This window comes from Ktedonobacter sp. SOSP1-85, from assembly GCF_016587415.1.
Taxonomy (GTDB): domain Bacteria; phylum Chloroflexota; class Ktedonobacteria; order Ktedonobacterales; family Ktedonobacteraceae; genus Ktedonobacter.
Genome location: NZ_BNJI01000003.1, coordinates 1,030,619 through 1,491,991, shown reverse-complemented (window position 1 = coordinate 1,491,991; position 461,373 = coordinate 1,030,619). Strand labels below are relative to the sequence as shown.

At 53.7% G+C, this 461,373-nt stretch carries 361 protein-coding genes, 4 rRNA genes and 10 pseudogenes (2 of these 375 only partly in view); 180 read left to right on the top strand and 195 right to left on the bottom strand.

What is annotated here, in order from left to right; translation table 11 throughout:
• Positions 1–871, bottom strand: the 5' end (the start) of a protein-coding gene (locus KTE_RS44530) for a membrane dipeptidase (RefSeq protein WP_236601062.1). Its footprint begins 1,874 nt before the window's first position; 871 of the gene's 2,745 nt are visible here — the first part of the coding sequence; its start codon is at positions 869–871; its stop codon lies off the left edge, out of view.
• A gap of 591 nt (positions 872–1,462) precedes the next feature.
• On the opposite strand from KTE_RS44530, the gene KTE_RS44525 reads away from it, so the two are divergent.
• On the top strand, positions 1,463–4,789 hold the full coding sequence (locus tag KTE_RS44525; RefSeq protein ID WP_201393641.1) for a glucodextranase DOMON-like domain-containing protein: 3,327 nt from the start codon (positions 1,463–1,465) through the stop codon (positions 4,787–4,789).
• A gap of 148 nt (positions 4,790–4,937) precedes the next feature.
• A complete protein-coding gene (locus KTE_RS44520; protein WP_201393639.1) occupies positions 4,938–6,014 on the top strand; it encodes a hypothetical protein in 1,077 nt (358 codons plus the stop codon).
• Between the two features lie 216 nt (positions 6,015–6,230).
• Here the strand turns inward: KTE_RS44520 and KTE_RS44515 are convergent, their stop codons facing one another.
• On the bottom strand, positions 6,231–8,462 hold the full coding sequence (locus tag KTE_RS44515; RefSeq protein ID WP_201393637.1) for a hypothetical protein: 2,232 nt from the start codon (positions 8,460–8,462) through the stop codon (positions 6,231–6,233).
• Positions 8,455–10,548 (bottom strand): ATP-binding protein, encoded by a 2,094-nt coding sequence (locus KTE_RS44510; RefSeq protein ID WP_201393635.1) that lies wholly within the window; start codon positions 10,546–10,548, stop codon positions 8,455–8,457. Before KTE_RS44510 ends, KTE_RS44515 begins: the two co-directional genes overlap by 8 nt.
• A 236-nt stretch (positions 10,549–10,784) precedes the next feature.
• On the opposite strand from KTE_RS44510, the gene KTE_RS44505 reads away from it, so the two are divergent.
• The 7 genes from KTE_RS44505 (at position 10,785) to KTE_RS44475 (ending at position 16,966) form a co-directional block, all read left to right on the top strand.
• A complete protein-coding gene (locus KTE_RS44505) occupies positions 10,785–11,420 on the top strand; it encodes a TetR/AcrR family transcriptional regulator (RefSeq protein WP_201393633.1) in 636 nt (211 codons plus the stop codon).
• Between the two features lie 25 nt (positions 11,421–11,445).
• Positions 11,446–13,182, top strand: a complete 1,737-nt coding sequence (locus KTE_RS44500; protein ID WP_201393631.1) for an MDR family MFS transporter — start codon at positions 11,446–11,448, stop codon at positions 13,180–13,182.
• 295 nt (positions 13,183–13,477) lie between these two features.
• Complete coding sequence (locus KTE_RS44495; protein ID WP_201393629.1) at positions 13,478–13,852, top strand: hypothetical protein; 375 nt, start codon at positions 13,478–13,480, stop codon at positions 13,850–13,852.
• The gene (locus KTE_RS44490) at positions 13,849–14,991 is read left to right on the top strand and encodes a DUF4097 family beta strand repeat-containing protein (RefSeq protein WP_201393627.1); all 1,143 of its coding nucleotides are present in this window, start codon (positions 13,849–13,851) and stop codon (positions 14,989–14,991) included. Before KTE_RS44495 ends, KTE_RS44490 begins: the two co-directional genes overlap by 4 nt.
• 232 nt (positions 14,992–15,223) lie before the next feature.
• Positions 15,224–16,003, top strand: coding sequence for a COG4280 domain-containing protein (locus KTE_RS44485; protein WP_201393625.1), 780 nt, complete (start codon positions 15,224–15,226; stop codon positions 16,001–16,003).
• A gap of 30 nt (positions 16,004–16,033) precedes the next feature.
• On the top strand, positions 16,034–16,264 hold the full coding sequence (locus KTE_RS44480; protein ID WP_201393623.1) for a hypothetical protein: 231 nt from the start codon (positions 16,034–16,036) through the stop codon (positions 16,262–16,264).
• A 78-nt stretch (positions 16,265–16,342) separates the two neighbouring features.
• Entirely contained in the window at positions 16,343–16,966 is a 624-nt protein-coding gene (locus KTE_RS44475; RefSeq protein ID WP_201393621.1) for a Chromate resistance protein ChrB, read from the top strand.
• A 48-nt stretch (positions 16,967–17,014) separates the two neighbouring features.
• Here the strand turns inward: KTE_RS44475 and KTE_RS44470 are convergent, their stop codons facing one another.
• Complete coding sequence (locus KTE_RS44470) at positions 17,015–17,371, bottom strand: DoxX family protein (protein WP_201393619.1); 357 nt, start codon at positions 17,369–17,371, stop codon at positions 17,015–17,017.
• Positions 17,372–17,568: 197 nt separating this feature from the next.
• Between KTE_RS44470 and KTE_RS44465 the strand changes: the two genes are divergently transcribed.
• The 5 genes from KTE_RS44465 to KTE_RS44445 all read left to right on the top strand — a co-directional run bounded on the left by KTE_RS44465 (position 17,569) and on the right by KTE_RS44445 (position 22,363).
• Positions 17,569–18,225 carry a TetR/AcrR family transcriptional regulator gene (locus tag KTE_RS44465; protein WP_201393617.1) on the top strand — a complete coding sequence of 219 codons (657 nt, stop codon included), beginning with the start codon at positions 17,569–17,571 and terminating at the stop codon, positions 18,223–18,225.
• A gap of 215 nt (positions 18,226–18,440) precedes the next feature.
• Entirely contained in the window at positions 18,441–18,887 is a 447-nt protein-coding gene (locus KTE_RS44460) for a CoxG family protein (protein WP_201393615.1), read from the top strand.
• A 170-nt stretch (positions 18,888–19,057) separates the two neighbouring features.
• On the top strand, positions 19,058–20,302 hold the full coding sequence (locus tag KTE_RS44455) for a M20/M25/M40 family metallo-hydrolase (protein ID WP_201393613.1): 1,245 nt from the start codon (positions 19,058–19,060) through the stop codon (positions 20,300–20,302).
• Between the two features lie 85 nt (positions 20,303–20,387).
• On the top strand, positions 20,388–21,968 hold the full coding sequence (locus tag KTE_RS44450) for an ATPase domain-containing protein (protein ID WP_201393611.1): 1,581 nt from the start codon (positions 20,388–20,390) through the stop codon (positions 21,966–21,968).
• A complete protein-coding gene (locus KTE_RS44445) occupies positions 21,965–22,363 on the top strand; it encodes a response regulator (protein WP_201393608.1) in 399 nt (132 codons plus the stop codon). The genes KTE_RS44450 and KTE_RS44445 overlap by 4 nt, the downstream gene beginning before the upstream one ends.
• Positions 22,364–22,367: 4 nt before the next feature.
• Here the strand turns inward: KTE_RS44445 and KTE_RS44440 are convergent, their stop codons facing one another.
• From KTE_RS44440 to KTE_RS44420, 5 genes are all read right to left on the bottom strand, one after another.
• Positions 22,368–23,417: an LLM class flavin-dependent oxidoreductase gene (locus tag KTE_RS44440; protein WP_201393606.1), complete on the bottom strand. Its 1,050-nt coding sequence runs from the start codon at positions 23,415–23,417 to the stop codon at positions 22,368–22,370.
• Between the two features lie 100 nt (positions 23,418–23,517).
• Positions 23,518–24,411, bottom strand: coding sequence for a fumarylacetoacetate hydrolase family protein (locus KTE_RS44435; RefSeq protein WP_201393604.1), 894 nt, complete (start codon positions 24,409–24,411; stop codon positions 23,518–23,520).
• An 81-nt stretch (positions 24,412–24,492) separates the two neighbouring features.
• Entirely contained in the window at positions 24,493–24,855 is a 363-nt protein-coding gene (locus tag KTE_RS44430; protein WP_201393602.1) for a response regulator, read from the bottom strand.
• A gap of 79 nt (positions 24,856–24,934) precedes the next feature.
• A complete protein-coding gene (locus KTE_RS44425) occupies positions 24,935–26,011 on the bottom strand; it encodes an LLM class flavin-dependent oxidoreductase (protein ID WP_201393600.1) in 1,077 nt (358 codons plus the stop codon).
• 273 nt (positions 26,012–26,284) lie between these two features.
• Positions 26,285–27,367, bottom strand: coding sequence for a TrkA family potassium uptake protein (locus KTE_RS44420; protein ID WP_201393598.1), 1,083 nt, complete (start codon positions 27,365–27,367; stop codon positions 26,285–26,287).
• Positions 27,368–27,466: 99 nt separating this feature from the next.
• Here KTE_RS44420 and KTE_RS44415 point away from each other — a divergent pair, with 99 nt between their 5' ends.
• A complete protein-coding gene (locus tag KTE_RS44415) occupies positions 27,467–28,243 on the top strand; it encodes an acyl-[acyl-carrier-protein] thioesterase (RefSeq protein WP_201393597.1) in 777 nt (258 codons plus the stop codon).
• A gap of 55 nt (positions 28,244–28,298) precedes the next feature.
• Here the strand turns inward: KTE_RS44415 and KTE_RS44410 are convergent, their stop codons facing one another.
• Together KTE_RS44410 and KTE_RS44405 are read right to left on the bottom strand one after the other, a co-directional pair.
• On the bottom strand, positions 28,299–29,189 hold the full coding sequence (locus tag KTE_RS44410) for an alpha/beta hydrolase (RefSeq protein WP_201393595.1): 891 nt from the start codon (positions 29,187–29,189) through the stop codon (positions 28,299–28,301).
• A gap of 51 nt (positions 29,190–29,240) precedes the next feature.
• Entirely contained in the window at positions 29,241–30,194 is a 954-nt protein-coding gene (locus tag KTE_RS44405; protein ID WP_201393593.1) for an LLM class flavin-dependent oxidoreductase, read from the bottom strand.
• A gap of 102 nt (positions 30,195–30,296) precedes the next feature.
• On the opposite strand from KTE_RS44405, the gene KTE_RS44400 reads away from it, so the two are divergent.
• From KTE_RS44400 to KTE_RS44345, 12 genes are all read left to right on the top strand, one after another.
• Entirely contained in the window at positions 30,297–31,511 is a 1,215-nt protein-coding gene (locus tag KTE_RS44400) for a threonine synthase (RefSeq protein ID WP_201393590.1), read from the top strand.
• Positions 31,512–31,805: 294 nt separating this feature from the next.
• Positions 31,806–32,765: a hypothetical protein gene (locus KTE_RS44395; RefSeq protein WP_201393588.1), complete on the top strand. Its 960-nt coding sequence runs from the start codon at positions 31,806–31,808 to the stop codon at positions 32,763–32,765.
• Positions 32,686–33,372 carry an adenylyl-sulfate kinase gene (gene cysC, locus KTE_RS44390; protein WP_255553074.1) on the top strand — a complete coding sequence of 229 codons (687 nt, stop codon included), beginning with the start codon at positions 32,686–32,688 and terminating at the stop codon, positions 33,370–33,372. Before KTE_RS44395 ends, cysC begins: the two co-directional genes overlap by 80 nt.
• Before the next feature lie 96 nt (positions 33,373–33,468).
• Complete coding sequence (gene sat, locus KTE_RS44385; protein WP_201393584.1) at positions 33,469–34,635, top strand: sulfate adenylyltransferase; 1,167 nt, start codon at positions 33,469–33,471, stop codon at positions 34,633–34,635.
• 184 nt (positions 34,636–34,819) lie between these two features.
• Positions 34,820–35,875, top strand: coding sequence for an ABC transporter substrate-binding protein (locus tag KTE_RS44380; protein ID WP_201393582.1), 1,056 nt, complete (start codon positions 34,820–34,822; stop codon positions 35,873–35,875).
• A 138-nt stretch (positions 35,876–36,013) separates the two neighbouring features.
• Positions 36,014–36,856: an ABC transporter ATP-binding protein gene (locus KTE_RS44375; protein WP_201393580.1), complete on the top strand. Its 843-nt coding sequence runs from the start codon at positions 36,014–36,016 to the stop codon at positions 36,854–36,856.
• Positions 36,849–37,667, top strand: a complete 819-nt coding sequence (locus KTE_RS44370; protein ID WP_201393578.1) for an ABC transporter permease — start codon at positions 36,849–36,851, stop codon at positions 37,665–37,667. Before KTE_RS44375 ends, KTE_RS44370 begins: the two co-directional genes overlap by 8 nt.
• Positions 37,668–37,707: 40 nt before the next feature.
• Positions 37,708–38,160, top strand: a complete 453-nt coding sequence (locus tag KTE_RS44365; protein WP_201393577.1) for a hypothetical protein — start codon at positions 37,708–37,710, stop codon at positions 38,158–38,160.
• A 139-nt stretch (positions 38,161–38,299) separates the two neighbouring features.
• Positions 38,300–40,738: a vWA domain-containing protein gene (locus KTE_RS44360; RefSeq protein WP_201393575.1), complete on the top strand. Its 2,439-nt coding sequence runs from the start codon at positions 38,300–38,302 to the stop codon at positions 40,736–40,738.
• 202 nt (positions 40,739–40,940) lie between these two features.
• The gene (locus tag KTE_RS44355) at positions 40,941–43,628 is read left to right on the top strand and encodes a tubulin-like doman-containing protein (RefSeq protein WP_201393573.1); all 2,688 of its coding nucleotides are present in this window, start codon (positions 40,941–40,943) and stop codon (positions 43,626–43,628) included.
• Between the two features lie 14 nt (positions 43,629–43,642).
• On the top strand, positions 43,643–46,153 hold the full coding sequence (locus tag KTE_RS44350; RefSeq protein ID WP_201393571.1) for a hypothetical protein: 2,511 nt from the start codon (positions 43,643–43,645) through the stop codon (positions 46,151–46,153).
• Complete coding sequence (locus KTE_RS44345) at positions 46,101–46,931, top strand: hypothetical protein (RefSeq protein ID WP_201393569.1); 831 nt, start codon at positions 46,101–46,103, stop codon at positions 46,929–46,931. Before KTE_RS44350 ends, KTE_RS44345 begins: the two co-directional genes overlap by 53 nt.
• A gap of 138 nt (positions 46,932–47,069) precedes the next feature.
• On the opposite strand, the gene KTE_RS44340 is transcribed toward KTE_RS44345, so the two are convergent.
• On the bottom strand, positions 47,070–47,555 hold the full coding sequence (locus KTE_RS44340) for a DinB family protein (RefSeq protein WP_201393567.1): 486 nt from the start codon (positions 47,553–47,555) through the stop codon (positions 47,070–47,072).
• Positions 47,556–47,792: 237 nt separating this feature from the next.
• Here KTE_RS44340 and KTE_RS44335 point away from each other — a divergent pair, with 237 nt between their 5' ends.
• The 4 genes from KTE_RS44335 to KTE_RS44320 all read left to right on the top strand — a co-directional run bounded on the left by KTE_RS44335 (position 47,793) and on the right by KTE_RS44320 (position 52,147).
• Positions 47,793–48,950, top strand: a complete 1,158-nt coding sequence (locus KTE_RS44335; protein WP_201393565.1) for an RNA polymerase sigma factor — start codon at positions 47,793–47,795, stop codon at positions 48,948–48,950.
• Positions 48,951–48,965: 15 nt separating this feature from the next.
• Positions 48,966–50,258 (top strand): MFS transporter, encoded by a 1,293-nt coding sequence (locus KTE_RS44330; protein ID WP_236601004.1) that lies wholly within the window; start codon positions 48,966–48,968, stop codon positions 50,256–50,258.
• A gap of 41 nt (positions 50,259–50,299) precedes the next feature.
• Complete coding sequence (locus KTE_RS44325) at positions 50,300–51,019, top strand: hypothetical protein (RefSeq protein WP_201393561.1); 720 nt, start codon at positions 50,300–50,302, stop codon at positions 51,017–51,019.
• 117 nt (positions 51,020–51,136) lie between these two features.
• The gene (locus tag KTE_RS44320) at positions 51,137–52,147 is read left to right on the top strand and encodes an aldo/keto reductase (RefSeq protein ID WP_236601003.1); all 1,011 of its coding nucleotides are present in this window, start codon (positions 51,137–51,139) and stop codon (positions 52,145–52,147) included.
• A 65-nt stretch (positions 52,148–52,212) separates the two neighbouring features.
• Here the strand turns inward: KTE_RS44320 and KTE_RS44315 are convergent, their stop codons facing one another.
• Positions 52,213–53,052 carry a CHAP domain-containing protein gene (locus KTE_RS44315; protein WP_236601002.1) on the bottom strand — a complete coding sequence of 280 codons (840 nt, stop codon included), beginning with the start codon at positions 53,050–53,052 and terminating at the stop codon, positions 52,213–52,215.
• A gap of 282 nt (positions 53,053–53,334) precedes the next feature.
• Here KTE_RS44315 and KTE_RS44310 point away from each other — a divergent pair, with 282 nt between their 5' ends.
• Positions 53,335–54,309: an aromatic ring-hydroxylating dioxygenase subunit alpha gene (locus KTE_RS44310; RefSeq protein WP_201393557.1), complete on the top strand. Its 975-nt coding sequence runs from the start codon at positions 53,335–53,337 to the stop codon at positions 54,307–54,309.
• A gap of 120 nt (positions 54,310–54,429) precedes the next feature.
• Here KTE_RS44310 and KTE_RS44305 read toward each other — a convergent pair whose 3' ends face one another.
• A complete protein-coding gene (locus KTE_RS44305) occupies positions 54,430–56,187 on the bottom strand; it encodes an ABC transporter substrate-binding protein (RefSeq protein WP_201393555.1) in 1,758 nt (585 codons plus the stop codon).
• Positions 56,188–56,593: 406 nt separating this feature from the next.
• Positions 56,594–58,669, bottom strand: a complete 2,076-nt coding sequence (locus KTE_RS44300) for an alpha-amylase family glycosyl hydrolase (RefSeq protein WP_201393553.1) — start codon at positions 58,667–58,669, stop codon at positions 56,594–56,596.
• A 211-nt stretch (positions 58,670–58,880) separates the two neighbouring features.
• On the opposite strand from KTE_RS44300, the gene KTE_RS44295 reads away from it, so the two are divergent.
• On the top strand, positions 58,881–59,717 hold the full coding sequence (locus KTE_RS44295; RefSeq protein WP_201393551.1) for an LLM class flavin-dependent oxidoreductase: 837 nt from the start codon (positions 58,881–58,883) through the stop codon (positions 59,715–59,717).
• 200 nt (positions 59,718–59,917) lie between these two features.
• Here the strand turns inward: KTE_RS44295 and KTE_RS49190 are convergent, their stop codons facing one another.
• Entirely contained in the window at positions 59,918–60,052 is a 135-nt protein-coding gene (locus KTE_RS49190) for a hypothetical protein (RefSeq protein WP_255553073.1), read from the bottom strand.
• A gap of 90 nt (positions 60,053–60,142) precedes the next feature.
• Here KTE_RS49190 and KTE_RS44290 point away from each other — a divergent pair, with 90 nt between their 5' ends.
• The 5 genes from KTE_RS44290 to KTE_RS44270 all read left to right on the top strand — a co-directional run bounded on the left by KTE_RS44290 (position 60,143) and on the right by KTE_RS44270 (position 66,369).
• A complete protein-coding gene (locus KTE_RS44290; RefSeq protein WP_201393549.1) occupies positions 60,143–60,835 on the top strand; it encodes a TetR/AcrR family transcriptional regulator in 693 nt (230 codons plus the stop codon).
• A 59-nt stretch (positions 60,836–60,894) separates the two neighbouring features.
• Entirely contained in the window at positions 60,895–63,534 is a 2,640-nt protein-coding gene (gene ppsA / locus KTE_RS44285) for a phosphoenolpyruvate synthase (RefSeq protein ID WP_201393547.1), read from the top strand.
• 145 nt (positions 63,535–63,679) lie between these two features.
• The gene (locus tag KTE_RS44280) at positions 63,680–64,504 is read left to right on the top strand and encodes a hypothetical protein (RefSeq protein ID WP_201393545.1); all 825 of its coding nucleotides are present in this window, start codon (positions 63,680–63,682) and stop codon (positions 64,502–64,504) included.
• 172 nt (positions 64,505–64,676) lie between these two features.
• Positions 64,677–65,591: a serine/threonine-protein kinase gene (locus KTE_RS44275; RefSeq protein ID WP_201393543.1), complete on the top strand. Its 915-nt coding sequence runs from the start codon at positions 64,677–64,679 to the stop codon at positions 65,589–65,591.
• An 88-nt stretch (positions 65,592–65,679) separates the two neighbouring features.
• Positions 65,680–66,369 carry an NUDIX hydrolase gene (locus KTE_RS44270; RefSeq protein ID WP_201393541.1) on the top strand — a complete coding sequence of 230 codons (690 nt, stop codon included), beginning with the start codon at positions 65,680–65,682 and terminating at the stop codon, positions 66,367–66,369.
• A 13-nt stretch (positions 66,370–66,382) separates the two neighbouring features.
• Here KTE_RS44270 and KTE_RS44265 read toward each other — a convergent pair whose 3' ends face one another.
• The gene (locus KTE_RS44265) at positions 66,383–66,934 is read right to left on the bottom strand and encodes a hypothetical protein (protein ID WP_201393539.1); all 552 of its coding nucleotides are present in this window, start codon (positions 66,932–66,934) and stop codon (positions 66,383–66,385) included.
• A gap of 148 nt (positions 66,935–67,082) precedes the next feature.
• On the opposite strand from KTE_RS44265, the pseudogene KTE_RS50350 reads away from it, so the two are divergent.
• Positions 67,083–67,590, top strand: a pseudogene (locus KTE_RS50350) (GNAT family N-acetyltransferase).
• Positions 67,591–67,653: 63 nt separating this feature from the next.
• Here KTE_RS50350 and KTE_RS44250 read toward each other — a convergent pair.
• Positions 67,654–68,382: an HAD family phosphatase gene (locus KTE_RS44250; protein WP_201393533.1), complete on the bottom strand. Its 729-nt coding sequence runs from the start codon at positions 68,380–68,382 to the stop codon at positions 67,654–67,656.
• 281 nt (positions 68,383–68,663) lie between these two features.
• Between KTE_RS44250 and KTE_RS44245 the strand changes: the two genes are divergently transcribed.
• Positions 68,664–69,053, top strand: coding sequence for a MoaD/ThiS family protein (locus KTE_RS44245; protein WP_201393531.1), 390 nt, complete (start codon positions 68,664–68,666; stop codon positions 69,051–69,053).
• 5 nt (positions 69,054–69,058) lie between these two features.
• Positions 69,059–71,542 (top strand): DUF4132 domain-containing protein, encoded by a 2,484-nt coding sequence (locus tag KTE_RS44240; protein ID WP_201393529.1) that lies wholly within the window; start codon positions 69,059–69,061, stop codon positions 71,540–71,542.
• A gap of 222 nt (positions 71,543–71,764) precedes the next feature.
• On the opposite strand, the gene KTE_RS44235 is transcribed toward KTE_RS44240, so the two are convergent.
• Together KTE_RS44235 and KTE_RS44230 are read right to left on the bottom strand one after the other, a co-directional pair.
• Positions 71,765–73,564, bottom strand: a complete 1,800-nt coding sequence (locus KTE_RS44235; RefSeq protein WP_201393527.1) for an ABC transporter ATP-binding protein — start codon at positions 73,562–73,564, stop codon at positions 71,765–71,767.
• On the bottom strand, positions 73,561–75,372 hold the full coding sequence (locus KTE_RS44230) for an ABC transporter ATP-binding protein (protein ID WP_201393525.1): 1,812 nt from the start codon (positions 75,370–75,372) through the stop codon (positions 73,561–73,563). Before KTE_RS44230 ends, KTE_RS44235 begins: the two co-directional genes overlap by 4 nt.
• Positions 75,373–75,924: 552 nt before the next feature.
• Here KTE_RS44230 and KTE_RS44225 point away from each other — a divergent pair.
• The 17 genes from KTE_RS44225 to KTE_RS44145 all read left to right on the top strand — a co-directional run bounded on the left by KTE_RS44225 (position 75,925) and on the right by KTE_RS44145 (position 97,206).
• Positions 75,925–76,527, top strand: coding sequence for an isoprenylcysteine carboxylmethyltransferase family protein (locus KTE_RS44225; protein WP_201393523.1), 603 nt, complete (start codon positions 75,925–75,927; stop codon positions 76,525–76,527).
• Between the two features lie 190 nt (positions 76,528–76,717).
• Positions 76,718–77,221: a DinB family protein gene (locus KTE_RS44220; protein WP_201393521.1), complete on the top strand. Its 504-nt coding sequence runs from the start codon at positions 76,718–76,720 to the stop codon at positions 77,219–77,221.
• Positions 77,222–77,718: 497 nt separating this feature from the next.
• Positions 77,719–79,287, top strand: coding sequence for a DMT family transporter (locus KTE_RS44215; protein WP_201393519.1), 1,569 nt, complete (start codon positions 77,719–77,721; stop codon positions 79,285–79,287).
• 63 nt (positions 79,288–79,350) lie between these two features.
• Positions 79,351–81,396 (top strand): hypothetical protein, encoded by a 2,046-nt coding sequence (locus tag KTE_RS44210; protein WP_201393517.1) that lies wholly within the window; start codon positions 79,351–79,353, stop codon positions 81,394–81,396.
• A 117-nt stretch (positions 81,397–81,513) separates the two neighbouring features.
• A complete protein-coding gene (locus KTE_RS44205; protein ID WP_201393515.1) occupies positions 81,514–82,299 on the top strand; it encodes a hypothetical protein in 786 nt (261 codons plus the stop codon).
• A gap of 52 nt (positions 82,300–82,351) precedes the next feature.
• The gene (locus tag KTE_RS44200; RefSeq protein ID WP_201393513.1) at positions 82,352–84,265 is read left to right on the top strand and encodes a PP2C family serine/threonine-protein phosphatase; all 1,914 of its coding nucleotides are present in this window, start codon (positions 82,352–82,354) and stop codon (positions 84,263–84,265) included.
• 78 nt (positions 84,266–84,343) lie between these two features.
• Positions 84,344–87,346: a LuxR C-terminal-related transcriptional regulator gene (locus KTE_RS44195; RefSeq protein ID WP_201393512.1), complete on the top strand. Its 3,003-nt coding sequence runs from the start codon at positions 84,344–84,346 to the stop codon at positions 87,344–87,346.
• A 106-nt stretch (positions 87,347–87,452) separates the two neighbouring features.
• Positions 87,453–88,412, top strand: a complete 960-nt coding sequence (locus KTE_RS44190; RefSeq protein ID WP_201394597.1) for a tetratricopeptide repeat protein — start codon at positions 87,453–87,455, stop codon at positions 88,410–88,412.
• 190 nt (positions 88,413–88,602) lie between these two features.
• Complete coding sequence (locus tag KTE_RS44185; RefSeq protein WP_201393510.1) at positions 88,603–89,049, top strand: hypothetical protein; 447 nt, start codon at positions 88,603–88,605, stop codon at positions 89,047–89,049.
• Between the two features lie 568 nt (positions 89,050–89,617).
• A complete protein-coding gene (gene queF / locus KTE_RS44180) occupies positions 89,618–90,061 on the top strand; it encodes a preQ(1) synthase (protein WP_007919807.1) in 444 nt (147 codons plus the stop codon).
• Between the two features lie 15 nt (positions 90,062–90,076).
• The gene (gene queC, locus KTE_RS44175) at positions 90,077–90,835 is read left to right on the top strand and encodes a 7-cyano-7-deazaguanine synthase QueC (protein ID WP_201375708.1); all 759 of its coding nucleotides are present in this window, start codon (positions 90,077–90,079) and stop codon (positions 90,833–90,835) included.
• 88 nt (positions 90,836–90,923) lie between these two features.
• A complete protein-coding gene (locus tag KTE_RS44170; RefSeq protein WP_201393508.1) occupies positions 90,924–91,379 on the top strand; it encodes a 6-carboxytetrahydropterin synthase in 456 nt (151 codons plus the stop codon).
• 6 nt (positions 91,380–91,385) lie between these two features.
• A complete protein-coding gene (gene queE / locus KTE_RS44165) occupies positions 91,386–92,186 on the top strand; it encodes a 7-carboxy-7-deazaguanine synthase QueE (protein WP_236601001.1) in 801 nt (266 codons plus the stop codon).
• A 101-nt stretch (positions 92,187–92,287) separates the two neighbouring features.
• Positions 92,288–92,905 carry a GTP cyclohydrolase I gene (gene folE / locus KTE_RS44160; protein ID WP_201393506.1) on the top strand — a complete coding sequence of 206 codons (618 nt, stop codon included), beginning with the start codon at positions 92,288–92,290 and terminating at the stop codon, positions 92,903–92,905.
• Between the two features lie 208 nt (positions 92,906–93,113).
• Positions 93,114–94,202, top strand: coding sequence for an energy-coupling factor transporter transmembrane component T (locus KTE_RS44155; protein WP_201393504.1), 1,089 nt, complete (start codon positions 93,114–93,116; stop codon positions 94,200–94,202).
• 243 nt (positions 94,203–94,445) lie between these two features.
• Positions 94,446–96,221, top strand: a complete 1,776-nt coding sequence (locus tag KTE_RS44150) for an ABC transporter ATP-binding protein (protein WP_201393502.1) — start codon at positions 94,446–94,448, stop codon at positions 96,219–96,221.
• Between the two features lie 214 nt (positions 96,222–96,435).
• Positions 96,436–97,206, top strand: a complete 771-nt coding sequence (locus KTE_RS44145; RefSeq protein ID WP_201393501.1) for an SDR family oxidoreductase — start codon at positions 96,436–96,438, stop codon at positions 97,204–97,206.
• A gap of 223 nt (positions 97,207–97,429) precedes the next feature.
• Here KTE_RS44145 and KTE_RS44140 read toward each other — a convergent pair whose 3' ends face one another.
• The 11 genes and pseudogenes from KTE_RS44140 to KTE_RS44085 all read right to left on the bottom strand — a co-directional run bounded on the left by KTE_RS44140 (position 97,430) and on the right by KTE_RS44085 (position 109,417).
• The gene (locus tag KTE_RS44140) at positions 97,430–97,588 is read right to left on the bottom strand and encodes a hypothetical protein (RefSeq protein WP_201393499.1); all 159 of its coding nucleotides are present in this window, start codon (positions 97,586–97,588) and stop codon (positions 97,430–97,432) included.
• A 143-nt stretch (positions 97,589–97,731) separates the two neighbouring features.
• Complete coding sequence (locus KTE_RS44135; RefSeq protein WP_201393497.1) at positions 97,732–98,565, bottom strand: CPBP family intramembrane glutamic endopeptidase; 834 nt, start codon at positions 98,563–98,565, stop codon at positions 97,732–97,734.
• 84 nt (positions 98,566–98,649) lie between these two features.
• A complete protein-coding gene (locus KTE_RS44130) occupies positions 98,650–98,940 on the bottom strand; it encodes a transcriptional regulator (protein ID WP_201393495.1) in 291 nt (96 codons plus the stop codon).
• Between the two features lie 2 nt (positions 98,941–98,942).
• A complete protein-coding gene (locus KTE_RS44125; RefSeq protein WP_201393493.1) occupies positions 98,943–99,512 on the bottom strand; it encodes a hypothetical protein in 570 nt (189 codons plus the stop codon).
• A 136-nt stretch (positions 99,513–99,648) separates the two neighbouring features.
• Positions 99,649–101,142 carry a PfkB family carbohydrate kinase gene (locus KTE_RS44120; protein WP_201393491.1) on the bottom strand — a complete coding sequence of 498 codons (1,494 nt, stop codon included), beginning with the start codon at positions 101,140–101,142 and terminating at the stop codon, positions 99,649–99,651.
• 92 nt (positions 101,143–101,234) lie between these two features.
• A pseudogene (gene tnpA, locus KTE_RS48585) lies at positions 101,235–101,579 on the bottom strand (IS200/IS605 family transposase).
• Positions 101,530–102,843, bottom strand: coding sequence for an RNA-guided endonuclease IscB (iscB, locus tag KTE_RS44105; RefSeq protein WP_201393485.1), 1,314 nt, complete (start codon positions 102,841–102,843; stop codon positions 101,530–101,532). Before iscB (KTE_RS44105) ends, tnpA (KTE_RS48585) begins: the two are co-directional and overlap by 50 nt.
• A gap of 555 nt (positions 102,844–103,398) precedes the next feature.
• The gene (locus tag KTE_RS44100) at positions 103,399–104,064 is read right to left on the bottom strand and encodes an MOSC domain-containing protein (protein WP_201393483.1); all 666 of its coding nucleotides are present in this window, start codon (positions 104,062–104,064) and stop codon (positions 103,399–103,401) included.
• Positions 104,065–104,274: 210 nt separating this feature from the next.
• Positions 104,275–107,055, bottom strand: a complete 2,781-nt coding sequence (locus KTE_RS44095) for a LuxR C-terminal-related transcriptional regulator (RefSeq protein WP_201393481.1) — start codon at positions 107,053–107,055, stop codon at positions 104,275–104,277.
• A 125-nt stretch (positions 107,056–107,180) separates the two neighbouring features.
• The gene (locus tag KTE_RS44090; RefSeq protein WP_201393479.1) at positions 107,181–108,038 is read right to left on the bottom strand and encodes a DMT family transporter; all 858 of its coding nucleotides are present in this window, start codon (positions 108,036–108,038) and stop codon (positions 107,181–107,183) included.
• An 89-nt stretch (positions 108,039–108,127) separates the two neighbouring features.
• Positions 108,128–109,417, bottom strand: a complete 1,290-nt coding sequence (locus KTE_RS44085) for a class II fructose-bisphosphate aldolase (RefSeq protein WP_201393477.1) — start codon at positions 109,415–109,417, stop codon at positions 108,128–108,130.
• 702 nt (positions 109,418–110,119) lie between these two features.
• Between KTE_RS44085 and KTE_RS44080 the strand changes: the two genes are divergently transcribed.
• The 3 genes from KTE_RS44080 to KTE_RS44070 all read left to right on the top strand — a co-directional run bounded on the left by KTE_RS44080 (position 110,120) and on the right by KTE_RS44070 (position 112,623).
• Complete coding sequence (locus KTE_RS44080; RefSeq protein ID WP_201393475.1) at positions 110,120–111,361, top strand: YbfB/YjiJ family MFS transporter; 1,242 nt, start codon at positions 110,120–110,122, stop codon at positions 111,359–111,361.
• Positions 111,362–111,584: 223 nt separating this feature from the next.
• Positions 111,585–111,941, top strand: a complete 357-nt coding sequence (locus tag KTE_RS44075) for a hypothetical protein (RefSeq protein WP_201393473.1) — start codon at positions 111,585–111,587, stop codon at positions 111,939–111,941.
• Entirely contained in the window at positions 111,922–112,623 is a 702-nt protein-coding gene (locus tag KTE_RS44070; protein WP_201393471.1) for a DinB family protein, read from the top strand. The genes KTE_RS44075 and KTE_RS44070 overlap by 20 nt, the downstream gene beginning before the upstream one ends.
• On the opposite strand, the gene KTE_RS44065 is transcribed toward KTE_RS44070, so the two are convergent.
• Complete coding sequence (locus KTE_RS44065; RefSeq protein ID WP_201393469.1) at positions 112,615–116,649, bottom strand: DUF6788 family protein; 4,035 nt, start codon at positions 116,647–116,649, stop codon at positions 112,615–112,617. The genes KTE_RS44070 and KTE_RS44065 overlap by 9 nt on opposite strands.
• Before the next feature lie 325 nt (positions 116,650–116,974).
• A complete protein-coding gene (locus tag KTE_RS44060) occupies positions 116,975–117,412 on the bottom strand; it encodes a RidA family protein (protein WP_201393468.1) in 438 nt (145 codons plus the stop codon).
• Positions 117,413–118,037: 625 nt separating this feature from the next.
• Between KTE_RS44060 and KTE_RS44055 the strand changes: the two genes are divergently transcribed.
• On the top strand, positions 118,038–119,225 hold the full coding sequence (locus KTE_RS44055; RefSeq protein ID WP_201393466.1) for an MFS transporter: 1,188 nt from the start codon (positions 118,038–118,040) through the stop codon (positions 119,223–119,225).
• Positions 119,226–119,276: 51 nt separating this feature from the next.
• Here the strand turns inward: KTE_RS44055 and KTE_RS44050 are convergent, their stop codons facing one another.
• Positions 119,277–120,107: a DUF4037 domain-containing protein gene (locus tag KTE_RS44050; protein WP_201393464.1), complete on the bottom strand. Its 831-nt coding sequence runs from the start codon at positions 120,105–120,107 to the stop codon at positions 119,277–119,279.
• Positions 120,108–120,360: 253 nt separating this feature from the next.
• Here KTE_RS44050 and KTE_RS44045 point away from each other — a divergent pair, with 253 nt between their 5' ends.
• Both KTE_RS44045 and KTE_RS44040 read left to right on the top strand, forming a co-directional pair.
• Positions 120,361–120,651 carry a hypothetical protein gene (locus KTE_RS44045; protein ID WP_201393462.1) on the top strand — a complete coding sequence of 97 codons (291 nt, stop codon included), beginning with the start codon at positions 120,361–120,363 and terminating at the stop codon, positions 120,649–120,651.
• A 238-nt stretch (positions 120,652–120,889) separates the two neighbouring features.
• Positions 120,890–125,680: an HAD-IC family P-type ATPase gene (locus tag KTE_RS44040; RefSeq protein ID WP_236601000.1), complete on the top strand. Its 4,791-nt coding sequence runs from the start codon at positions 120,890–120,892 to the stop codon at positions 125,678–125,680.
• A 148-nt stretch (positions 125,681–125,828) separates the two neighbouring features.
• Here the strand turns inward: KTE_RS44040 and KTE_RS44035 are convergent, their stop codons facing one another.
• Positions 125,829–126,134 carry a hypothetical protein gene (locus tag KTE_RS44035; RefSeq protein ID WP_201393458.1) on the bottom strand — a complete coding sequence of 102 codons (306 nt, stop codon included), beginning with the start codon at positions 126,132–126,134 and terminating at the stop codon, positions 125,829–125,831.
• On the opposite strand from KTE_RS44035, the gene KTE_RS49185 reads away from it, so the two are divergent.
• Both KTE_RS49185 and KTE_RS44030 read left to right on the top strand, forming a co-directional pair.
• A complete protein-coding gene (locus KTE_RS49185) occupies positions 126,133–126,261 on the top strand; it encodes a hypothetical protein (protein WP_255553072.1) in 129 nt (42 codons plus the stop codon). The two genes, KTE_RS44035 and KTE_RS49185, sit on opposite strands and share 2 nt — an antisense overlap.
• Before the next feature lie 25 nt (positions 126,262–126,286).
• Positions 126,287–127,621: an NRAMP family divalent metal transporter gene (locus KTE_RS44030; RefSeq protein ID WP_201393456.1), complete on the top strand. Its 1,335-nt coding sequence runs from the start codon at positions 126,287–126,289 to the stop codon at positions 127,619–127,621.
• A gap of 528 nt (positions 127,622–128,149) precedes the next feature.
• Here KTE_RS44030 and KTE_RS44025 read toward each other — a convergent pair.
• The 5 genes and pseudogenes from KTE_RS44025 to KTE_RS44005 all read right to left on the bottom strand — a co-directional run bounded on the left by KTE_RS44025 (position 128,150) and on the right by KTE_RS44005 (position 134,848).
• Positions 128,150–128,602, bottom strand: coding sequence for a hypothetical protein (locus KTE_RS44025; RefSeq protein ID WP_201393454.1), 453 nt, complete (start codon positions 128,600–128,602; stop codon positions 128,150–128,152).
• A 174-nt stretch (positions 128,603–128,776) separates the two neighbouring features.
• A complete protein-coding gene (locus KTE_RS44020) occupies positions 128,777–131,740 on the bottom strand; it encodes an AAA family ATPase (protein ID WP_201393452.1) in 2,964 nt (987 codons plus the stop codon).
• Between the two features lie 263 nt (positions 131,741–132,003).
• Positions 132,004–132,081 (bottom strand): annotated as a pseudogene (locus KTE_RS50345) (IS200/IS605 family transposase); the annotation flags it as partial.
• A gap of 139 nt (positions 132,082–132,220) precedes the next feature.
• Complete coding sequence (iscB, locus tag KTE_RS44010; RefSeq protein WP_374226876.1) at positions 132,221–133,444, bottom strand: RNA-guided endonuclease IscB; 1,224 nt, start codon at positions 133,442–133,444, stop codon at positions 132,221–132,223.
• Between the two features lie 471 nt (positions 133,445–133,915).
• A complete protein-coding gene (locus KTE_RS44005) occupies positions 133,916–134,848 on the bottom strand; it encodes a GNAT family N-acetyltransferase (protein WP_201393450.1) in 933 nt (310 codons plus the stop codon).
• A gap of 146 nt (positions 134,849–134,994) precedes the next feature.
• Between KTE_RS44005 and KTE_RS44000 the strand changes: the two genes are divergently transcribed.
• The 3 genes from KTE_RS44000 to KTE_RS43990 all read left to right on the top strand — a co-directional run bounded on the left by KTE_RS44000 (position 134,995) and on the right by KTE_RS43990 (position 136,450).
• The gene (locus KTE_RS44000) at positions 134,995–135,453 is read left to right on the top strand and encodes a hypothetical protein (RefSeq protein WP_201393448.1); all 459 of its coding nucleotides are present in this window, start codon (positions 134,995–134,997) and stop codon (positions 135,451–135,453) included.
• A gap of 204 nt (positions 135,454–135,657) precedes the next feature.
• A complete protein-coding gene (locus KTE_RS43995) occupies positions 135,658–136,218 on the top strand; it encodes a dihydrofolate reductase family protein (RefSeq protein ID WP_201393446.1) in 561 nt (186 codons plus the stop codon).
• 79 nt (positions 136,219–136,297) lie between these two features.
• A complete protein-coding gene (locus tag KTE_RS43990) occupies positions 136,298–136,450 on the top strand; it encodes a hypothetical protein (protein WP_201393444.1) in 153 nt (50 codons plus the stop codon).
• A gap of 57 nt (positions 136,451–136,507) precedes the next feature.
• Here KTE_RS43990 and KTE_RS43985 read toward each other — a convergent pair whose 3' ends face one another.
• Positions 136,508–137,779: a chitinase gene (locus KTE_RS43985; RefSeq protein ID WP_201393442.1), complete on the bottom strand. Its 1,272-nt coding sequence runs from the start codon at positions 137,777–137,779 to the stop codon at positions 136,508–136,510.
• A 774-nt stretch (positions 137,780–138,553) separates the two neighbouring features.
• Here KTE_RS43985 and KTE_RS43975 point away from each other — a divergent pair.
• From KTE_RS43975 to KTE_RS43955, 5 genes are all read left to right on the top strand, one after another.
• Positions 138,554–138,838, top strand: coding sequence for an RNA polymerase sigma factor (locus tag KTE_RS43975; RefSeq protein ID WP_236600999.1), 285 nt, complete (start codon positions 138,554–138,556; stop codon positions 138,836–138,838).
• A 508-nt stretch (positions 138,839–139,346) separates the two neighbouring features.
• Positions 139,347–140,213 carry a hypothetical protein gene (locus KTE_RS43970; protein WP_201393436.1) on the top strand — a complete coding sequence of 289 codons (867 nt, stop codon included), beginning with the start codon at positions 139,347–139,349 and terminating at the stop codon, positions 140,211–140,213.
• 47 nt (positions 140,214–140,260) lie between these two features.
• Positions 140,261–140,992, top strand: coding sequence for a hypothetical protein (locus KTE_RS43965; protein ID WP_201393434.1), 732 nt, complete (start codon positions 140,261–140,263; stop codon positions 140,990–140,992).
• A gap of 267 nt (positions 140,993–141,259) precedes the next feature.
• Positions 141,260–143,500 (top strand): GAF domain-containing sensor histidine kinase, encoded by a 2,241-nt coding sequence (locus tag KTE_RS43960; RefSeq protein ID WP_201393432.1) that lies wholly within the window; start codon positions 141,260–141,262, stop codon positions 143,498–143,500.
• A 6-nt stretch (positions 143,501–143,506) separates the two neighbouring features.
• A complete protein-coding gene (locus tag KTE_RS43955) occupies positions 143,507–144,151 on the top strand; it encodes a response regulator transcription factor (protein ID WP_201393430.1) in 645 nt (214 codons plus the stop codon).
• An 89-nt stretch (positions 144,152–144,240) separates the two neighbouring features.
• On the opposite strand, the pseudogene KTE_RS43950 reads toward KTE_RS43955, so the two are convergent.
• Positions 144,241–144,639, bottom strand: a pseudogene (locus KTE_RS43950) (DDE-type integrase/transposase/recombinase); the annotation flags it as partial.
• Between the two features lie 357 nt (positions 144,640–144,996).
• Here KTE_RS43950 and KTE_RS43945 point away from each other — a divergent pair.
• From KTE_RS43945 to KTE_RS43930, 4 genes are all read left to right on the top strand, one after another.
• Positions 144,997–147,006 carry a serine/threonine-protein kinase gene (locus tag KTE_RS43945; RefSeq protein WP_201393428.1) on the top strand — a complete coding sequence of 670 codons (2,010 nt, stop codon included), beginning with the start codon at positions 144,997–144,999 and terminating at the stop codon, positions 147,004–147,006.
• A 497-nt stretch (positions 147,007–147,503) separates the two neighbouring features.
• Complete coding sequence (locus KTE_RS49285) at positions 147,504–150,722, top strand: LuxR C-terminal-related transcriptional regulator (protein WP_201393426.1); 3,219 nt, start codon at positions 147,504–147,506, stop codon at positions 150,720–150,722.
• 143 nt (positions 150,723–150,865) lie between these two features.
• Positions 150,866–151,087: a hypothetical protein gene (locus tag KTE_RS43935; RefSeq protein ID WP_201393424.1), complete on the top strand. Its 222-nt coding sequence runs from the start codon at positions 150,866–150,868 to the stop codon at positions 151,085–151,087.
• 117 nt (positions 151,088–151,204) lie between these two features.
• Positions 151,205–151,834, top strand: a complete 630-nt coding sequence (locus KTE_RS43930) for a lactate utilization protein (RefSeq protein WP_201393422.1) — start codon at positions 151,205–151,207, stop codon at positions 151,832–151,834.
• A gap of 320 nt (positions 151,835–152,154) precedes the next feature.
• Here KTE_RS43930 and KTE_RS50340 read toward each other — a convergent pair whose 3' ends face one another.
• The gene (locus tag KTE_RS50340) at positions 152,155–152,472 is read right to left on the bottom strand and encodes a cytochrome P450 (protein WP_201393420.1); all 318 of its coding nucleotides are present in this window, start codon (positions 152,470–152,472) and stop codon (positions 152,155–152,157) included.
• A 119-nt stretch (positions 152,473–152,591) separates the two neighbouring features.
• On the opposite strand from KTE_RS50340, the gene KTE_RS43920 reads away from it, so the two are divergent.
• Both KTE_RS43920 and KTE_RS43915 read left to right on the top strand, forming a co-directional pair.
• A complete protein-coding gene (locus tag KTE_RS43920; RefSeq protein WP_201393418.1) occupies positions 152,592–155,246 on the top strand; it encodes a heavy metal translocating P-type ATPase in 2,655 nt (884 codons plus the stop codon).
• A 116-nt stretch (positions 155,247–155,362) separates the two neighbouring features.
• On the top strand, positions 155,363–156,559 hold the full coding sequence (locus KTE_RS43915) for a permease (protein ID WP_201393416.1): 1,197 nt from the start codon (positions 155,363–155,365) through the stop codon (positions 156,557–156,559).
• Positions 156,560–156,612: 53 nt separating this feature from the next.
• On the opposite strand, the gene KTE_RS43910 is transcribed toward KTE_RS43915, so the two are convergent.
• The 6 genes and pseudogenes from KTE_RS43910 to KTE_RS43890 all read right to left on the bottom strand — a co-directional run bounded on the left by KTE_RS43910 (position 156,613) and on the right by KTE_RS43890 (position 159,210).
• The gene (locus KTE_RS43910) at positions 156,613–156,879 is read right to left on the bottom strand and encodes a metal-sensitive transcriptional regulator (RefSeq protein ID WP_201393414.1); all 267 of its coding nucleotides are present in this window, start codon (positions 156,877–156,879) and stop codon (positions 156,613–156,615) included.
• 419 nt (positions 156,880–157,298) lie between these two features.
• The gene (locus KTE_RS43905; RefSeq protein WP_201393412.1) at positions 157,299–157,724 is read right to left on the bottom strand and encodes a hypothetical protein; all 426 of its coding nucleotides are present in this window, start codon (positions 157,722–157,724) and stop codon (positions 157,299–157,301) included.
• A gap of 19 nt (positions 157,725–157,743) precedes the next feature.
• Positions 157,744–157,848, bottom strand: a pseudogene (locus KTE_RS48560) (metal-sensitive transcriptional regulator); the annotation flags it as partial.
• A gap of 147 nt (positions 157,849–157,995) precedes the next feature.
• The gene (locus KTE_RS48555; RefSeq protein ID WP_236600997.1) at positions 157,996–158,244 is read right to left on the bottom strand and encodes a hypothetical protein; all 249 of its coding nucleotides are present in this window, start codon (positions 158,242–158,244) and stop codon (positions 157,996–157,998) included.
• A 113-nt stretch (positions 158,245–158,357) separates the two neighbouring features.
• Positions 158,358–158,948: a TetR/AcrR family transcriptional regulator gene (locus tag KTE_RS43895; protein ID WP_201393410.1), complete on the bottom strand. Its 591-nt coding sequence runs from the start codon at positions 158,946–158,948 to the stop codon at positions 158,358–158,360.
• Positions 158,949–159,069: 121 nt separating this feature from the next.
• On the bottom strand, positions 159,070–159,210 hold the full coding sequence (locus tag KTE_RS43890) for a hypothetical protein (protein WP_201393408.1): 141 nt from the start codon (positions 159,208–159,210) through the stop codon (positions 159,070–159,072).
• A 392-nt stretch (positions 159,211–159,602) separates the two neighbouring features.
• Between KTE_RS43890 and KTE_RS43885 the strand changes: the two genes are divergently transcribed.
• The 4 genes from KTE_RS43885 (at position 159,603) to KTE_RS43870 (ending at position 162,415) form a co-directional block, all read left to right on the top strand.
• On the top strand, positions 159,603–160,385 hold the full coding sequence (locus KTE_RS43885) for a DUF6585 family protein (RefSeq protein ID WP_201393406.1): 783 nt from the start codon (positions 159,603–159,605) through the stop codon (positions 160,383–160,385).
• Between the two features lie 365 nt (positions 160,386–160,750).
• Complete coding sequence (locus KTE_RS43880) at positions 160,751–161,473, top strand: hypothetical protein (RefSeq protein ID WP_201393404.1); 723 nt, start codon at positions 160,751–160,753, stop codon at positions 161,471–161,473.
• A 3-nt stretch (positions 161,474–161,476) separates the two neighbouring features.
• The gene (locus tag KTE_RS43875; protein WP_201393402.1) at positions 161,477–161,788 is read left to right on the top strand and encodes a transcriptional regulator; all 312 of its coding nucleotides are present in this window, start codon (positions 161,477–161,479) and stop codon (positions 161,786–161,788) included.
• 393 nt (positions 161,789–162,181) lie between these two features.
• Complete coding sequence (locus tag KTE_RS43870; RefSeq protein WP_201393400.1) at positions 162,182–162,415, top strand: hypothetical protein; 234 nt, start codon at positions 162,182–162,184, stop codon at positions 162,413–162,415.
• Positions 162,416–162,956: 541 nt separating this feature from the next.
• On the opposite strand, the gene KTE_RS43865 is transcribed toward KTE_RS43870, so the two are convergent.
• Complete coding sequence (locus KTE_RS43865; protein WP_201393398.1) at positions 162,957–167,066, bottom strand: DUF6788 family protein; 4,110 nt, start codon at positions 167,064–167,066, stop codon at positions 162,957–162,959.
• 326 nt (positions 167,067–167,392) lie between these two features.
• On the opposite strand from KTE_RS43865, the gene KTE_RS43860 reads away from it, so the two are divergent.
• The 3 genes from KTE_RS43860 to KTE_RS43850 all read left to right on the top strand — a co-directional run bounded on the left by KTE_RS43860 (position 167,393) and on the right by KTE_RS43850 (position 169,294).
• Positions 167,393–167,641, top strand: a complete 249-nt coding sequence (locus tag KTE_RS43860; protein ID WP_201393396.1) for a hypothetical protein — start codon at positions 167,393–167,395, stop codon at positions 167,639–167,641.
• Between the two features lies 1 nt (position 167,642).
• Positions 167,643–168,521, top strand: a complete 879-nt coding sequence (locus KTE_RS43855; RefSeq protein ID WP_201393394.1) for a dihydrofolate reductase family protein — start codon at positions 167,643–167,645, stop codon at positions 168,519–168,521.
• Positions 168,522–168,805: 284 nt separating this feature from the next.
• Positions 168,806–169,294, top strand: coding sequence for a GNAT family N-acetyltransferase (locus KTE_RS43850; protein ID WP_201393392.1), 489 nt, complete (start codon positions 168,806–168,808; stop codon positions 169,292–169,294).
• 153 nt (positions 169,295–169,447) lie between these two features.
• On the opposite strand, the gene rpsU is transcribed toward KTE_RS43850, so the two are convergent.
• From rpsU to KTE_RS43835, 3 genes are all read right to left on the bottom strand, one after another.
• Positions 169,448–169,630 (bottom strand): 30S ribosomal protein S21, encoded by a 183-nt coding sequence (gene rpsU / locus KTE_RS43845; protein WP_007919684.1) that lies wholly within the window; start codon positions 169,628–169,630, stop codon positions 169,448–169,450.
• Positions 169,631–169,635: 5 nt separating this feature from the next.
• Positions 169,636–170,007 (bottom strand): zinc-ribbon domain containing protein, encoded by a 372-nt coding sequence (locus KTE_RS43840; RefSeq protein ID WP_201393390.1) that lies wholly within the window; start codon positions 170,005–170,007, stop codon positions 169,636–169,638.
• 388 nt (positions 170,008–170,395) lie between these two features.
• Positions 170,396–171,811, bottom strand: a complete 1,416-nt coding sequence (locus tag KTE_RS43835; RefSeq protein ID WP_201393388.1) for a pentapeptide repeat-containing protein — start codon at positions 171,809–171,811, stop codon at positions 170,396–170,398.
• A gap of 553 nt (positions 171,812–172,364) precedes the next feature.
• On the opposite strand from KTE_RS43835, the gene KTE_RS43830 reads away from it, so the two are divergent.
• Positions 172,365–173,324 (top strand): RNA polymerase sigma factor RpoD/SigA, encoded by a 960-nt coding sequence (locus KTE_RS43830; RefSeq protein ID WP_201393386.1) that lies wholly within the window; start codon positions 172,365–172,367, stop codon positions 173,322–173,324.
• A gap of 185 nt (positions 173,325–173,509) precedes the next feature.
• Here the strand turns inward: KTE_RS43830 and KTE_RS43825 are convergent, their stop codons facing one another.
• Positions 173,510–174,019 carry a pyridoxamine 5'-phosphate oxidase family protein gene (locus KTE_RS43825; RefSeq protein WP_201393384.1) on the bottom strand — a complete coding sequence of 170 codons (510 nt, stop codon included), beginning with the start codon at positions 174,017–174,019 and terminating at the stop codon, positions 173,510–173,512.
• 396 nt (positions 174,020–174,415) lie between these two features.
• On the opposite strand from KTE_RS43825, the gene KTE_RS43820 reads away from it, so the two are divergent.
• Positions 174,416–174,832 (top strand): MGMT family protein, encoded by a 417-nt coding sequence (locus tag KTE_RS43820; protein ID WP_201393382.1) that lies wholly within the window; start codon positions 174,416–174,418, stop codon positions 174,830–174,832.
• Positions 174,833–174,914: 82 nt separating this feature from the next.
• Here KTE_RS43820 and KTE_RS43815 read toward each other — a convergent pair whose 3' ends face one another.
• From KTE_RS43815 to KTE_RS43775, 10 genes are all read right to left on the bottom strand, one after another.
• A complete protein-coding gene (locus tag KTE_RS43815) occupies positions 174,915–176,330 on the bottom strand; it encodes a PP2C family serine/threonine-protein phosphatase (RefSeq protein ID WP_201393380.1) in 1,416 nt (471 codons plus the stop codon).
• Between the two features lie 116 nt (positions 176,331–176,446).
• Entirely contained in the window at positions 176,447–176,695 is a 249-nt protein-coding gene (locus KTE_RS43810) for a hypothetical protein (protein WP_201393378.1), read from the bottom strand.
• A 614-nt stretch (positions 176,696–177,309) separates the two neighbouring features.
• Positions 177,310–177,798, bottom strand: coding sequence for a hypothetical protein (locus tag KTE_RS48550; protein WP_236600996.1), 489 nt, complete (start codon positions 177,796–177,798; stop codon positions 177,310–177,312).
• A gap of 343 nt (positions 177,799–178,141) precedes the next feature.
• On the bottom strand, positions 178,142–179,149 hold the full coding sequence (locus KTE_RS43805; RefSeq protein WP_201393376.1) for a hypothetical protein: 1,008 nt from the start codon (positions 179,147–179,149) through the stop codon (positions 178,142–178,144).
• Positions 179,133–179,891 (bottom strand): ParA family protein, encoded by a 759-nt coding sequence (locus KTE_RS43800; RefSeq protein WP_201393374.1) that lies wholly within the window; start codon positions 179,889–179,891, stop codon positions 179,133–179,135. The genes KTE_RS43805 and KTE_RS43800 overlap by 17 nt, the downstream gene beginning before the upstream one ends.
• A 272-nt stretch (positions 179,892–180,163) precedes the next feature.
• A complete protein-coding gene (locus KTE_RS43795; RefSeq protein WP_201393372.1) occupies positions 180,164–180,478 on the bottom strand; it encodes a hypothetical protein in 315 nt (104 codons plus the stop codon).
• A 97-nt stretch (positions 180,479–180,575) separates the two neighbouring features.
• Positions 180,576–181,973, bottom strand: coding sequence for a replicative DNA helicase (gene dnaB, locus KTE_RS43790; protein ID WP_201393370.1), 1,398 nt, complete (start codon positions 181,971–181,973; stop codon positions 180,576–180,578).
• A gap of 10 nt (positions 181,974–181,983) precedes the next feature.
• A complete protein-coding gene (locus tag KTE_RS43785) occupies positions 181,984–182,943 on the bottom strand; it encodes an ATP-binding protein (protein ID WP_201393368.1) in 960 nt (319 codons plus the stop codon).
• Positions 182,944–183,049: 106 nt separating this feature from the next.
• Positions 183,050–185,200, bottom strand: a complete 2,151-nt coding sequence (locus KTE_RS43780) for a hypothetical protein (protein ID WP_201393366.1) — start codon at positions 185,198–185,200, stop codon at positions 183,050–183,052.
• A 2,112-nt stretch (positions 185,201–187,312) separates the two neighbouring features.
• Positions 187,313–188,602, bottom strand: coding sequence for a hypothetical protein (locus KTE_RS43775; RefSeq protein ID WP_201393364.1), 1,290 nt, complete (start codon positions 188,600–188,602; stop codon positions 187,313–187,315).
• A 264-nt stretch (positions 188,603–188,866) separates the two neighbouring features.
• Here KTE_RS43775 and KTE_RS43770 point away from each other — a divergent pair, with 264 nt between their 5' ends.
• A complete protein-coding gene (locus KTE_RS43770) occupies positions 188,867–189,658 on the top strand; it encodes a DUF1838 family protein (protein ID WP_201393362.1) in 792 nt (263 codons plus the stop codon).
• A 113-nt stretch (positions 189,659–189,771) separates the two neighbouring features.
• Here KTE_RS43770 and KTE_RS43765 read toward each other — a convergent pair whose 3' ends face one another.
• On the bottom strand, positions 189,772–190,203 hold the full coding sequence (locus KTE_RS43765) for a MarR family winged helix-turn-helix transcriptional regulator (RefSeq protein WP_201390930.1): 432 nt from the start codon (positions 190,201–190,203) through the stop codon (positions 189,772–189,774).
• A 288-nt stretch (positions 190,204–190,491) separates the two neighbouring features.
• Between KTE_RS43765 and KTE_RS43760 the strand changes: the two genes are divergently transcribed.
• Entirely contained in the window at positions 190,492–192,231 is a 1,740-nt protein-coding gene (locus KTE_RS43760) for an ABC transporter substrate-binding protein (RefSeq protein ID WP_201393359.1), read from the top strand.
• 78 nt (positions 192,232–192,309) lie between these two features.
• On the opposite strand, the gene KTE_RS43755 is transcribed toward KTE_RS43760, so the two are convergent.
• From KTE_RS43755 to KTE_RS43730, 6 genes are all read right to left on the bottom strand, one after another.
• Positions 192,310–192,999 carry a hypothetical protein gene (locus tag KTE_RS43755; RefSeq protein ID WP_201393357.1) on the bottom strand — a complete coding sequence of 230 codons (690 nt, stop codon included), beginning with the start codon at positions 192,997–192,999 and terminating at the stop codon, positions 192,310–192,312.
• Positions 193,000–193,115: 116 nt separating this feature from the next.
• A complete protein-coding gene (locus KTE_RS43750; protein WP_201393355.1) occupies positions 193,116–194,684 on the bottom strand; it encodes an amidohydrolase family protein in 1,569 nt (522 codons plus the stop codon).
• A gap of 42 nt (positions 194,685–194,726) precedes the next feature.
• Positions 194,727–196,361, bottom strand: a complete 1,635-nt coding sequence (locus tag KTE_RS43745; RefSeq protein ID WP_201393347.1) for a protein kinase family protein — start codon at positions 196,359–196,361, stop codon at positions 194,727–194,729.
• 99 nt (positions 196,362–196,460) lie between these two features.
• On the bottom strand, positions 196,461–198,590 hold the full coding sequence (locus tag KTE_RS43740) for a hypothetical protein (protein ID WP_201393346.1): 2,130 nt from the start codon (positions 198,588–198,590) through the stop codon (positions 196,461–196,463).
• 111 nt (positions 198,591–198,701) lie between these two features.
• Positions 198,702–199,508 carry a hypothetical protein gene (locus KTE_RS43735; protein WP_201393344.1) on the bottom strand — a complete coding sequence of 269 codons (807 nt, stop codon included), beginning with the start codon at positions 199,506–199,508 and terminating at the stop codon, positions 198,702–198,704.
• Positions 199,509–200,799: 1,291 nt separating this feature from the next.
• Entirely contained in the window at positions 200,800–201,297 is a 498-nt protein-coding gene (locus tag KTE_RS43730) for a hypothetical protein (protein ID WP_201375643.1), read from the bottom strand.
• Positions 201,298–201,798: 501 nt separating this feature from the next.
• Here KTE_RS43730 and KTE_RS43725 point away from each other — a divergent pair.
• Positions 201,799–202,296, top strand: coding sequence for a YiiD C-terminal domain-containing protein (locus KTE_RS43725; RefSeq protein WP_201393342.1), 498 nt, complete (start codon positions 201,799–201,801; stop codon positions 202,294–202,296).
• A 30-nt stretch (positions 202,297–202,326) separates the two neighbouring features.
• Here KTE_RS43725 and KTE_RS43720 read toward each other — a convergent pair whose 3' ends face one another.
• From KTE_RS43720 to KTE_RS43710, 3 genes are all read right to left on the bottom strand, one after another.
• Positions 202,327–202,764: a hypothetical protein gene (locus tag KTE_RS43720; protein ID WP_201393341.1), complete on the bottom strand. Its 438-nt coding sequence runs from the start codon at positions 202,762–202,764 to the stop codon at positions 202,327–202,329.
• Positions 202,765–202,869: 105 nt separating this feature from the next.
• Positions 202,870–203,562 (bottom strand): HAD family phosphatase, encoded by a 693-nt coding sequence (locus KTE_RS43715; protein ID WP_201393340.1) that lies wholly within the window; start codon positions 203,560–203,562, stop codon positions 202,870–202,872.
• 79 nt (positions 203,563–203,641) lie between these two features.
• On the bottom strand, positions 203,642–204,091 hold the full coding sequence (locus tag KTE_RS43710; RefSeq protein WP_201393338.1) for an N-acetyltransferase: 450 nt from the start codon (positions 204,089–204,091) through the stop codon (positions 203,642–203,644).
• A 227-nt stretch (positions 204,092–204,318) separates the two neighbouring features.
• Here KTE_RS43710 and KTE_RS43705 point away from each other — a divergent pair, with 227 nt between their 5' ends.
• A complete protein-coding gene (locus tag KTE_RS43705) occupies positions 204,319–205,347 on the top strand; it encodes a phosphotransferase enzyme family protein (RefSeq protein WP_201393335.1) in 1,029 nt (342 codons plus the stop codon).
• Positions 205,348–205,387: 40 nt separating this feature from the next.
• Here KTE_RS43705 and KTE_RS43700 read toward each other — a convergent pair whose 3' ends face one another.
• Together KTE_RS43700 and KTE_RS43695 are read right to left on the bottom strand one after the other, a co-directional pair.
• Positions 205,388–206,287 carry a transketolase family protein gene (locus KTE_RS43700; protein WP_201393332.1) on the bottom strand — a complete coding sequence of 300 codons (900 nt, stop codon included), beginning with the start codon at positions 206,285–206,287 and terminating at the stop codon, positions 205,388–205,390.
• 77 nt (positions 206,288–206,364) lie between these two features.
• Positions 206,365–207,045: a thiamine pyrophosphate-dependent enzyme gene (locus tag KTE_RS43695; protein WP_201393331.1), complete on the bottom strand. Its 681-nt coding sequence runs from the start codon at positions 207,043–207,045 to the stop codon at positions 206,365–206,367.
• Between the two features lie 336 nt (positions 207,046–207,381).
• Here KTE_RS43695 and KTE_RS43690 point away from each other — a divergent pair, with 336 nt between their 5' ends.
• The 3 genes from KTE_RS43690 (at position 207,382) to KTE_RS43680 (ending at position 210,768) form a co-directional block, all read left to right on the top strand.
• Positions 207,382–208,344: a class I SAM-dependent methyltransferase gene (locus tag KTE_RS43690; protein WP_236600995.1), complete on the top strand. Its 963-nt coding sequence runs from the start codon at positions 207,382–207,384 to the stop codon at positions 208,342–208,344.
• Positions 208,345–208,606: 262 nt separating this feature from the next.
• Positions 208,607–209,449, top strand: a complete 843-nt coding sequence (locus tag KTE_RS43685) for a helix-turn-helix domain-containing protein (RefSeq protein ID WP_201393327.1) — start codon at positions 208,607–208,609, stop codon at positions 209,447–209,449.
• 128 nt (positions 209,450–209,577) lie between these two features.
• On the top strand, positions 209,578–210,768 hold the full coding sequence (locus KTE_RS43680) for an MFS transporter (protein ID WP_201394591.1): 1,191 nt from the start codon (positions 209,578–209,580) through the stop codon (positions 210,766–210,768).
• Here the strand turns inward: KTE_RS43680 and KTE_RS43675 are convergent.
• Positions 210,765–211,733, bottom strand: coding sequence for a GNAT family N-acetyltransferase (locus tag KTE_RS43675; RefSeq protein WP_201393325.1), 969 nt, complete (start codon positions 211,731–211,733; stop codon positions 210,765–210,767). The two genes, KTE_RS43680 and KTE_RS43675, sit on opposite strands and share 4 nt — an antisense overlap.
• 134 nt (positions 211,734–211,867) lie before the next feature.
• On the opposite strand from KTE_RS43675, the gene KTE_RS43670 reads away from it, so the two are divergent.
• Together KTE_RS43670 and KTE_RS43665 are read left to right on the top strand one after the other, a co-directional pair.
• The gene (locus KTE_RS43670) at positions 211,868–212,662 is read left to right on the top strand and encodes a GNAT family N-acetyltransferase (RefSeq protein WP_201393323.1); all 795 of its coding nucleotides are present in this window, start codon (positions 211,868–211,870) and stop codon (positions 212,660–212,662) included.
• A gap of 101 nt (positions 212,663–212,763) precedes the next feature.
• The gene (locus KTE_RS43665) at positions 212,764–213,588 is read left to right on the top strand and encodes an SDR family oxidoreductase (protein ID WP_201393321.1); all 825 of its coding nucleotides are present in this window, start codon (positions 212,764–212,766) and stop codon (positions 213,586–213,588) included.
• A 98-nt stretch (positions 213,589–213,686) separates the two neighbouring features.
• Here KTE_RS43665 and KTE_RS43660 read toward each other — a convergent pair whose 3' ends face one another.
• A complete protein-coding gene (locus KTE_RS43660; RefSeq protein WP_201393319.1) occupies positions 213,687–214,532 on the bottom strand; it encodes a sugar phosphate isomerase/epimerase in 846 nt (281 codons plus the stop codon).
• A 283-nt stretch (positions 214,533–214,815) separates the two neighbouring features.
• On the opposite strand from KTE_RS43660, the gene KTE_RS43655 reads away from it, so the two are divergent.
• The 5 genes from KTE_RS43655 (at position 214,816) to KTE_RS43635 (ending at position 224,755) form a co-directional block, all read left to right on the top strand.
• Positions 214,816–215,823, top strand: coding sequence for an NADP-dependent oxidoreductase (locus KTE_RS43655; protein WP_201393317.1), 1,008 nt, complete (start codon positions 214,816–214,818; stop codon positions 215,821–215,823).
• Positions 215,824–216,610: 787 nt separating this feature from the next.
• Positions 216,611–218,088, top strand: a 16S ribosomal RNA gene (locus KTE_RS43650).
• A 292-nt stretch (positions 218,089–218,380) separates the two neighbouring features.
• Positions 218,381–221,348 (top strand): 23S ribosomal RNA (locus KTE_RS43645).
• Together the 16S and 23S rRNA genes form the textbook arrangement of a ribosomal RNA operon.
• 240 nt (positions 221,349–221,588) lie before the next feature.
• Positions 221,589–222,026 carry a GNAT family acetyltransferase gene (locus KTE_RS43640; RefSeq protein ID WP_201393315.1) on the top strand — a complete coding sequence of 146 codons (438 nt, stop codon included), beginning with the start codon at positions 221,589–221,591 and terminating at the stop codon, positions 222,024–222,026.
• A gap of 161 nt (positions 222,027–222,187) precedes the next feature.
• Positions 222,188–224,755, top strand: coding sequence for a LuxR C-terminal-related transcriptional regulator (locus KTE_RS43635; RefSeq protein ID WP_201393313.1), 2,568 nt, complete (start codon positions 222,188–222,190; stop codon positions 224,753–224,755).
• 16 nt (positions 224,756–224,771) lie between these two features.
• Here the strand turns inward: KTE_RS43635 and KTE_RS43630 are convergent, their stop codons facing one another.
• Entirely contained in the window at positions 224,772–225,461 is a 690-nt protein-coding gene (locus KTE_RS43630) for a CPBP family intramembrane glutamic endopeptidase (protein ID WP_201393311.1), read from the bottom strand.
• 211 nt (positions 225,462–225,672) lie between these two features.
• Here KTE_RS43630 and KTE_RS43625 point away from each other — a divergent pair, with 211 nt between their 5' ends.
• From KTE_RS43625 to KTE_RS43605, 5 genes are all read left to right on the top strand, one after another.
• A complete protein-coding gene (locus tag KTE_RS43625) occupies positions 225,673–226,308 on the top strand; it encodes a YIP1 family protein (RefSeq protein WP_201393309.1) in 636 nt (211 codons plus the stop codon).
• Between the two features lie 173 nt (positions 226,309–226,481).
• Positions 226,482–226,907, top strand: a complete 426-nt coding sequence (locus KTE_RS43620; protein WP_201393307.1) for a hypothetical protein — start codon at positions 226,482–226,484, stop codon at positions 226,905–226,907.
• 31 nt (positions 226,908–226,938) lie between these two features.
• Positions 226,939–227,562: an IS607 family transposase gene (locus tag KTE_RS43615; RefSeq protein ID WP_201394589.1), complete on the top strand. Its 624-nt coding sequence runs from the start codon at positions 226,939–226,941 to the stop codon at positions 227,560–227,562.
• The gene (locus KTE_RS43610; protein ID WP_201393305.1) at positions 227,525–228,769 is read left to right on the top strand and encodes an RNA-guided endonuclease TnpB family protein; all 1,245 of its coding nucleotides are present in this window, start codon (positions 227,525–227,527) and stop codon (positions 228,767–228,769) included. Before KTE_RS43615 ends, KTE_RS43610 begins: the two co-directional genes overlap by 38 nt.
• A gap of 136 nt (positions 228,770–228,905) precedes the next feature.
• Positions 228,906–229,319 (top strand): hypothetical protein, encoded by a 414-nt coding sequence (locus KTE_RS43605; RefSeq protein WP_201393303.1) that lies wholly within the window; start codon positions 228,906–228,908, stop codon positions 229,317–229,319.
• Positions 229,320–229,457: 138 nt separating this feature from the next.
• Here the strand turns inward: KTE_RS43605 and KTE_RS43600 are convergent, their stop codons facing one another.
• A complete protein-coding gene (locus KTE_RS43600) occupies positions 229,458–229,622 on the bottom strand; it encodes a hypothetical protein (protein WP_007919565.1) in 165 nt (54 codons plus the stop codon).
• 646 nt (positions 229,623–230,268) lie between these two features.
• On the opposite strand from KTE_RS43600, the gene msrB reads away from it, so the two are divergent.
• Complete coding sequence (gene msrB, locus KTE_RS43595; protein WP_201393301.1) at positions 230,269–230,679, top strand: peptide-methionine (R)-S-oxide reductase MsrB; 411 nt, start codon at positions 230,269–230,271, stop codon at positions 230,677–230,679.
• A 45-nt stretch (positions 230,680–230,724) separates the two neighbouring features.
• Positions 230,725–230,931 carry a molybdopterin-binding protein gene (locus KTE_RS43590; protein WP_201393299.1) on the top strand — a complete coding sequence of 69 codons (207 nt, stop codon included), beginning with the start codon at positions 230,725–230,727 and terminating at the stop codon, positions 230,929–230,931.
• 67 nt (positions 230,932–230,998) lie between these two features.
• Here KTE_RS43590 and KTE_RS43585 read toward each other — a convergent pair whose 3' ends face one another.
• Positions 230,999–231,394, bottom strand: coding sequence for an NUDIX domain-containing protein (locus KTE_RS43585; RefSeq protein WP_201393297.1), 396 nt, complete (start codon positions 231,392–231,394; stop codon positions 230,999–231,001).
• Positions 231,395–231,948: 554 nt separating this feature from the next.
• On the opposite strand from KTE_RS43585, the gene KTE_RS43580 reads away from it, so the two are divergent.
• On the top strand, positions 231,949–233,604 hold the full coding sequence (locus KTE_RS43580; protein ID WP_201393295.1) for an FAD-binding dehydrogenase: 1,656 nt from the start codon (positions 231,949–231,951) through the stop codon (positions 233,602–233,604).
• A 60-nt stretch (positions 233,605–233,664) separates the two neighbouring features.
• Positions 233,665–234,123 carry a MarR family winged helix-turn-helix transcriptional regulator gene (locus tag KTE_RS43575; protein ID WP_201393293.1) on the top strand — a complete coding sequence of 153 codons (459 nt, stop codon included), beginning with the start codon at positions 233,665–233,667 and terminating at the stop codon, positions 234,121–234,123.
• A 54-nt stretch (positions 234,124–234,177) separates the two neighbouring features.
• On the opposite strand, the gene KTE_RS43570 is transcribed toward KTE_RS43575, so the two are convergent.
• From KTE_RS43570 to KTE_RS43545, 6 genes are all read right to left on the bottom strand, one after another.
• Positions 234,178–234,804 (bottom strand): hypothetical protein, encoded by a 627-nt coding sequence (locus KTE_RS43570; protein ID WP_201393290.1) that lies wholly within the window; start codon positions 234,802–234,804, stop codon positions 234,178–234,180.
• 298 nt (positions 234,805–235,102) lie between these two features.
• Entirely contained in the window at positions 235,103–236,542 is a 1,440-nt protein-coding gene (locus KTE_RS43565; protein ID WP_201393288.1) for an NAD(P)/FAD-dependent oxidoreductase, read from the bottom strand.
• Between the two features lie 205 nt (positions 236,543–236,747).
• On the bottom strand, positions 236,748–237,494 hold the full coding sequence (locus tag KTE_RS43560; RefSeq protein ID WP_201393286.1) for a hypothetical protein: 747 nt from the start codon (positions 237,492–237,494) through the stop codon (positions 236,748–236,750).
• A complete protein-coding gene (locus KTE_RS43555; protein ID WP_201393284.1) occupies positions 237,491–237,901 on the bottom strand; it encodes an STAS domain-containing protein in 411 nt (136 codons plus the stop codon). The genes KTE_RS43560 and KTE_RS43555 overlap by 4 nt, the downstream gene beginning before the upstream one ends.
• A 54-nt stretch (positions 237,902–237,955) precedes the next feature.
• The gene (locus KTE_RS43550; RefSeq protein WP_201393282.1) at positions 237,956–238,327 is read right to left on the bottom strand and encodes an STAS domain-containing protein; all 372 of its coding nucleotides are present in this window, start codon (positions 238,325–238,327) and stop codon (positions 237,956–237,958) included.
• Positions 238,308–239,978 carry a SpoIIE family protein phosphatase gene (locus KTE_RS43545; RefSeq protein WP_201393280.1) on the bottom strand — a complete coding sequence of 557 codons (1,671 nt, stop codon included), beginning with the start codon at positions 239,976–239,978 and terminating at the stop codon, positions 238,308–238,310. The genes KTE_RS43550 and KTE_RS43545 overlap by 20 nt, the downstream gene beginning before the upstream one ends.
• A gap of 229 nt (positions 239,979–240,207) precedes the next feature.
• Between KTE_RS43545 and KTE_RS43540 the strand changes: the two genes are divergently transcribed.
• Positions 240,208–240,570 carry an STAS domain-containing protein gene (locus tag KTE_RS43540; RefSeq protein WP_201393278.1) on the top strand — a complete coding sequence of 121 codons (363 nt, stop codon included), beginning with the start codon at positions 240,208–240,210 and terminating at the stop codon, positions 240,568–240,570.
• A gap of 11 nt (positions 240,571–240,581) precedes the next feature.
• On the opposite strand, the gene KTE_RS43535 is transcribed toward KTE_RS43540, so the two are convergent.
• From KTE_RS43535 to KTE_RS43525, 3 genes are all read right to left on the bottom strand, one after another.
• A complete protein-coding gene (locus KTE_RS43535; protein WP_201393276.1) occupies positions 240,582–243,563 on the bottom strand; it encodes an AAA family ATPase in 2,982 nt (993 codons plus the stop codon).
• 236 nt (positions 243,564–243,799) lie between these two features.
• Entirely contained in the window at positions 243,800–245,143 is a 1,344-nt protein-coding gene (locus KTE_RS43530) for a hypothetical protein (RefSeq protein ID WP_201393274.1), read from the bottom strand.
• A 161-nt stretch (positions 245,144–245,304) separates the two neighbouring features.
• A complete protein-coding gene (locus KTE_RS43525) occupies positions 245,305–246,666 on the bottom strand; it encodes a hypothetical protein (RefSeq protein ID WP_201393272.1) in 1,362 nt (453 codons plus the stop codon).
• Between the two features lie 616 nt (positions 246,667–247,282).
• On the opposite strand from KTE_RS43525, the pseudogene glk reads away from it, so the two are divergent.
• Both glk and KTE_RS43515 read left to right on the top strand, forming a co-directional pair.
• Positions 247,283–248,259: pseudogene (gene glk, locus KTE_RS48545) on the top strand (glucokinase).
• A 715-nt stretch (positions 248,260–248,974) separates the two neighbouring features.
• Entirely contained in the window at positions 248,975–249,187 is a 213-nt protein-coding gene (locus KTE_RS43515) for a pentapeptide repeat-containing protein (RefSeq protein WP_201393270.1), read from the top strand.
• 238 nt (positions 249,188–249,425) lie between these two features.
• Here the strand turns inward: KTE_RS43515 and KTE_RS43510 are convergent, their stop codons facing one another.
• Positions 249,426–250,097: a Type 1 glutamine amidotransferase-like domain-containing protein gene (locus KTE_RS43510; protein WP_201393268.1), complete on the bottom strand. Its 672-nt coding sequence runs from the start codon at positions 250,095–250,097 to the stop codon at positions 249,426–249,428.
• Between the two features lie 268 nt (positions 250,098–250,365).
• Here KTE_RS43510 and KTE_RS43505 point away from each other — a divergent pair, with 268 nt between their 5' ends.
• From KTE_RS43505 to KTE_RS43490, 4 genes are all read left to right on the top strand, one after another.
• The gene (locus KTE_RS43505; protein WP_255553093.1) at positions 250,366–250,824 is read left to right on the top strand and encodes a pentapeptide repeat-containing protein; all 459 of its coding nucleotides are present in this window, start codon (positions 250,366–250,368) and stop codon (positions 250,822–250,824) included.
• A gap of 15 nt (positions 250,825–250,839) precedes the next feature.
• Positions 250,840–251,496, top strand: coding sequence for a pentapeptide repeat-containing protein (locus KTE_RS43500; RefSeq protein ID WP_201393264.1), 657 nt, complete (start codon positions 250,840–250,842; stop codon positions 251,494–251,496).
• 708 nt (positions 251,497–252,204) lie between these two features.
• Complete coding sequence (locus KTE_RS43495; RefSeq protein ID WP_236600994.1) at positions 252,205–252,432, top strand: helix-turn-helix domain-containing protein; 228 nt, start codon at positions 252,205–252,207, stop codon at positions 252,430–252,432.
• 485 nt (positions 252,433–252,917) lie between these two features.
• Positions 252,918–253,667: a YjbE family putative metal transport protein gene (locus KTE_RS43490; protein WP_201393262.1), complete on the top strand. Its 750-nt coding sequence runs from the start codon at positions 252,918–252,920 to the stop codon at positions 253,665–253,667.
• 19 nt (positions 253,668–253,686) lie between these two features.
• Here KTE_RS43490 and KTE_RS43485 read toward each other — a convergent pair whose 3' ends face one another.
• From KTE_RS43485 to KTE_RS43470, 4 genes are all read right to left on the bottom strand, one after another.
• On the bottom strand, positions 253,687–255,312 hold the full coding sequence (locus KTE_RS43485) for a thiamine pyrophosphate-binding protein (RefSeq protein ID WP_201393260.1): 1,626 nt from the start codon (positions 255,310–255,312) through the stop codon (positions 253,687–253,689).
• Positions 255,313–255,492: 180 nt separating this feature from the next.
• Entirely contained in the window at positions 255,493–255,969 is a 477-nt protein-coding gene (locus KTE_RS43480; RefSeq protein ID WP_201393258.1) for a PLD nuclease N-terminal domain-containing protein, read from the bottom strand.
• A 393-nt stretch (positions 255,970–256,362) separates the two neighbouring features.
• The gene (locus KTE_RS43475; protein WP_201393255.1) at positions 256,363–256,707 is read right to left on the bottom strand and encodes a PLD nuclease N-terminal domain-containing protein; all 345 of its coding nucleotides are present in this window, start codon (positions 256,705–256,707) and stop codon (positions 256,363–256,365) included.
• A 231-nt stretch (positions 256,708–256,938) separates the two neighbouring features.
• A complete protein-coding gene (locus KTE_RS43470) occupies positions 256,939–257,298 on the bottom strand; it encodes a co-chaperone YbbN (protein ID WP_201393253.1) in 360 nt (119 codons plus the stop codon).
• Between the two features lie 336 nt (positions 257,299–257,634).
• Here KTE_RS43470 and KTE_RS43465 point away from each other — a divergent pair, with 336 nt between their 5' ends.
• The 4 genes from KTE_RS43465 to KTE_RS43450 all read left to right on the top strand — a co-directional run bounded on the left by KTE_RS43465 (position 257,635) and on the right by KTE_RS43450 (position 262,596).
• Positions 257,635–258,546, top strand: coding sequence for a hypothetical protein (locus KTE_RS43465; RefSeq protein ID WP_201393251.1), 912 nt, complete (start codon positions 257,635–257,637; stop codon positions 258,544–258,546).
• A gap of 301 nt (positions 258,547–258,847) precedes the next feature.
• The gene (locus KTE_RS43460; RefSeq protein ID WP_201393249.1) at positions 258,848–260,059 is read left to right on the top strand and encodes a 6-phosphofructokinase; all 1,212 of its coding nucleotides are present in this window, start codon (positions 258,848–258,850) and stop codon (positions 260,057–260,059) included.
• A 151-nt stretch (positions 260,060–260,210) separates the two neighbouring features.
• Positions 260,211–261,527: a phosphatidylserine/phosphatidylglycerophosphate/cardiolipin synthase family protein gene (locus KTE_RS43455; RefSeq protein ID WP_201393246.1), complete on the top strand. Its 1,317-nt coding sequence runs from the start codon at positions 260,211–260,213 to the stop codon at positions 261,525–261,527.
• Positions 261,528–261,630: 103 nt separating this feature from the next.
• Complete coding sequence (locus tag KTE_RS43450) at positions 261,631–262,596, top strand: D-alanyl-D-alanine carboxypeptidase family protein (protein ID WP_201393244.1); 966 nt, start codon at positions 261,631–261,633, stop codon at positions 262,594–262,596.
• A gap of 80 nt (positions 262,597–262,676) precedes the next feature.
• On the opposite strand, the gene KTE_RS43445 is transcribed toward KTE_RS43450, so the two are convergent.
• From KTE_RS43445 to KTE_RS43415, 7 genes are all read right to left on the bottom strand, one after another.
• Positions 262,677–263,606 carry an alpha/beta hydrolase gene (locus KTE_RS43445; protein ID WP_201393242.1) on the bottom strand — a complete coding sequence of 310 codons (930 nt, stop codon included), beginning with the start codon at positions 263,604–263,606 and terminating at the stop codon, positions 262,677–262,679.
• Positions 263,607–263,809: 203 nt separating this feature from the next.
• Positions 263,810–264,700 carry an ABC transporter ATP-binding protein gene (locus KTE_RS43440; RefSeq protein WP_201393240.1) on the bottom strand — a complete coding sequence of 297 codons (891 nt, stop codon included), beginning with the start codon at positions 264,698–264,700 and terminating at the stop codon, positions 263,810–263,812.
• A gap of 19 nt (positions 264,701–264,719) precedes the next feature.
• Positions 264,720–265,511 carry a hypothetical protein gene (locus tag KTE_RS43435; RefSeq protein ID WP_201393238.1) on the bottom strand — a complete coding sequence of 264 codons (792 nt, stop codon included), beginning with the start codon at positions 265,509–265,511 and terminating at the stop codon, positions 264,720–264,722.
• Positions 265,512–265,515: 4 nt separating this feature from the next.
• A complete protein-coding gene (locus tag KTE_RS43430) occupies positions 265,516–266,253 on the bottom strand; it encodes a hypothetical protein (RefSeq protein ID WP_201393235.1) in 738 nt (245 codons plus the stop codon).
• 148 nt (positions 266,254–266,401) lie between these two features.
• A complete protein-coding gene (locus KTE_RS43425; RefSeq protein WP_201393233.1) occupies positions 266,402–267,508 on the bottom strand; it encodes a HEAT repeat domain-containing protein in 1,107 nt (368 codons plus the stop codon).
• Complete coding sequence (locus tag KTE_RS43420) at positions 267,472–268,095, bottom strand: RNA polymerase sigma factor (RefSeq protein ID WP_201393231.1); 624 nt, start codon at positions 268,093–268,095, stop codon at positions 267,472–267,474. Before KTE_RS43420 ends, KTE_RS43425 begins: the two co-directional genes overlap by 37 nt.
• A gap of 158 nt (positions 268,096–268,253) precedes the next feature.
• Complete coding sequence (locus KTE_RS43415) at positions 268,254–268,799, bottom strand: hypothetical protein (RefSeq protein ID WP_201393229.1); 546 nt, start codon at positions 268,797–268,799, stop codon at positions 268,254–268,256.
• A 350-nt stretch (positions 268,800–269,149) separates the two neighbouring features.
• Between KTE_RS43415 and KTE_RS43410 the strand changes: the two genes are divergently transcribed.
• Positions 269,150–269,986 carry an isocitrate lyase/phosphoenolpyruvate mutase family protein gene (locus KTE_RS43410; protein ID WP_201393227.1) on the top strand — a complete coding sequence of 279 codons (837 nt, stop codon included), beginning with the start codon at positions 269,150–269,152 and terminating at the stop codon, positions 269,984–269,986.
• Positions 269,987–269,990: 4 nt separating this feature from the next.
• Here the strand turns inward: KTE_RS43410 and KTE_RS43405 are convergent, their stop codons facing one another.
• The 4 genes from KTE_RS43405 to KTE_RS43390 all read right to left on the bottom strand — a co-directional run bounded on the left by KTE_RS43405 (position 269,991) and on the right by KTE_RS43390 (position 275,769).
• Entirely contained in the window at positions 269,991–270,866 is an 876-nt protein-coding gene (locus tag KTE_RS43405; protein WP_201393225.1) for a metallophosphoesterase, read from the bottom strand.
• A 271-nt stretch (positions 270,867–271,137) separates the two neighbouring features.
• Positions 271,138–271,656 (bottom strand): hypothetical protein, encoded by a 519-nt coding sequence (locus KTE_RS43400; RefSeq protein WP_201393223.1) that lies wholly within the window; start codon positions 271,654–271,656, stop codon positions 271,138–271,140.
• Positions 271,657–271,768: 112 nt separating this feature from the next.
• The gene (locus KTE_RS43395; protein WP_201393221.1) at positions 271,769–274,993 is read right to left on the bottom strand and encodes an ABC transporter permease; all 3,225 of its coding nucleotides are present in this window, start codon (positions 274,991–274,993) and stop codon (positions 271,769–271,771) included.
• On the bottom strand, positions 274,990–275,769 hold the full coding sequence (locus KTE_RS43390; RefSeq protein WP_305068566.1) for an ABC transporter ATP-binding protein: 780 nt from the start codon (positions 275,767–275,769) through the stop codon (positions 274,990–274,992). Before KTE_RS43390 ends, KTE_RS43395 begins: the two co-directional genes overlap by 4 nt.
• 316 nt (positions 275,770–276,085) lie before the next feature.
• Here KTE_RS43390 and KTE_RS43385 point away from each other — a divergent pair, with 316 nt between their 5' ends.
• Both KTE_RS43385 and KTE_RS43380 read left to right on the top strand, forming a co-directional pair.
• Positions 276,086–277,381, top strand: a complete 1,296-nt coding sequence (locus KTE_RS43385; RefSeq protein ID WP_201393219.1) for a sensor histidine kinase — start codon at positions 276,086–276,088, stop codon at positions 277,379–277,381.
• Positions 277,341–278,015 (top strand): response regulator, encoded by a 675-nt coding sequence (locus KTE_RS43380; protein WP_374226875.1) that lies wholly within the window; start codon positions 277,341–277,343, stop codon positions 278,013–278,015. The genes KTE_RS43385 and KTE_RS43380 overlap by 41 nt, the downstream gene beginning before the upstream one ends.
• Positions 278,016–278,128: 113 nt before the next feature.
• Here the strand turns inward: KTE_RS43380 and KTE_RS43375 are convergent, their stop codons facing one another.
• Together KTE_RS43375 and cobT are read right to left on the bottom strand one after the other, a co-directional pair.
• Positions 278,129–279,970 (bottom strand): S8 family serine peptidase, encoded by a 1,842-nt coding sequence (locus tag KTE_RS43375; protein ID WP_201393215.1) that lies wholly within the window; start codon positions 279,968–279,970, stop codon positions 278,129–278,131.
• Between the two features lie 181 nt (positions 279,971–280,151).
• Complete coding sequence (cobT, locus tag KTE_RS43370; RefSeq protein WP_374226888.1) at positions 280,152–281,210, bottom strand: nicotinate-nucleotide--dimethylbenzimidazole phosphoribosyltransferase; 1,059 nt, start codon at positions 281,208–281,210, stop codon at positions 280,152–280,154.
• Between the two features lie 234 nt (positions 281,211–281,444).
• Here cobT and KTE_RS43365 point away from each other — a divergent pair, with 234 nt between their 5' ends.
• Complete coding sequence (locus KTE_RS43365; RefSeq protein WP_201393211.1) at positions 281,445–282,089, top strand: hypothetical protein; 645 nt, start codon at positions 281,445–281,447, stop codon at positions 282,087–282,089.
• Positions 282,090–282,142: 53 nt separating this feature from the next.
• Here the strand turns inward: KTE_RS43365 and KTE_RS43360 are convergent, their stop codons facing one another.
• Positions 282,143–282,799, bottom strand: a complete 657-nt coding sequence (locus KTE_RS43360) for a nitroreductase family protein (protein WP_201393209.1) — start codon at positions 282,797–282,799, stop codon at positions 282,143–282,145.
• A 59-nt stretch (positions 282,800–282,858) separates the two neighbouring features.
• On the bottom strand, positions 282,859–283,938 hold the full coding sequence (locus tag KTE_RS43355) for a LacI family DNA-binding transcriptional regulator (RefSeq protein ID WP_201393207.1): 1,080 nt from the start codon (positions 283,936–283,938) through the stop codon (positions 282,859–282,861).
• Between the two features lie 349 nt (positions 283,939–284,287).
• Between KTE_RS43355 and KTE_RS43350 the strand changes: the two genes are divergently transcribed.
• The 3 genes from KTE_RS43350 (at position 284,288) to KTE_RS43340 (ending at position 288,101) form a co-directional block, all read left to right on the top strand.
• Positions 284,288–285,970 carry an ABC transporter substrate-binding protein gene (locus tag KTE_RS43350; protein WP_201393205.1) on the top strand — a complete coding sequence of 561 codons (1,683 nt, stop codon included), beginning with the start codon at positions 284,288–284,290 and terminating at the stop codon, positions 285,968–285,970.
• Positions 285,971–286,122: 152 nt separating this feature from the next.
• The gene (locus KTE_RS43345; protein ID WP_007919456.1) at positions 286,123–287,109 is read left to right on the top strand and encodes an ABC transporter permease; all 987 of its coding nucleotides are present in this window, start codon (positions 286,123–286,125) and stop codon (positions 287,107–287,109) included.
• 14 nt (positions 287,110–287,123) lie between these two features.
• Entirely contained in the window at positions 287,124–288,101 is a 978-nt protein-coding gene (locus tag KTE_RS43340) for an ABC transporter permease (RefSeq protein ID WP_201393203.1), read from the top strand.
• A gap of 347 nt (positions 288,102–288,448) precedes the next feature.
• On the opposite strand, the gene KTE_RS43335 is transcribed toward KTE_RS43340, so the two are convergent.
• From KTE_RS43335 to KTE_RS43325, 3 genes are all read right to left on the bottom strand, one after another.
• The gene (locus tag KTE_RS43335) at positions 288,449–289,624 is read right to left on the bottom strand and encodes a peptidase S8 (RefSeq protein ID WP_201393201.1); all 1,176 of its coding nucleotides are present in this window, start codon (positions 289,622–289,624) and stop codon (positions 288,449–288,451) included.
• A 418-nt stretch (positions 289,625–290,042) separates the two neighbouring features.
• Positions 290,043–290,831 (bottom strand): ABC transporter permease, encoded by a 789-nt coding sequence (locus tag KTE_RS43330; protein WP_201393199.1) that lies wholly within the window; start codon positions 290,829–290,831, stop codon positions 290,043–290,045.
• Complete coding sequence (locus KTE_RS43325; RefSeq protein WP_236600992.1) at positions 290,791–291,729, bottom strand: ABC transporter ATP-binding protein; 939 nt, start codon at positions 291,727–291,729, stop codon at positions 290,791–290,793. Before KTE_RS43325 ends, KTE_RS43330 begins: the two co-directional genes overlap by 41 nt.
• 791 nt (positions 291,730–292,520) lie before the next feature.
• On the opposite strand from KTE_RS43325, the gene KTE_RS43320 reads away from it, so the two are divergent.
• Complete coding sequence (locus KTE_RS43320) at positions 292,521–292,853, top strand: hypothetical protein (protein WP_201393195.1); 333 nt, start codon at positions 292,521–292,523, stop codon at positions 292,851–292,853.
• A gap of 180 nt (positions 292,854–293,033) precedes the next feature.
• On the opposite strand, the gene KTE_RS43315 is transcribed toward KTE_RS43320, so the two are convergent.
• Positions 293,034–293,330, bottom strand: coding sequence for a hypothetical protein (locus KTE_RS43315; protein WP_201393193.1), 297 nt, complete (start codon positions 293,328–293,330; stop codon positions 293,034–293,036).
• Positions 293,331–293,734: 404 nt separating this feature from the next.
• Between KTE_RS43315 and KTE_RS43310 the strand changes: the two genes are divergently transcribed.
• Positions 293,735–294,370: a pyridoxamine 5'-phosphate oxidase family protein gene (locus tag KTE_RS43310; protein ID WP_201393191.1), complete on the top strand. Its 636-nt coding sequence runs from the start codon at positions 293,735–293,737 to the stop codon at positions 294,368–294,370.
• A gap of 126 nt (positions 294,371–294,496) precedes the next feature.
• Positions 294,497–295,480, top strand: coding sequence for a DMT family transporter (locus KTE_RS43305; protein WP_201393189.1), 984 nt, complete (start codon positions 294,497–294,499; stop codon positions 295,478–295,480).
• Between the two features lie 79 nt (positions 295,481–295,559).
• Here KTE_RS43305 and add read toward each other — a convergent pair whose 3' ends face one another.
• The 3 genes from add to KTE_RS43290 all read right to left on the bottom strand — a co-directional run bounded on the left by add (position 295,560) and on the right by KTE_RS43290 (position 300,294).
• Positions 295,560–296,615 carry an adenosine deaminase gene (gene add / locus KTE_RS43300; protein WP_201393187.1) on the bottom strand — a complete coding sequence of 352 codons (1,056 nt, stop codon included), beginning with the start codon at positions 296,613–296,615 and terminating at the stop codon, positions 295,560–295,562.
• Between the two features lie 324 nt (positions 296,616–296,939).
• Positions 296,940–298,505 carry a serine/threonine-protein kinase gene (locus KTE_RS43295; RefSeq protein ID WP_201393185.1) on the bottom strand — a complete coding sequence of 522 codons (1,566 nt, stop codon included), beginning with the start codon at positions 298,503–298,505 and terminating at the stop codon, positions 296,940–296,942.
• 91 nt (positions 298,506–298,596) lie between these two features.
• On the bottom strand, positions 298,597–300,294 hold the full coding sequence (locus KTE_RS43290) for a phosphatidylserine/phosphatidylglycerophosphate/cardiolipin synthase family protein (protein WP_201393183.1): 1,698 nt from the start codon (positions 300,292–300,294) through the stop codon (positions 298,597–298,599).
• 327 nt (positions 300,295–300,621) lie between these two features.
• On the opposite strand from KTE_RS43290, the gene KTE_RS43285 reads away from it, so the two are divergent.
• Positions 300,622–302,034, top strand: a complete 1,413-nt coding sequence (locus tag KTE_RS43285) for a glycoside hydrolase family 32 protein (protein ID WP_201393181.1) — start codon at positions 300,622–300,624, stop codon at positions 302,032–302,034.
• Positions 302,035–302,102: 68 nt separating this feature from the next.
• Positions 302,103–303,074, top strand: coding sequence for a carbohydrate kinase (locus tag KTE_RS43280; RefSeq protein WP_201393179.1), 972 nt, complete (start codon positions 302,103–302,105; stop codon positions 303,072–303,074).
• Positions 303,075–303,191: 117 nt separating this feature from the next.
• Here KTE_RS43280 and KTE_RS43275 read toward each other — a convergent pair whose 3' ends face one another.
• From KTE_RS43275 to KTE_RS43240, 8 genes are all read right to left on the bottom strand, one after another.
• Positions 303,192–303,473: a hypothetical protein gene (locus KTE_RS43275; RefSeq protein ID WP_201392394.1), complete on the bottom strand. Its 282-nt coding sequence runs from the start codon at positions 303,471–303,473 to the stop codon at positions 303,192–303,194.
• A 194-nt stretch (positions 303,474–303,667) separates the two neighbouring features.
• Positions 303,668–304,486 (bottom strand): energy-coupling factor ABC transporter ATP-binding protein, encoded by an 819-nt coding sequence (locus KTE_RS43270; protein ID WP_201393177.1) that lies wholly within the window; start codon positions 304,484–304,486, stop codon positions 303,668–303,670.
• A complete protein-coding gene (gene cbiQ / locus KTE_RS43265) occupies positions 304,483–305,358 on the bottom strand; it encodes a cobalt ECF transporter T component CbiQ (protein ID WP_201393175.1) in 876 nt (291 codons plus the stop codon). The genes KTE_RS43270 and cbiQ overlap by 4 nt, the downstream gene beginning before the upstream one ends.
• 41 nt (positions 305,359–305,399) lie before the next feature.
• Positions 305,400–306,710 (bottom strand): cobalt transporter CbiM, encoded by a 1,311-nt coding sequence (cbiM, locus tag KTE_RS43260; protein ID WP_201393173.1) that lies wholly within the window; start codon positions 306,708–306,710, stop codon positions 305,400–305,402.
• A gap of 404 nt (positions 306,711–307,114) precedes the next feature.
• On the bottom strand, positions 307,115–307,627 hold the full coding sequence (locus KTE_RS43255; RefSeq protein WP_201394585.1) for a pentapeptide repeat-containing protein: 513 nt from the start codon (positions 307,625–307,627) through the stop codon (positions 307,115–307,117).
• Between the two features lie 131 nt (positions 307,628–307,758).
• A complete protein-coding gene (locus tag KTE_RS43250; RefSeq protein ID WP_201393171.1) occupies positions 307,759–308,193 on the bottom strand; it encodes a hypothetical protein in 435 nt (144 codons plus the stop codon).
• A 247-nt stretch (positions 308,194–308,440) separates the two neighbouring features.
• Positions 308,441–309,448: a phosphotransferase enzyme family protein gene (locus KTE_RS43245; protein WP_201393168.1), complete on the bottom strand. Its 1,008-nt coding sequence runs from the start codon at positions 309,446–309,448 to the stop codon at positions 308,441–308,443.
• A gap of 36 nt (positions 309,449–309,484) precedes the next feature.
• A complete protein-coding gene (locus KTE_RS43240; protein ID WP_201393166.1) occupies positions 309,485–310,345 on the bottom strand; it encodes a helix-turn-helix domain-containing protein in 861 nt (286 codons plus the stop codon).
• 175 nt (positions 310,346–310,520) lie between these two features.
• On the opposite strand from KTE_RS43240, the gene KTE_RS43235 reads away from it, so the two are divergent.
• Positions 310,521–311,330 carry a phytanoyl-CoA dioxygenase family protein gene (locus KTE_RS43235; protein ID WP_201393164.1) on the top strand — a complete coding sequence of 270 codons (810 nt, stop codon included), beginning with the start codon at positions 310,521–310,523 and terminating at the stop codon, positions 311,328–311,330.
• A 98-nt stretch (positions 311,331–311,428) separates the two neighbouring features.
• Here the strand turns inward: KTE_RS43235 and thiO are convergent, their stop codons facing one another.
• Positions 311,429–312,553, bottom strand: a complete 1,125-nt coding sequence (gene thiO / locus KTE_RS43230) for a glycine oxidase ThiO (RefSeq protein ID WP_201393162.1) — start codon at positions 312,551–312,553, stop codon at positions 311,429–311,431.
• A gap of 468 nt (positions 312,554–313,021) precedes the next feature.
• Between thiO and KTE_RS43225 the strand changes: the two genes are divergently transcribed.
• From KTE_RS43225 to KTE_RS43200, 6 genes are all read left to right on the top strand, one after another.
• Positions 313,022–313,903 carry an ABC transporter substrate-binding protein gene (locus tag KTE_RS43225; protein ID WP_236600991.1) on the top strand — a complete coding sequence of 294 codons (882 nt, stop codon included), beginning with the start codon at positions 313,022–313,024 and terminating at the stop codon, positions 313,901–313,903.
• 83 nt (positions 313,904–313,986) lie between these two features.
• Complete coding sequence (locus tag KTE_RS43220; RefSeq protein WP_201393157.1) at positions 313,987–314,730, top strand: amino acid ABC transporter permease; 744 nt, start codon at positions 313,987–313,989, stop codon at positions 314,728–314,730.
• A 27-nt stretch (positions 314,731–314,757) separates the two neighbouring features.
• On the top strand, positions 314,758–315,564 hold the full coding sequence (locus tag KTE_RS43215; RefSeq protein WP_305068565.1) for an amino acid ABC transporter ATP-binding protein: 807 nt from the start codon (positions 314,758–314,760) through the stop codon (positions 315,562–315,564).
• A gap of 107 nt (positions 315,565–315,671) precedes the next feature.
• The gene (locus KTE_RS43210; RefSeq protein ID WP_201393155.1) at positions 315,672–316,859 is read left to right on the top strand and encodes an FAD-dependent oxidoreductase; all 1,188 of its coding nucleotides are present in this window, start codon (positions 315,672–315,674) and stop codon (positions 316,857–316,859) included.
• A 128-nt stretch (positions 316,860–316,987) separates the two neighbouring features.
• On the top strand, positions 316,988–317,554 hold the full coding sequence (locus KTE_RS43205; protein ID WP_201393153.1) for a GNAT family N-acetyltransferase: 567 nt from the start codon (positions 316,988–316,990) through the stop codon (positions 317,552–317,554).
• 36 nt (positions 317,555–317,590) lie between these two features.
• Positions 317,591–319,783 (top strand): FUSC family protein, encoded by a 2,193-nt coding sequence (locus KTE_RS43200; protein WP_201393151.1) that lies wholly within the window; start codon positions 317,591–317,593, stop codon positions 319,781–319,783.
• Between the two features lie 2 nt (positions 319,784–319,785).
• Here KTE_RS43200 and KTE_RS43195 read toward each other — a convergent pair whose 3' ends face one another.
• Together KTE_RS43195 and KTE_RS43190 are read right to left on the bottom strand one after the other, a co-directional pair.
• Positions 319,786–320,655 (bottom strand): LLM class F420-dependent oxidoreductase, encoded by an 870-nt coding sequence (locus KTE_RS43195; RefSeq protein WP_201393149.1) that lies wholly within the window; start codon positions 320,653–320,655, stop codon positions 319,786–319,788.
• A gap of 201 nt (positions 320,656–320,856) precedes the next feature.
• Positions 320,857–321,756 (bottom strand): aldo/keto reductase, encoded by a 900-nt coding sequence (locus tag KTE_RS43190; protein WP_201393147.1) that lies wholly within the window; start codon positions 321,754–321,756, stop codon positions 320,857–320,859.
• A 352-nt stretch (positions 321,757–322,108) separates the two neighbouring features.
• On the opposite strand from KTE_RS43190, the gene KTE_RS43185 reads away from it, so the two are divergent.
• From KTE_RS43185 to KTE_RS43165, 5 genes are all read left to right on the top strand, one after another.
• A complete protein-coding gene (locus tag KTE_RS43185) occupies positions 322,109–322,858 on the top strand; it encodes an ABC transporter ATP-binding protein (protein WP_201393145.1) in 750 nt (249 codons plus the stop codon).
• 101 nt (positions 322,859–322,959) lie between these two features.
• Positions 322,960–325,674 (top strand): ABC transporter permease, encoded by a 2,715-nt coding sequence (locus KTE_RS43180; RefSeq protein WP_201393143.1) that lies wholly within the window; start codon positions 322,960–322,962, stop codon positions 325,672–325,674.
• Between the two features lie 217 nt (positions 325,675–325,891).
• Positions 325,892–327,397: a histidine kinase gene (locus KTE_RS43175; protein WP_201393141.1), complete on the top strand. Its 1,506-nt coding sequence runs from the start codon at positions 325,892–325,894 to the stop codon at positions 327,395–327,397.
• A gap of 196 nt (positions 327,398–327,593) precedes the next feature.
• On the top strand, positions 327,594–328,253 hold the full coding sequence (locus KTE_RS43170; protein ID WP_201393139.1) for a response regulator transcription factor: 660 nt from the start codon (positions 327,594–327,596) through the stop codon (positions 328,251–328,253).
• A gap of 186 nt (positions 328,254–328,439) precedes the next feature.
• Complete coding sequence (locus KTE_RS43165; protein ID WP_201393137.1) at positions 328,440–328,643, top strand: hypothetical protein; 204 nt, start codon at positions 328,440–328,442, stop codon at positions 328,641–328,643.
• On the opposite strand, the gene KTE_RS43160 is transcribed toward KTE_RS43165, so the two are convergent.
• Positions 328,602–329,297, bottom strand: coding sequence for a nitroreductase family protein (locus KTE_RS43160; protein WP_201393135.1), 696 nt, complete (start codon positions 329,295–329,297; stop codon positions 328,602–328,604). The two genes, KTE_RS43165 and KTE_RS43160, sit on opposite strands and share 42 nt — an antisense overlap.
• A gap of 83 nt (positions 329,298–329,380) precedes the next feature.
• Positions 329,381–330,400: a helix-turn-helix domain-containing protein gene (locus KTE_RS43155; protein ID WP_201393133.1), complete on the bottom strand. Its 1,020-nt coding sequence runs from the start codon at positions 330,398–330,400 to the stop codon at positions 329,381–329,383.
• 412 nt (positions 330,401–330,812) lie between these two features.
• On the opposite strand from KTE_RS43155, the gene KTE_RS43150 reads away from it, so the two are divergent.
• Both KTE_RS43150 and KTE_RS43145 read left to right on the top strand, forming a co-directional pair.
• Positions 330,813–332,345, top strand: a complete 1,533-nt coding sequence (locus tag KTE_RS43150) for a chitinase (RefSeq protein ID WP_201393131.1) — start codon at positions 330,813–330,815, stop codon at positions 332,343–332,345.
• 204 nt (positions 332,346–332,549) lie between these two features.
• Complete coding sequence (locus tag KTE_RS43145) at positions 332,550–333,092, top strand: hypothetical protein (protein WP_201393129.1); 543 nt, start codon at positions 332,550–332,552, stop codon at positions 333,090–333,092.
• On the opposite strand, the gene KTE_RS43140 is transcribed toward KTE_RS43145, so the two are convergent.
• A complete protein-coding gene (locus KTE_RS43140; protein ID WP_201393127.1) occupies positions 333,089–334,030 on the bottom strand; it encodes a DMT family transporter in 942 nt (313 codons plus the stop codon). The two genes, KTE_RS43145 and KTE_RS43140, sit on opposite strands and share 4 nt — an antisense overlap.
• 182 nt (positions 334,031–334,212) lie before the next feature.
• Between KTE_RS43140 and KTE_RS43135 the strand changes: the two genes are divergently transcribed.
• Entirely contained in the window at positions 334,213–335,238 is a 1,026-nt protein-coding gene (locus tag KTE_RS43135) for a LacI family DNA-binding transcriptional regulator (protein ID WP_201393125.1), read from the top strand.
• A gap of 657 nt (positions 335,239–335,895) precedes the next feature.
• Positions 335,896–336,432 carry a hypothetical protein gene (locus tag KTE_RS43130; protein WP_201393123.1) on the top strand — a complete coding sequence of 179 codons (537 nt, stop codon included), beginning with the start codon at positions 335,896–335,898 and terminating at the stop codon, positions 336,430–336,432.
• 154 nt (positions 336,433–336,586) lie between these two features.
• Here KTE_RS43130 and KTE_RS43125 read toward each other — a convergent pair whose 3' ends face one another.
• Positions 336,587–337,720, bottom strand: coding sequence for a hypothetical protein (locus KTE_RS43125; RefSeq protein ID WP_201393122.1), 1,134 nt, complete (start codon positions 337,718–337,720; stop codon positions 336,587–336,589).
• 733 nt (positions 337,721–338,453) lie between these two features.
• Here KTE_RS43125 and KTE_RS43120 point away from each other — a divergent pair.
• A complete protein-coding gene (locus KTE_RS43120; RefSeq protein WP_201393120.1) occupies positions 338,454–343,886 on the top strand; it encodes a type I polyketide synthase in 5,433 nt (1,810 codons plus the stop codon).
• Between the two features lie 110 nt (positions 343,887–343,996).
• On the opposite strand, the gene KTE_RS43115 is transcribed toward KTE_RS43120, so the two are convergent.
• From KTE_RS43115 to KTE_RS43070, 10 genes and pseudogenes are all read right to left on the bottom strand, one after another.
• A complete protein-coding gene (locus KTE_RS43115) occupies positions 343,997–345,169 on the bottom strand; it encodes an alpha-hydroxy-acid oxidizing protein (protein WP_201393118.1) in 1,173 nt (390 codons plus the stop codon).
• 157 nt (positions 345,170–345,326) lie between these two features.
• The gene (locus KTE_RS43110; RefSeq protein ID WP_236600990.1) at positions 345,327–345,920 is read right to left on the bottom strand and encodes a nitroreductase family protein; all 594 of its coding nucleotides are present in this window, start codon (positions 345,918–345,920) and stop codon (positions 345,327–345,329) included.
• 186 nt (positions 345,921–346,106) lie between these two features.
• Positions 346,107–347,264: an ATP-binding protein gene (locus KTE_RS43105; RefSeq protein ID WP_201393116.1), complete on the bottom strand. Its 1,158-nt coding sequence runs from the start codon at positions 347,262–347,264 to the stop codon at positions 346,107–346,109.
• Positions 347,230–347,724 carry a response regulator gene (locus tag KTE_RS43100; protein WP_201393114.1) on the bottom strand — a complete coding sequence of 165 codons (495 nt, stop codon included), beginning with the start codon at positions 347,722–347,724 and terminating at the stop codon, positions 347,230–347,232. Before KTE_RS43100 ends, KTE_RS43105 begins: the two co-directional genes overlap by 35 nt.
• Positions 347,714–349,813, bottom strand: a complete 2,100-nt coding sequence (locus KTE_RS43095) for a PAS domain-containing sensor histidine kinase (protein WP_201393112.1) — start codon at positions 349,811–349,813, stop codon at positions 347,714–347,716. The genes KTE_RS43100 and KTE_RS43095 overlap by 11 nt, the downstream gene beginning before the upstream one ends.
• Before the next feature lie 308 nt (positions 349,814–350,121).
• Positions 350,122–350,532 carry a transposase gene (locus KTE_RS43090; RefSeq protein ID WP_236601057.1) on the bottom strand — a complete coding sequence of 137 codons (411 nt, stop codon included), beginning with the start codon at positions 350,530–350,532 and terminating at the stop codon, positions 350,122–350,124.
• A 47-nt stretch (positions 350,533–350,579) separates the two neighbouring features.
• On the bottom strand, positions 350,580–351,266 hold the full coding sequence (locus KTE_RS43085) for a group II intron reverse transcriptase/maturase (protein WP_201392141.1): 687 nt from the start codon (positions 351,264–351,266) through the stop codon (positions 350,580–350,582).
• Between the two features lie 389 nt (positions 351,267–351,655).
• The gene (locus tag KTE_RS43080) at positions 351,656–353,446 is read right to left on the bottom strand and encodes a reverse transcriptase/maturase family protein (RefSeq protein ID WP_201387146.1); all 1,791 of its coding nucleotides are present in this window, start codon (positions 353,444–353,446) and stop codon (positions 351,656–351,658) included.
• 499 nt (positions 353,447–353,945) lie between these two features.
• Positions 353,946–354,863 (bottom strand): annotated as a pseudogene (locus KTE_RS43075) (reverse transcriptase/maturase family protein); the annotation flags it as partial.
• A 410-nt stretch (positions 354,864–355,273) separates the two neighbouring features.
• A complete protein-coding gene (locus KTE_RS43070; protein WP_201393108.1) occupies positions 355,274–356,188 on the bottom strand; it encodes a transposase in 915 nt (304 codons plus the stop codon).
• 62 nt (positions 356,189–356,250) lie between these two features.
• On the opposite strand from KTE_RS43070, the pseudogene tnpA (KTE_RS43065) reads away from it, so the two are divergent.
• A pseudogene (gene tnpA, locus KTE_RS43065) lies at positions 356,251–356,718 on the top strand (IS200/IS605 family transposase).
• A 91-nt stretch (positions 356,719–356,809) separates the two neighbouring features.
• On the opposite strand, the gene KTE_RS43060 reads toward tnpA (KTE_RS43065), so the two are convergent.
• The gene (locus KTE_RS43060; RefSeq protein WP_201393106.1) at positions 356,810–357,397 is read right to left on the bottom strand and encodes a hypothetical protein; all 588 of its coding nucleotides are present in this window, start codon (positions 357,395–357,397) and stop codon (positions 356,810–356,812) included.
• A gap of 203 nt (positions 357,398–357,600) precedes the next feature.
• The gene (locus KTE_RS43055) at positions 357,601–360,807 is read right to left on the bottom strand and encodes a HEAT repeat domain-containing protein (RefSeq protein WP_201393104.1); all 3,207 of its coding nucleotides are present in this window, start codon (positions 360,805–360,807) and stop codon (positions 357,601–357,603) included.
• Positions 360,808–361,054: 247 nt separating this feature from the next.
• On the opposite strand from KTE_RS43055, the gene KTE_RS43050 reads away from it, so the two are divergent.
• Positions 361,055–362,269 (top strand): glycosyltransferase, encoded by a 1,215-nt coding sequence (locus KTE_RS43050; RefSeq protein WP_201393102.1) that lies wholly within the window; start codon positions 361,055–361,057, stop codon positions 362,267–362,269.
• Between the two features lie 52 nt (positions 362,270–362,321).
• On the opposite strand, the gene KTE_RS43045 is transcribed toward KTE_RS43050, so the two are convergent.
• Positions 362,322–363,329, bottom strand: a complete 1,008-nt coding sequence (locus KTE_RS43045) for a YafY family protein (RefSeq protein WP_201393100.1) — start codon at positions 363,327–363,329, stop codon at positions 362,322–362,324.
• A 144-nt stretch (positions 363,330–363,473) separates the two neighbouring features.
• Positions 363,474–365,156 (bottom strand): hypothetical protein, encoded by a 1,683-nt coding sequence (locus KTE_RS43040; protein WP_201393098.1) that lies wholly within the window; start codon positions 365,154–365,156, stop codon positions 363,474–363,476.
• 426 nt (positions 365,157–365,582) lie between these two features.
• Between KTE_RS43040 and KTE_RS43035 the strand changes: the two genes are divergently transcribed.
• The 3 genes from KTE_RS43035 (at position 365,583) to KTE_RS43025 (ending at position 370,425) form a co-directional block, all read left to right on the top strand.
• Positions 365,583–367,511: an ABC transporter ATP-binding protein gene (locus KTE_RS43035; RefSeq protein WP_201393096.1), complete on the top strand. Its 1,929-nt coding sequence runs from the start codon at positions 365,583–365,585 to the stop codon at positions 367,509–367,511.
• On the top strand, positions 367,508–369,379 hold the full coding sequence (locus KTE_RS43030; RefSeq protein WP_201393095.1) for an ABC transporter ATP-binding protein: 1,872 nt from the start codon (positions 367,508–367,510) through the stop codon (positions 369,377–369,379). Before KTE_RS43035 ends, KTE_RS43030 begins: the two co-directional genes overlap by 4 nt.
• A gap of 314 nt (positions 369,380–369,693) precedes the next feature.
• A complete protein-coding gene (locus KTE_RS43025; RefSeq protein WP_201393093.1) occupies positions 369,694–370,425 on the top strand; it encodes a pentapeptide repeat-containing protein in 732 nt (243 codons plus the stop codon).
• Between the two features lie 335 nt (positions 370,426–370,760).
• Here KTE_RS43025 and KTE_RS43020 read toward each other — a convergent pair whose 3' ends face one another.
• The 4 genes from KTE_RS43020 to KTE_RS43005 all read right to left on the bottom strand — a co-directional run bounded on the left by KTE_RS43020 (position 370,761) and on the right by KTE_RS43005 (position 375,938).
• Positions 370,761–372,539 carry a diguanylate cyclase gene (locus KTE_RS43020; RefSeq protein ID WP_201393091.1) on the bottom strand — a complete coding sequence of 593 codons (1,779 nt, stop codon included), beginning with the start codon at positions 372,537–372,539 and terminating at the stop codon, positions 370,761–370,763.
• 236 nt (positions 372,540–372,775) lie between these two features.
• The gene (locus KTE_RS43015; RefSeq protein ID WP_201393081.1) at positions 372,776–373,339 is read right to left on the bottom strand and encodes a hypothetical protein; all 564 of its coding nucleotides are present in this window, start codon (positions 373,337–373,339) and stop codon (positions 372,776–372,778) included.
• 443 nt (positions 373,340–373,782) lie between these two features.
• Positions 373,783–374,715: an aldo/keto reductase gene (locus tag KTE_RS43010; protein ID WP_201393079.1), complete on the bottom strand. Its 933-nt coding sequence runs from the start codon at positions 374,713–374,715 to the stop codon at positions 373,783–373,785.
• Between the two features lie 215 nt (positions 374,716–374,930).
• The gene (locus KTE_RS43005) at positions 374,931–375,938 is read right to left on the bottom strand and encodes an ABC transporter substrate-binding protein (protein ID WP_201393077.1); all 1,008 of its coding nucleotides are present in this window, start codon (positions 375,936–375,938) and stop codon (positions 374,931–374,933) included.
• A 461-nt stretch (positions 375,939–376,399) separates the two neighbouring features.
• On the opposite strand from KTE_RS43005, the gene KTE_RS43000 reads away from it, so the two are divergent.
• The gene (locus KTE_RS43000) at positions 376,400–376,990 is read left to right on the top strand and encodes an HNH endonuclease signature motif containing protein (protein WP_201393074.1); all 591 of its coding nucleotides are present in this window, start codon (positions 376,400–376,402) and stop codon (positions 376,988–376,990) included.
• Between the two features lie 132 nt (positions 376,991–377,122).
• The gene (locus KTE_RS42995; RefSeq protein ID WP_201393072.1) at positions 377,123–378,463 is read left to right on the top strand and encodes a sulfatase; all 1,341 of its coding nucleotides are present in this window, start codon (positions 377,123–377,125) and stop codon (positions 378,461–378,463) included.
• An 84-nt stretch (positions 378,464–378,547) separates the two neighbouring features.
• On the opposite strand, the gene KTE_RS42990 is transcribed toward KTE_RS42995, so the two are convergent.
• From KTE_RS42990 to KTE_RS42980, 3 genes are all read right to left on the bottom strand, one after another.
• A complete protein-coding gene (locus KTE_RS42990) occupies positions 378,548–378,847 on the bottom strand; it encodes a GlsB/YeaQ/YmgE family stress response membrane protein (protein WP_201393070.1) in 300 nt (99 codons plus the stop codon).
• 260 nt (positions 378,848–379,107) lie between these two features.
• Positions 379,108–379,854: a GntR family transcriptional regulator gene (locus KTE_RS42985; RefSeq protein ID WP_007919239.1), complete on the bottom strand. Its 747-nt coding sequence runs from the start codon at positions 379,852–379,854 to the stop codon at positions 379,108–379,110.
• Between the two features lie 32 nt (positions 379,855–379,886).
• A complete protein-coding gene (locus KTE_RS42980) occupies positions 379,887–381,995 on the bottom strand; it encodes an ATP-binding protein (protein WP_201393068.1) in 2,109 nt (702 codons plus the stop codon).
• 375 nt (positions 381,996–382,370) lie between these two features.
• On the opposite strand from KTE_RS42980, the gene KTE_RS42975 reads away from it, so the two are divergent.
• The gene (locus KTE_RS42975; protein WP_201393066.1) at positions 382,371–383,270 is read left to right on the top strand and encodes a class I SAM-dependent methyltransferase; all 900 of its coding nucleotides are present in this window, start codon (positions 382,371–382,373) and stop codon (positions 383,268–383,270) included.
• 36 nt (positions 383,271–383,306) lie between these two features.
• On the opposite strand, the gene KTE_RS42970 is transcribed toward KTE_RS42975, so the two are convergent.
• From KTE_RS42970 to KTE_RS42950, 5 genes are all read right to left on the bottom strand, one after another.
• On the bottom strand, positions 383,307–384,581 hold the full coding sequence (locus tag KTE_RS42970) for a phenylacetate--CoA ligase family protein (protein WP_201393064.1): 1,275 nt from the start codon (positions 384,579–384,581) through the stop codon (positions 383,307–383,309).
• A 54-nt stretch (positions 384,582–384,635) separates the two neighbouring features.
• Positions 384,636–385,631 carry a xanthine dehydrogenase family protein subunit M gene (locus tag KTE_RS42965; protein WP_201393062.1) on the bottom strand — a complete coding sequence of 332 codons (996 nt, stop codon included), beginning with the start codon at positions 385,629–385,631 and terminating at the stop codon, positions 384,636–384,638.
• Entirely contained in the window at positions 385,631–388,141 is a 2,511-nt protein-coding gene (locus KTE_RS42960; RefSeq protein ID WP_201393060.1) for a molybdopterin cofactor-binding domain-containing protein, read from the bottom strand. Before KTE_RS42960 ends, KTE_RS42965 begins: the two co-directional genes overlap by 1 nt.
• Entirely contained in the window at positions 388,138–388,671 is a 534-nt protein-coding gene (locus KTE_RS42955; protein WP_201393058.1) for a (2Fe-2S)-binding protein, read from the bottom strand. The genes KTE_RS42960 and KTE_RS42955 overlap by 4 nt, the downstream gene beginning before the upstream one ends.
• 204 nt (positions 388,672–388,875) lie before the next feature.
• Positions 388,876–389,928 carry a LacI family DNA-binding transcriptional regulator gene (locus tag KTE_RS42950; protein WP_201393056.1) on the bottom strand — a complete coding sequence of 351 codons (1,053 nt, stop codon included), beginning with the start codon at positions 389,926–389,928 and terminating at the stop codon, positions 388,876–388,878.
• Positions 389,929–390,473: 545 nt separating this feature from the next.
• On the opposite strand from KTE_RS42950, the gene KTE_RS42945 reads away from it, so the two are divergent.
• From KTE_RS42945 to KTE_RS42935, 3 genes are read left to right on the top strand one after another with little or no spacing between them, the layout of a single operon-like run.
• Complete coding sequence (locus KTE_RS42945) at positions 390,474–391,634, top strand: Gfo/Idh/MocA family protein (RefSeq protein WP_201393054.1); 1,161 nt, start codon at positions 390,474–390,476, stop codon at positions 391,632–391,634.
• 18 nt (positions 391,635–391,652) lie between these two features.
• The gene (locus tag KTE_RS42940; protein ID WP_201393052.1) at positions 391,653–392,816 is read left to right on the top strand and encodes a dihydrodipicolinate synthase family protein; all 1,164 of its coding nucleotides are present in this window, start codon (positions 391,653–391,655) and stop codon (positions 392,814–392,816) included.
• A 12-nt stretch (positions 392,817–392,828) separates the two neighbouring features.
• A complete protein-coding gene (locus tag KTE_RS42935; RefSeq protein ID WP_236600989.1) occupies positions 392,829–393,674 on the top strand; it encodes a sugar phosphate isomerase/epimerase in 846 nt (281 codons plus the stop codon).
• Between the two features lie 78 nt (positions 393,675–393,752).
• Here the strand turns inward: KTE_RS42935 and KTE_RS42930 are convergent, their stop codons facing one another.
• The 3 genes from KTE_RS42930 to KTE_RS42920 form a co-directional block, all read right to left on the bottom strand.
• Positions 393,753–394,190: a DUF4383 domain-containing protein gene (locus tag KTE_RS42930; protein WP_201393050.1), complete on the bottom strand. Its 438-nt coding sequence runs from the start codon at positions 394,188–394,190 to the stop codon at positions 393,753–393,755.
• Between the two features lie 226 nt (positions 394,191–394,416).
• On the bottom strand, positions 394,417–395,187 hold the full coding sequence (locus KTE_RS42925; protein ID WP_201393048.1) for a PKD domain-containing protein: 771 nt from the start codon (positions 395,185–395,187) through the stop codon (positions 394,417–394,419).
• On the bottom strand, positions 395,187–397,586 hold the full coding sequence (locus KTE_RS42920; protein ID WP_201393046.1) for a hypothetical protein: 2,400 nt from the start codon (positions 397,584–397,586) through the stop codon (positions 395,187–395,189). Before KTE_RS42920 ends, KTE_RS42925 begins: the two co-directional genes overlap by 1 nt.
• A 366-nt stretch (positions 397,587–397,952) precedes the next feature.
• Between KTE_RS42920 and KTE_RS42915 the strand changes: the two genes are divergently transcribed.
• Complete coding sequence (locus tag KTE_RS42915) at positions 397,953–398,315, top strand: cupin (RefSeq protein WP_201393021.1); 363 nt, start codon at positions 397,953–397,955, stop codon at positions 398,313–398,315.
• A gap of 41 nt (positions 398,316–398,356) precedes the next feature.
• Here the strand turns inward: KTE_RS42915 and KTE_RS42910 are convergent, their stop codons facing one another.
• The 9 genes from KTE_RS42910 to KTE_RS42870 form a co-directional block, all read right to left on the bottom strand.
• Entirely contained in the window at positions 398,357–399,820 is a 1,464-nt protein-coding gene (locus KTE_RS42910; protein WP_201393019.1) for a hypothetical protein, read from the bottom strand.
• A gap of 179 nt (positions 399,821–399,999) precedes the next feature.
• A complete protein-coding gene (locus KTE_RS42905; protein ID WP_201393017.1) occupies positions 400,000–401,292 on the bottom strand; it encodes a hypothetical protein in 1,293 nt (430 codons plus the stop codon).
• Positions 401,289–403,214 (bottom strand): hypothetical protein, encoded by a 1,926-nt coding sequence (locus KTE_RS42900; RefSeq protein ID WP_201393015.1) that lies wholly within the window; start codon positions 403,212–403,214, stop codon positions 401,289–401,291. Before KTE_RS42900 ends, KTE_RS42905 begins: the two co-directional genes overlap by 4 nt.
• A gap of 5 nt (positions 403,215–403,219) precedes the next feature.
• On the bottom strand, positions 403,220–405,067 hold the full coding sequence (locus KTE_RS42895; protein ID WP_201393013.1) for a lipopolysaccharide biosynthesis protein: 1,848 nt from the start codon (positions 405,065–405,067) through the stop codon (positions 403,220–403,222).
• 173 nt (positions 405,068–405,240) lie between these two features.
• On the bottom strand, positions 405,241–406,263 hold the full coding sequence (locus KTE_RS42890) for a glycosyltransferase family 2 protein (RefSeq protein WP_201393011.1): 1,023 nt from the start codon (positions 406,261–406,263) through the stop codon (positions 405,241–405,243).
• Positions 406,264–406,267: 4 nt separating this feature from the next.
• Positions 406,268–407,644, bottom strand: a complete 1,377-nt coding sequence (locus KTE_RS42885) for a glycosyltransferase family 2 protein (protein WP_201393009.1) — start codon at positions 407,642–407,644, stop codon at positions 406,268–406,270.
• 66 nt (positions 407,645–407,710) lie between these two features.
• A complete protein-coding gene (locus KTE_RS42880) occupies positions 407,711–409,093 on the bottom strand; it encodes a glycosyltransferase family 2 protein (protein ID WP_201393008.1) in 1,383 nt (460 codons plus the stop codon).
• Positions 409,094–409,199: 106 nt separating this feature from the next.
• On the bottom strand, positions 409,200–410,564 hold the full coding sequence (locus tag KTE_RS42875) for a glycosyltransferase family 2 protein (protein ID WP_201393006.1): 1,365 nt from the start codon (positions 410,562–410,564) through the stop codon (positions 409,200–409,202).
• 70 nt (positions 410,565–410,634) lie between these two features.
• A complete protein-coding gene (locus tag KTE_RS42870) occupies positions 410,635–411,414 on the bottom strand; it encodes a glycosyltransferase family 2 protein (protein WP_201393004.1) in 780 nt (259 codons plus the stop codon).
• Between the two features lie 787 nt (positions 411,415–412,201).
• On the opposite strand from KTE_RS42870, the gene KTE_RS42865 reads away from it, so the two are divergent.
• A complete protein-coding gene (locus KTE_RS42865; protein WP_201393002.1) occupies positions 412,202–413,794 on the top strand; it encodes a hypothetical protein in 1,593 nt (530 codons plus the stop codon).
• A 140-nt stretch (positions 413,795–413,934) separates the two neighbouring features.
• On the opposite strand, the gene KTE_RS42860 is transcribed toward KTE_RS42865, so the two are convergent.
• The 5 genes from KTE_RS42860 to KTE_RS42840 form a co-directional block, all read right to left on the bottom strand.
• The gene (locus KTE_RS42860; protein WP_201393000.1) at positions 413,935–414,780 is read right to left on the bottom strand and encodes a thioesterase domain-containing protein; all 846 of its coding nucleotides are present in this window, start codon (positions 414,778–414,780) and stop codon (positions 413,935–413,937) included.
• Between the two features lie 259 nt (positions 414,781–415,039).
• The gene (locus tag KTE_RS42855; protein ID WP_201392998.1) at positions 415,040–417,559 is read right to left on the bottom strand and encodes a glycoside hydrolase family 2 protein; all 2,520 of its coding nucleotides are present in this window, start codon (positions 417,557–417,559) and stop codon (positions 415,040–415,042) included.
• Between the two features lie 18 nt (positions 417,560–417,577).
• Positions 417,578–418,552, bottom strand: coding sequence for a DUF1839 family protein (locus KTE_RS42850; RefSeq protein ID WP_201392996.1), 975 nt, complete (start codon positions 418,550–418,552; stop codon positions 417,578–417,580).
• The gene (locus KTE_RS42845; protein WP_201392994.1) at positions 418,549–419,466 is read right to left on the bottom strand and encodes an amino acid--[acyl-carrier-protein] ligase; all 918 of its coding nucleotides are present in this window, start codon (positions 419,464–419,466) and stop codon (positions 418,549–418,551) included. The genes KTE_RS42850 and KTE_RS42845 overlap by 4 nt, the downstream gene beginning before the upstream one ends.
• 17 nt (positions 419,467–419,483) lie before the next feature.
• On the bottom strand, positions 419,484–420,683 hold the full coding sequence (locus KTE_RS42840; protein ID WP_201392992.1) for an acyl-CoA dehydrogenase family protein: 1,200 nt from the start codon (positions 420,681–420,683) through the stop codon (positions 419,484–419,486).
• 443 nt (positions 420,684–421,126) lie between these two features.
• Between KTE_RS42840 and KTE_RS42835 the strand changes: the two genes are divergently transcribed.
• Together KTE_RS42835 and KTE_RS42830 are read left to right on the top strand one after the other, a co-directional pair.
• Positions 421,127–421,528, top strand: coding sequence for a holo-ACP synthase (locus KTE_RS42835; RefSeq protein ID WP_201392990.1), 402 nt, complete (start codon positions 421,127–421,129; stop codon positions 421,526–421,528).
• A 73-nt stretch (positions 421,529–421,601) separates the two neighbouring features.
• The gene (locus KTE_RS42830) at positions 421,602–421,862 is read left to right on the top strand and encodes an acyl carrier protein (protein ID WP_007919184.1); all 261 of its coding nucleotides are present in this window, start codon (positions 421,602–421,604) and stop codon (positions 421,860–421,862) included.
• Positions 421,863–421,938: 76 nt separating this feature from the next.
• Here KTE_RS42830 and KTE_RS42825 read toward each other — a convergent pair whose 3' ends face one another.
• On the bottom strand, positions 421,939–423,867 hold the full coding sequence (locus KTE_RS42825; protein ID WP_201392988.1) for a S9 family peptidase: 1,929 nt from the start codon (positions 423,865–423,867) through the stop codon (positions 421,939–421,941).
• 313 nt (positions 423,868–424,180) lie between these two features.
• Here KTE_RS42825 and KTE_RS42820 point away from each other — a divergent pair, with 313 nt between their 5' ends.
• Together KTE_RS42820 and KTE_RS42815 are read left to right on the top strand one after the other, a co-directional pair.
• Complete coding sequence (locus tag KTE_RS42820; protein WP_201392986.1) at positions 424,181–425,539, top strand: cation-efflux pump; 1,359 nt, start codon at positions 424,181–424,183, stop codon at positions 425,537–425,539.
• Positions 425,521–425,691 (top strand): cation transporter dimerization domain-containing protein, encoded by a 171-nt coding sequence (locus tag KTE_RS42815; RefSeq protein ID WP_201392984.1) that lies wholly within the window; start codon positions 425,521–425,523, stop codon positions 425,689–425,691. The genes KTE_RS42820 and KTE_RS42815 overlap by 19 nt, the downstream gene beginning before the upstream one ends.
• Positions 425,692–425,715: 24 nt before the next feature.
• On the opposite strand, the gene KTE_RS42810 is transcribed toward KTE_RS42815, so the two are convergent.
• A complete protein-coding gene (locus tag KTE_RS42810; RefSeq protein ID WP_201392982.1) occupies positions 425,716–426,048 on the bottom strand; it encodes a four-helix bundle copper-binding protein in 333 nt (110 codons plus the stop codon).
• A 243-nt stretch (positions 426,049–426,291) separates the two neighbouring features.
• Here KTE_RS42810 and KTE_RS42805 point away from each other — a divergent pair, with 243 nt between their 5' ends.
• From KTE_RS42805 to KTE_RS42795, 3 genes are all read left to right on the top strand, one after another.
• The gene (locus KTE_RS42805; RefSeq protein WP_201392980.1) at positions 426,292–426,984 is read left to right on the top strand and encodes a DUF1345 domain-containing protein; all 693 of its coding nucleotides are present in this window, start codon (positions 426,292–426,294) and stop codon (positions 426,982–426,984) included.
• A 771-nt stretch (positions 426,985–427,755) separates the two neighbouring features.
• Positions 427,756–429,232, top strand: a 16S ribosomal RNA gene (locus KTE_RS42800).
• Between the two features lie 296 nt (positions 429,233–429,528).
• Positions 429,529–432,495, top strand: a 23S ribosomal RNA gene (locus KTE_RS42795).
• Positions 432,496–432,768: 273 nt separating this feature from the next.
• Here the strand turns inward: KTE_RS42795 and KTE_RS42790 are convergent.
• From KTE_RS42790 to KTE_RS42740, 11 genes are all read right to left on the bottom strand, one after another.
• The gene (locus KTE_RS42790; RefSeq protein WP_201392978.1) at positions 432,769–434,025 is read right to left on the bottom strand and encodes an ABC transporter permease; all 1,257 of its coding nucleotides are present in this window, start codon (positions 434,023–434,025) and stop codon (positions 432,769–432,771) included.
• A gap of 17 nt (positions 434,026–434,042) precedes the next feature.
• Entirely contained in the window at positions 434,043–434,858 is an 816-nt protein-coding gene (locus KTE_RS42785) for an ABC transporter ATP-binding protein (RefSeq protein WP_201392976.1), read from the bottom strand.
• A 320-nt stretch (positions 434,859–435,178) separates the two neighbouring features.
• On the bottom strand, positions 435,179–435,652 hold the full coding sequence (locus KTE_RS42780; protein WP_201392974.1) for an SRPBCC family protein: 474 nt from the start codon (positions 435,650–435,652) through the stop codon (positions 435,179–435,181).
• Between the two features lie 46 nt (positions 435,653–435,698).
• A complete protein-coding gene (locus tag KTE_RS42775; protein ID WP_201375333.1) occupies positions 435,699–435,947 on the bottom strand; it encodes an acyl carrier protein in 249 nt (82 codons plus the stop codon).
• Between the two features lie 198 nt (positions 435,948–436,145).
• Positions 436,146–436,610 (bottom strand): holo-ACP synthase, encoded by a 465-nt coding sequence (gene acpS, locus KTE_RS42770; protein WP_201392972.1) that lies wholly within the window; start codon positions 436,608–436,610, stop codon positions 436,146–436,148.
• Positions 436,571–437,836, bottom strand: a complete 1,266-nt coding sequence (locus KTE_RS42765; protein WP_201392970.1) for a beta-ketoacyl synthase — start codon at positions 437,834–437,836, stop codon at positions 436,571–436,573. The genes acpS and KTE_RS42765 overlap by 40 nt, the downstream gene beginning before the upstream one ends.
• Positions 437,836–439,116 carry a beta-ketoacyl synthase gene (locus KTE_RS42760; RefSeq protein WP_201392968.1) on the bottom strand — a complete coding sequence of 427 codons (1,281 nt, stop codon included), beginning with the start codon at positions 439,114–439,116 and terminating at the stop codon, positions 437,836–437,838. Before KTE_RS42760 ends, KTE_RS42765 begins: the two co-directional genes overlap by 1 nt.
• Positions 439,117–439,121: 5 nt before the next feature.
• A complete protein-coding gene (locus tag KTE_RS42755; RefSeq protein ID WP_201392966.1) occupies positions 439,122–440,153 on the bottom strand; it encodes a methyltransferase dimerization domain-containing protein in 1,032 nt (343 codons plus the stop codon).
• 19 nt (positions 440,154–440,172) lie between these two features.
• Entirely contained in the window at positions 440,173–440,997 is an 825-nt protein-coding gene (locus KTE_RS42750) for a cyclase family protein (protein WP_201392964.1), read from the bottom strand.
• A 180-nt stretch (positions 440,998–441,177) separates the two neighbouring features.
• Entirely contained in the window at positions 441,178–441,594 is a 417-nt protein-coding gene (locus KTE_RS42745; RefSeq protein WP_201392962.1) for a cupin domain-containing protein, read from the bottom strand.
• 318 nt (positions 441,595–441,912) lie between these two features.
• Positions 441,913–443,211: an FAD-dependent oxidoreductase gene (locus KTE_RS42740; protein WP_201392960.1), complete on the bottom strand. Its 1,299-nt coding sequence runs from the start codon at positions 443,209–443,211 to the stop codon at positions 441,913–441,915.
• A 252-nt stretch (positions 443,212–443,463) separates the two neighbouring features.
• On the opposite strand from KTE_RS42740, the gene KTE_RS42735 reads away from it, so the two are divergent.
• Complete coding sequence (locus KTE_RS42735) at positions 443,464–444,162, top strand: class I SAM-dependent methyltransferase (protein ID WP_201392958.1); 699 nt, start codon at positions 443,464–443,466, stop codon at positions 444,160–444,162.
• A gap of 60 nt (positions 444,163–444,222) precedes the next feature.
• Positions 444,223–444,681 (top strand): ester cyclase, encoded by a 459-nt coding sequence (locus KTE_RS42730; protein ID WP_201392956.1) that lies wholly within the window; start codon positions 444,223–444,225, stop codon positions 444,679–444,681.
• A gap of 92 nt (positions 444,682–444,773) precedes the next feature.
• Here the strand turns inward: KTE_RS42730 and KTE_RS42725 are convergent.
• Positions 444,774–444,914 (bottom strand): annotated as a pseudogene (locus tag KTE_RS42725) (LuxR C-terminal-related transcriptional regulator); the annotation flags it as partial.
• 102 nt (positions 444,915–445,016) lie between these two features.
• Here KTE_RS42725 and KTE_RS42720 point away from each other — a divergent pair.
• Positions 445,017–445,754 carry an aspartate/glutamate racemase family protein gene (locus tag KTE_RS42720; protein WP_201392952.1) on the top strand — a complete coding sequence of 246 codons (738 nt, stop codon included), beginning with the start codon at positions 445,017–445,019 and terminating at the stop codon, positions 445,752–445,754.
• 254 nt (positions 445,755–446,008) lie between these two features.
• Here KTE_RS42720 and KTE_RS42715 read toward each other — a convergent pair whose 3' ends face one another.
• Positions 446,009–447,259: a S9 family peptidase gene (locus KTE_RS42715; protein WP_201392950.1), complete on the bottom strand. Its 1,251-nt coding sequence runs from the start codon at positions 447,257–447,259 to the stop codon at positions 446,009–446,011.
• Positions 447,260–447,506: 247 nt separating this feature from the next.
• Here KTE_RS42715 and KTE_RS42710 point away from each other — a divergent pair, with 247 nt between their 5' ends.
• The 3 genes from KTE_RS42710 (at position 447,507) to KTE_RS42700 (ending at position 451,625) form a co-directional block, all read left to right on the top strand.
• A complete protein-coding gene (locus tag KTE_RS42710; protein WP_236600988.1) occupies positions 447,507–448,217 on the top strand; it encodes a response regulator transcription factor in 711 nt (236 codons plus the stop codon).
• 137 nt (positions 448,218–448,354) lie between these two features.
• Positions 448,355–450,052 carry a cell wall metabolism sensor histidine kinase WalK gene (locus tag KTE_RS42705; RefSeq protein WP_201392946.1) on the top strand — a complete coding sequence of 566 codons (1,698 nt, stop codon included), beginning with the start codon at positions 448,355–448,357 and terminating at the stop codon, positions 450,050–450,052.
• Between the two features lie 352 nt (positions 450,053–450,404).
• A complete protein-coding gene (locus tag KTE_RS42700; protein ID WP_201392944.1) occupies positions 450,405–451,625 on the top strand; it encodes an FAD-dependent oxidoreductase in 1,221 nt (406 codons plus the stop codon).
• 93 nt (positions 451,626–451,718) lie between these two features.
• Here the strand turns inward: KTE_RS42700 and KTE_RS48540 are convergent, their stop codons facing one another.
• From KTE_RS48540 to KTE_RS42685, 3 genes and pseudogenes are all read right to left on the bottom strand, one after another.
• Positions 451,719–452,303, bottom strand: a complete 585-nt coding sequence (locus KTE_RS48540) for an HD-GYP domain-containing protein (protein ID WP_255553092.1) — start codon at positions 452,301–452,303, stop codon at positions 451,719–451,721.
• A gap of 162 nt (positions 452,304–452,465) precedes the next feature.
• Positions 452,466–454,600, bottom strand: a pseudogene (locus KTE_RS42690) (amino acid permease); the annotation flags it as partial.
• 213 nt (positions 454,601–454,813) lie between these two features.
• A complete protein-coding gene (locus KTE_RS42685; protein ID WP_201392938.1) occupies positions 454,814–456,547 on the bottom strand; it encodes a serine hydrolase in 1,734 nt (577 codons plus the stop codon).
• A gap of 358 nt (positions 456,548–456,905) precedes the next feature.
• Between KTE_RS42685 and KTE_RS42680 the strand changes: the two genes are divergently transcribed.
• Both KTE_RS42680 and KTE_RS42675 read left to right on the top strand, forming a co-directional pair.
• Positions 456,906–458,192, top strand: coding sequence for a sugar MFS transporter (locus KTE_RS42680; protein ID WP_201392936.1), 1,287 nt, complete (start codon positions 456,906–456,908; stop codon positions 458,190–458,192).
• A 40-nt stretch (positions 458,193–458,232) separates the two neighbouring features.
• A complete protein-coding gene (locus KTE_RS42675) occupies positions 458,233–458,652 on the top strand; it encodes a pyridoxamine 5'-phosphate oxidase family protein (protein ID WP_201392934.1) in 420 nt (139 codons plus the stop codon).
• A 96-nt stretch (positions 458,653–458,748) separates the two neighbouring features.
• On the opposite strand, the gene KTE_RS42670 is transcribed toward KTE_RS42675, so the two are convergent.
• Entirely contained in the window at positions 458,749–459,843 is a 1,095-nt protein-coding gene (locus tag KTE_RS42670) for a hypothetical protein (protein WP_201392932.1), read from the bottom strand.
• Positions 459,844–459,904: 61 nt separating this feature from the next.
• A protein-coding gene (locus KTE_RS42665) for an APC family permease (RefSeq protein ID WP_236600987.1) crosses the window boundary here: on the bottom strand, positions 459,905–461,373 show its 3' portion. 667 nt of this gene lie beyond the right edge of the window; the window shows 1,469 of its 2,136 coding nt (coding positions 668–2,136); its start codon lies off the right edge, out of view — the gene reads right to left on this strand; the stop codon is at positions 459,905–459,907.

The following is a 461,373-nucleotide window of genomic DNA, read 5'->3' as shown; positions in this document are numbered from 1 at the left end:
AGAAGGACATCAAGATGCTGCTGCGGCGACCAGCAATGCCTGTACCGGCGATGCCATGAGCCTTCACACACTTCGCCATAGCCTCATCTACAGGGCCATCCGGCTGCCCCCAGAAGATGACACCCCCAAAGGCCAGGTGCGCCATTGGATGCGTATGCAGATCGGCGAAGCCCCACATAGGCGCATCGGGATCTATTTCGCCCGCCTCCGTCTCCAGGGTCAACGGAGTCTCAGCCGAGAAGCGCACATCAGCAACATTAATATGCCCGCTGATCGAACTATCGCTTATACGCACACTGGCCCACTCCCCCACGAACTCCTGGGCATAGAAGACCACTCTCCGCATCATCTCATGGCCAAGGCTCGTAGCTTGAAATACCTGGAAGAAGTCGCTGTTCTCCCTGGCTATATAAATTCTGGAATAGCTATCGCTCAGACGGGAGCGATTACTCTCGTTGGCCTTGATCAGGAGAGAGATGCTACAGGCGTCGTTGACATCGCTACCACCAAGCAGACAGGTAAACCAGGGGGAAGAGGCTTCGAGGATAAATGTCTCAGAAGTCAGGGTGCCCGTTAAATAATCCTCCGTGCTAATCCAGTACTCGCCCCGCTGACCCACGGGATATGGACCATCCCAGTAATCTCCACCCAACGGCACAAGTTTGGGCTTAACCTGGCCCGCACGAAAGCGGTCTCCACGCACTGGTTGCCCACGAAAGGCCTCGCCCTCGGCGTGCCATCCCGACAGATCACCTCCCGCGAAATCTAGCCTTAGCGCGGGCTTCTGCCTATCCTTATCTACTCCTGTGCTTGTGGAGCAAGCACAATTCCCCGCTACAAGCTCTTGCAAACACACCCCACACCGCAACATATCCACAATACTATTCCTCCCACCACATCTCCAATTCTTTCCCTAAAAATAATCCATTCCTCCCTAAAAAGTAAATAGGAACTGTTTACATATGCAACGAGACATATATATACAGCTCCCATTTTTGGATTTCATATACCTGGTGCAAGTGAAGCAATGTCCTTTTTCTTACTACCCTAGCTTCTGTGTAAATGCAAACACAAGTGTGCTACACAGATAGCACACTTGTGCCTGGCACAAAACCTAAATACCTTAAGGCCACTTAGTTTGATAGTCAATAGTAGATTTACAAACCATCTTCAAAGGGCTATTCCTGCCCTTTCTGCATGCTCTATTACCTATTCGCTTGTGTGTAGCACACTTTCTGGCACAAATATTGCTTTCTCCAATATTTACAACCCTGCGTGTGCTATATGCTCTTGCTATATGGAATACATAGATTAGCTGAAGCGCTATATAAGGCACGCATCAATGGCTGGCTATACTCAAAACGCTCATTAAAACCCCTGTTTCGATGGCGAAACATAGATGCTGTACTCATTAGATCTGTAGACAATCAATGTTTTAGTTCCAAAAAAGGATTGGCTTTCAATGCAGAAAACCGGTATGGATGCCACGCCCACGCGGCGCTTCTCGCGCTGGCGCACCCTCCTGGGTCTGGCCTTCGCGCTCCTCTTGCTTGGCCTGGGAACACGGGCAACTCTGGCCGCTCAAGCCGCCAGTTCTTCCGCGCCCGATGGTCCAGGCGCGCTCTCCTACTTTGACCAGGCGCGCAAAGACTGCCTGGGAACCGCTCGCAATACGACCTCTAAGGTCTGGTTTACGCTCGCCAATGGCGTATTGAGCGATGTCTATTATCCAACCATCGACAATACCAATGTTAAAACGCTGCAATACGTCGTGACCGATGGCAGCAGCTTCACGGACTTGCAAACACGCGATATGACCTACAGCGTGCAGGCACTCAATGGGCCTGAGCTGGCCTGTCGCGTGACGGCGACCGCCAAAAGCGGCAAGTATCGCCTCGTGACCGATTATCTGACCGATCCCAGCGCCAATACAGTGGTGATGCGCCTACACTTCCAGCCTCTGACCGGAAAGCTCTCCGACTACAAGCTCTATCTGCGCTACGACGCCACAATCAATGGCAATGGCGGGGGCAGCTCCGCCAACGGTGGAGGTGATTCCGGCACTATCGATACCTCAACCGGGCACCAGGTTCCCATCGCCTTCGATACCAATACAAAGTCCAATGCCGCCAACCGCGACTACGCTGTGCCGGTCTATAGCGCACTGGACGCTTCACAACCCTTCCTCCAGGCGACCAGTGGTTTTGTAGATGGCCAGAGCGATGGATTGACGCAGTTGGACAAGTCGCACAGTCTGACAGCGCTCTATACGGATGCCAACAATGGCAACCTCGTTCAGACCATGCAGGCCGATCTCTCACATGGCAGCAACCTGACCTTTACACTAGGCTTTGGGCAAACGCAGGCCGACGCGGTCAAGGCTGCTGAGAGTTCTCTGAAGCGCAACTTCGATACAATGCTCGCGCAATATACCCTGGGCTGGCTCCACTACGACGCCCAACTAAAGCTTGGGGCAATCAAACAACCACACCTCTCCGCTGACCAATATAAACAGTTGCTTGAAGAGTATTATCTGAATGCGAATGTGATCAAAGCCTCGGAGGATAAGACCTATCCTGGCGCGGTGGTGGCCAGCCTGGCCTCTCCCTGGGGACAGGCCGTCTCGGCAGGTGATCCTAATAACAGCTACTTTGGCTCTTATCGCGAGGTCTTCGCGCGCGACCTCTATGAGGCCTGGACCGGCTTCTATGTGGATGGAGACCTGGCGACGGCGCGCGCGATGGTCAACTATCTCTTTGACCGCCAGCAGCAGGCTGATGGCTCGATGCCACGCAATAGCCTGCTCAACGGCAAGACCGCGCCTGACTCCTTCGGAACCCAGCTCGATGAGGCCAGCTACCCCATTCTGATGGCCTATCAGCTCAATATGACCGACGCCACGCTCTATACTCAACATATCAAGCCTGCCGCCAATTTTGTGATCAGTCACGGTCCAAGCTTTGGCGTGGAGCGCTGGGAGGAGCAGGGCGGCTACTCGCCCTCGACGATTGCCGCCGAGATCGCGGGGCTGGTCGCGGCCTCAGATATCGCGACGAAAAATGGTGATACACAGAGTGCCAAAATCTGGTTGGGCGTGGCCGACGACTGGCAGCGCTCAATTAAGAAGTGGACTGTGACGACCAATGGCTCGCTCTCGACTCAACCCTACTTTATCCGTCTCTCCAAGACCGGCGATCCCAATGCCAGCATCAGCTATAACCTGGGCAATGGTGGCCCCACTCAGGATCAGCGGACCGTTATCGACGCGGGCTTCCTGGAACTGGTTCGCCTGGGCCTGCTCCCCGCCAACGATAGCGATATCCAAAACTCTTTGAACATCGTTGATAAGACCATCAAGGTTGATACCAGTAGCGGCAGCGGTTGGTATCGCTACAATGGTGATGGCTATGGCGACGGCTCCAAGGATGGTCATCCCTGGGCGCCCAGCGGACAGGGCAATGGACACCTCTGGCCGCTGCTGACCGAGGAGCGCGGCGAGTACGATGTATCAAGCGGCAACTACGATAGCGCCGCGACCCTGCTGGACACGCTGCGCAAGTTTGGCTCCGGCGTAGGCCTGATCCCTGAGCAGGACTGGGAGCAGCCCGACCTGGTGGCCTCGCCCTACGGGACCGATCCCACGGTTGCCTCCATCGGCTTCCAGAACGGGAAGCCCGCTGGTTCGGCGGCTCCCCTGACCTGGGCCTCGGCCTCCTATGTGCGCCTCTTCAACAACCTGGCGGCGCAGAAGGAGCTTGAACGTCCCGGCAACACCTACGAGCGTTACGTTATCAATCACACTAGTCAGACCACGCTCACGGTGAGCACGCCGCAGAATCTCTCGTCGGTCAATGGCTCACCCATCACGATCACCGGTACGACCGCGCCCGGCAACACGATCTATGTTGCCGCCACCAACACCGATCAGCAGAGCGCGACCACAACCTATAGCACAACCGCGGGCGCGGATGGCTCCTTCTCACTGCAAGTTGCGGTCACAGGCGGAACCACAGTGCTCAACACCGTTGCAGTGAGCCCGGATGGCGCGACCGCCCATGATACGCGTAGCATCGTGTACGACTTCACGCCCGGCAAGCTTCTCTTTGAGACGACTGACCCGAATAACGACGATAACGGTCCCGGCAACTACGCCTATCCAACCGCCAGCGACTTCCATCCCGGCGCCTATGATATGCAGGACTTCCGCGTCTACGATGATGGCACCAACATCATCTTCAAGGTGCAGGTCCGCGATCTGACGCCGACCTTTGGCAGCCCGCTGGGCGCGCAGCTCATCGATGTCTACGTACACGAACCTGGAGCCAGTCAGACCTCGACCTCGGCGGCCTATCCGCAGCGTAACTATAGCATCGATCCGGGTGCGGCCTGGAGCCAGCTCTTAGAGGTTCAGGGCTTTGGTCAACGCTACGTCGACGCTAGCGGGACGACGCTGGGCACGATCAACATCAGTGCCAATGCCATCTCACGCTACATCACCTTTAGCGTACCCAAGGCAACGCTGGGCCAGCCCGGCTCCGGCTGGGGCTTCACGGTCACTTTGACCGGGCAGGACGGCTACAGCCCTGACCAGGCGCGCAGCTTCGCCTCGACGCCCCAACCCTACAACTTTGGCGTCTGCGCGACGGCAAGCAGTGATCCCCACTGCACGGTCGATCCCGCCACGGTACCCAAGGTCATGGATGTGCTCACACCCAACAACGTGCAGCAGTCCAGTGAGCTTGACTACACAAAAGGCCCGGTCGTCCTCCAGGACGTGGTCATACCCTAAGACTATTCCTGATTCCTCCACCCTCATGTGGACCCTGAATCGAAGATGCTTCAGGGTCTTTTTTCTATCCCTCACACTTCCTACTTCCTGCGTAGTGGGACGTATATATGTTGTACGATAGAGGAAAAAGTTAGATAGAGGAATATTCATGCTGGAAAAGGAACGCTTTATCGCTTTCCTGGAGCGGCCAAGTGATCTGAAAGAGATGCAGGCGGGCCAGGAGGTGTTCGCGAGGCAAGAGGTGCACCATTTTATTCGTTCGATACAGGATGTTGACGAGGCGTTGCGCGAGCTAGCTCCGTTGCTGACCAATGTGGATGGCTTTCACGCGGGGGCGCTGGCTCTGCTGTGTGGCTCGCTGGTAGAGCGGGACGGCGACGTTGCGCTCCCAATTGAGGCGGCCCTGGAGCTTACGCTACGCCAGTTGCAGCAGGCACTGAGCTATAGGAAAGTCTGTCGTGATTTGAGCGGTGAGGAACTCTTCCTGCACTTTCCAGAGGCCACACGGGCGCACTATGCACTGAACTTTACGCTCCTGGCGGCGATGACGATGCTCTCACGCGATAAGCAGAAGCGCAAAGAGTGGCAGCAAAGCCAGGATATACGTGAGCTTGTAAATGATGTCTGGCTACTGTGCGAGGAACAGCGTGAGCGCTATGATCCGCTGGTCTACATCAAAGAGCTGCTGAATCTGCTGGATGATAAAGAGTTGCTCGTTCTCGATCCGCTGGATAAGCGTGGCTTCCTGGTGCGTTTGGAGGGTGTGCAGGACCGCATGTATCACTGTTATGCCCTGTTGCAGTATACACTTTTGGAACATGTGGGGCCTGGCTACCTTAACGCGAAGCCTGTTGATCCCGAGGCCGTGCACTACGCGCAAAATCGCGACCTGGCGCCCGAGGATCATCAGCGAGCAGAGGAGCTAAGCGATGAGCAGCGCTTTGCCTTTTACTATCCTGGCGCACTACAGCAGGATGAAGAGGGCTATGAACTCAACGCCTTTGCCTTCTTCCCCGGCTCTGCCAGCTTCTATGAGATTCCCCGCTTCGATAGTATGCCTGTCCTCCTGATCGGCGAGAAAACTACGACCTTCACCTGGCGGCCCAATAATATGTATCCTGTGCTGCATGATGCATTGAAGTCTCGCGTCAGGATTATGCGTGAGCTGCCTCTGGAAGAGGTTGAGACTATGCTCCAGCGTATTGTGGAGCATACTCATTCATAGCGTATGTAATAGCTATCCATCACACTTTGTGTCGTGACTCCTCGCCACTGTGTGGCTCGCAAGAATAAAGAAGCGCCAGCGACGTGTGGGCTGATCGCCCGCACGTCGCTGGCGCTTCTGACTCGGGTATGAACGAGTGTGCGATTTTCGTTATCAATCACACCCTGGCTCAGCTATGAGTGGGGGGATGGCTTTCGTTATCAATCACACCCTGGCTCAGCTATGAGTGGGGGGATGGCTTTCGTTATCAATCACACCTTGAGCCTGGGCGGATTTGAAGGTAGCGGCGAGCAGGCCGTTGAAGGGTTCGGGTAGCGGCTCGTCAAATTTAGGGAGGCGCTTGCCATCGTTCAGGAGCAGTTTGCGCAGGGCTTCGAGGAAGTGCGAGATGGGTTCTAATTCCTCGGCTTCTGGCACGTCGAGCAGGTCGTATTGCATTAATTGCAGGCGGAAGGCCAGGCGGCGCAGGCGCTCCTTACGGTGCTCATCCACACGAGTCAGGGCGCGTACAGTGTCGCGTGCAGCCTGCTCAACCATGAGATCGAGGGGCGCGAAGCCAGGCATCTCCCAGATGGGCAACTTTGAGATGGCCTCAATCCTGTCAATAAGACCATCAAAGGGCGGCAGAGCAAGGGCACGCGCTTCTTCTACTGTGCTTCCCCGACTCAAGGCGGCGAGGCTCTTAATGAGCGCAAGCGTTACCCGTAGCTGCTCCTCAGCACCCTCGCCCTGTACGGGATGCTCCTGAGCCTGTTTTGAGATAGCGTTCCCTTGTTGGTCCAGCGCGCTTGCCCACTGCTCACGCTCCTTGGAACTGGCTTTCTGGGAGAAACGAAGCATAAGCGCGATGGTACCTGCGTTATATTCGAGCCAGTCGTTGAAGCCGCCATCGGCATCTTTCTCGGTTGGCTCTTCCTCCAGTACAGGTTCGCCGCGCACCTCCTGCCCGACGCAGCGCACGAGCCAGGACCAGCGTACGGGCGAGACCTGCTCTCCCAGCAAGGGCTTCAGCAGCTCAGGCAGTGAGGCGGCTGCGGCCTCCAGGGCGGCATCAACTGTTCCAGAGGGAAGTTCCTCGCGAATGCCTGAGAGCGCACTTACTGCATCCTCACGCTGCTCGCTCGCAAGCTTGAGCCAGCGCTCCAGGGCGGCATTCCAGATCAGGTAGTCGACGGCGGCGCGCTGGGCCTTGTGGCCGTAGTACCAACGTGAGAGGCGGAAGAGGATGATAGCAACGCCTCGGGCATCACCCAATGCCATGTTCTGCTGAAACATCTCCTCCAGGGCCATAAGTTCCTTGCGCGCATGCCGTTCCTCCTCTTGCTCAGGAGTAAGAGGCACCGCGCCCGGCTCCTCCAGGGGTGCGGGTATGGGTTCACGACCAAGCGTGGCGAGGCGCTCATAGACATCGCGCGAGGCTGGCGGCATATAGCCTACGGCCTGGGCCGCGATCTCAAGCGCCTCCTCGCTCTCTTTTTCCTTAAGGTTGGAGGCACGCGCAATTTCGACGGCGCTCAAGGCGTTCAGGGCAGCGGCGCGATAGCGGCCCACGTCCAGGTTAATGCGCCCTGAGCGCGTCAGGGACGAGACGGCAAGTTGCGGGTTCTTCAAGGCATGTCCCAGGTGGCCCTCAACCTCTAAGAGCCGGGCGAGTTGAGGAGTAGAACCGCGATACTTGAGGTTTCCGCGTACGTTATCGAGCAGCGAGGCAGCCTCCTGAGACTGGCCCTGGGCAACCTTGGCACGCGCCAGCCCTAATACTGCGTTCATAAAATCGGGCATGCTCTCGCGCTTGCGAGCTATATCCATGGCCTCGCGATAGTAGCGCTCCGCCTCTTTCCACTTCTCCAGCGCCTCGTACTTATTGCCAAAGGAGGTGACTAGCTCTGGATAGCGCCCCTCTGTGATATTGGCCTCGCAGAGCTTCAGCCATCGCTCGGCCTCTGGCACGTACCCGGCATCTGCCGCGGCCTGGGCGATATGCAGACGCGCACAGGTCGCGCAGGAGTGACGCTTTGGAAGTTGGGTCAGAATATGCTGCGAGTTCTCGACAATCTCCTCATAGTAGCCAGCGGCATCCATCTCGACATAGCATTCAACGATATCATGATAGGCACAGATCCGCTGCGGGACATCGCGCACGCGCTCATCGGTCGCCAGCGTCAGCAGATCCACGGCCTCAGGCAAGGCCTTTTTGACATTGTTCTGGTGCAGCCAGAGCTGGAGCCGCCAGTGGCGTAAGTGAAGCTGCCAACGCAGGTCACCCGTTGAGCGCGCTATGTCGAGGGCCTGGTTGATCGCCAGGTTGGCGGAATCGCCATCGCTCTTATACTGCTGCCAGAACTCATAGTAGTAGCGGATCATGGTCTTCTTTGGACCATCCTCCGCCGCGAAACGCTCTTCGTCTGCATGCGTCCAGGCCCAGATATCGGTGGGATCTTTAGCCATCTGAATTATCCTTCTCCGAGTCGTAGGTTTCAGGTTGTTTGCTTAGCTCTTCGCGGATGGTCTCCAGCATCAGAGGCGAGATACGTGTGTGCTCCGCCAAGGTAGGCACATCGGCTGCAAGCAGGTCTTCAATAGTTTCGCAGGCGGCACAGAGGCGCCCGGCGGCCTCGGGATGCAGGCCCAGTTCAGTGAGCAAGGAGGAGCTCAAGGGCGCGCCAGCATTTGAGGCAGCGAGATCGAGGCCCGTCAGCTGTGAGAGCGCCCCGTTGATCTGCTCAAAACAGGTGATGGCGTCGTGAGCGGAGAGGCCCTGGCCAGCAAACATACGCGCATTGGCAACCAGGATGCGCACCAGGGGTTGAAACTGGGGATGTTCCACTCCCAGGTCACGTACACGCCGCAGGAGCGGGTTGCGTACATTGAGATGGAGCACACCCTTGAGTACGGCATCATCGACCTGCTGGCGCTTTAAATAGCCACGCACCAGCGAGCGAATGGGGCCAACAAAGCGCCCCTGGTCCATATTCTGCTGGGCGCGGCGCAGGCGCTCAGCTCCGGGAGGATAGAGCAGGATCATCGGCAAGTGCTCAGGCTCATAAGCCAGAAGTTTGACCGGGAGACCCTCGGCACGACAGGCGGCTACCAGGGCCTCCCACTGCTGCTCAGAGTCTTCTACAGGGGTAAAGAGATAGCTGGCGGCGGGCGTCAGCTCCTCGACTGGGACGCCATAGACCTGCCCATAGGTCTTCAAGAAGGCCACGTCGGCGAACCAGCGAGCGTCCACTACGGCCAGACGGCGGGCCTCAAAGAGGGCCAGGGCTTGCGTGACCCCATCGTCGTCCTCATAGTAGAAGATGCGCCCCGGATTCTCGCGCAGATATTCGGGAATGGTCAGTGTACCCCGGCTGGTTTTAAAGGTTACCAACTCCGAGACATAGTGAAAGAGCGCCACCGAGCGCACAGCCCAGCCCTTGATCAGGTCATTATGGGCCTGCACAATGGCTGACCAATCGAAGGGCGCATTCTCGGCCAGGTAGGAGAAATGTTCCAGCAGCAACGTCTCCAGCGCCTCGCGGAGCGCAGTATAGGTCTCGTCATGGCGCAGCGACTCACGGCTGGCGGTTGGATTGAGTACAGGACAATCGATCACACCGCTGACAAAGCGAGCCCAGGCGGGCAAGAGATCACGCTCCTGCTCGGTAATGAGCATATGGCGCACATAGATGGTCACATCTCCGTATTCCTGGAGGGAGATAACCGAGCGCGGCGGCACATAGAGCACGCCATGCAGCGGAATGCTTCGCCCATCTGAGGTAGTAATAGTTGTCAGTGGAAGTACCGTCAGGGGGCGTGAGCCAGCCCGCTCCTCCACCCAGGCGCTATAGAGCGCGGTACGGCCTGGCCCCTCCTCAAGCTCCTCGACCCAGGGCGCGGGATGCAGGTTGATGGGTTCGGGATCGTCGCCAAGCGTGATAGGGATAGGCAGGAACTGTGCATAGCCTCCTATCGCCTCGCGCAAGATGCTCGCGTCCTGCAGGAAGAGGGCGTCTTCGCGCAGGTCGAGCCGAACGGTGGTACCAATGGCATCGCGCGTCGCGGCACGCAGGGCATAGCTCTGTCCACCATCCGAAATCCAGCGCCAGGCCTCCTCAGGCGACTGATAGCTGCGCGTCGTGATCTCGATACGTGAAGAGATCATAAAGGCGGAGAGCAGACCCAGGCCAAACATACCAATCAACTCCAGGGCCTCCTCACGCTGGGCACTCCCCAGACGCTCGCGCAGCTCACGCGTATAGCCCCGACCTACGGTTGCCAGAAAGGTATTGATCTCGCTATGCGTCAGGCCCGAACCATTATCCTCTATCAAGAGCTGGTGCGAAGCGTGATCGATACACACAGTAATCTGTGGCGCGTATTCATCGGCTAGTTGTTCATCCTCCTGGCGACGGCGCGTGCAGGAGTCATGCGCATTCTGGATCAGCTCACGAACAGCAACGCGGGGATGGGAATAGAGGTGTTCACCCAGAACTTTCAGCAAGCCAGGCAAGTGGATTTCTACAGGATGGATCTCAAAATCTTCAGCCATAACTACAGCTCACAATCCAACAAATACCATTAAATATACCAATGCAGTTTTACAGTATACAGGCAAATGGTTGTGCTGACAAGCAAAAAATCTCCTCTTGACAGATTGGTGACCTTGTCGTAAAATAATGACTATGAAGTCATAAAATATGAACTGGTCAAAAACCATCTTTGTGGTCAGACTATTACTCACGCGTCTGAATAGCTGAGAAGACACAGTAAAACCTGGATAGACCTATGCAAACACCTACACCACATCTCACATTAAAAGAAAAACAACGTCAGGAGCGTGAGAACCTGATATTACAGACCGCGGAGGAGGTCCTGGAGGAGAAGGGCTACTACGAGACCTCTATGGACGAGATCGCTACACGCGTCGGTATCGCCAAGGGTACGATCTATACGCACTTTCCGAGTAAGGAAGAGCTGGTCGCTACCATTTTCGCGCGCGATATGCAAAAGTTTTTGCAAGGCTTTGATGCCATCCTAGAGGCAGAGCTGACACCGCGCGCCAGGCTAGAGAACATCATGTCCTATCTGCATGAGGGTCTCTATGGTCGGCGCGCCAAACTACTTTCCTCGACCTACACCGGCGTCGATCTTAAACGCCTGGTAAACGAGAAGAACGGCTCAATTCGCGAAATGTGGGAGTGCCTGATCTCGAAAGTGAGTAAGCTGCTGGATGAAGGAAAGGCCGTGGGCGAGTTTCGCACGGATGTCTCGACACGCGTCATGCTCTTCATGATGCTTAGTCTCTTCTCACCGCGCGCCCATGATCACGTCTTGCTGGAACATGATCTGACGCCAGACGAGCTACTACATCAATTAAAAACACTCTGCTTTTATGGTATGACACAAAATCAGCCAGAATAACTCTAGAATAGATATGAGGGTATGTATGGAAACAATAACTCATGACGAGGTGCAGTCCACAGCCTCGTCCCCTGTACAGGATGTAGAGGCGCCCCGCTTCACCCGCCGCGAAACGCTCCTCACCATGGCTGGCGTGCTGCTTGTAATGCTGCTGGCCTCCCTGGACCAGACGATTGTCGCGACAGCGATGCCACGCATCATCTCAGAGTTGCAGGGCTTTGATCGCTATACCTGGGTCACGACCGCCTACCTGCTGGCCTCCACGGTCATGGTGCCAATTTATGGCAAGCTCTCGGACCAGTTCGGTCGCAAACCCATCTTTCTGATTGGTATTGTGCTCTTCCTGACTGGCTCGGTCATGTGTGGCGCCGCGCAGTCGATGAACCAGTTGATCGCCTTCCGCGCTTTCCAGGGCCTGGGGGCAGCGGCCCTCATGCCTATCGCTATCGCCGTCGTGGGTGACCTGTTTACCCCACGCGAGCGCGGCAAGTGGCAGGGCGTGACTGGTGCCGTCTTTGGTCTCTCCTCCATCCTCGGGCCAACGGTCGGTGGCTGGATTACGGATAACTCGACCTGGCGCTGGGTCTTCTACGTCAACCTGCCCATTGGCATCATTGCCCTGCTGGTACTGATCTTCCTGATGCCTACTCTAAGATCCAAGAGTAAGGATACACGCATCGATTATATTGGTGCAGCGCTCCTGATGGCAGGCACCATTCCCCTGATGCTGGGTCTGACCTGGGCCGGGCAGGAATACGATTGGCTCTCCTGGCAGATCCTGGGGCTCTTCGCTATGGCACTTGTGTTCATGACACTCTTCTTCTTCTATGAACACACGCTTGAGAAGCGCGACGCGCAGCCTATCATCGAGCCAAGCATGTTCAAGAGCAGCGTCTTTTCGGTCTCGGTAGCGATCACTATGATCACCAATATCGCGATGTTTGGCTGCATCCTCTTCCTGCCGCTCTATGCGCAGGGCGTGCTGGGCATCAGCGCCACTAATAGCGGTCTCCTGCTCGCGCCACTGATGCTCTCACTGATCCTTGCCAGCGTCATTTCGGGTCAGCTCGTATCGCGCTTTGGTCGCTACAAATGGATCGCCTTCGTGGGCATGATCGTTACCGTTGGCGGTATGCTCCTGTTGCTGCGCCTGGGCGTCAACTCCACACAGGCAGATTTGATCATTGCCATGATCGTGCTTGGCCTCGGCCTTGGCTTCGGCATGTCGCTATATACGCTGATCGTGCAAAACTCGGTCTCAGCCAAAAAGATTGGCCAGGCCACCTCGTCGCTGACCTTCTTCCGCCAGATTGGTGGCTCGGTTGCCAGCGCGGCCCTGGGCTCAGTCTTGCTCAACACCTATAAGCCGGCCTTCCATAATGCGCTATCAACCGATGTGAAGAGCTTCTTCGACATGATTGGTGGCCACGCTCCCGGCGGCCTGGGTGATCAGCTTCTCTCTAGCTTTGATAACCCTAACATTCTGCTCTCGACCGATGCTCAGACGAAGACAGAGGCGTTCTTCGCCAAATTTGGCCCTGCGGGCAAGACCGTGTACGGTGAGATCCTGGGCGCCGTCAAAGATGGCTTAGCGCTGGGTATCCATAACCTCTTCCTGATCTCGCTCGGGCTTACCATCGTTGGCTTCGTTCTACTGTTCTTCCTCAAAGAAGTGCCGCTACGCGGTAGCAGCCAGAGCCAGGCCACGCAAGAGGCCGTCGCGGACAGCGAAGAGATCGCAAATCCGGTATTGATGCATTAGATCCGATAGATGCATTAAGTGCACTAAAATTCTTCCTCCAGTAGACATCCATTGGGAGTGGTGATAATCAGCAAGAGAGCTCCGACAGAGTCGTCGGGGCTCTCTTGCTATGTTGATGTGACTAATCCCCCAAACGTACGTATATCTTAGTGTACCCAGACTGAACAGTTACTACCTGGTACATTCCCCAGGCATACTATGATCTTCTTCCGAAACCCAACGTCACTGGCGTGCCTAGCGCTTCGCGCTCAGGTTTTCGGAGAAGTAGTATATAGATGGAAAAGGACAAGTGAGTATGAGCGATAGCAAAATCTTTGGTTTCTTACGTACTTGTATGGATAAGCGCTTCGTGGCCGCCACGCGGGCTGCCTTTGAGCGTGCAAGCGGACTTAGCTCCAACGACTACTGGCATGAGTCCTATGCCGGTGGCTCGGCCGTGCCTGCGGCCAATAACGTGGGCGAGGAGTATGCCGCGGAGCATGGTGCAGCCATTTTTGGCTGGCAGGCCCATATTAACAACTGCGGCGGACAGCCAGGTGTGAGCGATCAAGAAATTGAGCAGCGCCTGGACAGCGTCATCCAGGAGAAAGTGCAGAAATACCCACAGGCCAGGCATTTTCGTATCGTCGCCTCTGAGGCTGGTATTGATATTCGCGAGGTATCTCAATGAGCAACCAGGAATCTATGTATCAGCCGCCGGAGCAATCCTCTGGCGGCCAACAGATCTACAATAATGATCCTTATGAACAGCCTCAAGCCTCGTATGAGGCCTACAATCGCGCATCCTCTAAATATAATGGGCCTGCTTCGGAACAGTCCCATCCTGAGGGATCGGGTCAGGAGCGCGCCTACCAGGAGGGCTATAACGGAGCCTCCACTTATAATGAATACGCGCAGGAGACAGGACAGCAGGCGGGACAGCAGGCATTTCCCTTCATCCGGGCGCGCAACCTTTCAGCCGGGCAAATCGTCTTGCTTATCATTGGCCTGGTCATATTGTCCAGCATCGTACAGGGTCTGTTTTCGGGTGCCTTTGGCTCAATCTTCGGCCTCATAGGTATTATCGCTATTGCTTTTGCTATCGCCAAATTTGGCTTCGACCGGGCTACCCCATTGCATCCACAACAGTTTGCCGTCTCCGGACAAGCCACGCTCCATATTAATAACCCAGCGGGACCTATTCGTATTCAGCGCGGCGAGGGAGATAAAGTCGTGGTCCAGGCCGTCAAGCATATCAGCAGCGTGCTTGGCAAAAATGAAGACCTGGTACTCGATTGCCAGCAAGAGGGAGACAACATTAGTATTGTCAGCCGCAATATTGCCACACAGGGCATTAAATCGGGACACATGGACCTGAATATCTTTGTCCCCGAACACTGCCAGGTACATCTCGATAGCCAGGCCGGAGCCATCCATATACAGGGTATTCAAGGTTATGCCAGGGCCAAAACCAGTGCCGGCTCCATTCACGTTTCTCAATCTATACTTGAGACAGGCAGTGACCTGCACAGTAACGCAGGCACGATTCATCTTGAGGGGGTCAAGCTTGCGGGAAACACAAATGTCGATACCAACGCGGGGACGATCCACTTCGATGGCGAGTTAGGTGGAGCGTACGACTACCGCCTGCACACCAACGCAGGCACGGTTCATGTCACCCTTCCCTCGACAAGCGCCTTCGCCCTGAAGGCAAAGACCAATATGGGAACGGTAGATAACGATTTCGGCAGCGAAATCGTTGGGAATGCGCCTCTGGCGCGCCTCAACCTGAGTACCAATGTCGGCCCAATTAAAGTTCAGCGCCGGTAGCAGTCCATGCTGGTATGACCCTATTAGGAAAGGGTGTGGTGGAAAGACAGGCTTAGCCCTGTCTTTCCACCACACCCTTTCCTCTTTCACGTGTAACACTTGCTACAAATCAAAACATGTTACATAATAGATAGAGAGAAGCCCCCTGGCTTCTCGTTGTTACCCGGAAAAATTGGTTGATTTTATCGCAGAGCAAGCAAAGACTCGGAGCTTATCGAGGAGGATTTGACTCATGCAATGGGCTATCACTATCCCAGCCTTTCTGGCGTCAGCGGTTGAATTTGTTGAGGCCTTCACTATCGTTCTTGTCGTCGGTGTCACCATCAACTGGCGCAGCGCCATCGTAGGCACGCTGGCAGCGGTGGCAGCCCTGGCCGTTATCGTGGCCATCTTTGGCGTCACCCTGGTTCAGTATGTTCCACTCGACGCACTACGCCTGGCGGTCGGCTGTATTCTTATACTCTTTGGTTTGAAGTGGCTCAAAAAAGCCTTGCTGCGCTATAGCGGGCTGAAGGCGCTTCATGACGAGGAGGCTATCTTTGAGGAAACCATGGCTGAGCTAAAGGCGAGTGGGCAGACCATTACGCAGCGCTTACAGCCTACTGCTGTCGCCCTGGCCTTCAAGTCTGTCTTCCTAGAGGGCCTTGAAGTGGCCTTTATCGTCATTACCTTCGGTAGTACCGTCGTCACCCAGAAAGGGATCGGAGGCATCGCCTCAGCTACGATTGGAGCTCTCGCGGCGGGTCTGCTGGTCATCCTTGCTGGTGTGTTGATCAAGGCTCCGTTGACCAAGGTACCTGAGAACACGCTGAAATTTGTGGTTGGCATCATGTTAACGACCTTCGGCACCTTCTGGACCGCCGAAGGCTTTGGCTTTGCCTGGCCGTTCGCGGACGCCTTCTTGATCATACTGGCCGCGCTCTACCTGCTGGCCTCGCTGGCAATCATCTTCTGGCTCAAGAGTGTACGCCAGCGCCAACTGGCCGCGCCCGCCAACGTCGCTCGCTCATAGTCTTCTCTCATTACGTGGAGGCAAAACAACATGAATGTACTCAGGCCTATTCTCAATGCTATCAAAGCAGTATATAATTTTATCGTTGGCGATATGATTATCCTTGTGGGAATCTTGATCGCCTTCATCCTCCTCGCGCTCATCTACACAGTAAGTGCGTTAGCCGCGCTGCGACCATTTAGTGGCTTCATACTCATCATAGCCGCGCTGGTCGTGCTCATCGCTACCCTGAGCCGCGAGGCGTATAGCCGCCATCGTTAAAGGTTAAAGTTTTAGCATGGAAACGGTGGCGGTGGGCATGGCCCGCCGCCACCATTTCCTTATCCCAAAGGTGAAAAAGTGGATTCTCATCAATATATTCTGCTCATCTACCAAGTACCAAGCCAACCTTCGGCGGCGCGCGTCGGCATCTGGCGCGAGCTAAAACGCACTGGCGCGCTCTACCTACAACAGAGCGTCTGTATCCTTCCCCATACTGAGCCGCTGCTCGCGACGCTGGAGAAGGTCTGCGAGCGTGTCTCGGAACTGGGAGGGAGCTATCACCTGTTCCCATTACATAATTTGCCCGAAGAAGAGGAGCAGAAGATCATTGATGGCTTCCTGGCTCAAAGCAACCTGCAATACGACGAGATCATCGAGAACTGCCAGGTAAATTTTACGAAAGAAATCGAGTTCGAGACTTTTCGCCAGAACTTTACCTATGCCGAGGCCGAAGAGATTCGCCAGGAACTCGACAAAATTCGGCGCTGGTATGAGCGCACGGTTGAGCGCGATTGGTTTGGAGCCGCCAGGCGCGATGAGTCCTTACAGAGCATTGAACAATGTGAGAAATTGCTGGAAGAGTTTGAGGAAAAGGTCTTTCTCAAGCAGGAAGCCGACGAGTCACATGGCGTGCCACCTGTAGAGGAGAAGAAGCGCCTGCACCCTCGTCGTCTCGAGCGCCGCTCGGATACGCATCGCTAAAGGTTGTGGCCTGGCACTTCCAAGGCCACAACGCCCACAACACTCGATTTATGCCAAAGGATGATGAATGGCCAGCAGGGCAACCGCCAGTATGAGCAGGACTGCCGCTGGAGCAATACCAGAGATCGCATCCTTCAGGCGAACATGCGTCAGGACCGCGCCCAACATGATACAGACCAGGAGCGCCGCGCCCAATGTAGCCAGGACAGGCACCCAGATGCCCACAATCAAACCCAGGGCAGCCACAATTTCAAGCACACCGGTCAGGACCATGAACCAGAGGGGATAGTGATAGTGGTTCTGAAAGTTCTCCACCATCTGCTTATTATGTGTTACCTTCGAGAAACCAGCCGCGAGAAATGCCAGCCCCAATAATACCTGCAAGACAAGCGCAACCCAGTACATAAATATTCGCCCTTCTTTACGGACCCTCAGGCCCGACTATATCCATTTGTCAACACCTGTTGACTTACTAAGAAAACTATAAACTATCTCATCCTATTTTGTCAACGCCTGTTGACTATGTTATGATTGATAATGAAAATAGAGGGACTGAGTAGTTGCTAGAGGTACATGCGGGTCCAGGAAGATGAGGAGTCGAGATGAGTTTACGAGATACCGCTAAAAAAACTTTTCGTCGTTGTCGTCGCGAGCGCGACGCGGGCGCGACACGCCAGGCTATCTTAGAGGCTGCGCGTACGCTCTTTGCGCACGATAGCTATGAGCGCGTCACCATTCGCGACATCGCCTCTAAAGCCGGTATCGATCCCGCGCTGGTCATTCGCTACTTCGGTTCAAAAGAAGATCTCTTCCTGGCGACATTGGATAAAGGCGATGGCTGTAGTGGGCTTCCCGGTGGAGACGGAATGAGCCTGGGTCATAACCTGATTCACCACTATATATCACATTGGAGCAAGCAGGACGCCAGCGATCCGCTCCTCATTATGATCCGCTCCGCGTCGAGCAACGATAGTTCTGACATGCTCCGCAAGGCTCTAAACGAGCAATTCCTGCAACCTATCGCAGAGCAGGTTGGCGGACCCGATGGGTGCCTGCGCGCCGAGCTGGCTCTATCTCAGCTTATTGGCATCTATATTATGCGCAGTTTGCTGCATACCGAGGCCCTGAGCACAATTCCTGACGAGCAACTCATCAAGATTGTTGGCTCCGTCTGCCAGCACTATCTTAGTGGTGATCTTGAGGAGAAGAATCCATCGCCAGGCACACCCCACTATTCACCCGAGCTGCATGGCCTTTGACGGCTATTGTCATAGAGGCAAGGGATGTGGTGGCTTGGCGGAGCCAAGCCACCACATCCCTTGCCTCTATGACAGTACTATTTAGCATCCTCATTGATAAAAATAAATGTTCAGGCATATAATAGAGTGCAAATGTAAGTAAAGCGCAAGGCGATCAGAGCCAACCGCTTTCTGCAAAAATATATAGTATCATCTATTGCGAGGAATTGATAAGAATGGATTTCACAGGAGAACAGCGGATTCCAGCTCCGCGTGCTACCGTCTTTAACGCGCTCCTTAACCCTGAAGTACTCAAGAAGAGTATCCCTAATTGCCAGAGTGCAGAGTATGTCGATCTCCCCAATGGACGCTATCTTAAACTGAATATCACACTCAATTTCGCGATTCTTAATGGTTCATATGATGTCTTCCTGCAGACCACGGACATCGTAGAGCCTTCGCACCTCGTGCTTGTCGCCGAGCCCCGGAGCTCCCTGGGCAGCGTTAGCGCACGCTGCTCCGTCGACCTGGCCGAAGAGGGTACGACCACTCTCCTTAGCTACAAGGCCAACGCCAACCTCTCGGGCAAGGTCGCCGCGGTTCCCGAACTCATCGTCAAGCCCGCCGTTAAAGGCATGCTCGACCAGTTCTTCAAGAACTTCGACAAACAGGTGAACGCGTAAGAAGTATGGACGTGGGTTGCGGGCGGATGCTCCTAATCCACGTCCATATCTTTACTTACATCTTGCGACGCCCAATCCTACTCTCTTGCATCGTAGTATATCCTCTGCTACACTTAATCATGCCTGAGCCGCCAATGAATTGTTGTGCTTTTAAGTGAAAAGGGGTTGTCATGCTTCAGCCAGAGGAGAGATCGGAGTCGTTTTTCCTGGATACCCACTATGCCATTGATGCCTCAAATCCCGTCCAGACCGTAGTCACAAATGGGCTGGCATATATGCAAGAGGCGATACCACGTTTCACAGAAGACCTGCACAAACTCACGCTCATTGATTCCCCTTCCGAGCATAAAGAGGGTCTGGATACGATGGCGGACCAGCTCGCGGTTCTCCTCCAGCGCTTTGAGATGCAAACAACCATTGTAGAACATGCACGCGGCAATGCGCTCATCGGCACCCTTGTGGGAGATAATCCTCACGCTCCCACCTGTCTCCTCCTTGGCCACCACGATACCGTCCACCCGGTAGGTTCCGCCCAGACACACACACAGCTTGATAAAGATAAATTCTATGGTCCGGGGACCGTTGATATGAAGGCCGGACTGCTCCAGGGGATCTATGCCCTGGAGATCCTCAAGCAACATGACTACAGGAATTTTAAGAAGCTGATCTTCTTATCTGTGCCCGACGAGGAGATCTCGAATCGCTACCAGGCCAGCCTCGTACGGCAGATTGCACGCGATGAGAAACCCTATGTGCTTGGGCTGGAAGGCGCAAGCGCTATTGGGACCGTGGTGACCAGGCGCAAGGGATGCGCGCATTATCGCCTCACCGCCGAGGGCAGAGCGGCGCACGCGGGTAGTAGCCCTGAGAAGGGTCGAAATGCAGTTCTAGAACTGGCTCACCAGATTGTCCAGGCCCAAAGCTTTATGGGCTGGCGTCCAGGCTTTACCATTAACGCGGGTCCTATTAAAGGAGGATCACGCGCCAATATAGTGTCCGACTTTGCCCAGATCATGTTTGATATCCGCTTCCTGCGCCTTGAAGACCGCTTCGACGCCGAGGTACGCTGGCGTGAATTATTACGCAATCAGCTTGTGCCAGACGTCCAATTAACATTGACCAGCGAGCCTGACTCTATGGTTCCTATGGCTGCAACGGAAGTAAGCCTGGGCATGGCTGAGAAAATACGGTTTATTACGGAAAACATTCTGCATACACGCTTTGCCCCTGAGACGCGTGGCGGTGCCTCGGACTGCTGTAAGACGGCGGACGAAGGGTGCCCAAGCATTGATGGGTTGGGCGCGATTGGCTCGGGTGCTCATACTGCCGCAGAGTATGTTAAACTTCCTCCCATTCCTAAACGTGTGGCACTGCTGGCGGGTCTAATCGTCGCCATTACTAGCGAAAACAGTTAGCTGGAGGGCAGGCCGTTAACACTGGTCAGGTGCAAGCATTTTGTGTCATACTAATAAGTAGCAAGCAATGATAGAAGAGGAAAATGTGAGTACACCATCATTCGATGCGGATCAAACGCCAACCTGGTCTTCATCGTCAACCATGATTGAAGCGACAGGCGTACCTCAGCTTGATACAGTGTTAGGGGGAGGATTACCCAAAGGCTCGCTCGCGATTATCCTTGGCTCACCCGGCAGCGGCAAAACCACCCTGGCAAGTCAGATTGCGTTCGCCGCCGCCAAGCGCGGGCAGAAGGCGCTACTTTTAACGGCACTTTCGGAGCCAACAACGAAGTTGCTTGGTCATCTCCAATCATACAGCTTCTTTGCCCCCGAACTTGTAGGTAATGAGGTACAGATCTTTAGCATACAGCAGTTTCTGACACAGAGCAAACCACCTGCAGCGCAGGATATCGTGGCTGCTGTCCGTCAGACGCGTGCAAACCTGGTCGTTCTGGACGGCTTTCAGGCAATTCGTGCCCTGGAACCAGACTTTATTACGAGCCGCCAGTTGTTGTATGACCTGGGTGCACGCCTGAGCCTGCTCGGAACGACAACGATCATCACGACAGAAGCTGATCCGCGTGATCCAACCCTCTTCCCCGAGATGACCACCGGCGATTTGCTTATTGGCCTCTATTTCACCCTTAACGGAACGCGCGCCTTCCGCAGCCTGGAAATACTCAAAGTACGTGGCCGCGCACCAATGCTGGGTCGGCATAGTATGGTGCTAAGTGAAGATGGGGTGCAGGTTTATCCTCGCCTTGAGGCCTGTAGTCATCAGCTTACTCGTTCCGACACGAAAAGCATAGAACACAAAAAGGAACGCGTCACCTTTGGGCTTCTCGAACTGGATACGCTCCTGGGGGGCGGCCTTACTCGCCAGACCAGTACGCTCCTGGCTGGCAGCCTGGGGACAGGCAAGACACTCCTCGCGCTCCAATTCGCGCTTTCAGGCATTCCCAAAGGCGAGAACGCCTTATTTCTCACTTTCCGCGAGACAAGTGAACAACTTCTGCTCAAAGCGGAGTCTTTTCAGCTCGGTGAACAACTTCGAGCAGCCCTGGCTCCTGGTGGCGGCCTGACATTACAGCGCTGGGAACCTGTTGAAGTTGATCCTGACCAGGTTGCGACAACCATGCTCAACATACTCAGTGAGAAAGGCATACGACGCGTCGTCATTGATAGCATCGCCGAACTCGAACGTGCCGTGATAGAGAGTAGTGGCAAGGATCGCGTCTCCAACTACCTGGCAGCGCTGTTAGCGATGTTAAGATCCAGAGACATTACCTTACTCGCACTCAAAGAGTCCCCCAAGGCTGTCTCAACCGACGTGGATTTCTCCGCAGACACGCTTTCTATCCTGGCGGAAAATGTCATACTGGTACAGCACCTCGCGGTCAACAGCCACCTGCATCGTGTCATCTCTGTGCTCAAGATGCGCTTTTCGGCTCATGATCATAATCTGCGCGAATTTATCATTACCTCGCCTGAAGGCGTTCGTGTCCTGACTCCTCAGGAGAGCGGCCTGGACACGCTAGCGGGTCTCACCAGGGAGGCAAGTGGACATTCTGGCTACCTTTCGCCAATCTACCAGGACCCCCCCTCAGAGAGGGGGAGTGTATGACGTTACAGGGCCGTGCTCATCTCGCAACCGATACATCACCCATTCTCATTGTCGATGATGAGGTGGCTATTGCCGAGACACTAGCCGAGTTTGTTACAGAACTAGGGTATACACCTGTGCTAGCCTACAATGGGCAGGAGGCGCTCTCGCTGGCCATTGAACGCTGGCCGCTACTCATCATTACAGATTATATGATGCCAGTCCTCAATGGGGTTGACTTTGTCAAAGCCCTCCAGGAAGAGGCCTCTGATAGGAGGCAGGCTCTGCCTCCTATCATTATGCTCAGTGCCGTGAGCACAGCTCGCGCTATCAAAGGCATTCACGTTGAAGCCATCCTCGCCAAACCCTTTGATCTGGATGAGCTAGAAGACCTTATTCAACGCCTCCTCAAATAGGGTATTACTCCCAGGTCGGGCCATCTTCTGCCGTAACTGGTGCGGAGAGTTCAAAGGCCTCGGCCAGCAATTCGTAGGTTCTGGCCCGGTTCGCATATCCATACACCATAGCAGAGAGCATCAGTTCATCCGCACCCGTCTCACTCACCAGGCTCAGCAGTTTCTCACGTATCACCTCGGGACGACCAATCATCTGCCGCGAGCGATACTCACGCACCACTTCCTCCTCCATAGCGGTATAGCGATACGCCCGAACCTCCTCCGGACTGGGCAGGGGAGCAGGCCGCCCCGTACGCAAACGCACCCAGGCCAGGGCCATAGAGTCAGACAGTTCCTGTGCCTGCTCATCAGTCTCCGCGCATACGACGGTTGTAGTCAGAATAACCCTGGCTTCCTGCAAGCGCTCAGAGGGCGTAAATAGCTCGCGGTATATCTGGATTGCGGGCACAGCAAAAGCGGGATTGATGTGGTGCGCAAAGGCGAAGCCAACGCCAAGCGAGGCCGCGGCCTGCGCGCTATAGTCACTTGACCCAAGCAGCCAGATGGGTGGGAGGGGAACATCGGTGGGGACCGCCTTGACTGACTTAAAGGGATAGCCCGCTGGAAGCTCTTCGCCCTCGTCGGCATAGGCCAGTAGCTCAGCCAACTGTTCGGGAAAATCATCGGCTCCCAGCGCGGCCCGTGAGCGACGTAGCGCCAGCGCCGTTTTACCATCCGTGCCGGGCGCGCGCCCAATCCCTAGATCGATACGTCCAGGATGGAGTGCCTCCAGAATACGGAAATTCTCCGCCACCTTGAGGGGTGAGTGATTTGGTAGCATGACGCCACCAGAGCCAACACGAATATGCCTGGTAACCTGGGCCACGTGTCCAATCATGATCTCAGGGGATGAGCTGGCGAGCATGCTACTATTGTGATGCTCGGCAAGCCAATAGCGCGTATATCCCAACCGATCCGTCAGCTGGGCCAGTTTGAGGGTGTTCTGGAGTGCCTCGCGGCTATTTGAACCTGCCTCAACCGGCGAGAGGTCAAGCACAGAGAGTGGTAGTGCCATCTATGTTATATCCTTTTTCGCTTTTTCAGATACAATTTCTCTAAAGATACACAACAATGGCATGACCAGATTTATTCACTTCGATGTTTATGGATGAGCATTAGCGCATGCTATTTACCAGACGACCAAGCGTCTCGATCTCAACGATGACCTCGTCTCCGGGCTTGAGCCACTGTGGATCTTGCTTACCCATAAGCACTCCCTCGGGCGTGCCGGTGCTGATCACATCGCCAGGCTCCAGCGTAAGATACTGGCTTAAATAACTGATAATATAAGCCACGGGAAAGATCATGTCGGCGGTCGTAGAATCCTGGCACAACTCTCCATTAAGCCAGCACCGAATACCCAGGCGCTGGGGATCACCGACTTCATCGGCTGTGACCAGATAGGGACCCACGGGTAGAAACTTATCAAGGGCTTTACCCAGCAGCCACTGGCTAGTGCGGAACTGGAGTTCGCGCGCACTCAGATCGTTGGCATTGCAGTAGCCCAGGACTGAAGAGAGGGCCTCTTCGACGCCGACAAAGCGCGTCTGCCGCCCAATGACCACGGCCAACTCCGCCTCGTAATCATACTGAACTGCATTCCCAGGTAAGGGAACCTCCTCACCGCTGGCGGCGAAGCTATTGGCATACTTGGGGAAGAGCACCGGACTCTCAGGGACCGCCATGCCCGATTCAGCCGCGTGGCGCCTGTAGTTAAGACCAACACAGATGATCTTGCCAGTGTGCGGCACACAGAGGCCATACTGGAGGGACTCTTCAGCCAGCAGCCACGTCCCCAGCTGCTCCTGAGCCTCTACTACCTTGAGCAAATGGCGCAAGGCCGCAAGGCCTCGCTCGCCTGTGGCAAATACCTCCTCAATGGTATCTGGCACAAATTCCGTCGAGTGCGCAAACAACTGCTCGCGCGCGACCACGACATCCACAACGCCTCGTGTGGTCTGGATACCCAAACGTGGCCCGGCGGGCGATTGAAAAGTAAGCAAACGCATATAAAATATCCTCCTTATAGTGGCTTGTTCAAACCGTACCATGCGCCACAGCTTACTGTCAAATTCGGGCACCATTCTTCTTTACCCTTTGAGAGGTGGTATTGCAAGAGTATGTTCCAGGAGATGCTGCAAATGGTGGACCAGAAAGTCTTGATCGCAGGCCATAGAGCAGTTTTTTGTGAGCAGCACGACCGGAATCCCTTGCTTAGGCAGTAATGAGTGGATATGGTCAATAAAGCTTGCACCATCTATGCCCTGTAGCTGCTCATCTACCAGTACGAGATGAGGTTGAACCGCCGCCAGAATTTTGAGGGCCTGGAGGACGTTGATCGCAAAGATCACCTGGTAGGGAGTTGCCTCTTTAATGGCTTGCGACAGTCCAAAGCCAGAGTTAATATCGGATGCTACCAGGAGGACTCTTTTCTGGGATACCTGCCTCGACATAGTTCGCATCACTCTCCTCCTCTCATGATCTCTTGCATACATAGGCCCACTTTGCGTCTTCTAGCAATTCAAGTCCAGTTCAAGCCCAAAGGCGCTGCTGCTGCCTAGGACGAAGGCTCTGCCTCTTTGGCTTGATTGCGCTTGCTTCCAATTGGGAACGGACAGGCGGTGTAGGCTGGAGGCTGGGAATAACCTCTCGCCCCAATAACTGGATCGATTTGAGGGCATCTTCATGCTCTATACCTGCAGCATGCACCTGGCACATGATCTCCTCAAACGAGAGCTGTTCCTGGCAGGCTTGTAGTTGTAGAACCACCTGCTCTGGAGTACCAAGGATGACATTTAAGCGCTGCAAAATATCTTGATACACCCTGGTATCTGTTAGTCCATCCCAGGTAATACCACAGTCATACTGTGCATAGCGCGCAATCGCCTTGCGCGTCTGGAACTGAGCCTCCTCAAGCGTTTCAGCCACAAAGACAAAGCGCAATACCGAGACATGTCCCCGCTTGCCAGCAAGCGCCTGGCGATAGTCAGTAATCAATTGCCTATGCTGCTCGAACTGACCGACCCTGGGCACAAGCAAGCCATATCCCTGCTGGCCCGCAATCCTGGAGGTCGAACCACTGGCCGCGAGCCAGAGAAGTTGTGAGGCGGCGCGACGTGATTGAGGCTGCAAGCTGACATCGCGATACTGATAATGACGCCCTTGAAAGTCAATACGCCTTTCATCAAAGGCCAGGCGCAAGATCTCCGCGATCTCAAGCATACGCGAGGTTTTCTCTTCCAGAGCAACACCAAATTGGGCGAACTCTTCGCTCTTCCTCGCGCTCCCTGAACCAATTCCCAGGCGGAGGCGGCCCCCAGAAAGCTCATCTAAGAGCGCCACATCCTCGGCCAGGCGCAAGGGATTATACAAAGACGCCTCCACAACCGCTGTCCCCAGTTCAATATGTTGTGTTAAACCGCTGAGATGGGCCAGGTACAGTAGCGGCGAGGGCATACGCCCATAGGCCGCAAAATGGTGCTCCGCCAGCCAGATGGCATCAAAACCCGACATATCCGCGGCAATCGCCTGAGCCTCGACCTCCTGATAGAGTGTCGTTGTCACCTGCTCAGGGTGGACATCAAAATTGTAGAAGAGGGAGAAGCGCATCCTTACTCCTTTCGCTTAGCCGTTACACCAGCAGGCAGAAACGCGACGCAACACGTCCTCGCCTATCTAAATATGATATTGTTGATCAATAAAATCAACATAAATATCATAACTAGTAATAGATGCATTTGTCAAGCTGCGAAAAACTGGTTGGGAAAGGTGATCCCAAAAAGCTGGGAGGCGTATACAAGGATAGAAGAAAGAGCAAATAGTCTAAAAGAGATGATGAAAGCACCCATCACGCGCCTCTGAGAATGTTGTAAGCCAGGCTGGCTACTCCTCCTGAAACATCTGCTTATGGGCAGCGCTCATGTGTTTATGACAAAAGGCGGTTATCTGCGCTAACTTGCCAATAACGACCACGCTATCTCCCCTGGTGATGAGCAGGCGCTGTGTAGGAGTGCTCAATATAGACCCGTCGCGCTTAAGCGCTACCAGCACCACCCCCTGGTGCAACAGCGTATTCTGGGCATCTCGCATTGTTTGACCAATAATTTTCGCCGTTGGCGCAAGCTCCACCTCTTCAACCACCAGGTCTCCAGTCTCAGCTTGCATGATCGCTTCAAAGAGCTCAACCATGGCTGGCTCAAAGACCAGGTTGGCCATATAGTGTCCGCTGATCGTGTAGGGCGAGAGCACGCGGTTCGCCCCTGCTAGCTTCAGTTTGATCTTGGTTTCGTCGCGATTGGCGCGGGCCACAATGAATAACTCACGCTTGAGATGACGCGCCGAGAGGGTGATCGAAATATTGTGCGCATCATTATCGGTCGCCACCAGCACGGTCCGCGCATGCTCAATGCCTGCCTCGCGCAAGATATCATCCCGCGTCGCATCCCCCTGGAGAGCCAGGTAGCCACGTTGCAGGCAGGCCTGAATATTCTGCTCATTCTCATCGACCACAATAAAGACCTTCTGCTCCTCTGTGAAATCCTCGGCTATCTGCGAACCAACGCGCCCAAAGCCACAGATAATACAATGGTTGCGTAAGGCCCCGATTTTTCTATCCATGAGATGCCTCCTGACCGCCTGGTTAAAATGTCCCTCGATGATAAACTCCATGCCCGCGCCAAAGGTATAGAGGAGCGAACCGACGCCAAAGACGACGATAAATAAGGTAAAGATGCGACCAGCCTCGGTATCTGGATGCGAGCTACTACCTATTGTGGCCATCATATCCACAGTGGTATAGAGGGCATCGAAGAAGGAGAGCTGCTCAATCTCCATATACCCAACCGTGCCTCCAATAAGCACAGTCAGTACCAGTACAATCGCGATACGCAGGTGCCGAAAGGATGGCACCCGCGAAAAACCACGCGAGCTGGGTGTAGGCGCATGTAACGAGCGTTTACGGATCATTGAATAGCACCAATCACTCAATCAGGAATGACAAAGATTCGGCTTGTGTTCTATAATCTAGAGAATTGCAGAGAAATGGATAAAGGAACTTATGGGAGAATGAATCGACAATTCTATCATACACACACCGTTCGCTATGATGAATGTGATAGCTATGGCTATCTCACTCCAGCGGCATTCTTACGCTATATGCAAGAGATCGCTTCTCTAGATGCTGAGGACATACAACTGGGAGGGGAGGGCTACTGGATCGTAAAGAGGACCGTTATTTCCTTCGCGGCTCCGATCAAGATACATACCAAACTTGATTTAAAGACCTTTGGCATGGGCTTCACACGCATTACTGCACAACGCGGCTACGCGGCCTACCTGGCGGGCGAACCACACGATACGCCTGTAGTTAGCGCGCGCACGCTCTGGGTCTATGTGGACAAGCGTGGGCGCCCTACGCGTATGCCCGAAGGCACAGCCGAAATATGGCTACCGGATGGTCCGCAACCTCAGCAGCCAGAGGCACCACTACCCCCTTTTCCCGAAAGCGAGCCACACCGCTCTGAGGCTACAGTACGCTTCTCCGATACTGATTTAATGCAGCACATGAACAACGCAGCCTATGTTGAGGCATTGGATAATGCCGCCTGGGAGGCCTATGCGCAGGCTGGCATTACGCCCGACAAGGCCATGCCCCGGATCCGCTCCTACGACATCGAATATACCGAAAGCATTCGTTTTGGCGAGCAATTCGCAATCCAGAGCTGGTTCGACCCCTGGCCTACGGCTGGAGAGGAATTCAGCCGCCTGCAACGCATCACGCGCAACGGAACCGTGGCGGTACGCGCGCACTCCCGCTGGCTCTGGCATGCTCAAGAACTTTAACATGGTGAATGAGGTGGTGATGGCGGGCTGGCTCTGCCAGCCCGCCATCACCACCTCATTCACCATGCTCTCTTAGCCAGGCAATCAGATCGGCATCCAGGCGAGAGCGGTCATGCTCAAACTGGCTATCATGGTGGTAGCCGGGATAGTCCTTCCAGGTCTTATCGTGACTGGCCAGGTGCTCGTAGAGCTTCCGGTTGGTCTCAATAGAGACAGCGGCATCATCTTCAGCCTGTAAGACAAGCGCGGGGATCGTGACCTGCCTGGCCCGGGCGAGCGCCGCGAGACGCATCTGCAAGACCTGAACGAGCATGACCGCTGTCTGCCGCTTCCCCCAATAGACATCCGCCTCCAGCATCCGTATAGCTTCAGGATTGATTGTCATTGACTTCGCGCCATCACCAACCGTCCAGTAGCGCCGGGAACCCAGGAGACCCCCCACGAGGATTTGCAGCACGACCAGCGAGGGAACCTTCGCCGTGTCCTGAATCCAGGAGTTGAGCAGGATCACTCCGGCCAGATCCTCGCCGTGTCGAGCCGCGACATAAGTGGCAAAGAGGCCACCCATGCTATGTCCCAGGAGATATATAGCCGCCTCTGGGTGACGCTTGCGTATTTCGGCGAGCATAAATACAACATCATCTATATATGTGCGATAGCGATCAATATGACCAGCCATTCCACCCGAGCGGCCAAAACCGCGATGATCCATGGCATAGACCGTAATGCCCTGCTCAGCCAGGACATTGCCCAGGTCAATATACCATCCACTATGTCCGCCGAGTCCATGCAGGATCAAGAGCACGCGCGTGGCATGCTCATTGACCCAACCACGTACAAAATGGGGACAACCGTCCGCCGTGAGCAGTGTCTCGGTAATCGCACGCACATCAGGGATCTCTCGCATGACGCCCCAATCACCCGGCGCCTCTGGCTGAAAAGACATATTCAGACCTCCTCAAAGCAGTACGAGCATCCCGGGCGCACGCTCCTGGTATTATATTTGACCAATCAAGCGAGCCAGGCGCTCTCGTTCCTCTTTGGCATTTGCCACAACGATGGGCATCACCAGCAATTCATCCAGGCCGGATGCCAGTAGCTTCTTTAAGTGCTCCGTAATCGCGGCGTCATTCCCTGTGACAACCATGTTCTCAAGCAACGCGTCACTCAGCTCACCCTCGGGCGAAACGGGGAAACCCGCCTCGGCAAACATGCTGACATAGAAGGGCAAATGCCCATAGTACCCCAATTGCTTGCGCGCCGCCGCGTTCACCGCCTGCCGCTCCTGGCTGAGGGCCACCGGAATATGCGCCACCAGGGGTGGGACCGGGCGTCCAGCCTTCGCAGCCCCGGCTCTTAGCGCTGGCAAGGCCTTCTCAAGCAGGTAGGGAACCGGGCAAACCCAGGAGAGTGCGCCATCGGTCAGCTCACCCGCCAGGCGAAAAGCCCCCTCGCGCAAGGCAGATATCAGAATCGGTGTATGCGGCGCGCGTGGAAGTGTGCCTTTGACCGTAAAGAAGCGCCCCTGATGCTCAACTTTACCATCCCAGAGCGCCGCACGCAAGATAGTCACATACTCACGCAGGTGCTCCTGTGGGCTATGCATAGGGATACCATAGCCTCCCTCAATAATCGGCCGATGGCTTGGACCCACACCCAGGCGCAAACGCTCTGGAGCGATGTCACTTAAGGCCAGGGCTTGCTGCGCCAAAGCCAGGGGATGACGTGGATACGTGGGCACAATAGACGTTCCCATGCGAATACTCTGCGTCTGCACCGCAGCAGCTGCGAAGATGGTTAGCGTATCGGGAGACAGTCCCCCTTGCGTCATCCATACCTGGCGCACTCCAGCCTTTTCAGCCGCCACAATCGCGGCAATAGCCTCAGATGCGGTGGCGCCCAATACCGCCAGCCCTACGCGCTCACGGGTGGTTTTCTCTTGTGTTGACATCTCATGTATTTCCTTTCAAGCCTTGTAATCGAGAGTAAATGTGTTGTAATACTGGTAACAATCATACCAATACCCTTATTCTACTAGATTGGATGGTATACCTTGGCCTTTAGCTTTCTTCACCACCTGGAATGTCCGCGCTGTCACGCAAGCTATGATCCAGATACTCAGGCGCATCTCTGTACCTGTGGCTCACCCTTGCTCGTACGCTATGACCTGGAGGCTGCAAGCAAGCAGCTCGAAAAGCAAGAGTTACAGAGGCGTGAGCCCTCGCTCTGGCGCTATCACGAGCTGCTGCCAGTTCGCTCACCAGAGAATGTCGTCACCCTGGGCGAAGGCATGACGCCACTTATTCCCCTCAAGCGCCTGGGGGCACAGCTAGAGATGCCTAATCTCTATGTAAAAGATGAGGGTGTGATTCCTACGGGCAGCTTTAAGGCGCGCGGCGCCGCTGTGGGCGTGTCACGTGCCAAAGAACTGGGCGTTAAAACCCTGGCCATGCCAACCAATGGCAATGCCGGAGGCGCCTGGGCGACCTATGCCGCGAGAGCGGGCATCGAGGCCGTGATCGTCATGCCCGAGGGAGCACCAACCATTACGCGTAATGAATGCGCCATCAACGGCGCGAGACTCTTCCTGGTCAATGGCCTGATCAATGACGCGGGAGCCATCGTCGGGCGTGGCGTCAAGGCCCATGGCTGGTACGAGGCCTCGACCCTCAAGGAACCATACCGCATCGAGGGCAAGAAGACGATGGGCTATGAACTCGCGGAACAGTTCGCCTGGGATGTCCCCGATGTCATTCTCTACCCCACCGGTGGCGGCGTAGGCATCATCGGTATTTACAAGGCTCTGCGCGAGCTACAGCAGATGGGCTGGATTGGTGAACGCCTGCCACGGCTGGTCGCGGTTCAGGCCACGGGTTGTGCTCCCATTGTCCAGGCCTGGCAGGAGGGCAAGCCTGACTCCCAGCTCTGGCCTAACTCGCGCACCATTGCCTTCGGCATCAACGTCCCCAAGGCCCTGGGCGATTTTCTCGTGCTCGAGGCGGTCCGCAACACCGATGGTTGCGCCATCGCCATCAGCGATGAGGAGCTGCTCCAGGCTCAATCCAGGCTGGCCGCCACGGAGGGTCTCTTCGTCTGCCCCGAGGGCGCTGCCACCCTCGCCGCCGCGGAACAACTACGCGCCAGTGGCTGGATCAAAGCAGACGAGCGTGTAGTCCTGCTCAACACAGGCACGGGCCTTAAATATCCCGATACGGTCCAGGTAGAGGTCCCACTACTCCAGCCGCAGGATGACCTGCCAGTGGCTTAAGAAAAAAGTGCAGCAAAAAGGGTGTGGGTGGAAAACTGAGCCTCGCTCAGTTTTCCACCCACATCCTTTTTGCTGCACTTTAACAATTGACAAGCAAGAATCCTATACGGTATAGTTAATAAGGATATTATTAGTATCTTGATAAACTAAGTCAACATATTTTGCGGGTAGCGGCATAAGAGCATGAGCGCAAAGGGGCGACTTGCAGGCTTCCATAGAGGGAACGGAGTGTTGATTTAGGTCATAACGATGACAGGCTATCCTGATAGGCATATAGGTAAACGGAGTTCCTGCATGAAGCTATTGCTCAGTTGCATTTCCACGCAACACTCGACGCTCAAACAACACTGGACTCAGACGCGGGAGGAGACCTCCTGCCCGCTGACCGTCCTTGGAAGCAAACAGAAGCCTGGGGGGGATCTCGGCGGCTTAGTCTGCCTTATCGATGATCTGGGGGCCACACAGAAGGTGCTCAACCTGAGCATGGCGGCTGGGCTGGCACCATTCGAGAAGGATGTCCTGGTCACCACCTTTGATAGCATTCACCGGGTTGATACGCAACTGCAAACCCTTCAGAGCGATTTTATTAGCTCTCCGCTCTTCAATGCCCTACACTCTGTCTCACGCACCCGGCGCGGCTATCTCGTCGCCAGCACAGGCATTGACCTCCTGGTCGAGTTCAGCCCCACGGGCGAGGTGCTCTGGACCTGGTGGGCCACCGACCACGGCTTTACCCACACCCCTACAGGCGAGCTACGTGAGCTTGACAAAGAAGCTGATCACCGGACCATCAAATACGGCACGCTCCAGCAGACCACGCATGTGAACTCGGTAGCCGAGCTACCCGATGGGCGCGTCCTGGCGACCCTCTTCCACCAGGGTACGGTTATCGCCATTGATCGCGAAAGCGGGAAGTGGGAGACCATCCTTGAAGGACTAGACCATCCCCACTCGGTACGCATCCTGGATGAAGAGCATTTTACCGTCGCCGATACTGTCCACGGCAGAGCCTTGCTCGTACGCCTCAATTCCTCCGGTCACGGCACCACGATTGAGGAAGAGGTGGATGCAGGCACAAGCTGGCTTCAGGATTGCAGCTACAACGCGCAGCATAACGCCTGGGTGCTTGTCGATGGCAAGCATACACGCATCCTCCTGAAGCGTGGACGCAAGAATGGCGAGGTCGCGCAGCAAAACATTGCTCAATTCGACCTCAATCCCGAGTGGCGTCTCTACGAAGCCTACGCCTTCTAGCATAAGAACCCATATATTTTTCTATCAAGGAAGAGAGTCAAGCATGGCAAATACAGGATTTACGATCTGGTTTACAGGCCTCTCCGGGGCCGGGAAAAGCACCCTCTCCGATGCCCTTGAGAAGCGCCTGCGACAGCATGGACGCAATGTTGAGATTCTCGATGGCGACATCGTACGCACCCACCTGAGCAAGGGCCTGGGTTTTAGCCGCGAGGACCGCGATACCAATATCAAGCGCATCGCCTTCGTCTGTGGCCTGCTCACACGCAATGGTGTAGTGTGCATCTCCGCCGCCATCTCGCCTTATCGCGAGGCTCGCGAGTGGGCGCGTCAGGAGATCGGCAACTTTGTCGAAATCTACGTGAAATGCCCCATCGAGGTCTGTCGCGACCGCGATGTCAAGGGTCTCTACAAACTGGTGGACGAGGGCAAGATCAAGAACTTTACCGGCGTGGATGATCCCTATGAGGAGCCAGAGCATCCTGAATTGATCATCGAGACCAATATCGAGACTATCCAGGAGAGCGTGCAGCGCATCCTGCACAAACTCGTGGAGCTAGAGTACCTGGATGCCAGCTATCTCGAAACACCAATTTCAACCCTGTAGGGGCCAAGCTGGCTTGGCCTTAGTCCGAGCAAGCTCTGACCCTACGACATCGCACCCATAGTATTCTTATTTAGAGTAAAGGCAGGATAGATACTCATGACAGACGGCTTGATTGCTCCTCATGGCGGTACATTGATCATCAACCTCGCCAGCCAGGCCGAACAACAAGAGCTTCGTGAACGTGCCCAGGCGCTTCCTCAGATCGTCATCGGCTCGCGGCAGCTCGCGGACCTGGAACAACTGGCGAATGGTGCCTATAGCCCCTTGAAGGGCTTTCTCAACCGCGCGGATTATGAGAGCGTCGTAAACACGATGCACCTCAGCAATGGTCTTCCCTGGTCTGTACCCGTTACCCTGGCAGTCTCAAGCGAGCAGGCTGAAAAGCTCCAGGAGGGTTCCGAGGTCGCACTCTTGGATCAGGCAGGCGAATTACAGGCTGTACTGACGTTGGAAGAGAAGTATACCTATGATAAGCGGCACGAGGCACGCCAGGTCTACCGCACCGAGGAAGAGGCCCATCCAGGCGTCAAGGTTGTCTATCAGCAGGAAGATGTCCTGCTTGGTGGCCCCGTACGCATCGTGTCCTTGCAGCAGCAGAACTTCGCGCAGTATCGCTACACGCCCACGCAATCACGCCAACTCTTCGCCGAGCGCGGCTGGAAACGCGTTGTAGGCTTCCAGACTCGCAATCCAGTGCATCGCGCGCATGAGTATATCCAGAAATGCGCCCTGGAAACCGTGGATGGCCTCTATCTGCATCCCCTTGTTGGTGATACTAAGAGCGATGATATTCCCGCCGCTGTACGTATGCGCTGCTACGAGGTGCTGCTGGAGAACTACTATCCGAAGAATCGTGTCCTTCTGGGCGTGCTCCCGGCCTCGATGCGCTATGCCGGCCCACGCGAGGCTATCTTCCACGCCTTAATGCGCAAGAATTATGGCTGTTCACACTTTATCGTGGGCCGTGATCACGCGGGTGTCGGCAACTACTACGGCACCTATGACGCGCAGAAGATTTTTGCCGAATTTGATCCCGCCCTGCTCGGCATTACACCCATTTTCTTTGAAAATGCCTTCTTCTGTCGTGAGTGCCAGTCCATGGCCTCACAGAAGACCTGTCCGCATGGCACGGAACAGCATGTGGCCTTGAGCGGAACAAAGGTGCGCCAGTTGCTGCGTGAGGGGACACTCCCACCACGGGAATTCTCGCGTCCAGAGGTCGCCCGCATTCTTATCGAGGCCATGCGCGAACCCGTGGCGTAAGGACGCGCCACATACCTGCTCTGTGACAAATACGACGGCGTATGCGAAGCAAGCTTTCACCTAAACGAGTTCTCTTTACTCTATTAAGATCTTATTCCAAAACCCAACATCACTAGCGTGACCAGCGCTTCGCGCTCAGGGTTTTCGGATAAGAAGTAACTTTTTTCAAGGAGTAATCAAAGGAATGAAACAGAAGCTCCCACACAGCTGGAGTATCCTGGCCCTGTTTGCTTTGCTCGCCGTTGCTCTGCTTGGATGCGCCGGGCAGGACGCGAATGCCAGCAGCAATGGCAAGGTCACGGTCCACCTGGGGTATTTCCCTAATATCACTCACGCGGTCGCGGTTGTCGGCGTACAGCAAGGGACGTTCGCCAAGGCGCTTGGATCAAACGTCACCTTGCAAACCACGACCTTTAACGCGGGACCCGCGCTCATCGAGGCCCTCTTCGCCAAGAGCATCGATATCGGCTATGTCGGTCCCAATCCGGCCATTAATGGTTATATCAAGAGCCAGGGTTCAGCGCTACGCATCATTGCCGGGGCCGCCAGCGGTGGCGCCTCTTTCGTGGTACAACCAAATATTAAGACGCCCGCTGAGCTGGCTAATAAGAAGCTGGCCACGCCTCAGCTCGGTAATACTCAAGACGTTGCACTGCGCAACTACCTCCAGAATCATGGTCTGCAAAGCACCGATAAGGGTGGCAATGTCCAGGTTATCCCAACCGATAACGCCAATATTCTCTCTCTGTTCAAACAGGGCAAAATCGATGGCGCCTGGGTGCCTGAGCCTTATGCCACCCGCCTGGTGGTTGAGGGCAAGGGCAAGGTTCTTGTCGATGAGCGCACCCTCTGGCCCGAGGGCCAGTTTGTGACGACCAATGTCGTCGTACGCAAAGCCTTCTATGATCAGCATCCCGACCTGGTCAAGAAATTCCTGGAGGCCCATGTCGATACCGTTGGCTATATTCAGAGCCATCCCGACGACGCCAAGAAGATCATCAACGGCGAGCTCAAGCGCCTCTCAGGCAAAGCGCTCCCACAAAATGAACTCGATCAGGCCTTTGCCAACCTGAGCATCACCTATGATCCACTGCCCAGTGCCCTGTACAAGGCCGCTGACCAGGCCTTCGCGCTCGGCTTTCTGGGCAAGAGCAAGCCCGATCTGAAGAACCTGTATCAGCTCAGCGATCTCAACGCGGTCCTCTCTGCCAAAGGGAAACCGACCATCTCTACCCCATAATTTCGGGTAGTAGGTGTGATGGATGCTGGCAGCCTGCGGCTGCCAGCATCCATCACACCTACTACCCCCGGCGAGCGCCGCAGGCGCGAGTCGTTATGCCAAAGGTGTGTGCAAGCTATAGCAGGAGGAAGAGAGATAATGCTTCGGCGCTCGCCAGTTATTGAGTTACCGTCCCAGCTCCAGAGTGTATCTGTAGAGCCTAATGGGATCCCTTTGAAAATAGAGCAGGTCAGCAAAACCTATGCTGGGCGAGCACAGGCCGTCGAGGCATTGCGCCCGGTCAACCTGGAGATTGAGGCGGGCGAGTTTGTCTGCTTTGTTGGTCCTAGTGGCTGCGGAAAATCGACCCTGCTCAGCATTATCGCGGGCCTGGAGAGCGCCAGTAACGGTACGGTCTGGGCCAGCAATAAGCCCGTGCAGGGGCCGGGTACCGACCGCGTGCTGCTCTTTCAGGAGGCGGCGCTCTTTCCCTGGCTCGATGTACGCGGCAACGTCGAGTTCGGCCTGCGCCAGGCTGGTCTCCCCGCGAAGAAACGGGCCTCGCTCACACAGAAGTTCATCAACATGGTCCACCTGACTGGCTTCGAGAAGAGCTACATTCATCATCTCTCGGGTGGCATGCGCCAGCGTGTGGCTATCGCGCGCGCCCTGGCCATTAATCCGGCTGTACTCCTGATGGACGAACCCTTTGGCGCCCTGGATGCCCTGACGCGCGACCGCATGTATGCTGAACTCGAAAGCATCTGGTCGGCAACACGAAAAACGATTGTCTTTGTCACCCATAACGTGCATGAAGCGGTGGCCCTGGGCGACCGCGTAGTCGTCTTCTCACCCAGGCCCGGCACGATTGTGCGTGACTTCCGCATTGATCTCCCCCGGCCCCGCTCGCTGGAAGATCATCGCCTGGTAGACCAGGCCGCCGAGATCCTGGCGGTTCTGAAGGATGCTATGGGAGAACAAGAGGTGGTACACAATGGCTAAGACGACCGCTCAACTTTCGACGCAGCAAACAGCGACACGTCCAGCATACGCGGCAATTGGTCCCTGGCTGCGCCGCCTCGTGTTCTACGCACTTTTACTCCTGGCGTGGCACATCATAGCTATCCTGAACATCTGGCCCTCCTATTCTCTGCCGGGTCCGCTGGCTGTGTTCGCCTCCCTGGTGGATGGCATCAGTAGTGGCCAGTATATCCAGGGTGCGCTGGTAAGTGTGCAAAGACTGGCGATTGGATACGCGATCTCGCTCGTACTAGGGGTAGCGCTAGGCGCACTCATCGGGCGCTTCCGCCTTCTGGAGGAGACCGTGGGTTCGCTGATCCTGGGCCTGCAAGCCCTGCCCAGTGTGTGCTGGCTCCCGCTGGCCATACTCTGGTTTGGCCTCACGGAACAAGCGATCACCTTTGTCGTCGTGATGGGTGCCCTCTTCTCGATTACACTTGGCGTCGTCAATGGCATCAAGAATACGCCCCCGCTGTATGTCAGGGCAGCGCGCACGCTCGGTACGCGAGGCATTCCCCTGGCCACCCAGGTCATTCTTCCGGCCGCGCTACCCTCTATTATAGAGGGACTGAAACAGGGCTGGACCTTCGCCTGGCGCTCATTGATGGCCGCTGAACTGATTTATGTCTCGCTAAGCCTGGGCAACCTGCTCAACAACGGGCGTGACCTCTCCGACGCCTCTCAGGTCATAGCCGTTATGCTCATTATTATCGTCATCGGCGTGGCAATTGATACGCTAATCTTCGCCAACATCGAACGCGGGATACGCGAACGCCGTGGACTCCAGGGCTAAATACAGCTTTTTATAAGCATGAGAAAGGCATTACACCTCTATGCGCGTGGTTTTGACGATTGCTCGCTCCATTCGCGACGTATACATCCTCATCGGCGTATTCGCCACGTTTCTGGTCGCGCTGGCCCTGCACTTCGCCGCGACCTGGAGTGCAAACGTGGCGCAAACCTGGATCGCGCAACCTGGACATTTGATCGCAGTCCTCATCTTCATCGATGGCCTCTTTGTCTGCTGGCAATTTACCGAGAGCATCGCCCAGGACCGCCACGATACCCGAGGCTGGCATCGCTGGGCTACGATTGTCCTGGTCACAGGCGTGCTGCTGGCGGTGATCGGCGTCGCGCTAGCTCTCTATGCCACACCGATCACCTGGAGCACACTGCTCTTTCTCATGGCCGCCTCGCGCCTGCTCTTCATCCTCATTCCCTTTCTCCTGCTGGCTGCCCAGCAGACTCTAGAGGAGCGCCTATCAGCAAATAAGCACACGATCTAATGTATAAAGCCTGAGGACGCCTGAAGCCAAAGAGCAGGGAAGCGAACGCAAATGACACAGCAGTAATCGCCTGGCTTGGATGTGGGGACTATAGTGAATAGAGAGCAGTCAACTTACTACTATCTGGAAATGTGTGGTGATGAAGGCCTTCTTCCACATTTGCTATATACTTGGCGCACTCCTCAGTGCTCTCTTGCTGACAGGTTCCATTACTTCTCCCGCTTCACAGGCGTTAGCTCAGACGATACGCAGAGGGGCTGGCCTGACACCTATTGAGCAGAACTCGGTCACGATTCTTGTCCTGGATATGTCAGGCTCGATGAGCGCGAGCGATCCCGCTGGCCTGCGCTGCTCGGCGGCCAATGCCTTCATCGATCTAAGTGGACCCAGCAACTATATCGGCGTTGTGGCCCTCGATGGCAATGGCGCGACCGGCGGACCGCATAATTTTCCCCTGGCTCAAAGCTGGGCCACCCCCGGCGAGATGGCGACGCCCTTGCAGCGCCAGGCTCTGCAAAAGACCGTCACTGAGCAATCACATCACTGCCAGCCCGATAGCACAACACCGACCTATGATGCGCTACACAGAGCGCTTCAGATGCTCCAGCAGGCTACTCAAGACCAGCCGCGCGCAGGCTCGGTCGTGCTCTTAACCGATGGCAATCCTGATCCAGGCACGAATGACCAGGTGAATGCCATTCAGAGCGAGCTTCTCCCACAGTTTAAGCAGCACAATTGGAGCATCGATACCATCGCGCTGGGCAATAACGCCCCTATCCAGGCCGGAACGCCCTACCACTCATTCCACGAGTTTCTCAGCGGCCTCGCCAATGCGACCTCGGGCAAGTTCTATGACGATGCCAACGGGGTTATCCAGGGCCAGCCCTCGCCCCTGAATATAGCGCCCTTCTTTGTGGATATCTTCGCCCGCCATAATCATCGGACGGTCGGCGATGATATCGGGCTAACCCAACCCAATGGCAGCATCAGCCGTGCCTTCAATGTGACCAGCTATACTGATAACCTGGACGTAGTCGTCATTAAGGATCAACCAGGTACTACAGTCGCGCTCCAGGATCCGCAGGGGCATAGCGTCAGCGCACAACCGGGCGTCTTTGTCTCCAACGCTGACCCCCACTATGTCATCTACTCAATTGACCGCCCCCAGCAGGGAGATTGGAATCTGACCGTAACTGGCTCCGGGCGCTTCCTGATGAAAAGTTTAAAGGCTTCGTCGCTGGCACTCTCAGCCCTCGATATCTCACAGGCCAACCTGCAAAGCGGCGCACAATCAGCACTGGCCCTGGGCCAGCCCATCACGGTCAGCACTCACCTGACCTATCATGGTGAAGCAATCACCGATAATACCGTCTCACTCAGTGGTCATGTCGCCTACAACGGTACCGGGGGCCAGTATAGCCAGGACTTCGCGCTCAATAGCAAGGCAACGCCTGGGACGTATACCGGCACCATCTTTGTGCCTGAGAATGCCCCCTCAGGCTCCTACGATATCACGATCAATAGCTATAGCGTCAGCCTTGCGCACACGCTCAGCAGTCAGTTGCGCTCGCTGCGCCTCGAACATTTTCCCGAGCCCAACCTGCTCTCCCCAACAACGCAGCAACCGACCGATCAGGAGATTACAGTCCAGACAGTTGAGTGGGACCCGGCCCTGCGCCTGCTCTATGGCCTTCCATTCTCGCCCATAGAGTGGCTGAGCCAGTGGCCGCTCCAGGGAATTCCAGCTCAACCCGCCCCTTCGATCGAGGGGCAGACATTGCTGCGCCAGCAGGCATATGCTCACGCCCAGGTGCGGGCCGAGGCGATCCCGCCCAACGCGAAAGATCCAGTTCCCGTACAGGTACAAAGCCGCCAGGATGGACGCTTTGCGCTAACACTGCCCAATGCACAAAGTGGACCTTACCGCCTGCTCTTCCATACACGTGGGAGCTTCGCCGATAGCCATGGCGACTTCGGAACGATTCAGCGCTCCCTGCGCGTTGCCCTGGTCGCTCCCACCTGGCTCCAAACGCTGCGGGCCTGGTTGATTACTCTGCTCTATGGGCTGCTCGTGCTGCTCCTGGTGCTGCTCGTGCGCTATACACTCCTGCCTCATCCCTTCGGCGAGGTGCTGGTCAGCCAGGAGGGCGAGGCCGTGGGCAGTGTTCGCCTGCAACGCACGCGTCGCGGTCTCCTCCAGGCGCTGCTACATCCCCAGCTCCTGCGCTCACGCCAGGCTGGTCTCCCACCCGGCCTCCGCCTCCGCTTCAAACACGGTGGCGGTATCGAGGTCGCCAGGGATACTTCCGCCAACACCTCCTGGCACAAGAGTGATGGTGAGCCAGTCCAGCCAGCTTTCCAGGAGCTACACGAGCTACACTATCACCCTCCAGAAGAAGATCCAGGCGAGTCGATGGCTACCTATCATATTCAAGCCCGTCACGCTCCCGACACAGAGGAAATTGGTAAGCTATACGAAGAATCAAGTCGGCCCGACACCTCCTCTTCCAGGTCCAGCTGGCACCAGAAGAGGCGCAAAGCCGCACGCATAGACAACTATGAAGATGACATCTTTTAAAGTGGTGTATTCAGGAGAAAAGGCTTGTAGGGGCGGAGCTTGCTCGGCCTCCGAGCGCAGCGACTTGCCTGCGTCAGGGTGCCAGTCTGTGGGCCGAAGAGTCCATGCAAGCATGGACCCTACAAACTTGGTGAACTACATATCGCGCCATTATATGTAGACGCGTGCTTTAGCAGCGTCGGCTCACTAGAAAGAGACTTGTATGGCCAGCATGCATGAAGATGAGATCCGTTTAGAGTCTGAACTTCCGGCGACGGTCGCGGCATCACGCGTCCTGACACCTAACCTGGTGGTGCTTCTTGGGAGCACCTCGGCCCTGGCCGGTCTCGAATTGATGCGGCATATGCGAGTCCTCAAGCCAGGCGATCAGCAGCGCGTGGCCCTGGTCTATATCGATACCGACGATCCTCCGGCCCCCCTGGTCGAGTTTCGCCACCAGCACAACAATATCTTCCTGGAGTTTCCTCTGCGCATCTCGGTCCCCATAGGCATCTCCAGCGCCACGCGCATCGATGCCAGTGACCAGCATACCTTTATCCAGCAGCGCGTACCACAATACTTTACCAATGGCGCAGGCGGCATCCGCAACAACGGTCATGTCGCGGCCTGCTTCAACTATCAATATATTCATGAGGTGCTAGAGCACGCCCTGGTGGCTGTGGCACGCCTGGGGAGCGAGCAGAATATCTCTAAGACTGTGGGCGTGCAGGCCAATATTGTCGCCTTCCTTGGAGGCGGCACCGGTAGCGGCATCCTGGTAGATATCGCCGTCATGATTCGCGAGATTCTGACGCATCACCAGTATAAACAGCGCATCAATGTCTTCTGTATGCTTCCCGAGGCCGTAAATGGCGCGACCGCCAATGACCTGCGCTGGCGCAAGAGCAATGCCACCGCCTGCCTGCTAGAGGTACTGGCCTATAGTCGCGCCGCCGCCACATCTCCCACTGGCGAGTATCAGAAATATATGCGCAACCGCATGCACCGCCTGACCAACGACCCCATCGCTAACGAGATCTACCTGATCGGCAATGCCTCTATGAACGATAGCATCGATACGGCGCGCATCGTCGGCATGGATCTCTTTCAACGTACGACGAACGCGGCTGGTGTTGGCTTCCTGGAACATTCAAAGTGGCTGGATCGTCGCACCCTTGGCTCGACGGATGACCGTGGCCTGCCCACACTCTTTGGCACGACCTGTCCGCTTGAGGTATGCTTCCCTGCCCCCGAGACGGTTCAAGCCTTCGCCCAGGTCTCGGCCTCCTACCTGCTTCCTCTCCTCGCCAGTTATCAACCTGCCACAAGAGAGACGGGCGAGAACGAGCGGCGTGCCTGGAGCAAGGAATGGAATAGCGTGGGGCGCATCGAGGCCGACGAGAGTAATCCCTTCGCCGTGCGCCTGGGCGTCTTCCGCAGCGGCGATTTCGAGGAGGCCTCGCAGGCCCATCTCGATCTCCTCTGGGCTAAACTAGAGCGCTTCGAGCGCAATACCGAGGCGCGTATGCAAGAGATCACTGACTTGAAGGCCCGTGAAGAGCATCGACATATTGAAGGTGTCGACACCTTTGAGGAGAATGATACAGGTCAGACAAGCCTTTTTAACCGGCGCGTGCAGCATCTGCGTTCTCTTCAGCAGGAGTATCGCTTTATGCTTGAGCGCTTGCAGGAGGGAGAGCCACCCAGGGTCCCCATGCGCCCCTATGAGCTTGAAGAACGACTTGTGCGTCAGCCCCACCTGCCTGGTGCCCTGCGCCGCGTCACACGTGACTACGCCGGTGCCCTGGCCGAGGCTTACAATGAGCGCCTGCACCGTCACGCCCTGGCTACGCGCTACCACCTGCTAGAGCATCTTCTGCATGATCTCAATGAACGCGTGCGTGAGGCCCTCAATCAGTCGCTCTCCTGGTTTCAGAGCGCCAGCACCACCGAGCGAGCGCGTGAGCTGCGTCTGAAGGGCCAGGCCAGCATGGCCTGGTATGGCAAGCTAGAAAACCCTCACCCTCACCAGCGCCATCTCTTCGACTTGAGCACACTACGTACACTCAACGATCACAACATCGCCGTGGAGCGCCTCTATCGCTGGTCCACGGCTGGAGACATGTCGCTGGAAGATGAGCAGCAGGCCATTAACTACCAGGACTTCATCAAGCCCTGTACCGAGTTTCTTGCCCGCACGACCAGCGCTCCCGGCAGCAATACGCTCTCCATTGAGCGCTATATCGCCGCCCGATTGGCGGATCGCGTGGTCGATTTCTTTCGCGAATACTACACGAAACGCTTCGCGGATATGAATCTCTTTGAGCTCCTGGATAAAGCCACGCCACCGGCGTATAACGGGCAGACGCATGGCGAGCAGATCAGTAGCTACTTCATTGCGCACCTGGAGCACATCTATGGCCTGCTCTCTAGCCTCGTGACCTTTGAGGCCGAACTCTGGCCAGAGGGCCCCTCTACGCTGGATACCTCACTCTTTATGGGCCTGGCTTGGCGTGATGGCAGTCAGGAGGCCCTCTTCAAGCAGGCCCTACAACATATGAGCGCCTTCGCCAGTCATGGCCAGACCCCGCTGGTCAACGTCATGCATGATCCGCATCGCCTGCAAGTCAGCTATGGCCTGCATGCACTGAGCCTCAGCACGGTGCGCGACTTCTATCTCGAACACAATAGCGCCATGGAATGCTACCAGCATTTCCAGCGCGCCTGGGAGGAGAGCCATGGCACTGGTCTGATGCCGGTCCATAGCTCAGGTGAGGCTGAACACCTGGTTACAGACAGGAACGCGCTCGGCTATGCTCTTCCCCTGCCCGAGATGGTCATCCGCCGCTCCTCGACTCCGGTGACACAGCCAACTTCGCCAACAAGCGCTCAGAAGCCTGCTGAATCTTAAGAAAGGAGGAGACTATGCGCGCGCCTATTCATCTCCGTTTTCGCCCGGGACTGGTCATCTTCGTCGATGAGACGGGGCAGCATATTTGCACACAGTTCATGTCGCTCCTCCAGCGGACAAAGCCGGGCAGTGTTCTCTGCCAGGGTATGACCCTGCTTCAGCTCGACACGCAGAAACGCACGGCAACCCGACTCCCCCTGACCCGGCCACTTGAGCAGGCGCAAATATCCACAGCAGAGGCAAGACCTTTTGAACTCCTGGTCACACACACCTTGCAAGAGATCCAATCCAACCAGCTTATCACGGGAATTACACGCGCGGGCTATCCTGTACCTGATTCTCGCGCACAAATTTATATCGTTGGAGATCCCACGCATAGCCCTCTCGCCCAGGTTCAGCAAGCCCTACAGGCTCAACTACAACGCACCAATAACCATTCGTTCATCTGCTCTATGCTCCGCACCCAGCTGGAAGCGCCCCTGAATCTTGCGCTCCCAACTCACTTCTGCTATCTCTATCAAGGGAACTCGATCCAGCCACAGCAGGCCTTTCTCTCGGAGGACGAGACCTGCTATGCCATCGCGGAGGCGCTCTTTACCCTGCTACTCACCAGTATCACGACCGAACCCTTCTTCATGGAAATGATTCGTGGTGGCACCAATCCGGCCACCCCAATTGTTGTGGGTAGCCTTAGCACTAGCCTGGTGCTCTCTCCCCGAGAGACCATTCAAGACTACTGTGCGCTACGCCTTGGCAGAGATCTCCTTGAGCAATGGCGGCGCGGTCTCCAGGAAACGCCTATCGCGACAAGCAGGCGAGAGGAGCTACAGACCGGGGCGCGTGGCTTCGCCAAGACGCTTACCCACTGGCTGGAGGACAGCCAGAAGCGTCCCCTCACCAATACCACACACGGCTTACATTGGAGCATGCATCCACACCAGCGCCCAGAGCATCTCGCCCCCAGCTTGGATGGGCTCCGCTCAACGCCTCCATCTCAGCTACCAAACTCTGAAGACACGGCTCGGCTACACAGCCAGCTCTCAGAGCAAGAGCAGGCGCTCTTCGCCTGCTTCTGGCCCGAAGCAGTACAGTACGCCTTCACTCATCAGCCTGGAGTGGCTATGAACTGGAGCGAGCTGGTCGCGTGTCGCGCGAAGAAGGCTCCTGAGCGCTATAACGCATGGAATGCAAGCGCCACGCTCGCCTGGCAGGCTATGTCTACACTCATCAACACAAGCCTTCAGCAGATCACTACAGAGACAAGCCAGGTTGATGAAACCGGGCTACATCTCGCCATGCTCTATATCGACGAATTCGCCGCGCAAGTGGCACAACTCGAAAGGCGCTGCCTCGCCTGGCAGAGCGTCCATCAACGAGGCTATAACGAGACCATGCACACATTTGCGGCACGCGTTGGCCTCCCTCAAGCCACACCTGCCGCTCTCGAAGAGCCGCCTCAAGCAGACAAACAGCCTTCATCAGGCCTGACCACTGAAGAGACAGAAATCGCTCAACGCCTGGGGGAGCGTCTCACTCGGCGTGAGGCCCGCGTACCTTCTCCAGCGGCCCAGGCCCTGATCGCACTCCCTTTTCTCATTGCCGTACTCATCACCCTGCCTCTCCTATATCCCATAAGCATATTAGCAAACATCATAGCAGGCGTGAGCACAGCTACATTCCTTGCGCATGGCCTCTTTCATTATCAGCGTCAGCAAGCCGTGCGAGTCGCCCGATCCGACCTGCTAGACTTCCATCGCCTGGCGTATGTCCACCGTTGCGAGCTTCGCGAGGACGAACTTCGCACAAAGCTCATACAGGAGCTACAGGACAGAGTCCACGATCTACGCAAGCGTCTGCATGACCTGGCCCCATGCTTTGTAACTCTACGCGACCAGTTTAGCGAGCAGGCCGAGCGCCTTCAGCAGGAGCTCTACAACAGCCCTGCTGGATCGCGCGACGTGCTTGTAGTCAATGGAGAGCTCCTGCAGCGTGGGTCGAGTAATACACTTGAGGAGATCGTCGAGCAGGTTAATAAGATGCGCACGCTCGCCCCCGTACAGTCCTGGCATCAGACCCTGCCAGCCATCCAGCAGCACTTCTTGCGCACGCTTACAGCGACAGGCCAGAGCCTGCCTACCAGCAACCAGGATAACCTGCGCCGCCAGCTCATAGCCTTCGCCCGTGAGATTATACAACCATACTGCTCCGGCGAGATGACGGAACTCGGTCCCGCTCTTACAAAGGATGATGCCTGGCGCGAAGCCTTCACACAGGCGCGCAAGCTACTCTACCAGCCAGGGCCTGGCATGTCTGAGCAGAGCGTGACTTTTGTGTGTGGGCGTGAAAGAGAGCTACAACGGAACGCGCTCCATATCCCTGACGACGCCTACCCTGTATACCTGCCCGAAACACATCCCTGGCTCATTATCGCCACCTTTAGTCGCGGCAACTTGCTTACAGCGGAGGAAAGCTATGCCAGAACCTACACCCACGCCCACCACGACGACAGTTCAAACTCAGCGTGAAGAGGCACAATCTGAGTCCTTGAGAGACATCATTCGCCAGTATGCCGGTTGGTATCCACGCTGGTGGCTCCTGGCCGCGTTTCTCTGTACGTTTACTATTGTCGCAGGTATGCTAACCTGGGATGGCCTGCTCTGCCCCTCGGCCAGGATTAGCAGTAATGACGCGCTCATCTGCCATGTGCCCAATGTCCCCTATCTCCTCCAGATCCTGCTCATCTGGCTGCTCTTCGGCCTCCTCTGGCTCCTCATCTTCACCTTTGGCTTCAAACTCGCCGAGCTGCCTACCGACCAGCCAGGCACATTAGGTAGAATCCTGCACGCCTGTACAGCCTTTGAGCCACTGTATCCCGCGCTCCTGGCTCAAGGGGCTATCTCCTGGCTCCTCATTAACATCATGTGGTGGCGCGACAACTCACCGCCCATCCCCTTTGCCCTGCTGGCGATCAGCGTCTTCATCGCCCATTGTAGTCTCTTTCACCACAGCCCACCTGCGCGGCATCGCCTCTATCTCAGCACTTACGGCCTGCTCTGCCTGCTCCTACTGCTTGCCGAGGTTCTCTTCAAGCGCAATTTTCAAGCCCACCTGGGAGATGAATGGCTGCTCCTGACCATCGAGATCCTGCTTGTATTCGTCGGCATTGGCGCCATCTTCTGGCGCTCCCAGCCCACCAGGCCAACCAGGCATCAGCTACCTGCCAGCATGAACGCCTCCATCTCGCCCCTCACCGTCCTGAGCAGCCTCTGGCCCTTTAACCACCTCTTCCCACCACAACGGTAATTGCTGGCCCCACATATCGGCACGCGCCCAAAGAACTTGACTGGGAAATTTTGTCCGGACAAATTGCCACGTAAGAACCTGGGAAGTCATCGCACGCGATGGCTTCCCAGGCCAACCACCAGTAGCCGCGTGGACGTGCTACCGCTGGCTGGCTGTATATGCGGCGTTATTCTGCTCGATCTGGCGAATGTGGACGAGATCGTGCTCGGCCCAATGCTCAAGCCACTTCTCGACGGTGAATTCGCCGTAGCCGGGGTGGAAACCTGTACGCGCCCAATCCTCCTCGCTCAAGAAGGTCAGGATGTTCAGGCTGGCTGCACGCTGAATAGCGAAGTCGTGTAACAACTCGCTCACAGCGTCACGTGAGGTATTGCGATGACTATGCCACTTCTTCTCATCATTATCAGCAAGCGTAGGATGTTCCTCTTTGACCATACGCTCCACACGCGTGCACATGACAAACATCTCGTCGTCTACCAGGTGAGCCAGGATCTCGCGTGTGCTCCACTCCTCCGCGCCCAGGCGAAAGTCCAGCACCTCATCGCTTAAGCTCGCGGTCAATCCCGCCAGCGCCCCATGTGTCTGCTCTAAAGTAGCAATTAACTGAGCACGATTTGCATTCATATGTTTATCCTCACCTCTCAAAAATAAGCGATTTAACTATCCTTACTCTAACACACCTACAAGCCCAGGCGTTAGCAATAGTTTTCGATTGCATCCATCATTTTTTTTGATACTACAGAGAAGTTCTGAGAAAATACAAAATTCGGTCAAATTTTGCGTTAAATCGCTTCCCTAAATCGCGACATAGAAGTAATAGACATGATAGACTACTTCGAGAGGGACGTACCGATGGAGAATATGGACGAAGCCATACACAATATAGAAACCATCCTTAGCAGCGAGAGGCCGCGCCTGGTACGCCTCTGCACCCGCCTGGCCGGAGACGCACACGTGGCGGAGGACCTGGTACAGGAGACATTGCTAGAGGCCTGGAAACATCTAGAGGGCCTGCGTGAGCCAGAGAAAGTCTCTGCATGGCTGTCAGGGATCGCGCGCAATGTCTACCTGCGCTGGGCACGCCAGCAGGGGCGCCAGCAGGAGCAAAGCCTTCATCTACAAACAGAGCCAGATGAGAGCCTGAATGTGCTTGAAGAGACACTGGCCGATGAGTTTGACATGGAGGTCGAGCTGGAGCGCAAAGAGTTGGCCGAACTGCTGGACCGCGCCATGGACCTGCTTCCACCCGAGACTCGTACCTCGCTCCTTGAGCGCTATGTGCGCCAGTCATCTCTCTCCGAGGTCGCCAGCCTGATGGGAGTCAATATTCATACCGCCTCCATGCGCCTCAAGCGCGGGACCCTGGCCCTGCGCCGCGTCCTGACCGACGAGTTTAAACTGGAAACAGAAGCTTATGTCCCCAATGAGAACGCCGAATGGACCCAGCTCGCGCTCTGGTGTCATCACTGTGGACAACAGCGTATGCTGGGCAAGCTCGACCCGGTGCAGGGCGACCTCTACTTAAAGTGTCCCGCCTGTTGTCCGCGCACGAACGACTATGTCTCCTGGAACACCGGCATCAAGTTCCTGGAGGGCTTCAAGACCTTCAAGCCCGCGATCTCGCGCCTGGATAAATGGGCCAGTGGCTATTACCGTACCGCTCTACGAGAAGGCTCCGTCACCTGCATTGATTGCGGTCACCCGGTACCTCTCAACTTTGGCATACCCGCCGAAACCTCAAGCTGGATTCGTCAACGCAATGCCATCGTCATTGATCTACTCTGTAATCACTGTGGCTCCCGCTGCCATACCTGCATGGATACCCTGGCCTTCGACCTGCCAGAGGTCCAGGCCTTCCGCCACCGCTATCCACGCATCCGCCTCCTGCCACCTCGTAGCATTGAGGCCGAGGGCGTACCCGCCCTCATCGCCACCTGCGAGAGCATTACCAGCGCAGCCAGGATTGAGGTCGTCGCGACCCGCGAGCGCTTCGATGTGCTCAACATCTATGGAGGTTAGGCAATGGGAGCAAGCATGGAACAGGAAAAAAATCTTCAAGCGGAGCAGAACACAGAGCTACCAGAGAAACGCTCGCTGCCCATCTACGCGCTCTTCCTCGCCAATACGGTCTCCCTGATTGGCGATAGATTGATGTTTATCGCTATACCCTGGCTGGTCCTACAGACCACGGGCAGCGCGTCCAAAGCGGGCATTACGGCCTTCTTTGAGATGCTCGCGGTCGTGCTCTCATCCTTCTTCGGTAGCCAGCTTCTTGATAAGCTGGGATTCAAGCGCGTCAGTATCCTGGGGGACGTGGCCAGCGGCATCGCGGTCATGCTCATTCCCCTGTGTTATGAGACCATCGGCCTCAGCTTCTGGCAGTTGCAAGTCCTGGTCTTCCTGGCAGGCCTGCTTATGACACCGGGCAGTTCGGCACGCTATGCCCTCCTGCCAGACCTGATCAAGCTCTCGCGGATGCCTGCCGAGCGGGCAAACTCGCTCTATGACGGGGTCAGCCGTGTCTCTGGCTTCTTTGGCGCGCCCCTGGCTGGCGTACTGATCCTCGTTATTGGCACCAGCAACCTGCTCTGGGTGGATGGCGTGACCTTCTTCTTCTCGGCCCTCCTGCTCGCCTGGAGCATTCCAGCGAGCAAGGCAAAGCCGCGTGAGCAGGGACAAGAGCAGGGCAACTATCTGCAAAATCTGAAAGAGGGGCTGACATTTCTACGCCGCACACCGGTCATGTTTGCCATCGCCATCACCATCATGATTACCAATATGCTCGACCAGGGAATGTCTGGCGTACTGCTGCCAAGCTATGGGCAGAAGATACTGGAAAGCCCGGTTTCGCTTGGCTGGCTGAGCGCTGCCTGGGGAGGCGCGGCCTTCGCGGGAACCCTCCTCTTCGCCGCCATTGGTCATCGCCTCCCCAGGCGACTCACCTTTGGCCTCTGCTTCTGCTTTTCGACGATCCTGCGTTTCTTCGCTCTGGCCCTGGGTCTGCCCCTGCCTATACTCATTGTCTCTTACGCCATAGGCGGCGTGGCAATTGGTCCCATCAATCCCATCTTGAGCACCATGGAGCAGGAGTTAGTCCCTGCAGAACTGCGGGCGCGCGTCTTCGGCGCCCTCACTGCCATGGCCTTCCTGGGCATGCCCATCGGCGGACTGGTCGCTGGCTTCCTCGTCGACTGGCTCGGCATCACACCAGGAATCCTCATCTTCGGCTGCATCTACCTGCTCTCAACCATCTCACTCCTCTTCAATCCCAGCCTGAAGGGGATGGATCAGTCTAAAAGGACTACCATTGCCGATGGTATACAATAGTATGCCTTGATGAATACATAAGAAAAAGGGGAATAGAACCATTGCAATCACTTACTCAACTAGCTACATATAATAATGCCGTCTGGTGTGATACTATCTGTCGGTCTCATAACACTCTGGGAGAGTTTCATGATGATTTCTGGGTTTGTCAACAGCAAACGCCGATCTATTATCCCAACCTTGTGACGCTTACGCCAAAAGCCAACATTAACCTTGAACATAACGCTCTTGCTGAGTTTCTTACTACCAAAAGGGAATACGGTGTTTCTGTGAAGGATAGTTTCGCGATCCTGGATCTCGCCCCCTTTGGGTTTGAGCAGCTCTTTCAAGCACAATGGATCCTTAGAGAAATATCTGGAGAAACTGCCTCGACGAGAGACACTAATCTCCAATGGCGGCAAATCACATCAGAGAAGGAACTGCTACGCTGGGAAGAGGTATGGTCCCAAACATCGTTGTCTCAAAATCAACTCTTCCTCCCTACACTATTGCATGATGCAGACATCTGCTTTATCGCAGCTTACAAAGCAAAGCAGATCGTAGCAGGAGCGATTGCTAATAGAACTACCGGAGTAGTAGGCATCTCCAACGTCTTTACTCCCGAACAAGAGCCGGAAAAATACTGGGAAGGATTGGTCAGCATGATAGCTACCTGCTATCCTGATCTTCCTATTGTTGGATATGAGCAGGATGAGAGCCTGGAAACTACATTACGCGCTGGCTTTACGCCCCTGGGCCCATTAAGCGTGTGGCTAAAATAGCAAAGAGATATATCGATAAACTTAAAAACGTGACATACTAATAGGGGAACAGGTGCGGTCGACTGGCTGCTCCTGGTGGTAAGTAAGTGTGTATTTTTGCTAGAAAGCGATGTATGTATGTCAGATACGCAAGTGACGAGCTTTGCTGAAGATCGCTATGAGCGGATGCAGTATCGCCGTAGCGGCCGTAGCGGACTGCGCCTGCCGGCGATTTCGCTGGGGGCCTGGGAGACCTTTGGTGGCTATCGCGGCGAAGAGGTGGCGCGCGCCTGCCTCTATCGCGCCTTCGATCTGGGCATCACCCATTTTGACCTGGCCAATAACTATGGGCGTCCAGCGGGCAACGCGGAGAAGGTGGTGGGGAAGATCTTACGCGATATGCCACGCGATGAGCTGATTATCTCGAGCAAGGCAGGCTACTATATGTGGCCCGGCCCCTATGGCGATGGCCTCTCGAAGAAATATCTTGTGGCGAGCCTGGATCAGTCACTGAAACGCCTGGGTCTGGAGTATGTGGATATCTTCTATGCGCACCGTCCCGATCCCGAGACGCCGCTGGAAGAGACGATGGCAGCCCTCGATCTGATTGTGAAGCAAGGCAAGGCACTCTACATTGGTGTGAGCAACTTCACGGGGGCGCAGTTTGAGGAGGCGGTGGCGATCACCAAACAGATGGGCCTGGCGCCTATTACGATCCATCAGCCATACTATAACATGCTGGGACGTGGGCCAGAGCATAATCTCTTTGATCATACGCTGCGCGCGGGGAGCGGTGTCATTACTTTCAGCCCCCTGGCGCAGGGTCTGCTGAGCACCAAGTACCTGGGCGATAATATCCCCAGTGATTCACGCGCGGCTGAATGGTGGGACAAACAGCACGCCGAAAGGATGCTCACACCTGAGAAGCTGGAGCAGATTCGCGGCCTGAATAAGATCGCCCAGGAGCGCGGCCAGAGCCTCGCGCAAATGGCGCTGGCCTGGAATCTGCGCCACAAGGCCGTGACCAGCGTCCTGATCGGGGCCTCGAAGGTCGAGCAGATCGAAGAAAACGTCGCCGCGCTGAAGAACCTCGAATTCAGCGAGGACGAACTCAAGGCCATTGATAAGATCTCGCCCGTGCAAGTGTAGACGAATTATGTGTGGTGCACCCACCCTGTGGGGTCCATGCATGGACCCCACAGGGTGGGGCAAGGCTAACTCGCCAGCGAGATGAAGGCGATATCGACGGAGGAGGCGTACTGGAAGTCCCAATAGGAACAGATGCCCCAGCCTCCTCCGTCGGCGTACCAGTTGTAGTTACTGGTATGCACACTCTTATTGCCGGTTATTGACTCGACGATGCCAACATGGCCCAGGCTGCCCGCGCCCTGCACATAAGGTTGAAGGGCGATAATGGCGCCCACCGTTGGCGTACGTGAGATCACCCAGTTGTTGCTCTTGGCCTGGTCAGGCCATTTCCACGCATCGCCAAGCCAGGGCACCCAGACCCCATGCACCTGGTGAAAACGATAGGCCGCCCAGTAAGTACATTGACCTGCGGGAAAATTGTTACTCTTGCCAGCCACTGGCTTCTTCACAGGTGGTGGCTTAGGAGCAGGCGTGGGCGTTGGAGTCGGGACGGGAGTCGGGGGTTGTTTAGGAACGGGAGTGGGGGTTGGTGTTGGAGATGGAACCGGAGTGGGGGTTGGTGTTGGAGATGGAACCGGAGTTGAGCCTTGAGGCAGGGGGTGGTCAATATGCATAAAGTAGACATCACCACCACCAGGGGGACGGTCATATGTGTGCTGAGGATCATAGGCTAGAATGGCGCGCTCAAATTTCTGGTATGAGCGAGGCTTGCCAGGCTCGGGCGTATAGGCGTTGCCCAGGGGTAATCCAATGTGCGTCAAGCCATTCATGCCAGTAGTGCCAAAGAGGCGGTAAAAGTTCAGGATATTCCCGGTAAGAGTATAGCCTGTCTGCTTACAACGCCAGGTGTTGCTATCAACTGCGCTAAAAAATTTCGCGACCAGAGGATTATCTAGACCAAGCATTCTATTCTCCTCCACCATCACATATCCACGTCCAGGATCAGTAGAAGTGTCTATTCCCTACATTAGTGTCGCTATATTGTGTTGAGAGGCTTAAGATAAGTATACTCTATAAATCGTGTATTTGTATAGTGTATGTTTTCTCCCAGGTAAGCCTTCGCGCTTGGGGCGAGCTTGCGAGCCGGGACAGACTTCGAGGAGCTTGCCGCTTGCTCTTCAGCCTTTTTCGGGTTAAGATACGTTTTAACAAGCGCACAAGCGTAATCCTGGAGAGAGCTAGTAACTATGCTGATTCAAGATACTATCTTAATTAATGATTGGCATCCTATTGCCCGTTCTGCTGATATTGTCGAGGGAAAGCCGGTCGCGGCACGTTTACTGGGCGAGGACCTGGTATTATGGCGTAGCGCGGATGGGGAGATCCATGCCTGGCGCGATCTCTGCATTCACCGTGGCGCGAAACTCTCGCTGGGCAAGGCCACCAAGACGACACTGGCCTGCCCATATCACGGCTGGGTCTATAATGGCGAGGGGCGCTGCATTCGCTTCCCCGCCCATCCTGAGCAGTGTCCACCTGCCAAAGCCCAGGCGACGGTCTACCAGGCCCGTGAGCGGTACAATACCATCTGGGTCTCGCTGGGAGAGCCAGAGTGCGATATTCCCGTCTTTCCCGAATGGGACAACCAGAGGTTTAAGGCCGTCGTCTGTGGCCCTTACAAAGTGCGGGCCGGAGGGCCACGCCTGATCGAAAACTTTCTAGATGTGGCACACTTCCCCTTCGTTCACCAGGGAAGCCTGGGCGACCTGGAGCATACCGCTCTCTCCGATTATCAAGTCGATGTAACGCCGGATGAGATTGTCGCCAACGACATCTGTGTCTGGCAGCCTAATCCCATTGGCGTAGGCCAGGGCGCGTATATGCATTATATTTATAAAGTTCTACGTCCTCTCACGGCTTACCTGGCAAAGCAGGACGAGGATAATTCAGGGCTGGCCCTGCTCTTTACCATCACGCCTGTCGATATCGATCACTCCCTGGTCTGGACCTATGAGGCGACAACGACAAAGGATGAGTCGGACGAGGAAATCATCAAGTTCCAGGAGGGCATCCTCTTCGAAGATATTCCAGTCGTCGAATCACAGCGGCCCGAACTCCTGCCCCTGGACCTGCAAGCCGAGCTACACCTGCGCTCAGACAGGCTCTCTATCGCCTACCGGCGCTGGCTGCGCGAGAAAGGCGTCACCTTCGGTACAGCTTGATAAAGCGAAAAAGGGAGAGGTGCGTTAGCGCACACTCTCCCTCGCATGTTCCCGGCAAGAGGGCATGAAAGAACAAGCGATATGTCTGTCTCCCTGCTAACCTGTACTATCAGGAACATCCTATTTATAGGCGTTTGTGTTAGCACAGGGGGAATCGCTGGTCTTGTAGACCTTGGCCCAATCGCCTGGAGGTACAAGGCTCTGCGCATTATCCACAACTCCCTGCACGCAGGGCTTGAGGACATAGCTTGTAGCACGCTGGTCAATGGGAATCCAGGCGACATCATCCACAAGTTGCTGCTCAATCTGGTTGTACTGGGCAAGGCGCTCAGTATTGTTCTGATTGACGTCAGCCTTCAGCATCAAGTCCTGCATCTGCTTCTGCATCGCGACCGTCTTGGAATTCCCCATCCCATAATTGGTCGAGTCATTGGTCGAGCCATTGCCAAAGAGCAGGGTCGTCCAGTCCTCAGGATCGGGATAGTCCGCGCCCCAGGCCGCAAACCACATCTGCAATTTGCCATTGCCCACGGTATTTGAGACATCATCCAGGCGTTTGTTAAAGTCCTCGTCGTTGATGGTCACCGTGACACCCAGAGTATCCTTCCACTGCTGTTGCGCAAACTGGAAGAGGTTCTTGGCAGTCTGTGAGCCACCAGAGGCGACCGTCACCGTCACAGCAGGGAAGTTTGAAAGGGTATAACTCTCCTCCTGCATACCTTGCTGGAAGAGCTGCTTGGCCAGGTTTTTATCGCCCTTTGTGCTGGTCACGCCACCAGGAGCCTTGAGATTAGGATTATACCCCGGCATACCTTGAGGCACGATGTGGTTAGTCGCCAGGCGCGCACCCTTGTTGATGCGATCCTGAATGGCGTTTTTATCGATGGAAAGGGCAAAGGCCTGGCGGATCTTGATATTGTTAAAGGGCTTGGCCAGGTAGTTCATCGCAAAGTAGTCGATGGTCAACTGAGGCACCTGGCGATACTGCTTATTGGGCAGAGAGCGTGCCTCATCCAGGTTAGCAGTTGGCACACCGGCCTGGTCGATCTGGTTGGTCTTGTAGGCTTTGTAGGCTGTCTGTGGGTCTTTGTAGAAGGCGTATACCAGTTTCTGCAACTGAGGCTTACCACCCCAATAGTTGCTGTTAGGCACAAAGCTAACCTGCTTACCAGAGATATGCTGGTCTAGTTTGAAGGGACCCGAGCAGCCACCCTCGTTCAGGTGCTTAAGAAAATCTGTATCGCCATACTTCTGCACAAAACTTTTCTCCACAACATACGATGTCGGGTAGGTCAGAGCTTGCAGGAAGTACTGCGCGCTCTGGCTGGTCACGATCTTGACCGTTGTAGGATCAGGCGCGAAGAGGCTATCATTGATCAACGTGGGAACCTTGCCTGCAAAGCGCTTGTCTGAATCCTTGATCAGGCTCAGATAGGCTGGGGCCACCGTCGACTTCAGTTCCGGCTTGAGCGCACGGTCAATGCTGAAGATCACGTCGTCTGCGGTGATGGGATTGCCATCGCTGAACTTGAGGCCGTCGCGCAGCTTAAAGGTCCAGGTCAGACCATCGCTGGAGGTGCTCCAGTTCTGGGCCAGTTCGCCATACACTTTCAGATTATCATCGAGCTGTACCAGGCCTACAAACATCAGATTGAGGGCGTTAATCGAAGGGGCATCAGTCGAGAGGGCTGGATCGAGTGTCGCGACATCCGATATACCGCTCAGCGGGACGACGTACACCTGCTTGTCGTTAGAGAGCTTGGCTCCAGGCCCATTACCATTTCCCCCTGAGCTACCACCACAGGCGGTAACAAGCAGGGCCAGCAAGGTAAGAAACACTGGCCAGATAAGTATAGAGCGTTTTCTATCCGAAGGCATAACATCAACTCTCCTTTGAGGCTATAACATACACTAAATCACAAAAAAGACAATACGACTACAGAACAGGTTGTCGATATGAACTGACGACCTGATGCCGCACGAGGAGTTACGTATACTGCCCTATCAATTGTTGTGAAGCCAATAACGAGGAGAAAGAAAGGTCGATCCTTCGCTCTCGACCGGCATCTGCCTGCGCCCTTCAGGGTATCTTGCAGCGCCAAGCCACTATAGTACGGCTTCTCTTCACCCAAAATGTATATATACGTTGCTTAACTATCCTACACTAATTATACGTCGTTAACTTCGTAGATCTCACATAGAAAGAAACATTAAGGAACAAAATGCTTGATAGAAGAAGGGCATATAACCGGCTCCCCAGACCTGGGGAGCCAGTTGAGTGATGCTATTCTGCGACGTAAACGCGCGATTCCCAGGGGAGAATTGGCTCGCGCCCGGCACGCTTGGTAGGCACAACACGATCCTGAGTGACTTCGCGCCAGCGCATGCCTTTGGGCAGTTGAGGCCAGTTGTTGATAACGTATTCCGAGCGCTTATCCTTAGGGTTCGGGGTCCCGTAATCACTGAAGTTGGCTACGATGACTACTTTATTGCGGCTATCTGGCTCACCACGCACCCAGGCCATAATCCGCTTGCCATCCGCGAAATCGTTATGGATAAACTCCGTCTCGTTGACCCATAACGATTCGCAATTGGTGCGCAGGCGCACGAGGCGGGCCACGTGATCTACAATGCGCGCACGCCAGGGATCATAGCGCCGCTCAAAGTTTACAGCATCACGCTGCTTCTCCGGCCCCTCCGCAGGCGTGTCATGCTGGTCAGCAAACTCCTCGCCAGCCAGAATCATCGGGACGCCAACGGAGGTAATCAGGCAGGTAAAGGCCAGCTTGATGCGCTGCTCCTTCTCGTCGACCCCGCAGCTATTCAGGTAATCGAAGAGTCGCTCATTTCCATAGCCCTCGACATCATGCGAAGTGACGTAGTTGATGGCCTGCGAGCCATCGCCAAAACCCACCAGGCGGCAATCTACCATCTTCTTGACAGTCTTCTCGAAGCTCGCCTCATCGGGATGCTGCTGACCGATAATGGCCGCGCGTATATAGCGCTTAAAGTACTCGTTCCACAGACTATCCACGCGATGCTGATGCACCAGGTCGAGGGGCATGTCCAGCTCTTCACCGGTGACCAGGAAACGCGCGCCCGCGATCTCAGGCTCGTTGCCCTGCTCCACCCAGCGTGCCTGGTAGACGCGATGCCCCAGATCTTTAAAGCTCTCGACAAAATCCCAGCTCGCGATATTCACGATGCTATCGATGCGCACACCATCGATACGATAGTAACGCATCCAGTGGTCGAGATAGGCCAGCATAAAGGAGCGCGCCGGAATAAATTTACCCTGCTCCCCGGTGAATGGATCATAGCCCTCGACCTCGTGGTTATACTTGAACAGGTCGCTACCAAAGCCATCGCGCTTGATATCCCCCACATACTCTTCGGGATCGCCAGAATTCGCCTTGACAAAGAAATCGGCGTAGTTGATTGAGCGATAGGGATTGCGGGCCGCAAAGGCCATGACGACATCCGCGAAGAAACGCACGCCATTTTGATGGCAGGCACGGATCAAGCGCGCCAGCTCGGTCGTTGGTGCAGGCCGCCTGCCCTTCCCATAACTGCCCAGGTTATAGTCGGCAGTAAAGTAATTGGTGGTGGCATAGCCCCATCCACCATCGACATAGCTATCAGCGGGCGGCAACAACTCCAATGCCGTAATGCCCAGGTCACGGAGATGCGCTCGCCCCTCCTGCAAGACAGTCAAGCCAAAGAAACTGAAAGGTATGGCCCCAGGATCGACCAGCGCCAGGACATCACGAAAGTTGCCACCCGCGACCTGCACGCCACCCTCTTTGCGCATTCTAGCCCAGGCTGTGGGCAACTCATAGATAACCAGTTGCGTGTTGACCGGCAGGCTCTCCAGAGGGGGATCATTGCGCCAATCGGGACTCTGGCCCTCGGGATCGCACGGCACCAACTCACCATCCCGATACTTCACCACGCTCGCCGGATAGCGGTCTTCGTCGCCAAACGCGTCATCTTCTGGCTTTGGCGAGAGCAAGCGCCAATCGACATTGAGGGCGAAGGGATCGGTACAGAGGATACGCGGGTGACTTTCCTTGTAGGCATTGCTATCGGTGACCTCAAACCAGTAGTGATAGAGCTTACCGTTTTCGAGCTGGCAGTCCTTAGCCGCGATATCCCATAATCCCTCACCTTTTGCCGAAGGAGATAGGGTAAAAGCCTGCTCCTGGCCTAATGTTGGCGGTTCCCCAGGCACAAACTCACCGATAAGAAGCCTGGGAGCGGGATCGGTAACGGTAGGGCGCCAGAGCGCGAAGTGGGTTCTCTTATGTACCAGGAGGTCGGCCTCCGGCTGTGTCTCTGCCGGAGCTTTAATTACTTGCATCTATTACTACCTTTCACACGAGGTGGGGCTGCTCATTTTATGTAAGGGAATGGCATCGAAAGAATACCCTCACATATATAACTCGTATCACAGGCATAAATAGTCTCAACAAGATGACTTGAGTCTCTAAGTCAAAGCAATTGCCTTGCCTCTACCAGTAAACAGGCATACAATACAGGCATAGCAAAAGCGAAAAGGATCAATCTACATCATGAAATTTGCGCTTAATGCCCCCAACTTTGGCGCCTATAGCGACCCCCGCTTGCTCGCGGAACTGGCCCGGGAAGCAGAGGCTGCCGGTTGGGATGGCTTTTTTATCTGGGACCACATCCATCCAGGCCGCAACCTCGTAGAGCCAACAGCCGATCCCTGGATCGCGCTGGCCGCCATGGTCATGACAACAAGCAAAATTACACTGGGTTCGCTGGTAACTCCCTTGCCACGCCGCCGTCCCTGGAAGCTTGCTCGCGAGATCGTCACTCTTGACCACCTCTCGCAAGGACGCGTTATCCTGGGGCTGGGCATCGGCTCCGACCGCCGCCAGGAGTATAGTGGCTTTCAAGAGTCCGCAGACAGCAAGCGCCACGGCGAGATGCTCGATGAGGGTTTGGAGGTGCTTTTGGGGCTCTGGAGCGGCGAGCAATTCAGCTACGCGGGCAAACACTACCAGGTCAACGAAGAAGTTTTCCTGCCCAGGCCAGTTCAGCAGCCACGCATCCCCATCTGGCTGGCAGGAACGTGGCCACATAAGAAGCCCTTTCAACGCGCAGCACGCTGGGATGGCATCAATCCTATCTGTTGGCATAAAGCCTTGGCCGCCGAGGATTATCGCGAGATTCGCGCATATATCCAGCAGTATCGCACCAATGACGCACCTTTTGATGTCATCGCGAGCACACTTGAAACAGGCACGGACCCCGAAAAGGACCGCGCAATCGCCAAGGCTTATATAGATGCTGGCGTTACCTGGATGCAAGAGCGCATTGAGTGGCATACCAGCGTACCGCAAGCACTCGCGCGTATCAGGCAGGGGCCCATCCGCATCTAGCCAGCCAATGTGATAAGTTTTTTGTGCAATAAGGTGAGCACTTGAGCAGGCAGGAAGGAGTCGAACTGCCCTGAATGAGAGTAGCCCTTGACCCATAGAAATCAAGGGCTACTCCGCTTAGATTGGCTCTGACTGGAGAGGCCTACCTGATTTGTGGGCAAAAAGGTCCGAATTTTTCCCACAAGCTTCCTTGATGAGCTTTATTTGACAGCCTTTCCCGGCTTCAGCAGGGAACGTACTAATTGACTGGTCCCCCGAAAAAACTGTCCATTGGCCAGCATGGCCAACCCTTCCGCCATTCCCAGTGTCAGCGCGCCGCCACTAGAGATTGCCATCCCCCTCACTTGCCTCTTGACAACGGCTCTCCTGTCAACTATATTCTCTCTATAGATAAACCGTTTGTCGGTCTAAGAAAGAGAGATGTGATGACCCGAAGTGTCAAAGTCCACGAATACGCCGAGAAGCGCAACGCTATTTTGGATGTGGCAGCGCGTTACATTACGACCAAAGGCTATGAGCAGATGACGACCCAGGATATCCTGGAGGCACTCCAGATTTCCAGGGGCGCGTTCTATCATTATTTTGAGTCCAAGCAAGCCTTACTGATGGCGCTGGTGGAACGCATTGGAGAGCAAGCCGAGCAACTCGTGCTTCCCATCGCGTCTTCTCGCGAAATGGCCGCCCAGGACAAACTGTTGCGCGTCTTTGCCGTGCTCAACCAGCACAAACAAGAAAACCTGGACCTGGTATTCGCGTTTATGCGCGTCTGGTATGCCGATGAGAACGCTCTCTTTCGCCAGAAACTCTACCTGGCCCGTGTCAAACGACTCGCTCCCTGGCTCTCACAGATCATTCAGCAGGGAACAGACGAAGGCGTGTTCACCACTCCTTATCCTGATCAGTCAGCGAGAATGATCCTCTCCATAATTGAAGATCTTGGATATGCCACCGTTGAACTTCTCTTAGCGGAGGAGGGCGAGCATCCCGACATCTCTCGGCTGGTCCAGCTTGGCGAGGCGACGGCTGACGCGCTAGAGCGAGTGCTGGGCATGAAGCCAGGGTGCCTGCGGCAGTCCTGGAGCGAAGATTTCTCGCGCTGGCAGGCTCTCCTCGCATGATTCGAGAGCGACCCTTTTCTCATTCACACCAAACGTTAAAGATGCAGAGGAGAATATGTATGAACTCATATGTACTTGGCTTTCAGGAAATCGATAAAACAAAGCTTGCGATGGTCGGGGGTAAAGGCGCCAACCTGGGGGAACTCTCCAGAATTGATGGGGTAAGAGTACCGGAGGGCTTCTGCGTCACTACCGAAGCATATAAAAGCATCATCGGACAAACACCAGAGTTTCATGCTCTGCTGGAGCAACTCTCTCTTTTACAGGTGGAGGACAGGGAAAGGATTCGTGAAATCAGCGCAAAGATGCGCAGCGCCATCGAAGGAACAGCAATTGCAAAAGATATTGAAGAAGCAGTTACCAGCCATCTTATACAACTGGGAGAGAACAATGCCTATGCTGTGCGTTCCAGTGCTACAGCGGAGGATCTGCCGATGGCATCCTTTGCGGGCCAGCAGGATACGTATTTGAATATTCTAGGCAAGGAATCCATCCTGAAACACATCGGCAAGTGCTGGGCGTCCCTCTTTACGGACCGGGCGATGATTTACCGCATGCAGAACGGTTTCGATCACAACAAGGTCCAGCTGTCTGTCGTCATCCAGAAAATGGTTTTCCCAGAGGCAGCAGGGATTCTGTTTACAGCTGATCCGATCACGTCGAACAGGAAGGTGGTATCCATCGATGCCAGCTTCGGCCTTGGCGAGGCGCTGGTTTCCGGACTGGTGGATTCTGATCTTTATAAAGTACAAGAGGGCAAGATAGTCAGTAAGAAGATATCGACGAAAAAGCTGGCAATCTATGCGTTAACAGAAGGAGGCACGAAGGAACAGCCATTGGAGCCTGACCAGCAGAACAAACAAACTCTGACGGACGAGCAGATGTTACAGCTTGAACAAACAGGCAGAAGGATCGAGGCGTATTTTGGCCGCCCCCAGGACATTGAATGGTGTCTTTCTGAAGGTCAATTGTATATCATTCAGAGTCGTCCCATTACCACCTTATATCCGGTGCCGAATGTGAGCGATGGGAAAAATCATGTCTATATGTCGCTCGGTCACCAGCAGATGATGACAGATGTCCTTAAACCATTAGGCCTGTCCTTTGCCCCGATGTGGCTGAGCAAGCTTGGTGCGTCAGCGGTCGAGGCTGGCGGTAGGTGGTATATGGACGTCTCCCATGATCTTGCTTCGCCGGTGGCAGGAAAGATTTTTGTGAACAACGGTCTCGGTTCGGTAGACATGTTGATCCAGAAAGCGCTCTCCAACGTCCTGAAAAGGAAGGAGTATATCAAGTCATTGCCCCGTGGGAAGACAACACTGGGCTTGAGCGGCGGCACGACCGGGCAGATGGTTTCCGGGCTGTTCCAGGCGATGAAAATCTATCGAAAAAATGACGCGGGTCTCATGCAAAAAATGATCGCGAAAAATGACGCGCTGACGCAGGATGTAGCGCAGAGGATCAACGGCAAATCAGGAGACGAGCTGTTCGATTTTATTTTGCAGGATTTGGATGAGGCCTTTAAGACAATTGTGTTAGCCAACTATGGCGTGGGCATTGTTGGATTCTATCCGTCGAGTTGGCTGAGCAAAAACATGAAGAAATGGCTGGATGAAAAGAATATTACCGATGTCCTTTCTCAAGCGGTAGCCAATAATGTCACCACGGAAATGGGGCTTGAGCTTTTAGACGTGGCGGACGTTGTCCGGCCATATCCGGCTGTGCTGGAATATTTTCAACATGCCGACGATGAAACCTTTTTTGAGGAGTTGGAGAAGCTAGAAGGCGGCAAAGCCGTTGGTGATTCCATCCAGACATATCTCAGAAAATACGGCATGCGCGGCCCTGGAGAAATTGATATTACCAGGACACGATGGGCTGAGAAGCCGACGTTGCTGATTCCCATGATCATCACTAATGTCAAGAATTTCGAGCCGGGTTCCCACAAGACGATATTTGAGCAGAAACGGCTGGAAGCAGAGCAGAAGGAACAAGAGCTGATCAGCAGGGTAGAATGTCTGCCTGGTGGCAAACGCAAGGCGAAAAAGACAAAGAAGATGATCAGCGTTTTTCGCAATTTTGTCGGCTTCCGGGAATACCCCAAGTATGCCCTTATGCAGCGTTTTTATGTTTATAAGCAGGCTTTAAAGAAAGAGGCTGCCCTGCTGGTCCAGAAAAGAGTGATTCAAGAGCCGGAGGATATCTATTATCTCACCTTTGAGGAACTGCGGAAGGTTGCCAGCACGTACCAACTGGATTACAGTATCATCACGAAGCGAAAAGGGGATTACGAGGTCTTTGGGAAATTGACGCCTCCTCGTGTGATGACATCTGATGGTGAGATCATCACCGGTGAATACGACACTGCCGCATTCCCCAAGGGCGCTTTGATAGGAGTCCCTGTTTCTTCAGGGACCATTGAAGGACGGGCACGGATCGTTTTAAAACTGGAAGAGGCCGACATTGAGGAGGGCGATATCCTGGTCACAGCCTTTACCGACCCCAGCTGGACAGCGCTGTTCGTATCGATTAAAGGCCTGGTGACGGAAGTAGGCGGGATGATGACCCATGGCTCCGTTATCGCCAGAGAGTACGGTATTCCCGCGGTCGTGAGCGTAGAAAATGCAACCAAGCTGATTAAAGACGGACAAAGGATCCGGGTAAACGGAACGAAAGGATATGTGGAAATCCTGGAATAGTATGCTAATGCTCATCAGGTCATTATTAACTACATTTGTATGCAGGAGTATAATTTTGAGTGAAGCATACTCTCGCTACACATGTTCGGCAAATCTTATCTTCGAGAGAGTATCAGTGCAGGTGGAAAAGGTGGAGATAAAGTAGATGTGTCTTCTATTATCAAACTATAAAGCTGCGTGCAAGCGCCTGATCAATGCCTCGGCGCGTGCTGGCTCGCTCCTGCTCTTCATGGGCCTGCTTTTGCTCCTCGTGAACGCATGCAGTGAAGATACGATCTCGCATTTTTTCTACAATGATCAGCAGGATGTAGAGGTCTCGCAGGATATGTATACCGTCTCTGGGCGCCCCTTAATCTCCATCCAGAGCGATGCCGCCAGTATACATATCCATAACGGACCTACTCAACAGATCATCATTAAGGGCACGAAGCATACCGCACACGGCGATACCATCGAAGCCAATTACTCACAGCAAGGTAATACCATTACGATTACCTCATACATCAACCGGGCTGAGACCAGGAAGGAGGCTTCCAACCTCACTTATAGCAGCGAGACAACCTTCCTGGAGCTTGACATCACCACGCCCGAAACGAGCGACACCAATATCCAGGATACCGCTGGCTCTGTCACGCTAGAGAATCTCTCGGGCCAGCAAATCGTCAAAAGCGAGGGCGGTTCTATTATTCTCAACCAGACCACCCTTACCCGTGCATCCTGGATAGAGACCATCGCGGGCACCGTCACCTTTGATGGTGATGTCGCTCCTCAAAGCAACATCACCATGAAGACCACCGCCGGCACGATTGAAGCTACTCTCTCCAAAGATGATCTCGTTGATGTCAGCGTCGACTCCATGCTGGGACAGGTGCAAAACGATTTTGACTCCTCAAGCACATCGCCAACTCAATCGACCTTGCACATTGAGAACACAACCGGCTCCGTCCTCGTCCACCAGCGCACCAACTAAGCATACTATAGAAGGCGTTGAAGGGAGTGGAGGGTCTTGGCCCTCCACTCCCTTCAACGCCTTCTATAAAATCCCCATCACAAACGTACTAAGCAATTGACAGCTGAACAGTTGTAACATAAAATCGAATAGAAGATATATAGGTGGTAATGGCTTTAGCAACGGGATGAACATGCAAATTACGGAGAACACGCAGGACCTGGATCGAAATATCGATGGCTACCGCTTGCTAAAATTCCTGGGGCGCGGCGATGGCTCAGAAATTTATCTCGCGCAACGGGAAGGCCAGCAGCTTCCTGTCGCAGTAAAAATTCTCCCAGGGCAACGCGCAGGTGACGACCTGGCGCGCTTCTATGTTCATGCCGCTCGCATCAAGCGCCTGCAACATTCACATATAGTATCTGTACGCGACTACGGCACACGGGACCACTTTACCTATCTCGTCATGGACTATATGCCCAATGGCAATCTGCGCGAGCGCCATGCCAGGGGTAGCCTCGTCCCTCCAGCCACGGTTATTCGCTATATCCAACAGCTCGCGCAAGCCCTAAGCTATCTGCACCGGCAGCAGCTTATCCATCGCGACCTCAAGCCGCAAAACATGCTGCTCAACGCTCGCAACGAAGTTGTATTAAGCGACTTTGGCATCTCAGTAGTCTCGCACAGTCTCGATCCCATCGCGCCAATTCAGCATGATTTTGAGGGAACTGTGATCTATTGCGCACCCGAACAACTTCTAGGCAGGCCACGGCGCGCCAGCGACCAGTATGCTCTAGGCGTGGTCGTGTATGAGTGGCTCTGTGGCGCTCGACCCTTTACTGGCGCCTTCGATGAGATGGTCGAGCAGCACCTGCACCATACGCCCCCACCATTGCGCAGCCAAAATCCCTCACTCTCGCCCCTGATTGAGCAGGTGGTCATGAAGTCCCTGGCCAAGAGTCCCGAGAAGCGCTTCCCCAGCATCGACGACTTCGCCCAGGCGCTCACCTGGGCCATCGAACAAGATTTGCCGGAGGCGCTTCCCTCACCTCCCGAGACGCCACGCCCCGAGCTCCTGCGCCAGTTCAAGCGACCTCGCCTCTTCTAAATCCCTGGAATAGCCTGTACTATACTGCTACCAACACGAAAATAGCATGCTCAAGGCATGAAAAGATCTCCTTTATATAAAGGTAAAAATGATGACGCACAGAGAGTATCTGACCTTTGCCCAAAAGCACCCTCAACTATTCGTGAATCCATCAGGCATAATCTTCACAATCCTACTGGACGAAGACAAAATACAGCAGGCGGAAGCAGAGATGACCAGGCGCCTGACTGCGCATAATTTGCCAACAGAGTGGGCAAAGGTGGGAATCGTCTATCAAGATCAATATTTGCTTTTGCTGCGTGATGCAGTGCGCTTCCCCGATGGCTCTCTAGGCACATATATACGCTTTGTGAATCCTGATGGAGCGCCAGGTGTCATTATCCTTCCAGTCTGCCAGGGGCGCGTAGTGCTGCTGCGTCATTTTCGTCATGCAACACGCACATGGCATTTAGAGGTCCCGCGAGGATTTGGCGAGCAGGGATCGTCAAGTGAAGCAAATGCCAGGCGAGAGCTAGCCGAGGAGATTGGAGCAACTGGCGCTGGAGTACGCCTCGTCTTTTTAGGGGAAGTCTATAGTGATACTGGAATGAGTGCGACATCTAACAAACTCTATTATGCAGAGATCGAAACATACCACGAGGCAGAACTGCATGAAGCCATTGCCGAATTACACGTGGTACCAATAGCAGAATTTGAGCGCCTCATTCGTGACAATGAAATTACAGATGGCCTGACGCTCTCAGCGTACGCGTATGCAAAAGCCAGAGGGCTTTTCTAGCATAATTCAAGTATTACTCAGGCCAGTTGTTCTCCAGGTACGCTTTGATGAGGGCGGCGTGGGAGAGGGGGCGGCGCAGGTCATCAATGTTGGCATTAATCTCGTAATCTAAAAGAATCGCACTCGCCTGGGCGGAGAGCTGGCGCAGGATCTCAAGTTCGGACTGAAGCTTGTTCTCCAGGACCCAGCGATAGGTGGGCAGGTAGATGGCCGAGCGTGCCTCGCGATAGCCCAGCAGGCGCTCCCCATCCACGCCCTCGCGATGCCCAAACACACTGCCCAGGCTGCGACCAGAGCGCTTGATGCCCTTCATATTGGCGATACGAAACTTACTCACATCAACGCCAGCCTGCTCGAAAACCTTCAAGCCCTGCCAGACACCCTCGACGCTCTGACTGGTATATCCTGGTGAGAAAGGCACAGGAATATCGCCATGCGGATAGAAGGGGCTGAAGCGCACCCAGGGATCAGCCCCACGCGATGTAACATCGATAACCTGCGCCTCGCCATGACGACGTTTGATCGTCTCACGGCTGAGGCGATGACTCTCAACAAATATTGTCATACTGTTGTCTCTCCTCAAAAAATATATAGCCTGCTCTCAACAGCCTCGCATTTGCCCGCTTTTACACAGCTCTGATATAGTGTAGAAGCGCGCCAATAAATTGAAGTGTGATAGATAACAATTCTACATAATTAAGGGGATTCCGGAAATGATCATCTTTGAGACCGAGCGCCTGGCGGTGCGCTATCTGCGCGAGGATGATTTTGACACCTTCTACGCGCTATGCGCCGATCCAGTGGTAACACAGTATATGGGAGATAATAAGCCGCTAACCGCTGAGCAGACGCGCCAGTGGATAAGTATATCGCAGGCTAACTACGCCAAACAGGGCTACGGCTGCTTTGCCATCACGTTGCGCAAGACTGGCGAGCTAATCGGCTTTGGGGGCCTGGTATACCCACCGGGAGATCCCCCAGGTCGAGATCATCTACGCCTTCAAACCATCCTGCTGGAGCCAGGGTTTCGCCAGTGAGTTCGCACGCAGTATGCTTGATACAGGCTTTCAGCGCTGGGGCATGGAGCGCATCCTGGCAACCATCGACCCGAATAACACAGCTTCCATCCATGTAGTAGAGAAATTAGGGATGAAGTTCCTCTATAAAGACGTGGACGAACACGGCCTGCCAACTCTCTTTTACGCTCTTGATAAGCAATAGGCCGCTACTGGCGTACGCGCCTACACATCCAGGCAAGCAGTAGGCGCGTACGCCAGTAGCGCGTTACCTACGCACGCGATCTGCTTGTAGCGTGAAGCGGGCGTATTTGGTGCCATCAGCCTGGACGACGAGGGTGCTGAAATCGCTCACACTGGATGGGGCCAGATGCATAGAGCGGAAGTCGGGAACGACGAGGGCGGCTCCGGCATCACGTAGAGCCTGGGCACGCTCGGCGTCTTCCTGGATACCCACGCAGGTCGCGCCGGCGGCATACCCAGCGCGGATGCCGCTGACGGCGTCTTCAAAGACCAGGCAATCCTCGGCAGCTTTGCCAAGCAGGCGCGCTCCAAGAAGGTAGCATTCGGGGTCGGGCTTACCGTGAGTGATATCCTCTACGGTCACGATAGCGTTGAAGAGTTCGCTAATACCAATATGCTGGAAAGCGAGATTGACGCGCCAACGCCTGCCGCTGGTAACGAGTGCTGTGAGAATCCCCTGGCGCTTAAAGTCGCGCAGGAGGTCGACGACACCCGGCATGGCCTGGTAATACATGTTGCGCTCGTAAACCATGACATCTTCATGGATCGCCAGCCTTGTCTCGGCACTCATGTGCGGGAAGAGCCTGGTCAGGGTGTGCTCCGCCGGGCAACCATAAATATGATGCTTAAAATCTTCTTCGCTCAGTGTGATCTTTTCGCGCCGTGCCAGCATATACCAGAAGTCTCTAACCGATTGATTGGTATCCGCGACAACGCCATCCATATCAAAAAGTGCTGCTTGATAATTTTTCATAATTTTTTTCTGTGTGATCCTTTATAAATTTGGTCTGGCTACCTCTTCTATTATGTTCGCACGCTTTCTGGCTCAACGCAAATCGACAGGACAACATCATTAGATGGATCCTGGCTCGCCGGGGTAAAGGGATGTGGGGATGTGGCGTGGGCATCGCCCGTGCCACATCCCTTTACCCATCTCAATAGACTCTTTCGCCTCCAAGAAAAGCAGAATTTTCCGGCTTGAGCGGGCTCAAAAAGAAAAGGTGAGTAAAACAATGGAAGTGAGTTATTCATCCTATGGGCGAAGTTACCATCATCGATGAGTCCATGCTTGGCCAAAAGCGTACCTGGAATCTTGAGCTATTGGATGAGACCATCACCCTACGTGAGCTGATTCGTCGCCGCATCTACCAGGAAGTAACTGAGTTTAATGCGAAGCAGACGCTCTCTTTTCAGGGGCTTGTGCAGCCAAACGACACTGAGCGTACATTGAATGGGTATCGTTTTCAACGCATGCACAAGCTCGATTGGCAAGCACAGTATGAGAAGGCCATTGAAGCCTTTTCACGGCGTGGGTTCATCATCCTGGTCAATGATAGGCAGGTCGAGAACCTGGACACCTTCATTGAGTTGCATGCAGGGAGTGAGGTCACGTTTTTCAAGCTGGTCCCTCTGGTTGGAGGGTAGAGAATATGTCATACACAACACAGGCACACGAACTCCTCACAGCTTTTTATCATGAGGCTGATCAGCGTAATTATAGCTGGGACATGAAACCAGCAGAACTTGAGACAGCACGATCTCTTCTTCAAGCGAACCCCCTACTACAAATCGCTGTCCTACGCGTGGCACTTGAACAACCACCAAGGCATGATCACCACTATAGTTGGCATGCTCAACGTGCGGTGCAAGGTTTGCTGAGCCAGCTTTGCAAACGCCATCTTCCCTATACTCTGGAAGATACTCAGGTGCTCCTTCGAATGCTCCAGCAAGATTATAGGCACTACTATCTGCCGTCTCAGGCCTTGTTGCGTGCGCTCTCTCGTCCCCTGGCAAACCCTGAAATCCTAGCCGCCTGTCGTCCTCACATTGAAGGTTTGCGCGAAGCTGTCAGCAGTTATTACTCCTCTGCTGATCAGCGCCGTCAACTTAAGCTCATTGACGATCTCCTGGGAGGTCAGCAAGAACGAGTCATCCCCTTGCGTCCCGATGCCTGGGGGAAGCAGGTTGAGCCGTTACTCCACGAGATAGAGCCACAAACGCAAGAGCATTGGCTCGCACTCCTGCAACATTGTGCTGCTGCCAATGGGAGCACACCTACCAACAAGTGGCTTGCAGAGACAAAACGATATATCGAACCGCTTGAGCACGAAACATGTGTAAAATTGTTGTGTGAGTGGATCGGTGCTTTTTGCAAAAAGTATGACGAGCGGCTGGAAGAAGAGAATGCTAACCTGCTCAAGGGGTTAGCATGGTGTTGCATGGAACTTGAAGACGAGCACCTGGCAGCGATCCTTGGAGACGCCGCTATTGAGGGATATCGTAAACTACCCGGCATTGGTCCTCGCGCCCCCAGGGTCGCGGGAGCCTGTATCTATGCACTCAAGAACATGCCTGGACTGGATGGTGCCGCACAGCTTGAACGCGTGCGCTTGAATACCAAGCAAGCAACGTTCCTCAAAGGCATTGAGGCCGCGTTAGATGAAGCCGCTCGTCGAGCTAGTATGAGCCGCGAAGACATGGAGGAGCTAACCGTACCCACGTTTGAGCTTCAAGAGGGTTGTAGGAGCGTATTCATCGGCGAGGCCTCCGTAGAGCTTCGTGTGGTCGGAGCTCGCGTACAACTTCAGTGGTTCAATGCAGCAGGGAAACCATGTAAAGCTGCACCAGCCAATGTGAAACGCGATCAGAAGCAGGCCTTGAAAGACCTCAAACGCTTAAGCGACGACATGGTTCATATGCTTACTGCACAGCGTGAGCGCATTGAACGCCTGCCTCTCATTGAACGTACTTGGCCGCTCACAACATGGCGCAAACGCTATCTGGAGCATCCTCTCGTCGGTAGTATTGCACGCCACCTGATCTGGCGCTTCACTGATGGAGAACGGATATGTACTGGCATCTGGCATGAGGGACACTTGGTGGATATGCATGATCAGCCATTGCAGCTTACGGATGAAACAATCGTCACGCTCTGGCATCCCGTTTTTTCCACTGCTGAAGAAGTCCTGGCCTGGCGCGAGTGGCTTGAACAGCATACGATCACACAGCCTTTCAAGCAGGCTCATCGGGAAGTGTATCTGCTCACCGACGCTGAACGCAACACCCGCGTCTACTCGAACCGCTTCGCGGCCCATATCCTACGCCAGCACCAGTTCAACTCCCTGGCAATTGGGCGTGGCTGGCGTAACAAGTTACGTCTGGCAGTCGATGACTCTTATCCACCGGCAACGCTTTCACTGTCGCATTGGGGATTACGCGCTGAATTCTGGGTCGAAGGGGCAAGCGACAATTACGAAACGGATGTCAACGACACTGGCACCTACCTCTATCTCACAACCGATCAAGTGCGCTTTTACGAGATAGACGCTCCTGAGAACTACGCGCATGCCAGCGGTGGTGGCTACATTTCCAACTCCTGGCGTGGGGATGATACAGCGGTCCCCCTCGCGCTGGATCAGGTACCACCCCTGGTCTTCTCTGAAGTGCTGCGCGACATCGATCTCTTCGTTGGCGTCGCCAGTGTTGGCAACGATCCCACCTGGCAAGATGGCGGACCAGAGGGACAGTATCGAGACTACTGGCAGTCTTACAGCTTTGGCGAACTCTCCGCAACTGCTGAGACGCGCAAACAGATTCTGGAACGTCTCATTCCTCGGCTCTCACTTGCTCAGCGTTGTCACATCGAAGGCCGCTTCCTCAAAGTACATGGTGACCTGCGTACCTACAAGATTCATCTCGGATCGGGGAACATCCTTATGGAGCCCAATGATCAATATCTCTGCATTGTGCCCGGCCGCAGCGTAGGTACGACTCAGGATCTTTACCTCCCTTTCGAGGGAGATACGGTCCTTGCCATCATCCTCTCCAAAGCCTTTCTGCTTGCGGAAGATACAAAAATTACTGACCCAACCATCACTAGCCAGATCGGCAAACGCAAAATCACATTGTCGTAAGATCTCTAGAAAGTTAGCGCAATTGAGGAGTCCACTCTAACAACGTATGTTTTGCAGTCATCCTCGTCCAGCCTTAGTGTAAGATAATTTACAAGATACCGATAAAAGAAGCTGCTCTCCCAGATACCACGAAGTCGAAGAAAAGCAGCGTTTTCTTCGACTTCGTAGTATCCTTTTGCAAAATTCGGGATGAGTTCTCTTTCTGAAACTGTGAAGAGGCTTTTACACAGTATCTCCTTTATGAACAGAAGCCTCTTCTGTTTCGCTAGACCAGATGGCACGAAACTCAGAGGAAGTGAGCAGGAGATCTGCAGCGGTGCCGCTAGCCTCGACACGACCCTCATTGAGGACAAGAATGTGGCCAGCACGCTGGAGTACGGAGCGGCGATGCGAGACGAGCAGGCAGGTGAGGGGATGTTCCTCGCTCTGCCGGGCCAGGAGCCGCTCCCAGAGCTGTTGCTCAGTAGTCACATCCAGGGCGCTGGAGAGATCGTCGAAGACTAGCAGGTCGGCAGAACGCGCGAACATGCGAGCCGCTGCAGCGCGCTGGACCTGGCCACCGGAGAGCTTGACGCCGCGCGCCCCTACGGTGGTTTCCAGGCCATGCTCCAACATCTCTACATCCTGCTCCATGACCGCCGCGTGCACAGCTGCCTGGAGCGCCTCCTGCGTCTCCGGCTGATCCAGCAAGATATTCTCTTTGAGCGTAGCGCTGAAGAGGCGGGGGATCTGGGCGGTGTAGGCGCTGCGTGGCGGAACAAAGAAGCTTGCCGGATCGTGCACCTTCTGCCCGTTCCAGGATATCTCGCCCACCTCGCACGGCAGCAGACCCAGCAGCACACGCAGAAGCGTCGTTTTGCCGGAAGCCACGCGCCCCGTGATCACGGTGATCGACCCGCTCCGCACACGCAGGTTGATTTCGTCAATGCCGCGCCCACTCTCAGGATAGCGATAGGTCAGGTTTGCCGCGCTCAACTCCTGTAGTCCATTATCGGGTCTTGCCTGTTCTAGATGTGGCTCCGGGAGTGAGCTGGAAAGATAGAGCGGATGATGCTCAACGAGTTTCTCTTCGCTCATCCCCTGGGAGATGGCAAGCAGTCTTTGGTGAGAGATCCTCGTCTGGGCGAGATGGGCCATAAAGGTTCCAGTAAATTTGCTAAAGTCAGCAACAAATGGCAAATAGTAGAGAAAGAGCGCCAAGTCACCGATCCCAAGCTGGAAGGTGTGCAGCGATTGGGCGACCAGTATCAACACAAACCCCGTGCCCAGTCCTGTGATATTTCCAACGGTCGAGTTCACTAATTGCTCGACGACGCGATCTTTGAGCATAGCCACCCGTCTGCGCTCGTTCAGGGTACGGACATGTTCTACAACTGCCTGTTCGGCTCTGGCAAGCTGGATCGCCTGGACCGTCCCAAAGATCTCGCCCAGCGCGCTTGCAACGTTCCCGCTGGCCTGGCGGCTGGACTCGCGGGAACGTTGCAAGCGCGCATACATGGCCTGGGTCGTAGCGACCACTCCGGCCAGCGGCAGGTAGATGAGCACAGTGACAAGCACGCTTACCTTCAACAGGACGATCAGGGCGAGGAGGGCGAACAGGATGTGCCCAACGGCATCGATGCTCCAGTCTACCGCCCGATCGAATTGCTCCACATCCGAGCGAAAGCGGTTGAGCGTTTCACCCAACGTATGAGAGAAGGCTGACGCGCCTGGCTGCTCCAGAACGCGTTGCAACAGGTTGCGCCGGAGCAATTGGGCCACCGAAAAACGCAAGAGACGTCCCAACACACCGCTACTCAGAGCACAGAGACCACTGCCCAGGATCAAGGCCAGAGCTAGCCAGTTGAGCCACTGGAGTCCCGAGGTGAGTTGCTGCGTCCGCGCAAGTTCGTTCAAGTAGTGTTGCACGAGCAGACCCATGGGAAGTGGTGTGAGCACGTTGAGTATCCAGAGTATGGTTGCGGCGCTATAGAGTATCGGGCGATAACAAATCAATCGCCACAGAGCCTGGAGGTTTTTCATGAAAGTACCACCTGGAGATTATTGGCCAACAACTGCGAAAAATGCGAGGCAGGATTAGCCAGCAGTTCCGCGCGCGGGCCGAATTCGAGCACCTGGCCATGCTGCAAAATCAGAATGTAGTCGGCGCGCTGCACCGTGGCCAGGCGATGGGCTATAATAATGCCAGTTCTCTCATGTAATAGCCGTTCTATGGCCCGTTCAATGACTTGTTCAGTTGCAGGATCGAGGCGCGATGAAGCCTCATCTAGCAGCACCAGATCTGGATTTTCGAGAAAAGCCCGCGCAAATGCCAACAACTGGGCTTCACCAGCCGAGAGGCCCGCGCCGCCAACCCCCAATTCGCTCCCCAGACCATTGGGCAGTGCCTGCAACCAGTGCCCCAGACCCAGTTCATTGAGGACGGCGTTGATCTGCGCATCGGGCACATGGCGCTTGAAGAAGGTCAGGTTGTCGCGCACGTTCCCCTGGAAGAGCTGCACATCCTGCGTGACCATGGCCATGCGCCGACGTACCTGCTCCAACTCGATCTTCTGGAGAGGCACGCCGCTCAAGCGTATCGCGCCAGACTGGGCATCGTAGAAGCGCAGCAATAAACGCGCCAGCGTCGTTTTGCCGCTCCCCGTCCGACCTAGCACGCCCAGGACCTTGCCAGCGGGCAGATGGAAATTCACATCGCGCAGCACCGGCTCGTCCACATTGTACCCAAAGGTAATGTGCTCGAACGCGACCTCAAGCGCTCCAACTGGCAGTGCCTGGTAACGCTCGCGCAGCGTGTATGACTGAGAGGTATCCGTGCCAGGCAATGCGGTGTTCTGAACGGGCCCGCGAGCGTCCGTCAGTATCGAGCGTGTCTTCAGCAAGTTCTGGATACGTTCGATGCTCGCATCTGCGGTTTGCAAGTCCTGAATCTGATTACGGATCTGCTTGATAGGGAGAATGATCAGGTTGGTATAATAAAAGACCTCATAGACCGTACCAAGCGAGATGGCGTGCGCGCCCAGCAGCCAGGCCCCAACGGCCAGCGCCAGGATATTCCCCAGAGAGAAAATGGTGAGAGTCCCAGCAAATTGTAGAAACTCTGCCACTGAACGGCGATAGTCGATCTGCCACCACTGACGAGCAAATTGGTGGAAGCGGCGCATCACAAAGCTCGTGGCACCATTCGCGCGTACTTCCTCAGTCCCCTCTAAGTGCTCGCCTAGCTGACCAAAGAACTCAGCATACTTCACTTGATAAGCCAGCCAGAACGGCCTGCCATACTTTTGTAAAAGCGCCAGGAGGGCGAAGGCCAGCGTGGTAAAGCCCAACATCATCAGGCCCAGGCGCCAGTCCTTCTGAAAAAGCACCAGTACAATCCCTAGCAGCAGAATGAGGTTCCCTACGAGTTGGATGATCGCCTGTGAGAAGAAGCTCGCGAGCGCATCGACATCCCCATCAACGCGCTGAATCAGCTCGCCAGGCGTATGAGCCTTATGGAAAGACATATCTAGCGTCAGACAGTGGCTGATCAGATCCTCGCGCAGGCGATTGGTTGCGGTCCAGGCCACATTCTCGCTCAAGTACGTCGCTGCAATCGACGCGCCCTGCGTGCTCAGAGCAAGGACGACGAAGAGCACGCCGGTAAGGATCAGCGTGCTCTGGGCAGATCCTTGTAATACCGCGTCAATAAATATCTGCAATAATTGCGGATTGGCCAGTTGCAATCCGATGCTGATGAGCAGCAGAAGGCTCATCAACAGGACCGAGCGCCACTGCGCTCCAAGATAGGTTCGCAGAAGAGGAAGATAATCCTTTTTGTATGCATACATCACTGTGTTTCCTTCCTTGCCCGAAGAAACTATTACACATGAAAACTGCTCTCTATACGTGCAAGAAAGGGCGAGGAAACGGGCGCAGGTAACAGACCGCGCAGCCTATCTTGCACGCTCCACGGCCTGTGTTGGGCGCAACGAAAAGACCGTGAACGGTTTTGCCCACAGCCTCTTCATTGATTTTGTTCAGTTTATGCGAGAGGATGATTTGGCACGTTCCTGAAAAAAGGCACAATGAGGCTCTGGGCCAGTGCAGGCGCGCTGCAATAGCGGGTGCGCGCAATACCTTTTGCCGTTCGGTAACGGGTGGCCATAGAGCATTGCCTTTCATGAGAGATTGTCTGCAAGTTCAGGTGGTGAGGGAATAATAGCATGTGTTTTCTATAGAGTCAAAGATAGAGGAACGAACTGGGGAATCCTTTGTTTTTCTCGAAGAATGGTTTCCAAAACCATGAATGATCGCGTAAGATAGAAGAACAGTGTGTATCGGCCTGCGGCTCACGCGTCGTATTGCTGTGCACAAAAGTTTCAGAGCAAAGGATGTGGAACATGCAGCCGCTTTTCGCTCAGAATCCGCTCAATCTCGGTGTCCTGGTAACGAGCTTTCTCATCTGGAGAGTGATGGAAGCGAGCGTGGATATCAGGACGTTCAAACGTCTCCGTGCTGGCGCCCAGCGCCAAGATAAAGGATCGCACGTGGTCCTTCTCTGCCTGATCGGGTCCGGTCTCCTCCTCGGCATACTGCTAGCTTTGAAAGTTCCTGCCACCGCCATCACCAGCGCTCCCGACATCTTCTTCTGGCTGGGCATTGTCCTGATGTACACGGGGATCGTATTACGTCTCTACGCTATTCAAGTGCTTGGTCGCTCTTTCACGACCAGCGTGGCCATTGCACCCGAGCAGACCGTGATTGAAGCAGGTCCCTACCGATTCATTCGGCATCCCTCATATACCGGCATTCTCATCACGTTGCTCGGATTGGGACTCAGCTTGACGAACAACTGGTTGAGCCTACTCGTCATCATGGGATGCGCGCTCATTGGTTTCAGTTATCGTATCCGGGTGGAAGAGCATGTCCTCCAGGAGCATCTAGGCCAGCACTATCAGGAATATATGCGGCGCACGAAACGGCTCATCCCCTTTGTGCTTTAGCAGAAGACAAGGCTCCAATGCGCTCCACGCATTTCCTCTTTTCTAGCAAGCGATCAGCACCATTTGTGCATAAGAGCCAAATTAGCACCACCTGCCTTTTCTGTGGTTCGTGGGACCATCCTCGCTCTCGCTGCTTGTTGCTGAACCACTTTTCTGCTATGCTTGGGCTACCTGAATAGTTCCAATCTGCATGGAAAGGACGCCCATCCATGACCCTTGTGAGTCCAATGGAGTTGATGACGCCCTGGCGCTTGTTGCGGTCCCTACGCAAGACCCCATCATTTTAGAAACGTTGCTCCGCCCCATTACTCCAGAGCACACGCGGCGATCACCCGCAGATCCCAATGAGTGGAGTATCATCGAAATTCTCTGCCATCTGCGTGACTACGAGCACATTTTTTCCCAACGTTCGACCCTGATCCTCCAAGAAGAAGAACCACGACTCCTCGTTCCAGAAAGCAATGACGTGCTGGCGACTCTCGGTCAATATAAGCAGCAAGAGCTGCGCAGTGTTTTGACCTCCTTGCACACAACACGCCAGACGTTCATCCAGATTCTCAGCGCACTTCGTAAAGAACAATGGATGAGAACAGGGAGCTATAATGATTCCTTCCCTGTGACGCTCAAAGAAGTGGTTCTACAGGTCATTATGCATGATATCGATCATATGGAACAACTGACCCCTCTGCTCTGAGAGAAAGGGCAAGCACAGAGGCAGGGGGCGCCCCTCACCAGTCAGACCGTGAGACCATACCACTGCTTAAGGAGCGATTCCTTTAGATTTGTCAATTCTGGGATTATGAGTATACTAAATAGTAGAAAACGAATTTTCATGTTACAAGACATATATCTCTCTACTACTTCTGGCGCTTCTGGTGACGTGTGCCTGTTGGCTGGTAAATCATGGGGGATCGCTGGCATCTACCTGCCGAGATGCTTGCAGTTATTGTTTACCAGCCAGCCTGGCATACTCTCCTTCTCTTCTGCTAACCATACAGTGTCACATCTTCTCTAAATTACACGGTACCACATCCAAATATTTGACGAGGCAGGTCACAAATTATCATCCCCTCCCGGTCACCTTCGGTGAGTACACAGTGCCAAAAAACCGCAAAAAAGGCCTTCTATGCGCTCTTAAACGGCTATACTTCTCCCTAGAATGTCATGAGCTGCTTGAAGGGAGTCTATCGTATGCGCATGAAATTGCTGGCCTGTGGCGCGTTCTTCCTCAATACCTTTCTCTATGGCACCTACTACGCGGTCTCGAAGGGGTCGCTGGGGCGCATCGATCCGATTGTGTTTACCTTCTTTGTGATGCTGGCCCTCCTACCCCTGGCCCTGTGTATTATTATCTATTCCTGGCACGAGATTAATCGCGAGGTGATAAAGAGCGGAGTATTGCTGGGAAGTTGCATCTGCATCGGCCTGTTTACGCTCTCGGTGGCGTTGAAATATAATAGCGCGACGAGCACGGCCTTCTTCCCCTCGCTCAATGGCTTTCTGGCGGCGATCTGTGTCTGGCTCTTTATGCGCCAGCCCCTGCATAAGGCGACATGGTTCGCCGGGCTGGTCTCGGCCTGTGGCGCGCTTCTGCTCATCTTGAATTCACCCATCGGCGGCCTGCGCGGCGCGCTGATCGCCTTTATCGGGGGCCTCTTCTGTACGTTCTATGTCTTCCTGGCGGACCACGAGCAGCGCGGCAAGGCCTATCTTCCTCTCTTTGGCATTCAGTTGCTGACAATGGCCATCTGGGGCAATTTTATCGCTCTGCTCTTTGGTAATTGGCAGGATGTGCATCCACTACTCCCGAATGATCTGTGGAGCGTGCTCTACATCGCCTTTGGCACGACCTGTCTCCCTACGCTGATTACGGTACGTTTGCAGAACTACATCTCGCCAATAACGGTCTCTTTCATCTATATCCTGGAGCCAGTGCTGGGCGCGGCCTTCGCCAACTACTACCTGCACGAGGTTCTCCCCCTGGATGGCTACCTCGGTGGGGCCCTGATCGTGGCCGGTGCCTTAATCAATACCTGGGGTTCGGCGGAGCGGCCAGCGACGCAGGGAAAGCGGAGCATGGCACTCTTTGGCGATCGCCTGATGCAGACCTGGCGAGGCAGTGATGGCGGCTTGATCCTGCCCGTTCTGGGTGTGATCGCTGGCGCCTTTGCCCTGTTGCGCCTGGAAGGCTTCCCGCCCGCGGCCTGGATTCTGTTGGCCCAGGTGTGGCCGGAGTACCAAACCATTGTCGCGCATGGGCACGGCTCTATGCTGGCCCTGGTCATCGGGCAGGCACTATGCTGGCTCCTCGCCTGGATCGCGGTCGCGGGACTGAGTATGCTCAGCCTGCGCAGGCTAATCCGGCTTTTCAATACGCCCACGGCTATAAGATCTATCCCTTCCACCATCCCACGTGAACATGAAGCTAATACACAGGAGGTATCTGACATGGATGTCCTGGCAAGGTCATTTGAGGTCGAGGAAGTGCCAATGGAGCAGGCCCACGCCGTAGCATATACCCTGGAGACCTGGGATGAGCACGCGCGTCACCAGCCCGGCACGACACCAGCCAGCATCTACTGGCGCCCAAGGCAGCGAGAACGCAAGCGCCTGCTTCAGCAGCATCACCAGGAGGCCCGGGCCTCCGCCGGACTAGCCAATAAAGCTCGCCTGCGCCGCCAGACGGTCGATCTCTCGGGCCTGCGCGCCGACGCCATCTTCGGTGAAGAGCTACCCGCATACGACCGCCTCGACCGATAAACAGTAGCTGCGACACCAGGGCGCAGCCCCAGTAGCCGCGTACGCCAGTAGCGGGAGGAATGAATGAAACGAAGTGATACAGACGACTTCTGCGTACTCTACCTGGAGGTCGCCGACAATAGAGCCACCCTGAGCCAGGCCTTAAGCGAGCTGCGCAAGCCAGTAGTTATCATGCTGGCGGAGCAGGGACGCCTCTTCCAGCGGCCAGATGACTTCTCGGCGCTTAAGCATATCAAGCGCCAGCTCGATATACCCGTGATCTTTGTCATTCCCAATAGTGGGCATATAACACAGCTGGCGACGCGTTTTGGCTTCCCTGTCTATTCCTCTGTAGATAACCTGGCGAACGCCCTGGCCATGGGTCAGCTCTCACGCCAACGCACCCATACAGCACAAACAAGCCCACAACGCATTACTGCACCGCTCAGTCCCACGGCCTCCCTACACACGCTCAAGGCCGATCTACGCAACGCGGGACCACGTGGACCAATCAGCCAACCCCTTCACACAGCCAGCGAGAGCGAGCCGGTAATGGAATTGTCCGCAGGTGGACAGCCACTCGACGCCCGCGAGCACACAACCGGCCATATGCCTCCTGTTTCACAGATGGATGTGCCTCCACGTGTGGAGAAGCGACCAGTCGCGAGTCCACAGCCCTCCCTACCACGCGAGCGACTGAGGCATAACCCTGCGCTAGAGAGGTTTGATCCATACACCCAGGCACTGCAAGACGAGGAGTCAGAGCCGGAGCCTCTCATACTAGAGCGCAATGCTCCACCTATGCGCCGGAGCGGAGTCGCGCAAAGAGCAAGCACGGGTATGCTCGTCGAAAAGACACAATCCCCACCACGCGAGGAGCCACTTGCTCCAGCACCACGGGCCCCCAGGAATACTTTCGCCAAATTTGTGGCTATCGTGGCCATCATCGCGCTCTCGGTCGCGGGCCTGAGCTACTTCCTGGTCTTCTATCACCAGTGGCCAACCACGACCACCACAAGTGCTGTGCCGCCCATCGTGGGCGATGTCTCGTATGCCAGCAGCAACCAGATCAGCGAGAAGAGCAGCCAGGGCATCTCCGACCAGATAACTATCGACCTCCAGCAGTTAAACCCGCCCGCCAGCGGCAAGGCCTACTATGCCTGGCTGCTAGGAGATAAGAGCCAGAGTGAGGCACACACTATTCTGATGGGGCGCCTGAACGTGAGTAATGGCAAGGCACACCTCTTCTATAGCGGCGACCCGCAGCACAGCAACCTGCTACTCACAACGAGCCGCTTCCTGGTGACGGAGGAGAGCGCCTCGGTCACGCCTATCTCGCCCACACCCGATTATAACGCCTGGCGCTACTATGGAGAGGTCTCACAGGCCCCAATTAACACGCCTGATAACACTAACCATTTTAGCTATCTTGATCACCTGCGCCACCTGTTGGCCAGCGACCCCACGCTGGAGAAGCTGAACCTTCCCGGTGGGTTAAACACCTGGTTCTACCGCAACACGGCTAAACTGGTGGAGTGGACCACAAGCATGCGCGATCCCTGGGAGGCGAACAAAGACATTAACTATGTACGGCGCATGACAGCACGTACCCTGGCCTATCTCGATGGCGCGTCCTTTGTCGGACTAGACCTTCCACCTGGCACTCCCGCGCTCGTCGATGGTCGACTGGCCCAGATAGGTCTGATCCAGGTCAACGGACCCGACCAGGAGCCACCCTGCTACCTCTCGCACGTTATGAAGCACCTGAACGGGCTCTTGCAGGCACCGGACGCACCAGCCTCTCTGCGCCAGAATGCGACCGATATCGTCAACGCTCTGAGCGACGTCAATCGCTGGCTCAACCAGGTGCGTAGCGACGGCAAGAAGATCATGCAGATGAACGACGACCAGCTGCGCCAGCCCTCGACGCTCTCGCTCATCAACGACATGGTCGTCAACGCCAACAACGCCTACATCGGACAAACCGACGCCAACACAGGGCAGACATTGCACGGGGCGAATTGGATTCACGACCACATGCAGTCCATCTCCACCTTCCAGGTCTCACCCTACCGACCCAGCCCACAATCGATCCAGATGATTCAAGATATTCTCCACGCTAAAGCATAAATGCCCGGTAGGTGGTGCGGTGCGGGTTGGCAGCCTACGGCTGCCAACCCGCACCGCACCACCTACCAGAGCGAGCGCCGCAGGCGTGAGATTTCACAGTCAGAAGGAAGGCCAATCATGACAAGGCGTGTCATCGCCATAACACTCTTACTAGTGCTGATGCTCCTCGGCTTAACGGCGGGCGTCTTCGCGAATACAATTCAGCGCTCGCTCACCCTCCCGGACATGCAGCGCATGTTTCACGATGGGCCAGCGGGCACACCTACGGTCGTGGCTCAGAAACCCGTGACACCTACGGGCAAACCAGCCACGCCAAAAATAAATCTACTGGCCCAGGATACCTTTCAGCGCCAGAACCAGCGCTTCTGGGGCCAGGCCAGCGATGGCCATACCTGGACGGCTGACGCCAATACGCTGGCAATCTTCTCGGTCCAGAATACGGCTGGCTCCATCACCGATGGTAACGGCACATTTAACGCGGTGCTGGGGCCTGTCAGCGACAACGTTGACCTGCTGATCAATGGCTCACTAAACAAATTCACGGGCCAGAATAACTTTGGTTCGGTCCTGCGCTGGCACAACGCCAATAACTGGTACAAGGCCTATATCGATGGCAATCACCTGATCATCATGCGCCGGGTCGCTGGGGTCAATCAGCAACTGGTCAGTGTGCCCTTCGCCGCTCTGAGCGGTGCGAGCTACGCGCTTCGTTTCCGCGCCCTCGGCAACCAGCTTATGGCCCGCACATGGCAGACCAACGCGCCCGAACCAGCCACCTGGCAGGCAACGATCAAAGACGCCTCGCTCAACAAAGGGCAAGCGGGCGTACGCGTGCTCATCCAGCCTGGTACGCTGGTCAAGATAACGTCCTTCACGGCCAGTGCCGCGACTGGCACAGTGTGAGTGATAGAAAATTTCAACAACAAGCGCCACAGGCGCGAGAAAGAGCGGACCTATGCAGCAAGAACTAAAACAACTCTATCAAACTCAGGTGGCGGTGAGGGTAGTGGTCTATGGCTGCTTACTGCTCTGTGCCGTCCTGCTCTACACGCTGTCTGGGGGCTTCCCTCCCTGGGCCTGGCGCTTCCTGGCCTCGCTTTTGCCACGCCTCCCCGAGCTGTGGCGCGCCCAGGGACCAGCCATGCTGATCCCCTTTACAGGCCTGCTCCTGCTCTCGCTCTCGCTCCTCATCCTGTGGATGGTATTGCTCACAGTGACGCTACGCCTGCTCTTTCACCAGTGGCGTGAGCGTTATGAAGAACAGCGCTTCGCCCGCGAGCTGGCCGAGGCTGATGCCCTGTCTGAGGAACTCCTTGAAGAGGTACTGGATAATGAGTACACACAGCCAGAGCGCGCAGCAGCCCCCGCCATGCCGCGTGCCTCGCGCAGACCTTATATGGCGCAAGCAGCTCGCGTCACCGCCAATAATATGTATGAGGACATAGAAGATGATGAGTACGAAGAGGAGGAGCCTCAGCCAGCCTCTATAGGGCTACGTTTACGCGCCTCGCAACCTGTCTCGCCCCTGGCGCCCACACAGGAGGTTGATGTGCCTCAGCGCGAGGGACTACATTCGGCACGCGCCCCGCTTGCCAGCCGAGCTGGTAGAACCTCAGCCACGTGGGAGGAGCTAGAAGAGCCACGCCGCGCGCAGGCCTCCGGTTCCTCCACACCTGCTATCATCCCCGCGCGCCCGGTAGCCAGGCAGGCCCCAGCAGAAACGCCGGTGCCAGAATGGCCTGGCACAGCCTATCCAGCGATTACATCCGGGTCGTCAGCGCCACCTTCAGGGCAGTCCTATACCGGGTACGGCTTCCAGTCCGCCACAGGTATAGAGAAGCACGCGCCCCTACCCCAGGCCGTCAATGACACGCCGCAGCCAGTGCGTTCACAGCAGGCGGCGCCAATAGAGCTAGCCACCCGTCAGCGTGCGCGTGTCGCTGGCACAGTAAACAATATCAGCCAGGCCAGTATCGCGCCAATCTCAGACGACATCGAGGAGTATGACACGCGCCCTGTTCAGGCTGAGGAGGAGGAAGAATACACAGATGAAGAGATGCTTCCCCAGGGGGCCAGCAGTAAGCCACAGTATCGCCTGAGTGTAGGCATGGGTCTGGACCCTGGCCTCGTACGTAAAGACGCGCCCAACGAGGACAACATCTTTGCCATACAGGGCATTCGCCCAGGATCTTCTGGTCCCGAACCCGTGGGACTCTTTGTCGTCGCGGACGGCATGGGAGGCCATGCCGATGGGCAGGAGGCCAGCCGCCTGGCCATCCAGATTATCAGTGATATCGTCTCGCCAACTTTGCTGCGCGAGGCGGAGCTTGAGGAATCCTTCGGCGGCATCATCAAAGACGCGACGCATCGCGCCAATCTTACGCTCTACCAGCGCAATCGCCAGAAAGAACATATGATGGGCACCACTCTGACCACGGCCCTGGTCATTGGCACCATGGCCCACGTTATCAACGTGGGCGATAGCCGCACCTACCGCTACCGCCCCTCGGAGGGCCTGACGCAGATTACCCGCGACCACTCGGTCGTGGCGCGCCTGGTCGAGAAAGGGCTGATAGAGCCACACGAAGTGTATACCCATCCCAAGCGCAATCAGATCTATCGCTGCCTGGGCGAGCACGCGTCAGTCGAGTTCGACTACTTCAAGGTCGAGCTACAAGAGCGCGACATACTGCTGCTGTGCTCAGACGGGCTCTGGGAGATGGTGCGCGATCCCGAGATTGAGCACATCCTCTCTGGCGCAAGCACCCATGCCTCGCGCGCCAGCTCCCTACTCATCCAGGCAGCCCTGGCCCACGGCGGCCACGACAACATCAGCGTCGTCATAGCCTGCCTGCTTGCGGAAGAATAGCATCTTGACTCATGCTCAGCGTCATGCTATGTTTTGTGTAACTTTGTGCGACTTCGGGGGTGAGCATCGATGGCCCGCATGACGGCAAGAGTTCAACAGGGGTTACTCAATACACATGATGGTACACAGGCGATATCCGTTGGCTCGCCGGACTGGTTTGGCTGGCTTAAGGAGCACCGCGTTTTCAGATTCACATCGCCGAGTAGTAACTTTACCGCGCGTAAGGAACAGAGGGCTGTAGGTTGGTATTGGTATGCCTATCGTCGTCAGCATGGCTCGCTGCGAAACGCCTACCTGGGCAAAAGCGAGGAGCTAACCCTCTCGCGTCTCACGGAGATCGCCAACACACTGAACACAATACCAACGTTTTCCAGACAAAATGCGAGTTCCCTCGCCCAGCAAATGCTACTCACAACAAAAATAACTCCCCCTGCTCTCTCCCCCACAATTATTGCACGTCCACGGCTCACGGCGTTATTACGCGAGTACACCTCCTGTAAACTGCTCCTGGTGACTGGGCCTGCTGGCTCGGGCAAGACGACACTGCTTTCTGCATGGCTACATGAATTCTCTTTTCCCGTGGCCTGGGTCTCGCTAGATGAGAGCGACAATGAACCTGGCCGTTTCTGGAGCTACGTACTCACGGCTCTACAAAAACATTTCCCTGGCTTTGCCAATCACCTGCTTACGCTTCTACCCACATTACAGACTGATACTCTGGAGCCATTTCTGGTCCTCCTGGTAAACGCTCTGGCGACTTTACCCAACGAAATCGTGCTTGTCTTAGATGACTATCATCTACTGACCAGTCAGCCAATGCATGAAAGTGTGACCTTCCTGTTAGAGCATATGCCTGAACAATTGCGCATGGTTGTGGCCAGTCGCTCTCTTCCACCGCTTCCTGTAGCTCGCCTGCGCGCACGTGGAGTGCTGGCTGAGTTCGACTTTGCTGATCTTCGTTTTACCCCCCAGGAAACCAGAGAGTTACTAGAGGCGCTTATCGGCGACTCCCTGCCTGACGAAAATTTCTCCAGGTTGCTAGAGCGCATGGAAGGCTGGGTGACTGGCCTGACCCTGGCAGCCCAGGCCTTGCGCGCTGGACAGAGGAGGGTATATGGACAGACTCCTCCTCAGGGAGATTCTCAAGCAATCTTCGAATATCTTGCCAGTGAAGTCCTGTCTCATCAATCCGCGCAGATGTGTGATTTTCTTTTACATACCTCGATTCTGGAGCGCTTCCAGGGAGAGCTGTGCGATGCAGTAACCTTACAAAAACAGAGTCAGGATCTCCTGCGGCAACTGGAGCATGAAAATCTCTTTCTCTCTCTTCTCGACAAGCATCATCTCTGGTATCGCTATCATCAGCTTTTCAAAGACTTCCTGCGTAATCGCCTGGAACAGACCTATCCAGCGCAAATTCCAATGCTTTATGGTCGGGCAGCTCACTGGTATGCGCAAAATGATATGCTGGCCGAGGCCATCACATATGCCTTACAAGGCCAGGATTTTGCCCTTGCGGCACAATTCATAGAGAAACAGGGGCAGGATGTGCTCATGAGACACGAGGTCATTATGCTAGGAACGTGGCTGCGCACCCTGCCGGAAGAGGTCATTTATGATCGCCCACATCTCTGCGTCTTTGCGGCCTGGACGCTCCTGCATACCTCGCATACTGGTTCCATAGAGCGTTATCTCCATGCTGCTGAACATGGCCCTGGTAATACTTGCCTGGAGGAAGACGAGCGTCGCTTACTCTGGGGAGAGATTGCCGCTATTCGAGCACGCGTGGCGATCTATCAGAATCGCGTAGAAGACGGCGTTGCTCTCGCCCGCCAGGCCCTGGGCTGGCTCTCGAAGGACGACCATTCAGCGCGCGGCGAAGCTGTCCTGAGCCTGGGCACTGCGAGTGAAGTGCTGGGTGAGACGCAGGTAGCCGAAAATGCTTATCGTGAAGCGATTGAACATAGCAAGCAATGTGGCAATCTACGCGCAACCATGTTGGCGTTCCGTTCCCTGGCGATGCTTTACAGGGACCAAGGCAGGCTGCACCTGGCTCGCAAGCTCTATGAGGATGGTCTTGAATATGCACTCCAGACACACCAGGAACATCTACCACCTGTAGGTTTCCTCCATGTTGGCCTGGGAGAACTGTTCTATGAATGGAATGATCTTGAAGCTGCCGAACATTATTTGCGCGAGGGGATTACATTAGGCCAGCGCGGAGGTGATGTAAAGATCTGGTTGCTGGGTTATGTTGGACTGATATATACGACGCTAGCATGCGGCAAACGTGAGCAAGTCTGGTCGCTCTTTACTGAAGCCGAACACCTGGCTCGCCAGACGAACTTCACGCGTGGCATCGCCTGGCTAAAGTTGATCCGCCCACGCTTGAGTGCTCTTCAGGGTGATACTGTACCCCTCCTGGATTGGGCGCAGGAATGCGAATTGGACCTTGATTCGGAGCTAGATGGTTTCTACGAGTATGACTATCACCAGCTAGCCCAGGCTTTTATTGAGCTCCATAAGCCGGATCTCGCACTACGCCTCTTACACCGTCTACAAGCTAGAGCAGAGCAAACCAGGCGGCCTGGCCTCAAACTATCCCTTCTCCTGAGCATGGCTCGCGCCTATGCGCAACAAGAAAGACTTGATCGGGCATTAGCATCCCTGGAAGAGGCGCTCAGTCTTGCGGAACCGCAGAGATATATGCGAGCTTTCATTGACGAAGGGCCACAGGTAGCATCCCTTCTTAAACGCTTGCGCCAGTCCTACCAACAAAGCACCTCGGCAGCACAGTCTTGCTCCCTTGGCTATCTCAATCGCCTGCTCTCAGCCTTCCATAGCACTTATTCTCCTCAACCTGGTCAGGTAAGCGCTACCTCCCTTGCTGAGCAATTAAGCCAGCGCGAGCAGGAGGTTCTGCGCCTCCTCGCTAGCGGCCACTCGAACGCAGAGATCGCTGAAACGCTCATTATTGGCCTCAATACAGTCAAGACTCACTTGAAAAACATCTATGGCAAGCTAGGAACACATAATCGCACGCAGGCCATCGCTCAAGCCCGTACTCTGCATCTGCTCTGATGCAATCCTCCACACCCAATCCTCCTTTCAGGTGATGTACTTCAGCTCTTCAGACACTATCCTATGGAAGTAGATCGAACACAAATATAAGAAATGAGGTTCCTATATGTCACTATCTACAGAAGCTATCTCCGAGCGCTACGCTACCTCCCTACAAGCAACGAGCGAGATCGCCAATGCATATTCCTTCCAGGGTCGCCTTGATGAGGCCTTGCGGCTTTTCCAGGCTGGAGAGCAATGGTTATCGCTCCAAGAAGTATCTCCAGAGCATAAACTAAGCTTCCTGTTAAAATACGGGCAATTCGTGATACATTACTACTTCCTGACAAATAGCGAGGAAGAACGCATGCATTCGCTAGCACAACAGGCACGGCAGCTAGCAGATGCCAGGCAAGATGCGTCTGGGATCGCCACCGCGCTCTATCTCATTGGTCAAACACTGTATTACCATAACCTGCAAACAGGCGAGAGCGACTACCTCGAAGCGCGTAGCTACTTTGAACAATCATCAACTCTCTATGAGAGACTAAATGATTCTTATAATTTGGCCGAGTCCTTCTTCTATACTGGCCTGACTTATGAGCGGCAGCACCAAGATGCACAGGCTCAAGAATATTATCAGCGCGCGCTACAGCTTGCCGAAAGCTCTAGCAATGCCTGGGGAGCCTCTGAGGCCACGCGTCACCTGGCAGGCCTGTACATGTCGATAGATCTGGAACAGAGCTTGAATTACGCATTGAAGTCCCTCGCTCTACGCGAGGAGATAGGGTTCAAAAGAGGCTTGCCCTCGGCTCAATTATTAGTAAGCGATGTCTATGTCGAGCGGGGCAACCTGGAGCAAGCATTAGAGTATTGTCAGCAAGCCGAGCAGCTTGCCAGAGAGATGAAGCTCCAAAACTATCTAGTATATGCACAAGTCACACACGGAGACATCGCCTACAAGCAGGGAAAACGCGACGAAGCACGCACGCATTTTGAGAAAGCGGCCAGCCTTGCGCGCCAACTCAACATTGCTTTCGCCATCGCAGTGGTCAACGAGAAACTAGAGATGCTTGAGAGAGCATGATATATAGGTGTAGGTGTTGAGCGCTTGCGCTCAACACCTACACCTATATATCATGCTCTCTGAGCGCCGTAGGCGCGATTGCAAACCGCATGAGAAGAAGCTTTCAACACAAAGGGAAATATGGTAATATGCCGAGATAATACATGACCGTCTATACAGTCGCGCGGAATGTAGCGTAGAAGGACTTCCCATGGATTACGAGAAGAGCCTGCTTCGTAAGCGTATTCGGATGTATCTGGGCCTGGCATTGTTCGGCGCAATGATCGCCGCCGATATTTTATTTGTCATAGGTTTTAGCAACAATACCGTCACCCCCTGGATCACAATTTCTATCTTCGCCTTCGGCTTTACTGGTCTCCTTACTCTCCTGGAATATTTATTCGCGCGCGGCCTGCGCGCGGTTGGCAACGCCCCCTTTAGCTCCTGGTTTTCCCGCCCCGCCATGTTGGCCTTTCTCCTGGCGGCCTGCGCCTATCTGCTGCTGCTGGGCGGCTATGTGCTTGGCGTCCTCTCTCAGTTTAGCCATCCCTTTGTCACGCCCATTCTTAGCCTGGCCTTTATCCTCATGGCCTGCGTGGCGTCCTACCTTGTCCTTAGCTTCTGCCGCCACCTCTACATACAGCTAGCTTCCAGGTAAAATACCTTCTCGCTACATGTTGTGGCCTCCAGGTGTGCCAGTTTGCAAACTGGCACACCTGGAGGCCACAACATGTTATAATACTTTTCGGCATTTATCAGTGAGTGGTTGGTTGGGTTGAGAGTTTTGTATCAGGGGATGCTGATCTTTGCATACAGGCAGGTATAGGGGAAGCGGTGCGTGGTCAGAAGCCTTTCTACATCATGGCGTTCTCACGTTCATAGACTTCGTGCTTTTCTTGGACGTCCGCCCCAAAAGCACATGCAGCCGCTGAAAAATTAGCTTGCAGTGTGGCCTGTCGTCACGGAAAAAAGACCTTTATGGACCAGCTTTCCATGGTATCTTTTGTGAGGGATAGCGAACAGGGTCCTCCAGGCTCTGCCAGTGATACCTACAGCGTAGAGGGTTTTTGAGTTTCCACCTCTTATATGTAACGTCACGGTCGTCACAGAGCCCACAGATTACTCTGGCGTTCTGTAGGTATCCCCTCCCTTATTTAGATTCTACGGTTTGGCGCATTAGGCAAGTAGGAATAAGAGAGATTAGCATATAAAGGAGATAAGACAAGATGGAGAATGAACAGCAGCGCGTCCCTGGACGCTATGGCTTCGATGAGATCAAATCGAACCGCCTGGAGCCGTGGCCTAATGCCTATCCAGAGAGCAAGTATGTAGTGCATTTTGAGATTCCCGAGTTTACCTGCCTCTGTCCACGCTCTGGCTTCCCAGACTTCGCGACGATCATTATTGACTATGTTCCCGGCCCCTCGGTCGTGGAGTTGAAGAGCCTCAAGCTATATATCAATAGCTATCGCGAGCGCCAGATCAGCCATGAGGCGTCCGCCAATGAGATTCTCAATGACCTGGTAACGTTGCTCTCACCCCGCTGGATGCGTGTAGTTGGCGATTTTACCGTTCGCGGCAACATCAAGACTATCATCTTTGCCGAGCACGAGGAGTCGGGTTATAATGGTCCCCGGCCCGAGTATCGCCGTTATCAACAGTATGTCTAAGTGAGGAGCATTCCTATGACCACTAAGAGACGCGGAGAGCGCGCAGTTTTGATCGTAAGCGGCGGCATGGATAGCTGCGTGCTGTCTCATTATTATGCCGCGGCAGGCTTCGACCTGCACCTTCTCTCCTTTAATTATGGCCAGAAGCATGTCAAAGAGCTAACCTATGCTGAACGCTATATCAGCGCGTTGCGTGAGCGCTATAGCAACCTGGAGATCCAGCACCAGGTCGTGGCGCTGCCCATCGCACACCTCTCACCCAATTCTGGCTCGGCCCTGCTCAACCCCGATCAGAGCATGCCACATGGACACTATACCGATGACAGCATGAAGGCGACGGTCGTCCCCTACCGCAATCCAAATATGCTCTTACAGGCGGCCACCGTGGCCTGGAACGAGAACGCGCGCGTTGTGGCCTTCGCCGCGCACTATGGCGACTACGCTCAGTATCCCGATTGCCGCCAGGAGTTCGTCGACGCCTTTAATACCATGCTCAATCGCGCCATGGACTCGGACCAGGTCACGGTCGAAGTTCCCTTTATGCGCTTCTCCAAAGCCCAGATCGCCCGTTTCGGCGCCAGCCTGGATGTTCCGTTTGAGTTGACCTGGAGTTGCTACGAGGGTGGTAGCGAGGGCTTTGGCGATAAACACTGCGGCCACTGCGGCACCTGTGTCGAGCGCTACGAGGCCTTTAAGCATGCAGGCGTGGAGGACCCAACGCAGTACGCCAATGATCCCGAGTTGTTCCTGAATATCCCTGGCCAGCGCGCTTAATCTCGCAGACACGCACAGTATTGGGGCACTCAGACAGCCAGGGAGGTGCACCCACGCTGCACCCAGTGTTTCCCGTAAGGAGGGACCTATGCCAAAATATGCTATTGTGACACGCGAGTTCAATTTTGAAGCCTCGCATCACCTGCCCAATCACCGGGGGAAGTGCCGGCGTCCACATGGGCATTCCTATCGCCTGGAGGTCTCTCTGCGCGGACCCATCATCGAAGCACCTGGCGAGTCGAGCGATGGCATGGTGATGGATTTCGAGGATCTGAAAGAGATCGTCAACCACTGCATTATCGAGAGTCTATCTGACTCTGTGCCACGCGGACCCGAAGCCACACCAGTTGAGAAGGGCGGCATGGATCACAACGACCTCAACGCGCTCACGGGTATCCGCACTACCGCCGAGAACCTGGTCCACTGGATCTGGGACGCCCTGGTGAGCGGCGGCGTGCGCGAGGAGCTGCTCTACCGTGTGCGCCTGTGGGAGACCGCCAAGGGCTATGCCGAAATTACACGCGCTGAGCGCGGCCTGGAGTAGATTTTTATGAGCAATATCGTCAATGAGAGCCTCTCGTCAGCACAGCTGGAGCTTGACTTGCAGTCCCCCCGACAGAAGAAGCTGTCCATCTCTGAGTGCTTTGGACCAACCATCCAGGGAGAGGGTGCGTTGATTGGCAAGCCAACCGTCTTCGTGCGTACAGGCGGCTGCGATTACCGCTGCCAGCGCTGCGATACCCTCTACGCCGTCCTGCCAGAACATCGCGCCGCGTGGCAACAGATGACGACACAGGAGGTCTTCACCCAGGTACGCGAGCTCGCCCATAACCGACCCATCCTGGTGACGCTCTCCGGCGGGAATCCCGCCATGCAACCACTGGAGGAACTGATTGACCTGGGACATGCTGAGGGTTACACCTTCGCCATCGAGACCCAGGGCAGCATCGCCCAACCCTGGTTCGCCAAGCTGGACTATCTGACCCTCTCGCCCAAGGCTCCTGGGATGCAGAATCCCCAACCCACCAACTGGGAGCGCCTGGATCGCTGTATCTCCTATGCACGCCAGGGTCATGACGGCAAGCAGCCTGGCATCTGCCTGAAGATCGTCATCTTCGACGAAGAGGACTACCAGTACGCCAAACACGTGGCCGAGCGCTACCCCAATATTCCGCTCTACCTGCAAGCGGGCAATCATACACCGCCGCACCTGGCGAATGAGATCGACATCAACGGTATTCTCAGTCGCATGGACTGGCTGATCCAGCGCGTCGTCGAGGACCAGTGGTACGAGGTCACGATCCTGCCGCAGTTGCACACCCTCCTCTGGGGCAACAAGCGCGGCGTGTAGGTATCATCAGTAGCCGCGTATGTAAGTAGCGGGCGTCCGCTACTTACATACGCGGCTACTGAGGGACAAGGTGTGCTTCGTTTAAAGTGAGGGATGCAAGAATGACAACACATATGAACAAAGAGCAGATGAATGGCCATGCCGCTCTCCATTCGCTACTTTCCAATGGGCAGAAGAGGGTCGATTATCCCAGGCTGCTTGAGCTGGGGCGCGAGCTGCTGATCGCGATTGGAGAGGACCCGGACCGTGAGGGATTGCTGGACACGCCACGCCGCTGGGCCGACTCCTGGCGCGAGTTTGTTGAGTATGATCCAGGTTCGACCGAGACCTGCTTCTCATCAGCCTCGACCGACCAGATGGTCTGCGTCTCGGGTATGCGCGTCTTCTCGATGTGTGAGCACCACCTGATGCCCTTCTGGTGCGACGTAGCCATTGGCTATATCACGGGCGACAAGGTGCTAGGACTCTCCAAATTCGCCCGCATCGCGCACCAGTTCGCCCACAAGCTCCAGCTACAAGAGCGCATCGGTCATGAGATCGCCGACGAGATTACGCGCATCACAGACTCACCAGACGTGGCCGTGGTGCTGAAAGGCGAGCATATGTGTATGACAGCGCGTGGCATCCGTACACCCGGCGTGATGACCTCCTCGGTCATGCGCGGCGTCTTCCGCAGCGAGAGCGAGGCCCGCCTCGAATTCTTACGCCTGATTGAATAAAAATCTAGGGAGTTTTCCCAGGCCCCAACAGGCACGACGCTACTAAAGTACGCGTCTACATATTACGCGTATATGTAGACGCGTACTTTAGTAGCGTCGTACCCCTCTATACTAACAACCGGGTCCTATACCATGAAGTTTCAGCATAAATCAGCTATACTAAATGCTATCGATACATGTGTTTAAAAATGCTGAAGGAGGCTTGATTTTGAAGGGCAGCAAGGGCCTGCGCACACCGCTCCCCATATTTATGGATGTGCCTCCGGGGCGGCGCTATGTACGCTCGTTTATCTTCTCACGGCGCGTCAACGCTCCGTTCGCTCGCTTCCACCTGCTGGTACGCTTCCTGCTCGTGATCTGTATTTCGATTGTTCAGCTGCGGGCGATTGATGTGGCCAGGCCTGATCCTTTGATGGCGGCGCTGCTAAGCCTGCTCTCGCTGGCGATGTTCCTGGGGAGCGGCATGCATAGCCGTGTGGCGCGCATCTATGTCCTCCTGACCATCCCCACGCTGATCAGCCTCTTCTCCACCTGGATCGTCTTTAACCCGGTTCCGGGACACGTTACGCTGCTAGAGGCGCCAGTGTATAGCGGACATCTCGACCTGGGCATCTCGACCTGGTTCCTGCTCTGGCTGGGACTGACGCTGGGCTATTTCCTCTGGACACGCAAGGTCGTATTGGGCCTGGTGCTGGCAGCCCTCTTCACCTTTATTGGCTCACACTTCCTGGCGCTACCCACCTGGACCTTCGCGCAGGTCCCTTTCTTCCATCCCCTGACGCTCCTGGTCAGCGATCATGGCCTGCTGATCGCGCTGACGAAGGTCATTGGCTACTCTGGACTGATCTTTTCAACCATCGCCCTCGTGGTCTCCAGCCGCGACGCGGAGCTGATTGGCGCCCTGCGCCAGTTGCGCGTCCCGCAGCCCGTGATCTTCTTTATCAGTACCGTCTTTCGCGCGCTCGACCTGGCCCTGGTCGACTACCAGACCATCCACCAGGCGCAACTGGCCCGCGCCATCAACGCACGCCCGCGCAGCTTCCTGCGCCAGCTCAGCGACCTGGCCAGCATCTCCGTCCCCCTGATCGCGGTCATGATCCGCCGCTCAGGTGAGATCGGTGATGCCCTCATGGCGCGCGGCTACCGCATCAACCAGGTCACCAACGATTTCTATGAGATCCAGCCCTGGAGTGTGATGGATTGGAGCGCCATCGTTCTCTGCCTGCTCCTGTTCTACCTCTCCTTCGGCACCCATTTCAACTTGACGGCCCTGCTCTGGCCAGCAATATTGGTGTGACACGATAATTTCTTGGTAGGGACCAGCTTTAGCGCGTCCAAATGCCATTCATGGCAGTGCAGCGCAAGCCATTTTTTACAAGCGTCCCACAACAACATCATCTGGAACGTTTTGGGGCTGCGCCTACAGGCGATTAATCGCCTTTGGACGCGCTAAACCGGGTCCCTACCAAATTGGGAGCACTCCACTCGGCAAGAAGGGCGGGAAATGCTTGATTATGTCAATGGAAAGAGAGAAAGACTCATGACGAGCGCGGTCTCTGTATCTGGCCTGTGGTGGCGCTATCCAGATTATGGTGAGGGCAAGCCCGGCGAGAAGGCGCGCCCCTGGACGCTACGCGATATCGCGCTCCAGATTGAGCCGGGAGAGTGCTTCGGCATTACGGGTCCCAGCGGCGCGGGGAAGACCACGTTCTGCCGTATGCTGATGGGCATCCTCCCCTATAGTGCGCGCCTGAGCGTTGAGCAGCTACGCTCACATTTTCGCGGTAGCCTTGAGCTACTCGGCGAGCCTATTACCTCGAAGACCGCCACCAGCCACAAGGTGGGCATGATCATGCAAGACCCCGAGAACCAGTTCCTGCGCATGAGCCTGCTGCATGAGCTGGGCATCGGCCTGCAACTGCAAGATATACCCAGGGAAGAGATACTTCAGCGCGCCCACGAGGCCCTGGCATGGGTTGGCCTGGAGCGGCTCTGGCACGGCGCGTTTTATACCCATCCCGCCGACCTCTCGGGCGGGCAGAAACAGCGCGTAGCCATCGCCGCCTTCCTCGCCATGCGCCCTCAAATCTTGATCCTCGATGAGCCAACCAGCGATCTCGATCCCGTGGGCAAACGCGAGGTCATCGAAACCATCGCTCGTTTACGCCATGACTATAGGATAACTGTGATCCTGGTAGAGCAGGACCCCGAGATCTTGAGCGCCTTCTGCGACCGCATTGCCCTGCTCCATGGTGGGCGCATAGAACTGGTCGCGCCGCCAGGAGAGTTTTACGCCCACCAAAACATTCTGGAGCGTTACGGCGCCTCAGTTGGTGAGCTGACACGCATCTCCTGGGAGAGCAGTTGTACCTTCCAGGGTCGTCCTCCGCTCACGCTTGATGAGGCGGAAGAGGCCTTCGCCCCCCTCTTAACGCCCGGCGATGCCCATAGCACTGCGCCTGGCGTGGTTGAGGAGGAGCCAGGAGAGCCAGTTGTCTGCGCAGAGCAGGTGGGGTATAGCTACGAGGATGGCACCGTCGCGCTCAAAGGCATCGATTTGAGCTTGCGACGCAGCGAGATGCTGGCCCTGCTGGGTCCCAATGGGAGCGGAAAGACGACCTTCGCCAAGATCCTGGCGGGCATCTACCGCGCCAGTTCGGGGCGCGTGCAGGTCCTTGGGCAAGACCTGGCGAATAAACGTATGCGTAAACGTCTACCCTCCTATGTCGGCTACGTTTTCCAGAATCCTGATCACCAGCTCTTCTGTCGCAAAGTGAGTGATGAGATCGAATATGGCCTGAAGAACCTGGGACTCTCGGCTGAGGAGCGTAAGACCAAAGTGCGCGAGACGTTAGAAGCCGTAGACCTCGTCGATTACGCCGACGAGGACCCACTCTTCCTGAGCAAAGGGCAGCGCCAGCGCCTGGCCGTCGCCGCCGTGCTCGCCATGGGACCTGATATCCTTATTGTCGACGAGCCAACCACGGGCCAGGATTACCACTCAATCAACAGCATTATGCAACTACTGCGCGCCCTCCAGCATCAAGGAAAGACTATCCTGATCATCACGCACGACATGACGCTAGTGGCGGAGCATTGCCAGCGCGTGGTCTCCTTCCGTGATGGGCAGGTCGTCTTTAGTGGCACCCCGCTCCAGCTTTTCAGCGAAGAGGAGGTCCTGCAAGTCACAGGTTTGCGCGCCCCAATCTCGGCCATGCTCTCCACCCGCCTGCAACAGCATGACTCGCGCCGGCCCCACTTTATCACCGTCGAGCAAGCGGTCGCGCTCCTGGTGTACGCGCCTAATAAATTGTAGGGTCCATGCTGGCATGGACTCCCGAGCGAAGCGACGTCCCACACACGGGTATCGGCCTTCCGGCCTCGGAGTTCATGCCAGCATGGACCCTACAGGCTTTTCTACATATGATAGCGTATCCACTCTTGCTCGCCATACGTGTTGAAGGTGGACAATCACGGCATTGAACATCTTTTACAGCAGAATATACTCGCGAGAAAGGATATAGAAGACCATGGGATTACTGGAGCGAAAGGTCGCGCTTATCACGGGCGCCGATAGCGGCATTGGGAGGGCCATCGCACTCTTATTCGCCCGGGAGGGCGCCTCGGTCGTCGTTAACTACGCGCACAATGAGCAGAAGGCTAATGAAGTCAGGAGCATGATTGAGCAGCAGGGCGGAACCTGCTTTGTGCAACAGGCGGATATCTCACAGTACCAGCAGGCCCAGGGGCTGGCGCAACGGGCCGTCGAGCAGTTTGGGCGCCTGGATATCCTGGTCAATAACGCGGGCATGGAGATTCACAGCCCCTTCCTGGACGTCACCGAAGAGCAGTTTGACCGCGTCGTCGATACCAACCTCAAGGGGGCCTTCTTCTGCGCCCAGGCGGCGGCGCGCGAGATGGTCAAACAGAATATACGCGGCCAGATCATTAACATCTCATCGGTGCATGAGGATTTGCCCATGCCCGAGAACGTCCCCTACTGCTGCGCCAAGGGCGGGATGCGCATGATGATGCGCACCATCTGCCTGGAGCTAGCCAAGCACAGCATTACTGTTAACAACATAGCGCCAGGCGCCATAGATACCCCCATCGACGCCGACGTAAAGTCTGATCCCAACAAATACAAGGCCATGATCGACGAGATTCCCCTGCATCGCATGGGCCAGCCCGAGGAGGTCGCGCACCTCGCGCTCTACCTGGCCTCCGGCGCTGCCGAATATGTCACCGGCTCCACCTTCGTCATCGACGGCGGCCTCATGCGCAACACCGGCGCGCTGTAGTAGTCTGAGTGATGTGGATAGAGGTTGGCAGCCTGGGGCTGCCAACCTCTATCCACATCACCTGACCCTCTTACTTCCTTTTTTATAAAAATTGGAGCTGCTCACCAGCCAGCCAGCGCTCAAGCCACTCTTCGAGCGAGGCTGCGACCAGGAGGTCAGCGCCTCGCATACCCTGAAATATCTGGTCAGTCGCCACATTCATATAGGTGGTGATATTGCAACCTCATTGGCAAATTGGTAAGAGCTCTATGGGCCAGGGAGAGCCTAGGAGCACAGGTGACTGCACCTCTTCCTCCTCAATACCAGTAAGCTCTTCGGCCTCCCAGAGTTCTTGTGAACCGATGCCATCATCCCAGAGGACTTCGCGCTCCTCGGACGTCAAAGCCCTCCTTATAAGCTCTGGCGCTTGCTTTCTAGCAATTATAGACGCAAGGATGAGCCTATCGTCAAATATGGGGGACAGCGCGTACAGGCTGTACGCGCTGGAAAGTTATCTCAGTCATAAAAGCAGGTTGTCCAAGCCTGCTAGTGCCAGAAAATGCTAGCAAGTGGCACCAGACCAAAGAAGAGATTGGTAATAAAGTGAGCAATAACCAGGGATGGAAGGCGCTTCTGCCTCTGGTAGATCAGGGCCGCGCCCATACCCCAACAGAAGAAGCTGACCAGGTACACTGTTGCTCCGACAACGCTTGGCGCAAACACAACATGCTGAAGTGCAAATCCCACCGTTGGAACGAGTATACCCACCCATGTCTTATTGCTGAGTGCGCTCAGGCGTATCTGCGCATACCCGCGATAATGCATCTCTTCAATGGGGGCATTAAGTGTAGGAAAAACGAATGCTGCCCAGAGAGCAAACCAGAGAGGTAGAGAGAACCCGGTGTCCGCGACACTAAAAATCTGCGCATAGTGGTTAAAAGCATCACCACCATAAAAGAGAAACGGGACAAGTAGCACGCCAATAGTAAAAGGGATATAAAGGACCAACACCCAGAGTAGCCCCAACAATACATCTTTACCGAATCGATCATGCTTGAACCCCATTAGATCGCGCAGGCGTAGCCCTTCACGACGAGCCAGCCATATGAGCAGCGCCAAGCTTATGAGGTTGACAAAGGTAAAGTAAAAGGTAGAGGTAACAAAACTCAATGCAAAGGCATGGGGATTGCCTTGCAGTGTAAAGAAAAGGAAGGTCAAGACAGCACCCAGCAGGGCAAGAGGGAAACGGATAAAGGCCATAACTAGCGGCCAGCTCCAGCCAACTCTACCAGCCTGAATACGCTCTTGCACCACAACGCAAGTATTAAGGTCAATTATGATGCGTTCCTCAGCCATTGAGTAGGTGGAAACTTTTGCCATGATGTCTACTCCTTCAGACAAACGTATGACTCTAGTTAAAAAGAATAAACTTACTCTTTGTATGCAGATTGCTCGTTGGACGGGCTAACTCTCCAGGATCTCGCGAAGAGCTGTGCGATGCTCTTCAAACGCCTTACGTCCTTGAGGGGTAATCTCCACGTAGGTATGTGGCTTTTTCTGCACGAAGGTTTTGGTAACAGCCACATACTGGGCCTCCTCCAACTTTTGCAGATGCGCGCCCAGATTCCCATCCGTAAGCTCAAGCTGCTTCTTCAGCATGTTAAACGTAACCTGGACACCTTCGGGAAGCGCAGCCAGCATCGCCATAATACGCAGGCGTACAGGCTGATGAATAAGCTCATTGAGTGCCGCCATAGTTAACGCCGCCTTAAAAAGGAGATACCTACAATAATCAAAGGTAATCCGGCAAAGAGGGCCGACCACGCCCAGAAGTAGCCAGGCAACAACAGGTAGCCCACAATTGTGATGAGCGTCACGCCTATGCCAAGCACCAGAGACAATGGTTGCCGCAACCAGATGCCGGCCATAATAGCACTCATCATCTCCGCTGTAATCCAGAGCAGTCCGATATGGAGCGGTTTGAGAGGAATGAGGAGTACCCAGAGCAAAACAAAGCCGTAGAGTACACCATTGAATATCCCATACAAGGTAGAATCACGAGTTGACTGCGCGCCCGGGGCCGGTCGCGTACGCTGCCCTTGCAGGATACCCAGGATCATCGAGCCACCCATTCCCACCAGCAGCATCACACTCCATATCCACACAATCAGTGAAAGCGCGAACTGTGTGACAAGAAAGCCCAGTGTCCAGACTACGCCCCAGAGCAACATAAAGTACGCCCAGGTATTTACGAGGTGCCTTGCCTGCTTTGCCGCATCCTCGATATCATTCAAAGCTGCCCGCGCCTCATCAGGAGTAATATGCATTGCTTCCCTCCATAATTACATAGAGTACTCTGTGCTATAGAGTATAGTACATGAATCACAAAGGGATTGTCAAGTTCTGGAAGAAGATTTGTAAGAAGAAAAGGCGCGTATGGACTGTACGCGCCGAATCATGGCTTTAGCCTTCTTGTGTGGCGACGATGCGTTCGATGACGTTGCTGGTGCTGGCGCTGCCAACGAGGGGGAGGATGACGAGGCGGCAGCCTGCTTCCTGGATGGCCACTGCTTCTGGAATGACCTCATCACTGTAGTCGCCGCCCTTGACGTAGATATCGGGGCGGAGCGCACTAATAATTGCGCTAGAGGTGTCCTCATCGAAGAGCAGAGTGTAGTTGACGGGGTCGAGTGCCGCGACCAGGGCCAGGCGATCCTGCTCACTGTGGATAGGCCGGCCTGGACCCTTCAGACCACGCGCACTGCGATCACTGTTGATAGCCACGACCAGGACATCGCCCAGTTGCCGGGCCTGGCGCAAGAAGTGAATGTGTCCGGCGTGCAAGATGTCGAAGACGCCATTAGTAAAGACGATAGTTTTACCGCGTAGGCGTTCGATCTCCAGCGTGGCGCGGAGCCTCTCAAGCTCATCTTCCTGGGTTTGCAAGACCGCCGTGAAGGTGCGTAAACTCGCCCGTTGCAGCAGTTCCTGTTGTGAGACAAAGGCTGTTCTGGGTTTGGTGACCGCGATGCCCGCGTTATCAAGTCCGATCTGGGCGGACTCTTCGATGTTTCCGCCAGCGGCCAGGGCTAGTGAGAAGGCAGCGGCAAAGGAGTCTCCGGCGCCGACATCCTGGGCATTTTCGACCGGGCGGGTCGGCACATGCAGACCAGAGGCAGCATCACGCTGGCGCAGGTAGACGCCATGCTCCGCCAGGGTGATGGCGACATAGTCAACGTGCAGGACCTTATGAAGCTGCTGCGCTAGCTCCTCCCAATCCTCGGCGGGTGTCTCTCCGCCTAGTTCGACGAGGCGCTGCGCTTCAGCATGGTTGGGGGTAACGACCGTGGCCGGGAGATGCTGGAAACGCTGTAAGGCCTGCGAATCGATCAAGATAGGCTTGGGATTACGATTGGCAAGGACTGTGAGTTGTTCGATGACCGGCTGCGATACAACGCCATAGTGGTAATCTGAGATCACGACCACGTCAGAGTTAGCGTAGAGTTCTTCAATATGTTGGTGCAAACGGGTGCGCAGAGCCTCATTCGTGGGGCGCATGGTCACACCCTGGCGCGCGCCATCGTCGAGGCGAATGACATACTGACCTTCGGCAAGGATACGCATTTTATGAGGAGTTAATGGGGTATCGTCTTCCAGCAACCATTGCGTATCGATGCCCATATCCTCCAGTTCGCCACGCAGGAGAGACCCGGCATAATCGTTACCGATCACACTGAGAAAAGAGACGTGGGCGTTCAAGGCCTTGAGGTTGGCGGCGACATTGGCGGCGCCGCCCGGAGCATGCTGTTCTCTCGTCTTCCACAGGAGCGGAACTGGTCCCTCGCGACAGAGCCGCGAGGCCTCACCCTCCAGATAGGTATCCAGGAGCGCATCGCCTATAAGAAAGACGCGCTTCTGCGGAAACTGCCGCACAAGGTCTATAGCTCTCTGACTCATGGTGGTCCTTTATTCCAAAGATGGTTTATCTTTTTATAGAGGCGTGGCGAGAAAACCACGAGGTCTTCAGCCTCGTGGATGAACGCCGCGCTTCACCGTTGACTTCCTATATCCTGACGGATAGTCTCCTGACTGATATTTCCAAGAGTACGGCAGAAGTATCCATTACTCCAAAATATCCGATCTTTCCAGAGCTGCGTTTTCAACGCTTTTTCATGCCTTTGCCATCCCTGAATAGTCGATTTCTGTTTTCATCGACGGACAAGAGCCAGCGGTGACATGCGAGGGTCGCTTTTCACCAAGCCGTGAAGATAGTCTTGCTCTACTTCAATCGCTTCAAAAGCAACATGCGACCGATTTGCCATTTCTTCAAGCACCAGCTTTCCCTCATCTCCGGGGAAAACCAGCAGCTTTTTGCGATCCTTCCACACAAACATGAGGTGGGAGAGGATCAACAACCTGGCATGGTTTTTGACTGATCATCCATGTGGATCGTGCACTCACGCGCTTCATCCTCTCAAATTTGGGAATGGGCTTCAAATCGACCTTCTTGCCGTCCAGCCCCATCAGGATCGCATAACCGGTCGACATGCGTCCCTTGATAAAGTATTCCTGGCCCCGATAGCGAACGTTGTCGAATTTGCGAAAGCCCTGGATTTTGCCCGTGGTAATGGGCTGCTCACTTCGCACCCCTTTCGTCTGCTGGTAATCCCCATCCGAGATACATTTCTTCTGGAGCACCTGCGTCGTGCAGAAGATCGGCGCGATTCCTCGTGTGGCAATGATGGCGGCGTCATGGGCATGGGTTTTGGGTAGACCTGCCAGCATCCGATGCTCTTTAGTGACAAATCCCCACGTTTCTTCAGCGTTCAGACGCTTGAGCAATTGCACCCGGATGCTATTCATCTGCGTGGCATGTCGCAATGTTCCCTTCTTCTTGCCCTTCTGTTTGAGGGTGATCGTTCCTGCATGCAGGCCATCATGACAGGTTTTGCAGAGCGTGAGCAAGTTCTCTGGCTCATTGCTTCCGTTCTGGCGACGGAAGACGATGTGATGAACTTCCAGTCGTCGGTCTTTTGATTTCCCTTTGCACTGTTGGCAGGTGTAATCATCTCGTGTGAGCACAAACGCTTTGGTGTTGGCAAAACCATAGTTGATCCCCTGTTGATCCAACCACTTCTTGCGCAAGACCTCCGGGTGTTTGAGGGCATGCGGGTCAAAAGTGCCTGTTTCTAACACAATATGCGTGATCGGGAAGATTGCTTGCACAAAGCGAATTTCCCGCAGGTGTCCCTCGATTTTGCTGCCCATCGTCGGGGAGAATCTTCCCTGCTTGGTCGAGTTGCGACGGTTGTTGAAACGTGCTCTCCGATAGCGCGTCTTCCGTTGGCGTCGGTTGCGCCGCTTGGCTGCCCGTTCTTTCATGGTGATGGTGATATCGTTGCGCAGTTCCACTTCAGAAAGGTAGAGTACCTTTCCCTGCTCATCGGCGACGGCTGCGCCTACCACAGTGCTCCCTGTATCGATACCCAGGGTCAAGGGCTGAGCATGCTCGTGTGTTAGGGGCACAAGCAGTTTGATGGTAAAGGGGGTGCGCCGCACCACTTTCGCTTTGCCTGCTTTGAGCAGCAGTCGGGCGATGGGAGGGAGGCATGGCATCATGGGCCTGCCATCCGAGTTGAGAACAGAAACAAGAACCATACAGCGTTCCTTTCGGAAAAATGCTCTCCCCGAAGGGAGGTGGTGCGTATCCTCTGGCTGTGACCACCAGAGGAATCCGGCTTCATCTCGACAAGGTTCAAAAGGCTTTTTGCACCTGAATCACCGGACTTTCCCTCAGCCCTACTTAAACCCAGGCGACAGGGCAGCGGTCTGATGCGTCAACCGCAGGTGTCATGACCTAGCGAACGAAGCTCCCATTTCTGGGGCTAAGTCTGGTGAACTTGAGCTTGCGAACAAGCGACCAAACCTCAGGCCCGACGACTTCCGAAGAAGCCGCTGCGTCTTCAGCTCAGCGGGAGTTCACTGATACTCTTATAGACTACTTATATCGTACGGCATATCTCATCGTCAAAAATACGGCTGCGAGATACGCAAAAGTCAGGGATGAGAGGAGGTCTTTGGCGCGCAAAGCGCGCCAAAGACCTCCTCTCATCCCTGACTTCGATGTAGAAAAGTGGCCGCATCCACCTGTTGCGGATACACTCATAAGCTCATCAGCGTAGGCGCGTACGTAAGTAGCGCACATATAGCGGACTATCTCGCCTGGGCTGCCTCTTTTTTGCGTAGAGAGCGGGCAAAGATGGCGCGGACCTTGGGGGGAAAGTGCTCAAGTTCGGCGGCGCGGCGCAGAGCCACGAGGTCGCTTTTATCGGCGATGACTGCGGCGACTTCGGCGATGGTCATACTGGTCTCGTCGCGCTTGAGCAGTTCAATGGGATCGCCCGCTGCGACGTCGCCCTCTTCAAGCACGGCCAGGTAGAAGCCGACGAGGCCACTATCTTGAAAAGGCTTGATGAAGCGCTCCTGCTGGAGGCGCGCCTCCAGCTTATAGCAGGGTGTGCGCGGCTGTGTGATCTGGAAGGTTGCATTGCCTATGCGAAATATATCGCCGATGTGTACCTCGTGCTCGTTGAGGCCTGTGAGAGTCAGATTCTCGCCAAAGGAACCCCAGGGCAGTTCATCACGGTTCAGTTCTCGCTGCCAGTAGGGATAGTTGTCGGCAGAATAGGCATAGACGGCTTTATCAAACCCGCCGTGGTTCTTCAGGTCAGTCTGGCGGTCGCCCTCCAGGTTCTCTTTGCGCACGCGTACACGCCCTTCTACCGGCTGCTTATAGATGGCGGTCTGGAACTCTTTGCCTTCCCAGTTGACCGTTCGCGGCAACCCCACATTGACCGAAATAACCCGCATAGTTGGCATGTGTGTATTTCTCTCTTCCTATTTTCGCGGCATTCTCTATTGTTGCTAATAATATATCTTATACTATTCATGATATACTCTTCAATTTCTAGGCAAAGTAAACTTTCCTTCTGTTCTTGGCTTCTACTGAATTGGAGCAACTCCATGTTTAGGTTCTTGGGGACTAGACAAGCAACTGTGATTCGGAAAGTCGCACAGCCAGGAAGGGGATCACAAGATCAGGCCAAGTTCGCGTGCTCGGGCTACGGCCTGAAGGCGACTGTTGACTCCTAGCTTTATAAAGATATTGCTCACATGTCGTTTAGCTGTATTAGTCGCGATAACCAGATCCTTGGCAATCTCTTGATTTGATTTTCCCTTCTCCATCAATTGAAGCACCTCTATTTCACGCGTACTTAACGTTTCAGTTAATGGTTGCATGATTTTGTGCTCTGCATACTGACCTGAAGAAATTCCAATAACTGATACTGTACCTGGTTCCTGACTTCCAGTGGAAAGCGTCTCTTTTCCTCTTTTGAAAGCTACAAGGACCGTGTCTAAGTAATGAGGAGGTCTCTGCTCGATATCCTTGAGTCTGCTGAGCAAGAGTTGCATTGGTGCTCCCTCATCGACAAAGATGCGAATATAGCCTTCAGGCTCAGCGATACGTACAGCTTGTGCGAGTATAGAGAGCGCTTGGATCTCTTCTTGTTGCATGTGATAGGCTAGTGCTTGCAGAATCAGCATCTCGAGGACGTTTCCCCAGCGCTCCATCTCTTGAGCATGTGGTAACAGGAAACTAAGGACCCCGAGAGCTTCAGAGGGTTGATGTTGTGCCAGCAGAACACGTGCTTGAGCAACGCCCTCTCGTTCACAGGCAAAAAGCGAGCGTGGCCTCTCGCGCCACTCTAATTCTTGTACCCAATGGCTAGCGCGTTCTAATTCTCCATGTGCGATCCAGAGCCGAACTTGTTCAACCGCGAGTATCCAGGCAAGTTGATTAGTGCTATCAGTCTGTAAAGGACTTTTCCTCTTTTGCTGAAAGACATTGTCAGCCGCATCTAATTCGTTACGTGACAGATACAGGCGTACCAACTGCAGGTAGCCCGTACTCAGTAGAATCAGTAATTCAATCTGTTCTTCTGAAGGCATGCCCTCAGACGTCAACGCAAGGGCTTCATCGAGCCGATTCCACTCTCTCAATATCTCAGCATGGCACATATTTGCCCAGGCTACAGCTGAGCAGGAGAAATTACCAGGCGCTCTCCCAAGTTGATATGTCTGTTGTAAGAGGTTGTGTGCCTCTTGAAGCCGACCACGCAAGAGAAGATAGTAAGCCGCGATGCTCAGATGACAGATCGCCCCTGGAATGTCACCTACTTCTTGAGCAAAACTGGAGGCCTTGAGCGCACAGCAGGTTGCATCTACTGCTCGTCCTTGCGCAAAATAAGCCAGGGATTGAGCCAGGAAGATGGTCGCACGAGCATTATTATCCTCTTCAGGAAGATAGGCCAATGCCTGGGAACAGAGATCTAACGTTACCGTATCCGCACCTCGATAACTGGTAATGATTGCTTCAAGAGCGGTAACTTCTCCACGCAATTTCTCGTATGACGCATTTTGAGAGAGAACATCGCCACTCACATCCTTATATGCTGGAGAGTGGACGGCTATAGCCTCTTGAGTTGCCTGGAGCCAGGGGATAGCTTCTTCGGGCGAGGTTGTAAGGAAGAGGATCATCGCATAAGCCAAGCCCAGATACGGGTGTATGCGTATAACCTCCTGTGGGAGTTGCTGAAGCCATTGCCACAGAATTGGGAGTTCGCAGCGCTTCCAGAGAAGCCTCTGGATAATAGGTTCGAGCAAAGCAGCAGTTTCATACCATGCATGTGCTTTCAATGCATGGTTTATCGCCTCATTGATTGCCCCTTCTCTGGCATACCAGCGGCTTGCTTTCAAATGCAGGGCGTGAATTTGTGCTGTATCACTCTGTTCGAATCGATAACGTAAGGTTTTCGCAAAGAGCGATTGATAGCGATACCAGCATCTGTTTTCATCCAAAGCCACAATAAACAGGTTATTTCGCTCCAGAAGCTCAAGCATCTCTTGACTATTGGACGACTCGGTAACGGCATCACACAAGGGGGCACTAAGGCGCTCAAGAAGAGAGGTTTGTAGCAGGAAGGCCTGCACCTCTTCAGACTGCTGGCTCAACACTTCCTCCATCAGGTAGTCAAAGACATAGCGGTGACTCCCATGAAGAGCCTTGAGTGCCTCATAGGGATAAGGCTGTTTTTTGAGCCAGAGGCCCATCAATTGCAAGCCAACAAGCCAACCTTCTGTGGAGGCCACGCTTTGGACATCCAGGTCTTGAGGGAGAGAGAGATCCATGACTTCGTTGAGAAAACGCGTCATCTCTTCGGGTGTACAGCGCAGTTGTTCGGTGCGTAGTTCTAAGAGTTGACCTCCAGCACGCAGACGAGCAAGAGGAAGTGGTGGATCAACACGTGTCGCCAGAAGAATATGCAGGTGTGCTGGCAGGTGTTCTAGAAGAAATGTCAACGAGTCGTGGATTTCTGGATCTGTAATTGCCTGATAATTATCCAGAAACAACACCCAGGTCGCGTTACTTGTTGCAAGGGCATTAATGAAGGTCGTAAGCACATACTCGATACGCGGCTTCTGTGGCGCCATGACCGCATCTAATGCCTCTGTGGCAATACCTTCCTGACATTTATTGAAAGCGGCAAGGACATATCGCCAAAAGGAGAGGAGATAATTGTCGCCTTTATCAAGCGTTACCCAGGCCGTAAACACCGACTTCTGCGAAAGTGCTTTCTGCCATTGTGCAAGTAGCGTTGTTTTGCCGAAACCAGCTGGCGCTGAGACAAGAAGTAGTTGCCGCTGCAATCCTTGATTGAGCAGAGTGGTCAGCCGAGGACGAGTCATCAAGGTATGTGGTGAAATGGGAATGGCAAACTTGGTCTCTAACAACGGATCGTGTATAAACATATACGCCCTCCAACATCTACAACTACTTCCTTTCGTTTCTTTTTTATGCTGCCCAGTAAACCCAAAGTATGACTATCACGAATATATGGTAGCATAGTTTCTTGCTTTTTGATGCAAAGGGTGTCTCAACTATTGACAAGAAAAATTCCTAGAAAAATGCTACCAATTCCCAGCCATTGCCGCCAGAAGAGTTGTTCATGCAAGACAAACCAGGCCAGTAGGACGGTGACAGCGCTAAAGAGGGAGCCAAGCACGCTCACCAGGGAAACTTGAGCCAGCGTAAACCCGAGCGCATTAGCGACAAAGGCACCCGTATCAAGAAGACCTATACCAATGAGATATTTCCAGACAGAGCGGGGCGGCAGCTCAAGAGATTGCCCAAGCGGACGTGCTCCTAACATGAGCAGGACTGGTGCCACCAAGCGGAGCAGCCAGATTGGCGTGATCCCACCCAGCGTTGGTGTAATATGGAAACCTAAGATCCAGAAGGTGAGGCCCAGACCGATGGCTGCACCCATGGCCCAACCAATGCCGCGGGATCGCGTCTTAGACTTCTCTGTTCCTAAAGCTTGCGGAATGACTGCGAGTAGTACTCCCACAAGAGCAAGACTTATACCCAATACATGAAGCCAGGAAAGTTGCTCACCACTCACAAACGCGAGTAGCGTCGTAAGAGCTGCGTAACTGGCTGCGATAGGAGAAACCAGGGCAAGCTTGCCAACTTCAAAGGCTCGGTAAAGCGCCAGTGTGCTTCCAGTATAAAGGAAGGCGGTCAAGCCCATCCAGATCCAGACGTCACCCGTCAAGCGAGAGAGAGATTGTAGAGACCCGGTTGCAACCATGATGACACTCAAACCAGCCAGGCCAATGAACTGAATGAAAAAGAGCGTGCGATAACTCCCAATAGAACGCGTAGCATACCGTGCAAGAAAATCGGCGCTTCCCCAACCAATCGCGGCAAGTAATCCTAAAATGCCTCCCATAGATGCTTGTTTGCTCCTTACAGCCAGTCTGTTTTTCGTTGTAAATCTTCAAACATACTTTGCCAATGTAGACTGTGTATTGAAGACATTTAACTTCTCAAAGAGAGAGCGAAATTGTTGCTCAAGTGCTTTCCTGATAGGCTGCTTTTCTTCTTTAGAGAGGTACCACATTTGCTCCTTAAAAGGTCCAAAGGCCTTTTTACGTGTCTTATAGATGAACTGCTGCTTGTTCCATCCCTCTTCCCACTCCCCCGGCAGTTATTCTCAGCCCACTGATACATGCGTGTGCGCAATTCCTCTGGCAAGCTGGCGTAGAGCGTATTCTGAAAGCCAGTCGCCAGGTGAATCTCAAGCGTTTGATGCCTGGGAAACTGGTCAAAGAGTTCGTTAGGAAGTGTTGACGCACCGTGCTGTACTACTCCACCGATGTGATACTTCTCACGCGCGACCTGCCCAGTCCGTTCGAGAACTGAGAAGTCGAGTTTCACTTCGGCCATCCCCCCATCAGGCAGGGGTACGCCACCATGGCTGGTCCCTGTTTGGACGCTAATCTTACTGATACCAGGAAATTGTGTTCCTATGGCTTGAATATAGCTATGCATAAAGGCATCTAAATCCTCTGGCGTACTGTTTTTCCCTCCAATATGACCTATCTCTGCGCCAACTGAGACTGTCTCCTGTATGTGCAGTGAGCGAATATATGCAGTTAATGCTGCTGTGACACGATTGTTCTCTTTCTGCTGCTCTTCTAGCTGCGTCTTGCTGAGGTCAACTAGCGTCGAGGCATCAATATCGATGTTTCTAAAGCCTGCCTCAAACTCTTCTTGAATAAGTGCTTTCACGGCCTGTAACTCTCTCAGAGCATCCTTTTTGTAGTGACTGGCATCCAATTGGACATGATCGCCTTGTAAGAAAACCGGCCCTCTGTATCCTTCCTTGATCGCTGCCGCCAGGATCACACTCGCATATTCGTCCGGGCGCTGACCAGTATAACCAATTTCAGAACGGGCGATCTCAAAGATCAGTGGACCAATAGCGTGCTCCATTTTCAACTTGAAGATGATGCGTGCGACATCATAGGTCATAGCGCGAAGGTTGATCGCGGGAACCGTAGCGCTTGTGAGAACCTCTCCACTGCCAATCGCCAGGTAGTAGGAGTGAAGAGAGGCGGAATAAATGCCCTGGTTTTCCGCGATCTGTCGAATGGCTGCACGTGCCCTGGTTTTGAGATCTGAATCGCTCGCAAAGACGGCTGTAAAGATGAGATCATCTATGCCTGTGTTTCGCAGAGCCTGCTCATCTGTAATATGCAGAGTATTGGCGTTCCTATACGTAAACCGCGAGAGAGCGGTTTGTAATTCCTCAATTGATTGGTACATCCTCTATCCCTCCTCATCTTGAACAATTACTTGAGCATAGGAGTAATGCTCACTTTTGAGCATTACTCCTATGCTTGAAGTTGTGTACTATAGGTGTCACAAATCGAAGGAGAAGGATCAGTCTATACTGGTTTGTCTCCTTTTTTACAACCAGTAGTATAGGACGTACCTCGCGACGTGTCATGGCCTAAAATGTGTATCGCCTATGATTAAAAAGATGTAACCTTGTTTCCCTCAGCTTCCTCCATGCCAACGCCCAGCACCATTTACAATGAAGCTTCGCGTACTACTTACTTTAGGCCATAATTAATTTGAGCAAAGAGCAGATTACGCCTCATATGTTACTTATTTTTGGCCATGACAACGACAAGTGAGGAACCTATACTAGCGGTCAAAGATCAATGCTCCTTAGTGCAGAAAAACGCAAGGTCTTAGGAAAAAGGGGTGCAGGGGCCTCCCCTGCCGGGGCGCGGGGTGTCCCCGCATTTTTCCCTCTACCAAAAAACCTTTCGCTGGAAAGCATTAGGTAAGAGAGAGAAGGACAGTTTTCATAACTGTATTAGTTTAGAAACTATCCTTACGATTCTCTTCTTTTATCAGGACATGATCAAACCTGACATGTTTCTTCGCTGTGACACTACCAGTTAATTTTGAGGCGAGGAACACTATTACACTTATTCTTTCTACAAAGGGATACATGGTATGGCAACAATGGGAACGACACGAACACGAGAACGGTTTAGCTTGGGCGAAATGTTCGCAGCTCTGGGGCTTGCGCTAGGGCCTGTCGTCGCGCTCGGCTTTTCTCGCTTTGCCTATTCTCTCTTGCTTCCGCCTATGCGCGAACAACTGCACTGGAATTTTGCCCAGGCAGGTGGGCTCAATACCTCAAACGCGATAGGCTATATTATCGGAACCTTAATCACTGCCTGGGTTGCACAACGCTTTGGGAACCGCCTGACTTTCCTGGGAAGTATGACCATCAGCGCTCTTATCCTCCTTCTGAGTGGTGCGACAAGCACGTACACAATGTTGCTCGTGTTGCGTTTCATTGGAGGCATAAGCACAGCGATCACTTTTGTACTTGGTTCCGCCCTAGCGGCTCGCATACGCCCAACATTGATGCCAGTCTATTTTACTGGCCCAGGACTTGGGATTATCATTTCTGGCATCGTCGTGCCTACCGCACTCACCAGTGGTTCGGGTGGATGGCGTCTTGGTTGGATCATTTTGGGGGTTGCCGCGCTGGTTGCTCTAATCCCCACCTGGCTCGCCTATAGAACCCTTCCAAAGCAAAACACGCAGGGGAGCGCCATGTTAAGGCTAGGCGATTTCCGTAAGCTGAGCCCGACCTTCTTTGGATACCTGCTCTTTGGTGCCGGGTACGTGACGTACATGACATTTGTAATTGCTTTGCTGCATGCACAGGGTGCCACCCCCTGGATGTCTGCTCTCTTCTTTATCATTCTGGGAATTGCTTCTGCCCTATCAACTCTGGGATGGGGGCCAATCCTTGCCCGGTGTAAAGGCGGTTGGGGGCCTGCAATCGTGTCTGCAATCGTCCTCATCGGGACGCTTCCGGTGCTTCTCTATCCTGGCTTCCCTTCAGCATTAGTCTCAGCTATCATCTTTGGTGGCAGTTTCATGGCTGGACCAACCGCCGTTACAGGGTTGTGCCGTCGCCATCTTCCTTCCAGTTTCTGGACGGCTGGGATTGCCATTATGACAGCTGGTTTTGCCGTCGGTCAAGCAATAGGTCCTGTCCTCTCAGGATGGCTCTCTGATTACACAGGAAATGTCTCTGCTGGCGTCTGGCTAGCACCCATCCTGTTATTACTGGCTCTCGTGATCGCGGTATTTCAGCAAGAACATCGTCTTTTGGAGGAACATAAGCAGGACAGCAATACAGGTCATAAAGACCATAGTACAATTCGTTCATCTTAAGTGATACTGGCTGCTCTGCTTGTCTCCAAGAGATGCTTCCAGGCCAAAACGCCCCAGCATTTCTTTAAATTGAGTGGTTCGGCGTATATATTATTCAGCGAGAGTATTCCCGCTCTGCAAAGGTCCTGTAGAAGCAAGTTTGCTGTATGCAAGAGAAGCGGCGCACCTAGCAATCAAATGGTGCGTCCGCTCCTTCTTTCTCTCGTCTTTGCGATGCCTCGGTATGATTGTATCCTCATGTAGCAGGTCCCTTACTCTTTTTTTTACCTTGCTAGAAGCGGGGCGTTCTGGTATACTTGGCTTATTGGATGATGTTTTTGCTAGACTGAAAGGAGGTGCGCTTTATGAGCCGTTTCTTCAGGCCTTCAATGGGGCTCTGCACCTCAGGTGTCAGGAATATTTGCTGCTGATAGGCAAGCGTTACATCCTCTCTTCCGGTGCATTGCCTCCTCTTGCTCCCCCATCTTTAGATATCGGGATGTTGGATATTGCTTGCAGGGCTATGTATGCCTTGCGTATGTTCCCATTTCATTCAAACAATGCAAGGAAGAAAAATAACCATGAGCAAACAGGCTTTTAAACCCATTTTACTCGATCTCCTACGCCAGGCACAGGCTGACCAGAATGCCTTTTTTCAGGGACTGCCTTCCGCCGAGCTGGCTGCTATTGGCGAGCCTGACCGCTGGTCTGCTAAAGACCATGTGGCACATCTGTCATTCTGGCGCCAGCGACTCGTGCTCAAGTTGCAGGCCCAGTTACGCCAGGAGCCACAGCCGGAGGAAATTGGGCATTTTGAGCAGATTAATCCCGTTGTCTTCGAGGAAAACCGCTATCGCGCCTGGCCAGATATTCTCGCTGAATCCAACCAGGTATACGCCGATCTCATCGCGTTGACCGAGCAATTCTCAGAAGAGGATTTGACGGCCTTCAAACGCTTCGACTGGGCGCAAGAAGGTATGCCACTCTACCTCTCCTTTATGGGAAATTGTTACGAGCATACCCAGATTCACCTGGGATATTATCTCCTCGACCGGCACGATGTTGCAGGCGCGCTACACACATATGAAGCCTGGGCAGGCAGGGTCGTAGAGGGCGAGGTACCCGACACCTTGAAGGGCTATATGCTCTATAACCTGGCCTGCTTCTACGCTACGCATGACCAGCTAGAGAAAGCCAAACCTACGCTACAACAGGCCTTCGAACTCTATCCTGAAAGCAGAGAATTTGCTCCCACCGACCCCGACCTGGTCGAACTACACTAATAGGCGCTCGCTTTGTTGGACGAGGGGAACGAGGTCGCAGGCACGGGCCTCGTGGAGGGCCTGGTGCAAGTGTTCGCGGGCATCAGGCTGCTCCAGGAGGAGTTCAGCGTGGGCGTGGGCCAAATGAGCACGCACACGGGTCTCGGCTTCTAGACCTTCGAGGGCGAGGGCACGCTTCAGGTTATGCAGGGCGTGTGTGAGCAGGCGACGGCGAATGGTGGGCAGGGTCTCCATGCCCAGGGCTTCTGCAATGCGGTAATTTCCCAGGCTGACAAGGGCACGCCCCAGGCTGGGGTTGTTGCGGATAACACGGGCGATCCTGACGGCTTGTACGATGCAGTTCGCAGCCTCCGCAAGTTTGTCCTCTTCAAGGAGGACGGCGGCCAGGCGACTATTCCATTGGCTGATATAGACCTTGTCTTTATGGCTATGAGCATAGGACAGGCTGCGGCGATACCAATTCTCGGCCTCGTCCAGCTCGTTTTTCATGGCATACAATTCGCCGTAGTTGCTACATATGACGCCGATAAGGGGATCGTCGTCGACGCTCTGGGCCAGGTTGAGAGAGTGACGTAGCCTGGCCTGGGCATCCTCAAAGTCGCCTTTCTTGATCTGCACATAGCTCAGGTCGCAGCAGACGTGCGCGATCAAGCGCTTATGCTCGGCTTGCTCAAAGATGATGAGGGCGGTCTCCAGGTGCTCCAGGGCGTCTTCGGCGTGTCCCTCGGCGTCGGAGAGTGATCCCAGGAGACGGTGGGTATTCCCCAGGTCGACGGGATCACCAGCCAGGGCACGCTCCAGGCGCGTGGCCTGAATAATGGGGCCCACCAGGTGCATAGTCTGCTGACTATCGAAGAAATCCAGCGATTCACGTGCAGCCTGGCGACCCTCGCGATAGCGTCCCTCCATGCGATAGATGCTGCCTTGCTGGTAACGCAGGCGCGCCCAGGCGGGTCCACTGGTAATGCCAGCCTCCCTCAAGACGCGCTCGCCACGCTCACAGCAGGTGCGAGCCATACTGGTATCGCTGGCATTGCGCCAGCAGCGACCAACCTCGCCCCAGAGCAGGGCCTGTTTCTGGGCCTCAAAGGGCGCCAGAGGCTGCTCTGAGTCGCGCATTTGTAAGACGCGCTCATAGAGCGCGCGGGCCTCGCTGAAGTGCCCGCGAATCATGGTACACTCCGCCAGGCGCTCAAGGAGGCTAAGGCGCAGGTTATGTTGCGCCTCTGATTCAGGTATAACAGCCGAGCTGTCACGCCTGGCGAAGGGACGCTCCGGCGCATCGAGTTGCTCCAGGGCTAGCCGATAGTGGCGCTCGGCCTCGGCATAGGCAGGCAGGGCATAGGCATGCTCGGCGGCAAGTTGCGCATAGTAGACAACCCGTTCCGCGGGAGCGCCTGCGGCGACGAGGTGGCGCACAATGGTCGCGGCAGCCTCGTCTTCATGCCCCTCATACATCTCCTGCAAGACGTTGGCGGCCCGCTGGTGCAGGCGGGCGCGACGAGCGGCGGAGACATGATCATACAGATGGTTGACCAGCAGGGGATGCCAGAAGTGATAGATAGCACGTACGCCTACACGCTCCTCGCTCAATACGCCAGATTCCAGGGCCTCTTCCAGATACTCGATCACGGTATCCTCATTGACCGGGCTAGAGGAGGCAGATTCCATGGCATAGAGTGTAGTAAACTCGAACGATCCTCCCAGCACGGCGGCGCTCCCCAACAACTGTCGGCAGGCGTGACTTAATGTGCGAACACGATGCTCAAGCGCGGCAGTGATGGACGAGGGCAGGGTAGGAGGTGTCGAGTGCGCCAGCTCTTCCGCGAAATAGGGGTTGCCCGCAGCCTGCGATTGAATGCGCTGGACCATGTCTTCTGGCAGATGCGACACCAGGCGCGCGATCTCCTCGCTGCTCAACGGCTCGATCTGGAGAGTACGCACCGAGTGCTCACGCTGCATATGGTTGATCAGGTTGCGCAAAGGGTGCGTCTCCGGCAACTCGGTCTCGCGACAGGTGGCAACGAAGAGCAGGGGTCGGCCCGCTGCATGGCGCGCGAGATAACCCAGCAAGTCACCGCTACTGGCGTCTGCCCACTGGATATCGTCCAGTACGACGAGCAGGGGCGCGGCCTCGCTGGCGGCGAAGAGGAGATCACGTACGGCCTCGTGCAGGCGTAACTGCTCCTGCTCAGGCGAGAGGAAGGGCATAAGGGTGCCACGCGGATTAGGTACCAGCGAGGCTAGCTCAGGCAGAAGGGTTACCAACGGCTGAAGTTGTAGTGAAGCGGTAGGTACCGCCTCTGACGCGGATGGCATCTCACGAGGCGCACGCCGTGGGCGACCCCTGGTGGAGCGCGAGAGGTTCTTCTGCTCCTGGGTCACCACCTGTGTGCGCTCCTGGAGAGCAAGGCGCGAGCTTTGCGTACCCGGCGCCGCGAGCGAGGATGAACCCGCTAGCTGCGCATGAGTACCAAAGGAGGCGAATATATCCGAGAAGAGCTTGGCCTCGGCGATGGTCTTGCGGAGCGCATCGGTCCAGATGTGATAAGGAATACCGCTCTCTTGATGGTAAACACGACTCCAGGCGATATTCCAGCCATGCAGACGTGCCTGGCGCGCCATCTCTTCCGCCAGGCGCGTCTTGCCAATACCTGTCACCCCCATTAAAAAGACACATTGCGGACGACGCTGCGTATCCAGTGGCAGGCCCGTGACCTGGCGCTGTGACTGATATGCCTGGCGCCCCTGCTGCTCCACCTCGTCGAGTAAGCTATACAGCGTCTCTAGCTCGCTGGTACGCCCTACGAGGGGACTCTGGCGCGGGCGACCAATCTGGACTGGGAGTCCGCTACTGGCGTACGCGGCTACTGGGGGTACAGAGGCCGTGGGGGATGCAGGAGCCGCAGGAACCGAATGAGCCGTTTGGGGAGTGGCGGGTGTAGAGGCGAAGACAGGCTGTGGCTCACGTCCATTGCGCACAGCGTCATAGAGTTCGCGGGTTTCGGGCGAGGGCCTGCGTCCCTGTTCCTGGAGCAGCTCCCCTTCCAGGCGCTTATAAGCACGCAGCGCATCACCGCGCCAGTTAAGACGCGCCATCAGATAGATTGAGCGCTGCACCGCCTGCTCATTGAGGGAGTCGACCGCCAGCACACGATCTAACATCTTGAGGGCACCCAGCGAATCCTGACGGCCTATGGCGAGATCGGTCAGCTCAAGTAGAAGCGAGAGCCAGGCCCGGCGCAGGCGTAGGCGACGTTCAAGCAGCCAGGAGGCCTGGCGTTCCTCAGGTAGAAGATCTCCGCCGTAGAGTGTGGCGGCCTGTACCAGCAACTGCTCACGCTCTGATCCTGGCTCGCTAGTAGCTGAGTTTGTCAGTACGCCTACTAGTTGCTCAAAGCCATCGGCATCTACCCAGATCTGAGCCTGTCCCGCCAGGATAACCTCGTCTTCCGTGATCCGTACTAGAGGCTGCGGCGCACGTGCCTGGCGGGCCGTCGCCTTCCCGCCTTTCATGGAGAGGGGAATCGCCAGCTCATGCTCCAGGTGGCCCAGCGTCTTATCCAGCAGTGACCAGGCCTCGACCCCAGCGGCAGGCCAGAGATCGCGCACGATATCCTGCTTACTGGCACAACGTCCGGGCTGGCAGAGCAGGTACGCGAAGAGCGTGCGGAGTGTCCCCTGTCGCCATTCGCTCTCGGTCACGGGAGCCCATTGGCGTTGCGCGCGACGCTCCAGGCGTAGCTGCCCCAGCAAATGGGCACGGAAGAAGGCCGAGCCACTCTCCAGGGCTGCGGCGCTCGTCACGCGTGGCGACAATTTATCCAGTTGCATACCAGCCAGCTCCTCCTGTGTAGCCTTCACCTCGGGGGGAAGCTCCTTGCCGATATATGTACGCGTTGTGTGGCCATTCTCAGTCTTGTAGGCATACCAGTAAGGGCCGTGGCCGATCCCTTCGCGGCAGCGGCTACACGTTGGCTTACCACAGTAGCTCACCTGCTGGTGATAGGTTATTTTCGTACTCAAGGCTCCCTCCTTACCGAAACACCGCCAGGTCTAAGATGAATAGCTCATTGCCGCCAGGCTAGGAGACAAGGAACCATGGGGGATAAGGGCAGTCAAATGTAGTAATATAAAGAAAAGCGTACTATCTTCCATTATAGCGTCTCAAATGCTAAATTTCAGCACTCTACCTGATAAAAATACCACATATTTCCTAATTCTTCTATTTTTTAGCCACACAAATATAAGACGTACGAAAACTTGTATATTCTAAAAGGCACCAGGATCCTTATACGCGGCTCCTGGTGCCTTTTAGAATATGTCGGAATATAGGCCGTATGGTTATTATTTATGCCAATGGAACGACTGCGGTCACGTCCATTTCCAGGAGATAGTCTGGGTTCGCCAGTCCCGCCACAATGGCCGTTGTAATGACGGGTGGATTGGGGCTATGCCCCCAGAATTGCTGAAAGGCCGCAAATCCTTCACGCAGCGATTGACCCTGGACAAGGTATAGATTCCATTTGATGATATGGCTGGGCTCGGCCCCGGCGGCAGCTAACGCCTCGCGTATGTTGGCAAGCACCTGTTGCGTTTGTGCTTTGATATCCCCCTTACCTATAATATTTCCCTGTGCATCCACTGCGTTCTGGCCACCAACATAAATGGTTTTCGCTGGCCCACTAACGCTAACTACCTGGGTAAACGCCGGATTTTTATGCAGATGCTCAGGATTGAGAAATTCTATAATCCCCTGGTTTGGGTTCGGTTGCGTAGAATGAGACATTTCTTTTCCCCCTTAAATAGAGTTTGCTAGATACTAGTCGTATCTGGCCTGTCAACTTGCTCATACTATACTTCATTAAAAGGACAAGATTCGCCCTCTTCCTTGCCTAACCCTGCAAGCGGCTTGACAGAGTGCCAGTCACCTGGTAGAGTTTTGTGTACAAAAGATCTGACCTTACCCAGAGAAAACCATTTGTATTGAAAGCAAGCGAAACCATGATTAACGCAACCAAATTACCCGCCTAAGCGATCACGCCGGGCTTACGCGGGGTAATACAGGCTACAAATCCACAATCTTACCTGTTCTGTCATAACAGGTTGCATTTTCATAGCTTCCTACCTCTCTTCACATCTTCGCGGCGTGTATCGCCGGGCATCTCGCGCTTAAGAGATGATCCTGCGATGGAGTTTATGCTGCGCATCTCATTCTCCTTTTCGCTGCTTCTCCACTCTTCAAGCGAGTATGTTCCCTTCACTACCACTTATTGGCCTATTCACCACGTTTGTAGGGTCCATGCTGGCATGGACTCCGAGGCCCGCAGGCCGACAGCCGCTGGGCATATCGCTGCGCTCGGAGGCTGAGCAAGCTCTGCCCCTACAGGCTCTCTCCTGGATTGAAGGGTGCTATGATAACAAAATTTCAGCAAACAGATAAACGGCGCTCAGGTCTAGCTCGGGTAGCCGTGAGTGTTTTCTTCTTCTTGAATGGCCTGATGACAGCTACCATGTCAACACGTCTTCCTGAGCTACAAATGAAGCTTGCCCTACCTTCAGGCCAACTAGGGCTGGCCTTACTGGGATGTACCGTCGGTGGACTTCTCACTATGAATATTGCCAGTCGCCTCTCCAGGCACTATGGGAGCAATGTGATTAGCACCGTTGCCGCCCTTGGTATGGGTGTCGCGCTTCCTCTGATGGCTGTAGCGCCAACAATGCCGCTACTCTTCCTGGCGCTTGCCTTCTCTGGAGCCGGCAATGGCGCAATGGATGTCACGATGAATATGCAGGGCGCCGATGTCGAGCAGGCATATGGCCGATCTATTCTGAATTCGTTCCATGCGTGCTTTAGCGTGGGAAGCCTGGTTGGCGCCTCACTCGGTAGTATTTTGGCTGCTTTACATGTAAGCCCTGATCTCCATTTTCTCTCCATAGCTATCTGCGCCTGTGCTGGCCTCATAGGGAGTTCGCGTTGGCTTTTGCCATCAAGGCCGATACAAAACGCACGAAAACAACCCACTCACAAAGCACTGCCTCTACATTCCTCACGACCGCTCATATTGTTAGGGATAATTGCTTTCTGTGTCTTTCTCAGCGTAGGGGCTATCTTCGATTGGGGCGCTGTGTATCTCTCCAGTACGCTCCATACCGGAGCTGGATTAGCAGCGGCAGGCTTCACCGCCTTTTTACTCTGTATGACTCTTGGGCGCAGCGTTGGCGATAAGCTGGCGATGCGCTTCGGGGCTGCTATGCTTGTGCGCAGTGCCTGCTTACTTGCGGCCATCGGGCTTACCCTGGCGCTGGTGTTTACCTGGACGCCCATAGTGCTCTTTGGTCTGAGCCTGGTAGGAATCGGCCTTTCCGTTCCGTTTCCTCTTGTGGTAAGTGCGGCGAGGCGACTTGCTAAGCAGGATACAGGCTCTCCTCTTGCAACGGTCACGACATGGGGGTATTTCGGTATGATTGCCGGTCCAACCGTGATTGGCTTTATTGCTGATCGAGTGGGACTTCGACTCGCGTTATTCCTGGTGGTCTTTCTATGTGTACTTGCCGCGCTCTGCGCCCCAGCGACGAGTACTGCCGAAAAGATCGCATAGTGCTTACAAACCTCTCTCTCCACTAGTAGCCGCTACTTGTGTACGCGGCTACTAGTGGGAAGGCGCTTGCTCGAAGCGCTTGCGCTGGGGGAGGGCCTGGGCTGCCAGGTCGTAGCTCTCAAGGACCAGGGACTGGATGGTGGCAAATCCCTGGTGGGGAGCAAGCAGGTAAGCCTGTTGGATGCGTTCGCCCAGATTCTCAGGCTGGATGGGCATCTCGGCCAGGGAGTATTTCAACCACTTGTAGCCGGGATGGTAGATCTTGTTGAGACCCATAAGGATGCTGATGATGCTAAAGATGGCTTCATTGAAGGATTGGTAGACGAGCGGGGTATCGCCACGACTGAGGAGCTGATCGATCCACCAGCACCACTCACGCAGATCGCCAGCGATATAGCGCCGCACCATGGCCTCTTGCAAGCCTACAGGATAGGCAACGAGGCGCTCCTGCCAGCCTTGGATGATCTCGTGACCATACAGTGGGATACCATGCTGCACGGCTGAGAGCGTGTACTGGCGAAAGGGGGTGGTGTCGTGCTCCACGAGGACGGCCTGCAGTTGGTACTCAAGGCTCTCAACAGTCATGTTGCGCATATCGATTTTCAGCTCGTTGAGGCCCCACTCCTCCATCCAGACCTCATCCTCGGGATCATAAGGGTCCAGCTCCCAGAAGGTACCACCCGCTGGCTCGATGGGTGCCATGCGCTCCTCATCACGCGGCGGACGCGACCAGAAGACACCAATCTCAATGTCGGAGAAGCTATCAGCACGGTCGCGCGAGGTCGAGCCACTTACCATAATGGCGCTGATAGCAGGATTACGGGCGATAATGGGCGCGATACGCCGGGCGATATCGCAACGCCACTGGCTGGCATAATGCATACATATCCACCTTTAGAGACTATTGGTGCATACAGCATAGCACAGGCACTCAAGATGGTGGCATATTGGGTGCCATATTGTTACTACCTGTAAGACAGGGGCGTGTTTTCTCTACTAAGCCAAATTTTATAAACCGACTTTGCGTATTTATCTTCTTTCAACTATTCCTTAAGGATAGGTGTTTTGTGCTGGTGGGATGGATTCCTCAAATTGTTGTACTACGTGACAGATTTTCTCAAAGAGAGGTAGCAATATGGCTCTTGAAGATTTCGCGGAGCCGGAGGTAGCTGCTACAGCAGTGGTAACTGCGGCGATCTTCTCGCCAAAGGCACGTAAACTTCTACGCAAAGGGGCCGTCTATGGCCTCGCAGGTGCATTGATAGCTGGAGAGACAGCCGCTTCATTTGGCAAGAGCATGGCTCATGGTTTCCAGAAAGGGCGTGTTTCAGCCGAAAGCTCTCCACAAGCTAATGGGCAAGCTGCAACAACCAATCAGCAGCAACCCACTGACCCTGCGACCAAATCTATAAATCAGGATAGGTAGGCTCCATGCTGGCATGGACTCAGAGGTCGAGCAAACTCTGCCTCTTAAGAGGTCTGAACTCTCCGTTGTAGGCTCCATGCTGGCATGGACTCAGAGGCCGAGCAAGCTCCGCCCCTGCACAAGGGGTATGCTTTGCTGTGTATTGTATTTGAGCAAGAAATTGGGGGCTGTTATGGGCATAGCTGTCGCTGGGCAAGCCCAGGTTCTACACGCGATACCAGGGAGAATACGGGTACATATGCCAGGTTGGTCTGGCCAGGGGATACAACACCTGGAAACAGAGCTTCGCCATGTAGCCGGTGTGCAGCGTGCGCAGGCCAATCCTCTTACAGAGAATGTGCTTATTCAATTTGATCCACACCTCACCAGTGAGCCAGCCCTTCTTGAGAGGCTACAGAGACTTGAACCATCTACGGAGACTATCCCTACGGAGCAGCCAGCCTCCAGTCATAGACCCGTTCGCTCATCTATTAAAAAGGAACGACAGGGTCAAACCCTCCGTATGCGTATCCCGGTACGCGGCTTAGAGTGTGATCCGACGCTGGCTAAGCGTCTCATAAAACAAATGGAGCAGCGACCTGGCGTACATGTTACCGCAAATGGTCTTACCGGGCGCCTACTCGTCGAGTATACTGAGCATGAGGTGGAGCTAGAGGATATTATCGCCGACATCGTGGGCGTGGATTTGCCAGACGTTCCCGATGAGAAACAGCTGAGTGATCCGCTTGATTTAGGACCATTAGTCCGCAGCACTATGCGCTCCATCGGAGCCGCGTTGGGGCTTGGACTCCTCGCTACACGCCGACTTCTAAGCATTCAGGAACCACTTCCAGGCGCCGACGTTGCGACCCAGGTCGCCAGTATTCTCGGTATCCTTCAGAGTATCCCGCCTATTCGCTATGGTGCGCGCAAGCTATTAGGGCGAACTGGGGCCGACCTTTTCTTTAGCATTCCAGGCATAATTACGCAGACCCTCTCCAACAATGCCCTGGCTCTAAGCGTCAATGAGGCTGATTCGCTGCTCCTCGCTACTGAGACGTATGAGCAGCGGAAAACCTGGCGAAAGTATGAAGAACAGATTGCGCAGGCTCCTTCGGCTCAACCGGATGCTATCATTGGACTTGAGGCGGGTGAGCGTACATCTCTGGCAGCCTCTGTTATAGAGGGAAGAGGCACCGCGATTGGACGCGATGCTCTGCCGATGCCTGTCTATCCAGGAGGCACCATACCCCCCGGTGCTCTCCTCTTTGGTGGCCCCTTTACCTTGCGCCTACAGCGCGATGCCTCATTTGAGGCCTTTACACCAGCCCCGCGCCCGGCGCCGGTCGCACCAACGCTCTTTGAGCGTTATCTACAGGTGGTAAGCCCCCTCTCGCTGGTGTATGCAGCGGGAACAGCCCTGCTTACCCATTCCTGGACCCGGACGCTTGTGGCCCTGCTCCTGGTCAATCCTCGACCGGCTATGATTGGCCTGGATAGCTCGGAACATCGGGCGGCCGCGCGTGTGCTGCGAGCCGGGAATGTCATTGTAGGGACACGACCGGATCGCCAAATCCGTCGCCCAGACTGCGTCTTTCTAGATGGCGCGCGCCTGCTCAGTGATCACCTGGAACTGGCGAGCACACTCTCTCTGGACGAGAGCTATGATCCAACCCAGCTTCTAGCGCTTGCGCAAGAGATAACCGCCGCTGCTGGCTTTCCCTGGGGAGGCGTCTTTGGTAGCACGAAGAGTTTAACTCTTCCCAGCGCGACCTTTGATGGCACCAGGGCCACAGCGACCATCGAAGGCACACAGTATATGCTTGGCTACGTCGAGGACTGGGCAGCACTGCCCGAGGCCGCACCCTTACGCCAGAGCGGTAACACCGTCCTGGTGCTGCGCTCTCAGCGTAAGCCGCGCCCGCTTGGTATCTTCGCGCTCAGGCCAGCCATTACGCCAGGTGTGAGCGATCTTGTCGAAACTTGCCAGCGAAACAAGGTAGAGCTGGGTGTCCTGGTAGAGCATGATCAAATGGCGGCCCAGGCCCTGGCTACGCGTGCTCATGTATCTCTTGTTGATAGAGATAATGCCGTTGAAGCCATTCATATGAAGCAGCAAACAGGGGCGAGAGTCGCCTTTGTCGCGGACCACGCCGGGGCGGCGGCCGCCTTTGACGCCTGTGACCTGGCAATCGGTATGACCAATGAACACACACGCCTTCCGGCCTGTGTCGACCTGCTGGCACCCGATATTAAGGCTGTCGCAGCCATTGTGGAGGCGGGCGCTCGCTGTGACGAGACTATGCGCGATGCCGTTGCCTGGTCTAGCGTCGCGAACATTATTGGTGCTGGGCTAGGCTTTCGTGGGATAGCGAGGGGCCTGGTGCCAGCCTCACGTGTTGTCTCTATCGCCACGCTCGGAGCCATTTTTGATGGATGGTTACGCCTGCGCGGCGGGGAGAGACCCGGTTCAGCCATCTCTCATTTCACCGATCCCCATCCTGAGCGTTGGGGGCAACGCGAGCCAGAGGCAGTCCTACAGGCCCTAAAAACCTCAGAGCAGGGACTTAGCAACGTAGAGGCTGCGGCACGGCACCACAAAGAGGCGCCACGAGCGCGGCGCTTTGAGCTTCTTTCGACGTTCCTGGACCAGGTGCGCTCGCCGCTGATCGCTGTGTATGCCGCCGGAGCGGGTCTCTCACTCCTGTTAGGCGCGCCTGGCGACTTTGCCATCATCAGCGCGACCATCCTGGCAAACGTCTCTATTGGCGCCTGGCAAGAGCATAAGGCCAACCGGGTCGCGGAGGCGCTGGAACAAATGGAGTCTTCAACGGCGCACGTCCTGCGAGATAGCCAGCCCATAAGTGTGCCAGCGAAAGAAGTGGTACCTGGGGATGTGCTCTTGCTTACACCAGGCGAACACGTCGCCGCCGATGCGCGTGTCTTAAGCGCTCAAGGTCTGGAGGTAGATGAGGCGATGCTCACAGGTGAATCCCTACCAGTCGCCAAAGTGACGGTTGGAGGAACGGATAGCAGCCGTATCGTGATGGAGGGGAGCGATGTGACAACCGGCACCGGGCAAGCGGTTGTGGTCGCGGTGGGGCACCAGACACGTATGGGTGCGACTGCCGCCGCCCTGGCGGTCGAGGAGACCGAACAGAGTCCGCTGGGTGTGCGCCTGAATCGCATGCTTAAGACCCTCTTGCCACTCTCACTGGCGGGAGGCGTCATCGTCATCGTGTCAGGGCTGCTGCTCAAACGACCCCTGGCCGCGCAACTGGCCACGGGAGTAACCATCGTGCTGGCGGCCATCCCCGAGGGTCTGCCCCTCCTGGCCAGCGCCAGTGAGGCAGCGGTCGCACGCCGCCTGGCCAGCCGCAATGCCGTTGTCCGGCGCCTTTCAGCCGTCGAGGCGCTCGGTAGAGTCGATGTCGCCTGTACCGACAAAACCGGCACGTTAACTCAGGGACAACTCGCGCTCAGCCTGGTTACAGACAACGAGCACGAGGCGCCAATTTCGAACGCACTCTCGGACGATGCCCGGCATGTGCTGCTCACGGCGGCCCTCGCCAGTCCACATCCCGATGCGCCCGATGCCGCCTCTCACCCCACGGACCTCGCCGTGATTCGTGGAGCACAGAAGGCTGACCTCGATGAGCAATTGCACGTCAAGCGCGAGGCAGAGTTGGCCTTTGATCCCTTGCGCTCTTTCTACACCACGCTTGCGCTGAAACGCCTCTGTATCAAGGGCGCTCCAGAGGCCTTGATCCCATGCTGTCGCGCAATCAAGCTCCATGGAGAGAAACAACCCCTCGATGAGGCTGGCCGACAGGAGCTGCTTACACGCTCCCAGCACCTGGCTGAGCGAGGACTACGCGTACTCATGGTCGCGGAAGGACCTCCCGATATGCCGCTGGATGATCCACAAGCACTGACGGCGCTCGGCTTTCTGGGTATCAGTGACCCATTGCGCCCAACGGTGCAGGCGGCAGTACAGCGCTGTCGCGACGCCGGGGTACGTGTCATCATGATCACTGGCGACCATCCGCTCACAGCACGAACCATTGCGCGTGAGGCAGGACTGCTAGCGAGTGGGGATGGCGTGCTCAATGCCGCTGAAATGGCGACGTTGTCCGACGATGAGTTGGGCGCGTGCCTGGAGCATATAACCGTCATTGCCAGGGCGACCCCGCTGGACAAGCTACGCATTATCGAGCGGCTACGCCAGTATGGCCATACCGTCGCTATGACTGGCGATGGCGTCAATGACGCGCCCGCGCTCCGCCTGGCAGATGTCGGAGTCGCCATGGGTCGCGGAGGTACAGAGGTTGCCCGCCAGACTGCAGATGTCGTACTCGTTGACGATGATTTCTCGACCCTGGTGGAGACCCTGGTTGAGGGACGCAGTTTCTGGCGCAACATTCGCCGGGCACTTGGCTTGCTCTTAGGCGGCAATCTAGGTGAGCTGGGACTGGTCGTTGGCGCGAGTCTCCTGGCGCTCAACTTCCCGCTCAATGCCCGTCAAATTCTGGCGATGAACGTCATCACGGATGTACTGCCAGCAACTGCCGTAGCCATGCAAGAGCCTGAGCATCGCGATCTCGCGGGCCTGGAACGCGAGGGAATGGCGGCGCTTGGCAAGCCGCTGTACGATGATATTGTGCGTCGCGCAGTGGCAAGCGCTCTCCCGGCGCTTGCCTCGTATATCATTATGCTCAGCTCAGGCATAGCAGAGGCGCGCTCGGTGGCCTTTGCCAGTATCGTAGTCACCCAGCTCGCCCAGACGCTTGACGCTGGCAGAACTGAAGAGACGCTCACGCGCACCGTCTTTGGAGCCGTAGCGATCTCCGCTGGAGTGCTCCTGGCAACATTTACTATGCCACCTCTGCGCAGCTTCCTCAGGCTTGTGATGCCGGGACCGCTTGGATGGACACTGATTGGCGCTGGAGCAATTGCAGCCGTTATTATCCATCACCTGACTACGTTTATCCCTGTAGTGCCTCTACCACAGCTACGTTTACGACAGGCTCCATTAGCGAACGTCTTATAAATAGTGCAACCCCTAAAAAGGGAGGTGCAGGAGGGAAACCCTCCTGCCGGGACATGGGGTGTCCCCACAAAAATTTTATCCCTTCTCATTTAGCGGACGCCCACTAAAAACCTTTGGAGGAGATACCATGGATGAACAGGCGCGTGGATTAACCAATCGTGTGGGATCGATTGAAATTGATTGACCACGCTCCATCGGCTACTATGGAGAACTCGGAGCGGCGGTAGCCCTGGAGTTTATTGAGCCGCCCCTCGCGATCTTTATCGCCGCTATCCCGTTTTTTAAGATGCTTAATCGGCCACTGGCCTCGCGCCCAACGCGTTTCGTCTCGCAAATACTTGAGGGCATGGCCAAACCAATTGGCGGCGACGATTGAGCTGACAAGTCCAGACATTCCTAAAGGGCAGGAAGAGCAGAGGGCAGTGGGCCTCTGGCAGAGAGTCAGGTCCAGCATGACGGCTGGCTACAACTCTGCCATGAGTGAAGCACCAGAGCCAGCCATGCTCCCCGCTGGCTCCTCCAGCAGTATTTTGCAGGAGGTCCGCCAGACAGCGGAGCACATACGCACCTGGAAGCATTAAAGAAGTCTGGGAGGAGTGTATGGGTGTGAAGACAGAAAAAACGGCCTCTCAGGGCCAATATACCATAAATAGGGCAACAAAATCTCTACATGAGCATATATTGATATCGGCAGGAGACGCCCCCTCTGAGGGAACAGAGGTCAGGCGGCACGCCTTCTTACGCCTCCTGGGGCCTGGCTTGCTTTCGGGAACATCGGGGAATGATCCTTCAGCCGTTACCACCTATGCCATTGATGGAGCCAGGATAGGGTATGGTCACCTCTGGCTGCTGCTATTCACTACGCCACTTTACTATGCGGTGCAGTTTGCCTGCGCTAAAATAGGTCGTGTTAGCCAGAAAGGGCTCTCGCAACTCTTGCTTGAACGCTACGGAACAAAAGTGGCGCTGGCAATCTCACTTCTGCTGAGCATCAGCAATGTGGCCTTAATCGCGGCAGACCTTGCTGCCATCGGGAGTGGGCTAGAGCTCATTATGGGTATTGCCTGGGGGTATTTTATCGCTCCACTCGCGCTAGCCCTCTGGTTTCTTACCTGCCGCCCTGACTTTGAGGCCTTCAAGAAGATCTTTCTGACGATGAGCCTGGTTTTTCTCGCTTACATCCTCGCGTCCATCTTTACGCATGCAAATTGGGGCAGTGTGCTTATGCACACGCTCATACCACAGATGAGGTGGGACCTGGCGGGAATCAGTAGTGCGGTTGCCCTGCTAGGTGCAACTATCTCACCCTACTCTATGTTTTGGCAGTCACACGCCGAAATTGAAGAGCAACGCGGCGGAACGCTCAAGCAACAATTACGGGCCACGCGACTAGATGTAGGGAGCGGAGCCATGATTGGCCAGACGATTGTTTACTTTATCATGGTCACAACCGCCTCAACGCTCTTTGTCCACCACAGACCCATGTTGACCGCGATAGACGCGGCCTATGCCCTGGAGCCTCTCGCTGGTAGATTGGCCCGCTATCTCTTTGCCATTGGCCTCATTGGCTCCGGCCTGGTCGCCATTCCCGTCCTTTTAAGAAGCACATTCTACGCGGTCTCGGGCGCCTGTGGCTGGTCTCCATTCTCTGGGGGAAAAGCATGGCAAAGGGGAATTTACCTGGTGCTCCTTGCAGCGGTTGTGCTGGCCTTCATGAGTCTCGCGCTCAACATTCCCGGCATCGAGCTCATTCTCTGGTCGAACATCCTGGCAGCCATCATTGCCCCCCTGCTCGTCATAAGCATTTTATGGATCGGCAACCAGCGCGCGATCATGAAAGACCAATGTCTTAGCCTGCCTCACAGCATGAGCCTGGTCATAATCGCGTTCATCCTCGTTGCCAGCGTCCTATTACTCTTCTATCAACTCTTTGCCTCATAATATAATTTTGCTAGGAAATTTTACCAGATTGTTCGAACAACCTGGTAAAATTTCCTAGCAAAATTATATTATAGAGCGTTGGGGACAAGGCTAAGGCCTAGGGCAGGAGAAGGTTGCGCCTGGAGCGATTTCATGGAGGCGATCCAATGCGAAATAAGCGAAGAGATGACTTTTATAGCCAGTTCAACAATCAAAGTCTTGAGAATATCGAGAAGAATCATCGAAGCCAGTTTCCACAGCATAGGAATGTCCTTTTGTCACGAGAAAAATGCGTCAGTTCAGTTGGATAACACAACAGTGCTTGCTTGCATTTTCATTATAGTAAATATTTGTTAAAGCAACTTTATATAAAGGTTAAAATATGTACATTAGTAATGCTCTAATATTAAATCCGAGAATGAGGATGCTCACCTATTCTCTGGCTAATTATTAAAACAGCATCATTCCTCCCTTTACAGAGAAAGGCACAAAGCGAGAAAGTCTTTGCCTATTCAGTGGGAGAACCTGTCATCTCCCACAGCACGTCTACTATCGTTCGAGCCTTCGTCGCCTCTGACGCTTTCGAAGTATCTGACTCTCTACCCATATATCTTCGACATCTTCGCGAATACGTGCAACCGTCCTACGCATAAGGATGCGCGAAACTGTGAAAAGCGTATCCAACTGGATACCCACAATTTCTATCACATCCTCTGCTTTCTGGGTCAAGGTAGGCTCCGGCTGCCTGGGAGTCGCAGCATATTCAGTGATGATTGAATTCGTCTCCATTTGCTGCTCTGAAGGCTCCATTTGCGCTTCCACAGGCTCCTGGTGCATGTGATTTGATTCTACATTCCCCTCACGAAAGGCTTGAGCGAAATGCTGAGCGCGTAAACGCGTATTTCCCAGAAAGTAGCCCAGGGAATAAGCTATATTGTTCAGGCGCTCGTCCACGTGTTCTGTCTTCTCTGGCTGAGATTGTTTTTCCTCTGGCCCACTCATGAAACTCACCCCACTGCCTTTCTCTAGCTCTCCAAACGACAAAAGAGTACTCTACTGGTAGATCCCTATATAAGAATAGCATGCGAGATAAAATCAATCGCCATAGCCAGCTTAAGCTTTCGTGCCTGTCGCCCAGGGTGATATCCCTACTACAGATCTTCGCGAAACCCTGCTTCACAAAGAGGGAGGTAGCAATTGCTGATTTTCAAGCAGGAGGTTGGCGCGGTGGGCATCGAAGGAGGCAGAGCACTCCTGAAAGATACGCAGCGCGGTTTGCAGATCCTGCAAACTGCGCTGCTGACTCTTCGTATCAGGCACCTGTAAGAGCAGCTTAGCGTGGCTGAACAGAGTTCGGCCCGCCTCCAGGCGCATCCCTTGCTGCTGGAAGGTCTGGATCGCCTGCTCATAACAGGCGGAGGCGGCGCTAGTCCGCTGTTGATAGGCATCCATATGGCCGTAGAGGCGCTGGGTATGGCCACGCAGCCAGGTTAGCTCATATAGTTCGCTATCGGTCAGTGCAAGCTTTGCCTGCTCCTGAGCCTCGGGATAGCGGTTGAGCAGGAGGAAAACCTCCGCCAGGAGCAGGCGCGCCTCGCCCCGTGTCTCATGCTCGATACCAGCCAGGGCCAGGACCCGTGTCAATGATGAGGCTGCCTGCCTGAGCAGCCTGGTTCGCTGGTGCGTATCGTTGGGGATCGCCAGGGCCTGGGTCAGGCGTAGGTCACCAAGGGCTCGCAATATCATAGCCATGTAGGGCGTCAGGCGCGCCTTGCGGCTAATGACGAAGGCACGACAGAGATGTGTACTAGCCTCCTGAAACTCGCCCTGAGCTTGCAAGACATTAGCAAGGTAGACACGCATCTGGCTTATGGCTGAGTTATCGTCGGTCTGCTCGGCAAGCACAATACTTCTGCTCAAGGTATCTCGCGCCTCATTTAAGTCTCCGAGTCGAGCAGCAAGAATACCGAGATTGCCATGCAAGAAGGAGAACAGCGTGCCATCGCCAACACGCTCCGTTAGCTTGAGTGAGCGCCTGAGCACGGTATACGCCTGGGAAAACTCGGCGCGCCGGAGGTGTGCATCGCCCATATTGCAGAGGAGGATCGCGAGTTCGCGTACCTGTCCATGCTGCTCAAAGAGCGGCAGGGCCTGGTACTGGTAACGCAGGCTTTCGCTGATGCGACCGGATGTTCCTTCAATCATACCCAGGAGCGTATAGATGCGCCCAAGATTGACAGAATTACCAAGCAAGGCCTGACTGGCCCGCCTGGAGCACCAGGTTGGCAGATGGCTATTCGCGTTGGTGCCGTCCTTATCGAAGAATTTCAATGCCTCCAGAACACGGTGGCGCGCCTCGGTATAGTTCCCCTCGCGCCAATAGGAGTAGCTCTGCTCCAGGCGCAGATTGGCCCAGGCGCCGCCCGTGGTGACATTAGCCGCCTCAAGCAAGGCCTCGCCGCGCTGGTAGCACTGACGTGCCTTCACAGTCTCCTCCTGGTCGTACCAGGTAACGCCGATCTCACACCAGAGCAGAGCCTGAATCAGCGCCTCTTCAGTCAAGAGATTATCAGCAGATGCGAGCTTTTCGCGCTCGTCCAGGGCCTGCTCATAGAAGGCGCGGGCCTGCTGGTACTTGCCCTGGAAGCGCACACACTCGCCCAGGCATTCAAGCAGATAGGCATGGTGTGTGTGATCCTGAGAGGTGTGAGTGAAATGCTCCAGCGTGAGTTGATAGTATTTCGCGGCCTCGGCATAGGCCGAAAGAGCATAGGCTCGCTCCGCGGCTCGCTGGGCATAACGGCTAACCTCACTTGCAGGTGCGTCGCCCTGCAGCAAGTGATGCGTAATCAGCGCGGCCACTTCATCCTCGCGCCCGGTATAAACCTCTTGCAGAGCCTGGGCGGCTCGCTGGTGCAGGCGAGCACGGCGCATGGCGGAGGTATGCTCATAGAGATAACTGGCGAGCAGAGGATGCCAGAAGTGATAAAGGGTCTCATGCCCCTGCTCCTCCTCGCTGAGCACACCCGCGCCCAGAGCCTCCTCCAACAGCTCAAGGACCTCATCTTCCGCCATAGGCCGCACCTCTGCCTCCATGGCGTAGATAGTGGGAAAGGTAAACGAGCCACCAAGCACGGCGGCCCCACGCAAGAGTTGCTGACAGGCGGAGCTTAACTTCTGAATATGATGCTCAAGCGCAGCGGTAATCGTGGTGGGCAGAGTAGGCAGGGTCGAGAGCGCGAGTTCCTCGGCGAAGAAGGGATTGCCAGCGACCTGGGCCTGGATACGCAACACGCGCTCAGTGGGCAAATGCGAGACTAGCGAACCAATCTCGTTCTCGCTCAAGGGAGTAACCTGGAGAATGCGCCCCGAACGCTCGCGCAACATATGTGCCATAAGCAGGCGTAGGGGATGAGGTGGCTGAAGGGGTAGCTCGGTATCGCGGCAGGTAATGGCGAAGAGGAGGGGCCGGCCCGTCGCGTGCCGTGCCAGGTAGCCCAACAGATCATGACTGCTGGCATCGGCCCACTGCACATCATCGAGCACAATCAGGAGAGGAGAGGCGGCACTGACAACGCAGAGGAGATCGCGTACGGCCTCGTGCAGGCGCAACTGCTCTTGCTCGGGCGAGAGATGTGAGGGATCGAGCAAGGCCTCTGGCGCCAGAGTGGCAAGGTCAGGAAGGAGCTTCAATAGAGGCTGCCAGCTGAGGCATACCTGGTCCTGCTCGCCCTCTGCTGTGGATGTGGTGGTAAAGCTTGAAGTGATAATATCCTGGAGGAAGGGTGACTCTGCGATGGCCTTGCGCAAAGCCTCCGTCCAGATATGATAGGGAATATCGCGCTCCTGCTGGTAGGCACGTCCCCAAATGACCTGCCAGCCCCGGCGTATGGCCTGGCGAGCCAGTTCCTCTGCCAGGCGCGTCTTGCCAATACCCGAGACACCCATTAGGAAGAGGCACTGCGGGCTCTTCTGTGTATCGAAGGGCAATGGCGTTCGCGGCTGATATCCCTGGCTTATAGACCGCTCTACCTCGTCAAGACGCTCATACAGGATCTTCAGTTCGGTATCACGGCCCACGAGGGGACTCTGGCGCGTTCGTAGAAAGGTCGCGTCCGCGCCACTCATTTGCTTGTTCATGGCTCTCTCCCTGCCTGCTGTAAAGTAGGGGACTAGGTACTTTACAGTCTTTATATGCGGCACATGCGTCGCATTCTGGCAATGGAAGATACTACATATTTACGCAAACTGCTACTTGCTGGGAGATTTGGGTACCCTGTAGGTTTTGGCCAGGACACCTCCATGGAATAAATAGGCGACCCGTTGACGGCACCTATTTATACGCGGTGCGGCGAGAAAACCACGAGGTCTTCAGCCTCGTGGATGAACGCCGTATCTTACTCCTATCCCTGACTTTCAATAGACTGGCGAATAGTCTCTTGGCTTGCATTCCCGATAGTGCAGCAAAAATACCCACCACTCCAAAAAGTTGGTAGAGGAGAAGGAACTTGGTCAGGGCAATCGCATCTAAATTTTCAAGCGGCCTGTAGAGAGCATCTATACAGCAGAGATTTAAAAATGGGCTTGTTAGGGCATGGCTTGTAGAGCCAATTCCCCAAATTAGATGCGATTGCCCTGGGAACTTGGTAGGATTTTTTGACAGGTCATCCATGAGGAGCGCGCACTCACTCTCTTCATCTTCTCAAACTTGGGAATTGGTTTCAAATCGACCTTTTTCCCGTCTATCATCATCAAAAGAGCATAACCAGTAGACATACGGCCTTTGATAAAGTATTCCTGACCCTGGTAGCGCACTTTGTCGAATTTGCGAAAGCCCTGGATTTTCCCTGTTGTGATCCGTTGCTCGCTTCGCTTTCCTTTGGTTTGCTGATACTCTCCATCTGGAATGCATTTCTTGACAAGCACCGTTTGTATCTGAAAAACAGGCTTCTTTCCGCGTGTGGCAATCATGGCGGCATCAAAGACATGTTCTTTGGGAAGTCCCGCAAGCAATCGATGTTCTTTCGTCACGAAGCCCCACGTTTCTTCCGCCTCAACGCGTTTCAGCAATTGCATGCGGATGCTGTTCATCTGGGTGGCATGCAGCAGATTCCCTTTTTTCTTGCCGGTGCGCTTGAGCGTCATCATTCCCGCGTGAAGGGCTTCATGACAGGTCTTGCAGAGCGTCAAGAGATTGCTTTCCTCATCGCTTCCGTGTTGGCTACGAAAGATGATGTGATGCACTTCGAGTCGTTGATCCTTTGATTTCCCCCGGCAGTGTTGACAGGTGTAGCCATCTCGTGTCAGCACATAGGCTTTGGTATTCGCATACCCGTAGTTCATCCCTTTTTGATACAGCCACTTCTTTCGCAGCACCTCCGGGTTTTTGAGCGCATGTGGGTCAAAGGTTCCTGTTTCCAGCACCATGGACGTGATTGGCAACAAAGATTGCGCAAAGCGGATTTCTCGCAGATGGGCGTCGATCTTGCTTCTCATGGTTGGGGAGAATCGCCCGATCTTGATGGAATTCCTCCGATTCAACCAGCGTGCAGGCCGATAGCGTGTCTTTCGGTTGCGGCGATCTCGACGATGGGTAGCTCGTGCTTTCATCGTCGTGGCAATATCATTGCGCACTTCTACTTCAGAAAGATACAAGATGCTGCCCTGTTCACTCGCGACAGCCGAACCAATCACCGCACTCCCGGTATCCACTCCCAAGGTCAAGGGTTGTGTGTAGGTACGCTCTGGCTGTGCGGACAACTTGATCGTAAAAGGGATTCTGCGGACAACTTTGGCCTTTCCCTCTTTGAGTAACAAACGGGCAATCGCAGCAGAACAAGGCATAAGCGGCGCCCTATCTGGTGATACGACATAGACTCTCTTCAGACGATTCCTTTCGGAAAAATGCTCCGGCAAGCGCCGGGTGATGCGTATCTCTGCACTGTGACCATGCAGAGAATCCGTCCTCATCTCGACAAGGTTCAAAAGGCTTGTTAGGCCTGGATCACCGGGCCTTTCCTCAGCCCTACTTAAATCCAGGCGACAGAGCAGCGGTCTGATGCGTCAACCGCAGGTGTCATGACCTTTCAAACGGTCTCACCATTTCTGATGAGGAGTCTGGTGAACTCAGGCTTCTTGCGAAGCCCCTGAGTCTTCAGCTCAGGGGTAGTTCACTCCATGGAAGCAAGAATTAGCCTCAAACGTGTCAATAATCCATCATATAAAACGAAAACGCGATATCCAACTTGAACTTGAACTCAAATCAAACCTTTTCATCCATGGATTGAAACACGTTCCATCGGCTAAGTAACGGCTTTACTCCAGATCAAAGGCAGCAGGCCAGGTTACACGTCCAGGAACACGCTGGCCACTCGCAACAAGGGCGAGATACTCATCTAGTAGACTGCTCTGACTCAGCGAACATGCCATGGCGGCCTCCCAGGATGAGCATATGGCCTGACCAAATGCACCGACTGAAGCTGAAGCTGGATGTAGAGGCAGGATACACTCTACATCAGGAGCCGCTGTCTCCACCCCCAGAACCATGGTGGCAACAATGGCCCTGGCTGCCTGATGATCACGCGCGAGAAAAACGCGTGGTTTATTGGGTTCTCTCACATGTGTTCGTGTGTAACCTACCACCTCGTGGTGGCGCGTATAGACCGTAGCATGTATCTCTGGATCAGGACTAAGCCAGTCAAGCAAATCCAAGCCTGGCTCAAGAGCCATATCTACGGCACCCTCCTCATGAAGCCATAGAGCATTGAGAGCCGCTAAATCTTCGCTTGTCGGAGCACGAGCATCAAGCTTCTCCCTGGGAAGGTTCCTAATGGAGATAGCAAGTTGTGAAGAGCCAAAGGCGTGTGTACGATAGCCAAAGCGAGGGTAGTAGCTGCTATGTCCAAGAAGGATGCTTAGGGCGTATCCCCTGGTGGCAGCGATGGCATGTCCCTTGATGATAAGCTGTCCCCCAACGCCTCGCCTCTGATAAACAGGGTCAACAGCCAGTGGTGCGAGATTAACGATAGGCAATGTTTGACCGAGCAAGCGCATCTGGTAGGGAGAGAATAGGACATGACCAACGATTTGCCCATTTTCCTCTGCCACAAGCGAGAGCTCCGGGTCAAATGCGCGGCGCTGGCGTAGCAACATAACAATCACGGCCTCTAATGAACGATTGGCAAAGGCACGCGCATGCAAGGCGCCAATATCTGCGTAGTCGGAGACCTGTTCTGGTCGAATAAGCATACATCTTCTCTTTCGTAGAGAGGTGTCACATGGCACCTTCTCAATGCGTTGTGATGTTGGAAGGTATGGCAAACTCATGGATTGCCTTCGCGCCTTCCTCACAATAACTGCTAGATATTAAAACGCATTGAGAAGGAGGTATCAACATGCTTCGTATGCTTTCCTGGCACAAGGCCCTCGTTCTGCTTATAGTGAGCATGGCCCTGGCGCTGGGAACCACCCGGGCTGTGCAGGCTCACAACCTCAGTCCTCATCATCTCCAGGTTTCACCAGCCATCTGCCAGGTAAGTGCACGCGCACCAGCACTGGGACAGACTCAGCAGGTCATGTCCGCGAGCAGTATCCAATGCGCACGCGCAGTCACCTCGCTCCAGGTCAATTCACGCCTCGAAGTCAACGTAGGCGGCTCCTGGTACAAGCTCAGTGAGAGCAATACCTCGGGTCCCTCGTATGCCAAGAGTTTGAGCGCAGCCGCCTCTGTCGCCTGCTCGCAGGGCCAGACTCTGACCTTTAGAAGCGTCGCCTTCGGCAGCTACCAGGACAGCACTGACTGGCATCAAGTTCCCGAGAGCGCCTCCTCCGAGGTCGCCCTCAAGTGCGCATAAAGCAATAAGCTTACGCACGCGCTTACGCATAGGTAGACGCGTGCGTAACTAACACTCTTACCTCCTAATGAACCCCCTCTTAGCACACGAATGTTGGGAAGCAGAGAGCAAAATCAGAGAAGTTTTTTTATATCTTTTAGCATAAAATGTTTTTAGCTATCTGCTGTTAGGTTGCAACAACAATTACAAAGATAGGAGTGTATTATGGGAAAAGTCATGTTTGGCCTCTCGGTATCATTGGATGGATTTATCGCGGACAAGAATGATGATGTCTCACAGGTATTTGCCTGGTTTATCAACGCGTGGGAGAACTTTCATGAGATTGCGGGCGATGCACTCAATGAGAACGGCGTGGTAATCATGGGGCACAGGAGTTTCAATATGATTGATAGTGAGAATGGGTGGGTTTTCCCAGATGGTACGGCTCCCGACTGGCCAGTGATTGTCTTGCAGTCGCAGGCACGCGAATCGGTGAAAAAAGGTAGAACACAATTTCACTTTGTCACTGATGGCATTGAAAGCGCGATTGCGAAAGCCAGGGAGATCGCGGGCGAGAAAAATATTGCCCTTCATGGTGCAAGCGCGGTCCAACAAGCTTTGAAGGCAGGCCTGCTCGATGAATTACATATGTCTATTGCCCATGTTCTCCTGGGTGAGGGCATTCGCCTCTTCGATCATCTCGGCCCTCAACCTATACAATTGGAACGCATACGAATGCTTGAATCGCCGGGCGCGACCCATCTCTCATTCCGTGTGGTGAAATAAACCCAACTTATGCCCTGCCACACTCTTTCTCAGGCGCTTTTGGTCTGTTGGATCGGAATGAGCCATCATCGGTTGCCATGTGCTGATCCCGCTGGCCAATGGCACGCAGATTACGCATATTATTGAGATTGAAGGTCCAGATGCCGAGGGCCTGGCCCAGGCGATGGGCTTCAAGCAAGAAGAATTGCAAGAGACCGTTACCTCATTGGCACGCTACGCCGAAGAGAACTAAGGCAAATCATAAACGCCACGCTGGCGATGCACCGTCAGCGTGGCGTTTATATTATTACTAGCTACAGGATGAGATGAGGGTCCAGACGCCAGCCGCGCCTCCGGGAACATCATTCTCTGTCCACCATTTGGCCTGCCAGAGTGAGCCGTTATAGGTCACGCGATTCCCTCCAACGTAGGCGACATTCAACTGCCACGCGGCAACACCCGCACATGATCCGCCGGGCGTGGGAGTTGGGGTCACAGTCGTAGTAGGCGTGGGAGTCGGCGTGGAGCCTGACGTGGGCGAAGGTGTGGGTGTCGGTGGAGGTGGTGTCGCCCCCGCGAACTGCACAATAATCTTGGTAAAGCCCCAATCGCTCTGTGGAACGCTGCTACAGGTACCTGAGAGTGAGCCATTGTTATCAGGGGGATTGCACTGGCGATCCCGGTTGACTGACCAGAAGGTGTAACGCGCCAGGTGGTTGCTCTCGGCAAAATTGAGCACGGTCTGGAAATCCGACTGGTAGAAGTACTCCGCGCTATCGGTCCGACCATTCATCGATGAGATGCCCTCATGTGCGTAGGCAGTCGCGCTACTCCAGCCAAAGGTATTCATCAGAATCGTGTTAAAGCTCTGCAAGGCGCTGATCTGGCTGCTTGCACCGCTAAAACCGCCATCGAAGGGCATGATCGCGTAGTTGTTGGGGGTATAGCCCAGCGTCTTCGCGTTGTTGAGCAGTTGCTGACCAAAGTAGCCCGTGCCGCTGGTGGTACCAGGAATGGTGATCGATTCGTAGAGGCCGGAATTATTGGCCTGGAGAATCTGGGCTGCGCCCAGTTCGTTATTGATGGCGGTAGCGTTCTCGTATTCTGGCTCCTCCAGGTCGAAATCAAGGGCGTGGAGACTATACTTGTTAATGATGGCCTGCTCCGCGGCGGCGGTCGCCTGGGGTGTGCCACAGGTCTGTCCAAGCTTATTGCCATTATAGCCACCAAAGGAGACCACTACATCCCCGCCAGCCGCGCGAATCGCGTTGATAATGGGAGCCATCTGCGTATCAGAGGAGACATTATCCAGCCCGGCATCTGTCTCCCAGGCGGGGGTACAGCCACCGTTGGCCACGATAAAGGCCAGGGTAAAGGCCTTGACCCCGCTCGCCGACATGACCGATGTCAGGCTGGGAGGATTGTTGGCGAGAGGCATGACATAGGGGGCCGCGTTATACCAGCTTGTGTTAAAGGCTGCCTTCGCCGTGGATGGTTTATCGGCGATAGCGATCAGAAGAGAGAAGAGAAACAATCCAATCAGGGAGAGTGCGCCCAGGCGCAACAGCTTCTTTTTCGACATGCGTCACTCCTTGCGTTAGGTATTGCCAGCAATCCTTGCGGGCAAACATTACCGCTGTCAGTCGATCTCAATTGCGCTTTGATCCAGCTATGCAACCCATCACACCTTCCTGACTAGCTTACCTACGCATATCCGGTAGACAGGTCTACCGTTCATACAAGTTTTAGGGCGCAGCCCTCCAGACTACAAAAAGGCTTTTTTTGCAGCCGAAGAATGAGCAAGGTGAATGATACGTTGAATGGCACGGATAGCAGGAAAACACTAAATATAAGTGAACTTATACATGAGTGTACCCAATCCTCATACTAATGTCAATATGTATATACCAATTTTTTAAGCCAATTTTTTAAGCCAATTTTTAAGTTTTTCTCGCATATCTTCTCTTCCACCTCGGCTCGCAAGCTCGCCTGTATGTAGGATGTGTGAGCGTGTGGCACTGGCATTCGCCAATGCCACACGCTCACACATCCTACCTTGAGCGCCGTAGGCGCGAAAGTAGACACACATTCATAAAACTGCGCGTTGTTTTGCCCATTTCTGCGAATATACTAATGAGATCTCAAGAATAGTGGAGTAAACAATACAACAACCCGGCCCGGTCCCTGAGCAACCAATGGATCTTTACGAGAAGCACGCTCCGGCTGTGTTGGCATATTTGTTAAGGCAGTTAGATTCGCGTGAAGATGCGGAAGATATATTGCTGGAGGTATTTACTATTGTTCTGAAAAAGGGTCAGATTTACGACAGGATGAACGTTCGTTACGCCCATTGATTATGGCCATAGCCCGTAACAAGGTCGTTGACCACTATCGTCGCTCACGACGCTTTCCGCAGGTACCGCTTGTTGATGTCGAGGAGCGTATTTATGAGCGCGAGGAACGTGAGCCTGAACAGGCAACTCTGCGCCAGGAGGAATACCAGCAACTACAAAGGCATGTGCGAAATCTGCCAGAGATACAACGCGAAGTCTTGCAGGTACGCTTTGGCGAGGGCATGCGCTGTGCGGAGATTGCCCAGGTGGCTGTGTTGCAAAAACGTGGAGAAGAAGCCAAGGAATAGAACCTTTACTGCCTTTCTGCTGAGTTTAGATGGCTCTCTCGAACAGTTGCGTGATGAACGCAGCTTGGCTCTAGCTATTTCCTCTATCCCCCCTGCACCTGGCCGTTCCTGATCATATGCATCATCTCCTATCCTTGTAGTGTTCGCCATGCGGTTTCGAAGGACCGGAAGCCCATTCCTGGCCTAACTAACGCGATGTGCAAATTGGTCTAAGCGACTAACAATTCAAACTGAAGGTAAGGAGCCTGTTGTTGCTGATTGAGCCAGAAGCAATGGGTATGCAGCAGCACACCCCGCAACAACCGGTTGCGCAAGTGCCACAGATCACGAGCCCAAACGTCTTGGGACTCTGTACCTGGATGAGTTGGGGCAATTTTTCCCGGTACCTTTGGGACGCTGCTCCCATCTCAACGGGACTCCGAATCGGCTACTCTGGAGAGAGATAGAAATCAACAAGTAGTCACAACCGTTCAGGAGTGAATGATCAAAGAAAGGAGTTTGACCACGTATGGAGGAGATCAAACAGCAACAGAGAGAACAATCCGATCTTGCTGACCAGATTCGCCATCCGGCTCGCCCCGTCCGGGGGTCGCTTGGCAAGCTCACACTCGCCACATTCCTTGGGTATGCCTTCCTGACTTATGGAGTGTTTTTTTATGCCCTTCTCGTGGCGAAAGTCTTTATCCCTCCCATGGTCATAGAAGCATCCCTGATCCTGCTTGCCGCTATCGTTCTCGCTACGCGTTGGCGCTATGCGCCCTATGTGGGCGCAGTTGTGGCCCTGCTCACCTTGTACGACCCGATCTTTCAGCCACATGACCTCTATGTCTTCACACACCCTGGTCAGTCCAACTATGAATTCAGTCTCATTCTCCTCGTCGTCGCCTTTGGATTGGTCTCGCTTGGAACCTGTGTCTACGCCATCATAGGCAGGTATCGGAAGCAAGGGGCTGAACCTCGCCTTCCACGCTTTACTACCGTCTCATTGAGTGGATTTGCAGGTCTCGTCGTCGGCATGATACTGCTCTCAGTGCTTGTTACCATCGTTCCCCAGACCAGTATAGAGAGTTCCAGTCCGGATGGGCAGCCAGTCGTTCATATGACGGCGACGACCTTTGCACAAAATATTGTTCTGGTTCCCAAAGGGAAGAGTTTGCTGGTTGTCAATGATAGTTCAGTGGACCATATTTTGCAAAACGGAGCGTGGGATGCAAGTGGTTCTGCCCATCCACAAGGAGAGTCAGGCGCTCCAGCGCTTCACAATGTCAACATCACGAGTGAATCAAAGACGATTGGACCATTTCCGGCGGCAGGAATCTATCACATCTACTGCACGCTACATCCAGGGATGAATCTGACGATCGTCGTACAGTAAGGAAGAGATGAGAGATCCATGATTAACTTCTTGGAAGAGAGGATACTATGTTTGGCCGCACATTTTGGACTGAACGCCGTTTCACAGGGATAACGCTCATTCTCGGTTGCATCTTGTTTTTGACGGCCGCAGGGCTCTCCCCCACCGATGAGAAGGGAACCTACATGTATGACTTGCCCTTGCGAGAAGCATTGATGGCTGTCTTTCATCGATGGTCTAGCTGGCAATGGGGTCTGCTCCTGTTTTGCATTGCCGTTGTGGTGACGTTACTAGGGTTCGCGCGCCTCACATCGATCTTGCGAGAGGCAGGCAATCGGACGTTCTCGTCATCGGGCTTGATTGCGCTAGCGCTCGCTACGGGATTCATTCTCATGGATATGACCTTCAGGCGGAGCATAGAGTATTGGGCGGCTCAGGAAACCGTCAAAACGCATGTCATCCCGGCGCTCTACCTGCAATTGAGCCTCTGGGACACTGCCATCTTTCAGGTATACACGGCGCTGACCTTTTTTGCCGCGTTCATGTATGGAATGGCGATTGTCTCGACACGCATCCTTCCTCACTGGTTGGGGTGGGTCATCATGGTATATACACTTGCCGGGGGAGCGCTTTTTGCGTTCCTTGGTGATATGCCCCCATTTGTCCATTACCTGCTCCCGATAGTGATAGGCGTGCTCCTGCTGCTGCGACGTTATCAGGTACCAATACGGGAGAGATCTAGGGAGAAGCTGATCGTTACTCCACCAAAGCTTGGAAACGAAGGGACTCTATCATGGTAAAAGCATGCATGTCCATCAGCTGAGGCGGAAGAACGGGTTGTCGACAGGGCTGCAAAGCATTCCTGTTCAAGCCCTCGTGAATTCCCACCCGTCGAATGCTCGCAACCGCATCTCTGGCCCATGCTCTCAGGTGATGGATCACTTCTGCTCACCTGGTGCCTCAAAATCGGCTCGCGCTTCACACTTTTTACCACATCAGGAAGAGAGAGTGGTACAATGTGCTGAGAGAGCAGCAACTCCCTTTCAATCCGTGGGAGGCGTGAGAGTATGACACAATCAGGACGTGCCAATCTCGCCGTCATCATCATCGCTTTTGGGGCTGTCTTGTTGGGAGTCAGTTTCCTCTTGCTCCACATGACCACTCCCTCCGATGGCGTGCGCCTCTCGCCGGGCCAATCCGTCTGGCGGCCCGATGGAGTGGTCGTTACCCCCTTGCAGCCCGGTGGATTACGCCAGGGAGATATCGTTGTTGCCGTCGAGGGGAAAAGCATGGAAGCCTGGGCGCAGGGACTTTTCGAGTTTAGGGTCGCACGCCCACAGTGGCATGCTGGTCAAACGATCACCTACACCGTTCTCCGCAATGGGCACGCAAGGTATGTGCCTGTGACGCTTGGACCATATCCCTTGAGTACCATTGTGTTGCAAGAGTGGAGCACCATTCTCTATGCCCTGGTCTTTTTCCTGGTGGCGGCGTTTGTCTTGCTGCTGCGCCCGGGTGAGCCTGCCGCCAGAGTGCAATTCCTCGCCGCATCGAGCATGGTAGGAGCCACGGCCTGGTCATTCGGTTTGCAAGTCGGGGATCTGGTTAATGGGATCGGTTTCTGGCTGTTCAAAGCCACAACCATAGGGATCTATCTGCTATTCTGGATCGCTCTTCTACACTTTGCTCTGATCTTTCCTCGACCACATGCCATTATCGTCAAATGGCGCATTGTCATTCCACTGCTCTATATCCTCCCCTACGTAGGCACGCTCATCTCGCTGCTCGGTGTGTTGCCCCTGGCTTCAAGCACACTGGATTGGATTGGGCGCTGGAGTCTGGCAGAGAGCATCTTTCCACCAATCTCTGCCGTCCTGTCGATCATGCTCATCCTCTGGTCATACAAGACAGCACAGAGCGCCGCCGAGCGTCAGAAAATTCGCTGGGTGATGTATGCTGCCCTGCTCTCAGCAGGCGGCGGTCTCTTTCTCTGGCAACTGCCCAATCTACTTGGATATCCGATCATCAGTAGCAATGTGCTTGGCTTGCTTGTTTTACCCTATCCCTTTGCGCTGGCTATCGCTATCTTGCGCCATCGCCTCTTCGATATTACCATCATCATCAACCGAACACTGGTCTATGGTGCCCTCACGGTGAGCGTTGTCGGTTTGTATGTGCTGATCGTCAGCCTGGCGAGCATGCTCTTTCATCCTGAGAGCGCTTTTCTTCCCTCATTGCTGGCGACGGGCCTTGTCGCCATGTCATTTCAACCACTGCATGCTCGTCTGCAGCGCATCGTCAATCGCCTGACCTATGGCGAGCGTGATGATCCCTATGCGGTGCTCGCGCGTCTTGGTGCTCGTCTTGAGGCGACGTTGATCCCCGAGGAGGTGCTGCCTACGGTTGTCCAGACGGTTGCGGAGGCTCTCAAGTTCCCATATGTGGCAATCAACTTGAAGCATGGGGAGACGTTTGCTCTCGCCGCCTCCCATGGCATCGCACAAGGCGATTTGCATACGTTGTCGCTTGTCTATTATGGCGAGCCGGTTGGGCAGTTGATCCTCTCTCCGCGGGATACCAATGAGACCTTCAGCACTGCCGAACGGAAATTGCTTGCAGCTATTGCCTCGCAAGTGAGCGTGGCAGCTCATGCCGTGCGTCTCTTTGCCGACTTGCAACGCTCCCGCGAGCATCTGGTGACAACCAGAGAAGAGGAACGCCGCCGGTTGCGCCGCAATCTGCACGATGGACTTGGTCCGACGCTCGCGAGCATGACGCTCAAACTGGATGCTGCGCGCAACCTGCTCACGCACAATCCCCCTGCTCTGGACCCATTGCTGTGTGAGTTGAAAGCGCAAACACAGGCAACGATTGCTGACATTCGCCGCCTCGTCTATGATCTACGCCCTCCCGCGCTGGATGAACTTGGACTGGTTTCCGCGCTCCGTGAGCAGATCGGAACGTTGTGTCAGGCGGGCGGTATCCAAATGGTGATCGGGGCTCCATCCGCTCTGCCCACGCTTCCCGCAGCCGTCGAGGTGGCAACCTATCGGATTGTGCTTGAAGCAGTAACGAATGTCGTCCGCCATTCACAAGCGCGCACCTGCCATGTTCGTCTTCAGGTGGTGGAACGGCTAACGATAGAGGTGGGTGATGATGGGAAGGGCTTGCCAACCGAGTATCAGGCAGGGGTGGGAATCTCCTCGATGCGCGAACGAGCTGCCGAATTGGGGGGAACCTGCCACATCGAATCGGGCAGAGCAGCGGGAACCCACATTCTGGTACAGTTCCCATTACCAAAGGAGTAATACATCATGGAATCCATTCGTGTGCTTATCGCTGACGACCATCCTCTTTTCCGCGATGGTCTGCAAACACTGCTCGCTTCTGTCCCAGAGAAAGAGGTGGTAGGAGAAGTCTCTACGGGTGATGAGGCCATTGTGCAAGCGGCAACGCTCCAGCCAGATGTGATTCTGATGGACCTGCACATGCCGGGGCAGAATGGCATCGAGGCGACCCGCGCTATCCTGCACACCAGCCCGCATATCGGCATCCTTGTCCTGACGATGTTTGAAGACGACGACTCGGTGTTCGCGGCGATGCGCGCAGGAGCGCGTGGCTATCTGCTCAAAGGAGCGGACCAGGACGAGATCCTGCGTGCCATTACCGCTGTGAGTCGCGGAGAAGCCATCTTTAGCCCGTCGATTGCAAAGCGCCTGACGCAATACTTCTCAACCCTGAGCACGATGTCGCTTCCACAAGCTTTTCCCGAATTGACCGAGCGAGAACGAGAGGTCCTCCTGCTCATCGCCAGGGGATGCAACAATGCAGAGATAGCGGGACATTTAGTCTTGAGCCAAAAAACCGTGCGCAACCATGTCTCCAACATTTTCAGCAAGCTTCAAGTAGCAGATCGCACACAAGCTGTTATACGCGCTAGAGAGGCAGGATTAAAATAGGCGTCCGTCACGGGGCACTCTGGTAGGCTGTGTTGCAAAAACATGAAGAGACATACAAAGAACAGAGCATCGCTGTTCTGTTGCTGTGGTTAGATAGCCACGTCGAACAGTTCTGCAATGAATGCTGCTTGGCAGAAACTGTCCCCTTTGCTCACACCTTGCATCTGTCCTTTCCTTATCATGTGTATGGTCTCATATCCCTGCAAGGTTCGCCAGGCCGTCTCGAACGAAAAGAAACCCATTCCTGGTTTGACCAGTCGTTTGAGAAAACGGTGGTCTTGTTCAATCAGGTTGTTGAGGTATTTGCTCTGCCGAAGTTCGCACGCCTGGGGGATGCTTCCTTCTGCCTTAAGTTCCTTGAGAGCTTTGGGCTACGCCGCGTTTTTGTCAAAGGTGATGACACAAGGAGTCACTGCATGGGAGGCTCCGAGCGCTTTCGCGAAAAAGCGCTTCGCAGCCTGGGCGTCACGAGTAGCGCTTAAGCTGAAATACGTGAAACAGACGTGTACGTACTATAGGTCATATGACCCTTGTCCTCGCTTGCTTCCCTGCCTTATACTCTCCGCCATCAACCAATGAACTTGCGACAAACCCTCATCGAACCTCGCCAGAGCCTTTGTCATAACCGTGTGTAGAAATGGTGGCAATAAAACCAGCCCTATTTTCACCTGATTGGCGCATGTGAAACGCTCTCGCAGGCCACGAACTGGTTGTTTTTTCGCCACGGGTACGACATGGCATCTTTACCAAAGTCGGGGCAAGGTTTGCTCTCGTTTCGAGAGGAAAGGATACCATATTACTACGCTCTTTCAGTGTTTTCTCTTAGAAGTATGGAGTGCGACAGTATGCAATTCTTGGGGCTTAAGCTCGGCCACTATCGACTCACACAACACATCGGGAGTGGTGGTATGGGAGAAGTCTATCTTGCAGAGGATCTGCACCTCTCCCGCCAGATAGCCATCAAATTACTACGTATGGACCTTCTTACCACCACAGACACGCATAATCTGCAAACAATGCTGCATCTTTTCCAACATGAAGCCCAGGCTATTTCTCGTCTCAGTCATCCCCACATTCTCCCTCTGTATGAATATAATGAGCAAGACATTCAGGGGACGAGAATCTCCTACATGGTGATGCCCTTCTGCTCGCAAGGTTCGCTCGAACAATGGTTATTAAGAAGGTCGCACCCTCTCCCGCTTCCTGTATCCGAAACCCTTCTCCTCCTGCGTCAAGCCGCAGACGCACTACAATATGCACATGACCATCAAATTGTTCATCGTGATATCAAACCCCAGAATTTTCTGCTCTCAGAGCAAGGTTCCGCGAGTCACCCTCATCTCTTGCTCACTGACTTCGGAACGGCAACGATCATGAATGCCACAACAACTGCCGGAGCGGTCGTACGTGGGACGCCTGCCTATATGCCTCCAGAACAATGGACCCAGCATGCGACCTACGCTTCCGACCAATACGCGCTTGCGGTGATGTCCTATTATCTCCTCACAGGACAGATGCCTTTTCCTAACGCGAGCAATCCACTCGATCTAATGAGCCAGCATTTCCATCATCAACCAGCTTCTCTCAGCACTCTCAAACCTTCCTTGCCCACATACATCGACGATGCCATCCTCAAAGCACTTGTGAAAGATCCGGAACAGCGCTTCCGTTGCGTCTCTGACTTTGTAAGCGCGCTGGAAGGGGCTAGTCCAGATGATGCCACCCATTCTTCCCAGACCATAGTGGTCCCTTCTGTCCCATTCCTGCCAGCACCTTCTCCCATCGCGGATCAGCAGCTTGCATCTTCGCGGACATTGCACTCTACTGACACGCTCGCTTCTCCGTACCCACTTTTCACGCCCGTGCATACGCCACCACCTCCGCCTCCGGCCTTGCCACTCTCTATTCCAGGAACTCCTCTTCCTCCACCAAACAAATCGACTTCTCGAAGAAAACTGTGGGCCATCGTCATCACCCTGCTGGTACTCGTACCTTTTCTCTGCTGCTCCATTCCGAGTCTCATCATTACCTCACTTCATATGAACTCAGGTATCACAGATGCCCCCATCATTACGGCTCTCACAGAGACACAGTCTCCAGCCACAACGCCACACACGAAACCGAGCAAAACAGGCACCAGTGATGCTCAGCAAACAGCCACTGAGGGGGCCCAGCAAACAGCCACCGCCTTTGTCGCGCCTACAGCGACAGCATTGGCGCAAGCCCAGGCAACCGCCGTTGCTCACATTACCCTCACCGATGCCACGAAAGGTACTCCCGAGTATAGCGATGTGTTGAATGAGCCGAACAGGGACAGCACCAGCAGCAAGGGCTGGGTTCAGGACAACTGGTGCCAGTTTCAAGGAGATGGATACCATGTCAAACAGTTCGACAAACACAACCAGCATGCGTGCGTGGCTTCCGGGACTTCCTCTACCAATCCAACAATTTCCGTCGATATGCGAATCGTCCAGGGGCATAGCGGAGGTATCTTTGTTCGCTTTCAAGATAACGGAGGGGTGTATGGCGGTTACCTCTTCGAGATCAGCAGCGCTGGCGAGTATAAGATCTCAAGCGTCAATTGGCAGGCAAACGCCTTAATCGACTGGACACCTTCTTCGGCTATTAAGATGGGCGGGAAAAACACGCTTGCGGTCATCACATGTGGACATCACTTTAAATTTTATGTCAATACGACATTCCTAGGGCAAACCTCAGATGACGAGAATTCTTATACCTCATCATCTCCCATCGCTCTCGCTGCCCTTGCCGAGAATTCGCCAACCGAGATCGTCTTCAGCAATCTAAATATATATCCATCTATTTGTCCGTCCATTACACAAAAAAATGTCTAAGCTCGACTTTGTACATTTCCAGCTGAATAACAGGCAGCCCAAGACAACCGCTCAAAGGTAGAGTGGGGCACGAAAACCACGCCAGGATCAATGGGTGATGTGGGAAAAGTCCCAGAGATCCCCACGGATCTCCCCTACCACCCCGCGCGACACCGACGCGGTCGGCTCGCAACACGATGCAAGAGAGCAGGCGCGTCTCACCGCTATGGCACACGGGCTTGCCATAGGAAACAGCAGTCACATTCTTTTCTTGAGATACGTCAAAGGAGCGATGAGGGAAACCCGGCCGATGTGACCGTGAGACATCCTTCTGGTGAAGCGCCGACCGGGCGACGGTGGGCTAGGGGGGAAAGGGAAACAGACTGGTTCGTTTTCTGAAAGGTCTGGTTCTGTCTCGCTCAGGTGCAGCATGCTGGATATTTTTCTCATCCCTTGTTTTCGCTCTCCTTCCTCATGTTGGGGAGTTGGGGATAACAGCTGTTAGATAAAAGGAGCCTATGCCGAAAGTCCCGACGCATGCCCTCATCTGGACGGCCTCGCGCGGCCTGTATGAATTGCATCCGGCTGATCCAGCCCTCTCCTCTGTGGTGCCAGGAGAGGAAGAAGCGTGGTTCGCCTGGTTAGCCACGCATACCTCCTTTGCTTTCCAGGGGCAAGCTGGTCACCTCAATGTGCTCAAAGAGCCGCGGTCGCGAGGCTCTGGCTACTGGTATGCCTACCACTCGCACCAGGGGCAGGCACACAAGCGCTATCTGGGACGGACAGAGACTCTCAGGCTCTCGCGGTTAGAGGAGGCGGCCAGGACGCTTGTGCGCGGATCAGGGGCCGTGCAGCCCTTGGACCAGGGGATGGCGCCCCTTTCCAGCAAGTTCTCCCCACCACGCTTGCCAACCGCGCTGGTGGAGCGCGAGCGCTTGCTTGCCGCCCTCGATGCGGCGCTTGCCAGGAGGCTCTCCCTGGTCTCGGCTCCGGCAGGCTCTGGCAAAACGACGTTGCTGGCCACCTGGGCAAGTCAGCGAAAGAGCCAGGTCGCCTGGCTCTCGCTGGACGAACTGGACACGACACCGACGCGCTTCTGGGTCGCGCTAATCGCAGCCCTGCGCCATTGCCCCAGTTTTCCCCCGAACTTTGGAGCAAGCCCGATGGCGCTGCTGCAATCCCCCCAGTCGCCGCCGTTTTCCACCATTCTCACGGCGTTGCTCCAGGAACTGGAAAGCGGTGAGGGGCATGCTGCCCCCATCGTGGTGATTGTGGACGATTATCAAGTGATCGAAGAGCCAGTCATTCACGAGAGCATGGGCTTCTTCCTGGAGCATCTGCCTGCTCATGTCCATTTGATCCTCTCCAGCCGCGTGGACCCCGATCTGCCCCTTGCACGGCTGCGGGTACGCGAACACCTGACCGAGATCCGTGCAGACGAGCTGCGCTTTGGAGAGGTCGAGGCGAGCCAGTATCTGGGCCAGTTGCTCTCCCCTCCGCTCTCAGCAGAAGAGGTGCGTAAGCTGGTGAGCCGGACCGAGGGCTGGATCGCCGGCTTGCACCTGGCCGCGCTCACCCTGCAGAAACGCGAAGATCGCGCGGCCTATCTTGAGGCGTTGACCGGCAGCCAGCGCTATCTCCTGGATTACGTGCAAGAGGAGATCCTGACCCGTCTGCCTGAGAGCGTGCGTGACTTTTTGCTGTACAGCGCTCTCCTCTCGCGCCTGGACGCCGCTGCGTGCCAGGCCGTGACCGCGGCCCCCACCAGGGCAGCCAGCCAACAGATGCTCATCTTGCTGGAGCGAGCCAACCTCTTTGTGGTGCCGCTGGATGAAGAGCGACACAGCTATCGCCTGCACGAGCTCTTCCGTGAAGCGCTGCTCGCAGTTCTGCACACTACCCAGCCAGATCTGGCGCCGCTTTTGCACCGCCGGGCCGCTGCCTTTTATGAGGCAGAGGGCGACGTTCACGAGGCGATTAGCCATGCCCTCCAGGCTGCTGACTACTCCACGGCAGCCAATCTCATGGAGCAGACGGTCGAACAGTTCTGGGTGCGTGGAGAAGCGGCGACGATGGCACGTGCAGCGCTGATGCTGCCAAAGCAGACGGTGCGCGAGCACGCACACCTCTTGCTCACGACAGCACTCTACCTGCTCTCTACGGTTACCCAGACCACCCGGGAACAGCGCACCAGAATCTCCCAGGAGGCCCGGCAGCTCATGGCGCGGGTGGAAACGCTCCTGCGGCTGCCTTGTGACGAGATCGATCATGAGGGCTCGGCCACAAGAGCAGGCGCTGTCTCTCACGCCGAAGGTCGAGAATTCCGTACCGGCAAGGACATCCTGCTGCACCAGCGTCTGCGCCTGCTCCATATCCATCTGGTCTTTTGGAAAGCCGTGGCCCATGGGGATGATGAGCGTATGAAGAGCATGGAGCAGGAGATCGAGGAGGAGCTTGAGCGCGAGGAGGAGGCGATCTGGCAGCTCGTGCTGCTCGCCTGTAGCTTCCTCCTTCACTACACGGTCCGGCAAGAGGGAGCGAGCCTGGTGCCGCGGCTGCTCTCTGCCAAAGAGCGGGCGAGCCAGTCGGAAAGCCGCTATGCGACCTACAAGATCAGGCAATGGCTGGCAATGGCAGCGCTGGAGGCGGGACAGCTGCACCTGGCGTATGAGGAGAGCCTGGCGGCCCTCGACCTGGTCGAGCAGATCGCGGGCTATGCCCTGCTCAAAGGCTACTTTGAAGTCGTCCTGGCACGGGTGTTCTACCAGTGGAACCGCCTGGAGGAAGCACGCAGCTTGCTGGACACGGTCGTGCAGGACGCCACTACCTGGCAGCATCTGGATGTGCTCGCAGAAGGATACATCGAGTTCGTAGGAGTTGCGCTAGCGAGAAGGGAGTGGTCGGAGGCCGAGTTCGCGCTGCATGAGCTAGAGCGGCGGGTGCAACGCGAGCGCTCTGCGGTCTTCTCAGGCTGGTTGCCAATCGTGCGAGCGCAGTGGTGGCTGGCGCAAGGACAGCTCAAGGAGGCGTCCGACTGGGTGAGTGGTGTCCTTTTTCCAGAGGGGCCATGGGACAGAAACCTGTATAATGCCTTCCCGATCGTGGTCCGCGTGTATTTCGCCCAGCGGCGGTTTCGGGAGGCGGCTTCCCTGCTGGAACGCTGGAGCGGGCACCTGGATCGGCAGGCCAATGTCAGGATCACCATGACGTATCTGACCCAGTTGCTGGTAGCGCTACACCAGACAGGCCAGCACGACCAGGCCCGCGTGATCGCGACGCGCCTCTTTGCTTTGACGGAACCAGAGGGCTACCTGCGCGTGTACCTGGATGAAGGCGAACTGATGAAGGAGGCGCTCCAGGCGCTGCTCACCCCACATTCCCAGCAGCACGAGTGGGCTGCCTCTACCACGACCTACATCGCAAAGCTCCTGGCTGCCTTCGAGCAGGAGAAGCCAGGCGCGAGCAGATCGCTGGAAGCGACAAAGGCGCCTGGGCCTGCGCCTTCCCGTACAGCGCAGGCATCTGCTGGCTCCTCCCCGCAGGCTTTCTCCCTCACCCGGCGGGAGCAGGAAGTCTTACGCCTGCTGGCCGCCGGAGCCTCCAACCAGGACATTGCCCAGGCTCTGGTGATTTCCCTGGACACCGTCAAGAAACATGTCAGTAATCTGCTCGGCAAGCTGGGAGCGAGCAGCCGCACGCAGGCGGTGGCCCTGGCGCGTGCCCGCTCGCTGCTCTAGCTCCTCCTTCTCCCCAACAGGTCGTCTTCCTGCCTTTCAAAACTCCTCCTTTTCTTCCACTTTTGAGGACTGTGTTGGAGGACACGCCCCATCTATACTTTCCTCATGATCAGAGCACTCTACACAGACAGAGGAGGGGACCGATGCACTACCGCATTCACATCCGGGGACACCTTGATTCTGGGTGGCAAGACCGCTTTGCAGGATTAGGCATCGAGCAGCAGGAGACGGGCACCACCCTGCTTGTGGGGACGCTGCCGGATCAGGCCGCGCTCTATGGGGTACTCTTACAACTCATTCGGCTTGGGTTGGTGCTGCTCTCACTTGAAACGAGCGAGGCGCCGGGAGGGAAAAAGGGTGCTTGACTTTGCCACTGTCACCTATCGCATGGCTTGTTGGTCTCGTTTTCAGGAAACGATCAGCATAATTCCACCAGGTTCATCTCAAGATTTACCACCAGAAAGAAAGTGAAAACAATCTCAATGGCTACCAATCTATCAAATTCCGAATTCACGCAACTGGCATCAGAGAAGCAGATCGAGAAGACCGTCCAGGCACTGCAAGCGCACGGTATACGAGTTGTCGTCTTTGATACCAGCGAAGAAGCAAGAACGTATGTGCTTGACCTGATTCCCGATGGCGCAGAGGTGTATAATTCGCCCTCACGTACCCTTGAATTGATTGGCCTGGCAGAGCAGATCGAACACCCGACGCACTTTCAATCGGTGCGCGCTCGGTTGCAGGCGCTTGATCACATAACACAGCGCAACGAGATGCGCAAGCTGATAGCCAGCTCTGAAGTGCTGGTAGGAAGCGTCCACGCTATCACCGAAGAGGGCGAGATACTCATCGCATCAGGCGTTGGCAGCCAGTTAGGAGCCGCTGCATACGGCGCGGGCCTGGTGATCTGGGTGGTTGGCACACAAAAGCTCGTGGGCACGCTGGAAGATGGATTTCGCCGCATCCGCGAACATAGCCTTCCCTTAGAAAGCGAACGTTCACAGCAGGTCTACGGCCAGCCCAGCGCCATCAATAAACTTCTGATCATCAATGCAGAGCACGAGCCCGGTCGTATCACGATGGTCCTGGTCAAGCAGCAGCTTGGCTTCTAGGAGATCTGGGAAAGCGAGAGGAGCTTATGTAGCGAGTTCCCGGAACCAGCACGCAAGATCTTTCAGACGTTACGGTCTCCAGCAGAGAAACAGATAATCCTGGAACAAAACGTCTTCATCGAGGCCAACCTCCCCAATACAATTCAGCATCGTTTGACGGAGGACAGGAAGACGCTCCCGATGAAGTGGAACAAGGGATCGCAAGCTGGTTGCAACATCTGAAAGCAGAGGATGCGTTTTCTCTCGCGTCAATAGCGTGTTGATACTCCTAGCAAACAGACTCTCCAAAAGACACGTTCTAACAGTTTTTCCCTTCCTGCTCAACTATCAAATCTCGTTACGCAACCCATGGGAAGTCGTGCTCCAAGACAAAAGTGGCTCCCATGCCCAAAGGCAAGATGGCGCTGAACGGGACGCCGCCGTACATCGAGTTGGTCAGGGTGGGAAAAATGATCAGGGCCATGATTGGCAGCTCCCAGGCACTCGATGATGGCCTGACCTGCTTGAATGTGTTTGTTACCAATATGGACCTCTTCTCTAGCATCTCGACGTGTGCTCTGGACCGGCGCATCATAGCGCAATAACTCTTTAACAGCGGAAGGAAGCAGGGCTGGTTCAGCACAAAGAACACTTACCATTATACCCCCCTGCGGGGGGTTGACAACAATAGCCCGGAGAGTATATAGTAAACACACCCCCTCCGGAGGGGTATGGGTAAAGAAAAAAAGTATTTGGTAGCATAGAAGAGGGAACTGGTATGACAACGATACAGCCAACTGGTGAAGTGATCCATCAGCGCGCCTATGATATAAATGGAGAACGACAGACGCTGTTTTCCGTTGAAGGCATGACCTGCGCATCCTGTGCGATGCGTATCGAGAAAGGACTCAGCAAACTTGAAGGCGTGAAAGAAGCCAACGTCAATCTCGCGACAGAGCAGGCTACGGTCACCTATGACCCGGCAGTGACGAGCATTGAGCAGATGCAAAAGAAGGTAGATGCGCTTGGGTATTCCGCCACACCGTTGCTTGTTCCTTCTCAAGGACAGCCACAAGGTGATCCCTTCACTCACGCGACCTTTGATATTGAAGGCATGACCTGTAGCGCGTGCGCGATGCGCATCGAGAAAGGGCTCAACAAGCTCGAAGGCGTGAAAGGAGCCAGCGTGAATCTCGCGACAGAGCAGGCACAGGTCAGCTATGATCCAACTGGCGTTTCTGAAGAAGCCATGATAACGAAGGTCGAAGCGCTCGGCTACAAGGCGCGTCCGCACACCGCTCCAATTGTCCCTCTTCCAGAACAGGTGGTGATGCCTGCTTCCACCGCTCCTCAAAAGAGTGATCTGCAAGCGGCAAGCGTGCGACAGGATGAACGCGAAAAGCGCAAGCAGGCCGAACTCGCACACAAGCGCTTCCTGCTCCTGCTAGGAGTTGTGCTCTCTCTGCCCATCGTCGTGCTCAACATGTTCTTTATGAATCGCTTTCCTGGTGAAAATTACCTCCTGCTCGTGCTCACGACACCCGTCTGGGCCTTTGTCGGATGGGAGTTTCACAAGCACGCGCTCAAAAACGCACGTCATTTCAGTGCGAATATGGATACCCTCATCTCGGTTGGATCGACGGCAGCCTTTGTGATGAGCGTGGTCGCGACCTTTTTCCCATATGTCGTTGGGATGACGACGTTTTACGATACAGCGGCGTTAATCATCAGCTTGATCTTCCTCGGTAAATACCTGGAGGCACGGGCCAAACTCCAAACCAACAATGCGCTCCGCAAACTGCTTGGTTTACAGGCACGAACCGCGCACGTGCTGCGAAACGGCGTCGAGATGGAGCTTCCCGTCGAGCAGGTACGTGTCAACGATGAGCTGATGGTACGGCCCGGTGAGAAAATCCCCGTTGATGGCATTGTCCTCTCAGGTCGTTCATCTGTCGATGAATCCATGATTACCGGTGAGAGCCTGCCTGTTGAAAAGACAGCCAATGATCCTCTGATCGGTGCAACGGTCAATCAGCATGGCCTCTTGCGGATGCGCGCGACACGCGTTGGCGCTGAGACCATGCTCGCCAACATTATCCGCCTGGTCGAGCAGGCCCAGGGTTCCAAGGCACCCATTCAGCGGATCGCCGACCAAATCTCGGGCATCTTTGTCCCCATTGTGCTCGTCATCTCCCTGTTGACCTTTATCGGCTGGACCATTGCCGGATACGTTACCGCACCTGCTGCCCAACCCATGCCTGGCATGGATATGACCACAATGGCCTCCATGTCGACCTCAAGCAATCCCTGGATTGTGGCCCTGGTCGCCGCCGTCGCTGTCCTCGTCGTCGCCTGCCCCTGTGCGCTTGGCCTGGCAACGCCGACGGCAATCATGGTCGGCACAGGCAAAGGTGCGGAACAGGGCATCCTCATTCGTGGTGGTGAGAGTCTCGAACGCATCCAGGCCGTGCGTGCCGTGCTCCTGGATAAAACAGGTACGATTACCAAAGGCAAACCGGAGTTGACCGATGTGATTGTGCTGAGTAGTGTCCCTGAAGATGACATGTTGCGCCTGGTCGCGGAGGCCGAACAGGGGTCAGAGCACCCACTGGCCGCAGCCATTGTCGAGGGCGCAAAACACAGAGGGCTCTCGCTCTCGGCGAGCCCTGAGCATGTGACAGCCCTCACCGGGCGTGGCCTGGAAGCGCACCTGGAGGGGCACACCCTCTTGATTGGGAATCGTCGCCTGCTCCAGGAGCGCGCCATTGCCTTCGAGGACCAGGGACAGCACATGGTCGCGCTTGAGCAACAGGGCAAGACCGTGATGATCATTGTCCTTGATGGAATCGTTGTTGGCCTGGTGGCAGTCGCCGATACCATCAAAGACGATTCGGCGCTCGCAGTGCGCCACCTCCAGGAACAGGGGATTACCGCCTGGATGATTACCGGCGATAACCAGCGGGCAGCCCAGGCCATTGCCCAGCAGGTTGGCATCGCGCCCGAGCATGTGCTCGCCGAAGTGCTCCCTGAAGAGAAAGCCAACCAAGTCAAACGCTTGCAGGAGCAGGGCCTGGTCGTCGCCTTCGTGGGGGATGGCATCAATGATGCCCCGGCCCTCGTCCAGGCCGACGCGGGTATCGCCATGGGAACTGGAACGGACATTGCCATGGAGGCCGCCGACATTACGCTGGTGAAGGGAAGTCTGACCAGTGTTGCCACGGCACTCTCGCTTTCGCGGGCGACCTTGCGCACGATCAAGCAGAATCTCTTCTGGGCCTTTGCCTACAACGTGATCCTGATTCCAACCGCGATCCTCTCGCCACTGATTCCCTTCCTCCAGGCGAATGCGCCCATCTTTGCTGCGGCAGCGATGGCCCTCTCGTCCGTGACGGTTATCAGCAACTCGCTTCGCTTACGGCGCTTTGCTCAGTAGGAAGGAACCGTGCAAAAGCCATACGAGAAAGAAGTGTTCTGGTAATGTGGTGTATATGAAATGTGCATCAAGAAGGATACACAAAAGCCAGAAGGTATCGTGAAAGGAAAAGAACCATGTCCATTGTCTCTGCTATTCTGCAAGCCCTCTTTATGGCAGCTAGTATGTTGTGGGAGATCCTCTGGCCTCTCATTCTCGGCTTTGCCCTTTCGGGAATCGTGCAAGCCGTCGTTTCCCACAAAGCCATGGCACACACACTTGGTGGAGACTCGCCAAAGCACCTGTCGCTCGCGACCCTCTTTGGCATTGCATCGAGCTCCTGCTCCTATGCCGCCGTGGCTCTGGCTCGCTCTCTCTTCCAGAAGGGCGCAAGTTTTACCGCGGCCATGGTCTTTGAGTTGGCTTCAACCAATCTCGTCATTGAACTGGGAATTATTCTGATCGTGCTCATGGGTTGGCAATTTGCCGCCGCTGAGTACCTGGGCGGACTGCTCATGGTCATCTTCCTGGCAGTAATCTTTCGCTTGACGCTGACACCCCGCCTGGTCCAGCAAGCGAAAGAGCATGCAGCAAAGGGGAAAATGGGAAAGATGGAGGGGCATGCCGCAATGGATATGAGTGTTGAAGGAGGGTCTTTCTGGCAGAAGCTCTTCAGCGACAAAGGCTTTACTTCGGTCAGTCACTACTTTGTGATGGATTGGGCCTCGGTCTGGGTTGATATTGTGCTTGGCTTACTCATTGCCGGAGCGCTGGCAGCCTGGGTCCCCGAATCGTTCTGGCAGGCGTTTTTCCTCTCCAATAATCCGACATTGGCAAAGATCGAAGGCCCACTCGTTGGACCGCTCGTCGCCATCTTCAGCTTCGTCTGTTCAGTTGGGAATGTCCCACTCGCAGCCGTCTTATGGAGAGGGGGAATTAGCTTTGGTGGAGTCGTCAGCTTCATCTTTGCCGACCTGATCATTCTGCCAATCCTCGACATTTATCGCAAATATTATGGCTGGAAGGTGATGGGGTATATTCTGGTCACCTTCTATGTGACGATGGCTGCCGCAGGCTATGTCGTCGAATTCCTCTTCGCCGCCCTTGGGATCATCCCGGAGAACCGCAACGTGGCCGCGATCACGGAAGGCTTTCAGTGGAACTATACCAGCGTGCTCAATATCATTTTCCTGGTGTTAGCAGCGATCCTGGTCATCCGCTTCCTGCGCACGGGCGGTCCCGCGATGTTGAAAATGATGAATAGCTCAGGGCATGAAATGTCCCACGATGATGAGGGTCACCACACGATGCACCATCATGAACATGCCTCTTAACAAGAGAGTGTGTCCTACAGAATCGTTGAGCCGAAGAGGTATTTCTCTTCAGCTCAACGATTGCCCACCATGCTGTACAATTGCAATAATTCCTGCTGAACCGCCTCCAGCTTTCCTTCTTTGATCCCTTCGGGAACGCATCCCTGGAGATGCCTCTGGAGAATGCGGTCTTCCAGCTCTTCAATCGCTTTGCGTATATCGTACGCCTGGCGTAAAATGTCAACGCAATATACGTCTTCTCCCACCATCCGGCGAAGCTCGCTCACACGCTGTTCAATCTCGCTGAGTCCCCTCAAGGTGTCGTCTTTCTGTGCGCGCATGCAAGGTCTCCTTCACTGACTTTCCACTCTGAGCCTGTAGTATAGCATGAGCAGAAGTGTCTCACAATGATACCTCTTCTGATGCCATCAATACGAGCCCATGCCGCCTTTGCTGGGAGATACACATGAAGCAAGAAACGTGACTTCTCCTCGCCAGGGACACAGCGGCATCGAACAATTGTGATGCGAGAAGAGGGTGTCGATGAGATAGGGGGAGTGCAAGCCGGGCTTCAACTGTTTAAACTCGTCAATCGAGAAGCAGTGACCCTCACGATTTTCGGCCACGATGAAAATCTGTGGCCAACCCTCAAAAAAGCTCCTGCATTCTACGACTAACTCAGCTTCTCCAGGTTCCTATTCAGGGCAATCTCTCGATAAGACGGTTGCCCTTTCCCATTTCTCGACCGAAGCTCTAACAGCTATGGCTGACGAACATGAACGTCTTGTTTCATGCCAGCTTCATAGTGTCCAGGAAGATAGCATGCAAACTCAGGTTGCGTTCCAGCTGTAGATGAGGGAAAGGTATACTCAAGCGTTTTGGTTTCTCCTGGATGAATCGTATCGATACTTGCAAGCGCCATCTTGTCCATATCATCCATTGACATACCACTCATATTTCCCTGGGAGGAAGGTAGAATCATAAACTCGTGATCCGTCTTGCCCGTATTCGTGACAGAAAATTGGTATACCGTATCTGGCTGAAACGTCGAAGCGGATGTCTCGATCTTAAACTCAGAGAGTGTGATATTGACCGTATGCCCCTTTGAGGTGCTCGTTGTCTGCCCGCACCCAACTAGGACAAAAGCAAATGTCAGCAGCAGAAGGGCTGCGAGAAAACGTTTCATAAAACCTCCTTAAGTTGTGTTATTTCAGCGATGTCATTGTGCGTACAGCATGGGTCTGGTGTAAGATATCAACACAATATTTGTCCTCTTCAACCATCTTACGAATACCGCCAAAATGTCCCTCAACATACCGAAGTCAATGGCAAGCTTCCTGCTTTTTAGCTCGCATGGAGGCTTCCTTTCTTTTCCGCCTTACTACTTATCCAAAATCCTGAGCTCGGAGCGCTAGTCGCGAGAGTGACGTTGGGTTTCGGAATAAGAACTTAGTATCCTACAACAGAGAACCATGAGCGTTCTTCTCTATTTGCAACGAAAGCTCAAGCACTCCTGCTCTTTCCTTCTTCGTGGAACGGAAGCAACCATTCGTGCAAACGGCAAGAATGATCATGATCTGGAATGGAGTGGAGGCAGAGCGTTGATGATCAAGGCTAAAAAACGCATATTCCTGCCAATTTAGCAAAATCCCATACCCAGTGGGTATGGGTAGCTTTCCGTCACTATACTTCATAGCAATCATCATTGTCAACCCCCTGCGGGGGGGTGTGGAATCTTTTTTGGAGAAAAAAAGAAAGGCAGCAAGCATACGCTCTTCGTGAAAGCGTTTTTGGCTTGATATTCAGGTGGGCAAAACTGTTATTGCCAGGTACTTGCTTCCTTGAAGAGTGCAGAGGCAAGCAGGGAACTACGCCTGGCTATCTCTTTGGGAGTGTAGGGTCTTCCCTGCTCAAGCCACCAGGTGATGGCTTCCACAAACATCGTGGACACGATGTCCGGTACAAACGCATCTGAGAAGGTATGGACGGGGCGAGCGCTCGTGTCCGGTCCGTGAGGAAGACGTCCACGCTCTTTGATCAGGTCAGCCAGAGACGCACGCATCTTTCTCACAAACCAGGGGCTTCCCTTTCTGCCAAGCAGCGCTCGATAGAGCCGTTCGTACTCTGCAATATGTTCGAAGAACGTCACCCAGATCTCAGAAGGATGTTCTCGCCCCAGATCTCCGACCGCCTTCAGCAAGGTGCTCATGGCTTCCTCAAAGATCTGCTCCACCAGATCGTATTTATCCTGATAATTGCGATAGAACGCGGCACGGCTCACCATCGCGCGCTCGGTCAATTCTCCGATGGTGAGCGCCTCGAAACCCCGCTCCTCGATCAACTCAATTAACGCCTCCCGCAGCAGTTTCTGTGTGCGTCTCACGCGTACATTGCTCACCGATTGAGTCATTTTGCGCTCCTTGTCTCATTTGAGACATTTCTTCACGATTGATCCTTGTCTCTGGATATTCATCCCACTACACTTGAAATGAAACAGAAACATGTGCTTGAGATAGTTTGTCTCAAATTAATCAATATGTCAACACACCCTCTGACAGAAGAGAGGTGTTCTCTACAAGGACCAGGCGACTTCCCAGCCATCTGTCGCTCTTTTCATAGACCCAGGTCATCGTGCGATCAACCAGGGTCACCACAAAGTGAGAGATAGCCATCAATGAAAACCTTCCTTCTCAGTCCAAACTCAGGCTTACTAGAGCATATGGCTGCTCATTTCAGCATGGCATGGGACCCTGACCAGGGACTGCAGAGATTATTTTCAGAGCCCTGGATCGAAACACCAAATGTGTGTCAGACTCAAACCAAGGCCGCCTGCATTGAACTGTAAGACATGGAGTAAGAGGTGTTGATGGCCGTGTGGTAGCACCACACGGCCATCAACACCTCTTACCCGCGAGCCACGCAGTGGTAAAAAGTGGTATTACCTCACATTTGTAATTTAAATAGATAAAAACTCTAGTCAAATCTCAGTTTATCTGCTAATTTATATGCATATCGCGCCATTGGCGCCTGTGATTTTACCTATTCTTAAGGAGAAACCATTTTTATGGCCTACCCATATCAAGCAGGTCCAACCCTTTCTCCCGCCGCGCAACAGGCGATAAGCACCTATCAGCTGGGCGCTTACCACTCGGAGTTTAAGGTGGGCTTAACCCGGCATTATCTTACCGGGCTCATCGCGGGACTGATTATAACGCTTCTATTCGGCTTTATTCTCATTAATACAGGCAATGACAGTAGCAATGTTCTGCTCATCCTTTTTCTGTTAGGCCTCATATTGCTGCTCTACTATGTTGTAGATTTCCTGATACATATGTCCTGGCGCGTCTATCTCTGTGAGCAGGGCTTCTTGCTAATGAAGGGCAGTCAGGCGGACCCCTTCCGCTGGGACCAGGTCCAGGCCATGTGGCAGCAGGTCACCAAACACTATCGCAACGGCATCTATACTGGTACGACACATAAATATACAATCCAACGCCTGGACGGGCATAAGATTATCTTCAATGACAAATTCAAACAGGTAGAGAAGCTCGGTGACGCCCTGAGCGATGCTATAACCACCTTCATGCTACCACGCGCCCTCGCCTCCTATAACGCGGGCCAGGTCCTCAACTTCGGCCCCCTCAGTGTGAGCCAGCAGGGTGTGAGCAATGGCAAAGAGACTCTCCCCTGGCACGAGATCAAAGAGTTCGGCGTCAATCGCGGCATTGTCTCTGTACGCAAAGAGGGCAAGTGGTTCAACTGGTCCACCATCTCCGTTGCCAAAATCCCCAATTTCTTCGTCTTTATGAGTCTGACCCGCTCCATCCTTAGCCAGGTCAGACGGTAGCACCAGAGGGGCCTGACTCGTCACGGAACCGCCAGCCGTCCATGCATCAGGGGTCTGGTAGTGCTTCTAAACCCCCATTCGGGGGCACAGGGGCGCAACCTACCAGGCCCCTCCTACTGAGCGGCTGTATTCCCCATTTAGAAGCACTTGCCTCTCTCCCTTCGAAATGCCCCTTCCACATCTGCATGGAAGTGGGAGTCGAACAGCCATCTCTTCATTTGATGCGTCTTGGGTGCACTAGCCTCCGCTTTTCGGTTTTTATTACAAACTAGTTTGCAATCTCTTGACAAAAGAGGCATGTGCAATGTATATTTATATCAATAAGTTTGCAGTGCAAACTAGTTTATGAAAGAAGGGATTCGATCATGAAGGATAGGCAGAGTACACGTGACATTCGCTCGCTGGTGACCAATTACACTGTTATGCCGGGGCTAATCCTGGCGACTATAGGTGGCTTTCTGGCCTTCCTGGGCGCATTTAGTATACTCTGGAATAAGTGGCTCTATTATATGTGGTTTGGAAATAACCAGGATTCTCCGCTCACCACCCTGGCTCTCATAGCAACTATGTTTCTCCCCCTGGTCCTGTATCTCGTTGTCATATTCGCGGTCATACGTTATTATAAAAATCACTTCGGCCAGGTAAAGCCGCAGGACCAGGTCAAAAAATGGCTGACATGGGAACTTATCGCAGCCTTTGTGCTCTACTTCTTCGTGGGGACACCGCTTGATTACCGCCTGCACTCGCCTGTGAGCTTTACGCTGCTGATTTTCGCTCTGTTTCTGGTCGTCCACTGGTGGCTGTTCGCGAAAGCGCAGGCACATTACCTGATTCTGGCCGCTATCGCCGTGGTCCTGAGCTTTGTGCCCATGTTCAATAGCGTGGTCTACAACTGGCTGTACGTCAAATACACCTCACCGGATTGGTATGGCTTCAATATTGGCGTCTGCTCGGGCCTGCTGCTCCTGATCGCGGGCTTGCTCGACCACTGGCATATGGTACGCGCCTTTGCCCGCGTGCGCAGCCAGATCCTGGCAGGCGTATCCGCTACACCAATAGTAGGCGACCCTCAGACTGGAATGGAGTAACCCATGACTGGACCCTTTGAGGAACTCGCTAATCTGGATAAACTTATACACGAACCCGCGCGCCTGGCGATTATGACCGCTCTCTCGGCCTGTCAAAGCGCAGACTTTACCTTCCTGCTCCAACTGACCGGGCTGAGCAAGGGCAACCTTTCGAGCCACCTCTCAAAGCTCGAAGGGGGCGGATTGGTCCAGATCGAGAAGCGCTTTGTCGGCAAGACACCCAACACCCTTATCAGCCTGACTCCCACGGGCCAGGAGGCCATCACCCGCCACTGGCACCTCCTGGACAAACTTCGCCAGGGCGCACAACAATAACGCAAGTGGAGAGAGGGATGGGGGCAACGCCGTGAGGGATTACACGGTGCGGGGTGCCCCATCCCACGTGCGCGGAAACACACAAAAGAGGACCATCCCTGGCTCACTAGGGATGGTCCTCTCGTTCGCGCGGTGTCGGGCAATGCCCGATACGGAGTAGTGTCCTGCCCCCGCCTGGGGGTCCGGCTGGAGAATGTATGTCTGGCTAATCGTAATGTGACATGCTAACCATCCTTTCAACAGGCCTGGTCCACGATGTACTGGCGATTCGGCTCTGCTGCGGTTCGCCCAATCATGCGGCTCGTCGCAGATAATAAGTTCTGTTATCCGAAGAGTTAGCTTCTAGCCATGCGGATATATTGCATTAGGCTTGAAGTCAAAAGAGGTGAAGAAATGCCACAAGTTGATGTGGGCAATGGTGCTGAAGGCGACGAGGCCGACGACGATCAGGGTCAAGATGGCGAGCAGGAAGAGAGCGAACATCTGGTTTTTGCGCAGTGCGAGACTCATGGGTGGCACATCCTTTCTGGGTGCGGACGGGTGTGTCATGGGTGCCTGCCCTGGTCGACGGTACCAGGTATGCAGGCCAGCGAGCTAAGGATCAAAGGGTGCGGTACTAAGCAATGACGGTGGGCGAGCCTGGTACTGACGTTTTTATTTTTGCTCTTCGCCTGCGTCATATCCTTGTGAGAGAATAATACCGGATGAGGGGGCTTTAGCGCGGCCTTTTGATCACAATTTTCACGCGTTGCGGACATACCTCGTCGGACGCTGGGGGTCGTAGAGATGGACGGCTATCGTCGCTTTCGTCGCTGAGGATTACAAGTTGATAGGGGCATACCATTCTGAGGTGAACGTCGTCAAATTCTGAGATGTCTCCACGGGATTGTGGGCAGCACACCCATGAGGGGATCACCAGTAGCCGCGTACACTAGTAGCAGGCCTGCCTGTACGTGATGGTGGCATCCCACACCCGTGCAGGAGAAAAAAGATAGTGCTTCTAAAGGGCGCACCTACCTTTTTTCTCCTGCCGGGCGTGGGGCTTACCAGGGAAGTGCAGCCATCCAGCAAGAGGACTGAGGTAGGTTGTGCCCCTGTGCCCCCCGAATGGGGGGCACAGGGGCACAACCTACCTCAGTCCTCTTGCATGGGTGGCGGGCCTCACGGATTACAGATCTTCGAGGATCTTCTCGGCGCGCCGGGCATCCAGCTCCGCGCCGCATTCTCTGAAGATGCGCAGGGCGTTTTGTAAATAACTCACACCGCGCTGATAAGCTTGCTCTGCGTTATCTGTCAGGTTGGCATGCTTCTTAAGCAGAAGTTGCCCATAACTCAAGAGTGTGTGAGCCTCTTCAAGGCGCATACCATATTTACGTGAAGCGCTCAAGGCATGATCATAGCATTGAGCGGCTTCGGTTACTCTCTCTGCGTATACTTTTATGTTGCCAAAAATTCGTTGTTCGCGAGCTTTAAGCCAGTTCAACTCATTTTGCTCACTATCCACTTTAGCATGAGTGATTTCTGACTGAGCTGCCTCAATTTTGCTTAAAAGTAGCTTTACTTCAGCCAATAGCAATTGTGCTTCTGATCTGGTTTCGGTCTCTAATCCATCCAAAGAAAGCAATCTCTCTGATGACTTTTCAGCTTTTTTTAGAAGTCTCAATTTAGCCTGCTCATTATCCAAAGTAGTTTGAGCTTGAGTAAACCGTAAACTGCCCAAAGCTAACAAAGCCATTCCCACATATGGAGTGATGTGCAAATTCCGGCTAATAGTTAGCGCTCGCTGTATATTAGTTGCTGCTTCAGCAAACTTTCCTTGAATATGCAAAACCATTGCTAAATAAGTACACCAAAGGCTAACAGATGCTTTGTCGTCAATTTGCTCGGCTAACGAGATGCTATTTGCAAACTCATTTTTGGCTTCTTCTAGATTTCCAAAACGACTAGCAAGTATGCCTAAATTTCCTTGAGCAAAAGATATTAATGGAGCTTCTCCAACACGTTCGGCAAGATTTAATGAACGTCTTAAAGCAGCTTGAGACTGTTCAAATTCAGCCCTTCTCAAATAAACGTCGCCCATGTTACAAGATAATAGAGCAATATCTCTGGCTTGATCATATTGTTCAAAGAGCGTCAAGGCTTTACTGTAATGATTAAGCCCATCACTACTTCTACCACTAGCCGTTTCAATCATTCCTAGGAGGTTGTACATACGCCCCAAAATGACGGGATCACCTAGTAGAGTTCGTTGTACTTGAGTCAAATAATGTAGCCTTGCCATACTGCTTCCTTGATGAGATGTTGCCTCCTCAAAGAGCCGGATTGCCTCTAGCAAGACCTCTCTTGCTCTATCATAATTTCCTTCTCTCCAACTATTACGGCTCTCCCAATACCAAAGATATACCCAGGCATAGCCATTTGTAATGTCAGCTCTTTGAAGTAGCTCTTCACTTTGCCGATAAAAGCTTTGCGCCTTTATCGCATCACCTGTGTCATACCATGTAACCCCTATTTCGCAACACAATAGTGCTTGAATCTGCGCTTCCTCTTTTGTAAGACTGGCAAAACCATTAAGCCTTTTACGTTCCTCTAGCGCCTGCTCGTAGAAACTACGTGCCTCTTCGTATTTGCCCTGGACACGGGTGCACTCGCCCAAGCATTCTAGCAAATAGGCGTAGTGCTCCTGGTTCTGGGTGGTACGATCGAGGTTTTCGAGGGCGATCTTGTAGTGCTTCTCGGCGTCGGGGTAGGCAGAGAGGCTGTAGGAGAAGCGGGCCGCCAGCTCGGCGAAGTGTGCGATTTTGCTGGAGACGGACCCGCCCTTGACGAGGTGGTCGGTGATGGTGGCGGCGTGCTCCTCGTGGTCGCCGTACATCTGCTGGAAGACATCGGCGGCGCGGCGGTGCAGACTGGCACGGCGCGCGGCGGAGAGCCTGTCGTAGAGGTGGCTGACGAGCAGGGGATGCCAGAACTGGTAGGTGACACGGGTACCCGTGCCCTCTTCGGTGAGCATACCAGAGGTCAGGCCCTCTTCAAGCAGGTCGAGCACGAGGTCTTCGTCCATGTCGGGCGTGTTGGCCTCCATGGCGCAGATGATCTGGAACTGGAAGGAGCCTCCCAGGACAGCGGCCTTCTGCAAGAGGCGGCGGCAGACATCGCTCAGGCGCTCCAGGCGCAGGTCGAGCACGGCGGAGATGGTGTCAGGCAGCGGCTCCTCGCCATTGGCGTTGACCTTGCCCAATGCACTCCTTACTGTAGTGTGACCGTTCCCGTTCTGGCCATTGCCAGCGGAGGCGGTCGCCAACTGCGCGCCGATACCACGGGCCAGTTCCTCGGCGAAGAAGGGGTTGCCATCGGCACGCTTACTGATGCTCTGCGCGAGCGGCTGCGAAATATTGGAGACATAGGAGACAAGCGTGCTGATCTGCTCCGTCTCCAGGGGTTCCAGGCTGACGGTCTCGACGGCGTGCTCACGTTGCAGGTCGGTGAGCAGGGCCTTGAGCGGATGATTGAGCGGGAGTTCGTTGTCGCGGCAGGTGCCAACGATAACGATGGGATAGCCCTGGATGCGTCGCGCCAGGTAGGCCAGCAGCTCGCAACTGCTGCCATCGGCCCATTGTAGGTCGTCGAGGGCGATAATCAGGGGCGTGCTTTCGCTGATAAGTGTGAGCAGTTCGCGCGCGGCCTCCCAGAGGCGCAGCTGCTCCTGCTCGGGTGGCAAGGGCGGTGTCAGCGCCACGGGCGGCAGGAACTCCGTCAGCTCGGGCAATAGGGCGGTCAGTGGCTGGAAGACAAGAGGGCGGCGCGTCAGCTCCTGGCGTTGCCAGGCTCCCTGGGTCGTGGCCTTACGCAACACCTCGGTCCAGAGGCGATAGGGGATCGAGCCTTCCTGGGCATAGACGCGGCTCCAGGCCACGGCCCAGCTCTTGCCCCGTGCCTCGCGGCTCAGCTCCTCGGCCAGGCGCGTCTTGCCGATGCCGACCTCGCCCATTAGCACACCACACTGTGGGCGACGCGGTGTATCCAGAGTCGAGGCGATGGTCTTCTTCTGCACGGTCAGCTTGAAGCGCGCGGCATGCTCGGTCGTCTCCACCATCTCGCGCAGGATCGCCAGCTCCTTCTCGCGACCAATCAGCGGACTCTGGTGGGCACGACCAATCTGGATGGCCGGGTTGGTCTCCGTACCGCTGGTGCGCGTGGCCTGGGCGCTCGTGATCTGCTCGGCAACCCCTATGGCGGACCCGCGCACCTCGGTCGCGACGCTCTTATTGCCGCGCTTAAGGTCTTCATAGAGCTGGCGTGTATCCGGCAGAGGCACGATATTATACTCCTGGCGCAGGACCTGGGCCAGGTGCTTATATGCACGCAAAGCCTCGCCGCGCCGGTCCAGGTGGATCAGCAGCTTCATTATGCGCTGTACGGCGGCCTCATTGGTGGGATCGACCGCGAGCAGGCGGTCAAGGGGTATGATGGCGTCCTGAAAGGCTTCGCGCTGGGTGCGCATATCGGCCAGCTCCAACAGCATGCCGATCCAGCTTCTCTGGAGCGAGCTGCGGCGTGCACCGGACCACTCCATCTTGCGCATCTCGGGGAGGAAGGAGCCACCATAAAGCGTCGCCGCCTCATTCAGGCGCTTCTCAGCCTGTCCTGGATCGCTATGTATCAATGCATTGGCCTGAGTTAACAACTGCTCAAAGGCATCGGCATCGATCCAGACCTGGGATTGATCGCCCAGGACCAGGACTTCGCGCTCGGTCAGCAAGAGTGGGGAGGTTGCGGGACGGCTACGCTGTGGCTCAAAGAGCTGGCGCAGGCTATAGACGGCGCGATCCAGGCGATTGGAGGCCGTCTCATAATCGAGATCTTGCCAGAGCATCTCAATAATCTGCTCACGGCCCATCTTGCGCCCATTCGCGCAGACCAGGGACGCCAGCAGGGCGCGCACCCGCTGGTGCTGCCAGGTCGACTCCGTCACCGTCTGCCACTCACCCGAGCGGGGAGAGCGACGCTCCAGGCGGAACTGGCCCAGCACATAGATGCGGACCAGGGCCTGCGACTGCGAACTGGCCTCCGCCAGCGCGGAGGTCTCGGAGCGACCCTCAAGCTGGGCCTGAATCTCCGGTGGCAGGTTTTTACCAATATATGTACGCGTGGTGCGTCCATCGACCGTCTTATACGCATACCAGTACGGCCCATGACCCGTCCCCTCGCGGCACTTGCGGCAGCGTGGCTTACCACAATAGCTGACTTGCTGATGATATGTCGTTTTGCTATTCATCCCACGAACTCTCCTCTTCCTATTCAGGGAACCTGAGCGCGGAGCGCTAGCCACGACAGTGGCGTTGGTTTCCGCATAAGAAGCTACACCGCCGAAGTATACAATGAAATACGCGAAACGTCATGAGGGGAGCCACGCTGCTAAAGCACGCGCTTACATATCATGGTACGACTTACGCGCCTGATGGGCCATCTATGCCTTTAAAATGAAATAATCCCTTACATTATACCAGAGGAACCCCTTGAAAAAGAACCAGCGCCACTAGGAGAATTGGGTGAAACGCGCGATTTTATACAAGATTTTAATACCCCACCAGAGGCACCGCGTTGAGAACCGCGTGGAAACCATCATGGCTAACCATTAAATCACCCCATCCACGCGACTATCTTCCGATCCTTGACGCGGATCTCATCGGCCTGTACATGTACCAGATCAAGCTTGCCCTGTTCCACGGTCGCTTCATGGACCCGTTGGCAGTGCTGGGAGAGAGCTTCAAAAGTGCCGATTACTCTAAAAGTTGGCCACACAGAGATGTGAGCAAGATAGAAGAAGTTTTCCTGATCGGCTTCTGGTAGATTGTTTGTACTTGCTCTTTGCACGCGCCCTCCAGATGACGAATCAAGGGAGAAGCAGAGCAATCCGATCATCAAACCAAAGAAGAACATCGTGAACTATCCACCAATTGTCTCACGAGACGAGTGGCTCGTTGCGCGTCAGGAGTTGCTCACCAGGGAAAAGGAAGCCACCCGTGCGCTAGACAAACTCAATACTGAACGGCGCAGGCTCCCCATGGTCAAGGTCGAGAAAGAGTATCTCTTCGAGGGGACGGCGAGGGTCCATACCCAGCCGGAATGGGCTCTGGAGGATGAATGGACCAAATTACAGAAAGAAATCCGCATGAGAAAAATCATTGCAGTCGAGTTTGTGACTCTTGATGGCTTCGTTTCAGGGCCTGGCCTTGAGATGGATTGGGTGGAAAAGATCTACACGAATGAAATCGCGCAAGCATTGGGTGAAGGCCAACAATCGGTCGACGCCTTTTTATTGGGACGGGTCACCTATCACGGCATGGTCGGTTACTGGCCTGAGAAGACAAAGGAGGAGGAACCGTTCTTAGCTGACCATATCAATCCGAAACCCAAACTGGTCTTTTCCAAAACACTGGAAAGCGCTCCTTGGGGCACCTATAACAACGCAAGAGTGGTCAAAGAGCATGCTCTGGAAGAGGTACAAAAACTCAAAAAGCAGTCTGGCAAGGATATGATGATTATTGGGAGTGCCAGCCTCATTCAAAGTTTTGCGAAGGCTGGCCTCGTTGATGAATATGTTCTGTATGTCCATCCTGTTTTTGTCGGCAGTGGAGCGCCCTTATTCAAGGAGAAAGTCAACCTCAAACTGCTAGAAACAAAGACGTTTGGTAACAGCGTCGTAAGATTGACCTACCAGAATATTTGAAAGAGTGACGAAAAATAACTGATGAACGAGGGGGTGTCCGCAAAAAGATGACGGCATCCCCTCGTTCATTAGTTAATGTGGCTCTACCGAGGCACCACGTTGACAGCAAACATCGGTTCCCATGCCCATGCCGGAGACCCCCATTCGGGGGTACGGCCGCGCACCTACCTCAGTCCTCCTGCACGGGCGGCGGGCCTTCCCGATGTTTAGGTTATTGATGTGCTAGAATGAGAGAGGTTAAGCTATACATATCTCTCATCTAGAACAAAGGTAAAGCATCTTATATGAGCATACAGACTGTCCCCACACTCCGCAAAGCCACCACTGAAGACCTTGAGGCCCTCGTGCGCCTGCGCCTGGACTTCCTGCGCGAGACGCGCAAAGTTAAGGACGAAGCCATCTTCTCCGCCCTGGAGGGAGAGTGCCGCAGATACTTCCTGGCAAAGATCGCCGACGAAAGCTACCATAGCTGGGTCGCCGAGGCCGAGGGCGAGATCGTCGCGTGTGGCGGCCTCATCTTCATCGAGAAGCCACCCTCGCCCAGGCACTTCTCCGGCAAAGAGGCCCTCATCTTGAACATGTACACCACTCCCACCTGGCGCAAACACGGCCTCGCCACGCGCATTCTGCAAGACATGCTCGCCTTCATCAAGACAACCAATGCGCACCGCATTTGTCTCTATGCCACTCAAGACGGCCAGCCCGTCTACGAAAAGCTCGGCTTCTTCATCAAACACAACCACGTCCCCGAGATGGAACTCATCTGGGAATGAGCAAATAATAGAGGCCATGCTCATGGCAAGCCATAAGCGTGGCCTCTATGGATATTTCACACACTCACCCTTCTGTTATCGCGCCAAAAAAAGAGCATCCCGCCACCTGAGTAGGTGACGGGATAGTCTTTGTTTTTTGTTTGGACAAGCGACTTAGCGGCTGCGACGCTGACGGCGCTTGGAGCTCTCCGCCTTGCGTTTGCGCCTCTCCTGGGGGCTTTCGTAGAATCTGCGTCTACGTGCCTCTGCCAGGGTACCCGCCTGTTGCACTTTACGTGAGAAGCGTTTAAGGGCAAACTCGAAGGAATCGTCTGGTCCTACAATAACTTGACTCATCAGGCTTACCAGCGCGATCTACCGCGGCTGCTGCCGCCAGAGGAACGCTGCTGAGAAGAAGGCTGCGCCTGATAGCAATCACGGCAGTAGACAGGACGATCAGCGCGAGGCTGGAAAGGAACCTGGGCTTCGTTACCACAACTCGCACAAACGGTTGTGTACATCTGGCGAGGCTCACGCTGCTGGTAACCGCCGCCACCCTGAGACCCGAAGCTGTCACGACGACCACCAGACTGTCTGCGCGCGGAACGGCAAGAAGGACAACGTGTGGGGGTGTTGGTCAAACCACGGCTAGCGAAAAATTCCTGCTCTCCAACGGTGAAAATGAATTCCTGATTGCAGTCGCGGCAATACAGTACCTGGTCACTTAAAGACATGTGTTACTCTCAATTCTAAACAAAGGGAAAGTTTCCCGATAAACTAATCTCTGTATCGCGCGCGCAGCTTCAAAACAAGGGTCTCATAACAGAAGGTCATCTCGAATTTGAGCAACTATGCACCAATACAGTGTCTGGTGACAGTATAACATAAAAAATCTTACATTGCTACGTTTTTAAGAGACTTTCGTAGCCACTGAAAGAAAAATCATGTGTTGTGTCTCGCTTATCTTGTTCGGCAAGGGGCCGTAAAAACTTAAGCACAACGTTATAAATGGTGTGATGCAGGATGACAGCCGCAGGCTGTCATCCTGCATCACACCATTTGCAGGCAAAAGCACCTAGTAGCCGCATACCATGTGCCCTTTAGAGTAGCCAGTAGCGGGCCTTACCCCTCATTAAGGTGAGGGAAGAGGCGCTCAAGCAGTTGTTGGCGCTCTTGCAGGCGACTCTGGGCGGTCGAGACCATGCGCTCGGGCAGGGTGGTGCTCAGTTCTTCGGGCTGCTGGTAGAAGAAGGGGGGACGATAGACCCAGGGTTGGGCAAAGAGAGCGCTACCACGCAGGGCCTGGCTATCCGCCCGCGCCGAGGCGAAAGGGATGATGGGTGTCTGCCCGCGCTGGGAGAGTGTGATCAATTCGGGCGCAATCTCGGGACCGCCGATATCAGCTATGACAAAACCAACGACGCTTGCCAGGCGCTGGAGCATCTCCCAGGCTTTCTCACCCTGCGCGGCACTCAGCTCCACCAGGATAGGTTGATAGTCTAGTTCACGCAGGCGGGCGGCGATGCTCTGTGCCTCCTCATAACCACCATCACGCCGCGCCAGGACAAGCACACCTTTAGGCATGGCACAGCCAAAGGCGACCCGAGAGTGCGTCTGCTTGAGCAGGAGATAGAGCATCTGGCCCGTCTCCAGGTCGTCCACGGTAATCACCGGCTCATGCGCGGAGGCATTGGTAATGATCAACTCCTGCTGGCGCGCCCCCTCCAGTTGAATGTCCCAGGCGTTAATGCCATAGACCAGGCAGTGAGCCAGCATAGCCTCGCGTAGATCGCTCTGCACAAGATTAGCGTTGCTCAGATCGACGCGTTCCAGCGTGGCCCCGCGCAGCTTTGTGCCAATCAGGCTGGCCTTGCTCAAGGTCGTTCCGCGCAGAATGGCCTTGGAGAGATCGGTCTCATCGAGAATACTATTATGCAGGTTGGCGTTGGAGAGGTCGGCCTCGCTCAGGTTAGCCTGGTCCAGCAGGCCATCGCTCAGGTTGGCGCCAGTAAAATTGGCTTTATGAGCCACGGCGTCCTTGAGATCGATGCCCTCCAAGATAGCGCCTGCCAGGTTCGCCCCGCTCAGGTCGGTGTGATGCATCCGGGCCATGGAGAGGTTCGCCTTGCGCAGGTCTGCCTGGCAGAGATTGGCCTCGTGAAGCGTGGTGTCAAAGAGGTTAGCCCCCGCGAGAGTGGCGCGATAGAGAATAACTCGTTGCAAATCGGCCTTGTGAAGGGTGGCTCCACTCAGATTGGCCCCTGTCATGTTGGCCTCGCGGATGCTTGCCTCGCTTAGATCGGCCTTGAAGAGGCTTGTGCGGTAGAAGACGGCATTTTCGAGGCGCGCCCCTTGCAATGATGCACGCACAAGATTGGCCCCGCTAAAATTTGTGTGGCTCAGGTCGGCCCCCATCAGGTCGATCTCCCAGAGCGTGGCCTCACTCAGGTCCGGCTTGATTCCCGGTGCCTGCTCGCGCCACGCATTCCACGCCTCAACGCCCTGGCGCAGAATATCTAAATGTTGCTGGTTTGCCATTGCCCTTGCCCCCCTCCAGGCGATAATGTGGTAATCAAAAGATCTGCTTGTATTGTCAATATTGTAAGACATGCCGCGCGTAAACAACAGCCTCAGTCTCAAGACTCTATCCTCTACAAAGCATAAACGTACAAGCAGCCAAATTCTCTCAAATGAAATCTGCTTCTACGTAGCATAAATTCGTTTAGAGAAGACCGGTATAAGACAAAAAAGCGCATACTGACGTATATACCATTTCCTCTTCTGTCAACCGCCTCGGCTCGCTACGCGAGCCTCAGGGGTAAGGGATGTGCGTGGAAAAACGGCTTTGCCGTTTTTCCACGCACATCCCTTACCCCTGAGCACCGCAGGCGCGAAGGCTCTCCTGAGAAGCAGGAACATTCCCGTGTTGTCCGGAATTGAAAAGTCCAGACTACTCAGTAAAGAATGTCTTCTCATGGCCTTCATCAGGGCTAATTTTCATGGAAGGAGATTGGGAGATCATAGAAAGGGCCTTCCCCTATACTTCTATCAAACAACAGTATTTGCTAGATTTCGGTTGGAGGGAGTTCTCATGATTGACATGACCGTGACGAGTCGAGAAGCGCACGCGACCCGTATTCAGGCTGACCCCGAGGCGATGAATATCAGCGATTCCACCCATTTCTATCGCTATGAGATCGGGCAGGTAGAGCTGCTCTCAAAAGATGAGGTCACCGACCTGGCTCAACGCATTGAGAAGGCTCAGGCTAACATTAGAAAACAGCGCGGTCTTTCACGCTCGGCACGCCTGGACGACAATGAAGCTCAGGAAGCTAAACGCCAGCTCATTGAGGCCAACTTGCGTCTCGTCATGCACATCGCCAGGAAATACAGAGGCTTTGGCGTCGACCTGATGGACCTCATCCAGGAAGGCAATCTCGGGCTTATGCACGCCGTCGATAAGTTCGACTATAAGAAGGGCTATCGCTTCAGCACCTATGCTACCTGGTGGATCCGCCAGTACATTACACGCGCGCTCTCGGAGCAGGCTCACATGATCCGTGTGCCACTGTATAAGATTGAAGAGATCAAACGCCTGGGGCGGGTAAAACGCAAGATGCAGCAGGGAGAGACGGGCGAGCCTACGCTCGAAGAGCTGGCCATCCAGATGGAGATCAGTGTCCCCGAGGTCATTGCCCTGCTCTCAACGAACCAGGAGACCATCAGCCTGGATATGCCGCGTAAAGGAGGTGACGACGAGATTTCGTTAAGCGAGGTATTAGAGGATGATCCGATCTATTCGCCCGAGCGCGTGGTCCTCACCCAGACCCTACAGGAACAGGTTCAGGATATTTTGAATTGTCTGACACCCCGAGAAAAGAAAGTGCTTCAACTACGGTTTGGGTTAAACGGGAACGGTGAGCATAGCTTAACGGAGACGGGAAAGAAAATGGGCTTAAGCCACGAGGCTGTACGCCAGATGGAGTTTCGCGCACTAAAAAAACTGGGGCATCCTTGCCGAGACCGCAGGCTCCAGGACTTCTTGGGGTGACTTAGCGAAGGGACGATACATTGAGTCACTACGACGATGGGGAGTAGAGGTTATCCCCAACCTCTACAGTTTTTCTGACACCACCCGAGAGAGAGCATATGTAGCGAGCGATCCGACGCCAAAGGGTCGCCCGCTTTTTTATTCCTCACACTTCCACACCAATATTGACCCGATTTTTTTATCACTCACTCTTCGGGGTAGGCTTCGAGTTCGCGGGCGTAGGTGTAGAGGATAGCCGGGTCCATACGCAGGAAAACGCCCTCTCCCCAATCGCTCACGCCCTGACCACTGCACTCGCGCATACAGGTCTCTACCTCGGCAAAGGTTGCCTGGTCGGGCCAGATGATGGTGGCGTTGCCATGGGCGATAACAGCAAGCTCATTCCCTTGATAGAGGGTAAAGCTCACACCAGGCCGATTTACCACGTGCCGGGTACGGGTCGCGCTCTCCAGCGTAGGAATATAGAAATAGCCGTGAATCAGCAGAGCTCCTATGGGAGAGACGCGCGGCTCCCCCTTCTTCGTCACTGTAGCAAAAGCGACCGTCTGTGGCTCCCGCCATAGATGGACAAGCTGGCGAGCAGAGAGTGAGTGCTCTGGCATCTGGAGTGACTCCCGCACGAACGCCCCCGCTTGCTCTATACTTTTCTCCATCAACGTTTGCAGATGCTCAAGGTCTTCTTCCGTCTCATGCATACTACGCTTCCTTCCAGGCCCCAGGAAAACAAACTTACTCCACATAAAACTTAATCTACTTTCAACAGCAACAAACCATTATCGTATAATGAGCACAGTGAACACAAGCACAACAGCAGAGAAAAGGCAGCATATGCCAGAGGACATATACTCGCTTATCGAAAACATAGAAGAAGATCCAACCCAATGGCGCCTCCTCCTACAAACAGATACAGATAATGAAGCAGCTATGGCAGGCTCGAAAACTGCCCCCCTGGCGAAACTATCCTGTAATTTTGGAAAACCCTTGTGTAGATATATTTCATCCTACTATGCTATAATACAGCTATTGGTACATTCGTTCGCTGCTCTCAGTAGAGAGTAGCCAGGAAGCCAGAGACATGATAAGGAGGTCTTATGGCACAAGAGGTAGACACCATTGTAGATATTCCCGAGAACCGGGTTAAATTCTTTGGTGGACGGGGGAAAATGTTACTTCCAAGTCCCGCGGCACTGGAGGCGTTAATCCAGCAGATACCAGAGCAGCAGCTTATAACAACGGATCTCTTGCGCAAAAAGCTCACAGAACAATTCCAGGTCCAGGGTACCTGTCCCGTGACTATGAGAAAATCCCTTCAGGCCCTTGCGCGAGACACAAGCAAGCATGTCGCCTACTGGCGTGTTATCAATGCCAATGGTAACCTCATTGTAAACTTTCCCGGCGGTGTAGAGAGCCAGGCCAGAATTTTAGCGGAGGAAGGCATCTCCATTGATACACAGGGCAAAACTCCGAAGGTAAAAGAACTCACCAGGCACCTGGCCCGTTTCGCTTAATCCCCAGGCCATCTCCTGGATTAGCAATATCTACTCTTTTACGTATACGTATGTGTGTACAATGTCGTAATCACAAATGAGGTCAAGGGACGCGGGCAACAATGACGCTGATGTTATCGACGCCGCCTCCAATGAGGGCAGCCTTGGTGAGGGCATCACTGGCGGTGACGGCATTGGGATATTGCTGGAGGAGGCGCGCGATCTCTGGATTGCGTACCATCTCCCACAGGCCATCTGAACAGAGCAGGAGCCGATCCTGGGAGAGCAGATTAAGCATAAACCAGTCAACTTCGATATGCTCATCCTGGCCCAGGCTGCGATAGACCTTATTGCGCTCGGGATGGGTATAGACCTGTTCTGGCGTAATCTCGCCGAAGGCGACCAGCGTGGCTACGACCGAGTGATCACGTGTAACCTGCTTGAGACCGAAGCCCTCGCGGTAGAGGTAAGTACGGCTATCACCAACATTGACGATATAGGCCTTGAGACCTACCACCAGGGAGGCGGTCAGTGTCGTCCCCATATTCCCGTTTAGCTCGCGGCCACGCTGAATGATGGCACGATTGGCCCATTCTACTCCTCCAATGAGCATATCTATCAAGAACTCATCGCTAAGTTCCCTGCTCATCACAATATTCTGTAGCACGCTATGCATCATGCTCTGCATCGCCAGGCGACTGGCATCACGTCCATTGTCGTGTCCCCCCATACCATCGGCGACGACGAAGAGAGCAAAAGGCATCAACTGCTCTTCATAGGTACAGGTTCCCTGCAAAACCATCACACTATCCTCATTTGGCTTACTCATACGTACGACGCCACTATTCCAACCAATTCCCACCTCCAGAGGTTCTAACGTTGACGAACGCGAGGAGAGCGGATCCGTTGCAGAACGACCTGCGGGCCGCGTCGGAATCTCCGGCAACTCAACCATGGTCGCCACAGAGGGGGGAGCGGATCGATCTGGCAAAGAAGGGCGCGCCGAAGGGAATGGCGAGAGATTAAGCGCCAGATTACCCGTCTGCATTTGTGGTGTACGTTGCGGTAGACGTATACGTTGCATCTGTGCCGTCAGGCTCTCGCTCCCTCTATAAGGGGTAAGCTCCACCAGTCCCGGCAGAGACGCTGAGGGAACCTTCTGTATCGTGGGAGAAGTCGACATGGGCAGAGGCTGCCACTCTGCCTGTACGGAAGACATATCGGCTACAGGTCGAAATTGCAAATGATGGACTACCAGCCAGAGGGCAAACCAGAGCAGACCTCCCCAGGCAATAAACCAGAAGAGAGATGCCAGGACCAGCACGACGAGCGTCGCCTGGTACATCATCTCCCGCCAGTGCATGGACCAGCTGAGAAGCGCCTGAAGGCAGAGCGACCAGGTACGCGGAGGAAAGCCACCCAGCAGCACAAACGATATAGGTAACAGCACCAGTACACACCAGGCGCACCTGCGTAACTTTACATGGAGATCGTAAGCGGCTTTCAGCTCCTCCAACATCGCGCGAAATCCCTTCCAGAACAAATAAAGAGCAAGACCTTCAGCAGCAAGTAACAAATACCTGACGAACAGGCAGAGAAGGCAAAAACGAAAAGGCTTTGAAACTATAAGAAATTTTATAAGATCGCGGGAGTGGGTTCCTCCTGCTCCATCGCCTGCACATATAGCTCACACACTACGAGATTCGCCTCATCTGCACCTACATGGCGTGCCAGAGCGCCCTGAAACGAGCCCACGCGCTCCATGCGAGCATTAATAAAGCCATGGCGTGCCACACCAAGCGCCACCTCGGATAACGCGCGCCTCATCGCCAGCATCTCCTGCTCAATCTGCTGGCGTAAGAGCGCGACCTCGCTTGTGTTCATTCCCATGTCCTTTCTCGCTCAAGAACAAACGCATCTTATTATTAAGAACAGCTGACTACTGACTACTGGTGTCGCCCTATCCCAGGCCTTGCACCCGGTAGACACAGAAATACATGCTAACCTTTTCTGAGATTAAGTATAAGAATGACACTTAGCTCGATCTCCCAATATCCTCCTGCCACGCTCCACCCCTATCCTGGAGAAAGTATAAGAGAGAGCCCGCTCCTACACCTCTAACGCCCTCAAGCATAACAAGCTCTAGCACACATATAAGAGTCTTATACCTGTCTTATAATAGAACTTCATAGTCCCAGAATTTAGTGCTGGCCACTTTCTTCTTCAGACATCACAAACAGGCCATCTAGGCTCTTTACTCGGTAAACGTAGACGTAGACGTAGACAAAAATCATAGCATCATCCTATGAGCGCTTCATTCAAAGACTATAAGAATAGCCGGCATTTAAGTAGCTCTTATCTCCTCAATCAGCAAAACATTTAGCGTTACAGAAAGATGTAAACGCACTTGTTTACGTTTACGTTTACGAGTATGCGCAACCAGTAGCTCAACATAAAAGGGAAATACCTAGGATTATGCCAGGGCCAGGAGAAGGGCGTCAGAATAGCTCAGCGTAAGCGAGGACGTTGATGCATACGCTAACGTCCTCGCTTACAACAACATTTTCGTGTGCATACACGTTATTGTTTGTGAACACATCTCTGTATCTGGTTACGCATATGTCTTTGTTTGTGTAAACGTATACGTTTACACAAACAAAGACATATGCGTTTATGCTTACAAGTACACTTACACAGATGTTTCCATTTACAGTAACGACTACAATGACGATAACGACTATGTAAATGAATATACTTCCATATAAACCTACGTAAACGCAAACACAAGCGTAAACGTGTACGTTGCTGTTTGCGTTTACATTTGTGTTTACAGAACCAGTTTCGTAAATGTGTGCGATTACAAAAACGAATGCATAGACGCATATGTTTCTGTTGCCAGACGCGTTTACAAGTACAGAAACAAATACATCTTCGCTTACAGCTACAGCTATGTTTACAGCTACAGAAACAATTGCATATACGTACACGTGTACGATCTCGTACACGAAAACAAGTACAGAGACGACAACAGTTATGTTGCTATCAACGTTGTCGTTGCTGGATGCGTCATCGTAGCCAAAAGCGTAGTCGATGACAGAGACCTATACGTTTATGAGCTCGCAGCATAAAATTATCAAATAAAATGCCTTCACATCTGTATACAACTACATATATGTGTACGTACACGTTTGCAAGATAATTAGTGGTTTATTCAACAATGAGAAAGAACGTACACGTGTACGGTTACAGCATCATACACAAAAATGCTTACGTAGACATTTTTGTGGCTTCGAGCAGTCTACGTAAGCATTTAAAAGGGGGCATTGGAAGCTAACCGCGATATTTACGCAAGAGGTCCGCGATTGCTTCGTTGAGGAGAGCCGTCTTAGGGAGTTCGCTCTCATAGGCCAGTTCATCAAAGGCCTGCTTCAGGCGTTTATCGATCCAGAGAGTGATACGCTCATGGGTTCGCTCAAAAGTTTGGGCACCGCGCCGTCGCCGCAACGAACCTCGAGCAGAAAACTCAGTCGTCTCTAGAAGTTCGCCCGTTCGATGCTCAAACGACTCAGACAGGGCAGGCAAGGGCGCCGTCGATTGAGATGGTAAGAACTGGGAAGATGAAGATGGATAATCGCCGATCTCTGCCTGGGTATACCCAAGGGGACCCGACATGCTTCTAGCATCCTGAGTATAGCCAGGAGCAGTAGATATATTTCTATTATAAGGAGCGGTTTGGCGCTCTGGTACCTGCTCGCTATAGGCAGTTGGCTCAAGAGGCCGCTGCTGGCGCTCATACATAGGACGTCGCTCCTCAGTAGCATAGGCTGACGCTGGCAACTGAGTTGGTGGTGGCGGAGCCGGAAACTGAGGCACCTGCGCTTGCTCAAGGCGTGCCTCTTTAGGCCGGGTTTGGCGTTTCTGAGCAGGCGCTTGCTGCTCTGGCTGAGATGTATACGTATACGGAGCCGCATATGTTTGTGTCTGCGTCGATGCCTGGGATTGGGCAGACATTGCGCTAAAAGCTGGCTCCCTGGTGGGAACTTCAACTTCTGCCTCTGCCTCATCTTCCTCAACGTGAGAATGGATAGTACTCCGCGACACTTCAGGTGAGGGAAGCTGTTGTTCTTGAGGCTGCTCCTCGCGGATCCTGGTGGTCTGCACAGGAGCAGAAACAACATCCTCTACCTGCGATCCAGATTGAGAAGGGGGAGAAGCCGACTTCTCGGCAGAGCTTCTGCGAGAAGGCTTCTCCACTACTTGCTCAGGCTCTGGCTTTTGTTCAGCGGCAGGCGAGGGACGCAGCAAGGGATTAATAAATTTCTTAGGCTCCTTCGGCACGATGTAAAACCTCCTGTACAAGTTTGCTATATGCCTGGGCGCCCGTGCTGGCAGGGGCATAATCGAAGAGGCAGGCGATCTGATTATGGGCTTCTTCTACCTTAATATTACGAGGGATAACCGTATCAAAAACCTTGCCAGCAAAGTGATCGCGAACAGCCGCCAACACATCGGTACTCAAGCGCGTGTGATCATCGAGGTTAGCCACCACACCAAAGATAGGCAGCTCCACATCCAGGTTCTCACGCAGCTCCTGCATGGTGCTTTCCAGAATACCAATACCGATCAAGGCATAGGTGGTAAGGGCAATTGGAATGATCACATCGGTACAGGCCATGAAGGCATTTACCGTCAACACACCCAGGTTAGGTGGCGTATCAATCAGGATATAATCAAAGTCCTTGACAGAGGAGAGCGCGCGCGCCAGTTTGCGCTCTCTACCCGCGGCCGAAGCCATCAAGAGATCGGCGGCACTCAGATTGATGGAACTGGGCACCAGGAAGAGATTCTCATGCTGTGTAGGCACAATGGCATCGCTCATCTTTACGCCATTGATCAAGACATCAAAGAGGGTTGGCTCCTGATCCAGGTGCCCCAGGAGGCTATAGGTACTATTGCTCTGAGCGTCAGTATCAATAATAAGCACACGCCGCCCGGCCCGCGCCAGGCCATATCCCAGGTTGACCGTAGTGGTCGTCTTGGTCACGCCTCCCTTATTGTTCGCAAGGCTAATGATCTTCAAGGCACACTCCTTTTAACGAAATAACTAATAAATATAGTGGTGATGCCTGCTTTCTTCAGCGACATTCAGCTCACGTTTACGTCTACGTTTGTGTCGGCGTATACTATGATGTTTACCACAGAAAACGCCTATTCCTCCACATTGTAACATATGTCATTCTGTTTGTGTATCAGAAAAAAGGCTTAAAATGAGCTATAAGGCATATTACACAAACGTATACGTCACGTACACGTAGACGTCTATGTGTGAGATGTAATCTGGTGGAAAGGTACTTAAGCCTGTGCATCCTTTGGCTTGCGTGAACGTCCCTTGCGCCACCCGCGACCTGGGCGATGTTGGGCCGCCTCAACGGCATATCTGGGCACCAGGCGAATGCCACTACCGGGGACCCCACGCACACGACCAACAGTCAGCAGTTGTGCGATTTCATCGCGAGTGGCAAAACGCGAGGGTAGAGCACCACTCTCAATAAGCGCGTGTACGCGGCCTGCCTTCACCCCAAGCAAGACCGCAGCCTCTGACACCACTAGCATATCTTCAAATACATCCTGGCTGGCAACTTCAGTGGTTGTTCGCATTACGTTCATGACGCACCCCATTTTTAGCTAGCGAGACAATAAAAAGAACCTTGCTTCTTTTTATCACCAAACTGCAAACACAGGCAATAATCATCAAGGGGCAAGTCTAATCTTCTTCGCTCTCCACCAGCATATAGTCGCTCTGGGTATTCGAGGTGGGGAGAGGAATCCTGGTGCTCACATCGAAGTCCTGAAAACGCGTCTGGCTGCGATTAAACGAGAGACATACCTCTCCCGTGGGACCATTACGATGCTTGGCGATAATAATGTCAGCCAGGCCTCCTCGCTCGGTATTGGGATTGTAGACCTCATCACGATAGATAAACAGCACAATATCAGCATTCTGCTCCAGGCCGCCAGATTCACGCAAGTCGGAGAGCATTGGTATCTTTGATTGACGCGACTCGACGGCACGCGAGAGCTGAGACAGGGCAATGATGGGAATATTGAGTTCACGCGCCAGCACCTTCAACTGGCGGCTCATCTCATCAACCACCTGGACGCGATTCTCGGCGCGTCTCTCGGAGGCGGGGGGCTGCATAAGTTGGAGATAGTCGACAATCAGAAGATCTAGCCCACCATACTCAGACATCCACTGGCGAGCTTTACTGCTCAACTGTGAAACCGAGATGCCAGCCGTATCGTCTATGAGAATGCTGGCACTGGAGAGTGAAGCCATAGAGGACTCCAGTAAGTTCCAATCCTCGTCATACAGATCACCCGTACGCAGGCGCTGTTGATCAATCTGTGCGTCCATAGAGATCAGGCGCTGCACTAACTGCTCAGAACTCATCTCCAGGCTAAATATGCCCACGATGCTCTTACTCAGCAGAGCTGTGTTATACGCCAGGCTCAAAGCGAAGCTTGTTTTTCCCACAGCGGGCCTGGCCGCTAGAATAATCAGGTCAGAACGTTGTAAGCCTCCCAGGATACGATCCAGGTCAGAAAAGCCCGTAGGAACGCCTACAAGCGCTCCCTGGCGTTCTGAAAGGGTTGAAAGCCTCTCCATATAGTTTGTGATCACATCGCGGATGTGATGGCTCTGAGCGCGTTTATGGGCATATCCCTGGCGCACGGCGAAAAGGGTTTGTTCCGCCTGCTCAAGGGCCGCCTCTGCATTCTCCTCGCCATAGGCTGTTGCCACAATCTGGCTACCGGCATGGATTAAGCGGCGCAACAAGGCCATTTGCTCAACAATGCGCGCGTAGTACTCGGCGTTTCCGCTGGTAGGAACCTGGTTAATCAACGCAATAACATAATCTTCACCGCCAGCCTCCTCAAGCTTATTACGGCGCTCAAGCTCATGGCAGACTGTGACAAAATCGGCTGGCTCATGTCGATCGTAGAGTGTGACAACCGCTTCATAGATCAGGCGATGCCCATCACGATAAAAATCATCCACACGCAGAAAACTGGTTATATTCGCGATTGCCTCGGGGTCAATAAGCAGGCTACCAAGGACGCCAGCCTCTGCCTCGGTATTCTGAGGTAAAAGACGCTCCATCACACTCCTCCTAGCGTAAATCGATACCGGGCAGTTCATAAAAGCAACACAGTCCATTTATCCGTGAAAAAATAGCATCACCAAACTGGCAACGCAATTGCTCATTATCCAACTCAGTCGTAACCAATGTAGTTAACCTGGCATTATAACGAGCATCAAAGACATCCAGCAGAATACGGCGTATGGAGTAAGGAGCAGGATCCATTGATTGAGCATCTCCCAGATTATCCAGAAACAAGAGAGGTGTATGTTGTAGGGTATAAAGCATTTGCTCCTCTTGCTCTGAATGCTGGATAAGAGAGAGCAAGATCGGAGTATTGAGAGCGAGCATATAGTGGCCAGTTTGTTGCAAAGCAGTTCTCATACTTAAAATCAAGCTTGTTTTCCCTACTCCCGGATACCCCTGAATACCTATCCCTTTGTGAGGAGGATCCACTTCATCTATTGTCTCTATAAAAACCTGGGCCATATCTTTTACCGTCTTTCGTTCAGTCACAAGCGAGAGATAATCATCTCTACCGAAAAAAAGTGGGGTTATGAACTCAACAGGCCAATTTTCAAACGTATGTTCCTCTGGAAGGGAGGGTAACAACGCCTTTTCAAGGAGTCGACAAGCATAGGTGTATCTTTCAAGCTTATCCCTATGAATAAATTCTTCCCGTTGGCGCTCAATACGTTGGCTATAGCGTACGCCTAGTTCGCAATCACAAAACTCGGGAGGAGCAAAAAAGCCACGCATCACGCGCACAACGGGAAGCTCCATCCCATTGACACCTAGCGGCACCCCTTGATGAGTACAACCAATACATTCACCATTATTGTGACGTATAAGCATTCGCTGTTGGAGAGAACTACGTTTCTGTTCTGGTATGGAGGCTATATGTTCAGCAAAGGCTTTGCTGCGCTTTCCTGGTATGTGGCTGGGTTTTTGGTAGTTGGGCGAGCGTTTACTCTGGAAATCAAATGTCATCCTTTTCCTCCCCCTGCAACATCGCATCAATCGAACATAAATTCAAATCGCGTCGATTGTACACGAAATTTCGCGAAAGGGTAATAAAAATCGTATTAAAAACTCATCAATGCTTATTCAGGTTTTTTCGCGATGCCCCTGGTACATAAAGGTTGCCCTTAGCAAATTTGGTGCGAAATCTAGTCTGGCCATTCTGACGTACCTGGGTATGATCGCTTTGCATAGGGAGTTGCTGTTGATTAGGATGCTGAAACAGTGAACCTCGCCTTGTGTTATTCCTAGGATTGATCAAACAATCATACATTTGTTCACAGGTAAACTGCTTGAGAAAATCTATATCTGCCTGGCTGACTACTAACTGTTTGTTCCAAATCTTGGTGCAATTGCTGGTGAAGAAAGCTCCAGGCTTTTTAATGGAGTGGCCACTGGCAGCTAACATGCACTGCAGGGAGTAAATAAAACCTGCCACAATTGTGGTAGTGTCCATCTCTTCAAACAAGCTATTGTATTTACTTGCTTGCTGACGACCTTCATCAAAGATTTCAGCAAAAAACTTTTGTAGCTCCATACGTAACGTAACGTTAGTATTATTTTTATTTAAAATATTATTAAATAACTTACTTACGTCTAACGTTACGTATAGCTCTGCAAACTCTTGAGAGTAAAAGTTCAAGTCTACCAGCATTTTACCAGTCTGAGCTTCAGAGTCTACTGAGGGAATGTTCTGGGCGGTAGACTTTATCTTGGTAGACTCTAGCTCTCTATCGGCCTGTGAAGCTGGCTCAATCGGCAAGTCTACCAATGTGGGTAGACTCTCCAGCGACTCCGGCATTGGGGTATCAAAGTCTACCTGAGTGGGGAATGAGTCTACCACAGCCATCTCTTCAGTCTCTAATGAGTCTACCCGAGATGGGAATGAGTCTACTTGTTCTGGTTGTGAGTCTACCGCCTTTGAATGGGTAGACTTCAAGAATGTGCTGTGTATTGGTGAGCGTGGGATCAAGGCACCAATCATGGATGGCTTCTTGGAAGTTTTCTGCTTTTGAGCAGGATAGGGAGACTTTCTGGAGTCTCCCTGCCTGTGCAATGTTGACTCTGGTGCGCTCTCAGCCGTTTTTTCAGGAGAAAGTCTACTCGATAGAAGAGACTCTTTCTCCGCTGGTGTCATCTGTATGGAGGAGTCTCCCTTTGGAGTAGACTCTGAAGGAGCACACTCTTGTGGAGCCTTTGAGGAGTCTACCACGAAAGTAGACTCCTGTTGCTTTGTCATATGTGGTGGTGGGGAGTCTACCGTGAAAGTAGACTTTTCATTCTTACTATCAATTTGTGACAAGCTGGAGTCTACCGCAAAGGGAGACTCCTCCTCTTCTTTTGTGGCAGGCAAAGGAGCGGAGTCTACTTTCGTGGTAGACTCCAGCTTGTCAGAAGAAGAAACTTCAGGGAAAAGTCTACCTTCAGTGGTAGACTCCAGTTCGTTAACCTTTGACTGAACGCCTGGTGCCGCGAGTCTACCTTGCTTGGAAGAGGAGACTTGTGCGGAAGGATAGGTTAGTAGCTTGCCAATGATCTCGCTTGAGATGCGCATGACCAGGCGCTGACGGCGCTCGACATCAATATTCTCCGTGCGCAGAATGTTATGCAGTCGCGTCAAGAGTTCTTGCTCTGGCGAGGGAGGGGTAATGCTAGAACCTGATGTGAGCGCGGTCGTAGATATGGCAACAACGTCGTAAATAAGACAACGCTCGCGTACGCGTTTGGCAAATTGCTGAACCTTGGGTCGGCTCTTGGTAAGCAGGCGATCTAGTTCATGTAACGAGCTGGGGGGGTCGTAGTGTTGTAGCGGGAAAAGCAGTTCAATCCGGTCAGACGAGCGACGCTTGATCAGCAGATCGAGCGCGCAAAACGTCACAACATACTTGTGGGTTGTGTCATAACCCCAATGAATACGTTGTGCCAGTTCGCGAATATTTTGCAGTGAAACGACCGCAAACGCGATAGGAGTTTGCGTTGAGGAGGTCGGGAGAGCCTCTTGTTTTACCACAGCCTGGGTCAGGAGCAGGGCAAGAAATTCAAGCCCCTTTAAGGGCTTAGCAAAGACTTTCTCCACGATATGGAAGATAGTGGGATTAACTTGTTGGATATCAACGCCTATGTTGCATATGGGTGCCTCCTCACAGTGACTGTGAGGACTTGTGATAGGTAACGTGCAGCCATCTCCATCGTTATGCGGCTGATGTGACGAATACGACTCGGTCATACAAACCCCCTAAAAACACTATCTACCAAAGACCTGGGAAGAGCCAGTAAAGCAGCAGGCGCCGTCGCCTGTTTGTTTATTTTTATTAGTGCTAATGAACCGGTTAGGTCATAAATTAGGTTGTGTAAATAAGCGAAGGCTAGAAAGCATCCAACCCTACGAACTTAAAAAAATTTTAACCATTGATCGACAAGCAAAGATAACTTTAGCCTGCCAATTTTCAACTCTTATGTAGAGAACATATTACACTCATAAAACGGATTTTACTAGTGGAGTAATACGCAAAAAAACACTTACTGGTGTCTGACCTCTGAGCTCAGTTTTGCACCTAACAATGGTGGGGTTTTCACCACACCCTGGTGGGGTTTTCACCTAACTCCGGTGGGGTCGCGTTATGACTTTTGGGTGAGCAGTTCTTTCCAGAGCATTATTTTGTGGTTTTAGCAGCGAAATCTTGCAAAAGAAGAAAATCGCGAAGCAAATAAAAAGTACCTTGACCTTGCCTTATTTTATAAATAATACGTATTCACCTAACCCTGGTGGGGATTCTCAACAAATATATATCGACTATAAATAAATGAAAATCGCGAACGCTTGCTAAAAGAAATTGTATCTTAGTGTAATTAAAATGCCGCAAAAGCCATTCAATGCACCCAACCCCGGTGGGGCAAACGTGACAAAATGCGTAAGAAACTTCAGGTCAGCAAAATTTTCAAATCTGCCCTCTGCTATGGCAGAATGCACCCAACCCTGGTGGGAGTATTAAGACCAAAGAATTGCCGTAATGCACCCAACCCTGGTGGGGGTATCAGAGCCAAAGATTGGTTGGAATGCACCTAACCTCGGTGGGGCTAAGAGGGCAAAAAGGATGGTGGAATGCACCCAACCACGGTGGGGGTATTAAGACAAAAGATTGGTTGGAATGCACCTAACCTCAGTGGGGTAAGAAGGCAAAAAGGATGGTGGGATGCGCCCAACCACGGTGGGGGGTATCAGAAAGAAAAGCTGTCGTAATGTACCCAACCCTGGTGGGGGTGTCAGAGCAAAAATTGGTTGGGATGCACCTAACCCTGGTGGGGAATATTGGGAAAAAAAAATCTATAAGCCTTTTTTCTAAAGGCAGAAAAATGAGCGAATGCACCCAACCCTGGTGGGGAATTTAAGCTTAAATGAGCTTAAAAACGAGAGATTGGCGCTATTTAGAGCCAGAGAGATACACCCAACCCCGGTGGGGAAGAAGTAATATATTTTTATTTGCAGATGCAAGCTTTATCTGGTGGAATGCACCCAACCACGGTGGGGGTGTCAGGGCCAAAGATTGGTTGGAATGCACCTAACCTCGGTGGGGGTAAGAGGACAAAAAGGATGGTGGAATGCACCCAACCACGGTGGGGGTGTCAGGGCCAAAGATTGGTTGGAATGCACCTAACCTCGGTGGGGGTAAGAGGACAAAAAGGATGGTGGAATGCACCCAACCACGGTGGGGGTGTCAGGGCCAAAGATTGGTTGGAATGCACCTAACCTCGGTGGGGGTAAGAGGACAAAAAGGATGGTGGAATGCACCCAACCACGGTGGGGGTGTCAGGGCCAAAGATTGGTTGGAATGCACCTAACCTCGGTGGGGGTAAACAGTGCCAGGGAGGGAAAAATGCACCTGACTCTGGTGGTGATTATATGGCATAATGAGTGCATTGATGCACCTAACCTGGGTGGGGGAGTTTTATCAACTGGAGCTAAAGCAAGGGCTATGAATTCCCTTACCAGAGGTCAAATAATTGTACAATTGGCGTCACGTGAAATGCACCTGAAAGCCCCAAATTGTCGCCTTTAGGGGCTGGAATGCACCATACCCCGGTGGGGAAAACAGAAATTGAGGCAAACATGCGAGGGAAAATGTGCATAAACGTGAAAAGACCTTTATAGACAGAAGCACTATCTAACCTGTTTAGCTTATATAGGAGTGGTCTGTTGGGATACAAGTGGGAATGGCCAAAGAGAGGTATGGCAGTTTTAGCATGAAACTAACGATAAAAGCGAAGAGGGTAACTGGAAACGCCTGTCAAGACATTTCCAGTTGCCCTCTTCGCCTTTATTGCAAAAAGGTTTTCTGCTTTATTCTTTCTCTTTTGGTACTTCGCGAGCGCGTACACGACGCGGGCGTTTTTTCTGTGCGCTATTAAGGGCCTGGTATTCCTGGATCAGCTTCAACGGAGGAAGGATCTCCCAACGTGACGCTAGCCAATCTTTACTCCAGCGCGCCTGCTCTTTATTGACTTCAGTCAGGCAAATTTGCTTACCCAAAATTCCCATTTGCTCCAGTTTGGAGAGGGATTTCTCGATGGCTGGGACGAAGCGCGTTGTCATGTGGCGTTCATCAACCTCGACCATACTGGAGGCGAGCAATTCTGACATGGTAATTGGCGCGCTAAAGTTGCCTTGTTTAGCCTGCTCGCGCCAGCGTTCAGTCATGTAGAGAGCGATACGCAGTGCATAGCGATCATTTTGTGGATTGAGCTTGAAGATCTGGCTATCGATCTCAGCGAGATAGTAGTTCTGATGCTGCTCATAGGTACTGATCCAGTCGCCGGGCGAAACCAGGAAACCGATGATAATCTTATCATTTGTTAATGTCTTGCGGCTGACAACCGAGTAGCGCATATAGGGGCCATCGACCTGGATAGGCACGGCCTTGCCACGTACCGTGATTGTACAATTGCCGCGCACATTACAGGATGCCAGCAAGGTCAGGTCCTGGAGCACGCGGCGTTTCTGCTCGGTGCGATAGCCATCGGTATAGCGCTTATTGGCGCCTGGATGCGCGACGCGGCTATGCTTTTGTAGCCCCTGCCACTGAAGGATCTCATCGAGGAGAACAGGCACACTGCCATTTTTGGAGACGCGATCATTATGGCGACGAATATTCCATAGGCCAAGGACGATACGCGCCGTTAGTACTGTACTCTCGCTCAACTGGCGAATTTGTTTTAAGGCCTGGGGAATCTCCAGTGGGCGTTCGGGTGTGCCGAGATAGACCTCAAGCGTATTGGAAGCCAGGTAAGAGATCTCACCATCGCCAGGACGCCACATGCTTTTCTGAGCCAGCGAGGCTTCACGCACAGCCTGGTCGGGCCGGTAATTTGTAACCTTGAGGTTCTCCATCACATATGGAGTAATACGATCAAAGAGGGAAGACTCATGTTCAATCTCGCCGCCTTCGAGAATGGTCGCGAGATATTCCGTGGCCTCCTCCTCTGTCATATAGTCAGTGACATCGGCAAAGGTCTGATCAAGCAGAGCTTCTAGTTCAGTATCGTACTCATCTTCCTCGTCCTGGGAAGTGAGGTCAGCGTCATCAGCATCTTGTGGAATCAGGCTAAGTTCTGGCTGTTTGTGTTCCTCCATAAGTGTCTGCGGTTGGGTCCTACTGAGCAAGAGCCTTACCGCAAGCCTCCTTTTTCTGTGCTGAACGTGGCGGCGGAGTTAGCCACTACGAAGCGGCGTTCACGATTGCTTTTCATAGTATACCATGAGAGCGTATGGACGGAAACGCGATAAAATTCTTATAGCCGAATAGTAAGCCCTGCTCCCAAGAGCAGGACTCAAGTAATGAGCATGCTATACTGATTATGGTCTATTCATTTGTACCAAGAGATTCGGAAGAAAATTATGCTCGATTTAACGCAACCTGAACATAACCTACGAGCATATATCAAGGCTCGTGCGTCCCTACAGCCCGAAGAGATTGTATTCTGGTGGAGCGGCAATATCTATAGCGTCATTCCTGGGCAGAAAAATCGCCTCCTCTTCAAGATTGATGGCTACAATATTGGTCGCTGTGTGGAGGTCGAGGGAGGGTACCAACATCTCATGCGCGAGGTTACATTCTACAAAAATCCCTCCACGGGTGAGATTCTTGAGCGCTGGTCTAACCCCTTTACCGAAGAAGATGTTCCCGTTGTGCATGTCTGGAATGATCCTGTCAACCAGACGTACCTGCTCAATGGTCCTTATGGGCCATTTATGATGCCAGCGCTGTCTGTAGGTGAGGATCGTCTATGCCTGGCTCTCGATATAATGCTGGCCTATCCCTCGCCACTGCCACGCGCACAATATCCCAAATACTCGCAGAGCGATCTCTACCAGGGTGCAGAGCTTTTTCAGTTTTTTATCAGCCGCCGGGACGTGGAGAACGATGAGCTTGCCTCCATTCCCTGTGAGATCTCCTGGACGCGCCTTGGTCCCTGGCTCCCCTGGATGGCGATGGCGGATCGCCCGGGCAATCTGCTCTACCAGTGTGCTGGCTGTAAGATAGCAGGTGGCTATGCAGCTCTTCCTGAAGATGTACGCGCCTATGTTGAGCAGCATCAGCCAATCTACATGCAGGCCCCCACAGAGTTTACACGCCCCAACGAGACCTCCTGGACGTATTTCAAGAAATACCTTGAGAGCCGGAAGTAGACGCGTACGCAAGTAGCGTCGGTTGGATTGCACCGTGTCTAATCCGTTATGGATGCCGAATAATAAGAGAGGAGTCGTCACATGCAGGTGGCAACACCTCTCTCTATTATCTGTTAGCCATGCTGAGAGATAAGCTTGTTCAGTGTTTGAACCAGTAGGGGGCCAGTTGTACTTAGCTCGGCCAACATTGTTGCTGCAAGGCGCTGGAGGACATCCTCTCCTTTGAGAGTAAGCTGCACGAGGACGCGCCGTTGATCGACAGTGTCACGTTTACGCTCAACATATTCGCGTTCGACCAGGCGATTCACGAGTTCAACGGTGCTATGATGCTGAATTTGTAGGCGTTCGGCCAGGTAGCCTATAGTTGGCTTCTGTTGCTGGGGCAGACCCTTGATGGCCAGGAGGAGTTGATGCTGCTGGGGTTCCAGGCCCACAGAACGCGCCATTTGTTCACTAAAATGAATATAGCGACGAATCTGGTAGCGAAACTCGGCCAGTTCCCGATAATCGGAAAGATGCAAATCGTTATTCATATTTTCTGCCATAGTAAAACCTCTATATTAACGAGGAGTGTAGGATATGCGACCTATTTTGTCAAGCAATGCTATTGATGAGAAGTTTCAGCTACACGTCTGCTATAATGAAAGATACTTCCTGGATAAAATTATGCGCCGCGCGATCTTGTTCCAGTAACCTGGAGGCCAGGTAGTCGTGTGAGGCGTCTAGTTGTGCTATGTATTTATAGATAAATATAAAACAGCTGTGCAAAGCTTTCATACTCTAGAGGATATATGCAAGGGAGAAAGATTATAAACAAGGGGCGAGGCCCTTCTATGGCGCTTGGCTTGTTTTTGTGCCTGCTCGTGCTCGTGCTTGCAGGTTGCGATCAGCAAGATAACACTCTGGATGGACCGAACGCGCCTCTCGCTGTCAACCAGCAGACAGGCGTTTTTCCCGCGGTGGGAGAGAACAGCCAATCAGACTTTACCAGCCTGGACCCGGCACGTGCGAGCGATCACGCCTCAGCCCAGGTAATAAGCATGGCTTTTACTGGCCTGGTAAGCCTTGACAGCCACTTACAAGTCAAACCACAGCTCGCAGAATCCTATACCAGTAGCGATAATGCTCTGACCTGGACCTTTAAGCTCAAGCCTAACCTCAAGTTTAGTGATGGCACGCGCCTGACCTCGCAAGATGTTGTGTATAGTCTGGATCGAGCTTTACAGCCCTTGACGGCCTCGTCGACAGCCTCGACATTTCTTGGCTCCATTAAAGACGCGGACAAGTTGCGTAGAGGAGAGATACAGACCCTCATTGGCGACAGTCTCCAGGCGCCCGATGCGCAGACCGTGATTATTCAACTGGCGCGACCAGATCAATCTTTCCTCTCGGCTTTGACGAATGGTTGTGCCTCCGTAGTTAAGAAGCAACTGATTGAGAAATACGGAAGCGCCTGGACGGATCATGTTAATGAGGGCGGTAGCACAGGCCCCTGGGTGATAGCACGCTCTATCAAACAGGCTACGCGTTATATCGTGCTGATTCCCAATACCTACTACTATGGACCCAGGCCTAAACTGAAAAAGGCCATCGTGACTTACTATATCAATCCTCAAACGGTCTATCGTGCTTATGAAGCCGGCCAGATAGATATTGCGCCTGTCCCATCTAACCAGATTGGACGTGCGCGCGCCCTACCCGTGGGCGAACTGCACCAGGTACCTGGACTTACGATGTATTACTATGGCCTGAACTACCTCACGAGGCCCTTTGATAACCTTAAGGTGCGCCAAGCCCTGGCACTGGCCATTAATAAAGATGTCCTGGCGCACGATGTCTATAGCGGCACGATGCTGGCTACCAACCATATCGTGCCAGCGGGAATTCCCGGTTACACGCCTCAATTGAGCGGTCCTGGCGGTGTTTCCAGCACGAAGGGCGATCCCCAGAAGGCACGCCAGCTTCTCGACGAGGGCCTGCATGAGGAAGGGGTGACGCGGGACATCTTCAAAAATGTGAGCTTTGAGGTGTTTAGTGGCATTCCCTCTGATGTGAATATCAAGAGCGAGTACAACTCTATTCGCACCATGTGGAAGGACTTTCTGGGTATCGATGTCAAGATCAACGATACCAGCGAAGCCAAGTACTATAGCGATCTACAGAATACCGTAAATAATGCTAAAGGCCTGGCTATCTGGCGTTTGAGCTGGAATATTGATTACCCCGATCCACGCGCTGTTCTCTCGTCACAGTTTGGCCAGGGAATGTCCAATAATATTCAGAACTATGGACAGAACAACGCCTTAAATGTGGATCAGCAACAGGAGACGCAGCGCTTACTTACCCAGGCTGATGCTGCCACCAACCAGCAGCAGCGCTATCAGCTCTACGCCCAGGCTGAGCAGCGCTTGGTCGACGATGTGGCCTGGCTTCCCCTTTTTCAAGGAGTGAAGAGCACGGTGGTTAAGCCATGTGTGCAGGGCTGGACCGATAGCCCACTCGACCAGGTCGCGCCCGACGATTGGGCTAAGATCTCCTTGAGCAGTAATGTCAGTTGCGCACATAATGTGTAGCAACTAGTCAATTGATGTTAAAAACACGGGAGCATCCAGCTACAAGCTGGATGCTCCCGTGTTTTTAACATCAATTTCTTAATTGAGCATGTTGCGGATGGTGAGGCCAGAGCGCTCCACGACTGGACCCAGGGCGCGTAGTAGGATGGGGCCAATGATGATCGTTACCACAATATTCGAGAGCGACCATACCAGCCAGCCAGGTAACAGCGTGCTCGCGGGAGCCGTGCCCGTGGCGACCAGGATGAAGTTCCCATAGAGTCCACCAAGGATATTGTTGGGGAGGACCGCGCAGAGCACGAAGAAGATAAAGCCGCGCACCGTCAGGACGTCCTTACCGATGGAGCTAACGCCGAAGCGAGGTGCTAGCAGGCGGTAGAGAATCATTGGGAGACCAAGCTGGATCAGGTCCACGGTGCCGAACCAGAGCGCCACTGGCAGCGGTAAGGGCTGGGGTGAGAGTAGGCCTGCTCCCAGGAAATTGCCCAGATAGGCAATCACAAACGCCCAACCACCAAACCAGAGCGCGAAGGGAATACCAAAACCGATCGCAATAAAAAGTGCCGAAACCAGGGTGATGCCTGAAGGAATCGGAATGGAGAGCCAGGAGAGCACCGTGTAGACCGCGGCGGCCACTGCTACGGCTACCAGTTGTCCCAGAGCTGGCAGGCCAGTGTAGCGCAGCGTATAGCTTACACGTGCAGGACGAGCCTCTTCTGTGTAATCAGCGGGAGCGTCCAGGCGGTTCTCGGGCATCGCGTCTTCCATAAAATACGTGTCCTTTCCTTTGGTAAGATGGAACACTATCAGATACCAAACTACAGAGAGCCATATCAAGATTGATATCGAGGTCTATATATATTAACACTCTTTGAGCGAATATTTCACTCTTTACTTTGGTGATGTAAAACCATATGTCGTAATGTGTCGATCTGCGACATAACGGTGTATGTGTTTTCTGCTATGGCTGGCATTTGCGTCTGCCAGTCTTTCTGGCATAGCTCGCGGACCTCCTGGATAAGCGCCGCTTCATCGAGCCGCGTCAGCTTACCATGTTCGACCACGGTTTCGCCATGCACGATGACTGTCTCGACCGCTGAACCTGGCTCACAGTACACCAGGTGCAGGTAGGGATCGCGCAGCGGTAGGAAGGCCATGCTGTTCAAGTCGAGCATAACGAGATCTGCCAGCTGCCCCGGCGCAATCTCGCCCAGCTCTGAGGCGAGGCCCAGAGCTGCGGCCCCGCCAGTTGTGCTTGCCGAGAATATCGCCGCCGCGCCAGGCCACTTCTTATAGTCTAAACGTGGATAGTTGTGGAGCAGGCCCGCTAGCTTGAGCACGCTAAACATATTCTGGTTATCATTGCTGGCGGAACCGTCGCAGCCAAGCGCTACGCTTACCCCCAGGTCGAGCGCGCGCTTGAGAGGGAAGCGCCCGCTGCCCAGGCGCAGATTACTGACTGGATTGTGTACGAGCGTAGCCCCTGAGCAGGCGATACGCTCCAGATCACCAGGCGCCAGCCAGATGGCATGCGCTAGCGATGTTCCGGGGCGCATAATATATTGATCGGCGAGATAGGCAATACCTTCCTGTCCCAGATACTCACGGATCACTTGCGCTTGTAGAGCTGTCTCGACGGCATGAATATGCATGCCTGTCTCGTAACGCTCGGCGAGCAGGTTGCAGTGCTCCAGGAGCATCTGGCTGCACCAGTGAATACCACTTGGGCCAACCAGGCAGCTCAGGCGACCAGAAGAACTCTGGTGCCAGCGGGTGATGAACTGCTCCAGGGTCTCCAGTTGTTCCTCAATAGGAGGCCAGAGCTCGAAGCGATCCGTAAAGGGATGCTCAGGGAAGTGCAGGCCTCGTTGCAGGCCACAATCCAGTACCAGGTCCTGATCTTCAATAGAGGGAGCGACGGCTGCGCGGATGCCTACATCTTCATATGCCTGCATGACTGCGTCAAGAAATGGTTCTGAGACGCCCGAGGGAGTCCAGAGGTGATCGAGAACGGCGGTTGTGCCAGTTTTTAGCATTTCGAGGGCGCCCAGAGCCGCACTCAGATAAGCCATGCGTGGTGTCCACTCAAAGGTATTGCCAAAGAGAGGCACCAGCCAGAGTTCAAGCGGCAGCGAAGGGGATGTCGCCTTGAGCACGTTCTCCAACGAATGCGTATGGGCGTTGATCATCCCAGGGATGGCCAGGCGGTCCTTGCCACTTATGACCTGGTCGAGCCGTAAGGGATTATAGGAGAGTGAACCAGACGGACCAACCTCCTGAATCCGCTCGCCAACAATGAGAATATCCTGGTTCGTGAGTAGGTGTCCTGGCTGGTTGGGTGCAAGCACACTACAGCCCTGTATAAGAATATGCGGTAGCTCATTAATAGAGGTAGAGTTACCAGGTTGTTTATGAATATGTGGTACATCATGTGCCAACTCTAGTTTACGCATTCCATGCCTCGTTTCTGGATTTCTAGATATTATGGTAAAGCGCTATGCCTCTAGCTGTTCCGCGCGCTCATAACATTCCAATGCCTCCTGCCTGCGTCCCATGACGTCGAGGACTGTGCCTCGATTCGACCACGCTTGCGCGTCGTTAGGATTGAGCTGCAAGGCCTTTTCATAGCCTGAGAGGGCATCTTTGTACTCTTCAAGCGCGAAGTGGGCGTCTCCTAGGGCGAGCCAGAGCGTTGAACGATAGTTATCCAGGGCCAGGGCCTGGCGATAGGCGCGTACAGCCCCGGCGTAGTCGTGGGCGGTAAATAATTTATCTCCCTTTTTCTCCCACTCGTCAACAGGTGAGGAGGGAAGTGAAGCGGCAAGATCATAGTTCATCATCTTCTGGTACTGCTCAATTTCTGATGACGAGGGCGCGCTGCCAGGAAGAGTCGATGGCAGATAGCGATTGTCTGAAGTAATAGCTCGTACCTGCGCTGGCGAGCTTCCCCGCTGATAGCTAGCATAACTGGAAGCACTCGTGGCTAGGGGAGCATGGACTGGATTGCTGCCTGACGTGGCCTTAGAACTTTGTGAAAGCATGGGGTTGCTAGTACTGGTGGGGAAGGCCGTCCCCGAGGTGGAGCGTAACTGTGGTAGCAGCTCGTGAAGAAAGGCATCGACGCTGGAGAAGCGGCGTTCTGGTAGTGCCTGCGCAGCGTTTCGTACGACTGGCAGCGCCTTCTCATATTCTTCAGAGGAGAGCAAACGCGTGAAGAGCAACTCGCAGACCTGCGCCAGCATATACTGATCGCTGGCAGGGGTAACCGCTCGCCAGAAGTCTTGCCAGTGGCCGATTTGCGCTCCTCTACGTACCACGTCCTGTAGCTCGGGGGCCAGGTAGGGTTCAAATGGAGGGTGTAGCCGCGCCAGGCCAAAATCCGCGATCCAGAGGCGATCGCGCCCATCGAGTAAGATGTTGCCCGGCAGGAGCGCGCCATGCACAAGGTTGCGTGCATGCGCGGAACTGAGGGCCGAACCTATTTGCTGGATAAGCGTCACCAGGTGGTTACGTAGCGAGATTCCACGCGCCTTTAATGCCTGTTGTGCTTCGCTCTTCTCATAGTATGCGATAAACTGTGTCAGGTTAGCATGGGTATACTGGCACAGCGTGAGCAGATACTGGTCCCTGGCGCTATATTTTGTTATCAGTTCATGCAAGGGCCTGCCAGGAGCCTGTTGGCCGTTTGGTTGCCAGTGTGTGCAGCTAAAGACGGGCAGGATAGAGTGATGGTTGAGCGCGGCAGCGGTCCTGGCCTCCTGGCGTGCCTCCTCCCACAATGGCGTACTCATAGGATCAGGCGGAAACAGCTTGAGCACGACCTGCTGTTTGGAGCGTGCATGGATAGCGAGATAGGCATGACCGCCGCGCCCACTGCCGAGAAAACGCTGTACCTGGTAAATACCCAATTGCGCGCCTGCCGCCAGGTGGCCGCAGAACTGGCAAATCATCTCGCCCGGCTGCATTGGATGCGTCTCTTGCCCCAGACAAGAATACATCGCGTTTTCGCGAACACCTGAGGAGCGAATGCCGCTCGTATGCCGTTGATAGGGGGAGCTATGCTCCAGGGTTTCCCTGGCATACTGCTGCGAATAGAGTTGTGAGTCCGCCTGATCCCTACGCGAGTCCATCTCGACCGACCTTTCTGCGCACTGCCCAGCAACAAAACAGGATGCTCGGGGGTAGTTTTTGCCTCCTGTACAAGGAGGACCTACCCCCGAACTGGCTACTTACTGCTCGTCTGTGTTACGACGAATACGCTGATATGGATTATAAAGACGCTGTGACTTACCATTGAGCGGCTGGCTTTGCTGAACACGTTCGCTTGCTCCCGCCTCTTGAGCACGTCTCGACGGAGTCGGCGCCTCTAGTTGATATGCCTGTGGCATGGAGATAGGCGTCAGTGCCTGGGCGTCGATGTTCTTGCCGAGCAGGTTCTGAATCTGTTGCTCCATCAGATCCAGCTCGCGTATGACGCGGTCGAGGAGCATACGCTCAAAGTTTACCTGGGCCTGCTCCTCAAAGAGGGGCGAGCGGCGAACCTCGTAGATGGAATCTCGGAAACGACGCATCAGGTTGTTTAAGGTCGAGAGACTGCCCTGTTGGCGACGCTGCTGGCTATCCTGCGAGCGCTGTAAATGACTGAGACCAAGGAAGAGCGCGCGCAGTTCGGGATGATTCACCGGAGGCTGATTATTTGGCATAACTGGTTTGCCCTGTGTCAGGCGCTCGATCCCTTGCTGGAGCGCGCGACAATCCTGTACCAGGCGATCATAGCGCGAGCCGCGTTCTGAGAGCGAGCTTAGGCGGTCAAGCATCAGGTTCAGGCTGATAGCGATTGGGAGCAAGGGTCCAGGAACCGTGGGTGCGCGAGCCGCGATATCGCCCCTGGCTACGCGTGCATGCACCTCTCTCAAGAGTGTAATGCCCTCTTCGAGCACCTGTTTATCCTGTGCGCTACGCGAGGCCTCGTCCGCTTCACGACGCGTCACCTGGAGCTCGCGGCGCGAGATAACCAGCTCGCCGCGCATCTGCATGGTCAGGCGATTATTCTCAATCAATGTCAGCGCCTGGCGTACGATGATAATGAGTACCAGCCCGAGGGCAACCAGGTCAGCCTGCATTAGAATCTGGCCACCTTTAGGGGCCACAACCGTTAGCAGCAGGGCACAGGTCAGGAGGATCAGGATAAAGGGCGCGATGGCCTGAGCGATACCTGCCGTCTGCGAGTTCTGGTTGCGCGCAGAGAGCGAGGTTGCCACAATACGAGCGTTCTGTGTATTGGCCTGCTGCACCTGTCCGCGTGCGATACTTAGAGGATATTCGATAGCGGCCAGGCCAATGAGGGCCATACTCAGCGGCCAGAGCACGTCCTGCAAGGTGCCGGTGTTGAAGCTGAACGAGAGCGAATAGTAGGCGAGCAGGCTATCTGTCACAGCCAGGCAGAAAAGGCCGAGACAGAGGCGCATAAAGACAGACTGCTGATCGCGATTCGAAAGTGGACTGAACATCAGTAGCGCGCCGACTGCCACCAGAAAGAGATCGCCTGTCGGAAAATAGACCGAGAGAAAGGCCGCGCCCTGACTTGGCTGTTGAGCAAGGCTTGCGATCAAGGGATTGAGCAGGAAAAACCAGGAGATAGCCAGCGCGGCCCCGATAACCGCCAAAGCATCGAGCAGGAGACGCACACGCCCCACTGCCGCTTTATTACGCCGTGTGAGTAGGAGTGTGCCGAGCAGGAAGAAGGGATAACAGGCGACGAAGCCGATATCATAGAGGCCAGGAAAAGGCACATCAGCGGAGTTCATGCGTACATCATAGCTGGTCCAGACGGCCTGGCCACTGGCGTAGAGGGCGATAGCGATGGCCAGGCAGGTCCAGGCCAGGAAGGCGCGTTGAGCGGCCTGGTAGGTCGCGCGGGCCTGCGCCGTCTCATTGGGACTATGCTTCCAGGCCTCTTTCTGTCTTAGCTCCTGCTTGAGCTGGCGCGTGACACGCTGTAGACGCAGGGCGACGCGTACACAGAAGAAGAGACCGATGCATTCGCCGGCAAATTGCATGATATCAGAGATGCTCTTGAGTGTGAAGCTCTTGCCAGGCACATTTCCCGCCAGGATCATGACGATCAGGAAGAGCGCAAAGGCCAGGGTAAAGCAGAGCACAATCCAGAAGCCATAGCGCTCGCCCCAGGTATCGCGAGCCAGGGCCTCGCCAGTAAAGGTAAAGCTCTGCCCAAGAGAGCTTGCCGCCTTGTTGTCTGGCGCATTGAGCGACTGCATAAAGCCAGCACCAGATGCTTGATTAAGTACTCCTAGTGGGCGCGAATTGGCAAATCGAGCCGAATCTTGGTACGAAGACATACTTACCTACTCCACTTCTCTCGCTGTCTACCTCTTCAGACGGACAGCCAGGCGCTGAACTGGCAATGCCAGGTGAACCAGGAAATGCCATACGACATATTAATGGGCATGTTAGTGAGCGATAGGTCCAGGTGTTTGTGTGTATGTGTCATGTGAGCGCGGGTCGTGTCGATCTAGTCGATCTATATACAAGGGCGAGAGGCGTTGTCCGCGAATGGCGTTTAAGCGCGATTGTGTGTTGCTACTATATGTCTCGAAGGCCTGGTCTGGGTGACCCGTTTCATCTCTTGAGAACCTGGAGGCGCGGGTTGTGGGCATTATTTGTGTACTCATATGCGCGGAGCCACGTGGGGGAAGCCAGAGTACTTGGTTATATGGATCTTGTAAATCAAATTGCGTTTGTGGCTTGTGAATCACCTGGCTGGATGCGGATGAAAGAAAATACCAGCGTCCCAGCCACGTGCAGAGGAAGCGGTCAAGCCCAAAGGGATAACCCGCGTTTCCGACGATGAGGCCAAGAAAGACCAGGGTATACGTCAGCATCGCGCCGGGGCTGATGACGTTATAAGGCAACATAAAGCCTTCAGCCGTCGACCAGAGAAAGAGCGAGAGCACAATTCCCACCAGGCAGATCGCATTGGTCAGGGTGCCTGCCAGCAGACCTAGACTGATGACTGTCTCTAACAAGGCGATAAGGCCGGAAAAGAAGGCAGGATTGATGCTAAGGATGGACAGCCAGAGGTGTATCCAGCTCTGAATGAACGTGGGCTGGCCAGGCAATGTCGCCACGGCGTGTGCCGTCATCGCTGTGAGGAAACCAGGCTGCCAGGCAAACCAGGCATTGGCCAGCCAGGTGAGGCCGAAGCAGACACGAATGGCGTTGATCCCCCGCACCCGCCAGAGCTGCAACTGAAACACGAGGTTACTCCCTTCGAAAACACAGCCAATCCCCATCGAATAAGGTACTAATGCCCCGCAGCCAGGGCGGGAGAGCCGCGCGCTATGACCTCCCATAGCGACTGCTCTCTACCCCCTTGCCGCGTCTTATACCACGCGGCCTTGCTGCCTGGCATACCTTGTAGGTAACTAGCGTCTTCTACCGTGCAACAGAGTGTCTTCTGCATTGTGCGCGTGACTCTTGCATCTCCACCCATCGATGAAGAGTCATCCGTGAGAACGGAGCTCGCCCTGGGTCGCAGTCCAGGTGAGCATGAACGCGAACAAACGTGGAAGCTCTCTCTCGCTTGAGGGCCTGGCACAGTATCCCTACGAGAACGCAATACGTTGACAATACTCCGTAAGCACCTATCTCTGCGCGAACAAGGAGACAGGCACTCTTTTGCACTGCACCTGGATGAAGTATAGGGTGTTCGGCTTCTTGTTATCTCCTAGCTGTCTTCTCATCTTTATCGTGCCTGCGGCGCGGGTAATAAGGGTATGGAGCGCGGGCGAAGGCTCGCGCTCCATACCCTTATCGATATTGGGGGTTATATAGTATGATGGGAAAGGCGCGAGCCTTCACCCGCGCTCCATACCCTTATTTAACAGGCCAGCTTGAAACCTGCTATCTTTTCTTTGCGGATAAGCCATCAAAATCACTAAACTCCCCTATATGCTGCGGTGGGGCAAGGCCGCAGGCCTTGCCCCACCGCAGCATATAACCCCTGCGAGCCACGTAGTGGCGAGAAGTCTTCAGTAAGACATTACAAAGCTTTTGGTATAAGCTTTGTAATGTCTTATACCAATCTTCTGTATAAATGCAACGCACATTTTTTATAAATTTTTTATACTTTTCGCTGGAATTGTGCTTGGAAATGTGTTACTCTGGAGAAGGACGATGTTTCATTTGTTCCGAGGTTTGTACTTGTTGCGTCACCGCAATAGCGAGCGAACTGGGTGGGTTGCGGTGGCGCGGCAGGACAGCCATACTTTATAGTTGATTGGCCATTGGAGCTTGCTCACATGCCATAGCACCTCAAGAAAAGAACACCGCACTAATAATAGTTGGGGGAGGGAAGAAGAGTAGGGAGGGAGATAACCACGTGTAAAACCACACCTGGTGTTGTGAAGCGCATACATTTCTTGTGAACCGATACCTGCCAGCCCGGGGTACCGGCAGGTATATGCACCGCGCGTAGAAAGCTAGAAATGGAAGTAGCCTGTATAGACTTTGTACTACAATGTACGTTCCTAGTCGAACAGCATACGATTAAATTTCCGCGCGTCTCCGATTTGGCATATACATGAGTATATAGCCAGTTTCTAAAATGGATGAAATCTCGATGCCGAAGGAGCGTGTTTTGATACGCGTGCGCGAGAGCACATTGCGCACGGGACGCATCTCCTGGTCCCACACACCTGCCTCTTGAGCCTCTTGCAGGCGTTCGCGACACCGAGCAATGGTCGTTTCAGTGACACGGCCACTGGCGAAACTGGCGAGTAGCACTTCATAGGGACAATAATACGGGTAAGATTCCAACAGGGGTAGCAGGACGCAGATCTCGCTGGTGGTAAATTGCTGTTCCATCAGCATATGTGGGCGATCCTGTTCACAGACTAGATGGGAAAGCGTGCCAAGTGTCGTGTTCAACGCAAGCGTATGGCCAGGCGGCAGAAGCCCCTGTAAGGAGAAGTGCATTACCTCCTCGTCGATGTCCTGTATATAGCTCATCGGCGTTTTAACCTTGCGCAGGGACACTTTTTGCATACTGGTGCTCCTTGTCTGGGTGGTAGTGCTTACAATCACATGTAAAGCGGCGAAGGATGCATCTTCTGCTCCCTTGTGCTATCGATAACAGCCCGTCATCGATATAGCAATTGTTCAATCTCTCCTCGTTCTATATTCCATCCTCCTTTCTGCTGGCAGACATCCAAAAATTGGACGCCCTTGAAGCTCATAAGACGCTCTCCATAAAACTATCAAAGTAATGTATTCAACTACACATTACCTAATTGAACGTTATAAATCAAGGCTTTTTCGCTTTAGTCTATTTTCTGATTAACACATGTTAAAAATGTTGTATAAGATACGGTGTGGAACTGCCTGTGATAGCTCCATACCACATACCTTTCTCCTTGTGAGCACCGTAGGCGCGAAGGCTCGCAGACCTTTGCGAGAACCTGTTATACTGCCATATGAGCTTTGCAAATACATCTATTTCTGCTATAACTGAGCAATAATACCTTGTTACGGAGAAGGTTGGAAAAGATGCAAGAACGTTTAGCCCAATTGCAGGACATGCTCTGGACCCACATCCCTATTACCAGACAGCTAGGCCTGAAGGTCGACAGCTATGATGGCCAACGCCTCTGCTTTACCGCGCCCCTGACCGCTAATGTCAATCACGCAGGCACCGTATTCGCCGGTAGTTTAAATGCCCTTCTCACTCTAACTGGTTGGGGTATGACCTGGTTGCTTATGCAAGAGCTGGAGCTAGCTGGAGAGATTGTCATTCAAGATAGTAGTTGTCGCTATCTCGCACCTGTGACGCAGGATTTCGTAACCATATGTGCTCGCCCACAGCAGCAGAGTATTGAACAGTTCGCGCGTATGCTTCGCAGGCGAGGCCGAGGACGCCTGGAACTCAAGGTTGATATCGTGGAAAGCACAACCACTGTTGTCTCCTTCACCGGTCGCTATGTGGTATACAACAATGGTGAGCAGCATAACCCCAACTCGCCCTACAATAGTAACCTGATCTTCTAATAGCTCCTTTGCCTGTTCCACACTAATTTCCTATAGTCTAAATTTGTCGGTTACAGGCGGTGGAGTTTTAAAAAGCGGCGGTGTACGTAGCAAGGGGGAGGCTTTCTTAAGTCTTGCGAGGTGTGCCCGGGTCCACACTGCTCGCCTGGTTAGAAGATAATAGCTTGCGCAGTAGTCGAAGAGGAAAAGCAGGCCAGGGAGATTGATAAGCAGGAGCAGAACCAGGACAAGCTTAGGATGAGCGCCGAAGAAGACATTTGCCTGATTATGATCATATACCAAGGCCACGATATCTCCCGTGAGCATGCCAGCGAGGATGGCGATAGCCTCTCTCAATGATGGCCTGGCGTCTCGCGGAGCACGTGCGAGACGCCAGTAACTGATACCAAGGGGCGTAACCACAAAGAGCAAGATGCAAGCAATTGTCAGCAGCACTAGAAATAGCTTTACGTCGCCAGGGATATGCATATGTACGAACCCTTCCAGCCACCATCCACAAAACCCATATTTCTATCCAGTATAAGCGTCGTAAGAAGCTGCACATGCTAATACAGCATTATTATGAATGCTATGCTAGTGGCTCTCTGAAGTCCTGGCCTCGACGTTGGCTATGAGCGTATGAATATGCTCAAGCGAAAGCTCCGTCAGCGAGTTGAGTTGCAAGCTGGCCCCGGCAAAGTCGAAATGCCTGGTGAGCTCATTGGGGATGACCACGCAGAAGATGCCTGCGGCTCGCGCGGCGCGCATGCCATTGAGCGAGTCTTCAAGGGCGATTGCCTCATGTGGTTGTGCTCCCAATTGGGTCAGCGCTGATTGGTAGACATCGGGCTGGGGCTTGGCATGCTTCACCTCGTCACCACAGGCGATGGCATCAAAGTAGTGCAGGAGATTCCGCTCTTTGAGATGGCCTGTGACCCAGGCGCGTGTAGAGCTTGAAGCGACAGCGAGCAGGAGACCTCGCTCTTTTGCCTGGCGTATAAGCGCCTCGACCCCCGGAAGCACAGGTTGGTTGGCGATTAGCTCATGATGCCGCTTCATGCGTTGCATACGCAGGATCTCGCGATCAAAGCTCTTGCCGCTCTTCTCTTCCAGGTAATCATAGGGATTGAAGGGGCTGGTGCTGGGTCCGGTACCAACCAGGGGCAGCCAGTCCGTAAGTGCAAAGGTGACGTTATGCTCCTGATAAATCTCTTGCCAGGAAGTGAAATCTGGCATCTCAGTATCAATAACAAGACCATCAAAATCAAAAATAATTGCTTTTAGCATATGTCTCTTCCTAAATATATATTTGACTTTATCTGATTTCCTCATCCATCATATAACACAGGGAGCGAGCAGACCAGGTTTACTCCAGCCACCGGGTCATAAAGTGCCGCTCATGCTCTTCAAACCCCAGTCTGCGATAGAGGCGATGTGCCCCAATGTTCTCATGTTCCACCTCAAGATGAAGAGCATGCATGTCCATTTGCTTACAGATCTCCTCTATAAACTTGATCGTTTGCTCGCCAATTTTCTTGCCTCGATACTGCCCACCAATAAATAGTTCGTCAATCAAAGCGTCACGCCCATGCATTTCGATGCTATAGCCAAACGTCAGAATTATATAGCCTGCGGGCTGCTGATCATAGTGGATAAGCCAGATGCGCCCATAGTCAGGCTTCTGAAGAAGCTGCTCAACAGCGGCGAGCTTGCTCTCATCTAGAGAGTAGTTAAAATGAGTATAGAACTGGCGCATAAACCCTGTCAGGATATCTAGAGTATCGAGGGTAACCAGTTGAAAAGTCACAGCTAGCATGCGAAAAACCTGCTTCTACTAAGTATGTTTCAAACGAATATCGCCAGGATATCTATGCTTCATCGTATCATACCTCTTTGCACCCCACCAATAAAAAGGGTCAAGATCTATTTTATTCTATAAGATGAAGGTAGTAGAATTGGCTGAAAGCGCTTGTAACGGCAACGAAGTATGGTAATATATTTGAGGTTGAAACTGTGTTGGCTAGTTTGTATGGGTCAAGGTGGATGGAGACTGCGATAAACGAATTAACTTATAATGGGCGCGTGCGGCGCTTGCGCGAGCTGGCTGAGGCGGCGCTTGCCTACTATGATATCGGAAATGCGCGTTTAAGTTTGATTAATGCCGGTGTGGATACCCTCTTTCAGGTCGTTGCCCAGAGGCGTGTCTTTAATGAAGATAGCTTGAGCATGCATTTGGAGAAGGCGCGGTATATCCTTCGTTTCTATGGCCATGAGGAGGTGAGCACAGAGGCAATTCTCTCAGAGCTACGCTGGCTGCTTGCCTTGCGACGCGATACTGAGCTACTCGTGCCAGAGCCGGTCTTCATGCGCGACGGCTCGCTGCTGATCCAGGTATGTATTGCCGATATTCCTGAGACACCACGCTGTGTTCTCTTTCGTTGGGTAGAGGGGCGCTTCGCCGAAACCTTGCTTAGCCCTGGTCGACTGGAGCGGGCGGGTATGTTTCTGGCGCGCCTGCACCAACATGCGGAGAACTATATGCTGCCCGCTGACTTTGAACGACCACGCTGGGACTGGCAGGAGTTAGTCAAGCCTGAGTTGACCGAGGTTGGTGGCAAGGCCAAGCTCTCGGGACGCGATGCTGCGACCTTTGCCGTTCTCTTTGAGCAGATAGAGGACATGCTTAATCAATTGACAACAAATAAGACAGCCTATGGATTGATTCACAGCGATTTTCAGCCTACTAATTACCTCTTCTATAAAGATGAGGTACGCGCCATTGACTTCGAGAAATGTCAGTTCGGCTACTATCTCTATGATATGGCGATTGCACTCCTCTGCCTGCAAGGTCGCGAAAATGAGGCGGCCCTGCGCGATGCCTTCTTTAATGGCTATGCCCAGATTCGTGTCCTCCCTGATCATTACGAAGAACGCCTACGCCTCTTTACCGCTATCCATATGCTTGAGCCACTCTTAGGCGCGATGTGGCCGCGAGGTGTCCCAGCGCGCTCCGCGTTTGTGCGCGAGATCAAACAGGCCGCTGAGCAGCTGCGTGCATACTTGCATCTTTAACCATAAGCAGCGCGCCGTTGGCACGCAGCCACATCAGGCCTTATAGAAACTGCTCGATGCGCTGACGTACTTCCTCAGGTGTAAGTTCGAGTGCTGCATTGTATTGTTCTAATGTGCCGTAGCGATGTAAGAACTGGCGTGGAACACCAATAGCCTTAACGCGTGTAGGTATGTCTTCTAGCGCCGCGCTAATATCTGGTACAAGCGCTCCCTCATAGTATGGCTCGACCACGACTATCTCTCCCTTGCCAGCGTGAGCGCGCAGAGTCTCTTTATCGAAAGGAGCGACAGTTGTACAGTAGAGCAGCGTTACATCCAATCCCTCGACCGCTGGAAGCACGTACTCCAGCGAAGGGCCAACCGCGATCACCGTTGCCTGACTTCCCCGTTTGATAACCTTGAGCTTTCCAAACTCGATATCCAGATGTTCGTTGTGCTCAGCGACTGATGTGCGATAGTATGTGGGCGAACCATTAGCATACGCTGCTTGCAATAATTGATCTAATTCGTGAGCCGTACCAGGAACCACGATCTGCATGCCTGGAAGTTGCATGAGCAGGGGAACATCTGCAGGCCCATGATGTGTCGAACCGTCGGTGCTATAGTCGTAGGAGGCACCAATGCTGAGAAAGTTACCACCCAGTCCCTGGTAACAGAAGTCATCTTTAAGCTGTTCAAGTGGTCTTTCAACCAGGAAGGGCGTAATCGTGTGTGCGAAGGGAATAAAGCCTTCCAGGGCAAAGCCCGCGGCAACGCCGATCATGCTCTGCTCCATAATGCCAAGGTTTAGTGCGCGTTGAGGATAGCGCTGCAAGATAGGTGCGAATTGCGTGGCGCTTACCGCAGCCAGGATCAGGGCCGTACGCTCGTCTCGCTCGAATAATTCGGCTATTGTGGCGACCATCTGGTCGCGCATACTTAATTTCTGTGTTGTTGCCATTCTTCTTTATCCATTTCGCTCTAGCGCTTGTTTCTTCTGCTTCTCAGATAGTAAGTATTTGTATTTGCTGCATTAGCTCACCGGGCGATATCAGCAATGATTACATGCGGTTGCGTGGTAGCGGTCATGCTTAATGCCTGGTAAAGCTGCTCGTGATTACGCCCATCAACGTTGGTAGCTTGCCAGTGGAAGGCGCTAAATTTTGTTTCCAGATCGCTAAAGTTGTAGAGGCTGGAGTGGTTGTTTACCAGGATACAGGTCAGATTTGCCAGGTTAAGCTGCCCAGCCAGCATTACCGCTTCCCATATACTGCCTTCATTACACTCTCCATCGCCGATGAGTACGAAAACGTGTTGCTCACCTTTCTTCGCGCGTAGCGCCAGGGCCACTCCTACCGCCATAGGTAACCCATGCCCCAATGAGCCAGTAGAGATCTCTACCCCCGGTACTTGCTGGCGGTCAGGATGTCCCCCTAAAATCCCCTCCCACGTCCCAAAGCGTTCCAGTTCCGTGGTAGGGAAGAAGCCCTTCGCAGCTAGAATGGCGTATAGAGCTAATGGTCCATGCCCCTTGCTGAGTAAGAAGCGATCGCGTTCTTTTGCTTCTGGCTTGTCAGGGACATAACGTAAAACACGGTCATACAACACCCAGAGTATATCGAGTGTAGAGTGGGTGCTGACATCGTGTTTCTCATCACCCACGGCCATACGCATGAGTTGCTTTACCTCATCCAATGCGGTTGATGTTGTCGTATCCATAGCATTTATCCTCGCTTTCATGTGCTTGAAGTGTAGCGCACATAGACCCGTTGCATATATGGTCTGAAGGGCAGATTATTCCTGTCCCATCGGACAGTTTAAGCGTTTGCTCCGTAACAGATAGGAAACAACGTACCCTATTGTTAGGATATTTGTGTTTAAATGCGTGTAAATGTATACTAAGAACAGTATGGTAAATAGGAGTGCTTTAAACATTTCTATACACCTCATTGTAAGATGTATGGATGCTATAGGCGGAAAGCAGCCATACATGCGTGTTTATGGGCAAGGGAACGTCGCTATAGGGCGGAAAGCGACGAAAAAGGAGTGTCTGAAATGAGCAGAGATTCTCATCAGAGAGAACGCGAGGATACGTATGCGCTCGATCCTGAGGATACAGCGGAGATGCTTCGCCTGATGAACCAGGATCGACTTGTTACTCAGGGAATGGGGGGACTATTTCCTGAACTCGATAATCAGCTCCCTAAAGGCTACGAGCGTATTATCGATATTGGCTGTGGACCAGGAAACTGGGTCTTGAATGTGGCATACGAATATCCTGAGGTTGAAGTTGTTGGACTGGATGTCAGTAAACGTATGATCAAGTACGCTCACACTCAGGCACAGACTGAGGGCAGAGAGAACGCTATTTTTATGGAAGGTAACGTGCTAAAGCAGCTACCCTTTCCCGATAACTCGTTTGACCTGGTCAATGCGCGCTTTATGGTTGGCGTGATTATGCGTGATGTATGGCCGCAGGTTATGGAAGAGCTCTATCGTATTGTACGGCCTGGTGGCATTATTCGCCTGACCGAGCCAGATGATATGGGAACGTCTAATAGCCTGGCCCTGGAAGAGTTGATGTGTTTCGCAGCCATGGCGCTTCATCAACTGGGCTATGGTTTCTCGCCGCATGGCCGCTCCTTTGGCATTACACCTCTGCTGGGCAAGTTTTTGCATGATGCAGGATGTGAGCAAATTCAACATCGTCCACACGCCTTTGACTTCTCATATGGCACCACATTTAACCAGAGCCAGTATGAGAACTGGCGTAGCGGCTTTATGAGTTTATTGCCCCTATTTAAAAAGTGTAATCTGACGACGGATGAAGAGTTTCAGATTCTTTATGAGCGCATGCAACAGGAGATGCTTTCAGAGAACTTTCGTGCCCTCTGGTATATGTTGACCGCCTGGGGCATAAAACCCTTCAAACTCGAAGAGGCTGCCTTCCAGGTTGCGGAAGAAGCAATCAAGCATAAGGAATCACAGCCCCTCGTCGAAGCGATAGCCGAAATTTAGCGAAATAAAGACGAATTTATAAGAAAATATACCAAAGAGGGTGTATAGAGGTAATGTGTGGGCTATGGCTCACACATTACCTCTATACACCCTCTTTTTAAGCGTCACAAACGCGAAAAGTTCTTCTGAAAGTCAAACTCTCCGATATTTTTATTTTGTATCACTTAAAGCCTTGACAAGTATTCAGAAGTAATGGTAATTACTTTATAGTAATGTAAAGTAATTCATAGTGATAGGGAGTTAGCAAAAAGCGAGGTTTGTTATGGGTCCTTTACTCACTTCAGATGAGCTAGCCGCCATTCTCAAGGTCGATGTCGTTACCATTCGCCGCCTGGTCAATCGCCAGGAGATCACGGCCTACCGCGTAGGCAATGAGTTTCGCTTTACCGAGACCGAACTGGAGCAATACTTGCAGCGCCAGCGCCTCCCAGCCAAAGGTGAGCGCTCCGAGCCTAATGGTTTTCAAGGCTTTATGCGTAGATTAATGGGTAAGCCGACAGGCGGACATGATCGCTTCGAGCGCTTCACCAGGCGCGCTCGTAATGTTTTAGCCCTGGCCCAAAAGGAGGCGGTTGGTCTCAATCATAACTATATTGGCACTGAACATCTATTGCTTGGTTTGATAAAAGAAGATGGAGGTATCGCAGGGCGTGTATTACATGAACAAGGCGTAAGCCTGGAGCAGGTACACGAGCGAATCACCTCTATTATTGGCAAGGGGGATAAACCATCCGCTGGCGAAGGAACTTTGACACCACGTTCAAGAAAAGTTATCGAATACGCGGTCGATGAGGCCAAGCGTCTTGGGCATTCCTTTGTCGGCACTGAGCATATCCTCTTAGGCCTTATTCGTGAAGGTGAAGGTATCGCTGCCCACGTGCTCCGAGATGTCTTGCGTACTGAGCGGCTAGATAGCGTGCGTGAAGCGGTGTTACGCATACTCGACCAGGAGGGCGTGATCGCCGAAAATATTCCTCCTATTCCCGAAGAAGCCAATTCGCTTCTCGGTGAGCAGGAGGAGGCCCTGACCTGCTCCGTTTGCAGAGCTCGTTGCCCCACCTACTTCCACTACTGCTTCAACTGCGGCGCCCCTTTCGAAGCCTAAACCATGCAGGGTCAGAGCTTGCTCTGACCCTACAGAAAAATTGTATCACTCACACAAGGCAGGGATGTAAAAACGATGGCGGAAGATTCCACTCAATCAGGCGAGCTTAGCCCGAAAAGCGCGAGAGTCTGTGGCGTAATTCAGCCTTTAACATTTTCTGGTTTGGACAGATATGCTCCACTTTTGGTGATGCCTTTGCCAGTATCGCGCTTCCGCTTCTCGTGCTGGAGGCGACCGGTTCAGTAGCGCAAATGGGGCTGGTAACGGCTATTTTCAGTGCAGGTGTTGTGTTGACAGGTATTTTCGCGGGCGTGATTGTAGATCGTTCTGAGCAACGCAGATTACTTCTGGCTTGCGATATATTACGCATGCTCTGCTATCTGCTTATCCCTTTTACCTGGTGGTTGGTGGGGCCGCGTCTGGTGGTACTCTATCTCGTAACAGCACTGGTTTCTTGTCTGGGAATGCTTTTCCGAGTTGGGTATATGGCCCTTGTCCCCAGGATGGTTGGCTCTGCTTATATCGCAGAGGCTAATGGTCGTCTAGAGGCTAGTTATGCCTTTATGTCCATTGTTGGCACCTTCCTGGCGGGCCTTGTCGTGAGTAAGTTTGGTGCTCCAGGTGCTATCGTAATCGATGCATTGACCTTTGGTCTCTCGGCTCTCTCCCTCTTTTTCGTACGGTTACGAGCAGCCAGGCCTATTCAGCAGGAAGAGATTGAGCCTTCCCTCTGGTTACGTTTCCTGGCGGGGTGGCGCTTTCTCTGGCAACAACCGACTCTGCGTTCGATTACTATCTTGTTGACGCTTCTCTCAACTCTGATGGCGGCGGTCACAGATATCTTTATTTTTCATATAAAACACGATCTGGGGCAGAATGATACAACTGTAGGTCTCGTCTTTGCCCTGGCGACCATTGGTGCTATCCTCGCGGGTTTGACAATGCCATTTCTACGCAAGCGCCTGGGTTTTGCCACCTGCTGGATTGGTGGCAATATCTTGAATAGTCTCTCTCTTCTCTTGATGGGACTGGCGATTAACCTTTCCTGGCTTGTGCTTATTGGGATATGTTTTATGTTTACCAGTACCCTGGCTAGTATTTGTTCTGTCTCTTTGCGCCAGGAGATTACGCCTGGACCCCTCCTGGGGCGTGTGACCTCTGCTTTCTGGACTATTCACTATGCCCTGGCTCCTTTAGGTGCTATCTCAACAACCTGGATCTCCGAGCGTATTGGAGTGCCGCTAGCTGGAGTCATTCTGGGGAGTCTCTGCCTGCTTATAAGCCTGAGTGCTCTTTTGACACCCCTTAGGCGCTATTAATGCGCAAATTCAATGCGGCAGGCCAGGCTAAAGTATCCACCCTTGATCTGGTAGCCCAGTTTGCGGTTAATTGCCAGCATGGCGGCATTCTCGGCATCGTTGCGTGTGAGGATATAGTCGGCGCGGCGCTGGCGGGCGTAGCGGATGGCAAGGAGCTTGAGTGCGAGCGCGATGCCTCGGCCTCGATAGGCCCGCTCGACGCCCGTAAATGTATTGTGCATCGAGTTGCAGTTTATGTAATGGCCCACAGTAGCTGTGCCCACCCAGCGTTCGCCATCAGCGGCGATGAACTGGCCCTCCGGGCGAAACCAGGGCGCGAGAAAGAGCATGCGCTGAAAGTCATGAAATGAGGAGATAGAGACGCGTTTCTTGTGAGCCGAGTTTGAGCCAGTCTCATAAATACGCCGGTGTAAGTCGTATAGCCATCTCTGGTGCTCATTTGTCGCCTCTATATCAGCCAGGGTAAAGAATTGGATGCCAGAGGCTTGCAGGCGCTCGGGGAAATCATGGAAGCGCGCATCGTCGAAGTCAGAGAGATAGAGCCAGGATTCCAGGGTATAGCTGGTCAGGGTAAAGCCACGGTGGAGCGCGAACTCCAGGCCGGGCGCGGAGTTATCGCGCACCTGGGTGATAAGTAGATTAGCCTTTTGTGTGTCCAGAAATGCGAGCGCATGGTCATACAAGGCGCTACCGATTCCGCGACGTCGCCATGCGGGATCGACGACAATAGAGACCCAGAATTGACCTCTATGCACCCATGGATTATGCAGAATTTGCGAAAATCCCAGTACGCTATTTTGTGTACTGATCGCAAGTGTGGTATGTTGAACTTGAGCGGGGGGAGCACTTTGCTGGCGTGCGAGGAGCATGTCTGGACTGACTGGCTCAAGCTCCGTTGTACTCAGCAGGTCAGCAAGGCGAGGATAGTCCTGGTTTGGATTGAGGGTGCGTAATCGGATGTCCATAAAATGGCCTTTCTTCTGCTACAAAGGAAGCAACAACTATCCCACCTCTTTTCTATTGTACTCTGAACCTGAGTGGTCTCTAATAGTGTAAACGCTAGAATATGCACATTCTTGCTTGGAAAGGCCTCTAAATATTGGAAGAGTTATCAGCGCAAGAGCTTAATGCCGCCATGGAAGCCAACTCGGTTGGATATCTGACCTACTTTGCTGCGCGTACCCCTGGCATGCGAGTAGTGGATGAAGGCGATCTCCTGCTCGTGGACTCTGGCGTGGCCTCGGATACCTTTAACTATATCTGTCGCGCTCAATTAAATGCCAATCAGGTTCAGGCGCGTACGCAGGAAGCTATCTCCTACTTCACCGCACGCGGCTTGCCTGTCGCCTGGTGGGTTGGACCAGCCAGCCAGCCAGGAAACCTGGGCGCTTACCTGGAACAGGCTGGACTGGATTCTGTGGAGGTGGATGAGGGGATGGTAGCCGACCTGCGTGCTCTGCCACGCGCTGTGACGGTTCCAGAGGACCTCTCTATCCAACGTGTGAGTTCATCCCAGCAATTAGAACAGTTTGCCCAGGCCGTCTCACGGGTCTTTGAACCACCTGATACCAATGTCCACCTCTTCTACAAGCGTGTTGAAGCGGTAGCCTTAAGCCAGGATGGTCCCCTGCGCCTCTTTCTTGGTTACTGGCGCGGCGAGCCAGTGGCGACGAGTGCCGTTTTCCTGAATGCCGGGGTCGCGGGTATTTACTCCGTAGCCACTGCTCCTCACGCGCGTAAACGTGGTATTGGTACAGCGCTCACACTGGCCGCGCTCCAGGACGCGCGAGCTGTGGGCTATACTATCGGTGTCTTACAGGCCTCGGGCGAAGGCCAGCGTATCTACCAGCGTCTTGGCTTTCGCACGACCTGTCTCTTCAAAGTCTATCAGTAAACTACCTATCCGAAACCCTGAGCGCTAAGCGCTAGTCACGAGAGTGACGCCTGCCCCCGAATGGGGGTAGGGTTTCGGAATAAGAGCTAAGAGGTTATCTTATGCAAAATCTCTCTTCATTATTTGCGCTCAATGGACAGACCGCTATTGTCACGGGTGGTAGCGGTGTGCTAGGAAGTGCGCTGGCCCAGGGGCTAGCAGGAGCAGGCGCACGCGTCGTCGTCATAGGTCGGCGCCTGGAGGCCTGTGAGAATGTTGTGCGTACTATCCAGGCCAATGGCGGTGAGGCCCTTGCTCTCGCCTGTGATGTGACCAGCAAATCAGACCTGGAACGCGCTCTCGAACAGATACAGCAGCACTTTGGTGGCATCGATATCCTTGTCAATGGTGCGGGAGGCAATCAGCCAGCTGCGACCGTCTCACCCGGGCGGTCCTTTTTTGAACTGGATGAGCAGGCTGTCAATACCGTTTTCGGCCTTAACTTTCAGGGGACCCTGCTTCCATGCCAGGTTTTTGGGCGCCTTATGACCAGCCAGGGCCACGGAAGCATAATCAATATATCTTCTATGGCCTCGCTACGCCCCCTGACACGCATCGTTTCCTACGGCGCGGCCAAGGCAGCAATCAATAACTTTACGCAGTGGCTGGCTGTGCATATGGCCCAGGAGTACGATGCACGTATCCGTGTGAATGCTATCGCTCCCGGTTTCTTTCTTACTGAGCAGAATCGTTTTCTGCTGACAGATGAGCAGGGCGCGCCTACCGCGCGTGGCCAAGCCATTCTCTCGCATACCCCCGCGGGACGCTATGGTCAACCCGAAGATCTCGTAGGTACGCTACTCTGGCTCGTCAGCCCTGCTGCTGCTTTCATCACTGGCATTGTAGTTCCCATTGATGGTGGCTTCGCAGCCTTCAGCGGTGTCTAATCTAAAAAACATATCAATCCCTATGGTACGCGCTCTCTCTGACTGGTCAGAGGGAGCGCGTACCATAGGGATTGGTGGGTGTTGGTGCTACAGATGTGCTACTGTTCTAGGCGGATGCTCTCAAGTGTGGGCAGGAATGTGGATAGCCAGGAGATGTGTTCGGGGAGTGCGACCTCTGGCTCGGGGATCTCAGGATGCCACATCTTCTCCCACTCTACTGAGATCCAACCATTATAGCCCAGAAGCTTGAGTTGTGTCAGTTGATCGGCCACAGGTACCTCACCATCGCCCAACAGCCTCAATTCCCAGCCATTGTCTGTTGTACGTACCGCATCCTTGACATGGTAATGGGCGATCCGTGAGCCCAACTCGTGAATCACCTCTTCCGATGTCTCACCGACACGGTAGGTATGCATGCTATCCCAGAGGGCCGCGATATTGGGCGATTGCACCTTGTTCAGTACTCTGGCGACGCGATAGGCTGATGAAAAGGCGTCATGCGTCTCCAACGCTATCGTAACGCCAGCCTGTTCGGCCTCCGCAGCCACAGCCTTTAGCTCTTCAGCGATCAAGTTATTTACCTCTTCTTCAGAGGGTTCGGCTACGCTGCCAGCCTTGTTTTGTCCACCAAAGACGCGGAGCAAGGGTATATGTAGCTCTCCTGCCAGTCCGATCCAGGCGCGCATTCCCTCGATCTGGGCCTGTCTCTCCTCCTCAGTAGGCCGGTTGAGAGTACACGATGTGTCGATGGCGCATATCTCCAGCCCAGCATCACGTATCTGCTTGACCGCTTCACCAATTTTTACACGGTCACGCTCAAGTTCTAACACAGTATTGTCCAGCACGCGCAACTCCAGGCCATGATAACCAAGCTGCTGAGCAGTCGTGATAATCTGCTCCAGGCTCCAGTTGGGACAGGAGAGCGTACTAAAGGCAATCTTCATATTACACACCTCTTTCTTCAGCGTCGTCGATATTTTGCTACTTCATTATACGCGCATCTAAGGCTGCTTGCGTTTCAAGCCAGGGGAATAAACGATGCATCAACTCGTTTCTATGTATTGCCTATCGAAAACCTGAGCTCGGTAGCGCTAGTCACGGCAGTGACGTTGGCTTTCGTGTAAGAAGATAGTGGGCTGGGCTACTATGACGTGTGTAGACTTATTATGACGCTTGTTTGCTTGCGCTCACAGCGCTTGCCTATTAATCCAAAAAGGAGAGTTCATCATGAGTGATAAAAATATGCAGGTTTTATTCGCGAACCGGCCCAAAGGGTGGGTGCAGGAGAGCGACTTTAAAATTGTCGAGAGCGAGATTCCCCAGCCCAAAGAGGACCAAGTCCTGGTCAAAAATATTTATCTCTCGCTTGACCCCTACATGCGTGGTCGTATGAGTGCTGGCAAATCCTATACCGCTCCCATGGAGATTGGTGATGTGATGGTTGGCGGTACAGTCGGCGTGGTTGTTGAGTCTAAGAATGAGCAATTTAAGCCGGGTGATGTTGTACTTGGCTATTTTGGTTGGCAGCAATACGGCCTCTCAAACGGGAAGGGCCTGCTGAAGGTACCTGCGGACAAAATCCCCCTCTCCGCCTTTCTGGGTGTGTTGGGCATGCCTGGCATCACCGCCTGGGTTGGCCTGAACATGATTGGCGAACCCAAACCTGGCGAAACGGTCGTCGTTTCGGCTGCCTCGGGCGCGGTCGGTAGCGTCGTTGGCCAGCTCGCCAAAGCGAAGGGCTGCCGTGCCGTGGGTATCGCGGGTGGCAATGCCAAATGTGATTATGTCGTCAATGAGCTTGGCTTTGATGCCTGCGTCGATTATAAAGCCGGAAACCTGGACCAGGATCTCAAGCAGGCTGCTCCCAATGGCATCGACATCGACTTTGAGAACGTCGGCGGCGAAATTCTCGATACTGTGTTGACGCAACTCAACGCGCACGCGCGCATCCCGCTCTGTGGTTTTGTATCGCAATATAACGTGACTGAGCCGTATCAGTTGCGCAACTTCGGAGCCTTCCTCGCCAGCCGTGTCAAGCTTCAGGGCTTTATTGTTGGAGAACATATGAACTTATGGCCGCAGGCGCAGCAGGAGCTAACGCAACTCTATACCTCGGGCAAACTCAAGTATCGCGAAAGCGTCGCCGAAGGCCTGGAGAATGCTCCCAAAGCCTTTATTGGTATGCTCAAAGGCGAAAACTTCGGCAAGCAGCTCGTAAAAATCGCCGATCGCTAACCCCACGATCGACAAATGTAGGGTCCATGCTTGCATGGACTAACGCCCCCAGCCCAGTAGCCCGCTACTTGCGTACGCGGCTACTGGGCTGGGGGCATTACCCATATGGGTGGGTCTATTTGCACAGCTTGACAGTGCCGGGAGGCTGTGGGATAATGCCCTCACTCCAAACACACGGTAAACAGCGACAATCACCGGCCTGATTGGTGCTCCTGTCCGATTTACCCGGCGTCCGTACCTCGCTTTTGAAGCGCAGGATCGCAGATGCTCAGGTGCCACGCTAAGGTGGCTCGCCACGGGTACTTTCCCCGCTGCATGACACGTTCTCTCCAGAGAAGAGTGGACGTGGCTTTGTGCTGTCTCTGACAGGATGCAGGAGGGTCCCTGACCAGATTTTGCACGACTGAAAACGGGTTTTCAGCGATCGCAAAAAGAAGTCAGAAAAGTACTTGACAAAGCACAAATAGTATGCGATACTGACACAGTCAACGGCGAACACGAACACCGCGAACGCCGGAGCGATACACAAGCGCAAGCCTATGGGCCTGCCGGGTTGCGGTTCATCACGCAAAAGAAGAACGAACCAGAGCACCCTGAACAACTGAAGAGTGGAATGCAGAAGTACAACGGAACTTCGTTGATTGAGCACCGCTCAATCGCGGAGAACACCGTTCCTGTCAATTCTGCGAACAAAGCAATGAAGTAACGACAACGTGCTTCTAGCCTGGACGCAAACTACATGATCATTACAGATACCTGTTGGTATCTGTGAGATACATTCATCACTTGAATGGCGAGTTTGATCCTGGCTCAGGATAAACGCTGGCGGCGTGCCTAACACATGCAAGTCGAACGCCCTCTCGCAAGAGAGGGAGTGGCGGACGGGTGAGTAACACATGGGTACCTGCCCCGAGGTGAGGAATACCGGCGAGAAATCGCCGACAATACCGCATATGTTCCTCTGGGAACAAAGCTCGCAAGGGCGCCTTGGGATGGGCCTGTGGCCGATTAGCTTGTTGGTGAGGTAAGAGCTCACCAAGGCCACGATCGGTAGCTGGTCTGAGAGGATGGTCAGCCACACTGGGATTGAGAACGGCCCAGACTCCTACGGGGGGCAGCAGTGAGGAATTTTCGTCAATGGGGGCAACCCTGAACGAGCAACGCCGCGTGCAGGAGGACGCTTTTCGGAGTGTAAACTGCTTTTCTTGGGGACGAGAACGGACGGTACCCAAGGAACAAGCCCCGGCTAACTACGTGCCAGCAGCCGCGGTAATACGTAGGGGGCGAGCGTTGTCCGGAGTTACTGGGCGTAAAGCGCACGCAGGCGGTTTCGTACGTCTGGAGTGACAGTTCCCGGCTCAACTGGGAAAGGTCTTCGGAAACGGCGAGACTTGAGGGCTTCAGAGGGACACGGAATTCCGGGTGGAGTGGTGAAATGCGTAGAGATCCGGAGGAACACCAATGGCGAAGGCAGTGTCCTGGGAAGCATCTGACGCTCAGGTGCGAAAGCTAGGGGAGCGAACAGGATTAGATACCCTGGTAGTCCTAGCCGTAAACGATGACCACTAGGTGTGGGAGGTATCGACCCCTTCCGTGCCGTCGCAAACGCAGTAAGTGGTCCGCCTGGGGAGTACGGTCGCAAGATTAAAACTCAAAGGAATTGACGGGGACCCGCACAAGCAGCGGAGCGTGTGGTTTAATTCGATGCAACGCGAAGAACCTTACCAAGTCTTGACATGCAGATGCACCAGCGGTAATGCGCTGTTCCTTCGGGACGTTTGCACAGGTGCTGCATGGCTGTCGTCAGCTCGTGTCGTGAGATGTTGGGTTAAGTCCCGCAACGAGCGCAACCCCTACTGCCTATTACATCTTCTAGGCGGAACTGCCCTCACGGGAGGAAGGCGGGGATGACGTCAAGTCAGCACGGCCCTTACGACTTGGGCGACACACACGCTACAATGGCCAGCAACAAAGGGATGCCAACCCGCGAGGGGGAGCCAAGCTCAAAAACCTGGTCTCAGTTCAGATTGCAGGCTGAAACTCGCCTGCATGAAGGTGGAGTTGCTAGTAACCGTAGGTCAGCACACTACGGTGAATACGTTCCCGGGTCTTGTACACACCGCCCGTCACACCACGAAAGTCGGCAACACCTGAAGCCGCCAGGCTAACTCTTCGGAGAGGCAGGCGTCGAGGGTGGGGTCGGTGATTGGGGTGAAGTCGTAACAAGGTAGCTGTACCGGAAGGTGCGGCTGGATCACCTCCTTTCTAGGGAGTCATCAGTGCTCACGTAGCACTGCACTCTCAGGTCGAACAGGAACGACCTGTCCGATTGTACCCTGCTTCCACTCTTGAGCGGTTCGGCCGCTGGTTTTTTCCAGATCCGAAGCCCGCATTGTACCTGAACAACCAAAGAAGTATCCTTCAATTTTGCTGAGCGAGCACGTTGGCATGCGAATGCCCAACCGTGACGTGAGTCATGTCACGCTCGTGACAGTGAAGAAAGAAGACCGAGAATCCCATACAACAAGGGTTAACACAAGAAGAAGCAGACAAGGCAGAACAAGCGAAACAGAGTACGAGGTGGATGCCTTGGCGCTGAAGACCGATGAAGGACGCGGAGACCGGCGAAACATTCAGGGGGAGCTGCATCCAAGCGATGAGCCCTGAGATTCCGAATGGGGCAACCCCTCCAGAGTCATGTCTGGAGACCTATCGCTGAACACATAGGCGATATGGAGGATCGTGGGTGAACTGAAACATCTCAGTAGCCTGCGTAAGAGAAATCAACCGAGATTCCCGTAGTAGTGGCGAGCGAACCGGGAAGAGCCCAAACCATCTATTCCTCGTGAATAGGCGGGGTTGTAGGACTTCCATCAGCACACTTTTCCTTACTCGAAGGCATTGGAACGTGCCACCAGAGGGGGTGAGAGTCCCGTAGAGGACGAGGAGAAGGGTGTGGGGAGAATCCTGAGTACCACGAGACACGTGCAATCTTGTGGGAAGCTGGGGGACCACCCTCCAAGGCTAAAGAACTTCAGCGACCGATAGCGAACAAGTACCGTGAGGGAAAGGTGAAAAGTACCCCGAGAGGGGGATGAAAGAGTCCCTGAAACCACGTACTCACAAGCAGTCAGAGGCCACTGTTCCACGAGGAACCAAGGGCTGATGGCGTGCCTTTTGTAGAATGATCCGGCGAGTGCATCGCACGTTGCAGGTTAACCAGCGCTAAAGCTGGGGAGCCAGAGGGCAACCGAGTCTCAAACAGGCGTGTATGTAGCGGCGATGCGACCCGAAACCGTGTGAGCTACCCATGAGCAGAGTGAAGCGGATGTAACAGTCCGTCGAGGCTCGAACCCACCAGTGTTGCAAAACTGGGGGATGACTTGTGGGTAGGGGTGAAATGCTAATCGAACACGGAGATAGCTGGTTCTCCCCGAAATGTATTGAGGTACAGCCGCGACCAAGAGCGTGGTGGAGGTAGAGCACTGGATAGGCTAGGGGCCCTGTGCGGGTTACCAACCCTACTCAAACTCCGAATGCCACTACGTGTTTATCGCGAGTGAGACGGCGGGGGCTAAGCTTCGTCGTCAAAAGGGAAACAGCCCAGACCATCGGCTAAGGTCTCCAAATCGATGCTCAGTGTCAAAGGGGGTCAATGCGCCCAAACAGCCAGGATGTTGGCTTAGAAGCAGCCATCATTTAAAGAGTGCGTAATAGCTCACTGGTCGAGTGCAATGGCACCGACAACGTATCGAGGCTCAAGCATCGTACCGAAGCCGTGGAATACAGCGAACAGCTGTATTGGTAGGGGAGCGTTCTCGACGCCTGAGAAGCCAGACCGCAAGGACTGGTGGAGGTAAGAGAAGTGAGAATGCCGGAATGAGTAGCGCAATGTCTGCGAGAACCAGACACACCGAATGCCTGAGGGTTCCTGGGCAACGTCAATCGTCCCAGGGTGAGTCGGGCCCTAAGCCGAGGGCGTCATGCCGTAGGCGATGGAAAGCAGGTCAGAGAATCCTGCACCGGAACATTTCGTTATGAGCAATGGGGGGACGCGGTAGGGAAGGTGAGCCGATCGAATGGACAGGATCGGTGCCTCTGCTGAAGCGCGTGACCGAGGAAAATCCCGGACACAGATGCGTGACACTGAGGCCGAGCGCCCGCAAGGGTGCGGAAGTCATTGGTCCCCAGGCCGTCAAGAAAAGCCTCTCGCCAGAAACTGTTCCGCCCGTACCGCAAACCGACACTGGTAGGCAGGGGGAAATCTCCCCAGGTGATCGAGCGACCCTCTGTTAAGGAACTCGGCAAATTAACCCCGTACCTTTGGAAGAAGGGGTGCCTGCGTAGCTGTGTGTGCTTGCACACATGGTGAGAAGGTTGCAAGAAATCGGCTCAAGCGACTGTTTACCAAAAACACAGGTCTCTGCGAACGCGAAAGCGGAAGTATAGGGGCTGACTCCTGCCCAGTGCCGGAAGGTTACGAGGAGTGGTGTGCGTAGCCACGAATCTAAGCCCCGGTGAACGGCGGCCGTAACTATAACGGTCCTAAGGTAGCGAAATTCCTTGTCGGGTAAGTTCCGACCCGCACGAAAGGAGTAACGACTTGAGCGCTGTCTCGACAGAGGACTCGGCGAAATTGAAGTACCCGTGAAGATACGGGTTACCCACGACAGGACAAAAAGACCCCGTGGAGCTTTACTACAGTTTGGCCTGGAAACGAAGTATGGTGTGCGTAGCATAGGTGGGAGCTTAAGAACTCATCCTTGTGGGGGTGAGGGAGGCAGCAGTGAAATACCACTCTCACCATGGTTTGTGTCTCACACGTCACCGTGATCCGGGACGTGAACAGGGCCAGATGGGTAGTTTGACTGGGGCGGTCGCCTCCCAAAGAGTAACGGAGGCGCCCAAAGGTTCCCTCAGGGTGGATGGACATCACCCTCTGTAGAGTGTAAAGGCACAAGGGAGCTTGACTGTAAGGCAGACAAGCCGAGCAGGGACGAAAGTCGGGCTTAGTGATCCCACATTCCCGTGTGGAAGGAGTGTGGCTCAACGGATAAAAGCTACCCCGGGGATAACAGGCTTATCTTGCCCAAGAGTTCACATCGACGGCAAGGTTTGGCACCTCGATGTCGGCTCGTCGCATCCTGGGGCTGGAGTAGGTCCCAAGGGTTGGGCTGTTCGCCCATGAAAGCGGCACGCGAGCTGGGTTCAGAACGTCGCGAGACAGTTCGGTCTCTATCCGTCGTGGGCGTCGGAAAAGTGAGGGGAGTCATCTTCAGTACGAGAGGACCGAGATGGCTTGACCGCTAGTGCGCCAGTTGGGGGGCCTCCTCCAGAGCTGGGTAGCTACGTCAAGAAGGGATAAGCGCTGAAAGCATCTAAGCGCGAAGCCGACCCGAAGATAACTTTTCCCACTCTCTTGGAAGAGTCAAGATCCCAGGAAGAAGACCTGGTGGATAGGCTGCGCGTGGACGCCTGGTAACAGGTGGAGCGGAGCAGTACTAATGATCGTACGGCTTGTTTCCCAACTGTTTCTTCGCAAAATGTATGGTGAGTCCTTGTGGTGTGTGAGAGCGGTCTAGGATCGGATCTGAGCACGAGCGAGAGGACATCGCGGCACGGGGAGCAGGAGCAGGCCAGCGTGGCTCAGCAAAATTGAGGGAATACTTCTTTGGACAGGTTACAAAAAGAAGAATGGAAACATCTACAAAAATCTTGATGTTTCCATTCTTCTTTTATTTTTTGGCGAGAATATATTGAGAAACATGAAGAAAGAGCAGAGCAGGGAGGAACGTATGCATATAAGAGACTTTCAAATAGAGGATTATGACGAAGTCGTAACGCTTTGGAAGCAGGCGGGGCTCGTATTGAGCTCATCAGACAATGTTGAAGGTATCAGGCAGAAACTCGAACGGGATGCAGACTTGTTTTTAGTTGCAGCCTCGGAGAGAGATATTATTGGTGTGGTGATGGGATGCTATGACGGACGGAGAGGATGGATCAATCACCTCGCTGTAGCGCCGAGTGCTCAAGGGCAAAGAGTGGGAGCCAGACTTATGCAGGAGGTGGAGCGTCGGTTGGCCGAGAAAGGTTGTGCTAAGGTTAATTTGTTAATTGAACCTACGAATGCTTCTGTTCAGGCATTCTATCAAAAGAATGGATACCAACGTGACGAATTGATTTTTATGGAGAAATGGTTATAAACTTTAATAAATGACATCTATATACTTGTGTGCTTTGATAATTGCCTGGCAGAAGGAAGACATGATGTTAATAGAAGTGCTGGGTGACTGCCTGGTTAGTAACCATATCGACTCTGTTCAACGCATTACGGCTGCGTATAATGAGAGAGACAACTAGCTATATGGGTTCTGATGAGTTGATAGCCTTGCCTGGCGCATACAATAACCTCCCTCTACAACTCACCTCGTTTATAGGGCGTATAGAAGAGATCGAAGCAGGTTGTGAGCTCCTCAAGCGCGATACTATTCGCCTGCTAACTCTCACAGGACCAGGAGGCGTGGGCAAGACACGCCTGGCTCTTCGTATTGCCGAGAAGATCTTGCCCACATTTACGCATGGCATTTGCTTTGTTCCTCTCGCCGCCGTGAATGATGTGGACCTGGTGTTGCCAGCCATCCTCCAGTCTCTATCGCTTAAAGAGAATGGCTCACAGTCGATTTTAGCATTACTTCAGGAGCGCTTGCGCCCTCTGCACGTACTTTTAGTGCTCGATAACTTCGAGCAGATTATAGGAGCTACGTCTGAGATCGAGCTTCTGCTCCGCTCGTGTCCTCACTTGCAGCTACTGGTTACCAGTCGCGCTCGATTGCATATCCAGGGTGAGCATGAGTATATAGTGGCTCCTCTGGCGCTGCCGGATGCACTAGAACCGACTTCGGAAAGCTCACTGGAGAGCTATCCGGCGGTCACTCTTTTCTGTGAGCGCGCTCGTGAAGCCCGTTTTGATTTCGCTCTCACGCCCGAGAACCAGAATGATATCATTGAGTTATGTAGACGTCTGGATGGTCTGCCCCTGGCGCTTGAGCTGGCCGCCGCTCATGCTAAATTGCTCTCCCCACGCGCCCTTCTGGAGCGTCTGAAGAGGCGCCAGCCACTTCCCTCTATTCGTCTTCGCAATATTCCTGCACGCCAGCGCACCCTGCGCGATACTATTGAGTGGAGCTACGAACTCCTGAATGAGGAGGAGCGTACCCTTTTTCGTCGCCTGGGCATTTTCTGTGCAGGCGGTACTATCGAGGCAATTGAGGGCCTCCATACGCTCCTGAGCGAGCCCGAGGCCCCTGATCTCTCGCTTGCGGCTTCGCTCCTGGATAAGAGCCTTCTCATTCAACGCGAGCAGGAAGCGGGTGAACCCCGCCTTTTTATGTTGGAGACTCTACGCGAATTTGCCCTGGATCAGTTGCTGGCCTGTGATGAAGCTGAGCAAGTGCAGGAGGCTCATGCGCGCTACTATCTAGAGTTGGTTGAACGGGCTGCGGAGCATTTACTCGGACCAGAGCAGGCATATTGGCTCTCTGTCCTTGAACATGACCATGAGAATATACGCGCTGCACTACGATTTTTTATAGAGCTACGCGATGGCTCATGTGCTCTTGGCCTTGCCGCCAGGTTGGTGCGTTTCTGGTCTATTCGGGGACACATCAACGAGGGATGTCAGTGGTTGCACAGCGCGCTCGCTCTCTCTGCCTCTTGTGAACTGCCCACGCTAGCCGAAGCCCTGGTTGGCGCCGCCTGGCTGGCCTCGCTCGCAAATGATATTTCCCAGGCCGAACAGCTCTGTAATCAGAGCTTACAAATCTTTCAAAGCCTGGGAAATAAACGCGGTGAGGGCCTGGCTCTGCATCGTCTCGCCCTCTTATACCTGACAAAAGGCGAGAAGAAGATGGCCCACAGCTTATTTATGCAGAGTATTGCCTACTATTGTGATGCTCTTGACCTTAACGGTCAGGCCTATTCGCTTATGGCTCTGGGTGGCTCGCAGCTTAATAGCGCCGAGAATGAACAGGCCGTGCTCTCGCTTAAAGAGAGCTTCCGGCTATTTAGAGAGGTGCGCAATATCGAGGGAGAGTCCTGGTCGCTCTCGATGCTGGCGCAATCCTTGCTCATGCAGGATGAAGAGGAGCAAGCCGCTGAATATGCTGAAGAGAGTCTGCGGCTTTTCAAGGTCATGGGCTTACGCGAAGGCATAGGACGTACCCTGAACCTACAGGCTATGCTCCACCTGCGGCGCGGCCAGAGCGAGCAGGCCGCTATTGCCCTTGAAGAGAGTGAGCGATTCTTTACCGCACTGTCGAGTCAGCGCTACCAGGCTCAGACGTGTTTCCTCCTGGCCTACACCTATGCTTTGCGTGACGATGAGATCCTGGTGGAGCGCTACTGGCGACGCTGCCTGAACCTCCTTCCCCTGGAAAAGAACCTGGGTAGTCTTCTAAATCTGCTTGAAGAACTTGTGCGCCTATCGACAGCACAGAGCAACTTCTTCTGGGGGGCACGCATCGCTGGCATGTGTGAGGGATTGCGTCAACGCGCTCCAGGCTCACCAGGCCAGGACGCCTTCCAGCCTGAAAAAGAATATATCGCCCGCCTGGACAAGCAGAGCGATCAGCAATCTCTCACACTGGCTTATGCTGAAGGGCAAAATCTGTCCTTAACAGAAGTCTTCACTGTACGCCACAGAGGACGGCCAGTTCCTCAAGATTCACCAATGACTCACTCTACCGATCTCAGCCAGCGCGAGCTAGAAGTGCTGCGCCTCCTGTCCCAGGGCCTGAGCAACAAGCAGATCGCTGCGCAACTGGTCATCAGCCCGCGTACCGTTGATGCTCATGTCCGCTCTATCTATAACAAGCTTGGCCTCAATTCGCGCGCCGCCGTGGCCCGCTACGCCCTCGAGCACCACCTCTGTTGATATATGATGACATAGCTTATGATGCATGAAAAAGGATACTCGAGAGAAAATCATTGAGACTATGCATAATAATGGAGGCCCAGAGGGATTTAGAGTAGTAAAAAGCTGCGGCAAAAATGGCGCCAAGAAGAAAAATCGAGAGCACATCATTGAGAGAGAGTATGTGTAGCGATATCCATCCGGGGAGATGTATTCCTAAAAATAACAGGGATGAGAATAGATTGGTTATCCAGAAATGCCACTTCTCTTGAAACTTCTGGAAAATAAAGCCGCGAAAAGGAATTTCTTCAACAAAGCCAATCAGGAAAGAAGTGCTCAGGATGCTGTTCCACGTTACATAGTGCATACTAAAATGTGGTAAACCGAAGCGGAGCATCATCCCAAGAAAATTCACCAGCGAAAGCGCCAGCCCTACTACTATGCCTCTGCGCCAATACTGCTTGAGTTTAAGATACTCAAAGGGATTAACTCGATCAATGTAGCGGAGATAGAGAAATACCGGTAGTACCCAGAGCAGCAACCTCAGACTAATATTGAGTATTGCATATACCAGGGTCGTATCACCGAGCGCTTCCATTCGTGGATAAATCCATAGAACCCAGCCCGTCCAGAGCGAGAAGAAAAGTAAGAGATAGATGATAAAGGGGAGGAAGGCCTTTTGAGGTTGTACTGTGTTCTCAAAAAGAGGCTTGCTTTGCGCTTTCATAAACTGGTTGCTCCTAATCCATTGCTTCCCTCCAGTTGTACCACGAGCTCATGCATTGAGTCAATGAAAACCATTTTATGTGTCTTATGTGTCTATAATCCCCCAAATTAGGTATTACCAATAGGCGAAATTACCGATGCTCGACAGGCGTGGCTCAAGGTATATTCTTCTCAGATAAACGTGAAGCCGTTATGTGCGAAAGGATAAAGCCATGGCCAGCGAAATCGTTAATAATCACACCTGGTCACACAAACGTTCTCTCGGTATAGAATTCCGCTCCCTTCCACAGCGTTACCTGCATATTACTATCCGGCCCTCCGTGATGCGCTTTGAGGAAGAGAAGTATGCTGCGAGCTGGGGAAGTACGTTTTTACAATTAATCACACTTGGCGTCATATGCGCCCTCCTCCAGGGGCTGGCTTTCTGGATAGATCCAAGCACCCTGGTGGGCATGACAGGCGGAGTGCAGCTGGGCGTGCTTATGCTTGCTTCCACTATTGGAATTGTGATCATTACCCCGTTATCGTTTCTCTTCTCGGCAGGAGTCATCTACCTCTTTGCGCGCTTGCTTAGAGGGAAAGGGGCTTACCTGGAACAGCTCTATACCATGACTCTCTTTGGCGTTCCCATGGTGATATTGAGCTACCTATTGCTCCTGTTGCCTGCGACTAGCAGCTGGCTCCCTTACCTGCCGCATGTGTACAGCCTCGTGCTGATGATCCTGGCTCTGCGTGCTGTCCATAACTTCTTGACTGGCCGTGCCATCATCACACTGCTGTTGCCTGTAGTTGCATTGCTGCTATTGATTGTCATCGGCGCCGTGCTGTACGTCGCGCTGGCCCACTAATCCCATGAACACGTACCGCTTCTTCAGTGACCCCTATACAAAGGAACAACTCGAAACATTCAATTAAAGAAGTTGTAGGGCCGATGCTTGCATGGATAATGCTTACAGCGGGAAAAGTCCATGCAAGCATGGACCCTACAACTTTCTAGAGAGGGGGAAAGGATTATATGCATATGCGAGATGCTCCCGCGCGAAGCGAGGGTGCCATCATCAACTTTCGCAAGCTTGTGGCCCTGGATATCGTCTTTCATAGGCCAGTGTTTATTATTGGCGAGTTCGCGCTGGCGGTCGTGGGTGCCAGTGCGCTGGGATTGTTCTCAATCTTTTTCTTCCTTGGGCGTGGCGTGTATCCCATCTTTGTTGGTTGCTACCTGCTGGGAATGGCGTTGAACTACGTGCCATTGCTGATCTATGCTATCGCTATTGCCAAGCGTAAGAGCGCGCGTGAGGAGGTCGCCTTTGAGGTGGAGCATAAAGGCAGATATGTACGCAGATATACGCTTCAATCGTTGCTGCTGCTGGTGCCATTACTGGTCTTCTTCTTGGCGCTCTACCAGGAGGCTCGGAGCCGCAGAAAGGAGATACTGAAACAGTTTTGACATAAGCACTCAATTGTGTTAAAATATGCTTATGCAGAACATATATGATATTCAAGCGTTTGGAAAACGTATTGGGAAGTCTACCAAAACGCTGCAAAAATGGGATCGTGAAGGCAAGCTCGTCGCCCATCGTTCTCCACAATCAAATAGGCGCTATTATACTCACGACCAGTATCTTGAGTATCGTGTGCTAAAAGCACCGGAGCAGGGACTTACCATTGCCTACTCACGCGTCTCTGGAATTGCTCAAAAGCCTGATTTAGTCAACCAAACAAAAGCGTTAGAAGCCTATTGTCATCAGCATTCGCTCAAGGTCGATGAATGGATGTCGGATATTGGCAGTGGGCTAAACTACAAACGCAAACAATTCAATCGGCTTATGGAGATGGTTGAACTTGGTCAGGTACGGCGTATCATTCTTGCTCATCGAGATCGGTTGGTTCGTTTTGGATATGAATACTTTGAAGCCTTTTGTGAGCGACATCATACCCAACTTATCGTCATCAATGGCGAAAATCTTTCTCCTGAACAAGAATTGGTACGTGACCTCATTGCTATCGTGACAGTCTTCTCTGCCAGATTACATGGACTGCGTTCCTACAAGAAAGCGATTAAGGATGCTGCTTTGCAAAAAGATCAGAATGAACGTTTCTGAGCAAGACGCGGCAACCCTTGAATTTATGCAAGGCAAGTGCAGGGGACTCTACAACTGGTGGGTGCTCAAGCTCAGAAATGGTGAGAAATGGGATCTCTACGATGCTAAGAAAAACCTACAAGAGAGCAAACAACATGATCCCGAGCTTGTTCAGGTGTATGGAAAGCTTTTACAAGAGGTCTACTATCGCCTCGATGGAGCCATGAAAGCTTTCTTTCGCAGAGTCAAAGCCGGAGAAGCACCGGGATTCCCACGGGTACGCCCACGGCATTCCTTTTTTACGCTTTGCTATCCCGCTATGTACCTCAAAATTGAAGGCGACAAGCTCATTTTGCCCACCGGAGGCAAGGGCAAAAACAAGCAATACTCCAACATCGTTGCGCGCTTGACTGAGATACCGCCTGAACAGTTTAAAGAAGTGGCGATCAGTCGAGATGGGAAGGGAAACTACTTCGCGTCATTTGTGAGAGAGCGCCAAGAGAAACAGCATGAGATAGATGGAATCGTTGCCTTTGATCTTGGCATCAAAACACTGGCAACTGGCGTAAATGAGCAAGGCAGAATCTACACGGTTGGCGGCTTTAAAGGATCACGCTGGTACAACAAACAACTCGACAAGATTCGATCCAAGCGTGATAAGTGTAAGAAAAAATCACGTCGGTATATCCATCTCAGTAAGGTTTACAAGCGCGTTTCCCAGAAGAAACGCAACAAACAACAGGATAGCTTGCATAAAGCATCCCATCTTATCAGCCACAACTTGGTTGAAAGAACTATTGTGGTTGGTGACCTTTCACAGAGGCAAATGGTTACGAAACAGCATGTAGAGCGCAATAAACATCTGAATCGAGCGGTCTATAACGAGTGGGGCTTGTACGCCTTTCTCGAAATGCTGAAGTACAAATGTGTCCTCTCTGGGAAAGAGTTGCATTTCTTAGATGAGCGCAACACGTCCAAGCAGTGTAGTGGCTGTGGCAATCTACAAGCCATGCCATTGTGGAAGAGAACGTATTGTTGCGTCGAATGTGGACTCGTCATAGATCGAGATGAGAACAGTGCACACAATATCCTGACGAGGTTCTTTGCGCGGCGAGCGCCACACACCGAAAGGTGCGGTGTGCTGCATACGCCCCAAAGCGGCGTAGATGTCACGATGGCATCCTGTGAGGGGCAAGTGCAGCAATTGAATTTGTTTGAGAGTGCGTAAGCACTTTTGAGGAGATTTAGAAAGGCAGTAGCTAACTGTGCAGAATATTCAGACTTATTCCGGACAAGAATTAAGCTGGACGCGAGCAAAGAGTAAGCCTCACCCATTCGAGCTAAAGGCTAGTGAAGAGCTTCTGATGAGAATTACGCTGCGTGGCAAGCTGGGCCAGGAGGCGTTGATCGAAGTGGAGCGCGGAGAGTGGATCTTTTCACGTAAGACCCTGGGGCAGGCAATCAATGTGCGTGACGCTGCCACACAAGAAGAGATCGCGCGCGTACGGCGGAGTATGAATGGTAGTGCTACCTGTTCTCTTAGAGGAGGTGACGAGTACCGCTGGGCCAACACGGGTTTCTGGCGTGGCGAATGGACCTGGTTTACCAGCGAGCGTGTGCCGTTGCTACGCACAGTCAGGGGGAAACGAGTGTATATAGAGGAGACGGCTCGTGACCTCTCTGAGTTAGCTTTGCTGGTCGCGCTTGCCTGGTACCTCAACCGTGCACAGGATGAGGATGCCGCCTGGATCACTGCGAGTGTAGTTCCCAGTGTGTAGTGTGCCACGCAAGCATAAAAAAAGAGAATGCCATGGGTGAGCCAGTAGGGTCCATGGCATTCCAGTGCGGTCGGAAGAAAGCAGTCAACGAGTTTTCTTCGACGGAACAAGGGAAAAACGTTTTTCGCGACCGTTCGCTTAGTCATCGTCGTCAGACGAGAAGGTGCTGTGGCAGCCAGGGCAATAGTATTGAAGATCGCCGTTTTCGTCGGTCTCGGGCATATCTTCGTCGATATCGACGAGCAGGATGCCATCTTCATCATCGTTTGGGCAACTGTGGTATTTAATCTGCTCCAGATTCATCTTGAGTCTCCTGTGTTTGAAACAAGCAACGACATACTCCGCGACGAGACCCATCCCTCTCGAAATTATTTGGTAAGAGGGTGCCTCTTGTAATTGGCGAACTGGGTGTCTTCTTCTCCGAAAACCCTGAGCGCGCTTGTCCCCGAATGGGGGAAGAGCTAGTCACGTGAGTGACGTTGGGTTTCGGAATAAGATCTGTATGCAATAGTTCGAACTTTGCTTCTGCCACTGACTCTATATGGTATTTTTTCGATCCTCAACTTCCCCCGACTTTCTGGTGCGGAAGTACTATCTTTTCATGCAGAAATTAGCGTCTCTGTCGTAGACAGAGTAATCGCGCTCAGCTTTCCGAGTGGTGGTATGTCGTTGTTGCCGTCATATCCAAAAAGACGTTTGAAATTTTTACTTTCGAAACATTGTTGCCATAAATAGGAAGAATATCGGCAAACTGTAGGAAAACGCCAAAACGCTGCAAATGACATTGTCATCCTTATGTCGAGCAAACATTCAATAACATGCTGGTAAGGGGATGTTGTGAGAAGTCACTATGAACGGTAGGGATGACCTTTTAGCAAAAACTTTGAAGATGTGAATAAAATACAATTAAAATGTACATAGAAAAGAGAAAGCAGAAGGAGCAAAAAGCATGAGCAACGACCTCAAGAATATGCCCGAATCCTACTGGAAAGAGAAGCTAACATCTGAGCAATACCAGGTCTGCCGCCTCAAAGGCACAGAGCGACCCTTCACTGGTGAGCTCTACTATAATCATAAAGAGGGAACGTATCAGTGCGTCGCCTGTGGTGAGCCGCTGTTCTACTCCGATAATAAGTATGACTCTGGCTGTGGTTGGCCCAGCTTCGATGACCCCGTGAGCAAGAGCAATGTCGAGTTTCACGAGGATAACTCCCATGGCATGCACCGTGTCGAGGTCACCTGCAAGAACTGCGGCTCGCACCTGGGCCATGTCTTCGATGATGGCCCCCGTGAGACGACAGGCCAGCGCTACTGCATCAACTCGGTCTCCCTCAAGTTTCAGCCCAAAGACCAGAAGTAAGGTCCAGCGAGTAGAAGATCGTCTGTGAAAGGAGGGATAATTGTTATGGAGATGAGCGCACGCAACCGCCTCAAAGGAACCGTCAAGTCGCTCAGGGAAGATGGTCTGATGGCCCAGGTCACCGTTGAACTGCCAGATGGTCAGAGCATCACCTCAATCATCACTCGCGATGCGGCTCAGGCCCTCAGCCTGCAACAGGGCGATGCCGTCTACGCCATCATCAAATCCACCGAAGTCATGATCGGGAAGTAGATATCCAGCAAAAAGATGCAGGGGCAAACTGCTCCTGCATCTTTTTGCTGGATACCTGTATTTGCTCTTAATTTAAAAGATTCTGTTCTTTGAGGTGATCAAAAATAATCTTGTCTACTGGGGAGCTTTTCTCCCGGTCGCTGTGGGTGAGCCATGCAATCTCTTCGATCTCGCTTGTCGCTGTGAGTTGACCGTCGAAGTCTGCGGTGTAGCAGCGCATTTGTACTTCTATACCTTCAGCATGTCCATGTGCCTGGGCTACGAACTCGCCGAACAATTTGATTGTTTCGGGTATCAGGTCTACGCTTAGTTCTTCTTTGATCTCCCGAATTAGGGCCTCCTGGTCACTCTCTCCCTGCTCTCTTTTCCCGCCAGGGATGTAGTAGGTGTCTTTGTTCTTGGAGCGTGTGCTGAGAATGCGTCCATCTACGGTATAAATCCAGGCCAGTTTATCAATAAGCATTTTCTAGTATCCTTCTAGATAATATTCTTAGATTGCTTGGTATGAACGCTTCTTATTGTATCGCAGATACCCCATCAAGAGAATCCATATGAGGAATTTCCCCTAGGTTTCCTTTCTAAGCAGGTGGCATCATGGAGTGGATCTGCTAAGAAGGGCCCACTCCACCTGTTTTGCGAGCCTGAATTTTTCCAAAGATATTCACAATGATCACGCCTGAGATAGCGATCACACCTCCTACCAGGGCAAGCCATGTGGGCCATTCTCCCAGTCGAGCCGATTTGCCTGGTAACTCAAATGATCTGGCACAAACAAAAATGGCTGTCGCCCACTCTTCAGGCCTTCTTACAAATCACACGCCAGGTACTGATGCAGCCTTGAGGCGCCCGCATAGCAAGTCTTTGGGTAAGGGTATGGGGATGGACGTGGCGAATCCCACGTCCATCCCCATACCCTTACCCCTGAGCGCCGCAGGCGCGAAGGCAGTTACTTGACGTTCCTGGCTTTATCTATATACAATCTCAACACAACATTATTTCAAAGACGGGGGAAGAGCAATGAGCAATGAGGCTGATGTAATCATCGTCGGGGCCGGGCTGGCTGGCCTGGTTGCGGCCGCGGAACTTGTCGACGCGGGCCGACGCGTCACTATCCTTGAACAGGAGCCAGAGGCATCCTTTGGTGGGCAGGCCTTCTGGTCCTTCGGTGGCCTGTTCTTCGTCAACTCGCCTGAGCAACGGCGCATGGGTATTCACGATTCTCATGAACTCGCGCTACAGGATTGGATGGGGAGCGCGGGCTTTGACCGCGAGGAGGACCACTGGCCCAGGCAGTGGGCGCGAGCCTATGTTGATTTCGCGGCAGGCGAGAAATACTCCTGGCTACGTGCTCAGGGCCTGCGCCTATTTCCTATAGTCCAATGGGCGGAGCGAGGCGGCTACCTGGCAGGTGGGCATGGCAACTCTGTGCCGCGCTTCCATGTCACATGGGGTACAGGTCCAGGGGTACTGGAACCGTTTATCCGGCGCGTGCGCGAAGGGGAGAAGCGCGGGCTGGTACGCCTCTGTTTCCGCCATCGCGTTACCAGGCTTGCTATCAGCGGTGGCGTGGTGACTGGCGTGCACGGCGAGGTGCTTGAGACCAGTAATGTCGCACGGGGTGAACGCAGTTCGCGAGAGGTGGTAGGCCAGTTTGATTTCGGCGCGCAGGCGGTGATTGTCACCTCGGGAGGCATTGGCGGTAACCATGAACTGGTACGACGCAACTGGCCGCAGCGTATGGGGCCACCTCCGCAAAATATGCTCTCAGGTGTACCCGATCATGTGGATGGACACATGCTTGAGGTAGTTGAGCAGCAGGGCGGACACATTATCAATCCTGATCGCATGTGGCATTATCCCGAGGGTATTATCAACTATGCGCCGGTCTGGACGCGCCATGCTATTCGTATTTTGAGTGGACCCTCTCCGCTCTGGCTAGATGCACACGGACATCGCCTACCCGTGCCCCTCTTCCCCGGTTTCGATACGCTGGGATCTCTGCAACATATCACTACCAGTGGATATGATTACTCCTGGTTCCTGCTCAACCAGCGCATCATTGAGCGCGAGTTTGCCCTCTCTGGCTCTGAGCAGAATCCCGACCTGACTGGCCGCAGTATCCCCCTCGTCTTTAGCCGCGTTCTACCCGGAGCGCCCGCACCAATCGAGGCTTTTAAAAAGCGCGGCGTCGATTTCATTGTGCGCTCGACGTTGCCAGAACTCGTACAAGGTATGAATGAGCTGACTGGCAATACCCTCATCGATGAGGCAGAACTAGAACGTGAAATTAAAGAGCGTGATCGACAGATTGCGAATCCCTTCGCCAAGGACTTGCAGGTCACGGCTATCCGTGGCGCGCGTGCGTATTCTGTGGATAAGTTTATCCGCGTAGCGAAGCCGCACCGCATCCTTGACCCCAAGGCTGGCCCCTTGATTGCCGTGCGCCTCTCAATTCTCACGCGTAAGACGCTGGGAGGGCTGGAGACTGATCTCTCTGGTCGTGTGCTTCAGGCCAACGGTGAGCCGCTACCAGGCCTCTACGCTGCGGGCGAAGTGGCCGGTTTTGGCGGTGGCGGTGTGCATGGTTACCGCGCTCTGGAGGGAACCTTCCTTGGCGGCTGCATCTTCTCTGGCCGAACCGCAGGTCGGGCAGTTGCGCAAAGCGTGTTGTAAACAATATCAGCTTAGTTATAAGAGAGATCCAAAAATAGGGAGCGGTTGGAGGTATAGCATATGCCTGGCAAGGAGGCAATAAATGAACAAAGTGTTTATCACCTGCTTATCAAAACATTCTTTCTTTTGGATGATAGTGATCGCCAGTTCTTCGCAGCCTATGGCCTGAGTACGCGTCAGTACTGGGCGCTGCAACATCTGGATGAGCAGCAGGGCCGTTCAATGGTAGACTTGAGTCGGGTTCTATTTACGGACAAGAGTAATGTGACGGGTATTGTAGACCGTCTGGAGCGCCTGCACCTGGTAGCACGTACGGCGGACTCCAGGGATCGCCGGGTCATCCTGATCACACTTACTCCCCAGGGGCGTGAGTTGCGGGATACTTTGCAGACGCAGTATGATGCACGCATTCAGGAGCACCTGGGCGTGATAGACCCCAAGGACCTACCGGCAATCCTGGCATCTCTGCAAGCGGTCTGTCTCAATGTCGAGGCTTACCTGGAGAAGGTAAAGGAGTAAAAGCTAACATTGCTGGTGGCCAAACGGTCGCCAGCAATGTTAGCTTTTACTCACTCAGGCACGTGCCTCAGAAAAAGAAGCCTCCCTATCTGAAAAGGCTTCCGGTGCCTTTAAGAGCGTCATGCTCATCCATACAAGTGCGCAATAAAAGACAAGTGAGGCAATGAGGGTTACAATGCCTGCTTCCTGAAGCGTGCCTCCTATGGCTTGAACGAGAAGCGTTGCCAGGAGCAAGAGAACGGGCCAGCGAGGAAAAATTTCCGTGCGTAGGCTTGAGAGACAGAAGATGATGCCTCCCACCAGTTGGAGCAGGGAGCTGACCAGGAAGAGCCCCCCCAACCCACCAGGTCCTTGAGCTAGCTTGGGATCCATATTTGCCAGCCAGGGAACCAGAAAAACGTTGAGCATAGTGGCGTCAATATTCAAAAGGAACATCCCCAGGCTAAAGCCAATGAAGCCGATCAACCCTCCAATTCCTACGCCTGGCAACTGTCGAAGGAAGAGTGCGGGCAAGCACAGACAGGCTATAAGTCCACCCATAAGCAGAAGGAGACCACCTGCCAGGGCCAGTGTATCATTCTGCCCACTCAAGAGCTGACAGATGTGAGCCAGAATAATCAGGCCGGACGCACTTATAAGGCCAAATCCACTCAAACGGAAGAGCACTTGTGGAGAGAGCATAAGATTGAAACCTCCTTTGAAGGCAGTACATGTTCTATGTTATTGTTTCTCCCTTTAGCATAGAGTACTGCTCCAAACGAACCAGCTCGATGAAATCGCCTTATAAGCTAGCTTAAGCCAAGTTAAACGAGGCCATAATCTCGCGTTGCACCCAATGGCCTCAAAATCGTATTTTCTTACCCCGAATTTGCCCCATTTTAAACTTTGTATTTAGGTCTTCCACTGCCGCGCTATGCATTGACGGCATAACATGGCTGTAAATATTCATGTTGTCTCGTCGGATGGGGTTGCTCAATGTTCAGTTTTGATTGAGGTGACGCAGGGCAGCCTGAGCGGCAAAGTAGCCGCACATACCGTGGACACCCCCTCCTGGCGGTGTGGAGGAGGAACAGATATAGAGGCTCTTATCGGGGGTGGAGTAGGGCGTTGGCGAGATGGTTGGGCGGGTGAACATCTGCGTGAGATCCTGCATGCCGCCGTTAATATCCCCACCAATATAGTTGGCGTTGTAGCGTTCCATTTCCATGGCATTGGTGGTGTGTCGAGCCAGGATGCGGTCGCGAAAGCCAGGGGCGAAACGCTCAATCTGTGCCTCGATGCGCTCACTCATATCAACATCCGAGCCATTGGGGACATGGCAATAGGCCCAGACTGTGTGTTTGCCTTGGGGAGCACGCGTCTCATCAAAGAGGCTCTGTTGTGCGAGTAGAACAAATGGACGCTCAGGATGTTCCCCTCGCCAGATCGCGCGCTCACTCCTGGCAATCTCGTTGAAGGTGCCACCGACATGGACCGTACCAGCTCTCCTGCACGCGTCAGCACTCCAGGGAATGGGGCCGTCGAGCGCGAGATCGAGCTTGAAGACGCCCGGACCGTAGCGATAATGCTGCAATTGGCGTTTATAGAGGCCGGAGAGATGACTTCCCGCGATGCGCAGAAGTTGGCGTGGGGTGATATCGCAGAGGATGACGCGCGCCGGGGGGAGCGTGTCGAGTGATTTCACCTCCATGCCCGTGACAATTTCACCGCCCAGGTCGCGCAGATAGGCCGCGAGCGCGTCAACAATCTTGTGTGACCCTCCACGCGGGATAGGCCATCCCACCGCGTGAGCCAAGAGGCCCAACATCAGGCCCGCCGCCGCACTGGAGGGCGTATTGAGAGGGAGCATCGAATGGCCGCTCATGCCCGCGAAGATCGCGCGAGCTGCCGCTCCTTTAAATTGAGTTTGCGTCAGACCGCTGGCCGAGCGCAAGGCCGCCAGGCCAAAGTGCGCTATTTTGAATGGGTGCAGCATCGTCTGTGGGCGCAATGGTCCAAGAAAGGCGTTGATGATGCTTTCCCAATTATCGAGAAGTGGTTGCATCAGTTTGGTATACGCTGTGGCATCCACACCCAGGCTGGCGGCGGTCACCTCCAGGCTACGGGCCACCAGTGCCGCCTGCCCATGGTCGAGCGGGTGGGCCAGGGCAAATTCTGGCTGAATCCACTCGATGCCATAGCGAGCGAGCGGTAGGGTGCGAAAGAATGGCGAGGCCAGCCCCATGGGGTGGATCGCCGAGCACACATCGTGGGTAAAGCCAGGCAGGGTGAGTTCGGCTGACCGGGCGCCGCCGCCGATCTGTTCTTTGGCCTCAAGCACGAGGACCGAGCGACCTGTGCGCGCAATGGTAATGGCGGCTGCGAGGCCGTTGGGTCCTGAGCCGATGATAAGCGCGTCATACGATGGTTTTGTAATCATAAAAAGAGTCTTTCCAGAAGCTATTTTCTACTAAGATCTTATTCCGAACACCAACCACCTGAAGGTGTCATGGTGTCACTTGCGTGACTAGCGCTTCCCCCATTCGGGGGCAAGCGGTGGCACGGCAAGCGCGCTCAGGATTTTCGGATAAGAAGTCGTCAGAAAAAGGCGGGTGAAAGTGCGCCGCACTCTCGCCCGCTTACAGCTATTTCCCATGTCGCCGAAACCAGAGCGCTGGATGGGTCAGCAGGTGAACTTGTGTGCGAATGGCCGAATTATGCCAGATGTTTTTGGCTTGTGACCAGCTCCATTTTTTATCAACGCAGATGGTTTCCGTTTGCACAGGCGCTTCCACCTGGAAGTGCTTCGCCAGCTTTCCTAGCGTATGCTCCCAGAAGATATCCTCCTGCTTATGTCCGCCGAAACGCAGTCCTAGTTCATAAATGGGATCGCTGGCGCGCATTAAGACCTGAGCCTGGACGAGGGTCTCTCCTTTCTCTTTATACGCGCTAAAGGTAATCCAGCCAGCAAACATATGGCCTTGAGGTGTCATCAGGGTAAAGCTCTCATCATCAGCATACAACACCAGCACGCCAGTTGAGAGTGGCATCCCGCCCACTGCCAGGTTGAGGAGTGCCACTTCACCCGGTGCAATCCCTGTCAGTGGGCCAAAGAAGCGCGAATTCGTGGGCCAGAATTCGGCGAAGTGTTCTTTCCAAACAGCAATGACGGTCTCTGGCTCTACCTTTGTGCCTGCTAAGGTGGCACGGTAGGTTTTCTGCCACATCGAACCAAAGCCCTGGAGTGGCCCGGTGATTTGTCGACCATCGACGTTGAGGTTCAGCGCTCCGCTCGGGGCATTTTGTATCCGTAGCGTGTGTGTATGTTGTGGGGCCCAGTTTGCCGTATTACGGGGCTGGCTCCCTTTCGCAGGCGGTTGTGGGGTTGTCATCGGGTCTCTCTCCTTTTAAAGAAGCGTGGCCGATTCTCCGTCACGGTTCCAGCGGAACGGAGCGCTTTGATGGCCTCGTTTTCGTTCGCATAAAGCTGGATAGAATCGTTAAGACGGGTCAATTGAAAAATGTTCTGATAGTGTTCGCTTAACCCATACCCGAAGAGTCGCTGTTTCTGGCGATTTGCGCGAATCAGCAACGTGACGATCAGGCCAATACCACTACTATTCATATACTCCATTTCGCTAAAATTGAGAATAATCGCGTGGATATTTGGCGTGTTGACAGTGTTGTACATCTCCATCAATATGCCTTCCGCGAACGCATTGAGTTCGCCCTGGATATCGATGATGCCGGCAATCCCGTTGACTGTGCGTGCTTGCATAGTTACTTTGGCTTCTGGCATGCTTTTTTCTGCCTCCTGCAATTGCTACATAATGTAACAAAAACGACACTGTTTTTACGTAGATTGGCTGGATTTACTCATGTCTTGCGTGAGAGCGCTTGCCTCATCGGGGAAGATGTGTAAGAAATCGGCCAGGCGGGTGACCTGGAATATTTCCACATAATGTTCGCTCAGGCCACAGGCGAGCAGACGACGGTGCTGTTTGCGGGCGCGGGCGAGCAGACTGACAATCAGCGCGATACCGGTGCTGTTGATATAGTTCACACCGTGAAAGTTGAGCAGAATGACCTCTAAGCCATATGCCTCAGCTTCGGCATACGCGTTGTTCAACACACTTTCAGCCTGGGCGTTGATCTCGCCATGCAGGTCCACAATAGAGACGCTTGGTTGGTGACGGATCGCGGCTTTAAGCACTTTGGGGGGCATGGGGGCCTCCTTCCAGGGACATCACAAGTTCGATGGTATGGGTATGTTCGTCGTTGAGAATGCGCATCTCATCGACCATATTCTGGATCAAGAACAGGCCCCAACCACGGGGCGATTGTAATTCAGCGAGCTTGGCCTCGATATCAGGCGTTTCTGGAGCCTGAGTGGGTTGATAACCACCTTGATCGCTGATCCGTACCGCGATGGCCTGCTCTGACGAGAGGAGTTGGAGGGTGACAGGGGACTCCGGGCGGTAGTGGTTTCCATGTTCCATAGCGTTCATGGTGGCCTCTGCCACCGCTGTTTTGAGCTGCTCCAGACGACGTTCTGGCAGATGAAAGGGCTGAACACGCTGGGTTATATATGAGATTGCGATCCGTTCATTGCCCATTGCGCTGGGGATAGACCATGTTTCTAGGGGCTGCCAGCCATCTCCGCTTTCAATGGACCCTTCATGGATTTCGGGCTTCCTCAGAATCTCGGTTGTTTCCTGGAGGTTCTGCACCGGGACGTGTTGTAAGGTCACCAGGGTGATATCATCCTCCTGTTCCCAGTCTGCTCCAGTAAAGGTGCTGAGCTCTGCGCGCAAGTAATCGATAGGAGAGTTTTCGTCCTGGTACGCGCCAAGCAATGTAATCAAGCGCGGAAAGCCAAACATGTCGCGGGTAGGATTGTGCGCCTCAACCAGGCCATCGCTATAGAGCAGCATGCTTTCGCCAGGCGCCAGGGTGACTTCTTTCTCTTCATAGAACATACCAGGCATCAACCCCAGGGGCATACCTGTGGCGCGTAGCTCGCCTACCTCGCCCTCGTGCCAGCGATAGGGCAGGTCATGCCCGGCATTGGCATAGCGCAGGAATCCACTCTGAGGATCGAGAATGGCATAGAAACACGTGACAAACATTCTCTCCGGAATATCGGGAAAGAGTAAATCGTTGGCGCGTTCCAGAACGGCGCCGGGAGAGAGATCTTCCTGGGCCGAGGAACGCAGGATACTGCGGGTGGTCGCCATAACCAGGGCGGCAGGAATGCCCTTATCGGTCACATCGCCAACGACAATCCCCAGCCGGCCATCTTCATAAGGGATAAAGTCATAGAAGTCGCCACCAACCGCGCGCGCTGGCTGATAATAGGCAGTCACTTGCCAGTTGGGCAGGTCGGGCAGTTCTTTAGGTAGCAGTGTTTGTTGAATGATGCGCGCCACCCGCAATTCCTGCTCAATGCGTTCGCGTTCGCGGGCTTGTGCCTGTTGATCCAGAACCATCTGGGCGACACGGAGAGCGGGCGCGGCCTGGGTTGCCAGCGAGTTCAGCAGTCCTTTGTCATAACTGGAGTAGTCCTGCTCACTCAAACGTCCTCCTAGATTGATCAGCCCAACCAACTCACCCTGGCTCACCAGCGGCATCGTCAGCTTGACTCCTGCTTCTTTGAGTTCGCGCAGAATTGGCGAATCGAGATGCAGTTTCTCGACCTCAATCGCGCCGGGCGAGCTCAGAAAATAGGCAACAAGCGCGTCGTTGGGCGCGATGTTTACGGCCTGCGAAACAACGCGCTGTGTTGCGGGTAATACAGGCGTCGGGAGAGCTTGCTTTTTTTGGGTGCTTCGCCGGAAAGGTATTCTCTGGCGAATGTACTGGAAAAATGTTGCCATCTCGAACTCCAATATTCTTTACGATGTATCTTTCCTTCGTAGTATAGAGTCTGCACGTCCTCTAAACGTTACGGTAAAGAGGAATGTTCTCACACCTTTCTCGTAACGTTTTTTGCCAGCAATAAGAGAGAATAATTTCTCGTAACGTTTTTAGGACGACCAGGAAGTATAATCAAAAACGAGAGAGAGCATTTCAGCAACGCTCTACTACAAGAGAGGACTATTTGCCATGGCAACGGCTAGTTTCGAGGCCCATATTCGGCACCAGGCGCGGGTTGCGATTATCGATTTACAGGGGGAAATCAACAATTTCGCGGCGGATACGCTGGATAGTGCGTATATGGAAGCTGTCAGCGGACACCCTGAAACGATCTTGCTGAATTTCAGTCAGGTAGATTATATGAACAGTGTTGGAATCGCGCTGATCGTTGGGATGCTCAAACGCGCTCTTAAAGCCAAATGTCCCCTGATGGTGTACGGTCTGAGTGAGCATTTTGTGGAGATTTTTCGCATTACGCGTCTGGCCGATTTTATGCTCATCTTCTCTGATGAGGCACAAGCATTGAATAGTATCCCTCCATCTCGATCATAGAATTTGGGTGGCTACCACTCGACCAATTTCCAGATCTCTGGCTGCATCGCGCCTGCTTCTCCGTCGATTTCGGTGTAGATGCGGGCGGCAAGCTTAAGCTGACTCATTGCCTCATCGGTGCGCTCGGCTTCGTGCAGGAGGTCAGCCAGGTTGCTATGCAGGGCAGCTTCGCGGTGGCGATCACCCTGGGAATGACAGAGTGCCAGGGCCGTTTCCGTGAGCGCAATGGCGCGTACAATCTCCCCGCTGGCTCGGTAAGCCAGGGCCAGGTTATTCAGGGCGGCGGCCTGAATGCTGGCGTCTTGCAGATTTTCCGCCAGGGCCAGGCTGCGTTCCAGATGAAAATATGCTGTGGTCATCTCTCCCTGGCTATTGGCAAGAATGCCCAACATATTGTGTGCCTGGGCCAGTGCGTGGGTATCGTTGGCCTGTTCAGCCAGGTCGAGTGCTTGCTGTGCCAGATCGTGTGCCTGCTGGATATGTCCATGATGGTGGGCAGAGAGACTCCAATCGGCGCATACTCGTGCCTGCTCCTCCTCTGATCCAGCCTGCGTTTGGAGTAGGTGGAGGGCGAGGGCAAAGTGTTCTTCCGCAAGTTGCCAATTCCCCCGACGCTCATAGATCTTGCCTTGTTTCTGTTCCAGAATAGCGCGTGGCGTGGCACTGAGAGCTTTGGCAGCCCGATAACTTTTGAGGGCTGTTTCATATTCCCCCAGGAAGGTATACAGGCCAGCAATGGTTTCAAGCAGTTCGGAGCTTGTGGGATGGCCCAGCGCCAAGGCGGTGTGAAAATGGGCCAGGGCCTCCGTGTGTCTGTAGAGAGAACGCGCATACTCGCCAGCCTGACAAAAATAGGTGGCTGCCAGGGCTCGCTGGTTGGCCGCCTGATAGTGCAAAGCGATCTGGCCCGCGAGTATCCCGAGCTCACGTTGTCCACGCATACGCGCCACCAGTGTCTCTGCGGTGCGACGGTGAAGCAGGCGGCGGCGAGCCAGAGTGATCCCGTCGTACACCAGACTGCGCATTTTTTCATGACAGAAGTCGTAGATGAGCGTGGGTTCGTTGCTTAAAGGGTAGTGGTAAGACGTAGGCAGATTGCCCATCTCTTTAACCAGACCTATGCTGATCAGTTCTTCCAAACCACTCACCGTCTCTTCCTCGCTGCGACCGCTGACCTCACAAAGGGTATCGAAGTCGAAGGAACGCCCGATGGTTGCGGCGGTTCCCAAGAGTTGCCGGCTGGTCTCCCCAACTGCTTCCAGGCGCGAGTTGAGCAAGTTACGCACGCCGCCGGGCAGGCTCCATTCGGTGTCTTCTGCCTTGATCGCTCCAGTAGTCAGAGCGGTGAGATATTCAGTCAGGAAGAGCGGCACGCCCTCGGTTTCCTGGTAGAGCTGGCTGGTAAAATGCGGCGGGAGATCCACACCACTGGCCGCAATATGGCGTACCAACCGCTCAACGGTTGGTTGATCCAGGCGGGCCGGGGTGAGGAGCCGCGCTTTGCCGCTCTGCTGGGCCTCTGCTAAGGGACGCTGAAAACGTTGACTGATAGTCTGCTGGTTGTTGCGCCAGGTAAGGAGCAGGAGGAGTGGTTTTTCGTCAAACCGTCTGATCAGATAGCCGAGAAATTCCAGCGAGGCTGCATCGGCCCAGTGAATATCATCAAAAAAGAGGAGGCCAGGCGCAGATAGACGAGTATCAGTGCAGAGGGCAAGCCAGACCTGGCGCAGTCCCTCGAAAAAGCGACTCTGCGCGCCAGGACTGGCAAGTGGCTGGGGCGAGGGCACATCGGGACGCTGCTGCGCCAATTCGGGAAGGAGCCGTGTGGCCTCGCTCAGCCAGTGGGAAGCAAGCTGGTCGTGCCAGCGAGAATCTTGCTGTTGATTGATGGCAACGCGTAGCCCTGCCGCAATCGGCCCGTACGCGAGATCGACTTCACCCTCGTAACAGCGCACGCTCACCGTCCGGGCACCCCTGGCTTTTGCCTCGGCAACCAGATCTTCGGCTAAACGTGTTTTGCCGATCCCGGCCTCTCCTTCAAGCGCGACAATATATCCAGAGGGAGCCTTTTCAGCGTAAATAGAGAGCAGTTCCGCCCACTCGTTCTCGCGCCCAACCAGGGGATAATCGAACGAGGCCAGGTGTGGTTCATCTGACTGCTCTAGCGGCAACGCGTGACTGGCGGTAGCCGCGTTTTGGGAAAATGGCTGGCGTCGCTCTGGCGGTGGTGATTGGTGGTTTTCCTTGATGGCTTCATAGAGCTGTATGGTTGCTTCCAAAGGAGTCACGCCCAGTTCTTCATCGAGTGCTTTGACGCATTCCTGGTATTGCTGGATGGCGGTGGAGCGCTGACCAGACCAGGCGTAGAGCTGCATTAAATAGCGATGTGCTGGTTCATGGAGGCGATCCAGGGAGAGTAAACGCCGGGCCTGGGTGATCGCCAGGCCTATTTCTCCACTGGCGATATACGCGAGGACCAGTTGCTCCAGGGCGCCAGCGAGCTCGCGTCGTAAGCTATCGGCCTGATAGAACTGCCAATCGTCAAAGGGCGCGCTATCTGAGAGCGAAAAGCCAGCCATAAAGCTATCGCGGTAGAGCGTCACTGCGCGATTCAGCCCTGCAAGGCAGTTCGCGCAAAGTTCTCCCGCCTGGTGCTGATGCGTGTGATAATCGGTCAAGAGGGAACTGAACGCCTCGACATCCAGCCAGAAACCATCCTGCTGCTTGAGTCCGATTGTCTCACGGTCAATCTGGAGCCACGCACCCGCGAGGGCTTTATGCAGGGAGGAAAGCGTGCGGCGCAGGGTGGCACGCGCGTGGGGCTGGTCATACTCCGGCCAGAGTAATGTCGCCAGCGTATCGCGGCTGTGCGTCTGGCGTGTCATCGCCAGATAAGCCAGGAGCGCGACCGCTTTGCGTGTATCGGTAGTGACGGGGTTGCCATCGAGTTCTATCAACGGCGGCCCAAAGAGCGAGAGAGTCAGCCGAGACATCGAGTACCCTCATTTTGGAGATAATAGAGATCTGTATCATGGCGATGTATAAGCGCGCACCTCTGCTATGGATATCATTGTAAGCTATACAATGGAGGATTACAAGAGAAGAGAAGAGCGATTAAGAAATAGAAGCGTATTTCGTGATTTGGCGAGTGGAAAGACGGGACAATCGTGCGTAACGATTTTGAGATGGTTGTGCGGTATTCTCTATCGGTCATTTCATAGGAGGGAGTTCATTCCTGCCCTGGTGAAGCGCTTTCACTCTCCCTTCCCGCAGGCGAACACAGCCAGAGCGAGACTGATGCCGGCTGCACTGTCTCCTGTATAACCGCCATAATCTGCCCACTAAGCTGTGCCAGATCGGTCTGCTGATGCAGGGTGGCGCTAAAGGCTTGCAGGGTGCGCTGGGCATCGTATTTCTGGCGGTAGAAACGCCGATCTATCACATTTTGAATGCCCCGACGCAAGGGTTGGAAGAGCACCGCCACGACCAGCGTTGATACCACGATCGCAATCCCATCGCTTTTGCCGATCATGCCCATGAGTAGGGCCTGCGCACCAAAGACCAACCCAAAGTACACCGCTGCCAGAATGAGCGTGAGTAAGCCATAAACCAACGTGCGATTGATCAACACGTCGATGTCCCACAAGCGGTAGCGTAGCAGAGCAATGCCGACGCAAATCGGTGCAGGCAGATAGTAACAGCGGTACAGGGGAACAATCGCGACTTGCAGAAGAGAATCACGAGAAGAGAGTGCTGGAAAGAGTTGGAAGGCCAGAGCAGAGAAAACGGTTGTCAGAAGCAACAGACCGAAGCCAGGGATGATCCATTTGATCTGTTGGCGCTGTTGTGGAGAGGCGACTCGCCTGTAGCGATAAATTTGTGTAGAGGCCGATCCCCCAAACACTAGAAATAGCCAGCCGCTCTGGAGCAGAAGCGGCCAGTTGAGAATATTAAGAGATCTTGGAGCAAGCCAGAAGAAGGCGTTTACGGCCCAGAGACTAATCAAAGCCCACGACCAGCGCGGAACCAGGCGGCCATCAGGAAAGGTGAAGAAGAAAAAAGCCAGGCAGGGATAGTAGACCAGCGTCAACACTATCCCAAAAATTTGGAGAACGAGGGGACCATCATTTGGCACAGCGTCTGCACGCGCAAACGAGGCACCAAGTGACCCGATATTGATCAAGAAGAAGGACATAAACAGGCCCATCCAGGTCGTGTGCTTATGCCACATAATCAACGCGCCAAATAGCAGGAAGATGCACGTAGTCAGGATCTCCCAACTCAGGACATAGAGGGCATAATCATGGATCGAGAGGTTGGCCCTTTGGAGTGCTGAGACAAGCTGGGGAGTAAGCTGGTCAGATTGACAATCCGCCACAGGCCCAACGCAGACGGTGTGTAGCATCTGGTAGTATGGTGCCCAGCTCACGATAAGCGTATAGAGATCATTGAGTACAAGAATAACCCAGATCGCCTGCAAGACACGGAGCCACACCCCACCAAGTTGGATCTCTCCTTTGTTTGCTACTGTCGGAAGCGAGATCTTTGGCGATGTAAGAGTAGATTGTGACATAAACAGCTTCCTCTCTTCCTACAAAATCAGTTGTTGGTTTCTTTTCGCTGGCAATAGGTGCGCGATACAAAAATAGCAGGCCAAGTAAAAACGATGCCTATATAAATTTCTTCAGGTTCTTCAGGTTCCTCGTGCCAGAGCCATTTTTGCTTTGCCTCTGCTCATTCCTGCCCTGGTGGCGCACCGTCGCTCTCCTTTCCAACAGGGCCACGCAGCCAGAGCGAAATGTGAGCGGGTTGTATGGTCTCTTGCACGATGACAACAATCTGTTCACTGAGCTGTGCCAGGTCAGTTTGCTGGTGCAGGGTGGCGCTAAAGGCTTTCAGCGTGCGCTGGGCGTCGTATTTCTGGCGATAGAAACGCCGGTCGATGCCATTCTGAATGCCCCGGCGCAACGGTTGGAAAAGTATAGCCACAATCAGAGTTGATCCCACGATCACAAGATCATCATTTTTCCCAACGATACCCACCAGCAGCGCCTCTCCGCTAAAGACCAACCCCAGGTAGATTCCCGCCAGAATGAGCGTGAGCAGACCATAGACCAGTGTGCGATTGATCACGCGGTCAATATCCCAGAGGCGATAACGCAACAGGGCCACGCCTATGGCGAGGGGGATTGGCAAGTAGTCGAACATCAATGTAAAGGGGTCAGCCAATTGTAGAATAGAATGTGGTCCGTTCAAAATCTGAAGAAGATTCTCAAGCGGGAGAACTACAAAGACAACCAGTCCAAAACCGAATGCCAGCCATTTAATTTGCTGACGCTGGAGAGGCGAGGCGACAAAGAAATAACGATAGAATTGTGCCCCTACTGAACCTCCATAGACTAAAAGTATCTCTAATAATTGGAGGAGTGGCGGCCAGTTTTGGAAGTTCCAGGGCGAGGGTAAAAGGTAAAAAACAAACTGGACAACAAAAAGGCAGGGAAAAATCCAGGACCAGCGAGGGACCAGGCGTCCATCGGGAAAAGTGCAAAAGAATAGACCGAGAGCAGGCCATACGAGCAAACTTAGTGCCCCACTCAAAATGCTCAAAAAATCGTAGATCAGAAAAATGAGATTGCTCGAGGGCAGAAGGCCAGGAAGTGCATTTGTGTGTACCAAGTCAGCCCCCAAACCGCCAAAAGTGATGAGCAGGCTCGAGACAAAGAGTCCCATCCAGTCATTTGATTTATGCCAGAAGATCAAGGCACCGACGATCAAAAACAACAGCGTGATAAGCAAATCGCACGTTACAGTATATACCGCGTACGCTCCGGGGGAGATCCCCAGGAATTGGGCCGTAGCCATTTGTGTGGGAAGAAGTTGCAGACTGCTGCAAGTGGCCCTGGTCAGATCAAGACATGGTTTCTGCACCTGGATTGTCAGGGCAGGGACACCAAGGATCAGAACGATCAGATCGGTGAATGCGATGGCTGCCCAGATTATTCTGGCAATGACCAGCCCCCACCCTCTTAGGGGTTGAGGCCCCCTGGTGCTCGCTGTACTCGTCTCTTTTGCCTGTTTCTTCCGTGAGTTCGCCATACGTTTCCTCTTTTCTACTTGAATGGGTATTATGAGTATAACGGAGCGAACGTCCGAAAAACGTTACGGCTCCCCACAACGCTATTTGTCCATACTAAAACCATTTTTACCTGACCCCACAAGGTACTCACGTAACTGCTGCACATCGGCTTTCTGCCTTCTCTGGATGTTCCCTTTTTCGAGGTATACTGTACGTGGGCGCACCCAATTCCTTGCTGCTCAGCGCCTCCTGAGCGCTCTTCTCCATTACCTGGACACTGCACCCAAGTGTGTACCCAATGTGATTAACACAGATGCACTTTAGTTGACACCGTTTTACAACTTTGGGGCGATCCTGAGCTTAAGCAGGCGAGCGGTAAGGGGTCCAAGTATAGGAAATTAGGGCCGAATAAATACTGTTTAGTACTATTTGTAGGATACAATGAAAATTATTGGGCCTCGTTCATGAGGAGGATAGCCGTATATTATGGTGGTTATGGCGATAATCATCATCTATATTTTTTTGTGGCTATGCTCTAAACTATGGATGGCTGCCTGATTTGGCCTACGGATTTGCTTACGGACTTATAAGTAGGCTTTTAAGTATAAAAGCGAAAAATAGAGTGGAGATCTTACTATGTTACTGGCGGGTGATATTGGTGGCACCAAAACCCATCTGGCGATTTTCTCCTCACCAGGCGAACTGCGCACACCTGTAGTAGAGAAAACCTTTCCCAGCGCGCGCTATGCAAGCCTGGAGGTAATGGTTAAAGAGTTTCTCACACAAGTTGATGTTCAGGTCGATCGGGCCTGTTTCGGCGTCGCGGGCCCCATCATGAATGGAAAAGCCAAGATTACGAACCTGCCCTGGGTCATGGATGAAGAGGAGATGCAGAAGAGCCTGGGCATTCCTAAGATCTGCCTACTCAACGATCTGAGCGCCATGGCCTATGGTGTGCCTCTATTAGAGGAGCAGGATATTTATACCCTGAACGCGGGTACGCCTCGACCGGGGGGACAATCGCGGTCGTCGCGCCGGGCACTGGCCTGGGCGAGGCCTTCCTGGTGCATAATGGCTCACGCTACATCGCGCATCCCAGCGAGGGCGGCCACGCCGACTTCGCTCCACTCAATGAGCGCGAACTCGACCTGCTCCGCTTTATGTTGCAGCGTTCGGCACATGTCAGCTATGAGCATGTCTGCTCGGGTATCGGATTGCCGAACCTCTATGCGTTCTTGCAATCAACGGGAGCCTATGAGGAGCCGGACTGGCTGAGCGATCAGCTCTCGCTGGTCTCAGACCACACGCCAATCATCGTCAAGGGCGCCGTAGAATCGGCGGCTCCCATCTGCATCGAGACACTTAAGACGTTTGTCTCGATTCTGGGAGCTGAGGCGGGAAACATGGCCCTCAAAGTGCTCTCCAGCGGTGGCGTCTATATTGGTGGCGGCCTGCCCCCACGCTTCCTCTCCCTCTTCACGGATGGCTCATTCATGCAAGCCTTCCTGGCCAAAGGACGCATGGGTCAGATGCTCTCACACTACCCGGTATACATTATCTTATACCCCAACGTGGCCCTCATCGGCGCCGCCGCCCACGGTTTCACCCTGTAGTAATAAGAAAAGAGGGGCGAGGTACAGGCAAGCGCCTGTACCTCGCCCCTCTTTTCCTTACTCTCTGACTAGAAATCTGTGAGGAGGTAAGGTATAGTAAGCACAAGCGTATCTGCGAAGTCTCCAGGCGCTTTTGCTGTATTATTTGTGGCATTCCTTTCCCAACAGAGAAGGAAGTGAAAATGCAGACTCAGTCAATTATGGTGACTATCCTCAGGCGTATATTTTTCCTCGAAATTGTTCCGTTTATTTGCATCTTTGGTATTAGCTTTCTTTTTATGCCCATGGATTCGATGCGAACTCTCACGATAGTCTTTCTTGAGGTGGCCTTGCATGCTATTTACTTTTTTGTCTTTGCGATAAAGGGGCTGACAACGCTTGTGGAACGGATATTAAACGCGATTATGGACTCCAAACCCAGGGCAAAGCGCGAAACAGAAGCAAACTAAGAGGTTGATATTTAGTGCGATTTTATAGGGAACTGGCAGAGGGCAATTATGCAAGACCATCCTAAGCTCATCTGGGCGATGTACATTGTTTGTCTGGAGATTCTGCTGCTGGTCCTGCTTGTTGGCGTGAATCTATTTCTCCATGTACTGTCTTTGCAATCATTTATCATAGAGGAGCTAATCATCAATGCTGTGATCTTCTCTCAGTTAGCTGTGCAGCTAGCCATGCGACGTTGGATTATGGGCAGACGGAAAGAGAGGGAGTTATGGCGAACGAAGAACAACTTGCCCACCTGAAGCAAGGCGCGGAGCACTGGAATGTCTGGATACAAGGGCGAAAGTTGGGCATTCCTGATTTAGCGGGTGCCGATCTTAGAGGGCTTGATCTCAGTGAAGTTATTCTCTACAATGCAGACCTGAGCGGTGCTAACTTGAGTGGCACACTACAGCCGCACTTTTTTAGGGCAACATTCGGCTAGAAAGCCTTTGAAGAAGCATGTTGTTGAGGTTTTAGAAGGATGGGACGTGGGTTTGCAGTGTCTGGGCCATGTGCTCTAGACGATCAATCGTGAGATCCTCAGTGTGTCTAAGAGTGTATTCGTAAAGGCGCTACGAGACGCTCGATCTGAGAAAAGCATACCTGACAAAGGGAACAGACGCAACAAACAAGCATCGAAGGATGCCCCTGGGCGAACACTCCTCCTGGCGAGTATTTCCTTAGGGCGTAAACTGTTTCCAATGGCCTTCGGAGACCACTTCGACTGCTCCGTCGAGCACTTTAATGGCGGTTTGATCGTCAATCGCGTAGGACGGCACCGGCATGCCGGCGGCCCATCTTTCTGCGTGGGTCAAGGTATTGTACGGCAGATCGGGATTGTCCAGGTGTGGAAAAATCGCAAAATCAACCAGTCCCAGCGTTCTATCTCCACCGGTGGGCGGCTTCCAGCCAACGAAGTCCTCCCCGATGTTGGGGGTCATTACCATGCTCCCGGCGCTCAGTCCCACATAGACCGTCTCGCGCCCAAGCTCCGGTAAGAGGTCGGCCAGTCCGGATTGCCGCATCCAGTAGCATAAATACATGGGATCGCCACCGTTCACCAGCAGGACGTCCGTCTCCCGGACCATGGGGATCCAGAGCTCTTTATCGATGCTGGGCAACGCGGTGAGCTCCAGCACTCCCAAGGACTTCCATCCTAATTCGCACATGGGGGTATCGGGTTCTTGTCCGCTGATGAATCGCCATGCGTTGATGGCACCACCGCGCTGAGCGTAGTTCGCAGTGGGGATGCAGAGGGCGCTGGACTCGGCAATTGGTTTGCCCAGTAGATCGACCAGCGTGTTGTGGATGCTCGTGTTTTTGATGCCAGCCGAGGTGAGAAGCAATTTCATGATGGTTTCCTTTCCTGTCCATGAAGAGCTGAAAGTCTTTTCCAGTCCCATTACATGCAAGTCATTCTATCGCCTTGCAGAGCAAAAAACTTCTCCTATCTTGCTCTTTCCCGGCTTCGAGCCATGTGCGGAGTGGGCATGAACCGGCCTCAAAGGTTCACTTCAGAGATTACAAGCGAGGCAATTTTTTTCTAACGGATACATTCAATATGTGCCAATGAGCCGATGACATCCCCGTCAAAAAGAAGTGCGGCTGTAGTGTGGCACAATCCTCACCGATGCCAACCTAGATTCTGCTGATTTGGCCAATGCTAGCCTTCGAGGGGCGATCCTGAGAAAGGCCACCTTTGATGATGCTCTTCTCTCTAGTGCCGATTTGAGCGGCGCTGACTTGAGCGAAGCAGACTTCAGCGCGGCCTCTTTACAGGGGATTGATCTTAGAGGGGCTAATCTCTACAAAGCAAATTTCAATGCAGCTACTCTCTGGGGAGGCAATCTGTCAGGGGCTAATCTCAAAGGAGTTATTATCTACCTTAGCAATTTTAGTGGCTCAGTCCTGAATGGTGCTAATCTCGAGGATGCTTTTATCTCCGATTCCGAGTTCAGCGATACTGACCTGAGTGGTACCAGCCTTAAGGATGCCTTTATCTCTGACACAGATTTTACCGGTGCCAATCTGAACAGAGCCAATCTTAAAAATACCAGCCTGGACGATGGTAAGCATTGAAAAAGGGAATTTCTTATGGCAGATCAAGAACACATAGAGCATTTGAAGCAAATGGCCGAGCATTGGAATAAATGGAGGCAGGAACAAGGAGTTATGCATCCAAATCTGCATCATGCCAATCTAGATGCTGTTTATGCGAGCGATGTGGATCTGAGTGGGGCTTATCTAAATGATGCTAGCCTTATTGGTATTTATCTGCGCCGTGCCAATCTCAGTCGCGCTAAATTGAACGGTGCTAATCTCTCCAATTCGAAACTCAATAATATTGTTCTCAGTAACGCCGACCTGAGCGATGTAAATCTTAGACATGCCGATCTAAGTGGAGCTAACCTGAGTGGGGCAGACTTGAGTGGCGCGGATCTTACCAATACTAATTTAAGTGGGGCCAACCTGAGTGGAGCGAGTCTGCTAGCTACAATCTTCCGCAGAACTATTCTCATAGGAACCAGGCTAATTTCCACAACCATGGAGGATACAATCCTGGCTGATGTAGATCTCAGCCAGGTAATCGGCCTTGAAACCATCATTCATGAAACACCATCTACGATTGGCATAGATACGCTTTTTCGCTCGGCGGGCAATATCCCAGAGGCATTTTTGAGGCAAGCTGGCATCACCGACGAGGCGACCATAGCACAACTGCTTTCCCTGTCAAAACAAAAGAAACTATAGAGCAGCAATAGCCGCGTACGCCAGTAACGGGATTTTTCATCTCAGTTTAATCTCAGGAAAATCTCAGCCTGTTTTCAGGGCTGGATTGTACAATAGGGACAAGGTATTTCTGGCGGGTGTTCTGTTATGTGTCGATACGCTAAAGGGGCTGATCGATGTCTTTGCTCTTGAAGAGATACCTTTTAATTTGCCCGAGAAAACGAGGGCAAATTTTTTTGCCTTTTAATTTGGGAAATCTGGCATAAAGCTAAAAATGATCGAGGCCACTGCCTGGTGCGGAGCAGTGGCCTCGATACGAGAGAAGGGTAAATGTGAGTTGTCTCTTCCTATGTCTCCCTTATGCTCATACTATAATGCATAAAGATGAACTGATACTGTGACAAAGCTGAATTAGATCTGAGAATTACAATTTGTGTATTTACCCCCTGGGGGTAAATACACAAAAATTCCCTCGATGGGTCCAAGAACCCATATATATGGTGTCTTTATACTGAAGACATAAATGCACCAGGGTAGATTGATGTGATGAAGGTGCTGATAGCACATCCAGGTATTGCAGGCAATGCTGGCATGTTCAGGATGACTTCAGTTTCTTCTAAGTATCAGTTAATACGTTGCGACTACACTATGTAGCATCGTACAAAATTGCCTGCTACACACGGCACAAAAGTATCTTTTAACATACGTCGAATTCAGGAGGTTAGGATCGTGAAAGCAACTCTACATGAGGAGAAGGAAATGACTCAGGGTGATGAACTATTGACGGTGCGCGAGGTGGCGCGCCATCTGCGGGTGGACGATACAACGGTACGGCGCTGGATTAAGAGTGGCGCTCTGGAGGCGGTGACGCTGCCGCACCGTGGCAAGCGCCGTGGCTATCGTGTGCGCAAAATGACCCTCGATACCTTGCTCAATAACTCCACACTGCCCGCATAATCGAGAGCAGGGTAACTATTCAGTACTCCTCGCATCATACAGAAGCCTTACGCAGTCAGGAATTGTATCCAGGCGCGGCAAGACCCACCAGTTGAGGAGGCTGAATAGTTACAGGGGCAATGTTATTGATGAGCTGGTGTGATGTAGTGTTCTTCTCCACTTTGAGATCTGATACCCACGATTTGATATCTAAACGGACTTTGCGTTTATACATATGTCCATATAAATGGATGGACGCACATAGTCGAAGAGTTATAGAGAAGTGAGAAACCACGCCAGGAGGTGGAGGTTTCTTTATTGCATGGTAATGAGTAAAGAGGTACATCTGACGTTTGTAATGTGCTAAAAATGTGATACTACTATAGTATAGAAATGTCAGGGGAAGAGGCGGAAGCGCATGAGGATGTAAACCTTTGCTCAGGGGATACAGGGCTGTTGTAGGCAGGTTGTAATACAATCAACGTTCGCTGAAAGGCATAGATACAGTGTTCTCATTAATAGCGGGTTTTAGTATTGTAGAATTGTTAAAGATTGTCCTGGCGGACCTGGCGCTTAGTGGCGACAATGCGCTAGTAATTGGCGCCGCGGCGGCGGGCCTGGATAAACGGCGTCGCTGGTGGGCTATTATGCTTGGTGGTGGGAGCGCCATTCTGTTGCGTATTGTGTTCACAGTAATTGCCTCGGTCCTGTTAGGCTTGCCGCTTCTCCAGGCCATTGGTGGCGCTATTTTGCTCTATATCGCGATCAAGCTTCTGTTGGAGCGGGGCGAGAGGGCTCAATCAGACCAGGGGCAACAGGTGGTCTCTGAGCAGGAGAAACCTGGCAAGAAGCGTAATAGCCTGCGGAGCGCCTTACTGACGATCCTGGTCGCCGATGTCACGATGAGCCTGGACAATGTTCTGGCCGTTGCTGGTGTTGCTGACGGTCATATTCCTACTCTGATTGTAGGCCTCTTGCTGAGCGTGGCTTTATTGCTCCTGGGAAGCGCACTGATATCCGCCTTGATGTCGCGCATCCCCTTACTCCTGGACCTGGCGGCCCTGGTGCTGGCCTGGACGGCGGGCCATATGCTGCTCGATGATCACCAGGTTGGCCCGATCCTGCTGCATATCCCCTCGGCAGATATTGTATTTCCCATCGTAACAATCATGCTGGTCCTGATCGCAGACATCTTTATATGGCGACGCGAAGCACTGGCCAAACAGGCCGCCCCCAGTAGCCGCGTACGCAAGTAGCGGATCCCAACGCGGCTACTTACCAGGGTTTAGATGGTAGGGGAACCTCGATCAGGGTGGGACGCCGGGAGGCCAGGCCTTCCTGTATAGCGGCCTGGAGCGCCTCGGGACCCTCGGCACGTATGCCCCGCACGTGGAAGGCCTGGGCCAGGGCCACATAATCTGGCTCAACGATGTCGGTCGCGATATAGCGACCCTCGTAGGTCTGGCGCTGTTCAGTCTTGACGCAGGTAAAGGTTGAGTCGTTGAAGATCACGATGACCACGGGAAGCTGTTCCTGAACGGCGGTCGCCAGTTCGCTGGAGTTGAGGAGGAAGCCGCCATCGCCGCAGAGCGCGACAACGGGCCGCTCTGGCTGGGCAACCTGCGCTCCGAGTGCCAGAGGTAGGCCACAACCAATCGTGCAGAACTCGCAGGGATGAATAAAGCTGCCAGGCTCGTAGATCGGCAGGAAGACAGTGCTGGCATATCCAAGCATGGTCATATCCGCGACAATCATGCCGTGAGGCGGGACGGCGGCACGCACACTATCCAGCAGGGCGACCTCTTCGCCGAAACGTGCTCGCGTCTCCTGGCGAATTTCGGCTCTAACCTGGCTCAACTCAGTCTCTAGCTCTGGGCGGGCGCGGGCGAGATCACCTAGTTGAGTATTGAGGGCTTGTAGAGCCTCGTGAGCGTCCGCGACAATTCCGAGCATCGCAGGATAGATATGCCCGATGACCGTAGGATCGATATCGATATGCACCAGGCGAGGTGGCAGGGGATATTGCCCATAAGCCGTGCGCTCGGCTCCCAGCTTGCTTCCCACCACCAGGAGCAGATCAGAGCTCTCCAGAAGCGGATGCAGTTCGGTATTGGTATAGGTGGTGGTCAGGACGGCCAGGGGATGGTCATTGGGGATGACGTCATGGCTCTTGCTGCCCAGGATGACTGGCGCTTGCAGGCGTTCGGCTAGCGCGATCAGCTCCTGGTTGGCGTGTGCCATGGTGACACCTGCACCCGCGAGAATCACAGGTTTGCGCGCCTCGCGCAGCAATTGGGCCGCCTGTATAATATCCGCCTCCTGTGGGCGTCGTGGCTCAAAGAAGAGGTCTTCCGCCGTGGGCAGGGTGACGGCGGCGTATGCGCGAAACAGGTCATAAGGCACTTGCAGGTAGGCTCCCCTGGCGCGACCGGAATGCATGATGCGCATGGCATCTTGAATGGCTCCAGGAATCTCCTCGACACACTCCACGGCACGCGCCCAGCCCGCGAGCGACTCCATTACCCCAAGCTGATTCTTGAGTTCGTGCAGCTCGCCACGCCCGCGAGAGGCAGTGGCGCGGGGTCCGCTGCTGCTGATGACGAGGAGCGGGATAGAGTCGGCGAAGGCGCTAGCAACGGCGGTCGCGACATTGGTGAGGCCGGGACCGGTGATGGTGCTGACCACGCCGGGGCGACCCGTGGCGCGGGCATAGCCCTCAGCCATAAAGCCCGCGCCCTGCTCGTGGCGTGCCAGCACATGGCGTATGCCGGGTGTCTTGTGGATCTCGTCGTAGAGGGGAAGTGTATGAATGCCGGGAATGCCGAAGATAGTATCGACCTGGAATGCCTGCAAGGTGGCGATGATTGCCTGCGCACCACTCAGGTGCTGCCTGTTGTTCACGCTAGAGGGTCCTCCTTAAGTTTCGCGGTGCCAAGAGGGGGATAGATTGATATTTTTCTTCTTACAGCGCAATACACGCCCCTTCTTTAGTCACTATATCTTAACCTCAAATAGCGGACAATGGCAACAAAAGTGGGTATAAGCCTGGCTAAGACGGGTAATATGGGGGATAGGCAGCCTCTACTGTTGCAGTGGCGGCTCGGCTTGTTCGGGATAAGAGGCGCGAGGTAGCTCGGAGGAGTGCCAGTCTGGCTGGTGTGTCTCGTGTGAGTACGCCTGCTCTCGCGAGGCCTGATAGCCCTGCTGATAGAGAGGTGGCTGTTGGGCCTGTACCTGAGCATTGGGAACAAAGGGAGACACATACAGCGGGGCGTTTCTCTTGCGGCCGGAGTACTCGGTCAGGTAGTAGACGAAGGCGCCTATCAGGTGGGTAAAGAAGATGACCAGCGCCCACACGACTCTGGCATCGTCTTTCAAGTAGCGGTTGCGCACACAATCAATAAGCATCCAGATCCAGAAGGCAGTAAGGGCCAGGCCGAAAAGCGCGGCGACGAATATCACACCAATAATAAGAAAAGCGATTCCCGCATCAGCCAGCGCCAGCGCGGTTTGAAAGGGGTGCACCAGAGAATTAGACCAGAATGTCGCGATCTGCATGATGACTGGCTCCTTGTTTGCTCTTGTATAGACACGCCTCTATTATAAGGATCTTTTCTCTACAAGGCAAGCACAAAGAGCAGCAAATCGCGGTTGCGCGTCACGCCTGCCTGCTTCTCGCGGTGCAAGGAAAGCGCCTTGTGTGCGCCGAGGGCTGTTTAGTTCAGTAGATGTTCAACTGATCCAGTTTAGTGTGTTAGAGGTGGCGAGGACGGGTGTATGCAACCTCTTTCGCATTGATCACACTGGTAATTTACCTGGGCATGGGATTTTTGCAGGAGGTGCTTTCTCAGCGTTACCTTTATAGCTTCCAGGGCGTGGTGCTGTTGCTCGTTGCACTCATCGCCGCGTGTCCAAAAGTCTTACGCATCAAAAAGCCATTTTTACGGGACTCTAGAGGTCATGATGTGGCTCCTGCTCTTGTGCCGAGGTCTCTTCGACTATGGGATCTTCGGCGTGGACATGAGGCGAGAAGTGCTCAAGGTGCTGAAAGGGAGCGGGGCTAGCTGCTTGCCTGGGTGTCTCTGGTGCGGGAAAGTTCTGTGCCTTATGTTCGGAGCGGCGGTGCTGGACATAGAAGAGCGCGCCAATCGCGGGCACAAGCGCGACGAAAGCGATCCAGCGTTTTCGGCTTGCCGCATCGAGTTCGGGATCGCGAATACAGTCCAGCAAGACCCAGATCCAGCAAATAATGCCCACGCCGACAATGATAAACCCCATAATATTGTCGCTTTGCATGCTCTACGCTCCTTTACTCTTGTCTACCGTTTCCTCCTCTCACTATACTCTATTTTGCCCTTGAGGGGAACTCATATTTCACACATGTTGAGCGCTTGCTTTCGCGAGGTGAGCTTGCGAGCCAGGGTAAGAGTCAGAAGAGAGTAGATAGGGTGTCATGGTGTGAAGCCCGGCATTCGCTGGGCTTCACACCATGACACCCTATCTACTCTACTAAGCGAGCTTATGAGCCTATGAGGAGGGTTGAGATGCGCTAATCTCTGCAAGCGCCCGCTCGATATGCTGTTGTAAACGCGTGGGATGTGGCCCAACGATGCGTGCGACGGGCTTGCCAGCATGGAAGACGATCAAGGTTGGTAGTCCCTGTACGCCGAAGGTAGCGCCAACGCGTGGGCTTTCATCAGCGTTGATAGTAGCGAAGCGTAATTTGCCGTCGTAAGTTGTACTCAACTGCCTGTATACAGGAGCGAGAGTATGGCAGTGTGGGCACCACTCAGCCCAGAAATCCACGACAACCGGCAGCGTGGATTGCAATACCTGCGACTCAAAATCCTGGTCATTTACGGCAAAGAGATTGTTGTGTTCCTGCATGATTTGATTTCCTCATATCTTTATCATATTGACGAACTCCGTTTCCTAAGAAGTCTACATATTCAAGTTAACTTGAAGTCAAGGGGAGATAAATATGGGAAAGTATGGTGGTGTGCTGGCTCCGCCAGCACACCACCATACTTTCCCATATTGGTAATATTTTGCAACGATTTGGTATTTTTATCCAAAATAGGGTTGACATCCTAAATCTGCGTGTGTTAATATTATGCATATGATAGGTAAAAAATACCAAATAAAAAGCAAAGATTTTAAAAGCAAGAGATTTTAAAGATTTAAAGAGTATATTCAACAGCCAGAGAAAGGTGGAGCAGACATATGGCGACACAGACATTTACCGTGCTGGGCAGGAGGCCCCATATCGTGCTTGAAGATATTGAGGGGAATGTGACCGTGCTGCCGTGGGAGCGCGAAGAGATCGCGATTGAGACGGCTGAGCCGGTCCAGGGTATCCAGCAGGAGGGCGAGCGGCTCTATATTCGCGGTTATCGTAGCGACATTACTCTGCGTGTGCCCTTTATACGCAATATCCTCTCAAGGCTGACGACCTCGATTACTGCCTCGCGCATCAATGGGAGCGTGAGCACGGATCGTGTGGGAAGCGTTGAACTGCGCCAGGTGAGCGGTAATGTCAATCTAGAGCAGACGCATGGCAGCGTGCGCCTGGAGGACCTGAGCGAGTTGGCGCGGCTGCATAGCGTTGGTGGGAGCCTGACCGTGGTGAATGCCTCTTATATTCAGGCCTGGGGCGGCGTGGGTGGTAGTGTCTCACTGAGATATGTTCGCGTGGCTGAGGTCGATAACGTTGGTGGCAGCTTCGACGCGCAGAATGTCGATGAGAAACTCATCTGTAAGCATGTAGGCGGAAGCACGACGGTCCTGGGCTGTCAGAATGCCGAGGTCGAGGTTGGGTCCACCGGAGGGAGCGTGAATATTGATGGCGCCGCGGTCCTGCACTCGGTCTCTGCGGGCGGCAGCGCCACTCTGACGGGAACTTTCTCCCCAGGCAGCCATAACAGGATCGCGGCCGGCGGAAGCGCCACGCTCACTCTGCCCGCGAATAGCGATATTGCCGTAAATGCCATAGCAGGCGGCTCCGTGAGCGGGAGCGCGCTTGAACGCAGATATGGACAGCACGCTAATGTTGTGTACGGTAACGGTAGCGCCTCTCTGATGATTACCGCAGGCGGCAGGGTAACCGTCAACGGAGATCTGCGCCCCTCGCGCTAACGAAGAATTACTCCTTGTCCACGATTGGCTGTGGGATGCCCTGAAGGTGCTTGCCAGGACCTTCAGGGCATCTTTTGTGTTTTCTTCTACTCATGACTTCTCGCGCCGAAGGCGCTGAGATGACTTGCATGAGAGATCTATAAGGGCTAGAGGTGTGAAGTAGTATAATAAAATAGTGGGAATGACATGGTGTACTGAATAATTGTAAAAGGCGTGAAATAATAGAGCATATGTTTCCCTGTGTTATCAAGCCGAGTCAGGCGTTTGTTAGCGCAGTGTTTCTTGTTGAGGAGGAAAGTTTATGCCCGCTAAAGTGACGAGTCCTATTCGTTCGCTAGGTGTGCTGACTGGTGGTGGCGATGTGCCGGGTCTGAATCCGGCGATCAAGGCAATTGTGTATCGTGCGGAGACAATGGGGATACGCGTGGTGGGTCTACGCGCTGGTTGGGAGGGCATTACGCTCCTCCAACGTGAGCAGGGGCTCGAGAACCTTATCTTTCGCGCCGAAGATCCCAATACCTGGGATGGCGGTTATGTCGTCCCCCTGACGCGGCTGAACACGCGTGATATCGACCGCGAGGGCGGCACAATCTTGCAGTCCACGCGTACCAATCCAGCACGGATGCAGGTCAAGGATCTGCCCGCGCATCTAAAGCAATATGGCGAGGGGCGCGATCCCGAGGAGCGCGTGGACCTGACGGATGAGGTGATCGCCAATATGCAGTTCCTGGGCCTGGATGGCCTGGTGGTAATCGGCGGCGATGATACGCTGAGCTATGGCGCAAAGCTGGTCGAGTGTGGCATCCCGGTCTGGGGCATTCCCAAAACGATGGATAACGATGTCCCCGGGACCGATTACTGTATTGGCTTCCAGACGGCGATCAGCCGCGCGACTGAGTATATTAATCGCATCCGCTCGACGGCGGGTTCGCATAGCCAGACGGTACTATTCCGTATCTTTGGCCGCGACGCGGGCTTTACCGCGCTGGAAACAGCGGTTGTCACCTGGGCGGACCGCCTGATTATTCCCGAGGTGCCAGTCAACATTGATCGCCTGGCTGACCTGGTGATGCACGACCGGCATAATCCGATGCACTACTCGATGGTGGTCCTCTCCGAGGGCGCCAACCTTGGCATACCTGTCCCCGAAACTGGACCGGCGGATGCCTATGGTCATCGCAAGAAGGTCAATGTGGCCGAATTTCTAGGTGAAGAGCTTTCCAAGCGCATCCATGGCGTGCGCTTCCTACCTATCGACCTGACCTACTTCCTGCGTAGCGGCGAGCCTGAAGTCTACGATAAGCACGTAGCCATCTTCTTCGCTAACCTGATCATGAGCATGGTCGAGAAAGGCGAGCATAGCGTAATGGCGGCCTATCGCAATGGTGCCTTCATCGCCACAGATATCCCCGGCAAGAATATTCCCGCGCGCCGTGTCGATCCCGCCGAATACCACGAGGAACGCTATCGCCCCCGCTTCGAACATATCAGCGGCGTCTACCAGCCCCAGTAGAGAATGCGATCATAGTTCAGCGTCGGACCGCCTTCAGGCGGCCCGGCGCTGAACTATGATTCTACTCTTTTATGTAGCGTTTATCTCCCCTGAAACGTTCTCAAAGTAAGAGGTTAAATAGTTAGAGAAAAAGTGGGGCAGGTGCAGGTCTATGTCGAAGCAAGTGAACAAATCAGTTCTCACGGAAATAATAAAAGAGCAATCAGCCAGGTTATTCAAGCAGATCAGGCTAAGGCGTTGGCGAGCATCGCTTATGGATGTAGGGAAGCGAGCAGGTATTGGCCTATTTCTGCTCCAGCTTGCAACCGCCTTTGTCTTGTTGGTAATCTCCTCGCTGCGCAATAAGCGCCAGCGTCTCAAGTCCTTTCCCCACTTTCATGTAGGCGAGGTGCGTGTAGGGGAGAATCGTTTGCAGCTGTATAGCTTTGGGCGTGAGCTATACGATGATATGCTTGCGGCCATTGATAGTGCGCAGGAATGCGTCTTCATCGAGTCATTTATCTGGAAGGATGACGAGGTTGGGCGCGCTTTCAGAGATCACCTGGCGCGTAAGGCGGATGAGGGCGTCGAGGTATATGTCATCTACGACGGCTTTGGCAACCTCGTGGTGCCACGTGCGTTTAAGCACTCGTTTTCCACAAATATGCATGTTCTTGAATACAAAGCCATTCGCCGCCCCTGGCATATCTTTGATCCACGCTGTTACTCGCTGGACCATCGCAAGCTGTTGATAGTCGATGGTCAGACGGGTTTTATCGGGGGCTATAATATTGGTAGCCTCTATGCGACGGAGTGGCGCGATACGCACCTGTGCATCAAGGGTCCAGGCGCTGGATACCTGGCCAACTCGTTTATCCAGTTCTGGAATCGCTTTCAGTCTCGGGGGCATATGATTAAGCGACGTTATCCGACTGGCTTTGATCCCCTGGTAACGGTGCATGGAAATAATGCTTTACGTCTGATCTTCCCAATTCGCGACATGTACATCGACGCCATCGACCGGGCGCAGCGCTGTATTCTGCTTACCAATGCCTATTTCGTGCCCGATCATACGCTTTTAGAAGCTTTAAAGGCGGCGGCGAGGCGAGGCGTAGATGTGCGCGTCCTGGTACCCTGGATCTCGAACCATATCCTGACAGACTGGGTCTCGCATGGCTACTTTCAGGAGTGTCTCCAGGCGGGGATACGCATCTTCAGTTATCGCCATGCCATGCTGCACGCCAAGACTTGCATGATTGACGATCAGTGGACCACCATTGGCACGGCGAACCTGGACCGCTTGAGTTCTATCGGTAATTATGAGATCAATGTCGAGATCTACAGCGAAGAACTGGCCCTTCAGATGCGCGAACTCTTTGAGTGCGATACCTCGGATACCTTTGAGTTGACGCAGGAGAGCTGGCAGGAGCGTCCCTGGTACACAAAAGCGAGCGAGAGAATTTTGGCCCCCTGGCGTTTTATGATGTAGTGCCTCTCGAAAACCTGAGCGCGCTAGTGCTAGCCGCGGGAGCGGCGTTGGTTTTCGCATAAGGAGGTAGGAATTATTTTTTAAAGGACGGATGAAGTACATAATGGGACGGAGAATCCTCGGAATTATCCTCTTATGTCTGGCGCTCTTAATCATTATTAGTATTCCAGTGGCCCTCTTCACTCCGGTAGGCGGCACGGTTACTAACCTGTTTGCGCCACCTACGCCGACCCCCACGCCGCGGCCTGTGCTCACGGTTCGCGGCACGCCGCCCGCTATAGGCAGCAAGATCGCCTACCTGGTAGATGACGATACCGGCAATGTGCTGGTCAACGTCAAAGGTCGCGAGCGCGTACCCATGGCGAGCACAACCAAGATCATGACCGCTATTTTGACTATCGACAAGGCCGACTTGAACCAGGTCGTTACCATCAAACAGGATGCTGTTGACGAGGCCAAGGTTCACAATGGTAGCAACGCGCAACTGGTGGTTGGCGATCAGATTCGCCTGAAGGATCTGCTCTACGCCCTGATGTTGCCCTCGGGGGACGACGCTGCCACCGCCATCGCTGACTCTGTCGCGGGTTCCCAAACGCGGTTTGTCACCATGATGAATGCCTACGCCAAACAGCTCAAATTGCAGAACACGCACTACATCAACGCCGATGGCCTGACCTATGAGGGCAAGGATGGCAAGCCCGATCCCAACCACTACACCACAGGTGAGGACCTCGTCAAGCTGACACGCTATGCCATGCGCAATCCCCTCTTTGCTCAGATTGTGCAGTTGCAAAAGTATGTCTTGCCTGCTAATGGCGTGCATCATGCTTATGACTGGGAGACCACCGACACCATGCTCAGCACCTACGCGGGCCTGACGGGCGTGAAGACGGGCTTCACAGGCGAGGCTGGCTACTGCCTGGTCTTCTCGGCCTATAGTTCAGGTCATCGCCTCGTGGGGGCCGTCCTGGACGCCAAGGATGAAGAGGAGCGCTTCAAGGACGCCAGTTCACTGCTCGATTGGGCCTTTGCCTTACCAGTCCTGCCTCCCCCGGCGCCCAAACAATAAAAGATGAGTGAAGAGTGAGTGGTGAGCTGGCTCCGCCAGCTCACCACATTCCCTTACCACAAACGATTATTGATGGCCCCTTACAGATAGTGCGCGAAGTAGCTGAGTACGCGCTGGGTGTATTCCTGGGGATGGGCCTTGAGTGCGCCTGTGTGGCCACCGCTGGGCGCGATCCACTCTTGTTTTGGCTCCCCGGCTGCCGCGAAGAGCTGGTGCTCGCCCGAGGGAGGCGTGGTCGCATTCTGGTCGTCGGCGGAATGAATAAGAAAGACGGCCCGGGGCGCGATCTGATTGATGACCGCCAGGGGGCGTGTATCGGCCAACTTTGCGCCTATAAGCTGGTCGACGAGAGCTGGCTCGTAGGGCAGGAGAGGCAGCGTCAGGCGTCCGATCGGGACATCATACATACGGTCTAGCTGGGCATGTTCATCGATCCAGGAGCTATCAGCCACCGTCGCCAGGATCGCTGGCTCGCGGGCCGCCGCCAGTAGGACAATTCCCGCGCCAAGCGAATTCCCCATCAGGCCAAAATGCTTGTTCAGCAGGTCCGAGCGCCCTTTGAGGTAGCGCACAGCTCCCAATACATCATCTGGCTCGCGTGCGCCCAGGGTAATCTCCCAGCCATCGCTCGCGCCACAGCCCCGGCTATCATAGAGCAGGACATTATAGCCAGCCTGGTAGAGGAAGCGTGCATTGGGCAGCATGCCCATGCGATTCTCCTTAAAGCCATGCACAAGGATGATCGTGGGCGCCTTGGGCGAGGCCAGGGCCAGCCAGCCCGAGAGGCGCACCCCATCTACGGCCTGAAACTGGACATCCTGTACCGGAACACCGGCTGAGGTGGCCTGGGGCACAAAGTGACGCTTATTCTCTACAAGCGAATAGCCCCGGATGGCAGGGATAATCGCCCAGGCCAGAAATAACACAACAAGGCAGAGACCAAGCAGAATCTTGAAGATAGAAAAGGGCTTGCGCGCCCTTTTCGCTGTCGTGTTTATGGTAGGGTCCAAGCTTGCTTGGACTTCTCTCTCTTTTGCCAATGCAAATATTCCCCTTCACATGTTTATAGTGTCATTGTGGTTGATCAGATTATAGCAGGCAAGCATAGACAAGAGCTGTGAAGCAAGCTACAGAAATTATATGGTGATGAGATGTGCTTCCGGGTTGTTTGCAGCAACCCGAAAGCACATCTCATCACCATAGTAACAAGTGTTTACCTGGCGGGAACAGGCGTGCGTCGGGAGTCGCGCATAAACCAGACGTAGCTGTCTTCCAGGCTGGGATCGAGGGCTATGACGTCGGAACTGGAGGGCTTCTCGCCCACAATGCGGTACTGGACGCTGTTGCCCATGTTGAGGGTCGAGACAACGGTAAAGTTGCCCTCGGGCTTCTGGCCTGGGGTGGTGACTTGCCAGACCTTGCCATGTGTCTCCTCGAGCATGCTCATGATTGTGCCCTGGAAGAGAACGCGCCCGTTCTTCATCAGGGCCAGTTGCTGGCAGGTCTGGGCGATATCCTCGATGATATGTGTGGAGAGGAGCACGGTGCGCTCGCCCGCCAGGTCTGAGAGCAGGTTGCGGAAGCGGATGCGCTCTTCAGGATCGAGGCCCGCCGTTGGCTCGTCGACGATGAGAAGCTGGGGATCATTGAGCAGGGCCTGGGCGATGCCCACGCGGCGTTTCATGCCACCGGAGAAGGTCTTGAGCTTGCGGCGAGCGACATCACTGAGCGCCACGGTTTCCAGTAGCTCGTTGACGCGTTGCTGGCGTTGCTTGCGCTCGTCGAGGCCCTTGAGGATGCCGATGTAGTCCAGGAACTCATAGGCCGAGAGATCGGGATACATCCCCAGGTCCTGGGGTAGGTAGCCCAGGACGCGCTTGACGGCTGTACGTCCACGTTCAGTGGTACCATCATAGCTACCGACGCGAATTGAGCCCTCTGTCGCTGGCAGAATGCCCGCCAGGATGCGCATAAGCGTAGTCTTGCCCGCGCCATTGGGACCAAGTAGGCCAAACATCCCGCTGGGGATAGTCAGGTTTAGATCCTGAAGGGCATGTACGCCTCCGCGATAGACTTTGGTTAGATGCTGAATTTCTATCTGCATGATAATTATTCTCCTTAAACTATTGCTGTGCCTGTTGCCACTTCATAAGCGCTACAAGGACGATTAAGACCAGGGCCGCGAGGCCCACAAGCAGACCCAGGCTTATAAAGCCATTTACTAGAGGCGTGGGGTTGGATGAAATGAAGAGCTGATCGCGACCGGGAAAGAAGGCGCGGCTAAGATTATCGCCTATGGGTGTGAGCAGGGTATAGCTCAGGGAGGGGATCTGGGGATTGTGCAAGAGATTGCCCCAGAACCAGTAGCCAACGAAGAGAAACTGGTAGAGCGGCACCCACATGACACGTGGGCAGGCCAGCGAGAACGCGCTAATGAAGAGCAAACCCGGCAGGCTGACCAGGGCGAAGACGGCCACCGCCTGGGGAAGTACCAGCCAATCACCGGTTTGAAACAGGATATAGAGAACGCCAAGCATATAGATGGTGAACAAAGGGAGTGAGGCGGCTCCCAGGCCGCCCAGGTATTTACCAAGCAGGCGCGAAGACAGCGCATTAGGTAGAGAGGTAAAGAGTTCTTCCACCTGCGTCTTGCGGTCACGGTAGAGACGATCTGCCATCATCAGCCCGATACCAATGGGGAGCAGGATACTGAGAAAGTCCATCCATACCACCAGTGTCGAGGTCGAAGACTGCTTATTGACATGTTGCGCATAGGAAACGAGAAATGTGCTACGACCCGTCGAGGCGAGGATGAGGAAGACAATAATCGTCATCGTAATCCAGAGCGCTGGTCGACGAATCTGCATGCGGAACTCGTAGCTGAACGCACCCAGGAAGCTTGCGAGCTGTTTCATAGTTTTATGCCTCACTAGAACTTTTCAACACGGCTTCAGTATTATGCGTGAGTAGCCAGCCGATGAAGAGGAGTGCCGCCGCGATGGCGCACATCTGCCAGCGCGCAGTCAGCCAGGCTCCAAACGTGTTTGAAGTCACCAGTTGAATGGGAGTAAGCGTCGTCGCGAAGAAGAAGATCGAGTGCAGCCAGTCTGTCGCCTTCAGATAGTCCTTGAAGAGGATCTCCAGAAGCCAGATGGCACTGAGGACAGTTGTGCCCGCGACCCAATTGCGCAGGAGCGCGCCCAGGCAGAAGCCCGCACAGACGAACCAGGCCAGCGGCGCGATCCAACCCAGTTGCGCCAGGAGGAAGCTGAACACCAGCGGCCAACTGCCCAGGTCGAGATGGAGCAAGCTGAGATTGGCCATAGCGATAATCAAACTGGTAAACAGCTCGACCAGTATGCACCAGCCGAGCAGTAGCAGCAGGCGACGCAGTACCGTCAGATGGTAGAGGCGAGGCACCGTAAGCTGGATCTCAATAGCCTGGTCATAGCTGGTGAGCATTACCGTAATAATGCCCGCCGCTAGCGGCAGAATCATCTCCAGCCCACCCATCAGGAAGCGCGGGAGGACGCTATTATTGCGCAGGTAGACGAGTAGCAGCGAGAGCAGGCCAAAGCTGAGCATGCTCACAATGGGAGTGAGCGTAACCTTCCCTCCCATCAGTTTCAGTTCATAGCGCAGTCGATCAAGAGACATCGGGAACTCCATTTCCATATATAGTTGAATTAAAGTCTGTAGGGTCCATGCTTGCATGAACTCTGAGCAAAGCGATTTCCCCCACGGGGTGCTGTCCTGGGGCAGGAGAGTCCATGCAAGCATGGACCCTACAAAACCATTGAAGAGATCAGACGAAACGCATATTCTTGGGTGTATAGAGCAAGACAAAGATGAGTAACAGGGTCGCTATCAGGAGCACAGCAGGCTGAGTTTGCCAGAGATCTGAGAGCGCCATATGTAAATGGGGGATGCCCTCATGAATTTGTACTGTGAGCATCTGGGTCAGCTCAAAGGCCAGGGTGGCCATAATAGCCACCAGGGAGCCTAGCAACATCGAGATGGCCAGGCTGGCCGCCGACAGCAGTAGCAGGGGACCAAGCCAGAGCTGAACGATGCTCCAGAGCGTACCGCCGTTGAGCAGGACGAGCAGCGCCGAGAAGGCCACAGCCAGGGCGAGATTATAGCCTGTTACCAGCAGCATGCGGCAGAGCAGGATCAGGCGTGGCGAAGTGGGGGTCGCCAGGGCGAACTCCAGGCCTGGATCGTGCGCGCGCCCATAGACATAGGCCATATTGATTACAGAGGCGGCAGTAATGCTGATCGCCAGCAGGTCGCGCGTTACATGGTCCTGAATAAGCACCATATTGCCTCGTAACAGGAGCAAAGCCAGGATCATAAACAGGACTGTTGCCGAACTCGCCCAGATACTCCTGGGAAGAACGCGAATTTGTGCCCACAAGAGGCCCCAGGCGTAGCGCCAGGGCTGGGAGAAGAGCCGCAGTGGTGAGACCGCTGGTAGCTTTTCTACGGGTGGTTGCTTATTGAGTAGGACGAGCGCTATCTCGCGTACTTCATCGTTGTCATCCCGAAGCGCCTGGATAATGTACTCATACACAAGCGAAGAGTTTGGGCGCAAGGCTGCCAGGGCGCGCAAGACCGCGACACGCACGAGTGGATGTTCATCATGCAGAGCCTCGCCAAGCGCGGCCTCAGCGGCGGATGTGTCATGATTTGCGAGGGCCTTCGCAGCGGCGCTACGCATCTCCCACGCCGGGTGTCGGAGAGCCTCAAGCAACTCCTGCTCACCAGGGCGCTTCGTTACATCGGAAGAAAGCAGGGCTTCTCGCTGGTTCAGGCGTTGCTGGACACCTGTCAGGAGCGAGGGGGGCGCGGCATACTGCCATGTCGTTGGTTTGCTTACGGATTTTTGTGTCTGGGCGTTCTCTGGCTCCATGACTGTTCCTCCCTCTCCTGTTCTTGGGTATCGATGCTGGCGCGCAAGAGGCGTAGCCCCCTTGAGATGGTTGATTTCACGGTTCCCATGGGTTGAGCAAGCAGCTCGGCGATCTCGCGATAACTGAGCTGCTCGAAATAGTAGCAGGTAATCGCGATACGATAGCGCTCCGGTAGCCGGGCCACTAGGTCCTCCAGCTCGCGTTGTTGCTCCCAGGTCGTGCAGAGCAGTTCGGGTTGTTCCTCCTCGCGGTCCGCCGGGTCTAGCTCGGGATGCTCCTCAAGCGTCGTCAGTGGCACCAGGTGGAGCTGTGTATTGCGCCTGGAGTGGCTATAGACGTTAAAGACCACGCGATAGAGCCAGGCCTGGAGCTTGAGTGCGTGTATACGCTCGGGAGTATAGTTCTCCAAAGAGACATACGCGCCCACCAGAGCTTCCTGCACAATATCTTCCGCATCCTGAAAGCTGCGCGTCAGGCGTAGGGCGAAGGTATAGAGGCGATGCTGGTAATGCTCCACCACGCGCAGAAAATTGCCGTGTAGATCGCTTGCCAACAGCGCCAGTAGTTCCTGTTCGCTCTCTTCCATATCCGTCCTTCACAGAAAGAAATTGTCATCTATGGGGTAGATACCAGAAAGCCCCACAAAGGTTGCATCTTTTGCGCATGGATAAGGGGTGTATGGGTGGAAAACAGCAAAGCCGTTTTCCACCCATACACCCCTTATCCATGCGAGCCACGCAGTGGCTACTTCTCTTCTTCTGATTGGTTGAACTGGGTGAGGACAATATAGGTGATGTTGTCCCAGGCGTTGTGGATACCGATGAAGATGAGCAGGACCGTCATCGCGCCGATGACGAACAGTGTCGGCACCGGGTATGTTGGTAGCACTATGGCTGCGACAAAGAGTGTTGTATACGCGGCGAGCGGTAGGATGGTATGGAAGATCCAGTCTTCCATAACTGGCTGATAGTCGTTTTGACGGCGTGCCCGTCGTACGATGATTATGGTGTATATCATCCCTGCCACACCGGCGAGACCAAGCGGGAAGCTCATGTTCCAGAGCACCTGCCAGGGAGCAGTCATTGTCGCGGCAATAAAGAGTGCAGCACAGAAATGCACGACATTTGGTGTGCTAAATGCCGCGATAGCTTCGCCTGATCTTCTACCCCGAAGCCCTGCGATCAAGGTGATGACTATGAACATCAGTCCAGTCAGCGCGGCGGCAGAGGAACCGACGATGACGTAAAAGTTTTGCCATATGGGAAGCGGCGATATCACAGCCTCTTGCACTAGAGATCCCCCTTCTGTAGATAGAGATATGCTAATGACCCTTCCGCAGCATTGAGGAAGTGTGCGAGGTCGAATTGAACGGCTTAAAGTAAAGAGAAACGCAAGGTATGATGTGGCTTCCCTGCGTTTCTGAGGAAGAATATTTATTGTCTTCCATATTATCACATCAGTGCTTCATGCGAAAACTAAAACGGTCGTAATTGAACAGATGCAGAGGCAGGAGCCGCTTCACATAATAATGGCCCTATAAGTATGATGAAAATCGGCCCTTGTATTAAGGCCAATATTACTCTACAGTGATGAGAAAAGAGCCTGTAATATTGTGCGATAGCATAGAGGGAGTTCTATCTATGAATTATCAGAAACAACAAGAGAGAGCGACGCAATTTCGCCAGTTGCATCACGATGCGCCTTTGCTGGTCTTGCCAAACGTCTGGGATGCTGCGAGTGCGCGAATTATCGAGCAGGCAGGTTTCCCTGCTATTGCCACCACTAGCTCTGGAGTTGCCACTGCCCTGGGCTATAGTGATGGTCAGCACATTAGCCGAGGCATGCTGATAGAAGCGCTTGCGCGGATCACACGTGTGGTCGATTGCCCAGTTACAGCGGATATCGAGGCGGGGTATGGAAACTCCATTGACGAGGTACTGCAAACCGTCAAAGCGGTGATTGAGACTGGCGTTGTAGGTATCAATATCGAAGATTCGCTCAAGCACCAGGAAAACACGCTGGCCGATATTACCTACCAGGTTGAATTGATACAGGCACTGCGTGAATTAGCGAACTCACTGGGCGTGCCCTTCGTCATCAATGCGCGTGTCGATGTGTTCTTACTCGCTATTGGTGAGCCAGAGAGCCGCTTTGAGCATGCCGTTCAGAGAGCTAATGCCTATCTGCAAGCGGGTGCCGATTGTGTCTATCCTATTGGCTTTCTTGAGCGCTCCACGATTGCTGATCTTGTCGGGGCCATCGATGGGCCCATCAACATTCTTGGTAGCTCTCCTGACCTCCCACTTCCAGTGCTTGCGCAACTCGGAGTTGCCCGCGTCAGCCTTGCCGGAAGGTTGATGCTTTCAATACTCGGGCATATGCGCACAATTGCTCGTGAGTTGCTTGAGCATGGCACCTATGAGAGCCTGCATGCGGAGGCTCTCTCAGGCACGGAGTTCAAGACGCTTTTCTCCTAAATCGCTACAAGGCCTGGCACTCGATGATTGTGATCTCGGGGCGGCAGTCGAAGCGTACCTGGGGCTTGACCATGCCCAGGCCGCGATTGGTGTACTGGAGCATGGAGCCAACCGAGTAGAGACCGGAGACGTACTTGTGTCCCAGGGGCGGCGTTCTGGGAGTGCCGACAAGAGGAATACGCACCTGCCCACCATGGGTATGGCCGGAGAGCTGGAGATCGAAGCGTTCCGTTTTCGTGGCGACATCGGCAAAGTCCGGCTCATGCGCGAGTAGGATGGCGGACCCTTCCGAAGGAAGGCGCTTGACCAGGCCTGCGATGGTATCGCTGTACTCCCAGACCGAGTTGATGTATGAGGGATCTGGCCAGAGATCCTCGATGCCAACGATATGCAGCATCGCGCCATTCTCGCGCTTGATAGTGTGAAACTCGTTGGTGAGATCGTTGATGCCAAGCGGTTTGATGAGAGCGCCAAGCCAGTCTGTGCCACTCCAGGCATCATGGTTGCCATAGATGGAGAAGACGCCGTCACGGGCATGGAGGTCTCCTAAAGCCGCCAGGGGACGCGCCGCCCAGGGATAGTAGCGCGTGACAAAATCGCCAGTGATCACTATCAGATCAGGATGTTGCGCGTTCACCTGTTTGACGATATCGCTCAGACGCTTAAAATCCATCCAGGTATCGTCGATGTGAATGTCGCTGAGCTGAGCAATGCGATAGCCATGGAAGGCGGGAGATAGGCGTGGTAAGCGGAGTGAGAGTTGAGTACAATCTATATTTGCTGGTTCAATATGCGTGCTGTAGAAGGAGGTGCCCGTCCCGAGAAGGACAGTGCCAGCGACAGTCCCGCCAGCTACTTTGAGAAATTGACGTTTATGCATATGCAATAAACTCGCTTTACATAAATTAGGGGTATTGATGAGAGGTCTTATGCAGTTAGATAATGCTTAAATCTCTATTTCTCTTGTATTCTACCACAGCTATGTGTGTCTAGCAGGCTGTATAGTAAGTTTGGCATAATGCCAGGTGATACATCCACTGATAAAGCTCATCAAATGCGAGCATCCGGGTTGCCTCGGAAGATGGAAGATACATGTCTTTTTCTGGCTCTTGTCCTCAACCTGGCGAAATGTCAGGTTGAGGATACCTGCCTTAATGATCGAGAAAATCGTATTTGATACTCGTTGCCAGGGTCTGCAGATTCCGACTGCGGAGATCTTGCATCCCGGCGTCTGATTGCTGCTGGGTGAGATATCCTCCATGTACCAGGACATCATGGCCCCTCTGTTCAGCTTCAAGCAAAATCGTGCGCAATTGTGTAGCAGAAATGCCCTGTTGCTCTGCCAGCGCAATGAGCTGAACACCTGCTAGCAGCTTCGTTTTGATTTGCGCCTTGCTCATATGCAACTCCTGGGACACATACTGTTCCACTGCATCGTAATACGCCTGAGGATCGCCTGGCCCCGATTTTGTAGGTTCAGCAGTAGGCGTCGAAACTACGCTCGTCTGAGAAGGAGAGGCTTGCGATGCTATAACCTGCCAGAGGAGGATGGTGCCCCCTACCAGGAGCAAGAAACCTCCCAGCAGTACTACCAGAAGCGAACGCCTTCTCTCTAGTTGAGGCTTGGGTTGATTTTGTACGTGCTCTGTCTTGTATTTCAGATGTCCCATGTTTGTTTGCCTTTCACTGTCTTAATTCGTATAGGCATTTATTATTTGAAAACTGAGGAACGGACCCTTTCTCTTCGACTTGATAGGCCTCTTATTCACCTGGTGCTGCTTCCTATTCGTAGCGCAACGCCTCAGCTGGAGGAATGCGCGAGGCCCGGCGCGCCGGGAGTGCGCTACAGACGACGGTGATAAGGTAGCTCCCCAAGAAGATCAGAGCGACTGCTTCCACAGGGAAAGGGAAGTCCTGATATAGTTGGCGAGCAATGTGAGCAGTGAGCCATAAGGCCAGACCAGTTCCGGTTGCCAGACTAACGGTAATGATAAAACTTGACTCGACGACGAATAAGCTGAGAATGCGCGCGCGTGTGAAGCCCAGGGCACGCAATATGCCAATCTGTTGGCGGCGTTCAACCACTGTTCGGCTAACAATGACGCTGATAGAGAGCGCTCCGAAGAGCAGCCCGCTGGCCAGGTAGCCTATCAGGAACAGCGTTAGATCCGCTGTCAGCGCGTTTGCATCGGCGGCATCAAGCGAGACAAATTGAATACCATAACGAGCAGTGTGAAGCACTTGCTCCAGATGGCTCGTCGCCTGACCTGCTTGTACCCCTGGTTGTAATCTGAGGTAATAGTATGTGACGAAAGAAGATAGTTGCGGTGTGATTTGATGTGCCGTTCCGGTTGAGAGGAGGATATTCGACCAGTGGACATTGGCAGGGAGTAGCCCAATGATCGTCAGGCGATGATAGGGAGCCGAGCGCGCCGAGCTCTCTGGAACCTCTATGGTAAAGGGCGTAAATCCATTGGAGGTTGGCAAGCCTCTCAGACTACTATCGTAGCGCATTACGGCATTTCCTGGATGATTTTTGACAGCATCCCAGACCTGCCTGGCAGAGGTATATCCCTGGGCGCTGGCAAACATGGGTATGGTGGATGTCGCTAAGAAAGTATCATCGGCTACAAGCGGGCCGCCTAAGGGCGCAGTGCCAGTCTGTTGTACTGACTGCCCTGGCAGTGAGATTCGGACTGGTTGAGGTGCTGAGCCATCCTGATTGACAGGATCGTAGAGCGGATGCATCTGGGAGACTGTAGCGATATCTTGCGGGAGCGTGCTGGGCAATTGTTGGATGGGTGCCCCCAACTGCTGCTGTTCATCCGGCGTCAGCTTGACTTCCAACTGGAAATTCCCGCTGGTTACTTGTACCTGCCCCTGTTGCGCTTGTCCTAGATTGTTCGTCAGGAGCAGCATGATGAGGAAGATGATGCTGCTTAAGAGGGTGACAGTGATCCGGGCACGAAAACGAAAGGTTAATGGATATGCCACACACATGCGACTGAGAGGGGCGAGGCTGCGCGAGCGTCTCAACAGGAAAGAGAGCAAGGCTGCCATAAGATCCAGATTAGTCATCACCACGACCACACAGCCCCCGATCTGTAACAGAAGACTCAGGAGGATCGGTTCCAGCCCTACGGTCGTGTTGTCAAATGTGGTATTCGGCAATGAGGCCAGAGCTGAGAACAGCGCATTGCTGCCCACCTGCATCCCGTATACCATCCAGCTCACTCCTATCCAACTCCATCCTAGTCGTTGGGAGAGTGCTCGCAACAATTGTCCACTCCTTAAGCTCTGACCTGCCCAGGCCACGAGAAGACCGCCACTTGTAAAAAGTAAAACGATCCCTGCCTCATACATCCACACCGGACCAGACATGAGTAACATAAGGCCACAAAGCAAGCAGAGAGGACCACGCTGAAATGCTCCCCAGAAGAGCTCCCCCACTCTCTCAAGAGAGTGCGTGAAGCGCCGAGCCAACTTTTCTGGGTGAGGCTGACTAGAGGCATCGCGCGATTGCTGCCAGAGCACGGGAAGCCTGCCAGAGAGTGAGGAATGGACGACCACAGGGTCATCCAGATTACGGATTGCCGCGACAATATTCAGCCGGCTGATCCAAAAAGCGGCCAGACCCGCGACGCCTGCTGTTGCGATCACGCTCAGACAGCCAGCGCTGAGCAGGCTTTGCCAGCTTACCTGGAGATAAAGCGGCACATGGAAGGCACTGGAAGCGATGACATCTGGCCCCAAATTGACTGTCGGCAGTTGTTCCAGTGCCCACAATTCTAACGCCACAGTCCCCCAACCCAGTGGCACACCAAGCAGTGCGGCCAGCACACCATATCCGCACGCCTCCATGAGAAAGAGCTGGATCAGATGTTGCCTTTGCAAACCAAGCGCTCTACTGATTCCCAACTCGCTCCTGCGTTCAGTGGCGAGTAGTAGGCAAAGCAGGACCAGGAAAACCATTCCAGCGCCAATGAGTAGCCAGGTAAAAGCGGGGAGAAGCAGCATGTATTCCCGGCCCGCAGGCGAATTGTCGAGTGCGAGACCAGAGGTGAAAGGCACTTCATTCAGTGCTCCTACGATTGCTGAGTGTAACGGGTGAATTTGTGTGGTATCAAATTGTGTCGTTCCCGGAATATGGATGCGGGGATCAAGAGGGGCGACCTGAAAGATCTGCTGCAAAAGGTTCAGAATAGCCTGGCTCGATCCCTGAGTCGTGTTACTGATACAGAGCACATTGGGCGCGATGGAATGATGTAATCCCTGTTCGTACATTTGTTGAAATGTGGCCAGAGGAAGCAGGATTTCAGGAAAGGGAGCATTACTCAGCAGCTCACCCGAGGTCACAACGATATCTGTTGAGAGAATATGGCTGACCTTGCTAGAAAGCTTGCCGATTTCTGTTTGGATGCTTAAAGTATCCCCAGGGCGCACATCCATGATTTTTGCCACCGTGGCACTCACCATGATTTCATTAGCCCGTAGGTCCGCGAAATGAACGACGTTTCCGTGTGTATCGGTTACTGGTCCGTAGACCTGATCGAAGGCAGGTGGCAGACCGTAGACATCCAGACGGGTCTGGGTGCGCAAGGTTCGCTCATTCGTCACATCTGTACCGTGCCGGAGGAGCAGAACACCAGCAGTCGCCCGGACCCCTGGTTGCTGCTTGAGACGGGCGCTGGATGTCGCAAACTGGTCAACGGAGAACTGGCCGCTCACCGCTTCGTCGACCTGTCCCAGTTGTGCCAGGCGATACGTTTTCTCTGAGCCGGTAAAGCTATCGGAGAGGCCCAACGAGGCCGTAATAAAGATGGTAGAGAGTATCAGTCCACACAACAGAATCACACTCTGGCTGGGACGGCGGACCATGTTGCGCAGGCTCATGCGTAAAAACACTGGGCGGCTCAGTCCCACGACCAGCAGGAGGCATCCGGATGTTGCCAGGAGGAGCGCCAGGGCTATAGCATCAGGGGCAAGACCAGAAAAGAGCATGTTCATAGCTGCACCTGCTTTCTGCCAGTGGCCTCTCCATTCCTCAGATGGGCGTCCACGGGTTGATCCGTTTCGATTAGCCCATCGCGCATCGTGATTAGACGCCCGGCTTGTTGGGCAATATCTGGCGCATGTGTGACCCAGACAAAGGTCAAACCCTCTTCCCGGTTTAGATGTAACATCAGGTCAAGAATCTCCTGGCTCGTCTGACTATCAAGCGCCCCTGTTGGTTCATCTGCCCAGACCAATGAGGGATGTGTTGCCAGGGCGCGCGCAATGGCGAAGCGCTGGCGCTGCCCTCCGCTCAACTCTGCTGGACGATGATGGGCGCGATCACGCATGCCCACACGCTCAATACTTGTCCACGCCCGCTTACGTGCCTCGTGCGCGGAGATGCCGCTCACTAGCATGGGCAACTCGACATTTTCAACTCCGTTTAACACCGGAAGCAAGTTATATGCCTGGAAGATAAAGCCCATCTCGCGTGCGCGGAAGGCCGTCAGTTCGCGATCCGAGAGACCACGCAGATCCCGGCCTGCAATCCTGACTGTGCCGGAGGAAATGCTGTCCAACCCGCTCAGACAATTGAGCAAGGTGGTCTTTCCACAGCCGCTGGGACCCATGATTGCCACCACTTCTCCAGGCTCAATGCGCAGGGTAATATCGCGTAGTGCCTGGACTGTGGTTTCGCCGAGACAATACTCCTTCGAAACGCTGCTTGCCTCAATCAGTGCCTTGCTGGAAACTATGTGTGGTGATGCCACCTGGTGAGATGTTTCCATTTTGCCCACTCCTAATCCTATCCTTTGTTGTGAGAAGACGAGAAACATTGCCTACGAACTTCTTGCTTCTTGCCATCACCATACCCTCTTGCCATTGATCTCCACATCGTGCGTTTGGGCAGGCAGCAGCTGTTTTTCGGGAAGCTGCGCGATCTGCCCAAAAGGGCAGAAAGAAAAGGAGTTTCTGCCCGTTCGGGTCGTGTCTGAACGGACGCTCTCTTCCGGCGGCTGAGTATGTTATACTTGCGATAATCAACAGGTATCCTTCGAGGGAAGGACGTTCAAGAGTGTTTCCCGCAGTGGGAAGGAGCAGTGCATGCCTGTATCATCGCCACTTCGCGCTCTCTTGCTCGTTTGGATAGGTATCGTGTATCTCTGGGGGCTGGAGGAGTTGAACCGGTTCGTGCTACCTGTGTGTGTGACGTCCGATCAAAGCTGCCAGTTCTCCCTCAATTTTTCTGCGTTCGATGTTCCAGGGACGACCACATTCACTCTCCTGCTGCTATTGCTTGGAGCCACGCTCTGGTTTAGTCTTTCAGGCAAACTGACTCGGCACCCCCTGTTCGCGTGTATGCTCGCACAGATCATCCTCATCTTTGCTGTGTATCTGCTGGCCCAGCAGGAGCCACTCACACTCAGTTTGGCCCTGGCTCTCGCGCTGGAAATCATCACGCTTCCCAGGCTTTCTTCTGCTCAGGTGCTGCCGCTTGCTCTGGGGAGTTATCTCCTTCTTAGCATGGGAATGCTGGCTGCGCAACGAATCACTCTGGGCCCAGGAATGAAATGGCTGTGGATCGACTTGCTCCAGAACATCCCAGTGTACCTGGCCCAATTACTGTTCCTTACTGGCTATTTGCTGCTCTATAGGCAACTGGCTCGCTCTCACCAGCACCTCCAGGTCGCCTCGACCCAGATTGAAGAATTGACGCGCGTTACGGAACGCCAGCGCCTGGCACGAGATTTACACGACACGCTGGCCCAGGGACTTGCTGGACTGGTCATGCAACTCGAAGTAGTCAACTCACATCTCCAGCGAAACCGAGTCGAACGTGGACAGGAACTTGTTCAGGAAGCTCTCTCTGGGGCTCGCTCAACGCTGATCAGCGCACGACAAGCCATTGATGATCTGCGTGAGGAAAGGAGTGCTGAAGGGAGGCTGGTCGAGCGTATGCAAGAGGAGATGCGCCGCCTTACCAACACCACAGGTATAGTCTGCCAGGCGAACCTGAGAGACTTTGCTGCCTTACCCCCAGTGTTTGCTGAACCTGTCTCACGCTTCATCATGGAAGGACTCCAGAACATTGCCCGTCATGCGCATGCACAGCAAGTGTGGATCGAAGTAAGGCGAGAAAAAGCTCACTACATCTTCATGGTGCGTGATGATGGTCGGGGCTTTGATCCGGAGACTCTGCTGCTTACACCTGGTCACGGCAACAGCGGGACTGGTCACTATGGATTGCTTGGCTTACGCGAACAGGCAGGGCTTGTTGGAGGGCAGCTTGACATTCAGAGTGCGTTAGGGCAGGGCACCACCCTCTTGTTACGCCTGGATTTCGACGGAGGAGTAACACATGGAGATGACAGACAAACCGCTGCGTATCCTGGTAGCTGACGATCACCTGGTAGTGCGCAAGGGCCTGCGCCTGCTCTTAGAGGAGATGGGAGAGGGTTTTGTTCTGGTCGGTGAAGCAGTGGATGGGAAAGAGGCCATCCGCCTCACCGACGAATTGCAGCCAGACGTGGTCTTGATGGATATCCGTATGCCAGGAATGGATGGGTTGGAAGCGATCGAGCAGATTCACTGCTCCTGGCCTCATGTGGCGGTAGTCATCCTCACTACCTATACTGATGACGAAGCACTATTGCGTGGCCTCCAGGCCGGCGCCTGTGGCTATTTACTCAAGGAAACGAGCGCAGAAACCCTTTTTCATGCCATTCGTACGGCGGCACGGGGAGAGTTTCTCCTTCAACCAGAAATCATGGCACGTATCCTTGCTCAGACCTATCGTTCGGAGCCAAAATCTTCTCCATGGGCTCCTTCAGGTAATTCCACTGTGGAACTGACGGAACGTGAACGAGCCATTCTCATCGCGGTTGCCCGCGGTGAACGCAGCAAAGAAATTGCCCAACACTTAGGCGTTTCTGAACGCACAGTGAAAGCGCATCTCACCAACATCTATACCAAGTTGAATGTTGACTCCCGTGCCTCGGCAGTTGCCAGCGCACTTGAACGCGGCTTGCTCTGAGAACAACTGCAGGCATGATATGGTGGGGTGACGCTACTAAAGTACGCGTCTACATATTATGCGCATAATATGTAGACGCGTACTTTAGTAGCGTCGGGCCAATGATACCTTCGTCACGGAAACTGGGACTGGGGTGTGTTCGGCAGTTGGCCCTGGGGCAGCGTTGCTGGCGGGGGCGAAGAAGGTGTGTCCTGCCCCTGATCTGGTGCCTGGTTCTGCTGCTGTTGATTGGTGGATTGGTTTTGCGATTGACCCTGGCCCTGGTTCTGAGGCTGATATTGGGGCTGGTATTGATCGCTGGTATTGACGGCGCTGGCGGCGTCGATGATACCGGTCCCCATTTCGTTGTTGGAGATGGGCGAGGCCTTGTAGTCCAGGGTCGCGTTGTAGTAAGCGCTATTAGTATCTGTAGGTAGAGGCGGAGTCGCGTTAGGATCGGTGAACTTGCTCACCGATTGATGTAACCATGAGACCAGCTCGGTAGGCGTCATATCGGGATGGGCCGCCAGGGCCAGCGCAGCTACACCAGCCACCTGGGGTGCGGCGGTTGAGGTTCCTTGCAGGTAGGCATAGCAGTTATTACAGCTCTGCCCATTGCTATCGGTTCCATAGGCGCCGAAGACGCCAGAGTTGTCGCTGGCACCAATAAGCGAGGAACTGGCCTCCAGGCGGCTGCACTCTTTGGAGATGCAATCGCTCGCGGGAACATTGTAGTTGCGCGCCCCACCGGGAGCCGAGAGGTCGATGCGAGGTCCATAGTTGCTGTAGTAGGCAAGCTGTTCACGTTTTGAGGAGCCATACTGACCGTATTTGGTCGTGCTGGTATCGCCAGACCCTGTGGCACGATTGACTGCGCTCACAGCCACGACCCCTGGAACGCCCCCAGGAACCAGGCGTGTGCCACGCAGGTCGGCAGCGGTCCCACTATCACCACTGGGGAGACTGCCAGCGCTGATAACGCGCCCATTCTGGTCGAGCTGGACGTGATCATTACCAGCGGCGGCAATGACGGTGGTACCGTTCTGCTTGAGATAGTCAACCATGCGTGCGAAGGCATCCCAGGTGGCCTCATCGTTGCCGACGTCTTCCTGGTTGCCACAGCGAGCGGAGCCGGGGATAACGCCATCGGCGCAGATGTAGGTTCCCATCGACATATTGATGATCTGGGCGCCGACGCTATTAGCGTAATACATGCCATCGAGCAACCAGCTTAACGCGCCGCTGCCGCAGGCGTTAAGCACACGAACGTTGATAAGCGTCGTGTTAGGAGCAATACCGCTGATCTGGGGACCATCCTTGCCCGCGATATGTGTGGCGGTCCAGGTACCGTGTCCGTCGAAGTCTTCCAGGCTGCTGGGATCATCGGTCTTGTTACAAGAGGAAGAGGCCTCAACAAAGGAGCGGCTATGATCGCGGTCATAGTTCATGCCTACGGCCTCGTGAGTTGAGAGCAGGCCTGTGTCGAGATTGGCGACACGCACTTTGGCTGAGCCCTGTGTTTTCTGCCAGGCCTGGGGAATATTCATGAGGGCCAGGTCCCACTGGAGGGGGCAGGCTTTCTGTGTGGTCGCGCACCCTTGAGAGGTAGTTGAGCTGTCAGTGCTAGATAGAGACTCGTTACGCGTAAAGGTGGTGGGTTTCTCGTCTGGCATGGCCAGAGTAAAGGTGTCGCGAGCGATGCTCTTTACTCCGGGTAGCGTGGCCAGGTCATCCCGGTTACTTGAGCGTACAACCAGCATATTCGCCTTGCTCAGGTCACGCAGAATTTTATGGCCATGATTGAGAAGCTGTCGGGTATCAATACGAAGTTTGGGTTGGAAGACGACGATATAATTATCCTCACTCTGGCGGAACTCCGCGCGGGAGATAAAGGTTGGTGCGAACACGATGACCACTCCGAACACAAGTAGGGCTACGAGTGCCGGGAGAGTCAGGCGATGCCGAAAAATACGCATTACTTTGATCCTTTCGTCCAATTGCTCCCCATTATTGGCGAAAGGTGCTATTCAGGCAATAGCTTGAAGTTACAGTCTGGTTGTGAAATAGTTGCGTTTCACAATACTTTATACATTTTAAATACACGGATAAGATATTGGTATAGTTGGCGGGCAGTTGTCCGCCAACTATACCAATATCTTATCCCTCTTCTTTTTCGGAGACGCCGGCCTGGGCGAAGGTGGCCATCTCGTTATGGGTGTGGAGCGCGGCCTCGAGGATGTGCATGGCGAGCACCGCGCCCGTGCCCTCGCCGAGGCGCATATTTAGATTGAGGAGGGGTTGAAGCTGAAGATACTCAAGGATCAGGCGGTGGCCGGGTTCAACCGAGGTGTGACCGGCAAAAAGATAGTTGCGGATAGCGGGATTGAGCGCGCAGGCGGCAAGAGCGGCCGAGCTAGAGATAAAGCCATCGATCAAGACGGGAATGCGGCGCGCGGCGGCGGCAATAATAACGCCGGTAAGGCCCGCGATCTCCAGGCCGCCAACCTTAGCCAGAACATCCAGAGCATCGTTGGGATCAGGCTGGTTAAGTTCAAGCGCGCGCTCGAGCACGCGAACCTTGTGCTGGCGCTGTTCGGCGCTGATACCAGTGCCATGACCGGTGAGGGTATCAACAGGCTGGCGCAGGAGCGTGGCACTGATAGCACTGGCGGCGGTAGTATTACCGATACCCATCTCGCCAATCGCGATGAGATCGCAACCCTTCTCAGCGGTGGCATCCAGGACCTCAAAGCCTACCTGAAAGGCCTCAAATAGTTGCTCACGGGTCAGGGCAGGCCCCTCGGCCATATTGGCACTGCCCGGGGCTACCTTGCGCGAAATAAGTTGAGGATGTGTCAGGGGAGCGGCCACGCCGATATCGACAATGACGACCTCGGCCTGGGCCTGGCGCGCCAGGGCATTGATGGCCGCGCCCCCAGCGAGAAAGTTGAGTACCATCTGAGGCGTCACCTCGGCGGGATAGGCGCTGACGCCCTCACGCGTTACCCCGTGGTCGCCTGCCATCACGATCACGCTCTTCTGCTGGATGTGTGGTAGAGGTGTACCCTGAATGCCAGCCAGGCGCACGGCGATCTCTTCGAGGCGACCAAGGCTCCCCGCTGGCTTAGTAAGCTGTTGCTGGTGCTGCGCAGCCTGTTGCATGGCCTCTTTATCGAGTGGCTGCACCAACGCGAGCCGCTCTTGAATCTGCTCTATAGACATAGAAAAATCCTCTCGTATATATCTCATAAGTACAAAATAGATGTCTGTTATTATACCGCACAAAGGAGAACGAAATCCTTCCCAGAGGGATTTTCGCGCCTACAGTGTTACCGAGTAAGGTATGTGTGGTGGTCTGGTGCAGCCAGACCACCACACATACCCCATTTCATGTTATAGTGTCTTGTACACAAGAGCTTATTCAGTGTTTTATTTTTTGAGGAGGCAATAGTGGTGCGACCATTGCCATTGGAGGCCTATCGCCTGGCGGAGAAGTATCGCCTGGGTGCGCCTCAGTTTTGCTTCCGGCGCGGAGGCGTGCGTCGAACGCTTCTAAGCCTGTTATTTGCGTTGCCTGCTCTCTATGGCGGGTATCAGCTTGTCCTATACACCAGCCCATTGCTATTTTACTATTTTGGTGACCACCAGGGCAGTCTCTACGTGCTGGGACCATTTAGGCGCTTCGACGCGGTTTTTGAGCGTGATGGAAGTGTGATTGATTTGGAGTTATGGGCGCGCTCGCACTGGAGCTACATATTTCTGCTGGTGCTGGGGGCGCTGCTTGTTGTGAGCGCAGGTGTTCTGCTGGTGAATGTGATTAATTTCCTGGTCAAGCAGGAGCGAGCCTATATCTGCGCGGAGGGCTTTCTCTTGCTCAGGGGGCGCGAGAGGGTAGAGGCCGCGCTCCGCTGGGAGCAGATATGTGAATTGCGCTACCAGGTCGAAGAGCTTTACAGACGCTATCGCATCCCGCCAGCCAAAAGCGCCTATGTAGTAGCCACCAGCGGCAAAATGCTGCGTGTGCCCATCACCGCGCTAGCGAAGATAATCAACGAACGATTAAATATGAGGGAAGAAGGAGCTCTCAGTACATAGGGGTATATAGCCCCTATGTACTGAGAGCTCCTTCTTCCCTCATATTCTAGAGCTTACCACTGGTTCCAGTGCAGGATTTTGCTTAGCGGCTCGCGGGGGGCGGGCTTAAAGTCGGTGCCGAGGGTATAGGCGATGGGTAAGAGTGCGGCCTGCGTGATTTTGTTGTAGGGGATATCGAGGATGTCGGCGGCCTCTTTCTCATAGGTAAGGTGGAGGGTGGTCCAGGCGCTGCCCAGGCCACGGGCGCGCGCGGCGAGCATAAAGCTCCAGGCGGCGGGCAGGATTGAGCCCCAGATACTGGCCTGAATGCCACTCGGCAGGTTATCGGTGCGGCCACGGAAGCAGGGGATGAGCATGACGGGAACCTCGTGCATATGCTCGGCCAGGTAGTCCGCCGAGTTGCCGACGCGCTCCTGCACACGACCGCGCTCGGGATTATTAGCGAAGGCCGTACCTGACGTGGCAGCAGTGGCCTGGCGGTAGTCCTTGTAGCTGCGGCGATAAAGCTCGGCCAGGGCAGCCTTCTTCTGCGCGTCATCCACCATGACGAAGTGCCAGGACTGCATATTGCTGCCAGTTGGTGCTTGGAGCGCGATCTCCAGGCATTCTTGCAGGATCTCTGGCTCAACGGGGCGTGAGAAGTCGAGCCGCTTACGTACTGAGCGCGTGGTGGTGAGTAGCTGGTCGGGCGAGAGGTCGAGTAATGACATGTCCTACTCCTTCTGACGAGAAATAAAATGGATCCTTCTTGCATAGCATACTACATTGTTCAGCGTGAGTGCTGAGGCGGAGCCACCGATTCTCGTATCACCAGTTCTGTGCCTATCAGCCGGGTTATATAGGGAGCCTCAGGATTATTTGCCCGTTCGATTAACGTATGTAGGGCGATAGTTCCCATCGTAGTAGTATCGACGCGGATTGTTGTGAGAGCAGGGGTGACGTGTTGTCCCAACTCGATGTCATCGAAGCCAATCAGTGAGACATCGCCTGGTATCCGGCAGCCAGCCTCGCGCAGGGCTTTCATGGCGCCAATGGCCGTAATATCATCTGCGCAGAAGATCGCGCTGAAGGTAACCTCACGCTCGAGTAAGCGTTTGCAGGCCGCATACCCTCCCTCCATCGTAAGATTACCAGCCTCCACGAGAGCAAAGTTGATGGGCACCTTGCGGTCGAGGAAGGCCATACAGTAGCACATCCAGCGTTGTTGAATGGAGTAAATCTGTTGTGCGGGCGCGGGTCCGGGAAGTGTTGGACCGCCAATAAAAGCGATCTGCTGGTGTCCCCGTTCAAAGAGATGATCCATAGCCAGCCGGGCACCCTGGAGATTATCGGGCAGGATCGTATCAATTGGTGTGGGCAGGTCCGCGACATAGTTGTCCACCTGGACGACCGGTGTATGTGTAGCATGAATGGCCGCGATGGTCTGAGCATTGGCCTGTCCAACCAGGATGATACCTCCCAGGCGCATCTCATACAGAACGGTTGTCAGCAGAGCCGGGTTGAGGTAAATATCGGTGATGGTGCGGTAGGTGATTTTAATATTTGAGGGCCGGGAAGCGCTTTCAACGCCGTGAAATATTGGCGCCCAGTAGGGGTCCATCGTGGCAGGAGTTGGCTCAATGCTTGAGCAATAGAGAAAGCCTACCTCTTTCAATATCCTGTTTTGTGTACGCGGTAAGATTGCCTGTCCCCCCGTGTTCCGGTAGTAGCCCAGTTCGGCCGCTACCTTGAGGACACGTTGCCGAATCTCTTCACTGACGTTGCTGTGGTTGTTGAAGACCCGTGATACGGTTCCCACGGAAACTTCAGCCAGTTTAGCGACATCCCTGGCGGTTACTGAGCTTGTCACATTCTCCTACTTTCCGGCAAAAATGATGCGCAATAAGTTCATGAAAGTATGATAAGCAAATTTCACCTTAAAGTCAATGTATGAACATAGTGTTTTGCTATTTGAGCCCAAAACATATTTTTACTATGGATAGCGGAAGTGAATGTAGCAGATTTTGTATTTTAAATAAAATGGCTTTGGAAGCAGCACGGCGCTATGTATATTACTATATTTGAGAAGGGTTAATATTGACAAGAGCGTAAAAATGATACATAGTTATTTCATCATTAATATAGCGCAAGAGGTTCATTGGCGTTTTGTCTACTCTGTTTAGCTGAGCGTATTTCTCAGTCGCTTCAGGAGGTGTCTGGTGGCACACACTAATTTGCTGACGCGCAAGAGCAGAACCACGATGGCATGCCTCTCTCTGCTCATGCTGCTCTCTCTCTTGTTTGTTGCTTGTGGTGGTAGCACCACAAGCAAAAGCAACAAAAGCACATCCTTGACGATGCTGGCGAATGCCGGCGGAGATTACACACGGAATTTCAACCCTTACTCATCCAGCGTGATCAGCGGCACACCGGGTATGATCTATGAGACGTTGTTGTATTTTAATCGCCTCAATGGCGACATTAAACCCTGGCTGGCCCAGAGCTATGACCTTGCCAGCGATGCTACGAGCATTACCTTCCACCTGCGCAAAGATGTAAAGTGGTCGGATGGTCAGCCCTTTACTAGCGATGATGTCGTATTTACCCTCAATCTGATCAAGCAGAACCCCTCGATTGATGTCAGTGGTATCTCGTCTCGCTTCAAAGACGTTGTCGCGCCCGATAGTAGCACCGTGACGGTGACCTTGAACGCACCCTACTATCCCATTATCTGGTATCTAGGTGGACAGACCTATATTCTACCCAAGCATGTCTGGTCTGCTGTGAAGGGAGATCCGTCACAGTATGCCGATCCTAATCCCGTTGGCACCGGTCCCTTTGTGCTGAAATCCTTCACGCCTCAGTTGGTGACCCTGAGCAAGAATTCCAGGTTCTGGAAACCTGGTAAACCCGAGGTAAGCGAACTAAAGATTCCAGCTTATAACTCCAATACCAGTGCTGAACTGGCTCTTCAAAAGGGCGAGATCGACTGGACCAACCTCTATATTCCCGATATTGAGAAAACATACATCAAGCTCGATCCAGTGCATAATCATTACTGGTTCCCTTCCAGTGACGTGGTCATGCTCTTCATGAACATCACAAAGTACCCCTTCAACCAGCTCCCGGTGCGCCAGGCGATCAGCGATGCTATCAATCGTGACCAGTTGAATAAGGTTGGCGAGAGTGGCTATGAACCCGCCGCCAGTCCGACGCTGATCCTTCCCGCCAATAAAGACTATACGGCGCCTGAGTATGGCGGGCTGTCCTTTTCGGTGGATGCCGCGAAGGCACAACAGCTATTGGAGAGCGCTGGCTTTAGCAAGGGTGGAGACGGCATATATGCCGACAAACAGGGGAAGAAGCTGACCTTCAACCTCAATGTTGTCAGCGGCTATACCGATTGGATTACTGATTGTCAGCTTATAGCGAGTAATTTGCAGGCTATCGGCATTAAGGTGACGGTCAATACCATCGCCTTTGATGCATACTACGATGCCTTGCAGAAGGGCAACTATGACCTGGCGATGCTCTGGACCAATCCCGGCCCGACCCCCTACTACATCTTTGATGGTTTGCTCAGGAGCACTAATAGCGCGCCCAATGGCCAGGCCGCACCCTCGAACTATGAGCGCTGGAACGATCCCCATACGGATAAATTGCTGGATCAATATGCCTCATCGACCGATCCCAACGCGCAGAAACAGGCCATTCAGGCCTTGCAGAAGATCATGGTCGAGCAACTGCCCAGCATTCCCCTGACCAATGAGCCGTACTGGTATCAATACAGTACTAAGAAGTTCACGGGCTGGCCTGACGCGCAGCATCCCTATGCGGCCCCTGGCACGGCCACCTATCCAGATATCGAGTATGTTGTGCTTAACCTGCACCCGGTTGAGTAGGCATTTCGAGCTTATGGACGCTATATCAACATAGCGTTTACATACCGGGTTGGGTCGCTGATGGCCGCTCAGCCCGGTCCCCTATTGGTAGTGTTCTCTGCATGTGACAAGGCTTTTTGTATGGTGATTTTTTCATCTAGAAGGGGGCAGGCATGCGCCATATGCTTCGCCGTATTATCTTCTACATCCTGGCCCTGTGGGCATCGGTCACGCTCAATTTTCTCATTCCACATCTCTCGCCAGGCAATCCAGCCAGCGCTATGATGTCACGCATGCGTGGTAAGTTGTCGCCGCAGGCCCAGCACGCATTGGAGATCTCTCTGGGCGTCAACCATGACTCGCTCTGGTCGCAGTATGGACAATACATAAATAATCTGATGCATGGAAATCTAGGGACGTCCATTACCTACCTGCCAACTCCAGTCTCTGAGGTAATCATGCAAGAGTTGCCCTGGACGCTGGTTCTGGTGGGGACGGCCCTCGTTATCAGCTTTGTTATTGGCACATTACTGGGCATCATTGTTGTTTGGCGGCGTGGCTCGCTGATGGATGTGGTACTCTCGCCCTTCTTTACTTTTATCTCGGCAATCCCCTATTTCTGGCTAGCACTGGTGCTGCTCTATGTGCTTGGCTCTCAGCTGAACTGGTTTCCCATTCATGGCGGCTATGACTCGGACGTAGCCGATCCAGGCTGGAACCTCGATTTTATCCTGAGCGCGGCCTGGTATGCCGTTCTCCCTGCCTTGACGATTATTATTGGCTCGCTAGCTGGCTGGCTGCTGGGTATGCGTAATGCCATGGTTACGACGCTGGCCGAGGACTACGTGCTGATGGCGGAGGCCAAAGGTCTCTCGCCCTGGCGGGTCATGTTCTCCTATGCCGCCCGCAACGCCATTTTACCCAATATTACTGCCTTTGCGCTCTCGCTGGGATTTGTCGTTAGCGGCTCGCTTTTGACCGAGATTGTCTTCTCCTATCCTGGGATTGGCTTTGCCATCTTGCAGGCGGTGGATAACCTGGATTACGCGCTCTTGCAGGGAATTTTCCTGGTAATTACGGTGGCCGTGCTGGCGGCGAATCTCATGGCGGATGCGCTCTATGTTGTGCTCGACCCACGTGTGCGCATAAGTAGAAGCTAGAGAGGGAAATGTATATGCAGGTAACAACGAGTGAAACAGCGGCCGGACCCTCGGCTCGAAGCTTGCGCTTGAGTGACCTCTGGCGCCTACTGACGCAGAATCGCAAGGTAAGTTTTGGCCTGATTGTGTTGGGCTTCTTCTTACTCCTGGCGATTGTGGGACCTCTCATTGTGCCGCAGGATCCCAATGCCTTTAGCCCGGATCGCCTGGCACCGCCTTCAGCCTCCCACTGGCTGGGAACAACCCAGACAGGACAGGATGTGTTGGCACAGGTGATTGTCGGGACGCGTATCTCCGTCTTCATGGGCATAGCTATTGGTGTTATGACCATGCTTATTTCTATCGTGATTGGGCTGGCCTCAGGCTATTATGGTGGTTGGGTAGATGAAATTCTCTCAATGATCACGAATATCTTTCTCGTGCTCCCTACCCTGCCCCTGGCGATCCTGCTGGCGGCTTTTATTGCCTATAAAGGACCATTGACCATCGTTATCGTGCTCACGGTTACCGGCTGGTCCTGGGGGGCACGTGTCCTGCGCGCTCAGACGCTCTCGATGCGCAGTCGTGAGTGTATAGAATCAGCGCGTGCCAGTGGTGAGAGCGACTGGCGCATTATTTTTTATGAGATCTTGCCTAATGAGATCGCCATTGTGGCCGCGCAACTGCTGGGTACCATTATCTACGCTATTCTTGCGGAGACAGGTCTGGAGTTCCTGGGCCTGGGCGATATCACGGCTGTGAGCTGGGGAACGATGCTCTACTGGGCTGGGAACAACGATGCTCTGTTACTGGGTGCATGGTGGTGGTTTCTGCCGCCGGGCCTCTGTATCGCCCTGCTGGGTGCGGGCCTCACCTTTATCAACTTTGGCATTGACGAGATCGCCAATCCACGCCTGCGAGGCAAAAGAAAACAGAAGAGGCTAGAGAACGATAAGAGGCCTGCCACGCCGCCCGAGCTCAATGAGGCACAAATTCCAGTTGAGCAGGCATAACACGACTTCTGGGGGAACGCACAAATTTCGGTAGGGACCAGCTTTAGCGCGTCCGAAGGCGATTAATCGCACTTCGGCGCTAGCCAAAAACGTTTCCAAGGAACATGCTCTGTTAACTATTCCATGTATATCAGCAAAATAACGGCTTATGCCGAACTGCCATAAATGGCGTTCGGACACGCTAAAGCTGGTCCCTACCGAGAATGTGATGTCTTTAGCAGAGGCATAGCATGCTTTGGTAAAGCGTAGAGATAAGCATAGGAAAAGGCCTTGCCACCTCGCGGCAAGGCCTGAAAGAGAGGAAATGCTTTTTTCTAAACTAGAAATCACAAGCTAGAAATCACAAGCTAGAAGGCTCCAGTTCCATTGGGTGTACCCAGGCCAGTGGGCCCATCGTAACCGGTACCGGCTGTGCAGAGGTAGGAACCGCCGCAACTGCCATTGCTGCCACTGGTTACATCAAAGAGACTGCCGGTATGACTGTAGAGAGAAGAAGCGGCGTTGACGCTGCTGGCGTTGCCGGCCAGAGCATAAACGCTAGCGATAATGGGCGAAGAAACGCTGGTACCGCCGAAGACGAGCCAGCCGCTAACGTGATAGGTATCATAGACGGAGACGCCAGTGTTTGGATCGGCAACCGCCGATACATCGGCGACGGTGCGCCTGGAGCAGCCGCTATCGGTCTGCCAGCTTGGCTTGGAGATGTAGGCGCTGCATCCGCTGCCTGCGCCGTTCCAGGCCGTCTCAGCCCAGCCACGGCTATTGCTGCTCTTGCTGAGCGAGGTACCACCAACCGCAACAACGGTGTTGTAGGCTGCGGGAACCTGTGCACCATAGCCGCTATCACCAGAGCTGGCGGTGATAATATGGCCGGGATGGTTGTAGTACGAGGCGTAGGACGATTCGCCGCTGGACTCGCTGCCACCGTAGCTATTGCTGACGGTATTAGCGCCCAGGCTAATAGCTGTGTTTACAGCTGTGCCCAGGTTGGTGAATGAAGAGCTTTTGGCCTCGACCAGCAGGATGTGGCAGTTGGGGCAGATAGCGCTGACCATGTCCAGGTCGAGGGAGATCTCCTCAGCCCAGCCACTATTGGCGCGAGGATACGAGGTTCCGCCAGTTTGGTTGACCTTCCTGAAGCAGCCATTAGCTGTGGTACAGGCGGGGAGACCAAACTTTGAGCGATAGACGGCCAGGTCTGACTCTGCGTTAGGATCGTCGTAAGCATCGACGATGGCGACGGTTTGCCCGCTGCCCGCGCTGGCAGATGGCAGTTTGTACGCTGACTGAAGATCGGCAGGATTGTAACCGGAGGGACTACTAGCATTGGGCTTCACGCCGTTGGTGCTGGCATCAATCTGGATGGCGTTACATTGCGCGAGGTCAACCACTTTGATGCCACAGACACTATGGAAGCGAAGCTTGGATGGGTGCTGCTGAGCAAATACGTTATTAGAGTTAAAGCTGAGCAGCATGAGGGAAAGTAGGGTTGCGATGCTGAGGAGACTGATAAGCCTTTTCAATGTGCCTTCCTTTCGCTAATGCGAATTCCTCTTTCGACAAGAGAGCGCTATTGTGGGTGAGCACTTTTCTTGCCTGCGAAACGTCCTTTTTCGCGTGAAGAATGCACAAACAAAATGCTAAAGAGGTTCTTTAGAAGAAATGGCACATAAAAGCCGCGAGGTGGCTTCTATGTCTGGCACAAACATTTCCTCTCCTAAGAAAAGGCACAAAATACTCGATGTAGTAATTGAGATATTACTACAAGGAATTGTGTCCTAGGAAGAAGTATAAACATATATTGATTATTGTCAAGGAAAAAGTGTTAAAGGGATTAACCTGACTCTAATCTTTTTTAACAGATGCAAGAAGTCGTCATGTAGTTTATGAGGGCTTACGTACAATACGTAAGCCCTCATAAACTACATGAGCAAGTATGTGCTAGGCACTCCAGTCCAGTTTGCGGTTGACGAACCAGAAGGCAATGATGGTGAGACCAGCCATGACGCCTATATCGATGAGGAGCTGGCTGGTGATGGGTCCTAATAAGACCTGTCGCAAGGCCGAGGCCGCGTAAGTTGCCGGACTAAAGCGGCCAATGAAGATCAGAAGGGGCGGGAGGTGATCGGGTGGAATGACCACGGGACCGAGGGCAAGTAGCACCAGCGTCAGGATATAGCTGAAGGCGTTAGCGGTCTCGGGCGTGCTCATACGAGCACCTATCAGCGCTCCAATGGCGGAGAAAGGCAGTGTACACAGGGGCAGCACGATGAGCAGCAAGGGACTGATCTGGAGGTGTACGCCCAGGATCAGCGTGCCGCCGATGATCGTTACCAGGAGCGAGGGGAGCGAGAGGAGGAGGAACGCCGCCAGGATCGCCACAATCAGGATATAGCGTCGGACGGGAAGGGTCGCGAAATAGTCGAGTGTTCCATGCTCGCGCATAAAGAAGACATGCCCGTTCACGTTATTCATGTTGTTGAAGAGGAGTGCCAGGACGATATTGCCGACCAGGACATAGCTCAGCGAGAGGGAGCCAGAATCACGGGCGAAGGTGCCAAGAGCCGTAGTGCTCAGTAACGGTGAGATCATGCCCAGGGTGATAAGCGAGCGCCAGGACCAGCGCCAGTTGGTCAACTCGATCAGGAACACATCGAGAAATTGCGTGAGCAGTGAGGGCGCGCGGCGCTCACCGGGCAGCGTTTGTGGTGGCTGGATGTTTTGTGACATAGTGCAGGTAAATATCCTCCAGTGTCGCGGAATACAGGTGGAAGTCGTCAATAGTATGCAGGGGAAGGGTATCAATGACCGCTCCAGCCTCGTGGCGCTCTAAGAGCACGAGCCAGCGCCCAGGCGCGAGTTCGTTGTATTGCAGATGTGCTGGCAGTGGTGGCGGAGACTCAGCCGGAAAGAAGAGCTCCAGGCGCATCTTCTCGCCGACCTCGCGCTTAAGCTCAGCCAGGGGACCCATAGCCACGAAACTGCCCTGGCGCATGATGCCCACGCGTTGTACGATCTTCTCGGCCTCGATGGCATCGTGTGTGATAAAGATAATTGTCGTGCCATACGCGCTATTCAGGTGGCGCAGCACATCCCAGACCAGCTTGCGCTTCTGGGGATCGAGATCGTTTGTGGGTTCATCGAGGATCAGAATGGGCGGACGCGCGGCGGTGGCGACGGCGAGGCGCAGGATACGCTTCTGCCCGCCTGAGAGCCTGGGGCTATATTTATCGTGCAACTCCTCAATCTGCCAGAGCTTGAGCAACTCGTCGCGCTCGCGGCGTGCATCGGTGCGGCTCATTCCGCGCAAATGGGCCGTAAAGTAGAGGGCCTCGCTCACACTCATATTATTGAGGGCCTCGCTATCCTGGGGCATATAGCCAACATATTGCGCGATGAGATAGGGATGCTGACGAATATCCCTGCCATAGAGCGTGATCTGGCCCGAAGTGCTGCGTTGCAGGTTAACCATCTGGCGTACTAGCGTCGTCTTGCCCGCGCCATTGCTGCCCAGAATACCAAAGATCTCACCCTGCTCAATCGCCAGATTAATATCCTTATTCGCTGGCTGCTCCTGCCCCGGATACTGCTTGACCAGGTCACGAACAACATATACTGAATCACTCATACATATTAATTCCATTCTTAATGGTCGACATTATTATTACACGCGGGACTGACGGCGCATGACGCGTAGGGTTTTCCAGAAGATACACGCAGAGAAACCCACTGTCAAGCGGGGCAGGTATATTTGTATACTGGCCGCAAAAAGCCTTTGACATTCAGGTCAAGTCTGGCTAGCTGGATTGCGGGTGACGCCCGCAATCCAGCTAGCCAGACTTTTTACCCCTGAGCACCGCAGGCGTGAAGGCATAAACAGTCAGCAAGTGGTGTGAGCAAACTCACAGAAAATTTATGAAGTGACGCATTGAGGCGCGTGAACGTTTAATACATACTATGTATTAGTGATTCATTATGTTTCTTTGAATACTTTTTCCTCTTATCGTTCGTGTTGATACCTGAAGGTTTTCTGATCCTACCGGTTGTTTATTGGGGGGTATGAAATGACAAATTTAAATTATGGTGGCTCCAATGCTAAACATGCTATATATGTTCTTTTGATCGCTTTTACCGTTGCTGTATTGTTTGGTTCTCTTTTGTTCTTCTTCTAGTTACGACTCAGCGTCTGCGACGCTTCGCAAAAGTGTACAATGTGGGGTGGCAATGCCGAGGTATTGCCACCCCACATCATATGCTAAACGAGCTATGATGTAGAGCTAACAGTTTTTGTCTGTGTTCTTCTTTCTTCTTAGATACAGCTATTCCTTGACAAAGTATTTCCTGAGATGTTAAAACAATATATAACAATAAGTTTTAATATATATTGCTGCTGGTTATAATAGATGAAAGGACGCATCTATGGAGAAAGTACGACGCCTGCTGTGGAACATAGGCCTGGTGCCAAACAAGGAGACGTTTATTTTTGTAGGTATTGCCCTGGTAAGTTGTTTAGCGACTCTTGTCTGTGGAATTCTACTCGCTATCACACACGATCTCTTGTTTGGAAGCCTGATTGTATTGGTGTCGCTTCCAGCGTTTATTATCTCGTTTGGAGGCTCTTACCGTCTCATGAACTGGACTCTCTCGAGTAAAGAAGAGCGCGCAAGCATAGAGAAAGAAATGACTGTGCAGCTTTTGCGTAGCTGGAATCAGGCCCAGTCAGAGAAAGAGGATACGTCAGAGCGAGAGTGATAAGGAAATGACGATATAGGGAGAGCTATGTTGATTGGCTAAGAAACCCTGCCTTAAAGATCAGTTGCGTAGAGGCGAGGCAAGGGAAGATTGGGGTTGAAGCAAGGCACGAGGCGCCCTGTTATATTCATCAACTAGAAAAGGGCGTCCAGGGTCTTCCAACCGAGATACCTGTTCTATCTATGCCTCTTTGAGGCGAAGCGTGAGGCCGTACCAGGTAGGATGCTTGTCACTGCTGGAGTGGTAGCCTCGCTGTGTAAGTTCAACGCGAAACTGGCCAAGCAGCGCCGGATGCGGCTCGCCCTGCCATACTCGTTTGTAGTATGCGCGGAAATTGGCGAAGAGCTGGGCATCCTCAATGCTTTGTTGCTCTTCCAATATGCAGCATTCTTGCAAGAATTGCTCTACAACATTCGCAAATGTAGAGGGTGTCTTTGGTAACTGATCTATATCCATGTGTTTTATCGCTATACTCATCAATGTCTCTCTCTTGTTCAGTTGATAAGGCTGAACTACAAGTAGCTAAAAGCAAGCTATTAGTATTCATTGTACCTGAGTGTAAGCTTTTATTCACTACCGGGTATGGATAGGAGCCTTACCGTTCTCTGTTTGCTCAGGCGAATAATTCTCAGCTTGATACAAAGGAACCTGATACTTTACGCTTAGACAAGAGAAACACTGGTAAGCAAGCATAAAACAGATGCACTGGCATTGAGTCTGCTCCTCACAGAATAGCCTCTGTTACTAGAGTATACGTTGTGGCGTGCTACAACGCTTCTCTGGTTGCACTCAATACTCCCCTCTTTTTATTTCTGAAGCATTCTAGTGGTATGCTAGAGTGATGGATTGAAAAAACGAGAGCGAAAGGTTGTATTTATTTTATGAGCACAACCCAATTTCAAGAGGTCATTACCTCTGAGGAAGAACTGCGCGAGCTGTTAGGTTTCCCAAGCGAGTTGGTGGTGCGCAAACAGCTCTCCACGCTGGATAGCCACTGCCGTAATTTTATCGCTCACTCTCCCTTTCTGCTGCTTGGTACGGCGAGCGCTGATGGGCACTACGATGTCTCACCGCGTGGTGATGCCCCCGGTTTCGTCCAGGTGTTGGATGAGAAGACGCTGCTCATTCCTGAGCGCCCCGGGAATCGCAGGCTCGACTCCTTGCGCAACATCCTCCAGACCTCGGCGGCTGGCCTGCTCTTCCTGATTCCAGGCGTTGAGGAGATACTTCGCGTGAATGGGCGCGCGCAGATTATTCGTGATCGCACACTGCTCAAAGGGATGGAGGCCCAGGGGAAGCTTCCGCTCGCCGCCATCGCACTTGAGGTTGAAGAGTGCTTCATGCACTGCGCCAAGGCGGCCAAACGCTCACATATCTGGGATCCTACTACCTGGCCTGAGCGCTCGGTTATCCCCTCCCTGGGACGAATTCTGGTAGAGCAGATTCATCCCGCGAACACCTCTGTTGCAGACATGGATGCCTACCTGGAGGAAAGCTACCGCAAGCGCCTGTATTAGTAAGATGTGTAGCGCCGTGTTACAGCCAATATGATGTAGGTTGCGTGCGATTGGCTGTAGCAAAAGCGCATCTGGACGGCTATCATTATCTTTGACATATGCAAATTAGAATGGAGTCATAACTGGATGGATACAGCGGACCAGGCGCGCGTGGTGCGGCAGGAGCCCTCAACTGATTTTTCTCGGCAGAATGAGAGTACGGTCAGGAAGGTTGCCTCTCCCACTCGGCGTTCACCACTGATTGTGGCTGTGGCCCTCTTCTATATTCTGCTCTGGGGTTCGGCCTTTATCGCCACCAAGGTTGGCGTGAGCTATAGCCCGCCGCTGACCTTTCTCGCGATACGCTTTCTGGTGGCCGCGCTGCTGATGGCGCTGATGGCGTGTGCTTGGCGTGTGCCCTGGCCGCGTGGCTGGGCCGCCTGGGGACGCCTCTCCCTCTTTGGTCTGCTCAATTGTACCCTCTACCTGGGCTGTAACTATGAGGCGCTGCGCTCCCTCTCGGCGGGTATGGGCTCGATTATCGCGGCGACAAATCCGCTGCTGCTGACCCTGGTTGCGCCTTTTGTGCTGCGTGAGCGCTTGACATGGTGGCGTGTCCTGGGACTTCTCCTGGGCTTTGGCGGCGTCCTCTTTGTCATGGGAGCCAGGCTGAATGGCAATGGGCAGCTCGATACTGTGGGTGGTATGCTCATCTCCTTTATTGGCGTCATTGGACTGGTTGCGGCTACGCTTTTTTACAAGCGCTATCCTCCACGCGAGCACGCCTTTGTCGTCAACACTGTGCAACTGGGGGCTGCTGGCCTCGCGTTGCTGATACCAGCCTTGCTCTTTGAGCATCCTGAACAGTTTACCCTGAACGCGCCACTGATCGAGTCTTTCCTTTACCTCGTGCTGGTGATTAGCATTGGGGCCTCGCTGCTCTGGTTCTGGCTCCTGCGGCGAGGTGAGGCCAGCGTGGTCAGCGCCTACTACTTCTTGACGCCGATAGCGGGCCTGGCCCTGGCAGCCCTCCTGCTGGGCGAACCCTTCACACTGCGCGACGCCCTGGGCCTGGTCGCGGTTGCCGCCGGCATCGCCCTGATTAACCGCCCGGTACGCGCACGTGACTAAACATAGGTGCCACGTTCGCGGCGCGCCGCGAACGTGGCACCTATATTGCATGAAAAACATTGATCACATGTATCAGAGGTTACTCTGCCAGCAGGTGGCGCTTGGTGAGATCTAGCATCTGAGCCTCGAACTCAGCGAGCAGGGTAGCTTTGCGCTCGGTGGGGAGGAAGCTGTAGCGTATCCCATTTAATAGGAGCGTATTGATGGTAGCCACTTCGAGCTGGAAGGCGCTGTGGAGCAGGCCTATCTCGTGGTTGAGCGTCGTATTAAAGAGTGGTGGATCGTCGGTATTGACCATGACGGGAATGCCTGCGTCCATCAATTTGAGTAAGGGATGATGCGCGTAATCGGGATAGACGCCCAGGCAGATATTGCTGGTTGGATTGACCTCCAGGGGAATCTGGTGCTCGGCGAGGTGGGTCAGCAGGCTCTCATCCTCGGCTGAGCGTACACCATGCCCGATGCGTTCAGCACCCAGGACCTTCACCGCGCCCCAGACGCTCTCGGGACCCGCGATCTCGCCCGCGTGAGGATCGCTATGCAGGCCAGCAGCGCGTGCCTCATTAAACCAGCGCTCGAACCACTCAGGAGGATGACCAACCTCGTTGCCGCCCAGGCCGAGAGCTACCACCCCGTCGCGCATCCCTTCTTTTGCCACCTTGACGGTGTAGTCGGCACGCTCAGAGACGCCTGGCTCGTTGCACAGATTGCGCACAATATCAAAGACCCAGTTGATCTCGACGCCAAAATCCTGGCGCGCCCGCTCCCGGCCGCGTGTCAGGCCCGCGAAATAGGTGTCAAAGGGCACGCCCAGGGTAAAGGCATGTGTGCAGGGCGAAAAGGTCACTTCGGCATAGCGCACGTTCTGTTGCGCCATCGTCTCGCCAAACTCATAAGCAATCAGCTCATAGTCCTCGGCCTGCTTCAGGCAGTTCGAAATAGCCAGGTAAATCTCAATAAAGTGCTTGAAATCACGATATTTAAACCACTGCTGAAGCTCCTCCACGCTCTTACCCGGCAAGGATGCTCCATTGCGCTGCGCCAGCTTTAACAGCGTATCGGGACGGACCGCGCCCTCCAGGTGGACATGCAGTTCCGCCTTCGGTGCCTCCCGTAAATACTGTTCTATCGACATACATCTCTCCCAATGCTGAATAAACATAGTCTCATTGATCTCTCATACAGTGTATGAGGTTCTAGCGAGAGATGCAAATTGTAGGGTCCAAGCCAGCTTGGACTCTACAACTTATTGCTACGCAGCCTTGATCGCGCTTTGCTCTTTTGCCTGTCTTCCGATGCGCGAGGTGAGCAGAATAAACGCGAGCGCGAAGACCTGCAAGCCTGCTTCCCCCGCCTGCTAGACGCGGCTTTGCATGCTTACTACACGACGATGGCGTAGGACGCTACTGGCGTACGCGGCTACTGGGGGTCTGTCTTCTTGCATGGGCGTGGGGCCTACTTAGTTGCCCTCTCCCTTGTGTTTTTTCTTATTGCCGTTGTCATTACCCTTGTTGTTTCCACCTCCACTGGTTGGGGTTGGAGGTGGTGTGACAGATTTCGTGGGCGTGGGTGGGGGAGACGTGGGAGTGGCGCTCCAGGTGCCGGTGTCGCAGGTGGTGCTCTGAGTCTGGGGACAGTAACTGCCGGCGAGATGTCCATCGGAGTAGACCTGGCCCTTGAAGAGGAGCGTTCCGCTATTGCTGGCGACATTGAACTGGAGAGTGTGATCGATAGCGGTTGTGCCCTCAATGTGCAGGGAGCCGGGTTGGCCTGCCATGGACAGGGTTCCGTTGAAGCTAGCGCCGTGTTGCTGTACCTGGCTCAGGGTGAGCGCGGTGTGATGGATAGATGTTTTTGGGTTCATTGTTCCGGTGTAGTAGTTGGCGAGGGCGCTGTATATCGAGGGCGCGCTGGTAGGTGTGATGGTTTGTGCGTGTGTATCCCTGGCCGTTGCCTGTTGGACTGTGGCGTAGATCATGGTGCCCAGGATGAGTGCCAGGACTACGACCAGGGTTAGGGCTGTCAGGCCGCGATGCACATTCCATTGACGCTCCTGGCTGGTTTTTGCCTGTGAGGATCGTTGTAGGGTGCGTGCTTGCGTGGCGACGCGTGAGATCGAGGAGTTTACGGGTGTGCCTAACATAATGGCTTCAGGCACGGACCGTTTACGCGTGGGTTGTTCGCCGATAGGTAGGGGGGTGTGGAGTGCCTGCCAGAAGTCACTGACGGAGGTGAAACGGTGCTGTGGCTCCATGGCCATGGCGCATTCGATGGCCTCCGCGATATGCTCAGGGAGGTTGGATGCCAGTTGCAGGACTGGTACGAGCGGATCGGCCTGGTGGGTGCTAATATGGGAGAGGCGTGTCAGGGCATCGGCGGGTACCTCGCCGGTCAGGAGGGTATAGTAGGTGGCGCCCAGGCTATAGATATCTGTCTGAGGACAGGTGCCGGTCATATATTGTTCCGGCGCGCTGTAGCCAGCGGAGCAGACGCGGTGAATGCTGGTCGTGCTATCCTGTTCGTATACCTTGGCGATGCCGAAATCGACCAGGACTGCTCCCTGGCCCGATGCTGGCATGATAATATTGGCGGGCTTGATATCACGATGAACGATGGATGGCGTTTGTCGGTGTAAATAGATAATGGCATCGACAATCGGCGTCATCATGGAGAAAACCTGCGCGGGCTTGAAGCGTTTCTCAGGCTGTTGCCTGCGCAGACTCTCCAGGTTGGGTCCAGCGATATAGCTCATTAAAATACCGGCGCGCATGCGCTGTGGATCTTCGACGATGCCGTAGAAGCGTGGAATGGCGTAGTGGTCGAGTTGCTCAAGCAGCTCGGCCTCAAGTTGTACGCTTTTCCATTCCGTCTTCTGGCGAATCGATACCTCTTTGAGCGCATAGACCTGGTCGTTGTCTTGGATATCTCGGACGCGATAGACAGACCCAAAGCCACCCTCTCCCAGCACTTCATCTACCATATAGCGCTCATAAAGGATATTTTCGGCTGGGAGATCAACGTACACAGTGGCTAGTCCTTTCCCTCATACATATCCTGGCAGCGTCTACTGCCCCATATTTTATTACGCGTGGTAAGCGCCAAAGGGAGACAAGGGCTTATTTCTGGGCCTCTTCCTCAAGCCAGCCATGTTCTTCGCGGAAATTCAGGCCCTGGTTAGCGGCCTCGGCGGCGCTCAAGTAGGGCAGGAGATGCCCGATCAGAGGCTGGTTCTCTTTGTAGCGCTGGAGATTATTCCAGGCGCACTCGTGCATAGCCTGGAGCGCGGCTCGTGGCTCGCCCAGGCGCTCCTCCAGGTAATCATGGATGTATACAGCGCGCTCTTGCTCGCTGGCTGAGAGGCGCTGGCGACCCAGGAGGCGCGAGAGGACAAAGAGGTCCGCGTCCTGTACCAGGCCCAGGTGCTCGCCCTGCAGCAGCAGGCGCAGGTTACGGGCCAGCCTGCTATCGAGAACGGCGACGTTGATCTCTGTATCGTCGCGCATCCCACGATTGTTGAGATTGGCGGACCCTACAGTTGACCAGAGGTCGTCGATGATAGCTACCTTGGCGTGTACGTAGATGGGGCGGTAATGTGTCTTACCATCAATCTGACCACTACTGCCGAGGCAGAAGGCCTCAAAACGCCCCTCCTCAAAGGCCCGGGGCGCCTCAGCGTGTAAGCGCTGTAGACCGGCGTCGCTGAAGGCGCGTCCAACATTGGGATGGTCGGGCAGGATGATACTAGCGAAGGCTCCACGCAGGAGCGCAGCCCCCAGGGTGCGTAGGTTTGTCTCCATGTCCGGGCTGTCAGAACCCATCAGGGGCAGGTCGACGCCGATAAAGGCGCGCAGCCAGAGATACTGGTTCTCCAGATAGGCGAAGCGCTGAATATTGCCCAGGGCCTTAGCGTAGACCTGCGCGATGTCTTGCAGACCGGAATCGGGATCAAAATCGTAGGTATGCTGTGGAATCGTGCGCACGACCTGGACCGTCTGCGTCCCCTGTATAGGTGAAGGCAAGGGGCGTTCTGGAATAGTAAAGCTGGTATCCAGACGCTGGCGAGCGACGACATCGTTCCAGCGCTGGCGGAAGTTAAGCTCTACATCCCCGGCGGCGCAGCCTTCAATGAGGGAGTGGACATCGTGCCATGGATGTGGCGTCTTCTGCTGTTCGTTGCGCCTGAGAGGAGTATTGAAGGCGTGCATGGGCGTGTCCCAGCGGTCATAATCACCCTGTTTCTCAATCAGAAGATCCACGCCACCCACAAAGGCATGTGTACCATCGATGACCGCCGTCTTCTGATGCAGCGACTCTACGGGATGGTGAACCAGGCCGCGCGCGCTATCATCCAGGATGCAGTGTACTCCAACCGCTTCAAGCTCCTGTTTTGTCTCAAGCGGTTGGTAGTGTGAAAAAGCCTCCTGGCTGTGCCAGAGGAGCACCTTTACCTCCACCCCCTTGCTGCGCGCGTAGCCCAGCACGGTCTGGACCGAGAGATTATGTGTCAGCCAGAACTGGATATCGGCCTCGGAGAAACCCTCGACGCGCAGCCCCTCGATTAATGCTGTTCGTTGGGGACTGCCATCGGATCCGCCGAGATAGTCATCTCCTCGCACCAACTCCATTTTAGCCGTCATACCCCAGTTGGCTAAATAGATGTATTTCTGTGCTTTGATACAGTAGCGACATATGGTCCACATCGCCTGCCTGCCGTCTACCAGGTAGGCCACATGCGAATCGTTAGCACGAACAGGCGTATCGCCCTGTGCCCACCAGTCCCGTTGTTGGGTATTGATATTTGCTTCTTGCGTCATAATTGCCACCTTCTACAAGCGTTTTGCCAGCATATATTACGCGTGTGCTAGACATAACTATATCTTTATTACTTATCGGGCAGAGATTTAGTTCTAGGTCGTCATTGTGCTATGCGATGAAAGAGATTTTATGTAAAAGTGACTGTTTTGTACCTTTTGCCGTAGAAGTAATGTAGCACCAAATAGCTGAAATTGCAAATTATGGGAACTAGCAACGCTTGACAGGACGATGTAGTATCGGTTACAAGTCAAGTGTGATTGATACTAATTGGCGATCTTGATACTTATCGTGCCTGAGTAGCAAATGAAAGTGAGCGACTGGCAGTCATGAGTATAAATGCGAATCTAGGAGATATTTTTAATGAGTCAGAGCGCCCGCAGTTTCACTTTACGCCACAGGCGAATTGGATGAATGATCCCAATGGCCTTGTCTATTACCAGGACGAGTATCACCTCTTTTACCAGTATCATCCTGGTGATATTGTCTGGGGACCAATGCATTGGGGACATGCCGTGAGCAGTGACCTGGTGCATTGGACATATCTCTCCATCGCGCTTTATCCCGATGAACAGGGAGATGCCTGGTCAGGGAGCGCTGTGGTTGACGCGAACAATACCAGTGGCATTTTTCCTGGTGGTTCAGGGCTGGCCGCCCTCTATACGGGTGCTCATACGGTGCCACAGCAGCAGTGCCTTGCCTATAGTAGTGATCGAGGTAGAACCTGGACGAAGTATAAGTACAATCCTGTCATCGCGAATCCAGGTGTGAGCGATTTTCGCGATCCCAAGGTCTTCTGGTATGCGTCAGAGCAGCGTTGGGTTATGGTGGTCGCGGGCGGCCAGGTTCGTTTCTACTCCTCGCCCGATTTAAAGAGCTGGCGCCTGGAGAGCCAGTTAGATGACCATACCGAGTGCCCCGACCTCTTTCCACTGGCGATAGATGGCGATCCCAACAAGCAGAAATGGGTACTGAGCCTCAGTGGGCGTTTCTACTATGTTGGTAGCTTTGATGGTCATATCTTCAGCAAAGAGTCTGATCTGTTGACGACTGATTATGGGTCAGACTTTTACGCGGCCCAGTCCTGGAGCAACATTGCCGCTAGCGATGGGCGATGTATCTGGATCGGGTGGATGGCTGATCTGAGCTATGCCCACGTTACTCCGGCCACATCCTGGCGTGGAACTATGTCTATACCGCGCAACCTGGAGCTGAAAACGACCCCGCAGGGCTTGCGGCTCGTGCAAATGCCCATACGAGAGCTGGAGCAACTGCGAAGCGAGCATGTACACCTGGATCGTAGCGAGCTCACGCCGGGAACAAACCTGCTTGCAGACATGAGGAGTGATACGCTGGATATTGTGGCCTCATTCCAGCCTGGGAGTGGCAGAGAGTTTGGTTTCAAGCTGCGTGTAGGCGGGGAAGAGCAGACCCTCGTCGGTTATGACACGCGAACCTCCAGGCTCTTCGTTGATCGTACTCAATCTGGTCGTAGCGATTTCAATAACAAGTTCGCGGCCAGGCATGAGGCTTCCCTGCTGTTGAAGAACAACATGCTTAAGTTGCGTATTCTGCTGGATCGTACCTCCATCGAGGTCTTTGCTAATGATGGAGAGGTCGTGATTAGTGACCTGATCTTTCCCAATGTCTCCAGCCAGGGCATCGAACTCTATACTAGCGGTGGCGAGACGATACTCCATTCCCTGGATCTGTATTACATGAGCTCCGCCTGGAAACGATAATTGCAACGTATAATAGGGGAGGTGCGCGATTAAGTGATCTGTTCACGAACTTCGGGAGCAAAAATATTATGCGTAGGTTGATTACTTGTGTTGGTGAATGCTTGATTGACTTTATGCCCTTGAGAGAGGGCCAGCATAGCCTGGGCTATGGCGTCGATTTTCGCATGTACGCGGGTGGCTCTATCTTTAATGTCGCGGTAGCCCTGGCGCGCCTGGAGCAGCCCACGGCCTTTGCTTGCAAAGTCGCAGATGACTATTTTGGACAGTATTTACGCACATATATGCAGCGTGAGCAGATCGACACGCGTTTTCTCGTCGAGGCGCCTGGTACGCACACGACGCTGGCCTTTGTCGCCGAGCAAGACGGCCATCCCACCTTTAGCTTTTATGGTGAGGGCGCGGCGGACGCGCTTCTCATGGCGAATGAAATTCCTGAAGCACTGTACATTGAGACACGTATCTTGCACTTTGGTTCCATTAGTCTGCTGCGTGGTAGTACGCCTCAGGCCGTGTTGTACATACTGGAGAAACTACGCGGGAAGGCGTTACTCTCCTTTGATCCTAATTTACGCCCCAACCTGGTGCAGGATGAGCGGGCGTATCGCGAACTACTCAGGCGGGCTTTCTCCCTGGCGGATATCGTCAAATGCAGCGATGCCGACCTGGAGTGGATCTATCCCGGGCTTGGCAATGAAGAGGCGCTCGCCGAGCTGTTGCGACAGGGACCCGCGCTCGCTGTCATCACCCAGGGAGGGCAGGGAGCCATAGCAGCGCGCATAGGTGGCCCAGTTGTGCGAGTTCCCGTATTTCCAGTAGAGATCACAGATACGGTGGGCGCAGGTGATTCCTTCTGCGCGGGCCTACTGGCGCGACTAAGCGAGCTTGGAATCGACGAGCGCGCTCGCCTGAAGAGCCTCACCCCGGAACAGTTGAGCCAGGTTTTGCGCTTCGCCTCAGGTGTATCCGCTCTCAACTGCACCAGGACAGGAGCTAATGCACCCCAGCGCGCGGAAGTCGAAGCCTTTTTGCGTAAGGCTTAGATCCTATGCGTTTCTATTGAAAAGACATAACAAGGCTCTAGAGCAAGAACTTATGCAGAGAAAGACGTTCTTGCTCTAGAGCCTTGTTATGTTGTAGGGATGAAGAATACCAGAGAGTTAGCGCTCTGTCCCGCGCCCTCCTCCAAAGAGGCGACTGATTACATTGCCAGCCTGCCCAATAATATTGCCGGAGTGCTTACGCGCCTGGTCTTGCACCACGTTCAGCGCTCCGCTTGCCATGTCTTTGGCCTGCTGTTCGAATCGCTGTCCACCTGGAACCTTCTTCGCGAAGTCGCCAATGACCTTGTCAATTCGCTCTTCCGCCACTTTGCGCGCGGAGTCTATCTGCTCATCAAACTGTCCTGGCTGCTCGTTTTCGGGCCGATGTGGATCTGTCATATGTATGTTCTCCTGCGAGAGGGCCTGTATGGATCTCCTGATCTACGCTGGTCGTTTACAGTTCTATTATAGACAGATGCTTATGCTTGACCTTTCGCGCCTGCGGCGCTCAAAAAGTAAGTAGTGTGGGGCGATTGGCGGGCATTCGCCCGCCAATCGCCCCACACTACTTACTAAGGAGGGAAACATGATGCTTATAGATTGGCGACTACCTGGAGTGGTGGCTGCTCTATGCCAAGCTGGTGGAGTTGTGGGTGGATCAGGTTGGCTTGTACCAGGAGATCGCGGTTGCTGAGAACGCGCTCAGGCGTACCATCGGTCAGGATGCGTCGCTCCTCGCCCAGGACGATGACGCGCTCTGCGATGATGGGCACAATATCTAGCTCGTGTGTTGAGGTAATGATTGTCTTGCCTGCCTGACCCAACTTGCGGATGAGGTTCACCAGGACCCACTTGGTGCGGGGATCGAGGGCCGCCGTAGGCTCATCAAGCAGGATGACATCGGGGCGGAGGGAAAGTACAGAGGCGATGGCGGCACGCTTCTTCTCACCACCTGATAGCTCGAAGGGGGCACGCCTGGCAAGGTGTGTGATCTCCATTTGCTCCAACGCCTCGTCGCAGCGCTCGCGTACCTCCGCAGACGAGAGGCCCAGCTGAAGCGGGCCAAAGGCGATGTCATCATAGACCGTCGCGCTAAAGAGCTGGATATCCGGGTCTTGAAAGACCAGGCCAACCTCGCGGTGAAAGGTGAAGGCCTCCTCGCCCGCCGCTACCGCCTTAATATCACGTTCGAGCATACGCATTGTGCCAGATGTAGGAGCGTAGATACCGTCCATGAGCTTGAGCAGGGTCGATTTGCCGCTACCGTTTGCTCCCAGGAGTGCTACCTGTTCGCCAGGGTAGATATCCAGGTCGACGCCAGCCAGGGCCATGCGCTGGCTGTGATATTTGTAGCATACATCACGTAAGTGAAAGAGTGGCTGCTGACGCGGCTGATCAGGCGAAATGCTCATAATATGTATCCTCCCACGAAAAAGATAATCAGCGCCAGGCCGGTTGCCAGCGAGAGCGCCATCCAATCATCGGTGCTCATGCGATAGTCCTGATGCGTGTGGATGGTTCCTGTGAAGCCGCGTGCCATCATTGCGGCATAGACATCATTGCTCATGCGAAACGAGCGATTCATCAAGACTCCCATTGAAGCGCTAATCCATTTGCGCTGTTCATTCCCGCTCAAGCGGCCCACGGTTCGGCTCTTGCGTGCCTCAAACATGCCATTGGCGGTGTGGAGAAAGAGAAAGATATAGCGATAGGTCATGGAAAGCAGCAGGGTAAAGACCTGGGGTACACGCAGGACCTGCAAGCTTTTTAGAATATCGGCCCAGGCCGTGGTGAGAATCAGAAGCACAGCCAGCGAGACGGAGACGCCCACACGTGCGATAAAAATCAAGCCATTCAGGATGCTGGCATAGGTTGGACCAAGGTGCCAGGTTCCCAGGGAGAGATCGAAGAGGCGTGGCCCGTTGGGTACCAGGAAGATCGCGGGGAGAATCACGATTCCCGCGAAGAAGGGAATGCCCAGCCAGACGCGGCGCACAAAGAAGTCGAAAGGAACCTGGCTACCCCGCGCCACCAGGAGTAGCACGAGGTAGAAGGCCAGTAACATGAAGAGCGAGTGCGATAGGCTAGCCGCCAGCACTGTCACCAGGAACATGCCCAGCTTTGCGCGTGGATCGAGCTTCTGGAGCCAGCCGGTCTTATGTGCATGCTCCTCCGTAAAGACGGCCCGCTCAATGGCCTCGGAGATGCCGCCAATGGTCTTCTCGATCCAGCCAAATTGCCGCCTGTGCTCTTTGTTGGTTGATTGATTGGTGTGTGAAAGCATATATTCTTTCTATCCGGCAATTACTTGCTATCAAAGGCCAGTTATTTGTTATGCTCAGTAGCTGCAACTGGTTGGGGTTCTCTCACAGGCGCAGGTTCATTGCCACGTAGCCGCTTTAGGAGCGTGAGGAGACCAAAGACCGCCCCTCCTAAGACCAGAATACCAACGATCCCTGAAAACTCGTAGCCGATTGCCTGGTGCCATAGCGGCGCACTATCACCATTAAAGAATGGAAGCGGCAGGTTATAGCCAGAGAATGGCGCACTAAAGATGCCAGAGAACTCTTGCAACCCCTTTGGGACGTAGTGGAAGGCTTGCTGGACATCCTGGGCGCTTCCCTCGCCAAAGGCAAAGCCAGGTGCAATCAGGCCAACGGGCGCGATGATGGCGATAGCCAGGAAGGCGGTTCCTACCTTGCGAATTGAGCGTGGAAGCAGGAACCAGGCCAGGGGGACCAGTACCAGGGCCAGGATCAGCACTATCAGCAGCATTACTCCGACATCCGTCCAGTTGACACTGCTCCAGTCCGCGCCAAAGAGGTGGTTGATACTGCCTCCGCCTGTGATAAAGCCCGCGATGAAGAGGATTACAGCGATACCTACAAGCGCGGCTGTATAGAGCTGCCACTGTGGCATCTTTGCTGGTTCGCCTTCCTCGACTGTCTTCCCAGCGACTATGGTGCGTAGCGAAGTCAGGTAGTAAGGATGGTTACGCTGGATGTAGGCCAGGCCTAGCGCGGTCACCAGGGCTTCAACGAGCGAGGCCCCAAAGGCATGTGAGAGCAGCATGGCCGGAATGGCGGCCTCAAGCCCATAGGGACTGTAGAGCGGCCTGCCTCCATCTGAGAAGAGCAGAGGTTGTACGCCCAGTTCAATGCCGACAGCCAGAGCCGCCATTGTAATGCCAATGTAAGAGCCAATGCCTGCGGCCCAGACGCGCCTGGCCGAGAGTAGCGGCGAACGACCAGAGATCAGGCGATAGGCGAAGTAGCCCACAAAGGGCAAGATAATCCCCATATTGAGGCAATTGGTGAAGATAGCCAGAATGCCGCCATCGCCAAAGAAGAGGGCCTGAATGATCAGGGCGATGCTGACCCCAAGGATAGCGGCCCAGGGACCCAGGACAATTGCGATCAGCGTTCCACCAACGGCGTGGGCCGTGGTGCCACCCGGCACGGGAATGTTAAACATCATAATGGTAAAAGAGAACGCCGCAAAGATCGAGAGCAGCGGAATGGTACGATTATTGAGTACAGAACGCACACGTTGGGCGGCAATGGCCCAGCCCGGCACGGTGATAACACCTGTACCAAGCGAAAAGACGGGGCTGAGATAGCCGTCAGGGATGTGCATAGAGACCTCCGAATCCTTTACTTAAAAATAGCTCATCTAAGATACTAAGATATACATGTTACGGAGGATGAGTAATAGGAATTGGAAACTTTTGACAAATATTATTTATTGCAAATGTTTCGCAATAAGCAGTGTACACGCTGGAAGCGCTGCATGTCCAGTGTTCAATAGCTTGATTTTCTAATGGTAGATAGTGTAAGTTATATTTTATGCAAATAAGATGTATCTAGTGTTTTTAAGGTAAAAAGGTACTTACTAACTTTGTGGTGGTAAAAAACGTAAATTCTCATACAGGTTAGGCATGTGAGGCTACGCTCTGTGCAGCCTCACATGCCTAACCTGTATGATCCTAAATTAGGGATGTTCTATATATTGGAGACCTGAAAAGCAAATTGAGCCTCAGGCTATCTAAGATCTTCAAAAGGGCGTGAACAGAAGTAGGCGTTGAGGAGGTGTGCGCCTTGCAGGTGGGCCTTGCTTAGATCAACGTCGTTCAAGATGGCGTCCTTGAAGGCGGCCCCGCGGAAGATAGCCTGCTCCAGGTTTGCGCCCGCGAGGATAGTTCCGCGCAAATCGGCATCGCTCACATCGGCGTTTGCCAGGAGCGCGTTGCGCAGGTCGGTATCGCTCAAGATAGCGGCACGTAAGTTTGCCTTCTGGAAATTGGCGCTATTGAGGCGGGCGCGGTGGAAGTTTGCGCCGCCGCAATCGGCCTCGATAAAGAGCGATTCTCTGAGGTCGGCTTCGCTCAGGTTGGCTTCATGCAGGTAGACACCACTCAAGTTGACATGCGCTAGGGGCCAGCCACGCAGGTTGGCACCCGCCAGGTTGGGGCGAATTTCATGATGAAGCTGCCGCCAGAGATTCCATGCCTCTACGCCCTGCTTCAGCAGTTCAAGGTGATTCAGGTTTGCCATTTTTAGACCTCAACTTTGCTTTCTTCGGCTAGAGAGAGCAATTTGCTTCCAGGATGGGAGGCTCGTCAGGGAGCCTGCCAGGAGCGTGCAGGCGCGAGTTCCTGCACCTTGGGAGCACAGGTGAGTATGGTTTACAGGAGCGTTCCCTGTGGAATGTTGGGATTATAGAAACCAAAGTGTATATTCAAGACGGTTTCTGGCATGTGACAGGGTATATGTGTGAGTGCGTCATAGGCGCCGTGTCGCAACAAAATATCTCTGGCTTCCTGGACGCGCTCGGGAGGCTGAACGACTACAATAATGCGATTCTTTTTGAGCAACTCTTTCTGGTAATAGCAACACTCGTCCTGGCTGAGTGGAGTGAAGGCAAGGGTGTCTAATAGATCCTGAATGGTAATGGTGCTAAGCTTGATGGGCGTACCTACGCCATCTCGGGTGATGAACATGGCGGCATTACACCGTGTCCAGTTATGAAATTCTGCCACACAAAGCTGCTCTACGGCCTGGGTTGCCCTATGTATATCCGTAAAAATACCAACGACGATGGAGCTTGTAGTCGTTTTCATAAGTGCCTCCAGATGATGCAGCAATGTGCACGCTTCAATTTGAAGCATGCTCTGCCATTGTACTTAACCATGATACTTAAAACACACGCTAATGCACTACAAGTTCCACTAACAGCCTGGAAAAATAATGCTCCTTTCAGTTATAAACTCGTACCTGTTGTTTTGTCCATGCTTATCACGCCTTACTATAAAGAAAGGTGACTCACCAATATAGCAATACCTGTATTGTCCGGTTCAGGGCTTGTGACTACGTATTTTGTGAGAGGGAGAGGTGGCGAATAGCGTCCCTGGCCATGCTAGCGATAGTTGCACTGGCCTCAAATTGAGAGCGCATCTTTTGTAGCCAGAGTTGCTCCTGCCAGGGAGTGGATGCAGTAAGGGCGGCGAACAGGTTCTCGCTGGCGGCCCGACGCGCCAGGTTGTAGCGGATGGCTTTGAGAAGATAGGTCTGCTCATGAGCAGTAAGGGTGCGCACTCTCAGGTACCCTTCGATAACAGCCTGGATGAGGGCTGGTTCGGCCTCCAGCGAGGGCAGTTGAGGCTTGCCCAGGTGACAATACATGAGTAGATAGCCGAGATCAAGGATCAGTGGACCGAGTCCCGCGCCATCCCAGTCAATAAAGGCCAGCGTTTGAGCGGTGGCGCATATGGCATTGTGGGGCCAGCAGTCTCCATGGAGCAGGCCCTGCGGCAGTTCATGGGCTTGTTGTAGGCATTGGAGTGAGGCGAGAAACTCGCTGCCCATGTTTTGTAGCTCTTGGGGAAGAGAAGCCAGGGATTGCTCTAATTGTTGCATATGCTCTGGCGTTACCAGCGTAGGATGCAGGCGCGAGAGCGGGAGCATAGTGTTAGTTACAGCTGGTAATTTGTGGAGGTGCGCAAGCTGCTTGCCCATAGCGGCAAGCGTTTCCGGAGTAAAATCTGCCATCTGGCCCTCAATGAAGGAGACCAGAATGGCCGTCCACTGTCCAGCATGAGCTATAATCTCGCCCTGACGTGTGTATTGTACTCTGGGTGCGGGATACTGTTGTTGGTGGAGAGATGAAAGCACGGCAGCCTGTCCTCTCAACCATGGCGTGGCATCGTAGCCGAAGGCGCGCAAGAGAAAACTATTGTTGTCAGGCGGGCTGACCTGGTAGATGCCTCGGTCCTCAAACCAGTAGTGGGCCACATCGTGCAGTGTGATATCACCTCCTAGATCGTAGTTCTCCCTTACCAGCTGGCTCAGTTGGTTTCTTTGCTCCTCTGGTTGCATGCTCTGTTTTCTCCTTGTGCCGGCGTTTTCATTTATCTACGAATGCTGCTTCTGGGTAGTTCGATATGCGCGTGGACTCATGCCGAAGTGTTGCTGAAATTGGCGACTAAAGTAGAAGGCGGAGTGGAAGCCAGCTTCGTCGGCGATGGTGGCAATGCTATCGTTGGTGAAGGTCAGCAGGCGAGCCGCGTGCGTCAGACGCAACCCTACAAGTGTATTGATGAGTGAATCGCCTACCTCTTGTTTGAAGAGATGTGCCAGCCTGGAGGGGGAGAGTGCAACCTCCCGGGCGAGGGTTGCCACAGTATGCGGGGCGCTCAGGTTTTTACTGATGATGTCCAGGACCTGCTGTACACGTGGATCGAGGAGGTGCTGCCTCTCCTGCTCTGTCTCTAGCGTAGTGAGCAGGAGTAGCTCTTCCAACCGATTGAGAGCTAATTCGCGCCGTAGGAGGGCGCGGGCACTGGCTGTCTGATGAGCTTGCTCTAGGAGCGAGGCGTTACTATCAGTATGCAATTGGAGAAAGGCCTGGTAGGCTCTCTCCTGACTGTGTGATGTGCGGAGAGTTGCTTTGAAGAGGCCGGGTTGCAGCTCGGGCAGATTCCACCAGCTAAACCAGTCGACGCGCGGTTGGAAGTGTGCCCAGAAGAAGTCCCACAGGCCGCCCAGTGGCACGGAGTAGTCATGAGGCGTGCCAGGTTTGAGCAGAATAATATCACCTGGCCTGGCCGAGATCGTTTTGCCGTATAGGCGGTAGCGTCCCTCTCCCTCCAGTGTATAGGTGATCAGCCAATTGCCTGAGCCGTGGGAGCGTTGTACCGCGTACTCATACTGCTCCCTAAAATGTCCACTGACAAAAATATCTGAGGGTGGGGAGGGTGTCTCATAATGTGGCATAGCAGTATTGTACATATTTTTGACTGTCGCGTCTATTCTTCTTCTGCGCTTTATTGGGTAGTATTCTTCTTAGGATTCATGCCTATGTGCGAGTGATTCGCTTGACCTCTCGCGCCTGCGGCTGCCAATCCACACCACACATAAACATAGAATTAGAAGGAAGGATGACTAGATTATGGCAACGGCGGCTACACGCTTGACACCTGATCAGCTTGCAAGCTTTCATGAGCAGGGCTACCTGGTCTTACCTGGAGTCTTTAATCAGGATGAGGTGCAGGCATTGATTGACAATTTTATGGACATCCATGCACAGGGTCCCATACCCGGCTTCTTTGAGCCAGTGACGCCTGAGCAGAGTGGTGGCGACATTCTCAAGCAGTATCCACGCATCATGCATCCTCATCGCTTTAACGAGGTGGCGCGACGCTACCTGCTGGATCAACGCCTGGCTGTTATCTTACAGGACCTCTTTGACGAGGAGCCACTGGCGGCACAGAGTATGCTCTACTTCAAGCCAGCAGGCGGGCGTGGACAGGCTCTGCACCAGGATAATTTCTACCTGCGCGTCGAGCCTGGCACCTGTATCGCGGCCTGGGTCGCGCTTGATCCCGCGGATCGTGCCAATGGCGGCCTGGAAGTAGTACCCGGGACACATAAGATGGATATCTTCTGCCCCGAGGAGGCGGATGCTAGCGTCTCCTTTACACGCGATTTTGTGCCGATCCCCGAGGGGCTAGAGGCGGTTCCGGTCAATCTAGCTTCTGGCGATGTTCTCTTCTTCAATGGCAGCTTAGTGCATGGATCACAGCCGAATTCGACTCGTGACCGCTTCCGGCGTTCCTTCATCTGTCACTACATCGGCCGCTCATCCGAGCGCATGTCGCGCTGGTATCGCCCCATCCTGACTATGCATGGCGCAGAGGTCACAATCGATGAGAACACTGGCGGCGGCCCGTGTGGAGTCGAGATTGGTGGCCCGCATTAAAGAGAGGGGCACGACGCTACTAAAGTACGCGTCTACATATCATAGTGCGACGTACTTCCGTACCATGATATGTAGACGCGTACTTTAGTAGCGTCGCTCTACTGTGTGAAGCGTTCGACACCGAAGGGTTGGAGGAGGGAGGGCGTTTGACCCGTCAGGATTAGCTCGGAAATTAGCTTGCCCGTTATTGCGCTCAATTCGAAGCCCACACCATTATGGCCGGTTGCCAGGGTGACATTATGCCAGCCGGGAGCGGGCCCCAGGATAGGACGATTATCGGGTGTGCCCGGGCGCAGGCCCGCCCACATTCTGGCAATGAAGGCCTGCTCTAGCGAAGGTGCGACGCGAATGGCACTATTGAGTAGCGTCGTGATGGCGCCAGCGGTCAGGCGCTTGTCGAACCCGGCTTTTTCGACTGTTGCGCCTACAAATATGGTATTGTCAGGCTTGGGAATCAGGTAGACGCCCTCGCCAGAGAGGATATGGGTCAGGGGAGGCTCGGGCTGATGCAGGGCCAGGATTTGTCCCCGCGTCGGCGTGACGGGGAGATCAAAGCCTAGCCAATCGCCACAGCGTCCCGACCAGGCTCCGGCTGCGACAACCAGGTGCTGGCAGGGCAGGATATCTCCGGTTGAGGTGCGAACAGCAGTAACCATATAGTCCTCGCGTTCGATGCCGATTACCTCGCAGCGTTCAATGAAGCGTACTCCTATGGCACGTGCTGCGCCTGCGTATGCCCGGGTGACGCCCGCGGGTTTCATCGATCCCTCGTGAGGCGCGTAGACAGCTGCACATGTTTCCTCTCCGAGTAAGGGCTCAATTTCTCGCGCCTCGTCTCCACTGAGCCAGCGCACCTCCTGTTGCAGATTTTGCCAGTCGTTAAAGCGCTCGCGTAAACGCTGCGCCTCCGCCTCGCTATTGGCGATGCGTAGTGAGCCCGGGCGATGATATTCCGTCTGAACGCCGCTGGTTGCCTGGATTTGTGGTAGCAACTCAAGGTTGAGTTTGCGCCCGGCGATAAGCAGGTCGGTAAAGGCATCTCCCTGACGCATCCCTCCAATGGGCGCTAACATACCAGCGGCGGCACTTGAAGACTCGGAAGCGATCTCTTCGCGCTCTATGACTGTCACTCTGGCCCCCGCTTGTTGCAAATGATAAGCAATAGAGCAGCCTGTAACTCCCCCTCCCATAATGATGGTGTCTGCGTTGCTTGTAATGGTCATTTGCAGAAATCCTCCTTTGTATGTCATGACCTTCACCCGGCATTGTCGCAAGCCGATATTCCTGGCTTGCGCAAATCCCCATATTCTTTACTTCTGTTCTTTAAAGCATACATACAAGCATAACGCTTATACAAGCTCAAGTATTCTGGTTAATGGTACAAAGTAATCGTGATTGAGAAGGCCGTAGATATTTTTTTACTATGCCACTCCATCCGAATATAGTGCGTATACTTTCCCCTGGCTGGGGTGATGCTCTTTTAATCAGGGGCGAGGTGTGTTATCATTCCTCCTTAAGATGTGTTCTAATACATCGATTTTTGTAAATTTGTGTCTTGTTAATGTCTTCCTATGGTACCTTGGGTTGTCTTATTTGAGAGAGCTATTTGTTCCTGAATCGGGCGGGCAGAAGAGTGCTGCGTGGAAACGTAACTGTTGACACAAAGCACAAGAGAAAGGTACATGTACTTCATGAACTCGCAGAAGAACGCTTCTCTTCGGCGCCTTCGCCTATCTATGCTTGTGTGTATGTTGCTGCTCACCCTCATTATCTCTGCCTGCGGTGGCAACAGTAGCACAACCTCGAATGACCAACTGGCCAAGGCAACACCCAATGTACCCGCGCCCAAGGACCTCCAGACCGCAGATACGCTCACTATTGGCACTGATCCAACCTATTTCCCTATGGAGTATGTCGATCAAACGAGTAATCAGTATACTGGCTTCGATATCGACCTCTCCCAGGCCCTGGCCGCGCATATGGGGGTGAAGGTAAACGTCGTGAAGACGAGCTTTGACACCATCTTCGACGACTTGAATAATAAGCGCTTCGATATTATCGTGTCGAGCGTCTACATGAGCCCAGCGCGCCTGCCGAAATTTGATTTCGTCAAGTATATGCAGGCTGGCTCGGCGCTTCTCGTCCAGAACGGCAATCCCAAGAACGTCAAAGGTGTTGATGACCTGTGTGGCCTGAATGTCAGTGTCCAGAACGGTACCAGCCAGCAGGAGAAGTTGACCGCGACCTCAAAGGCCTGCGAGGCCAAAGGGAAGTCTGCGATTAAGGTGATGGTACTGGGTACGGAGACCGATGTTATTCAGGCGCTGGTTGACCGCCGTGTGGATGCGACCTTCCAGGGTTCGCTCTCCGCTGGTTACTATAACAAGCTCCATCCTGAGCAGTTCGCATACGGTGGTCCCGTGATTGAGGCCGCTCCCAGTGGGATAGTCATCCGCAAGGGAGACGCGGAGATGCAGAATGCGGTGCAGAAGGCGTTTCAGGCGCTGAAAGCTGATGGCACCTACGATAAGCTCTTTACAAAGTGGGGCTTAACCAATGATGAGAAAATATAATTGATGTGTTTTTTTCAGCCCTCCTGACGTATGCTAGGAGGGCTGAAAAAAACACATCAGCCTACGTTATCAGGAGGGCGTTCATGTTTAACTGGGATCTTGTCTGGTTCTACCTTTTCCAGGACCCCAATCTCTATTTCCTCAAGGCGGCCTGGCTCGTGCTATGGGTCTCTGTCGTGGCTCAGACCCTGGGCGTCATCCTGGGCTTATTCCTGGCCCTGATGCAGATGTCGAAGTGGCCGGCGCTGCAATGGATCGCGCGAGCATACCTCTGGTTCTTCCGTGGTAGCCCGCTGCTGGTGCAGGTGCTGCTCCTGTGGACCGGCCTACCGAAGATCGTGCCTGGTCTCTTGCTCCCCGATTTTGCCTGTATATTGGTAGCCTTCTCTCTTAACGAAGGCGCGTATATGTCCGAAATTATTCGCGCGGCTATTGGCGCGGTTGATCCCGGCCAGATGGAGGCCTCTAAGGCGCTTGGCATGCGCTACTGGGTAGCGATGCGGCGTATTATTCTTCCTCAGGCCGCGCGCGTGGTTATTCCTCCCCTCGGCAACGAATTCAACAACATGCTCAAGACAACCTCTATCGCGACCGTTATCGGTATGCTTGAGCTGACTGGTACCGCGCGTACCTTTGGCGCGCCAACCTTCAACATCTTCGAACTCCTCATTGTGGCGACCGTCTACTACCTGGTCCTGACCACCATCTGGGATGTGATCCAGCGCTGGATTGAGCGCCGCCTGGATCCTGATCGTAAGCCAGCAATCGGCGTCAACAAGAGCTTTGGCCAGCGTGTCCTTGGTTTTGGTAGTCCTCGTATACGTTAATTTGCTAGATAGAGGAGGGATGCACTAATGGAAGATGTACAGCAGACAGCAGCCTCAGAGGTGCAGACAGCAACGCACATGGTGCGCACCGAACAACTGGTGAAGTGCTTTGGTAGCAACGTTGTGCTTGACGGCGTCGATTTTACCGTTGATCGCGGACAGGTGGTCGTCGTCATCGGCCCCAGCGGCTCGGGCAAGACAACCTTGCTGCGTTGTTTGAACCATCTTGAGAAGATTGATAGTGGGCGCATCTACATCGATGGGCAGCTTGTTGGCTATCGCGAGAAGAACGGCAAGCTATTCGAGGATAGCGAGGCCAATATCGCGCGTATGCGCTCGCAGGTTGGCTTTGTCTTTCAGCGTTTTAATCTCTTTGCGCATAAGACAGCCCTACAAAACATTACCGAGGCCCCTATCCAGGTTCAGCGCCGCCCGAAGGCCGAAGTAATCGAGCAGGCCCATGAATTATTGCGCAAGGTTGGTTTGTCAGAGAAGGCCGATGCCTATCCACACCGGCTCTCTGGTGGTCAGCAGCAGCGCGTGGCAATCGCGCGTGCACTGGCGATGAACCCTAAATTGATGCTCTTTGACGAAGCGACCTCGGCCCTGGATCCCGAGCTGGTGGGCGAGGTACTGGCCGTTATGCGCCAGCTGGCCGAAGAGGGCATGACTATGGTTGTTGTGACTCACGAGATGGGCTTTGCCCGCGATGTCGCGGATCACGTGGTCTTTATGGACAAGGCCCAGATTGTAGAGCAAGGTCCCCCTCAACAGATCTTCAACGATACACAGAACGAGCGTACGCGCAAATTCCTCGGACGTGTGCTTGGTTAGATGAAGAAACAAGAAAAAAAGCGGCTCACACGAGCCGCTTTTTTTCTTGCTCTTTATCGGGTATGCTGAATAAAGGTATAGTGACAACAGGGAGGAGAAGGCCAGATATGACCATTAAGTTATATGGCACCAACTGGTGCAGTGATTGTAAGCGGAGCAAGAAGTTCCTGGGCGAACAGCGGGTGCGCTATGACTACATCGACATTGAAGAGGATGAGCAGGCGCAGGCGTATGTGCGTGAACTGCAAAAGGGCGGGATGTCGATCCCAACCATCGTGTTTGATGACCAGGGTGTGCTCATAGAGCCATCTAACGCGGAGCTTGCCGAGAAGTTGGGTCTGGATATCAAGGCACAGTGTACCTTCTATGATCTCATCGTCGTCGGTGGTGGCCCCACGGCTCTTACCGCTGCGATTTATATTGCTCGTGATGGCTATGATGTGCTGGTGATTGAGCGTTCGAGCCTGGGTGGGCAGGCGGGCATTACCGAGCGCCTGGACAACTATCCCGGCTTTCCTCACGGTGTGACGGGTGGCGAGTTCGCCGAGCGCGTGATCGAGCAGGCAAAGCGCTTCGACGTCGAGATGATCTCGGCTCAGAACGTAGTGCGCGTGGGCAACGATCTCGACGCGCACTTCGTTGAGACCGAGGATGGGACTCGCTATCGCTGTAATGCCATCTTGCTTGCCACAGGTTCAAGCTATAAGCGCCTGGATGTGCCCGGCGAAAGTGAGTATATTGGCGCGGGCATCCATTTCTGTGCTACCTGCGATGGGCCCTTCTACAAGGGGCAGGATGTTGTAGTGGTGGGCAGTGGCAATAGCGCTGTAGAGGAGGCCGTCTTCCTGACGCGCTTCAGTCCCCAGGTAACCATCCTCGCGCGAGGAGAGCGCCTCTCTGCCAGCAAGCTCGCGATTGATAAAGCGCTCTCGACCCCCGAGATTAAGGTGCGCTATAACACCGAGATTGTGGAGTTTAAGGGGGAGAATAATCGCATCACGACGCTTGTAGTCAAAGACACGCAGAGTGGGAAGCAAGAGGAACTGCATCCCGCCGCAGCCTTTATCTTTATCGGCCTCCAGCCCAATAGCGAGCCATTTCGCGCCAGCGTCGCCTCCAATGCCCAGGGCTTTATACGGACAGGCGCGGACTTCCAGACGAGCATCGAGGGCATTTTCGCCGCGGGCGACGTACGCGCTGGAAGTACCAAGCAACTGGTCAGCGCTGCCGGTGAGGGTGCCGCCGCCGCCATCGCGATCCGCGAGCACCTTAGTACACACCACGCTGGTGCCTAACCCTGTATTGGCGCATCTTATGTAGGGTCCATGCAAGCATAGACTAAAAACGCATGCAGGGCAGAGCTTGCTCGGTTGTGAAAGAAGGCAGAGCAAGCTCTGCCCCTACGAATCGGAGAGATACAGGTATGAGCAGTATCGATGCGTATAAATGCATTTTACCAGGCGGACGAGAGGTGCTTATACGCTCAGGCATATGCGCGGATGCCGACCGGGTCTTCGCGCTTGTCAGGGCCTCGGTCCTTGAGGAGCAAGTGCACGACTTGAACACGCTGGAGGATCTGCCCACCAGGGAGCATGAACGTAAGTGGGTGGAGATGCTGGAGCAGGCGCCAGAGAAGGTTTTGTTGCTGGCGGAGAGCCAGGGGGACGTGGTCGGCTTTATCAGTTTCAACAACGGGCATCTCAAGCGCCTGGCGCACCAGGGTGAGATAAGTATTTCGGTCAAGCAGGAGTGGCGCGACCAGGGTCTGGGGCGCCAGCTTTTTCTGGCGCTCTTCGCCTGGGCCGAGAAACACCCACGTATCGAGAAGCTGTCTTTGCAGGTGGTATCCACTAATATGCGCGCTATCCACCTCTATCAGGCGCTGGGCTTTGTCGAGGAGGGGCGCCTGCACCGGCAGGCAAAGATCGCTGAAGGTCAGTATATCGATCTTGTATTTATGGGTAAGTGGTTGAACAGGGATATAAAATAGGAATAAAGCAGCAGGTGAGTGGGAGGGAGGACAACATTGGCTTATGTCCTAAACACGGAAATTACATCCTGGTTCTCGGCATTGAGGTCTTCCTGGCGCACAGCCTTGCGCATTGATCGCTCACAGATCATGGCGATTCAGGCCTTGTATAGTACGCTAGGTTTCGTCATTCCACTGGCTCTTGGTGTGGCGACTGGACACGTCGTGGAGGGCGTCTCTATCGCGGGCGGCGCGGCTAGCCTTGGCTCCGTAGCCCTGGATGCCTCTTCGTCGGCGCGTACGCGCACCATGTTTCTGGCATGCGTGGGGATCGCGGTCTCTGCCTTTGTGGGCAGCGTCACGAGCCAGATTGACTGGCTGGCGATCCTGGTGATTGGTATCTGGGGCTTTGGTGCGGGTATGCTTGTGGCGCTCAATCGCTTTGCCATGATCATTGGCCTGCAATCCACGATAGCCTTGATCATTCTTTCTCATTTTAAGCTTGATCCGCTTAACGCTGCGCTCCAGGCGTTATTGATGTTTGTAGGAGCTTTATTTCAAGCTGGACTGGGCTTGCTGACGGCTCGCTGGCAGCGCACCAAGATTGAGCGTCATGTCCTGGCGACGGCGTACCGGCAGCTTGCCAACTATGCAAGTGATCCCGGTAGCACATTTCCCCAGACCCGAGATGTCCTGTCAAATGCCCAGACAGTGCTGGCGGAGAGCAGTATATCAGAGAGGGAAGGTAATGTTCTCTATGGGCTTTTAGAGGCGGCGGAGCGTATTCGCTTATATTGTTTTGCCTTGCAGCAATTACGGAAGAGTATAGGTAGTGATGATGAGAGGGGCGCCCACTGTTCGTCATACCTGGACCGCGTGCTAGAAGCAACGGCTGAAGAACTGAATAATATCGCCGATGAGCTAGAGCCGCGGAAGGGCTTTGTACATTTTCACAAGCCACAGCAAGAGTTGAAGGAGGCTCTCACAGGCTTACGGCAGGAACTGGGAGCCTTCTGCGACGAGGCAAGCATACAACAGGTGCTTGGCTATAGTAGCGCCTTGCGCGATCAGTTGCATGCCACGAAGAAGTTGGCGAAATCCTTGCGATATAAGCAACTTCACCTGCCCCAGGAATTATTGGGGAGCTTCAGGAATCGGCATCCTAATCGCCTCCAATGGCGTAATGCCCTGGTAATGCTAAGGGCTAACCTCTCCCTGGAGTCAACTATCTTTCGGCACGCCATCCGCCTGGGCGCCACTCTGACCCTGGCGACCGCGCTCTACCGGGTTGGCCCCTGGCCGATTGAGCGTGGCTACTGGATACCATTGACGGCTCTCCTTGTGCTTAAGCCCGATTTTAGCACGACCTTTACTCGGGGACTGGCGCGTATACTAGGCACTATGCTGGGGGCGGCGTTGACGTCATTATTGATAGCATTGCTGGCGCCAGCAAACGAAGTCCTGGTAGTTATCGACGCGGTTATGGCCTACCTGGCCTTTACCTTTCTCTATGCCAATTATGCCATCTTCTCAGCCTTTATTACCATGCAGATCGTCTTCCTCCTGTCCTTTGTGATTCCCCAACCACTCACAACCGCTCTGGATCGCGCCTTAGACACGCTTATAGGAGGTGTATTAGCGCTCATCATCTATGCCCTCTGGCCTACCTGGCAACTCAAGCAGGTTCCACGGGATCTCGCGGCCCACCTGGATTCACTTTGTTCTTATGGCTCTGTTGTGCTTACGGCGTATGTAAACACAAGTACCTGTGATTCAGCACAGTTTCATGAATTATTGCAACAGGCCCGTCTGGCTCGTTCCAATGCCGACGTATCCATCCGACGCTCTCTAGAAGAGCCGGTCTCCCATCATTTTGATCCCGATCTGGCCCAGAGCTTACTTGAAGCGGAGGACACCATAGCTCAAAGCCTGCTTGCCCTGGAGGCGCACCTCTTGGCGCACCCGGTGAATCACAAGCTATCAGAGATGGTCTCGTTCAAGCAGGAGTATGAGGAGGCGCTCCATCTGCTCGCGGAAGCGATACGAGAGCAGAGGCCAGCGAAGCAGTTGCCGCCAATCAAGGAGACCCTGCATGACCTGGATAACTCAGTAAAGGCACGTGGTTATGCGGAGTGTTCGGATGTACGGGCTATTATTGCCGAACTCAGGCGTATCGTGGGTGCTATAACGCTTATGGCGCAACTTCTCGCGGAGAGAGAGAAGTCGCGTCATAAGCTTCAGAGTGAGTGATGCTACTGGTTTGCGGCCTTGAGAGGCTCGACCACCTCGGCGACGAGGCGGCGGACGATGCCCTCGGGGAAGGGAGGACGCAGGTTCAGGATAAAATGGTTTGCGCCTGCATCGATGAACTGTTGCGTCAATTCACGCGTCTGGGCCAGGTCGTTGGGCGTAATGGGAATCTGGATCGAGCGCGAGATCGTATTGGGATCGCGACCGATGGCGGCACAGTGCTCATCCAGGACCGCGCTCTTATGCTTAAAGTCGTCGATAGAGCCACCCGCCATATTCCAGATGTCGGCGTACTGGGCCACAATGCGTAACGTGAGCTTTTCGCCGCTTCCGCCAATAACGAAGGGTGGATAGGGCTTCTGCACTGGCTTGGGTTCGCAGTAGGCCTCTTTGATCTGGTAGTAGCGGCCCTCAAAGGTAGGAGCCTTCTCGGTCCACATCTGGCGAATGACCTCGCAGGCTTCGCCAAAGCGGCGAATGCGCTCACCCGTCGTGTAGAGAGGAATACCATAGGAGCTATGCTCGCGCTCATTCCAGCCCGCGCCAATACCAAAGTCCAGGCGACCATTGGAGATCACATCCACGGTCGCCCCAATGTTGGCGAGCACGGTTGGATGGCGATAGGTGTTGCCGGTGACCATCAGACCGATGCGAATACGTTTGGTCAGCGCAGCAAAGGCGGAGAGAAGCGACCAGCCCTCCAGGCAGGGACCTTTATAGTCGCCCACGATAGGCATAAAGTGATCGAAGAGCCAGGCATGTTCCAGGGCCGGCTCGGCATCCGCCGCCAGCCATATGGCCAACATATCCTCATAGGTCGTGTGCTGAGGAGCGGTCTTGATGCCAAAGCTTAAGGGCTTTTTTGCTGTCATGTTGTTCCCTTTCACCAGTAAAATAGTTTGGATATAACTCTTTAGTATATCTCAAGGTAGCTGTGCATGACCTCTCCCCACCTGCGGTGGCTCGTTGGTGGTAATGGGATGTGTGCGACCGTTGCGTTCGCAACGGTCGCACACATCCCATTATCCAGGGAATGGTTGTAAGCATGCACAAAAGTTTTATGTCAAGGAAACTTATTGTTGGCTACCTTGGTTGATGGCGTCAAACTCTTCCTGGGTGAGCTTGATGGTTGCGCCCAGGACGTTCTCCTCAAGGTGCTTGATGGAGGAGGTACCTGGGATGGGCAGCAGCGTGGGTGAGCGATGCAGGAGCCAGGCCAGCACGATCTGGCTGGGCTGTGCGTTATGCTTTTTGGCGACCTGGTCAAGCGTGCTGCCGGGACGCGCCAGCGCGCCTGTGGAGAGCGGATTCCAGGGGATGAAGCCAATACCCTGGCGCGCGCAGACATCAATCATCTCTTCGGATTGCTGAGCAGTCATGCGTTCAGACTCGCGTTTGGAGAGGTTATAGTGGTTCTGAACTGTAACGATGGGAACAATCTTCTGCGCCCGTGCCAACTCATCGATCGTCACATTGGAGAGGCCGACGTGGCGAATCTTGCCCTCTTTTTGCAGCTTCGCGATCTCGCCCACGGAGTCCTCGAAGGGTACCTTGGGGTCTGGGCGATGGAACTGATAGATATCGATGTGGTCTACACGCAGGCGACGCAAGCTTCCCTCCAGGGCTTCGCGCAGGTGTTCTGGTCGCCCATCCTGTGGCCACTGGCCGGGGCCGGTGCGCAGTAACCCACCCTTGGTGGCGATGACAAGCCCCTCGGGATAGGGATGGAGGGCCTCAGCGATCAGCTCCTCGCTCACATTAGGTCCATAAGAGTCGGCGGTATCGATCAGATTGATACCAAGCTCCAGCGTGCGCCGCAGCAGCGCGATAGCCTCCTGCTTGTTCGCGGGCGGCCCCCAGATGCCCTCGCCGGTAATGCGCATCGCGCCAAAACCGAGACGATAGACCTTAAGGTCGCCACCCAGCGTTAGAGTCCCACTGGCCTGGGCTGGTTTCTGCTGAATATTCTGCATAATGATTTTCTCCTTCTCTTTTGGCTTTACACTGGTTATCAAACACCTCGAAGAGGAGATATATTCCAAAACCTCAAGCTTTAATGCCTTTTCATAGTTGAGTTGCATCCGCTTGCAGCGCGGCATTACATAAAATTATTGATAGTGGCAAAAAAGGGTGTTCTTCGTCTTGCCTGTATGCTCCTTTAGTCGTGAATTCTCCGTAATTTATCCCCGCCTAAAGTCCCGCTTACAACACGTCTACAGACGCATGGAAAATCTTGGTTTTCAATTTATGCTTAGAGCACGATAACTGTTCAAGAACTTCTAGTTGATAATACAAACATTCAAACATTTCGAAAGGATTTCGCACATGACAACCAGCACGAATCTTACAGATGACCAGGCGCAGAAGCCAGAAGCCCGCGCAGTAATAGATGTTCAGGAGATCAGGAAGAGCCTCCCCCTCGGTCGCGAGAAGATTGAAATTTTAAAGGGTATCAGTTTCCAGGTGCTGAGCGGCGAGTTTGTCTCGATTGTCGGCCCCTCGGGCTCGGGGAAGAGCACACTGCTGGGCATTATCGCCGGGCTGGATAATCCAAGTTCAGGTAAGGTCTTGATCGATGGTGTAGATATCACGCGTATGACGGAGGGTAAACTGGCGGTCGTACGTAATGGCAAAATTGGCATGGTCTTCCAGGCCTTTAACCTGATTCCAACGCTGACGGCGCAGGAGAACGTCGAAGTACCCCTCTATGTGGGCAAGCATCAAGGCTCTCCCTCCGCGCGTGCGAAAGAATTGTTGGACCTGGTTGGCCTCTCTCATCGCCTCGATCATCGCCCTAGTCAGCTCTCGGGCGGCGAGCAGCAGCGCGTGGCGATCGCGCGCGCCCTATCGACCGATCCTGCCTTTGTGATCGCGGACGAGCCGACAGGCAACCTGGATGCGCGTAATGGTGAAAACGTGCTTAAGCTGATTTCTGACCTGCGCGCCCAGACAGGGAAGACCTTTATCATCGCTACACATGATCCCGTGGTAGCCTCGCGCGCCGATCGAGCCATTCGTATCGTAGACGGCAACACCGCTGAAATCGATCACACTAACGATAAGATTACGCAATAACTACCTTTCGGAAACCTGAGCGCCAATCGCTAGCCGCGAGAGCGGCGTTGGTTTCAGCATAAGATCTAAATATCACTTCCAGGGAAGGGAGAATCTCTATTATGAAAGCCTCACTCTACCTTAACTATACAACCCGTTCGCTGGTCCGTGGGGGCCAGCGCACACTGCTGGCGGTGTTCTGTGTAGCAGTTGGTGTCATGTCGATTGTTGCACTGCAACTCGTTGGCTTTATGCTTCAAGACTCGCTAACCTCTAATGTACGCGATATCAATGGAGGTGACGTCTCGGTCTCCGTGCCGAGCGCACCTTTGCACTCAAGCGACCTTGGCTTCTTTGATCAGCTCAAAGGGAGTGGTACCATTACTGACTACACTGCTGTAAGCGTGGCCAATGGTGGTCTGAAGACGGTAACACCCTCCTATGAGTACTTCCAGGTTGAGGCGGTTGATCCATCACACTATCCCCTGGTCACGCCGCCGACCTTCACGACGCCAGCCAATGGCACGATCTCGAACCTGTTGAGCAATAATCAGGTGGTGGTTACACAGAGCTTCCTGGACCGCTATGGCAAGAAGGTTGGCGATAGCTTTACGGTCTACACTAAGACGAGTAGCGGCACGGGGCGTACGCTTGCTGTCACACTGGCAGGTGTGATCACCAATTCTGGTAGCTTTGCCCAGGCCGGTAATCTTCTGCTCATCTCCGCACAGGACTATGAGGCCGCGGCCTCAGGCAGCGAGACGACGTATAGTGTGGTTGATATGACGACTGCGAGCGCGGCCCAGGCGAAAACCGCGACCAAGGCCATTAGCAAGCAGTTTCCTCTCGCGGCGACACAGACGGTCGCCGATGTCCTCAAAACGCAGCAGGCCAATGTCGATAATATCAGTAATTTTCTGGAGATCGCGGGCCTGTTGGCGCTGCTCGTAGGTGGCGTCGGCATCGTCAATACCATGCAGGTTCTGCTCTCACGCCGTAAGACAGAGATCGCCATGCTGAAAACCGCGGGCTATCATCGCATGGACCTCTATATGCTTTTCGGTCTGGAGGCGGGTCTGCTCGGCCTGCTTGGCGGCATCGTTGGCGCCCTGGCGGCTATAGGTGTGAGCTATATAGTGCGCCTGTTCATGATCAATCTGGGGACTACCATGCTCTTTGAGCTGAACCCCTGGATTATCGCGGGCGGTATCCTCGTCGGCTTCTGTAGCGCCTTGATCTTTGGCCTCTTGCCTATCGTCCAGGCAGCAAATGTACGCCCGCTCAGTGTGATTCGTGAGCTGCCCGAGCGCCGGAGCGTAGGTAGCACCAGTCTGACCATTGTGCTGATGGCCTTGTTCTCGCTCCTGTTCTGCGCCATGGCCGTGGTGCTTCTCAAGAATAATATTCTCCTGGGAGTTGGCGTGGTCTATGGCACCTTTGCCTTCCTGCTTGTGCTGAGTGCACTCTTCAGCCTGGTTATGTTCGTCGTAAGCAAGTTACCGGTGCCTGAGCGCTTTAGTCTGGGTTATGCTGCGCTGGTCCTGACGGGACTGGTCATCTCGGTTCTGCTCTACCTGTGGCTTCCAGTGTTTGGTCTGCTGCTCCTGCTCCTGGTCCTGATCGGGGTAGGCTTCTCCATCGCGCCGCGCTCGTGGAAGGTCAGCCTGAAGATGGCCTTGCGCAACATCGGGCGCAGGATATCGCGCACCACTATGACGGCCATTGCTCTCTTTGTCGGCATCTTCTCCATCGGCCTGGTGGTGGCGCTAGGTCAGGATCTCCAGTCGGGTATTACTCAGGCCTTCTCCCAGCAAGAGTTTAATATAATCATAATTACCTCGGGTGACGAATCAACGGCTTTAAACAATCAGATCAAAACGATTCCAGGTCTTACGCGCTCTAGCCAGGACGTCTTTACCTCGACGATCCCGGTAGCTTTAAATGACACGCCTCTGCAACAGGTGCTGGCAGGAAATTCGCGCAGCCAGGAAGCGCTGAGTTTTATGAGCTCGCTTGAGGGATATGACCTCACAACTAACGCGCCATCGCTCAAGCTCACGCAGGGTCGTAATTTAAATGCCAGCGATATGGGGACAGATAACATTGTGGTGATTGACCAGTTAAGCAGTACTGGTTCGGATGGCACGAACTTGAAGCCTGGTGATACGCTGACCTTTATGAGCGTGGATGGGAAAATCTCTAAAAAAGCGACCATCGTTGGCATCTATACAGGCGCAGTGAGCGTGAGCCATGTTGGGATGGTGGTTGCGCCCGAGGGTTTCGTCAATGAGTTGAGTCCCGCGAAAACGGGGGCGGCAAACGTTACCTACATGAAGATTGATCCCGCCCAGGTGAATCACGCGCTTGACGCCATTGGCAATATCGCGCCCAACGCGACAGTTCAGAACGTGGCTGATGTGATTACCGGCTTTACCCAGCAGCTAACTAGCTTCCTGGATGTGCTGGTTGCTATTGCCTCGCTCTCTATGCTGGCGGGTGTGATTATCATCGCGAACTCTGTCACCCTGGCGATGCTTGAGCGCAGGCGTGAGCTGGGTATCCTGAAATCAGTTGGCTATACCAGTGGCATTGTGTTGCGCGAGGTCTTGATCGAGAATGGCATTGTCGCCGCGATAGGTTCCATAGTCGCGATGCTCCTGGCGGCTATAGGTGTAGCACTGCTCGGTAGCCTGCTCTTCAACCTCACGTTGAGCATCACGCCCTGGGTGGTGGGCAGCCTGGTGGGAGGCACAGTGCTGCTGGCGATGCTGGTCGCGGCCCTGGTCGCCTGGGGCGCAGTACGCGTCCGACCCCTGGCAGTCTTGCGTTACGAGTAATGTTAAGAGCACTCCTGCCTATGGCACACATAAGTATTAGGAGTGGTGCATGCGTCGTTGGCAATTGCCAACGACGCATGTACCACTCCTAATGCGTTTTTAAGCGAGCTTGCGAGCCAAGGCGAATACACTCTTTATCCATAATTGTGCATTTTATCCATTGAAATATGGTATACTAATGATATATTGGCCTTTGCCTGGGAGAAAAGCCATGAGAATGCCAACGCTAGTATCACCTTTTAAGCGTTTGCAGGGTAAACTGACCATCTTCTATATGATAAATGCGGTTCTAGCTTTTTTGGTGGTTGAGATCATCCTTGTTGGGGGCGCGCTCCTTATCTCCGTACCCAACCTTCCCTTCTTTGCTAGCGGTGTGCTCACACAAGAGGTGCCGCAGGCTACGACCTATTTTGTACATGGCAGCCCCGACCGGGAGGCATTGGCGCGCTGGCTAACTATTCTTGACAAGGAATTTCCAAGCAAACAGGGACCATTTAGCTTTGCCCGTCCTCTCTTACTTGCTGTGGTTGATATTCAGGGACACGTGCTGGCCTCATCTGGCCGATATCCTCTTGTCGTAGGAACACAATTTCCGGATCAGCTCTCCTCTCGGGATCGCGCTAACTGGCGTATCGCCCGGGCAGATGTGCGAGGGGCTGAGAACAAGTTTACTCCTGAGGGTGATGGATCCTTGTTGGGAATGGCGGCTATTACTGATCAGCATCATGTTGATGGCGTGCTTGTTGTGAAGGTTGTCGCGCCAGATAATTGGCAGTTGGCGCTCAATTTTCTCCAGTTTCTTGCCTTTAGTGTGGTTATCATTACCCTCTATGCGGCTGTGGCTGGAGGTATTTCCGGGTATGTGACTGCGCGTGGTTTGACGCGGAGGCTGCAAGGTCTGGTGCGTGCGGCGGAGCGCTGGAGCTGTGGTGATTTTTCATCCAGTGTTCATGATTCTTCTGAAGACGAACTGGGGCAGGCCACTCAACAGTTCAACTACATGGCGGACCAGTTAAAGCAGTTGCTGCAAGTTCGTCAGGAGGTCGCGACGCTGGAGGAGCGGAATCGCCTGGCCCGAGACTTACATGATAGCGTCAAGCAGCAGGTCTTTGCGGCAGCTATGCAAATAGGTGCGACCCGCTTTCTCCTCAGGCAAGATATAGATACCGCCGAAAAGCGCTTACTTGAGGCGGAGAAGCTTGTGCGCCAGGCCCAGCAGGAGTTAACATCGTTGATTCGTGAGCTGCGCCCGGCCGCGCTAGAGGAGAAGGGCCTGGTTGCAGCCATACGTGAACTCACAATGCAGTGGACGCAGCAGACCAGCATCGTAGCAAATGTACGCATTGGAGAGATGCAGATCCTCGCGCTTACCGTGGAAGAGGCGCTCTTCCGTGTCACACAGGAGGCTCTGGCGAATGTAGCGCGCCATAGTCATGCCACACTCGTTCAGGTCTCTCTGGAGGTAGAAGATGAGCTGGTAACGCTTACCGTGAGAGATAACGGTCAGGGGTTTGCTGTTGGCGAGGAGCATCATCCGGGTATAGGTTTGTCTTCCATGCAAGAGCGCATGCGGCACCTGGGTGGCGATGTCCAGGTTGAGAGTGTCTCCGCGAAAGGAGTGTGTATCGTCGCCCGCTGTAAGCGGTTACTACAGGATGCTCATATAGAGCCAGCTGAAGATTCTGCAGAGCATGCTAGCGGCGGGATTGCCAAGGGCGGCTAACCTTGAACAGAGGACAGGTATCTCCGAAGTGGGATTGCCAAGGGCGGCTAACCTTGAGCAGAGCACGGGTGTCTCCGAAGCGGGATTGCCAAGGGCGGCTAGCCCTTGGCCGGGGCGTGGGGTGTCCCCACAAAAATCTCCCCTCTTTTACTTGCCGCCGCAGGCGGCAGGTAAACCTTACAAGCGAGGTGCATACATGCCAAATGAGATTGCGCTGATCATCGCCGATGATCATGCGCTCGTCCGCCAGGGAATACGTGTATTTTTAGAATTGCAGCCCGACCTGGCGGTGCTTGAGGAGGCCTCCTCGGGCGAAGAAGCCGTACGCCTGGCGGGAGAGCTTGCCCCCGATGTTGTACTGATGGATCTGATCATGCCTGGGATAGGAGGCGTCGAAGCGACCAGACAGGTCAAGCAGGTCAGTCCTCGCTCGCAGGTTATCGTTCTGACCTCCTATCACGAGGACGAATATATTTTTCCCGCTCTGCGTGCCGGGGCGCTCTCTTATGTATTAAAAGACGTTGGTCCAGAGGAACTGGCCGACACGGTGCGCAAGGCGGCGCGTGGAGAATCGGTCTTGCACCCGCGCGTGGCCGCGCGTGTTGTCGAGGAGCTACGCGGCAACCGACGCGACGTGCCCAACCCCTTTACACAGTTGAGCGATCGTGAGCTAGATGTCCTGCGCCTCATCGCGGATGGATGCTCGAACAGCGAGATTGCGCAAAAACTCATTATCAGCGAGAAGACGGTCAAGGGGCATGTCAGCAATATCCTTGGCAAGCTGCACATGGTAGACCGTACCCAGGCGGCGGTCTTTGCCTGGCAACAAGGGCTGGCTATGCGGCATGATCCATAAATACAAGCAGTCATTCATGCATATTAAACGCTTATAGATATATAAACGGATATGATTTATATGAGCAAGTATAATTAGATTTAGAGCAAGTAATGCTCGAGAGATGCTTCAAGCACATACAAAAATACAGCTTTTTATCCAGGTTACATTCAAAAATCCTGGATATGATAGGAAAGGAAGACACACATGGAGTGGGTAAAAAATCTTTTCTCTCGTAACTATGCCAGCGAGGAAACCTTTGTACAGGAGCCTCAGGTGAGAGAATTAGATGATGTGGAGTTGGAAGGCGTGGAAGGCGGCCTTGGAGGCGACCTGATTGGATCACTCCCCATTTTTACTCTCTTGGGATCACTTCTCAGTGGCACCTTGGGCGGTGGTCAGCAGCAGTAAATACCATAGCAGTAGTAAGCACCAAAAAAACAAGTGGCCAACGAACGCATTGTTTGGAAGGCCACTTGTTTTACTGTCTACTTTATGCTTCACAAAAAGAGGCCATAGGTCGTTTAATAGGATTGGGCTTCTATGACCAGCGTTCCCAATGCACCACTTCATCAAAGGGTTTGCGACCGTTCTTTTTGGGGGCTGGGGATGCTCTTGCGGTGCTGGATAGCCGAAGGAGAGAACTACGTGAAATTCCAGGTCAGCGGGAATGTGCAGCACTTCTTTAGCTTTCTCCGGATAATGCATCCAGGTAATGCATGAGCCAATGCCCAGATCCCACGCAGCCAGTTGCAAATAGGCAGCAGCCTGTCCCAGATCAAAATTAGGACGACCAGCCTCCGACGTGACAAGTGCGATAGCAAAGGCAGCATGAGGCACATGAGCAGCATACATGCCGCCTTCCGCCAGTTGTTTCAGTGTCTCACGGTCGCGAACCACGATAAATTGCCATGGTTGAGTATTTTTTGAACTTTGCGCACGCCGACCCGCGTTCAATATCGTCCGGATATTCTCTTCTGATACCGCTTGCTGGCTGTACTGTCGTGTTGCGCGCTGTGTACGAATAAGTTCTGCTACCTGTGCTTTGCCTTTTATTTCTTGCATAATACCTTTTCCTTTTATTATTGATGAAGAACTGAGTGGTTACGATAGAATTATATTGTTTGTAAAGGGAAAGGGCGCGCGTTTTATTGCGCTTCTACCACGGAAATTTGCTCTTTGGCGTCGTTAGTGATGAGAAGCGCTTGTGTCTCTCTCAAGGGATGGGTGTTCTCTGGAGAGGGCAAAACATACATTGAAGGAGACGAATTGCTGGAAAGAAAGAAGAAACCACGCTCTTTACGCAAGGTTGATGGGGATTGCCCGAAGGCGGCTTTACACGCTTCAGTCAACTGGCGAGCTGAACCAAAGCCACTCAGATAAGAGACTTCTTCCATGCTTAGTGTTGTGCTAAAGAGAAGCTGCAATGCATGATTCAAACGCTGCTGACGCAAATAGTGACCGGGTGTTATGCCGACCTCCTGTTTAAAGCGACGTGAGAAGTGAAACAGGCTTAGACCAACATATTGCGCCGTACATTCTAGTGAGAGCGAAGAACAGGTATGCGACTCCTTCAAAAGTTGGGTAGCATGGAGCATCTCACTACTTATACGTTCTTGAGGTAATGGCTGTGTAGCAATTGAAGGAACGGGCGGTGTTGGTTGAACCGCAAGGCGCAGAAATTCGGCTAATGCAAGATGGAGAAGAAGGGAGATGATATAGTCGGGGGCCTGATTACAGCTACGAACCTCTTGTAGAAGATGATGGAGCGCATTCTGTAGTTGAGGGGGAGAGGGGAGAATGGCGGCATGTGGAACCTGCAATGAGCAGCCTCCATAGAGTTCTTCCCATACATGTTCGACCATAGCCGATGGAAAGAGCGCGAAAATGGTTTCCAACTCGCCTGAGGTGCGATGCGCATGCATAATTCTGGGGCTCGTCCAGACAACATGTAGAGGAGGCACAGGACGCCAGCACCCATCAAGATAGATCTCCTGCATACCCTGGCAGACCAACTCCAGGGTATACATATCATCGAGGTGCATCCCCGTGAGTTTCTCTCTTGCAGTTAAAGGTTCATAGCCGATCAGACCCTGTGAATTGCGCCAGAGTATACCAGAACATGTACTAAGAGAATAAATTGGGATATTGATTGAGTCCAGTAGCATAATAGAGATCTTTCTATGCAAGAACAGTTGTAGCAAAGATGCGCTTATTTTATCACGAATTCCTGCCTTCGCGCCTGCGGCACTCAGGAGTAAGGGTATGCAGGCGGAAAATTAGGTTTTGCCCAATTTTCCGCCTGCATACCCTTACTCAATAGCTCACTACGCGAGCCGAGGCCGGTTACGAGAGAAGGATTGGATGTTCCCTGATTTATTGGTCTAGATGACTTGACAACGTAACCTTGTTTTGGCTATGCTTAACATAGATTTTACGCATGAGATCTACGCGATGATTGGCAAGAAAGCCATAATTGCAGGCATATTGCCTGGATCGCGTTCTCGGGACATGTGGACCGCCCAATGGTGGTGCGGACCTGAAAGTATTGTTGCGCGCATTCATGCAAGGAGAGCTGTTATGTTGCGTTACCGTCGTCTCGTCATGCTTATGTCCTTTGCCCTCTTTCTTGTGGGGAGTAGCATCGGCTCTATTTCGTTCTTTTATGGATCTTCCCAGGCTCATGCCGCTGGAAACAACCTCGTTAGTAATCCTGGTTTTGAAACAGGCAACCTCACTAGCTGGAGCTGTGATCCCGGGGACGTCGTGACCTCGACTCCCGTACATGGTGGATCTTACGCGGGCCAGCTTACCCCCAGCAGTTCTACCACCGGTCAGTGTACTCAGACGATTAGTGTGCAGCCCAATACCGCGTACACGCTCAGCGCGTATGTAAACGGCCCTTATGCTTATATTGGAGTCAATGGCTACAGTAATAACTGGACCAGCAGCAGCAGCTATACCCTGCTGTCGTATTCATTTACCACAGGTGCTTCTGCTACCAGCGTCACAATCTATCTGCATGGCTGGTATGCGCAGGGGAACGTTTATGTGGACGACGTGACGCTCAGTGGCCCCGGGGGATCTAGCACGCCTACCCCAACGCCAACGACGCCCACGGCTACTCCGACAAAGACTCCAACCTCAACCCCAACGCCCAGCCCAACCACGACGCCCACGCCCACACCAACCCCATGTCCCACCTGTGGAGGTAGCCTCCCCAAGCATATCCTGACTGGTTACTGGCAGGACTTCGTTAATGGAGCTACGCCTCTGCGCTTAAGCAATGTCAATGCAAACTATGACTTGATCGCCGTGGCCTTCGCCAATGCCGATACGTCGAAGACGGGTGGCGTAACGTTTAGCATCGATTCAGGCCTCTCCAGCGCGCTTGGTGGCTATAGCGATGCGCAGTTTACCAGCGATATCGCGACGCTCCACTCCAGGGGGAAGAAGGTCATTCTCTCTGTGGGTGGTCAGAACGGAACGGTCACGGTCAATGATGCGACGAGCGCGACCAATTTCACCAACAGCGTCTATAGTCTGATCCAGCAGTATGGTTTCGATGGCGTAGATATCGATTTTGAAAATGGGCTTAATGCGACCTATATGGCGAGCGCATTGCGTCAGCTCTCCACCAAGGTTGGCTCAAGCCTCATTATCACCCTGGCCCCTCAGACAATTGATATGCAATCCACGAGCGGGACCTACTTTCAACTGGCCCTCAATATCAAAGATATCCTTACCGTCGTCAATACACAGTACTATAACTCCGGTTCTATGCTGGGTTGCGACGGCAATGTGTACTCCCAGGGAAGCGTGAACTTCCTGACCGCTCTGGCCTGCATCCAGCTCCAGGGAGGATTGCGCGCTGACCAGGTCGGCTTTGGCCTACCCGCCTCAAGCTCAGCAGCGGGTAGCGGCTATGTCTCGCCCTCGGTGGTCAATGCTGCGCTCGATTGCCTGGCTTACGGCACAAATTGCGGTTCCTTCAAGCCCGCTACGACCTATCCAAGCATTCGCGGCGCAATGACATGGTCGATTAGCTGGGATGCCTCCAATAGCTACAATTTCGCCAATACCGTCAAACCACACCTCAACTCTTTGCCCTAGCACGCGTGCCTCTGTGTTTCACCAGTAGATGTAAAGCCCATAGGCAACCCAGTAGCCGCGTACGCAAGTAGCGGGTCCGCTACTTGCGTACGCGGCTACTGGGATTACGCTCTTTTGCTTCTTGTCGGCTTGAGCAATTGCTTTGTTGCCTGTATACTGCTGGGAGAGTTTTGCTGAGAAAAACCAGGAGAAAAGAGAGGCCAGATGCAGGCAGAAGATTTTGTTCGCGAGGTTCGAAACACGCAGTTCGAGTTTCTTTCCCCACAGCTACTCCAATTGGTTGCCTACAAAGAAGAAATTTTCCCTAATACCGAAGAGAGAGGGGATCAAAATGCTGAGTTCCGTTTGGCGGTCCTGGAAAAATTGCATAAAACCCTCTCACCAGGAGATTGGCCCCTCGTCCGTTTTCTCCTGAAGCAAGAAATTACTTTTCATGAAAATGCCTGGTGCATTTACGAGAGCATCCGTTTGTGTGGCTTCCTCCTCTCTCTTCTTGCCCAGGTAGAGGATGTAGGTCTCTTGTGGGAGGCCAAAACCACGAGCTTTGATACCATGTGCGGTTTTGATGTCCAGTTTCTAGTCGGAGCTGGCGTTGCTTCTACAGTAAGCTACCTTCAATCCATTCAGGAGGAATGGGCGCAGGACGCGCTGACATATATCGAAGAAAGCCAGAAAGCAGGAGATTTCCACAATTTAGAGCATTTTCGTGAGGCGACACATAAGGTTTTTCGTGAGCAAACCATTTAGATTTCCTGGCCTGTTGGTGCGACCTGGCTGGTGCGTGTCAGGGGCTTACGCGAAAGGTTTGCCCCGCCCAGGGCGATAACGCAACCACCTGCAAGCACAATGATGCCTCCAACCAGTTGCAGCGTCGAGAGGCTATCTCCCAGGAGAAGCATGGCGAAGAGTGTGGAAAAAATGGGCGTACTCTGCATCGTCGTTGCCGACTCCCAGGCTTGCAGATACTTGAGACCCTCCTGCTGGGTCACATAGCCAATACAGAAATTGGAGATGATATAGACAGGTAGCAGCCAGAGCAGCAATGGCGGTAGCTGTGTTGGCCAGACCCCTGGCTGGAATGCGAGGAATGGGAGAATCATCAGGGCGCTGATCAGCAATTTCCAGACCGTCAATGGCAGCGAATCTATTTTTCCTGTTAGTGCCTTTGCCGGGAGAATCGCATAGCCAAAGCCAATAGCTCCTAAAATAACCAGTACATCCCCCAGGTTAAAGGCGCTCAAGATTGACGTTTGCGTGGTCTTCATAACAACAAAGAGGCTGCCAAGCAGGAGCAGCAACATTCCCCCCACCTGTTTCCAGTTCAGGCGCTCGCGCAGGAAGAGTACCGCGAATAAGACCGACGAGATGCCCTGCATCTGCATGAGAAAGCCAGCCTTGATGGCGCTGGTCAAGGCGAGTCCATAGAGCACACAGCAGGCAGGCAGGGTTGTGCCAAAGACCACCAGCAGCAGTAAATTCAGCCAGTCACGTCGCTCCAAGCGTTTAAAGAGAGCGATCCTGCGTACCAGGAGAAAAATAAGCAGCAAGCCGCCCCCCACCGCGAAATTTAAGAACGTTACCAGCAACGGATTAAGTACGGAAGAGGCCATCTTGCCCAGGACCGCACCCAGACCAAACATACACGCCGTAGCGAGCGTCAACAGAAATCCCTTTATTTTCACCATCGTATCCTTTCTCTTCTCTCTTTGTAGAGTACGTCATACGTATGACTTTGTCAATAGAGAAAAAATCGGTATAAAGGGTGCGTGATATCAGGCTGGAGTAGCCAGCCTGATATCACGCACCCTTTATACCGCAAGCACTTTGCGCTACAATGAGCACATCTTAAAGCAAGAGAAGGTACATCATGGTACGAGGAAAAGAGAGCAGGAGTATTACCAGCGTCGATGTCGCGCGTAAAGCGGGTGTCTCGCAATCGACCGTCTCGCTTGTCTTCGCGGGCAAAGCGTCGGGACGCGTCTCTCCTCAGACGCAGCAGGAAGTCTTGCGTATAGCCGAGGAGATGGGATATCGCCCCAACACAGTGGCGCGCACTCTGCGCCTTGGACATACCAACATTATTGCGTTTGTTATTCCAGATGTGAGCAATCCCTTCTTTGCCGCCGTGTTGAAAGGGGCCGAGCAGGCCGCGAGGTTGCATAACTATACGGTGATTTTGGTAAGTACAGGTGATGACCAGGAGTGGCAGCGTGTTGTGATGGACGCTCTGACCACGCATTCTATTGAAGGCTTTGTCTTATGCGCGGTTCGCCCGCCAGGCGATATGGATATCGCCATCTTGCGTTCACGCGCCGTTATTGTGGATGAAACCTGGACTGGCCTCTCTTCGCTGAGCCTGGACATCGTTGGCGGGACGCAGGTGGCTATGCACCATTTGTTTGGGCTTGGTCATCGCCGGATTGCGCACCTGGCGGCGGATGTCGATGTGGAGACCTTTCGCCAGCGCCAGCGCACCTATGAGCAGGAATTGGCGCTTCGTGGTCTTGTCCTGGAGGCACGCTATACCGCACGTGCGGCTCTCAATCCTGCCTCGGCCTTTCAGGCGGCTCGCAAGCTGCTGCATCTCTCCGAGCCACCCACGGCGATTTTTTGTGACGATGACCTGCTGGCGATTGGAGCCTATAAAGCGGCGGCCGAGCTAGGGTGGGGGGTGCCACGCCAGCTCTCAATTGTCGGCTTTGGTGATGGCCTCATCGCGCAAACCCTCGCGCCAGAGCTTACCACGGTCTCCATCCCCACAGCTGCGCTGGGAAAGCGTGCGATAGAAGTCTTACTCGCCGATTTCGAGGTTTTAGAACAGCCGCATAGCGAGGTTATTTCCCTGGAACTGCGCGTTCGTGGCTCGACCACAGCGATTGCAGGTAAGGCATAGAAGGTATCCAACCGACGCTGCTCAAGCACGCGTCTACATATAGACGTCATATGTAAACGTATGCTTGGGCAGCATCATGCTCTCTACAAGTTACAAAATGTTCATAGAGAAAGTAATGCCACGGCCAGAGGCCAGCAGAAGGGGTTGTAGGATAGATGTTTGGCAGTTACATCAAGAGAAGTACGGTTCCTACATGAATATAGTTTAAAGAAAGTATCTGTTCTTATGACTTTCTTACTATTTGCAAAGGAAAAATTGAGCTTCTTCTGCACCATAAAATGAAAAAAAATACATCTAACTAATGGCTGACATTCTCAAGATGAGAATGTCGCGACTGCTCCGATATGGCTTTACAGGCTGATCAAAAAGCGTAAATTCTCTAAAAATATGAAATAGCTTGTTACTGTTTAAACCTTTTATGATCTTTGAATGAATAAAAAAGAGGAATATTCATTTTTATTTAATGGACTAATATATACAAATATGTTACATTCATTTTAGCAGGTGAGACGGCGTTGTTTACGCCTGGCGGCGCTTTTTGTTGTATCTGGCTGTTTAACGGGGTAGAGATAACCTGCTACGTGTCATACTTGGCTTGAAGCAAGGGTATTCGATGTATCGAAGTAGTGTCGAACAGTTTGGGTTAGAGGGTTTGGCATGGGTAAGGAACACATTGATGCAAGTGTCGGGTTGCGTTTTAGTCTGACCTTATTTGAGCGCTATCGAAAGAATGGCGTGCTCCGAGCGGAATTACAGCATGTTCCTGGCGTACGTGGTCGGTGTAAGGGGTATATTCAACTGGTTGAGGGGAAGGTCACCTCTTCTTATGTTGAGGACAGGGAGGGTCGACGTCACTCGATCTCGGCTACTATCCTGGCTGCCGTGGATGACGAGCGCGGACCCTTTGATTGGCAACTTGCACCTCTGCCAGCGCCGCCTTCGACGGCGAAAGCCGTGCATACCTTTGAGCATGCCGCATATAACACGCCTGTGCCGAAAGTGATTGCACCATTGGATCTTGAACTCTTGCGAGGGTGGTCCGCGAAGCAGAAATTAATGCTTTCGACCGTCTATGAGGTGATTGATGGCCGTAAGGATATTGAGTCCTTGAAGAAGGAGGTTCCCTTGCAGGCCAATATCACCGAAGAGGCGCTACGCGTGCTTCTCTCCCTGGGGGTTATCGCGATTAATTAATCCTGTATTATCTCCAACAGTCAATTGTTTGAGTTGACGGAGCAGTGCATCAAAGCCGATGCACTGCTTTTTGTGTGTGCAAAGCCAGGTAGGTATATCATAAGGGGAAACGCGTAGGCGCGTCCGTAAGCTACTTACGGACGCGCCTACACGTTCACTTGGAGTGGGGAAATGACGTTGTTCGCTGTGACCATCCCTGGCTGGGCATAGGCATGGGGGGAGGTGTAGGCGAAGGCAGATGGGCACGGTTGATGGTTTGGCCTTGCAAGGCCGCGATCAAGGGATCGATCTTGGTATGGCTCAGAGGAAGGGTTGGAGTCTTCCGCTGTGCCTCAGCCTGTTGGATCGCGCTCACGTAGTGCGTTACCGCCTGCTCAACATGCTGAAGCTCTCTCTCCGCCTGCACAGCCCTTTGCAGGCGCACCAGCAGTACGTTAAGCGCACGGGCGATCTGCCAGAGAACGTTATCCTTGTTGAGAGGCGCGCGCGCGCTTAAATTTCCATTGGCAACGGAGACGTGAGTATCCAGAATCTGTTGTATGCCTTCCTCTAGATCGTTCTTCTGGTCCGCTAACTCGTGCTCCAATTTCGCGATCAGTTCGGCTCGCCCTGCGCGCTTGATCGCAGTTGTCATGGTGGTGGAGAGAATATACGCCGCGCCTGCGACCAGCAGAAGCGTTCCTACCGGGCGTGCCGCGATGATGAGGAGACGGTCATGGATATCCTGTTGTAGTACTGCTGTGTGTGGCATATAGAGTAGCGTTGCCAGCGTACAGCCCACACTTGCGACAAAGACGACGAAGATGCTGCGACTGGGCAATAGCGAGACCGCCAGCAGTTCGACAATCACGTACATATCGTAGCCCTGAAGGGTCGTCTCATCAAAGGGGATGCTGGAGAAGAGCGCAGCAGTAAGTACCGTAAAGCTACCAATAGTAACAAGGAGGCCCGCCGTCAGAGACATCCCCCTACGGTTCAGTAGCAAAGCGGCGACACAGGTTATACTGAGCACTATATCCAGCCAGAAGTAAGACTGATAGGGAGCAAAGTAGCAAGCGGGTAAGAGAAAGATGACCATGATCGTGAAAAAGAAGAGGATATTGCTGGTCATCTGCGATTTGCGCACGTTTTCGCGCCTGGCAAAATCGGCGTCAGGGGGAGCATCAGGAATAGAGGTCAGCTCGTTCCAGCGTTGGATCAGGCTGCTTTTCTTTTTCACATCTGGTTCGATTAGATTGGACGGAGACCAGCGATCCTGAGTGGGCTGACTATTAGTGAACATCGACACAAAGAACCTCCTCATCATCATCAACAAGCAAGAGAGCAGAAAAAACAAGCTTCAAAATGCTCGCGCCACTTCCACGAAGCAGCATTTTGTGTGCGATAAAACCCTGAAAAGCTCTATATCTAAAAATTTGCACTATGTATGTGCGATACCAACTTTACGCGTTGGACCTTTCAACCTGCCAGACTTTCTCACATCTCTGCCTTCCTCCATAACAACAACTCTATTTAAATGCATAAATTTTATGCTCGTATGTTGTACAAAAGTTGCCAGATGTGTTTTGGAGATGTGTGCGCAAAGTCATTTCAGGTGAAACGGTAGCTTTTCCTTTCGTTTTCCTCTGGATGCGCTGGATAAGCTGTCTTATACCATCAACAAAGAAGGTATCGTATGGTCTCTTTGTGACAAGAAATGGTAAAAACTAGCCTGCTCCTGATCGCTTCTCTTTCGTCTTCGTATCAGCAGTAAAGGTAATTGTATTGAAAAGCTTATGTTAGGGATGTTACCTCCTTAGGGATATGTTATTATGATATTGTCATATTTGTAGTATAAGATAGCATATGTAAGTATATTTTGCTATAAAAATTTAGTTAAAATATGTTTGCATCTTTATAGATTCTTAATATGCAAATATGTAGGTTAGATGTTTGCTTTGTTACAGCGGTAATACACAAGAAAAATAGTAGACGTCAAGTAGTAGTCGTTATGACCTGTAACCAGGAAGGATATCTAAAGCTTGAGTACCACTTTGTCTAACGTACCCGGGAATGCGATTGCTATTGTTGGTATGGGTTGTCGCTTTCCTGGAGCGCCCAATCTCGATGCATTCTGGAAATTAATGGCTGAGGGTGGAGATGCGATTACAGAGGTACCACGTGATCGGTATGACGTGGATGCTGTGTATGATTCGCGTCCCGCGACGCCGGGGAAAGTGATGAGCCGCTTTGGTGGGTTTTTAGCCCAGGTAGATCAGTTTGACGCCGCATTTTTTGGTCTCTCTCCACGCGAAGTTTCGCGTATGGACCCCCAGCATCGTTTATTGCTCGAGGTGGCATGGGAGGCAATGGAGGATGCTGGCCTGGTGCCGGGAAAGCTGCGTGACGAGGTTGCTGGAGTCTTTATTGGTGTGATTACTAGCGATTACTGGGATAGGCAGTTCCGCAATCCAACCGATCTCGATGTCTATAGCACGGCGGGGAATGCACGTAGTGGTGCCGCTGGTCGTATTTCATATGCTCTCGGTCTGCAAGGCGTGAGTGTGGCCCTCGATGCCGCCTGTTCCTCCTCGCTGGTCGCGGTCCACCTGGCATGCCAGAGCTTACGTACAGGTGCCTGCACTATGGCCCTGGCCGGGGGCGTCAATATTATCCTGAATCCTGATCATACCATTGGCTTCTCGCAAGGGCGTATGATGGCTCCCGATGGGCATTGTAAGGCGTTTGATGCCAGGGCCGATGGCTATGTGCGTAGTGAGGGCGCCGGCGTGGTAGCCTTGAAGACGCTTGAGAAGGCCCTTGCGGATGGCGATCAGATTCACGCCGTCATCCGTGGTAGTTCTTCTAATAATGATGGACATTGTGACCTGTTTATGGCGCCAAGCGTACAGGGACAGCAGGCTGGCCTGCGCCTAGCGTACAAGGATGCAGGTCTCGATCCGCTACAGGTGCAGTATGTCGAGGCACATGGCACAGGCACCCAGGCTGGCGACCCGGTTGAGATCAATGCATTGGGCAGCGTCCTTTGCGCTGGTCGCTCACCTGCCAGGCCGCTGCTGGTAGGTTCAGTGAAAACCAATATCGGTCACACTGAGGGAGCCGCTGGTCTCGCGGGCTTGATCAAGGTCGTACTTTGCCTTAAGCACGAGATGATCCCGCCCAACCTGCATTTTCAAGAACCCAGCCCAAAAATTCCCTGGGATGATTACGCGTTGAAGGTGCCGACGGAGCTGACGCCCTGGCCCGAGAGCGAGGGTCCACGCCTGGCGGGTGTGAGCAGTTTCGGTATCGCCGGAACAAATGTGCATGTGATTGTGGAGGAGGCTCCTGCCCGCGAGCCTGTCATACCAGCGGCGGATGCTGAGCCGACCAGCTATCTTCTGCCCCTTTCAGCGCAGAATACGCAAGCGCTACAAGACCTGGCGACGAAGTATCTTCAGCATCTCGAAGATGAGGTATACGCGGACCAGGCCCTGCGCGACATCTGCTATACAGCCAGCGAGCATCGTTCACACTTTGAGCAACGATTGACCATGGTTGGCTACTCGCGTCAGGATGTATGCCAGAAGCTTGAGGCGTTTGCGCGCGGCGAGACGGGTCTGGAGATTATGAGTGGGTGTAAGCGCAACGATCAGCGGCCCCGCGTGGCCTGGATCTTTCCCGGCCAGGGTTCGCAATGGTTGGGGATGGGGCGCGATCTGCTGGAGCGCGAACCAGTCTTTCGAGCCATGATTGAGGAGTGCGACCGGGTTATGCGTACCTATGTCGATTGGTCTTTGCTGGAGCAATTGCAGGCAGACGAGGCGCATTCCCGACTCGATGAGATCAACGTGGTGCAGCCGACGCTCTTCGCTATAGAAGTGGCCCTGGCGGCCCTCTGGCGCTCGTGGGGAATCGAACCAGATGTGGTTGTTGGTCACTCAATGGGCGAAGTGGGAGCCGCGTATGTGGCGGGTGCGCTGAGTCTGGAGGATGCTGCCTGGATCATCTGTGCGCGTAGTCAACTATTATTACACGTCAGTGGCAAGGGTGCGATGGCCGCCGTAGAACTCTCAATGGGCCAGGCGCAGGCCTTCGTGCGTGATTACCAGGGACGCGTCTCTGTCGCGGTAAACAATAGTCCTCACTCAACGGTTCTCTCGGGAGACCCCCAGGCGCTAACCGAGATTCTGGCTCTGCTGGAACGCAATGGTATCTTTGGACGCCTCGTGCGCGTGGATGTGGCTTCGCATAGCCCACAGATGGACCCCTTACACGATGACCTGCTGGCTTTGATGCAGTGTGTACAGCCTCGCACGGCCCAGATACCTATGTTCTCGACCGTTAGCGGTGCCTATCTTCAGGGCGCTGAATTGATGGCCCCCTACTGGGTGGATAACCTGCGCCAGCCCGTGCTGTTCTTGCAAGCCACCAGGGCATTGTTGGTGGAGGGTATTGATGTCTTTATGGAGATGAGTCCGCACCCGATCCTGGTTGGAGCCATCAGGCAGACGTTGGAAGAGTACGAAATGTCTGGCCTGGCCCTGGCTTCGCTACGGCGTGAGGAGGAAGGTCGCGCGGCCCTGCTGGGGACTCTGGGAACGCTGTATACCCATGGATATGATCCTGATTGGGCCAGGTTGTTTCCCACAAGCGTTCAGCATATTGCTCTTCCAACCTACCCCTGGCAGCGCCAGCGCTACTGGAACTCCAATGCCGAGCACTACTTCTATGGCTCACCAGTTCAGCATCAGGGTACCAGGAACGCAACGGCTCATGCGATACTGGGGCTGAGCACGCAGTCGGCGCTTCACCCTGATACCTATTTCTGGACTACCCAGATTGGCCCCGACATCCTCCCCTACCTGGGTGAACATCGGGTCTATGATGTACCGGTGCTACCGGGAGCGGCCTATATTGAACTGTCCCTGGCGGCGGCCACAGAGATCTTTGGTTCCCAGCAGTTCCTGGTGGAGGAGTTGGAACTGAAGCAGGCGCTCTTCTTCCCCAAAGGCGCGCCCCCCTTCACGCTCCAGCTTATTATGACGCCGGAACAACAGTCGGAATACATGGAGCTACGTTTCTTTAGTACCCAGGCGGGACAGAGCAGTGAGGCGCTCACCTGGAGCGAGCACGCCAGGGTTACTGTTTGTCGCATAGAGGAAGCACTCAGCTCTGAGAGTGTGATGCATCCAATTCCCGAAGAGGTACAGCGTGATTGGACCTTAGCTATGGAGGCGCCGATCTACTATCAGGGATTGCGTAACCGCGGCATTCAACACGGTGAGCCTTTCCAGGGCGTGACGCATGTCTGGCGACGCCCGGGCGAGGTCATGGCGCACCTATCGTTACCGGAAGATGTCGCCTACGATATGGCTGGCTACCAGCTTCACCCGGCGCTGATGGACTCGATTCTCCAGGCGATCACACCCTTCCTGCCGGAGGAAAATGATGATAGCTATGTCCCAGTCGAAGCCAGGCGTATAAAGTTTCACCAGCGACCTGTACCTGGAAACGGCTTGTGGTCGCACGCGCTTGTAGATATGGAGAAGAATCACGATCCTCGTGTGCTGGAGGGAGATATCTTCCTGCTGGATGAGCAAGGCCAGGTCTTATTGGAGGTGTTGGGTTTCCGCTTGCAGTCGTTGGACAGCGGTTCGCAGGATCTCATGCGCCAGCGCCTTAACCAGTTGCTCTACACCATTGAATGGGAAGAGCAGGCTTTGAACGCCGTGCAACAGCCAGCACAGCCGCGCACCTGGCTACTTTTTAGTGAGTCCGAGGGGCCAGGACAGGCGTTGGCTGAGCGCCTGCGAGCCACTGCACGTTGCCTCACTGTTACTCCTGGTAATTCCTATAGCCAGGTAGATGTAGGGCATTATGAGCTGGCAGCGACCTCGGCGGCTGACTTCCACCAGCTCTTTCACGAGGTCTATGATGCATATGGTACGCAGGCGCTCGGCATCGTCTATCTCTGGGGTTTGGGAACGAAACCGGCCAGTGAAGAACTGGCGTCCCAGGCCTTCTATATCGACATGGAGCAATCCAGCCTCGGTCTGCTGCACCTGGTTCAGGCTGTAAACGCCACGAAAGGCGAGCACTCCACACGCCTCTGGATCGTCACGAGCGGCGTTCAGGGAATAGAGGCACGCGACACCTCAAGCGCGCTGGCGCAAAGCCAGCTCTGGGGTCTGGGGCGCGTCATCGTCTACGAGCACGAGGACCTTCACAGTACACTTATAGACCTCGATGCCACAACCAACGAGCACACCGTTGAGGCACTCTTCCGCGAAATCTGGTCAGATGTCGGCGCGGACGAGGTGGCTTTGCGCGGCGAGAGACGCTACCTGGCTCGCCTGGCGCATGCTACCCTGGCGAGTCCGGAAACGGCGAATCAATCACACTTCCACGCTGAAGGGACCTATCTGGTGACAGGAGGCCTGGGTGGCGTCGGCCTGCGGAGCGCGCAGTGGATGGTCGAGCAGGGAGCGCGCCATCTTGTTCTTATGGGAAGGCGTGCCCCTGGCGAAGAGGCCAGCGCGGCCATTCAAGCTATGGAGAAGCAGGGTGCCAATGTGCGGGCTATGCAGGTGAATGTAGCCCTGGAAGAGCAACTGGCGAGCGCTCTCAGCGAGATACGCCAGACTATGCCACCCCTGCGTGGTGTCTTCCACTCTGCCGTTGTGCTGGATGATAGCATTCTTCTGCAACTGGACCAGGAGCGCTTCCTGGGCGTGATGCCGCCCAAGGTTGATGGCGCCTGGAACTTGCATCGCCTGACGTTGGAAGACCCGCTGGACTACTTTGTCCTCTTCTCCTCGGCAGCCTCGCTTATCGGTTCGCCGGGACAGGGCAACTATGCAGCGGCGAACGCCTTCATGGATACGCTGGCCTTTTACCGCAGGCGGCAGGGGTATCCCGCGCTCTGTATCAACTGGGGGCGTTGGGGTGAGATCGGCCAGGCGACAAAGGGTGATCGAGGAGAGCGCCTGGACTTCCGTGGCTTTGCCAGCATGAAGCCAAAGGAGGGGCTAGCGGTTCTGGGGAGCCTGCTGCGCCAGAGCCCACCGCAGGTCGGCGTCATGTCCTTTGACCTGCCCAGGTGGAGTCAGTTCTATCCTAATCTCCGCAATTCCTCACTCTTCACGCGCCTGGTCGCAGAAGCCCAGGCCCAGGAAGCCAGCGGAATCCAGAACGCAGGCGTGACGCGCGCGGTACTGACTTACCTCAACGACGAGGAGCGCCGGGAAAAGCTTAGCCAGTACCTCAGCGCGCAGATCGCCCGTGTGCTGGGCCACACCTCGCTCAAACTTGACGCGCAGCAGCAGCTCAACCGCCTGGGCATTGACTCGCTCATGTCCGTCGAACTCAAGAACCGCATCAACTCTGACCTGAAGATAGCCGTGCCAGTTACCACCTTCCTGCAAGGCGTGACCTTCGAGCAACTTATCACCCAGGTCGGCGAACAATTGTAGCAAGTAGCCGCGTACGCCAGTAGTGGGTACATTGCCCGCTACTGGCGTACGCGGCTACTGGGGCCTATCACTTTTTTCATTGACAAAGTTCCACCAGGCATGTGGAGTCGTCACATGCGCACGACGGCTTTGGTATCGACCTCGGCAAAGGAGGTGTAGCCGCTGAGGGCCAGGGTGAGATCCAGGTCGGCAAGCAGGTTGGCCAGTAGTTCGCGAACACCCTGTTCGCCATTCAGAGCCAAAGCCCACATGTAGGGGCGTCCAAGGAGGACCGCCTGCGCTCCCAGGGCGACAGCTTTAAGTACATCTGATGCCCGCCGGATGCCGCTATCGAGGAGGATGGGAACTTCTCCCCGTACCGCCTCGGAGATGGCGGGAAGCGCGTCGAGCGAGGCAATGGCGCCCTCTACCTGGCGGCCACCGTGATTGGAAACGATCACACCATCCATGCCGGCGTCGATGGCTTTGCGTGCGTCATCGGGATGGAGAATGCCCTTGAGCAGGATGGGGAGCTTTGTTTGTTGGCGCAGGGTAGCCAGGTCCTGCCAGGTCAGGGAGGGATTGGTGAAAATAGCGAGGAAGCGCTGAATGGCCTCCTGGGGATTGACCTCGGGTGGCTGTGAGAGGCCCTTGCGGAAGGCGGGATCGCTCAGATAGTTGCCAATGCCCTGGCCCAGGATAAAGGGGAGATAGGCGTTTTGAATATCAGAGGGGCGCCAGGCCAGGAGATATGTGTCAAGCGTGACCACAAGAGCCTCGCATCCGGCCCGTTCCGCTCGCTGAACAATGCTCTGATTGAATTCCGGATCTTTGCTCCAGTAGAGCTGGAACCAGCGTGGCGCATCGCCCATTGCCTGTGCCACCTGTTCGAGCGGCGTCGAGGAGGCTGTACTGAAGATAAAGGGCAGGCCAACCGAGGCTGCCGCGCGTGCGGCCCCTGTCTCGGCTTCCGTATGGACAATCGACTGGACACCGATAGGCGCGAGCAAGATCGGGACTGGATAGCGCTTATTGAAAAGTTGGATGCTTAGATCGCGCTCCGCTACATTGCGCAACATGCGAGGAACGATGCGCCAGCGCTGAAAGGCCGCCAGATTGGCACGCATGCTATCCGCCATACCATTGAGATAGCCACTAGCCTCGGGCGTCATTGCCCTATTCGCGGCCTGCTCCAGGGCTTCGGGATCAACTGGCAGACTGGGGCGTTGACCTTGCAGGCCAGCCATATAGACCTGAAACTGGCGCTGTAGCCCATATGAAGAGGGAGGGGGTAGAGAACTCATGTCGTCATCCTTTCTCTGTGCGGTTAGCGGTGTCGCCACCACTCTAAGTATGCCTTATAGGTACCCCATCACACAAGAAAAAAAGGTGAAAATAATAGTAGGAGGGAGTCGAACCGCGCTCGACTCCCTTCCCTCCTACTATTACAAGTATGTAGGATTAGCCGTTCCAGCGGCCCTGGAAGACGAAGTCTTTCTGCTCTTTGCGGACGCGAGGAGCCAGTTCGCGCTCGCGGAAGTCGTCAGATAGGTCGTCAGAGTGACCGGGATAGCCGATTGCTATCATAGTCAGGGGGGCATAGCCCTCGGGAATGTTGAGTTCTTCGCGAGCCTTGCTGGCGTCGAAGCCACCCATCTGGTGCGTGGCCAGTCCAAGGTCGACCGCCTGCGTAACCAGGGCACCGGAGGCCATGCCCACGTCATAGAAGCTGACCGTCTCTCTGCCAGGAGCTTGGTAGAGTTTGGCTACGACGAGGACCAGGACGGGAGCCTTCTGCGCCCACATCGCATTGCGCTCAAAGAGAATCGAGGTCAGGCGAGCGTGCTCCTCTGGTTGTTCATTAGTTGCGTAGATGAAATGCCAGGGCTGCATGTTGTTGGCGGAAGCGGCCCAGCGCGCGGCTTCAAAGAGGCTATCGAGCTTTTCCTGTTCGACAGGGCGACTGGAGAAGGCACGAGGACTCCAGCGATGGCGAATCAAATCATGGATGGGATGCAGGTTGTCAGCAGGTTTATGGTGGGTTGTTGTTGTCACTATTCTATTCCTCTATTGCATATATTTGCGTATGTAGGTTACTTATTATTAGTCGCTTACATTATTTCACCATAAGCCTGCGAGATTGTCAAGCCCTTTGGCTAGATCTGCGTCAAAAGGATAAGGGGTATGTATGTGGAAAACGAGCTAAGTTCATTTTCCACATACATACCCCTTATCCTTGCCCTACACAGTTTCGGGTTGGGTGGCGATGCTTTTCTTGCGCTCAAGAGGAAGGGAGAAGCAGAAGGTTGCGCCCAGGCCCTCTTCGCTCTCGACCCAGATGTGACCCTCATGTTGCCTGATAATCTCCGAGGCGATATGCAGGCCAAGTCCCAGGCCCGGGATTGAGCGTTGCTCGGGGCGTTCCTGGCGAAAGAAAGGCGTGAAAATTTTCTCCTGGACATCTTTAGCAATGCCCGGACCAAAATCCTGGACACAGAGCGTTACATCCTGATCCGAGAGGCGGGTCTTCACAACGACGCGTTGGCTAGCACTGGCATATTTCATGGCGTTGGTCAGAAAATTGGTAATGACCTGGCCAAGGCGCATGCGGTCACCCCAAATTGTAACGCCGCTCTCGCCTTCCAGCTCAAGCGTAAATTGCTCATTGACCGCCTGTAGATCTTCTACAATCTCTTTTACTAGCTCATCGAAGGGGAAAAACTCCTCGGAGATCGAAAGCATTCCACCAGAGATGCGTGTGACATCGAGGAGGTCATCAAGCAGGCTGGTGAGTTTCGAGACCTGGGCATTCATGCGATTCACCAGTTGCAGGGCCTGATCATCTTCTGAGCGCTTGTAGCGTTTGTTGAGCAATTGAGCGTAGCCTTTGATGCTGGTGAGTGGTGTTTTGACCTCATGAACTACCATACTCATGAACTCATTCTTGCGTTTCTCCAGCTCCTGGACTGCCATCTTTTCGCTGATCAGCTTCTCGCGCTCAATCTCAGCCTTTTTACGCTCGATGGCATAGCGAATGATACGATGCAGGAGTTCACCCTGCAAATGGCCCTTGTCGATGTAATCGTCCGCGCCAGCCTGTAGGGCCTGGATATCGATCTCACCTTCGGTCGCACCCGTGAGGAGAACGATGGGACGTACATATCCACGTTCGCGGGCCTCTGTAAGCAGTTCAATACCATTATGAGCACCCAAGCGATAGTCAAGCATACAGAGATCATGTTGGGTATCTTCAAGCATGCGCGTCAGGCCATGGATATATGAGGTTTCCCATTCAAGCTCGTAGCGCACTCCCAAGATGCGCGAGAGGTGCTTGCGGAGGAGGATAAAATCCTCCTCGTCATCCTCAATGAGCAGAATTCTGATTATTGGTATCGTCATACGCATTGTTCTTTTCTTCAGGAGGTAGAGTGACAATCTCAAACCAGTATTTTCCCAGCATCTGCATTACTTCAATCAGGTTTTCAAAGGTAACTGGCTTGGTAATGAAAGAGTTCACGCCGAGTTTATATGAGCGATAGATATCCTCTTCCGCCTTTGACGTAGTAAAGACCACAACGGGGATCTCACGCAATTCTTCGTGAGATTTCAGTTCTTTAAGTGCCTCGCGCCCATCCATGCGGGGCATATTGAGGTCAAGCAGGATGACTCCCGGGCGTGGCGCCTTGGCTGGATCAGTAAACTCTCCCCTGCGTAAGAGGTAATCGAGCAACTCTTCGCCATTATGGACTGTGTAGAGAGGATTGAGTAGTTTGCCTTTTTCCAGGGCCTTCTGAGCTAACAAAATATCATCATCATCATCATCAGCCATTAGAATGATAAGGGTCTCTTTATTCGTCATATGTGTACTCCTGTTGTGTTGCATGAGAAATAGGGAGGGTTACAACGAAGGTTGAACCCTCGCCAAGGGTGCTGGATGCATTGATTGTGCCCTCGTGGCGCTCGATAATTTTGCGCACCACGGCCAGGCCAATCCCTGTTCCTTCATACTGCCCTTTGCCATGCAGGCGCTGGAAGACAATAAAGATGCGATCCAGATACTTCTCGTCGAAGCCAATGCCATTATCCTTGATGGTAAGCTGGCAATATGCAGGTGCAGGATTCTCTGCCTGCCCTTCTTCTTCTGTCGCGGGAAGAAGTTCAGCCGACACGGTAATTACAGGTGGAACGTCGCGTTGGTGAAATTTAAGCCCATTTCCGATTAAATTCTGTAGCATCTGACGCATTTGTACAGGATCGGCCTGGATGGTTGGTAGCTGGCCGATCTCGACTGTTCCCTGTGTGGTCTGGATCTGCACCTCTAAATCATCTACTACTTCCTGGGCAATCTGGTTTAAGTCAATGGTAGAGAACGGGAGGGCCTTCGTTGTCACGCGTGAGAAGGTAAGCAGATCGTTGATCAAGACCTGCATACGCGCGGCGGCCTGGCGCATGCGATCCAGGTACATTTTGCCTGAACCCAATTCCTTACCATGGTCCTCTTCCAGGAGATTACCAAAGGATTGGATTTTGCGCAACGGCTCTTGTAGATCATGGGAGGCGACGTAGGCAAACTCCTGTAATTCCTGGTTACTGCGCTGCAACTCTTTATTGGCCTGGTTCAGAGCTTCTGTTCGCTGATTGACGCGGTCTTCCAGCATGCTGGCGAAGTCCTGTAGCTCCTGGGCCATATCTACTAGCTGTTGTTCAGTCTCTTTGCGTCCAGTGATATCAATATTAATGCCAACCATATCCTGGGGACGGCCCTGGTCGTCGTAGGAGATAATCTCACCCATACCACGCAACCAGTGAGTCGTACCATCAGGCCAGATCACACGAAACTCTACGTTGTAAGGAGGTCCGCCAGCCATCGCACGTTGTAGATTTTCTTCGGTTGCCGCGATATCATCGGGATGAATGCGCTGTGTCCAGTTCTCGTACCGGCCCTCGAAGCCACCTGCTGGGAGGCCATAGAGTGCCTCTAGCTCTGGCGTCCAGATGATTTTATTGCTGGGAATATTCCACTCGAAGGTGCCGATGCGCCCAACGCGCTGTGCCAGTTGCAGGCGCTGCTCGCTTTTCTTAATGTTTTCGCGGGCATGAACCTTTTCGGTGACTTCGACTGCATGCACAAGAATACCATCGATCTTGCTCAGGGTGTTGCGAGTAGGCTGGTAGACAAAATCAAAATAGCTTTCCTGCCCGCCGTTATACACGAGCACTTCTTTACCAATATATGGTTTTCCAGTGGTATACACAGTGTCGAGTAGCTCAAAGAAGTGTGGATCATAGTCTGGTAAAGCTTCACGCACAGGTTTATGCAGGAAATCTCGATTTGCTACCAGGCGGCGATAGTGTTCATTGGCGAACTCGAACGTATGCTGTGGTCCCTGAAGTAGACAGATAAAGGCCGGAGCCTGAGTAAAGAGTTCATAGAGGCGCCGGCGCTCGGCCTCAGCCTTTTCCGCCATCTGACGTGTGGCCTCTTGCTGCTCATAGAGCGCCTCCTCCAGGCGCTTGCGCTCGGTAATATCCTCGACGACTGAGATAAAATATTGCGCCGCTTCGGTTTTATCCCGAGCCAGGGAGACCGTAAGATGTGCCCAGACGAGAGAGCCATCTTTGCGAAAATAGCGCTTATCCATAGCATATGTTTCGATCTCGTCAGCCAGCAACTGCTGAACATAAGCCAGGTCCGCATCCAGATCATCGGGATGAGTAATATTCTGAAAGGTCATGTGACGAAGCTCTAAGCGTGTATAGCCCAGAATATCGCATAGTTTCTGGTTGACCTGTAACCACTGCCCATCAAGGGAGACTAAAGCCATTCCGACAGCGGCCTGGTCGAAGACAGCCTGAAAGCGACGCTCAGCCTGGCGTACATTGTTTTGGAGTTGTGAAATAGAGCCTGGATCTTCTTGCGAGGAGGAAGTATGCATATTTTGTGTCATGCGTCTGTTTGTTCTCCCTTTCCCTATGTTTCCTATAAGGATGAGATGGGCACTTTGGCGTCTTCGCAGACGGGTGGTGCTGAAAAAGATGGGAAATGGCCCGATAGGGTTTCTCATAGCCGGTGTCTGGGACATATACTTCTTAACACGTAAGGGAGGTGCAAATAGATGAGGCTGGGGAAAGAACCTTACTTTTGATTGTGAATGTGTGTGTCTACGGTAGCAGAAGGTTGGTGGTTTTGGCAAGAAACAGTACTGATATATTCAGAGTCTTGTGACACTCCACGTCCCGTGAACGGGACGGGCTTCTAAGCAACGTTGCCGGTGTGGCCTGTCTCCGAGGAGACCGTACCTGAAGTACGTGGTTGTGCCAGCGCCTTGCTTAGACAACGTTGGGGCGTGTCTGCCCGACTACTCCTTCGCCTGGACGAGCCAGGTGGACGGAGATACGTGAAGGAACGAGGAAACTCTACATGAGAACCATAGGCAAGCGGATGCATATTGACCGAACCCACCAGGTCCCGGTGCCCGGAGAACTGGCAGGCTCGGCAGTCCCAATTTCTGCCTTTGGGCTTGTGTTTGTGCCCACATGCAGGACACCGGCTTGATGTTCCTCGTTCCGAGCCGGTGAAGCTCATGATATGGGCAGCCTTACTTTTGTGCGTGAGGTAATCAATGTCTTTGCCATATTGTAGGATAGGAAGCCGACGAGTTACCATTGCTGGCACTTTTTCGACTCCCCTCCCCCAAACCGAGCGGGCAGCTTTCACTGCACTCGGCTTTCCAGTATCGTCGTACGGGCCTTTTGCATAGCCAGTACATCCTTGAGCTTGATACTTTGTCGTCTCATCGGATGCCCATTAGTAATATCCTGATGACACGTTCGACAGAGAACCATTGTCTTGCGATGGCGTGCTGCCATGCGCTTGACCCATTCTGGCCTCTCACGTCCTGTGTATTTGGTTAGATCTTTGAGCGCACGAATATGATGTACCTCGATGTCATCTGTGAGACGTGTAGCTCCACAATATTCACAGACTTGAGCAAGGAGCCTCTGTTCTAACTCAGTTCGCTTCCCCCACAGGCGTTGAGGTTGGTCCTCTAGGGCTGCCTGAATATCCCACGTGAGTGCAATGCCGCCCCAAGTTGCTACGAGCGGCTCTTTCCCTTCTCTTGGCACGGTGACGCGTAGACCTTTGTAGGTCGTGTCTCCAACTACAATTTCTGCACGGTATTTGTCGTACACCTTTGGAACAGACAATTTCTGCTTGTTTGCCAGCGTCTTTGTGAGGGAGTGTTCCGTCACACGTTTTAGTTGGTCAAGCGTGTGCATGTTGTAGGCCAGGTGGTAGTAGTTGGCGATGCCTCGGAATTCGAGCTGGTACGTGGTGATAATGGTGTAATCACTCTCGTTGAGTAGTTCGGCCCGTTGAATCGCCTTTCCTGCTTTCATGTAGCACTCACATTTTTGTTGAATGACATCCTGTGGTACTTGCAATCCTACCCTTCCGTTGATACTGCGTCGATTCGTCCCCTGGTGGGGGTTGATAGAACGCTTCGTATTTTCCTGAAGGATGGTGACATGGTAGTTAAGAAATCTGGCAGTTTCACTCCTCGCGTGTGTGATGAGTGTTTTAGCATCGGTGAGTTCTAGCTTGAGGTCGTCGTGTAGAAACTCTGCGATTTGCTGCTTGATTTCTTCTGCTTCTGTCCGGGAGCCGATGAAACTCAGGAGAAAGTCGGGTAGGCCGCAGGCGAGGTGCTACATACATAGCCCTTTTCCCCCGGCCCCCCGCCGAACCACGCATGCCCGTTTCCGTAGCACGTGGCTCTCCAGTGTTTTCAAGTCCGTATGCGCTGTCCATTAGCTCGTCCAGCATGGATGTCTTCATGGCATTTGCGACAAACGATCAGGGTTTTTCGCCGCCGTGCTGCCATGATATACATCCATCGTGGTCGTTCTCGCTGTCCCTTGGGTTGGAGGTCTTTCAAAGCCCGGATGTGATGGACTTCTACCTGCATCTGAGAACCACAGAGTTCACAGACATTGGCCAAAAGCCGTTTTTCCAGTTCTGATCGTTGTCCCCACGTCCAGGGTAGGGAGTCTTCAAGGATTGCTTTCATGTTTCGAGCCAGAGAAATTCCCCCCCATCGTGCTATCAGTGGCTGTTTCCCTTCTCGTTCTACAGTCACTTGTAGCGCTTTTCTGGGACCATGTGGCGTCTCGACGGTGGTTTGGTAGCGGTCATAGACTTGAGAGACCGTAATGCGCAGCTTTTGCGCGAGTGTTGCCACCAGTGATCGCTCCATCACCCATTTGAGTCGATTGAGTTGATAGCGGTTTCCCGCTAGTTGGTAGTATTCTGCCAATCCCCTGTATTCCTGTTGATACTGAGAGATGATACTGTAGACGGTATCCTCTGTTCGTTCTTTTCGGGAAACGGGTTTTCCGTGCTGCAAATACTCCTGACATTTCTCTTGGATGACGTGCATGGGCGCTCTGAGGCCAATTTGACCGTTGAGACTTCGGTGTCCACGCCAGTCATGCTTCTGGTCGTTTTTGCACATCACGATCTGATAGCCCAAGAATTGGGCAGCTTCCGTTTGCGCATGGGTAATAAGCGTTTTGGTCTCGGAGAGTTGGAGCTTGAGTGTTTCGCGCAAAAATTCTCCGATCTGCTGCTTAATTTCTTCAGCTTCTTCTCGTGGACCGCTAAAACCGATGAGCCAATCATCCGCATACCTTGCATACCGAATGCGTCTGTAGCTTGGATCGGTTGGATCAAGTGCGGGAATCTGTTGCATTTGTCGGCGGAGCCGTTCTGCTTCTTCCGTTTGGCCTGATCTTCTCCGACATGAAGCTCGAAGCTTCAGAGAGGTGTAGGGAGGATTTTCTCTTCGTACCGTTCCTCGTGTGTACTTTGGAAGGAGAGTGTGTTCGGCAAATTTGTCCAATTTGTCTAAATAGACGTTGGCTAGTAGCGGACTCAGAATACCACCCTGTGGACTGCCACTGTAGGTGGCGTGATAGCACCATTCCTCCAGGTAGCCAGCTTGCAGGAGCATTTCGATGAGCCGAAGAAGACGACCATCGTGGATTTTCTCCCCCAAGATTGCCATCATGACCGTATGGTCAAGTGCGTCAAAGCACTGAGCAATATCGCCTTCTACCAGCCACTTTGTGCCTATCCACTTGTGGTAGATCTCATTGAGAGCAGTATGGCAACCTCGTCCTGGGCGAAATCCGTAGGAAGTTGGGCTAAACTGAGGCTCGTAGTATGCGGAGAGGATTAACCGCATCACTTCTTGTAGCAGTTTGTCTGACCAGGCGGGGAGTCCGAGTGGCCGTAATTTCTTCGAGCGTCGCTTCTCGATGTAAATGCGGCGTACAGGTGTCCACTTGTAGCGCTCATATCGCAGGGCTTCAATGATGGCTTCAATTTTGGACATGGACATTCCGTCAGCGGTTTCTTCCGTGGTTCCTGCTGTGAGGGCACCATCGTTCCTGTAGATCTTTCCGTAGGCTTTAAGGTACAAAGCAGGATTGAACAACAGTCGATAGACTCGTTCCAGCGGCAATCCTTGTTTACCGCGTTCATGGATGATACTCAATATCTGATCGGCATCTCGCATCTCGCGTACCTTTCTGGTGGTGAGTATCGAAAACACCTACCATCCTTCGCCATGTACAAGGTTACGTATTCCCTTGCGCGGACTACTACGATGGTTCCGTGACCGTGCCGCTCTCGCGGGGTAGGCCATCCCAAGTTCCCTGATTGCTAGACGTATCGAGCCTGACGTAGGTGCCGTGTTCGCTCCCTTGAGTGGAGTCGTTCTCCACCGCTCATCCTCTGGAGGGTTAAGGTGCCGACGACTTTGACACCCGATGAGGATGACCCCGCAACAGACGCTGTAATCGGGGAATGTACGCTTTCATCGCTGGAAGCTGCGGTTCAGCCAGTGTAGGTTTCACCATATCAGGCGGGTCTTGCAGAACAAGGCTTCAGCGTCTTCACGCCTTTTCCGCTTTCCCAACATGCTCCTTTCCCTTTCGACTTTCATCTCCAGGTAGGTTGGGTGACCCAGAAGTCATTTCCTCCAAACTTCTCCTCTCTGGGAGAGGGATCTAGCAGCCGGTTAAATGGCGCACGTCATCGGCGTATCTACAGTATCTCAGTCGTCGAAACTCAGGATCATCGAGGATTTGAGTGGGGAGTTGCTGAGCCTGTCTTCTCACTTTCTGTGCCATCTCTGTTTGCCCTTGTTTGAACAGCCAGTGGGCACGGTTCATGAGTTTTCTGTACTCAGGATTTTCCTTTCTCTTGTCCCCTTTGGTGTATTTTGGGATGAGAACGGTTTCTACATATTTGTCTAATTTGTCGAGTAGGATATTAGAAAGGATAGGGCTTATTACCGATCCTTGCGGAACTCCGCTTAGGGTTTGATTGTATTTCCAGTCCTCCAGGTATCCTGCATTGAGCAACTGCCGTATCAGATTGATGAAGCGTCCATCATGGATGCGCTCTCTCAGCATTGAGAGGAGTAGGTCGTGGTCGAGCCTGTCGAAGCAAGCGGCGATGTCGCCTTCAATGAACCACGACGTTGCGGGCCAATGGTAGTAGATGTCCTGCAAGGCTGTGTGGCAGCCGCGTCCCGGACGGAACCCGTGTGAGTGCTCGCTGAAAGTTGGCTCGTAGTAGGCTTCCAGGATCATCCTGATTACTTCTCCGAGAAGCTTATCGGACCACACCGGCATGCCTAAAGGGCGTTGCTTGCCATTTTTCTTGGGGATGTATGTTCTTCGTGCTGGTTGCCATTGATATCGCTCGTAGCGTAGTGCTTCGATGATCTTGTCAATTTTTCCCAGCGACATACCATCTGCCGTTTCATCGGTAACGCCTGGCGTCATTGCTCCGGTGTTCCGATAGATTTTTCCATAGGCCGTCAGATACAGGTTGCGATTAAACAGTTGTCTGTAGACCCGTTCAAGAGGCAGGCCCTTTTTGCCTCGCTCTTGAAGAAGTTCCAGGTACGCTTTGGTGCTCTGCATTACGCATGCCTCCGCGTTTGAAGCTTCACGATACCTACCCTGCTTTCCTTTATCAAGGGAAAGCTCGGGCCCTCTTTCGAGGGCTGCCCCTTTGCCATGTACGTGGTTTTCCCACGCTCGGACTACTACGGGGGTTCCGAACTCCTGGGACTCGCGTCCTTTAGAGTTTCCCATGTTTACGTGAGTGGAACGTTAAGTGCGCTACAGGTCTCCTTCTGTTCCTTTTCAGGCTCATTGCCTGCCGTTCCCCGAAGAGAGCTTTGTGGTATCCTGTGGGAACTGATACCTATTTCGGGGTCATCGCTTCATATGCGGTGCGATGGGAGTGGCCTACACCACGTGGAACTCGGGTTCGACAGTCTCAGTCTAACCATACGCACAGAACTTGCAGAGCGTGAACCTACGCATCTTCAGCTCGCCTCCGCTTTATTGACATGCTCTTGTCCTCTTTGGGTTTCCCCGCTAAGTAAGTCATTGTTCTGGAGGTGTGTTGCTCTCAACCTCCCCTGCATTGTGCAGGAATTCCACACACGCCGACATGGCGCACCCCACAAGGACATCCGTTGATTGTGATGGAGACCCTTGTTCTTGTCACGAACGCCATGAGGATTGCCAATGAAGAGCGTACCAACGTGCTCTTCTACACAAAAGTCGATGACGCTGCGCGTGGCTTTATGGCGCAGATCGCGAATTCGCCGCTCCGTTCGACGGCACTGCTTGCTTTTGGCTCGCTGCAACTTCTTCCAGCGTCGAGAAGACTTCTTGCACCTGGATTGCTTCTTCGCAATCTTGCCGAGCTGCTTGCTTCTCAGGTGTTTGAGCGAACGGATACCGCGTCCGGTGACGATCAGAGCCTGCCCGGTACTGGTGGTCACGGCTGCCAGGTGGATCTCGCCAAGGTCGACGGTAGCCTGAACGGTGCCAGGAGCCTCCTTGGCCTGTTGGATTTCTACGCAGACATGCAGCTCAAAGCCATTGTTCCAGACCAGGCTGCATGCCCCGCTGTTTTCGGGCAGATCAATGGGCAAAACCAGGGAAGGACGATCCTTGCCCATCGGCAGGACCACACGACCATGCTCTTTGGAGACGGCTTGGGCGGGCCACTTGACCGGATAGAACCGTTTTGTGCGCCAGGGGTACTTCATCTTCATCTGGGGATGACGTTGCCGGAGCGTGTGGATTGTCTCAATGTTGGCGAGGAAGGCGGCGACGACCATCTGGACCGATTGGCTATGGAGCGCAAAACGCCCTTTGGTCGCTTTCTGCAACTCGTCTCGTTCCGGCCATTTCGCATGGCTGGTGCGGGCAGCTTTGTGCGCTTCCATACATATATTCCAGACCTGCGCGGCTTCCATTTGGGCAGATTTGCAGTGTTGGAATTGTCTGGGTGACAGATGATTCAGTTGATAGATTTTCACCATTTTTATGCTACAATTGTAGTATAGATGAAAATAGCTTACAAGTGGGTAAAACCAGATATACCCACTACTCGATTGTGTATCATCTGATATGGATTCCCAAGTACCACCGCCGTATTTTGACGGGAGAGATCCAAAAAGAGACGAAACGGTTGATAGAGGAGTGCTGTCAACGGCAAGGTCTCACGCTCTTGGCGCTGGAGACGGACGAAGACCACATTCATGTGTTTGTGAGTGCTCCGCCACGTTTCAGCCCGGCATTGATAGCGAATCTGCTCAAAGGATACTCATCGCGCTCCTTACGCGAATAGTTTCCCAAACGCAAAAAGATGTGCGGAAAGGAGCATCTTTGGACGAGCAGCTACTACGTGGGCACGGCCGGGAACGTCTCAGCCGAAACGATCAAGCGGTACATAGAGGAGTGCCAGGGGAAATAAGGTGGTGCGCAAGCCCTACCACCCAGGCCCCAGAGAAGGAACGGCGCTTTCATCCCTCCCTGTTTAGGGGGAGGGATGAAAGCGCCGGTTGTTAATCTTGGGCTAGAGGCGTAGCAACTGGCGATGCGCCCTTCAGGGGACGCTGCCAGAAGAGGAGAAACATCGCGAGAAGCGTCACAAGTAGGAGACCACCCCAGCCAAGAAGGGCGATTTCTTCAAGGCCGTTCTCGCGCTTCTCTACCTCGCGCAGGGAGCGACCAGCCAGCACAAAGCCTGCTCCCCCTTTTATCTGGGTGACAACGATGGCGCTGCGGACACTGGGTTGTGGTTGCCAGGAGATCCGGTCCTCTCCCTGTTGCTTTACACTCTCAAATATGCCCGAGGGGATAGTAGGAGTCCCGCCATTGAGTTCCGCGGAGGAAGCAAGGGGCTTGCCGTCGCGATCAAAAACGATAAGATAGGGAGCCAGGCTGGTAGCGATATCGACCTTTTCCGTAGGCACCACTTGTTGTGGAGAGGCCCCGCTTGCCAGGCGTGCCGCTACATCCTCGGCCATCTGGATCTGCGGATCATCCGCGCCAAGGCGCTCGACCTGTTGCACCAGACCGTACATAATGACAAAAAGACCAGAGATAATAATAGCAGTTAGCAGCCAGTATTTCAGGATAGTTTTGGGCATCGAGATTCCCTCCTTGAAGCACGCTCAGATTCGTTCCTATTTCTTGCCATAATAAGCATAGCGCCTTCTCGTGCGGCTGGCTATGTTCTGAGTGCTTCTCTCAAGGTGCGTGTGTGCAGTAAGGGGAAGAAGTGTGATCGATACAATTTTCGGTTGAAGCCTTTTTGGCATAGAGAAGAAAATTATATCGATCACACTTTGTATTAGGAGATAAAGGTAAATTGCGCGGTCTCAGCGACCAGGGGTGAGGGATCGGCTTTGTAGCGTTCCAAACGCTTTATTCTTTCATCGGTCCAACCGCTGGCTTGCCTGGCTTGCGTGATGAGAGCAGCGAGCGCGAGACGACGTAAACGCTCGTCGCGACTATTTGCAAGTGCCTGCTCCAGGGTTGCTAAATCAATATCGGGGCGTTTCGCGACCCCTTCGATAGCCTGTATTGCTCTTGCCAGGGCATCGGGGTGCAGGTCCTTTGCCAGGTGCATAATTTCCGGTGCTACCTCCGACCAGGGGAGGCCCTGAATAATAAGGTTAAGGCGCATGGATATGGTAAGCCGATCACTGGCGAGTGCGCTTAAGATGGCCCGCGTGGTGGGTACCAGGCGTCGTTGATCGTTGCGTAGCGCGGGCAGATAATTGTTGTAGGCCGTATGGAGTGCCCGGCGATTGTTTAGGAGTTTGCGTATAGCCTCTCCAACGAGGTCGGCATCTCTCCCCATATAGATCGCAAAGAAGGCCCTGGAGGCGAGCGCGCATTCACCTGGTAGTGGAGAATTCAGCAGCGCAGAGAGATGGGTAAGCAGGGTATGCTCAGTATCGGTTACTGGATGCTGCATACAGCGCTGAAGCACATGCGTACGCACAACGGGATCTGGATGGTTAAGTAAGGTGGCGAGCAGGGTTGCCAGGCGTTTCTGAGCTTGAGTTGAGAGTCCATCGGCAGGAATTTGGATCACGCCACGCGCGATGGAGATATCGGAGGCATGGGCCGCCTGGTTGAATATCTCCCAGGTCTCATCGCGCTCCAAATAGGACCAGAAAGCACGCAAGAGGGCCACGCGTACATCACGATGGAGCTCATGTGTGTTGAGTGTGAGCAATTCGCGATACGCCTCCTCTGTTGCCAGTTCTCCGATCAGGCGTACGGTCTCTTTGGCGACTGTGACCTGGGTGGTTGGCACGCCGCGTAAAATCTTGAGCGCTTCAGCCTGTGGCAATGAGAGCAGAGCCTTGCGCAGGGCATAAATAGCGACACGAGCGCGTGCATCATTTAAGGCTTTAAGTAGGATTGGGATACCCTGACCGGCATCCAGCTTACCCAGCATTTGCAGGGCTGTATCGCGTACTGGCTCACGTGTATCGCTCGCGAAGGGAATGAGATAAGCCGGGTCGAGCGCTGGCATGGCTGCCAGTTGATGAATAGTGTAGGTGAGAGAAGAGGTAGGGCGCTTCTCATCGTTCGCGACCTCAAGCAGGGTGAGCGCAAAGAGTTCCTGTTGCGTTGGTGTCCAGCGGTAGAAGCCTTCGCTAAAGGAGAGGACATAGCGAGTCTTGCCGGTGCTAAATCTGCCTTGATAGGCCTGCTGCCCCAGGAAGGGGGTCAGCAAGTCTTGCCGGTTGCGATGGAGATAGGCGGAGACAGAGGTAAGAGTAATGCAACTTTTATCCTGTTCCAGCAAGCGTGGAATAAGCGAGGACAGGCGTGGCCTTTGATATTCGGCGAAGAGCTCAAGGGCCGTGTTTATAGTTGAGGCTTGACGCGTCTGGCTCAGGAGAGATTCTAGAATATCTGCCAGTTCACTCATCACGCGCAGGCGAGGCCCAAAGGCGTTTGCCAGACTTACTAGCGCGGCCTCGCGTTCGCGTCCTTTCCATTCCTTTATCAACGGTAGGAGTGTATCTGCGAAGAGCTGTGTATGGGCTTTACTGATATAAGTGTAGAGCTTAGTGATGCTCGTATATCCACGTTTACGATAGAGATTGGTCAGTTGCGTTGCGCACCATGTTGGATGGAAGGTAAAGAGCTGTAGCACGATAAGCTCAAGCGTGTTTGCGCTAGCGGCTGAGAGGTCGCGGGCATTGAGGGCATCAAGGATGATCTGCTCAAGGTTGTCCAGGTCTGTGGCGGACCAGATATGACGTGGCAGCTCCGAAAGCGCATTAAGTAAAGCGAGCCGTACAGGATCTTGTTCGTAGCGACGGGCGCGGACAAGTTGCAGCACATCACCGAGGCGCTCCCGCTGATAGCGGGCTGAGGCAATCAAGGCGCTAAGAGCCGCGGCGCGCAGATCGGCGTCAGGCGTATTCAAATAACTACTCACCAGGTTTTGGGCTTCATCCCAGGGTAGGAAGGCGGCATAGCGTAGTCTGGAGATAGGGGACGTTGCCAGCGCCGGAAGTGCTATATGGCGGCGTGCCTCCTGCATACGTTGAACAGTCGGCAGAGATTTGATAATGTCTAATGGTAAAATACCATCTTTATCGCGCCAACCACGTGCACAGGCAGTATAGATCTCAAGGCGCTGTTCTGGCTTAAGCTTGCGAAAGTATTTATGGAAAAAGTGGTGGCTACCAAAGTTTGTCGCGTAATGAGTAAGCAGAGCGATAATCTGCTCTGCATCCAGGATGGGTATGACCCTGCTAAAGTTTATGCTGCTCTGCTGACCTGAATGCCTGAGTAGGTCGAAAATCTCTCTGGGGCGCCTGAGAACGAGCGATTGTATGCTCAAGCGTTGAAAGGGAATAAGCGTGAGCGCTCCGCGCACCAGCTCAAGCCCGGCATCGGGATCTAGCTGAGCAAGCAGGGGCATAACGGTATTGACTTGCAGGATGAATTGTTGATCCAGGACATCGCTGGCAGTAATACGAGCGCGTAACTGAGTGCTCGCGAAGGCTGGATGGCTCCTGGTCAAGCGCTTCCAATCATCAAGCTCAAATTTGTCAATGACCTGTCCAAGATGGTGCGTGACGATGTCAAGCGAGGCGAAAGGGAGCAACCGCTTGAGACGTGCATCCTGGCGTGTCGCAAGTGTCTCTATGTAGGCATTGATGGGGTCTTGCCTGCGGTGGCGTGCAAGATTAGTGAGGATTACAACTTGTAAGTCATTAGCTAATGTTTCTAGCGCGGCTTGTATCTCTGTATCGCTACATAGAGTTGGGACGAGAGCGAGAGCGAGAGAGCGCACGCAGCGCGAGGGGTCGGAGAGCGCCTGGAGAGCCAGGGCTGAGTTCTGGCTGCCATAGCAGGATTGAAGCGCCAGGGTGCGCTCATAGACGTTGCCGCGGGCCAGGGCTGCTATAAGCTCGCGGATGCTGGCATCTTGCGCGTACAGGCGGCCCAGTTCCACCATGCGGTACATGCGCCCATGATGCGTTAAAGTCTCACACTCTTGTAAAAAATCTTCCAGCGTCATGCTCTCTTCTCCATCACGTCTCTTTAGCAAAGAGTAGCTATTATGTTTTCTTGTATGCCTGAGCATAGTACGCGAAGGCAGTTTGCCTGTCAATATCCAGGGTTGGTACGCGACGCTGCTAAAGCACGCGTCTACATATCATGGTACGAGGCTCACCGTGCCATGATATGTAGACGCGTGCTTTAGCAGCGTCGTTCGGATACAATCTAAATAAAGAAATTATATAGAAAGTAATCAATTAAGAGATATGCGAAAAACACCTTTCTGGAAGCAATCCTGGCCGCGTCGGTTGTTATGGAGTCATGCCATAGCGGTGGCGGGCTTTTATATGATCAACTGGTGGCGCACAAGGCCGCGCGAGAGCGACCAGGTGGAGAGTCTCTCAGTTGCTGCGCGCGCGAGAGTCAGTGATCTTCCGCTGGTCTCCATCATTGTCCCGGCGCGTGACGAGGAGCACAATATTCAGCGCTGTGTTGAGTCACTCCTGGGGCAGGATTATGGTAACTTTGAGGTCATTGTTGTCAACGACGACTCACAGGACAGGACGGGCGAGATTCTGCAAGCTATACAGCAGCAGCACCCACACGGCGATTTATTGCGCGTGGTTGAGGTAAAGGAACTCCCTACAGGTTGGGCGGGGAAGCCACACGCCATGCACCAGGGGGCGCTGGCGGCGCGTGGCGCGTGGCTGGTCTTCTCCGATGCTGATACCTGTCACGCGCCTCAGGCGCTGCGCTCGGCCTTTGCGCGGGCGCAGGAGGAGTGTGCGGACCTCTTTAGTATGGGCGCGGAGCAAGAGCTACCCACCTTCTGGGAGAGGGTGCTGATTCCTATCGCCTATATGGGTATCAGCATGCTCTATCCGCCGCGACAGGTCAATGATCCCAACAACCCGCTGGCTATCGCCGCCGGTCAGTTTATGCTGATTCGTCGCGAGGTCTATGAACATATCGGTGGCTATGCTGCGCCACACCTGCGCGCCACCGTACTTGATGACCTGGACCTGGCGCGTACGGTCAAAGCCCAGGGCTATCGCACACGTTTTCTAGACGGGCGCGGCCTGGTCTTTGTGCGTATGTATCGCAACTTTGGCGAGATCTGGCGCGGTTGGCTCAAGAACGCCTATCTCGGCAATCGCGGAGGTTTACCCTTCTTAGTAGTGCAGCTTGTTGGCCTCTTTAACGTTTGCATCGTGCCCTTCCTCCTGCCACTGCTCTTCTTTGCACGGATCAAGGGTCTGAGTAAGAGGGATATTACGCGGGCGACGGCCCTGGAGTTATGGGCACTGCTCTCGTACCGCTTCTGGCTCAATCGCAAGCTAGGCTTACCGCGCTGGCAGGCCCTGACCCACCCGCTGGGCGCGGCTATCTTCGAGGGTATTCTGGCCCGCTCGGCCTGGCTTGTGCTCTCGCGCAAAGGCGTGCAGTGGCGTGGGCGCACCTATCACGGGGCCGAGGAATAAAAGAGGTAAGAAAATAGTGAATGCTGCTAGGCCAATGGCCGCGGCCATTGGCCTAGCAGCATTCACTATTTTCAAGGTATTTTTCGGCAATCTGGCGTGCAGCGACCTCGATTGCGTCACGTAGCTCGCGGGGTTCGAGCACAAGTGCATCGGTGCCAAAGGCGAGTACGTAGGGGACCGCGCTCTCGATAGAGTTCATTTTGACCTCCACAACGATGCTGCCGTCATGGCGGGAGTCCAGAATGGTATAGCGTCCCTCAAGCTTGTGGCGGCCCTGGGCGTCGATGTGCAGAATGACATTGATGGGGGCCTGAATGGCATCGATAGTGATATGCTCCTCTTCCCAGTAGCTTTGTAGATCGAAGTCATGGTGAGTATACGTGGCCTCATTTAGGACACGCATATTCTCAATATTGGCTACGCGGAAGGTCTGGTACGCACTACAGGTGTGGCAATACGCGACGAGATACCAGATACCTGAACGAATATGTTTAAGCGACAGGCCCTTGAAGACCAGGCCGATGGGATCAAGCCGACGCCATTTGATGCCAGGCTTATCAATGCACGAGACGCAGGGATAGAGAATCTCAACCTGGTAGGCCTCTAGCACGGCGGAACGAATGCGTTCCAGATATGTCGTGTGCTGTGTCTTCCCGTAGTGCCAGGCGCTGGTATCAAAGAAGATACGCTCACGCGCGGCGCGTACGTTGTCGCGATACTCCTCCGGCAGCGTCGCTTCCAGTTTGATGAGCGCGCGCTGTAGCCCGTCGTCTCCCGCGAAGAGACTATAGTTGCCCGCAATATCTGTGCTTAAAATAAGCGAGACCGCCTCTTCACGTGTGAAGACGGTCGAATCGAATTGATAGTTCGCCGGTAGATAGTAGCCTCCGCCGGGGCCGTAGTCCATTGAGATTGGTACGTGAGCCAGTGAAAGCGAGGTTATATCCCGGTAGATGGTGCGTGTGGATGTCCCCAGAATCTCGGCCAGTCTCCTGGCTGTCATTTTTCCACGTGCTTGTAGGAGCAGTGTAATAGCCACGAGACGCTCGATTTTTTGCATACTTGTATTGTGGCATGAAGCTGTGCCAAAAGGCAAGGTATTGCAGGCGCAAAAAGTTTTGTATGACAAAACTTTTTGCGCCTGCGGCGCCTGATTAATATGTGTGCTGGGCATTCCTGGGCAACGCCCAGCACACATATTTTTTTACTCGCGGGCGGTGGTGATGCGGAGGATTTCGGGGGCTTTCTGGAGCATGCGTTGGGCGGCCAGGTGGGTGGTTATAAAGTAGAGCAGCCAGCCGTAGACGAGGGAGGCCGGAATAGAGAGACTCCAGAGCCAGAGTATATGGAAGAAGACGGGTAGGAGGAGGGCTGCGGCCACCGGTGCCAGGAGCACCAGCATCAGCAGGAAGAGGGCCGAGGTCTGAATCAGGCGTAGGCAGCCATTCTCTTGCGAGGTCGTGGTGGCGCTGGCCTGGTAGCCGTGTTGCTCCTGGGGCATACGGCTGGGAAAATAGACGGAAGAGAGGTTGCCACAGCCCAGGACAATCCCCAGACCAGCTAGCCCAATAGTCAGCGCGGGCAGCACGTACTCCCAGCTGTGCGCGACATACGCTCCCAGCAGGATTACTATGAGCAGGTTGAGGGTGCCTAGCACAAAGGCAATCAGGTTCTTGCCAAAGAGTAGTTGCTGAGGTTTGATAGGAAAGATAAAGAGTAGGGCCAGGCTCTGGCGCTCAAGACCAAGCACATTATGCGAAAAGCTAGTGACGAAAAAGAGCGCGTAAAAGGGAACGGCCAGCACAGTCCAGGAGGATTGCAGGCCGTCGCCAAAGCGCGTGGGACTAAAAAGCGTAATCACGATCAGCACCACCATCGAGATCAGGGATTGAATGATGAGGCGCAGGAGCATGGGATCGCGTCGGTAGTACTTCAAGTCCTTGAGAGCGATGGCCCTGGTCTGCTCCGGTAGCCAGTGCGCCAGGCGTGAGCGCGTCGTGGGAGCGGCGGTGGCGAGGTCACGCTGGCTAGCAGGTGCGCGGCGTACACGGACGGCTCCAGCGCCCTCGGTAGCGGTAAGCGCGCGTTCGACGACGATCTGCCAGAGATAGAGGACGAGCAAGGTAATGGCCAGCAGCGGAAGCAGCCAGGCAAAGCTCAAAAGCCAGTTGCCACGTGTAGCCTGTAAGATCACCTGGGCCGCCATGCCAGGTGGCAGCCATTGCAGGTAGTGCGAGAAAGCCTGGTCATAGAGGGCGTGAACCAGTTGGCGTGCGCCCAGGCCGCGAAAGACCAGTTGCTGGATGAGATAGCACGAGGAAGAGAAGAGGCCAACCAGCAGGATGCTGACATCGCGGAAGCGGCGGCTCTGCATTACGCGCCCCAGGAGGGCCAGTACAAGCTGACTACACCCGATAAGCTGGGCGAAGAAGATGAGCATGGTCACACTCGACATAAGGACCACGAGAGGCGAACTGGCCCAGCCAATGATGACCGCAAGGCAGAGCAGGAGCATACCGAGGGTGGGAACATCAAACAAGGTTGAGAGCAACAGGCTGAGCATTAATTCTTCGCGACTAAGCGGAAATAGGACTAATTTCGCGACATTCAGCCCTTCATTGACGTTGTATTCGAAAAGTGGTAGAGTGAGCCACAAAATGAATAAGCCGCTTAACACAAGGGTTAGGACTTCAGCGTTGGCTGGTGCTGGCAAGAAGCGATACGCGAGATATGTCGCAGCAGCGATGCCCAGTGAGAGCGGCACGATGATGAGAAGGGAGAGCACCAGGCCGGTAATTTGCCTGGTCTGGCGGGCGGTAAACATACGCGAGAACATTTTCCAACGCAGCCAGAAGAGCCAACGTACTCTATCTCCACGAATCCGCATAACAGACCAGTTTCTCGATTGAATTGGGTATCCAATCGCCTTTCTTGACGTTTATCTAAAGCAATAAAGCAGGGATGTCGCCAAAACAGATACGTGCCAGCAAGCTTTTCCGTTACGTCCATTGCTTCCATACAGTACCCATGTAGAACTATACCAATTTTCTTATATAGGCGACAAATAGCTGTGTATGTACGATAATAGGTTGGCTGGTAGGCACGAATTATGTGCTTCTGTTTGTACAGGCATAGCCAACGAAAGCCAGTGTGCAACCACGAGGTGTACGCAACCTCATGTCGCTCTTTTTTATACCCCCTCAAATCTCATCGAAAGACTGACACCCCCTTGTCAGCCATTGCAGGCTAGACTTTTAAGAGAAGGAGTGGATGTGCGTAGCGGTTAGGCATGTCAAGAAAGGACCTGCTTGCAATGCCATTAGAAAAAAAGCAAAAATTGTTCTCATCGTATGTTGAATCATTTAAGTTTAATTGGCGTATCTTTACTCGTATTCTAGGCTTATTGCGCCCTCACTGGTTCTGGTCCATTACTACTCTCGTATGTGTCGCATTGGCAACTGGCGCCTCACTAGTGGTGCCGCAGTTGTTGCAGTGGGTGATCGATGTCGGTGTGCGGAATGGCAACCTTACTGATCTGATCATTGCCGCAGTAGCGATTTTAGGGGCTAGCTCATTGCGTGGTCTCTTCTCATATGGACAGGGCTACCTCTCTCAGGCAGTCTCGAACCAGGTCGCGTATGACCTGCGTAACATGATGTATGACCACCTTCAGGGTCTGAGCTTCGCCTTTCACGATGACTCAGAGACGGGACAGTTGATGTCGCGTATGACGGTGGATATTGAAGCGGTGCGTAACTTTCTCCCTTTTGGTTTGATGCGCGCTGCCCTGGCCCTCGTCACGTTTGTCACGGTGGCGGCGATTCTCTTCTCGCTGGACTGGGCTTTGGCGCTGGTGACCCTGATCTGCGTACCCTTCCTGGCGATCTTTACCTCTCAGGTGGCGATCCGTATTCGCCCGCTCTGGCTGGCTGTTCAGAATGAGAATGGCGAACTCAGCACCATTATGCAGGAGAGCCTGAGTGGTGTGCGCGTGGTCAAGTCCTTCGCGCGCGAAGAGTTCGAAATGGAGAAGTTCGACAAGCAGAATCAGCATCTGCGTGATTACAGCCTGAAGGCCATGCGCTTCATGGCCTGGAACCAGCCTCTGCTGGTGTTTGTGCTGAACGTCGTGACCGTGCTGGTGCTCTGGGTCGGTGGTATCGCGGTTATTCAGCACCACCTGAGCCTGGGAACCCTGGTCGCGGTGACGCAGTACGCGCTCTTGCTGGCGACTCCTGTACGTACCTTTGGCTTTATGGTGAACTGGTTCATGCGCGGCCTTTCGGGCGCTGAGCGCATCTTCTCCGTGCTGGATACTAAGTCGACGGTGACCGATGCTCCCAATGCCAAGGAACTGAAGAATATCGAGGGTCATGTGCGCTTTGAGCACGTAGACTTCTCCTACGCCCGTGGTCGTCAGATTCTTCATGATGTGAATATTGATGCGCAGCCAGGTCAGGTTGTGGCCTTGCTGGGTGTGACGGGTAGCGGTAAGAGCACACTGCTGCACCTGCTGCCGCGCTTCTATGATGTCACCGATGGCGCGATCACGGTTGATGGGCTGGATGTACGCGAGGTCACGCAGAGTTCACTGCGGCGCAACATTGGCCTGGTCTTGCAGGATGTCTTCCTCTTTAACGCGACGATTCGCGATAATATCGGCTATGGCGTGGAGCATGCCACCGAGGAGCAGATTATCGCGGCGGCTAAAGTGGCACGCATCCATGAATTTATCCTGAGCCTGCCTGATGGCTATGAGACCTGGGTTGGCGAGCGTGGTGTCACCCTCTCGGGCGGCCAGAAGCAGCGTGTCGCTATCGCGCGTACCCTCTTGCTGAACCCGCGCATCCTGGTCCTGGACGACTCGACCTCCAGCGTGGATATGGAGACGGAGTACCTGATCCAGCAAGCGCTGGAAGCGGTTATGAAGGGGCGCACCTCCTTTGTGGTGGCCTCGCGCCTGCGTACCGTCAAAAATGCCGACCAGATCCTGGTGATCGAGGACGGGCATATCGTCGAGCACGGCACGCACGATACCCTGGTGACGCAGGATGGCCCCTATGCTCACCTGTATGATCTACAGCTACGTGAGCAGGAGGAGTTCGAAGCTCGCTTGCTTGCGCAGCAGGTGGACGAGGACCTGCGCAAGAGCTCTAAAGGGAAGAAAGAGGCGAGCGAGGAGCAGCAGCAGTATCCTTGCCTGGATGCCGAGAACGTTGAGAAAAGGGAGGCGATGCGGTGATTTTGCGCAAGAGTAAACCCAAGTCCGACTTGTATGATAAGCTTTCGGCTCGCCGTACCTGGAGCGAGAATAGCCTGGCAGGTTCGGATGAAGATATCGAAGGCAAGTTTGATTGGAAGCTGATTGGTCGCTTTGGTCCCTATGTTGGTAAATATAAGACCGCGACCATTCTGAGCTGTGTCCTGGTGCTGCTGTATACCGCCTTCAACCTGGCGAACCCCTACCTGATTGGTCTGGCAATCGATAGCTCTATCAGTCATGGCGATCTGGTTGCCCTGGCCTGGATTAGCGGAGTCCTTTTGCTCGTAAATGTGGGAATGTGGCAGTCGCAGTACTGGCAGATCTGGAGCATGTCCTGGGCGGGCCAGCGCATCCTGTATAAAATCAGTGCCGACATGTTCGCGCACTTGCAGAGGCTCTCGCTGAGCTTCTATGACCACACGCAGATTGGGCGTGTCATGTCGCGCCTGCAAAGCGACATCGATGTCATGGAATCCATGCTTAGCTCGGGCCTGCTCTCCATGCTGGGTTCGCTGGTGGCCCTGGTGGGTATTATCGGAACCATGCTGGCGCTGAGCGTGCGCCTGGCCCTGCTGACCTTTACCGTTCTGCCAATCATGGTCATCATCGCCATCTTCTGGCAGCGATACGCGCAGCGTTCCTTCCGTCGCACGCGTGCTGCCATCTCGCTGGTAAACGCGACCTTGCAGGAGAACATCTCCGGCATGCGCGTCATCCAGAGTCTGGCGCGTGAGGATCGCAATCGCAGCGAGTTCGATGAGTTGAATCGTTACAACCTGGATACGAACCTGGAGTCGAGCCGGGTGGCCGCGCTTGTCCTGCCACTAGTTGAGGTCGTAGCGGCGGTGGCGACGGCCCTGGCAGTGGTCTATGGCGGCTGGCTGGTCGCGCATGGTGATTTACAGGTTGGCGTACTGGTCGCCTTTACGCTCTACATCAACCGTTTCTTCGATCCCATTCGCGACCTGAGTATGCTGTATACCCAGTTGCAGCGCTCGGGGGTTGCCGCTGAGCGTATCTTCCAGATTCTGGATGTACCAATTTCCATTCAGGATCGTGAAAATGCCTATGATATGCCAGAGGTCGTGGGCAACGTCGAGTTCAAGAACGTAGTCTTTGGCTACAAAAAAGAGCATCCCGTGCTGCGTGGGCTGAATCTCACGGCCCAGGCGGGCCAGACTATCGCCATTGTGGGACCAACGGGCGCAGGTAAGAGCACAATCATCAGTCTCTTGCCACGCTTCTACGAGGTATTGGATGGAGCCTTGCTCATTGACGGGCACGATATTCGCGAGGTGAAGCAGCAGTCCTTGCGCAGGCAGATCGGCATCGTGTTGCAGGAACCCTTCCTCTTCACGGGTACCATTCGCGAGAACATTCGCTATGGACGCCTGGACGCCAGCGATGCCGAGGTGGAGGAGGCCGCGAAGGTTGTGGGTGTGCATGATCTGATCATTGGCATGCCCGATGGCTATGATACCGTCATTCGCGAGCGTGGGCGCAACCTGAGCGTGGGCCAGCGCCAGTTGATCTCCTTCGCGCGCGCCTTGCTGGCCGATCCTCGTATTCTGGTGCTCGACGAGGCCACGGCCAGTATTGATACCTTCACAGAGGTATTGGTGCAGGAGGGCTTGCGCCGCCTGCTGTATGGACGTACCGCCTTCGTCATCGCACACCGTCTCTCGACCATAAAGAACGCGGACAAGATCATTGTCTTGCAGAAGGGCGAGATCATGGAGCAGGGTACGCACGATGAGTTGTTGAAGGCCGATGGCGCCTATGCCTCGCTCTACGCGATGGGCTTCCGCCACACGGATGTGAAGGAGACGCTGCCCGAAGCCGTCTAAACGCCGTATCACACCAAAACAGGCCCGCGAAACACGACATGCTGTTTCGCGGGCCTGTTTTGGTGTGTGGTTATAGTAGAAGAAGGATTTTGGCGACGAGCTTTTGAAAGTATAATCTTACGACGGGAACAACGCTTGTGATGGATGGGGGTGGACTCGTCGTATAGAGATTAAAAGATTCTAAGGCTGAAAGATTTTAGTAGAGTAAGACGACAAGCGAAAAATTTTAGTGTACACTGGAGGGTGAGTAGATCGCCCTCCAATTTTTTTTGTCGCTTGCTGTAGGTGTTCTTCGCTGAAAGGAGAGAAGTGAAATGTGTAGCCAGTACCAATCTGGTCCACTTCCCGCTGGTCAAACGGGGCCATTGCCCGTAGTCAGAGCGATCAAAGTGCCGCTCTTGCCTCGGCGGATGGAGACGCATGCGTTGCCGACGCCGTATGTGGAAGACCATGGGCACTATAGCACGTTCGTCCTTGCGCGTGAGGAGTTGAGCGGGCAGGTCGCGTCCCATGTCCATATCGAGCAGGTATTGCTCAAGCGGGTAAAGCTGAACGAGAGCCAGTTCGACCTTGCGCGCCTGGAGGATTGCCGCCTGGAGGCGTGTGAAATGGCGAGCGCCTGCTGGCCGCAGGTCAATATGGACCGGGTCGAGTTTCGCTCATGCCTTCTGACTGGCTTCCAGGCCAACGAATCGCGCTTACAGGACGTGGTATTTCAGGGCTGTACCTTGAACCTGGCTCAGTTCCGTTTTAGTAAGTTTCGCTCGGTCCGCTTTGAAGAATGTGATCTTAGCGACGTGGACTTTCAGGCCTCGGACCTGGCAGGTGCGGTATTCGAGCGCTGCCGCCTCAACCATGTGCAGTTTTCGGGTACCAGGCTCAAGGGTGTGAACCTGGCAGGCTGTGAGATCGAGGGCGTACATATTGGACCAACCGAGTTGCAAGGCCTGGTCATAGATCCCGTGCAGGCGGTGGCGCTGATTCAAGCGTTAGGGGTCGTCATTGAGTGGCCATATGCTCAACCGCAGACAGATGAATTGTCATGATGGCAGAAGCGCATAGTGGGGCTCTAGCTTGTAAGCGTTTGTGCGTCTATTTGTTACTGTACAAACGTATATAGGCTAGAGTCTTGAGAGTATGTCTCCTCGCAACCCGCTTGTAGAGCGTTCTTAGTGCCAAAATCTGACCAGTGCAAGGCGAGCTGCTCGCCTTTGCGCATACCAGTTGTCAGCACCAACGTGACAAGGCATTCCAGCTTATGGCCCTCGACAAACTTGAGCAATGCCTGTGTTTGCTTACTGATCGGTAAAATGATTCTTATTCCGTAATTGCCTACTTCGTTTTCTTTGCTCTAAATTTTTTACAACACTAGCATCTGACTCTATATTATGCCCTTTTCCAGCTTCGCCAGGCAGCTTTGATTGCGTCCGAGACGCTTGGCCTCATACATGGCTTGATCGGCGCAAATCAGCAACCATTCCCGCTCAGTGGCCATCTGTGGATAGGTTGCCACTCCTAGCGAACAGGACACGTGGAGATCTTTTTGACCCGCAAATACCTGCTCTGAGACCCGCATCCGTATTCGTTCAGCAACCGTGAATGCTTCGGTGGGCCCTTGTCCTGGCAAAATAGCAACAAACTCCTCACCGCCCCACCGCCCCAGGCAATCTTCTGAGCGCAGAAGTGACGCTGCCAACCCGGCAACTTGGCACAAGACCAGATCTCCCACTGCGTGCCCATACTGGTCGTTGACAGCTTTAAATTGGTCGATATCCATGAACAGGATGGAACACGTCGTCTGCTGTGCCTTTGCGCGCTCCAACTCCTCGCCAAGCGTGTTCACTAGCGTTCGATAGTTGGGCACACCGGTCAGGGGATCAGAAGCCGCCAGCCTGTCTAACTGTGCATTCGTCTCTCGGAGATCTTGCTTCAAGATGTACAATTCATGCGTTACTAGCAACTGCCGTAGAACAAGCAAAATCAGAATACCGGTTCCACCAAACTCAACGACCTGTAACCTTGCGGGGGTGTACACATTGGCAGGCTGGATCGCGAGAGACACCAGCAGTAGCGCAAAGATCAGCACCAGGATAGACACCAGCCAGATTTTCCAATGGGCAAATGCCCATGTTTCCTCTAAAAGCACCGTGGGACCACGTTCCGCAGGCGTGCCCTGAACCAGCACGCGCCGCATCGTCTGGGCTGCCACAGCGATCAGGGTGAGACTTCCAAGCAGGCCAGGGTCTGGTCCGGTCGTGAGGCTCGCCTCTGCCGAATGCAAGAGCGTGTAGTAGACCACATGACCGACCAGGAAAATGACCATGGCCAGCGTGAGCAGAGCGATGACCTTCCGGATACCCACATGGACCGTTTGGAAGGCGACGAACAGCAAGCAAAAGAGCGACACCAGGTTGGCAGTGACGAAGAGACTCCCCAAGGTCTTTTCCAGGAGTGTTAGCCTGGTAGTGACAAGCATGGGAACCGCGAACACATAGACATAGAGGGTCACGACCGTCGCCAGGATGATCAAGCTATCAAGCAGGATCCGCAGGCGCGAGAGCCGGGAGAGGTTTGGCGAGGGCAGAAGCAGAACCGCCGCAATGAAGAACGGATACACTCCCAATTCGAGCACATGAAACAGGGTAGGATAGGTCGATGCCCGCTGGGTCCACATGGTCTCGGACACCCAGCCAAGGAGTGCAAGCGCAGCCCACAATGTACTCATGCCCAACAGAAACGGGATGAAACGCCGTCCGGTCTGCGTGCCAGTCCCAGGGGGACCGACCATGCTCAGCAGCCCCCATGAGCCGCGAAAACACACTAGCGCCAGGAACAGCGCGTACAAGATGCTTAAAGCGTCAAGGAGTTGGCCACCAAACGTCAGTCTGAACGGTCTGAGAAAAGTAAAAGCCCCCAGGACAAGGCTTCCCAGGAGGAGCCCCACAAACACACGCCGGGGGATGGATGTGGTAGGAGCAGGTGTCTCACTATCATGGGAGGCAGCCATAGTCATGGCCGCAGTGCTAAAAAAGCGGTAGCGATAAAGGTTGATTTTGACAAATACCGGGAGAAGGAATTTGGCCACAAGCAGCGGATCAGGAGACGAGCGTGGGATAGGCTCGGATGTGTTGCTGTGGTGTCCATGGTTCTCGTGGTCCATGATTGTTCTTCCTTTCCTGCATCTCCTTTGCTTTAGAATTTTTGTATCAGTTCTTGGCTGTCATTGCTCCCTGAAAATATCTCTATCGGCCCATGATTTGCCCCTCTTCTTTGCAATATACTCCAATGGTCAGAACATTATCCGCCAGCGGGCGCACTGGCGACATATAATGGATGAGGTTGTGTTGCAATAAACTTTTTCAACCCCTAATTTTTGGTGGAACCTGTTGATATTCCTTACGAGCAAGCAGTCTTCTTGCTCGTAAGGCCCAGTATGACCCCGAACCCGCCCATGAGAGTACCGCAGGCCATGTCGAAGGCAATGAACAAGAGGTTATTGACGAGTATTGTCCTGACAACCCACCACGTCGTATTGCCCACAAGTTGAGGGAAAGTGCCCTGGTCGTGAGGGATACCCGATGCCACGAGCATGAGCAATGAGGCAAACGAAATGGCAATAATCGCAATAATGATATAGATAGCCAACCCACTGAAAAGACCAGCCTTTAGCCCTGTTAGCAGGCCGGTGCGAATGCTTCCTGTTTTCCTGGTTATGAGCCACCCCGCGAAGGCATAAAAAGGGAGGTTAACGAAACTCAGGATGAGGGTATCCGTGAGAGCAATGACATCATTGGTCTTAAAAGTGAGTGACATATCTGAATGGTAGCTGAACATAGCCTTTTGTGGCATCATCACGTAGAGGATAACTCTCAGCACAAAGATGATAAAGGCCGTGAGGAGAGCGTATTTAAGGGTTGACACTGGTCTGGGGGTGGTAACGACTGTCTTTGCATCATGCATCAAGATTCTCCCACATATTCACTCTGTGTTAGAAAAAGTATATCCAAAGCTTTTACTCTTCCGCAAAAGCGTGGCAAGGTCAAGGACGCCTGGGGCCGTCTTCGCACTTGAGGCGCAGAGTATGCAAGTAGACGCTAATATAATCTACTTCCTCGTGATACCCTGTGCCTCAGATAGGGTGGAATAATGATTGATGGAGAGTACCTGCGCAGTCAAAAGCTGAGCGGGTTCGACAATCACTCTTTTGCCTTGAACCCGCTTCGGCTCAATCCAGCTGAGCAGAGGCTTTTGTTGGCAATCAGCACGGGACAATGCGTACACTATGTTTGCCAGTTCGCCCCTCTTGCTGCATAGTCTGAATCTGCTGGAGAAGCTAAATCCTGGCCTTCTTCTCTGCATATTGCAGATGCTCACCAGGGTTCGCGTGTTTCCCCGATCAACGCTCAGACGGAGAACTGTTCAATTTGCTGATATTCAGCCTCGCTCAGATGGAAATCGGCAGCGATAGCCAGTTCATCAGCTTGATATGGGTGGCGCACGCCAACAATGGCGGCTGTCACTGCTGGGTTATGTAGTGCCCAAGCAATAGCGACCGTTCCCGCTGTGACGTTGCGTGCCTTTCCAATCGCCGTGAGGAGATCGGCGAGCGCCAAATTACGCGTCAAGCGCGGCTCCTGAAACTCCTGACCCTGTTTGCGCCAATCACCATCTGGCAGTTGTGCAATGCGCTCACGGGTCATGTGCCCAGACAAGAGGCCCGACGCCATAGGGGAATAGACGATCGTACCAATCGTGTTTTGCTGGCAATAGGGCAGAATTTCGTGCTCCGCCTGGCGATGAATTAATGAGTACGGTGGCTGTAATGTTTCAACTGGCGCTATCTTCTCCGCGCGCTGCAGTTGCGCTACATTGAAGTTTGATACGCCTATATGGCGTACTTTCCCTTCCCGTTTGAGCTCGGCAAGCGTATTCCACCCTTCTTCAATCTCTGGATCGGGATTGGGCCAGTGTATCTGGTACAAATCAATGGTCTCGATATCGAGTCGTCTTAAGCTCTCCTCAACTTCATGACGGATCGAACTAGCTCTCAGGCTGCTCCTTACCTGCATCTCCTCATCCCAGATCAGTGAGCATTTCGTGAAGATATAAGGTTGTTTGCGCCCTTTAATAGCTCTTCCCACCACTTTCTCGGATCCTCCCAACCCATAAATAGCAGCGGTATCAATCCAGTTGATACCCAGGTCTAGAGCTCGTTGTATCGTTGCTATAGACTCCTGGTCGTCCTGAGGACCCCATTGATTTCCCCCAAGTGCCCATGTTCCCAGCCCAATGGCCGTAATCCGCATATCTGTTCTGCCAAACTGATGTGTTTGCATGGTGAGTGATCTCCTCATTTTTTCATTGGTAGTGACTATTCAGCGCCTGTTTGCCGAAGGCTTCTCAGCACCAATGGCGCTTTACATGGAACAGGGATGTAACGTATTCCATCTCCACCTCAATCTTGCCACTTGCACAATGACGAACGAGGTTGAGACGAAAAGCGACCTTTCGTGCCACATCCAAGAAACCCGGGTAAACAAGAGAGTGGTGTTTATTTTGTGTATTGGTTGGTATAGGCGTCCGAGACCTTCGGGATGGGACCTATCATCTTCTGTGCAACCATGAATTGCTCCATCGCTTGCCAGGCTACCTCATCATTGATACCAAGCGTTCCATTCCCTTGCCAAATAGGAATGGTTGCCTTCAATATCTCCAGCGTCTGTTGAGTATTGGTCATGCCGGGAATATAAGGCTTACTCAGTGTGATTGCATCCTCAGGATGATCGATCACGTACTGTAGCCCCTTTAATGTGGCCAGCACAAACTCATGGACTACCTGTGGTTGTTTCTGAAGTGTTGTTTCAGGGACAATAATTCCTTCTGAGACGAGCGGTTGATAGTCAGAGACGGCGAATGTGCGAACCTGTACATTGCGCCTGGCAAGCTGTAGTGGTTCGTTATTGGAGTAGCCTATAATCGCATCCACACGATGAGCCAGCAAGGCCGCAACCTGTGTAAAACCTATGGATTGAAGCTTGATATCAGAAAGCGAGAGATGTTCCTTGTAGAGGAATGCTAGCAGCGCAGTATAGCTTGACCCATAGGGACCGGGTATGCCGACAGAGTGTCCCTTTAAATCGGCTGGAGACTTAATTGGTGAGTTGGCAGGAACAATCAAGCTGATGGGGTACTTCTGGAAGATTGTTGCGACATTTTTTGCCTGTATATGCTCATTGCGGGCGGTAAGCAATTCATCGCCGCCAGCCATGACGAATGTATTCTTTCCGGCCACCATCGAACCGACGAGATCTGGAACGATACCATGATGAAAGGTAACGTTTAGACCTGACTCACTATAATACCCCTTTGATTGAGCAACATAAAAGGGTGCGAACTGGATGTCTGGTATATACCCTAGACCAATAGAAACCTGTTGTACTCTATTTGAAGAGGCCGTTGTCGTGGTTGTACTTCCTCCGCAACCACTCGCTAACAGGCTGATGGACAACAACCACAAGCCGAATACCAGAAGGGAAAACGAACGAGGACGTCGGAACATTAATTACCTACTCCATATGTGAAATATAATATATGCGAATTTAGCCATGACCAATTCAGCCACCTGGACGATAAGGCGAACGATCAGAGTTATAAACAGAAACATAATTTGATATTATTCCCCTGGCGCTAAACATACTACTCCATCCAACTAAATTGGCGGGTTTTTAATACGCTTTGCCGTTCAGATATTCTCCTCATCACCAAATGGCGGATGAGCCGGAATTGAGCTCAATACAGGTGCGTCCATTTGCTACTGTACAAACGTATATAAGCTAGAGCCTTTATATATAGCAATAGTATGCTTGCCTGAGCGTTTTAGTCCATGCAAGCATGGACCCTACATATATATAGCAATAGTATGCTTGCTGAGCGTTTTAGTCCATGCAAGCATGGACCCTTTATGAGTCTTTGTACTCAGGGGTGAATGTTGGGTGGAGTAGACGACAGGAGATAAAAAATATGCGCAAAGTATGGATTCACCTGCTTGGTGCCTGCATGGTTGCAGCACTTTTGCTTACAGCATGTAACTCATCTAGCTATGGTGGTTCAGATGTTCCGGGTGTGACCTCAAGTCCTGATAGTACAGGTTCAAACTCAGGTTCGAGCAGCGGTGGTGCGCCTAACTGGGGCGTGCAAAGCAAGACCACTGGCTGTCAGGTCCAGGGGCCGCTTCAGGATAAAGCCTGTTCGCCAGGTGCCATCTTCCCCAATGTGACCAAGACGGATATCTGTCGCTCGGGCTATGCCTCCTCGGTGCGCAACGTGCCAACAAGCGAGAAGAATCAGGTCTACCAGGAGTATGGCATTACGCATCACTCGACGGGCGAGTATGAGGTCGATCACCTGGTAAGCCTGGAGCTGGGTGGCTCTAATGACATCTCTAATCTCTGGCCCGAGGCTGCCAGCCCTAAGCCGGGCTTCCATGAGAAAGACAAGGTCGAGAACTATCTGCACGACCAGGTGTGCTCTGGCGCGATCAGCCTGAAAGACGCCCAGATTGAGATCGCGACCAACTGGCTCGACGTCTATAACAAAATGGGCGGCAATTAATAAGCCTGCCTGCTGGCAGTATAACATAAGGTCCATGTCTAGGCATGGACCTTATGTTATATTTGTAGGGTCCATGCAGATATGGACTTTCAACGCCCAGGTAAGCGGATAGCTAGAAAAAGGAGCAAAATTATGGAGCAAGCACGACCCAATATTTTGCAGCCTAATATTTTGCAGCCTAATATTTTGTATATTCACTCGCATGATACCGGTCGCTATATTCAACCGTATGGGCATGCTCTACCCACGCCACATCTGCAACGCCTGGCGGAGCAGGGGGTGCTGTTTCGCCAGGCGTTCTCTGTCTCTTCTACCTGCTCTCCCAGTCGCGCTGCTCTGCTTACTGGGCAGAGTCCTCATTCGGCGGGTATGCTTGGCCTGGCTCATCGCGGCTTCTCACTCTATGATTATCAACAGCACCTGGCGAACGCTTTGCGCCCGGCGGGCTACTCCTCGCTGTTGCTTGGTATGCAGCATGAGGCGCGCGATCCTGCTCTGCTTGGCTATGATGAGATAGTAGAGGTCGCCAGTGCAGACACGAAAGATGTTGTTCCCAGGGCGGTTCAACTCTTGAAGAATGGTCTGCCTCAACCCTGTTTTCTCTCCATTGGTTTTTCGGAGACGCATCGCCCCTTCCACGAGCCGTTCTCTACCCAGGATGAAAAGTATATCTTGCCACCCGCGCCACTGCCTGATACGCCTGAAGTCAGGCGCGACATGGCGGCCTTTAAGGCAAGTGTGCAAAAGCTTGATGAAGCCATTGGCGCGGTCTTGGCGGCCTTGGAGGAGAGTAACCTGGCGGAGCATACGCTGGTAATCTGTACTACCGATCACGGCCTCGCTTTTCCCAGGATGAAGTGTAACCTGACCGATCATGGCATCGGGGTGATGCTCTTGATGCGCGGCCCAGGTGGCTTTTGTGGCGGGAAGGTCTGTGATGCCCTGGTCTCGCATATCGATATCTATCCAACGCTCTGCGAGTTGCTGCATGTGCCCAGGCCTGAGTGGGTGCAGGGGCGCTCCCTCTTGCCCTTGATACGCGAGGAGCGTGAGCAGATTAACGAGGCCATCTTCGCCGAGGTGAACTATCACGCCGCCTACGAGCCACAGCGGGCCGTACGTACGCAGCGCTGGAAGTATATCCGCTACTTCGATACGCACCATCGCAGGCCAATCCTGGCCAATTGTGATGACAGCCCCACCAAGGATCTCCTGATGCGTTCTGGCTGGGGAGAGGCGACCAGGCGTGATGAAGAGCTCTATGATCTGCTCTTTGACCCAAATGAAGCCTGTAACCGCATCGATGACCCTGAGTTATCCACAATTGCCGACGCCATGCGCCAACGTTTAATGCAATGGATGCAGGCCACACACGATCCCTTACTGCGTGGAGCCATCCCTTTGCCCGCAGGTGCGCTAGTCAACAGCCCCGACCAAATCTCACCCGATGAACCCATGCAGTATCGTAAGTAAGTAGTCGCAGACAGAGAGAAGGAGCAGCCTCGCGAGGCTGCTCCTTCTCTCTGTCTATTTTTCTCGTGGATTGACGAGGCGCTATTAGTAGCGGCGAGCCGTACCACGGGAGACGAGGCGCAAGAGGGCGATCAGCACACAAGCGCCGATGAAGGCGATGATAATCGTGCCGATGAAACCGCTCGAACCCAGACCCACCAGGCTGGCCAGGAAGCCACCGATGAAGGCGCCAATCAGACCGACGACGATGTCACCGACGATACCATAGCCGCCACCACGCATCACAACGCTGGCCAGGAAACCGGCGATCAAGCCGACGAGCAGCCACCATACGATGCTGGTAAGGTCAATGGCCGCAAGTACGAGAGTAGCCTGTGTAAACATAACTCTAGATCCTCCATTTCCTTGCTCTGAAAAAGTGACTTAATTGATACCTTTTGTGAATAACCATTGCTGTATCATTTACATTTTCTAGTACGGGTCGGCGATAGAAAAAGTTTCAGCATCATAACCGATTATAGAGGAATTTATTATACTCTAAAGCGGCGTTAAGCTTTTTAAGAAATAAATTATAAACACAATTTATGGGGCGGCTAGCTTCTCCAGCTGCCCCATAAATTGTGTTTATAATTTATTTCTATCTTCTAGCGTGTAAGTTGTTCGCGTTGCAGGTGGGTGTAGAAGGTATATTTGTGGCCACAGTACATGGAGGTTGCGTACTCAAGAGGCTGCTTGCGCTCGGTATAGGTTGTGCGGCGTGTGTAGAGGACGGGGCTACCCACGGCGATTTTTAAGACTTTGGCCTCCTCTGGCCCCACCAGGCCCGCCTCAAGCTCTTGATCGGCCTCCATGGGGGGCTGACCATATTTTGTTTCTAGCAGGTAGTAGAGCGAGTGCTGATTGAGGTCCTCTTCAAGCAGTCGTTCGCAGCCCATAAAGTGGATAAATGAGGTCTCCAGAGCCAGCGGATCGCCATCGGCCAGGCGCAGGCGGTGCAGGCGAAAGACCTTGTCGCCTGGTTTAATATGCAGGCGTTCAGCCACTGTTTCGTCAACAGGCCACATCTTCGCCGAGAGGACGTGGGCGCTGGGACGTTGTCCGCGCGCGTGCATGTCCTCGCTAAAGCCGGTTAGCTGCGTCAGGTGCTGCGTAATGCGGTGGTGGCTCACAAAGGTGCCGCGCCCCTGCTCACGGTAAAAGAGTCCTTCATTGACCAGTTCAGTAATGGCCTGGCGCGCTGTCATGCGACTGATACCATATTGTTCGCTTAGCTCGCGCTCTGAGGGAATGAGGTTCCCTGGCTGCCACTCACCGTTGCGAATCTTCTCGCGCATAATCTCTTTTAACTGATAATAGCGCGGTAAAGGACTATTTCTAGAAATAATACTCATGCAAACATCTTCCCAATGTAAGAACACCACTGTTAAGGTGTGGTTTGGAGCGTTACGATTGGGAGGGCACAATAGAACGTTGACCCTTTGCCCTCCTTGCTTTCAACCCAGATGCGCCCACCGTGCCTGGAAATTACCTCTTTGACCAGGTAGAGGCCAATACCGAAGCCGCTCTGGCTCTGATCAACGTTACGCGCGCGGTAGAAGCGCTTGAAGATCAGCGGGATTTCATCGTTGGCGATGCCAATGCCCTGGTCCCTAACCCAGAAAACAACTTCCTGATCTCCCTCTTGCTCTCTATTGTAACGCAAACCAACCTCAATTTCACTGCCTGGCGCGCTATATTTTATCGCGTTGCCAATAAGATTGTTGAGCGCCTGGATTAAACGCTCTTCATCCACCAGGGCCAGCAGGCGGTCGCTGACATTAAGACCACGCAGTATGAAGTGAAGCTGGTGCTGGCGAGCCGCTACCTGCTGACCCTGAAACACATTGGTGATGATGGGTAGCAGGTCATATGCCTGGCGTTGAAGGGTGAAGCGGGATTGCTCAATCCGCGAGATATCGAGCATCTCTTCGATCAAGTGGGTAAGATGTTGGCTCTGTTCCGAGATGCTGCTCAAGGCATATTTCGTTGTGCCATCAAAGATGGGCTCTTGTTGGGCCTTCATCTGGAGGATCTCCGCAAAGCCCTGAATGACCGTGATTGGTGTGCGCAGCTCATGATTGGCGATAGAGAAGAACTCATTTTTATGCTGTTCGAAGGTCTTCTGGGTCGTGACGTCCTGTAGAACGACGACTGCGCCCTTCATAATACCATCTTCCGTGTAGAAAGGCGCGCAGGAAGCCAGTGTAATCAGACGACTTCCCCCTGCATGCACAACGATAGCCTCTTTGCCTTTAATGGTTTCGCCACAGAGTGCCCGCACCACGATAACCGTCCAGGGCGTGAGCATTTGCCCACCCACGCGCATATCCTCGTTCTTCATTTGCCGTCGATAATGGTGCAATGGCTGATTAATAACATCCTGTGACTCTAAACCGAGGATGTTGGCGGCGGCCTCATTCGCGTAACTGATGGTCGCGTTGGCTGCCTCAACAATCAGGATGCCTTCAGGGAGCTGATCCAAAACGGCCTGGAGATAGGATTGTTCGCGTTCGACAGAGGTATGGATGCGCGCATGCGCCATAGCCGAGGCGATATACGCGCTGCATCCGCGTAAGATGCGGATCTCAGGTCCTGCTGGATCGATGGGGGTCTGGAAAAGTACACAGAGCGCCCCCTCAAAGCGATTGCTATGCCAGAGGGGCAGGTAGGCATAGCCCAGTATCCCGGCGGTCACGAATGGGTTTCTGGCGGGCACACGCTCCTGAGCGGCGGCCAGTTGGAGATTAGTAATGAGTACAGGTTCGCGCTGCTGGAGAATTGAGGAAGTAAGGGGGAGATTCTGGCTCTCGAAGGGCAGGTAGTCAACGTCTAGCAGGCGATGCTCGGCCTGGGCGTCTTGGTGCGAGGACAGGCAACGTAGCGCGCGGTGCGTGGTGTCGCTGACAAAGAGACTGGCTTTGAGGGGACGGATATGATGTGCAATCGCATGAATAGCTGTCTGAGCCACGGTTTCGATTTCGAGGGAGTTGCGCAGGCTGCGCGCAATGTGTTCGATGACTGCCACCGCCTGGTGCTCTATTTCGGCTAAATCGCTCTTTGTGCTGAGAATCGCACCAGCTTTCTGACGCGCCAGGACTTGCTCAGTTACTTCCGTAATGCTCTGAATAATGTGCGTGATATTCTGCTGATCATCAAAGACCGGTTGGAGAGTCCAACTCCAATAAGAAACGCCTTCGCCGCTGTGGAAACAAAACTCAGGGTTCTGATAGGCCTGGCCGCTGGCTTTGACCTGCTGAAAGATGGCGAGAAGTTGCGCGCTCTGGGGATGATATACCCAATCGGCAACAGTCTGATCGGGCCGGAGCTTATGCTCCGGTTGAGTCGCAAAGTGGGTATCAAAAAAGCCCAGGAAGCGCGAATTGGCCTCAAGCAAACGAAAATCGGCGGCATCATAAATAGCCATACCTACTGGAGCATGCTCTAACATTGTCTCCGCATAGTGATATGGCCTGGTATTCATAAGGGAACTCATAAGCGCACCTGCTTAAAATTGCTGCGGCAACTGCTCAGGACTTCTCGCCACTACGTGGCTCGTAGGGTTATGGGATGTGGAAAAAAAACCTTCCGGTTTTTTTTCCACATCCCATAACCCTACGCAGCGTCTGAGACGCTGCGAGTGTCTCTTGGAGAGAGGATCTGAGTAGCTACTTTCTGCGTTCTACTTCAGGACTTTTTTTAAACATATGTGTATAGCGGATGAGAGGCAACTGAAATACGCAATTATTGTAATCTAAACCGTAATTAGGACATGTGTCAAGAGGTTAAGCTATATTGCGGTACTAAAGTCAGCATATTATAATTGTTTTGGAGAGAGGTTATTTTTGATACTTTAAGGAAGTAGGACTCTATGTCGGAGCAATGGGAAGCTATTGAAGCGAAGAGAGAAGAACAGGTTGGTGAGAGCACATATTTTATAGATGCCGATAATTTCGGCGAGGTCGCGCGCCTGTGTAAACAGCATCGCCTGTTGGCGAATGGCATGGGAGGTGCCCTGCCAGAGATAAGCGACTTTTCCCATATTCAAGATGTGCTTGATATTGCGTGTGGTGCCGGAGGATGGGCCGTTGATATCGCGCTTGCGCACCCGACTGTCCAGGTGACGGGCGTTGATATCAACCTGGGAATGCTAGAATATGCGCGCTCACAGGCTCAGGAAGAGGATGTACAGAATCTGCACTTGCACCTCATGGACGCAACCGGGCCATTGGATTTTCCCCACAATACATTCGATCTCGTCAATGCGAGGCTGCTCTCTAGCTTCATGCCAACGAGTAAATGGCCCACCTTTTTGCGGGAATGTGCGCGTATCACGCGACCGGGCGGAGCTATTCGCGTCGTAGAAGCGGAGGCGCCGCTCACCAATAGTGCCGCCTGTGAACAGTTGAACGCCTTGATTGCCCAGAGCATGAAGGCGGGAGGCCTTGGTTTCTCACCTGATGGGCGCCATCTCGGCCTTATACCAGTGATGAAGCGCCTGTTGCAGGACGCAGGTTGTCGCAATGTGCGCCTCTTTAGCTACGCCATTGATTGTTCGGCAAGCAGCCTTGAGCGTGTGAGAGCCTATCAGAATGGGCAGACAGTCTATAAACTGGTGCAGCCATACCTGCTCCAGTTGGGACTGGCGACGCAGCAAGAGCTAGACCGCCTCTATCACCTGGCGCTGGAAGACATGAACTCGCCGGACTTCTGCGCCCTCTGGACCTTCGTGACCGTGCTTGGTGAAGTTCCCGATCCAAATAAGGCTTGATCTAAGGGAGAAAGGAGGTAGCCTTCTCTCCCTAAATCATGCACGAGGTCGTTGATCGATGACACGCCGGGCCTTTAGTTCAAAGCGCGGCAGCGTCTGCGGCTCAACGACCTCTATAGGGATGCGCAAGTTGAATGCAAGTCGTAGATCCTCCTGAAGGCGTGGAATAAGCTCTGTGGGGCACTCAACCTTGAGGGTAATTTCATCCATCCTGCCATCACGAGTAACGAGCACCTGGTACTCCGCAATCTCAGGGAAGCGATGCAGTACACCTGCCAGGGCCGAGGGATATAGATTGACCCCGCGTACGATAAGCATATCATCCACGCGTCCGAGAATGCCTCCCTTCAGCAGGAGAGAGCCTCGTCCACAGGCGCAGGCATAGCCTCCATGCTCAACCAGGTCGCCCGTGCGATAGCGCAAGGCGGGACTGCCCCAGCGCCCCAGGTTGGTCAGTACCAGCTCGCCCTTCTCGCCCTCTGCGACTGCCTGCCCAGAATGAGGCTGAAGGATCTCGGCGATAAACTCCTCTTCATTGACATGAATGCCGGTATGCGCGCTACAGGTGAAGCCATAGGCTCCCATTTCCGTCATACCTGCATGATCGAAGGTCTCCGTGCCCCAGGCCTCCTCAATCCGTTTGCGCGTTGCGGGAATTGAGGCCCCAGGCTCGCCTGCGTGAATGGTCAGGCGGATGCGGCTCTTATGTAAAGGAATATGCTGCTCGCGAGCGATCTCGGCCAGGTGCAGGGCATAGCTTGGTGTGCAGACCAGGACGGTTGCGCCCACATCCTGAAGGACCTGTAATCGCTGTAGCGAGGTCATGCCGCCGCCAGGCACAGTCAATGTGCCTATGCGTTTAGCTCCCTCATAAGCCGACCAGAAGCCAATAAAAGGGCCAAAGCCAAAGGCCAGAAAGAGAATGTCCTCCTTCGTCACGCCTGCCGCCCTATACACAGTCTCCCAGCACTTTGCCCACCAGTCCCAGCTCTCCTGTGTATCAAGAATCTTTAATGGGTGACCTGTAGTACCTGATGTCTGGTGCAGGCGTATATAGGCCGATGGCGCATAAGTCAGATTGCTCCCAAAGGGGGGATACTCCTCTTGATCGGCCACCAACTCACGTTTGACAGTAAAAGGGAGCCATGCCAGGTCGGCTATAGATCGAATACCATCAATATTAAGCCCGGCGGAGGCGAACTTGCGCTCATAGAAGCGGTTATGAGTGGAGATACGGCGTAGCCCTTTCTGGAGCCGTTGTAGTTGATGAGCAGCGATCTGTGCTCTCATAGCACCTTCCAGGTCCATCATGGTCCCGTCATCCTCTCTGAACGTACACGTCCATGCGGATAATTTCTACTCTACTTATTGATTGCTATTAGTAAGAAACTGGTTGAGGGCGCGCCGGATGTAGACGAGCGTGACCTGTTTGCGGTAGTTGATAGTAAGGTCGGCATTATCGAGTGGCTTGGCGAGCCTGGTGGCCTCTTGGGCGACATGTTCTATGAGATTGACGCTGAGGCGCTGACCATGTAGGAGCGCCGCGGCTTTCTCCGCTACAATCGGATACGAGGCGACAGCTCCGAGCACGATGCGCGCTTCTTGTATGGTGCCATCGTGCTCTTGACGCAGAGCGATGGCAACACCCAGGAGGGGGAAATCGAACGAACCACGACGCCGTAGCTTGAGGTAGGTACTCTTCCAGCCCTCAGCAGGCGGGAGATAGATCTCGCGCAATATCTCATCAGGCTCGTGGGTATAGGGATGCATGCCATCGTCGCGATAAAGTTCCTGGATTGGTAACATGCGCTCTCCACGTGCGCTAACGAGTCGCACCTGGGCCTTCAGGCTGAACAGTACAGGTGCGGTATCGGCGGAGGAGATGGCCCAACAGCGTGGGCTGCCTGGCGCGACCAGGCAGATCTCGCCATCTTTCTTCATGCAATAGCCAATGGAGTGGCGCCAGAACTCGCTCTGATTGTAGTAGTTGCAGCGTGTATCAAGCAGGATATTGCCGCCAAGCGTACCCATAGCGCGTAATTGAGGTGTCGAGACCGAGCTAGCCGCGCTGGCCAGGGCAGAGTAAGCACTCTGGATGTCGGACCGCTCGGAGAGCCTGGCGAGTGTCACGCCCGCGCCAATGTGCATCCCATCCTCGGGCGAGCCTGTGACATGGCTTAGCTCAGGAAGATTGCCGATGCCAATGAGGACCTGCGGGGTAAACTGGCGGCGTTTCATATTTGGGAGGAGGTCGGTACCGCCCGCGACCAGCATGGCCTGCTCGCCCTCCTCACTGAGCATATGCGCGGCCTCAGCAAGTGTGGAGGGTGCCAGGTGACGAAATGGGGGAAGGCGAAGCATCAGATATCTCCTCCTTTCGTCAACGTAGCGCGCTGATTGCTCTTATAGCCATAATGTGATGCAGGCTCAATAACTTTTGCCTGCTCATCGGGTTGCCATTGAATGAGGCGAGTGGGCCAGGGATTGGGGGCGGTAACAGGTTGTATCCTGCGTGCCTGGACGCGTTGACCAGAGAGGGCTTTGAGGGCCTGGAGGATCTTATCTGGCGTGATGGGCGTCTCATCAATGCGGATGCCTATAGCGTCGTAAACGGCGTTGGCTATGGCTGGAATCACGGGATTGAGCGGCCCCTGCCCCGCCTCCTTGGCTCCGAAGGGCCCTTCCGGGTCGGCCTCTTCGATAAGAATCGTCTCGATCTCGGGCGTATCCAGGGTTGTAGGGAGCTTATAGTCGAGCAGTGAAGGGATCTTATGGCGACCCTTGCGGAAGATTTGCTGTTCCATCACGGCCTCGCCATAGCCCATATATGCCCCGCCTTCGACCTGGCCTGCCACAAGCAGGGGATTGATAGCCTGCCCAACATCATGGGCCAGCCAGAGCTTCTCAACGGTCAGCTCGCCAGTCTCTATGTCGACCGCCACCTGGGCCGCGCAGGCCGAGTAGGAGTAGGCTGGTGATGGGCCGACGCCCGCGCCCTTATAATCGCCGTGAATGCCCTCGGGGGGCCCGTATGTTCCAGCCGCGACCAGCGCGCCAAACTTCGTCTCGGCAAGTTGGACTGCCAAAGTGAAGGGTAGTGAGCGACCAGGATCAGCCTCGTCGTAGAGAGTGTTTTCTGCTGCGAGCAGGCGTCCAACTGGAACAGCCAGGCGTGTGGCGGCGACCTCAAAAAGCTGCTGCTTGAGCTTACGAGCGGCGCTGATGGCGGCGTTGCCCGCCATGAAGGTCACACGACTGGAGTAGGAACCCAAATCAACGGGAGTAAGTGTGGTGTCAGCGGTCTCCACGTGGATATGCTCTGGTGTGATGCCCAGTTCCTCGGCAACGATATAGGCCAGAATCGATGTCGAGCCCTGCCCGATATCCGTTGAGCCGCAGTAGATGGTCACGCCGCCGCCACGGTCCAGGCGAATCTGCACCGCGGAGTGTGGCATATCGTTCCAGTAAATAGGTTTACCCGCGCCACATATGTAGGAGGCGGCGGCGACACCCAGGCCTCGGCCCACCACAGACGGTTGATTTGGAGTATTCTGGCGCCTCTCATACCAGTGGGAGCGCTCGGTGACAGCGTCCAGACACTTATCCAGGGCGCAACTGGTTACACGTAGCCCGTTGATGGTACGGGTGTAGGGCTGGATCAGATTGTGTTTGCGCAAAGCGAGAGGATCTATGTTGAGGTCACACGCCAGCTTGTCCAGGTGTGTCTCCAGGGCGTAGCGCGGCTGGGTCGTGCCATGTCCGCGCTTGGGACCACAGGGAGGCTTATTGGTAAAGACACGCATGCCCTCGAACTTATAGGATGGCAACTTGTAGGTGACAGTCTGGAGCACACCAGTATAATAGGTAGTCGCGATGCCATAGGAGCCATAAGCCCCTCCATCCAGGAAGGAGCGGAAGTGCATAGCTGTTAGCGTACCATCCTGCTTTACGCCCGTCTTAATCCACATCTTAACGGGATGACGTCCCCGGTGCAGCAGGAAGACCTCCTCACGTGTGCAAGTAATCTTTACGGGTCGTCCAGTGCGTCGTGAGAGTTCGGCGGCACAGATCTCGTGTGAAAAAGGATCAGACTTGCCACCAAAGCCGCCACCCACATTGGGGACGATTACACGCACATGCGATTGGGGCAGGCCCAGGACCTTGCTCAACTCGCGATGCACATAGTGAGGCGTTTGAGTTGAGCTCCAGAGGGTTAGTTTTCCGCCTATGGGGTCGCTGGGATTAGGTTCCCAGTTTGCCACGCAGGCGTGCTCCTCGATTGGCGCGTGTGTATTGCCCTCGTAGTAGAACCAGTCCTCGCGCATGTAGTCGGCCTCAGCGAAGCCTGCCTCCACATCTCCAAATTCATAGGCGACGGCCTTGTGGATATTGCCGATGCGTGCCTCCTCATTGATCTTGACATCGGGTTGGGCCAGGGCTTCGTCGATGCTCATCAAGGCGGGCAGGACCTCGTACTCAACCTCGATCAGCTTCAGAGCCTGCTCAAGGGTCTCGGGATCGAGCGCAGCCACGGCGGCCACGGGATCGCCGACATAGCGTACTTTATCGCGCGCCAGGGCGTACTCGTCTTGACTGGAGGGGAGGATACCGAACTTGTGTGGTAGGTCTGAGCCTGTGAGGATAGCAATCACGCCTGGAAGATCGAGGGCACGGTGTGTATTAATGGCGAGAATATTGGCGTGGGGATGAGGGGAGCGCAGCAAGGCGCCATAGAGCATGCGTGGCAGCGAGATATCGTCTGCATACAGGGCGCGGCCAGTAACTTTGGGGTAAGCATCGACTTTAGGTCTGGACGTACCGATTATACTATAGGGGTGAGGCTGCCTGTTGTCCAATTGCTGTTCTTTCATTGTCGTTTGCCTCCTAATCCCGTTCGACGATGAAGCTGGCGTGGCAGTCTCGTGCTTTCTACCTCTCCTCGTTCCGCCACCTTTTCCAGAGCCTCATAGATCTTGGTATAGCCAGTACAACGGCAGAGATTACCTGCCAGAGCCTCCTTCATCTGTGTGTGGGTAGGTCGAGGGTTTTTTGCCAGCAGGGCCGCGCCCGCCAGGAGCATTCCGGGTGTGCAATAGCCACACTGAGCCGCGCCCAGTTCCGCAAAGGCTTCCTGTAGGGGGTGAAGTCGACCATAGCGTTCCAGACCCTCTATAGTTGTAATAGCACGATCCTGCACCGCCAGAGGCAGCACCAGGCAGGAGAGAACAGGCTCGCCATCCAGTAGGATGGTGCAGGCCCCACACTCGCCCAGTTCACAGCCGTGCTTAGTGCCAGTCAGCCCAAGATCCTCGCGCAACACCTCCATAAGGGTATGATGAGGCAGGACCGCGACTTCTCTCTCTTCGCCATTGATAGTGAGCGTAATGAGCGTTCGTTGCATAGCTGGTGCTCGCTCCTTTTGAAGCCCGTTATTCAAACTGAAGAATATTTTGTTAGTTCATAAGAACAAGTATATGTTCAGGGGTGAGCAGATGCAAGAGCTGCATCTTCTCGGCTCACTATAAGTATGTATGTGGCATGGAGGGCGTGCGAATGCACGCCCTCCATGCCACATACATACCCTCTGAGCACCGCAGGTGCGCAGCTAGCCTGTGATGGGTGGTGAATAGGTCTGGGTTGTAGCGCGGGGGACGACCTGTACGGGTAGCAGTTCGGTGTCTGCGGCATCATCGTGTTGAAGCTGGGCCAGGAGCTTGCGCATGCCGCTTCGGCCTAAATCGCGCAGGCCAATATGGACCGTCGTGAGGGAGGGAACAACCACCTGGGCCATAGGGAGGTCACCAAAGCCACAGACGGAGATGTCGGCTGGCACGCGCCAGCCGAGACTGTTAAGTCCTCGAAGAACGCCAAAGGCTGTCTCGTCGTTGGCGGCGAAAATCGCGCTGGGACGCTGAGGCTCAGGCAACTGGGCCAGGTTGTACACCGCCTGTTCACCTCCCTCGCGGTCAAAGCTTCCCGCCAGGATAAGCGTGTGATCAATATCCAGGCCTGCCTCAATAAGCGCGGCCATGTAGCCTTGTAGACGCATATTGGCCACAATCAGATTGGAGGGACCGCCTATAAACGCGATTCGCCGGTGTCCCAGCTCCAATAGATGGCGTGTCATGGCACGAGCTCCGCTAGCGTTATCAACCTGGATAGCGGGTACCTGAAGTGTATGTTGAGCCAGGGCTACTATTGCCGCCCCGCGCTCACGCATAGTTTGCACTATGGTATTGAGGCGCTCAGTATGGCCAGGTTCATTGAGGCCGCTTCCCGCGAAGATGACACCATCGGCGCGGTAGTCCTGGAGCATCTGGAGATAATGTAGCTCGCGCTCACCCTTGCGCTCAGTATTGCAGACGATAGTGAGATAGCCGCAATCGTTCGCCACCTCTTCGACGCCGCGTGTGATCTCAGCGAAATAGGGATCGGCGTTATCGCCCACGAGGACCGCGATCAGGTTGCTGCGCTGAGCGCGCAGGCTACGTGCCAGAGAGTTGGGTGCATAATGTAACTCCTGGGCGGCCTGCAGCACCTTGCCGCGTGTCTCCTCGCTGACAGGATAGGAGGCGTTACTTAAAACACGGCTGGCGCTGGCCACCGAGACCCCGGCGCGCCTGGCCACATCCACAATTGAGACTAACTGTTTCCCCATCGCTCTAACTCTCTACTCCCCATTGCGCACATACGCAAACTGTATTAGTAATGGATTACTATGCAAGTATTCCTGAGTCCCCCACTTTTGTCAAGTAGAAGATAGGGATGCTCAAAAGTTCTTTTTGAGCATCAGGACATGGATAACTTTTGAGAAGCCCGAGTGAAGGACAGGGCTTTCCAATTCTCATGCATATGGAGCTCTTCACGCCTGCGGCGCTCAGAGGTAAGGGGGTGTGGGTGGAAAACGGCAATGCCGTTTTCCACCCACACCCCCTTACTCCGAGGCGAGCGTAGTGAGCCAAGGCAAGAACTGGAAGAGAACTGGAAAGCTCCGGAGTGAAAGAGAAAAGATATTGACAAAAATACTCCAGGTTGTTTATAGTTAGTAATAGTAAACGTTTACTGTAAAGTAAATCTGAAAATAGCCATATCTTGGGGGTAGGAGCTTATAAAGCCCTTCTATTTTATTCTGAACATGAGAGCGAGAGGATAACGTTTTCTCAATGACGAGATAGTGTGGCATAGCCGCGAAAGGAATGGACAATGGCAACACGTAGAATTGGCATCATTATGAATGGCGTTACCGGGCGCATGGGCATGAATCAGCACTTGATTCGCTCGATTATCGCCATTCGTGAGCAGGGGGGCGTTAAGTTGTCGGATGGCGATGTATTAATGCCCGACCCTATTCTGGTTGGGCGCAATGCACAAAAGATAGAGGCCCTGGCGCGAGCGTACGGCATCACGCGCTGGAGCACCGATCTGGAGAGCTGTTTGCGCAACCAGGAAGACGAGATTTACTTTGATGCCCAGACGACGAAGCAGCGTTATGAGAGCGTCAGTGCCGCCATTCGCGCAGGGAAACATATCTACTGCGAGAAACCAACCGCGACTGATACGCGCGAAGCCCTCGCGCTGGCAGTCCAGGCGCGCCAGGCGGGGATCAAACATGGTGTGGTGCAGGATAAGCTCTTTTTGCCGGGCCTCTTAAAGCTCAAACGTGTGATCGATAGCGGTTTCTTTGGGCGTATCCTCTCGGTGCGCGGCGAGTTTGGCTACTGGGTCTTTGAGGGCGATTGGCAGCCTGGACAGCGACCATCCTGGAACTATCGCCAGGAGGATGGGGGTGGCATCATTGTAGACATGCTCTGTCACTGGCGCTATGTCCTGGCGAACCTCTTTGGTGAGGTTCAGGCCCTCTCCTGCCTGGGAGCTACGCATATTCCTGAGCGCGTCGATGAGCAGGGCCAGCCCTATGCCAGCACCGCTGACGATGCCGCTTATGCCACATTTGAGCTAGTGGGCGGTATTATAGCTCACTTTAACTCGTCCTGGTGCGTCCGTGTGTATCGCGATGAACTGCTTTCGATCCAGGTTGATGGCACCCATGGTAGCGCGGTCGCTGGCTTGCGCGAGTGCAAGGTGCAGAGCCGCGTGAACACGCCAAAGGCGGTCTGGAACCCCGACATTCCAAACCCCATTGATTTCTATGCAAACTGGCAGGACGTGCCAGATAATGCCATATTTGAGAACGCCTTCAAGGTCCAGTGGGAGATGTTTCTCAAGCATGTCGCCTGTGACACCCCCTTCCCATGGGATTTGCTGGCAGGCGCTCGAGGCGTGCAGGTAGCCGAACTGGGGCTACGCTCCTGGCAGGAGAGACGCTGGATAGACGTTCCCGACCTGACTGCTGAACTGAGTTAGGCGAGGAGGGAAGCACACATGATCTATCAGATACGTCTGCCACGCGTTAACCATACGCTGGAAACATACACCCTTTCAGAGGCCTCACCATATTCCCTGACAAGCGCGCCAGCGCGCCAGCGCAAGGCCTACGCCGCTGCGCATGTGGTTGCCGACCCCTTCGCCGATAATACTCCTGGCGCGGGGGCGACATTGGATTGGGATGCGACGCTGGCCTATCGCCGCTATCTCTGGGGCCTGGGCTTCTCAGTCGCGGAAGCTATGGATACGGCGCAACGTGGCATGGGTTTGGATTGGACGGTATCCCAGGAGTTGATACGCCGCTCGCTGGCTGAGGCGCGGTCCTATGGAGGCGAGATCGCCTGTGGCGCAGGTACAGATCACCTACTGCCCAGGCCTGGCCTGACCCTCGCCAATGTCATAGAGGCCTATCAGGAGCAGTGCGCCTTTATCGAGGGGCAGGGTGGGCGCATCATCTTGATGGCGAGCCGCGCCCTTGCTGCCTGTGCGCGTGCGCCAGAGGATTACGTCTACGTCTACGACGCCATTCTCTCGCAGGTAAGCCAACCCGTTATTCTGCACTGGCTTGGCGAGATGTTTGATCCCGCTCTTGCCTCTTACTGGGGGCATGCTGAGCATGGCGCGGCGATGGAGGTCTGCCTCGACCTCATTCAGCGCCACGCTAGCAAGATTGATGGCATCAAGATCTCTCTCTTAGATGCTGAACGCGAAGTCGAGATGCGGCGTCGCCTGCCGGAGGGAGTGCGCATGTATACCGGCGACGACTTCAACTTTGCCCACCTCATTCGTGGAGATGAACAAGGCTACAGTCACGCTCTGCTGGGGATCTTTGATGCCATCGCGCCCGCTGCCGCCGCCGCTTTTCAAGCGTTAGACGCCCAGGAATGGGAGCGCTATGAAGCCATCCTGGCACCCACGGTGCCGCTCTCGCGCCATATCTTCCAGCCTCCTACCTACTACTACAAAACTGGCGTCGTCTTTATGGCGTACCTGAATGGGCACCAGGAGCATTTTCGCCTGGTTGTAGGCCTGGAGAGCGCGCGCTCGCTTGTGCACCTGGCCGACCTGTTTATCCTGGCGGATAAGGCAGGCCTGCTTGTAGACCCCGTTATGGCCTGTGAACGCATGCGGCGTGTGCTGGCTGTGGCTGGCATGGCCTAGAGAGGAAGAAGCATGCACGACGACATATTTACTGATCTCTCAAATCTCTCAGATCTCTCGCGCTTGAGCCTGAATCAGATGACCACTAAGCCCTGGAGCGTACGCGAGGCCGTTGAGGGCTGCGCCCGCGTTGGCATCCCCTCGATTGGTCTCTGGCGCGACAAGGTGGCTGAGACCGGGCTACAGGAGAGCGCGCGCCTTGTACGCGACGCGGGTCTCAAGGTATCCAGTCTCTGCCGTGGCGGCTGGTTTTGTGCCGCGAGCGTGCGGGAGCGCCAGGAGCGCCTCGATGATAATCGGCGCGCCATAGAAGAGGCGGCAACCCTGGGGACAGAGACGCTGGTGTTGGTGTGCGGCCCTGCCGCGGATCGGGATCTGTCCGCGGCGCGTGCCTATGTCGAAGAGTCGATAAGTATCTTACTGCCATATGCGCAAGAGCACGGCGTAAAGCTAGGTATCGAGCCACTACATCCCATGTACGCGGGCGATCGCTCAGTGATCGTTAGCCTGGGCGAGGCAAATCGGCTTGTGCGGCGCCTGGCGCATCCAGGCGTTGGCGTCATCATTGATGCCTATCATGTATGGTGGGACCCCGAATTGGAAGAACAGGTTGCCGCAGCGAGTGACCACATCCTGGGCTTCCATGTCTGTGACTGGCTTGTACCCACGCCCGATATGTTGAATGGTCGGGGCATGATGGGCGATGGCGTCATCGACCTGCGGCGCCTGCGGCGCCTGGTGGAGGCCGCAGGCTATAGCGGCCCCATTGAAGTGGAGATCTTCAATCAAGCGCTCTGGGAGTTACCAGGCATGGAGGTCCTACACCTGATGAGCGAGCGCTACAAGCAATGTGTCTAGCATAGAAGTATGGTCAAACAACTGCCTATAGCACAAAGTGCCAGGCAGTTGTCTTGTTTAAGAGCGTGTAGCAACCGTTTAGCCAGCATCCTGAATGGAGGCTTCGGGTGGCGAGGTTGTTGCCACGCCGGGTAGGCGTTCGGCGGCAAAGCCAATGGCCAGGGAGATAATGCCGAGTAAGAGATGGAGGATATGATCCTCCAGATTGGCATGCATAATGCCCAGCAGGCGACCATCGAAGTAGAGAACGGGATAGGCCAGGCCGAGAAGCCCTACCAGGAGATAGATCACGCCTATCGTACGGTTAAAGGTCCTAGACCATGTGGGACCCATAATAGCCACGACCATAGCTACCACTCCGGTCAGGAAGTGCATCATATTGTGTACAACATCGACATCGAAGATGAGCATGTGTCCTGTTTGCATATCTGCGGAGTACGCAATACCAGTGGTGCCTACGATGAGGAATATAATCGCGATAGCCAGGGTGAAGTAGCGATTGACTGTCCAGGGCATATCCGCGCCTCCTTTTGTGGCAACTGAGCAGGCAGACCATAGAAGAGGTGTATAAATCTATTTTAGTATGTGCTAGCGGATAAAGCAAGCGTGGGTATCTGAACTTTCGTGCCTGCGGTGTGTAGGGAGAAAGAGGTGTGTGCATGGGAAATCGGGCATTGCCCGATTTCCCATGCACACACCTCTTTCTTGGATGCTTCAATTATCAAGTTTGTGTAAAAGGGCGTTAAGAATCCTGAACTTGGACAGTCTGCGTGGCCGGGTCGCTTTTCTGGCCGAAAGTATCGGTGACCACGAGTTTTACTGTATAGGTTCCGCCTTTACTATAGCTGTGTGAATTTGAAGTACAGTTATAAGAATTAGTATCGTCCTCGACTGTGCCATCGCCAAAGTCCCAGGTGCAGCTAGCAATTGATGTACTCTCATCAATATTCGAGGTATCAACGCGGAAGTAAACGTATGTATAGAAGGAAGAGCTATCTACTGTTAAGGTGACTATTGGTTTGGGTGGATAGATGGGAACAGACATTTTATCCTGGCTCGTATGCCCTAGCGGATCGGTTACGGTCACTGTGACGTTGTGTGAGCCTACGCTTGTAAAGACAAAGTTAACGTTCTGGCCTTCTTTATTTACGACATTGGTTCCACTGCTACTGGTGTTTGAGGTATCGCTGGTGTTCGCGGAGCTCGTATCGTCGAAGGTCCAGGTGTATTTCAAATCGCGTCCAGTGCCCTGGGCGCTAAATTGAATTTCGTCTTGCGTATGGTAGGTTTGCGCCGCCAATTGATTGATGTGTACGACTGGCTGGGGATATCCCAGTTCCAATCCTTGCTGGCCTGACCAGGAGAGCCAGATCAAGCTGGCAGCCAGGATCGCAATGATCACCAGAATGGTGAGTACCAGCGCAATGCGTCGCCGTGTGCTCAATCCCGCTGGCAGTGGATAAAAGCCTGAATTTGTGGGTGTAAATGTAGGGATGGTGGTACCAGGCTGCATTATGCGTTCCCTCCCTGAATGTTTGATTCTGTAAGCGGCTGTGATGCTTCAGCTGGCGGCGTCATCGGAGGTTGAGGTTGAGGTTGCGCTCCAGTTTTCCCCTGAAGTGACGCAAAGTAGGGCAATAGCGGGTCGTGAGCCAGGGCCGCTGCTGCCGAACTGACAAGCAAGATACCAGGCAGAGCGATCAATAAGAGCATCATAACATTGCGGAAATTCTCGCTCTGCTCGCGGGTAAGCACCTGAGCCTGTTGAATCAGCATCAATCCAACGAAGAGAGAGAGCATACCCAGCACAATCGCCACAATCAGCGCTGTATAGAGCAGTACATAGGCGCTACTCCGCTTCAGCTGTCGAGGACGCCCCAGGAGCAGATCGAAGAAGATATAGAGTGGGGTAAAGAGGAGCGTGACTGGTTTAATCAGGAGGCCAAGCACCCTACTTATGACCGAGCGTAAGCCGCTATTCTGGTAGGCTCCACCGAGTGCCCCCAGGAGTACCCCGCTGACCAGGCCCCAGAGCAACACATCTCCTGCCTGTGTCCCAATAGAGATAGTGCTCGTGCTGGCTATATTGGCTGTAGAGAACTGGGTTATGCTATTGGTATTAATCGCAGTTAAGAGCAGCAGCAAGGCGGTAAAGGGGAGCGCGATAAGCGCGCCCTGGATGGCACCAGGTCCGACACCACGCACGCGTGAGATCGCTACACTTACTCGTCCGCCCAGGAAGAGCGCCACGATAGGCACCAGCAGCAGCACGAAGACCCAGGGATGCGCCAGAACTCCCATGCCAAGCTGTTTCCATACCTGGTAGGAGCCTGGCTCTGCATTAAAGTAGCCATCTTGTCCCTTAGCGTGCTGGACAACAAGAGGAATACCACAGGCATAGGCGAGAAGGCCAACGGCTCGTGTCAGTCCCTGTACAAAAATTGCCACTGCCTGGAGTGGTCCAGTATTTGGATCTGTGGGCGTGTTTGAATTCAGAATTACGTCGGGGATGGAGCTATTGAGGGCATAATGATTGATCTGTGAATACAAGCTATAGCCAAAGATCAAAGCCAGGGAGAGTCCCAGCAGGAGCGCGCTCAGGCCACCAGTAACGATACCGGTTAGCTGGGGATGTCTCTGAGTATACAGATAGCGATGCAGGTGATGGCGCATCTGTCCCTGCCCCAGCTTGATTGCAGCGCCCACAAGGCCAAAGACTGCTCCCCACAGCAGACCATATAGGAGCAGAGTTGTACTATCGACGGAGAACGTGGAAGTACTCTGTTGTGTCGCAGAAGTACTGGTCGCCAGAGGGATATTTCCGTTGACCTGGGTTGCGAGCAGGAAGAGCAGGACGGTATAAGGGATAGCAATGGCCATGCCTCGTACCAGGGAAGCGCCACGTCTATTGCGGAAGTCTGTGCTGGCCGCGATATAGCCCCCCAATGCCAGTAGTAGAGCCTGGAGTAGCAGGAGGCCATGGAAGGGCGAGGTCATCGTCTCAGTGTAGGTAGTAACCGTCCCGTTCGAACCGCCAGGAAAGGTATCTTGCAGAGTCGTTTGTGTGTTTTGGGAGATCAAGAATAATTCAGCGGTATCGCGGAAAGGACTCTGTAGTGGTAGAAACTGGAGCAGATTGCCAGCAGTAAACTCTCCACCGTTTGATTTTTGAGTGTTGCCAGACGCATTATAGTACTGCCGGGAAATGTTTTCCGGTATAGCATTGCTTAGCAGGCTGATAATGCAGAAAAAGCAGAGCATGCCGAGTAGAGTCGAGACCAGCGCACCCAGGATGATACCGAAAATGGCGTTGCTGGCCAGGTAGGGCTGGAAGAGACGAATATTAAGCTTTTGTGCCCAGTTGGGTCGCTCTGGCAGCACAATAATCAGAGGCTGCCGGGGTTGGACTGGTGCTCCTGCCTGTGTTGGATAGGGAGACAAAGCATAATTGGCGCCCGAAGCCGCCTGTGGAGGAAGCGTGGTCTGAACACCTGACTGAAAATAATTTGGATTGCTCTGTAGCGGCGTCTGAGCCTGTGGTACAGGAGGATAGGCACCCGAAAATCCGCCCGGCATTGTTGGCGCGGATGGATGTGAGGGATAGATGCCGCTTGTTAAAGGCTGGGATGAGGCAGGTGTAACCTGTGGAGAAGATGTATTGATCGGCCTGGTCGTGTTGATTGTAGGCGTATCCTCAACAGGTGACTGAGCCTGAATAGTGGTTGTCTGTGCTGATTGGCTGGAAACCTTGTTTTCAGCTTCGCTGGCACCAGGTTGGGTATTGACGCGTACCGTCTTATCATCCTCTACATCCTCTTTCGAGGTACGCTCTGGTGTGGGTAATCGCGTTCCACAATAATTGCAGAATAATCCATTTGGTAGCGTTTCTCCGCCACATTGGGGGCAAAACATAGCAATAATACCACCTTACATTCCTAATGTTTTTGCATGTAAGTACTATATTGAAAGCAATGCATTTAAGCGCCCTAATTATAACAGAGCCGTTGGGGTCAATCAAGGAAAAAAGGTGTTTGCTGTATAAAGTGTGAAATAACTCACATATTTGTCTTTACAAGTAAGGCGAGCTGAATTGGTGGGGTATCTACAAGCAAAGCGAACCGAACTGGTGGGGTATCTACAAGCAAAGTGAACCGAGTTGGTGGGGTATCGTGGCCGTCGCGTCAGCGACGGCCACGATACCCCACCAACTCGCGAAGCGCCACAGGCGCTGAGAAGTATCGTATAATCAATAAAAAAGCAAAGAGAGGAATAGCACCTATGTTACATAAAGTAGAGCACGGGAGCATCTTCCCACGTGAAGACGGGAAAATCATCGACGAGCATTTTGGTGCTTTACACAGCCAGCATGATGGATTTAGCCTGGCGCATATGTTGGCGCCCGCGGCCTGGTGCGAGCCAGCCCAGGTAGCGGACTTCGATGAAGTCGTCATTGTCGTGCGCGGTGTGCTTGCAGTAGAGGCCGAGGGAGAGCACCTGAAGGTCGCGCCCGGCGAGACCTGCCTGGTCGAGCGTGGCACGCGTGTTACCTATAGCAATGCCAGCCAGGGCGAGGGGTGCGAATACTGGTCGCTCTGCATGCCAGCCTTCCGCCCTGAGCGCACTAAAATAGATGTGCTCTAGCAGAGAAAAGAGGCACTTTAAGCTGTAGAAAGTGCCTCGCTTTACCGGTTGACCACAACGACCTGGAAAGATCGAAGCGGGATATGTTTGCCTTTCACATCAACCACGTGCGGCAACAATGATTTGTTGATAATGAGCACGCTGCTTTTGGATGCGAGCGCGACAATATCTTGTGATGTTGAGCTTGTCTTATAGAGAGGGGTTCCAGCGGAGAAATGCTCCTTGATGGCTTTGGCACTCCCATACCAGGGGCCCGGTGTTGCTGGGTTAGCGTACCACAGATCGTCATAGCCCCATGCTAGCGCGACACTTACTCCAGAATTAATAAACTGGAGCAAGGTGTAGGTTTTGAGGGCATTATTATAGTCTGGATTGTTCTCTGTTGCGAAAGGGATTGCATACCATTCGGCCCACCAGATAGGGAGGGTCGTCGCCCCAGGATGTGTATGGGGATTAAGCGAGCGAATCCACTGTACGACGTCAGCGAATTTCTCTGTGGCGGTAAAGGGGTCGGTAAGATTGGTCTGATCTTTATTAACATTGCCGCCATCAATGGTAAGGAAATCACCTCCAAGCTTCTCAGCGAGCCACGTTGCGACGACATTGAGGCTTCTCCGGTCAAGTGCTCCATACTGATCTTTGACGTTGGAACGATCAGGGGCGTTGGTTGAGGCCCAGCTATCCATCACCACATAGGGGCCACCAACCTTTACCTGTGGAGGGTCTATGCCCTGTCCTTGAGCAACTTGCTTCAAGGTTGTGTAGACCTGGTTATACATGTAGGTATAGCCGTGACGCGCGTTATCCCCTGTGGGATCTCCCTGTGACTTCCCGCCATCCCAATTATTGGTTATTGGATTGTAATAGCCTTTAAGCTCATTCCAGACCTGAAAATAGCGTACATTGTAGGGGGGCGCCATATAACGTTCCGCGATTCTTTGCACAAGGTGTAACCAATCAGACATATGATTATCTAAGATGCGTGCATCGTAAGTAATATCGGCAAAGTCATCGTCTCTGGTGAGACGTGTCGTCGAGCCATCGGCATTCAGGCGCCCCTTCATCCACCAAGGCGCTTCACACAGGGTAAGCACAGGCGTCGTCCCGGTATCAAGTGCGATTTGCAGCTTCTTATCCAGTGTGGTCCAGTTTGTGGGTTCTGGCTGCGCTGGATCTGGCCAGGGATCATCCGCTCCCCAGCCCATGATATGGATGTTCGTGAAAGAGCTGCTTTGCGCTAATAAGTGCTTGATCTGTGAAGCCTGCTCAGAGGATTGTGGATAGATAAGGTTCGTGTCAACATCGCTCATGCCCAGAGTAAAGGCGCTAGTTTGCTGAGATGTTGTTGCGATATGCAGAGTCGTATCGGGTGGCATATCCGGTGTAGGAGCTAGAGAGGAGAAAGCCATCTGTTCATCAGAGGTAAAGAGGAGCAGAAAACTGCTTAAAGCTGCAAGCGCAACCCCCAAAACTTGCCTACGGTTATACTGCTTTTCCCTACTCATCTCGTGTTAACCTTCTAAAAAACTAAGTTTTCTGGCAACGCTTTCCTTCCAAGTTGTATTATAATGTGTTTCTGCATAAAAAACACATTGGCCTGTTCCTACCTTCTTTGCTTTAAAAGCTTATTTTTAAAATTGCTAAAAGCATAAGTAAAAAGTAGTTAAACAGAATTCGCCTGCAATCAAATGTTGTCTTGCTCTGAGACCTCTCGCTTTAAGGCTTCTTTAGTGAGACGCTTCTTCCTCAAAACATTTTTTGTAGTAGGCTCCTGAACGATTGCTTTGTGAGGATTGGTGTGTGGAATTATTGTTCTGGCAGAAAGAGTTTTTTCTTTTTTCTGTGGTTCCTTGGAAGGTTCTGGTTTTGCTGCAATAATGACCGGCTCTTTCTCCTCCTGTTCCTCTTGTTCTTTCTCTGAAGTTGGCGAATTGACTGGTGTTTGTTCCACTATCAGATCAGGCTCAGGCACCTGTACTGATGGAATGTTGACAGTTTCTTTCTCCTCAATGGCTTGTTCATCGTCAGCCGAAGAGGATGAAATCTCTGGGATAGGGGCAATGTCTTGCTCCTCAATGACTTGTTCTTTGTCAGCCGAAGAGGGTGAAGCCTCTGGGATAGGTGTAATGTCTTGCTGCTCAAGGATGTCTTTTTCTTGGGTGGTGTTGGTGCTTAGTTGCTGTGTTTCTTGTTCCTCTAAAGGTTGTTTATCAGTGATTGGTTTCGCTAGAGGTACAGGGGAATAAGAAATACTAATACTGGGAACATGTACAGTTGCCTTCTCTTCAATGGCCTCTATGCTGCTTTGTGACTCGTCAGTTATATCTGGTAAGTCATTTGCATTTATGTGTTCAAGTGCATTTATATATGTTGTATCATGATCAGCAATATCTTCTTGAGCAGGTGTGTTGCGTATGGCTGAGGGCATTTGTACGGTATCTGTCTCGATTACATCTCTGATTTGATTTGTGCCAGATGTAAGTTTATAGCTGGGCAAATAGGCTGTCTGCTGATTTTCAATACTTACCGCTTTGCCTGTATGACCTGCGAGCGATATTTTTGGTAGGGCCATCGTCTCGCTGTCAGTTATATCTTCTGGCATTTTGAAAATGGACAACACGCTCAGGCGTTGCGCCACCACGGGATGTAGAATTACGAGTTGCCCTGCTGCTCCCATAAGACTAATAACTAACAAGGTAATGAGAACACCAGAAAGCGACCAGTGGCCTGTGTATAAAAATATGCCTCCTACTATGGCATCAATGGCAAAGCTCAAAGAAAAAGCCATGATCCATTCCGTGACAACATCATTGAGGCGAAGGAAACGTACCAGCGCCATGCCAGGGCAAATAAAGAGAAAACTCATGACGGTGACAGCTCTAATTTGAGCATCGGGGATCACATATGTGACGATACAAGCCGCAAGGGCACAAAGAATAATTATGGCAGGCCACAGCCAGGGTAAACGCATTTTCATAGTTTCCCTCCAGCGGCACTGGCAAGCTGGAATATTTGCACATCCTGACTATGATATACCAGATTAAAGTCACCTGATGAGGCCACGGCGTTCTCAAATTTATCAAGTGCGCCAGGAGGGAAACCCGACATGGAGTTAAACCAGGCTTTCTGACTGCGTGTGAAGATAAAGTAGATTTGTTGACTTTGTTGCCCCTTCTGGTTTTGCATATATTGGACAACGTAAGCAACATTTAAGTTGTATACTGCATCACCTAGTTTATCGGTGCTATCGAGAGAGGTGAGTGGATACTTTTCAAAATCTTTAATCTGCCATGGTGTTCCGTCCCAACCAGCAACTAAGAGCGAACCGGGTTGAGCTATACTATAGAGCTTGTAGACACCATTTATCTCATCGTATGTCTTGTAATCCATATTCTCATTGCCATAGCGGGTGTAGAGGAAACTGCTTAGCAAGATGATATTTATGCCCGCGATTGCTATGCCTTGCCAGGGGAGCTTTATAGTAGCCAGGAGTGCTGTGAGCCGTGATACAAGTGGTGATAGGAATGCCAGGAATGTTGGAAGCGTTGGTAGCTCATAAAATATTGAAGCCGCAAGAAAGACCATAGGTGGCAATGCAAAGAGATAGCAGCGTAACAGCATTTCTCCACCATAGGGTTGAATCATGAATAATGGAAATGGGGCCAGGGCTAGAATGATGATCGAGGCATCTTTATGACCCTTAAGAAGACGGAAAATCGCCCCTATACCAGCTAATCCCCAGACAAAAGCCGTCATGATGAGACGTAGGCGTGCAACAAAGGTGTGCTGAGGACTTCCTCCCACGCGATTTGAGACATTGGAGGAGACGGAAGAGAAAATATCGACAATTCCTCCGAAAACCTGGCTCATATGTCCAGATAGAAATGACTGGGTCATAAGAATGAGCCAAGCCCCTATCATGATTATCATTGCGATAGGTAGCCACCAGATTTTGGGTGTACAGCGACGAAAGACGATAAGGCCAGTAACGCTTGCCACGATGAAAAAAGGCGTCAATTGATGTCCATAGACAGAGAAGGCAAAAATAGTGAGCATGCTGATGAGTAGCGCAATGCTTTTGGCTCGTGAAATAGCAGGAGTATTTAGTGAGTTGGGCGCTGTGAGCCAGGTATAGACTTGGGGCAAGAAACGTATACGACTTAAACGAGGACCGAGGGGACGAATGGGCGTACCAGGTGGCGCTTTAAACCATTTTAAGATGATGGCTAGAATAACGATGTAGGAGAAGAAGAAGAAGCCCTGTGGTGAGAAATAATCCTGGCCGATCCAGTTGGTGATGCAAAAGAACCATAAAGCCAGGTAGATCAAACGTTTATTGCTCGTAAATGTGCTAAAGAGCATGTATAGAGCACCAAGATAGAGCACGTTATAAAAAACAGGCGCCCAGCTAGCGTAACCCAGGATATCGGGGTAGCCAGAGATTCGCGTTACGAAAGCACTTAAAATAAAGAAACCAGGCCAGCTAAAATAAGCATCCAGGCCGGGATCAACCGTCCCGGTACGCATAATATACTCTGTGTATCCTGCATGACGGTACACAATCGCAAAGCGTGGTGCCTCCTCTACAAGGATGCAGAGAGCATACAGCATAAAGATCAAAAGCGCAAAATGCAACAGCACAATGGGCATACGCAGGCGTGACTGTTGTAGTGTTAGACAGAAGCTCACCATCATGACCAGCAAAGCGATGATCAAGGTGGGTGGCATGATAGAAACCAACCCCAGGTCATTCATCCGTGATATATTTATCGCTACATTACCTAGTGAGCTATACCAGAGGACAAAAGCGCCTAGTGGTAGTAGCAGGCAGACGATATCTATGAGAAGCGGTATTTTTAGACCGCCCTGAGCTTGTGATATGGTAATTCCTTTATTCATTGTTCTTAATATTCATCATTTCTATTCCGGCTAAAGGCCTGGTTCACAATGTGCTCTTGCTCTACCTGATTTGGTCCTTCATCATTATTAGAGGGCGTCCTTATAATCTTCAGGGCTCGCATTCCCATAGTTATTGGTTCCAACTTTGGCCGTTTGATGGATCTGGCTAAAGGCGCGGGCGTATCTGGAACGACATATCGTCTGGGTGTAACAGGTGGCTGCTGTTTCTCTATCTTTGGTAGCCGCATAGTGTGCTGCTCTTCGATCTGGATTCTATTCATTTTTATGGTCGGTGCATCAATGAATGTCAGTGTTTTGATGGTGTCAGTAGGCGAATCCAGTCCCATGATAGTGGCTAGCTGCTGCGTTGGCGTATCAATGAAGTTCCCCAGCGAATCGGTAATGGTTTGTGGGCGTATGGCTCGTAGGATCATGGTATCGGCGTCTACAACGCTACTGATGGTATTGGCGACCGTATCAGTCCCGCGAATCGTTTTGAAGACGAGGGGGGCCATAAAAATGGCTTCAACACTTAGAGCCGCGACCCACCCCAGGCTCAGGCCGGTTAACCCCCCTAAATGTGCGCCTAGTGCCATTGCCCATCTAAGGCTCAGTCCCGGCCAGCCTACCAAATGTGCGCTTAGTGCTACCAGCCACCCATGACTCAGGCTAGATCCCCCTAAACATGCGCCTAGTGTCGCCAGCATCAGTTCGAGAATGCTTCCTAGTATAATGGGCAACATCGAGTTGGTGATCTCGTCTTTGATGCGGCGAATAGCGATATGATGGTTTTTAATGATAAGCGGAAAAGCGGCCAGGGCCAGGATGCGCAGAGGCCATGCAGCGTTCGCTGCATAGCTGTGACCAAAAAAACTGAGAACCAGGTTCGCTGCGAGCACCAGGACGCCACTGGTGACGACACCTGTGAGAGCTGAGATGCCTACCGTCAGGCGTGTCTTCTGTGAAAGCGTAGTTGTCTGGGCCGCGTTCGTTGCATGCAGCACAGTGGTGAGTGAGGCCGCGATAGAAAACACGAAATTGGCGAGCATGGATGAGACATAGAACCAGGCATTCATTGCTGGCGAGAGCAGTACAGTAACGAGTACAGGCAAGACCTGGGTTGGTGCCTGAAGTATCAGGTTTAAGATATGGTGCTGGATTGCCGCTCCTCCTAGCTTGCGCAGCACATACCAACGAGGCAAAAGGCTACCTAGCCTGGTACGATTTTTCCATACAGCCAGGAATATCAGCGGTATGAGCGAGATGATGTTGCCTAGCGTCCAGGTTGCATAGATAGACATACCAATTTTATCGTTGAGCCAAATAGCGAGGAGATAGAGGGCGATAAGTTTGACGATTGAGAAGATAGTATTGCGCCAGAACTGTAATCCTCCCTGGAGAAGCCCGATCACTGCCTGGTCAATGACTATGGTAATCACAGTGATGCTAATACTAGCACCGAAGAGCACAATATTTTGTATGCCTGCACCTATGGGTCGGAGTGCGGGAGAAATAAAAGGTGCGAGCAGAGCAAAGATGACTCCAGCTACAAAGCCAACGCCTCCTACCAGCAGAAGAGCTGTACTAATGAGTGGTCCCTCATTGCCCTTATTACGGGGAATTTCGGTGATGAGCAGAGTTCCCAAACCCATCATACAGAATGAGGAGATCAGCATCATGGTTGAGGTTGCCGCCGAGGCGAGACCCACGGCTTCTGGTCTAAACAATCGAGCTGCTACCCACCAGTAGGCAAAGCCTAGCAATGATGTAACAACCATCGTGCCAATCAGTGAACCGGTATTAAATAATATGGCTTTATTTTTTTTGACCCATTGAAAGATAGGCGTTATCACCAACGAAACTCCCGCAACGACTTATTCTTCGGCGAAATTTAACACCACTGTTGTGGTGAGCATTCTCGCGCCCAGATTTCTTCTATAGGCGGCTATTCTGGCTTTGAATTACTTTTATAAATCCATATATAAGCATAAACCAGGGGTAGGGGATATTGCATACACAGTAAGTACTATAGTACAGGGGTAGGATCTCCTTCTTGCCTGTCGTGTACAGCTAGTATTTGCTTACTTTGCTCCTGTTCATTTTTGCGTGAAAAAAGTCTTCCTATTATGTATCCTCCTGCTGTCACTCCTAGTCCAGTAATGATAGCTATTGCCTTTAGAAGGCCACCTGGATTATGTTGTGTAAATACAGACTTTATATTACGTGTTACACCCCGGGGTAAAGTATGAAATGTATAGGTGTTCTCAGACGAGAGCGCATCTTTTGTTCCCACGTAGCGTGTTATAAATGCTTTTGAAATGCCCTCTGCGTAGCAGCGCGACCAGAAATAGCTCCACTGTGCGCGTTGACCCGGAACACGATGTTGAACCCTAGCCTGGGGCTGATAAAAGAATTGACGCACAGGCCAGTGCTGGCTTGCACGAATACATAGCTCAGTCTCTTCGCAGCCAATTGGGCGTGTGCCTACACGTCCAATGCCACTACGGAAACCTCCAACACTTTCAAATACTTCACGACGCAGGCACATGCTTGCTCCGATTGGGTTACGAATTGGCGCGTTGTTTTGAGGCATACCTAGATAGGTACAACCCACAACCCAGTAAAATTCCTCTGGTAACCAGGAGGGGTTATGGTCTACCCACAGCGGAACGACAGATCCGCCAACACCCAGAATATGTGGGTCTTGCAAGACCTGTTGGAAGAGCATCAACCAGTTTGCGTCTGCTAGAGCATCATCATCTAGAAAAGCGATAAATTGACCTTGGGCAATGGCAACTCCGCTGTTGCGTGCTCCAGATAATCCACGTTCTTCTTGATTTTGGATGACAGCAATTCCTGTCAAATCTGCTTGTGCTTTGTTAAACAATTGCGGATTGTGATCAATCACAACTATGATTTCTCGGGCTGGTAAGGTTTGTTGCTGTACAGAAGATACAGCAGCTGCCAGGTCGTCCCAGCGCCTCTCTGTATAGGCGCAAATAATAACACTAATATCGGATGTCTCTGCTTGTATAGTATCTTGGATCATGATGCTATGCCTTCTTCCAGGTTTTGCCTGTTATCCTACGACTCTGCCAGTAGGCCAGGGGTCCAAAAAGCATACCTTTTAATTCAAGTTGTTTCAACTCTTTCGGATAACTGTTTTGTTGCAAACGATTTCTTGCTGAGCGATTGAGAAAGGCGAAGAAAAAACTGGAAACTAGTTGAGGCAAGAGATCAAAAAGAAGGAGTGGGCGATCCCAGATGCATTTGGTCAGGTGAGCCGTAAATCCTACGCTATAGCCATAAAGCTGCCTGCGCAAGCCAGAATAATCACGGCGGTGCAGGTGGTAGAGCAAGGCACGAGGTTCATAAACCAGGCGATAGCCATGCATCATTACTTCGAAAAAAACTGAGATATCCTGTCCATTTTTGGATGGACCGAGACCGCCTAGAGCGGGATCGAAACCATTAATGCTGCGGAGGAAGGAAGCCGTAAATGCCATGCTAGCACCCGTGCCAAAGCGGCCAGCAATATAAGGATGCAGTGGCATATGTGGGTGATGCTCAGCCATATCGAAGATGCGACGTTGAAAGCCCTTAGCAAAGCCAGCATACTGCTCAAACCAGAACTGTGCGGGCTGCTCCAGCTCAAGGGGGAGGACCAGGCCGGTGACGCAGGCCACTTTCTCTGCCTGGCGAAAGCCACGTACGAGCTCGACAAGCCAGTAGGGATCAAGCACCACATCGTCATCGGTAAAGGCCAGGATTTCGCCCTGGGCTGCCGCAATGCCACAATTACGCGCCCAGCTAGCGCCAGGACGCTCTTCGCGCAGATAGCGCACCTGGGAATGTGTGCCATAGGTTTGAGTGAGAAACTGTTCTGTCGCATTTGTACTTGGAGCGTTATCAACAATAATAACCTCAAAGCGTGGATAATGCTGAGCTAATACGCCCTCCAGACAGGAGGCAAGGGTCTCGGGGCGATCATGGGTTGGGATAATCACGCTGATCAGGGGCAGATCGGAACTGGCCAGAAAGGCTTCACGTTCGGCGAGACAGCGAGGAGGCGTAGCTGAGGTCAGCCCCTGAAGTGGTAGTTTGCTTAGCTCTGGCAACCCGTCTTGTTGGCAATGCTCATTGATCTGGTGGCTCAGGGCATTCCAAAGCAAGGGAGCATAGGTAGCAGGAGCGAGCTCCTCTATGGAGAGGGGCAGTTCGACAAGGCCCAGGGGCTGGGTGTGCAGGCGTACGACGGCCAGTACGCGTTGATAGCGACGTTGGGTCTTGGGATCAACAGCGGAGATATTCGGGAGGGCTTGCTCCAGCTCGATCTTGGCAATACGCATTGGCATGAGATCTGGAGCCTGCTCAAGAGAGGTGTTCTCATGTTCTCTAAAGACATCTTTCTGACGTGTTAGCAACAACATATATTCTTACCCTTGTGTATCAGTGATAATGCATCCAATTTGTTTAAGATCAAATATAAGTTTTCACTAGAGTGTGTTTTTCCGCAGAACTTTACGTACCACTCTCCGACTTTGTAGGTAGGCCAAAGGCCCAAAGAGCATGCCTTTTAATTCCGCTTGTTTTAATGCTTTGGGATAGTTATCCTGCCTCTTATGATTCTTTGCAGAGCGATTACTCAAAGTGAAAAAAATACCATACGCTAGTTTTGGAAGCAGATCAAAGAGCAGATGCGGGCGCTCCCAGACACACTTGGTCAGGTAAGCAGTAAGGCCCATGCCATAGTTATGAAGTTGTTTGTGCAAGCCAGAATAATCGCGACGATGCAGGTGGTAAAGCAAGGCGCGAGGTTCATAAACCAGGCGATAGCCATGCATCATTACTTCGAAAAATGCCGATATATCTAATCCCGCTTTTACCGGACCTATGCCACCCAGGGCGGGATCAAAGCCACCAATGCTCTTGAGGAAGGAGGCAGTAAAGGCCATGCTGGCCCCTGTGCCAAATTGGCCAGCCGTGTAAGGGTGCAACCGTGTTTTTGGATGATGCTCCTTCATATCGAAGAGGCGGCGTTGGAAGCCCTTGGTGAAGCCAGCATACTGCTCAAACCAGAACTGTGCGGGCTGCTCCAGCTCAAGGGGGAGGACCAGGCCGGTGACGCAGGCCACCTTCTCTGCCTGGCGAAAGCCGCGTACAAGCTCGACAAGCCAGTAGGGATCAAGCACCACATCGTCATCGGTAAAGGCCAGGATTTCGCCCTGGGCTGCTGCAATGCCACAATTGGCGGCATTACCAATGCCAGGACCCTCTTCGCGCAGATAGCGCACCTGTGGATGGGTGCCTGAGATCTGTGTCAGGAGTCGTTGTGTTGCATCGGTACTGGGCTTATTGTCGACTACAAGGACTTCAAAGCGTGGATAGTGCTGAGCCAATACGCCCTCCAGACAGGAGGCAAGGGTCTCGGGGCGATCATGGGTTGGGATAATCACGCTGACCAGGGGCAGATCGGGACTGACCAGAAAGGCTTCACGTTCGGCGAGACAGCGAGGAGGCGTAGCTGAGGTCAGCCCCTGAAGTGATAGTTCACTCAGCTCTGGCAACCCATCTTGCTGAAGATGTTCATTGATCTCACTGCTCAGGGCATTCCAGAGCAAAGGAGCATAGGTAGCAGGAGTGAGCTCTTCTGTGGAGAGGGGCAGTTCGACAAGGCCCAGGGGCTGGGTGTGCAGGCGCACGACGGCCAGTACGCGTTGATAGCGACGTTGGGTCTTGGGATCAACGGCGGAGATGTTCGGGAGGGCTTGCTCCAGCTCAATCTCGACAATACGCATGGGCATGAGATCTGGAGTTTGCTCAAGAGAGGTGTTCTCATGTTCTCTAGAGGCATCTTTCTGACGTGTCAGCAACAACATATATTCTTACCCTTATCCATTAGTAGTGATTATCCACTTGTCCAAGACCAATTATGAATTTAAACGATAACGAGTTGCTTTTTATACAATACTCCTATCATTTTGATTAGCTAAATTGAGTTTTTGGTAGGGTTTTACGTGCCACTCTTCGGCTTTGCAGATAAGCCAGAGGCCCAAAGAGCATACCTTTGAATTCAAGCTGCTTCAACTCTTTCGGATAACTACTTTGCTGCAAACGATTTTTTATCGAGCGATTGAAGAAGGCAAAAAGGAAACCGTAAATCAGTTGAGGCAGAAGACTAAGAAGGAGGTGCGGGCGCTCCCAGATGCATCTGGTCAAGTGAGATGTAAAACCTACGCTATAATTATAAAGCTGCCTACGCAAGCCGGAATAATCACGGCGATGCAGGTGGTAGAGCAAGGAGCGAGGTTCATAAACCAGGCGATAGCCATGCATCATTACTTCGAAAAATGCTGCAATGTCTAACCCTGCTTTTACCTTATCTATGCCACCCAGGACAGGATCAAAGCCACCAATGCTCTTGAGGAAGGAGGCAGTAAAGGCCATACTGGCCCCTGTGCCGAAGCGACCGGCCATATAGGGATGTAAGGGCATGCGTGGATGATGCTCCTTCATGTCGAAGAGGCGGCGTTGGAAGCCCTTGGTGAAGCCAGCATACTGCTCAAACCAGAACTGTGCGGGTTGCTCCAGCTCAAGGGGGAGGACCAGGCCGGTGACGCAGGCCACCTTCTCTGCCTGGCGAAAGCCGCGTACAAGCTCGACAAGCCAGTAGGGATCAAGCACCACATCGTCATCGGTAAAGGCCAGGATTTCGCCCTGGGCTGCTGCAATGCCACAATTGGCGGCATTACCAATGCCAGGACCCTCTTCGCGCAGATAGCGCACCTGTGGATGGGTGCCTGAGATCTGTGTCAGGAGTCGTTGTGTTGCATCGGTACTGGGCTTATTGTCGACTACAAGGACTTCAAAGCGTGGATAGTGCTGAGCCAATACGCCCTCCAGACAGGAGGCAAGGGTCTCGGGGCGATCATGGGTTGGGATAATCACGCTGACCAGGGGCAGATCGGGACTGACCAGAAAGGCTTCACGTTCGGCGAGACAGCGAGGAGGCGTAGCTGAGGTCAGCCCCTGAAGTGATAGTTCACTCAGCTCTGGCAACCCGTCTTGCTGGCAATGCTCGTTGATCTGGTGGCTCAGGGCATTCCAAAGCAAGGGAGCATAGGTAGCAGGAGTGAGCTCCTCTATGGAGAGGGGCAGTTCGACAAGGCCCAGGGGCTGGGTGTGCAGGCGCACGACGGCCAGTACGCGTTGATAGCGACGTTGGGTCTTGGGATCAACAGCGGAGATATTCGGGAGGGCTTGCTCCAGCTCGATCTCGACAATACGCATTGGCATGAGATCTGGAGCTTGCTCAACAACATTTTCTTCATAATATGCCTGTAATAGCATAGCTTTCACCAATTTGTCATCTATTGAGATACTAAGTATTTTAATTTAGGGGGGACCCAGCATTGGAGTTTTATTGTACGCTTGGATTCTCCACTGTTTTGATAGAACGTTGTTTTTGCATATATAAATTTCCTTGTGCTGCGGAATGTGCTGTCTGAGTGAGAGTGTTGGAGCGCTCTTTTAAAATTGTTTTGAGGACTCGCCATCCATCGCGGAATGTGCGCAGATTGCTTTCTCCATAGATACGTCTATGCTCTACGCTAGGAACTTCAATAATTTTATAGTGAGCTTTGTGTATACGTAGGCAAAGTTGTGACTCTATCTCAAAACCATCGCAGTCGATGTCAATCCGGTCAAGACAGTGACGCCAAAAAGCGTTATAACCATAGCAGAGATCACTGAAGTGTTGCCAGAATAGTAGGTTAGCTAGCTGGCACAGAACATAATTGCCAATGCTACGCAGTAAAGTAATATCCTGGCTGCCTCCCCCTTTGATGAAACGCGAACCTTTTGCAAAATCATAGCCAGCCATAAGCGCTTCGGCAAAGCGTACAATTTCTGCTGGATTAGCAGATCCATCGGCATCTAGCATAACAATAACATCACCTGTACAAGCAGCAAAGCCTACTCTCATTGCGTCGCCTTTGCCTCTTCCTTCCTGTTGAATGACGTGTATGTCTGGCAATAGCTGTTGTGCAATTTTGCTTGTATCATCCGTTGAGTGGCCGTCGACGAGGATAACTTCAGTGACGATTTCGGGCAACTTAGGCAAAATATGCTGAAGATTTTGTGCCTCATTGCGCGCTGGAATAACAACACTGATGCTGGGATATTTTTCTTGCTTTGACATGTATACAATCGACATCTTTCTGTATTTTAAACGCTAAAGGGAGAAGCCTTACTACTATAGAAGCGAAAAGCTATGGTATTCTTGCCATAAGTGCTAGTCAGGTTATTTGTGCCCCCTTTACCGGAAATATAATCATAAGTTTGGGTGATCAAGTCAAATGGTGTGATAGTGTAATGGATTTTTGCTTACTATAGGCGTAAACATGGTAAATGTAGGGAAAATATGGCTGGAATATTTCTTTTTTTTGAAGAGAACGAGATGTAAATAAGGATTCTCGAGAATAAAACAAAGTTTTAAGATAGAACAAGCAAAAATGCATAGGCATATTCCTCTTTACATGCCTCTACAATATTATATTGAATAAAGGGCTTATTGTATAAATTATCCCTAGTTTAAAGAAAATATGGCTATTCTTTCGCGTTTATGGCCGAGTATATTCACTACAACTTAGTCTGTCAAGCCTGGTATTTTTGTATGTTTGATGGCTAGAGAGAAAGTTGCTCAATAGAGGTGTACTTTTGTACTGACTAGCGGGTAGGTGCTATATCAAGTTTATAAGATCAAAGTAGTCTTTTGGGACGAAAGAGAGTGGTGGATTAATAGTCCTATAACATATGTACTTTATGGACGTTTTGTTACAAAGCTCTTCTCCCTCCCGTTATTATGAGTGCGTCTGGTTGTAAGGTCTTTCTTCTTGAGTAAATTGGGCAGGAGATAGTTAGCCAATGTGTCTCTCCAACATTTTTAGCTAAAGACGCGACCACAAAACTTTCCGAAGGTGAGTTTCATGAGTGAATGGGAGAAACGTTCTACTTATTTTTGGTTGTGCCTTGCACTCCTTGTGATTAGTCTGTCATCTTGCGCTAATCCCGATAATTACAGCCCTACACATGTGAAGAACAGTGTCACTGGACAGGTAAAGCCATCTCCAACGAGTACTCCGGATGAGCTTTCTCGTTGTAAGGGCAAAGATGCTAGCACGACAAATGACGGCAAGATACATGTTTTAGTCGATAAATCTTGTTCCGCGACGAGCCAGTTTGCTCTCGGTGTGACCCATGTCAATAATGAGGCGGTCCTTCCCCCGGAGAGTAAAGGTTCTGACTCTAGCAATGATGTAAGGTCTTTGCTCAGAACGTCGGTATCATATCAAAATACACACATTATGGGCTGGGGCCTACCAGATCCCTGGCCTGACCCCGCTAGCCCTGATCCAACGAACTGGTCTGCCCTGGATAGCCGGGTGCAACTGGCGGTAGATACTGGAAGCACTCCTGTTCTTTCATTAGACGAGGCTCCCTGGTGGATGAAGGGAAGTCCACTGTCTGGTGGCAAAGCCCGGACGCTTACCTCCGCACAGGAATGGTCTTCTGCTGCTTATGAAACGCGTATTCTGGATAATAAAATGGATGCCTGGCTGCATCTTGTTCAACGAACAGCGGAACGCTACATGGCTCCGCCTTATAATGTCCGCTATTTTCAAGTCTGGAATGAGTTAAAGGGGTACTACAATCCAGGTATCAATAATTACGATTTCACAACGAGTCCGGGTAATCCCAATGGAGTACATGCTAATCATGGTTATACCTACATGTATAATCAGGTCTACAGCACAATTATGAAGGTAGCGCAGACACAAGGCATATCAACCGATAGTGTAAAAATTGGAGGCCCTTATGTATTTATGGATGTGTGGTCTGCGAAGCAACCAAGCAATCCTTCAAATCTCATTAAGCCGTATGGTACGTTCGATCAACGTCCTTTCGATGTCATAGAGTACTGGTTACAACACAAAGTAGGTGCTGGCTTTATTACCGTAGATAGCTCGATTGAAAATCGGGAAGAGAGATCTACCGGTAACCTTGCCGCAAACCCTTTTGTCGCGTCTGAAAAATTTGCAGATGTCGTGAAATGGATACATTCTCTAGATCCCGCCGTCTATTCAGGCTCTACCACGCTCCCTGTCTGGTTCGCAGAGTGGTTCTCTTATCCTCGTAATGATGTGCTAAATGCGGCTTATGACAATGCATTGAAGTCCTATACGATGATCGAGTTTTTAAAAGCTGGAGGTGCGGTGGCCCTTGCCTGGGGAGAATCGGGCGATGGCTGGTCAGATAAGGGACTCTGGACCACTAGCTATGCAGGTAGCGCGCAACCTGAACCCTGGTACTATAGTGCCAGCAGCCTCAAGAGCGATTTTGCACCTGGCACAAAGATTTATAGCACGACAGTATCAGCACCTGACCAAGTTGAAGCTTTAGCCTCTGATAAAAAATTGATGTTGGTCAATAAAACGAAGGTTTCTGTTACGGTGGATGTTAACGGTCAGAGCGTGCTTCTTACTCCTTACCAGGTAAAGGTAGTTAGTTATGCGGGTTGACACAAGTTCTCTTGTCGCATGATGTTTTCTGGAAGGTACAGCACAGGAGGACTTTGCTAAATATAATAGCTGTAGATTAGGATAGGATCCCACTTGCTATCCTGGTCTACAGCTACTAGCCTTCCCCATGCCTGACATGCTTATACTCTATTCAGGCTCACCTTTAACTGTTCGGCTAACAAATGCAGGTGCTCGTCTATAAGTCCCATATAAGGTCCAGGAATAACGGCGGAGTTTTCCTTCTGCTCAATTGAACCCCAGATCGGTTTTGCCCCAAGATCATCACCAGCCCAGATAAATGTAACATTTTCTGGCAAAAAGTGCGGTTTATAATCAGCAGCAAGCCAGGGAAAAAGACCAGGAAAATCTTTATAGAGAGCTTCCATGGGTGGAAACATCATATTTAACCTTGGTTCCAGTGTGAGCAGTGTAGAAAAGCCCTCAATTCTTCCATCTTCAGGTGGAAGAATTTTTCTATATATATGCCTCAATGCATGCCGGAGGCGCAGAAATAAGCTTAATTGTTGCTTTCGGTTGATATGAAATAGGTTTCCCAGGGCATTAAAAATGTTACGTTTCCTTCTAAGTGAGTCAGTAATATTAGATGGTGCTACAAGTAGTAAAAAGTTTATTTCTTGCCCTTGCTCTTTGAGTTGGCGAGCCATTTCATAAGAGAGAAATGCCCCGCTACAGAAACCGCCCAACTGATAGGGACCCTCTGGCTGTATTGCACGCATAGCTTGAATATGTGCCGCTGCCATGTCTTCCAAGGTCGCTGGTACATCTAAACCATCAACATTGTATGGATCGAGTCCGTAGAAGGGTTGATCTCGCCCTAGCGTACGAGCAAGCGTAAAGCAATAGAGCGGCGTTCCTCCTGTCCAGGCGCCATGCAAAAAGAAAAAGGGGCGTTTGGATTTTCCCACTTGAATCGTGCGTGTAGGTGCTGCGGTCTTTTTTTCAACTGGCTGAATAGTTTCTAACATAGCGTTTATCCCTTCTCTCGGGAGCAAAATGTGATGCTAAAAGCATCTTTATCTCTTCTGTTTAAGAACCATAGGTAGAGCGTTCATTATTCATGATCAATTCGGGTTACTCGCGTGTTGAATCAATCACGATTACATTTAATGTATAACCATGGAGTAGGTATATAATAAAGATTAACGGCGCAACTAAAGTGAAATGTGTTTTAATTGCCTCCTTTTCTATCCACTGAGAAAAAAGAGCATTTGGTTATATTGCCCTTTAAATATTTATATCATTCAGACTGTTAAGCACTGAGAGCGACCCCCATAGGGATGACTTTTTTCCCATCGGTACCAGCCGGACTATTTTCTCGCTTCCGGGACGCATGTGGAAGTAGTTGTCTTCTGGTAGGTACTGGTTCGCTCGTATCGCGACTGCCTGGGCGAATTGTTCGGCCTTTATGTGCAGTTCGTAAGAGCCATCTTCCAGGGGGTGGGCGTGGGCTTGTAGGCCAACAGAGTGCTCGCGGGTGTTGGGCAGGCCCTGGGGGAAGTAGAAGGCTTCTCCAAGTACCTGGCCTGTCTCCTGGGCGCTTAGGGTAGCAACCACGAGGTCCTGTCCCGGTGGACCAAAGCGGAAGGCGTAGGTCAGGTCCAGGAAATGTCCAAAGAGCTTCTCAGTGTGCAGTTCTTGCGCACCGCGTGCGGGCAGCAGGATTTCAGCGTTTGCTGCCTCCAGTAGCGTGCCTGGCAGGCGATAGCGTGTGAGCTGTACCATGGCAGGGATGCTATGCTCAGTGTCGTTGACAAGGTGTAGACTCAGCCCACTCAAGCCCTCGTCCGTGAAGAAACAGGTAGTGGGAGCCAGCACGCGACGCAGGTAGTAGTAGGGTGCCTTGGGATAGCCCGTGGAGTCTATCACGCCCCAGCCTGCTCCTGGCCAGAGGTCGCGATAGAACCAGATTAGCCCCCCCTGACAGGAGGAGTGCTGGCGCCTCCATTCAGCGAAGACGGAGGCCATGACTTCGCCCGTGGTGACGCGCCCCAGCGCTAGGTAGCGCTGCATGTCCGCGTAGCGCAGTTTCATAGGCTCAACGCGGAAGAGCTTCTCCAGGTAGTAGTCGCGGATATCGTCGAAGTCCCAGCCGGGGCCGTTGTCGCGTGGCACACGCGCCTTCCACCTGGGATGATGGACGGGCGACTGATTGGGTTTCAAGAACAGGTCAAGCGTCTGATCTTCAGGGATATTGGCGAAGGAGAGGCACTCGGTGACAAAGCGTACTCCACTCTGGCGCGCATCCTCCAGCGGTCGCAGATAGGCCCCTACGCCTTGATAGTTTGAGGTCCCCGCATTGACCTGAAACGGGAGCGCGCCACCATGGGGTGTCGATGACAAGTAGGGGACGTCTGTGTAGCTCTGGCAGAGTTCTGGCAGGAGCTGCTCGAAGAAGGCGTTGCTCCAGCGCTCCTCGGGTAGGCCCAGCATCGCCACCTGTTGCGCGATCTCGCTATTGCCACACAAGAGTGCGAGTGATGCATGCCGTTGCAGGCGTTGTAGCATCTGCTCGCACTCAGCCTGCACGTTGGCGAGGAAATTCTCCTGCGTGACTGGATACTCCATATTGGCGAACATAAAATCCTGCCAGACCAGGATGCCCAGCTCGTCGCAGAGGGTGTAGAAGGTCTCATCCTCATAGACCATCGTGCCACCGACGCGGATCATGTTCATGCCAGCATTTTTAGCGCTCAGAAGTGCCTCGCGGTACTCCTGTGGAGAGGCTGTGAGGGTCACAATGTTGAGAGGCGTCCAGCAGGCACCGCGACAAAAGATGGCTTCTCCATTGACGCGGAGGCTGAAGTCTTCTTGTTCAGTGCAGAGCTCAAGTGTGCGGAAGGCCAGCAAACCACAACCTATCTCCGCCACGGTATCTGGATAATAAAGCTGAATGGTGGCGGGATAGCGTGGTTGCTGCCCATGGGTATGTGGCCACCATAGCGCGACATCATTGAGCCGGGCCTCGCCGGTAAGGGCAAAGGTGACTGGCGTATTGGTTTGCACCTGTAAGGCAACAGTGGTCTCGCCAACACATAGCGTGGCATGGTTTGGCACGCCTCCATCCAGGCTCCTGGCCTGGAGATCCAGGCTCACGACACCCGTATTCTCTTGTACCTTCGGGCGGATGTGCAGGTGTTCTATGGCGAGGGTCGAGCGCTCCACCAGGGAGATTGGTTGCCAGGGACCAACCGCCTGGATGGGAGGCGACCAGCCAGGAATTTTGCCTAGCAGCGTCGTGCGAAACCAGCGCAGTTGCTGTTGCTCAACCAGATTAGTGCGCCAGCGTGGACGTGGGCGTTTTTGCGCCAGCAGAGCCGTGAGGGCGTGAAAATGGAGATAGAGTTCGTTTCGCTCAGTGAGGAGCGGCGTCACGTCCACCTCATAGGCTCGGAACATGTTCTCGGCCTGGAGTATGAGTTTGCCATTCAGCCAGACATCTGCGACCGTCGCCAGACCTTCGAACGCGAGGGTGTAGTGTTTTCCCTCCATTCTGGTGGGTGCCGCGAAGGTGCAGTGATACCACCAGTCATGCTCGTCGGCGTTCGGAGGTGCGTTGAAGTCCCAGGGCTGATGGCGTTGTAGAGTCTGCATGACCGTGCCAGGTACAGAGGCCGCAAGCCAGCGCGCGGTCTCTGATGCCAGTTGCTCCGGGTTTTGATAGCTGCCCGGAGCAACTGAGATGAGTTCCCAGCCATCGTGCAGCGAGATCTGCCGATGCGTAGACGCCTGATAAGTGGGATGCATAGCCTTGTCTCTTTCTTCCTATGTCAGGTTGGCGAGAATATGCTGCATGGCTTGATCCCAGTGCATCGCCATCTCCTCAAAGTAGGGGAGATGGTCCAGGGGCTTCTTGTTTCTGACCACGCGCGCGGCCCGCAGCAGGAAGACCTGGGTGCCGCTGGAGATAGCCTCCAGGTGTGCTGCGGCCTCTTTGAAATGGGCGCCCTGGTAGTCTGCCAGCCATTGAAGGAAGAGACTGGCATAGGCATAACAGGCGCCATACTGTCGCAGGGTCGCAAAGGCATATTGGTGATAGGCTTGCAGGTCAGGGAGCGCCGCCAGGTGCGCCTGGAAGTGCTGGCTATAGGTCGTGAAGGGATTGGCTGATGGGATGCGTCGACTATAGCCGCGTAATAGTTCAAGCGCTAACGTAGACAATTCTTGATCCGCGTGGCGCTGTAAACGATCAAATTTGGCAAACTCGACGTAGGGAGGGAGAACCGCCGTTCTGCCCGCCTGCGCATCTGGATGGAAGATGCCGTCGAAATCCTCGCCTTGCAGGCTATAATAGCCGCTGTTGTGGAAGTAATGAAGTTCACGTGCCTCGGGATCAATCGACTGGATGCCAATCGTGGTCTTCTCATGCATGCGATGATAATTTGTATCGCTCACATCTGGCAGATAGAAGGCATCGACCTCCACAAGCGTTAGGCGATCCCGACCTGTCTGCTCACAAATCTGCGGCAAAAGCGCGTTCCAGATATTCAATTCCTGGACATCGATGCCGTAGAGCAAGAAGAGATCATGAATGGGAAACTTGAAAAATGTCCACTGATCTCCCTCAAAATCGATGGAGAGCGTAAAGGCGAAGCAGGCCAGGGGATTGACATGCAGGGTATGCAAAATTTCAATCCATAGATCTACATAGCAGTTGGACTGTGGCCAGTGATTGGTGCTGCTATGGAGCCAGTGCGGTGTATAGCTCTTAACATCGATACTCGTTACAAGATGTTTCATACGGCCAACCTTTTTCGCACTTCAACGGGCCATTCAGCGGTATCCAGTCCATGCTGGCGGAAGAGGGCCAGGGCGATGCGTTCCAGGCCAAAGCCGATACACGAGGTATGCGCGATCTCGCCGCTAGCGGTATAAATGCCAAACTTGCTCGCGAAGTGGTCCTGGTGATAATTGCAGGAGGAGATGGCAGTCAGATGCTCGCTTGAATTGATGGGTGAGAGCAGCTCGAATTTTAGCTGTTGCTCCTGCTGGCTGGCTGCGAGCAGGCGTCCGCCGGGACCGAAGAAGGGATCATTGGCGGGTGCGACTACTGGCTCCAGGCCCAGTGAACGCAGGAACGCGTCGCCTCGTTTAATCCATTCACCATGCCACTGTTCAACCGTGTGGGCGTCCGCGATGCGAATGAACTCGTGCTGGCGGAAGGACTGCATGCGGGCGGGATCGGGCGAAGGCTCGTGGCGGAAGCAGAAGCAGCAGACGTCAACCAGGCGTCCATCTTCTGGAAGCGTGCCTGTGAGGGTAGGATAGACGGGATAGCAGGCGGCTGGAATCAAGACATCCTGCGTTGAGGGGAGAGATTGGCTCCAGTCCTGGCCCTCTTCCATCGCGTTCAGCAACTGTTGATGCTCGCGATGCTTGCCAGTGAAGGAGTGAACCGAACCCAGCAACTGAGGGAAAGACTTCATGTAGCCCGTCTGTTCAACGGTTGCCCGGTTCATAACGGGTGGGAAGCGCATAATATCCGCGCCCATCTCGCGCCCGATATCGGTCAGTAGCTCATCGATACGGCAGATAACATTCTCCATCATGCCGCTTTTGCCATAGATGCCCTGCACGCCAGAAGGAATAAGCAGACCATGGGCAATTAACTGGTCAAGAAAAGGACTTTCGTGGGCTGAAAACTCTTGCGCCATCTTCTTCTATCTACTTTCTATGCTTCTTCTTTATGAACGAGTAGTAACGCGGCATTGGTGGTATTGAGGCGATCATTGCTGATCATAAGGCTGGCGGAGTAGGCATCGCGCAAGTGGCGCCCGATGCTAAAGGGAGAATCTTCTTTATAGCCAGCCATGCCGCAAATGTAAAGAGCTTGCTGCGCTACCTGTACCACAAGTTGTGAGGCAAGAGTTTTGACGTTATTCTGCCGAATGCTATAGCCCATGTCGGAGGCTTTTTCTGCCGCTTGCTCGGGATCGCGCAGGATGTCTTCGTATTCCTGCACCGCAGTGGCGAGCGTTGCACGCATCAATTGCAGGTTGCTATTGGCCTCGACCAGTCGGCCATCACCTGGAAGGGAGGTAGTCCTGAGTTGGCGAGCCTTGGCTTGCATAAACTTACGTGCGCGCGAAAAGGCATCAATGGCGATGCCTTGCCAACAGGCGGCCCACAGCAGGTGCGAGAAGGGGACCATCGTTAGGGGAGCGATATCCGCGAAAGAGGTGCTCAAAACCTGTTCCGCGGGGAAGGTAGAGGTGATGTTGAAGCCCGGGCTACAGGTGCCACGCATGCCAAAGGTGTTCCAGGTACCTGTCTGCTCTAGCTGGGTCGTGGGGCGGGTGAGCAGCACAAATACCTGGTCGCCAGGAGCCGCTTCAGGTGAGCGGCGGGCCGTTACCAGGTAGCCATCCGCATATGAGCCATAGGAGACTGTGGTGGCTTTTTTGAAGAGACGGCAGCCTTCTCCATCTTGCTCGACCGCGGCAACACTGCTGCGAATATCCCCGCCCACGCCTGCCTCGGAGGTGGCTGATGCCAGGAGGAGTTGGTGCTCGGCGATCTCGCGTAGATACTGCTGAAAGAAGGGGGAGTTTTGTTCATGGTGGACCAGGCAGGCTACTTGGATCTGATGCATGGCCCAGATCATCGCCGTTGAGGCACAGTATTGCGAGAGGGTTTGGGCGATTGCAATCAAGTCGCTAAAACTACATTCGTCACCGCCATATTGGCGAGGAATATAGAGCGAGAGGAGACGTGCCTGGCGTAGCGCGTCTATAGCTTCGTGAGGGAAACGCGCCTCGCTGTCCACACTGGTCGCTGCCGGTTGGGCGATTGTTTTGCCGATATGGCGTACTTTTTGGATCAGGTCATCTCGATTTGAAATAACCTCGGCAACAGAATGAATAGTTTCCATTAAAGAGATAAGTCTCCTTTGCTGTGCTTAGGAAGCATAAAGATATAGGTATTGTAGTTTGAGTAAACGCAAAGAACAGAATAAAATGGGATGTATAGATCTAGAATAGGAATTTTTATTTATCAACATGTAGCCCCTCAAGGGACCCTGTAGCTGTGCACTGTTTCTGAGACTCATGGATACCAATGCCGTAAGACATATGTCGTACTTTATCTATCACACTATAATATAGCCCATCTGTTTCGTCAACAGAGAAAAATCGCCAGCAAGGGCTTCAGAGGCTGCACTGTACCACTATAGCAAGGCCATGTCCTTTTACCATTTGGTCCCACCCGGTATATTCGATCTCTAGAAAAGAGAAAAGATTGACATGTACAATTGAAGACTTTTATAATGGGCAATATTCAAAGAAGTCGTCATAGCGATCGAAAAATAGCAAATATATGCAAGCATCACCATATCGGGTAGGTATAGATCTCGTACTTGTAAAACATATCCAAGAATCTATTGAGCGCTTTGGCAAAATCTACCTAAACCGTCTCTTTACTGAGGAAGAACAGGCCTATTGTTGCAGCCATACCAGTTCTCAAGCGGTTGCTCAGAGCTTTGCCGTGCGCTTCGCGGCAAAGGAGGCAACGGTGAAGATCCTGCGTCCTGAACCTTTTTGGGGCGATTGGCGTGAGATCGAAGTCAGGCGCGCCCCAGATGGAGCCTGCGATATTGTTCTTCATAGTACAGCTGCTGAACTGGCGGAGCAACGGGGAATTTATGCTCTTTCTCTCAGTATGAGCCATGAAATAGAATATGCTACAGCTATCGTGATTGCCGATCTTGTATCCAGCTAAACGTTGGATGCTCCTGTGTATATATCGTTTTTATCTTTCTTTACTTCTCTCATAGAAGGGACTTAGAACAAAAATGAATGAACGTATTCGAACTATCTTACGTGAGAATGCGCGTTTACCAATCAATGTAGACACGCTGAGCGACGATGCCAATCTCTATGATGCCGGGCTCTCTTCTCATGCAAGCGTGAATGTCATGCTTGCCCTGGAAGATGAATTTGAAGTAGAGTTTCCCGCTCGCTTTCTCAATCGTGCCTCTTTCTCTAGCATCGCTAATATTCAGCATGCACTCAGTGAACTGGTCGGCGATTCCAGCTTAGTTGGTAACGATTAGTGTATTAAGAATAGAGCGCTGGCGGATGCCAATGCTCTATTCTCATATTCTTTACCTCTGACTTTGTCTCCCTTGTCTATACATAGCGCTTCAGCCAGCGTAGCAGGCGTTCGTAGTAGTCTTTGATATGCTTGCGCTCGCTTAGTCCATGGCCCTCTCGGGGATAAATAACGCATTCGACAGGCACGCCGCGCTCGCGTAGGGCACGGTAGAAGGCGTAGGCCTGGGCTACGGGAACGGCTGGATCTGCATCACCATGCAGGATGAGCGAGGGGGTCTCGATGCGCCCGGCGAAGGCCAGGGGCGAGTTCCGCAGGTAGGCCTCGGGATTCTCCAGGGGATTTTGCATAAGCAGGCGCGTGTCGGCGTCGGGAATATTTGAGCCAGCATGCATACCAATCCAATCAATGATAGCTGCGCCGATAAGGGCTGCTTTGAAACGCTTTGGCTCCTGCGTAATCGCCCAGCCGCTCAGGAAGCCACCATTGCTCCAACCCCCAATGGCGACGCGTTCGCCATCCACCAGCTTCTGCTCTACGAGATAGTCGATTCCATGTAGGATATCCTGAAAGTCTTTGCCACCCATATCGCCCAGGACGGCATCTGCGAAGGCAACCCCATGTCCCCAGCTGCCGCGCATGTTGGGTTGCAGGACCGCGAAGCCTGCCGCCGCCAGGAATTGCACGAAGGGCGACCAGCTATGCTGGCGCGCCCAGGATGGGCCGCCATGTACCTCAACATAGAGAGGGGGCAAGCTATCTTCGCTCTGGTGCAGAGGTGGCGTATAGATGGCATCAATTAGCCAGCCATCGACGCTGGGATAGCGGATCTCCTGGCTGGGTGCCAGAGCTAGCGTCTCTTCCTGGAGCTTATTGACATGGGTCAGGCGTCTCCAGGCCAACTGGGCTGTCTCCTGAGCAATGTCCGCTAGCCAGACTTCATGGGGCTGAGTCGAAGAGGAGCGTACAGCGACCAGGCGTTTAAGATCGGCGCTCACGCCTGGAAAGCCGATGCTGAGATCAAGGATACAATCCTGGTTCTCGCGCTCTAGCAAGGTAATGGCGCCATCCTGCTCATTGATCAGTCCAAGCTGGGCGTTGGCTCCATACCAGCCTGCATAGAGCAATTGCTTGCCCCCAGGGAGCCAGCGGCACCAGCCTGGGCTACAATCGATGCCCGGCGTGAGGTTGTGCGCCTCGCCTCCCGCGACGTTGATGACAAAGATATCTCCCCCGCCGCGACAGGGATCGCTCCATTCGCCCGAGATATACGCCAGATGTGTACTATCAGGCGACCAGGCAAGGCCACTGGCCTGGCGCGTCAGTTCGGTTAGCTGTCGCACCGCGCCACCCTGCGTGGAGACGATGCCTATCTGTCCTCGGTACCAATCGGTATCATCTGAGCCAGTAGAATAATAAATAGCCACGTGCTTACCATCAGGCGACCAGGCATACTCCCAGACCGTAATATTCTCCTGAGTAAGAGGACGAGGAGTGTCGCTGTGGCGATGAACGGCCCAGAGACGCTGATGTGATGCGGGCGCCAGGACCAGCGGATCCTTTTCAGGCTCCTGACCAGTACGCGCAAGAAAGCCAATATGTGAGCCATCAGGCGACCAGATTGGCTCCTCTAATCCTCGTGGCATGCTACAGATGCGCCGGGCTTCGCTCTTCCCATCAAGGGCGCGCACGAAGAGCTGTGGGAGCTCTGGCTCGCCATCAAGGGCCACGAAGGACAGTTCTTTGCCATCAGGCGACCAGCTGGCTCCCCACTCGCTCTTGCTGTTTCCACCAAAGGGGACTGGTTCACCGCCTTGCGTATCAACCAGCCAGATGCGCCCGCTTCTTTTCTGCTGCTCTCCTTCAAATGACCGGAGCGTATAGGCTACCTGGCGCCCATCGGGTGAGATCGCTGGTGTTGCGGGAAAGTAGGTGGCAAAGAGGGTCTCACTCTGGACGGGTATGCGCGGAAGAAAACTTTCATGGTTGTTGGTATCCCTGACCACGAAGGACCTCTTTTCTAGAAAAGAAAAACGATATTTATCAATATACTTTGACACTATATCATACTTTACGGCCTGGGATGCTATTGGCCCACGAATACATGTATTATGAAAATTTCTTTTTATTAAACTAAAAATTATATTTTTGCACTTTCTATGGACATAGCTATTCTGTATCAGATACAATGGCGGCCGAGAACCCTTTCACACCTGTGGTGACACTAGGTACCTGAAGATGAGCTTGCGAGAAATTTACGGCAGTATCTGGTCAGCGAGAGCAGAACCAGGCATCTGAAGATGAGCTTGTGAGGAATTTGTGACAGTATCGGATCAAGAGCAGCAAAAACAGAAGCAAGCAACGCAACGCGAGAAGAATATGGTTGCACTCTCCTCGGTAGGAGCAGCCATAGGCCTGACGGCTTTGAAACTGGCCGTTGGCTTATTGACTGGTAGCCTGGGCATTTTGGCTGAGGCGGCGCACTCTGGACTAGACTTGATCGCCGCGCTGATGACGTTTTTCGCCGTTCGCTTCGCCTCGCGTCCAGCCGACGAGTCGCATCACTATGGGCATGAAAAGATTGAGAATCTCTCCGCGTTTCTAGAGGCGGTCCTATTGCTCGTAACGGCGCTCTGGATCATTTATGAGGCCGTACGTCGTTTGCTGTACCACGAAGGGCATGTTGAGATTAGCATCTGGGCTTTTGTGGTGATGGGTATTTCCATTGTGGTTGATTTCACACGCTCACGCGTCCTGTTACGCGTAGCCCGCAAAGTGGGTAGCCAGGCCCTGGAGGCCGATGCCTTACACTTCAGCACCGATATCTGGAGTTCGGCGGTAGTGATTATTGGCCTGTTTATCGTACTTGTCACAAATGCGTTGCATCTCCCTGCATGGCTGACTCAGGCTGATGCGGTAGCTGCCCTGGTCGTCTCATTTATTGTTATCTGGGTGAGCGTGCAACTGGCGAAGGAAACGCTTGATGCCCTGCTGGACAAGGCTCCGCACGCGCTTATTTTGCCGATTACCGGGCATGTGCGAACTCTACCTGAGGTGCTAGAAATCCGTCGCTTACGTGTGCGTCGCGCTGGCAACACGTATTTCATCGAGATCACCATCGCTGTCGCGCGCACCCTGACTTTTGAGCAGACACACATGGTGAGCGAGCAGGTTGAGGATGCGGTGAGCCAGGCTGTACATGAACAGGCTGAGCAAGCGGAGGTCGATATTGTCGTACATGCAGAGCCGATGCGTTCGCCGGGTGAGACAATTGCCGAACGCCTGTATCGCCTGGCGGAGAGCCAGGGCGTGCATATCCATGATATTCACCTGCGCGCCGTAGGTAGTCACCTGGAAGCCGATGTTGACCTGGAGGTTCCCACAGACTTGTCGCTGCAGGAGGCCCATGCTCAGGCATCACGCTTTGAGCAGACCATTGTCGCCTCTGAACCACAGATACAGCGCGTGACCACGCATTTAGAAGCGCCAGAAACCCATGTTGCCGTGCGCAATGAGGTCACGGCAACATATCCTCAACTGGTAGACGCGATCCGCCAGCGGGTAGACGAAAAAGTCGGTAGGGAGCGGGCGCATGATATTCACCTCTATTGCGCTCAGGATGAAGGCGGGCAGGCGCGGGAAGACTTAACCCCGAGGATATGTCTCAACTCGACCTGACATTCCACCTGATTTTTCAAGCGCATGCCCCTGTAAGCCAGGTACATATCCAGGCCGAAGAGGTCAAGCGCGATCTGCGGCAGCGCTTTCCATGCTTAGATACGATTACGCTCCACATGGAGCCTCCCGAAGAAGATGGGGGTGTCAACTAGCGAAATTGCCCCTGTGTGAAGCATTTACTGGCATGCAGTCGCGCATTGCTGACACATGTTGGCACAGACGTGCATCTGGGCGTCTTCCTGAAACTGCTGACAGATCTGGGCGCACCGGTGGCAAGCCTCAGCACAGAGACCGCGTGTACGCTCCTGAAGCGGCGACTGGCGTAGCGTGAGATCCTGTGTAAGCTGGCAGATTTGCGAGCAGTCGATTAGCGCTTGTACACAATCGCCTTGCAGGAGGCGTCCTCCCTTGTGGAGGCAATAGTGCAAAGTTTGCTCACAGACAGCATGGCAGTAGTTGCAGGCTTGTGTGCATTGCCGCAAGTGGCTCTCTATAACAGGTTCATGCATAACAGCTTTCCTCCTTGTAGGGTCCATGCTAGTTTAGACTTTGCAAGCCCTCCAGCAAGGGTCCATGCATTGCATGGGCTCTACAGATTTGGTGAATGTACCAGAGTAAAGGCAGAAATATTAGCAGTACACGCTTGCTGATGTCAAATCGTAACATCAGAGGTAGACAATATTCACACAAGCCTGCATCCTGGAATACAATAGAGAGGCAACTCGCTATATTGAGGAGGAGAGACACAGCTTATGCGCTCGGCTGAAGAGAACAGCTCCTTAAATCCCAACCTTACAGATCCAGCGCGACGCGATCTGCCTGAAGGTATGGTAGTAGCCCCCCGCTGGGCTGCGATCCTTGGCTCTCTGATGTTAGGTGTGCTTTATTTCTTCCTACCCGCAAAATTGCGCCTGGGTCCTGCCTGGCTTTTGCTGGCGATTGAGATTGTAGCATTATGCCCAGCGATCATTGCACGTTTGTTTGGGCGGCGCCTCCCTCATTTCACGACTCGCCTGCTGACATTACTTACGCTGGGGGTGGTCACGGCGGCCCTGGCTATTGGTGTCTTGTTGCTTATTGTGACTTTACCAGCGGATAAGCATGCCCAGGTCCTCTTCTCATCAGCCATTGTGCTATGGTTGTTTAACATTCTTGTTTTCTCACTCTGGTACTGGGAGGTGGATGGAGGAGGGCCTGTCAAGCGTCACCAGGCCGGACACAAGGCTGTTGATTGGCAGTTTCCTCAACAAATAGGCGGAAATGATGGCAGTTGGGCGCCTCACTATCTTGATTATCTCTTTGTGGCTTTTACCACGGCCACTGCGCTCAGCCCCACCGATACGATGCCCCTGACGCGTCGTATTAAGGCCTTAATGATGGTCCAGGCCCTGATCGCCATGTCATTGATCGTTATTGTAGCGGCCCGAGCGATTAACATGCTTTAGGGCAGTCAGGGTATGATCATATTTATATTTAAGTGTGACGACTAGCCATGTTCGCACCACGATATACTACGCCTGGAGCAATACGCCTACCAATAGTACCGATTTCTCGCATTGTTTGACAGTACAGAACAGCTGTGGGATAATGCCCTCACTCCAAACACATGGTAAACAGCGACAATCACCGGTTTGATCGGTGCTCCTGTCCGATTTACCCGGCGTCTGTACCTCGCTTTTGAAGCGCAGGATCGCAGATGCCCAGGCGCCACGCTAAGGTGGCTCGCCACGGGTACTTCCCCCGCTGCATAACACGTTCTCTCCAGAGAAGAGTGGACGTGGCTTTGTGCTGTCTCTGACAGGATGCAGGAGGGTTCCTGACCAGATTTTTCACGACTGAAAACGAGTTTTCAGCGATCGCAAAAAGAAGTCAGAAAAGTACTTGACAAAGCGCAAATAGTATGCGATACTGACACAGTCAACGGCGAACACGAACACCGCGAACGCCGGAGCGACACACAAGCGCAAGCTCACGGGCTTGCCGGGTTGCGGTTCAAGCAAAAGAAGAACGAACCAGAGTACCCTGAACAACTGAAGAGTGGAATGCAGAAGTACAACGGAACTTCGTTGATTGAGCACCGCTCAATCGTGAAGAACACCGTTCCTGTCAATTCTGCGAACAAAGCAATGAAGTAACGACAACGTGCTTCTAGCCTGGACGCAAACTACATGATCATTACAGATGCCTGTTGGTGTCTGTGAGATACATTCATCACTTGAATGGCGAGTTTGATCCTGGCTCAGGATAAACGCTGGCGGCGTGCCTAACACATGCAAGTCGAACGCCCTCTCGCAAGAGAGGGAGTGGCGGACGGGTGAGTAACACATGGGTACCTGCCCCGAGGTGAGGAATACCGGCGAGAAATCGCCGACAATACCGCATATGTTCCTCTGGGAACAAAGCTCGCAAGGGCGCCTTGGGATGGGCCTGTGGCCGATTAGCTTGTTGGTGAGGTAAGAGCTCACCAAGGCCACGATCGGTAGCTGGTCTGAGAGGATGGTCAGCCACACTGGGATTGAGAACGGCCCAGACTCCTACGGGGGCAGCAGTGAGGAATTTTCGTCAATGGGGGCAACCCTGAACGAGCAACGCCGCGTGCAGGAGGACGCTTTTCGGAGTGTAAACTGCTTTTCTTGGGGACGAGAACGGACGGTACCCAAGGAATAAGCCCCGGCTAACTACGTGCCAGCAGCCGCGGTAATACGTAGGGGGCGAGCGTTGTCCGGAGTTACTGGGCGTAAAGCGCACGCAGGCGGTTTCGTACGTCTGGAGTGACAGTTCCCGGCTCAACTGGGAAAGGTCTTCGGAAACGGCGAGACTTGAGGGCTTCAGAGGGACACGGAATTCCGGGTGGAGTGGTGAAATGCGTAGAGATCCGGAGGAACACCAATGGCGAAGGCAGTGTCCTGGGAAGCATCTGACGCTCAGGTGCGAAAGCTAGGGGAGCGAACAGGATTAGATACCCTGGTAGTCCTAGCCGTAAACGATGACCACTAGGTGTGGGAGGTATCGACCCCTTCCGTGCCGTCGCAAACGCAGTAAGTGGTCCGCCTGGGGAGTACGGTCGCAAGATTAAAACTCAAAGGAATTGACGGGGACCCGCACAAGCAGCGGAGCGTGTGGTTTAATTCGATGCAACGCGAAGAACCTTACCAAGTCTTGACATGCAGATGCACCAGCGGTAATGCGCTGTCCCTTCGGGGCGTTTGCACAGGTGCTGCATGGCTGTCGTCAGCTCGTGTCGTGAGATGTTGGGTTAAGTCCCGCAACGAGCGCAACCCCTACTGCCTATTACAACTTCTAGGCGGAACTGCCCTCACGGGAGGAAGGCGGGGATGACGTCAAGTCAGCACGGCCCTTACGACTTGGGCGACACACACGCTACAATGGCCAGCAACAAAGGGATGCCAACCCGCGAGGGGGAGCCAAGCTCAAAAACCTGGTCTCAGTTCAGATTGCAGGCTGAAACTCGCCTGCATGAAGGTGGAGTTGCTAGTAACCGTAGGTCAGCACACTACGGTGAATACGTTCCCGGGTCTTGTACACACCGCCCGTCACACCACGAAAGTCGGCAACACCTGAAGCCGCCAGGCTAACTCTTCGGAGAGGCAGGCGTCGAGGGTGGGGTCGGTGATTGGGGTGAAGTCGTAACAAGGTAGCTGTACCGGAAGGTGCGGCTGGATCACCTCCTTTCTAGGGAGTCATCAGTGCTCACGTAGCACTGCACTCTCAGGTCGAACAGGAACGACCTGTCCGTTGATACCCTGCTTCCACTCTTGAGCGGTTCGGCCGCTGGTTTTTTCCAGATCCGAAGCCCGCATTGTACCTGAACAACCAAAGAAGTATCCTTCAATTTTGCTGAGCGAGCACGTTGGCATGCAAGTGTTCAACCGTGACGTGAGTCATTCAACGCTCGTGACAGTGAAGAGAGAAGACCGAGATCCCATACAACAAGGGTAACTAACCAACAAGAAGAAGCAGACAAGGCAGAACAAGCGAAACAGAGTACGAGGTGGATGCCTTGGCGCTGAAGACCGATGAAGGACGCGGAGACCGGCGAAACATTCAGGGGGAGCTGCATCCAAGCGATGAGCCCTGAGAGTCCGAATGGGGCAACCCCTCCAGAGTCATGTCTGGAGACCTATCGCTGAACACATAGGCGATATGGAGGATCGTGGGTGAACTGAAACATCTCAGTAGCCTGCGTAAGAGAAATCAACCGAGATTCCCGTAGTAGTGGCGAGCGAACCGGGAAGAGCCCAAACCATCTATTCCTTGGAATAGGCGGGGTTGTAGGACTTCCATCAGCACACTTTTCCTTACTCGAAGGCATTGGAACGTGCCACCAGAGGGGGTGAGAGTCCCGTAGAGGACGAGGAGAAGGGTGTGGGGAGGATCCTGAGTACCACGAGACACGTGCAATCTTGTGGGAAGCTGGGGGGACCACCCTCCAAGGCTAAAGAACTTCAGCGACCGATAGCGAACAAGTACCGTGAGGGAAAGGTGAAAAGTACCCCGAGAGGGGGATGAAAGAGTCCCTGAAACCACGTACTCACAAGCAGTCAGAGGCCACTGTTCCATGAGGAACTAAGGGCTGATGGCGTGCCTTTTGTAGAATGATCCGGCGAGTGCATCGCACGTTGCAGGTTAACCAGCGCTAAAGCTGGGGAGCCAGAGGGCAACCGAGTCTCAAACAGGCGTGTATGTAGCGGCGATGCGACCCGAAACCGTGTGAGCTACCCATGAGCAGAGTGAAGCGGATGTAACAGTCCGTCGAGGCTCGAACCCACCAGTGTTGCAAAACTGGGGGATGACTTGTGGGTAGGGGTGAAATGCTAATCGAACACGGAGATAGCTGGTTCTCCCCGAAATGTATTGAGGTACAGCCGCGACCAAGAGCGTGGTGGAGGTAGAGCACTGGATAGGCTAGGGGCCCTGTGCGGGTTACCAACCCTACTCAAACTCCGAATGCCACTACGTGTTTATCGCGAGTGAGACGGCGGGGGCTAAGCTTCGTCGTCAAAAGGGAAACAGCCCAGACCATCGGCTAAGGTCTCCAAATCGATGCTCAGTGTCAAAGGGGGTCAATGCGCCCAAACAGCCAGGATGTTGGCTTAGAAGCAGCCATCATTTAAAGAGTGCGTAATAGCTCACTGGTCGAGTGCAATGGCACCGACAACGTATCGAGGCTCAAGCATCGTACCGAAGCCGTGGAATACAGGTCAAACTGTATTGGTAGGGGAGCGTTCTCGACGCCTGAGAAGCCAGACCGCAAGGACTGGTGGAGGTAAGAGAAGTGAGAATGCCGGAATGAGTAGCGTAATGTCTGCGAGAACCAGACACACCGAATGCCTGAGGGTTCCTGGGCAACGTCAATCGTCCCAGGGTGAGTCGGGCCCTAAGCCGAGGGCGTCATGCCGTAGGCGATGGAAAGCAGGTCAGAGAATCCTGCACCGGAACATTTCGTTATGAGCAATGGGGGGACGCGGTAGGGAAGGTGAGCCGATCGAATGGACAGGATCGGTGCCTCTGCTGAAGCGCGTGACCGAGGAAAATCCCGGACACAGATGCGTGACACTGAGGCCGAGCGCCCGCAAGGGTGCGGAAGTCATTGGTCCCCAGGCCGTCAAGAAAAGCCTCTCGCCAGAAACTGTTCCGCCCGTACCGCAAACCGACACTGGTAGGCAGGGGGAAATCTCCCCAGGTGATCGAGCGACCCTCTGTTAAGGAACTCGGCAAATTAACCCCGTACCTTTGGAAGAAGGGGTGCCTGCGTAGCTGTGTGTGCTTGCACACATGGTGAGAAGGTTGCAAGAAATCGGCTCAAGCGACTGTTTACCAAAAACACAGGTCTCTGCGAACGCGAAAGCGGAAGTATAGGGGCTGACTCCTGCCCAGTGCCGGAAGGTTACGAGGAGTGGTGTGCGTAGCCACGAATCTAAGCCCCGGTGAACGGCGGCCGTAACTATAACGGTCCTAAGGTAGCGAAATTCCTTGTCGGGTAAGTTCCGACCCGCACGAAAGGAGTAACGACTTGAGCGCTGTCTCGACAGAGGACTCGGCGAAATTGAAGTACCCGTGAAGATACGGGTTACCCACGACAGGACAAAAAGACCCCGTGGAGCTTTACTACAGTTTGGCCTGGAAACGAAGTATGGTGTGCGTAGCATAGGTGGGAGCTTAAGAACTCATCCTTGTGGGGGTGAGGGAGGCAGCAGTGAAATACCACTCTCACCATGGTTTGTGTCTCACACGTCACCGTGATCCGGGACGTGAACAGGGCCAGATGGGTAGTTTGACTGGGGCGGTCGCCTCCCAAAGAGTAACGGAGGCGCCCAAAGGTTCCCTCAGGGTGGATGGACATCACCCTCTGTAGAGTGTAAAGGCACAAGGGAGCTTGACTGTAAGGCAGACAAGCCGAGCAGGGACGAAAGTCGGGCTTAGTGATCCCACATTCCCGTGTGGAAGGAGTGTGGCTCAACGGATAAAAGCTACCCCGGGGATAACAGGCTTATCTTGCCCAAGAGTTCACATCGACGGCAAGGTTTGGCACCTCGATGTCGGCTCGTCGCATCCTGGGGCTGGAGTAGGTCCCAAGGGTTGGGCTGTTCGCCCATGAAAGCGGCACGCGAGCTGGGTTCAGAACGTCGCGAGACAGTTCGGTCTCTATCCGTCGTGGGCGTCGGAAAAGTGAGGGGAGTCATCTTCAGTACGAGAGGACCGAGATGGCTTGACCGCTAGTGCGCCAGTTGGGGGGCCTCCTCCAGAGCTGGGTAGCTACGTCAAGAAGGGATAAGCGCTGAAAGCATCTAAGCGCGAAGCCGACCCGAAGATAACTTTTCCCACTCTCTTGGAAGAGTCAAGATCCCAGGAAGAAGACCTGGTGGATAGGCTGCGCGTGGACGCCTGGTAACAGGTGGAGCGGAGCAGTACTAATGATCGTACGGCTTGTTTCCCATTCTGTTTCTTCGCGAAGTGTGGTGAGTCCTTGTGGTGTGAGTGAGAGCGGTCTATGATCGGACCTGAGCACGAGTGAGAGGGCGAGCAGCACGGGGAGCAGGAGCAGGCCAGCGTGGCTCAGCAAAATTGAGGGAATACTTCTTTGGACAGGTTACAGATATAGAGGAAGAGCCGATAATTATTTGAGCTTAGCTCAAATAATTATCGGCTCTTCTTTTATCAAACACGCGCAAAGTTGACGATGAGAAGAGTTTGCTTGCAACGCTCGTCTACGCGCTTTGCTCCTGGAAACGGAAGAGGCGCAAGGCCAGGAAAAAGCAGATCAGGCCATACCCAAGCAGGCCAAGGATATTGAACTGCACCTCGGAGAGGCCTTTTCCGAAGATCATGACTCCGTTTAGCCCATCAATTGCCCAGGCCGTGATGCCAATTTTGGCTATCTGCTGCATCCATTGCGGTTCCGACCAGAGCGGCCACCAGGAGCCGCCAATGGCGGATGTTACCAGCGTGGTCAGCGTGACAATGGGTGTGAGCTGCCTCCTCGATTTGACGATTGAGACGAGTAACATGCCGAGACCCGTGGTCGCGAAACTGGTGCTGACCAGCAGGAGCGCGATGGCCTGCCAGGAGCCAATGTTGAGTTTGAACACGTAATAGCCAATTGTAAAGAGTACGCTCAATTGTAGGAGCGTGAGCAGGAACTGGGCGATAAGCTTGCCCCCAAGCAAAGCATACCTGGGTACGGGAGCAATCAGCAGACGGCGAAATGTTCCCTCTTCCTTCTCCTGGAGAATGGTGGACGCAGCCGAGTTGAGACCAAACAGCGCGAAGAGTACCGCGAAGCCCGGCAGCAACTGGTCGAAGTTGTTGCTTCTGGGTGCGCTCCCCGTTGTAAGCATCTGCACCAGGCTTATATTTTTACTTGTCTGGCTGGCTTCCCCAACCGTTTTACTAATGGCTTCAGGTTTGATAGTTGCATAATTACAGGTATTTGCTGGCTGCTGGCAGACAGCTTGCACCTGCTGAACGGCGGCGCTCCCCGCGTAGAGGGCGTCGATCTGGCGATTGATGACACCGGTGACGAGCTGTTGCGTGAAGGTACTGCGTTCATCTCTGCTGTTAGGGCGGGTGTAGAACTGAATGACGTTGTTCGGCGTTTGGCCTTTGCTGGCGGCATCCTGGAGCCTCTGCGAGGTTCCCGTGGGGACTATGATGCCTGCGACCGCTTTTTCGTTCTCCACCTGCTGTAAGACTTGCTGAGAGGTGCTATATCCCTTCACATTAAGTTTAAAGCTGCTATTGGTTCCTTGCAAGGTTTTGACAATAGTATCCCCTACGCGCCCACTGTCCTGGTTGTTGATGGCAACCATAAACTCTACTGACGCGTTGTTGCTGAAGGCGCTGCCAAAGGCACTGCCCATAATGCTGATCAGCAAAAGCGGGACGAGAAGTAGCAGAATGAGCGAGTGTTTATCTTTAATGACCTGCAAGAGGTCTTTTTTCGCGATATGCCAGAGCGTTCTCATAGAATTGTTCTTTCAGTCTAGTCCCGTAGCGTTTTGCCTGTAAGCTGGATAAAGAGTTCTTGTAGTCCTCGTGGTCGTTGAATAGTGCGTTCTGGTTCTAGCCGGGCAAGTAGCTGGGGCAATGTGCCTATAGCGATGATGCTCCCTTCATTCATGATCGCGATACGCTGGCAGAGGCGCTCGGCCTCTTCCATATAGTGCGTTGTGTAGAGAATGGTTGTTCCCTGGTCGCGCAGGCGCTCGATGCTTGCAAAGATGTGCTCGCGCGATTGCGGATCTACTCCGACGGTTGGCTCGTCCATGAGCAGGAAGGATGGATTGTGCATCAAGGCAATGGCGATATTGAGTCGGCGCTGCATGCCGCCAGAGAAATGCTTCGGCGCATCTTTGCGCCGCTCGTAGAGCCCCACAAAGTTGAGGACCTCTTCGGCGCGCTTCTTACGTTGCTGGCCAGGAATGCCATACATTTTGGCAAAAAAGGTTAGGTTCTCCAGGGCGCTTAAATCACTATATAGTGCAAGCTCCTGTGGTACGACGCCGATGTGATATTTGACGGCTCTGCCTTTCTTTTTGACGGAGAGATTGCGAATGTAGGTATCGCCAGCTGTTGGGCGCAGGTAGCCGCACATCATATTGATGACGGTACTTTTGCCCGCGCCATTGGGTCCGAGCAGGCCAAAGATCTCTCCCCTGTTGATGCCAAAGGTGACGCCCTTGACTGCTTCTAGCTTGCCGTAGCGCTTCGCCAGGTTCTGTACCTCAACCTCGGCCACGCTTTTTCTATAAATGGTGTTAGGCACCCGAGCATTTAACTTTAAGGTAGCATCAAACACTTTTCTACTCCTTAATGCAAAATCAATTGACATCTTTGGCTTTCCCATGTTATGCTGCTCCCGCAGATAGAGGTTGGATGCGGGAAGCGAATGCTGAGCTCTCGGACTCTTCCTTCGATCCGTCTGAGGATACTGCAATTAAGACGTTTTCACATTCCCTCCCACTCACCTCTTACTGCAAAACATTCGATGATGCCATGTATGCTTTATTGACTTCTCGCGCCTGCGGCGCTCGCTTTTTTAGTGGTGTGTGGTAAGTCCATAGCAGCCTGCAGCCGCCATGGACTTACCACACACCACGTCACGTGGAATTGGTTGAGTTAGCGCATGGCCTCGGCTGTCAGCTTCTCAGCCTGTCCAGATTCGATCTTCTCTTTGATATTCTGCTGGTTCTCTACAGTGTGAGCATTCATGCGGTCAAGCACGACGGGCAGAGGATCGGGATATTTGGGATCGAGCTCAAAGTCCTGGGTCCAGGTCATCTTTGTACCCTCTGGCGCGGCCTCGCAGGTCCACTTCAAGTGCATGTACGCGAAGGGATAGAGTGGCTCTTCACGCTCAGCGGTGGCGACCATTTGCTGGTGGTCTAACAGGCGCTGAGAGCGCCAGGTGTTGCCCTCGGCATTGGTGAGCTGGAAGGACAGGCGGGTGTAGCGGCCTTCGCTCTCGCGATTGAGAATCTTTGCACCGTGGTACTCGTTGAAGAGAATGGGCCAGCGCTCGATGTCATTGGTGATGTCGAAGACGGTCTGCGGGTCTTTGCAAATGATGATGCTGTTTTGAATGCGTGGCATGGTTGTAATCCTCCATATTATATTTTTGTGTTTGTTTAATTGGCGATTAGGAAACGGCTACCTGTTTGTCCATGAGGGCTTGCAGGAATTTTTCTACGTCGGCAAAGGTCTGTAATTTACCCAGAGCGGCGTCATCAATCGTGAGAGGGAGGCGCTTCTCAAGCGCGACCGCCATCTCGACGATCTCGGTGGAGTCCATATCCAGGTCATCTTTTAGTCTGGTCGTGGGCGTCACCTTGCTAATATCAATGTGCAGGTCCTGCATGACATGGAGAAGTTCCGCACGAATATTCATAGTTTCTATCCCTTTTCTCGTTAGTAATTTGTTTACAAAGTAAACAGGGGAATTGTGTGGGGGACTGGTTTCTTATTCCGCTCACCAACCCCCATTCGGGGGCGCAGCGGCACTTTCGCACCTAGCCTGTTGGCTCAGGTGAGCGGAAAGGAAGCCCACGCCCCGGCAGGAGGGTTTCCCTCCTGCACCTCCTTTTTACTATGAAGCAATCACAGTGGCGATGGCCATGCCCGCATCGTGTGAGATGCTGAGCATCAGGCGGGTGTATCCCAGGTGCTCGAATGCGGCCTGCGCACGCCCGTGAAGCCTGATATATGGCTCGCCATACGTCCCATTCAGGATCTCGATTTCATTCAGTCCCACCAGTTGTCCCTGGCTCGCCAGGATCTTTTTGACGGCCTCCTTAGCGCCGAAGCGGCCTGCCAGCGAGCGCCAGCGATAGCCATTGGCGTTCTGGCAGGAGTGGCGCTCCTGGTCAGTAAAGAGCCTGACCAGGATGCGCTCGCCCCAGCGATTGTAGATATCCTGCATGCGTTGTATATGCACCAGGTCTACCCCAAGAGTCTGCACGGTTGGCAGGAGCGCGAGCGATTGCATGGGTGCTTGAATGTTTTGTATCTGGATCAGGCCACGGTTGCCGACCAGGCGCTCACTACCATACATGCGTTCACTCCTCCAAATCCGCGTGAGACGACGAGGGTGTTCCGGAAGGATTCCAGTTTCTGGGCATTGCCGCGCACGAAGTTCAGGTCAAAACCGGGCGCTGGCTGATCCAGGTTGGCAGTGGGCGGAAGCTCCTTCTTCGCCATGGCGCGTAGGGCCAGAGCTACGTCTGCTGGGGCTGCCGCGCCAAGCATATGCCCGATGGCGGACTTAGGAGCTGTAACCGGGACATCCTGGCTGCGTGCGCCAAAGGTATCCTTGAAGGCGTAGGCCTCGGTCATATCCTCTACTGGAATGCCGGAGCCATGAGCGAAGATGGCGTCGACCTGTCCAGCCTCCAGGTCTGCGTGGCGCAGGCTCTTCTGGATGGTCTTAGCCAGGATGTAGCCATGCGGCTCAACGGTGTAGAGCGGGATATAGCCATCGCTGCCGACCGCCCAGCCCTTGAGCTCGCCATAGATGGTTGCGCCACGGCGCTGTGCATGTTCCAGCTCTTCCAGAATCAGGAAGGAACTGCCTTCGCCGAGGACGGTTCCGGTGTGTTTGCGCTCAAAGGGGCGATAGGCCGCGCCTGGCTGCTTGTTGCCGTGGCGGGTGAGATAGCCTGCGGTCTGGCAGCAGAGCCAGGCGTAGGGTGAGAGCGGCGCTTCGGTGCCGCCCGCGATAACCACGTCGGCCTGGCCACGGCGAATGACGTCTGCGCCATGAATGAGTGCGTAGGCGCCGCTGGCACGGTCAGAGACAAAGGTACGTGCTGGCCCTTTGATGCCCAGGTTGATGCAGATATTGCCCTGGGGCGCCGCGGGGAACCAGGCCGTGGCCTGGTAGGGGCTGACCTCGCGTGCGCCGTCGCGCCACAACTCGCGCAGTTCGCGCTCGGCGAACTCCCAGCCGCCGAGAACGTTGCCGACCATGACAGCGACTCGCTCCGGGCGAACGCCGTTCTCGGCATCCACACTCAGGCGAGCGTCCGCCAGGGCCTGGTTGACCGTGGCGAGGGCCAGGTGCGTAAAGCGGTCCGTGCGTTTGACGGTGCGCGCTGGCAGCTCCTGTTGCGCGTCAAAGGTGTTGGCCTGGCCCGCGACCTGACACTGGTAGCGCGCGGGATTGAAGCGGTCAATGGTTTGTGTGCAGGCCTCTCCCGAACGAGCGCGCTCCCATAGCTCGTCCATGCCTATTCCCGCGGGTGTGATACACCCGATACCTGTGATGACAACCTTTTTCATTACTTCTCTCCTGGCGCTGCTCTCAGAACCATTGATGCGTGTAGCCCGGCGAAGCCACTGGCGTTGGTGAGGATGATATCACCATTCCAGGGGCGCCCCTGGTTGGGCACGTAGTCAAGGTCGCAGAGGGGATCGCGCTCTTCATAATTGATGGTAGGATGGATATAGTGGTGCTCCAGGCTCAGGGCGCAGGTGACGACCTCCATGGCGCTGGCCGCTGAAAGGGCATGTCCCTGCATGGACTTGGTACCATTGACCGGAATCTTGTATGCGTGATCGCCCAGGGCCATTTTGATCGCACTCGTCTCGCAGCTATCATTCTGCGTCGTCGAGCTGGCGTGCGCGTTGACGTAGTCGATCTCCGTTGGCTGGATGCCGCTTTGCTCAATCGCGCTGTTGATGGCGCGGGCGAGGTCATTCCCATCGGAGAGGAGGTCGGTCATATGCAAGGCGTTGGAGGTGTTGGCGAAGCCTGTGATCTCGGCGTAGATATGCGCTCCACGACGTTTAGCGTGCTCCAACTCTTCCAGAACCAGGACGCCACAGCCTTCGGCGAGCACGAAGCCATCGCGCTTGCCATCGAAGGGACGGGAGGCGTGCTGCGGCTGGTCGTTATGGCGCTGCGAGAGGCAGTGAATGATCTCAAAGGAGGCGATGGTTACCGGCGTAATCGGCGCCTCGCTGGCACCCGTGAGCATGATGTCCGCGTCGCCATTCTGAATAGTTTCAAAGGCATAGCCAATGGCGTCGAGTCCGCCAATGCAGCCAGTCGAGAGTGTCACGCATGGGCCTTGCAGACCCATGAGCGCGGAGATCAGAATACCCGGTGTATTTGACATTGAGGCCAGGAAGAGGTTGGGGCTGACCTTGCTGGGATCGATCTCTTCGCGTCCCAGGTTGGTGACCTTGATAAACTCTGACTCCATCTGGCGTGTGCCACAGATCGCGGTTGAGAGGGCGATACCGGCCCGGTCGCTGTCGATGGACTTCACATCAAGTTTTGCATCCGCGACGGCCTGCATGGCTCCCGCGACTGCGAACTGGATAAAGCGGTCCAGGTTCTGTACCTCGCGGGGAAGCCCAAGCTGTGCGGGATCGAAGTTATCGACCTCGGAGACAACCTGCGAGGCGAAATCAAATTTCTCAAACAACTGACAACTGGTTACCTGTGAGAGGTGTTTTGTCGCGCTGCGACCAGCAGATAATCCCTGCCAGTATTGTTCTTTGCCGATACCAAGCGGACTGACAACACCTAATCCTGTCAAGACAACTTTGCGCATTTCTTTTACCTCGAAGCTAAGAGCAAGGGGAGTGGCCCTATTCTCAGTTCTTTTATCTGTTCAAAACCAGTGGCTCGTAACCATGTATGGAACTGGGTCGTGGTGAACACGCCGCCTTCCTGGGAATTGAGGAAGAGGCTCAGACCAATCATCAGGGCCGCCGCTGGCCCGGTTCGCTCATCATTGGGCATGACATCGGCTAGGAGCAGTTTTCCGCCTGGTTGGAGCAGGCGATAACATTCGCGTAAGAGGGCCTGGCTCTTGCGCGCTCCCTTAAAGCGGCATACGTGACCAACAATAACCAGGCTAAAGCTCTCGGAAGGCAGCGAGCGTAGCTCCAACTGTGTGGGTTGAAGAAGGATACGCTCTTGCAGACCAAACCGTGAGACCTGTTCATGTAGGTCTGGGAGGAGACCTGGCTCGTCGCGCGCGATGATCTCGACCTGTGGATGACGTAACGCTGTGGCAATGCTCCAGGCTCCGCTGCCCGCGCTGACATCGAGCACACGCCCTTGTAGCTCGGTATCTAGCTGTGAGGCAGCCTGCCAGGCTGCCGGAAAGACCAGCGGGAAGAGGTGTGTGAACATGCCAGGGTCTTGCTCACGGCCCTCGGGTGAACCCCAGTCTCGCCGCAACTTCTTCTTGCCTGTGCGCATGACCTCGGTGAGGTTGCCCCAGGTATCCCATTGCTCCATGACCGCGCTCAGGTGGGAGCCGATATAGCCCGGCTGCCCCTCTACCAGGTAGACTGCCGCGAGTGCGCTTAAGCTGTAGGCCTCGCGCTTCCGCTGGAGGAGCTCGAGTCCCACCAGGGCATCGAGCAAGCCCTGTAGCGCCTGGGCGTTGCAGCCCGCGACCGTGGCCAGCGCGGAGCAGGTGTGTGCTCCCCCCGCGATGTGCGTAAAGAGCTTGAGCTCAATTGCTGTATCAAGGACTCTGGCTCGAGCAAAGCCGAAGTTGATGTCTAAGAGTGGCGCGGCAATCGGTACCTGTAGGTAGGGCGCGAGCAACTCTTGATTGGAAATTTGCAGTACCATGATTCCCCTTTTTACACAATCACACAATCGCTACAGCACGAACCCAGGAGGCACCGGCATCGCGAAGCGCGATGGGAAAGCAGGCAACCTGGAAGCCATGAGATTTCGGCAGGAGGTGCAGATTCGCTAGCCGCTCCATGTGGAAGTATTCGCGCTCTCGCCCATACATATGTGTGGGCCAGAGCTTCTCCGAATCCTCGGTCGCGAGATAGGACTGAACCATCTCCATGAAGGGGAGATCGAAGCCGTTGGTATCGATGCCAATGACCTTGATGCCTTTCTCCACAAGCCAGCGAGTCGCCTCCAGCGTCATTCCCGGGTGAGCCGAGAAATACTCTGGTCGAGGCCACAATTTATCGGAATCCGTGCGTATGAGAACAATATCCTTGGGTTGTAATTCATAATTGGCGCGCACCAGGGCTTCTTGCAGATCGGCGACCGTAATGGCGGACCTGGGGTCCTTGTGCGAGAGGTCCAGCACAACGCCATGCCCAAAGCAGTATTCAAGCGGGACTTCGTGAATACGGCGGGCCGGCTTCCCTTCACATTCGGGACCGAAGTGATAGGGTGCGTCAAAGTGCGCTCCACAATGCACCGAGATCGTGTAGACCTCGTTGCTGAGAAACTTGCCATCAGGAAAACTGTGGCGATTCGCCTTATGGCGCAGGCGCAGGTAGCGCCGGAAGCCATTGAGCCTCTTGCGCAGGGATGCCTTCTTGGGGAAGAAGAGCGCGCGCCAGATCTGGTCACCGCCCGTGGTGTGATCGGTCGTGCGTATCCCTCCAAAGTTTGGGTCGCGTGGATGGGGCTCAATAGGCAAGCTTAAGTCAATAATCTGCGGCATAATGTAGCTCTCAAACAATGCAAACAATGTGAAGGCATAGCCAGTGGGTAGCCATAGACGCTTCTGGTACGGATAAAAGTGATGGATGAATAAGAGATGGATTGGGAGGCCTCCCCCCTTAGAGAAGAGGAGAGGAGGAGGCCTGGTTAGTTATATATAGTTTGACTGTTAAGGCCGGAACTAGCGACGATGACCAGCGGTCTCCTCGTACTGGTATGGCTCCTCGGTCAGGAAGTAGTTGCGGATGGGCGGGCGCTCCGTGGGAGCGACAACCAGGAAGCGGCAGGTCTCATCACCACCAGTAATGAAGCCATGGGGCTCGTTGCGAGGGATGAAGATAACATCGCCAGCGTTGAGCTTCACGTCGCGCTTCTCCTGCGGCAACTGCAGCGTCATCGAACCCTCGAGGATGAAAATTTCATGCTCCCACTCATGGTAGTGAGGGGGGGTTGAGCCATTGGGCATGACCTCGAAGAGGCTAAGGACGAAGCGGTCCGCACCATCGGTAGTGTCAATGAGACGCTTAATGGTGGCCTGCTTGGCACCTGGCTCGCGAACGATATCGGTTGGGACATCCTGAGAACGAAGGTGTTTCATTGTAGTAATCCTTTCTTGAATGCATACCGTCTACTATTATTTAAGGACTAAGAACTGAGAACATATTAGATCTGACTTGATCTCGCGTCACGCGCTTCTTATGTCCTGTTGAGTTAAGTATAGAGTACGGTAGAAAATAAATATTCAATTACCTTATAACTAGTTATGAGTAGTTTGCACTAACAAATTGCTGGAAAGAAAGAGGTAAAGTTTCATGACTTTCGTCCATGTTCGCTAATGCCTGTGTACGCAAGTAGCGTACACAGGCTGTGTAGGGGTAGAGCTTGCTCGGCCTAAAAGTCCATGCCAGCATGGACCCTACAATTTTGACGCGGGTCGCAGCAAGCGTGGTTTGATGCGTTCTTGCCAGCAGCCGAGGGCTGTGATGCGCGTAGGAATCGTACCAATCACGGGAGCGCGTAGCAGCAGGCGGGCGATTGGCGGTAGTTGGAAAGGCATGCGTGCATTGAGAGACTTGACGATCTGTTGCTGGATCAGGCCAACCCAGCCCTGGGCAATGCGTGTACGTAATTCGCGCCTGCGCTGTACAGCGGCCAGATCGCTCTCGCTGAGTGTTTGGTCTAGCAGGGGCCTGGTGAGCAGATTGGCTGCCGCAATTGCGTCCTGAATGGCCAGATTGATGCCGACGGAGCCGATGGGCGACATGACGTGTGCCGCGTCCCCAATAAGCAAGAGACCAGGGCGATGCCAGCGCTCCAGGCGGCTGGATTCAATCGAGAGCAGCGAGACCTGCTTCCAGCTATCCAGGTGCTCAACGCGATCAGCGAACCAGGGGACGCAGCTCTCCACCTCTCGCTGAAGCGCTTCAATGCCCGCCTGCCTCACCTGCTGATAGGTTCCTTTGCTAATGGCGCAACCGACCTGCCATTTATCGCCGCGATCCAGGAGGATGATAAACATGCCGGGCGCGAAATGCAGTTCGACTGCTTCAGAGTGTGGATCGCTCTCATGGCGTGGGAGATGGAACCAGAGGAAGTCCAGTGGTGGCGAGAGTGTAATGGGCGCCATATGTGCGAGGCGCCGCGTCCAGGAGAAGCGTCCATCCGCGCCGATGGTCAGCGTGGCCTGTACCTCCACCTCGCCCTCGGGCGTGCGATAGCGTATGCCATGGATGTTTCCCTCCTCTTCCAGCAGGCGCTCGACGCGCGCCCCCATCACGAGCTGAAAGTGAGGGTATTGCCTGGCCTCTTCCACCAGGAAATTGAGAAATCTGACCTGTGAGAGCTTCATAATATAGGGGTAGGGCGATTTTAGGCGACGAAAATCGTCAAAGGTAAGCTGCCTCTCTCCCATATGGAATTGGACGTTATAGGCCCTGGTATGGGGGAGTTGGAGCAGGCGCTCAGCCAGGCCGAGCTTCTGCATCTCTTCCAGAATAGATGGATGAATGGTATCGCCACGAAACTCGCGCGCAAAGTCTTTATGCGCCTCAAGTAGTATGACAGGCACCCCCTGACGCGCGAGCAGCAGGGCGAGAAAGGCTCCGGCTGGCCCCGCCCCCACGATACAGCAGGTCGTCTTCTTAATCTCATGTATGTTCTCCTGCTGCGCGGAAAACTCCTGAACCTGTGGCCGCTCCGACAACGCTTTACTCATCGAAAATTATCCTTTCCAATTGTTACCTGTATTGCTCTTATATTTCAGTATAGATAGCAATCACAAAGCGATCGCACTTAGTAACAAAAATATGCACTAAAAGTTGTGGTATATGCCTATATAGAGTTAAAAGTGAAGAGTTACAATAGAAATAAGAACGCATTGAGATACGCAAAAAATATTAAAAATAAGTAAAGAATCTCGTATAACTTTGCTCTATTTTTAATAGTTTTCATTGGGAAAAGGGTAGTTATGCGCCTATTTGCAGCCAGGTGGTTACGAGGGTTAGGGATTGTGCTCTTATGCCTCGTAAGCATTTTTATTACTGGCCAGGTATTTCTCCGTATCAGGCGCAGGCTTCACCCGGAACCCATGCCCCCTGAAATCGCGCCATACCTGGATGCCCCGCTCAGGCGCAAACTCTTTGGCTCCCCGGAGCACATCGTAGAGCACGCGGGCGTGGCAACGGGTATGCGCGTCCTGGAGATCGGGCCGGGGCCGGGACTCTTCACGACCGTCCTGGCGCGTCGTGTGGCTGCGGGCAAAAGCGCTGGCAGCGTCACGTGTGTGGAGGTGCAATCGAAGATGATTGAACTGCTGCGCCAGCGCCTGGAGCGGGAAGAGGTGGGCAATGTGGAGATCATTCAAGCAGATGGTTGCCATATGCCTCTGCCCGAGGGGAGCTTTGACATGGTCTTCCTGGTGACGGTCGTGGGCGAGCTTCCGTATCCAGTGGCGTTCTTCCGCGAGTGTGCGCGTGTGCTCAAAGTGGGAGGTGTAGTATCGGTCACAGAGCAACTCTGCGACCCTGATTTCTGCCTGCCAGGTATGGTGCGCAGGTGTGCCGAAGCGGCTGGGCTGGAGGATGCCGGATATGTGGGCATCCCCTGGTGGTCTTATACCGCGAGCTATCGCAAAACTGCCCCTGGCAGTGTTGTCTCTTCCCAATAAGGAAGTATGGCGTTTCTACCTTCTTAATTAGGTAGTACCTGGAAAGGGTATCTAAGCTTTATGTCCAAAGAGCAGAGCGAGCAACTGGTAAAACGTTTCTTCGAAGATGTCTTCAGCAAGGGTGACCGCGCGGTCGCCAATGAGATCCTGGCTTCGGACTTTGCCTTTTATGGCCCCCCCGATGGCATCCGTGGTGCTGAGGGTTTCCTGGGCTTCAGCAGTGAGATTCGTAGCGCCTTGAACGTTCAGTTCAAGATTGAGGTCATTATCGCCGATGACGAGAAGGTCGCTGCCTATGCCATCATGAGCGGTGTCCACCAGCGTGATTTCCACGATATTCCCGCCAGCGGCGTGCGCTTCGCCCTCCCACGCATCGACAACTTAGTCATTTATGACGGTCAGATCCATGAAGTGCGCACCACTTTTGATCACCGTGTCCTGCTTGCGCAACTGGGTTCACCCGAAGAGGATGCCGACGATCACCTGACACACGTCGCGGCCCGCTCACAGCGCGCCTAACGCCCGTCTTTTCTAGCTCGCACAGCGCGTGAGTTAGAATTCAGAGGTCTAAGCCAGGAGGTTGCTAACAACGTTGTTAGCAACCTCCTGGCTTAGACCTCTTCCTCCTCAAATGCCTCGTTAAGTGCGACCAGGCGTTTTTGCAGGGCGTAAATAGCGGCCTGGGTGCGGTCGGTAAGGTGCAGCTTGGAGAGAATATTGCTGACATGTGTGCGGACCGTGGGTTCGCTGAGGGCTCTGCCGGGATCAGTGAGAAAGCAGAGATTGGCTCAACATTTTGTGGAGACAGTGTGGTACTTTAGGAGGTAAAATAGTGTTATTTGAAAGGCAAGAATATGACACAGCCAACATTGTTATTTCTACATACATCTCCAGTTCACGTTGCTACCTTTGAGCGCCTGGTCGCTGAATGTGTGATAGATCCCGCCAGCGTGGCGCTTGAGCACGTGGTAGATGAGAGTCTCTTGCAAGAGGCGAGGGAGCAGGGTGGCGTTACCCCTGCCCTGCGCGCGCGTATCGAGCGCTATGTCGACGAAGGCGTGGAACATGGCGCAAGTGTAATCGTTTGCACATGCTCCACGATTGGCGCCAGCGTCGAGGAGTACTCCGACCAGGTGCCTGTGACGGTGATGCGCGTCGACCGGGCCATGGCGGAGGAGGCAGTCAGGCAGGGTGAGCGCATCCTGCTGGTCGCAGCCCTTGAGAGTACCCTGGCGCCAACGCACGAGCTATTGCTTGATGCTGCGCGCCGGGCAGACAAAGCCATCGACATCGTCGAGCTGCTCTGTCGTGAGGCCTGGGCACATTTTGAGCATGGCGATCAGCAGGCCTACCTGGGCGAGATTGCTACGCAACTCCGTGCCCATGTCCATGAGGCCGATGTCGTGGTATTGTCCCAGGCCTCTATGGCAGACGTGAGCGATTTGTGCCCCGATCTTGGACTACCCATGCTGACCAGTCCCCGCCTGGGCACCCTGGCGGCCTTGCACGCGTACCAGGCGCGGCAGGAGCAGGCAGCCAGCAATCGTGAGCCAGAGCACGACGCCCGTCGCGAAGAAGCGCCCCAGCAGTAGCGAGGCGCCCCAGCCGCTGATGGGCGCCAGGAGTGCGCTAAGCAAGGTCATGCGCCACCAGCCAAAGTCGCGGTGGTGCTGTCCCGGCCGGGCAAGCCATGTCAACAGCCCCAGCAGCGCCCCCAGTAGGAGCCAGCCAAGTGTGAGCAATAGTCCTATCATCTGTAATCTCTCTTTCCTATTGTCCGAAGTGATGGGATGTGGATTGTGGAAATGCCTCCGGCATTTCCACAATCCACATCCCATCACCCAATTTATCCTGCCTGGAAGACCTGGCTAATCAGGTTGAAGAGCTTTGAGCCATCGCCGATGGTCTGGAAGAAGTTGAGGTTGGAGCGCACTTCGACATGATCAAAGATATGGAATTCGACGTAGTTATGTGAATGATGCAGGCGCGTGAGATCCCGGTCGAAGGCGCGGGTCTCGGTGAAGGGCAGAAAGGCGTCGTTGCGATCATGCAGCAGGTATACGGGAGCGTGAATCTCTTTGATGATCTGGCTGGTTGAGAGGCCCTGGAGCTGCGCGTGCATCGCGGGCGTTAGCGCGGCCATATTCTGTGCGACCCGGTTCGGAGCTGTACCACTGAGGAGCTGATAGGCGGCGAGTCCCTCTGGCGAGAGCTGATCCTGTTCTCCTTGTGAGAGTGGTGAGCCATTTGGGCTGAGGGCCTGGCGAATGAGTTCCTGCTCATAGACGGGAAGCTGTTCGGTGGTCACATTGGCAAGTACTTGCAGCGCGTAGGTGGTTGGTTGCCAGGACTCGGTCTTGCCATCGTAGGAGACGGCGCGGTGCCCAAAGGTCTCAAGCAGGGTCTCGGCGTTATAGTAGCCACCAAAGGCGGTGACATAGGCCACCTGGTCGCGAATATGGGGGTCCGCCGCCGCGTGCGTTATCAGTGGCACACCCGCGCTAAAGGCGATCATGCCCGTGCGCTGGCCCTGTAAGGCGGGGAGAGCTTGTAGGTATTGATAGGCTTGCACCACGTCCGCGCTATCCTCTATAGAGACGTTATCCTGCAAGAGGGTCGAGGTGGTCATTGCCACGACAACGATGCCTGAGCGTGCCAGCGTCTGCTCAAGATTGATCAACTGTGGCACCTGGCGTTGGTCTCCCACTCCAGGTAAGAGCAGCACGCCCTGGCGCTCGCCATGGATAAGCGGAACCATGTCAGGCGTAAAGATATCCAGGTAGAGCATGCCATGCGAGGCTGGAAGCGCTTTTTGCGTATGCGTGATTGGTTCGCCCGCCAGTGTGAGCGGTAGCGGCTCTGAAGCCGTGAGCAGCGATGGAAGAATAAAGGTTGCGCGCAGAGTCGCCTGGCCCCAGGGGAGGAGCGAGGTGTATATGCCGCCAAGGAAAAGCAGCGCCAGCAAGAAACGTGCTATGAGAGAAACTATGCTGCCACGTTTCCGGAATTTACCTTTGGTTGTAGATGTAGCCTTGAGAGCTTGTTCTCCTCCAGCACCTTGCCCAGGGGGATGATTATTCTGTGCCTCGGTTTGCATACTAGCTTTCCCTCTTTTGTGTACAATCCCGTATATGCATTGTTTTGCCAGTAGTATAGATGCTTTTCTTCTTCCTTGAAAGAGTCATTTGACCCATAAAATGGTAATTGTCTGGTGGTGTGATGCAAGTTGTCGCAACTTTGTCGCAATTTATGGGTATATACTCTGTAGGGCCTGTATGCTATTTTCATGTCCAGTTGGCAAAGCTATAATAGAACACATGTATAGAGGGGATGACGCACCTGTTATGGAGAAGGTACTACTGGTTGAAGACGAGAACGACCTGGCAAAGATTGTTATGCGCGAGTTGAGGGGCGCGGGATACGAGGTATTTCATGCTGAGGACGGCCTGAAGGCGCTGGATCTGCATGAGCGCCACCAGCCAGATGTAGTCTTGTTGGATTGGATGCTGCCCCGGCTCAATGGCCTGGAGGTGCTACGGCGCTTGCGTCAGAGCTCGGCGACCCCCGTGTTGATGCTGACGGCTCGCAGCGAGGAGGCTGATCGCGTCATAGGACTGGAGATCGGGGCTGACGATTATCTGACCAAGCCTTTTAGTATGCGCGAGCTTGTAGCGCGTGTGCGTGCCCTGCTCAGGCGCGCCGAATTGATTAAGTTGACTATTAGCGCGGACCGCCGTGTGGCGAGCGAGGAGCTATGCCTGGGCAATCTGCGCCTCAATCCTCAAACGCACGAGGTAACCCTCGAAGATGCGCTGCTGGATTTGAGTCCTACTGAATTCGCGCTGCTGCAACTGCTGTTGCGTAGCCCCGGGCGCGCCTTTAGCCGCTCCTATCTTATTGAAACACTCTGGAGTGGCACCTACATCGGCGGAGACCGCTCGGTTGATAATGTCGTCTTGCGCTTGCGCAAAAAGCTTGGCAAGCTGGGCGATTCCATTGAGACAGTCTGGGGCATCGGCTACCGCCTGCACAATGGAGCATCAGGTAAGGTGTAGGGTCCACGCTTGCTTGGACTTTTGTCGGGGAGAGAAATGCTTGACTCCCTGGGCAAGGCCGTGCAAGCATGACCCCTACAGAGCGGGCAGAGTAAAATGGTCAGGAGCCTGGAGTTTGTGGCCTGGAGACATATGATATGGGAAATACATTGATCAGGAAGATGCGCGAGTTCTGGTTTCAGACGCGTGGCTGGCAGGCCTTGCTCGAGATGGTGCTCATCCAGGCGGTAGTGATCATTACCTGGTGGCTGTTTTTTCGTGCGCAGATGGCGGACGAACCTGGACGATTAATGAATAATACAGTCACATTTTTCCTGTTTTATTGCCCCGTAAGTGTGTTCTGGAGTACCATGCGCTGGCGTACATCAAAAGTGCGTCCCTGGCGCAGACAGGTGGGCGTCGAATTTCTCATGGCGGCCTGCGTGCTTGTGATTTTCCTGCTTGAGATGGTTTTTTTGGTCTGGACCCCTTTCCCTTCATTATCGAGTCTGAACACGATCATTTGGTCTGACTATGCGGATCGCTTTCGATCCACTGATGTAGCGCATTCTCCGGCAACTTCGCTTGCTATTGATGTCTTCCTCTCTTTCTGTAGCGCCAGCTTTTTCCTGTTCCTGCGAGCAGCGATTCGTGTACTTCAGGCCTGGAATCGCTTGCGTAAGCAGCACTTAAGCTGGGCGCTTACCCATGCTATTATGATGATTCCCATGTTTGGAGTGGGCGTGCTCTCGCTTTTTATTTTATTCGCGAGTGCTTTCTCTTACTCAAAACCGGAGAACCTGCCGCTCTACCTGTTCTTGAACCTGTTCCTTTCAGGGAGCGCCATCGCGGCGATTCTGGTCTTTGTGCTCCCGCCTGTCTTACTTTTCTCGAACTTCTTCGCGCGCCGTATTACGCAGCGCATAGAGACACTTGTGGGCGCGGCCAGCGCCATGCGCGCGGGCAATTATAGCATCCGTATTCCGGTGCAGGGCGAGGACGAGGTGGCGCGGCTACAGAACGACTTTAACGCCATGGCCGCCCACCTGGAAGTGACGTTGCATGAGTTGCAGGAGGAGCGCGACAACGTTGCGCAATTGCTCAACGAGCGCCGGGAGCTGATAGCCAGCGTCTCGCATGAGCTGCGCACTCCTGTGGCGACCATGCGTGGTTATCTTGAGTCAACCCTGGCCAACTGGAATGAGGTTCCCCCTCCTATGTTGCGCCAGGATCTGAACGTTATTAATCAGCAGACGGTACGCTTGCAGGGATTGATCGATGACCTCTTTGCCCTGGCGCGGGCCGAGGTTGGCAAATTGAAGCTGCGCTGTGCCCCCAGTCATGTGGATGTGTTAATACAGCGTATTGTGGATGTACTGGCTCCCCTGACCTGGCGTGGTAGTCGTGTGGAGATCATCGCCGATGTCGAGGCGAACCTGCCGCAGGCCCTGGTTGACGAGGCCCGGCTGGAGCAGATTCTGCAAAATCTCCTTAACAACGGGGTACGGCATACACCACCAGGAGGTATTATCTCCGTTAGTGCTCAGGCAGATCTGGCACATGAAGAGATAGTGCTGCAGATCAAAGATACGGGTGAGGGTATTCCCGCTGACGAATTGTCTCACATCTGGGAACGCTTCTATCGCACGGAGAAGTCGCGCCAGCAGCCCGCCTCTGGGACCGGCCTGGGATTGGCGATTGTCAAGGAGATGACGGAGGCTATGGGTGGAAGTGTGGAAGTTGAGAGCGAGGTAGGGCTGGGGACCTGCTTTACCCTGCATTTCCCCCTGGCGGCGCAAGATATTACCGCTAAGATGCCCATTGTGAAGCTGCTGGAACAGCGGCAGCAGCACTAGACGAGCATAGGAGTTATGCCCGACTGGTGCGCTGCATCTGTCCCAAAGTGGTAAGCAAGCAAGATACGGATACGTTGTCTCGATGGTGGATTACGCCTCTTCAGGAGCGTTTCGTTCCCGCTCCTGTTATTACTATATCCCCTGTCCAGAAAAGATGTGTTTAATTTCATCTATAAAGAGCGGGAGGTGGTGAGGCTGTCCTCACCACCTCCCGCTCTTTATAGATGAAGTGCTTTTCAAGTATGGGCGTATGATGGGCTTAAGTATAGTAATTATCCAGTAGTGTCGTACCATGCTTGACTGCTATGCTTCATCATTTAGGAATAGGCATGAGAGAGGTAAGAGTAGAGATATGTTAGATACATCTGTTTCGGTCTCACAGACATCATGTTGTATTGTTGGTGGGGGACCTGCCGGTGCTATGCTTGGTTTGCTGCTGGCTCGGCAGAATATTCCTGTTGTGTTGCTTGAATCGCATATGGATTTTGACCGAGATTTTCGCGGCGACACCGTATTTCCCTCGGTCCTGGATGTGGTGTATGAGCTTGGCTTGATTGAGAAGCTTATGAAGATTCCACATACCAAGATTTCAAAGCTGAGTATGCAGACGCCGAAGGGGGTAATCTCTCTAGCGGATTATTCGCGCCTGCGGATTCGCTTTCCGCATGTGACGATTCTGCCTCAGCCTAACTTTATCTCGATGCTGATAGAGGAGGCCAAGCAGTATCCTCACTTCCAGGTCTTGATGGGCGCCCAGGTTGATGGCCTGTTACAGGAGAATGGCAAGGTATGCGGTGTGCGCTATCGTGGCCAGAGCGGACGTGGAGAGATACAGGCGCAACTGGTTGTCGGCGCGGATGGGCGTTTCTCGCGTGTACGCAAGATGGCAGGCCTGGAGCCTCAGTTCGCGGAACCAACTATGGATATTCTCTGGACGCGCCTCTCGCGTAAACCATCCGATCCTGAGCTGGCGACGGTCATCCAGTCAGATAAAGGAATTCTCTCGGTCTCGCCGCGCCCAGATGTCTGGCAGCTTGGATATCCTATTCCTAAGGGGAGCTATGCTCGTGTGCATGAGCGGGGTCTGGAGGCGTTGCGTCGCTCGATTGCCAATATCGAGCCGCTGTTTGAGGAGCGCGTCAATGAGATTAAGGATTGGAAGCAGGTCTCAGTCTTCTCTATCCAGGCTTACTGCCTCAAGCGCTGGTATGCGCCGGGTGTGCTGCTGATTGGAGATTCCGCGCATGCCATGTCTCCCATTGCGGGCGCGGGCATCAACCTTGCGGTCCAAGATGCGGTGACCGCCTCGAATATCCTGGGTGATAAGCTGAAGGCCAAGAATGTACAGCCAGCGGATATGGAGCAGATTCAGCGTGCTCGCATGCTACCGGTCAAGCTGATTCAAAATCACCAGCAGAAGTTGCAAAAGCGTCTGGTGAAGCCCCTGGAAAAGGAGGGAACGCCACCCAGCCTTCCGCTGATGATGCGCGTTTTCTTTAGCATTCCCTTCTTGCGCGATATTCCTATGCGCGTCCTGTTATTTGGTTTGCGCCCCGTGCACATCAAAGCCTGACCTTTTCGCGCCTGCGACGTTCAGGGTATGGAATGAGGATGCAGTTGACGGGCTTCGTCTGTTAACTACATCCTCATTCCATACCCTGACTTACTATTCTGTTTTGGCTTCGACCAGGTGTTGAGGGAGGAAGGGTTCGCTGGCCTCGGTTGTGACGTCGGGCAGTTGGAGGACCTGTAAAAAGGCTTCGACAACTGTGGAATCAAACTGGGAATCCGCGCAGTGCTTGAGTTCCGCGCAAGCCTCTTCATGGCTGATGGGTTTGCGATAGATGCGCCCTGAGATCATGGTATCATAGGCGTCGACAACCGAGAGGATACGCGCGGCCAGCGGAATCTGCTCGCCGGCCAGGCCACCGGGATAGCCCTGGCCATCCCAGCGCTCATGATGCGCGCCAATGATATAGGCGACAATGGCGAAGGTTCCACCAGCGCGTGAGAGGATCTGTCTGCCGGTGTCCGGATGGCGTCGAATAACCTCCCATTCATCTGTGTTCAGCGGCCCTGGCTTGTGTAGAATGCTATCTGGAACGGCGACCTTGCCAATATCATGGAACATGGCAGCGAGGCGCACGTTATGGATTTCTTCCGATCCACAGCGTAAACGACGGGCGACGGCCTCCGAGAGGTTAACCATGCGTTGCGCGTGCTCATATGTCTCTTTGTCATACGCTTGCATGGCGGCCAGGAGGGCGCGTGCCGTGCAGATCTCCTCAGAGGAGAAACTGCCCAATCCCGAGACGGTAATGATCTGGTGGGCGCGCTCTTCCGCGAAGACGATGCAGACGCGGTTGCGACCGCTATGCTTGGCGCGGTACATCGCGCGGTCGGCCTGCTCAAGCAAAGCTTCGCGTGTTTCACCATGATAGGGATAGATGGAGATACCGATACTCGCCGTAATGGTTAGCTCAACCGGTGTTGCGTTCTCGTCGATATCCCAGATGAAGGGTTTTTCCATGATCTTGTGACGAATTTTTTCAGCGACCTGAACGGCCTCAGAGACGTTACTGTGACGCAGTATGACCGCAAACTCTTCGCCGCCGTAGCGGCCCACAAAGTTTGTTATGCCAACGGTGTCTTGCAGGCGTATGCCAACCTCGTGCAGGACAGCGTCGCCTGCCGGGTGCCCCAGCTGTCATTGATCAGCTTGAAGCGGTCTAAATCCACGAAGAGGAGGGCCATGGATTCCTGCGTTTCACTAGCCTCGCGTAGAGCTGTGTCAATGTATGCTATGACTGCCCGGTGGTTTGGCAGGCTAGTGATGGGATCGGTTACTGCCGCGCGGGCGTTTTCACGATAAAGCTGATCCACGGCTGTGAGAAGCTCCTGCTGCTGGGCAACGAGAATCTGTTGTTCGTGATATGCCTCCTCTAGCTGGTTGCGTAGTGCCTGCTCACGTGTATTGACCTTGCGCAGCGTCGTCAGCAGGGTATGTTTCCGTGGTATCTCGGCACAGAGCCAACCAATGACAATAGCGATGAGGGTAAAGGTGACGACGGTAAAATTCCAGCGCATTTGTGAAAAGATCGTGGGTGCCCAGGAATGGCCAATAACCTCTACGATGCCAATCAGCATTGTGATAATGCCGAAGCATGAAACAGCTACAATCCAGGCACCCTCACGTCCGCTAATATGGGCCTCTAAACGTGAATGGCGAGAACGATTTTTTAAGTGCACAATATAACGAATGACCATGGCGAAGACCTGGATGGCGGCCAAAAGCCAGATAATTGTAGTAATAGCACGTAGGAAAAGGTAGAAAGGGAGACCGTGTTGCGTGCTGATTGGATTAAAATCAGATATTCCTGTTAGAAGCAGGTCCATTAAGAGAACAAAAGCCGCAGTTATCCCTACCTGAACCAGTAAACTCATATAGGGAATGCCCTGGCGGTTGATGCGCGTTAGCCTTTCGGGTAACATCCCATCGCGGGCGGCCATAAACAGGAGACGTGAGGACATGGTGATGAACAGCACAGTCTTTCCGGTTGTACCGATAAGAAATAAAATGAGAACAACTTTACTTATCGCTAGCCCGAAGATGTTTTGAATCGCAGCAATACCTGTTTGTATAGGAATAGGATTGTTTTGTTGCCCGAAGAATAAGAGAACGCCTAGTGTTGAGAACAGGTAGAACGGGAGGATGATGGCATAGCTCCTCCAGATAAAATTACCTACGTTGCGGCCTCTATCAGGATGCTGATTTTTCATCTCGCTTGTCATGATGTATGGAGCTTCGCCTCCCAGCAGAGCCCAGATGGCGATACTAAAAAATTCCATATGCTGCGGCCCCGGCAGTATGGTAGCTGAGCTTGTCGCCGGGGCATGTCCATTGAGGACCCAGAGATAGCCTGCCAGCCCCAGGAGAAGAATCTGAAGCATATTGAGGATGAGAATACCTGCAAGAATATATTTGAGTTTGCCTAGAGGAATAAAGATGAGTCCCAACACAATGGCTGTGAGGCATAGCAACCCCCCTAGCTCCTCAACAGGTGTAGCAAATAGAGGTGAAGCAAATATTTGGAATATTACCAGACTACTTATGAGGGAGGCAATAGTGGCGAAGAGTCCCGCGAGCCAGAAGAAAAGCCCCGTAATTGATCCCCATTGTGGTCCTCCCAGAGCCGTAATCCAGCGATACTGTCCTCCATAACTGGCAACGCGTAGCGAAAGCCAGCGTGAGATAATGATGATAGGAAGGACAATAAGGAAAGCCAGAAGCCAGTAGATGAGTGCACTATACCCTACACCGCCTGCTATGCTAACGGGTGTAAACATCAGGACGGTGAGCAAGGAGAACACTAGCAGGTCTCTTTTAGTAAGCGTTTTTGGAAGCTGGCGCAAGGCATGAACAGGCTGGGTAGCTTTCAGAGGAACGTTTGCGTCGATATCCAGGCGCCTCAGAAAGGGATCCTGGTCTGTGTGGCGCTCAGGTGTAGGACTGTTATGCGGTTGAGCCGGAGTAGGGCTGTTTTCCATTGGTGGCACTCCTTATATACGCACACCTTCTTATAGTCTTGATTGTTGATTCTACCTGCTCACTGTGTCGCTATGTTTTATTCCAGTGTAGGCCCATCTGTATAGGGACTAAAGTCCTCAATTTTTATTGCTGGTAGCAATAAAGAGCGCGCGTGAAGAGGACCCGGGTGGGAATTTGCCCACCCGGGTCCTCTTCACGCGCGCTCTCTCTATTTACTTCTTTTTGGCATTGAAGACGCCATAGGGGAGGGTCAGCTTGCTTTCAATGACCTGGCCTTCGGCATCCAACACAAAGTTGATGCGTATGCCTGACAGGCCTTTGACGTGGAACTCTGTCTCTTTATAGGGTAGGAGCTCGTAGTCGGGTTGGCCGGGGATAGTCGCCTGGAGCGTCTGTTCACCCTTGAGGACGACGACCATAACTGTATCAAGTACCTTATATTCACCGATAAATTGCTCCAAAAAGCTCTTCTCGGTTAACTGCTTGTTGATGCTGCGTTTGAAGACGATATCGTTGGCGGTGGGCTCCAGCGGAACGATGAGGGTATCAATATCACCACGGACAGTGCCCTGGAACGAGGCTTTGAGGTTGATATCGAAACGCTCGATCTCCAGGGAGAAGATATCGTAATGGTAATGCTTGAGCGGCGCTTTCATCTGGTTAAACTCGGCGTATAGCTCCTCGCTGTCCAGAGTCACTTCAAATGTGCCATAGCCTGGATGCGTATAGGTTCCCACATACGCTTCAAGCCGGTGTGATGGTTGAGTGTCTGGTATGCGCTCGCCTGCGTCCTGCTCCTGGCCTTGCTGCTCCGCTGCTTTGAATTCTTCACGAGTTTTCTGCGCGCGTGCGTGCCAGTCCACTCTCTCCAGGCCCACCAGGTGCTCGAAGGCCGCGTAGGTCAGGAGAGTTGGTACAGGAGAGCCGCTCATATTTGTCAGCACGGCGATACCAATATTCTGGCCGGGGAAGAGCGAAATGAGGGAGCTAAAGCCGTCAATATTGCCACCGTGATGGATCATGGGGTAGCCACGATAGGGCTGTACAAACCAGCCCAGCGCGTAGCTGGCAAAGGGGCGTTCGGGATAGTTGTCCATGCCCGGGATGACCATCTGAGGGGCATGTAGCTGTGCTACCTGGCTCTCAGAGAGGATGCGCTGGTCGTTGTAAAGCCCTTTGTTCAGGTGTAGTTGAAGCCAGTTGCTTAGCTCTTCGATATTAGAGACAATGGCTCCCGCGGGTCCAATGGCTCCCTGCGCTCCATAGAAAGCTATCTCGTTGACCTCGCCCTTGCTTTCCTTGTAGGGATGGGAGAAGTTTTCTGCCTGCTCGCTCGTCTCCACAATAGAGAAATTGCTCTGGCGCATGCCGAGCGGCTCGAAGATGCGTACACGTACAAACTCTTCCCAGGTCTGCCCGGTGATCTGCTCAATCAGGTAGCCTGCGGCCATGTACATCAGGTTCTGGTACTGCCAGAGGGTACGAAAGTCTTTGGTTGGTTCCAGGTAGGGCAGGCGCTCAAAAAGTTCTTTCCGGCTGGCGGTTGAGTTATACCATGCCAGGTCATGGCGCGGCAGGCCGGAGCGATGCGAGACCAGATCGCGAGCCGTCAGGCGCTCGCTTGCAAAGGGATCAGCCAGGCGAAAGGTAGGGATGTAGGTGCGAATCGGTGTATCCCAATCCAGACGTCCCTCATCGGCCAGGATCGCGAGAGCCGCCGTCGTGAATGCCTTGCTACATGAGGCAATGGGGAAGAGCGTCTGAGGCGTGACATCCAGGTCATGTTTTGTATCGCGCTTGCCGAAGCCTTGCTGGAAAATAACCTGCCCATCTTTGACAATCGTGATGGCTGTTCCCTGGACCTGCCATTCCTTCAGCATCTGGTGGACAAAGGTGGTGAACTCTTCCAGGCGAGGGGTCGTTGCAGTCGATGGATTTTCGGACACAGCATATCCTTTCTCTGCTAGCGCCGCTTCAAACATGCGACGAATGTGTGTACTGAAAACAAGTACGCATCTTGTCGCTGATCAGTTGCAAGACAGACGGGGTGCTATAGGCGCGAATGCAGCTTTTGCGGTATACTGTGTGCAACAACGTTTGTCTATAAGGTAAACATCGCTATGAGCACACGTAGCCCCTGCTAACCCGCAGGTAACTTTCAGTTTTGCAACCCGAATTCTTTCACGGGTGAAGATTGGTCGCGAGCGGCAATGGCTGGTCGCGGTCTTTGCGCGCGCGCTCCTCCCACTCTGAATGAGATTTTGCTCTTTATTCAGAGTTTTTGTTGGAGGAGAAGTTTGCGTGATGTACTTCAAGAATGTTTTTCGCCAGCCTGCTACCCGGGGGATATCGGCTGCCTACATGCAGGCGACCCTGCTCAGCTATGGTTTGTTTGACGAGATTGTTTCAGGTTTTCCCGTTGTTGGCCTGCCCCTCTTGCGTGATCGCCTGGGACTCAGTTATGAACAGATTGGCCTGTTGTTTGCCGTTGGCAGTTGTTCAGCTATGGTTCTGGAGCCGATTATCAATGTGCTCAGTGACCGCCACTCCAAGCGCTGGTGGATTTTTGGCGGGCTGCTGTGTTTGATACTGTGCTTTGTCGTGGCGGCTTTCGCCTCCAGTTATGGTGTCCTGCTGGTCGTCTTTGCGCTCTATTATCCCGCCGTAGGAACCGCTGTGGGGCTGGCGGAGGCCACACTGATCGATAGCAATCCAGCCAGGAGTGTAGCGATAATGACGCGTTGGACCCTGCTTGCCAGCGTTGGAGATATCCTGGCGCCGCTCCTGATAACGGCCCTGGTGAGCTTACAGCAGGGCTGGCCCGAGATCTGCTGGCTCGCGGCTGGCTTATGGGCGCTTCTATTCCTGCTTACGGTCGCGCAGCCATTTCCCAGGTGCGAAGCTGTGGGAATAAAAGCTGAAGGGTCATTCGTTAGCAGTGATGATATAGCTCGCGCCGAGCCTGGCGTCATCCCAGAAGAAGGTCGTGTAAGTACCTGGAGTGCTTTGAGCCAGGCTATGCGCAATCCTGCTCTACTGCGCTGGGGGCTGCTCGCGTTAATTCCAGATATGGTGGATGAGGTTTTGCTTGGCTTTGCAGCGCTCTACCTGCGCGATACGCTCCATGCCAGCGAGACGACCATTGGCTGGCTACTTACAGGTACATTGATGAGTAGCCTGTTGGGCCTGGCGCTGCTGGATTGTCAGCCGTGGCTACGCCGAGTCGCCAGCCAGGTGCCGCATCGCGTGCTGGCCGGGATGGCTGTAGTTGTCCTGGCTGGCATGCTCTTGCTGTTGACAACGCATATCACCTGGCTGGCGGGCCTGGCCCTGGGTATAGTCGGGCTAGGGGCTGCGGGCTGGTATCCCATTGCTCAGGCTCAGACTTATGCGCAGTTGCCGGGACGTTCCAGCCTGGTCCGAGCTATTACTGGCTTTGGAGAGCCTCTTAAGGCCGCCCTGCCCGCTATTGTAGGTCTGCTGGCGGCACGCTTTGGCCTGCTTGCTGGCCTGGCCCTCCTGGGGAGCGCGCCGGTGCTCCTGCTGCTGGCATTAATCGGCTATGCACCTGTAAAGGAATCGCAGAAGTAATGGTTATGATAAGCAATGGTTATGATAAAGGAGTAGAACGATGAGTTTCTCTGTTGAAACCTTGAAAGAGCACACAAAAGAGCGTTTGACAAATGAGGTGATTGCCTGGTTTATAACGGTGCGACCCGATGGACGCCCGCATAGCGTGCCCGTCTGGTTCCTGTGGGAGGGCGAATCAGTCCTCATCTTTAGCAAGAATAACCAGAAGATTCGCAACCTTGCCCAGAATCCTAATGTCGTGTTAGCCCTGGACAATACTGATGATGGCGGCGACGTGATTATCCTTGAAGGCCAGGCGCGTGTGCTCTCAAGCGAGGAAGAGCAGCCTGACACTACCCTGCCCGCCTACAAGGCGAAATATGGTGCTGAAATGCAGGAAATAGGTTTCACCCCCGAGTCGATGGGGCAGGAGTATAACCAGGTTATTCGCGTGACCATCGACCGCTTCACCAGCCAGTAGGCAACCTCTTTTGCACCTGCGTTGCTTCTCGCCGGGTAAAATATGGTGTGTAGTGGCGGTGCGGCGGAGCCGCACCGCCACTACACACCATATTCTCTATCTGCGGTAGCGAACTAGCAGACGTGGGGGATGAATCAGGAAGCGGTCGGAGACCCAGGGGGCGCGCGGTGCGTCGGTTAGCTCCGCCAGGGCCAGAAGGGGCGTATCGTAGTTGACACGCCAACCGGAGAAGTCGCGCCAGGCCTGCTCGCGATCCGGCTTCATCGGCACACCTTCCGCGGCGAGTTCGTCATAGGCGAGATTAAACTCTACCTGAGAGATACTGATAGGATCGGTTGGCGCGGGATTAGGATCAAAGGGCATTTTGAAGAAGCTTGAGACATAGCGTAGGCAGAGATAGCCAGCACGAATACAGAGATCCGCCTGGGGATCGTGCGGAATATCCAGAGCCGCATTGATCAGCGAGGCGGTATCCAGGATAGCACCTGCGGCGGTCACCCATGAGCGCTGCGGTTGAGGTGAGCGGAAGAAGGTGAGCGAACCCAGCGAGGTGTGGCTCTCTTCGATCTCCGCAAACCATTTCTCCCAGCTACGCCAGACCTCAGTGAGTCGCTCCAGGCCACCAATGCGGTAGTAGCGCTTGATCATCTCGACCGCTGAAGGTGGTGATCCAGCACGTGTCTCCAGCAATGTCACGGCCTCTTCACGACGCGAGAACGAGGTATAGATGGTTGGTAGATAGGAGATTAATAATGCAACGAGTAGCAAGCCTATAGCAGCTTCCGAGAAGGTCAGGAGCGTGTCGGGAAAGGTATCGACAAAGGCTATCCCCAGGGTGAAGAGCGAGGAGCCACTAATCTCAAACGCCCGGTAGAGGGAGCCACTGTTCAATCCCCAGAACATAGCAGTATAGCCCAACTGGATGCAGAGGAGCCAGGTAACCAGGAGAGCTAACAGGCTCATGGGGGCGTACAGCTCCATAATTTGATCGCGTTGTTCATAGGTGGTGGTGCGCCGTTTGCGTATTTCAAAAAATATGCGCACGACGAGAAAGACGTTGCTGCTGAACACATCGGAGGCGCTACGCGGTAGCACAAAGGTGCGTATCGCGGAAAGCGCCGCGGCAATGACGCTTGTGGCCCCTAGTAGAAAGACCAGGATGCGCAATAGAAGCCAGAGTATATCATACATACAGGGACTACTCCGTATTTTACACTGAATTATTATGCCCGGGTTGGCATTTGTCTCTATTTTACCAGGGAAGCGGTCTGAGTGCAGGCTGTTTGCCACGAATGTGCTGTGGCAGATTAATCACAACGATGCCTGGGCGGAACAGGAGTTTGGCCTTCAGGCGTAGCACGGTCTGGTTATGCAGAAAATACTCCCACCAGTGTGCGACGACAAACTCTGGCAGAATTACTGAGAGGGTTTCATCGGGATGACGCTTGCGTATCGTATCAATGTAGGCCAGCAATGGGCGAAAGAGTGAGCGATAGGGAGATTCTATCAGCAGCAGGTGTGTCTCCTCGTCCTCACCAATATACTGCTGCCACTTCATCCAGTCCTGGCGTATCTTGAGTGCGCTCTCCTCATTGACGACGACATGGACGGCGGTCACGTGGCGTGTAATAGAGCGCGCATAGGAGAGGCTTTGAATGGTGACGCGGTCAAGCCGGTCAATAGGGATGATGACGCGATGCTTGATCTGTTGTGGTTGCGCGGGAACGTCGGTGGTGCGCTCGCTTTCGAAGACGTGGTAGTGGTGCTCGATACCTAGAAACATTAGGACCAGCAAAGGTATCAACAAGATGACGATCCAAGCTCCCTCCACAAACTTCATAGCGGCGATGATCATAGCCACAATCGCGGTTGTGCCAGCACCCAGGCCGTTAATCATGATGCTCCTGCGCCAGTTCTTAACGGTCCCGCGCAGGCGCCACCAATGCATGACCATACCTGCCTGCGAGAGCGTGAAGGCGATAAAGACGCCGACCGCGAAGAGATTGATCAGGGCATTGGTGCTCCCCTCAAAGACTATGAGCAGGATGCAGGACATGACGGCCAGAGCGATAATGCCGACTGAGAACGCCAGGCGGTCCCCTCGGAACGAGAACTGCCTGGGGAGGAAGCCATCGTGCGCGAGAAGCGAGGCCAGGCGTGGGAAGTCGGCGTAGCTTGTCTCCGCCGAGAGGGCCAGAATACCCAGCACTGCGAGCTGAAAAATGGGAAAGAGGACAATAAACGGGCCAGAATTGCTGTAGACCTTCAGGGCGATCTGGGCCACCACGGTAGGGTTGCCGGAGGGATGGGCCTCAATGCCATAGGTCATTGCCAGCAGCGTAATGCCCAGGAAGAGTGTTCCCAGAATAAAGGCCATGATAGTCAGGGTCGTCGAGGCATTACGTGTCTCTGGCTTCTTAAAGATAGGGACGCCGTTGGAGATTGCCTCTACGCCCGTCATCGCCGAACAGCCGGTCGCGAAGGCGCGCAGTACGAGCAAGACTGTGAGGGGTTCGAAAACTGTATCTTTCATTGGTGCAAAAGTGCCAATGATAGGTTGGTGATGAATGACATAGGCCTTGAAGAGGCCAACGCCGATGAGTAGGGTGGCGTTGATGACAAAGAAGTAGGTCGGAAAGGCAAAGATAGAGCCAGATTCGCGCACACCACGCAGGTTAAGCAGTGTGACGAGTACCACAAGCGCGATGTCGAGGAGCACAA

Excerpts from the sequence above, each read along its gene's own strand:
- KTE_RS43330 (WP_201393199.1), bottom strand. The coding sequence starts at position 290,831 with ATGTCACAAAACATCCAGCCACCACAAACGCTGCCCGGTGAGCGCCGC.
- KTE_RS42885 (WP_201393009.1), bottom strand. The coding sequence starts at position 407,644 with ATGTTGTTGCTAACACGTCAGAAAGATGTCTTTAGAGAACATGAGAAC.
- KTE_RS43540 (WP_201393278.1), top strand. The coding sequence starts at position 240,208 with ATGGCAACGGCTAGTTTCGAGGCCCATATTCGGCACCAGGCGCGGGTT.
- KTE_RS43640 (WP_201393315.1), top strand. The coding sequence starts at position 221,589 with ATGAAGAAAGAGCAGAGCAGGGAGGAACGTATGCATATAAGAGACTTT.
- KTE_RS44345 (WP_201393569.1), top strand. The coding sequence starts at position 46,101 with ATGCCAGAACCTACACCCACGCCCACCACGACGACAGTTCAAACTCAG.
- KTE_RS43605 (WP_201393303.1), top strand. The coding sequence starts at position 228,906 with ATGAGAATTACGCTGCGTGGCAAGCTGGGCCAGGAGGCGTTGATCGAA.
- KTE_RS43530 (WP_201393274.1), bottom strand. The coding sequence starts at position 245,143 with ATGTCACAATCTACTCTTACATCGCCAAAGATCTCGCTTCCGACAGTA.
- KTE_RS43675 (WP_201393325.1), bottom strand. The coding sequence starts at position 211,733 with ATGGACATCCGATTACGCACCCTCAATCCAAACCAGGACTATCCTCGC.
- KTE_RS42950 (WP_201393056.1), bottom strand. The coding sequence starts at position 389,928 with ATGGGGAAACAGTTAGTCTCAATTGTGGATGTGGCCAGGCGCGCCGGG.
- KTE_RS43250 (WP_201393171.1), bottom strand. The coding sequence starts at position 308,193 with ATGAAAACGACTACAAGCTCCATCGTCGTTGGTATTTTTACGGATATA.
- KTE_RS44330 (WP_236601004.1), top strand. The coding sequence starts at position 48,966 with ATGGAACAGGAAAAAAATCTTCAAGCGGAGCAGAACACAGAGCTACCA.
- KTE_RS44375 (WP_201393580.1), top strand. The coding sequence starts at position 36,014 with ATGCTTCGGCGCTCGCCAGTTATTGAGTTACCGTCCCAGCTCCAGAGT.
- KTE_RS43500 (WP_201393264.1), top strand. The coding sequence starts at position 250,840 with ATGGCAGATCAAGAACACATAGAGCATTTGAAGCAAATGGCCGAGCAT.
- KTE_RS43435 (WP_201393238.1), bottom strand. The coding sequence starts at position 265,511 with ATGAAACAGCTCGCAAGCTTCCTGGGTGCGTTCAGCTACGAGTTCCGC.
- KTE_RS43685 (WP_201393327.1), top strand. The coding sequence starts at position 208,607 with ATGGGTCCTTTACTCACTTCAGATGAGCTAGCCGCCATTCTCAAGGTC.
- KTE_RS43400 (WP_201393223.1), bottom strand. The coding sequence starts at position 271,656 with ATGGGACATCTGAAATACAAGACAGAGCACGTACAAAATCAACCCAAG.
- KTE_RS44225 (WP_201393523.1), top strand. The coding sequence starts at position 75,925 with ATGCAGCCGCTTTTCGCTCAGAATCCGCTCAATCTCGGTGTCCTGGTA.
- KTE_RS43830 (WP_201393386.1), top strand. The coding sequence starts at position 172,365 with ATGATTGACATGACCGTGACGAGTCGAGAAGCGCACGCGACCCGTATT.
- KTE_RS44055 (WP_201393466.1), top strand. The coding sequence starts at position 118,038 with ATGATAACAAAATTTCAGCAAACAGATAAACGGCGCTCAGGTCTAGCT.
- KTE_RS49285 (WP_201393426.1), top strand. The coding sequence starts at position 147,504 with ATGCCGAAAGTCCCGACGCATGCCCTCATCTGGACGGCCTCGCGCGGC.
- KTE_RS44270 (WP_201393541.1), top strand. The coding sequence starts at position 65,680 with ATGATGACGCACAGAGAGTATCTGACCTTTGCCCAAAAGCACCCTCAA.
- KTE_RS43055 (WP_201393104.1), bottom strand. The coding sequence starts at position 360,807 with ATGACGCTGGAAGATTTTTTACAAGAGTGTGAGACTTTAACGCATCAT.
- KTE_RS43020 (WP_201393091.1), bottom strand. The coding sequence starts at position 372,539 with ATGGACCACGAGAACCATGGACACCACAGCAACACATCCGAGCCTATC.
- KTE_RS43780 (WP_201393366.1), bottom strand. The coding sequence starts at position 185,200 with ATGACCGAGTCGTATTCGTCACATCAGCCGCATAACGATGGAGATGGC.
- KTE_RS42960 (WP_201393060.1), bottom strand. The coding sequence starts at position 388,141 with ATGAAAGAACAGCAATTGGACAACAGGCAGCCTCACCCCTATAGTATA.
- KTE_RS43305 (WP_201393189.1), top strand. The coding sequence starts at position 294,497 with ATGGATACAGCGGACCAGGCGCGCGTGGTGCGGCAGGAGCCCTCAACT.
- cbiQ (WP_201393175.1), bottom strand. The coding sequence starts at position 305,358 with ATGCTTTCACACACCAATCAATCAACCAACAAAGAGCACAGGCGGCAA.
- KTE_RS43910 (WP_201393414.1), bottom strand. The coding sequence starts at position 156,879 with ATGCGCGCACAGAAAGACGACACCTTGAGGGGACTCAGCGAGATTGAA.
- rpsU (WP_007919684.1), bottom strand. The coding sequence starts at position 169,630 with ATGAGTCAAGTTATTGTAGGACCAGACGATTCCTTCGAGTTTGCCCTT.
- KTE_RS43755 (WP_201393357.1), bottom strand. The coding sequence starts at position 192,999 with ATGGAAGACGCGATGCCCGAGAACCGCCTGGACGCTCCCGCTGATTAC.
- KTE_RS43835 (WP_201393388.1), bottom strand. The coding sequence starts at position 171,811 with ATGGCAAACCAGCAACATTTAGATATTCTGCGCCAGGGCGTTGAGGCG.
- KTE_RS42850 (WP_201392996.1), bottom strand. The coding sequence starts at position 418,552 with ATGAAACATCTTGTAACGAGTATCGATGTTAAGAGCTATACACCGCAC.
- KTE_RS43105 (WP_201393116.1), bottom strand. The coding sequence starts at position 347,264 with ATGACGATACCAATAATCAGAATTCTGCTCATTGAGGATGACGAGGAG.
- KTE_RS43040 (WP_201393098.1), bottom strand. The coding sequence starts at position 365,156 with ATGCGGATTCGTGGAGATAGAGTACGTTGGCTCTTCTGGCTGCGTTGG.
- KTE_RS43875 (WP_201393402.1), top strand. The coding sequence starts at position 161,477 with ATGACTGGACCCTTTGAGGAACTCGCTAATCTGGATAAACTTATACAC.
- KTE_RS44395 (WP_201393588.1), top strand. The coding sequence starts at position 31,806 with ATGAAGCTATTGCTCAGTTGCATTTCCACGCAACACTCGACGCTCAAA.
- KTE_RS44250 (WP_201393533.1), bottom strand. The coding sequence starts at position 68,382 with ATGAAAAATTATCAAGCAGCACTTTTTGATATGGATGGCGTTGTCGCG.
- KTE_RS42710 (WP_236600988.1), top strand. The coding sequence starts at position 447,507 with ATGGAGAAGGTACTACTGGTTGAAGACGAGAACGACCTGGCAAAGATT.
- KTE_RS44370 (WP_201393578.1), top strand. The coding sequence starts at position 36,849 with ATGGCTAAGACGACCGCTCAACTTTCGACGCAGCAAACAGCGACACGT.
- KTE_RS43590 (WP_201393299.1), top strand. The coding sequence starts at position 230,725 with ATGGAGATGAGCGCACGCAACCGCCTCAAAGGAACCGTCAAGTCGCTC.
- KTE_RS42975 (WP_201393066.1), top strand. The coding sequence starts at position 382,371 with ATGTCGGAGCAATGGGAAGCTATTGAAGCGAAGAGAGAAGAACAGGTT.
- KTE_RS42925 (WP_201393048.1), bottom strand. The coding sequence starts at position 395,187 with ATGCAGCCTGGTACCACCATCCCTACATTTACACCCACAAATTCAGGC.
- KTE_RS48555 (WP_236600997.1), bottom strand. The coding sequence starts at position 158,244 with ATGATGATTGCTATGAAGTATAGTGACGGAAAGCTACCCATACCCACT.
- KTE_RS42900 (WP_201393015.1), bottom strand. The coding sequence starts at position 403,214 with ATGAATAAAGGAATTACCATATCACAAGCTCAGGGCGGTCTAAAAATA.
- KTE_RS43635 (WP_201393313.1), top strand. The coding sequence starts at position 222,188 with ATGGGTTCTGATGAGTTGATAGCCTTGCCTGGCGCATACAATAACCTC.
- KTE_RS43535 (WP_201393276.1), bottom strand. The coding sequence starts at position 243,563 with ATGTCTCGGCTGACTCTCTCGCTCTTTGGGCCGCCGTTGATAGAACTC.
- KTE_RS42755 (WP_201392966.1), bottom strand. The coding sequence starts at position 440,153 with ATGGTACTGCAAATTTCCAATCAAGAGTTGCTCGCGCCCTACCTACAG.
- KTE_RS44220 (WP_201393521.1), top strand. The coding sequence starts at position 76,718 with ATGGAAAGGACGCCCATCCATGACCCTTGTGAGTCCAATGGAGTTGAT.
- KTE_RS44300 (WP_201393553.1), bottom strand. The coding sequence starts at position 58,669 with ATGCAAGTAATTAAAGCTCCGGCAGAGACACAGCCGGAGGCCGACCTC.
- KTE_RS44170 (WP_201393508.1), top strand. The coding sequence starts at position 90,924 with ATGCCAAAATATGCTATTGTGACACGCGAGTTCAATTTTGAAGCCTCG.
- KTE_RS43740 (WP_201393346.1), bottom strand. The coding sequence starts at position 198,590 with ATGTCTTCGTACCAAGATTCGGCTCGATTTGCCAATTCGCGCCCACTA.
- KTE_RS44005 (WP_201393450.1), bottom strand. The coding sequence starts at position 134,848 with ATGCTTATTCGACCAGAACAGGTCTCCGACTACGCAGATATTGGCGCC.
- KTE_RS43765 (WP_201390930.1), bottom strand. The coding sequence starts at position 190,203 with ATGGCAGAAAATATGAATAACGATTTGCATCTTTCCGATTATCGGGAA.
- KTE_RS43585 (WP_201393297.1), bottom strand. The coding sequence starts at position 231,394 with ATGCTTATTGATAAACTGGCCTGGATTTATACCGTAGATGGACGCATT.
- KTE_RS43580 (WP_201393295.1), top strand. The coding sequence starts at position 231,949 with ATGAGCAATGAGGCTGATGTAATCATCGTCGGGGCCGGGCTGGCTGGC.
- cysC (WP_255553074.1), top strand. The coding sequence starts at position 32,686 with ATGGCGAGGTCGCGCAGCAAAACATTGCTCAATTCGACCTCAATCCCG.
- KTE_RS43865 (WP_201393398.1), bottom strand. The coding sequence starts at position 167,066 with ATGAATAGCAAAACGACATATCATCAGCAAGTCAGCTATTGTGGTAAG.
- KTE_RS43015 (WP_201393081.1), bottom strand. The coding sequence starts at position 373,339 with ATGCATGATGCAAAGACAGTCGTTACCACCCCCAGACCAGTGTCAACC.
- KTE_RS43720 (WP_201393341.1), bottom strand. The coding sequence starts at position 202,764 with ATGCATATCCCTGGCGACGTAAAGCTATTTCTAGTGCTGCTGACAATT.
- iscB (WP_201393485.1), bottom strand. The coding sequence starts at position 102,843 with ATGGTTCTTGTTTCTGTTCTCAACTCGGATGGCAGGCCCATGATGCCA.
- KTE_RS44150 (WP_201393502.1), top strand. The coding sequence starts at position 94,446 with ATGACGAGCGCGGTCTCTGTATCTGGCCTGTGGTGGCGCTATCCAGAT.
- KTE_RS43085 (WP_201392141.1), bottom strand. The coding sequence starts at position 351,266 with ATGAAAGCAGGAAAGGCGATTCAACGGGCCGAACTACTCAACGAGAGT.
- KTE_RS43620 (WP_201393307.1), top strand. The coding sequence starts at position 226,482 with ATGCGAGATGCTCCCGCGCGAAGCGAGGGTGCCATCATCAACTTTCGC.
- KTE_RS43380 (WP_374226875.1), top strand. The coding sequence starts at position 277,341 with ATGGAGATGACAGACAAACCGCTGCGTATCCTGGTAGCTGACGATCAC.
- KTE_RS44445 (WP_201393608.1), top strand. The coding sequence starts at position 21,965 with ATGACGTTACAGGGCCGTGCTCATCTCGCAACCGATACATCACCCATT.
- KTE_RS43290 (WP_201393183.1), bottom strand. The coding sequence starts at position 300,294 with ATGACGCAAGAAGCAAATATCAATACCCAACAACGGGACTGGTGGGCA.
- KTE_RS43700 (WP_201393332.1), bottom strand. The coding sequence starts at position 206,287 with ATGGCAACAACACAGAAATTAAGTATGCGCGACCAGATGGTCGCCACA.
- KTE_RS44135 (WP_201393497.1), bottom strand. The coding sequence starts at position 98,565 with ATGGCAAAAGTTTCCACCTACTCAATGGCTGAGGAACGCATCATAATT.
- KTE_RS43955 (WP_201393430.1), top strand. The coding sequence starts at position 143,507 with ATGGAATCCATTCGTGTGCTTATCGCTGACGACCATCCTCTTTTCCGC.
- KTE_RS43555 (WP_201393284.1), bottom strand. The coding sequence starts at position 237,901 with ATGCCAGAAGCCAAAGTAACTATGCAAGCACGCACAGTCAACGGGATT.
- KTE_RS42805 (WP_201392980.1), top strand. The coding sequence starts at position 426,292 with ATGCGCTCGGCTGAAGAGAACAGCTCCTTAAATCCCAACCTTACAGAT.
- KTE_RS44215 (WP_201393519.1), top strand. The coding sequence starts at position 77,719 with ATGCGCATGAAATTGCTGGCCTGTGGCGCGTTCTTCCTCAATACCTTT.
- KTE_RS43175 (WP_201393141.1), top strand. The coding sequence starts at position 325,892 with ATGCCAACGCTAGTATCACCTTTTAAGCGTTTGCAGGGTAAACTGACC.
- KTE_RS43745 (WP_201393347.1), bottom strand. The coding sequence starts at position 196,361 with ATGGACTCGCGTAGGGATCAGGCGGACTCACAACTCTATTCGCAGCAG.
- KTE_RS42840 (WP_201392992.1), bottom strand. The coding sequence starts at position 420,683 with ATGGAAACTATTCATTCTGTTGCCGAGGTTATTTCAAATCGAGATGAC.
- KTE_RS44510 (WP_201393635.1), bottom strand. The coding sequence starts at position 10,548 with ATGGCTGAAGATTTTGAGATCCATCCTGTAGAAATCCACTTGCCTGGC.
- KTE_RS42835 (WP_201392990.1), top strand. The coding sequence starts at position 421,127 with ATGCAAGCATCACCATATCGGGTAGGTATAGATCTCGTACTTGTAAAA.
- KTE_RS42705 (WP_201392946.1), top strand. The coding sequence starts at position 448,355 with ATGGGAAATACATTGATCAGGAAGATGCGCGAGTTCTGGTTTCAGACG.
- KTE_RS44195 (WP_201393512.1), top strand. The coding sequence starts at position 84,344 with ATGACGGCAAGAGTTCAACAGGGGTTACTCAATACACATGATGGTACA.
- KTE_RS42935 (WP_236600989.1), top strand. The coding sequence starts at position 392,829 with ATGCACGACGACATATTTACTGATCTCTCAAATCTCTCAGATCTCTCG.
- KTE_RS43815 (WP_201393380.1), bottom strand. The coding sequence starts at position 176,330 with ATGTTGGAGGAGCTGAAAGCCGCTTACGATCTCCATGTAAAGTTACGC.
- KTE_RS43665 (WP_201393321.1), top strand. The coding sequence starts at position 212,764 with ATGCAAAATCTCTCTTCATTATTTGCGCTCAATGGACAGACCGCTATT.
- KTE_RS43310 (WP_201393191.1), top strand. The coding sequence starts at position 293,735 with ATGAGCACAACCCAATTTCAAGAGGTCATTACCTCTGAGGAAGAACTG.
- KTE_RS43245 (WP_201393168.1), bottom strand. The coding sequence starts at position 309,448 with ATGCAACCAGAGGAGCAAAGAAACCAACTGAGCCAGCTGGTAAGGGAG.
- KTE_RS43840 (WP_201393390.1), bottom strand. The coding sequence starts at position 170,007 with ATGTCTTTAAGTGACCAGGTACTGTATTGCCGCGACTGCAATCAGGAA.
- KTE_RS43880 (WP_201393404.1), top strand. The coding sequence starts at position 160,751 with ATGAAGGATAGGCAGAGTACACGTGACATTCGCTCGCTGGTGACCAAT.
- KTE_RS43985 (WP_201393442.1), bottom strand. The coding sequence starts at position 137,779 with ATGTCGAAAAAGAAGCTGTTGCGCCTGGGCGCACTCTCCCTGATTGGA.
- KTE_RS42675 (WP_201392934.1), top strand. The coding sequence starts at position 458,233 with ATGAGTTTCTCTGTTGAAACCTTGAAAGAGCACACAAAAGAGCGTTTG.
- KTE_RS43625 (WP_201393309.1), top strand. The coding sequence starts at position 225,673 with ATGGCCAGCGAAATCGTTAATAATCACACCTGGTCACACAAACGTTCT.
- KTE_RS42955 (WP_201393058.1), bottom strand. The coding sequence starts at position 388,671 with ATGCAACGAACGCTCATTACGCTCACTATCAATGGCGAAGAGAGAGAA.
- KTE_RS42875 (WP_201393006.1), bottom strand. The coding sequence starts at position 410,564 with ATGCTATTACAGGCATATTATGAAGAAAATGTTGTTGAGCAAGCTCCA.
- KTE_RS42680 (WP_201392936.1), top strand. The coding sequence starts at position 456,906 with ATGTACTTCAAGAATGTTTTTCGCCAGCCTGCTACCCGGGGGATATCG.
- KTE_RS44420 (WP_201393598.1), bottom strand. The coding sequence starts at position 27,367 with ATGATCCGTAAACGCTCGTTACATGCGCCTACACCCAGCTCGCGTGGT.
- KTE_RS43320 (WP_201393195.1), top strand. The coding sequence starts at position 292,521 with ATGGAGAAAGTACGACGCCTGCTGTGGAACATAGGCCTGGTGCCAAAC.
- KTE_RS43135 (WP_201393125.1), top strand. The coding sequence starts at position 334,213 with ATGGTACGAGGAAAAGAGAGCAGGAGTATTACCAGCGTCGATGTCGCG.
- KTE_RS43185 (WP_201393145.1), top strand. The coding sequence starts at position 322,109 with ATGACAACCAGCACGAATCTTACAGATGACCAGGCGCAGAAGCCAGAA.
- KTE_RS43440 (WP_201393240.1), bottom strand. The coding sequence starts at position 264,700 with ATGCAGATAGAAATTCAGCATCTAACCAAAGTCTATCGCGGAGGCGTA.
- KTE_RS43615 (WP_201394589.1), top strand. The coding sequence starts at position 226,939 with ATGCAGAACATATATGATATTCAAGCGTTTGGAAAACGTATTGGGAAG.
- KTE_RS43395 (WP_201393221.1), bottom strand. The coding sequence starts at position 274,993 with ATGAACATGCTCTTTTCTGGTCTTGCCCCTGATGCTATAGCCCTGGCG.
- KTE_RS43995 (WP_201393446.1), top strand. The coding sequence starts at position 135,658 with ATGGGAAAAGTCATGTTTGGCCTCTCGGTATCATTGGATGGATTTATC.
- KTE_RS43825 (WP_201393384.1), bottom strand. The coding sequence starts at position 174,019 with ATGCATGAGACGGAAGAAGACCTTGAGCATCTGCAAACGTTGATGGAG.
- KTE_RS42855 (WP_201392998.1), bottom strand. The coding sequence starts at position 417,559 with ATGCATCCCACTTATCAGGCGTCTACGCATCGGCAGATCTCGCTGCAC.
- KTE_RS43480 (WP_201393258.1), bottom strand. The coding sequence starts at position 255,969 with ATGCAGATCGCGACATTCTGGTCTAATTCTCTGGTGCACCCCTTTCAA.
- KTE_RS43930 (WP_201393422.1), top strand. The coding sequence starts at position 151,205 with ATGGCTACCAATCTATCAAATTCCGAATTCACGCAACTGGCATCAGAG.
- KTE_RS43005 (WP_201393077.1), bottom strand. The coding sequence starts at position 375,938 with ATGTTCCGACGTCCTCGTTCGTTTTCCCTTCTGGTATTCGGCTTGTGG.
- KTE_RS43195 (WP_201393149.1), bottom strand. The coding sequence starts at position 320,655 with ATGACAGCAAAAAAGCCCTTAAGCTTTGGCATCAAGACCGCTCCTCAG.
- KTE_RS43035 (WP_201393096.1), top strand. The coding sequence starts at position 365,583 with ATGCCATTAGAAAAAAAGCAAAAATTGTTCTCATCGTATGTTGAATCA.
- KTE_RS44315 (WP_236601002.1), bottom strand. The coding sequence starts at position 53,052 with ATGCTTGGTCTAGATAATCCTCTGGTCGCGAAATTTTTTAGCGCAGTT.
- KTE_RS43385 (WP_201393219.1), top strand. The coding sequence starts at position 276,086 with ATGCCTGTATCATCGCCACTTCGCGCTCTCTTGCTCGTTTGGATAGGT.
- KTE_RS43010 (WP_201393079.1), bottom strand. The coding sequence starts at position 374,715 with ATGCAAACACATCAGTTTGGCAGAACAGATATGCGGATTACGGCCATT.
- KTE_RS43885 (WP_201393406.1), top strand. The coding sequence starts at position 159,603 with ATGGCCTACCCATATCAAGCAGGTCCAACCCTTTCTCCCGCCGCGCAA.
- KTE_RS43690 (WP_236600995.1), top strand. The coding sequence starts at position 207,382 with ATGAGCAGAGATTCTCATCAGAGAGAACGCGAGGATACGTATGCGCTC.
- KTE_RS43455 (WP_201393246.1), top strand. The coding sequence starts at position 260,211 with ATGTCGAAGCAAGTGAACAAATCAGTTCTCACGGAAATAATAAAAGAG.
- KTE_RS42915 (WP_201393021.1), top strand. The coding sequence starts at position 397,953 with ATGTTACATAAAGTAGAGCACGGGAGCATCTTCCCACGTGAAGACGGG.
- KTE_RS43890 (WP_201393408.1), bottom strand. The coding sequence starts at position 159,210 with ATGGCTATCTCTCACTTTGTGGTGACCCTGGTTGATCGCACGATGACC.
- KTE_RS43140 (WP_201393127.1), bottom strand. The coding sequence starts at position 334,030 with ATGGTGAAAATAAAGGGATTTCTGTTGACGCTCGCTACGGCGTGTATG.
- KTE_RS43090 (WP_236601057.1), bottom strand. The coding sequence starts at position 350,532 with ATGGTAACTCGTCGGCTTCCTATCCTACAATATGGCAAAGACATTGAT.
- KTE_RS43420 (WP_201393231.1), bottom strand. The coding sequence starts at position 268,095 with ATGGAAGAGAGCGAACAGGAACTACTGGCGCTGTTGGCAAGCGATCTA.
- KTE_RS43785 (WP_201393368.1), bottom strand. The coding sequence starts at position 182,943 with ATGACATTTGATTTCCAGAGTAAACGCTCGCCCAACTACCAAAAACCC.
- KTE_RS43795 (WP_201393372.1), bottom strand. The coding sequence starts at position 180,478 with ATGAACGTAATGCGAACAACCACTGAAGTTGCCAGCCAGGATGTATTT.
- KTE_RS42810 (WP_201392982.1), bottom strand. The coding sequence starts at position 426,048 with ATGCATGAACCTGTTATAGAGAGCCACTTGCGGCAATGCACACAAGCC.
- KTE_RS43725 (WP_201393342.1), top strand. The coding sequence starts at position 201,799 with ATGCAAGAACGTTTAGCCCAATTGCAGGACATGCTCTGGACCCACATC.
- KTE_RS43425 (WP_201393233.1), bottom strand. The coding sequence starts at position 267,508 with ATGGAGCCAGAGAACGCCCAGACACAAAAATCCGTAAGCAAACCAACG.
- KTE_RS44460 (WP_201393615.1), top strand. The coding sequence starts at position 18,441 with ATGGATTTCACAGGAGAACAGCGGATTCCAGCTCCGCGTGCTACCGTC.
- KTE_RS43210 (WP_201393155.1), top strand. The coding sequence starts at position 315,672 with ATGACCATTAAGTTATATGGCACCAACTGGTGCAGTGATTGTAAGCGG.
- sat (WP_201393584.1), top strand. The coding sequence starts at position 33,469 with ATGACAGACGGCTTGATTGCTCCTCATGGCGGTACATTGATCATCAAC.
- KTE_RS43655 (WP_201393317.1), top strand. The coding sequence starts at position 214,816 with ATGAGTGATAAAAATATGCAGGTTTTATTCGCGAACCGGCCCAAAGGG.
- KTE_RS44365 (WP_201393577.1), top strand. The coding sequence starts at position 37,708 with ATGCGCGTGGTTTTGACGATTGCTCGCTCCATTCGCGACGTATACATC.
- KTE_RS42940 (WP_201393052.1), top strand. The coding sequence starts at position 391,653 with ATGATCTATCAGATACGTCTGCCACGCGTTAACCATACGCTGGAAACA.
- KTE_RS49185 (WP_255553072.1), top strand. The coding sequence starts at position 126,133 with ATGACGGCTGGCTACAACTCTGCCATGAGTGAAGCACCAGAGCCAGCC.
- KTE_RS44025 (WP_201393454.1), bottom strand. The coding sequence starts at position 128,602 with ATGAGTGGGCCAGAGGAAAAACAATCTCAGCCAGAGAAGACAGAACAC.
- KTE_RS44125 (WP_201393493.1), bottom strand. The coding sequence starts at position 99,512 with ATGCATATTACTCCTGATGAGGCGCGGGCAGCTTTGAATGATATCGAG.
- KTE_RS44340 (WP_201393567.1), bottom strand. The coding sequence starts at position 47,555 with ATGAATGCAAATCGTGCTCAGTTAATTGCTACTTTAGAGCAGACACAT.
- KTE_RS43045 (WP_201393100.1), bottom strand. The coding sequence starts at position 363,329 with ATGCAAAAAATCGAGCGTCTCGTGGCTATTACACTGCTCCTACAAGCA.
- KTE_RS42780 (WP_201392974.1), bottom strand. The coding sequence starts at position 435,652 with ATGCCACGCATTCAAAACAGCATCATCATTTGCAAAGACCCGCAGACC.
- KTE_RS43570 (WP_201393290.1), bottom strand. The coding sequence starts at position 234,804 with ATGCTCTCTCCACAAGTGCTCTTCCGTTTGAGTGGATTTGGCCTTATA.
- KTE_RS43430 (WP_201393235.1), bottom strand. The coding sequence starts at position 266,253 with ATGTCTCTTGATCGACTGCGCTATGAACTGAAACTGATGGGAGGGAAG.
- KTE_RS44245 (WP_201393531.1), top strand. The coding sequence starts at position 68,664 with ATGGGCGAAGTTACCATCATCGATGAGTCCATGCTTGGCCAAAAGCGT.
- KTE_RS43600 (WP_007919565.1), bottom strand. The coding sequence starts at position 229,622 with ATGAATCTGGAGCAGATTAAATACCACAGTTGCCCAAACGATGATGAA.
- KTE_RS44380 (WP_201393582.1), top strand. The coding sequence starts at position 34,820 with ATGAAACAGAAGCTCCCACACAGCTGGAGTATCCTGGCCCTGTTTGCT.
- KTE_RS44335 (WP_201393565.1), top strand. The coding sequence starts at position 47,793 with ATGGACGAAGCCATACACAATATAGAAACCATCCTTAGCAGCGAGAGG.
- KTE_RS44520 (WP_201393639.1), top strand. The coding sequence starts at position 4,938 with ATGCTGGAAAAGGAACGCTTTATCGCTTTCCTGGAGCGGCCAAGTGAT.
- KTE_RS43450 (WP_201393244.1), top strand. The coding sequence starts at position 261,631 with ATGGGACGGAGAATCCTCGGAATTATCCTCTTATGTCTGGCGCTCTTA.
- KTE_RS43460 (WP_201393249.1), top strand. The coding sequence starts at position 258,848 with ATGCCCGCTAAAGTGACGAGTCCTATTCGTTCGCTAGGTGTGCTGACT.
- KTE_RS44130 (WP_201393495.1), bottom strand. The coding sequence starts at position 98,940 with ATGGCGGCACTCAATGAGCTTATTCATCAGCCTGTACGCCTGCGTATT.
- KTE_RS50340 (WP_201393420.1), bottom strand. The coding sequence starts at position 152,472 with ATGGTAAGTGTTCTTTGTGCTGAACCAGCCCTGCTTCCTTCCGCTGTT.
- KTE_RS42715 (WP_201392950.1), bottom strand. The coding sequence starts at position 447,259 with ATGCAAACCGAGGCACAGAATAATCATCCCCCTGGGCAAGGTGCTGGA.
- KTE_RS44415 (WP_201393597.1), top strand. The coding sequence starts at position 27,467 with ATGAATCGACAATTCTATCATACACACACCGTTCGCTATGATGAATGT.
- dnaB (WP_201393370.1), bottom strand. The coding sequence starts at position 181,973 with ATGGAGCGTCTTTTACCTCAGAATACCGAGGCAGAGGCTGGCGTCCTT.
- KTE_RS44455 (WP_201393613.1), top strand. The coding sequence starts at position 19,058 with ATGCTTCAGCCAGAGGAGAGATCGGAGTCGTTTTTCCTGGATACCCAC.
- KTE_RS43080 (WP_201387146.1), bottom strand. The coding sequence starts at position 353,446 with ATGCGAGATGCCGATCAGATATTGAGTATCATCCATGAACGCGGTAAA.
- KTE_RS43100 (WP_201393114.1), bottom strand. The coding sequence starts at position 347,724 with ATGACGAATAAAGAGACCCTTATCATTCTAATGGCTGATGATGATGAT.
- KTE_RS44440 (WP_201393606.1), bottom strand. The coding sequence starts at position 23,417 with ATGGCACTACCACTCTCTGTGCTTGACCTCTCGCCGGTTGAGGCAGGT.
- KTE_RS43130 (WP_201393123.1), top strand. The coding sequence starts at position 335,896 with ATGGGTAAGGAACACATTGATGCAAGTGTCGGGTTGCGTTTTAGTCTG.
- KTE_RS43470 (WP_201393253.1), bottom strand. The coding sequence starts at position 257,298 with ATGCAGGAACACAACAATCTCTTTGCCGTAAATGACCAGGATTTTGAG.
- KTE_RS43525 (WP_201393272.1), bottom strand. The coding sequence starts at position 246,666 with ATGGCGAACTCACGGAAGAAACAGGCAAAAGAGACGAGTACAGCGAGC.
- cbiM (WP_201393173.1), bottom strand. The coding sequence starts at position 306,710 with ATGCACATCCCTGACGGCTATCTCAGCCCCGTCTTTTCGCTTGGTACA.
- KTE_RS44045 (WP_201393462.1), top strand. The coding sequence starts at position 120,361 with ATGGCTCTTGAAGATTTCGCGGAGCCGGAGGTAGCTGCTACAGCAGTG.
- KTE_RS44490 (WP_201393627.1), top strand. The coding sequence starts at position 13,849 with ATGAGCAACCAGGAATCTATGTATCAGCCGCCGGAGCAATCCTCTGGC.
- KTE_RS42730 (WP_201392956.1), top strand. The coding sequence starts at position 444,223 with ATGTCCAAAGAGCAGAGCGAGCAACTGGTAAAACGTTTCTTCGAAGAT.
- KTE_RS43405 (WP_201393225.1), bottom strand. The coding sequence starts at position 270,866 with ATGCATAAACGTCAATTTCTCAAAGTAGCTGGCGGGACTGTCGCTGGC.
- KTE_RS44035 (WP_201393458.1), bottom strand. The coding sequence starts at position 126,134 with ATGCTGGACCTGACTCTCTGCCAGAGGCCCACTGCCCTCTGCTCTTCC.
- KTE_RS44505 (WP_201393633.1), top strand. The coding sequence starts at position 10,785 with ATGCAAACACCTACACCACATCTCACATTAAAAGAAAAACAACGTCAG.
- KTE_RS42970 (WP_201393064.1), bottom strand. The coding sequence starts at position 384,581 with ATGATGGACCTGGAAGGTGCTATGAGAGCACAGATCGCTGCTCATCAA.
- KTE_RS43220 (WP_201393157.1), top strand. The coding sequence starts at position 313,987 with ATGTTTAACTGGGATCTTGTCTGGTTCTACCTTTTCCAGGACCCCAAT.
- KTE_RS44095 (WP_201393481.1), bottom strand. The coding sequence starts at position 107,055 with ATGTTTATACACGATCCGTTGTTAGAGACCAAGTTTGCCATTCCCATT.
- KTE_RS43770 (WP_201393362.1), top strand. The coding sequence starts at position 188,867 with ATGCTCGATTTAACGCAACCTGAACATAACCTACGAGCATATATCAAG.
- KTE_RS43165 (WP_201393137.1), top strand. The coding sequence starts at position 328,440 with ATGGAGTGGGTAAAAAATCTTTTCTCTCGTAACTATGCCAGCGAGGAA.
- KTE_RS44290 (WP_201393549.1), top strand. The coding sequence starts at position 60,143 with ATGACCCGAAGTGTCAAAGTCCACGAATACGCCGAGAAGCGCAACGCT.
- KTE_RS43660 (WP_201393319.1), bottom strand. The coding sequence starts at position 214,532 with ATGAAGATTGCCTTTAGTACGCTCTCCTGTCCCAACTGGAGCCTGGAG.
- KTE_RS43235 (WP_201393164.1), top strand. The coding sequence starts at position 310,521 with ATGGCAACGGCGGCTACACGCTTGACACCTGATCAGCTTGCAAGCTTT.
- KTE_RS42790 (WP_201392978.1), bottom strand. The coding sequence starts at position 434,025 with ATGAGAACGCTCTGGCATATCGCGAAAAAAGACCTCTTGCAGGTCATT.
- KTE_RS43905 (WP_201393412.1), bottom strand. The coding sequence starts at position 157,724 with ATGAAACGTTTTCTCGCAGCCCTTCTGCTGCTGACATTTGCTTTTGTC.
- KTE_RS43750 (WP_201393355.1), bottom strand. The coding sequence starts at position 194,684 with ATGCGTAAACTAGAGTTGGCACATGATGTACCACATATTCATAAACAA.
- KTE_RS42930 (WP_201393050.1), bottom strand. The coding sequence starts at position 394,190 with ATGCCCTGGACAGTCAATCGCTACTTCACCCTGGCTATCGCGATTATA.
- KTE_RS42870 (WP_201393004.1), bottom strand. The coding sequence starts at position 411,414 with ATGTCAAAGCAAGAAAAATATCCCAGCATCAGTGTTGTTATTCCAGCG.
- KTE_RS48540 (WP_255553092.1), bottom strand. The coding sequence starts at position 452,303 with ATGCAAGCGTATGACAAAGAGACATATGAGCACGCGCAACGCATGGTT.
- KTE_RS44185 (WP_201393510.1), top strand. The coding sequence starts at position 88,603 with ATGGATTACGAGAAGAGCCTGCTTCGTAAGCGTATTCGGATGTATCTG.
- KTE_RS43920 (WP_201393418.1), top strand. The coding sequence starts at position 152,592 with ATGACAACGATACAGCCAACTGGTGAAGTGATCCATCAGCGCGCCTAT.
- KTE_RS43970 (WP_201393436.1), top strand. The coding sequence starts at position 139,347 with ATGGAGGAGATCAAACAGCAACAGAGAGAACAATCCGATCTTGCTGAC.
- KTE_RS44435 (WP_201393604.1), bottom strand. The coding sequence starts at position 24,411 with ATGCGTTTGCTTACTTTTCAATCGCCCGCCGGGCCACGTTTGGGTATC.
- KTE_RS43170 (WP_201393139.1), top strand. The coding sequence starts at position 327,594 with ATGCCAAATGAGATTGCGCTGATCATCGCCGATGATCATGCGCTCGTC.
- KTE_RS44020 (WP_201393452.1), bottom strand. The coding sequence starts at position 131,740 with ATGAACAAGCAAATGAGTGGCGCGGACGCGACCTTTCTACGAACGCGC.
- KTE_RS42700 (WP_201392944.1), top strand. The coding sequence starts at position 450,405 with ATGTTAGATACATCTGTTTCGGTCTCACAGACATCATGTTGTATTGTT.
- KTE_RS43710 (WP_201393338.1), bottom strand. The coding sequence starts at position 204,091 with ATGCTAGCTGTGACTTTTCAACTGGTTACCCTCGATACTCTAGATATC.
- KTE_RS43255 (WP_201394585.1), bottom strand. The coding sequence starts at position 307,627 with ATGGCAAACCTGAATCACCTTGAACTGCTGAAGCAGGGCGTAGAGGCA.
- KTE_RS44465 (WP_201393617.1), top strand. The coding sequence starts at position 17,569 with ATGAGTTTACGAGATACCGCTAAAAAAACTTTTCGTCGTTGTCGTCGC.
- KTE_RS43870 (WP_201393400.1), top strand. The coding sequence starts at position 162,182 with ATGCCACAAGTTGATGTGGGCAATGGTGCTGAAGGCGACGAGGCCGAC.
- KTE_RS44120 (WP_201393491.1), bottom strand. The coding sequence starts at position 101,142 with ATGAGTCAGAGAGCTATAGACCTTGTGCGGCAGTTTCCGCAGAAGCGC.
- KTE_RS49190 (WP_255553073.1), bottom strand. The coding sequence starts at position 60,052 with ATGGCAATCTCTAGTGGCGGCGCGCTGACACTGGGAATGGCGGAAGGG.
- KTE_RS42985 (WP_007919239.1), bottom strand. The coding sequence starts at position 379,854 with ATGAGTATTATTTCTAGAAATAGTCCTTTACCGCGCTATTATCAGTTA.
- KTE_RS43630 (WP_201393311.1), bottom strand. The coding sequence starts at position 225,461 with ATGAAAGCGCAAAGCAAGCCTCTTTTTGAGAACACAGTACAACCTCAA.
- KTE_RS43345 (WP_007919456.1), top strand. The coding sequence starts at position 286,123 with ATGCGCCATATGCTTCGCCGTATTATCTTCTACATCCTGGCCCTGTGG.
- KTE_RS42845 (WP_201392994.1), bottom strand. The coding sequence starts at position 419,466 with ATGGCGCAAGAGTTTTCAGCCCACGAAAGTCCTTTTCTTGACCAGTTA.
- KTE_RS44430 (WP_201393602.1), bottom strand. The coding sequence starts at position 24,855 with ATGTCGAGGCAGGTATCCCAGAAAAGAGTCCTCCTGGTAGCATCCGAT.
- KTE_RS43390 (WP_305068566.1), bottom strand. The coding sequence starts at position 275,769 with ATGGAAACATCTCACCAGGTGGCATCACCACACATAGTTTCCAGCAAG.
- thiO (WP_201393162.1), bottom strand. The coding sequence starts at position 312,553 with ATGACCATTACAAGCAACGCAGACACCATCATTATGGGAGGGGGAGTT.
- KTE_RS42860 (WP_201393000.1), bottom strand. The coding sequence starts at position 414,780 with ATGTTAGAAACTATTCAGCCAGTTGAAAAAAAGACCGCAGCACCTACA.
- KTE_RS44050 (WP_201393464.1), bottom strand. The coding sequence starts at position 120,107 with ATGCATTATGCCAGCCAGTGGCGTTGCGATATCGCCCGGCGTATCGCG.
- KTE_RS43205 (WP_201393153.1), top strand. The coding sequence starts at position 316,988 with ATGAGCAGTATCGATGCGTATAAATGCATTTTACCAGGCGGACGAGAG.
- KTE_RS42890 (WP_201393011.1), bottom strand. The coding sequence starts at position 406,263 with ATGATCCAAGATACTATACAAGCAGAGACATCCGATATTAGTGTTATT.
- KTE_RS42750 (WP_201392964.1), bottom strand. The coding sequence starts at position 440,997 with ATGCCGCAGATTATTGACTTAAGCTTGCCTATTGAGCCCCATCCACGC.
- KTE_RS44350 (WP_201393571.1), top strand. The coding sequence starts at position 43,643 with ATGCGCGCGCCTATTCATCTCCGTTTTCGCCCGGGACTGGTCATCTTC.
- KTE_RS42765 (WP_201392970.1), bottom strand. The coding sequence starts at position 437,836 with ATGAAAAAGGTTGTCATCACAGGTATCGGGTGTATCACACCCGCGGGA.
- KTE_RS43575 (WP_201393293.1), top strand. The coding sequence starts at position 233,665 with ATGCCTGGCAAGGAGGCAATAAATGAACAAAGTGTTTATCACCTGCTT.
- KTE_RS42980 (WP_201393068.1), bottom strand. The coding sequence starts at position 381,995 with ATGAGTTCCCTTATGAATACCAGGCCATATCACTATGCGGAGACAATG.
- KTE_RS42945 (WP_201393054.1), top strand. The coding sequence starts at position 390,474 with ATGGCAACACGTAGAATTGGCATCATTATGAATGGCGTTACCGGGCGC.
- KTE_RS43155 (WP_201393133.1), bottom strand. The coding sequence starts at position 330,400 with ATGCTACTGGACTCAATCAATATCCCAATTTATTCTCTTAGTACATGT.
- KTE_RS43775 (WP_201393364.1), bottom strand. The coding sequence starts at position 188,602 with ATGGAGGAACACAAACAGCCAGAACTTAGCCTGATTCCACAAGATGCT.
- KTE_RS43180 (WP_201393143.1), top strand. The coding sequence starts at position 322,960 with ATGAAAGCCTCACTCTACCTTAACTATACAACCCGTTCGCTGGTCCGT.
- KTE_RS43115 (WP_201393118.1), bottom strand. The coding sequence starts at position 345,169 with ATGAGTTCTCTACCCCCTCCCTCTTCATATGGGCTACAGCGCCAGTTT.
- KTE_RS44500 (WP_201393631.1), top strand. The coding sequence starts at position 11,446 with ATGGAAACAATAACTCATGACGAGGTGCAGTCCACAGCCTCGTCCCCT.
- folE (WP_201393506.1), top strand. The coding sequence starts at position 92,288 with ATGACAACACATATGAACAAAGAGCAGATGAATGGCCATGCCGCTCTC.
- KTE_RS42910 (WP_201393019.1), bottom strand. The coding sequence starts at position 399,820 with ATGAGTAGGGAAAAGCAGTATAACCGTAGGCAAGTTTTGGGGGTTGCG.
- add (WP_201393187.1), bottom strand. The coding sequence starts at position 296,615 with ATGTCGATAGAACAGTATTTACGGGAGGCACCGAAGGCGGAACTGCAT.
- KTE_RS43695 (WP_201393331.1), bottom strand. The coding sequence starts at position 207,045 with ATGGATACGACAACATCAACCGCATTGGATGAGGTAAAGCAACTCATG.
- KTE_RS43410 (WP_201393227.1), top strand. The coding sequence starts at position 269,150 with ATGAATTATCAGAAACAACAAGAGAGAGCGACGCAATTTCGCCAGTTG.
- KTE_RS44275 (WP_201393543.1), top strand. The coding sequence starts at position 64,677 with ATGCAAATTACGGAGAACACGCAGGACCTGGATCGAAATATCGATGGC.
- KTE_RS43060 (WP_201393106.1), bottom strand. The coding sequence starts at position 357,397 with ATGCCCAAAACTATCCTGAAATACTGGCTGCTAACTGCTATTATTATC.
- KTE_RS43550 (WP_201393282.1), bottom strand. The coding sequence starts at position 238,327 with ATGCCCCCCAAAGTGCTTAAAGCCGCGATCCGTCACCAACCAAGCGTC.
- KTE_RS43565 (WP_201393288.1), bottom strand. The coding sequence starts at position 236,542 with ATGATTACAAAACCATCGTATGACGCGCTTATCATCGGCTCAGGACCC.
- KTE_RS42735 (WP_201392958.1), top strand. The coding sequence starts at position 443,464 with ATGCGCCTATTTGCAGCCAGGTGGTTACGAGGGTTAGGGATTGTGCTC.
- KTE_RS43240 (WP_201393166.1), bottom strand. The coding sequence starts at position 310,345 with ATGCCACATTATGAGACACCCTCCCCACCCTCAGATATTTTTGTCAGT.
- iscB (WP_374226876.1), bottom strand. The coding sequence starts at position 133,444 with ATGCCTTGTTCTGCTGCGATTGCCCGTTTGTTACTCAAAGAGGGAAAG.
- KTE_RS44320 (WP_236601003.1), top strand. The coding sequence starts at position 51,137 with ATGTCAGATACGCAAGTGACGAGCTTTGCTGAAGATCGCTATGAGCGG.
- KTE_RS43465 (WP_201393251.1), top strand. The coding sequence starts at position 257,635 with ATGGCGACACAGACATTTACCGTGCTGGGCAGGAGGCCCCATATCGTG.
- KTE_RS43325 (WP_236600992.1), bottom strand. The coding sequence starts at position 291,729 with ATGAGTGATTCAGTATATGTTGTTCGTGACCTGGTCAAGCAGTATCCG.
- KTE_RS43145 (WP_201393129.1), top strand. The coding sequence starts at position 332,550 with ATGCAGGCAGAAGATTTTGTTCGCGAGGTTCGAAACACGCAGTTCGAG.
- KTE_RS43975 (WP_236600999.1), top strand. The coding sequence starts at position 138,554 with ATGGCCATAGCCCGTAACAAGGTCGTTGACCACTATCGTCGCTCACGA.
- KTE_RS42880 (WP_201393008.1), bottom strand. The coding sequence starts at position 409,093 with ATGTTGTTGCTGACACGTCAGAAAGATGCCTCTAGAGAACATGAGAAC.
- KTE_RS44280 (WP_201393545.1), top strand. The coding sequence starts at position 63,680 with ATGTGTCTTCTATTATCAAACTATAAAGCTGCGTGCAAGCGCCTGATC.
- KTE_RS43285 (WP_201393181.1), top strand. The coding sequence starts at position 300,622 with ATGAGTATAAATGCGAATCTAGGAGATATTTTTAATGAGTCAGAGCGC.
- KTE_RS43050 (WP_201393102.1), top strand. The coding sequence starts at position 361,055 with ATGCGAAAAACACCTTTCTGGAAGCAATCCTGGCCGCGTCGGTTGTTA.
- KTE_RS43850 (WP_201393392.1), top strand. The coding sequence starts at position 168,806 with ATGAGCATACAGACTGTCCCCACACTCCGCAAAGCCACCACTGAAGAC.
- KTE_RS43820 (WP_201393382.1), top strand. The coding sequence starts at position 174,416 with ATGGCACAAGAGGTAGACACCATTGTAGATATTCCCGAGAACCGGGTT.
- KTE_RS44410 (WP_201393595.1), bottom strand. The coding sequence starts at position 29,189 with ATGTCTTTTCAGCCAGAGGCGCCGGGTGATTGGGGCGTCATGCGAGAG.
- KTE_RS44205 (WP_201393515.1), top strand. The coding sequence starts at position 81,514 with ATGACAAGGCGTGTCATCGCCATAACACTCTTACTAGTGCTGATGCTC.
- KTE_RS42990 (WP_201393070.1), bottom strand. The coding sequence starts at position 378,847 with ATGTTTACACAGGCTACTCTCGTACTTGCGGCCATTGACCTTACCAGC.
- KTE_RS42830 (WP_007919184.1), top strand. The coding sequence starts at position 421,602 with ATGAATGAACGTATTCGAACTATCTTACGTGAGAATGCGCGTTTACCA.
- KTE_RS42905 (WP_201393017.1), bottom strand. The coding sequence starts at position 401,292 with ATGAAAATGCGTTTACCCTGGCTGTGGCCTGCCATAATTATTCTTTGT.
- KTE_RS44405 (WP_201393593.1), bottom strand. The coding sequence starts at position 30,194 with ATGTCAACACAAGAGAAAACCACCCGTGAGCGCGTAGGGCTGGCGGTA.
- KTE_RS42965 (WP_201393062.1), bottom strand. The coding sequence starts at position 385,631 with ATGCTTCGCCTTCCCCCATTTCGTCACCTGGCACCCTCCACACTTGCT.
- KTE_RS44360 (WP_201393575.1), top strand. The coding sequence starts at position 38,300 with ATGAAGGCCTTCTTCCACATTTGCTATATACTTGGCGCACTCCTCAGT.
- KTE_RS44090 (WP_201393479.1), bottom strand. The coding sequence starts at position 108,038 with ATGGGAGGCATTTTAGGATTACTTGCCGCGATTGGTTGGGGAAGCGCC.
- KTE_RS44295 (WP_201393551.1), top strand. The coding sequence starts at position 58,881 with ATGAAATTTGCGCTTAATGCCCCCAACTTTGGCGCCTATAGCGACCCC.
- KTE_RS43510 (WP_201393268.1), bottom strand. The coding sequence starts at position 250,097 with ATGAAATTGCTTCTCACCTCGGCTGGCATCAAAAACACGAGCATCCAC.
- KTE_RS43515 (WP_201393270.1), top strand. The coding sequence starts at position 248,975 with ATGGCGAACGAAGAACAACTTGCCCACCTGAAGCAAGGCGCGGAGCAC.
- KTE_RS43915 (WP_201393416.1), top strand. The coding sequence starts at position 155,363 with ATGTCCATTGTCTCTGCTATTCTGCAAGCCCTCTTTATGGCAGCTAGT.
- KTE_RS44075 (WP_201393473.1), top strand. The coding sequence starts at position 111,585 with ATGATTGTATCCTCATGTAGCAGGTCCCTTACTCTTTTTTTTACCTTG.
- KTE_RS43160 (WP_201393135.1), bottom strand. The coding sequence starts at position 329,297 with ATGCAAGAAATAAAAGGCAAAGCACAGGTAGCAGAACTTATTCGTACA.
- KTE_RS43545 (WP_201393280.1), bottom strand. The coding sequence starts at position 239,978 with ATGGCAACATTTTTCCAGTACATTCGCCAGAGAATACCTTTCCGGCGA.
- KTE_RS43610 (WP_201393305.1), top strand. The coding sequence starts at position 227,525 with ATGCTGCTTTGCAAAAAGATCAGAATGAACGTTTCTGAGCAAGACGCG.
- KTE_RS44210 (WP_201393517.1), top strand. The coding sequence starts at position 79,351 with ATGAAACGAAGTGATACAGACGACTTCTGCGTACTCTACCTGGAGGTC.
- KTE_RS44355 (WP_201393573.1), top strand. The coding sequence starts at position 40,941 with ATGGCCAGCATGCATGAAGATGAGATCCGTTTAGAGTCTGAACTTCCG.
- KTE_RS44495 (WP_201393629.1), top strand. The coding sequence starts at position 13,478 with ATGAGCGATAGCAAAATCTTTGGTTTCTTACGTACTTGTATGGATAAG.
- KTE_RS43340 (WP_201393203.1), top strand. The coding sequence starts at position 287,124 with ATGCAGGTAACAACGAGTGAAACAGCGGCCGGACCCTCGGCTCGAAGC.
- KTE_RS44190 (WP_201394597.1), top strand. The coding sequence starts at position 87,453 with ATGTCACTATCTACAGAAGCTATCTCCGAGCGCTACGCTACCTCCCTA.
- KTE_RS42670 (WP_201392932.1), bottom strand. The coding sequence starts at position 459,843 with ATGTATGATATACTCTGGCTTCTATTGCGCATCCTGGTCTTTCTACTA.
- KTE_RS44305 (WP_201393555.1), bottom strand. The coding sequence starts at position 56,187 with ATGCCTTCGGATAGAAAACGCTCTATACTTATCTGGCCAGTGTTTCTT.
- KTE_RS44515 (WP_201393637.1), bottom strand. The coding sequence starts at position 8,462 with ATGGCTAAAGATCCCACCGATATCTGGGCCTGGACGCATGCAGACGAA.
- queC (WP_201375708.1), top strand. The coding sequence starts at position 90,077 with ATGACCACTAAGAGACGCGGAGAGCGCGCAGTTTTGATCGTAAGCGGC.
- KTE_RS43025 (WP_201393093.1), top strand. The coding sequence starts at position 369,694 with ATGTGTAGCCAGTACCAATCTGGTCCACTTCCCGCTGGTCAAACGGGG.
- KTE_RS43705 (WP_201393335.1), top strand. The coding sequence starts at position 204,319 with ATGGAGACTGCGATAAACGAATTAACTTATAATGGGCGCGTGCGGCGC.
- KTE_RS44060 (WP_201393468.1), bottom strand. The coding sequence starts at position 117,412 with ATGTCTCATTCTACGCAACCGAACCCAAACCAGGGGATTATAGAATTT.
- KTE_RS43095 (WP_201393112.1), bottom strand. The coding sequence starts at position 349,813 with ATGACACAAAATATGCATACTTCCTCCTCGCAAGAAGATCCAGGCTCT.
- KTE_RS44200 (WP_201393513.1), top strand. The coding sequence starts at position 82,352 with ATGCAGCAAGAACTAAAACAACTCTATCAAACTCAGGTGGCGGTGAGG.
- KTE_RS43270 (WP_201393177.1), bottom strand. The coding sequence starts at position 304,486 with ATGAGCATTTCGCCTGATCAGCCGCGTCAGCAGCCACTCTTTCACTTA.
- KTE_RS43935 (WP_201393424.1), top strand. The coding sequence starts at position 150,866 with ATGCACTACCGCATTCACATCCGGGGACACCTTGATTCTGGGTGGCAA.
- KTE_RS43730 (WP_201375643.1), bottom strand. The coding sequence starts at position 201,297 with ATGCAAAAAGTGTCCCTGCGCAAGGTTAAAACGCCGATGAGCTATATA.
- KTE_RS43375 (WP_201393215.1), bottom strand. The coding sequence starts at position 279,970 with ATGCGTATTTTTCGGCATCGCCTGACTCTCCCGGCACTCGTAGCCCTA.
- KTE_RS44480 (WP_201393623.1), top strand. The coding sequence starts at position 16,034 with ATGAATGTACTCAGGCCTATTCTCAATGCTATCAAAGCAGTATATAAT.
- KTE_RS43275 (WP_201392394.1), bottom strand. The coding sequence starts at position 303,473 with ATGACAGATCCACATCGGCCCGAAAACGAGCAGCCAGGACAGTTTGAT.
- KTE_RS43215 (WP_305068565.1), top strand. The coding sequence starts at position 314,758 with ATGGAAGATGTACAGCAGACAGCAGCCTCAGAGGTGCAGACAGCAACG.
- KTE_RS44485 (WP_201393625.1), top strand. The coding sequence starts at position 15,224 with ATGCAATGGGCTATCACTATCCCAGCCTTTCTGGCGTCAGCGGTTGAA.
- KTE_RS43190 (WP_201393147.1), bottom strand. The coding sequence starts at position 321,756 with ATGCAGAATATTCAGCAGAAACCAGCCCAGGCCAGTGGGACTCTAACG.
- acpS (WP_201392972.1), bottom strand. The coding sequence starts at position 436,610 with ATGTATGGTAGTGAGCGCCTGGTCGGCAACCGTGGCCTGATCCAGATA.
- KTE_RS44000 (WP_201393448.1), top strand. The coding sequence starts at position 134,995 with ATGCTTCGTATGCTTTCCTGGCACAAGGCCCTCGTTCTGCTTATAGTG.
- KTE_RS43070 (WP_201393108.1), bottom strand. The coding sequence starts at position 356,188 with ATGGAAGCGCACAAAGCTGCCCGCACCAGCCATGCGAAATGGCCGGAA.
- KTE_RS44080 (WP_201393475.1), top strand. The coding sequence starts at position 110,120 with ATGGCAACAATGGGAACGACACGAACACGAGAACGGTTTAGCTTGGGC.
- KTE_RS42995 (WP_201393072.1), top strand. The coding sequence starts at position 377,123 with ATGGAGCAAGCACGACCCAATATTTTGCAGCCTAATATTTTGCAGCCT.
- queF (WP_007919807.1), top strand. The coding sequence starts at position 89,618 with ATGGAGAATGAACAGCAGCGCGTCCCTGGACGCTATGGCTTCGATGAG.
- KTE_RS43965 (WP_201393434.1), top strand. The coding sequence starts at position 140,261 with ATGTTTGGCCGCACATTTTGGACTGAACGCCGTTTCACAGGGATAACG.
- KTE_RS43150 (WP_201393131.1), top strand. The coding sequence starts at position 330,813 with ATGTTGCGTTACCGTCGTCTCGTCATGCTTATGTCCTTTGCCCTCTTT.
- KTE_RS44070 (WP_201393471.1), top strand. The coding sequence starts at position 111,922 with ATGAGCAAACAGGCTTTTAAACCCATTTTACTCGATCTCCTACGCCAG.
- KTE_RS44470 (WP_201393619.1), bottom strand. The coding sequence starts at position 17,371 with ATGTACTGGGTTGCGCTTGTCTTGCAGGTATTATTGGGGCTGGCATTT.
- KTE_RS43280 (WP_201393179.1), top strand. The coding sequence starts at position 302,103 with ATGCGTAGGTTGATTACTTGTGTTGGTGAATGCTTGATTGACTTTATG.
- KTE_RS42745 (WP_201392962.1), bottom strand. The coding sequence starts at position 441,594 with ATGAAACACCTTCGTTCTCAGGATGTCCCAACCGATATCGTTCGCGAG.
- KTE_RS42720 (WP_201392952.1), top strand. The coding sequence starts at position 445,017 with ATGACACAGCCAACATTGTTATTTCTACATACATCTCCAGTTCACGTT.
- KTE_RS44265 (WP_201393539.1), bottom strand. The coding sequence starts at position 66,934 with ATGACAATATTTGTTGAGAGTCATCGCCTCAGCCGTGAGACGATCAAA.
- KTE_RS44230 (WP_201393525.1), bottom strand. The coding sequence starts at position 75,372 with ATGTATGCATACAAAAAGGATTATCTTCCTCTTCTGCGAACCTATCTT.
- KTE_RS43000 (WP_201393074.1), top strand. The coding sequence starts at position 376,400 with ATGCGCAAAGTATGGATTCACCTGCTTGGTGCCTGCATGGTTGCAGCA.
- msrB (WP_201393301.1), top strand. The coding sequence starts at position 230,269 with ATGAGCAACGACCTCAAGAATATGCCCGAATCCTACTGGAAAGAGAAG.
- KTE_RS43810 (WP_201393378.1), bottom strand. The coding sequence starts at position 176,695 with ATGAACACAAGCGAGGTCGCGCTCTTACGCCAGCAGATTGAGCAGGAG.
- KTE_RS43315 (WP_201393193.1), bottom strand. The coding sequence starts at position 293,330 with ATGAGTATAGCGATAAAACACATGGATATAGATCAGTTACCAAAGACA.
- KTE_RS43945 (WP_201393428.1), top strand. The coding sequence starts at position 144,997 with ATGCAATTCTTGGGGCTTAAGCTCGGCCACTATCGACTCACACAACAC.
- KTE_RS44100 (WP_201393483.1), bottom strand. The coding sequence starts at position 104,064 with ATGCCAACTATGCGGGTTATTTCGGTCAATGTGGGGTTGCCGCGAACG.
- KTE_RS43475 (WP_201393255.1), bottom strand. The coding sequence starts at position 256,707 with ATGCAAAGCGACAATATTATGGGGTTTATCATTGTCGGCGTGGGCATT.
- KTE_RS42815 (WP_201392984.1), top strand. The coding sequence starts at position 425,521 with ATGTCTCAACTCGACCTGACATTCCACCTGATTTTTCAAGCGCATGCC.
- KTE_RS42740 (WP_201392960.1), bottom strand. The coding sequence starts at position 443,211 with ATGAGTAAAGCGTTGTCGGAGCGGCCACAGGTTCAGGAGTTTTCCGCG.
- queE (WP_236601001.1), top strand. The coding sequence starts at position 91,386 with ATGAGCAATATCGTCAATGAGAGCCTCTCGTCAGCACAGCTGGAGCTT.
- KTE_RS44310 (WP_201393557.1), top strand. The coding sequence starts at position 53,335 with ATGCTGATTCAAGATACTATCTTAATTAATGATTGGCATCCTATTGCC.
- KTE_RS43715 (WP_201393340.1), bottom strand. The coding sequence starts at position 203,562 with ATGCTAAAAGCAATTATTTTTGATTTTGATGGTCTTGTTATTGATACT.
- KTE_RS43895 (WP_201393410.1), bottom strand. The coding sequence starts at position 158,948 with ATGACTCAATCGGTGAGCAATGTACGCGTGAGACGCACACAGAAACTG.
- ppsA (WP_201393547.1), top strand. The coding sequence starts at position 60,895 with ATGAACTCATATGTACTTGGCTTTCAGGAAATCGATAAAACAAAGCTT.
- KTE_RS44235 (WP_201393527.1), bottom strand. The coding sequence starts at position 73,564 with ATGAAAAACCTCCAGGCTCTGTGGCGATTGATTTGTTATCGCCCGATA.
- KTE_RS42775 (WP_201375333.1), bottom strand. The coding sequence starts at position 435,947 with ATGAATATTCGTGCGGAACTTCTCCATGTCATGCAGGACCTGCACATT.
- KTE_RS44525 (WP_201393641.1), top strand. The coding sequence starts at position 1,463 with ATGCAGAAAACCGGTATGGATGCCACGCCCACGCGGCGCTTCTCGCGC.
- KTE_RS44085 (WP_201393477.1), bottom strand. The coding sequence starts at position 109,417 with ATGTACCAATCAATTGAGGAATTACAAACCGCTCTCTCGCGGTTTACG.
- KTE_RS43360 (WP_201393209.1), bottom strand. The coding sequence starts at position 282,799 with ATGTCATTACTCGACCTCTCGCCCGACCAGCTACTCACCACCACGCGC.
- KTE_RS43225 (WP_236600991.1), top strand. The coding sequence starts at position 313,022 with ATGAACTCGCAGAAGAACGCTTCTCTTCGGCGCCTTCGCCTATCTATG.
- KTE_RS43760 (WP_201393359.1), top strand. The coding sequence starts at position 190,492 with ATGGCGCTTGGCTTGTTTTTGTGCCTGCTCGTGCTCGTGCTTGCAGGT.
- KTE_RS42920 (WP_201393046.1), bottom strand. The coding sequence starts at position 397,586 with ATGTTTTGCCCCCAATGTGGCGGAGAAACGCTACCAAATGGATTATTC.
- KTE_RS43560 (WP_201393286.1), bottom strand. The coding sequence starts at position 237,494 with ATGACAACCCCACAACCGCCTGCGAAAGGGAGCCAGCCCCGTAATACG.
- KTE_RS44240 (WP_201393529.1), top strand. The coding sequence starts at position 69,059 with ATGTCATACACAACACAGGCACACGAACTCCTCACAGCTTTTTATCAT.
- KTE_RS43960 (WP_201393432.1), top strand. The coding sequence starts at position 141,260 with ATGACACAATCAGGACGTGCCAATCTCGCCGTCATCATCATCGCTTTT.
- KTE_RS44040 (WP_236601000.1), top strand. The coding sequence starts at position 120,890 with ATGCCAGGTTGGTCTGGCCAGGGGATACAACACCTGGAAACAGAGCTT.
- KTE_RS44425 (WP_201393600.1), bottom strand. The coding sequence starts at position 26,011 with ATGCGCTTCTCCCTCTTCTACAATTTTGATGTCCACCCTGAGCAGGTG.
- KTE_RS44145 (WP_201393501.1), top strand. The coding sequence starts at position 96,436 with ATGGGATTACTGGAGCGAAAGGTCGCGCTTATCACGGGCGCCGATAGC.
- KTE_RS42760 (WP_201392968.1), bottom strand. The coding sequence starts at position 439,116 with ATGCGCAAAGTTGTCTTGACAGGATTAGGTGTTGTCAGTCCGCTTGGT.
- KTE_RS42865 (WP_201393002.1), top strand. The coding sequence starts at position 412,202 with ATGAGTGAATGGGAGAAACGTTCTACTTATTTTTGGTTGTGCCTTGCA.